Source organism: Pedobacter sp. GW821-FHT01D05 (genome assembly GCF_059422505.1).
Genome location: NZ_JBWKXA010000001.1, coordinates 1,094,884 through 1,556,256, shown reverse-complemented (window position 1 = coordinate 1,556,256; position 461,373 = coordinate 1,094,884). Strand labels below are relative to the sequence as shown.

The following is a 461,373-nucleotide window of genomic DNA, read 5'->3' as shown; positions in this document are numbered from 1 at the left end:
TTTATAGTTTTCTACGCGTTTTGTTTCAAGGGGATAAGTTTGTCCTGAACATAAATTTACCTCGGCAGGGTAGTTAAAGGTAATCTCAGGACTTGTATTATTTTTAATGATGATGGGTAACGACTTTAGTGTAAGATTCTCACATAGTGCGGTCAATTTGAAAGTATATTTTCCAGATTCTTTTAAGTCTACAGTAGCTTTTCCTATCCATTCGCTTATTTCTACATCATCTTTAAACCACTGAAATAATAACTGATTTTGCAAACTTGCGGGTACCCTTGTTTTTACATTGATGCTTTGGTTACCACAGGTTTCAAATATAGCCTCATCCTGATTATAGCCATTCGAAGGTGTTTTGCTGTAGAGAAAATCAGTATATTTAAATTTCTCATAATAATCCTGATCCAGGCTTAAATAGATCTTTGAAATACCCTGATCCTTGGCCACCCACAATACTTTCTCGCACATTGTTTCCCTCCAATAATTATAGTCAGCTTCTTTTGAAATTTTAATGTCGGTATCTACACATATAGAATTTATCTTCTGATTTGCCAAAGTAGGAAATTGAATAAATTTCAAACGATCTAACTTTTCCGGACTTGTTGTAAATTCATTAAATATTGATGCGGGAGTATAATACAGACCATCATCCGCAGCTGCAAAAGCAAAGTTTTGTTTATAAACAGGCGTTAAAGCATAAGCTTCTTCTAAATCATTAATTTTTTTGTCGTCTAATAATTTTTTGATTTCTAAACCTGTACATGAAACATTATTATAGGCAAATAAGCCTTTATCAGTACCCCATATATTATACCATATTTCCCAATTTTGAACATTTGGTATTCCGAATTGCCAATGATGGGCAAAAAGCGTACAGTTTATTTTAGCCGGATAAGGCAATCTATCAGGAATAGAAGAGGAATAAGTTGAATATGCTGATGGGAAGTTTAGTGTAACATGATCATTCACAAAACATCTTGCCATGATAAATATATGTTGGAAATCAACTGATTTGAAACCAGCGTTAGTGATTCTCCAATCTGGTTCATTAACCAAGGGCTGGTTAGGGTAAATAAACTGATTGGTAATGGTGAGGTTTCCCCGAAAGATTTTATACGCATGTTTGTTGGTAGCCACAGCTAAGTAATCATTAGCGGGGTTGTAAGCATTAGCAGGTTCATAATCAATATTTCGTTTTGTATTGATTACCGAAATATTATTTACCCTTGTAACACCGGGTTCCTCAATTTTTATTTCATGTTTTATGCCGCCCTTAAAATGTACGATTGTATTTGGCTTAATCAGAAAATACATTTCTGTTTCATTAAAGCCGCTAATTTCATTAATTACCAGGCCATTTGTAAGCAGATAGGGTTTAAAAGTAGTTTCAAGCGCTGGTTTATAAAATACTGTTCCTGAATTATTGAGTGCCCAGACAGTATGATCTTCTACCGAAACAAAAATCTGTTTAAATGATTCAGTTTCCAGATATTTCTCCCCTGAAGTTAAATTTAGCTGTGCCACACACAAGAGGGGAAATAGCAAAAATAAAGGAAGAAAGAGGCGGTAACTTAAGCTGAAAATCATACCGCAATGATATTAAAAACTAGCAATAAAAGCTAACACAGAAACTACAAATAAACATTAGGCATTACTTCCCATGCCCAAGGTTTTTTAAAAGTTTTGAAAGTTCTGAGCTGCGAAAAATATAAAACTTCACTTGTTTTTCGGTTAGCAATATCCCTTCTGTGCAGATTACCAACAGTGGTAAATAATTCACGGGTTTTGAAATCGTAAACCCTTTCAGTCATATCGCCGCTATTTTGGTTAAAATAAAGATTGATCGCACTCGTTAAAAACCAGTCTTTATTTTCGAATTTAAAAGTGTAACCCAGTTCCCAGCGCCATTCAGAACCACCCTGGAAACGAAGGTAGAGTTGTTGGTCTTTAATGGCAATCTGCTGCAGTGGATCCCCCAATTTACCACCTTCTTCCGAACGTAGTATGAAATCGTTGTTTTGGGTTGATAAGCTATAAACCCCTGTTGATTTATCTTTAAAAAAGATAGCCAAAATTCTCGGTTTTTGCGTTTCCTTTATAATATCGGTGTTATTATCGCCATATACACGTGTTTCGTCTATGGTTTTGTTAAATTCAAAAACTACCGCTAAATCACCTGAGGCATCGTTGTTCAGGTCTCCATAAACCTGATCGATAACAGTCCAGTTTACAGGGGTAAATTGTTCAGCAGAAGCCCCCTGTGCTTTAATTTTAGGGAATATAAATGTTTTTTGCGCAAAGCCGATTTGCACACAGAGCATCAGGATGTAAAAACAAAAAACTTTCATTCAGGCAGAAAACGTGTTGATTTAGGGTTAAAACGTTTGGATTGGTGTTTTAGTTTGTGTTGTTGCGAGGTATGAAGCAATCTAACTAATTTAATGAAAACCAAATTCTCCTTTTCTAATCATAAAGTCGTTTCTTACAGCGTTTAGCGATAATCTTTAAAAATCCCTTACTTTTGCAGAAAAACAATTCCCTTTGAAAACCGAAATATTTGCCATTACACCGCCATTTACCCAACTGAATACCCCATATCCAGCAACGGCATATATAAAAGGTTTTCTGAATACTAAAAATATCAGTGCCGCACAGGCCGATTTAGGTATTGAGGTGATTTTGGAATTGTTCTCTAAAAAAGGGCTGCAAGCTTTATTCAGTCACACCGACCGAAGTTTATGTGTTGATGATCCAAATCCTAAAAGCGATAATGCTAAACGTATTTTCGCTTTACAAGATGAATATTTAAAAACCATCGATGCAGTGATTGCATTTTTACAGGGCAAGAATCCAACTTTGGCATTGCAGATCTGTAGTGACGATTTTCTACCCCAAGCTTCACGGTTTGCTACTTTAGAAGAGTTGGATTGGGCTTTTGGCGCAATGGGTACGCAGGATAAAGCGAAACATTTGGCTACGCTTTATCTTGAAGATATATCTGATTACATCGTAGAATGTGTTGATGAGAATTTTGGTTTTAGCCGTTATGCAGAACGTTTAGGTAGAAGTGCTAATTCCTTTGATGAACTGTACGATGCTTTGAATAAGGAACCAACCTATATTGATCATATCCTGATTTCGGTTTTAAAAGAGAAAATCGAAACGGTTCAACCTAAATTGTTCCTGATTTCCGTCCCTTTTCCGGGCAATTTGTATAGTGCTTTTCGTTGTGCACAATGGATCAAGGCCAATCACCCGGAAATTAAAATATCTATGGGCGGTGGTTTCCCGAATACCGAATTAAGATCATTGTCGGATGCAAGGGTTTTTGAATTCTTTGATTATATCACTTTGGATGATGGCGAATTACCGATTGAACTTTTATATCAAAATATTACACATCCGGTGCCTGCTGAAGCTCATTTTTATAAAAGGACTTTCCTGCTCGAAAACGGCAAGGTGGTTTACCGTAACGATGCTTTCAGAAATGATTATAAGCAAGCTGATGTAGGTACGCCAGATTATAGTGGATTGTTATTGGACAAGTATATTTCGGTAATTGAAATCGTTAACCCCATGCACCGCATGTGGAGTGATGGGCGATGGAATAAACTCACCATGGCACATGGTTGCTATTGGGGCAAATGTACGTTCTGCGACATTTCGCTTGATTATATCAAAGTTTACGAACCCGTTGCGGCCAAAATGATTGTAGACAGGATTGAAGATTTATATGCTAAAACAGGGCAAAATGGTTTTCACTTTGTTGATGAGGCTGCGCCACCTGCACTTATGCGTGAGGTAGCCTTAGAAATTATCAGAAGAAAGTTAGCCGTTACCTGGTGGACGAACATCCGTTTTGAAAAAAGTTTTACTCAAGACCTGTGTTTATTGTTAAAGGCATCTGGCTGTATTGCGGTTTCAGGCGGACTGGAAGTTGCCTCAGATCGTTTGTTAAAGCTGATCGATAAGGGCGTAACGGTAGAACAAGTGGCTAAGGTTACCCGCAATTTCACCCAAGCTGGAATTATGGTACATGCTTATTTAATGTATGGTTACCCCACACAAACAGTGCAGGAAACGATAGATAGTTTGGAGATGGTACGTCAGTTGTTTGAGGTCGGGGTGTTACAGTCAGGCTTTTGGCATCAATTTGCCATGACGGCGCATAGTCCTGTAGGGATGTACCCGGAAAAATTTGGGGTGGTAAAAGACACAGATGCAATTGGCACTTTTGCTAATAATGATATCAATTATACCGATAAAACGGGTATTGACCACAATAAATTCAGCTACGGGTTGAAAAAGTCACTTTTCAATTTTATGCATGGTATCTGTTTTGATTATGAACTGCAAGATTGGTTTGATTTTAAAATCCCAAGAACGAAAATTCCAGCAGATTTTATTGAGAAGGCTTTAAATGATGGAGACCAGTTTAATACGAAACCTACTGCAAAAGTAGTTTGGATAGGGGGAAGGCCTTCTGCTGAGTATTTTACCAAATCGAAAAAAGGGAATACCTGGGAAATGGCATCATTAACTTTTCACGATAAAAAAGAAAGCTTTACCGTGCAAACCAATAAAAACGAAGGAACTTGGCTAAGCACTATTTTAAATAAAATCTCGATCTCCAATGAAAAGGTCTTTACTTTTCAGGAGGTTAAAGCCGATTTTGAGCGTGAAATGGAAAATTTCGAGCTGTTCTGGTATTCTAAACCTATTAATACGCTAAGGGAATACGGCCTGTTGGTGCTATAAGCCCTTATCACAATAATCGTCATTTCGACTGCAGTGTTCCAAGGGAACTCATTCGGAGGTGAAATTCATTATAATAGATCTCTCTATTTCGCTTCGCTTCAATCGAGATGACGAATCCCTATTAAAAACGAACGTAAGCACTACTACATCTTCATCTTAAAATGCGTCAGGAAATAAATGATGCAAATCAATATAATCGAATTTAATATCAGTAATAACCAGGAAACAATAGATTTCCGGTCTTTCATTACTGCTATAAAAGCAGTAATATAAGCCATTGCAACCAGCGCTAAAAACAGGTTTATGGTTTGGACACCCAAAATGTAATACCCATTGTACGAAAAAACCAGTGCACTGAGTAATAAGAATACGACTGATGCGGTAATATATAGTTTGTTGGGTTTCATATGGCGTTAATTTACTGTAAAAGACATGTAAGTTGTATTACATGTCTTTTACGGTGTTGATAGAGTTTAATCACAGTGCGGAACAGTAAATGTCCAGGTTTCTGAATCGGTAGCTGGAACAATATAGCCGTTTCCTCTGGTATTTTCGAACCATAACTTACCCCTAAGTTTTTCTCTGGTTCCCACTTCATTTAAAGTAGCACTGTCGTAAAGTCGGCCATTGATCATTACATATTTGATTTTCTCCGAATTACGGATATCATCTAAAGGATTGGCATCCATAATCACCATATCGGCCAGTTTACCAACTTCTAACGAACCAATTTCTTTGTTCATACCCAAATAACTAGCACCATTTAAAGTGGCTGCCCTGATGGCTTGCATAGGTGTAAAACCACCCTGAACAAACATCCATAACTCCCAATGTGCACCTAAACCCTGGATTTGCCCGTGTGCACCAAGATTAACTTTCGTGCCGCCATCAGCAATTTGTTTAGTCGCTTTTGCAATATCGATGTGGTTGTAATCGCTGTACTCAGAAGTTGTTCTACGTCTTGCTCTCGCATCAATAATTGAGCGGGGCGTATAAGTCATTAATTTTTCGTTCTCCCAAACATTGGTTCTGTCGTACCAGTAATTTTCGCCCCATTGGCCACCGTATGCTACAATTAAAGTAGGTGTATAGGCCACATCAGTATTGTTCCAAAGCGTGGTAACATCTTTATAAACCGGTATAACAGGAATACTATGTTCTATTCCGGTATGCCCATCGGCAACCATATTCATGTTGGTGAAAAAAGTAGAGCCACCTTCAGGTACAACCTCCATATTCAACTGTCGAGCAGCTTCTAAAATCTGTTGACGCTGCTCTCTACGTGGTTGATTATACGATTTTACTGAAAATGCACCAACAGCCTTTAACCGGCGCAGATTAGCCAAAGCATCATCTAAGCTATTAATTACAACTTTGAAATCGCCATCAGCTCCATATAAAATAGATCCTGTCGAATAAACCCTTGGACCAATCATTCTGCCGGCTTTAAGCATTTCGCTCTGGCTAAAAACCATTTCGGTATTACTCGATGGATCATGTGAAGTGGTTACACCAAAAGCCAAATTAGCCATATAACTCCAATCGTTCTGTGGGCTTATTCCATCCGGACTGGTACGCAAGTGGGCGTGAACATCAACAATGCCCGGCATAATGGTTTTGCCATTTACATCAATTACCTTAGCGTTGGCCGGAATGCTTACTGCATCTGCTTTTCCTATTGCAGTAATTTTATTTCCATCGGTAATGATGGTTCCATTTTCAATAACTTCATCTCCTTTCATCGAAATAATCCTCGCACCCTTTAATGCCACTATTCCGGTAGGTATGTCAGACTTTAATACCAGATTGATGTCGATAGAAGAGGCTTCGGTTTTAGGTGTGGTTCCATCAAAGTTGAAGGCATTATTTACATCAACGGTAAAATATTTTGGTCCCAATGTCCAATGCAGGCTTTTACTATCGGCGCTCCATTGAATATATGTTCCGCCATCGGTAGTTACTTTTGTAACCGGAATGGCTTTATTACCTGCCGAGGCATCCTGCGCCGTACCAATATTGATCATTGGTGTGATGTATACGTTAAATAACTCGTTAAATGCCAACCACTTATTGTCCGGGCTGATAACAAACTGATTTGCATACTGAGAAGTAAAGTGTGTTCTTTCGTTCGCTCCGTTTAAATCGATACTTTTTAACGCTTTTTTACCATCAGCATAACTCTGGAAATAAATGCGCGTATCGGTATTATTAAACTGTGGGCGGATTCCATTATCTAAAATCAACGTTTTTGCACCGCCATTAGCTGGCATCATAAAGATGCCTGTGCCACGGCCATAGTTATAACCTAAAACATCATTACCGCTTCCTTTTCTGAAAACGATTTTATCACCTTTTGTTGAGTATTGAGGAGAATAATAAAAACCTTTTTCATCAGTTAGCATAATGGTTTTTCCTGATTTTACATCGGTACGCTTTATTGCTCCACGTAATTCATCACTCCAGGTGGTATAAACAACATATTTTCCATCAGGACTAAAGGCGGGTTCAAATTCGAAATCTAATCCATTGGTTAACCTTTCTGGTTTTCCTGCTGGTAATTCTTGTTTGTATAAGTATCCTGCAGCATTAAAGACAATTATTTTTCCGTCAGGCGAAGTGCTTAACTGTCTTAACATTTTGGCCGAAAATTCATTATTGAAAACCTGTTGCTCAAAATGTAATGCTTTTTGTACGGTTTGAATCGTATTGGCCTGAAAAGGAATGGTGCTGTTGATCAGTGTACCAATTTCTGTTTTTCTGATTTTTCCTTTTGCATAAAAAACGATGCTTTTGCTATCTGGAGTCCAGGCAAAATTTGGATACACACCAAAAATCGCCCAGGTTTCTTGTTGATCATGAGATAAATCTTCATTTACCGGCCATTCTTCTCCAGTCTTCAGGTTCTGAACATATAAAGTAGATTTTAACCTTACACGCTTTACAAAAGCAATCAAATTTCCATCTGGAGAAACCTGCGGGCGACAGGCACCACCTTGCTCATTAATTAATGTGCTTAGTTTTCCTGTTGTCAAATCCAGTTGACGAATGGCATAAATGGTTCCATTAGGGTCTTTACTATATTCGAAATTAGGCCCCGGACTCACATCTTCACTAAAGTAAACATATTTGCCATCTGGCGAAACGTTAGGTTCGCCCGCATCCTGCTGATCGTTTTTACGTTTGGTTAACTGTACGCCATCTCCACCGTTTATACTATACATCCACATTTCGCCCGCTCCTAACGATCGGCTTGCGGTAAAATGTTTTCTGGCCACTAAGTATTCGCTATTAGGCATCCAGGTGGCATTATTCAATAATCTGAAACTCTCTTTGGTAACCTGTTTTTTGCCAGAACCATCACGGTTCATAATCCATATATTATCTCCACCGCTTTTATCGCTAGTGTAAGAAATGTATTTTCCGTTAGGGCTAAAACGAGGCTGAACATCCCAGGCAATACCACCACTAATGAGTTTCGCAACTCCACCGCTAATCGGCATTACGTAGATATCGCCCAGTAGATCAAAGGCAATTTCCTGCCCGTCAGCGCTTACATCAAGGTTCATCCAGGTACCTTCATCAGTATTTAAAGTGAAGTTTTTTGTGGTACCCTGGTATTTTTCGATATCCCATTTCTTCTCTTGAGCGTTTGAACTGAAAAATAATAGGGAAAGAGCGGATAGAAAATAGAGATGTTTCATTATATTTTTGATGGTTATTTAAACAATTCGTGTATTTTTCTCTGGAGTAATTTTTTGTCAGGTAATTGGGTTTTATACTCAGCTACCAAAGTAGGAGAGAGACTTCTGCTTAATGCATATTCTACTACTTCGTTGTCTTTATCCTTGCAAAGTAGAATGCCAATACTTGGATTTTCGTTTGATTTTTTAACGTCTCTATCTAAAGCTTCTAAATAGAAGTTTAATTGGCCTAAATGTTCGGGTTTGAATTTGTCAACTTTTAATTCAAATGCCACTAAACATTGTAACCCCCGATGGTAAAAAAGTAGATCGATATAGAAATCACTATTGCCAACCTCTATTTTATATTCTTCACTAATAAATAAAAAGTCTTTCCCGAGTTCAAGAATGAAATTTCTCATTTCCATAACTAAGCTTTTTTGTAACTCGCTTTCGTTATGGGGTTCTGAAAGATTAAGGAATTCGAATACATAGCTATCTTTGAAAACGGTTTCTATATCATTTTGTAAAACTCTCAACACTGTTGAGAGTTTTGTATTTCCTATAATCGATCTTTCAAAAAAGCCAGCTGAGATTTGGCGATCGAGTTCTCTAAAAGAATAATTTTCATTTTTAGATAATTTAAGGTAAAATTCACGTGCTTCAGGACTACTGCATCGAGAAAAAATAGCTAGATTGTGCGACCAGCTAATTTCTCTCAGCAGTGATGAGAGTTTTGGATAATCTTTATAACTTTCATAAAACTGTTTCATCCGCCAAAGATTCTTATCCGAAAAACCCTTTAAATCTGGTTCATTTTTTGATAAAAATTCGGCCAGCTGCTTTACCACAGATTGTCCCCATTCGGCATTTTTAACTTTGTTGTGGATATACTCGCCAATATTCCAATATAAGTTAATTAATGTAGAATTTACAGTCTTTAGGGCAGCCGTTCGGGCATTTTTGATTAAGCTAATAATATCTGTAAACTGCGTTTCTAACATGTAATTTTCTTAATGAGCAAAGTTAATAATCTTTTCTAAAGATGATTTTTTCAATTTCTAACAATAAATAAGTAGCGATTTTAGATTAAATGTATAGTTTTGATACCGCCGATTTATGACAGCAATAGAGATTTTACAAAAATATTGGGGACATCAAGCTTTTAGGCCTTTACAGGAAGATATTATTTCCTCGGTTTTAACAGGAAAAGATAGTTTAGCATTATTGCCCACAGGAGGTGGTAAATCGATCTGTTTTCAGGTTCCTGCTTTGGTTAAAGAGGGGATTTGTATTGTAGTTTCGCCGCTAATTGCCCTGATGAAAGATCAGGTAGAGAACCTGAAATCGAAAGGGATTGAAGCTATCGCCATTTATGCCGGAATGGGTAAACGAGAAATCGATATCTTGCTGGATAACTGTATTTATGGAAAAATCAAATTCCTCTATTTATCTCCGGAGCGTTTGTTGTCTGATTTAGTGCGCGTTCGAATTTCGTACATGAACGTAAATTTAATAGCTGTAGATGAAGCGCATTGCATTTCGCAATGGGGTTACGATTTCCGTCCGCCATACCAACAAATCGCCAAACTCCGCGAAATCCTTCCAGGTGTTCCGGTTTTGGCACTTACGGCAACCGCCACTGAGTTTGTTCGGAAAGATATTGTAGAGAAGCTTGAAATGAAAGACCCACAGGTTTTTGTTAAAAGTTTTGCCAGGGATAATTTAAGCTATGTGGTTTTCGGCAATGAAGACAAATACAAAAAGCTGATCGATATTTGCCAGAAGGTAAAAGGCACAGGTTTAGTTTATGTACGTAACCGCAGGGAAACCGCCGAAGTGGCCAATTTTATCAATAGAAATCAGATTAAAGCCGACTTTTACCATGCCGGATTAGAACGGGATGTACGTTTTTTAAAACAAGAAGAGTGGAAAAATAACAAAACTAGAATCATGGTAGCTACAAATGCTTTCGGGATGGGGATTGATAAGGCAGATGTTCGTTTTGTGGTGCATTTAGATTTGCCCGAAAGTTTAGAAGCCTATTATCAGGAAGCAGGCAGGGCAGGGCGCGATGAAAAACGAAGTTACGCGGTTCTTCTAGCTAATCAATCTGACGTTCTGGGCTTAGAATCCAGGTATCTCGATAGTTTTCCTACTCCGGATGAGATTAGAAAAACCTATCACTACCTCGGCAATTATTTTCAATTGGCATTTGGTGCAGGTGAAGGTTTAACTTTTACTTTTGATGTAGCTGATTTCTGCAAGCGTTTCAATATTAGTGTTTTAAAAACAATTTCAGCGCTGAAGTTTTTAGAGCATGACGGTTATCTTACCTTATCTGAAAGTGTCTTTCTCCCATCGAGAATGATGTTTATTGCCAGTCATGAAGATATTTACCGTTTTCAGATTGAAAACAAGGCTTACGATGGTATTATAAAGACCATCCTGCGTTCGCATGGTGGCGCTTTCGACGGTTTTGTTAAGATTAATGAGGCCGATTTAGCCAAGAAAACAGGATTGTCGTATAAAGAAATTATTGCACTACTTAATAAATTGCAGGCCATTGAGTTACTTACTTATACTCCGCAAACCGATCAGCCGCAATTGCAATACGTTAGACCGAGGGTAGACATGGATCATTTCGATCTGGACGTGAAATACCTGGAGCTGAGAAAGGAAATCTTACACAAACAGATCAACGCGGTAGTAGCTTATGCTTCATCAAATTTGTGCAGGAGTATTCAGCTGCTTTATTATTTCGACGAACATCATGCTGCAAAATGCGGGGTATGCGATGTTTGTCTGGCTGAGAAAAGAGCCGAAAATCAGAGCCAGATGGAGGAGGAGATTGAATTTGAGATTGTTTCTTTACTGCAACAACAGCCGCTAAGCCTTGATGATCTGGTTACAAATATTAAAAATGGTGCCGAAGCCGAAAGGATTGATACCATTAGGGAATTATTAGATGCCGGTAAGATTAAGACTGATGGGAAGAAATATTATCTTTAGAAGTGAGATGTGAGAAAAATGCCAATAAAGTTAGCAATAAAATATTAGTTTTGTAATGAACTATTTAATCTGTATAATCAAACAATCAATGTAATCTTCCGCGAAGCGAAAAAACAAATGATAACAAAAAACAATAAGAAAACCATCCGTTCGTGGGCATTTTTCGATTGGGCAAACTCTGCCTATAACTTAGTCATCACTTCTACCATTTTTCCGGCTTATTATACCATTATTACCACCACCAAAGCGCATGGTGATAAAGTGGAGTTCTTTGGCAGGACTTATGTAAACACTTCGCTTTCCAACTACGCCTTATCATTTGCTTATCTGATTATGGCTTTTGCTTTGCCAATACTTTCATCCATTGCCGATAGAAGAGGGAATAAAAAGTCGTTTATGAAATTCTTTACCTATGTGGGTGGAGCGGCCTGTATCGGTTTATATTTCTTTAAATTGGATACACTCGAAATGAGCATCATTTTGTTTGCAATAGCTGCAATGGGGTATATTGGAGGGGTATTGTTCAGCAACTCTTATCTGCCTGAAATTGCAACCGAAGAACATCAGGATCGTGTGAGTGCACAAGGTTTTTCGTATGGGTACATCGGCTCGGTTTTACTTCAATTGATTTGTTTCCTATTTGTGCTAAAACCGGAATGGTTTGGTATTACTGATGCCTCATTCCCACCAAGATTATCTTTTTTATTGGTTGGTGTATGGTGGATCGGTTTCTCTCAGATTCCTTTTTCGGCACTTCCGAACGGAACACCTCAGCACGACAAGGTAAAAACGAATATCCTTAAAGATGGCTTTAGTGAGTTATCTAAAGTTTGGGCACAAGTAAAAGAAATGAAAGTTTTAAAAGGATTTTTAGTTTCTTTCTTTTTCTACTCTATGGGGGTGCAAACCATTATGCTCGCTGCTGCCGGTTTCGCTGAAAAAACGTTAAAACTAGGAACCGCAAAATTGATTGCGGTGATATTGATCATTCAGCTTGTTGCTATCCCTGGCGCCATGCTTATGTCGTATTTAGCTAAAAAAATAGGGAATATAAACGTATTGATTATGGTAGTTGTAGTATGGATAGGTTGTTGTGTTTTTGGTTATTACATCACCAACGAATATCAATTTTACTCACTGGCGGCCATTGTAGGCTTAATTATGGGCGGAATTCAATCTCTTTCACGTTCTACCTACTCTAAATATTTACCTGTTAATACAAAAGACAGCACTTCATTTTTCAGTTTTTATGATGTAACGGAGAAACTGGCAATTGTAATCGGCCTTTTCAGTTTTGCTTACATTGAAGATTTAACCGGAAATATTCGCTACTCAATTATCGCTTTGGCATCATTTTTTATTGTCGGGTTAGTTCTTTTAGTACTTCTAAGAAAAAACGAACATAAAGAATCGCTAAAATTGTAAGTTTGCAGTCGTTAAGAATATTATGAAAGTAGAATTATTTGTGCCTTGTTTTGTAGATCAGCTCTATCCGGAAACCGCTTTTAATACTTTAAGGTTATTAGAAAAATCGGGATGTGATGTAACCTACAATTCAAAACAAACCTGTTGTGGGCAACCTGCCTATAATGCGGGTTATTGGGATGAAGCGAAAGAAGTGGGTACAAAGTTTCTGAGCGATTTTACCGAAAATACCTATGTGGTTGCACCATCGGCATCGTGTGTAGGCATGGTAAAAGGTGGGTTTAACGATCTGTTTACCAATACCATTGTGCACAACAAATGCCGGAGTTTGCAATCGAACATCTGGGAACTTTCTGATTTTCTGGTAAACGTAGCCAAAAGAGATTATTTCGGCGCTGAATTGGAAGGAAAAGCCGTTTACCACGATTCCTGTAGCGCATTGCGTGAGTGCAAAATCAAAGATGAACCTCGCCAGTTGCTTTCTAAAGTACACGGCTTGGAAATGATCGAAATGGAAGATACCGATATGTGCTGTGGCTTTGGCGGAACTTTTGCGGTTAAATTCGATGCCATTTCGTCGGCAATGGCCGAACAGAAAGTTAATCATGCACTGGCACAACAGGCAGATTATATTATTTCAACAGATTTGTCTTGCCTTTTACACCTTCAAGGTTATATCGATAAAAATAACCTCGCCATTAAGACCATGCACATTGCTGATGTGCTTTGCAATGGCTGGCTGGAAAGTACAGAATATTAGTTTAAACCTGCAGGGGCTTGTTCTAGCAAATAATGAGGCCGGCCACAAATACTTAAATGTGTTAAGTTGACTTAGATGATCAATATTATTTTGAAAATCAGGGTTTGGCACCTTTAGGTTACCACAGCCCTGCTATCACTCCAAGTCCTTCCCGATGAATCGGGATACCTCGCTCCGGGCTTTCCGTTCTATCAGGTTTATTTAACTCAGGCCTGTAGTGCTATTGAAATTAAACTTTGCAGTTTTTTACGGTGCGCTTGCGTTAGGGATTGTAAGGGTTCTGTGCTGATTCTTATCGGTACCGGAGCAAAGCGCAGCCCTGCAAAGAGTCCGACCTTTGCGCAGCTTAGGCAACGCCCAAATCAATATACACCTTACATTTTTTATTAGGGCCCACCTCCAGGAATTTCAAACACTGCTTTTCCAATAAAAAGAATCGATATTGTAAAAATTAAATTACTTTCATCCTTAAATCTGCATTTTGAGGGTTTAAAGCAATTTTTAACACAATTTAACACGTTTTACATTAAAACCAACAATATCTTTGTTAAACCTTTTAAAGGCTTTTGTATCTAACAAACAAAACAAAATCGTAATGAAAAAAGTAATCTTCGCCTTACTGGGTGTTTTATCAATTGCATCAATTGCAAATGCGCAGCAGAAAAAAACCTCAGGAGCCATACAATTTGAAAATATTATCGATCCTGCAGCTATGGCTTCGGCAAGCGGTATCCAATTAACCGATCAGATGAAAGCCAGAATGCCCTCATCTAGCAAAAGCAACTTCGAGTTGTTATTTACGGCTACAAACGCCAGTTATATGCCAGTTGAAGAAACTGAAGACAGTAACGGAGCAGGTGGTGGCGGTGGCGGCATGGGTCGTATGATGATGCGGTTTGGTGGTGGCGGTGGTAACAGAGAATACTACTATACCTTTGCAGATAAGGGGCTTACAGAGGTTTTCGATTTGAACGATACCACTTATTACATGCCAAGTAAATTAACTTTATCTACTTCCGGACCAATTGGTTCTATGAGAATGGGTGGTAGAAATCCTAATGATACCACTAAAACAAAACCAGCTCCGGCACCAACCATCGAAGTGGTTAAAACAGATTCCACTAAACAGATTATCGGTTTTACCTGTCACCAGGCAATTATTAGATCTACAAGGGCTATTAAAATCTTAGATATGGATAAAAACGTAGTAGAAGAAACCAAAATCTGGTATACAAAAGATTTAGGCTTCGACTTTTCTCCGAATCCAAATATGTGGACAGAAGGTGCAGTTTTAGCGATCGAAGGTAGAGGTAACAGCTCAATTGCCAAAAGCATCGAGTATAGAAATGTAAGCGCAAAAGATGTAACCGCACCTAAAAAAGCAAAACTGATTACTGCTGAAGAGTATAAAACTAAAATGGAGAACATGATGAAACGTTTTAGACAGAACAGACCAGGTGGCGGTGGACAGGTAAGAACATTTGGAATAAATTAATCAAGACCACCATAATTATTTTATCTAGCCCTGAATTGTAAGCAATTCAGGGCTTTTTTTGTATCATTTTTGAAAAGGTTGGCTCTAGTTTTTGCATCTAAACTGAGAATAACTATTATTGGGATTAAATATAACCTAGCCAAAAGTGATTACTGCCGAAAACAAAACAGATTTATTAGCAACTAAACAACATTTCGAAATTTTAGATGGATTACGGGGCATAGCGGCCATTGTGGTGGTGATTTACCATTTTATGGAAATCGCTATTACCGATTACAATAAGAATTTTCTTTCACATGGTTTCCTTGCTGTAGACTTCTTTTTCTGTTTGTCGGGTTTTGTAATTGCCTATGCTTACGATACACGTGCAGAAAATATCGGACTGACACAGTTTTTTAAATTAAGGTTGATCCGTTTGCATCCCTTGGTGATTATTGGCTCAATTTTAGGATTGTTAACCTTTCTGTTCGACCCTTACAGTGATTTTTATGCTGTTTACGGCTTCGGAAAAACATTGTTGATGTTTTTGGCTTCTGCATTTTTAATCCCATATCCGGTTATGCCCGAGCGTTATACCAATCTATTCTGTTTAAATGCACCTGCCTGGTCTTTGTTTTGGGAATACGTGGCCAATATTTTCTATATCCTGGTACTTTACAGGTTGAATAAAAAAGTATTGCCGTTATTGGTTTTGCTTGGCGCAATAGGTATTTGTTATGTTGCTTTGAAAGTTCCCAATGGCAATTTAGGTGGCGGCTGGGGCGGACAAAACTTTTGGGATGGGGGAGTGAGGGTACTTTATTCTTTCTCGGCCGGAATGTTGGTTTATCGTTTCAACTGGATCATGGAAAATAAACTTGGCTTCCTGGGTTTGAGTTTACTCTTGCTTGTGGCTTTCCTTTTCCCTTATAGAGATGCATATAACTGGATTGCCGAACCCATAATTGTATTGTTTTATTTCCCGCTTTTAGTGGCTTTAGGTGCTGGGGCAGTAATTAGCGAACCTTTAAAGAAACTTTGCACCTTATCGGGAGAAATATCGTATCCGCTTTATATGACACATTATCCTTTCGTTTGGATATTTCTGACTTATGTTGCCGTGGTTAAACCCGCAATGTCGACCTTATGGGTGGTTATCCCAGTTTCGGTAACCCTGCTAGTGTTATTGGCTTATCTGATCATGAAATTTGTCGATATCCCATTGCGTAAATATTTGAAGGCTAAATGGCTATCAGTCTAACTTACATTTTTTTTTCCGCTGAAATACGGATTAACACCGCGTTATAGACTATAATGTATAAACACCCAGACTTAATTATTTGTGGCAATTTGTGCCTCTGTGGCTTATTTTATGTTGTTTTCCTGATTAAAAATCGTACCTTTGCACAAAATAAAATCACATTGTAGGTGATCTTTACTAACATTTTATAAAAATTAAATCATAGTTGTAGATGATTAACATTACTTTACCTGACGGTTCTGTCCGTCAGTATGAAAAGGGCACTTCTGCCCACCAAATTGCATTGTCAATTTCTGAGGGTTTAGCCCGTAACGTATTAGCCGCTGAGGTGAATGGCGAAGTTTGGGATTCAACCAGACCGATCGAATCTGATTCATCAGTAAAGTTATTGACCTGGAATGATACTGCCGGAAAATCGACTTTTTGGCATTCATCAGCTCACTTAATGGCCGAGGCTTTAGAAGCACTTTATCCGGGTACCAAATTTGGTATCGGTCCGGCAATCGAAACTGGTTTTTATTATGATGTAGACTTTGGCGACCGTGAATTTTCTTCGGATGATTTCAAAGCCATTGAAACCAAAATGATCGAACTGGCTAAACAAAAGGAAACTTTTGTGCGCGAAAGTGTGAGCAAAGCTGATGCGGTAAAATATTTTACTGAAAAAGGCGATGAGTATAAATTGGATTTAATCGATGGTCTTGAAGATGGTAAAATTACTTTCTATACTCAAGGTTCATTTACCGATTTATGTCGTGGTCCACATATTCCTAATACAGGTTTTGTAAAGGCAGTAAAACTGATGAATGTGGCTGGCGCTTACTGGCGTGGCGACGAAACCAAAAAACAGTTAACCCGTATTTATGGTGTAACTTTCCCTAAGGCGAGCGAGCTTACTGAGTATCTTTTAATGATCGAAGAAGCAAAAAAACGCGATCACCGTAAGTTAGGAAAAGAGTTAGAGTTATTTGCTTTCTCAGAAAAAGTAGGCATGGGCTTACCATTATGGTTGCCTAAAGGAACTGCCTTGCGCGAGCGTTTGGTAAACTTTTTAACTAAAGCACAGGCTAAAGCAGGTTATGAGCAAGTAGTAACACCACATATCGGACACAAAAATTTATACGTAACCTCAGGTCACTGGGAGAAATACGGTAAAGATTCGTTCCAACCGATTAAAACGCCACAAGAAGGAGAGGAGTTTTTCTTAAAACCGATGAACTGCCCTCACCACTGTGAGATTTACAAAACAAAACCACGTTCTTACAAAGATCTTCCGGTTCGTTTTGCCGAGTTTGGTACGGTTTACCGCTACGAACAAAGCGGCGAATTACACGGTTTAACCCGCGTACGTGGCTTTACTCAAGATGATGCTCACTTATTCTGTATGCCAGAACAAGTGAAAGAAGAGTTTAAAAAAGTAATTGATTTAGTGCTTTACGTATTTAAATCATTAGGTTTTGATAACTATACTGCTCAGGTTTCATTAAGAGATCCGGAAAACAAATCGAAATATATTGGTTCTGACGAAAATTGGAGATTATCTGAAAATGCCATTATCGAAGCAGCTGCAGAAAAAGGCTTAAATACTGTTGTAGAATATGGCGAAGCCGCTTTCTATGGCCCTAAGCTCGATTTTATGGTGAAAGATGCTTTAGGTAGGAAATGGCAGTTAGGTACTATTCAGGTTGATTATAATCTGCCGGAGCGTTTCGAACTGGAATACACTGGTAGCGATAACCAAAAGCACAGACCAGTAATGATCCACCGTGCACCATTTGGTTCATTAGAAAGATTTATTGCTGTTTTGATCGAGCATTGTGCCGGAAACTTCCCTTTATGGTTAAGTCCGGAACAATTTATTGTTCTTCCGATTTCAGAAAAATATGAAGAATATGCAAAAAAAGTTTTAGATGAACTAAATAATTCCGATATTCGCGGGCTGATTGACTTTCGTGATGAGAAAATCGGTCGCAAAATACGCGATTCGGAAGTTAAAAAGATCCCATACATGCTCATTATCGGTGATAAAGAAATGGCAGAAGGAAAAGTTTCTGTACGTAAACATGGTGAGGGAGATTTAGGCGAAATGACGTTGGAAGAGTTCAACAATTTATTAAGAAAAGAAATAACAGTTTAAATTAAATAGTACAAATTTGGCATTAGGAAGACCAGGATTTAACAGGGGACCACGTCCACCTTTTAAGAAAAAAGAAGCAGAGCATAACATTAATCAGTATATTAAATCGCCCGAAGTGCGTTTAGCTGGCGATAATGTTGAACCGGGGATTTATCCTTTGGCAAAAGCTTTGGCACTTGCTGATGAACTGGAATTGGATTTGGTAGAAATATCTCCAAATGCAGTACCACCAGTTTGTAGAATTATTGATTACAGTAAATTTGTTTACGAGCAAAAGAAAAAGCAGAAAGAAATTAAAGCTAATGCGAAACAAACTGTAATTAAGGAGATCCGTTTTGGTCCTAACACCAACGATCACGATTTCCAGTTTAAATTGAAGCATGCAGTAAGCTTTTTAGAGAACGGTGAGAAAGTTAGGGCTTACGTGCATTTTAAAGGTAGAGCAATTGTTTACAAAGAGCAGGGAGAAATTTTATTGTTAAAATTTGCCCAGGCTTTAGAAGATGTAGGAAAAGTAGAGTTGTTACCTAAGTTAGAAGGTAAACGTATGTTCCTGACAGTTGCGCCTAAAGTAGCAAAAAAATAAAAATAGGTTTATAAATTAAAAAACAGGTTATGCCAAAAATGAAAACCAATTCCAGTGCTAAAAAGCGTTTTTCGCTTACTGGAACAGGTAAAATCAAAAGAAACAACGCATACAAAAGTCACATCTTAACAAAGATGAGTACTAAACGTAAACGTGCCTTAGGTCAAGCAAGTATCGTATCTGATGCTGATATGGGTAACGTTAAACGTATGCTTTGTATCGGAAAGTAATTTATTAATTCACCAGGTATCAGGCTTTAAGTTTCCGGTTAAACGGAACGCCGCTTGCCAAAAAACAACAACAACATGCCACGTTCGGTAAACGCAGTAGCTTCGAGAAGAAGAAGAAAAAAAATCCTTAATCTAGCCAAAGGCTATTGGGGAGCAAGAAGTAAGGTTTATACTGTTGCTAAAAACACAGTAGAAAAAGGTTTGCAGTATGCATACCGTGACCGTAAAGTTAAGAAAAGAGAATTCCGCGGATTATGGATCCAACGTATTAATGCAGGTGCTCGTCAGCACGGTATTTCTTACTCTCAATTAATTGGTAAACTAGCTTCTAAAGAAATCGGTTTAAACCGTAAAGTATTGGCTGATTTAGCGATGAATCACCCTGAAGCTTTCAAAGCTGTAATTGATGCAGTAAAATAGAAATTTTCGCTTAAGCGATAATCATATTTTAAAAAGGTCCCGATGTAAATCGGGACCTTTTTTTTGTTGTTTGGTTTTTGAAGATCTAGTACAATCCCAATTCTGCAAGACTGGCAAACTGTAGGCCATCCTGTGCTGAATTTAAAATAACTTTAAAATACTGGAATGTTTTGGCGCTACCAAAATCAAAGTACTGTGCACCATTTACATTTTGGGCCACATAGTTACTAACCGAAGTAAAGTTTACGCCGTCTGTACTCGTTAATAGTTCAAAGTTTTTCACAGCCCTACTCAAACCGCTTCTTTGTGTTAAACTTAAACCACTTGCCGTTTTTGAAGCTCCTAAATTGATCACTATAGTATGTGGATAGCTTGTTGCCGAGCTGCTCCATCTCGAATGCCAGTAAGTACTTGCGTTTCCGTCGATTAATCTGATCGCCCTGCCATTTGTAGCACCTTCGCCACTGGTTTCTTCCGAACTAAAAGATGCAATACTCCATCCTGTTTTGTTTAACTCATTTTTAGTAGAAAAGTTAAGTACAGGTAAGCCTCCTGAAAAAGTATAGGCATAGATCTGTTCGGTTACAGTTCCATTGTCGTGTACCAATTTAACCTTCAGTTCGTATGGAATACCATCAGCTTTTTCCTGGAGATCGGCAATTGGCATTTCCACCCTAAAACTGTCAGTTCCTATTTTCTTCGATTCCCAGGTAATGGCGTTATAATCTTTATTTACACCAGTACCCTCGTTATTTACATTGGGATCATTATAATATAAAATGCTGGTTACATTACCGGTTGAAGTAAATTTTCCGGATACCACTATAGAAGCTAAAGTGCTGGAATAGCTGGCGTATATTTTATTAATGCTGCTGGTTACCGAACCGTAGTAGGTACTGGCGTTATTATTGAAAACCTGATTGGCATTTAAAATAGCTGCGTCTGCAGCAGTTAAAAATGTAGGGCTTTTTCCTAAGGTTCCATTACCGGCCCACATTAATGCCATACCTAAAGTTGAGTTTTCAGAAACTTTCTGTCTGTTGTGCGGTAAATTTAATCCATGGCCAAGCTCATGTACCATGCCTCCAAACCAAACACTGAAGCGATTGCCAACGGTAGTGCTTAAGCCAAGATTTGCAATATCCATTTCTTCATAATCTAAAGCATAACACCATCTGCCGGTACCATAAAACGGACCTCCGCTTGGTGTTCCATTCGAACCGATAGAATACCTTGGAATAATGATCAAAGTATGATCACTGGTTTTATCTGCGGGGTGTGCAGCAAAATAAGCGTTTACCTCGCTGGCTACTGCGCCACTACCTCCAGAGTATGGATAACTCGCTTTTGGCAACGTTCCTCTAATGGTTAGGATTTTTACATTTCCTGTGCCGTCATCAGCAAGGCCAAATGTTTTGTTGCCATAACCATTGCGGTTCATTTCTTGTTTGTACCAGTCTTGTGTCCATAATAAAAGATCGCTTAATCTTTTTCTATAACCCGCAAGGGTATCGAGATCGTTAGGTACAAAATACACAATATTTACATTGCGGCTTTGGGTAATGATGTTGGTTGTAGCCAGTTTTTTGTTAATAGAGAAGGTTTTTTCCTCTTGTTGCAATACTTCGGCCTTTTTACAAGATAGGGCGAACAGGCAGGCACAGAATAGCCCTGTTAAAAGTAGACTGTTTTTTTTCATAAGATAATTTTAGGTTTAGGGTTGATAATATTTGGAATTGGTTGTTGTTGCTTTTTTATATGCTGCGCCCAGCCCCTTTACTCCACCAGAATTTGCCAGTCTTGGCCACTGTTCCAAACCTTAAAAAGAGCGTATAGTAAATAGATTTTTACCTTATCTGAATTTAAGTTACAAACAAACTTATAAGTAAGGTTGAATTAAAACCGCGCAAACGTTTGTGTGGGATGAAATGTAATAAGCTTGAATGGTGTAGTAGAAGTGCAGTTTGGTTAGGTTTTACGGCTATTTGATTGATTATTTAAAATAACCTTAAGATTTATGAAGCGCAAACGTTTGTTCGGCTTGTATTAAGCAATAGGTGTCTGAGTAAGTTTAGGTTTACGATAGCTGTAAGGGTAAGATTAGCCTAACAAATTACTGTAGATTAATTGCTTTATGCTGTACAGAAGAGTTTTTACGCTGAGTTGTAGAGTGGGGAAAGGGGCATGAAAAAGCGACCTGATGCGGAAATCTCGGGTCGCTGTATATTTTTTAACTCTGATCGTCAGTACTTGCATCCGGAGCATTCTTTTGAACCGATTCGATGCCATTATCTCTGGCTGCAATACTTTCGTACATTTCACTGGAGCCAATAATCTGACCATTTGTAGCCTTTAAACTGAAATGGTACTTGCCGTTAGACGATGTCTTTTTCTCAAATCTGGAATCATCCTGTACATTTTTTTTAACAGATTCGATTCCATTTTCGCAGCTCGATTTGGCCGAATAGCCTTCGCTGGTTAAAATGGTCTTACCATTGTTGGCTTTAAGATTAAACTGGAATTCTCCATTTGATCTTTTGGTAATTACAAATTTTCCCATAGCTCTGGTTTTTAACTTAAGTAATTGGTTAGTAGACTTATATTGTATAAGTTTATTCTTAAAGTTATTAAAGTTTGTAACCAATTACAATAAGCAGACAAGAGAATTAATGATAATTTAACCCAGGCTATTGGTAAATTTCATGCGGATGCCACTTTGAAAATTCTGGATAATTTTAAAAATTTCGATTAAGGTTACTTTCTCAATTTTGGTTAAACTATCAATTTCGATAAAGTTGTTGGGTGCTGCCTGATCCTTGATAATCAGATTAGCCTGATGTTTCAATCTCAAGCCCATCAAATAATAATAAGATTGTGAAAGTTCGTTAAACTGTTCTTCGCTAAAAACACCAAGTTCTCTCAAGGCTTTTAAACGTTCGCCTGTATTTTCTTTTTGAAAAATTCTGTTCTGTAATGCATAAACCCTTGCCAGATCTACAATAGGGGTCATGGCTGTTTTAATATCGAATACCTCTTTTTTATGGATTTTTTGCGTTCTTATATTTCTAAAATAGGTGAGCGGTGGCTCATAAAGTAAGGCATTTTTGGCTAGGTATACGTAGAATTTTTCGATGGGTTTCTGCAGTTCTTCATCAACAAAAGACCGTAAACTTTCCATAATGGTTAAATCGCCATAAATGGCCCTGCAATCGAAAAAAGCTGCAAATTTTACGGCAGCTTCGGGCAGAGCTTCTTCTATCCAGTTTTTATAATTATATTTCCAGTGCGATAGCGAATGCGTCCAGTTTGGATTAGTAGCCATATAATCACCATCGCAGTATACAAAACCAACAAAATTTAATTTATCCGAAACCTGGGTCGCCAGGTCTAGAAAGTAAGAACGTACAGCAGCTCTTTTATCCTCTCCGGTATCTTCGTAAATAATGGCATTATCCTGATCGGTTTTTAGGCTAAGCTCTTTTCTTCCTTCGCTACCCAAAACCATAAATACAAATTTTGCAGGTGGTGGACCCAATTTGGCAATTACGTCTTCAATAATTTTAAAGGAAATGGTATCGGCAATAGTAGTTACCACCTCGTTTACAATTTTCGAATGAACGCCTCTAGCCAATAATTGCGATACAATGCCCGGTACTTTCTGCCATTTTAATTTTAAATCGCCTGTATTTACAGCCGATTTTACTGATTGGATAAAAACCAACGGAGATTCTGCCTGCTCGCTTAAAAGGCGGTTCCTGCTTAAAAAGCCAACATAATTACCATTGTCGTTTACCAATAAATAGCGCGACTTTTTGCTGAACATCATCAATATCGCTTCATACACATAAGCATCTGGAGTTATGGTAACAATATTAGTATCCATAACCTCGTCAATTGGCAAATTTGAATTCAGTTGTTTGGCAATTACATTATCCCTTAAAGTAATATCGGTTACGAAGCCCAGATAAACATCCTGATCATTTTTAATAAAAAGGCAACTGGTTTTCTGTTCTGACATTTTAATTGCGGCTTCAAAAATAGGTGTGCCTGGGCTGCAACTCACTATCTTCTTGAAAGTAATGTCTCCAATACGGGCAGTATAAATTTGATCGGTTAGTTTATCTTCCATTAAAAAATCCCTGTAAAATTCTTTTAAATGAAAATTCTTTCGTTGTTTTCTTTTCCAGGTTAAAAGTATGCGCCTGGTTGTAGGCTGAAGTTAAGCTAATTTTGCCTGTTTTTAAAAGATGGAAGAAAATCTTTGCGGTGTTTAGTGTATCAGATAAAGCATTGTGCGTATTTTCGGGAGCTTCATTAAATAAAATGGTGTAAAATTTATCCAGCTTTAAATGACTGATGACTGTATTGGTGATGTAAGGTGCGCTTGCCTTCATTGTACAGAAAAACGTCAGGTTTTTAAAAATGTTTTCCTTTCCTATGCGATATAATTCAACATTAACCATATGATAATCGAGCTCAATAAAATGCCCGATCACTAAAGGCTGATATTTTTCTATATCTTCAGAAAACTGCAACATCACTTTTTCTTTGTTTTCGCCATGTGTATGCAGATATTCAGGGCTAATTTTGTGGATTTTTAAGGCGGCTTTATTAATAGTGAAATCGGTATTTTTAATGTAGTGATTCTCCCGCTTAATTTCCTGATAAGATTGATCATAAATAATCCAGGCAATTTGGACAATATGTGGCCAGTTCTTTTCTTTAGAATAAGGCGCCTTCCAATTTTTAGGCAGACCTGAGGTTTCGGTATCAACAACTAGGAAGTATTCTTGCAATTTTAAAGTGGTTAGAAGATTGAACTATTTCAAAGGTAATTATTTAACAATATAAACTGTAACTATTCATATATCCTTTAATAAAGGCGATCGTAAATAATGCGCTTTTTATTTGTTAAAGTGAAAGATTAACACTTATTTGGTGTTAAAAATTTAATTAAAATATGCGCTCTCTATTATTTAGCTGCTTAGCCAGTATATTGTGCCTTAGTTCTGCTTTTGCCCAGGAAAAGCTTGGAGAAAACATGCATTTCAAAAAACTTGATAACGGTTTGGAAGTGCTCGTGGTTGTAGACCGGACAGTGCCGCTGGTGACCATCGAAATGGCCTGTAGAAATGGTTCTTTTACCGAAACCGACGAATTTAACGGCTTAAGTCACCTTTACGAACATTTATTCTTTAAGGCTAATAAAGATTATCCCGATTTCGAACGTTTAAATTCGAGAATGAACGATCTTGATATCAATTCGAATGCCACTACGCGAGAAGAAGTGGTGAATTATTTTTTTACGCTTCCTGCTGCTAATTTAAAACCCGGATTAAGCTTAATGAATTCCTCTATCCGTTATCCAAAGTTCATAAAAGAAGATATGGCTTTGGAAAATGAAGTGGTAAACGCTGAATTTACAAGGCACGAATCGAGTCCGGTATTTGCTTTGATAGAGGCCAATTCTAGACATATGTGGGGCGCAAATTATTCCCGTAAAAACGTAATCGGTAGCCATGAGGTAATTCTATCAGCAACTCCATCAAAAATGGATTCCATTAAAAATAAATATTACTGGCCAAATAATTCTGTTCTGGTAATTGCCGGTGATGTTAAAGTTGATGAAGCTTTTAGTTATGTAAATTCTGTTTTTGGAAGCTGGAAACGATCGCCATTTGATCCTTTTGTGAAATGGCCGGTCCCTGAGTTTAAACCGCTTCAAAAAAACGATTATTATTTTGTAGAATCGAATAAAAGTCCTGTTCCATTTATGCTGTTTAGCTGGCATGGTCCAGATACCAGAAACGATATTCCTGCCACCTATGCTGCTGATGTTTTTTCTTTCATCGTGAATCAAAACGGTTCTAAAATGAAACAGGCGCTTATTAATTCAGGGTTAGCCCAACAGGCAGATGTGAATTATTATACGCAAAAATATACCGGCCCAATTAGTTTAATGGTGAGTCCTAATCCGGCAAAAATAAATGAATGTTACCAGGAGGTGCTGAAGCAAATTTCGCTTTGGGCCAATGAAGATTATTTGTCTGATCTACAGATTGAAAGAGCCAAAAGGTTATTATCTATAGAACAGGTAGAAAGGAGAGAGGTTACTTCTGATTATGCACATCTACTTTCCTTCTGGTGGGCTTCGGCATCGATTGATTATTATACGCACTATGAAGAAAATGTAAATAAAGTAACAAGAAAGGATTTACTCGATTATGTGCGCAAGTATATTAAAGATAAACCTTATTGCGCTGGCCTGATGATGGATAAAGCAGGTATGAACGAAGTGAAGCCAGAAACATTTTTTAAATCACCCAAATAACCTAACGCTCGATGAAAAGATTCACATTTTTTATAAACTTTATCTTAGTTTTTCATATTGCAAACGCGCAAACCAAGGCCATTTCATTTGATGTAAATGGTTTAAAGGTAATTCTAAAACCTACCCAGAAGGAAACAGTTAGTATGAGCATGTTTTTTAGAGGTGGGGTAATGAATTATAATGCGGAAAGGGCTGGAATTGAAAACCTGGCTTTGGCATCTGCCGCTACCTGTGGTACTAAAAATTACAGTGTTGTCGATTATCAGGAGTTGGCCGATGAATATGGTATTAATATTTCTGGTTCATCTAGCACTGATTATGGTACCATTAGCATGGATTGCATTGCTAAGTATCTTGATCAGGGCTGGAAACTTTTCTCAGATGCTGTAATTAATCCGGCTTTTGATAAAACAGAGTTTCAAACCACCAAAGAACGTATGATAACGGGAATTTACCATAGTCAATCTGATCCTGAAACAAGAGTTGAGCAATTGAGCATGGAAAGCATGTTTAAAGACTCTCCTTACAGCATTAATCCTTTAGGCACAAGTAAAACTTTAGGTGGTTTTACAGCTGAAATGGTTAGCAATTATTACCATAACGAATTATTGAACAAGAATAAAATGTTTTTGGTCGTGGCAGGAAACATTACAAAAGAAGAACTTGAAAAGAAAATTCAAACTTCTTTTAGTACCCTTAAAGGAAAAGCTTACACACCACCGGTTTACGATCGTAAGACTTTAACAGGGGAGCATTTGGTAATCGAACAAAGGGATATTGCCACCAATTACATGAGTTGTATTATGAATGCCCCAACCATGACTAACGCCGATTATTATGCTTTTGTGCTAGCAATTAATGCATTAAGTGGTACTATGAATTATGAACTGAGAACTAAACTGGGTTTATCATATGCGCCGGGTGCAACCGTTAAAATACAACAGATTCCATATACTTCTATGTTTGTAAGTACCACTCAACCTAAAAAAGCTTTTAAAGCGATGATTACAGTATACAACAACATTAAAGAAGGAAAGTATGGTGAACGTTATCTTGAGGCATTAAAAAAAGAGCATCGCGATAGATACTATAGGCATCAGGAAAGCGCAAGTTCAATTGTAAAAGATTTAGGTGAAGCTGAAGTGCTGGGCGATTATAGTATTACGGAGAATATGGTCGCTAATTTTAACAAGGTAAGCTTGCAGAACATGAAAGATTCTTTCGCAAAATATTTAAAAGGTGCCATTTGGATATACTTAGGGGATGAACAGGTAGGCAGAGCAGCTTTTCAGTAGCTCTTTTGGTCGTCATTTCGAGCGAAGTGCAACGCAGCCGAGAAATCTGTTAGATAGATCTCTCCATTTCGCTGCGCTTCAGTCGAGATGACGACTTTTTCTATTTTATTACATTATTTACCAATCAACAAAAATGCAACTGCAGCTAATACCGAGCCGATTATCGGTCCAATAATAGGTACCCAGGCATAACCCCAGTCGCTACTTCCTTTTCCTTTCATTGGAATTAAAAAGTGAACAATCCGGGGCCCCAAATCTCTTGCCGGATTAATGGCATATCCGGTTGTTCCGCCTAAAGCCAAACCAATTACCCATACTAAAAAAGCTACCGGGATGGCACCCATTGAGCCTAAGCCAATAGGGGTGGTAACCGTTTCTTTAGTGCCCATACTGGCATCAGTAAAATAAAAGATCACAAAGATTAAAACGAAAGTGCCTATAATTTCTGATACCAAATTTGACGATATATTTCTAATCGCCGGAGCGGTTGCGAAGGGAGCCGCCTTTAAACCTTGATCATCTGTAGCATCGAAATGATCTTTGTAAATAAGCCAAACCAGAAAAGAGCCTGTCATGGCACCGGCCAGCTGTGCAATAATATAAAATGGAACCAGTGCCCAGCTGAAGCCTTTCCCGATGGCAAGTCCGAGGGTCACAATTGGATTTAAGTGCGCTCCGCTGTAAGGACCTGCTACCACAACGCCAACGAATACGGCAAGTGCCCAGGCTGTTGTAATTACAATCCAACCACTATTGTTGCCTTTAGTACCTTTAAGTACTACGTTAGCCACTACACCATTTCCTAAAAGAATCATTAGTGCAGTACCAATAAATTCTGCGAGATATACATTCATATAATTAAATTCTTATCCGATTAAAATTGTTCAATTAGTCTTCTGCATTTACCCTGGCCGCCTTTATTGCTCTATTCCAGCCCTTTATTCTTTCCGTATTATCAATTCCCTTCTCCGCAACAAAAGTTTTGTTGATTTTCCATTGCGAACGGATCTGATCGATGCTTTTCCAGAAACCTGTGGCTAGTCCGGCAAGGTATGCAGCCCCAATAGCAGTAACTTCGGTTACATCTGGTCTGATTACTTTACAGTTTAACAGATCGGCCTGAAACTGCATTAATAAATCGTTGGCCGTAGCACCACCATCTACCCTTAATTCGGCAATATTTACGCCGGCATCTGCTTCCATGGCTTTCAAAACATCCATGGTCTGATAGGCAATGCTTTCTAAAGCCGCCCTTGCAATATGCGATTTGTTTGTACCGCGTGTTAATCCCGTTATGGTGCCACGAGCATGTTGGTCCCAATGCGGGGCACCTAAGCCTGCAAAAGCAGGAACAACATAAACCCCATCGGTATCTTTTACTTTTTTAGCTAAGGTTTCTACATCTGCCGATTTAGAAATGAGTCCCATTTCATCGCGAAGCCATTGTACAACCGCACCGCCAATAAAAATACTCCCTTCTAACGCGTAATTTACCTCACCATTAATCTGCCAGGCAATAGTAGTTAATAGATTATTCGCTGATATTTTTGGCTTCGATCCGATATTCATTAGCATAAAACAGCCTGTACCATAGGTGTTTTTTACCATCCCGGTTTCGGTGCACATTTGTCCGAATAAAGCAGACTGCTGATCGCCAGCTATACCTGCAATAGGGATTTTTGCGGCCAATATGCGTCCTGCGGTTTCTCCATAAACTTCGCTTGATGATTTTACTTCAGGGAGCATGGCTTTTGGTATCGAAAAAAGCTCAAGCAATTCGTCGTCCCAGCTTAGGGTGTGGATGTTGTAAAGCATCGTCCGCGAGGCATTACTTACATCGGTTACATGTTTTTCGCCTGCTGTTAATTTCCAGATTAACCAGGTATCGATGGTTCCGAAAGCAAGTTTTCCGGCTTCAGCTTTTTCCCTTGCCCCGGCAACATTTTCTAAGATCCATCTGGCCTTAGTAGCCGAGAAATAGGAGTCTATAATCAGCCCGGTTTTTTCCTGTATTTTATTGGCCAGTCCTTGTGCTTTAATTTCATCGCAATAAGCAGAAGTGCGCCTGTCTTGCCAAACAATGGCATTGTAAATCGGTTGTCCGGTTTCTTTATCCCAAACCACAGTGGTTTCGCGCTGATTGGTAATGCCAATAGAATCGATATCGCCTACGGTTAAGCCTGCTTTAACAATTACTTCTGTTACAACAGCCAATTGTGTCGACCAGATTTCCATCGGATCGTGCTCTACCCAGCCGGCTTTGGGATAAATCTGTGTGAATTCTCGTTGTGCAATGGCAACAATTTCGCCATTGTGATTAAAAATAATTGCTCTCGAACTTGTGGTTCCCTGATCGATAGACAAGATGTATTTACTCATAATTAGGAATTTGGTTAGTTGGCTAAAGCCGATTCGGTTATTTTAGATGTTGAATGATAAATATAACCGTCGGCTAATTTATTAAAAGTTTCGATTTGGTTAATTTCCCAGTTTTTATCAGCAGATAATTCTTTGGCCAGGAGCGAAGCTACTCTAGGTGCCATATCTTTGGATGCCTGTGCATTAATAAACAGTATCCTTAGTCTTCTGCTCAAAATATCTTCTACTGTTTCGGCCATTTCGTTTCGTGCAGACCAAAGCACTTCGGCTTCTGTATAAGGAAATGCAGGATGTAATTTATTGCCAAGACTTGAATCTTGTGCAATTAAAGCTTCAATTTTACTGCGATCCGATCCATAGATAGCCAAATGACTATCAGTGGCAGTGGTTAAACTACCATGTATGCTTAAATTTTGGGTTACGCATGCTTTCGGTTCTAAACCCGCATGGGTAATGGCTAAATCAACGGTTTCTTCTGCCATTCGGCGATAGGTGGTCCATTTGCCACCGGTAATGGTAATCAATCCCTTCGCAGAGACAATAAGTTTATGGTCTCTGCTAATTTCTTTTGTACTATTTCCATCTCCGTTGGTAGGAGCAGCCAAAGGGCGTAAACCTGAGAATACACTTAAGATATCTTTTTCCATGGGTTTGCGGTTAAAATAACTCGCCGCTGTACTCATAATAAAATCGACCTCTTCTTTTAATGCCCTGGGTTCTAAACTATGTTCGTTTAACGGGGTGTCTGTTGTACCCACCAGTAAATGTTCGTGCCATGGAACGGCGAATAAAACACGTCCATCAGAGGTTTTTGGTATCATCAGGGCCGATTCACTGTTTAAAAAGCTTTTGTCTAACACCACATGTACACCTTGGCTGGGGCGTACCATTTTTTTTGAATTCGGGTTGTTCATTTGAAGGATGTCATCTACAAACACACCTGTTGCATTAATTACTATTTTGCCAATATATTTAACTCTTGCACCGGTTAAAGCATCTTCTGTTTCAATACCTGTAACCTTATCGCCGCTTTTTAACAAGCTGGTTACCTTGGTATAGTTCAATAATGAGGCACCGTTTTCAATAGCGGTTTGTGCAATATTTACCGCTAAACGGGCGTCATCAAACTTTCCATCGTAATACCTGATGCTTCCTTTTAATCCCTTTTCTTTAATGCCAGGCATCATGGTTAAGGTTTCTCTTTTAGAGAAAAACTTAGATTTGCCGAAGCTATATTTGCCTGCCAGCCAATCGTAAAGCGTAAGTCCTGTTAAATATTTTATAACAGAGAACCAATCGTAACAGGGAATCAGAAATTCTTCCTTATTTACCAGATGTTTTGCGTTTTGTTGTAATAGGCCACGTTCTTTTAAGGCATGTTTTACTAAGCCGATATCGCCCTGCGCAAGGTAGCGAACGCCACCGTGTACCAGTTTAGTACTCCGGCTCGACGTTCCTTTGGCAAAATCAGATTGTTCTACCAATAAAGTTTTAAAGCCCCGGCTTGCAGCATCCAATGCAGTACCCAAACCTGTAGCACCTCCGCCAATAATAATGAAGTCCCAATTTATGTTTTCTGTTAGATGATGCGCGTGTAATCTTTCCATTTAAATTTGTAAAAATAATAAAACGAAACAATACGCAATTATAAGAAATCATAATCGAAATAATATAATATGCGTGTTAAAAATTTATTAAATATTTGTGCAAAATATTTTAAAGAATGTTTTTATTGCTAATTTGCAGCACGCTAATTAAATATACTATGATGAATTTGGCTGAGAGGCACCAGTTTATATTAAGTCGCCTGCAACGTGATCAATACATAAATGTAGTCGATTTATGTAAGGAGTTGAAAGTTTCGTCTGTAACAATAAGAAAGGACTTAAAACTACTTGAAGATAAGAGCCTGTTATTTAGGACCCATGGAGGTGCTACTGTAAACAATCCATACACGGTAGACCGTCCGGTTAATGAGAAAGAGAAATTACAATCTACAGAAAAGAACAAAATAGGTATTGCTGCTGCTGCATTGCTAAATGATAATGATTCTATTGTTATTGCATCGGGTACTACAGTGCTTTATTTTGCCAAGAATATTGCGCCAGCAACAAATTTAACCGTTGTAACTTCTGCGTTAAATGTAGCGCTCGAATTAATGCGCGAACCTAGTATTGAAGTAATACAATTAGGTGGATTGCTTAGGAAAAGTTCTTCATCGGTAATGGGTGCTTATGCAGAACAGGTTTTGCAGGATTTTTATTTTAATAAACTATTTCTAGGTGTTGATGGGATTGATCTTGATTTTGGATTAACCACAACTAATGCCATGGAAGCACATTTAAACCGCAAAATGATCGGTGCATCACAAAAAACGATTGTACTTGCCGATTCTACTAAATTTGGGAAAAGGGGCTTTGGAAAGATATGTGGATTAGAAGAAATTGATCATATTATTACCGATAAAGGAATTTCTGAACAAATTGTTAAACATTTAGAGAGTTTAGGTGTTACTGTTACTATCGTATAGCGCATTCCACGCGAACGGTATATCCCAAACATTATAATTTGAACATGGAAAGAAAACGAATACACATTTTAGAGGATGATCAGGAGATCAGAAACGTTATTGAAATTCTATTAAAAGATGAGGGTTTCGAATTGCAGCTTTCATCATCATTTGCTGAGTTAAAGAAAAATATCCAGGATGCAATGCCTGATCTTTTTTTACTTGACGTAATGTTACCCGATGGAAACGGAGCAGAGATTTGTGAAGATTTAAAAACTGATATTTTTACTAAACACATCCCAATTATTGTAATGTCAGCACAGAATAATAGCGAACAGAAAGCTATTGATGCATTTGCTGATGATTATATCAGTAAACCTTTTGATATTGATGATGTTTTAGCCCGCATTAATGCACAGCTGAAAAGAAGTGCAGAAAATAGAACTAAAGTTTAATTACGGCTATCCTAAATAAAAAAGGGAAGTCAATTTTTTGACTTCCCTTTTTTATGAATAAAACATTTGCTAAGTCTGCTTAACATCCTGTGTTTTGTTAAACATCACAAAACGTTTAGAGTCTCCTATGCGTTGTGGCACTGTGCCGTTAGATACAATAGCGTAATCTTCTGTATTTTTGTTAATAAAAACGCCAGCACCAATAATGTTGTGGCCTCCAATGGTAATATCTTCCTTAACCGCAGAATTAATTCCTAAAAAAGAATTATTACCAACAGTTACATTGCCCGCTAATATATTACCAGATAGCAAAACATTATCTCCTAAGGTAGAGTGGTGGCCAATCCGTGCGCCGATAAGCATACAATTATTGCCTATGGTTACAAAAGGCTGTATATCACAGCACTGATCGATAAAAGTATTGTGTCCAAATACCAGGTCAGACCATATATTGGCTTTTGAAGAAATATAATTTGCAAAACTATAGCCAGATTCACTTACCCTATGGTATACATTTTCTCTGGTGCTGTTTCTACCAATGGCAACATGTATTTTATGGGTTTCTGGAGGGAAATCTTTAATCACCTGTGCGAAGCTTAAGATGGGTAAGCCCAGTAGTGTGTTGCCCGCAGGGGGCACATAGGCATCGTCAACACAAAAGGCAACAACGTTGTAATCGCTGTCATTCATAAAAGAATAACAGATAAATTCAGCCATTTTTCCAGTTCCATAAATAATAACTTTCATATTTCATTCTTTGTTTTTAGGTTAGTTACGAATTTATACATAAAACAGGCTTTTAAACCCTTTAAAAGCATACTGTACACATTTTGCTAATCCAGGTTTACAGCATTCACAGTTGCGCATTTTCTTGCTTTTTAACCCGATTTAAAGGTATATGGCTTTTATGTTAATCGTTTTATCTGGGCGGATGGCTACCGGCAAACAACTGCAGATGAAATCTCAATACTGCGAGGTAAAATGTTAGTTGGAGTTCATTAAAAATATATTGTAAAATAAGTTGCACAGAAAGATGCGAAGCGCAACGTATTGGCTGCTGATTAAGGAAAAATAATCCATTGATCCACTAATTTAAGTTTGGTGATCAGCGGTTTTGCTTTGAAATTTTATAAAAATCATTTTATACCCCCTATAAATTGTAGTATTAAATAGCTTTTTGAAATGTTAAAACATTTTCTGATGTTTTTTGAGTTTTACCGATTAAGATCTCGCCAAAAACCAGGCATTTTTGAGTGAAAATACCGCCAAAATATTATACATGTTCTGCGTTGTAAAATTTACAAATGATGTGCAATTTATGAGCACAGTAGCGAAGATGCTGTGCATGCTGGTCATATTTTATACAATTTAAATACAACCCCCATCCGACTATAAAACATTGATGCTTAATTGCATAGCTTAGTTCTCAATAAATCGAAATAAAAAACTAAACATTACTTAAGCTATGAAGAAAGTAATATTATTTATCGCAATATATACAAGTATTATCACCGGATGCGCTCCCAGAAGAGATCTTGTATACTTTAGTAACCTGGCTAAACAAACTAGCGAAGTGAAGCTCCAAGGTCAGGATGTTAAAATTCAGCAAAACGATCTTTTAAGCGTAAGCATAAACAGCTTAAATCAAGAGTCGAATGTTTTATTTGCTGTTAATACCCGAAATGCAGGTTCTGAAAACAATTATAAAGTAGATGGTTACCGTGTAAGTAAAGACGGAATGATTAATCTGCCTGTTGTAGGTAACGTTCGACTGGAAGGTTTAACCATTGAGCAGGCGCAAGCTACCATTTCGAAAGAATTAGATAAGTATGTTAAAAAGCCGGTAGTTGATGTTCAATTGGTCAATTTTAAAGTAACAGTTATTGGTGAAGTAAACCGACCATCAACCTTTACTGTACAGGGAGATAATATTAACCTCTTAGAAGCATTGGGAATGGCGGGCGATATGACCGTTTATGGCAAAAGGGAAAATATTTTAGTAATCAGGCAGCAGGATGGTCAAAGGGTAATGAAAAGACTCAACCTAAACAATCAGGATGTGATGGATTCCCCATTCTTTTACCTGAAACAAAACGATGTAGTGTATGTAGAACCAGATAAATCAAAAGCAATTGAATACAGTCCGAATACACGCATTATGCCAGTGGTAATTGCATCAATATCTGCAGTAGCAGTATTGATCACAGCTGTTCTTCGTCGATAAACGTCTCTTAAAACATGATATCATGCTTAAACAAAGTATAAATGGTGGCGCAAAAGATTTTGCAGAAACTATGACAAGATTTGCCAGAAACTGGCACTATTTCTTAATCAGTATCATTATTTCCATGGCTGCAGTATATGCTTTTATATACGTTACCCCACCAAAATATAAAGTGAGCAGTACACTTTTAATCTCTGATGATAAAAATGGTGCAGCAATGTCTAATAGTACCGCTTTCAGTGATCTTAATATGTTTCAAACGGTTAAAACGGTTGATAATGAAATTGAGATCTTACGGTCGAGAGATTTGATTTTTAAAGTATTAAAAAAACTAAATCTAGAAACTGCTTACTTTAAAAAAGAGGGGATTAGAGAAAAAGAGCTTTATGGAAAAACTTCCCCACTTGTAGTCACCGCTATTAGTTTTAAGAATGGTGCTTACGGAAGAAAAATTAACGTTTCTTATCTGGATGAAATCTCATATATCATTCAGGACAGCTTAAAAACAAATATTGTAAAGTATGGCGATACCATTAATAATAAAAACTACGCAATTAAAATAGATAAAGGACCGGCATATAAAACTGAATTTGGCAAAATCAGACTTCAGTTTAAAAATCTATATAAAATGACAGAGGCTTATAACCTGACTTCATTAAAGATAGTTCCGGTTGTTAAAGATGCCAATACCATTACCATTAGTTTAAACGATGTGGTTCCGCAACGGGGAATAGATATACTTAACGACTTGATTGAAACTTATAACATCAATAACGTTAATAATAAAAATACCATTGCCCGTAACACCATTAAATTTATCGATAACCGCCTAAAATACCTGGTTGCAGATCTTTCCGGTACCGAGGAGGATGTGGAGAGCTACAAACAGCAAAACCGTGTTACTGATGTTAATATGGATGCGCAGATGAATGCTGCACGCTCAGGGCAGTACAATCAGTTATTGGAAGAATCGTCCGTACAACTGAGGTTATTACGGTCTATCGAAAATTATTTCAGAGGTAAACAAAGTCAATATAACCTGGCACCAAGTGCAATGGGCTTAAAAGACCCGATTTTGAATTCATTGATTTCAAAATTTAACGATCTTCAATTGGAAAGAAATAGGATGTTACGTACCGCTAATGCAGAAAATCCTTTGGTACTAAACCTTAACGAGCAGATAGCGACCTTAAAAACCAATATTTTAGAAAACTTATCCAGTATTAAACAAGGCTTTGTTATCGAAAGAAACAACCTGAGCGCAAACTACGCTCAATTCGACAATAAAATAAAATCTGTACCTACTATAGAGCGTGGCTTATTAGAAAGAAGCCGTGAACAAAGTGTAAAATCGGGTTTATATAAATATTTGCTCCAAAAAAGAGAGGAAACTGCTCTATCGCTTTCTGCAACCGTTCCAACTTCGCAAGTGGTAGATAAACCGGCTTACAACACCACACCTAATAGCCCTAAGCAACCACTTTTATACCTGTGCGGATTCATATTTGGGTTTTTGGTACCAGCTGGAGTAATTTATGGCAAAGGATTTTTTAACAATAAGGTACAAGATGCCAGCACTATTGAATTAACCGGTGCCAAAATGCTTGGCGAACTTTCTCATAACCTCGATAAAAGCACTATCGTTTTTCAAAAAGACAACCGTTCTACTATATCAGAGTTGTTTAGGTACATCAGAATGAATTTAGGACTAATGTCTAACAATATCGAAAACAAGGTAATGTTGGTTACCTCAAGTATGAAAGGGGAGGGTAAAACATTCTTTAGCGTAAATCTGGCTACTACATTAGGTATGCTTGATAAAAAAGTTGTTGTGCTGGAGTTCGATCTAAGAAAACCTGACCTCTTGAATAAAGTTGGCTTAAAGCAAACTAATGGGTTAACCGACTATTTAATTGGTGAGTCTGTGTTAGATGATATAATTAAACCCACTAGTGTCTCAGATAATATATGGGTTATTGGATGCGGTCAATCACCTGAAAACCCTGCAGAAGTAATGATGAGTCCTAAAATGGATCTGTTGTTTGATGAGCTGAAAGAGAGGTTCGATTACATTATTATCGATACCTCGCCTGTTGGCCAGGTGGCTGATGCTTTTAGTTTGGCAGAATATGCTGATGTAAGCATTTACCTGGTGCGATATAACTACACTAATAAATACCAATTGGCCATATTGAAAGACATTTGCGAAAACAATAAGCTTAAAAATCCGATGGTTGTTTTTAACGATGCCAAACGGGAGAAAAGCCAAAAATATAGCTACGGTGGTTACGGTTATGCCATGGCAAACTAAATCTACCTTGTTTTAAAAGAGAATACTTTGCCCTTTACCAAATAAACGTCCCCAAACGATTTAATCCTGTTTACAAACAATAAGGCCGAGATGCTTAAACTGCGCATCGATTTAAGGCATTATCAGCTTGCAAACAACTCTTAATTAGATTGCCCATTTGCCCAAAAAGCAAAATAAGATTTAAAAATAAAATTGTCATGTAAGTGATATAGCGAAGCTGTATCCAGCCGACTGAGTAAGGCTTTTAAGCGTACAATTTAAAAAATTAACCGATACCTATCATGTAAGTGATATAGCGAAGCTTTATCAAGCCAGCTAAAAAATTAAATTAATTATCCCTCATAAAACTAAAATGGAATCTACAATTAACATCAGGCCCTCGTTCGCAAAAAAATGGTTTGTGATCTATACTCGTCCACGTTGGGAGAAAAAAGTTGACCGTTTGCTGCAAGAGCAAGGTTTCGAATCTTTTTGCCCTGTTCGTACTGTAGAAAATCAATGGGCCGATAGAAAGAAAATAGTTAGCCTTCCGCTTTTTACAGGATATGTATTTGTGAAAATAGATGAACGGGAAGGTTATAAAATCAGGTATACACTGGGTGTTTTAAACTTTATTAACTACATGGGTAAACCCGCTGTAGTTCGGGATAGTGAGATTGAAAAGTTAAAGCACATAATGGATACCTACAGTGATGTAGATGTAGTGAGTTTAACCGGTATTTCCAAAGGCGACCGTGTTCGGATCAGTAATGGTCTCTTCCATAACCAGGAAGGAGAGGTGATCCAGATTCAGGGCAAACATGTTTTAATGTCATTCGATCATTTAGACTGCGCTTTAGTTACCAGAGTGCCAATTAGCAACTTAACATTAACCGTAAATACGCAACAATATTATGTATAACGCTGAAGATAACCTGAAAATGGCGGTAATTGGCCTTGGCTACGTTGGCTTACCGTTGGCAGTAGAATTTGCAAAAAAATACAAGGTATTTGGCTTTGATATTAACCAGACTAGGATAGCAGAATTAAAAGCCGGATACGACAATACATTAGAAGTTGAGGAATCTGAATTGAATAAGGTTTTAACTTTCGAATGCACAACTTTAAAAGGCCTGTACTGTACCAATGAAATCGAAAAATTACGCAGCTCGTCGGTTTATATTGTTACAGTACCAACGCCTGTTGATAAAAACAACAGGCCAGATTTATCACCTTTAATTAAAGCGAGTGCAGTTGTTGCTAAAGTGTTAAAGAAAGGAGACATAGTGGTTTATGAATCAACTGTATATCCTGGCGTAACTGAAGACGAATGTGTGCCCGTTTTAGAAAAAGGGTCTGGTTTGGTTTTCAATAAAGATTTTTTTGCTGGTTATTCTCCAGAGCGTATTAATCCGGGAGATAAACAACACACCGTTGCCAACATCTTAAAAATCACATCAGGTTCTACTCCCGAAGCTGCAGAAAAAATAGATGCATTGTACCGTTCGGTAATTACGGCCGGAACTTATAAAGCTTCGTCTATTAAAGTGGCGGAAGCGGCAAAAGTGATTGAAAACGCCCAGCGCGACATCAATATTGCTTTTGTAAATGAACTAGCGATGATTTTTAACCAGATCGGTATCGATACTTCTGAGGTTTTAGCGGCAGCCGGAACCAAATGGAATTTCCTGAATTTTAAACCGGGTTTAGTTGGTGGACATTGTATTGGCGTAGATCCTTATTATTTAGCTCAAAAAGCACAGGAAGCTGGCTACCACCCCGAAATTATTTTGGCCGGACGACGTGTAAACGATGGAATGGGTAAATATGTGGCTGATCAGGTTATCAAAAAAATGATCGCTAAAAACATTCATATTGTGGGCGCAGAAGTGTTAGTGTTGGGCTTTACCTTTAAAGAAAACTGTCCTGATGTCCGCAATACCAAAGTAATCGATATTGTAAGGCGTTTGGAAGAATACAAAGTCAAAGTAACCATTCACGATCCCTGGGCAAATGCCGATCAGGCTAACCATAACTATGGTATTATCTGCGAAAATGGCTCGTCAAAAACCAGAAAGTACGATGGAATTATACTGGCAGTAGCGCACGAAGCTTTCAATAGTTTAAATATCACAACATTGCGTAAACCAGCATGCGTGGTATATGATATAAAAGCCGTATTGCCACAATCAATAGAAACGGTTCGATTGTAAGGTCATGAGTTTAACATATAAAGCGCGATCGGGCATTATATGGTCGATCGGACAGCAGTTTAGTGTTAAATTCATAAACCTGTTCGTTACCGTCATATTGGCCCGCTTATTAAGTCCCGCAGAATTTGGCTTAATCGCAATGCTCTCTATTTTTATCGCTGTTGGCAATTCGTTGATGGATAGCGGCTTAACCTCGTCGCTGATCCGTACAAGAATGGCGGGGCAAAAGGATTTTTCTACCATATTTTTTTTTAACCTGTTTGGAAGCCTCGTTGTATATGGTGTTCTGTTTTTTGCAGCACCGCTAATTGCCAGTTTTTACAGGCAGCCAACACTTACCGGTATTGTAAGGGTTTACGGATTAACCTTTTTAATAAATGCCTTTTTCAGTATTCAGAGTACTTTATTAACTAAGGAAATGAAATTTAAACTGCAAACGGTCATTCAGATACCTGCAGTAATACTGGGTGGTTGTTTGGGTATTTATCTAGCGAAAAGCGGTTATGGAACCTGGAGTTTGGTTTGGATGAGCTTGCTGAGTGCAAGTGTTTCTACCATCTTGCATTGGTTTTACTCAGATTGGCGACCAAGACTGATTTTTAATAAAAAAAGCTTTAGAAAGCACTTTCATTTTGGCTACAAGATGACGCTTTCTGGGCTGTTGGACACTATTTATCAAAATTTATACACCGTTATTATAGGGCGCTTTTACGCAGCAGCCCAATTGGGCTTTTACGCCAGGGCAGATAGTTTAAGTCAGTTGCCCATAGGGATTATTTCTACGGCAATTAGTAAAGTAACCTATCCTATGTTTTCGAACATCAGCAATGATGATGTAAAGCTTAAAATGGTTTACCGAAGGTTAATGCAGCAGGTGTTATTCTGGAATGCACCCATCCTGATTTTTTTAGCACTTATTGCCCAACCTTTAATCTCTTTGCTATTAACCGATAAATGGCTGCCTTCTGTACCTTATTTTCAGATTTTATGTATTGCTGGTATCCTATATCCCGTACACGCATACAACCTGAATATTTTAAAAGTTAAAGGTCGTAGCGGGCAGTTTTTGAAATTAGAAATTATAAAAAAGGTGCTAAGTGTAATCGGAATTATCTGTGTTATTCCATTTGGCATTATGGGGCTTCTATATTTTCAGCTCTTCTTTACTGTTTTTGCATACTATATCAATTCAACCTATAGTGGCAAATTAATCAATTATCCACTTAAAGAACAACTTCATGATATAGTACCTATTTTGATGTTATCTAGCCTATTAGGTGTAGCGTGTTATTGTCTGGATACCTGGTGTTTAACACATTATCACATCAACAATATTTTGCGTATTGCTGGTATAAGCGTCATCTATGGCAGTTTTTACCTCGGCATAAGTAGCAGCATCAAACTCGCTGCACTCCTTGATTTTAAACAATTAATCCTCAAACAATGATACCTGTAACTAAACCCTTTTTGCCAAAACAGGCAGATTTTAAAAGCTATGTAAGTAGCATTTGGGCCAGACAGTGGCTCACCAATAATGGTCCGTTAGTAAATGAGCTGGAGTTAAAGTTACAGCAATACTTAGCGCTGCCACATTTGTTATACGTAACCAATGGTACTATCGCATTACAACTGGCCATACAGGCGTTAGAAGTGAAAGGCGAAATTATTACCACACCATTTTCCTTTGTGGCTACCACCAGCAGTATTGTTTGGCAGGGCTGCAAACCTGTTTTTGTTGATATAGATGAAGATACCCTTAACATAGATCCCAATAAAATTGAAGCGGCCATAACGCCTAATACCTCAGCAATTTTAGCTACACACGTTTTTGGAAATCCTTGTGATATTGAAGCGATAGACCGTATTGCAAAAAAACATGGACTAAAGGTAATTTACGATGCTGCCCATTGTTTTGGTACAAAATATAAAGGTAAATCGATCTTCGCCTATGGCGATGCAAGTACAACAAGCTTCCATGCCACTAAACTGTTTCATACTATTGAAGGCGGGGCAGTTTTTACCCAAAATCCGGAAACCTTAAAGAGAATGGCGCTGATGCGTAATTTCGGTTATAGTGGGGTAGATACTTTTTCAGAGATCGGAACCAATGCAAAAAATTCTGAATTTCATGCTGCAATGGGGCTTTGCAACCTAAAACATATCGATCAGATCTTGAGTAAACGCAAAGAACTGTCACAGCATTACGAGATGCGCCTGAATAAAATTGAAGCCCAGTTTCAGGTTATTCAAGCCGATACGGAATTTAATTATGCATACTATCCCGTAATATTTCAATCCGAAGAGGTGATGCTTGATTGTATGAAACAGTTAGAATTGGTTCAGGTGTATTGCAGGCGGTACTTTTACCCATCGTTATCGGCCTTGCCATACATCGCTAAAGTAAATATGCCGATCTGTGATTCCATTTCTAAACGCATTATGTGTTTGCCACTTTACCATACTTTAACCAGTGCCGATCAGGATTTAGTGGTCAGGATTATTTTGAGAACTCAGAATTACCGCAAAAAACAAGTGCTTAAACTTGCTGATTACAGTACCATGGTTAATGGCAATATAGGCATGGTGGTTAACGGCAATTAATATTAGCTTCTATTATGAAACAAGACGATCCAGGTATAATGGTTAGCATTTTTTGCATCACTTATAACCACAGTAAATTTATTGCGAAAGCGCTGGATGGATTTCTGATGCAGAAATGCAATTTTAATACAGAAATTATTATTGGCGACGATTGCTCTACCGATGGCACCACAGAGATTATTGATGAATATGTTGCCAAACATCCTGATAAAATTAAGCGTTTAAAAGCACCAAAGAATATTGGTGCTACCCAAAATGTAATTCGGGTTGCGCTAGAAACTAAAGGTAAATACGTGGCCACATGCGATGGTGATGATTATTGGTTAGACCCATATAAACTCCAGAAACAGGTAGACTTCTTGGAGAATAATCCAGAATATGTAATGTGCTGCCATTATACACGCGAAATAAATTTTGACGATACTGAGCTGTTTTACATGGACTTTAATCCCGTTCCCCTGCAGTATAGCTTTAGCGATCTGATTGTAAACAGGCAAGTAGAAACCTGTACTGCAACTATTGTTTACCGCAACATTGAAGCCATTAAAAATCTTTATAAAAACGATTGGTTTTTAAAGTGTTATGCCTGCGATAAACTGTTGAAACTCTATTGCACTTGGGTAACAGGTAAAAAAATATACGTTTTACCCGAAGTAATGAGTTGTTACAGGCGTCACCCCGGAGGTATTTGGAGTCCGGTTGCTTATGTTCCATTAAAGAAGATGCAATTGAGCGATTTCTATATCATCATTAAAATTTTCACCTATACTGGTTTACAGAAAATTAAACTTTTAAACTTCTACCTCAGAAAATACTTCCTCTTCGAAGTGAAATATAAAACCTTTGGAAACGCTTTCCAGACCATTAAAACGATTGTAAATTAATTCGAAATGGCTACTAAATTATGCTTCGTAATCAACAGTTTAGAAGGAGGTGGTGCTGAGCGGGTAATTAGTAACCTGGCTAACCACTTTAGCGATAAAGATTGCAGTGTTACAATGATTTGCCTTAATACAGCTAAAGTTAAATATCAGATTAATAAACAGATTAAAATTGTAAATCTGGTAGAAAGAAAAGATAGTCAAAACCTCTTAAACAGGGTTAGGTATGCTTACTTGACTTTTTACAGATTGCTTTTTCTGTTAAAGAAAGAAAAACCAGATTGTACCATTTGTTTTATGACATCGGCTAACATTTGGGCAGGTTTATGTTGTATGATTTTAGGTTTGCCTTATCTGGTTTCTGAAAGAACCGCCCTAAATAGTACCATACAACAATACAACAAATTACTACAGTGGTTTATATTTCATATTTATAGAAAATCAAAAGCCATTGTGCTACCAGCTTTTGGGATGTTTAAAGGATTTAAAAGAATTAAGCAATTCGAAAAGCTGGATAACTTTAAAACAATACATAATCCAATCCATCACTTTTCTCGTTCAAACGCAGGCGCTGTTCATGGTAAACGATTTATACTCTCGGTTGGCAGGCTATGTTATGAAAAAGGCTTCGATCATCTTATTGAGGCTTATAGCAAACTGGAATTGGCTGATGTTGATCTTTTAATTTCTGGAGAAGGGCCAGACAGAGCAAATCTCGAAAGGCAAATTGCCGATTTAAACCTAACAGATAAAGTTAAGCTGATTGGTTTTAAATCCAATCTGCAAGACTATTATACGCAGGCCGAGGTGTTTGTGCTTTCCTCCAGAAATGAAGGTTATCCCAATGTACTGGTAGAGGCCATGGGAATGGGCTGTGCTTGTGTAGCAATGAACTGTGAGTTTGGCCCTTCAGAGATTATCGAACATGGAATTAACGGACTTCTGGTTGCTGATAAAGATATAGTAGGACTTTCATTGTCTATTGATAAAATACTTAATAACAGTGATTTAAAAAATAAATTTTCAGAAAAAGCAAGGTCGATCAACGAAACAAATTCTATTGAACGCATTTCTGCCAACTGGGAGCAACTCATCATGTCATGATTAAGAAAATAATGTTTCTCTTTTTGTTGTTTGCCTATGTTTATGCAACAACATTCAACATCTTCATGACCGGGGTTTTCAGAATTCCGGCACCAATAGTTTTCCTGGTGCCGTTAATCTATTTCTATCGGACTGAAGAAACAGGGTTCCTATATGGAAAAGAATTATTTGTTTTCTTTATTGCAGCCCTGTTTTTTTACCTTATAGGTCAGGCAGATGTTACTGGTTTTTTTGCCTTATTAATTGTCGCGGCTTGCTTTGCTTTATTATTCAACTACGTTATCGGTACCAATTTAAAGCGAATGAATATCGCAATTGGATTTTTCTTCGGCATATTGTTGCTCTCGGGAATCATCATGTTTATCGATCATGAGTACAATATGGCGCCTGTCCGTTCGCTTTTAGTACAGGAAGACGTATTGCAGGCACCAGCAGGTATATCGACCACTATTTTTACTTTCGGCTATCAGATGGCTGCTTTAACACCTTTTCTTGTGATTAATGCCATTCTGTTTAAAAGAAGCTGGCTAATTAATCTTCTTTTATTTGGTTTATCGCTCTCTCTTATCTTCTTTGGTATGCAACGGTCGGTTTTGGTCGCTTTTGCAGTTGTAACCGGATTATTTTTTTTAAGCTATTATAAAGCCAAGTCCATTTTAATATTTGGTGTGTTTTGCGCAATATTTTTTATCGCACAAAGCTCAATTGAACAATTTTCTGAAGGTAAAAAGCAACAGAATATTTTAAATAAAAGTGCAGAAAATGCAAGAGGTAAGGAAGAGCGAGGCGATTTAATGGGAGAGAACATCCAAATTATAAGCGAATATCCTCTTGGACTACTGTTTTATGGAAAAACCTGGAACGATGTTGTGCAACACAACTTTGTTTACAAAAAAGGGCCTATCGTTATTACATCCCATAATGCCTATTTAATGTTTATTACTTATTTGGGGCCTTTGCTGGGTTTTATTTTGCTTATTTTATTATATCGAAAAGTAGGGAAGATCATTTTTTATGCTTTTTTGCACATCAAAGATAAGAAAAATGCACTCCTCGTCTGTTTAAGCTGTTCTTTTCTAGCTATTTCCATCAATTCATTTTTTCATAACGAATGGCTTCTGGCAACGAGTGGCCCAACATTATTCCTATACTTTGCCATTCTACAACTCTCCAAAATTAAAATGGAAGACCCCATTTTGGTTGAATATAATTAACACAATTAAATTGACGAATATGAATATCCCATTCTCTCCGCCTTTTATCGATCAAACTGTGGTTGATCAGGTATTGGAAACACTTAACGACAAATGGATTACCACAGGGCCAAAAGTGAAAGCCCTTGAATATGAAATTAAGGCGACAACTGGAACTGATGAGGTGATCTGTGTAAATTCCTGGACATCAGGTACTATTTTAATGTTAAAGTGGTTTGGTGTTAAAGCCGGCGACGAAGTAATTGTACCGGCATATACCTATAGTGCCACGGCATTAGCTGTTCTTCATTGCGGTGCAACTCCGGTTATGGTTGATGTGCTTGAAGATTTTAATATCGATCCTGAAAAGGTTCAGGCGGCAATTACTTCAAAAACCAAAGCGATAATCGCAGTAGATATTGCCGGCTGGCCGTGTGATTATACTGCTCTAAAAGAATTAATTAATCGTGTTGATATTAAGAAAAAATTTAAATGCCAGTCAGATAAACAATCTTTGCTTAAAAGAATATTACTGATTTCGGATGCTGCCCATTCAATAGGCAGTTTATATTACGATAAACCGGCTGCACAGATGTGCGATGTAACGATATTTTCGTTTCATGCTGTTAAAAATATTACAACAGCCGAAGGAGGGGCAATCTGCTTAAATCTCCCGGCTGCATTTAATCCTCAGGAGGAATACAGCTACTTAAAAATGTATACGCTTAATGGTCAGGACAAAGATGCGCTTTCTAAATCAAGAGGTGCTGGCTGGCGGTACGATATCTTGTTTCAGGGACTAAAGATCAATATGCCTGATATCTGCGCTGCAATTGGTTTAGCACAGATCAGGAAATATAATCAGGATCTTTTACCTCAGCGTAAGAAAATTGCGCAGCATTACTGTGATGGCTTTCAGCACGAAGATTGGTTTATTGCACCACCTTTAGTGAGTACGCAACGCGAATCCTGTTATCATCTTTTTCCCTTGAGGGTTAAAGGTTTAACCGAGATACAGCGAGATCAGATCATTGATGACCTGGCATCTTTGGGGATTGCGAGCAATGTTCATTTTATCCCGATGCCAATGCTTACGCTCTTTAAAAACCTCGGTTATAAAATTGAAGATTATCCAATGGCCTATCAGAATTATGCCTGCGAGATTTCTCTCCCCATTTATCCGCAATTAACAGCTACAGAAGTAGAATTTATCATCACTTCGGTAATCAGCTGTGTGCATATTCAATTAAATAGCCATTTAGAAATTGAAGAAGGTGGCTTTTCAGGACATAAACAAATGGCAGTAGCATCATGAAAATAAATAAGAAAAGAATATTCGATGTGGTTTTTGCAACGCTTTGTTTAGTGTTGTTCAGTCCGATTTTAATCTTGATTGCTATCCTAATCAAGCTAGACTCGAAAGGTCCTGTTATTTTTAAACAGATCAGGGTTGGACGGAACATGAAAGATTTTCATTTGGCAAAGTTTCGAACCATGTATGTTACACAGAGCAACAATAGCTTACTTACCATCGGGAACAGAGATAACCGCATTACAAGGTTAGGGTATTGGTTAAGGAAATACAAGTTAGATGAATTGCCTCAGCTATTGAATGTTTTAAAAGGGCAGATGAGTTTTGTTGGACCAAGACCAGAAGTTAGAAAATACGTGAATCTCTACAATGAGGAACAACGTTACGTTTTATCCGTTAAACCGGGTATTACTGATTGGGCATCGGTTGAGTTCTGCAATGAAAATGAGCTGCTAAAACATGCCGAAGATCCCGAAACTTATTACATCGAAAGGATTATCCCCGCAAAAATTAAACAGAACATGAGGTATATCAATCACAACGATATCCTTACCGATTTCAAAATTATTTGGTTAACGATTAATCGGATTGTCATCAACTAATATAACATGTACGCTCCACAAAAAACTATTAAAGAAGAAGTTAAGCTTAAAAAGAAAGTTTTCTTTGTACTCAGCTCATTAACTTCGGGCGGCTCAGAAAGGGTGTTCTGGAATTTGGCCCAGGGATTTAACAAAGATAAGTTCGACGTCACCATTGTGATTTTAGATTCGACCGTGAATTGTTTCTCGATGGACCTGGAAGCTGTTCGTTTTATTGATCTAAAAACCAAAAAAGCCTCTAAATCTTTTTTTTCACTTTATAACTTGCTAAAAAAAGAAGCGCCTTATGCAGTTTTTTCCACTACCGATCACATCAATATATTAGTCTCACTGGTTGGGCGGTTTTTAAAAATCCCGATGCTTATTGCCAGGGCTTCTAATATTCCACACGAACAAAGATTGTTTGAAGGATTTAAGTCGAGGTTTTACGAACTTTTTGCCAGCGCAAGTTATCGGGGTTACAAACAGATCGTTTGCCAGTCGGAAGAAATGAAACAATCATTGATTGATACTTATAATGTTAATCAGGAGCTGATTAAGGTAATTGCCAATCCAGTATTGAAAACCAATAAATTAAAAGAGGTTAAAGTGCCTGATAAGGTATATAGATTATTGGTTGTGGCCCGTTTTGCGCTGGAAAAAGGTTTGGAGCGACTGGTTGATATTATGGCACATTTGCCCGAAAATTATCACCTCGATTTCGTGGGAACAGGAGTACTAAAAGATCAGATTAACTCCAAAATTAAGGACCTGCAGCTCGATCACAGGCTCAAAATTTTAGGAGAAATTAAAAACATTCACGAAGTGATGATTCAGCACGATTTAATGGTGTTGAGCTCTTATACAGAAGGTTTCCCCAACGTGGTTTTAGAAGCGCTTACCGTAGGCTTGCCGGTGGTAACCTTTAGAGTGAGCGGCATTCCGGGATTAATTATCGATGGCTTTAACGGTTTTGTTTTAGAACAGGATGATCTGGCAGGCTTTAGGCGGCGAATTATCCAGGCCTGCACTCAAGGCCAATGGAACCCGGCTGAGATTAGGAGAAATGTATATCAGAAATGTGCGCTTGATAAAATCAGCGCTCAATATGAAGAATTAATCAGTTAACAATCTAAAATATATCGCTATGTGTGGAATATACGGCACAACCATACCTTACTCGAACGGAACTATCCGTGAGAAAATGGCAAGAATCAATTTTCGAGGCCCAGATTATACAGGCGTTCAACGTTACGATCAGGTTATTTTTGCGCACAATAGATTGGCCATTATCGATCTGGACGCACGCTCCAATCAGCCCTTTTCGTATTTGCACCTCCATATTGTTTTTAACGGAGAAATATACAATTACAAAGATATTAGGAAAGATCTCGAACGGAAAAACTACCAGTTTAACACCAGTTCTGATACCGAAGTAATATGTGCAGCTTATCTTGAATATGGTGCCGATTGCTTAACCCGCTTTAACGGGATGTTTGCTTTTGTAATTTATGATACCTATAAAAACGAACTGTTTGGTGCCAGAGATCGCTTCGGTAAAAAACCTTTTTATTATGCACACGATCATTCATCGTTCGAATTTGCAAGCCAACCCTCACAAATTAATATTGCCAGGAACCTAAGTGTTAACGAAGAAGCCATTAATCAATACTTGATTTGGGGTTATGTACCAGAGCCTCAGTCTATTTATACAGCGGTAAAACAATTGCCGGCAGCCAACTATTTTAAATACGACCTTAAATCTCATAAGCTTAAAATTACAGAATACTGGACCTTAGATTATGGTTGGAAGAACAAGTTTGAAGGGAGTTACGAAGAAGCTAAAGAGGCTTTAGCACTTATTTTGGCCGATGCGGTTAAAATCAGGATGAATGCTGATGTACCATTGGGTGTGTTTTTATCCGGTGGTATAGATTCATCGTTAATTGCGGCTATGGCCACAAAAGAAATCGACCAGGTTAAAACATTCTCTATAAAATTTAATGAAAAGGGTTTCGATGAAAGTGCTTATGCCAATCAGGTTGCTAAACACCTAGGTACCGACCATTATACTATTGAGTGTAATTACAATGATGGCATTGACTTAATTGAAAACTTTAACCGTTTTTACGACGAGCCTTTTGCCGATTCGAGTGCAATACCTACCATGTTGCTCAGTAAAAATACCAGGAAACATGTAACCGTTGCCTTAAGTGGCGATGCTGGCGACGAAGCTTTTTTAGGGTACCACCGTTACAAATGGATTAAACAGGTAAACGGTCTGTTCTATGCGCCACATGGCATTCGAAAAGCATTGGCAGGCTTAATTAATCAATCGCCGAGCTATCGCCATAAATTAATTGCCATGGGCTTATCTATGGAAGATGTAGAAAAACTATATGTAAAGATGTTTGGCAACATGGAAAATTCGTGGGTAAAACAACCTGATCTGGCCAAGTATAATCCATTGATGCATATTTTAACCAATCCAGCTAAACCTTTGTTAGAACGGATTTCTGATTTTGATATTAAAACCTATTTAAATGGAGATATCAATACAAAAGTGGATCGCGCTTCAATGGCTTTTTCGCTTGAATCGCGATCACCTTTAATGGATTACAGAGTAATAGAGTTTTCGAGAAGCCTGCCCACAGCATTTAAATACACCAATGGAAACCAAAAACGGATATTAAAAGATTTATTGTTCGATTGTGTGCCTGCACACATGTTCGACAGGCCAAAAGCTGGCTTTACCATGCCATTTCAACACTGGTTCAGAAATGAATTGAAAGATTATGTGATGGATAATTTATCGGTCGAAAACCTAAAAAACATCCCTGGCATCCATTTGAAAAGAACACAAGAAATTATCAATGAACATATGACCGGAAAGTGGAACAGGTATCCTCAGATCTGGAAATTGCTTGTACTCTCTCAATGGTTAATTAAAAATAAATCGATTGCAGATAAAGTTTCATTAGTAGCATGATAAGATGAATGCAACAGTTAACCTCTTTAATAAAATATTCGCAGCTGATAAATGGAACATTGGTTTTGTTTATCAAACGCCAGAAGAGCTGATCAGCACAAAAAAGCTGGGTGCGGCTATAAACTGGTTGCAAGAAGATAACATCGATTATGCTGCTGATCCTTTCGTAGTGCGTATAAATGATGCACCAAGGATCTATTACGAAGAACTGGATTTTTGGAAAGGGAAGGGCGAGATTATGATGATTGATGAGTTCGACTTCAAAAACAAGAAGAAAGTGCAGGGCATAAAGCCCGATGCGATCCATTTATCTTATCCATATCTTATTGAAGAAAATGATTGTTTATACTGCATCCCGGAAACGTCAGAAGCGAAAGAAATAGCACTTTATCAGGTTAATAACGAAAACCCCAGCCAATTAACCAAAATAAAAGTGTTGGTTAGTGGAAAAGCTTTTGTAGATAGCTCGATTATTTATCATGAAAACAGATATTGGCTTTTTACCAGTGTATCGGGAGATCACAATTGCCTGTACATTTATCATTCAAAAACTTTAAACGGTCAATATACCGGGCATTATCAGAACCCAATTCCGGTAGAAAAAGAATTCTGCAGGGCTGCAGGGAGTTTATTTAAAGTTGGCAAATCACTGTATCGACCAACACAAAACCCCATTAACCGCTACGGAGGCTCAATTATCATCAATGAAATTGAAACACTCAATGAAAAAGAATTTAAAACAGCCTATAAATTCGAAATATTACCAGATAAACCTTACAATAAAGGGCTCCATAACATCAGTTTCGCCAATAATATTATTGTAATAGATGGCAAGCGGAAAGTATTAAGCTGGATGATGCCATTCAAAAAAATTATCCGAAACCTTAAAAGGAAATAAATCGCCATTCGAAATGACCACAGTAGAAAAAAGAATGATTTTCATTTCGTTAACCGACGCCCCCAATGGTGCTGAAAATGTGTTGCTGATGATGGCAACCGCTGTTAACGGCGAAATGTACTTTTTAAAGAAACATGCTTTTACCGGGCTGAAAATTTCTGAAGGGATTTTCAAAAAATATTTAGCTAAAAAAACAATTTTTTGGGGTTTTGTAAAACTGATACCCTTACTCCGAAAATATAAAAAGGATGATGTGATCATGAGCACGCACCCGTACCTAAATGCTTTTTTGGGCTTTTTAAAACGGATAGGTTATCTCAGATCGAAATTAATTGTCCGCGAGTGCACTTCTGTTTTTACCCGTTTTACCGGAATTAAAAAACGCATTTATCAGATCATTTACCGCATGGGTTACCCGGCTGTAGATTTAGTGGTTTGCCAAACTGCGATAATGAAAATACAACTGCTTGATCATAATAGATTTTTATCGGAGCGCAAAATATTGGTTCAACCCAATCCCGTCGATTTTAATAAGATTATCGCTAAATCTGATCAGCCTCTAATTAATGGCGATGCCAAACTCGATTTTATCTGCTCTGCAGGGAGGTTGATCCCAGAAAAAGGATTTCCGATTCTGATCAAAGCTTTTAAACTGATCAAACATGAGCACCCCAAACTGAAATTACTGGTACTGGGAGAGGGAAAAGAAAGAGCATCGTTAATTAATATTATTCAGAATAATAACTTAAGCGATTCGGTTTTTTTAAAAGGACAGATAGATAATCCGGCTCCTTATTTTAAACAGGCCAAACTTTGCGTAGTATCGTCTATAAAAGAAGGTTTTCCAAATGTGCTCTTAGAAATGATGTCGGTAAACAGCGCAGTCGTATCTACACTTTGTGCAGGTGGCATCGGCGAAATCCCGGCTATTGCCAAAGTTGAAGTAAACAATGTAGAAGCCCTTGCCAAAGCGATGGCCGAAAAATTGAAACATAACCAAAATCCGGATGCCGAAAGGGCAATGCAGTATCTGTACAGCCGTAGGCCAGAAATATTTGCTCAATCTATTCTAAACGCTTTATACCAGCAAAACTAAAACCCAAAATATAGACAAATCATTACCGCATTTTTTTTGATGGGATGTTTTGCTGTATCCTAAAAACAAACAATCAAGCCTTTTTCGAGGCCATTCTTAACTGTTTCTCAAACTTAAATTTTATGAAAATTTTAATTACCGGTACAGCCGGATTTATTGGCTTCCATTTGGCAAAACGCTTATTGGAAAGAGGAGATGTTGTTGTTGGCATTGATAACATCAACGATTATTATGATGTGAACTTAAAACATGCCCGCTTGGCTCAAACTGGTATTAATCATACCGATTTGGTTTACGGAATTCCTCAGGTAAGTAATAGATATGAAAATTACACTTTCATAAAGTTGGATATCTGCGATAAAGAAAGTTTAGAAAACTGTTTTAAAACCTATAAGTTCGATGCGGTTTGTAATTTGGCCGCTCAGGCAGGTGTACGGTATAGTTTAACCAATCCGGATGCCTATATCGAAGCCAACATTAAAGGTTTCTTAAATATCCTGGAATGTAGCCGTCATTTTAAAGTTGGCCATTTATTGTATGCCAGCTCTTCGAGCGTATATGGATTAAATAAAAAAATGCCATTTTCTGCTCATGATAATGTAGATCACCCGGTTTCATTGTACGCAGCTTCTAAAAAAAGTAACGAATTAATGGCACATGCTTATAGCCATTTATTTAATCTCCCAACCACTGGTTTACGTTTCTTCACAGTTTACGGTCCTTGGGGCCGACCAGATATGGCTTTGTTCTTGTTTACAAAAGCAATTTTAGAAGGCAAGCCCATCGAAGTTTTTAATAACGGGGAAATGAAAAGAGATTTTACCTACGTAGACGATATTATTGAAGGTATTGTAAGAGTTTTTGATCAACCGGCACAGGCAAATCCAAACTGGAATAACCAAAACCCTGATCCGGCTACATCTGCAGCACCTTTTGCCGTATTTAATATCGGTAGAGGAGCACCGGTTAACTTGTTAGATTTTGTCGAAGAAATCGAAAAAGAGACCGGAATAACGGCCCAAAAAATATTCATGCCCATGCAAGATGGCGATGTGGCAGAAACATCGGCAGATATCGATGACTTAAAAAACTTGTTAAATTATGAACCATCTGTTTCTGTGCAAAAAGGTGTAAAGAATTTTGTGAACTGGTTTACAACATTTTATCACCCAAATTTACAGTTGAAACCAAAAACAGCTGTTATTGCAATTTAGTTTGTCATGTTTGTGTAAACTAGATGTATTATAAATTTTATTAAACTGAATTATTAAACTGTCATTTTACTATCTGTAAGCAATTGGTTTACAGTATAAGTAATGTCGAATATTAAGCCTATTATTTAATTATCAGCGTTTTAACTGCATTTTATTAGATGTACTCATTTATCGCATATAGCGTTAAGTTGTAAATTTAAAAAAAATAAAAATGCAGAGAATGACAAAATTGTTTAAAAAAGTGAGTTTAATTGGTTTAATGTTAACGACAATTATCTTCTTTAGTAATTGTAAAAAAAGTGTAAATGCTAATGACACATTAGTCGACAGTACAGAATTGTTTTCAAGCGATTCTACCTCAGTGTTAGCTGCTGTAAGTGGCAGTACAGGTAAACTAAGCCTTATCGGTGTAAAATCTGAAGGAGGGTATGCATATAAAATTTCACAATCCATTTCTGGTGGTGACAATGCTACTTCAAAAGAACAGTCGATTTTAAGATTGTTTGAAAACGGAGTAGAACTAGGTCCTGCACATAGCGTACACGATGACATTAGGAATTTAGGTAAGGGAAGGTTTAGCCATTGGGGAACTACGGTAATATTTTCAGCGTCTGACAATACCGACCCCAGAACTAACGGTCGTTCTTATACTTATGTAATGGGTGGTACAAGTGCCATTCTACCTCCAACAGAAACGGTAACTCCGCCCGCAAATATAACCATTAATGCAGCCTTGGTAGGTTATGCTCTTGTAAATGGTAAAACAACAGGCGGCCAGGGTGGCGTAGAAACTACAGTAACCACACTTGATCAACTAAGAGCAGCTGTTGGTGATAACATTACACGTACTATTTATGTGAGTGGTACCATTAAAGGCGCTGGTAAAGATATTGTTTATGTAAAATCAAACAAATCTATTATTGGTAGATCTGGTGCTGTTATTGAAGGTGTGAATTTATTTATTTATACAGTAAGCAATATTATAATCCAGAATATTACTTTTAAAAACTACGTAGAACAGGCTGCAGTACAAATTAAAGAAGCTGCTCACCATATCTGGGTAGATCATTGCGATTTCTCTACAGATCGTACGCATGGTTGGGAATATTGGGGTAAAGACATTACCATTACCAGAGAATCTGATTATGTAACGGTTTCTTGGAGTAAATTCCACGATACCAACCTATCAGTATTAATTAGTGGTGGTATCGAAGGTCACGAAGCTGATAAAGGTAAACTACATGTAACCATGCACCACAACATGTGGTACAATATTACCGAAAGAGAGCCATCAATGAACTATGGAAGTGTGCACATGTTTAACAACTATCACCTTAACAACTCTGGTTACTCTATTGGTACAAGAGCAGGGGGTATAGTAAGAACAGATAATGAGTATTTCTCAAATTGTGTTAAACCATTAACTACAAAAGTGGCAAGTGATCCGGAAGGATATTTTAGCGGTATTACCACCAATATTTACGATAAATGTGGTGCAAACAATATAACGACGGCAGTTTCTACCTGGATTCCAGAGTATGAGTACAAATCATTCCTTAATGATGCAGCGAGTGTGCCTGCAATCGTAACGGCGAATGCAGGTGCCAGGTAGGTAAAGCAAAACCTTCATATTTTTTCTGCAATAAGCCACCTGGATAGGTGGCTTTGCAGTTTAAATCAAAATTTTGACATGATGAATACAACTAGAAAAAAGATTTTTATCGTCTGCGACTCTTCCAGATCCCTGCTCGATTTTAGAGGCAAGCTGATCGAAAAAATGCAGCAACATAACCAGGTTTATGTGTTTACGCCTAAAATTGAACAAGAATCGGTTCGAAGTAAACTGAAAAAGCTGAATGTAATTACCTACGAAAGTAAATTAGATGGTAGTAATGTTTCTATCTTATCCGATTTAAGGTTTATCTTTTCGTTGTATAAACTCATCAGGCAAATAAAACCTGATATTTTTTTCCCTTACACCTTTAAACCTGTTATTTACGGCTCTTTTTTAGCCAAATTATGCAAGGTTAAATTAATTGCCCCCATGCTTACCGGCTTGGGTTATAACTTTACCGATAATTCTTCCAGTAATAAACTAATTGTTAAAATAACCAGGTTATTACTAAAGTTGAGCCTGAAGCCCAATCCACGTTTAAATATAATTTTTCAGAACAAAGATGATTCTCAGCGTTTAATCGATCTGAAGATCCTGAATAAAAAACACCAGGTTTATGTGGTAAACGGATCGGGTGTAGACTTAAGTCATTATCACTACTCCAAACCAAGTACCTCGCCCATAACCTTTTTAATGGTATCAAGGCTCATTAATGCAAAAGGCATTAAAGAATATTACGATGCCGCCAAATTGATTAAACAACGTTTTCCACAAGCCGTTTTTAAACTCATTGGACCATATGATCCGAACATTGACGCCATTACACCCGAGCTGTACCAGAAAATTGCGAGTGGAGATACGATTCAATACATAGGGCAGGTTGATGATGTACGGCCGGATATTGAGCGCTCTTCGGTAATGGTGCTCCCTTCTTATTATGGAGAAGGCGTTCCACGCTGCGTGCTCGAAGGAATGGCCATAGGCAGGGCTGTGATTACCTGCGACTCTGTAGGATGCCGTGAAACCATTAATAACGACCCTAAGCAGGCCAATGGATTTCTTATCCCAGTTAAAGATGCTGGCGCACTAGCCAATAAAATGGAATACTTTATTAATAACAGTGATGATATTATTGCTTTTGGAAACAAAGGACATGAATTTGCAAAAACAAAATTTGATGTGGATATCGTTAATGCAGCACTCTTTAAGATTATGCATTTACAGGCTTAACCAACCTTTGCACATCAGTAACTAACCAATAAATAAACTAAACCTAAAATTGTGAACAATACATTTATCTACAAACGAGCCACTTTAGCCGACTTTAGGGAAGCTATTGATGAATATGGATGGGTTGTATATGAAAAAGCAATCAATCAGAAATTAATTTCAGAAATAACCACTGGTTTTGAAACTTCTTATCTGTTAAGAAGAGAAATACAGGTTTTAAATGGAATTGAAGAAAATATGGAGGGAACATTACATCATTTGCTTGAGAAAGATAATTTCGCTATTGAGCTTTTGAGTAAATTGTACTGCCACAGGGAAATCCGTGATTTTTTGGGCGGAAACTATATTCTTAACGGAATAAATGGAGTGATTAACAGCAAGAAGACTAAATCTTATATCCAGGATATCCATCGCGATGTACGCACATTTTCCGCTGAATCTAAATTTATGATCCAGATGATTATTGTACTTGATGATTTTACCATATTTAATGGCGCCACACATTTTTTGTCGGGCTCTCATAAATTGGATATCAAACCCGAGGAAAAACACTTTAAAGCTTTCGCTAAACAAGCTATTGCCAAAAAGGGAAGCATTATATTATTCGATTCCAACATCTGGCATGCAGGTGGTATCAACTTCACCCGCAAGCAGCGCAGAGCCTTAACCCTAGGTTTTACAAAGCCTTACATTAAACAACAATTCGATTACCCCAGATTTTTAGGATATGAATTTGGCGAAAAAATAGATAGCGATTTAAGGCAGATTATTGGTTACAATGCCAGGGTACCGGCCAGTTTACAGGAATATTACAGACCTGTAGAAAACAGAATGTATAAAGCAGACCAAGGGTAGAGAATAAAACGATGGAAAGAGAAACGCACTCACCCAAAACTATTGGCGGCTACATCCCCCTCGAATTATCAAAAGGGGAGCTTTATTACCCTGATTTAATTGCACTTAATACAGGCAGAAATGCACTCGAGTATGTGTTAAGGACAAGAAAATATTCCTCCATATATCTTCCATACTATACCTGTGAGGTTTTGTTAGAACCGCTCCAAAAACTAAATATACCCTATCACTTTTACCATATAGACGAAGATTTAGATCCGGTAATAGATTTTGAAATAGGCGAACATTCCTGCTTACTTTACACCAATTACTTCGGAGTTAAATCGGAAACTGTTAAAAAGCTAGCTAAAAAAATCAAGAACCTGATTATCGATAATGCGCAGGCATTTTTTTCTAAACCGGTAAACAATTGCGATACCTTCTACTCATGCCGCAAGTTTTTCGGCGTACCCGATGGTGCCTATCTTAATATCTCTAACACATTGGGTTTAAATTTAAAACAGGATCAATCAACAGATCGCTTCGCTCACCTGATTAAAAGTATCGATATCAATATTGAAGAAGGATATGCAGATTACATAGAAAACAACAAGCAACTATGCAATAACGAAATCAAACAGATGTCGGTATTAACTAAAAACATTCTTTCCAGCATTGATTACGATAAGTGCGCAGATATCAGAAGAAAAAACTTTGCTTATCTGGATCAGCACCTGGGGCAGGAAAATATCTTGAGGCTAAATTTTTCAGGAGAAGATGTACCGATGGTTTACCCGCTCCTGGTGGAAGATCCCTCTATCAAACAACAGCTCATCAATCAAAAAATATTTGTAGCCACCTATTGGCCTAATGTTTACGAATGGGCACACGTTGATAGTTATGAATACTTTCTGACTAAACATCTTGTTTCGTTACCAATTGATCACCGCTACAGCATAGCGGATATGAAAGTAATTGTTAAAGCCTTAAAACCGCTCATATGAACACTCAAATTTACTTAAGGCCGTTAGCGTTAAAAGATGCTGATGTGTCGTACAAGTGGAGAAACGACCCTGAAGTATGGTCGTATACCAAATTTGTGTTAAAAGATCCCATTACGGCAGAGGTTGAAAAACAATGGTTGTTAAATAAACTAAATCTGGCCAATGAAAAACGTTTTGCCATCTGCGTAAAAAATACGAATGAATATATAGGTAATATCCAACTGCTCGACATCGAAAACGAGAGCGCAGAATTTCACCTCTTTATCGGCGAAAAGAAATACTGGGGAAAGGGTATAGGCTATAACGCTTCTTTGATGTTGTTAAAATATGCCTTTTATAACCTTAACCTTAAACATATTTTCTTAGAAGTACATTCAGATAACCTGGCTGCTTACTCTATTTATAAAAAAGTAGGTTTTCAGCCTGTTTCACAACAGGAAGATTTCATAAAAATGGTAATTAATTCTTCTGTTTTACTTACCTAAAAATGAACTGCTTACTTTAAATCTACCCTAATTTAATAGCTTAAAATGAGAAAGATTATTACAATTGACGATAAACAAGAATGGTCTGCATATGTAAAACGTGCTTTGCATTACGATTTTTATCACACCTGGTATTATCACGCTTTAGATAAAAGTGGTTTCCCTATATTGTTTGTGTATGAAGAAGGAGAGAATTACATTGCCTTCCCACTTTTGAAGAGAAACATTCCCGGTTCCGATTTTTTTGACTTTACATCGGTTTATGGATATACAGGGCCCATTTCAAATATGGACTTCAATGCTTTGGACGATGATTTTATGGAACGCTTTAAAAATACATTCATAGCGTTTCTTGAAACTGGCCAGAATGTAACTGTTTTTTCCAGATTGCATCCGTTTTTTAATCAGGAAAGGTTAATGGAGAAGTTTTCAGGCGTATATGCCAATGGGAAAACAGTGGCAATCGATTTAACCACAACCATTGAAAATCAACGGGCGGGCTACCGAAAAAGCGTAAAAGAAAAAATCAGACGGTTGAGAAAGCGTAATTATGAAGTCCGAATTTCGACCGATATTAACGACACAAGCATTTTTTCTGAAATATATACCGAAAATATGATTCGGATAGGCGCAAAAGACCTTTACCTTTTTAATAATGCCTATTTCGTTGCGCTACTTTCTTCTGATGAATTTGATAGCAAGCTTTTTTTGGTGTATAAAGATGGAATAGCCATATCTGGCGCCATAGTAGTTTGTACCAAAGAAATTATGCAGGTGCACCTTTTGGCTACCAGAACCGCTTACCTGTTCGAATCGCCAGCTAAATTATTAACTGATGAAATTACCATAATTGGTAGGCAATTAGGATATAAATATTTTAACCTGGGTGGGGGTGTTAATTTTAAAGAAGACAACCTTTTTGGCTGGAAGATGGGTTTTTCTAATTTATGCTTCGAATTTAATAGCTGGCGGTATATTGCCAATAACGAATTATACAATACACTTTTAAACGAAAGATCGCTTGATCCTTTTTCGACCGTTGATTTTTTTCCACTCTACCGTAGTCCTGTAATTGCTTCGTAATTAATTATTATTTCTTTTAATGAAATGGATATGCTGATTGAAAATAATGCTAAAGGCACTACTTTGCAATTAACTTTAAAACAGAAGGATGATTGGGTAAAGTATATTAGCTTAGCTGCTGATTATGATTTTTATCATACATGGCATTACCATGCTATGGCAACAAACGGAAGGCCCATTTTGTTTGTGTATTGCGAAGTCAATAATTTTATCGCTATCCCTTTATTGGAACGTGCAATCCAGGATACACCATATTACGATCTGCATTGCGTTTACGGTTATTCAGGCCCTGTTTCTAACCTGAAATTTACCGATATGAGCGACAGTTTGAAAGAGAATTTTCTAAGTACTTTTTCCGCATTCTTATATAATGGCAGCTACGTTTCTGTTTTTTCCAGGCTTCACCCTTTTTTTGATCAGAATATACTGTTGCAAAAAACTGATGGCATGTATGAAAATGGAAAAACAGTTGCTATTAACTTACAACAAGGTATAGAAGAGCAACGGAAACAGTATAGGCAAACAACGAGAGATAGCATTAAGAAATGTAGAAAGTTTGGTTATGTTGCCGTAGAAGCTACCGCTCAAGAAGATATCGCTGCTTTCACGAAGCTCTATCAATCTAATATGAACCGTATTAGTGCTACTGATTTTTATCTTTTTACCGAAGAGTACTTTACCAAGCTTGTTCAGGCTACAGAATTCGACTGTAAGTTAATCCTGGTTTATTCGAACGATGATTTAGTTTGTGGCAGTATCATTATGTGTACCAAAGGCATTATAGAGGGCCACTTGATTGCCACTAATGCCAATTATCTTAAAAATTCTCCAGCTAAATTTTTGGTTGATGAAATTAGTGAGTTAGGCCGCAAATGGAAAATGAAATACTATCATTTAGGCGGCGGACTTGGTTTTAAAGAAGATTCGCTCTTTGAATGGAAGCTTGGTTTTTCAAATATGGTTTTAGATTACTACAGTTGGCGTTTTGTTGCCAATAAGGCTGTTTACAACCAGTTAGTTGAAAAATCGGGTAACCAAATACATACAGGTGTTGACTTTTTCCCTCTTTATAGAATGATACCTCAATAAACTTTTAACAAATATTTAATGATTCTCAATTATGAAAAATTTCTTTTTTCCAGACAGAGCACACTCAAGGTGGTTAATTTTATTGATTGATCAGATGATCGTTGTATGGACATTGTTTATATCCATCGTATTAACCAATACATTAAACTACGCCGACGTTTTTAACTCAGGTAATGCTGTATATGTGGCACTTTATTGTTTCATCGCTGCAGGTGTTTTCATTTCATTAAGAATACACACCGGTATTATCCGCTATTCCAATACCGAAGATATTTTGAGGGTTTTCCTTGCGGTTTTTGTAACCAGTTTACTCTTCGTTAGTGTAAATAAAATACTCTCGCAACGTTTTCAACTGCTTTGGCACCAAATGGATAAAGCATTAATATTGAACTTTTTTATCTCCTCATCGCTGCTTATTCTCATGCGAATTTTGGTAAAAGGAGTGTTTTTGTTTTTTAAAGAACTTAAATCAGAAACCAAAGAGAATATTCTGATTTATGGATCCGAAAAAAAAGCAATCCTGATCAAAAAAGCAATAGAACAGAATGGAGATTCTAACCTAAGCATCATTGGCTTTATTGATGACAACAGAGATCGGGTTGATAAATACCTCGAGCAGAAAAAAGTATACCACTCTTGCTCAGTAGCGTTATTAAAAGAAAAACATAATATAAAAAAGATACTTTTTGCAGAAGATGCACTAAACACTTTAAACAAAAAGAAAATTATCGATATCTGTGTTAACGAAGGTATGAAAGTAATTATGGTGCCACCATCAGATAAATGGTTGTACGGCAAGTTGGATTCGCACCAATTACGCGACCTGAAAATTGAAGATTTGCTGGAGCGTGAACCGATTAAGCTCAATAAAAAGAATATCCTGAAAGATTTAAGTGGAAAATGTATTTTGGTTACAGGTGCTGCGGGTTCCATCGGATCGGAGATTGTTAGGCAGGCCTTACAGTACAATCCTAAATCTGTAATTCTCTGCGACCAGGCAGAAACACCGCTTCATGATTTAAAACTCGAACTGGAAGACAACTTCCAGGACGCGAACGTGAAGATATTTATGGCCAATGTGCAGAATTTAAACCGGATCAGAACATTATTCGAACTCTATAAACCTGAAATTGTTTTCCATGCTGCGGCTTACAAACATGTTCCTATGATGGAGAATAATCCAGCTGAAGCCATTTTAACCAATGTGCTGGGCACTAAAAACATGGCCGATATATCAATGGAATTTGGCGTAGAGAAGTTTGTAATGATTTCTACAGATAAAGCTGTTAAGCCAACCAATGTAATGGGGGCATCTAAACGTTTGGCCGAAATTTATATTCAGTCACTAAACAGTCCGGAGATTATATCAACTGGCGAAATTACCACACAAACTTCGCGCACCCGTTTTGTAACTACCCGTTTCGGAAATGTTTTGGGCTCAAATGGCTCTGTTATTCCAAGATTTAAAAGCCAGATAGAAAAAAGAGGTCCTATCACAGTAACAGATCCAGAAATTACCCGGTACTTTATGACGATTCCGGAAGCCGTTCAATTGGTAATGGAAGCCGGAGCAATGGGCAAAGGAGGAGAGATATACCTTTTCGATATGGGTAAGCCAGTTAAGATTGTCGATTTAGCTGTAAATATGATCAAATTAGCGGGTTTAACGCCTTATGTGGATGTCGATATTGTGTTTACCGGCTTAAGGCCAGGAGAGAAGCTGTATGAAGAACTTTTGCTTATCGATGAAGAAATTATACCCACACATCATCCAAAAATTAAAATATCACAAAAAGTAGCTTACAATTATCTGTACGTTAATCAAATTATTAAAGATCTGATTGTACTCAATAACGATGGCAACGATTTGAATATGGTGAAGAAAATGAAAGAAATTATACCCGATTACATCAGTAATAATTCAAGATTTGAAGAGTTAGACCTGTTGGTTGCCAATTGATCACCGTAAAAATACCCTAATGTAATTATTTTACTTTTGTTCTTGAAATAATTATTAAATTGCATTAAATAGTAATAGTCGTCCCAGATTGTTGATCGAATTTAAATGTTTATTTTAAATTAAATTAACTGCTATGAGTTTAAATGTAGGCCAGGTTCTTGAGCGTGTTGTACGCAGAGACAGAATGGGAATAAGTGAATTATCCCGGAAATTAAATGTAAGTAGAAGAACTATTTACAATTGGTTTGATCAGAAAAGTCTAAACCCTGAAATTATTTGGAAAGTGGGTACCGTCATCGGTCACGATTTTTCTGTTGAATTACCCGAAACTTTTGCTAAAAACAGTAACTATATCCATGAGGCCTTTGATGCACATACAGGTGATCAAACCAAAGGTGATGCGAATTCTGTATACTTCTGGATGAATAAATACATCAAGTTACTTGAAAAATACAACGAAATATTAAGCAATAACAACATAGAAAAGAATGTTTCGGAAACGGTTGCACATCATACTATGCCAAGAAATAACAATCGGTCTATTTCTTAAGTCATTGCCGGTATTCTAATTTGTTTTAAACCGATATCTTCTTAGGGTTTACCATCCGGTGAACACTCCCTTTTTTATAGTATCTCTCTAAATAATTCGCCATGAGCACGCTCTATGGTGATGGATTTCTATTCACTAAAATTTCGAAATCATGAAAACAATTAACGCATTAACTCTACTGTTACCATTGTTTGCCTTTCAGGTCGCCAAAGCACAATCGCAGGTTTATGGTGGTACAGGTATTCGGTACTCAGTTGGCATCGAAACAGGTTTGGCTACTGGCTATTTGGCCAAAAAGTACGAAGCACCGCTTGGCGTTTCCGTTCAGGCAGAATTTCCAATCACCGAAAGCATCTTATATGCCTCGGTAAATACCGGATTCAATAATATTTTTGTATCGGGCAATTACTCCCGCTTGGTTGATGATTTACAGCTTGTGCCGGTTAAAGCGGGCTTAAAATATTTCTACAGAAGTAATCTTTATCTGCAGTCGGAAATAGGTTTCTCTTTCCTCTTAAATAAAACAAATTGTGTGGAGGGCAAAAAAGCAGCATTTGTATACGCACCGCAGGCAGGAATGATATTTTATCTGCACAACAATAATTACATCGATGCAGGATTACGCTATGAAAGCAATGGCAAATTCTATCACTGCGACCATACGAACAACTTTGTTGGCTTCAGAATCGCCTGGGGCTTCAGTTTATAAACGGGTATTCCTTAGTAGTCATCTTTAATAAGCTTCATAAATGAAAGCAAGTATACAATACAATACGTTGAACGGATTGTGGATCCTTTTTATTGACTGTAAATATGAGGATTCTCCGAAATACATTAGGATGATTACGAAAATTATAATCAAAATGTTATCTGGGACCATCATTCCAGGCAATCGGCGAAGGGTTAGATCTGGTAGGCATTACCTGATTCATGAGCACGTTGTAGAATTACACACCGACGAATGGTTCCCATTGGTATTGGCAAGTGAAAAAAAAGAGCTGTTAGAAGGAATTAAATCCATTTTTCTGGATATGAGCGGGAAAAAATAACCCGCCCAATCTATTTTATCGATCAAAAATACGGGAAGGTTGCTCCGAAAGGAGTAGCCTTTTCTTGTTTTACGGCTAAGCGAAAGCAATTAAGGCTGTAACATAATCTATAATCAATGCTAATCTATTTCGATCAGGACCAGTAGTCGGAAAGCTTAACTGAGCATTGACCCTTCGGCAAGCTACCATTAACATATTCTAAAGAAAAGTCGTCATTGCGAGGAGGAAGGACGAAGCAATCTTTCGTGCTAGTGATCCTTGCCGTAAAGATTGCTTTCCCGAAGGTCGGGACAGGCTGTTGGCTGAAAAAGCCTTCTCGCAATGACGATTACGCGCAGCCTATAACCCTAATATTCGATTACAACCTTACCAATAGTTTTTCCGCTTTCTAATAAGCGGTGTGCTTCTTTTAGGTTTTCTGCTGTAAATCCTTTCAGTATGCTATTTAACGTTGTTTTAAGCGTGCCATTGTCAAAAAGTTCGGCAAGTTTATTTAAAATATGGTGTTGCGCTTCCATATCATCGGTTTGATACATCGAACGGGTGTACATCAATTCCCATGAAAAAGTAACACTTTTGTTTTTTAACTTATTCAGTGCAATAGGAGTGGCTGAACCGGTAATGGAAACAATATGGCCTTGTGGTTTGATCAATTCTACTATGGCATCCCAATAGCCATTTAAATCAACAAAATCTAGGATAAAGTCTACTTCCTGATAACCTGCTGAACGTATTTCTTCAACCAGGTTTTTATGGTCTACTACCAAATCGGCTCCCATAGCCAGACACCATTCTTTGGTTTCTGTACGCGAAGCTGTGGTAATTACCTTTAGTCCGCTTATTTTTTTTGCGAGCTGTATGGCAATTGAACCTACGCCACCGGCACCCCCAATAATAAGTATACTTTTTCCTTTATCTTTTTGCTCGCTGATGCGGATACGATCGTATAATGATTCCCATGCTGTAAGTGCAGTTAAGGGCATAGCAGCAGCTTCGGTATTGCTAAGTGTACTTGGCTTTAAGCCTACAATACGCTCATCTATTAATTGATATTCGGCATTGCTTCCACTGCGCGTAAGGTCGCCAGCATAATAAACCGCATCACCAGGCTTAAAAAAAGTAACTGCTTCTCCAACTGCTTCTACCGTTCCGGTCGCATCCCAGCCAATCACTTTCGGTGTTTCCAGCACGGTATCTTTAGCACTGTTTTGGCGAACCTTATAATCTACCGGATTTACACTGATTGCATTTATCTTAACCAGTATATCGCGTCCGCTAGGTTGTGGAACAGCTGTTTCAAATTCGATAAAACTTTCTTCTGCCGAAATGGGTAATGAGGTTTTAAATCCTATAGCTTTCATGATGTCTTTATATTAATATACAATTTTATAATTTCTGTAAGGCAAATATAAACTGATATAGTGTTATTATTCAGTATAAATTTGCTTTTAATTGGTAAATTTGCGCTATTGGTTAGCACAAAATGAATAGAGAAACTTTATACGAACCTTTTGAAATTGTTTATAAAAAGCTAGACGAATGTCCGAAAGAAGGCCATAAACATTTATTTTTTGAACTGATATATATTTTATCGGGCACAGGAAAGCAATGCATCAATAACAATAAATTTGATTATTATGCCGGCCATATGTTTCTGATTACGCCGGAAGATTGCCATTCGTTTGAGATAGAAACCACTACCGAATTTTTCTTTCTACGTTTCGGAAATGTATACATCCGCTCGAAGGATTTTCGTACCGATGATGTACAACGGATGGAGTATATCCTGCAGAATGCCAGTCATCAACCAGGCTGTATCCTAAAAAATTTTTCAGATAAACCTTTTATCCGGTCGCTTATTGATGCAATGATGGCCGAATATGTAAACCGCGATCTATATAACAAAGAGTTAATTGCGAAAATGGTAGATACGATGATTGTTGTGGTAGCCCGAAATATTGCCAAATACCTGCCAGCTGCCATTAAAGAAGATGCCGAAGGGAAAACTCTGGCCTTACTAAACTATATCCAGGCGAATATTTATAACCCGGAGAAATTAAGGGCCGAAAAACTGAGCAGCCGGTTTGGTATATCTGAGAATTACTTTGGTAAGTATTTCAAGAAACATACCAACGAAACGCTTCAGCAATATATAGCCAATTTAAGGATTAAACTGGTTGAGGCACGGTTACGTTTCAGTAACATGCGGATCAATGAAATTGCCTATGAGTTGGGCTTTACAGACGAAAGCCATTTGAATAAATTTTTTAAATCGCAGAGAGGATTAAGCCTTAAAGCTTTTAGAAATTCGCTTGTGGTTTAAATACAACTTACAGTTGCTAAAAAGCAACAAAAAGTAGCGTAATTACAACTATAACGATCGGTTGATTTGCTGAATCTGGCTAAGCGGCTAAATGTTTTAGAATTATTTTCACAGTGAGTAAGTTTCATTTCTTTGCTTTTTGAAAGGCACGAAGAATCACATAGAATATTCTGACACCAAAGCAATTCTTTTCCAAATGCCCGAAGGAGATCAAACACATAATTCAAATTTTAAGTGGGTAATTATTTATTAAATATTACCCACTTAGGTATAACTAAAAATTAATTCAAAGCGTTCTTTCACGACTATTTAGTAGAATCTATTTATGAGACGGCCACTAAATAATTTGGTCGGGAATATTAATTTTTAAATGATTTTAAAAATGTCAAATTTGGATCCTTTATTAGAGGTTTAAAGATCAGTTTTCTAACAATTTTCTCTTCACCAGAGGGCGTTTCAAGTTCAAGTTGGTAAATACGGCCACCAAATTTTGATTCTAGGTTTGGTGCAAATGACGGTTCTGAAGCTGTGTATGGCTTTCTTAAATATGCTGTAAATATTTGCCCTTTCATTTGTCCGGTGTTAGGAGTGAAGACAATTTTCTTTAATGTCAAACCATCCAGCTTAATTTCTGATTCATCAAATTTTTCCCCGTTATAATACTTGAAGTTAATTTCGAAACCATTCACTTTACTCTGAAATGGTAAAAATTTAAGATTTGTCTTTTTACTTAAATTTTCTATAGTTGCGTACTTCTTATTGTTAAAATCAATGATATTATAGCCACTTGCAACGATTTTTCTACTTTGTTTGTTAAGAAAGTCGGTATCACTTATAGTTTTAAGAAGTTCCAGTACCATTGAGTTGTTCACAAACAAGGTATCCTGCTTATAAATTGTCATTGAATTGTTCTTATTGCTGCCAAAATAGATGGTGTGTACATAAAGACCTTGTAGCTTGAGATCATTTTTTTGTGCAAGCACGCTCTTTGAAACAAAAAACATGCTTATCGTTAGGTAGATTATTTTAATCATTAAAATTCATTAATTGCCTTTCCACCGCTTTGAACATTTTTGTCGCGCTTACAACCCTAGATGATTGAACTTCTGATCCAATGCCCATGAAAGAAACTCTTCCTCCAGTATAGGTCCAGAAATTATATATCCCGAATAGTCTGTATGATTAAGTTCTTCATAACTAAGCAAAGCCGTAAATCCATATAAACTACTTCCCAAGTGTAACAAACTTTCTATTGAATATCTATATCCTACTGAAGGATCATGTTCCATTATTACATATGTAAGCCGCATCGAATATAAGTATTAAGGATGTCTTATTATTACATCGAAAATGCGCATTACACATAGAGGTGTATTTTCAGTATAGATCGGTTAAAATCCTTGACGTAATGATTGGCAACACTTAAAAACGTATCTTTACGCTCTACCTTCGCCCTTACGAATAAATATTACAAAGCTATTAAAACCTTGGTTAATTGCGTATCAAAATAAAATACAGCTTGTTGAGCAGCCTGAAAACCGAAATTATTGTTGGCCCTAAATTTATGATCCATTTTCCATCCATAGATTCCGGAAATTTTGGATAAAGTAATATAATCTTATAGCCCTTCCATACCAGGAGTTATCCCTCAAGGTTGAACCTACCTACAGGCCTCGAATGGCTTTCATCCAACAATTTCCTTTCGGTGCTGAATTCCCCAGTCCGTCAGATTGTTGATTATGGTCTGTAGCGTTTTACCATGCTTGGTAAGCTCGTATTGAATGGTGACAGGATGCGTGTCTAAAACTGTTCTTTTGACCAATTTGTTTATCTCCAGTTCTTTCAATTCCTTACTGAGCATTTTATTTGAAATTCCGATAACATCATTTAAAATGTCGGAAAATCTCCGTTTATTATAATGGCATATCGATGAAATGATGTAGATTTTCCATTTTCCACTTAAAACATCCATCGAATCATGGATGGCCATCATCTCTTTTTTACGATCATTTTGATCTATTGGTTTGCACTCCATATGTTACTTTGTTACCTCTAGGTTACTGTTACTTTTTGAAACAAAGTAACTAAAATATATTAACATAGCATAACTTTGTTGCTCAATAATTCAATAAGCAATAAAATGAGTAGATTAAAAAATAGGGTGGCTATTGTTACCGGGGCATCAAAAGGAATAGGTGCCGCCATAGCCCGTCATTTTGCCGCAGAGGGTGCGAAAGTGGTTGTAAATTATGCATCAAGCAAAGAAGACGCCGATAAAGTTGTTAAAACGATTACAGATAACGGTGGAACTGCTATTGCTATACAGGGCGATATATCAAATCAGGCTGATGTAAGCAAGTTATTTGAAGAAACAAAAGAAGCTTTCGGTACATTGGATATCCTGGTAAATAATGCAGGTATTTACCAATACTTACCTATTGAACAGGTATCAGAGGAATCTTTTCATCAGCAGTTCAATATTAATGTTTTAGGTTCTGTTTTTACCATTCAGGGAGCTTTAAAGCTGTTCGGCAATAAGGGTGGGAATATCATCAATATCAGTTCAGGTGCAAGTAATACCCCTTTACCAACAGGGAGTGTATATTCTGCAACCAAGGCAGCATTGGATGCCGTAACCATTGCTTTATCGAAGGAGCTTAGTGGCAGAAATATCCGTATCAATTCTATTTTGCCCGGTGTTGTGGAAACAGAGGGTTCGCACAGTGCAGGATTTATTGGGAGTGAATTTGAAGCCAGATTAGTTGCCACCACACCGCTTGGACGTACCGGGCAGCCGGAAGATATAGCAAAAGTGGCCGTATTTCTTGCCTCCGACGAGGCGGCATGGATAACAGGAGAAAAAATTTCGGTTTCAGGAGGTATTTACGGAATATAACAGATAACTAAAGATGAATAAATTAAAAAATAAGGTCGCTGTTATTACCGGCGGCAACAGTGGGATTGGTTTTGGAATTGCGGAAGCTTTCAAAAATGAAGGAGCAGTAGGTGTAATTACCGGCAGAAACCAGGCCACTTTGGACCGTTCGGTCGCGGAACTAGGCGAAGATTTTGTGGGGGTAACAGGAGATGTAACCGTTAACAAAGATATGGAAAACATTTTCAGGAAAACCATTGAGCGGTTTGGCAAGATCGATGTCCTCGTAGTAAATGCCGGAGGTATTGTTGATGGTATGCCGATGGCCGCAATCAATGATGTTACCGAGGAAAACTATGACAGTTATATGGATCTCAATCTGAAAAGCACCTATTTCACCGTCCAAAAATCCCTGCCTTACCTAAATGACGGTGCATCGGTTATCTTGATAGGATCTAGCGCTGCTCATCGGGCTGCACCCGGGATGACCATTTACGGAGCGGCAAAAGCAGCTGTCATATCGCTTGCCAAAGGTTTATCTTTGGATTTACTACCCAGAAAAATAAGGGTGAATACGCTTTCGCCCGGATCTATTGATACCCCGGTTTTCGGAAAGATCGTCCCCGAAGAGCAATTGGATCAAGTGAAGCAGATGTGGATCGATATTACACCAGTTGGTAGGCAAGGATTGCCTTCGGATATCGGAAATGCTGCTGTATTTCTGGCATCTGATGATTCATCCTTTATAGTGGGTACGGAAATTCTTTCCGACGGTGGTCTCACCAATATCAGCCTGATGAAATAGGAGAGAAAACGAAAACGTGCTTTTACCTATGAACCTTCGAACGGACAGTTTGAGGGTTCATTCGTTACTGGTTTGAATAATACCCCGATTTTAAACTGCATTCAGGCCTTTTAAAAGAAACAGCCTTCTGTTTTCAGAACTTTCAGTCATGTAAATAAAACTTAACTGAAATTAAGAAGACTTAAAATAACTTTTTAATTTAAAGACTTCCTGAATTCCAAGGGGGGGGAAATATTCAAGTTAATATAGTATATGACTTAGCAATTTTTTTAGACATAAAAAAAACGGGTCTATTAAGACCCGTTTTTTCATTTGGCGGAAAGCGAGGGATTCGAACCCCCGGACCTGTTACAGTCAACAGTTTTCAAGACTGCCGCATTCGACCACTCTGCCAGCTTTCCGGAGGCAAAAGTACGAACTCCGGTTAAATCTGCAAACTATGAATGCTTTTTTTTTATATAAACTTGATAATTACTTAACACAGAGGGAGAAAAAATTATTTCTTCTGGATATTTTCTTCAATTGGCTCCGATTTTTTGAACAAATTAAAGGTAGGGCGGATAATTTTTACACTTCTTTTGCTCACATCAACACTGGCATTGAGCTCAAAACCGATCAATAAAATCAAAGAATTAAGGTAAAGCCAGATCATGACTACAATTAATGTTCCGATAGAACCATATACTTTGTTGTAGGAAGCAAAATGGTTAATGTAAAAAGAAAAACCCCAAATAGTAAGGAAAGCTAAAATGGTAGCCAGCCAGGAACCTGCACTAAAGAAACGCCATTTTTTAGAATGTGCCGGCCCGTATCGATATAAGATAGATACCGTTAAAAAATATAAAATAGCCAGTAGTGCCCACTGGGTAAACTGTACGGCAAAGGCCAGGAAACTACCTTTAATGTGGAGTTCGTTTGTGATCTTATTCAGTAAAACTTCTCCCAGAGTCATGGCGCTGATGCAGATGATGATCGAAAAGCAGATAATGATTGTTAAAACGAGTGCAATTAAGCGTTGTTTTAACCAGCCCCTGGTTTCGATAATCAATGATGATTTGTTAAAAGCCTTCATTAAATTTTTAACCCCATTGGTGGCAAAAAATATGGCCGATAAAAAACCGAAAGATAGTAAGCCTCTGTTCTGGTTTTTAATAATGTCTTTTAATGTGGTTTCAAAGGCATCAAAAGCATTATGCGGCAGTACAAGCTGTATTAAGTTTAGCAGTTGATCCTGGAAACCTTTGATTGGAATAAAGGGAATTAAGGTAAACAGGAAGATAATACCAGGGAAGATAGCCAGCATAAAACTGTAAGCTAAAGATGATGATTTGTTTACCAAAGCATCTTTGCCAATTTCACGAAAGAAAAATGTAGCTACAGTGTACAATGGAAGTGGGCTAAAACCAGGCAAAACGCATCCCTTCGTCCATTCGATAAATCTAGAATAGAGTTTAAGATGTAACAATTGCCTATGTAACCATTCCATTGTATTTATTAATTAAAAAACACCGATAGTTTTTCCATAAAATTTTCGGGTGGATTTGTAGGTTTATTTTTCTTCATATCAACAAAAACCAGTGTAGTGGTCCCAATGTTTATGAGCTCTTCTTTTTCGTTATACAACTCATACTCGAAAAAGATCCTGATGCCTGGCAAGGTTTTGATGATTGTTTTTACGGTAATTTCCTGGTCGTAAAGGGCAGGTTTAATGTATTTGCACTTTAATTCCAAAACAGGCATCATAATTCCGTCAGCCTCCATCGAGCTATAGCTCATACCCAAACTGCGCAACATTTCTACCCGGCCTACTTCGTAGTATTGTGCATAATTGCCATAATACATATAGCCCATCTGATCGGTTTCGCCATACCGAACCCTGATTTTTGTACTGTGGCTATACATTATTTAAAAATGTTTCTTTTGTTTAAAGCTTCACGATATTTCTTTGCATTGATTTCGTGCTGCGCTTTATTTTCAGCAAAATTATGGTAGCCAGAAAAATCTTCTTTGGCACACATGTAAATATAATTGTTGTTGTCGCGGTTTAATACAGCATCAATTGCATTAATACTTGGCATCATAATCGGTCCCGGAGGCAAACCAGCGTACTTATAAGTGTTGTAAAGCGATTGTACCTGTAATAATTTTCCGGTTACCCTTTTCACTGTAAAATCGTTGTTTGCAAAAATCACCGTCGGATCAGCCTGTAACAATATGCCTTTATTCAAACGGTTTAAATACAAACCCGCTATAATGGGCATTTCTTTGTCGTAAAGTGCCTCTGCATCAACAATAGAAGCCAGGGTATATACCTGTACTGGAGTCAGGTTTAAACTTGCTGCTTTTTGTTTCCGCTCGGCTGTCCAGAATTTATCATATTCCTTGTGCATGCGTTCAAAAAAATCAACCGGCGAAATATTCCAGTACATTTCGTAAGTATTCGGGATAAACATCGCGTAAACATTATCCTGGTTAAAACCATATTTGCTAATCAGTGCAGTAGAATCTAAAACATTGATAAAACTTAATGAATCGGCTTCCAGGTTGCTGGCCAGATATGCAGCAAAATTTTCTTTCTTGCGGATGTTGTGAAATTTCAATTTAACCGGATCCTGATTTCCTGCTTTAATTAAGTTAATCAAACTGCGGTTGGTCATTCCTTTGGTTAAACGGTAACGTCCGGGTTTAACACTTGTAGCTAAATTCATTTTTCCGGCAGCTGCAGTAAAAGAAGAGATGCTTTTTACCAGATCTTTCTTTTTAATTTCTGCGATCAGATCATCGTAGCTGCTTCCGGTTTTGATATATAGATATTTTTGGTTTTCGGTAACGTTAGGGGCAAAGTAAAGCCTGTAAATATTTAACGCAAAGTAACCAGCAATTAAAATAACAACAAGTGCAATAACGATTGCCACTTTTTTGCCTGTACTCATGTTCTTTTTTTCTACTTCAGTCATCTGTAATATGATACGTGATTTATTGTTGTTTGTTAGATAGGGTAATGTTAATCTTTGTGCCTATAGCCACTTTGGTTAACGAATCAACCAGCATAGGATCTTGTTTAATAATAATAGCGGCAGCACTATCGGTAATGGGCCCATCGTAAATAATAGTCCCTAAACTCAGGTTCGAACCTCTTAGGCTAAATTTCGCTTCATCCATTGTTAATCCCATTAGTTGTGGAATATCTACTTCTTCGTTTCCACGTCCATCGCCCAGTACCAGGTTAATTCTCGAGCCAACAGGCACAATCTGTCCGGCAGCTATGGGCTGACCACCAAAGGAGGCTTCTAAAACCACGTCGCGGCTTACATCTGGTTTATACGTTGTATCTCCAAGTTTTAATCTCGAACTCTCTATAATAGCCTGTGCTTCTCTTAAGGTCTTAAACGCTATATCAGGGAATTTTGTATTCGGTGTTTTACCTGCATTAATGGTTAAGTAAATGGTACGGTTATCTTTAACAAAAGTATTGGGATCAGGATCCTGATCTATTACAATTCCTGCAGGCTGATCCATAATAAAAACAGAATCTACTTCATATTTTAATCCGGCATCTTCGAGTTTCTTAACTGCCTGCTCAAAAGATAAGCCTTTTACCATAGGCACATTTAGGCCTTGTCCGTGTTTGGTATAATATCTTAAACTAAAAAAAGCGACCAATAGAAGCACCACAACCGTTACTATTGCAGCTAAAATATTGTTTCTAAACGATTTGGTTTTTAAATAATCTATAAATTTAGACATGAATCTTAATTTGGGTTATGCGTACAAGCTCAAATGTAACTATTTTAATGATTGATTGAATTATAGAATCCATTTCCTCATTCCATCATGCTCTAATTCCTTCATTCAACCATTGAATAAATTCTCTCCTTCAATATTATTAAAGCACAAAGATATTTATATTTTTGAGGATATATTTATATTCAATTTCTATTTATAAAAGGATTTTTAACATGAAGAAAACGATAGCATTGTTAACAGGCGGTACCACAGGCGAATGGGTAGTTTCGGTGAAAAGCGCAGCCACCATTGCTCAAAATATCGATCCCGATTTATACGATGTGTATAAGATTATGCTGAACGAAAAGGGCTGGTTTTATGAGCCTGCCGATTCTGTTAAAATTGAAATTGATAAAAATGATTTTTCCTTAACGCTCGAAGGAAGAAAAATTAAGTTCGACGGTGTTTTTATTGCTATCCATGGTTCGCCCGGTGAGGATGGAAAGTTACAGGGCTATTTCGATATGTTAGGTATCCGGTACACTGCCTGCGATGCATTAACTTCATCAATTACGATGAATAAAGGTTACACCAAAGCTGTTGTAGAAGGTATTGATAACCTGTACACCGCAAAATCTGTTCAGATATTTAAAGGTGGAAACTATAACTTAAATCAAATCAAGCAAGATTTAAGGTTGCCTTATTTTGTTAAACCAAATAGTGGGGGCAGTAGTATTGGCATGAGTAAGGTAAAACATGCCGATGATCTGGAAAGTGCTATAGAAAAAGCTTTTAAAGAAGATGATCAGATTTTAATTGAGGAGTTTGTTAGTGGTAGAGAGTTTTCGATAGGCATTTTTGGCGCTGAAGGAAAAGTTATTGTTTTGCCAACTACAGAAGTGATTCCGGCAAATGAGTTTTTTGATTTCGAAGCCAAATATACGCCCGGTGCAACTGAAGAAATTACACCCGGTAGAATGACTGAAGAAGAGGTGAACCGCGTGCAGCAGGTGGTAAAGGATGTATATAAGAAGCTAAACTGCAGGGGAGTGGTACGTGTTGATTATTTCCTGGAAGAAGGAACCGGTAAGTTTTATTTTATCGAAATCAATACCATTCCCGGGCAAACAGCAACCAGTTTTATTCCACAACAGGTAGCGGCAATGGGCATTACACTGAAAGAGTTTTATACCCGTTTAATGAAAGAAACATTAGGTTAGTCTTCATAAACCTGATCATTGTTAGAACCAGATAGTAAAAACACAATAATTTAGGGAATAGCGCGCGTTGTAAATCTTTATTGTATTAGTTAGCTATTGGAACCATAGCCTTAAGATTTTCATATGCACCTACCGTGTGGACACATCTTTTGAAATTCCATTAGCATTGACCGTCATTGCCAGCTTGACTGGCAATCTTAATACAATAGAAAGGTTAGTGAGTCGTTTGTGAAGCCTTAAGATTCCCGTTTTCACGGGAATGACGCAAGATCTTCTAATATTTTTTATCACCCAAATACCCACTATTCCGAAAAAGCCTAAATGACGATGAACTTCCAAAAACTGATTGATAAAGGCTTAAAAGTTAAAAGCTATCCTAAAGATTCGGTTATTTACGAGCCTGGTAAGCAGCCGCGCTATGTGTACTTTATTAAATCAGGTGAGGTAAGAATGGTTACTGTTAGCGATGAAGGAAAGGAATTTATTCAAGGGGTTTTTAAAACGGGCCAGTATTTTGGCGAACCTGCATTATTAATCAACAGGCCTTATTTAGCTTTTACCATCACCAATAAAGATTCGCAGCTAATTGCTGTAAATAAAGAAGATTTCTTTGATCTGATCAAAAACGAGCCCGATTTTAGCATGGAGCTGATCCGTACTTTAAGTAACCGTCTTTTTTATAAATCGATGATGCTGGAAGAACTGGCGAGTGAAAAGGCTGAGCATAGATTATTAACGATTATCAATTACCTTCTCGACGATATTGCACTAGGTGAAAATTTAAAGGTAACGCGACAGGAATTAGCCGATATGACCGGTTTAAGGGTAGAAACAGTTATCCGTGGCACTAAAATACTGGCCGAAAAAGGCCTGATCAAAACCATTAAAGGGAAAATAGTAAAGGTTTAGTGTTTATTGGGAAAGTATTAATGAACCCATGACAAATTTACAATAAACAAATGACCAATGAACTAGTGAACCAATATACTAATACCTCAAACATGATGCAGATCATAAATTAGTTTTTAATTTTAGCCTTACCTTTGTGGTATTAAATTAGAAGATTATGGCTGAGTTATCTAAATTTCAAGCGTTTTTACAGTGTAAATGTCCACGCTGCCGTAAAGGAGATATCTTTACTGGAAGTGCTTATTCTTTCAGATTACAAAAAACTAATATTGCCTGTCCGCATTGCAATTTAAAATTTGAGCGTGAGCCAGGATTTTTCTATGTAGCGATGTTTGTAAGTTATGCCATGAATGTTGCAGAAATTATTACCATTGGAGTAGCATCATATGTTTTAGGCTTGCCTTTAGTTTATGAAAACCTGTGGTATTATGTAGGTTTAATCTTAACAGGTGTTTTATTGTTATCACCAATTAATTATCGTTATTCGAGGGTTATTTTACTTCATTACCTTACACCAGGCCTGCATTATGTTCCAGGAAGTGGGGATTAATAAATTATAGATAGGAGAGCGGATAATTTTAAATAGTCCGCCCGCCCTTTTTTAGCTATTTCTTCATTGGGTGCTGAACATATTCTGATAATCTGACAACCTTTCCATTTTTCAATTTAATATCGTTAAACAAAGCTACTGTATCGGTTTTACCTTCTTTTGTTGTAGAAACCTGGTTGTACCACAAACTTACCCATTCTTCACTTTTATCTTTATTTATAACCGATTCCATGTCTTGCATCTCGATTTTAAAGCCTTTCATTTTGTCGAATTCACCCTGTAATTCTTTCAGGAGCTGAGGTTTTGTCCCTTTAAATTTGTAACCATCCAGTTCTAAGGCCACACTGTCCGCAAGCACCTTGCTCATACTGGCTGTATCCAAATTTTCGAATGTTTTAATAAGGGTCATTGCGGTTACCGCATTTTTTGTATCGGGGTTCATTTCCCAATTTTGTACCTGTTTAATAGTATAGGGGTACTTTGTACTATCTGCAGCTACTGCCATATCGGTAGTTTTAGCTTCCCTATTTTCGCATGCTGCAAAAAGTAAGGTAGCCATGATGAGGGATGATAATTTCTTCATGATAATTAGTTTATTGGTTTGATTAAATATAACTAATTACTTGAATATTAATTGAAGGTGTACAGTTTTTGTTCGTGGGTTTACATACTGGAATAAAATACAACAGCTATTTAAATAAATAACAAAACGTGAATCCTGTTCAAAGTATTGGTTGTTAAAATGATCTTAACAGTTTATACCATAATGCGGATAAAATATAACACAAGTGTCTTATAATTATTTTTTTATTAGAAAATGAGTGTTCGGTCATGCTTCGGGAACAGCAGTCCCGTTATTCGCTATAGCTCCGATAAAAGATCGGAGGCTGCCGCTTCTACCGGGTTTATAGAACAAGAGCTTGCATAAAAAGTCACCAATCCTTATTGTAAACGAGGACTATTTTAAGTTTCTGTATAGTTCTATGATTTTTCTATTGCGGTCGAATAACGATTGAAATTAATTATTTATGGTACTGTTAATACAATCTACCAAAGCTTTTACTTTTATTTCGGAGGTGAGTTCGTAACGATATTCATCCTCAATACTGCCCATTTTGGTTTCCGTATTTCTGAATTCCATTTTACTTGGCACAAATTCCTTTGCTGAGGCATGGAATTGCGTGGCACCTGTTTGATTAATAAGATTTTTTATATTGCTTTCATTTATGCCAGCGCCGGGCATGATGGTAATCCGGCCATTGGCCTTTTTTACAAGCTGCGCCAGTTTTTCTGCCCCCTGGATTGCAGAAGAAGCACCTCCTGAGGTAAGTACCCTTTTTATGTTGAGTGCAATTAAATCTTCCAGGGCCTGATCCATATCGTTACTCATATCAAATGCCCTGTGGAAAGCTACCTCCATAGGTTTGGCCAGCTCAATTAATTCAGCACACCGTTCTTTATCGATAGTGCCATCTGCTTTAAGTATTCCGGTAACTATACCTTCGCAATTTAATGATCTGCAGATTTTTATATCTTCTTTCATTAATTCAAACTCCACTTCGGAATACAGAAAATCGCCTCCACGCGGACGGATAATTGGCCAAACTTCAATGGATAGGTTTTTCTTAGCCAGAGCAATTTGAGCATAACTTGGCGTGGTACCACCTTCAGCCAGGTTATCACAAAACTCTACTCTTTTCGCTCCGCCATTTTGGGCAGCTAATGCCGATTGATAAGAATTAGCACATACTTCTAAGCAACCCATTGCCACTTCACTCATTATATTAGATTTAAATGTATATTATTCATGCGGACCTGCTGGCCCTAAAACTACCCATCCCTTTGGCGATTTGTAGGTATTAAGCAACTGTACAGATTTCCCGCCATCTGGATACCAGCATACTTCTGTAATTACCCAATGCGTTTCGTCAACTTTTTTACGTTCGGGAAAAGCATTTTGGACAGTAGAAAAATCAGGGAAGCCATGTTCTTCTATATTATTGATGAAAGATAGTTTAAGTACTTCAGCGGTTTCGTTGATGATATCCTGATCAATCTCTATCTTCATTACAGAAAGTAAGGATTTCGCTTCTTCAAAAAAATCTTTACAGGCTATGGCGGCATCAATATCTTTGTTGTTGTAAGCTTTCTCGATCGCCAGAATGGCGCCTTCTGGTGTTTCGAGATCAGCTTTGAAATGATCAACGCCCTCATCAATATATAAACCTATGCTGTTATCAAACGCTGCTTTCTCTTTTTCTGCAATGCCATCCCTAATGGCCCGAATGGTATAACCGCCAATTAATCTTCCGTTTTCAATAATCATCCAATCCGAGATTAAATCGCGCTTTATGCCGATTTTTTGATTAAATTTTATGGAGCGAATGTTTACCGGTTCGTTTCCAACGGTGCCAAATAAGTTCCCTTCATCATCAAAGTGTGGATCTGTTAACCAGATATGTTCGCCTTCATCACCATCTGTAATAAGCACTTTAACAGAAAAATAGTTTTGGTAAGGTTGTTTGTTTTTTAAACTTTCTTCAAAATACCACAGGGTTAAATTGGCTTTTTCAATCGCCCAGTTCATGCGTTGGTCTTCGTTCGGCACATAAACCATATCTGGCTCACCCTCGCGCTCGGCAACGTTTTTCTTTCCGAAAATTTTAGATAATAATCCCATTTACCGTTTCATTTTTGTTAATCGTTTGGGAAAATTCAACATATTAATAATAGCTTTTGCCTTTGATTAAAAGATCTTGTTTTTCTGCGTTGCAAACGGCATAACTAAAACCCTTCTGAATGGCATAAGCACCATATTCGCCTTTTTTGTTGATGGCTAAAAATCCTACCTGTATATTTTTGGCAGTTTCGGGTTTCTTTTTAATAATACGCATTACCGCTTCTTTACAGGCGGCTTCGGGGGCATAACCCTGACGCATTAATTCTACCACCAAAAATGATCCAACGTTTCTTACCACCTCTTCACCTACACCAGTTGAAGTTGCACCACCCACTTCATTGTCTACATAAAGGCCAGCGCCAATAATCGGACTGTCGCCAATTCTCCCATGTAATTTATAGGCCATACCACTGGTGGTACAGGCACCAGAAATGTTTCCTTTAACATCAATAGCCAGCATACCAATGGTATCGTGGTTATATTGGTTTCCAGGGAGTTTTTGTGGCGCAGCTTTCTGGTAGAGCTTATTTTCGATATTCATTACTGGCGCATATTTCGCTGTCTTTAACCACTCTTTCCAGGCTTTTTCGCTTGCGGGTGTAAGTAAGTTTTCCTTTTTAAACCCCTGTTCCAAAGCAAACTGCAAGGCACCATCACCAGCCAACATCACATGTGGTGTTTTTTCCATCACTTTACGTGCAACCGAGATAGGGTGTTTAATATATTCGAGTGCTAAAACGGCTCCACAGTTACCGAGTTCATCCATAATACAGGCATCGAGGGTAACACGGCCATCGCGATCTGGCAAACCGCCGTATCCGACTGATTGATTCTTTTCATCAGCTTCGGGCACCCAAACGCCCTGTTCTACAGCATCTAAGGCACGTCCACCGGCTGATAGAACCTTCCATGCATCAGCATTAGCCGCAATTCCAAAGTCCCAGGTAGAAATTACTATCGGAAAATTTTCTGCTTTTGTTTCTTCATGCGGAATTACATTTGCAATACTACTTTTATCAATGGCCAGCAATCCAGCCGATAGGGCAGATGCTTTTATAAATTTGCGGCGGTTAAACATGTGTGTGCTTATTGTTTGTGATGGTTAATTGTTTAACTGGTTAAATGCTAAATTCACAACATTTTTCAATTGTTACATTGTTGAGATTGCTAAATTGTTGAAACGATCGCTCCAGTTTGATTATTGTAATTTGAATATTGGTTATTATTTAACTAATAGTAAACCTATCCGCATCCTTTAAAAACGGAAATTGCCGTCTGATTTTAACCAGTTCTTCGTAATTGATACTGAATGTATATAAATCTTCGTCTTCTGGTTTATAATAAACGGTATTACCGTAAGGATCCAGGCACATGGATAATCCACTGTGGTAAATTTGGTTTCCATCATGCCCAACGCGGTTTACGGCAATAACATAACTTTGATTTTCTATTGCCCTGGCCGGAATCAATGCTTTCCAATGTGCCGATCGCTTATCGGGCCAGTTGGCAACCAAAAGTAAGATGTCGTATTCCTGATCTACATTGCGTAACCAAACCGGAAAACGCAAATCGTAACAAATGGCTAATCTGATTTTCCATCCTTTAAGTTCGACAATAAGTTTTTCTTTACCAGGACTAAAGTGCTGATCTTCATCGCCCATGCCAAACAAGTGGCGTTTATCGTAATGCTGGTTTTTGCCATCTGGTTCCATCCAGATCAAACGGTTAAAATATTGATTGTTTTCTTTTATAATGATGCTTCCCGTAACTACGCAGTTGTACTGATGTGCCATTTTTTGCATCCACTGCATCGTTTTTCCACCCATTTCTTCGGCCAAGGCTTCAGAATTCATGCTAAAACCCGTGTTAAACATTTCAGGTAAAATAATAATATCGGTTTTTTCCCTTACACCCATCGATAATCTAAGTGCCAGATTCAAAAGGTTTTTCTCAATGTTTTCCCAAAAAAGATAGGCCTGAAAGACAGTTACTTTCAGATTTTCTATTTGAGTGTACACAGGTGCTTCCATTGTATTTAGGTTTTGTCTGGTTAAACGTTTTTTAATTTCTCCGCCGCTAAGGCAAGTGTAGCGTTTTCTTTAGCAAAGCAGAACCTGATAATTTTATGATCGGTTGCTTTCTGGTAAAATGCAGAAACAGGAATAGTAGCTACGCCAAATTCCTTGATCAATCTCATGCTAAAATCGGTGTCTTTTTCATCGCTGATACTGCTGTAGCTTGCGCATTGAAAATACGAACCGTTGCAAGGTAAAAGCTTAAAACGGCTTTCGGCCAAAAGGCTTCTGAAATAATCTCTTTTCTGTTGAAAGAACGTGCCTATTTCAGTATAATTTTTAGGTTCTTTAATATAATCGGCAATAGCTTGCTGCATGGGACTATTAACGCTGAAAACATTAAATTGGTGTACCTTTCTAAATTCTTTGGTTAATTTCTCAGGCGCTAAACAATAACCCAGCTTCCAGCCGGTAGCGTGCAAGAGTTTGCCAAAGGAGGCTACAATAAAACTTCTTTGCTTTAATTCTGGATAAAGCATTACACTTTGGTGCTTTTGCTCATCGTAAATTAAATGCTCATAAACTTCGTCGCTCAGGATTAGAATATCGGTGCCTGTAATCAGTTTAATAAGCGATTTCATATCATCTGATGATAAAATACTACCCGTTGGGTTTTGTGGCGTATTTAAGATAATCATCCTGGTTTTGGCCGTAAACAATTTCTTAACCATGTCCCAGTCAATTGCATAACTCGGCGGGGCAAGCTCGTAGGTTTTAACCAGGCCTCCTAAAAGTTTAATGGTAGGTGCGTAACTATCATAGGCTGGCTCGAAAATGATAACTTCATCACCTGCATTGATAATGGCAGCCAATGCGGTAAAAATAGCTTGGGTTCCACCTGCTGTAACCGTAATTTCTGTTTCAGAATTATAATTTATGTTATATAGTTTTTCTACTTTCTCTGCAATGGTTTCTTTTAAAAAAGTAGAACCAGGCATTGGCGCATATTGATTAAAACCATCTTGCATGGCTTTATTTACCAATTCAACAAGTTTTGGATCGCAGGCATAATCAGGAAATCCCTGAGAAAGATTAATGGCATTGTGTTCTGCAGCAAGTTTACTCATCACCGAAAAAATGGTGGTACTTACGCCTGGGAGTTTAGATTGTATATTAAGCATCTTATAAGCGAAAATAGGAAAAAAAAGCTTAAAGCGTAAAACCTATGCCAAAGCCCGCTGCTTAGTAGCATGGTTATTATTGTGATTGATTAAAACTTTATCAGGTCTATTAAACCCTCGCGCTAAATTAACGTCAATAACGAACGCATTAAACAAGCGGCTATTGATGGGATTTTAGATCAAGAAATTTTGTATTATTTCAAATATATTTCAGCTTATTTAAAATTATTCCAGATAAAGCCCTTTCTTTGCGTTTTAAAATCTCAATTATCCATTAAATATGAAGTTTAAACACTTAACCGCTGCCTTTTTACTGGTAATAAGTGCATCCGCATTTGTTAGTCCGAAAAAAGCTTTAAGAACATTTGTTTCCAACTACGAAAATGTATTGGGCACATCGTTGGAATTTAAATTTAAAACAATCAGTCAGGCAGACGCAGATTTAGCCGAAGCACGCGCATTAAACGAAATAGATAGGCTGGATGATGTTTTAAGTGCATATAAAGCGAATAGCGAGTTTAGTAAATGGATGAACAATGGTAAACAAACCACCAAAGTTTCGGCAGATTTGTTTGAGGTTTTAAAGCAGTTCGAAAATTATAAAGTGTTAACCAATGGCGCGCTTGATGCATCAGCTAAAGTAATAGGTGATGTTTGGAAAAAAGCTGCTGCCGAAAACCGTTTACCGTCTGCAACAGCACTACAAGATGCAGTTAAATTGGTTAAACAAAAACATTATATTTTAAATGAGCAAGATAAAACGGTTACGCGTTTAGATGATGCTCCGTTGGCATTAAATTCTTTTGCAAAAAGTTATATCATTAATAAAGCTGCCGAGAAAGCTGTTCAAAGCCCCGGAATTGAAAACGTGGTTGTAAATATTGGTGGCGATATGGTTATCAAAGGAAATCAGCCAGAAGCGATTGAAATAGCGAACCCTAAAGCTGATGCCGAAAACGATGCAGCCTTAACAACAATCAAAGTGTCGAATATGGCTGTGGCAACCAGTGGCAATTACCGCAGAGGTTTTAAGGTGAACGGCAAATGGTATTCGCATATAGTAGATCCACGTACAGGAAAGCCTGCTTCAGCAATAATTAGTGCAACGGTTATTGGCCCTGATGCTACTGAAGCAGGTGCTTTAGCTACTTCTTTTAATGTACTTTCTATTGCAGAGATTGAGGCATTAACTGCGACTAGAAATGACCTAGCATACTTGTTAATCACCAAAGACGGCAAAGAAATTAGAAGCAAAGAATGGGCTAATTACGAACTTGCTTTTAATAAACCGGCTATTGTGTTAGAAAAAGCAAGCAAAGCTGACAAACTTTGGAATACAAAATATGAGTTGGTGGTAAACTTAGAAATTGCCAATATCGAATCTACAGATGGCAAACGTGTCCGTCGCCCGTTTGTGGCCGTATGGATCGAAGATGCAGCTAAAACACCCGTACGCAATCTGGCTATCTGGTATAACAAACCGCGTTGGTTGCCAGATTTAAAATCATGGAGCCGTTCAAATGGTGATGAGTTTAAAAAAGGGGCAGAAGGAAAACTGAGTTCAACAAGCTCTGCAACACGCGGTCCTGGTAAATATAGTTTATCATGGGATGGAAAAGACGATAGCGGAAAATTGGTAAAAGCAGGTAATTACACCGTTTTTATTGAAGTAGCCCGCGAGCACGGCACTTATCAGGTGATTGCGCAAGAAATGAAATTTACCGACTCAGCAAAAAAAATAACATTAACGCCAAATACAGAACTAACCTCAGCATCTCTTGACTACAGAAAAATCGGAACCGCAAAAAAATAAGGTAACGGCTGCACCTAGCGGCCTTGGAAAAAAGCAGGTTAAAAAAGATAGTGGAAAGGCTAAGGGTAAAAAACGTCTGGCTGGTTTATCGCGCTGGCTGCATATTTATTTATCGATGGTGAGTTTTACCATTCTGCTCTTCTTTGCGGTATCGGGTTTAACCTTAAATCACGCAGATTGGTTTACTTCTGGCAAGGAAGTGGTTACTAAAGACTCCGGGTCAGTAAACTTAAAATGGGTAAACCAACCTGATACCAACAAGATCAATAAGTTACAAATTGTTGAGTTTTTTAGAACTAAACATGAGGTTAAAGGTGCATTGAGCGATTTTAGGATGGATGAAAGAGAGCTGAGCTTAACTTTTAACGGACCAGGTTACCTGGCCGATTCTTTTATAGACCGCGAAACCGGAAAATATGAATTAACCATAACCAGATTTGGCGCTGTGGCCGTGATTAACGACTTGCACAAAGGAAGAGATTCTGGTAAGGCCTGGTCGTGGATTATCGATATTTCGGCAGTGCTGATGACATTGGTATCTATCTCAGGAATTATCCTGATCTGTTTTATTAAAAAGAAACGACTAAGCGGCTTCATCATCGCAGCAGTAGGTACAATTGTTTGCTATTTGATTTACAAGTTATTTGTACCATAAGTTAACCACAAAGACACTGAGGGCATTTAGATTATCTCTTTGTATTCTCGGTGTCTTTGTGGTATAATATTAATGCGCTACAACAGCAGCATCAGCCGATGCCTCCACTTCAGTGGTGATAAACCTTCTGCCGATTAACAAACAACACAAAGCAATAAAGGCAGCTGCTGTCATTACCAGAGGCATGGGTACTACCGAGTGTTCGCTAAATAAACTTACCATTACCGAGGCCAAAGCGCCTAATCCCATTTGCAAGGCACCCATTAATGCCGATGCACTACCTGCATTTTTGGTAAACGGAGCGAGTGATAAGGCTGCCGCATTTGGGTTAATTAAACCTAAGCAGGCCAAAAATAAGGCGATAAAGCCTATGGTAGAATATAAATTTAACCAGTTATTTAGGGCGAAAACCAGAAATATTAAACTGAAAATACATTGTGCAATAAGTGCATAGGTTATAATGTTTTTGCTGGTAAACCATTTTAGTATCAGGCTGTTCACTTGACTTGATCCAATAAATGATACAGAAAGCAGTGCGAAAATCCAGCCATAACCTGTTTTACTTACCTCATAAATCTTCATAAATACCTGAGGCGAAGAAGATACATAGGCGAATAAACCTGAAAAGGTAATTGAACTGATCAAAGCATAAGTGTAAAATTGAGGTTCTTTTAAAACCGCAAAGAAATTGGTTAAAATTGGCTTTGGTTTTAAAGAGTAATTCGGATCGGGTTTATAACTCTCCGGTAGTTTGAAAATGGAAGCCAGGAGCATTAAAACGGCCATCAATCCTAAAAACACAAATACATATTTCCAGCCCAGGGCCGAAATTAAGTAGCCGCCCGCAGTGGGGGCAAGCATAGGCGAAACCGCAATCACCAGCATTAAGGAAGCAAAAACCTTTGGGCTTTCTTCTACAGAAAACAGATCCCGCACCATAGCCACAGAGGCAACAGCAGTGGCACAACTTCCAATGGCTTGTACAAAACGTAAAACAATTAGTTGGTTAACGTCAGTTACAGCCAAACAAAGAAAAGAGGCAAGGATATAAAGTGCTAAACCAAAATATAGCGGTTTCTTTCTTCCAAATTTATCTAACAGTGGCCCGTACAATAACTGGCCGGCAGAAATCCCGATGAAAAAGCTTGATAGTGATAGGGCTACGGTTGATTCATTACTGCTTAAATCCTTTGCAATATCAACAAAACCAGGCAGGTACATGTCGATAGAGAATGGGCCAAGTGCCGCCAGTGAACCTAAAATGAGTATGAGATAGAAGTGTTGTTTTTTAGCCATGAAGATTACCGGATTTTGATTCCGCAAAGATTGGGAGATTTAAGTTGCTAACCTATTTTTACAGTCGAACGATTGTAAAAATCATATTTTTATTGCTGAACATTAATGTGGCAGGCTGCGTAATCTTTGTGTTATCTCTGTTAAAAATATGGTGATCGCTATGCTAAATCTGCTATTTATTTATAGATTTATAGTCTATGACTTTTAAAACAAAAGAAAGCCGTTTACTACTCATTCTGGGTAGCTTTTTTGTAGCAAACGCTATATTATCAGAGTTTATTGGAGTTAAATTGTTCAGTGTTGAAGAAACGCTGGGCTTTAAAAAGTTCGATATAAACTTACTGGGTGTTCCGCATTTATCCTTCGTAATGTCGGCAGGGGTATTAACCTGGCCGATTATTTTTATTATGACGGATATCATCAATGAATATTTTGGTGTTAAACAAGTTAGATTCTTGTCTGTCCTTACTGCCATATTAATCTCCTTTGCCTTTCTTGTCGTTTGGGGTTCGATGCACTTAACTGCTGCTGATTTCTGGGTACATCAAAATATAAACGGAGAAGACCTCAATATGAATAATGCTTTTGCAGGGATATTCGGGCAAGGGATGTGGATCATTGTAGGATCGATTACGGCCTTTATTATCGGGCAAATGGTTGATGTAATGATATTCCATAAAATAAAAAGAATAACAGGAGAGCGGGCACTTTGGTTACGCGCAACAGGCTCTACTTTAGTTTCTCAGTTTATTGACAGTTTTGTGGTCATTTTTATCGCATTTTATATCAACCCTCAATATCATTATAGCTGGCAACAGGTTTTTGCCATTGGCCTTGTGGGTTATACATATAAATTTGTTGTGGCCATTTTAATGACCCCGATTTTATATATCGTACACGCCATAATTGATGGTTACTTAGGAAAAGACCTTGCACATAAGCTAATCAAAATGGCTGGAAGGGGATAAATATTTAAAAAAATAACCAATATACATCCTATTTATGAGAAACATTTTAATGCTATTGACAGTGCTTTCATTATTTTCTTGTGCTAACAAAGATGGAAGCAAAAAAGATTCAGGTCTTGATATTCAGGGCACCTGGCAGTTATTGTCGGCTACAACCATCGAAAACGGAACAAGCCAAACAACAGATTATTCTGGCAAGCTGAAAATGATCAAGATGTTTAACAACACTCATTTTGCATTTTTAAAACATAGCCTTAACCCTAAAGATACAAGCAGTTTTGACGCTGGTGGCGGAAGTTTTGTATTAGATAAAGACGATTATACCGAGCATTTAGAATATTATAAAAACAAAGATTGGGAAGGCAAGACTTTTAAGTTTAAACTCGCCATTAATAAAGATACTTTGATTCAGAAAGGCGTTGAAAAGGTAGAAAAAGCTGGCGTAGATCGTGTAATTATCGAAAAATATATTAAGCTAAAGTAATGTTAGCTTTAGTTGTTAACAGCGCTATCGTATTGGCGAACTTAATAACTGCATTTAAGTAAAGGAGAAAATTTATTAGAGAGAAGTCTGATTGTTCTTAAATCCATCAAGATGTTGTTTTGTTTTAAAACATGTTGTATCTTTGGATTATGGGATATGAACTATCAAAAAAGGAAATAGGCGAACGTATTGCCAACCTACGCTTAAGAAAAGGCCTCTCTCAAGATGATCTGTCAAAAAGCATTGCGATATCAAGATCTTCCCTAGCGCAGATAGAGTTGGGAAATCGGGTGGTGAGTCTAAGCGAAATGCAAAAATTATCGATGGTGCTAAGTTTTTCTTTAGATGATTTTATAACCAAAAATTTTCTGAACGATCAAAATTTAGAAGTATCCATCGAAATACATGATGAGGTTATAGAAGAACGCATTTCTGTTCCAGCCTTAAATATAAATAAGTTAAAAAACGTTTTACTCTACATTTTAGAACGCTGCGCTGGCAAGCCTAATGTTGGCGAAACCGTTCTATATAAATTACTTTATTTTTCTGATTTTAATTACTATGAGCTGTATGAAGAGCATCTAACTGGCGCAAAGTACAAAAAGTTACCTTATGGTCCTGTCCCTCAAAAGTTAGATTCCATTATCAATCAAATGATTGATGCAAATCAGCTTCAACGAATTAGAACAGAGTTCAGAGGCTATCCACAAAAGCGCTACTTACCACTCGAAAAGGCCGATTTAACGATGCTTAAAGCAAGTGAAAAAGATGTTATAGATAAAGTTATTGAACAAATGAGCGATTGGTCGGCCACGGCCATAAGCGACTATTCCCATAAAGATTTACCATGGGAAGTAACTGAAGAAGGCAAGGATATTAATTACGAACTGGCATTTTATAGAGAGTTGCCATATTCTGTAAGGATATATGATGAAGAGGATAATTAGTGTATGTACTTCGATTCACTCACCGAATTTAATAGGGATTTGAAATTTCTATTAAAAAAGTACAGAACATTAAATGACGACTTGGAAATGGTAAAAGCAATTATAAATGTTAGGCCAAGTCAGCCGCCGCCATTTAGCTTTACCATAGATAATTTAGGTATTAATACCTGTGTTATTAAAATAAAAAAGATGGCCTGTAAATCTTTAAAAGGTCGGGGTGTAAACTCTGGTTTGAGGTTAATTTATGCGTTTTATGAAGAAGAACAAAAGATAGTCTTCATTGAACTTTACCATAAAAACGATAAGGAAAACGAAGATAGGCAACGGATACTCGAAAATTTTACATAAACGCAAAAGGTCGGACTCGCTCCGACCTTTGTGCTTAACAACAAAACAAATAAAAAAATTAACCTTAAAAATAAATTATAGGCTTGCCAGTTCCTGGGCAAAAACATTTTCACTCAATTGCTCTTGTTTGTAAATCTGTCTGCCGGTATAGGCCACAAAAACAGATTCTTCCAAAAGCAAGTCGCGGTTCTTAATTAAACTTTCTAGCTTAACTGTTCCAACCACATATTTATAGCTACTTGCAGCATAACGTTCGCTGATATTATCAAAATCCAATAAAGTGATCAGATCTTCATCCGCATAACGTAAGTAAATTTCCAATAAAATTTCTTCGGTATGTTTTACACCATTTTCTGAGTGGTATTTTTTGTACTCGTAACGGTAATCGTAACGCAATGCCGCAATGTCAGAAAGTACAGCAGCACCAGTAGGGTGGCCCCCAGCACCTTTACCATAGAAAAATTGTTTATCAGCAAAAGCCGCCTGAACTGCAACTGCATTGTACTCATTTTCTACGTTGTAAAGGAAATCATCTTTGGCTACCAGTTTTGGTAACACATAAGTCACGATATCTTTTGTATTCACTTTACGTGCTGTAGGAACCAACTTAATTTTAAAGTTTTTCTCACGCGCATATTTAATGTCGTGGTTAGAAAGGTTCTGTATACCGATGTTTAAAATGGCATCAGGATTAACAAATAAACCATATGCGTGTGCGGTAGCAATGGCCAGTTTATATTTCGGATCGTAACCACCAACGTCTAAAATCGGATCGGTTTCTGCGAAACCTAAATCTTGTGCTTCTTTTAAAGCCGAGTCGTAACTTTGGTTCTCATTAAATATTTTCGACAAAATGTAATTAGATGAGCCATTAAAAATCCCACTCAAAGCATGGAATAATTCATTGTCGTAATATTCTTCCAGGTTACGGATAATTGGAATGCTGCCACAAACGGCTCCTTCGTATAATAAAGAAGTACCATGCGCTTGTTGTAAATCTACCAGCTCTTTTAAGTGCGTGGCGATCATTTTTTTATTGGCAGAAACTACATTTTTACCGTTTTTTAATGCGGTGGTTACAATTTCGTAAGCAGCATCGGCATCATTAATTAATTCTACAATGGTATTAATCTCTGTATTGTTCAGTATTTCGTTGCGATCAGTGGTAAATAGATCCTTATTAAGGGTACGCTTCTTTCTTGGGTCTTTTATCGCGATTTTAATGATCTCCAGGTTTAGGTTCTGGCTTTGGATAATATCCAATAAACCTTGTCCTACAACACCAAAACCAAATAAACCGATTTTTAAATTCTTACTCATTTCTTAAAGTGATTACACAGATAAATGGATTGCACCGATATAGCTGTTCTTATTTTTTGTGATTTGTTTTAAATTTTATTTTGTTATCCAGTTTTCACCTTCAACCTTTACACCCTCTACCTTATACCTTTTTAAGCGGTATGCTGCAATTTGATTATTTTTTTATTACGGCTTTCCTTAATAAAGTTTCCGATTACATTAGTCAAAGCATCTGTTTCGATTAAAAATCCATCATGGCCATAATCTGAATGTAAGGCACTAAATTCTGCTCCCGGGATATGATCGGCCAGGTATTTTTGCTCTGATAAAGGAAACAAAACGTCATTTTCTATCCCGATTACCAAAGTATTTGCCGTTATTAATTTTAGTGCGTCGGCAATACTTTTACGGTTCCGGCCCACGTTGTGGCTGTCCATTGCTTTGGTTAAATAATAATAACTGTAGGCGTTAAAACGGTTGATCAGTTTTTCTCCCTGATAATTCTGATAAGAAGACGACCTGAAATTGTCTGTTTTATCGTTTACGCTTTCTACCTGTGTGCTGCCGTAAGCGCTGTAGGTTCTATAACTTAAAAGTGCAATGCTACGAGCGGTTTTTAAACCTTTGCTACCACCGTTAGGCTGGTTGGCATAAAAAGTTCTATCGGTGGTAATGGCCAAACGCTGACTTTCGTTAAAAGCTATTCCCCAAGGAGAATGCGCTGCATTAGTGGCAATCAGAATCAGGTTTTCGATTTTATTTGGCTCCGAAATGCTCCACTCAACAGCTTGTTGTCCGCCTAAAGAACCTCCGATTAATAGTTTAATATAATCGATACCTAAATGCGAAGCCAATAACTGGTGTGCTGATACTAAATCGCGGATGGTAAACTGTGGAAACGAAAGGTAATAAGGTAAACCTGTTACCGGATTGGTACTTAATGGGTTTGTACTGCCGTAATGCGAGCCTAAAACGTTAGCACAAACGATATAATGCTCTTCCGGGTTGAACAAAGCATTTTCACCGAACAAACCTTCCCACCATTCAAAAACATCTGCATTGGCGGTAAGTGCATGGCAAACCCAAATTACATTATCTTTATTTGCATTTAATTTGCCATAAGTTTGATAAGCAACTTGCAGGTTACGGATTTTTTTTCCGTTCTCTAATTTGAACTGTTTATTATAGCTATATGTTGACGCAAAATTCCCCGAAGTGGATTTTACATTGTCGTTTTTACTGTTATGCATTTTGTAATGTTGTTGTCGTTTTTAAAAAGCCTCTTAAAGGGTTTGGGGTTTAGGCTTGTAAATTCTCTGCCGGAACTGTAGCTTTAATTGTTGCAAATGCCTGTTCGAAATCGGCCTTAATATCGTCAATATGCTCAATGCCTACTGAAACCCTCAGTGCATTTGGTTTTACACCTGCAGCTAATTGTTCTGTTTCGCTTAACTGTTGGTGTGTTGTGGCCGAAGGCTGAATGATCAGTGTTTTTGCATCACCCACATTGGCCAAGTGCGACACCAGTTTTAAGTTATCAATTACCTGTGTTGCATTTTCTTTGCTTCCAGCTAACTCGAAAGATAAAACTGCGCCAAAACCATTGCTTAAATATTTTTTAGCCAGGTTGTTATATTTATTACTGGCTAAGCCAGGGTATTGTACTTCTTTAACTAATGGATGGTTTTCTAACCAAGTCGCTAAAGCTAACGCATTATCAACATGGCGTTGAACGCGAAGCGATAAGGTTTCTAAGCCTTGTAACAAAAGAAAAGAATTGAAAGGCGATAGGGAAGGTCCAAGATCTCTTAATCCTTCTACACGGGCACGGATGATAAACTGGATATTGCCAAATGGTCCACCGATACCAAAAACATCGCTAAAAACCAAACCATGGTAACCTTCTGATGGCTCAGAGAATTGAGGAAACTTACCGTTGCCCCAGTTGTAATTTCCGCCGTCGACGATAACGCCGCCAATACTGGTTCCATGACCACCAATCCATTTCGTTGCAGATTCTACAACAATGTTGGCGCCATGTTCTAAGGGTTTAAACAAATAACCTCCTGCACCAAAAGTATTGTCAACCACTAAAGGGATATCGTATTTTTTGGCAATGGCGGCAATTTTTTCAAAATCAGGCACACTAAATGCAGGGTTGCCAATGGTTTCTAAAAAGATTGCTTTTGTTTTATCGGTTATTTTGCTTTCAAATTCTTCGGGTACATCTGGGTTGGCAAAATCGACGTGAATACCCAGGCGCTTAAAAGCTACTTTGAATTGATTATAGGTTCCTCCGTAAATATGGGTTGAAGAAACGATGCTATCGCCTGCCTCCAGTATATTATTTAGTGCAATAAACTGTGCTGCTTGTCCAGATGCTACCGCTAAAGCTGCCACACCACCTTCTAAAGCGGCAATACGTTTTTCGAAAACATCACTGGTAGGATTCATAATCCTGGTGTAGATATTACCAAACTCCTTTAAGGCAAATAAATTGGCGCCATGTTCTGCATTTTTAAAACCATAAGAAGTGGTTTGATAAATAGGAACAGCCCTTGAGCCTGTTGTTGGATCTATTTCTTGTCCAGCGTGTAATTGTAAAGTTTCGAATTTATATGATGTTGACATGATTTCTGTTTTTTATTGTTGAATAAGATGATACATGTAGTGCTTTAGGCTAATCCTAAAACCTAGCAGGGCGTATCCCGATTTCTCAGGACCTTCCAGTTTGAAAGAAACAAAAAAGGAAGATTTTTAAATTACTTTATGCAACAGCACATATAAGTAACCGCACGCATATTGCAACAAATAAAAGAAATAGAAACTTGTTCTACATTTTTTTGGTTTGCGCTGGGCTCGCTTAGCGATTGAAGATTTAATGTTTTCATCAGTTCTAATTTATATCTCCAAATAACACCATGTTATCCGGTCAGGAATTGGCACCTTCTCTTTCTGAGGGTTGCCAGTGGGTCATCGAGCCAGTCTCTCGCCACTTCTTTATAAATCAACCCGTGAAGATTGACTTTTATTTAGCTTTCCGCCAAATAATATTCCAAATGTCTGAATTTAATTTTAATCCACAAAATAAAATTCCGAATTTATGTCAATCATCTGTAAATGAGTAATGTATTTTTATTCCGATTAAGGTGGTTTAAACTTTTAATATAAAATTAACGCTTAAAATTCTAAGTTTGTGTTACCTATCTAAATCTAATCATCATGAAAAATACAAAATCCCTATGTTTAGGAATGCTATTTACTGTAGTCTGTTTAAACAGCGTAAACGCTCAGTTTGGAGGCTTAAAAGATAAATTATTAAAAGTGGGCACCGCCCAGGGCGCTAAAGCTTTAGGCGTAGACAAGTTTTTGAAACAACCTGCTGCCATTACCACTAATTTTGAAGACGTAAATAGAGAAGGCGAAAAGCTGCCTGATTTTATTAATTCATTAAATTTAAAAGCTCAGCCCTTGTATTTACTGCCTAAAAATCCAGAAGGTGGTTTCGTGCTTTGCGAGGGGTTTTACGAAATGACCAATAAAAGTTATTGTTTAAAAGCAGGAACTTTCGCGCCGTCAAAAGGTGATGGTTATATGTATGCTCCGGTTTTAGGCCCCAAGGAAGAAATTGTGGTTTCTATACTCAAAAGTGCAGAAAAGCATCCTGATGTAGATCAGCATGATATTCAGGCTTTACTTTGGACAATCATAGCCAGAACAAAATTTGCCGATTTTAACGGACAGGTTAAAGTAACTGCCATTAAATTGTTAACGCCAAAACAACTTACACAATTAGAAGGTGGTGCTTTGGGTGTTTTACCTTTCGATGTAATGGAGAAGGCTAAAGATCAGTTACCATCAGGAGTGCGGGCTGTTTTTGAGGCAGAAAACAATATCCGTCAATTAGTGTCGTCTGGAAATTACACTTATGCCGACATGGAAAAATACGCTATTATAGCGGGGATGGCACCACCAAGAAGCGATGTACCAAGTGGTATCTGGACCAAACACCCTGATGGTTATTATGTGCGTTATTTTCCTTCTGGTTATTCGATTACCAAGGTGCAGGTTTACGTACCAAAAGAATTATTGGCCGGCGGTACAAAATTAATATACGATGCTGCAGGTGACATTGCCTGCCCTGCTAATACGGGATCGCAACGTTTGGCACAGACGAATGAGCCGCTAGAGGCAAATTATTCGTTGAAGTTGACCACGATTTGTAATCCTAAATAGATTTCAAAACAAATATTCGTCATTGCGAGGAGGAACGACGAAGCAATCTTAAAGCACACGCTAGTAGCGACCGTTGTAAGATTGCTTCGTCGGCTGAAAAAGCCTTCTCGCAATGACGAAAATTTTCTTTTTACCCCAGCGCCTGCGCTAAATCGGCGATAATATCATCTACATGCTCCAGGCCTACAGAAATACGGAGTAAATTTTTTGGCGTTTTGCTATCAGGGCCTTCCACCGAATAACGGTGCTCAATTAAACTCTCTACACCGCCCAAACTGGTCGCCTGCGCGAATAACTGAACCTTATTTGCCACTCTGTGGGCTGCTTCAACATCTCCCTTAACCAGGAACGACATCATCCCACCAAAATCTTTCATTTGTTTCTTTGCAATTTCATGCTGTGGGTGACTTTTTAATCCTGGATAAAAAACAGCTTCAACATTTGGATGTCCGTTTAAATAGTCAGCGATAATTTTTCCGTTTTCGCAGTGGCCTTTCATGCGGTAAGCCAGTGTTTTAATGCTTCTGGTGAGTAGAAAACAATCGAAGGGAGAAGGAACCGCACCACCAGTTTGCTGAATGTTTTTGATTTTCTCCCATAACGCATCTTTTTTGGCTGTTACTAAAATCCCGCCAAGTACATCGCTATGGCCACCCAGGTATTTGGTACTGCTATGCATTACAATATCGGCACCCAGTAAAATCGGATTTTGTAAAATAGGTGAAGCAAAGGTACTGTCGCAGGCCATCGTAATGTTTTTAGCTTTAGCTATTTTGGCAATCTCTTCGATATCGGTAACCTTTAATAATGGGTTAGATGGCGTTTCAATCCAGATCAATTTGGTGTTAGGTTTGATGCTCGATTGTATCAGATTTAAATCGGTCTGATCAATAAAATCAAATTCCAAACTGTCGTTAAAAATAGTGAGTAACTGTTTTTTAATACCCCAGTACATATCATCAGGTGCAATAATATGGCTGCCAGGTTTTAAGGACTGGAACAAAACCATACCACAGGTATTGCCTGAAGAAAAAGCGGCCGCATCTTCACCATATTCTAATTTCGCTACAGTGTTTTCTAAAGCAGACCGGTTTGGATTGCTTACCCTGCTATACATGTGCCCTCCGGGATAGCCTCCATCTTCGTCGCGAAAAAAAGTTGTCGATAGATTAATAGGTAAGGTAACATCGCCAGTAATGCTTTTTACAAGATTAGAAGCGTGAATAGCAAGGGTTTCGGGTTTCATGATAATTGATTTTGATCGAAGTAATATCGGGATGCAATTTAATAATTCAGCGCTAATTTAAGGTTCGTAATGGTTTTGGCAAGATTTATGTAACAAGTTTGACGAAATTAAATTAAACAAAAATGAAAAGATTATTTATAGCTATCGCAATAGCATGTTCTACTTTAGTAATGTTACAAAGTTGTAATACTGCGAAAAGAGTAACTGCAGGTGTAACAGGTAGCAGAGGTACAGTTGTTCGCGAGTGGGTAGTGAGTAATGTAGCTTTAGAAGGATTACCGGATGGTGCTGTTCAAGGTTTATTTGGAGAGAAATCTTACAAATGTTTTCAGGGAAGTACATGGAATTTAACCAATAGCGGTAATGGTTCGTACACTTTACCAGCATCAAGTACTTGTGGTTCGGTAATGCAGACTATCTTCTGGTCGGCAGCACCTAAAGATCAGACCTTCCAGTTTAAAAAAATATTTGAAGGTGATAAAGCTAAAAACGTAACAGAAGGTTACCGTTTAGTATTAACTGATCTTTCTAGTACACAAATGATCTTGAAATCGCCAATCGAATTTGGTGGCAAAACGGCTAACATCGTTTTAACGTTTGTACCAGCAGCAAGATAGTTAGCTAAAAATATCAACCTGTGAAAAACATATAAAGCACTTCCGAAAAGAGGTGCTTTTTTTTGTTTATCGTCTTTTAGGATTTACACGGAGTCTCTTAGACTGTTTTATAGTAGGTTTTTAACCACAGATTAACACAGATATAAATTAGAATCAGGTTTTGTCTTATATACCTGGCCGTCAAGCGGGGAAACATCAATTTATACTGGAGTTTGACAGTTATTTTTCCGTGACTTCCGTGTTTCCGTGGCTAATATTAACGCCTACAGCTAAGCTCACGTTAAAAAGCAATCAAAATCTGTGTTTATCAGTGTTCATCTGTGGTTAATAATCAAGGACAACATTCAAAAATCGCGGTTTGTTACAAGAAAATGATTTTCAAATCGCCTCATTATTGTATTTTTGTTCAAAATAAATCAGGAATGAATACAACTGAGCAAGTTGAAAAAATATTAGCTGATACCAATTTATCAACTGAATTACAAAACATAGCACACAAAGTCCTTCACGGAGAACGGATTACCTTTAATGAAGGCGTTTACTTGTACGAACATGCAGAACTGGGTTATCTGGGTGTTCTGGCAAATTTTATCCGCGAACAGAAACACGGTGATAAAACGTATTTCAACCGAAACTTCCATTTAGAACCGACCAATCTTTGCGTTTACGACTGCAAATTTTGCTCGTATTCGCGTTTAATCAAACAAAAAGAAGAAGGCTGGGCCTTAACGATGGAGCAAATGCTCGATATCGTTAAAAAATATGATGGCGAACCTGTAACCGAAGTGCATATTGTAGGCGGGGTACTTCCTCAATACGATATCGCCTTTTATTCTGCTTTATTTACAGCAATTAAACAGCATCGTCCTGATTTGCATGTGAAAGCATTAACGCCTGTGGAGTATCATTATATTTTTAAGAAAGCCAAAATCGATTATGCAACAGGTATGCGTTTGATGAAAGAAGCCGGATTAGAATCGATACCTGGTGGAGGGGCGGAGATTTTTCACCCTGAAATTAGAGAACAGATTGCTAAAGATAAATGTACCGGTCAGCAATGGTTAGATATACACGAAGAATGGCACAAACTAGGTATGCGCAGTAATGCCACCATGCTTTACGGTCATATTGAAAAATATTGGCACCGGGTAGATCATATGGAGAAATTACGTGAATTGCAGGATCGCACAGGTGGTTTCCAGACTTTTATTCCGCTAAAGTTCAGAAATCAACATAATCAGATGAGTAATGTGCCAGAATCTTCAGTAATTGAAGACTTAAGGAATTACGCCATCGCCCGTATTTACATGGATAACTTCGATCATATTAAAGCCTATTGGGCAATGATTAGTCGCGAAACAGCCCAGTTATCTTTAAATTACGGTGTTGATGATATTGACGGTACGTTGGATGATACCACCAAAATATATTCAATGGCCGGTGCCGAGGAACAAACACCTGCAATGAGCACCAAAGAACTAGTGAATCTGATTAAACAAGTGGGCAGAAAAGCAATAGAACGCGATACTTTATATAATGTAGTTACCGATTTCGAACACGTAATTTTCGAAGAAGAAAAGAAACCTCAATATTATAAGCTACCGGTAGTGAATTAGGATTGTTATGATGATAAGATTTTAAGATCCGTTCACAAAATCAAAAAAATAAATAACGTTAATCCTGCAATCTTATAACCCTAAAAATCCCATTTTAATGGTCAAAGAAATATACATCATACGCCACGGCGAAACGGAACTTAACAGACAAGGCATAGTACAGGGCAGAGGTATAAATTCTGACTTAAATGATTTAGGTAGGGCACAGGCAGAAGCTTTTTACCAAACTTATAAAAACGTCCCTTTTGATAAGATTTACACGTCGGATTTAAAACGTACCTGGCAAACTGTTCAGAAGTTTATTGATTCCGGATTACCATGGGAAAAACTTTCTGGTTTAGACGAACTGGCCTGGGGCGTTTGGGAAGGACAACCCAATACAGAAGATGCACGTGATGCTTTCCGTGATATGCTGCAGAGCTGGCAGGATGGTGATTATACAGCACATTTCGAGGGTGGCGAGAGCGTTCAGGATGTTTATGAACGTTTAAAACAGCCTATGGAAGTTCTAATGAGCAGACCTGAAGAAAAAACAGTTTTACTTTGTATGCACGGTAGAGCAATGCGCGTTTTCTTGTGTTTATTGTTAGGCAAACCGCTGAGCGAAATGACTGAATTTCCACATCAAAATACGGTGCTTTATAAGATCGGTTTCGAAGATGGAAAATTTACTGTTCTTGAATTTAACAGTGCCGTTCATTTAGACGGTTTAGTGGCTGAATAACTTTATCAGTTCGTCATCCTGATCCGATAGCTATCGGATTTGTTTCAGGATCTTTTGGCACGATAAAAGGGATTTATATAACGGTTCGTGAGGACACGAACCATGGCGAGTGATAATAAAAGATTTAACATAACACCTTGAATAAGATTAAAATATCGGCTGTTGCCTATACCAATACCAAAGCTTTTATATACGGATTAGAACATTCTAACATTATAAATAAAATTGATCTAAGTTTAGATATTCCTTCAGATTGCGCAGCTAAAGTAATTAGCGGTCAGGTTGATATCGGTTTAATGCCTGTAGCGGCTATTCCCTTGGTTCCCAATGCGAATATTGTAGCCGATTATTGCATTGGAAGCGATGGAGCTGTAAATTCCGTATTCATTTTTAGTGAAGTTCCTGCCCAGGAAATTAAAACGGTAAGACTGGATACCCACTCGCGTACATCGAACAATCTGGCCAAAGTATTGCTAAAATTCCATTGGAAAAAAGAGGTGGAGTTTACTACAGACCCTGCTGTAAAAACTGATGCTTTTGTTTTAATCGGCGATAGAACCTTTGGTAAAAAAGAAGATTTTGCTTACGCTTACGATATGGGTGAAGAGTGGAAAAACTTTACCGGATTACCATTTATGTACGCTGCCTGGGTGGCCAATAAAGAAATTTCACAAGAATTTAAGGCTGAATTTAATGCCGCTTTAAAATTTGGTTTAGCGCATAGAAAAGAAGTTTTGCAGGAATTACCTGAAGTGTCGAATTTCGACCTGGAAGATTACCTGTACCACAAACTTCAATTTGAGGTTACTGTTGATAGAAAGAAAGCTTTAAAGCTGTTTTTGGGATATATTGAGCAATTACATTAAAGATAAGCTACAAGGTGATTGAACAAATCAAAAGGAAGAAATGCCTTGCAGCATATCCGATATTTCCGCAAAGAAATTATAATGAGGAAATTGAAGACTACGATTATTTCTATCCAGAAACCTTCGCCAATTATATTCTAACTATCACATCAAAAACTAATAAAAAACATGTTAAGGCATTAGGAGAAGAACTTAATCATCTTTTAGAGGGGGTAAAATCGGATTGTTTTACATTCTTGGGAGATGAGAAGTTAGCATGGAGATTTCGAGAAGGAAAATACAAAAACTTTAAAAAGGGGATGAAATTTCTCAAAAATGAAGGTATAGGTAAGGATTTTAAAGGAGGCTTAATAGTAAACAAACAGAATATGGTTCAGTTTGTTAAACACCTTTCGTATTTGGTAAGTACAAATGGTATTCTTCAATATGTTTATTTTACGAATGAATCTCAAAGTATGCTTGGTTCAATTTGCAAAGAAGGTAATATTCATGTAAGCACGGTTGACAGGGAAAATGATGACATGTTTAGGAACGCTGTAGCAGGTACTAAATTTGAATTTCTAAAAGGCAAATGTTAAACTCTTTTTAACAATAGAGACAAAAGGAAAATGTTATAACAATAAAAAAGCAATCTGACTAGATTGCTTTTTTTATTATAAAAGTATTTTGTTTGATAGACCCTGAACTAAATTACCTTTGGTGAGCTCGCTAGGGCTCGGTTCAGGGTGACGAAAGGATTTAATGCGCTTTCATCTTTCCAGCCACTTTTTCGAGTGTACTCTTCAGCTTGGTTAATGCACCTGTAATAGCCAAATCGTAGGTATGGCCCATATTGGTAACGGCTATAGGATCTTTTCCCGTAATTCTGGCCTCCAACAAACATCTTTTATCGTCTAAGCCATCTTTACTGCCATTTTCATCAGATAAATGAACTTCTAAGCGCGTAATCAGATCGCTATATCTGCTCAAACCTTCATTTAACTGTGTTTGAATTTTTTCATCGTATTCCTGGTGTATGGTTAAGTTTTTGTCGGTATTCAATTGGATCGTCATAATTATAATATTAGGTTAATATATATTAGGATTAACATACAAGTAGGTGAATTGTTTAAATTGTTAGTTTAGATTAACTATAGAATTTAGCTGATGATTGTGCAACTGGGTTAAAACAGACCCTTGTACCTAAACCTGGTAGGAGCGAGCATCCCGATTTTTTCATCGGGATAAAGCGGATAACAGGACTACACCAACCGAAAAGCACAGAACCCTTCATTTCCAAATAATGGTTAACTGTTTAAATTGTATAAACCGGTTAACTGTTGAAGAAAGAAAACTATGTGCAACTGGGTTAAAACAGCCCCTCGTACCTAAACCTGATTGAAGCGGTAACTCCCGATTAAAAGACTATTGTGTGGGCACAATTAATTATAATATTTTTCTGCCGCTCTATGCCGCGGTGGCATGGTACTTTGGAGCGCCAAAGTACCCAAAGCGCTTCGTCAATCCGGCAATGAGCCTTTTGCACCATCCCATGCGCATCAAAAAAACAGTGGCACTTCGTTTTGTGTTCAATATTTTTTAAAATTAAATTATCGTTATGAACACAAAACCACTGCGTTTTAGGTTTGTTAGTGCCAATTTACCCGAACTGCAACTGTTTTTTTGATTTCCCTGGCTCCTGGGATTGACAGCGTCCTTGGTTAAAATCCGTGCTTTATTAAAGTTGGTTAGCAAAATGCCTAAACTATTCTTAAAAAAATGCGTACAAACAATAGGATTGAAAAGAGGGATTACAAACGGAAAGCAGAGCAGTAGCATCAGAAATGCACAGAACCCTTCATTTCCAAATAGTGGTTAACTGTTTAAATTGTATAAACCGGTTAACTGTTGAAGAAAGAAAACTATGTGCAACTGGGTTAAAACAGCCCCTCGTACCTAAACCTGGTAGGAGCGGGCACGAGTGTAACGAAGTAAAGCGGATAACAGGACCACACCAACCGAAAAGCACAGAACCCTTCATTTCCAAATGATGGTTAACTGTTTAAATTGTATAAACCGGTTAACTGGGATGCCATTCAAATAGCAGATTTAAACATTCAAGCGCTTAAACAAACTAACAATCTTTTAACTTTTCAACAAAACAGCTGTAAAATGCTTATTCGTGTTATCTTTATGGCTTTTGTAAATTAATTTCAGTTTTGGCTAAAGACACGAATAAAGAAACCCCGTTAATGCAGCAATACAACGCAATTAAAGCGAAGTATCCGGGCGCACTTTTACTATTTAGGGTTGGCGATTTTTATGAAACCTTTGGCGAAGATGCCATTAAAACGGCACAGATATTAGGCATCGTATTAACCAGAAGAGGTACTGGCACTAATGGCGGTGCTTTAGAACTGGCTGGTTTTCCGCATCACTCATTGGATAATTATTTATCCAAATTGGTGCGGGCAGGACAACGCGTAGCCATTTGCGATCAGCTGGAAGATCCTAAAACCACAAAAACCATTGTTAAACGTGGTGTAACAGAGTTGGTTACGCCTGGAGTAGCTTACGGTGATAATATTGTAAACCAAAAATCGAACAATTTCCTTGCCTGTGTTTTCTTTGATAAAACACAACTGGGTGTTTCATTCTTAGATATATCGACAGGTGAATTTCTAATTGCACAGGGTAACAGCGATTATATTGATAAACTTTTACAAGGCTTTAAGCCAACAGAAGTTATTTTTCAGAAATCGAAACGACAGGCATTTACCGAGCACTTCGGCGACCGTTTTTACACTTTTGGTTTAGACGAATGGCCTTTTACCACTGATTTCGGAAACGAAACCCTGATGAAACACTTTGAGGTTTCCTCGTTAAAGGGTTTCGGTGTAGAGCGTTTACAGAGCGGAATTGTTGCTGCTGGTGTTATTCTACACTACCTGGGCGAAACCGAGCACCGCAACCTACAACATATCAGTTCGATTGGCCGTATTGAAGAAGACCGTTATATGTGGTTAGACCGTTTCACCATCCGTAACCTCGAATTGGTGAATTCACCTAACGACAACGCCGTAACCTTGTTCGATATTTTGGACCATACCTGTACCCCAATGGGCGCACGTTTGTTGCAGAAGTGGATCATTATGCCATTAAAAGAATTGAAACCAATCCAGGAGCGACTTGGAATGGTGGAGTATTTTGTAAAACATGAAGAACTACAAGGCGAATTTCTAAATAACATTAAACAGATTGGCGATTTAGAACGACTTATTTCTAAAGTAGGTCTGCAGCGTGTTGGTCCAAGGGAATTGGTTGCTTTAAAACGTGCACTTTATCATATCGAGGCCGTTAAAAAACTGGCCGCCGATTCTAAAAACCCTTTCCTGATTAAAATAGCAGATCAGTTAAATCCATGTTTGGCTATTAGAGAGAGAATTGAAAGGGAATTGCAACCCGAACCACCAGCTTTGCTGATTAAAGGAAATGTAATTGCCGACGGAATTGACGAAGATTTAGACCGCTTGCGTAAAATAGCTTTTGGCGGTAAGGATTATCTGGTTCAGATACAAAAACGCGAAGCAGAGGCAACAGGAATACCATCATTAAAAATTGCCTTTAATAATGTTTTTGGTTATTATCTAGAAGTTACCCATACCCATAAAGATAAGGTACCAGCGGGCTGGATCCGTAAACAAACGCTTGTAAATGCCGAACGTTACATTACACCAGAACTTAAAGAATACGAAGACCAGATTTTGGGTGCGGAAGAGAAGATCCAGGCGATCGAAATCCGTTTGTACAACGAATTGATGTACGAAACTGCCAGTTACATCAAACCGATCCAACTCGATTCGTTTTTAATTGCGCAGCTTGATTGTTTATTGTGTTTCGCACAGTTAGCGGCCAAAAACCATTATAACAAGCCAAAAGTTACCGAAAATAAAGTGCTTGATATTAAAGGTGGCCGCCACCCAGTAATTGAGAAACAACTGCCTGTTGGAGAAGAATACATTACCAATGATGTTTACCTCGATACCGAAAGTCAGCAGATTATTATGATTACCGGACCCAACATGGCGGGTAAGTCGGCCATTTTAAGGCAAACTGCGCTGATTGTACTGATGGCGCAAATGGGTTCCTTCGTTCCTGCTAAGGATGCAGAAGTAGGTATTGTAGATAAGATTTTTACCCGGGTAGGGGCATCTGATAATATTTCATCAGGAGAAAGTACATTCATGGTCGAAATGAATGAAACGGCCAGTATCCTGAACAACATTTCGGACGACAGTTTAATCTTACTCGATGAGATTGGCCGCGGAACGAGTACCTACGATGGTATTTCAATTGCCTGGGCCATTGCCGAGTTTTTGCATCAGCATCCAACTGCCAGACCAAAAACCTTATTTGCCACCCACTATCATGAGTTAAATGAACTGGCCAATACCATGCCGCGCATTAAAAACTTTAATGTATCGGTAAAAGAAATGACCAATAAGGTAATCTTTTTACGGAAACTTGTTCCTGGTGGTAGCGAACATAGTTTTGGTATACATGTGGCGAAAATGGCCGGTATGCCAACAAAATTAATTGGTCGCGCAAATGAGATACTAAAAAAACTGGAAATAGACCGTACAGAAGGACAAAGTATAAAAGACAGCATTAAAAAAGTACAGAACCAGGCTTATCAGTTACAGATGTTCGCCATCGACGATCCTGTTCTGGTGAAAATCCGCGATACATTGAATAATTTGGATGTAAACGCATTAACGCCTGTTGAAGCTTTATTGAAACTGGACGAAATACAACGATTGATTAAGAATTAAGAAGGTTAGAGGTTTAGGGTGTAAGGTTTAAGGACAAAGCATCTTTAATCTCTAATACGTTAATACAATATTTATGCAGCTTACCTTAAACCTTATGCCTTTTACCTTCCACCTCAAAAGGAATATATTCTTTTTAATAGCCATTATATTTTTCCTTTCGTCATGCGGTACGCGTAAGTACACGGTTAAAAGTGATACTAAAGCTTCTAAAGCCGCTGATGCCATGGCAAATTTAAAAAGCAAACCGCTCTATCGTTTCATTACCGACTGGACAGGTGTAAAATACCGTTTTGGCGGTTTAGATAAAGGCGGTATTGATTGTTCTGGTTTTGCTTTTTTATTGGAGAAAGAAATTTATGGAGTTACACTTCCACGTATTTCGCGCGAGCAAGCCAATGTGGTGAAGCGTAAAAATATAGATAATTTAAAGGAAGGAGATCTGGTGTTTTTCTCTTTTGGCGGCAATGATGTAGATCACGTAGGCGTATACCTCAATAATGGTTTTTTCGTGCATGCAAGCACTACCAGGGGCGTAATTGTTGATGATTTAACACTTCCTGCTTATCAGCGTGTATTGGTTAAATCGGGATCGGTGAATTAGTTTTTTGCCCGTTGGTTGAAACCAACGGTAAGCTAAACCAAATTTTATAAAGTAAATTAGCGATAATCAAAGTTTTAAGCTATTTGCATAGTAGCTTTTTATAAAAGCACAGTTTTAGGTTAGCTAAACCTGACAGTAGCGAACACGAAGTGAAACGGAGTAAAGCGGATGGCAGGGCTTTCGGAACCTATGAAAACTGAACCTTGCTTTTCAAGGGGTAATAGACTAAATTTGTATGCATGCTTGCCTCGCAGACTCTCGCTTTGCTCAGAATAACAATAAAACAATCCCTATTAATTTTCGTTATTTTTTTATGCGTATATTTTTCATAATCTGCTTATCTTTAATTACTTATTGCGCTACAGCACAGGTAAGGTTGCTCAAATTGGATGAGTTGGATAAACGCATTGCCAATGGAAAAGATACGACTTATGTCATCAATTTCTGGGCTACCTGGTGTTCGCCATGTGTGGCCGAGTTGCCGAATTTCGAGAAATTACGTTTAGCCAATTTAAAAAAGCCTGTTAAGGTGCTTTTGGTGAGTTTGGATTTTAAGTCAAAACTGCAAAAGGAAGTGATTCCGTTTGTGTTGAACAATAAAATTAACGCCGAGGTATTTCTTTTAAATGAATCCGATCAGCAAGCGTATATCGAAAGGATCGACAAAAAATGGTCGGGTGCTATTCCTGCTACATTGTTTGTAAACAAGAAAGCCAGACTTTTTTATGAGAAGGAATTTACAGAAACTGAACTGAAAAATACTTTGTTAAACTTAAAATAGATCGTTATGAAAAGATTAATTTTAATGGCTTTTATGCTAATCTCAGGATTCGCATTAGCCCAGACTGAAGGTTATAAAGTGGGCGATGTAGTAAAGGATTTCTCGCTGAAAAACATAAATAACAAAATGGTCGCCTTAGCCGATTACAAGGATGCAAAAGGGTATATTGTGGTTTTCACCTGTAATACCTGTCCGGTGGCAAAAGCTTATCAGGAGCGTATCTCGGCCTTAAATGCAACTTATGTTGCTAAAGGTTATCCAGTTGTGGCTATTAATCCAAACGATGCTGGGACCGTTCCTGACGAAAGTTTCCAAAAAATGCAGGCGCTGGCCTCAGAAAAGAAATTCAACTTCCCTTATCTGTTAGATCCCGATCATGTGGTAACCAAACAGTTTGGCGCTACCAGAACACCACATGTTTTTGTACTGAACAAAACCGGCAAAGGAAACGTGGTTGAGTACATTGGAGCCATAGATAACGATCCGGAAGAAGCAAACAGCACAAAAGTAGAGTATGTTAAAAATGCAGTTAACGAATTATCCATCGGTAAAAAGCCTGCAATTGCATCAACGAAAGCTATTGGCTGTGGTATAAAATGGAAAAAAGGCTAAACAAAGAAGTTGTATCATAGATATAGATTTGTTATCGTGACAGGTCAGTTTTTTGACAAAAAAAACAAAGTAGTTGGGTGACTGGTAAGATAAATCGTCATCTCGACCGCAGTGTTCCAAAGGAACTCCTTTAGAGGAGAGATCTTTTAACATAGTCCAAAGATCTCTCCACTCCGCATTTGCTTCGGTCGAGATGACGCCAATTTTTAGAATCTGTCATTGGTAACCTATTGATGGGCTCATTTAAATACGGCTTGGGACATTTCCACTGGCTTAACATGACGACATGTAAGGTGAAATCGCCTTTATGAACACCCTCTTTGTTTTAAATATACCTTAACCACCATTGCCGGTGTGTTTCCTTATATCGTTTAAACCACCTGCAGGGGAGATACAAAGCGGCGACTGCACAAAACCAGATTAAATACACTATTGGTAAGCCAAAGCCAAAGGTTGCTGGTCTAAATAAAAATGGAACCTGTACAATTTCTTTGGTATTATGCCCTGTGGCAAAAAACACCACAATTAACAGGGTGTGCAACAGATAAAAGTGCAGTACATAATAAAAGAAAGGCACAGCACCATATACAGAAGTTATCCTGGTAAACCGGTTGCTCAGGTTTTCAGTAAAAGCCAAAAATAACATGGCCGGACCTAAAGTCATCGCGATATACTGTAAAGATGGTGGATATTTGTTTACATTAAAAAAAGTAAGCACGTTTTTAAAGAAATCGTGATATTCTTTTCGCGGAAGGGGATCGCCATATATATTGATCAACCTCAGGGAGATAAACACAAAGATAGTGAGCAAACCCACAATTAATAAATTGCGCTGTCGACGGTCGGCAGCGTAGCCTTTTCTATACCAGGCGCCAACGCCATAGCCCACAAACATCACACCCGTCCAAGGGAGGATGGCATAAAATACTCCGACAAAATGATTGGCGGAAAGCGGCACAACGGTTCCTGATGCGGTGAAAAATATTTTTAAGATCAAGCCCCCATTTGAATCTGCTGGAGCAGGAAATAAATTGAAAAGATTATGCCCAAAAACCAATATCAGACCGGTTATGAGCACAGTTTTATAAGAAATGCGACTGGCCAATCCGAGGAATATCATACTGGTGCCAATGGCCCAGATCACCTGAAGAATAATAAAATTATAGGTTGGATTAAAGGTTAAGCCGAATGTAATCACCACAATTTCTATCAGTATTAACCATAAACCCCGTTTTAACAAAAATGAACTCGCCTGAGCTGCTGTTTTATTCTGTGCCGATAAATAAGCCGATAATCCTGATAAGAAAACAAAGGTTGGTGCACAGAAATGTGTAATCCAACGGGTAAAAAATAACATTCCTGTTGTGGTGTCCGGATTTAGCGGATCGCCGGTCATGGCACCAATATGAAAGAAATCTCTCGTATGGTCCAGCGCCATAATGATCATCACGAACCCGCGAAGTATATCAATAGATAAAATGCGTTTAGATAAGGTATTGTTATCAGCATTCATAAGCATAGGTTTGGTTATTTAAATATACTCATTCAAAATTATTTTTACTGACATAATTATTACCTTTAGTCCCTCAAGATGTTATCTGAATCTATTTCAATATGATGTATAAGAAAATCGATTTAGGAATAGTTTAATTGACTATAATGATTTTGATGTTCGAAAAATTATAATAATATTTGTTAAGCGCTAACCGAATAAAATCTTACCACTACTATTTATCATAATCGATAATGTATAGATTTCGTTTAGTAGAAATTAAACCAAAATATCATAATACATCATAATGAAAAGAAGAACATTTATACAAAACACAGGCCTGTTAGGGGCAGGAGTTGTCGCATCGAAATTTTCTTTTGCCGCCAATCTTGCACCTGAATTCCCTGTTGTACGTGTTGCCGCCGCAAAAAGACACTTTCAAAGTAAAGCGGTAGATGCTGCAATTAAAACTTTCCAGGCAAACGTTAAAAACCCCGAATTGGCCTGGCTGTTCGAAAACTGTTTCCCCAATACTTTAGATACTACGGTTTATCATTCAGAAAAAGAGGGTAGACCAGATACTTATGTAATTACCGGTGATATTGATGCGATGTGGTTGCGCGATAGCTCAGCACAGGTTTGGCCATATCTTCAGTTCGTAAACGAAGATGAACCACTTAAAAAATTAATAGCGGGCGTAATTATCCATCAAACAAAATGTGTTTTAAAAGATCCTTATGCAAATGCTTTTTATGGCGATGCCACTAAGGTAGGGGAATGGAAAACCGATAAAACTGCCATGCAGCCTGGTGTACACGAGCGTAAATGGGAAATAGATTCTTTATGTTATCCAATCCGCCTGGCTTACCATTACTGGAAAAAAACAGGCGATAAAACACCTTTTGATGCTGATTGGAAAAAAGGAATTGAAGCTACTTTAAAAACATTTAAAGAACAACAGCGAAAAACGGATAAAGGACCATATCATTTTCAGCGCGAAACTACCCAACCTACCGATTCTTTACCGATGGCGGGTTATGGTTTTCCGGTAAATCCGGTTGGATTAATCTGTTCTGCATTCCGCCCGAGTGATGATGCTACCATTTTCCCATTCCTGGTTCCTTCTAACTTTTTTGCGGTGTCGAGTTTAAAGCAGGCAGCAGAAATGATTAAAGCTTTACAGCACGACCAGGCTTTGGAAAGCAGTTTGTTAAACCTGGCTAATGAAGTGAGTGCAGCGCTACAAAAACACGCTATCGTTAATCATCCAAAATATGGCAAAATTTATGCCTTTGAGGTAGATGGTTTTGGAAGCTCGTATCTGATGGACGATTCTAATGTGCCAAGCTTGTTGGGCTTACCTTATTTAGGTGCAATGAAAATTGAAGATCCGATTTATCAGAACACAAGAAAATTCGCGCTTTCTAAGGATAATCCCTATTTCTTTAAAGGTACAGCTGCCGAGGGAATCGGTGGGCCGCACGCTGGTCAGGACATGATCTGGCCAATGAGTATTACCATGCGTGCTTTAACATCAAAAGATGATGCCGAGATTAAAGCCTGTATCGAAATGTTGCGCAAAACACATGCTGGTAAAGGTTTTATGCACGAGTCATTCAATAAAGATAACCCTGCAAACTTTACAAGGGCCTGGTTTGCCTGGTCTAACACCTTATTTGGTGAATTACTTTGGAGAACTTACCACGAAAAACCGGCTTTATTAAAAGCTTAATATAACCGACCGTATTGATTGGGTTTTCCTGATTGATTTTGACCTCAGTTCAATTCCCCAATCAATACGGTTTTGTTTTATCTTTCATCTCCCGATAAGGCGCACCGCGATTTTGCTGCGCGCTACCTGTTTACGTTATGTTGCACAATTTGATGGTAACTACAGGGGATTTATACGCAATTCAGGAATAAATTGATCAATGTGTGTAAAAGCTATGTTAGAACTTTAAATACTATCCTTTGCCTATATAAATATTTGTAAATTGCTTCAAATTATTCCCTTTAGCATTGCAAAATTTTAGTAAGACCATCGTAGAAGATATTGAATCCATAAATGAGATTCCTGCTGTTGCGCATATCTTAGAAATTGTTTGCAGAACCACAGGTATGGGGTTTTCGGCAGTGGCCAGGGTAACATCAGATACATGGACTGCCTGTGCTATTCACGATGAAATAAATTTCGGATTAGCTGTGGGTGGTGAACTTAAACTGGAAACAACCATCTGTAACGAGATTAGGCAGCATAAACAGGCTGTTATCATTGATCATGTGGCTGAAGATCCCGATTTTGTACAGCACCATACACCGTTAATGTATGGTTTTCAGAGTTATATTTCAGTGCCCATTACGTTAAAAAATGGTGAGTTTTTCGGTACGCTTTGCGCCATTGATCCTAAACCTGCCAAGCTGAAAAATCCGACAGTAACAGGTATGTTTACCATGTTTGCCGATTTAATAGCCTTTCATTTAGATGCACTGGAAGAACTCGCTAAAAAGGAGCAGGAGTTAAAAAAAGAACAGGAAATAGCTGTTTTAAGAGATCAGTTTATTGCTATTCTGGGTCACGATTTACGAAATCCACTAAATGCAATTTCTAATAGTGCACAGCTTCTATCGCGTTTGAATTTAGATGAACGCAGTGGCCGTATTACTAAAATCATTAAAGACTCGTCATTTAGAATGAATGGTTTAATTGAAAATATGCTCGATTTTGCCAGCGGTAGTTTAGGCGGGGGAATTAAACTCAACAGAACAGCAGACGAAAATTTGGAGAAGTTGCTGCTCCAGGTGGTAGAAGAATTGCAGGCCATTTGGCCATTAAGAGATATTAAGGTGAGTTTTAATTTTGATTACCCTGTTCATGCAGACGGGAAGCGACTGGCACAGCTTTTTTCTAATTTATTGGCAAATGCTTTAAATTATTCTCCATCAGATTCTACCGTTGAAATCGCTGGTTTCAGTACCGAAAAAGAGTTTAATCTTTGTGTAGCCAATGAAGGTAAGCAAATTCCGGCTGCCGCAATGGATCGGTTGTTTCAGCCTTTTTCCAGAGGTGAGGTAGAACCCAATCAAAAAGGCCTGGGGCTGGGTTTATATATAGCATCAGAAATTGCCAATGCCCATAGCGGCACACTTAAGGTTTCTTCTACACCCGTAAAAACATATTTCACCCTACATTTACCTTTATAAATGAAAATAATCAGTAATGACCTGCCAACGTCTACACTTTTAGAATTAAAAGTAGGAGATGAGATTACAGACGGGAATACCCAATCTGGTACCATAAAAAATATCGAGATCAGTGAAACGGATGAATTTTTAATGTTTATTTTTCAGTTGGAAGGTAGCCACATTATTTTTAAAAAACTCAAACAGGTTTGCTAATGCTTATAACAATCGGTCATTTTGATCGATTGTTATAAGATGAAACATAACAGAAAAACATATTGGTATTTAAAACCGCTAAAAATCCTGAGGCTCAGCTACTATTAACATATGCTAAGAGAATGATCGTCATCTCGACTGAAACGCAGTGAAATGGAGAGATCTACCTAAACAGATTTAGCTTCGCAGCGCCTTTAGGTTCTCCACTGCGGTAGAAATGACGATACGGTCATATTGATTTTATAAAATAAATTATCCCTCTGGATTACAGATATATAGATAAGTTAATCTTATAAAATGGGCCTCGGATCGAATATAACCTGAAACGACTCAATCTTCTCGTCTTCCAGCTTGTACCATCCGCTTGAAAAGATTGTTTTTTCACCCATGTTTATATCATACCACAAACAAACATCCTGATTATCTACAAATACCTTTATAACATCATATTTGAATTTCATTTTCTTCATGTCGTCGATATAAACATCGGCTCCGTTTCTCTCGCCCATAACACCTTTAAAAGTCATATCATCATGCAGTTGTGCTCTGGCCATTTCAAAATTTTCGGTGTTTAAGGCATTAATAAAATCAAGTACAACAACTTTAGCGTTATGTTCGGTTAGTAGTTTATCGGAGGTGCTCATAACAAAATCTATTTACGATTAAACGAACGTTAGCGGTGAAATGTTTGAAAAAGGAATGACTTGATGAGGAATAAATGAAAGATTTAAATAAAAAGGATCGTCATTGCTTAGTCGGCTGAAAAAGCCTTCTCGCAATGACGACCATACTAGCTTTCAAAACTATATACTTTCCCAACCTGCGTTTTAAAACGGTATTTAAAGTCATTTCCTGATTTTTCTTCATCGATACCTTTAAGCTTAGGTTTTAACGCATTAGGAGATCTCACCGTACAATCTTCGCCCGATAACGATTTGATCGACAGTCTTATAACTTTACCATCTTTCCATTGCAGATCGGTAATTTCGAAGTTGCCCCGGGCTCTTAAACCCTGGATACTACCTGTTGACCATTGATCGGGCAGGGCAGGTAAAAACTGCAATTCACCAGCCTGGCTCTGCAAAAGCATTTCTGAAACGCCGGCTGTATAACCAAAATTCCCATCAATCTGGAAGGGTGGGTGTGCACAGAAAAGATTGGTGTAAATCCCGCCACCTTTATTGTAATCGGTACCCGAACCACCTACTGGCGTAATGAAGTTCTGTAATATCTTGTAGGCATGATTGCCATCCTGTAGTCTGGCCCAAAAGTTAATCTTCCAAGCCATAGACCATCCTGTTGATTCATCGCCACGGGCAGTTAAAGTTACCCTTGCGGCTTTGGCAAGTTCTGGTGTTTTAATGGTACTGATTTCTCTCCCTGGATGCAGGCCAAACAGATGAGAAATGTGTCTATGTTGATCTTTAGGGTCATCCCGGTCGGTTTCCCATTCCTGTAATTGGCCCCATTTGCCAATTTTAGGTTTTAATAAGTGTGCTTTAAGATCAGCAATGTGTTTTTTGTAATCACCATCAATGCCTAAAATTTCGGCTGCTTCTATATAATTGGTGAAGAGATCGTACACAATTTGCTGATCGTGCGTTACGCCATCTTCAGTTGGCCCATGCTCCGGCGACCAGCCTAATGGCGATACCAAAGTACCATCGGACCTTCTTTTCAGGTGATCATCCCAAAACTCTGATATTTCTTTGATAATCGGGTAAGCAAAATTCTTTAGATAATCTTTGTCTTTTGTAAAAGCATAGTGCTCCCATAGTGCTTGTGCATACCAGGCACTTCCAGGCGTGTTCCACAAAAAACTCATTCCGCCAAAAATATTATTTTCTGTTTTTACGGTCCAGCCGCGGGTATTCGGATATTGTTTACGGGTGGCTATGGCGCTCACTTCGCGCATGCTGTTAATGTAATCCAGGTATGGGATCTGACATTCAGAAAGATTAGTCGGCTCAGCCAGCCAATAATTCATCTGGATATTGATGTTGGAGTGATAATCGCTTCCCCAGGGCGGAGTATTACTTTCATTCCAGAGGCCTTGCAGGTTGGCCGGTAAACCTCCTGGTCGTGATGAACTGATCAACAGGTATCTTCCGTATTGAAAAATTAAGGTTTCTAATGCATGGTCAGAAGTTTTTTTATAATTGATAAGTCTTTGATAAGTTGGTAAACTGTTGTTTTTAATATCATTCTGACCTAAATTAATTGCCAAACGGTTAAATAATTGCTGGTAATCCTGAACGTGTGCTTTTAAAAGACTTGAATATGATTTTGTACTTGCTTGTTTCAGTATGCGGTCTATCTTGGAAGCAGGTCCTTCTCCCTTCCAGTTTTCACTGCGTTTATTACTGTAATTAGTAGCAGCGGTAAAAAGGATGGTCATGGCATCGGCATTATCTATTTTTAATTTTTCACCATCATCGTCTTTAACCGCGTGGCTGCTCCCATTTTCGATTTTAACGAAAGCAGTAGCCTGATAAGGCATTCCGTTAGGTAATTTACCTGCAAACTGGATGGTATTTCCGTTTACCGTGATATTGCCCTGATGTGCGTTTTTAAGTCTAACCACACCCGAATATGATTTTTTCTGATCAGCAGTTAACCTTAAAACCATTACTTTATCCGGAAAACTGCAAAAATATTCTCGTTTATAGCTGGTCCCATTTTGAGTGTAATTGATGGAATGGACAGCATCCGTTAGATTTAGTTTCCGTGTATAATTGCTGAAATTTTGTTCTTTATTATCGAAATCAATAAATATATCGCCAAAAGCCTGGTACATGCCCCGGTCATTTTCATCTCCGGTCCAGAGTGTATTATCGTTAAACTGAATATGTTCCTGATTAACACCACCGAAAATCATACCACCAATGCGACCATTACCTATAGGGTAGGCTTCTGTCATCCAGTTTTTTGCAGGTTTATCGTCCCAAAGCAATAAAGATGGTTTTTCTTTCTTTTGAGCGAAAACAGGTGTGTAAAAACCAAAGGCTAAAAATGAGATTAGCGTGCAGAGAATAGCTTGCTTGCAGTTAAAAAACATGTTGGTTATTTGATTAGTGTGTATTCAAATATATAGATTATCAAACTATTGTATGGCCTGCTCGTTAATGAATACATATCGATTATTGGCATACTATTCAGTCATTTAAGCATCTGATATTTGCATTGGCGAAATTTTAGTTGGTAACTATTATGATATTTTAGATTTGATTTTAATAGATTTTATATATTTGATATGACACACTAAAACGTTTTATCTAAAATGAAATCGCTAACCAAATTGCTAACTTTAATCTTGTTTTTAAGCCTTACGCGCATATATACTGCGCAAAGTCAATCCAAAACATCTTTTACCAGATATGTAAATACTTTTATTGGCACAGCGCCATTAACCGATCCTAAAATTTTAGGTTACGAGTTGCCACAGGGCTGGCGATCGTGGGCGGGTTTAACTTTTCCAGGCAGCGCATTGCCGAATGCGATGGTGCAGTTAAGTCCGATTACCGAATTTGGATCTGGTGCTGGTTACGAATATGAAGATGATACTATTTATGGCTTTGCACACACCAATAAAGGGCACTGGAACCTGTGCAACATTCCTATTTTACCGTTATCTGATGCTAAGGGTAAATTTGGATCGAAATTTTCGCACAAAAATGAAAGTTCGGCACCAGGTTTTTACCAGGTTTATCTCAATGATTATAAGATAAATGTAAAGCTTACTTCAACCTTGAGGTGTGGATTTCATCAATATGACTATAAAAACCCCGCTAACAGACAGATTCTTTTCGACATGGGAAAGGCCAATAGCAGGGTTTCTACCTGGAATATCTTACAAGTTGGTACTTCGGCTATACAAGGCTTTCAGGGTGGTGAAAATGTATATTTCTACGCAACTGTAAATGGCAAGATCGAAAAACTTGATCAGACTGATGTAGGTAAACGCTCAGGTTATGCAATTGTGCACTTGGCTGATGGTGGTACAGCGCCTGTAGAACTTAAAATAGGCTTATCGTTTGTAAGTACGGCCAATGCCAAAGATAACCTGGAAAAAGAGATTGGCAACAAGACTTTTCAGGAGATCCGCAATGAAGCGACAGCAAAATGGGAAACGCTTTTATCTGCCATCCAGGTGAAGGGCGGTACCGAAAAACAGAAGCAAATGTTATATTCTTGTTTGTACCGTTCTTTTTTATGGCCGGCTTTGCGGAGTGATGTAAACGGGGAATTTAAAGATGCTAAGCACAACGTTGTTAAGGGGAATTTCGACTATTATACCGAACCTTCCCTTTGGGATACCTATCGCAATAAGGACGTACTGCTGGGCTTAATTACACCTAAGGTTACCCTGGATGTAATTAAATCGATGAAAGAGGTTGGCGACAAAACAGGTTTTATCCCGACGTTTTTTCATGGCGACCATGGCGCATCTTCTATTGCAGGCGCTTATTTGAGGGGAATAGATGATTTCGATATCAAGGGTACTTATCAAATTTTATTACGTAATGCCAATGTTGATGGTGGTGCCCGTCCATTTGTGAAAGAATATATCGAGAAGGGCTATATCTCAGATCCAGATGTTAAAAACCCACACGTCGAAACCAAAGCTAAAGCAGGCGTTTCTAAAACACTGGAATACGCATACGATGATTATTCGCTGGCCCAGATCGCTAAAAAACTGGGCGATAGCAGCAATTACCGTATTTTAATGGCCAGATCGAAAAACTATAAAAATATGTTCGATCCAAGTACACGCTTTATGAGGGGCAGATTAGAGAATGGCGATTGGATCAAACCGTTTAATCCACAATATCCTTATTACGAATATATGTACAGAGAAGCCAATGCCTGGCAGGTTTCGTTTTACGCCCCACACGATATGAAAGGTTTAATCGAACTGTACGGCGGCGCAAAAGGCTTCGAATCTAAGTTAGATTCTTTATTTACTTTGCCCTGGAACCCGAAATATATTGCAAGGAATGTAGAAACCATGATTGGTCAATACTGCCAGGGAAACCAGCCCGATCATGAAGCGCCTTTTGCTTATACATTTATCGGGAAACCAGAGAAATCACAGAAAATTATCGATAAAATCTTAAATGAGCTCTATGGTATTGGGACCGATGGCTTGGCGCTTTCGGGAATGGATGATGCTGGTGAAATGTCGGCCTGGTATGTGTTCAGCGCTTTAGGTTTATATCCATTCTCCGCAACGGATGCCGAATATTTGGTTACAGCTCCAGTTTTTGATGAGGTTAAATGGAAAACCAGTACAGGGAAATTGTTAACGATAAGCAAACCTGGAAAGGGAAGGGGCATTACCGATATTAAAGTTAACGGGAAAGCAAATAAGGGATATTTCATCTCCCACGACCTGTTTAAAAATGGTGGTAAGGTAGAAATTGCTACTAAATAACTTCAAGGCTTAATTCCGCGGTTGTAAAAAAAAACAATATCTCGTTTACCCCGTTTATTTTGTTAATTCCATTCCGGATAGCCATAATTTTAGTATATTAGGATAACCAAAAGGGATGGTACCCCAAATCAATCCATCTGATTAAAAATCCCCAAAAAAACATTCTAAAGTCCACCTTTATGCCACCTTTACCCCACGTTTAGGCCACCTTCCGGCCAGGCCTGCTGGGTACTTACATGCATACTGCTTCGCACTTGCTTTGGTTGAGTTGTAGCTCTGGTGTAGATCAGGTAGGTCAAAGATTTGCGCCGCTTTAGATCAGCGTGTCAACAATCGCTAAATGAAAGGTAAAGAGAAAGTTATCCTAAGGTATTGTTGGTCTAGCGCTGTGTCGGAGCAGCCTGAGTGAAGGGGGCAATAAAACGCTTTGGGATTACTCAAATTATCGAGGTATTTGATGATCCTCCTGGCATTATCTCGAACACTTGTATCCGATTTAAGCGTATTATTAATTTGGCTGATGAAACTTTGCTTTTTATCAATTGCCTGCTATATCGATTGCTACTTTATTTTTTCACGGTGGTTTAATCCCCAATCAACCAATGTTTCGGTGACCGGGAAAACACTTAGCCCATATTCTGTCATTGCATAATTCACGGTAATGGGCCTGGTTTCCATAACCGTTCGGGTAACGAGGAGGTTTATTTCAAGTTCCCTCAACTCTTTGGAAAGCATTTTTGCAGATATACTCTCAACCTCACGCTGGATCTTCTTAAATGTGTTTTTTTCATTTATATGATTGTTAAGATATCGCATAATCCGTAGCTTCCACTTGCCGCCAAGTATTTCCAGGCTATCCCGGATAGCCGCCAGCTCCTGTTCGCAGGTCGCTTCCCGTTTGATTGGTGTTTCCATATTTGATAGTTAACAGAAGGTAACTGGTAACCATTAGTTAACCGATAACAAACTTAAAGTTTTGTGTCCTAATTTTGAAATCATAAAAATGAAAACAATGAAAAAGAAAGTTGACTATTACGTATTGGATGTTTTTACAGATCAAAAATTTAAGGGAAATCAGTTGTCTGTAGTTTATATTGAGGAACAATTGGAATTGGAACAATATTATGACATTGCCAGGGAGTTTGGATATTCAGAAACTTCTTTTGTAAATTATTCGGCAGCTGAAAAAGTGTTTAGTGTAAGGTCATTTACGCCAGCGAATTTTGAGATTACCGGAGCCGGACATAATCTTTTGGGTGCAGTATGCTTGGCTATCTTAAAAAAATGGGATATTTTCCGCGAACAAAATGGACAGGCCTGGGTGTTAATGGCGGGTGAAAAGATACCCCTTAAGATCAGTGAGAAGGATGGAATTCCTTACGTTGGCATGAAACAGAGACCTGCTGAAATCATGGTAACGGTACCAGCCAGTGTAATTGCCGAAGCCATTGGACTAGGCGTTGAAGATCTTATCCTTAACGATTGGAGTATCAACATTGTAAAAACAGAAGTGGGACACCTGATGGTTCCCATAAAGAATTCGGAGTTCTTAAACAAAGCGGTATTGAGTAAAAGTCTTTTGAAAGAAGCTTCCTCCAAATTCGGATTTGAAGGTTGCTATCTTTTTACTACTGAACATGGCAAAAGTGAATTTCTTGCAGAAACACGTTTTTTTAACCCCAGTATTGGTATTGATGAGGATCCCGCTACTGGAACTGCAGCAGGACCTTTAACCGGTTACCTTGAAAGTCTTGGCTATGCGGAAAAAAAACAAAGTTATCGCATCTTACAAGGTGCTCATGTTAGGAGGCCCTCTGTTATTGAGGCAGAAGTAGTGGACGATGGAATTTGGATAAGCGGATCTTCTATAATCGTAATGGAAGGTATAATGTATTTAGATTGATTCGGACCCGGTGCAAAAATCAACGTTTAAATAGTATTTTGTGCGATTTTCGATTTTGACTCATCTAATCGCTTAACAATTTTTTCGATACATTTTAGCTGCAATTGCTATAATTGAGTACACAATTAATCTCGGATTAAATCAATGTGATTTTATTAATTGACGCGTTTTTTTTAAAATTTTGAAACCATGGTTAGTTATGTATATTTGAGAAGGAGCCACAATTTTATAAAATAACAAATTAAAATGGAGGGAATAGAAAATCAAATTTCTAAAGATAAAAATATACTCATTGTTTTGTCTGAAAAGAAAGAGCTACACTTAGATATTAGCTATCTAATTGAGAATTTCTGCGGAAAGGTAGTGGATTCACTCCCGGAAGCACAATCCGCAATAGGTAAAAGACTCTATATCTGTGGAGACCTGAGCGACATCAAGTTGGATAAAATACACACATATATTATAAAAGAATTTTCAAGTAATTACAATAATTTGATCAATGATGACAGTATACATATTATTGGACTTGGAGAAGTTCCTGTTATAGTTAATAATGCCGGGGTTTATTTTAGAAGCTTATTTCATGGTGATTATTTTTATAACATCAAAACTGAGCATGAATTTCAGGAATTAACGGAATCTACAAAGGAGGCAAAATCATTTAGAAAAGGAATATATCTGACGGAGATTTTGAAAGAAGAAACAAGTGAGAACGATGAAATACTCCATTTTAGACTATTGAGATGCTCAAGTAATTTAACTGGACCGACAGACAACTTTCGCAATACAGACCGTAAAATAATTGATCTTTTAAATGATTCTGCAAAATATGTTTTTGAGAAAGAAACAAAATTGAATCACGTATTAGCGCAGATCTACGAGAACAAAAGGAAAGAAAATCAGAAAGAAATAAAATCGAAAATTAAAGCGCATTCTGACAAAACGAAAGATATGCCTAAAGATGGACTTATTGCTTTTTGCACTTTCTATGACATGTCTGGTACAGACAAGATAAAACCTTCCATTGCTGATAGATATGATTGGTGTTATAAGGAAACGAGTGCTTTAACAAGACTTCACTTCAAGTTAAAAAAATCAGTTGAAGATCACACTTTGACCAATGAATTTAGTGTAACTCTATATCCAAATTCAGTCTTTATTATTCCTCTTTCAACGAACAGATTATATACTCATGAAATAAAACCATCTATGTTAAGCATTGATCAAATCCCTACAAGAATGGGATACGTGGTGCGTTGTTCTAACCTGGAAGCCATATATATAAATGATCAAACGTACATTAAAGAGGATAATAATATCATCAAACTTGAGGATATGACTTCCGAAATGCTTGAAGATTTACGAAATTCTTATTACCAAGAAAATACAACTAAAAGTATAATTGATTATGGTAAAATTCATTTTAGTATGAATTCTGGCGATTATGAAAAGCCCATATACTAACATGCTTTATTGAATAATTATGAATATTTCCAGGTTTCAAAAATTCGCACTTTCATTCGATGCAAATTTATATGAGGAATTAATTAATTCTGTTGACTTTGAGAACGTTGCCAAAGGGAGAATGGGGAATCATCTGGTAAAGATCGGAGAAAAGGGTGTTCCAATCGTTAGAACTACAACAGCATATCATATAGCTGCACAAAATTTCACTAGTATTCACGATTTTATAATTGAAAACATAAATCTTGTAATTAAAAATAGTGAATTGAATGATTTTTCATCTGTTGATTTCAATAATGCTTTAATTGAAGTCTATGACTTTAATTATTCCAAAATGAATTATCATTCTGACCAAAATCTTGATTTGGATGCTAATTCTTATATTGGACTTTTTTCCTGTTATAAAAATCCGGAGGAGTTGTCCGACAATCAGTTGAGAAAATTAATGGTAAAAGAAAAAGGTAGTGATAAAGAGCTTGAAATTCCATTGACACATAATTCAGTGATTTTATTTTCCGTGGAGACGAACAGCAAGTTTCTTCATAAAATTGTATTAGATCGGATCTCCCATCAAAAACCATTACAATCAGATAATAAATGGTTGGGTATAACATTTAGAAAATCAAAAACATTTATTGAATTTGAGGATAACTTAGCTTATTTTTCCAATGGACAATTATTAGAGTTAGCTAATGAAGAACAAAAAACAGAATTCTTTAAGCTTCGTGGACAGGAAAATCGCCTTCTAGATTTCGTTTATCCTAAACTGTCGTATACATTAAGTATAGCAGACAGGTTAATCCCCATTAATAATAATTTGAAAATTTGATGATTCTATCTTTTGATTCCTATTACTACGAGAATAAAGCGAAAACAGTATGCCTGGCTTTTGAAAACTGGACAACCGTGAATGATTTCTCGGTTTATTATGAAATCCTTGAAGACATTGAGGAATATATTCCTGGTGAATTTTACAGGCGGGAATTACCTTGCATTCTAAGTTTATTAAAAAAAATCCAGTTCGAAAAAATAGATGTAATTGTAGTAGACGGATTCGTTTTTTTAGACGACAATAATAGATTGGGCTTAGGAGGTCATTTATACAAACAATTAGAAGAAAAGGTACCAATAATAGGGGTTGCTAAAACTAATTTTGCCTCAATTGTAAATAACAAAAGAGAATTAAAGAGAGGCGAAAGTAAAAATCCTCTTTTCATTACCTCAATAGGTCTTGATCCTGATAAAGCAGTTGAATACATCGGTAGTATGGCTGGAGATTATAGAATTCCGAAATTATTACAACATCTTGATTCACTTACTAAACAAAAAAACTGTGACTAACATCGGCTACTTATCAGCTTTTAACCGATTAGTATAGATCTCTTTAATGCAAAATGCCTCAATTTGCATTGAGGCATTCTTATGATCCCGCTGGGATTGGCTCAGCCCCGCAAAATCCCGAACTTGGCTCTGAGCCTTTTACAAATCGAACCCAGGCCGACGCTTCTGTTCGAATCCAGGCGGGATTAAAAACAAAAAAAGCCCCACATTTCTGTGAGGCTTTCTGTGATCCCGCTGGGATTCGAACCCAGGACCACTACATTAAAAGTGTAATGCTCTACCAGCTGAGCTACGGAATCATTTCCCTTTGTTTAAGGAGGTGCAAATATAGGGATTTATCCTTTTCTTGCAAACATTTTTTGAAAATGTTTTTATTGTTTTTTTAGTTCATGAAAATTGGCGCTTCTAACTGGTTGATTTTAAATTTTGTAAGCCCAAAAAGAATTTTAAAATTTATTTTTAAATGGGTAACATTTTCTCAAACCTTTGCCTATTCACTCGCTTTTGGGATAAAATTGAGAAAAGACTGAAACTGTGCCTTGTGTTTGTTTTTATCCAGTTTAAAATAAAAGGCCCCACGGCGCGAACTTGATTTGTCCTTGTCGGCTTGTTTAATTAACAATCCACTGGCTGTAATCTTACGGATAAAGTTCCGGTTATCTATAGGCGAATCGTAAACCTGCTCGTATAAAGCCTGCAATTGCGGTATAGTAAACCGTTTTGGTAAAAGCTCAAATAAAATAGGATGGAGGGCTGCCTGATAACGGATTTTATCCATAGCGGCCTTAACCATTATATCGTGGTCGAAAATTAATTCCGGAACTTCTTTTAGCTTAAACCACTCGGCATGGTACTGGTCATTAATCTGTTTACTGTATTTATTGATATCGATCAGTGCAAAGTAGACTACCGAAACGGTACGTTCGATGGGATCCCGATCCGGACTACCATAAGCATGAAGTTGCTCCAGGTAAACATCGTGCAATCCTGTTAATTCCAATAAAATTCTTTTGGCGGCACCATCAAGATCTTCATGTTCACCGATAAAACCACCCATCAAACTCCACTTATCTTTTACAGGCTCTATTGCCCTTTTTATTACCAAAAGTTTTAGCTGATCGCCGTCATAACCAAAAATAATGCAGTCTACTGCAACAAGAACAGGTTTTTGATTTAAATATTTTCCCATGTTAAAATAGCGTATTTAATTTAGCATCGTTATAATCTGTAATATAACCCAAGATATTCGGATAACCTTCAAATTCTTCGATAGTATGTGTTGTGGTTAGTACAATGCAAGGCATACCTGCATTTAAAGCCGATTCTACACCCTTTGGTGCATCTTCGAAAACCAGGCAATCGGCCGGTGCAATATTTAATGCTGCCGCTGCCTTTAAAAAAGTTTCGGGATCCGGCTTGCTTGTTTTTACATCATCTGCACTAATTATTGCATCCAAATAACGACGGATATTCAATCCATCTACTACAAAATCTATATTAAAAGGTATCGCAGCAGATCCGATCGCCATTGGAATGTTAGCCTCTTTTGTGCGTTCCAAAAAATGATCCAATCCTTCAATCAGCGCTAAATGCGGCATGTAACCTTCCTGATAACGCTTTTCTTTATCAATAGAAAGGCGTTCTATTTCTTCAGTGTTAAATTTATCTTTTCCGAAAATGCGTTCTAAAACTTCGTGGTTTTTGCCATACATTTCCTTTTTTACGTTTTCATAATCAAGTTTGGCACCCAAATCTTCTGTGATGATGCGGTACCAGGCTAAGGTATGGTATTCCATATCGTTAATCATCGTGCCGTTCAAATCAAAAAGAAAAGCCTTTGGCTTGAAATTTAAATTATGCATATGGCTGCTAAATTATGTGATTTTTTTTACTGTTGAGAATCCGCACCGATATTATGAAAAAATAATAAGTATAATCGTTACTTTGACGTTAATAATTTTTTCCTACATTAGCCTTAACCAAAAATAAATCATATGAAGCCGTGTCTGATTTTGCATGCAATTACAGGTCTGCTTCCTCAAATTTTTAATCCATGAAAAAAATATTTCTTAAGGCTTTGCCCTTCGCTACATTGTGTTTAGCTGTTGCTTTTACTTCTTGTAACCAAAAATCAGATAAAGGAACGCAAACAACTGAGCAAACTGATTCATTAAAATATACTACTACCATAGATGGGAAAAGTGTGAAGCTCTATACTTTAAAAAACAAACAAGGGGCTTCGGTTTCTATTACCAATTACGGGGGTAGGGTAGTATCGCTTTTGGTACCCGATAAAAATAATAAGTTAACTGATGTGGTTTTAGGCTATGATAGCGTAGGTGCGTACCGCAAAAAAGGCGAGCCGTTTTTTGGTGCCTTAATTGGAAGATATGGAAACCGCATTGGTAAAGGTAAATTTACACTGGATGGGAAAGAATATGCCTTACAGCTTAACGATGGCGTTAATACCTTACATGGTGGTACGGATGGCTTTTTCTCGAAAGTTTGGGATGCTAAACAATTAGATAGCCAAAAATTGGAGCTGAATTATGTTTCAAATGATGGTGAAGCAGGTTATCCAGGAAAATTAGATGTAAAGGTAACTTATACCTTAACTGATGATAATGCTTTACAGATTGATTATTTAGCTACTACTGATAAAACTACTGTTGTAAATTTAACCAATCATGCATATTTTAACCTAAATGGTGAGGGCAACAACACAATTTTGGATCATGAACTGACGATTGATGCAAATGCCTATACACCAGTAGACTCTACGCTTATACCAACAGGTAAATTGCAGCCTGTAGCTGGAACAGCTTTCGATTTCAACAAAGCGAAAACCATCGGAAAATCGATCGAAGAAAATGATCAGCAGTTAAAGTATGGCAAAGGTTACGATCACAATTTTGTATTGACCCATCATGATGGCAAAACAGCTATTGCAACCGTTAAAAGTCCGGTTACAGGAATAACGATGGAAGTTTATACGGTTGAACCAGGCCTGCAGTTTTATAGCGGCAACTTCTTAACAGGTGCTGATAAGGATGGTAAAGGTGGAAAATCATATCCTCACCGTTCAGCTTTTTGCTTAGAAACACAGCATTTTCCTGATGCGCCAAATCATGCAAATTTTGCATCAACAGTGCTTAAACCAGGTGAAACTTATAAAACGAGTACAACGTACAAGTTTTTGAAATAACGTTAACGGGTTGTATCATAAATATAGATTGTCATCCTGAGGGGTAATTTATTTTATAAAAATCAATATTAGTGATGTACAATTGTTTTCCCTTGTCCTGCGGCGCAGTCTTGCCTCGGCTCGCCGCCGCCGAAGGGCTCTTTCTTTTTGGCATCAAAAAGAAACAAAAAATGCCGGCTGAAAATTTTTCTTTCGAAGATAATAGGTCGGCTTAGGCAGTGCAACCCGAAAAATTTGTTAGGCCGGATTTAAGTAGAACGGGGGTACGTGCTATGGACTAGCTGGATGGAAATGCGAAAGCAGTTAAAATGTTGATTAATAATAATTTGTAAAATAACGTAAATGATAGCCCTAGAAAGCTTGTCGTTATGCCGGGTGGGGTATAACGACAGGCTTAAGGTGACAAACTTTTAGAAAAACTAAGATTTATGATACAGCCTTTTTTATACTGTCAATAACCGATCGGGAAATTGTGTAATTTTCTCAATGGTTAATTGTTGCATAATTTGGTATAAATGAGTTTTGAACATATTGATGGTATGATCGCCCCCTTCATTACCTAAAGCGCCAACTCCATACATAAAAGGCCGGCCCATAAAGTTGAATTCAGAGCCAACGGCATGTGCTCTTGCTAAATCGACGCCAGAACGGATACCACCATCTAACATGATCTTCAATTTTGATCTGTATAGTGGATTGTTCGCCAATTTGATCAGTGAATTGATTGAGGATTCGCCTGCGTCAATTTGTCTGCCGCCATGATTGGAAACAATCACACCATCGGCACCGATCTGGATAGCAGCCTGCATATCTTCGTCAGTCGCGATTCCTTTCAGTACTAAAGGTCCTTTCCAAAGATCACGAATGGCAGCAACCTTTTCAATATCAACCTTACCGGTAAATGTTTTGTTCATGAACTGTCCCAGTTGCGACATGTCCATTCCTTTTTCCATATAAGGCTTTAAGGTAGCAAATGATGGAATTCCATGCTGTAGGGTTTTAATTCCCCATAGCGGACGGGCAAAAGCCTGTAGGATGTTATTGATTGACATTTTTGGTGGGATAGATAAGCCACTCTTAATTTCTTTATATCTTAAACCAAATGCAGGTACATCTACCAGAACCACTAATACCGGGCATTCGACAGCTTTTAAGCGCTTTAAGATATCATCTCTAAGGCTATTCTCGGTAGGGTGGTACAATTGAAACCATGCTTTTCCTTCAGATACTTCGGCAATTCGTTCGATACTACTGGTGGATACGGTACTTAATGTATAAGGAATATCGGCTTTGGCGGCAGCCCTGGCTAAAATTTCGGGTGCATTAGGCCACATCAAACCTTGCAAACCAATCGGAGATACCCCAAACGGAGCACTGTAACGACGGCCAAATAATTCAACCGACATGTCAATGTCTCCACCAACACGTAAATAATTCGGTTTAAGGTAAATATTGTCGAAATCGCTCTCGTTTCTCGATAAATTAAGCCCCTCATTACAACCACCCTCCAGGTAGTCAAAAGCAAATTTAGGAATCCTTGATTTTGCCTTTTTTCTTAAGTCGGCTACAGAAGGGAATTGAGAATTGTAAGGGAATGTAATCTTTTTACTCATATTTAAATATTGTAATGGTCAGATCTATTTTAGAAAGCGAAAACTAATATTTTATATTATATTTTCCATCCTGCTCTATCTGCTGTTTTGTAATTATCGTTTTATGTTAGGTATACTTACAATTATATTGTAAAATACGAGATGCTATTACATGATCGTTTTAAACGAGCGTTAGCTATAAACTTAATCCGTCATTTCGAGCGGAGTGCAGCGAAGTCGAGAAATCTGTTTAAACTGACATGACAGATTCAAAGATTTCGCCATTTTGTTATGGTCGAGTCGAGATGATCATTCCAGCACATCATCAGCCTGAATTATTTCAGAATCTTTCATGCATAATAGATCTCTCCATTCCACTGCGTTCCAGTCGATATGACGGCCGTTTCATAAAACTAAACTCCATAAAAAACCTTAGCATTATCGCTAAAGATTAGTTTACATTCTTCTGCAGAGAATCGCTCTGTGTACTTTGCAACTAAATCAAACCAATCCTGATAAAGTCTGCTGAGCAGCATTACCGGCCAATCGCTGCCATACATCACTCTTTCAGCACCAAAATGTTCGAATACGACATCGAAGCAATTAAAAAGTTCTTTTTCTGTCCAGTTTTTCCAGTCTGCTTCAGTAAGTAAACCCGATACCTTGCAATGTACATTTGGGTTTGAAGCCAATACTTTAATATTTTCAGACCAAGATTTTATTTCCTTGCTTTTTACATCTGGTTTGCCACAATGGTCCAATACAAATGGTTGATCAGGGATTTGATCAACCATTTTGATAATGTCTGCTAATTGATTGTGATAGCACAATAAATCGTAAGTGTAACTGTATTTTTTTAGAAGATTAATACCGGCAATAAACTTTTTGTTCAGGATGAAATCACTTTTTTCAGCTTGTAAAACATGTCGCCAGCCCTTAATCTTCTTGAAATTGCTCCAGTAAGTTAAACGTTCGTCTAAATTTGGATCGAGTAAATCTACCCATCCTACAATACCCTTTACAATTTCATTTTGTTCTGCCAGCGATAACAAAAACTGGTTTTCTTCTTCCGATTGGCTGGCCTGTACAGCAATACATCCTGTAATCTGAAGATCGTGATAAACCGCTTTAAGATCTTTCGGAGAAAAATCTTTACGGATGGCAAACATATCTTCATTTATCCAGCTATCTCTAACCGGATCGAAATTCCAAAAATGTACGTGTGTATCAATCATAAAAAAGCATTTAAAGTTTAAAAATCTGATCCATTACCATCCATTTTTCTCCAGGTTTAGAACCGGGTAGTGCCTGCTGGAATTTCCACATCAAATTTTCCCATTCCTGCACTTTTGGATTGGCTAAATCGGCTTTCGATTTTTCCTCAAAAGAAAAGCTGTCATTCACTTCCATAATCATAAACAGCCTGTTTCCTAATAAATAGATTTCCAGATTATCAATTCCAGAAGAAGTAATACTTTCTTTAATTTCAGGCCAAACCGACTGATGATACTGCTTATACGCTTCTATCAGCTTTTCATCATTTACAAGATCGAGTGTCAAGCAGTATCTTTTCATATTAATTTCCACTGTAGGCTTTAACAGTTTGTTTGCTCGAGCCTAAGCCATCAATGCCTAATTCTACCACATCACCAGCTTTTAAATACCAGGGTTCAGGTTTTTGACCTAAGCCTACGCCAGCAGGTGTTCCAGTTGTAATTACATCACCTGGTAAAAGTGTCATAAACTGGCTGATGTATGAAATCATAAACGGAACATTAAAAATCAGATTTGAGGTATTGCCATCCTGCAAGGTTTTTCCGTTCACCGTTAACCAAAGACGAAGATTGTGCACATCGGCAATTTCATCCTGAGTAGCGATAAATGGTCCGATAGGTGCGAAGGTATCGCAGCTTTTTCCTTTTACCCATTGTCCGTTTCTTTCGATCTGAAACTCGCGCTCACTATAATCGTTATGCAAAACATAACCAGCGATATGGTTCAAAGCATTTTCTTCAGCAACATAACTTGCTTTTTTGCCGATCACAATCGCCAATTCCACTTCCCAGTCGGTTTTTTTACTGTTTTTTGGAATGATCAGGTCATCGTTTGGTCCAACAATAGCGGAAGTAGCTTTGAAAAACAAAATTGGTTCTGATGGGATAGGCGCATTGGTTTCTGCAGCATGGTCTTTATAGTTTAGGCCCACACAGATAATTTTAGAAGGACGGGCCAGGGCAGGACCTAGGCGTACACTTTTATCAACCTGTGGCAAATCAGCCGATGCAATTGCAGCCTTTAATTTCTCTAAGCCATCGCCGCCAAAAAATTCTTCATTATAATCTTTAACCAATGCAGAAACATCGAAATAATCATCGTTTATAATTACCCCAGGTTTTTCAGCTCCGGCTTCGCCAAATCGTATTAATTTCATTATAAAATTCTTTATTGTATTTGAAAATATTTATTAATTGTTTAAGGTAGTAAATCCACCGTCAATTGGGTAATCGCAACCTGTAATAAATGAAGCTTCATCGCTACATAGGTATAAAGCCAGGGCACCAACTTCTTCTGGTTTGGCCATTCTGCCAATTGGTTGTGTTTTAGAAAGTTTTTCGAACATTTCTGGGATATTATCCGGGTAGTTCTTCTGTAAAAACCCATCCACGAAAGGTGTATGAACCCGCGCAGGTGAAATAGAGTTACACCTGATGTTTTCGCCAATATAATCTTTCGCTACACTCATGGTGATTGCTTTTACGGCACCTTTTGCGGCACTATAAACGAAACGATCTGGAAGACCAATTAGCGCCGCAATTGAGGCCATATTAATAATCACGCCACCACCAGATAAACGGATCTGTGGGATAGCTGCATGCAAACAGTTATAAACGCCTTTCACGTTTACGCGCATTACACGGTCAAAATCAGCTTCATCTGTTGTATCTGCTTTTCCAATATGCGCAATACCTGCATTATTAATCAGGATATTGATATTTCCGATCTGTTTAAAAACTTCGTGAACCGCTTTATGGTCTGAAACGTCACATCCATAACTGAATGCTTCTCCACCATTTGTTTTAATTTCATCTAAAGTATCCTGGGCCTGTTCTGTTCCCAATTCGATGATGTGTACCTCAGCACCCTGTTTAGCTAAAATGGTAGCAATAGCTTTTCCTATGCCGCTTCCCCCGCCTGTAACTACGGCTTTTTTGTTTTTTAGTGAAAACATGTATATGATTATAAATTATAATTGATTAGAATACGAATACAAATAAAATAAATATTGTTGATTAAAAATTTTATCTTCTTGTCTAAATATTAACAGATATTGTCATACGCCATTCTGGATATTCCAATGGCCTTACCTTGCATAAATTTTACAAAGCCATTCGGTATTATTACTTATATTTGAATATTAAATTTATATTTAAAAATAAATATTAACCAAATATCACATAAAACCTAGCAAATAGGTTTTGTTATTAGAGCCAATTTGAATGAGAAATTTTCTGATTTTTATTTCCTGTTATTTTCTATCGATATCATTTTCTAATGCCAGTGTTTGGGTGCCGAAAACAATTGTAATTTCTACTGAAAATCATGTTCGTGTGCGTTTTGGTGCCGAAAAGTTATCAAAAGCTTTAGCTAAGCTGAATTACTCAACAAAAATTGAACAAAAAGACAAACTCAGCACTACTTATAACGCAATTGCGATTGGTGTGTTTTCGGATAAACTTTTTGTCAATAATCTTCCAGTAGCGATTAAAAATAAGATTTCAACGACCCAAAAAGAGGGCTTTCATATTTATACCGGAAAAAACGGGGCGCTTTACATAATCGGCAACGATGCATCGGGTGCCTTATATGGCTGCATAGAACTCGCAGATCAAATCAAGGGTAGTGGTAAATTACCTGCCCAGCTTGCGCTTTCCGACCAGCCTGAAATGGTATTAAGAGGTACTTGTATTGGTCTGCAAAAACCAGATTATCTGCCTGGCCACGATGTTTATGAGTATCCTTACACCCCAGAAACTTTTCCCTGGCTTTACGATAAGGCATTATGGATCAAATACCTGGATATGATGGTCGAAAACCGCTATAATTCGCTTTATTTATGGAACGGACATCCATTTTCATCGCTGCTGCGCTTAAAAGATTATCCTTATGCAGTAGAGGTGAATGATGCGACTTTAAAAAAGAATGAAGAAATCTTCCAGTTTTTGACTAAGGAAGCTGATAAACGCGGCATCTGGGTGATCCAGATGTTTTACAATATTATTATTCCAAAACCCTTTGCCGATAAACACGGCTTAAAAACACAAGATAGGAACCGTCCGATTATTCCTTTAATTGCCGATTATACCCGTAAGTCGATCGCCTCATTTGTAGAGAAATATCCCAATGTAGGCTTAATGGTGGCTTTGGGCGAAGCAATGGAAGGTGTGGGGCAGGATGACATTGATTGGTTTACCAAAACGATTATCCCAGGTGTTAAAGATGGATTAAAAGCCGCGGGCATTAAGGAAGAACCCCCGATTGTATTGCGTGCACATGATACTGACGCACCAAGTGTGATGAAAGCAGCGCTGCCCTTTTATAAAAACCTGTATACCGAAAATAAGTTTAATGGCGAGGCTTTAACTACTTATACACCACGTGGGGCATGGGCCGATTTAAACAGGAAATTAGCCGCTATTGGTACCATTAACATTTCAAATGTCCATATTTTAGCTAATCTAGAGCCGTTTCGTTACGGTTCGGCAGACTTTATCCAGAAATCAGTTCAGGCGATGAACAAGATTTATGGTGCAAAAGGTTTGCATTTATATCCTCAAGCGAGTTATTGGGATTGGCCTTATTCAGCCGATGAGGTAAAAGGCAGACTACTGGAGGTAGACCGCGATTGGATCTGGTACAAGGAATGGGCAAGATATTCGTGGAATTCGCAAAGAGACCGTAGTGGAGAAATTAACTATTGGGGCAAAGAATTAGCCAATAAATATGGTGCTACTTTAAGCGCAGGTAAAGCCATTCTGAATGCTTACGAAGAATCGGGTGAGATATCACCCAAACTTTTGCGTAGATACGGCATTACGGATGGTAACCGACAAACCTTAACGCTGGGCATGTTGATGACTCAACTCATTAATCCGTTCCGTTATGGCTTGTTTACCTTAATGTACGAATCGGAAGCGCCAGAAGGCGAAATGATTATCGAATACGCCGAAAAAGAGTGGAAGAAACAAGGCCACATTGGAGAAACCCCGGTTCAGGTGGCACGCGAAGTGGTTGAACATGGCAAAAAAGCCATTCAATCTATTAATGAGGCTTCACCCGGCATAACAAAAGATACTGCAGAGTTTAAGCGACTTAGAAATGATATCTTTTGTTATGATGAAATGGCTAATTTTTATGCTGAAAAAGTTAAGGCAGCCCTGTGGATACTGCGATATAAAAATTCGAATCAGGTGTCTGATTTAGAACAGGCATTGCCTTTTCTCCAAAAAAGCGTAGATCATTATGCTAAACTGGTTAAATTGACTGAGCACAGTTACCTGTACGCCAATAGCATGCAAACCAAGCAGCGCAAAATTCCGATGCGTGGTGTAGATAAAACTTTTATCCATTGGAAAGAGATGTTACCCGTTTTTACCAAGGAACTTAATCATTTCAAACGCAGTATAGATTCTCTAAAATCAATAAAACAGGGAACAGTTGCAGCAATTGTGCCTTATAAAGCTGCTGATGTTAAAGTTTTAAACGAAACAGAAAGTTATGTGATTGCTAGAGACGCACAGCTTTTCGCAGATACTGCAATTAAGATTAAAGAAGTTGCAGCGCAATTACTAGGCTTAAAGGGGATTAAGCTGGCAAAGGAAAAGCAGATTAAAATTGGAACTGAAATTAAATTCAGCACCAAAGCACCTGTAAAATTACTGATAGGCTTTTTTAACCAGAAAGATCCTCAATATCTTGCTCCTCCTCAACTGGAAACAGATGCGAGTGCCAATAACTATGGTCAGTCTGAAATCAAGATATCGAATGCGTTAGTGCCTTATGGTTTTCCACCGGTAAATGTTCATGCTTATTCTTTCCCTGCAGGAACACATACTTTAAATTTAGGTAAAGGGGCCTGCCTCGTTTTAGGGTTTATTGATGATAAACAGGAACTGCGGATTTTTAATGCAGGCTTGGATGGTAGAGGAAAAGACATCGATTGGTTATTTGAATAATGATGAATACAAGAAATTTAATTGCAACAGCAGCACTGTCGGTATTGACAATTACTGGCTTTGCGCAGCAGAAATCAATCCTGGGAACTGAAAAATTGAAGAAATATGTCACCTATTTCAATTCGATCGACACAGAAGCCGTGAGAAACTATGTGCCCAATGCCGAAGCCTTTACGTGGTTAGCTGAACAGGCGCCATTATTCGAATGCCCCGATTCGGTATTGGAACAAAACTATTATTACCGCTGGTGGACTTACCGCAAACATTTGGTTAAAACTCCTGAAGGATTCATTTTTACCGAATTTATCGAACCAGTTAAACATGCTGGGAAGTATAATTCTATTAGCTGTGCATTAGGTCATCATATTTACGAAGGCAGGTGGTTAAAAGACAATAGCTACTTAAAAGATTATATCAAATTTTGGCTTTACCATGCCGATGTTGGCCAAACGAAACAACGTTTCCATCAATTTAGCAGTTGGGTAGATGATGCAGTTTATCAGAATTACCTGGTTCAGCCCGATCAGGGATTTTTGAAAGAAATTCTGCCTGCGTTGGATAAAGATTATGGCAAGTGGGAAGCCGAAAGGCAGCTTAAAAACGGTCTTTTCTGGCAACATGATGTTAAAGATGGCATGGAAGAATCGATCAGTGGTTCACGTAAAGACCAGAACCAACGCCCAACCATAAATAGTTATATGTATGGCAACGCCATGGCTTTGGATAAAATTGCTGTTCTTTTAGGTGATAAAACCTTAGCTGACAAATACAAAAGCAAAGCAACTGTACTCAAAAAACTGGTTCAGGATAGTTTGTGGAATGCTTCTTCTTTGTTTTTTGAAACCAGAAAAGCCAAAGGAGGCTCATCTGATGTTAGAGAGGCCATCGGTTTTACGCCGTGGGAATTTAACCTGCCGGATGATCAGTCAAATTATGCAAAAGCCTGGGATCAGTTACTCGATACTGCGGGATTTAAAGCCCCTTGGGGCTTAACAACAGCCGAAAGAAGAAACCCAACATTTAGAACAAGGGGAACCGGACATAGCTGTGAATGGGATGGAGCACTTTGGCCTTTTGCCAGCTCGCAAACTTTAAAAGGATTGGCCAATCTGTTAACCAATTATAAAAAACACGGTAAAATGAATGCCGAAGTCTTTTACCAGGAGTTGCATCAATACGCTGCTTCTCATACTAAAAACGGTAAACCTTACATCGGTGAGTATCAGGATGAGAAAACAGGGGAATGGTTAAAAGGCGACAATCCAAGGAGCAGTTTTTACAATCATTCTACCTTTAATGATCTTATCATCAATGATCTGGTTGGCATAAAGCCACGTCAGGATAATGTGCTTGAGATATTTCCATTAATACCTAAAAATCAGTGGGATTGGTTCATATTAGATCAAGTTTCGTATCACCATAAAACATTGACTATTTTGTGGGATAAAACCGGAAAAAAATATAATAAAGGCAAAGGATTGTTGGTGTTTGCAGATGGTAAAGAAATTTACAAAGCGAAGGATTTAAAGCCTTTAAAGGTACAGATGAATTAATGAAATACTTTGGTCTGTGTCTTCACAGACCGAAATAAAATTGATAAAGAGGCGATGAAATCGCCATTCTCACGCATCCTGGTTACAAACGAGGACGATGTGGGCTTAAAATGGACTAAACTGATCCTCGTTGCGAGGCACGAAGCAATCCTAAAGCGTTAGTTATTATGCCTAGCGATAGTCGTAAGATTGCTTCGTGCCTCGCAATGACGAAAAAACAATAAAATATAACCAAATGAAACATTCCATCAATATTATTAAAGCTTTAATTTTTATTCTTGCCTTTGGTATCGGTTTAACTGCAAAAGCCCAGTCTTATTACAATGTAATTAAATACGGTGCAAAAAACGACAGTAGTAAACTGGCCACAACAGCAATAAAAAATGCGATAGAAGCGGCATCAAAAGCCGGTGGCGGAACAGTCTATTTCCCCGCCGGAAAATACCTAACCGGCGCTATCCATTTAAAAAGCAATATCACCATATTAATTGATGCCGGTGCCGAATTGCATTTTAGCGATAATTTTGACGATTATTTACCGATGGTAAAAAGCCGTTACGAAGGGGTAGATGTAACCAGTTTTTCACCTTTGTTTTATGCTTATAAAGTAGAAAATATTTCGATTATTGGTAGGGGAATTATTGATGGACACGGCAAAAAATGGTGGGATTTTGTAGAAGGTTATAAAGAGGGGCAAGCACGTTCTAAATGGCAAACTACTTTTGACGGTTTAAACCAGGATATTATTTTGCCAGATGATCCTAAGCAGATGAAACGCGGTTTTCTTCGCCCGCCATTTATACAACCGATGTTCTGTAAAAATGTACTGATCGATGGGATAACCATCCGCAATTCGCCTTTTTGGACCGTAAATCCCGAGTTCTGTGAAAATGTTAAGGTTCATGCCGTTACCATCAATAATCCCCATTCGCCAAATACAGACGGGATTAATCCTGAATCTTGTAAAAATGTGCACATTTCAGATTGCCACATTAGTGTGGGAGATGACTGTATTACCATCAAATCGGGGAAAGATGCCCCTGGACGAAAAATGGCCGTTCCGGCAGAAAATTATGTAATTACAAACTGTACCATGCTCTCAGGTCATGGAGGCGTGGTAATCGGCAGTGAAATGTCGGGCGATGTACGTAAAATAGCCATCTCGAACTGTGTCTTCGACGGAACCGAACGCGGCATCCGCATTAAAACGGCCCGTGGCAGGGGCGGTGTGGTTGAAGACATTAGGGTGAGCAACATCATCATGAAAAACATTAAAGATCAGGCAATTGTACTTGATATGCAATATGCGAAGACGAATGTAGAACCCGTTTCTGATCGAACACCGATTTTTAGGAATATTCACTTCAGTAATATCACAGGCCAGGTTAACCAGGCGGCTTATTTAAATGGTTTAGAAGAAATGCCTATCGATAATATTACTTTCAATGATATTAATATGGATGCCAAAACTGGCTTTTCTATTCAAAATTCCAGTAATATTGAGTTTCATAATGTAAAGGTGAATACAGAATTAGGCGCATCGATAAAGGCATTAAAGGTGAATAATTTAATCGTTGATGGTTTAAAAAGTAATAAACCTCATGCCAATGCGGCAGTAATCGATGTCACTAATGTATCTGATCTGTTCCTGTATAATGCTTTTCCGGTTAAAGAAACTGTTACTTATTTGAAATTAAACGGGGCCGAGACTAAAAATATATTCTTAGGAAATAATAATTTTAGACGAGTGAAAGAAGCAGTTAAAAAAGAAAAAGAAGTAAACAGTAACATCGAAATTATTTCGGGCGATAAAGGACAATAATATGAGGTTTAAACTTTTATTAAGTACATCATTTTTAATCTTGACGGCTAATTTTAGCAGCTCGGCACAAGAAAATAACCATACTTTATGGTACAATAAGGCTGCCGAAAAGTGGACTGATGCCTTGCCAATCGGAAACGGCAGATTGGGTGCCATGATTTTCGCTGGAACGGCTGTAGATCATATCCAGTTTAATGAAGAAACCGTTTGGACGGGCAAACCAAGAGATTATAACCGAAAAGGCGCTTACCAATATCTGCCCGAGATCAGGAAATTACTTTTTGAAGGAAAACAGGCAGCCGCTGAAGCTTTAGCACAGGAACATTTTATGGGCTTGCAAAGTAGTTCGGGCGACAGAAGAATTTGGGTAAATGAAATGAAAGCTGGCAAGGGCATTCAAGGTAATCCTGCATTCGCAAATTTTGATGATCAGCATTGGAAAATGATTAAAGTACCTTCCTACGAGGGTTGGGAAGCTGTAGGATTGGCCAATCTGGATGGCGCGGTTTGGTTCAGAACCACTTTTGACGTGCCCGAAAATTGGGCTGGAAAAGATCTTGTACTCGATCTTAACCGCATCCGTGATCAGGATTTTACTTATATAAACGGTCAATTGGTCGGTAATATTGATAATACGGAGCCAAGAAAATATACTATTCCTGCAAAGCTGATTAAAAAAGGTAAAAATGTAATTGCCATTCAGGTACTCAATTACTTCGATAAAGGCGGATTGGCTGGTTATAAAGACACCACAAAAAAGATTGGCATTTATCCTGTTGGCGAAAGCATGGAACAGGGCATTTCGCTGGTTAAGGAGTGGAAATATAAGATCCAGGATGAAGATCCGCCAGCTATTCCGCAATACCAGGGCAGTTATCAGCCTTTTGGTGATTTGAATCTATATTTCAAGCAGACCAAATCTATGGTTTCTAATTATAAACGGTCTTTAGACATCAGTACCGCCGTTGCAAAAACAACTTATACGCTAAACGGTGTAAATTATCAGCGTGAGTATTTTGCAAGTCACCCAAACCAGGCCATTGTAATCCATTTAACGGCCAATAAAAAAGCATCCATCAGTTTCGATGCTGAACTTTCCAGTGCTCACCGAAAATCATCCGTGAAAACTTTAGCGAATAATGTAATTGCTTTATCTATTCAGGTAAAAGATGGTGCGATTAAGGGAGAAAGCCGATTAACAGCTTTAATCAAAAACGGGTCTGTAAAAGTGATTAATGGCAAAATTAGCATCAATCAGGCAGATGAAGTAACACTTTATTTGACAGGCGGAACCAATTTTATCAATGCGCAGGATGTTTCCGGGAATCCGGCAGCGGCCAACATTAAAGCACTCAATAGTTTAAAAGGTAAAACGTATACTGAAATCAAACAGCAGCACATTAAAGAATATCAAAGCTATTACAACAATTTTAGTGTTGATTTTGGGCGATCGGATAATGAGCACCTTCCCACAGATGAAAGATTATCGAAGTTTGCAACTGCAAATGATCCTGCTTTTGCGGCTTTATATATGCAGTATGGAAGATATTTGTTGATTTCCAGCTCCAGGCCTGGTACTCAGCCAGCCAATCTTCAAGGGATTTGGAACGATTTGCTTACGCCACCATGGGGAAGCAAGTACACCACCAATATTAACCTCGAAATGAACTACTGGCCGACTGAAATCCTTAATTTATCAGCACTAAACGAACCTCTTTTTAACAAAATCAAAGGAATAGCAAAAACCGGAGCCGAAACAGCAAAAGCATATTACAATGCCCGTGGCTGGGTTTTACACCACAATACCGATTTATGGAACGGTACAGCACCGATTAATGCCTCCAACCATGGTATTTGGGTAAGTGGAGGTGCTTGGTTAAGTGAGCATTTATGGGCGCATTATCAATTCAGTAAAGACCGCAAATTCCTGGAAACTGAGGCTTATCCTCTAATGAAACAAGCTGCTTTATTTTTTGATGATTTTTTAGTGAAAGATCCTAAAACTGGCTGGTTGATCAGTACACCGTCTAATTCGCCCGAAAATGGCGGTTTAGTTGCTGGCCCAACAATGGATCACCAGATTATCAGATCGCTGTTCAGGAACTGTATCGCCGCTGCCGAGGTATTGAATATAGATGAAAATTTTAGGAAATCCCTAACAGAGAAGATCGCACAGATTGCGCCAAATCAAATTGGGAAGTACGGGCAACTCCAGGAATGGCTGGAAGATAAGGATGATACCACCAATAAACATCGCCATGTTTCTCATTTATGGGGTGTATATCCTGGAAATGATATTACCTGGGATGGTAACGAGAAGATGATGCAAGCAGCAAAACAATCTTTATTGTACCGTGGAGATGACGCTACAGGCTGGAGTTTGGCCTGGAAGATTAATTTCTGGGCAAGGTTTAAAGATGGCGATCATGCCATGAAACTGGTTAAAATGCTAATGAAGCCAGCCAATAATGGTGCAGGTTCTTATGTGAACCTTTTCGATGCACATCCGCCTTTCCAAATAGACGGAAACTTTGGAGGTGCAGCCGGAATCGCCGAAATGATTGTGCAGAGCCACCAAGGCTATCTGGATATCTTACCGGCTTTGCCAGCAGCTATTCCGAACGGAGAAATTAAAGGTTTACAGGCACGGGGTGGATTTGAACTGGATTTAACATGGAATAAGGGTTTATTGACCTCAATTACCATAAAATCTAAAACAGGTGGGCCATGTAAAATCCGCTACAAAAACAACAACGTTACGTTCGAAACTAAAGCTGGTGAAAGCTATAAACTGAATGGAGATTTGAAAGCGAGATGAATCAACTTACGAAATCTAAAAGGGCTGAGCGGGAGAAGATTTCGTCAGTTTTAGCCTGGCTTAACACACGCCGGATTTGCCTGAACACATCCCCGCGAAATTTCACGAAGAGGTACGTGGGGACACGTACCTTGGCTAGAAGCCTTGGTTCGTGTCCCCACGAACCAAAAATAATTCAATTTAAACATTTGCTTTTACTGCTGTTATTCTTCATCAATTTTTATGGAGCGGGTTCACTCTATGCACAAAACCAAACCAGGAAAGACATTTTATTAAATTCCAATTGGCTCAGTATTGCCGACGAAAAAAACAAAAATGCTTTTGATGGTTTTCAGTTAGCCAGCTACAAAACCTTAAACTGGAAAAATGTAAATGTTCCACATAACTGGGATCAGTACGAAGGTTATCAACGCAAACTTCATGGCAATAAACATGGTTATGCCTGGTACCGCAAAACATTTAAAACCAACGCGATTAAGGTTGGAAAACGGTTTTTTCTGTATTTCGAAGGCGTGGGTTCGTATGCAACAGTTTGGTTAAACGGTAAAAAAGTGGGGTACCACGCTGGTGGGCGAACAACGTTTACTTTGGATGTGACCTCAGCCATCAAACTAAATAACGAAGACAATGTGCTTGCGGTAAGAGCCGATCATCCCGCAAATATCCAGGATTTACCCTGGGTTGATGGCGGCTGCTCTACCGAACGTGGTTTTTCAGAAGGTTCACAGCCCATGGGCATTTTCCGTCCGGTACATTTAATTGTGACTAATGATATCCGTGTTGAACCTTTTGGTATACACATTTGGAACGATAATAAAATCTCAGAAAAGGCGGCTATTCTGAATCTGAGTACTACAGTTAAAAACTATGGTTTAAAGCCTAAAAAGATATCCATAATCAGCAGATTACTAGATCAAAATGGAAAGCAGGTTAAAGAATTAACGAAAACAATAATTCTTCCCGGTGGCAAAGAAATTCAGATTGACCAGCAGACCGATAAAATCATTAACCCTAAACTTTGGTCTTTAGAAAATCCATATCGCTATACTTTCCAAACCATCATCATCGAAAACGGAAAAATTGTAGATGAACTGAAAACGCCCTATGGCATCCGTTGGATCAGTTGGCCTATTGGTGAACAAGCGAACCAGAAACAGTTTCTGTTAAATGGTAAACCGGTTTTTATTAATGGAATTGCAGAATATGAGCATTTAATTGGGCAGAGCCATGCTTTTAGCAACGAGCAGATCAGCTCTAGGGTTCGACAAATTAAAGCTGCAGGTTTTAATGCCTTCCGTGATGCACATCAACCACACAATTTATTGTACTCAGATTATTGGGATAAAGAAGGGATTTTATGCTGGACACAAATGGCCGCACATATCTGGTACGATACGCCAGAATTTAGGAAGAATTTTAAAGCCCTCTTAACAGACTGGGTAAAAGAACGCAGGAACAGTCCGGCAGTTGTTTTATGGGGCTTGGAAAACGAAAGTACTTTACCAGAAGATTTCGCGAAGGAATGTACTGAGCTGATTCGGAAATTAGATCCTACAGCTTCATCACAAAGGAAGGTAACCACCTGCAACGGTGGAAAAGGAACGGATTGGGATGTTCCTCAAAACTGGACTGGCACTTATGGTGGTAATCCGTTAACTTATGGAGAAGATCTTCAAAGGCAGGTTTTGGTTGGCGAATACGGTGCCTGGCGAACTATTGATCTTCATGATACAGATGACAATGGTAAAGGTTATACCGAAAATAAAATGACCGATCTGATGGAAACAAAAGTTCGCCTGGCCGAATCGGTAAAAGATAAAACCGCTGGTCATTTTTTCTGGCTCTATAGCTCACACGATAACCCAGGCAGGGTGCAAGGTGGCGAAGGATTAAGAGATTTAGATCGGGTTGGCCCGGTAAACTATAAGGGCATGTTTACGCCTTGGGAAGAACCAACGGATGTTTTTTACATGTTCAGGGCAAATTATGCCCCAAAGCAAACTGAGCCTATGGTGTATATTGTTTCGCATACCTGGCCAAACCACTGGAACAAACCAGGGATAAAAGACAGTATTGTGGTTTATTCTAACTGCGATGAAGTAGAACTGTTTAACGATGTAAACGGCCAATCTTTAGGCAAAAGGAAACGTGCTACAATAGGCACACATTTCCAATGGAACAAGACTGATATCCGGTATAATGTATTATATGCAGTGGGTTATGTGAACGGAAAAGCGGTAGCTAAAGATCAAGTGGTATTGCAAAATCTGCCTCAAAGCCCAAATTTCAACACTTTAATTAAGGACGAAAAATTAACAGTACCATCTCAGGATTATAATTATGTGTACCGTGTAAACTGCGGTGGTGGCGATTATACAGATACTAACGGGAGTAAATGGTCTGCTGATCGGAACTTAACTTCGTTGAATAGTTTTGGTTCAACCTCCTGGACGGCTGGTTTTACGGGTATTCCAGCTTTTTTTGCCAGTCAACGCCGTACCTTTCAACCCATTGAAGGTACTAAAGATTGGAAGCTTTTTCAGACTTTCAGATTTGGCAGAGATCAGTTGAAATATCATTTTCCGCTACCTGACGGCGAATATCTGGTCGAACTTTATTTTATAGAACCATGGCTGGGTATTGGCGGAGGTTTTGATGCCAAGGCCATGCGTTTATTTGACGTGGCATTTAATGGAAAAACGGTTATTAAAGATTTAGATATCTGGAAAGAGGCGGGTAGTAATACTTTATTGAAAAAAACAGTTAAAACTTCAATCAAAGGAGGCTTTTTAGACATTAACTTCCCTGTGGTGAAAGTGGGGCAGGCCGTGATTTCGGGCATTGCCATAGCCAGTTTAAATCAAAAGATTAAACCCGCGCCAGTAAGCAATTCACTTTTAACAAAAATAAAAAATGCTGAATTAAACAGCTGGCTGGACATTGGGGATGAACAGTTTAAAGGAGAGAAATCAGCATTTACCCATTTACCTTCAAATTTATATGGTGCAGAATGGTTAAAAGCTTCACGAGGACAGGAAAGTATCGAATTTACGGCTACTGATAGTGTTGATACCTTTATTGCATTAAATAAAAACAGTAGTATTCCGCAGGGATTTGAAAATACTAGAACCACCCTGAGCAACAGCAATAATGAAACGTTTGATCTTTATCGCAAAAGACTTATTCCCAACGAAAGAATCATTTTTGATAATAGGGTGGCAACTATTTTTGTATTGCCCATTACGCATTTACAACCCGCGTATGATTTAAAAACCACCACCACTTATAAAGCTACTGATGGTATTTTAGAAGGTAAAGATGTTGTGAAAGCAATTTTAATGGATAAACAGCGTGTAATTTTTAATGCGGCGAGTCAAGGGAGCTTAACCTGGCAGTTATCAGTTGGTGTTGCTGATACCTACTCCCTAACCCTAAAATACCATAATCCATCAGAGCAGCTTTTGAAAGCCAAGCTAGAATTTTTATCGGCAGATGGAACATTAATGAAAACAGAAACGGTTGAATTTGCACCAACCAAAGCAGGTAAATGGAATTACCTGAGCACTAACACCGGGAGCATGATTAATGCCGGGACTTATAAACTCAAATTGATTGCCACAGAAAGCAAAGGACTGGCAGTTGATGCTTTAGATGTTCAATAAGATAAGATGGTACAATATGTGGCCAAAATCTTATATTAATACTGATATTTAGTCATGCATATTTGTTTTAACCAAATTAATAAACGAGCCAACAAATAATGAAAGGACTTCCTTTAGTCGATCTTGCAATCATCTTCATTTATCTTGTTGGAATGATATTAGTTGGGGTTTATTTTTCGAGGAAAAATAAAAACTCCGAGCAATTTACAAAAGCTTCGGGCCTGATCCCCGGATGGGCGATAGGTTTATCTATTTATGCAACATTTTTAAGTAGCAATACTTTTTTAGGCGTACCTGGTAAGGCTTTCGGGAGCAATTGGAACGCATTTGTATTCAGTATTTCGATGCCCTTGGCCGCTTGGATCGCTTCAAAATACTTTGTTCCGTTTTATAGGAATACTGGCGAAATATCGGCCTATACCCATTTGGAAAAACGTTTTGGCGCATGGGCAAGGGTATACGCAGTAGTTTGTTTCCTATTGACCCAGTTGGCCAGAATGGGATCGATATTTTTCGGGATTGCACTGAGCCTACAGGCACTTACTGGTTATTCCATGCAGATGATTATGATCGTAATGGGCATTTGTATCATTGTTTATACTGTTTTAGGAGGAATTGAGGCAGTAATATGGACAGAAGTGGTACAAGCAGTGGTGAAGACTTTTGGCGCTTTGCTTATTCTGTATTTAATCATTTCGAATATGCCAGGAGGGGTTTCGAAGATTGTAGAGATCGGACAATCGGCCAATAAATTTAGTTTGGGCAGTTTTAAGCCTGATTTTATTGGTTCGTCGTTCTGGGTGGTACTGCTGTATGGTTTTTTTATCAATCTGAATAACTTCGGAATGGACCAAAATTACATCCAGCGTTATCATACGGCATCATCAAGTAAAGCAGCTTCGAAATCGATATGGTTATGTGTTTGGTTGTATATCCCGGCATCATTACTCTTTTTTATTATAGGATCTTGCTTATATGCTTATTATGAAATCAATCCGGAATTGGTGCAGTCGATAAAACACCAGGTAGCCATGGAGCGTTTGCCCTTAGGTGCTTCGGCAGCAGAGGTGTTGAAGGTACAGCATGCATTACAGCCATCTGATTATGGTGATAAAATTATGCCACATTTTATGGTGACTAAAATCCCCATAGGTTTGGTTGGTTTAATTGTATCGGCCATTTTATCGGCAGCAATGAGTACCATAAGCTCGGGAATGAATGCTTCAGCAACAGTGTTTTCTGTTGATATTTATAAAAGATATTTTAAACCTGATGTAACGGAGAGACAAAATTTATCACTGTTACATTTGGCCACTATTGGCTTTGGCTTATTGGGCATGATTGCCGGCATTGCCATGATTGGCGTAAAAAGTATTTTAGATGTTTGGTGGGAATTATCAGGGATTTTTGCGGCAGGAATGCTCGGGTTATTCCTTTTGGGTATTATCAGTAGGCAAACTAAAAACCATGAAGCCATAACAGCAACAATAATCGGCATTGCCGTAATCATATGGATGACATTTTCTTCACTTCTTCCTCCAGAATATGAAGTTTTTAGAAATCCTTTGCATAAAAACATGATTATCGTAATCGGTACTTTGACCATTTTTTTAGCAGGGCTTTTCCTGACGAAAATTAAAAATAGAAAAACTAAAACAGCCAATTAAAAACCATTCTGGTTTGATCAGGCAATTATATAGAACAATTTACCATATCAGAATATAATGGAAAACTCACAAAAAGGGTTCATCCCGGTAATGCTCACACCTTTTTTAAGCAATGGAAATATAGATTATCCGGCACTTACACAGCTTACTGAGATTTATTTACAGGCCGGATCATCAGGTTTATTTGCCAACTGCTTATCGAGTGAAATGTTCGAATTGAGTGGCAAGGAGCGAATTCAGGCGATAAAACATGTGATTAAAGTTGTTAACGGCGCCGTACCAGTGGTAGCTACAGGAACTTTTGGTGGCCCTATTGCCGAACAGGCCGATTTTGTAAAAGAAGTGAGCGATACTGGGGTAGACGCAGTGATTGCCATTACCAGTTTGTTAGCTGGCGAAAATGAACCAGACGAGGTTTTTAACGATCGGGTATTCGATCTTTTAGACCAAACAGATAAAATTCCCTTAGGTTTTTACGAATGCCCTGTACCTTATAAAAGAGTATTGAAACCGCAACAATTGGCCGATTTTGTATCAACCGGAAGAGTAATTTACCATAAAGATACCTGCCTGGACCTTGGTCAGATTAAAGAGAAACTGAAACTGACAGCAGGCAAGACTTTTGGATTATACGATGCATATATTGTACATGCGGTGGAATCGCTAAAAGCCGGGGTTTCAGGCTTATCGTGTATTCAAGGGAATTATTTTCCAGAATTGATTGTATGGCTCTGCGACCATTACAATGATGGCGCTTTTAAAGATGAAGTACAGGTGGTACAACAGTTTTTAATCGATAACATGGATGTAATGCATAACGTTTATCCAGTGGTGTCGAAATACTTCCTGCAAAAGCGAGGGCTTAATATCTCGACTTTTACCCGCCGAAATGTGGGCTCGTTTACACCAAGTATAGTAAAAGAAGTAGAAACATTGTTTGATGATTATACTTCGCTGCGCAATAATTTAAATATTAAGGTATTTATATAGTGGCGTAATCGTCATTTCGACCGAAGTGGAGAAATCTTTGTAAATAGATCTCTCCATTTCGCGGCGCTACAGTCGAGATGACGATAAATTATGTTCATTTCGTCATCCTGAACTTTTTTCAGGATCTATTTTGTTAGTAATTTTTGAGGATCTGATAATGTATTGCAGTATAGATGCTGAAATAAATTCAGCATGACGATCACTATGAAAATCTAATTCAAATACTTCCTTTTATAGTCCAAAGGCGTCATCCCCGTAACCTTTTTAAAGTGCCGGTAGAAATTAGATACATTATTAAAACCACAATCAAAACAGATCATTTCGGTAGGTAGCTTGTTTTCGATTAAAAAACGGCAGGCATGGCTCACCCTTATTTCGATTAAGAAGTCATAAAAGGTCTTCTTCGTCATCAGTTTAAAATACCTGCAGAAAGAAGTTACGCTTAAATTACTTAATGAAGCTACCTCTTCCAATGTAATATCCTTTTTATAATTACTCAGGGTATAATTACATATTTTATTGATGCGGAGTGTTTCAGACTCGTTGCTTTGATAAAATGTATTTTTGCTCGTTACAATCGTTGAAAATTCATCCGTCTCGGCCAAAGTTTTTAAGATAGATAAGAGGATAATAATTCGGTCCAAATTGGTCGCATCAACGGCAGCCCGCATTAAATCAACCAGTTTATCTTTAGCTTTCCCTTTAATTACCATTCCGCTTTTTGCTTTTTCGAATAATTTGGGAATCAGGTAAGCTTCAGGTAAAGTAAGCATATATTTACCCAAACAATCGGGCAGGAAATGAATTACCATGGCTTCAGTGGTAAGATCTGGATTGTTCTGAAAATATTCATCTTTACAACGCCAGGTATGCGGCAGGTTTTCGCCTAAAAGCACCATCTCATCTGGTGCAAAATTACTGATGTTATCGCCAATAAAACGAACGCCTTCTCCTTTGATTACATAATGTAATTCCAGTTCAGGGTGGTAATGCCAGATATTTCCAAAATCAGGTTTGATATCATGACGGATGCTAAATGAACTTTGTAAGGTAATTGGAACTTTATGAAAATGAGGTTTCATGTAAAAATAAATATTTGGTTAGGACTGCATTACAATATTCAACAAATTATACCACAGCGGTCTAAAGTTAACGAGTTTAATGATAACATCCTATATTAATTTGATAAAAACTATCAGAAAATAGTGTTTTTCATTGTTGAGTTTTGTATATAGCCGTAAAGGCATAACCCAAATATAAGCAGACAAATTATTTTTATATAAATTATTTGTTCATTAATAAATTATGAGACAAGGTAAACAAGGCGAAATTCTACTGGTTTCAAGTGGCGATTTACGGCTTTCGGCAAATCAAAATTGCTGGGCTGCCCAAGTTGAAATGGAGCGAAAATTAACTTTAGCCATCGAACAATTTGGCTGGAAGGTTAAACGTGCCCATCCTTACAACTCTACAAAAAAACACGGCTTTATCGATTCGCAAAGAATGGGTATGGATATCTTTAGAAATATCGATCCCAACCAACCCATAATTGTTGCAGAAAGTGTTTGGCAATACTCACATCATGTACTTGCAGGGCTCACCACACATCGCGGACCAATACTAACCGTAGCCAACTGGAGCGGACAATGGCCTGGTTTGGTAGGCATGTTAAATTTGAACGGTTGCTTAACCAAAGCGGCAATTACATATAGCAGTTTATGGAGCGAAAATTTTACGGATGAGTTTTTTACCGATGGCCTGCAAGAATGGTTATCAACCGGCAAGATCAGTTACGACCAAAGTCATGTTAAAAGTTTTGCCTTGAGTAAGATCCCCTTAAGCGACGACAAGAAAGGAAGAATTTTTGCCAAAAGTTTAAAAGAGCGAAAAGTGATCATGGGTGTGTTTGATGAGGGCTGCATGGGTATGTACAATGCTATCATTCCCGACGAACTGTTACACAAAACCGGTTTCTTTAAAGAGCGCCTAAGTCAATCGGCATTATATGCAGGTATGCTACAGGTTAAGCAAGCCGAAGCTGAAGCTGTTTTAAACTGGCTTTTACAAAAAGGAATGAGCTTTAACTGGGGAACTGATGAGGAAACCCAGCTAACAAAAGAACAGACCCTTGAACAATGTAAAATGTATATTGCGGCCTTAAGGATAGCTGATAATTTTAGTTGCGATACCATTGGGATCCAATATCAGCAGGGATTAAAAGATCTAACTGTTGCCAGCGATTTAGTAGAGGGTTTATTAAATAATGAAGACCGTCCGCCAGTATTTTCTGTAGATGGTAGAGAACTTTACCCAAAACGTGCTTTACCACATTTTAACGAGGTAGATGAATGTGCCGGTTTAGATGCCCTGGTAACCTACAATCTTTGGAAAGAATTAGGAATGACGGGAGAAAACACCCTTCACGACATCCGTTGGGGCGAATATTACAAAAATGATAGTGTAGACGGTTTTGTTTGGCTGTTTTTGATCTCTGGAGCGGCACCACCTGCACATTTTATTGGCGGCTATGCCGGGGCAAGCAGCGATAGGCAGCCTGCTATGTATTTCCGCTTAGGCGGTGGATCGTTAAAAGGCATCAGTAAGCCAGGTTTCATTGTTTGGAGCCGTGTTTATGTAATGGATAATGAATTACATTGCGATTTAGGCGTTGGGGAAGTAGTAGCTTTGCCTGAGGAAGAAACCAAAAGACGGTGGAATGGAACAACACCCGAATGGCCAATTATGCATGCCATTTTAAAAGGTGTAAGCCGCGATCAGCTCATGGCCAGGCATAAAGCCAACCATATTCAGGTGGTTTATACCAATTATGAAGCTGGGGCGCACGAAGCTTGCCGCATTAAAGCAGCTGCAATGGATGAACTCGGCTTAAAAGTGCATTTTTGCGGAGATGTGAACCTAAAAAAAATAAATACAATTTAAATATAAAGAAATGAAATCATCAGTTTTAGCCTTATTGTTAACCTTCTCGAGCATTACAGCAATTTTTGCCCAGAACAATCCTGTGAACGATAAAGAAGCCTATGTGAAAATGATTACCGAGCGTTCGGCTAAAATTGTTGCTAATCTTGGAATTACCGAGGCAAAAAAAACCGAAAAAGTAACGGCGATCATCAGAGATCAATACAGTAATTTAAACGATATCTACGCCGCACGCGACATTCGTGTTAAGGCAATTAAAGAAAAAAACAAAGACAATAAAGCGGAACGCGATTCGGCTCTTGCTAAAGATAGCCGTGTAGTAGAAGCGTCATTGGCTAAACTCCATAAGAAATACATCAGCAAACTTTCTGTGCAACTAACTAATGAGCAGGTTGAGCTGGTTAAAAACGGCATGACCTATAATGTACTGCCAATTACTTATAAGGCTTATCAAGAACAGATTTTAACGTTGACAGATGAGCAGAAAAAACAAATTTTGGCTTGGCTTACAGAAGCACGTGAACATGCGATGGATGCAGAGTCATCAGATAAAAAACATGCATGGTTTGGTAAATACAAAGGTCGTATTAACAATTACTTATCAGCTGCCGGATACGATCTGAAGAAAGAAGGAGTAGAGTGGGAGAAGCGCAGAAAAGCAAAAGCACAAACAAATTAGCACTATTAATGGAGCCATTGTAACGCTCCATTATTTTTTTATTCAAGAATATTTCATTTATATATGAATTTATACTTATATTGTAGTATGAATAAAATTACTAAATAGCTTATACCGAGAAGGTTATTTTTGTCTTGATAAGATTATACAATAACTGTTTGAATTTAGCTTAAAAAATGGATTTTATTTCACTATTGCAAAGTTAAAATGTACTTTCTAACCAATAATTTTTAACCAAAAAAAAGAAATATGAGTCGCCACAAAGACAATTAAGGTGAGATAGATTTTTAAGTTAACGCTATCTAATTCTTTTGCCTAACTAGCAAGCTGTAAAAAGCAAACAAAAAACAAACCCATCCTTAACCGGAAACACTATTGAATAAACTGTATAAAGCAATTGCCATTACAGCTTATATATGCCAAATGAAATTGATCAAGCACAAGGCCTGATTGATGTCAGATTAGCTGTATTAGTAAAAAACTAACCAAATAACGAATATGAACTCAAAATTTTTACGAAAAACCTCATGGGTTTTAGTGCTCATGCTAATCACATGTACCGCTGTTTTTGCCCAACAAAAGCAAATTACCGGTAAAGTGGTCGACAAAAAAGATGGGCAGCCTGTTCCCGGTGTAACTGTTGGGATACGTGGCAAAACCAATAATGTAAGCACCAACGACAAAGGAGAATTTGCGCTGATAGCTGATCCTGCAAGTGATGCTTTGGTTTTTTCTTATGTTGGCTATGTTAGACAAGTCATTCCGCTAGCGGGCAAAACAACTTTAACTGTAAGCTTTGTCGAAGACAGTCAAAGTTTAGATAACGAAGCGGTTGTTGTTATCGGTTACGGCACCAAGAAAAAATCAGAAATTTTGGGTGCGGTAGCAACCATTAGTGGCGCTGAAATTCAGGATGTTCCTGCACCTAACTTAGCAGGCGCGTTGCGGAATAGGATAGCCGGTGTTGGCGTGAGCCAATCATCAGGTCGACCAGGTTCGCCAATTACTTTAAACATTAGAAATTCTACCACCACCACTGCCGCGGCTGGTACCACAGATGAGCCACTTTATGTTGTAGATAATATTACGGTAACAAGAGAAGCTTTCGATAATATAGATGCTTCTATGATCGAGAATTTAACCTTCTTAAAGGATGCCTCTGCTGCAATTTATGGTGCTGCCGGCGCTAAAGGTGTTATTCTGGTTACGACAAAAAAAGGCAGAATCGGCAAGCCAAGCATCACTTACAATGGCTATCTGGGCATTTCAGATGCGATCAAGGTGCCAAAAATGTTATCTGGATATGAGCATGCATTATTATTAAATGATACATTTCGTTCTCAGGGTGCTGCAGCATCCGATTACTTCGCTCCGGAAGATTTAGAGTATATCAAAACGCTGGATTATAAAAGCTGGTACGATGAAGTATGGCAGGCGGCTACCACACAAAGACATAATATCGGCATTTCGGGTGGCAGTGATAAAATTACCTTTTTCGCAGGAGGAAGTTACCAGGGGGAAAATGGAAATTATGCAGGAATGAAATTTAACAAATATTCATTCAGAAGTGGTGTGGTTGCCACCTTGGCGAACGGCTTAAAAGCAGATGTGAATTTTAACGTTGATTATGGCACGAAAGAACTGCATCATAATGCCCAGGATAATGATGCCGCCTTTTTTGAACGACTGATAACCGTTCCAAGATGGGTTCCAATTAGTATCGACGGAAAATTTGTTAACTATAATGTTAACGGCGTAAATTCTGCCAATATAAATCCGTTAGCCATTTCTGAATCTGGTTATTATAATAATGGTTCAAACAAGTCATACCGTATTAACGCCTCATTAACTTACGAACCAATCTTCCTGAAAGGACTTGTTATTCGCGGGCAGGTTTCGCAATCAAGTGGATCTTCGAAAAATACACAATATGTACCACCTTTCACGCTGTACAATTTTGTAAAAAGAGGGAATAACCAGGAATTGTTCACCAATCAGTTACCTACTGCTACTTCACCTACTTTTCAACCAACAAGTGCAGCAAATTCTACTTTCACACCTGGTTTGACTGATAACAATAGCTATCAGTTTTTTCTAACACTGCAATACAACAAAACTATTGCGAAACACACTTTTAGTGTCTTAGCTGGTGCTGAGCAAAGCGAAGGTAATACACAAAATTCAACCGTTCGTTATACCAATCAGTTAATACCGGGTGTAGATCAATTTTTTGCTTACGATATCAATACTTTAGTCGCATCAAACTTAGATCAAACAGCGGTTTCCAAACGTTCTGGTTTTGCCCGCTTTAGTTATGATTTTGATAAGAGATACCTGATTGAGGGTATTGCCCGTATTGATGCATCATCTAACTTCGCCTTAGGAAATCGTTGGGGCGTATCGCCAAATATTGGAATTGGATGGGTAGTGAGTCAGGAAAAGTTCTTTAAAAACAGTAGTGCACTTAGCTTCATCAATTTCCTAAAATTAAAAGCGAATGTTGGTATTACGGGTGATGACAGGGTTGGCATTCGTTTATGGCAGGATAGATTCCAGATTGACGTAACCAATGGATATATCTATGGAACTTCAAATGGTAATAGTTTGAACCGCTCCCGTTTGGCTAATCCTGAAATCACCTGGGAGAAGAAAAGAACCATTAACGTTGGCTTAGAAACTTCAATGTTTAACAATAAATTAGATATTAGTATTGAAGCCTTCCAAAACTATACTTATGACGGTTTCGAACTGGGTGCAAATAATCAATATCCACAATATTTTGGTACACAGGCTCCAGTATTAAACTACAGACAGCTTTATAACTGGGGTTCCGAGTTTAGCATTGGCTATAAAGCAAAACTTGCAACAGACTGGAATCTTAGTGCAAGCATGAACTTCTCTTATGGTAACTCGGTTACAGACAGGATCCTCTATACGCCAGGTAACTTAATCAACAATACTTTTCCTAACTTACAATTGTTCGGTACAGACCCACGCAAGTACAATACCAGCAATTATGGTTTAACCAACCTGGGCATGTTCAGAACTCAGGGAGAAGTTGATGCCTGGATGGCGAAATACCCTAATTATAGGATTTACGATAAAATCCCACAAGCCGGCTGGTTGTATTATGAAGATACCAATGCTGATGGTGTAATCTCCGACAGCGATTTAGCGCCTTTGTATAACAATACTAATGCATTCTTTTCTTCTGGTATCTCGCTAAACCTGACCTACAAAAACTTCAGTTTAAACACGAATATCAATGCCCGATTTGGTGGTAAAATTTTCTATGATAGCAGGGCAAGAACAGCACCGTCAAAAACTAGAAATACTTTGTCTATCTGGACAGATCGCTGGACATTAGAAAATCCAATGGAAGGCAAATATCCTAGATTTGATGATCCTTCGTTAGGAATAAACTCTGATTTTTGGGCAGTTGATGGAACGATGATCCGGATCAATACCATGACTTTGAGTTATAAAGCACCTACTGCTTTTGCAAATAAATTAGGGATCGGTGGAGCCCGTATTCTACTAACCGGAAATAATCTTTGGACCATTGTAAATCCGCTGCCTTATAAAGATCCATACACTTCAAGTGCATGGGATTATCCAATGTTGAGGACGATATCTTTAGGATTAAGTGTTAACCTATAATTTTTTGAGCAATGATTAATCAGATAAAAAACAATATAAAAAAAGCAGTAGCTATTTTAACTTTAGCTGCACTTTTGCCCGCTTGTGTAAATAAAGATGAGTTTTTCTTATTACCAGATACAGGCGGTATCGATCAGGCCATATGGGATAATGAGGGTTCTGTACAACTACATCTTAACAGGGTGTATGATGTAGCCATGTATCAATTTCCCTTGCAACTCACTCCAGATCGTTATGGTGTTCACTATGCCAGTGATGAGAACTATTTTCCTGATGGAGATGCTAATGCAAAAATGGCGCTTGGCCTACAGGGTATCCTGGGCAATAACGACGTAAGGTATTCTGGTAACAACTATGGCGGTAACCCAGGCCAGAATAAATACTGGGATATTGCAAGGTGTAACGATGCCATTGCCAATCTTCCTAACAGTACAATGCTAACCCAAAAGAAAAATGAATTGCTTGGGCAATATTATGCGCTAAGAGCGATAACCTATTTCGAATTGGTTAAAGTTTATGGTGGCGTTCCACTTCCATTAACACCACAGGGAGCTGACAGTATTTATGATGAAGGTAGAAGGCCGGCTAAAGAGTGTTTTGCGGCAATACTAAGCGATCTAAATAATGCCATTATCCTGTTAGATGGTTTTGCGCCAGGCGACGCTGACGGAAGAGGTAAAATCACTAAACTGATTGCCACCTGTTTAAAAGCAAAAGTGTTATTCTATTGGGCTAGTCCTCAATTTAATCCGCTAAATGATGCAAAACATCCTTATCAGGCATCGAGATGGACTGATGCTTTAGCTGCTAATAAAGAAGCTTATGATATGTGCGTTTCAGCAGGAAAAAAATTAATGCCAAATTATTTAGATATTTTCCGTGTAGAAGGTACAGCCAACACTGAAGCCATTCTCGTTAGAACTTATTCAAATACGGTACCTAACAGGGGGAATGGAACTGAACAGCGGGTTAGGCCAACATCTGAGGGTGGAAGTACCGGCTTTCCAAATACTTATTTTATGCCAACTACAAAAATGTTGGATGCCTACCCCATGAAAGATGGAAAACCATTAAATACCTCAACAGCTTTTCCTTATGATGCAACCATGTTCTGGCAAAATAGAGACCCGAGATTTGAAGCCACCTTTGCTACAAACGGATCGGTATATCCTTTAAGTGGAAACGCGAATAGAAAACAGTGGACTTACAACCTTGCCGTTGGGGAGAGCAGTGGAGTTGCTGTGTATGTAAAGCGTTTTTCTACACCTGGTTTAACCGCAAGTGCTTCTGCTTACAATAGTTCTGTTGGTGGCGGAAGTGGTATGGATTGGGTTGAGCTTAGGTTTGCAGAGGTAATGTTGAATTATGCCGATTGTTTAAATGAAACCGGAAATACCGCAGGTGCAAAAGATTTAGTGAGACAAATTCGTATAAGAGCAGGAGTAGTAGCAGGTGATTCTGATTACGGACTTGCATTGGCTGGAAGTACGCCTCAATTGCGTAACTTAATTCTTAACGAAAGACAGATTGAATTCGCTTTCGAGAACAAACGTAATTCAGATTTGAGAAGATCCCGCACCATGCACTTGTTAACCGGGAACATGTCTAAATTGGAAGTCCAGTTAGTGAATCCTCCATCGGGATCGGACCAGAAAGATAAAAAAGTATTAGAAGATCCAACAGTTCCCGGAGGTACAACTGCATTTAGAGAAACTTTAAACATTAATGATAAAGCAACTTATACCAAGTATTTTAAAAATGTTGTTATCACAAATACAACGTATTTGCCATATAATGTACCTGAATTTCATTACTTCTACACCTTCCATAACGATTTTGTGAGTTTCGGTAATAAAATTCTTCCAACCATTGGATGGGCTGGTGGTACTTTTGACCCACTTGATTAGTATTTAAAGCATAAATGTTTCAGTTGATCTGACTAAAAATTAAAATAATGAAAACTAGATATATTAATAAGTTACTCATCGGGTTATGCTTGATTCTTTTCGCTTCTTGTAAAAAGGAATCAGCGAACATCTTTAACATGTTCGATGATGTTACCGTAACTTTCAACAATAGCGACCCTCGTTGCGTGACCGATTACAAAGTAATTAACGACAAAGAAGAGGTATGGATTGATTTTACTATAAACTCGGCTAAAGAGGATATGTATTCCTACGTGTTTGAAGTTTCTTCAGGTACGGTTCAGGCTACACGTTATACGGTTGCCATTACCGATCCTACCAAACGCAGAAGTTTTTCAGCCGTTATCAAGCTTCCAAATAACACGCTCTTTCCGGCTGCTGCACTTCGTGATGGTAAACAAAGCTATCGTATCTGTGCGTTAAATGAAAAAGGAGTCTACATTGGCGACGGATACAAAAAAGTAACAGTTGATGTAAATCCAAGTTTTATGATTTACGCCAACAGAGATATTTATCTGCCAGATACGGTTGCGAAATCTTTACCAAGCTTTTTATCACTTAATGATGCTACAGGTTTTAGTTATACCAATGCATCAGCTAATGCCGGAAAGATAGATTTTGGTATATATAGAAAGCCAGGTTCAAATTCTACAGTTCAGACGCCAACCTGGGTAGTTAATTTGTATTCACTAAGTGTGGCTACTAATCCATTAACTGTTTACGATATTAGTGGCTTTAGTCCAAAAAGAACGACTAAATTTAGTCAGCCTGTTACCGGACAAGCTAATGCATTTCTGACTACCGCAATTTCCGGCTCTGCTATAGAAACTTTGGCTAAAGCAAGGGCAATTACTTTTAACGAAACTACTCAAGTGCTTCCGGCTAATGGTTTAGCACCAGGTAATGCTGTGTTTTTCCTTACTCCAGAGGGTAAATATGGTATGTTATATGTTAATGTCGTTACTTCCGACTTGCAGAAAAGGCCTTTTATTAATGTCAGCATAAAAGTTCAACGATAAATGCCTTTCTCGGTGGTTTAGCACCGCCACAATTTTATATATTTGGTTTGAAAAGGAGAGCAGCGATTGCTCTCTTTTTTTTTAAGATTTTTTTTGGATTTAGATGAGTGTTATAAATGCCCTATTTTCTTTTGTAAATATTTTCTTACCAAAGCTTTAAAATAATCGTCTAATCAACGTTTTTAAGTTTAAAATATACCCGAATCGAAATTTATTATATTTTTATTTAAATACTAAATTTATATATGAAATTTATTCTTACCTTGTATCTCAGTTTACATTAATCAATTTAATTTGTTACATGGATTTTTGCTAAATGACAATATTCTACAATAGCTGGAGAAAATTATACATAAAATAGTAGTTTTTTGCGTGCAATTTTGGAATATAATATACTTTCTAACCAAAATAATTATCGAGATCAAAATAAAGAATGAGCCAAATCACATAAAATTATTTTCATTTTTTTCAAGGATAGGTTACAAGGCCTATTCCAATTTATCGTTCCAAAAGAAATAATCTTCAGCGATAAAAAATCTAACTCATTAACCCGCTCCACTTATATAAAGTTAAAAATTTAGCACCATAAAACCTTTGATTAGGGATGTGCAGATCTTTAAGTATAAAATAAATTATAATGTTAAAAAGAGCAGTTATAATACTGCTTAATAGAATTAAAAACTAACCAAATAATAAGATGAACTTAAAATTGTTACGCAAAATTTCTTTGTCCTTGCTAATGATGCTACTGGCAAGTACAATTCTTTTTGCACAGGAGCGAAAGATTACGGGTAAAGTTGTCGATCAGGCAGATGGGCAGGGAATCCCGGGGGTAAACGTAAGTTTAAAAGGTATTCCAAGTAATGTGAGTACCAATGCTGACGGTGTTTACACCATCCAGGTAAAATCAAACAGTGATGTACTGGTTTTTTCGTACATCGGCTATACCCGACAAACCATACCTGTAGGCACACAAACAACAATCAACGTAAAACTGGTTTCTGATAACCAAAATTTAGATGATGTTGTGGTAGTGGGCTACGGTACACAAAAGAAAGTTACGTTAACAGGAGCAGTTTCTACTGTTAATATGAAAAGTATTGAAGATGTCCCTGCGTTATCTTTAAGTGCTTCATTGCGTGGTTCTGCACCTGGTTTCGCTGTTTCCGGAGGTGCACAAAGACCAGGACAGGGTACTACCATAACTGTGCGTAATCCTGTTGTATACTCTAAAGATAGCCAGCAAGGCACCAATCCGATATTCGTAATTGATGATGTGATTAGAACCCAGGCCGACTTTGATTTATTGGATCAAAATGTGGTAGAGAGTGTATCGATTTTGAAAGACGCAGAAGCCGCGATTTATGGTGTTTCTGGCGCTAATGGTGTTGTTATTGTTCGTACCAAAAAAGGTAGGGCAGGTGCTCCGCGAATCAATTTCAGCAGTTCAGTAGGTTTTAACGATGCAACAAAACTACCCAATATGATGTCGGGTATACAATTAGGTAATTTTGTTAACGATTATTTGAACGCTCAGGTTTACCAGCAAACATCTGCAGGAACGGTAGTAAATAACTTTATCAACGCTGATGGTTTTAAAGTAGTAAACAATGTAGCAGAAACTACCCGCCAGCCACTTTATTATACTCCCGATGAATTGGATTATTTCTCCGCAAACAACCATAACTGGTTAGCAGAAGCCTTTCAAACCTCTAACATTTACCGCCAGGCCTTAAATATTAGTGGCGGTAGCGATAAGGTAACTTATTTTTTAGGTGGAGATTACATCACTCAAAACTCTAATTTTAAAGGGGTTAATTCTAGTAAATATGGTTTAAGGGCAAGTATTGATGCCAAACTTTCGAAAAGGTTAAACGTTTCGGCATCAATCAGTACCGATGTTTCATCATCACGGAGTTACTATTACAAGCTTAATAGCACTTCCGAAAGTTTGGATAATGACGTAGCAACTTTACAGAATGTTAATCCCTGGTCTGAATATTTTATCAACGGAAATCCTGTAATTTTAGGTGCAAGTAATACTGGTGGTTTAGAAAACATCAACTTTTTCTTGGTACAAAATTCAGATAATTTTACCAGTTCAAAATCGTATGTGATGAATATGCTTGGTAAGGTTACTTACGAAATTCCTGGTGTTAAAGGATTAACCGCTACTGCTACAATAAATAAGAACATCAACAGTTCTAATGGTAAACAGTACGGAACTACATTCAACTATTATAAATATTTAGGTACAGGTGCCAACAATCATATTCCCGGTGGAGTACTCCAAGGCGTTTTCCCAATAAAGAACGGTGATAGGATTAGGCTTAATCCCGTATTTGCCGATAGCTACCAATTAAATGCTGGCTTTAATTACAACAGATCTTTTGGTAAACACAATATATCAGCCATTGCACTCGTAGAGCAAAGGGAACTTTCGTCAGAAGGCGTTGCAGCACAGGCCGAAGGAATTGTGGCAGGCGGACTTCCTTATCAAAACTTTACCGTTGGAACACAAACTTCCAATCAATCCGGACAGGTGAGTGAAACAGGATTTCAGTCTTTAATTTCCCGCATTAATTACGATTACGATAATAAATACCTATTACAGTTGGTATATCGTAGAGATGGTAGTTCAAGATTTGCTCCTGGCAAAAACTGGGGCGGTTTTCCAGCGGCATCTGTTGGATGGGTAGTTTCTCAAGAAAAATTCTTTAAAGATAAATTTCCGGCCATAAACCTGTTCAAATTGCGGGCATCGGTGGGTTTAACTGGAACAGATGCAACAAAAGCTTATCAATACCTGGCGTCGTACAATTTAGGCACAGGAAGCAGTGGTGGCGCCGTGTTTAACGAAATTGATCGAAGTATCGCGATCAAAACCAATATTGCCATCCCAAATGGAGATGTAGTGTGGGACAGTTACTTAAAAACGAATTATGGTTTTGATATGGGGCTGCTTAAGAATAAATTATCAATCTCCGGAGAATATTTCTGGACACGTGGATACAATCTTTTATCTACATTAACATCTTCAGTACCTGCAACCATTGGTGCAGCGGTACCTACCGAAAATTTTGCTGAAGCCAATATGTTCGGCTACGAGATTAGCGTAGGCTATAAAGACCAGGTTGGTAAATTTAACTATAGTTTTACTCCATTTTATACCTGGTTCGACAACAAAAATATCAAATACGATGTTTCTAGTGCACAATTGGGTACCATTGACGATAATACGGGCTATTCTAGCGATAGAGGATATATCGGTTATAAATCTCTTGGTATTATCAGAACACAGGCAGAAGCTGATGCAATTATTGCACAAAGAATCAATGGATCGGCAGTGCAAAACGATCCAAAAAAGGTTAAAATCTTAAACGATATTCTGCAGCCTGGTATGATCAACTTCGAAGATGTAAACGGTGATGGTGTTATTGATACCAAAGACAGACAATTTGTTACCAAAAGGCAGAATAACCATAATAACTTAGGGCTAAACTTTAGTGCTGGCTATAGTGGTTTAAGCTTAAATGTAGTAATGGGGATTTCTTGGGGTGGTTACACCAGTATCGGCGGATTAAAACCTAGTGGAACAAGTCCATCAGTATATGCCAACAGGGCATCATACTGGGCAGATCACTGGACACCAACAAATACGAACGCTGCTTATCCTAACCCATATTTTTCAAGCATTTATGAAAGTACCGATTTTTGGTTGGTACCCGCAACCCAATTTGCCATTACAAATGCAAATTTAAGTTATGCTGTCCCAACAAAATGGATAGAAAAAGTAGGCATATCAAGTTTAAGGGTGTTTGCCCAGGCCACAAACCCAGTTCAGTTTATAAATCCATTCCCAGGGAATTATAGAGATTTCGCCAGTCCAGTAGGTACATACCCATCGCTTAAAACTTATTCGTTCGGTTTAAACGTGGGCCTTTAATTTTAATTATCATGAAAAAGATTTATATCATAATTTTAGCAGCTTGTACTACATCATTGATGTTTAGCAGTTGTAAAAAAGTGCTCGAAAAACAGGATTTAGGTAGTTTTACTGCCGATCAGGTTTATAACGATTCTACCACAACAAAATTAAGTATCGATTATATCTATAGCCAGAATCAACCGGCCTGGTTTGGCAACGTTGGCGGCTTAAGTGCTTCAGTTAGTTCGCTTTCAGAAGAGCAATATGGAGATAATGTTTTTGTTAAAGGTACAGCGACTATTGAGTCTGTAACCGATTTAGGCAATACGAATACTGCTGGAAACTACGTGAAGATTAGAACCATCAACATGTTCATCAGAGATGTTAATGCAGGTACATTAGATCCGGCAATGAAAAAGAGATTTAATGCACAGGCTTATTTTTGGAGAGCTTTCAGGTATTTTGAACTCGTAAAACTATACGGTGGCGTGCCAGTGGTATTGGTACCACTGGATGCGGTAGGCGAAGATGCTAAAAAAGCAGCACTTTTACCTCGTAACACCACTTCAGAAACTTTTGCTCAAATTGTTAGGGATTTGGATTCCTGTATTAAATATATTCCGGTGAAATGGCCTAAAAACGATGATTACGGCCGGATTACTAAAGGTGCTGCTCAAGCCTTTAAAGGGCGTGTACTATTAACTTTCGCCTCTCCCGAATTTAATCCAAGTAATCTTTCTTCAAGATGGCAGGATGCTTACACGGCAAATACACAGGCAATAGCAACCCTATCTACCAATGGTTTTGGCCTGTACACTAAATTTGACGCAAGCATGTGGACAACCGAAGGAAGTGCAGGAGGAAGCACACCACGCAATCCGGAAGCCGTGTTTGCAACACTTTATAATACAGGAACAACCGATATCGGACAGAATAATAATACCTATCCCAATGCAACAGTTCCGAAATATATTGGTAGTACCGGCGGCTCTAATTTACCCACCTGGGATATGGCTTTGGCTTTTCCGATGAAAGATGGAAAGGATATAGGCGCATCAAAATATACTTATAGTCTGGGCACGTTTTATAAAGACAGGGATCCAAGATTTGATCAAACAATTGCCTATAACGGATGTAATTGGCCTCTATCGGGGAATTCATCTTATAGATTGTGGACTTATTATTATACAAATGATAAAAATGTTCTGGCCACTACTGAGCCGTCTGGCGCCACTTCTTCGGGCTTATATTTAAGAAAAGGAATAGACCCATCTTTAACATTGGCTACTTTTCAAAATGCCGGTACCGATTGGATAGAGATCAGATATGCTGAAGTAATGTTAAATCTGGCAGAATGTGCGGCCGAAACTGGCCAAAGTCAGGAAGCTTACAACAATTTAATTAATATTAGAAAAAGGGCTGGCATAGAAGCAGGAGCCGATGGATTGTATGGTTTAACAGCTGGTTTGAGCGGAAACCAGTTAGTTGCAGCGATAATGAAAGAAAGACAAATTGAGCTTGCATTTGAAGGTAAGCGCTTTTGGGATTTAAGACGCAGAAAACTATTAGAAAGCACTTTAAACGGAAAGAGAAGATTAGGTGTTACCATAACGCTTAAAAATACGGGCACAAAAACAGATTATATTCTAGGAACAAGAGATGTTTCTGCCAATACCAATCTGGATGCACTATATGCAAATAGTTTTACCGTAACAACCAAGCAGCTTGATACTTATAATATTGCTTATCAGCCTGGAGTTTACTTTTTTGGTATTCCGACAGTATCATTAAATAACAATATTAATCTTGTCCAAAATAACACTTGGGGTGGAGCGTTCGATCCATTAAAATAAATGGGCTAAGATCTTGGGGCGGTTTGCTCACCGCCCTGGTTTTTTTATATTTGGTTTTGAAAAAAGGGAACATTAATTTGTTTCCTTTTTTTTTATTTAAGAATGTTACATTTATATATAAATTTTATTCCTATCTTGTAACATGGCTGCGAGAATGAATTTAATTTGTTACAGGCATTTTTGCCAATTGATAAGATGATACAATAGATAGCCAAAATTATACATTAAACAGCTGCTTTTTGCATGCAAATTTGAAAGATAATATACTTTCTAACCAAAATTACTTACAAGGATAGACCAAGAAATGAGCCACGATTTTCGATATCAGCGATTAGATTTTTTCTGTTAATTTAAAAAAATCGTAATTTCTTTCTCTTCCCAACGAACAACACAAATGAAAAAGAACATTTTAAATCTGTTGCTAACAACAGCATTAATACTCTCCGCAAATTATACGTTTGCCCAATATCCAAACATTCCTGCCAATATTAAAAAATCATCTGATTCGATGATGAAAGAAGCCTATCATCAATCTGATATTGCCTGGGAGAAAGCAAAGCCTATTATTGCAAAAGAGGCAGCTCAGGGCAAACCATATATTCCTTGGGCAGGTAGACCAAATGATTTGCCACAATCAGATTTATTGGCTTTTCCAGGTGCAGAAGGCGGTGGCGCCTATAGTTTTGGTGGTCATGGCGGTAGGGTTATTGTAGTTAAAAACTTAAACGATAGCGGTCCGGGTTCTTTGCGTGATGCGTGTGAGCAGGGTGGTGCGAGGATCGTGGTATTCAATGTTTCAGGAATTATCAGATTAAAAACACCGCTTATTATCCGTGCACCTTATATCACTATTGCCGGTCAAACCGCACCTGGTGATGGTGTATGCGTGGCAGGCGAATCGGTTTGGTTAAATACACATGATGTGATTATACGTTTTATGCGTTTTAGAAGGGGAGAAACCTTTGTGGGCCGCAGAGATGATGCCATTGGTGGCAACCCGGTAGGCAACATTATGATCGATCACGTTTCGGCAAGCTGGGGATTAGATGAAAACATGTCGATGTACCGCCATATGTACAATGACAGTACAGGTAAAACCGAAGAAAAATTGGGAACGGTTAACATCACGATACAAAACTCTATTTTCTCAGAGGCATTAGATTATTGGAACCATGCTTTTGGCAGCACCTTAGGTGGAGAAAACTGTGCCTTTGTTCGTAACCTTTGGGCAGATAATGGCGCTCGTAACCCATCAATTGGCTGGAACGGCATATTTAACTTCGCCAACAACGTGGTTTTTAACTGGAACAACCGCTCTACAGATGGAGGAGATTATACTGCTCAATACAATATCATCAATAACTTTTATAAACCAGGTCCGGTTACCGAACTAAAAGACCCAATCAGTTACCGCATTTTAAAACCAGAATCTGGACGTAGTAAATTACCCTATGTTGTTTTTGGTAGGGCTTATGTAGCTGGAAATATCATCGACGGTAATGAGAAAGTAACCAAAAATAACTGGGATGGTGGGGTTCAATTAGAAGATAAAAAAGGAAATTTAATGTCTTTCGAAGAAGCAAGTAAATATTTCGCTGCAATGAAAGCTAAGAATCCCTTTCCAATGCCTAAGATTAGCATTATCCCTACTTTAAAAGCCAAAGAATATGTACTGGCAAATGCTGGTGCAACTTTACCAAAGAGAGATCCGGTTGATACCCGAGTAATTAAACAGGTTGCCACAGGTAAAATTGAAGTTCACCCTGATGCGAAACCATCTGCATTTCAATTCGAACACCGCAGATTACCTGGCGATTCTTACAAGCAAGGCATCATTACCGAAGTTTCACAGGTTGGCGGTTATCCAGCATATAAAGGTACACCATATAAAGACAGTGATGATGATGGCATGCCTGATGCTTACGAGCTTAAAAATGGCTTAAACCCCAAGGATGCATCTGATGCTTCAAAAATCACTAAAAGTGGTTATGCAAACATCGAAGTATATTTAAATAGTGTGGTTCCACTTTCTATTGTTAAGCCTAACTAATATGCGTACCTGGAATTCAATTTTTAGCATAATAGTGCTTTGTGGCATTGGAAATGTAGCTTTTGCACAATATCCGGTAATCCCAGAGGCTATGGAAAAGAAAGCCGATTCGCTTCTAAAAAGCATTGAAGAAAAATCTGAACTGCAATTTTTAAAAGTAAAACACATTGTAGATGAAGAAGCAAAACATGGTAAACCTTATATTCCATGGGCAGCAAAACCAGGCGATTTACCGCAAGCTAAAACAGTGGCCTTTCCTGGTGCTGAAGGCGGTGGTGCTTATTCTTTTGGCGGCCGTGGAGGAAAAGTTTACGTCGTAACCAGTCTTGAAGATTCGGGCAGCGGAACTTTACGCGAGGCTTGTGAGCAAGGCGGTGCCCGAATCATTGTTTTTAACGTTTCGGGTATCATCAAATTAAAAACACCACTGATTATCCGTGCACCTTATATTACCATTGCCGGTCAAAGTGCGCCTGGTGATGGAATCTGTGTGGCTGGCGAATCGGTTTGGATCAATACCCACGATGTGGTGATCCGTTATATGCGTTTCCGTCGTGGCGCAACCGATGTTACCCGTAGAGATGATGCCATTGGCGGAAATCCTGTCGGAAACATTATTATCGATCACGTTTCAGCAAGTTGGGGACTGGATGAAAATATGTCGATTTACCGCCATGTTTACGATCCAAAAGATGGTTCTAAACCTGTAAAATTACCTACAGTAAACGTTACCATTCAGAATTCGATCTTTTCTGAGGCTTTAGATACCTATAACCATGCTTTCGGAAGTACAATTGGTGGTTTGAACAGTACTTTTATGCGTAACCTTTGGGCATCAAATATCAGCAGGAATCCATCTGTTGGGATGTATGGCGATTTTGGTTTTGCCAATAATGTGATCTTCAACTGGTGGAACAGGAGTGCCGATGGTGGCGATAATGCTTCATTTTATAGTTTCATCAACAATTATTATAAACCAGGCCCCATTACACCTGCGGGCGAACCGATTTCTTATCGTATCTTAAAACCTGAATCGGGTAGGGATAAGAAGTTCTCGAGCGAATTTGGTAGGGCTTATGTAACCGGAAATATTATAGAAGGAAACGAAAAGGTAACCAAAAATAATTGGGATGGTGGTGTTCAGCCTGAAAGCAAAAGAGATAAACAAAAACTATTAGATTCGATGAAAGTAGATAAACCTTTGCCAATGGCTAAAATTTCAATCATCGATACTAAAAAAGCTTATGATTATGTTTTGGCCAATGCTGGTGCATCTTTACCCGTTCGCGATGCGGTAGACCAACGTATCATTAAACAGGTTTCAACTGGTAAAATTGATCATGTTGAAGATGGGAAATTGCCAGCTCAACAAAGTTATGTAAAACGCCGTTTACCTGCCGATTCTTATAAAAAAGGAATTATTTCAGATATCGCACAAGTAGGCGGTTATCCTGAATATAAAGGAAAACCTTATATAGATACTGATAACGATGGTATTCCTGATGCTTGGGAAACCAAAAACGGACTAAACCCGAAAGATGCTAAGGATGCATCAAAAATTGCGAAATCAGGTTATGCCAATATCGAAGTTTATTTGAATAGTTTGGTAGATATCATTAAAGTGAGACCTGCTAAAGGTTAAAGAAAAAAGACTAAAGCTGAAAGACTGAGTATCTTCTATCCAAAATCGTCATGCTGAATTTATTTCAGCATCTTTCATGCTATAAGGACCCTGAAATGAATTCAGGGTGACGACCGTTCATAGATTGTTGACAAAGAAAATAACATTAATGCCAAAAACTAACCACATATTAAAAGTTATACAACTAAAAACCTTATCGATTTTGGTAATGGCGCTTTTGGCGACAAACTTTTCATTTGCCCAAAAAATAAAGCCGGTGGAGCCACCAAAACCTATCTTTAAAGGGAAGGATGGTAAAATGGCTTATACACCGGATATTGATGGAAACCGGATTCCCGATTTTTCTTACGCTGGTTACATGGCAGGCGAAAAAGCCATTCCTAATGCACCAATAAAGGTAATAGTTCCTGTTTCAAAAGGCGATGCTACTTTAAGGATTCAATCGGCCATTAATTATGTTTCGAAATTACCGCTGGGTAAAGATGGATTACGTGGCGCCGTTTTATTAGAAAAAGGAATTTACGAAGTTGCAGGAACATTAAGGTTGTCAGCTTCTGGAGTGGTGCTCCGTGGAAGTGGAATGGGCGAAAACGGCACAAAGATTTTTGCAACTGGCTTAGACCGGATCGGTGTAATCAGGATTTTAGGTCAAAAAAACAGGATAGAAGAACAGGCAATTGCGGTTACTGATACTTATGTACCGGTTAATGCAAATAAAATTACGCTGTCTAATGCCAGCGGATTTAAAGTAGGCGATCAGATCATCATTAACAGACCTTCAACCAAAGAATGGATCGAAACCCTCAAAACGGTTGAATTTGGTGGTGGTGAAAGTGCTTTAGGCTGGAAACCAGGAACTAGGGATATTCATTGGGATAGAAAAATTATCGCCATAAACGGCAATACCATAACTTTCGATGCCCCAATTACAACAGCTTTAAACGCTAAATATGGTGGCGCAACAATTTCAAAATATAAATGGGAGGGAAGAATTGCACAAACAGGTATTGAAAACCTGAAAATTGAATCCGATTATCATAAAGAAAATAGTAAAGACGAATACCACCGTTGGACAGCAATCTGTTTAGAAAATGTACAAGATGCCTGGGTCCGTCAGGTGGTTTTTGAGCATTTTGCAGGTTCTGCAGTAAATGTTTTGGAAACTTCAAAAAGGATTACTGTTGAAGATTGTAAATCGTTAGCCCCAATTTCCGAGATCGGTGGTGAGCGCCGTTTTACCTTTTTAACTACTGGTCAGCAAACGCTTTTCCAAAGGTTATACTCAGAATATGGTTACCATGATTTTGCGGTTGGCTTTTGCGCTCCAGGCCCCAATGTTTTTGTACAGTGTCAGTCTTATTTGCCTTTCAGTTTTAGCGGCGCGATTGATAGCTGGGCATCGGGCGTTTTATTCGATATCGTAAACATCGACGGACAAGCGTTGAGTTATTTAAACCGCGGACAGGATGGGCAAGGTGCTGGCTGGAGTGCCGCAAATAGTGTTTTTTGGCAATGTAGTGCCGCAAGGGTTGATAATTTTCAGCCACCAACAGCTCAAAACTGGGCTTTTGGAACCTGGTCTCAATTTGCCGGAAACGGTTATTGGGATATGTCGAACGAACAGATCCAGCCGCGAAGTTTATATTATGCCCAACTAAAAGATAGATTGGGAAGTGAGGCGGATAGCAGGAATTTTGTGCTACCTGTTGAAACAGAAGCATCAAGCAGTCCACCTGTAGATGTGGCATTAAAATTAACAAAATTGGCCTACAAACCTGCTTTAACCGTTTCAGAATATATTGATGCAGCACCTGACAGGAATAAAATCCCGATGGATGCCGGTTCGGCAAAGAGCATAGATAAAATTGGCTTAGTTCAAGTTATTCAACCTGCTCTTGCGGGTGCGATGGGCATCAAAAATGGCTGGTTAGTGCGTGGCAGCGAAATCGTTCTGGGTAATCGTCAGGATGTGCCTTGGTGGAATGGAAGCGCCCGTCCGTATGGATTAAAAAACACTAAATTTCATATTACGCGTTTCGTACCCGGACGTTCAGGAAATGGTTTAACAGATGATTTAGATTCAATCACAGATGCGATGAAAAACGGCGCTGTTAAAGTGCTCGATCATAATTACGGCCTTTGGTACGATAGAAGAAGAGATGACCACGAGCGCATCCGCCGTATGGATGGCGAGGTTTGGGCACCTTTTTACGAATTGCCTTTTGCCCGTAGCGGACAGGATAAAGCCTGGGATGGTTTGAGCAAATATGATATTACCAAATACAACCTTTGGTATTGGGACAGGTTAAAGCAATTCGCTAATCTGGCTGATCAGAAAGGCCTGGTTTTAATCCACGAGAACTATTTTCAACATAACATTATTGAAGCCGGTGCACATTATGCCGATTTCCCCTGGCGTACCGCAAACAATATCAACAACACGGATTTCCCTGAACCTGTACCATATGCTGGCGATAAGCGCATTTTTATGGCCGAGCAGTTTTACGATATCAGCAACGAGCACCGCAGGGCGATCCATAAAGCTTACATCAGAAAATGTTTAGAGAATTTTGATGGAAACACAGGCGTTATACAATTAATTGGTGCCGAATTTACTGGCCCATTACACTTTGTTCAGTTCTGGATCGATACCATTAACGAATGGGAAAAAGAAACAGGTAAACACCCAATTATTGGCTTAAGTGTAACCAAAGATGTGCAGGATTCAATTTTGGCTGATCCAAAGCGCGCCAGAGTGATTGACCTGATCGACATCCGTTATTGGCATTACCAAGCTGATGGGAGCGCTTATGCACCGCAAGGAGGATTAAGTTTGGCTCCCCGTCAGCATGCACGATTGCTAAAACCTAAAAAAACCTCTTTCGAAGAAGTTTACCACGCGGTATCTGAGTATAAAAACAAATTCCCTGAAAAAGCAGTGATTTATTCAGGCGATAGCTTTGACAGTTTCGGTTGGGCAATTTTAATGGCAGGCGGTTCGCTCTCCAATGTCGATGGAATTGATGCTTCAATTTTAACCGCGGCATCTTCGATGAAACCCTTTTTACCTGCAGATAAATCAGCAAAACAATATGGTTTAGTAAACCAAGGCAAGGCTTATATTTTGTATAACGCTTCTACTAATGCCATCAATCTCGATCTGAGCAAAGTATCTGGAAAATTCAACGTAAAAGTGCTGAACGCGAGAACAGGGAAACGACTTAAAGAAGAGAAAATTAATGCCGGCGCTGTTGCTACATTAGAAAAGGTTGGATCAGGAGACGAAGTTATCATCATCAATAAAATTTAAACATGAATATTAAATCTAAAATATTTCTGCTTGTTATGCTTTCTTGCGCAGCTTTTGGCTGTAAGAAAAAACCATATTTTGGCGATAAAAGTCTCCTGGTTTCAGAGAATGGCAGATATTTAACCACCGGCGATAGTAAACCATTTTTCTGGCTTGGCGATACCGGCTGGTTGTTGTTTGGCAGGTTAACAAGAGAAGAAGCAAATACTTACCTCGAAGACCGCAAACAGAAGGGTTTTAATGTAATCCAGGTGATGTTATTACATGATGTGCCATCGAGAAACGTATACCTCGATTCCTCAGTTGTACATGCAGATGTATCAAAGCCGATGCTTACGCCAGGCAATAACTCAAAAGATTCTTTGGCTTATGATTATTGGGACCATGTAGATTATATCGTTGATCAGGCAGCAGAAAAAGGCCTCTATATGGCCCTGGTTCCGGTTTGGGGTACCAATGTCAAAAATAAAAAAGTGAACAAAACGCAGGCAAAGGCTTATGCTGAGTTCCTGGCAAAACGTTATAAAGATAAGTGGAACATCATTTGGCTCAACGGTGGTGATATTAAAGGTAGTGATGGTGCCGATGTTTGGAAGACCATTGGCGAAACTTTAAGGGCAAACGATCCGAATCATTTAATTACTTTCCACCCCAGGGGAAGAACAGCTTCTTCACAATGGTTTCAAAATGCAAAATGGTGCGATTTTGATATGGTTCAATCTGGCCATCGCCGTTATGATCAGGATACCTCTAAAAATGAAAAATTGCATTATGGCGAGGATAACTGGAAATATATCGAAGCCGATTATAAATTAAAACCTACCAAACCAACCATTGATGGTGAGCCTTCGTACGAAGATATTCCTCAGGGTTTACACGATACCACTCAACCACGCTGGACAGACAGTGATGTGAGGAGATATGGTTACTGGTCGGTTTTTGCTGGTGCTTTTGGCTATACCTATGGTCATAATTCGGTGATGCAGATGTACAAAAAAACAGATTTAAAACCTGCTTATGGTCCGAGAGACCAGTGGATCACTGCAATTAATGCCCCAGGCGCTAAACAGATGCAGTATTTGAAAGATTTAATGCTTTCTCATTCTTATTTCGATCGTGTGCCTGATCAGACTTTGGTAGCAGGTAAAAACGGCGAAAAATACGAGCGGATTCTTGCCACAAGAGGTGAAGAATTTGCACTGCTTTACACTTATACAGGGCGCAATTTCAGTGTGCAGCTAGGTAAAATTGACGGCGACGAAGTAAAAGCATCATGGTTTGATCCAAGAACAGGGAAAATCATCCCAATTGGAGAATTTGAAAATAAAGGAATAAAAGAGTTTAACCCACCAGGTGAGCCTGCAAATGGTAATGATTGGGTGTTAGTGCTGGATGAGCTATAGTAGAAACGATTAGCGAAAGGCGCATGGCGTTGAGCCTGCACAAGATCGTCATTTCGACTGGAGTGCAACGGAATGGAGAAATCTATTGCGAGAGTTAAAAAGATGTCATCCTGAGCGTAGTCGAAGGACAATCTTTTTAAAAAATTACAGAAAAGGTCTTCGACTACGCTCAGACTGACAATTGCAAAAAAGAAATAATTAAAGAAAAAAGTGTTTAAACCCAATTCTATATCATCATTTCGCTTAGCTATAATTGGCCTGCTGCTTTGTGGCTTAACATCCTGTACAAAACAAGCCTATTTATTTACCTCCTTCCATGAGCCTGCAAACGAAGGATTGAGGCTTTTGTACAGTTATGATGCTTACCATTGGACGGATTTGAATAAAACCTTCCTGAAGCCTGAGGTTGGAACGCAGAAGGTTTTACGCGATCCATCAATCGTTCAAGGCCCGGATGGAACCTTCCATTTGGTTTGGACCTGTAGCTGGAAAGGCGATAAAGGTTTTGGTTACGCAAGTTCTAAAGACCTGATCAACTGGAGTGAGCAAAAGTTTCTTCCGGTAATGGAAAGTGAGCCAAAAACCGTAAATGTGTGGGCACCGGAAATCTTTTACGATAACGAGAAAAAAGAATATGTAATCATCTGGGCCTCAACTATACCATATCGCTTTGCTAAAGGAATAGAAGAAGAGGAGAATAACCACCGGATGTATAGTATTACAACCAAAGATTTTGAGAGTTTCTCAAAACCAAAACTATTTCTCGATCCTGGTTTTAGTGTAATCGATGCGGTTATTGTAAAACGGACGACCAAAGATTATGTGCTGGTTTTAAAAGATAATACCCGCCCGAACAGGAATTTAAAAGTTGCTTTTGCAAAAGATGCTTTAGGCCCTTATGAAAATGTTTCGGAGACTTTTAGTCCGAAATTAACGGAAGGACCAACGGTTGTAAAAGTTGGAAAGAATTGGTTGATTTATTTTGATGCTTATGGACAAAAGATTTATTCGGCTTATAATACAGCCGATTTTAAGACTTTTAAAGATGTAACTGCCGAAGTTTCTATTCCTGAAGGGCATAAACACGGAACAATTATAAAAGTGAAAAGAAGAGTGATTAAGAATTTATTGAAATAATAAATGAGCCGTCATTGCGAACTTAAGCAAGGGAACAAGCAAGAGCGTGAAGCAATCTATCCAGCAAAAAAGATTGCTTCGTTCCGATGAAAAATCGGAAACTCGCAATGACGAAATGAACTAAAAACATGAAAATATTTAAAATACTTTGTTTAAGCCTAACATTAGCACTTGCAGTACAAAGCTCGCAGGCGCAGGATACAGTGCGCTATACCGGTAAAACCTTAGTTAACGCAGATTATCATCATGGGCAGCTTTCGCCAGTGATGGGTGTACACAGTATCCAAACTTTTCGTGCGAACAGGGAACACCCTGAACTGGCCGAAAACTTTGGCTGGACCTACAACCATGCGCCGATGTTGGCCTATTGGAACAATAAATTTTATATCGAATATTTAAGCGATAAAGTGGGCGAGAGCATCCCGCCAGGGCAAACATTATTACAGTCTTCAAAAGATGGCTACAACTGGACGAAACCAGAAGTGGTATTTCCAATCTACCGCATTCCTGATGGAACCACAAAAGAGGGTAGAACCGATGTTGCAAAAGATTTAGACGCAGTAATGCATCAACGCATGGGTTTTTATGTTTCCACTAAGAATGTATTCCTGGTTTTGGGTTTTTACGCGATCAGTTTTGACGCGAAAGACGATCCGAACGATGGCCATGGAATTGGCAGGGCAGTAAGAGAAATTCAGCAAGATGGAAAATATGGTCCAATTTATTTCATCCATTACAATCCAGGTTACTCGGAGAAAAACACCAAATATCCTTTGTACACCAAAAGCAAAAGTAAAGCTTTTATTGAAGCCTGTAATGAATTGTTATCAAATAAGTTAATGACACAACAGTGGAATGAAGAAGCGGATAGAAAAGACCCATTAATTACTTTGCAGAAACAATATAAAGCCTTCAGCTACTATCATTTACCTGATGGAAGAGTGGTAGGTTTATGGAAAAATGCCTTAACAGCAATCAGCAATGATAACGGTAAAAGTTGGCCTGAAAACGCATCGCGTGCACCAGGTTTTGTAAACAGTAATGCCAAAATATGGGGTCAAAAAACTGCTGACGGTAACTACGCGACGGTTTATAATCCATCTGAATACCGCTGGCCTTTAGCCATTTCAACAAGCAAAAACGGACTAGATTATACCAATCTTTTATTGGTAAATGGAGAAATTACACCAATGCGTTACGGAGGCAATTACAAATCTTACGGTCCGCAGTATGTTCGTGGTATTGAAGAAGGGAACGGAAAACCTGCCGATGGAAAATTATGGGTAACCTACAGCATGAATAAAGAAGATATCTGGATTTCTTCGGTTCCGGTACCCGTTAATGATAAAGCAACCCAACATGTAAATGACGATTTTAGTAAAATGCCGACTGATAAGGCACTCGAAATGTGGAATATCTATAGTCCGCTTTGGGCGCCAGTAACGGTTAACAATGGAACTTTGGTATTGAAAGATAAAGATCCATTCGACTATGCGAAAGCCGAAAGATTGTTTCCGGCATCCAGAAAAATCATGGCTTCGTTTTCGGTTACGCCAAAGCAAAGTGATTTTGGTTTACTGGAAATCGAATTGCAGGATGCTAAAGGAGCTGCTACCGTTCGGTTAACTTTTGATACTGCAGGAATCTTAAGTGCAAAAGCTGGTGCACGATATAAAAACTTTATGAAATATGAGGCAGGGAAAAATTACGACATCAAACTAAAATTAGATGCATTTACCCGATTTTACACCATTACTGTCAACGGAAAAGATGCATTAACCAGTTTGGCCTTTCAGCCTGTTGCCGATGTTTCCAGAATTGTTTTCCGCACCGGCGATGTGCGTCGTTTTCCTGATGTAGATACACCTGCCGATCAAACCTATGATCTAAAAAATGCTGGAGAATCAGAGAAAAAGGAAGCGGTTTATTCGATTAAATATTTAAAAACGGAGGGATTTTGAGACAGTTGGCAGTTTTCAGTTTGAAGTTTTCAGTTTTTCCCTCGTTTCCTTTTATAGCGTCATTGCGAGGAGGCACGACGAAGCAATCTTTCCTGTGCGTCATTCCGACCGCAGTGGAGGAATCTTTGAGCCAAGTTAAACAGATTTCTCGACTGCGCTGCACTTCGCTCGAAATGACGATAGTAATTATTCTCTTATCGTTATGTTCCTTCTCCGCCAATGCAAAAATCCTTTTGCCTCAAATCTTATCGAGCAATATGGTATTGCAACGGGATAAACCCATCAATATTTGGGGCTTTGCATCTCCGGATGAGAAAGTTGAAGTCGCTTTTGCCGGACAAAAAAAACAAACAATAACCGATAAAGATGGAAATTGGCTTGTTGTTTTAGCTCCACTCAAAACATCTTCAAAGCCCCAAACGATGTCTATTAATGGCTCAAATAAAATCGAACTTACCAATATCCTGGTAGGCGAGGTTTGGGTATGTTCAGGTCAATCGAATATGGAATATGCGATGCGCAAACTGGCCAAAATTCCGAAACCAAAAAATGAAAACTTGGGTTTTCCATCTGACGAGGTTGCAAAAGCACACAATAATCAGATCAGGATTTTCCTGGTTAACCGCAAAACTTTGATCAAACCCGATTCGATCCATAAAAGCTGGAGTGTAGCACAAGATTCCGCTTTACGTGCTTTCTCCGCTGTAGGTTATTTCTTTGCAAAAGAAATTCAGGAAAAATTAGGTATTCCTGTTGGCATGATCTCTTCGGCCATTCCGGGCAGCGCCATTGAACCGTGGATTTCAGAAAATGCATTTGCAGAAGAGGATTACTTCAAAAACCAAAAAGTGGGTAACGATCCTGGTAAATTTTATCCGACCATGATCGAACCTTTAACTCAATTTAAAATCCGTGGATTGCTTTGGTATCAGGGCGAAACAAACTGTTTTTTGAACGAGAAAATCAGCTACGCTTATAAAATGAAAGTATTGATCAATAGCTGGAGAAAAGCCTGGAAAGAAAAGGATCTGCCGTTTTATTATGTTCAGATTGCACCATTCGATTATAGTAAACAAAAAAGCGATAAGGTTGTATTAACTGCCGAAACGGAACCAACTTTTTGGGAGGCGCAACAACAGCTATTGCGTTTGCCCAATACGGGGATGATTTCTACATCAGATTTGAACGATAATGGGGGAGATTTACATCCAACTTATAAGTGGGAAGTAGGTAGAAGATTATCGCTTTTGGCACTAGCAAAAACATACAACAAAGATATACCTTTTTCTGGGCCGATTTACCAGTCTGCATCCTTTAAAAAAGGAAAAGCATTGCTCCATTTTACATACCTGGAATTAAACAATAAACCTATTTTAGGATTTGCAATCGCGGGGAAAGACGGTAAATTCGTAAATGCTGAAGCTATTGTAAAAGACGATAAAGTGGTGGTTTCTTCAAACGAAATTGCCGAACCAACTGTGGTTCGCTATAACTGGACAGAAAATCCAACAGGAAATTTTAACTGTTACGGTTTGCCAGCATTGCCTTTTAGAACCGATAATCCATTAATCAAATCATTTAAAACCAATTAATGAAACGCAGATTTATACTTTTCTTGTGTTTAATAACCACGTTTTGCTCCCTAAGAGCACAGCAAACTGAGAAATTATACCTCTCGGGAACTGGGAACGACAATACCGTTAACTGGGATTTCTTCTGTACAGCTGGCGCAAATTCGGGTAAGTGGACCACTATTCCCGTGCCTTCAAACTGGGAATTGCAAGGTTTTGGGAAATATAACTACGGTTTCAACAAAGAGGAAAATAAAGGCAAAGAACAAGGACTTTATAAATATACTTTTAAGGTTCCTACAGGTTGGAAAAACCAAAAAATCAATATTGTTTTTGAGGGATCGATGACAGATACCGAGGTTAAAATCAACGGAAAATCTGCCGGAGAAACACATCAGGGTTCGTTTTATGTGTTTAGATACGATATTTCTAAATTGGTAAAACTTGATAGCGATAATTTGCTTGAAGTAAAGGTATCTAAACATTCAGTTAATCAATCTGTTAACGAGGCTGAACGTAAAGCCGATTTCTGGATTTTTGGTGGTATTTTCAGACCAGTTTATCTTGAATCTTTGCCTTTAACTCATATCGATCGAATTCAGATAGATGCTAAAGCTGATGGCCATTTAACTACTCAATTGAATTATACAGGTGATGCGGATAAGCTTGAAGTAGAACTTTTAGGAAAAGATGGAAAAAGATTCGGTGAAAGATTTACGACTTCAATAAAAAAAGGAAGTAAAAGCATACAGATGCACCATCAGTTTTCCAATCCAGCATTATGGTCTTCAGAATTTCCAAATCTTTACACTGCAACATTCACTTTAGTTAAAAATGGTAAAGAGATTCATCAGCTTTCTAAAAAGATTGGTTTTAGGACAATTGAAGTAAAAGAACGTGATGGTGTATATGTAAACGGAGTGAAAATGAAATTCAAAGGTGTAAACCGTCACTCTTTTTATCCATCATCAGGCCGTACTACCAGTAAAAAAATCAGTATTGCCGATGTGCTGTTAATGAAAGAAATGAACATGAATGCCGTTCGGATGTCCCATTATCCACCAGACGGCCATTTTCTTGATGTTTGCGATTCGCTAGGTTTATTCGTTATGGATGAACTGGCCGGCTGGCATGGCACTTATGATAAGCCTACGGGAACAAAATTGATAAAAGAAATGATGTTGAATGATGAAAATCATCCATCGATTATATTTTGGGCTAATGGAAATGAAGGCGGACATAACCGCGAACTTGATCATCTTTTTGCTGAAGAAGATATACAAAAACGCCCGTTAATCCATCCTTGGGAGGTTTTTGGAGGTTTCGAAACCACCCATTACCGCGAATTTAATTATGGAATCGGCAATTACGATCACGGACACAATATTCTAATGCCAACTGAATTTCTTCATGGCATGTGGGATGGCGGTCACGGTGCAGGCATTGAAGATTATTGGAATGCGATGTGGAATAATCCACTTTCTGCAGGTGGTTTCCTTTGGGATTTTGCCGATCAGGCTGTAGTGCGTACCGATAAAAACGGCGAATTAGATACCGATGGAAATCATGGCCCTGACGGAATTGTCGGACCTTATCACGAAAAAGAAGGTAGTTTCTTCACCATTAAAGAAGTCTGGAGCCCTGTTTTTGTTGAGAAAAGAGAAATAACAGCGGGTTTTGATGGTTCGTTTACATTAGAAAACCGTTATGCTTTTACCGACCTCAATCAATGTACTTTCAATTGGAAATTGAAGAAATTAAAGGTGGAAACGGATGCAACATTCAAATCGGGTAAAGCAGACGCTCCAAATATTAAACCTTTCGAAAAAGGAAAATTAAAGATCAATCTTCCAGGCGACTGGAGGAGCTTTGATGCACTTTACCTCACTGCAAATGCACCCGATGGCAAGGAATTATTCACCTGGAGTTTCCCGATAATGCTTCCTAAAGATGATGCAGAGAAAATTGTTGTAAAAACAGGTTCTTCAAAGGTAAATATTAAAGAAGATGCGAAAGTTTATCAGGTTTCTGCTAATGGCATAAATTTAACTTTCGATAAAACATCAGGTTTGTTGCAGCAGGCAAAAAATGCCAAAGGTATCATTCCGTTTTCGAACGGTCCGATTTTGCAAGAGGGTGTAAATAATTTCAAAAACTTCACACAAAAAATGGATGGAGAGAATTTAATTATTTCATCAAAATTTGATAAAAAAGAAAGTTGGAATACTTTACAATGGACAATTTATCCTTCAGGCTGGCTAAAAATGGAAGTGGAATATTTTCCATCAGATTACTTTACCACTTTCGTTGGATTGAACTTTTCCTATCCTGAATCAGAAATTAAAACAGTTGAATATAAAGGCAACGGACCATATCGCGTTTGGAAAAATAGAATGAAAGGCACCCAATTTGGCATCTGGAAAAAGGATTATAACAATTCGGCAACAGGAGAGGCGCCCTGGCAATACCCTGAATTTAAAGGTTATTATTCAAACATGTATTGGTGCGAGTTTCTTGGCAAACAGCAATCGTTTAAGGTAGTTACAGATAGAGAAGATGTGTTTTTAAGACTATTTACACCGAAAAAATCGAAAGATACAGAATATGACAACATGAGTCCGACATTTCCTAATGGTGAAATTTCATTTATGAATGCAATTTCGGCAATTGGCACCAAAACCCAAAAACCAGAAACAACCGGACCAATGGGAATGAAGAATATTTATTACGATTTTGATAAAGCCCCAAGCAGGGCATTAAATATGACCTTGTATTTTGATTTTTCAACCAATACATCGTCATTGCGAGGAGGCACGACGAAGCAATCTCAATAAAGGAATTATAGAGAACAATAACCTTAGCAAAAAAGATTGCTTCAGCTCGCGCAAGTCCAGCTTCGCAATGACGAATTGATCTTTAAAGAAAATATAATGAACATTAAAATCTACATCGCGATCATCAGCATTTGGTTCCTATCCTTTTCAAAAGTGATGGCACAGGTCTCGTTGCAAAATACCACCTGCGAAATGCTTGTGAATCCTTTAGGTATTGATGTTTTGAAACCGCGATTGGCATGGCATATCAGCTCAGGTGAAAGAAATGTAATGCAAACGGCTTACCAGGTTTTGGTGTCTTCTTCGCCTGAGCAATTAAATGCCAATGAGGGCGATTTATGGGACTCAGGAAAGATTAACTCACCAGAATCTATTCATATAGCCTACAACGGAAAAGTGCTTAAAAGCCGGATGAAAGCCTATTGGAAAGTAAAAGTGTGGACTAATGTGGGTCAAAGCGAATGGTCGGCTAACAACTATTTTTCTATGGGTTTGCTGTACTACAAAGATTGGCCAAAAGGCTGGATCGGTTTCGACAGGGCATTTGCATGGGACAATATCAAAACCGATTCGCGTTTATCAGCCAGGTATTTCAGAAAAGAGTTTCAAAGTACGAAAGAAATCAAATATGCTACGGCATCAATCGTTGGTTTAGGTTTATACGAGTTGTTTATCAACGGAAAAAAAGTTGGAAATGATGTTTTATCTCCATCACCTACAGATTACACCAAAAACGTAAAATATAACACTTACGATGTAACCAGTTACCTCCAGCATGGTAAAAATGCGGTTGGCACGATACTCGGAAACGGGCGTTTCTTCGCCATGCGCCAAAATGAAAAACCTTATAAAATTAAAACGTTTGGTTTTCCGAAAATGCTGATGAACATCAACATCGTTTACGCCGATGGAACAACAGCAAATATTGATACCGACGATAGCTGGAAAGGCACAGCAGATGGGCCAATCAGAACCAATAACGAATATGATGGCGAAGAATACGATGCAACAAAGGAATCAGCAGGCTGGAATAATGTAGGTTTTGACGATAGCAAGTGGACAAAAGCGGAATTTGTACAAGAACCAACAGGAACCATTGAAGCCCAGATGAATGAAAACATGAAGGTGATGAATACGCTTAAACCCGTTTCAATTACTAAACTTTCGGGTGGCCGGTATATTTTAGATATGGGTCAAAACATGGTGGGTTGGCTGCAGATCAAGATAAAAGGCCTAAAGGGCAAACAAATCAAAATGCGTTTTGCAGAATCACTTCAAAATAATGGCGAACTTTTTACGGCTAACCTTCGCAATGCGAAATGTACCGATTTATACACTTTAAAAGGGGGCGAATTAGAAACCTGGGAGCCTACTTTTGCTTACCGCGGATTTAGGTATGTAGAACTTTCGGGGTATACTTACCAACCATCAGTGAATGATTTTGTTGGCAAAATGATCTACGATAACATTAAAACGGTCGGAACTTTCGAAACTTCAGATGCTTTAACCAATCAGCTCTTCAAAAATGCCTGGTGGGGGATTGCCGGAAGTTACAAGGGGATTCCGGTTGATTGCCCTCAACGCAACGAACGGATGCCGTGGTTAGGAGATAGGGGCGCTGTGGCTTACGGAGAAAGTTTTCTTTTTGATAACGGACGCTTTTATACCAAATGGTTGCAGGACATCAGAAATTCTCAGAAAGAGGATGGCGCTATTCCTGATGTGGCACCTGCCTTTTGGCGGTACTACAGCGATAACATGACCTGGCCAGGAGCAATGCTTTTGGTGACCGAAATGCTGTACAAACAAACTGGCGATGTTTCTGCCGTTCGGGATAATTACCCCGCAATGAAAAAGTGGTTGGCTTATATGCAAGACCGCTATATGAAAGATTATATTTTAGCTAAAGATAGTTACGGCGATTGGTGTATGCCACCCATTACCATCGAGTTTGGCCGTGGTAAAAGTGCGGACAAAAAGTATCCTTCCGAATTAATCTCAACGGCTTATTATTATCACTTTACACAGTTGATGATACAATTTGCTAAGGTAAGCGGCAGCGATGAAGATGTAAAAGCATATGAGCTTTTGGGAAATAAAATCAAAGAAGCTTTTAATCAGAAATATTATAACGATAAAGGTTATTATGCCTCTAATGCGCTAACGGATAACATTATTCCGCTTTATTTCGGAATGGTTCCACAGAACAAAATAGATCAGGTTTTCAAGAATATTACTTATACTGTTGAAGTGACCAATAAAGGCCATTTAAGCAATGGTTTAGTGGGTATTCAGTGGTTAATGCGCTGTTTAAACGATTATGGCCGGCCAGATTTAGCTTATACGGTGGCTACGCAAAAAACTTATCCGAGCTGGGGTTATATGGTTGATAATGGTGCAACAACGATATGGGAACTGTGGAATGGCAATACGGCCGATCCGAAAATGAATTCGCAGAACCATGTGATGATGCTTGGCGATCTGCTTATCTGGTATTACGAAAACCTGGCTGGTATAAAATCTGAAGAGGCTGCTTTTAAAAAAATCATCATGAAACCTGAAATGATTAATGGTTTAAACTCGGTAAATGCCAGTTACAATTCGGTTTATGGGCTAATCAAAAGCAGTTATAATAAAACGGCTAATCAATTTAACTGGAACATTACCATCCCAGCAAATACAAGGGCGTTGGTTTACATTCCTGCAAATAATAAAAATGAAGTTTCAGAAAAAAATAAGTCTATAAAGGATTTAAAATTTGTAAAAATGGATAATAACAGGGCAGTTTATGAGCTTGGCTCTGGCGATTATGCTTTTGTAGTGGAGCGGAAATAAAATCATGATTCGTGGAGACACGAACCATGGCGAGAAAGGATTACTGTATATATGCCTCGGTTTGTGTCTTCACGAACCGAAACAATAATTAAAATACAATTATGAGAAAGTTTTTTAAAACATTTATGCTGATAACCTTACTGATCACTTCAGTAAATGCATTCGGTCAAACCAAAGATATTGTTGTACCAGAAGAAATCCTGACAAAGGCCAAAGAATGGACCTCAGCACTAAATTTAACCGACGTAGCAAAAAAGTCTGCTGTCGAAAATGTAATTGCAGTTCATTTAACGACCATTAAAGATTGGCATAACGATCATCCATCATCAACCGTTCCTGATGGAATAAACCCGGTTACCGGCAATAAACTAAGTGATTTAGACAAACAGATCATTGCTGATTCTGCTATGCCGCCAACGGTTCATCAATCGCTTATGGATGGATTGAAAAAGAATTTAACACCAGAGCAGGTTGAAACCATTTTAGACAAATACACCATCGGAAAGGTTGAATTCACGATGAAAGGTTACAAAGCAATTGTTCCTGATTTAACTGCTGACGAGGAATTGAAGATTTTAGCTTTTTTGAAACAGGCCAGGGAACAGGCTGTCGATTATAAAAACATGAAACAGATTTCGGCCATTTTCGAAATTTACAAAACGAAATCAGAGCAGATGCTGAATAATAACGGTCGCAGCTGGAGAGCGCTTTATAGTGCGTATACCAAAAAAATAAAAGAAGAGAAAGCAGCAAAACAAAAGCAGTAGGCAGTTCACCGTTTGAAGTTTTCAGTTTTGGATGTAAAAATCAAATCGGTGAAATCAAATAATCTGTGTAATCAACCTCGAAGAGAAAGAATTATGATATCAAAAAAAATATACACCACAATAGGACTTATTTTAGCAGTAACACTTAGTGCCAATGCTCAAGTAGAAAAATGGCAAACGGGAATCGTAAAGCAAGAATTTCTTTACGATAAAGCTCCATTCCCATCCTGCCACTCAGCAACAATAGCAGAAACGCCAACGGGTTTAGTTGCTTCATTTTTTGGTGGCACAAAAGAACGGAATCCTGATGTAGAAATCTACATTAGTCGTTTTGTGGATGGCAAATGGCTGGCACCGGTTTCGGCCGCTAACGGTATCCAACCTGATGGTAAAAGATTACCTACATGGAATCCTGTTTTATATCAGGTTCCTGGTGGAGATTTACTGTTGTTTTATAAAATCGGGCCAAAACCATCAGAATGGTGGGGCATGATGAGGTCTTCAAAAGATGGCGGTAAAATCTGGTCGGATGCTACAAAGTTGCCCGATGGTTATATTGGTCCTGTAAAAAATAAACCTGTTTTGTTAAGCAATGGAAACCTTTTTGCACCATCAAGCAAAGAAGGCGATGGTTGGAAAATTCACTTCGAGGTGACCAAAGATAATGGTAAAACCTGGAGAACCGTAGGCCCATTGGCAGAAAACGGAATCAAAGCCATTCAACCGAGCATTTTACAACATGGAAATGGAAAATTGCAGCTATTGGCCAGAACAGCAAATCGGGCCATTGTAGCATCCTGGTCTGAAGATAACGGCGAAACCTGGTCGGCATTAACCAAAACATCATTACCCAATAACAACTCCGGTACAGATGCAGTAACCATGAAAGATGGCCGCCATGTATTGGTTTACAATCATGTTTTGCCTCCGGGCGATTTAGCTAAAGGACCACGTACCCCATTAAATGTTTCGGTTTCAAAAGACGGAAAGAAATGGTCAGCCGCATTGATTCTGGAAGATTCGCCCATCAGCCAGTATTCTTACCCTGCGGTGATTCAAACTTCTGATGGCATGTTACATTTCATTTATACATGGAGAAGAGAGAAAATTAAACACGTTGTGGTTGATCCTTCGAAGCTAAAATTGAAGAAAATCAAAAATGGTATTTGGCCGAAACTGAAAGGTTATACAGCTCCGGTAATTGGCGAAACTAAAAACGAGGAACCATGAGAAACATAAAAAAATCGTCATTTCGAGCGGAGTGCAACGTAGTCGAGAACCACGTAGTGCTCAGCGAAGCTAAATCTGTAATAGATCTCTCCATTTCGCTGCGCTACAGTCGAGATGACGGACGGTCGATTAGTAATAGAATGAGTTTAACGGCACTATTTTTTTTCACAATTATCTCTTTATCAACTTTTGCCCAAATCCAAAACACCGATAACTTCTATAAAAAGCCATTGGTAGTTGTGCTTAAAGAGATTCAAACACGCTTTAAAGTTCAAATCAAATACTCCGAACCACAGGTAAAAGATAAATGGGTGAATTATGCAGAATGGCGTTTCCGTGCAAACGTTGATGAAACAATTGCGAATGTGCTTGCCCCTTTGGATATGAAAGTAAACAAAGAAAAACCAGGTGTTTACAAATTGAAAGAATACGAATATTACCGTTGGGAAGTTGAGGATGGGTGGGCCTATCTGGATAGCTTGGCAACAAAATACCACGATCGGGCCAGTTGGGAAAAACGTAAGGCACAAATAAAGCCCGAGTTATACCAAGCCTTATTGTTATCGCCATTGCCCCCCAAACCAAATTCAAAACCGATTATCACGGCGAAAAGAATTTTTGATGGTTATTCGGTAGAAAACATTGCATTGGAAATTTTACCTGGGGTTTGGATTAATGGCTCACTATATAAACCCTTAAATTTTAAAGGAAAAATCCCATTGGTTTTAAGTCCGGACGGGCACTGGGAAAAGCAGCGTTACAGACCTGATTGCCAGATCCGCTGTGCAATGATTGCCAGAATGGGTGCCATGGCTTTTAGCTACGATTTATTTGCCTGGGGCGAATCGATGCTCCAGTTTAAATATGAAGATCACCGTAAAAGCTTGGCGCAAACTGTTCAGGCTTTGGGAGGAATCAGGATTTTAGACTACTTCAGTGCGTTAAAAGAAACCGACACAGCCAGAATTGGCATCAGTGGAGGTTCGGGTGCAGGAAGTCATTCTATTTTAATGACCGCCATGGATGACAGGATTAAGCTAAGTGCGCCAGTAGTGGCGATGTCATCTTACTTTTATGGTGGATGTCCTTGCGAAAGCGGAATGCCAATCCATCAATGTGGTGGCGGTACTGATAATGTAGAACTGGCTGCAATGGCAGCACCTCGTCCCCAGTTATTGGTGTCAGATGGTAGCGACTGGACGGCACACACACCCGAACACGATTTTCCTTACCTCCAAAAAATGTACAGTTATTATGGTGTGAAAGATAAGGTCGAAAATGTTCACCTTCCTGATGAAAAACATGATTTTGGCATTAATAAACGTATTGCACTTTACGATTTCCTGATCAAAAACTTCAAACTAAATGGTACTGCAGTTAAAGCCAAAACAGGTAAATACGACGAAAGTAAAGTAACCATCGAAAAGGAAAACGCCCTCTATGTTTTTGGCGATAAAGGCGAAAGATTACCTAAAAATGCAATGATGGGATTTGAAAATCTGGAAAAATTATTTCCCTTAAGCATAAGCAAATAATAGATATGGAGCATCAGAACAGAAGGTCTTTTATCGGTCATGTGGCATTGTTAACAGGTGCTTTAATGATTCCCAATCAATTGCTTTATGCTGTAGAGAAAAAGAATAGATATAAGATTGCCGTGATTGATTTAATGATCTTAAAACGTCAGAAAATTAGTGCTTTGCCACTCGCGAAGGAAATTGGTGCAGACGGACTGGAAATAGACATGGGTGGTTTGGGCGATCGGGAAACGTTCGACAATAAACTGGCTGATCCAAAAATCAGGCAGGAATATTTGGATAAAGCCAAAGAACTGAATTTGGAGTTCTGCTCATTGGCCATGACCGGGTTTTATGCGCAATCATTTGCCAAGCGACCCACTTATCAGAAAATGATCCGGGATTGTTTGGATACGGCTAAAGCGATGCATATTAAAGTGATATTTCTGCCATTGGGTATTCAGGGCGATTTAGTTAAAAACCCCGAACTGCGCGTGCCAATCATAGAACGATTAAAAGTTGCCGGAAAAATGGCCGCCAAAGCGGGAATTACCATCGGAATTGAAAGTGCTTTAGATGCAAAAGGCGAATTACAACTCTTAAAAGATATTGATTGCAAGCATGTTAAAAGTTACTTCAATTTCTCGAATGCCATCAAAAATGGAAGAGATTTACATGAAGAGCTGAGAATTTTAGGTAAAAAGAATATTATTCAAATCCATGCCACAAACGAGGATGGCGTTTGGTTACAAAACGATCCTAAAATTGATTTAAATAGAGTTAAAGAAACTTTAGATGATATGGGCTGGAGTGGTTGGCTGGTTGTAGAAAGAAGCCGGGATGCCAAACAGCCAACAAATGTAAAATATAATTTCAGCGCCAATACCAGCTACCTGAAATCTGTTTTTCAACCGAAATAGTATAAATACAATGAAATACTTTTTGAGAAAATTTTATGGTTTTTACAATCTATTGGTACGTGGAGACATGTACTGTTACGGTGTCCCCATGCCTTGGTTCGTGTCTCCACGAACCAAACAAATTAAACCATTCATTAGTCTGCTGATTTTTTTATCATTATTGTGTTATAAAGTTAATGCAGCAGATATTTACGTATCCACAAATGGCTCTGACACTAATGTAGGAACCAAGGAAAAACCATTAGCCACGCTGCACTCAGCCATCAGAAAAGCCCGCGAATTGAGGCGTTTAAATGATATTTCAGTTAAAGGCGGAATCAGGATTATTATCAGCAAAGGTTTTTATCAATTGCACGAAGCCGTAGTTCTTCGACCTGAAGATTCTGGTACAAAAGATAGTCCGACAACAATTATTTCCGCACTTAATGAAAAAGTTATTTTAAGTGGAGGCGTTCAAATCAAAAACTGGAAAAAGTTAAATCAAACAGTTGCTGGTCTGCCAAAAGAATCTATCGGCAAGGTTTGGGTAGCTGATATTCCAAATCTAGACGGAAGAAATCTGCATTTCAGGCAGTTATGGGTAAATGGCAATAAGGCCGTTCGTGCAAAAAACTACAATGGTGATGAAATGGAGAGGATTTTATCATGGGATAGCGAAAAACAAACCTGTAAAATTCCACTTCAAAAAAACATCAATTTAGCCAATATTAAAGGAATAGAAATGCTGATTCATCAATGGTGGGCCATTGCAAATCTTCGTGTAAAATCTGTTAAAATTGTAGGTAATGCTGCAGAACTTTCTTTTATGCAGCCCGAAAGCAGGATCCAATCCGAGCATCCATGGCCGGCACCATGGATTTCAGACAAAACAGGGAATTCTGCTTTTTACCTTACAAATGCCATTCAATTCCTGAACGAACCTGGAGAATGGTTTGAAGATTTACAGAACCACAAGCTTTATTATTGGCCAAAAACATCAGAAAATATGCTAAATGCTGAAGTGATTGCTCCGGCTTTAGAAAACCTGGTTAAAATAGAGGGTACAATTGATCAACCGGTTTCCTATGTGAGTTTCAAGAATATTTCATTTGAGCATTCTACATGGTTAAGGCCATCAAAACAAGGCCATGTACCCCATCAGGCAGGCATGTACATGCTTGATGCCTATAAACTTGAAAAAGCAGGGACACCAGACAAACCTACGCTAGAAAATCAGGCTTGGGTGGGCCGCCCCGCGGCTGCAATTGAAGTAAGTTATGCCAATCACACAGCTTTCGAATCTTGCCGGTTCGAGCACCTGGCATCAACAGGGCTGGATTATAAAAAAGGGACTGCTGAGAACGAAATTAAAGGCAATTTATTTAAGGATATTGGTGGTTCAGCTATTCTAATCGGAACTTTCTCTGATGAAGCGACCGAAGTACACCTACCATATAATCCCACAGATCAAAGGGAGATTTCGACCAACGACACCATCGAAAACAACCTCATTAGCGATGTAACCAATGAAGATTGGGGCGCAGTGGGTATAGGTGCAGGTTATGTTAAAGGGATTAAAATTCTGCATAATGAAATTAGCGAGGTGTCTTATTCGGGCATCAGCATGGGTTGGGGCTGGACAAAAGCGAAAAACGCGATGGAAAACAATACCATCAGTGGCAATAAGATCCATCACTACGGAAAACATATGTATGATGTGGCCGGAATTTATACCTTATCTGCTCAGCCGGGATCATTCATTACCAACAATGTAGTCGATAGCATTTATAAAGCACCATATTCGCACCTGCCTGATCATTGGTTCTATCTTTATACAGATGAAGGTTCTTCGTATTTTACCATCAAAAACAACTGGACCCCAACTGAAAAGTACCTTCAAAATGCCAACGGACCAGACAATTTATGGGAAAGCAACGGACCAAAAGTTTCCGATCATATCAAACAAAGTGCAGGTTTAGAAAAGGCTTTTCAATATTTATTAAAAGAAAAAGCCAATTATTCGAAAAGAGGCATCAATCAGGCCGTTGATCAATCTGTTGTATTCGAATTGGTTTTTAAGACCAGTAATCTGCCGGGCAACAATGCCTTAAAAACTTTTGCAAAAGAAAATAACCTCGTGCCAGGTTCAATTTATAAATGGAAAAATCGATTGGTTATTTATACTTCAAGTTTAAAAGTAGAAAGTTTGCAACAAACTTTAAAACGTTTAGATGCGGCAGAAATTAAATTGTACGACAATCTGTTTTACGACTTCAACAGAGAAAAGAATTGTGGCGATAAAGCCGTAGCAGAATGGGACAATATCATTTTATCAGCCAATTTGGTGAAGGATGAAAAACGCCAGAAAGAATATCTCGCTTACCATAAAACGCAGTTCGAAAAATGGCCGGAAATATCGAAAGGGTTCTGTAAAGCCGAGTTTCAGCGATTGGCCATCTTTAAAAACGATAGACAGTTAATGCTGATCATTAGTATTCCAAAAGGAAAAAGTTTAGATGAATTGAATCCAAAAACCACTGAGGGTAATCCAAAAGTGGACGAATGGAATGCAATAATGAAAAAATACCAGGAGGGAATTGAAGGAACAAAACCCGAAGAAGTTTGGGTGTTTTTTAAACCAATAGAATAGAGGACTTATTGTCCCCCTTTGGAGGGGGCAGGGGGAGGAAAACAATAACGCTTATAAAAATAATATCATGTTAAGATTAGGGATTTTAGGTTTAGGAGAGGGCAGAAGCACCATTTCTGCATCATTGGCAAGTAGAAAATTTAAACTGATTCAGATTTGCGATGCCAACAAAAAACTTTGCGAAGAACGGGCTTTAGAATTTGATTTTCAAAACTGGACAACCAATTACGAAGATATGTTGACCAGTGATAAAATCGATATGATCGCGATTTACACACCGGATCATCTACATTTTGAGCACATTAAATTGGCGCTTGAACATGGTAAACATGTGGTGTGTACCAAACCATTTATTGATGATTTAGCTCAGGCCAATGAGTTGCTGGAACTGTCCAGGAAATCAAGAAAAAAGATTTTTGTAGGGCAAAGTTCTCGTTTTTTTGAGCCGGCAATGCGTCAGAAGGAAGATTTTGATGCAGGTTTAATCGGTGAACTGATCACTATCGAAAGTCACTACCATGCCGATCATCGCTGGTTTTTGGAAAAGGGATGGTCGTTAAAACAATCATTTAAATGGCTGTATGGCGGCTTAAGCCATCCTGTTGATTTTATCAGGTGGTACATGCCCGATATTGAAGAAGTTATGGGTTATGGTATGTTGAGCAGCAATGGTTTAAAAGCCGGACTGAAAAATCAGGATACCATGCATTTTATTTTCAAGGCTAAGGACGGCAGAATTGCGAGGGTTAGCGGCGCTTATACCGGCCCAACACAACCCGCAAGTCGCGATAGTGGTATGACTTGTATTCTCCGTGGAACAGAAGGCGCAAGTCAGGCCGATTACCACGAACTGCGTTATTCGGTTACAACCAAAACCGGCGAAGAAAAGATTATTACCTGGGGCGATTCTACTTTAAAGCACTATTTCCGTTTTGAAGGACAAAGCCATCACGCCGGAGAATACCAGAATTATTTGGAATATTTTGCTGATAGCATCAACAATAATTTTACCGCATACCCTGATTTAAAAGAAGGCATCGGAACCGTTGCATTATTGCAGGCGATGGATCAATCTCTGGAAACTGGATTGCCGGTAAAAGTTGATGAAATTTTGAAAGCTAATCACATGACAAGGGAATCGATAGGATTGTAATTGTTTGCCACGGAGACACAGAAAACACGGAACATAATGCGCCATGGTTCGTGTCTCCACGAACCACTAGTGACAAAATCATGAAAATCTGTATTTATCCGTGTTCATCTGTGGCTAAAAACTATCAAATAATACAGCCAAACTAACCAAATAAACCAATGGGAAACATTGTAGAACGTTTAACCAATTTAGATTACTTCATCGTAATTGCTTACCTTATTATCCTGATCATCATTGGTTATCGGGCCAGTTTTTCGAAAAAGAAAAGCAAAGATGAAACCCTATTCCTGGCCAATAAATCATTAAACTGGAGCAGCATCGGTTTCAACATGTGGGGCACCAATGTAGGTCCGTCGATGTTATTGGCTTTTGCGAGTATTGGCTATAGTACTGGTATCGTAGCCGTTAATTTCGATTGGTATGCCTTTATCTTTTTATTCTTACTGGCCATTGTTTTCGCCCCGAAATACCTTGCTGCCAAAGTGAGTACCATGCCTGAGTTTATGGGCAACCGTTATGGCGATTCTACACAAAACATCCTTGCCTGGTATGCGTTGGTTAAGATTTTAATTTCGTGGTTATCGCTCGGTTTATTTGCAGGAGGTTTTTTGGTCCGCCAGATTTTAGGCATCCCCATGTGGCAATCGGTTACTGTATTGGTCGCTTTTGCTGGACTGTTTACCTTTTTCGGCGGTTTAAAAGCCATTGCCAAAGTAAATGTTTTCCAGATGATTTTATTGATTGCCGTTTCATTATCGCTCATGCTTTTGGGACTGAATAAAGTTGGTGGGCTTTCTGCTTTATATCAAAAAACACCGCATCATTTCTGGAATTTAATCCAACCTGCCAGCGATCCAAAATACCCATGGTATGCCATTTTATTGGGTTATCCGGTTGCAGCTGTAGCCTTTTTCTGTACTGATCAATCGATGGTTCAATCGGTTTTAGGTGCTAAGAACTTAAAACAAGGGCAGTTGGGGGTGAGTTTTATTGGCTGGTTAAAAATCCTTTCCCTACCCTTATTTATTGGGACAGGAATACTTTGTTATGTGCTTTTTCCTGGATTAAAAGATCCGAACGAAGCATATATGACCATGGTTACCAATTTATTTCCGCCTGGTATGAATGGTCTGGTAATCGTTGTGCTGATTGCGGTTTTGGTGGGTACCATCGGATCTTCTTTAAACTCTTTAAGTACCGTTTTTACGATGGATATTTATGTAAAAAAAATAAACCCACAGGCGAGTAATAAACAGATTATCCGCATTGGCCGATGGGCAGTTGTTGCAGGATGTATTTTTGCGGTTATAGTGGTTTTGGCCATCGATAACATCAAAGGATTGAATTTATTCGATGTTTTTCAATCTGTTTTGGGCTTTATTGCACCGCCGTTATCAGTCGTGTTTTTACTTACTGTTTTCTGGAAAAGAACCACAAGGAAAGCAGTGAATTTTACACTTTCAATCGGCTCAATTTTAAGCTTGGGCGTTGGGGTTACTTATCTCTGGATTTTGCCGTCAGATAAATACACTTTCTGGCCACATTATCTGATGCTCTCATTTTTCATTTTCGCAGGATTAATGATCATCGCGATTTTGATTTCTTTATTGGATAGATCGCCAAGTATTTACACGGTTAATGAAGAACACCAGGCCAATATAGAAAAGCCAGCAAGAGCAGTTTGGATTTCGTGGATAGCGCTTGCAATCGTAATGGTTGCACTTTACCTTTTCTTTAACGGGCATTAAAATTAGAAGGATCGTCATTTCGACTGAAGTGTAACGGAATGGAGAAATCTATGAAGTTATATGGCTAAAAGATTTCTCCTCTGAAGGAGTTCCTTGGGAACACTACAGTCGAAATGACGATAAATATAAAACTAAGCAATATGAAAAACTTAAAAAAACTTATCCTCCTCACCATTTTCACCTGCTCGGCAGCACAGCTTTTTGCGCAAAAAGCCTCATGGATCTGGTACCCGGGCGATTTAGATATTTACATGAGCAATGTAATGCAGAACCGCAGAACCGAAAGAGGCTCCTTTTTTCCTGTATTCTGGAAAATGGACAGTCATTATGTTCTGGTTGATTTTCACAAAGAATTTAATCTTGCTCAATCTGAAAAGGTTAAGTTGTTTGTAGAAGGTACTTACAACGTTAAAATCGATGGTCAGGCCATTGCGGGTTTTCCAAAAAGCATTCAGATTCCAGCAGGAACACACAAATTAAGTTTGAAGGTGTACAACCAGGCTAATGTTCCGGCAATTTTTGTTCAGGGTAAAACGGTAGTTTCTGATGAAACCTGGCTGACTACTTTCGAAGATAAAGAATGGATCGATGCGAGTGGAAAAACCTCCGATAAATCCGGAACTACCTTTGTTTCTGCAGGCTCATGGAATTTAACCGATCCAACTAAATTGCCATCACAGTTTAAATTGCCCGTTGTGGCGCAATCGGCCATTAAAACTGAAAAGGTAAATAATGGTGCAGTTTCGGATTTCGGAAAAGAAACTTTTGGTTTTATAAAAGTGCACGGTTTGAAGGGAAAAGGAAGGCTGAGTATTTATTACGGAGAATCGAAAGAAGAGGCCTTATCAACCGATAAATGTGAAACCTTAGATTATCTCGACATTGACCACTCTCAGAAAAAAGATTCGATTATGCCGCTGTCAAAGGCCTTCAGATATGTCAATTATCAATCTGAAGGTCCGGTATCTGCTGATTCTGTTTCCATGTTATACGAATATGCTCCTGTAACGGAACGTGGAAGTTTTAAATCATCAGACTCAGAACTAAACAAAATATACGATGTAGCCAAATATACCTTCCATTTAAATACCCGCGAGTTCTTTATCGATGGCATAAAACGCGATCGCTGGGTGTGGAGTGGCGACGCTTATCAAAGTTATTTGATGAACTACTATTCGTTTTTTGATGCGCCCACCGTAAAACGGACATTGCTTGCTCAACGTGGCAAAGATCCCGTAACGGCGCACATCAATACCATTATGGATTACTCTTTTTATTGGTTTTTAGGGATTTATGATTACTATAAATTTACCGGCGACCAGAAGTTTGTACAGGATATTTACCCGCGAATGCAGTCGTTAATGACTTATATTGATGGAAGAAAGAATAAAAATGGATTATTGGAATGGATGCCCGGTGACTGGATTTTTATCGATTGGGCAGATAAACTGAGTAAGGATGGTGAAGTAAGTTTCGAACAGTTGTTATATGCCAGAAGTTTAGAAACAATGGCTTTATGTGCCAAATTAGCCAATGATTCAGAGGGCATTGCCAAATACGATAAACAGGCTAAAGAACTGAAAAACAAAATTTTTGAACTTTATTGGAATCAGCAAAAAAGTGCTTTGGTTCACAGCCGGATTGACGATAAACAAACAGATAATGTAACCCGCTATGCCAACATGTTCGGTATTTTCTTCGATTATTTTACACCAGAACAAAAATCAGCGGTTAAAGAAAATGTACTCTTAAACGATAAAGTAGCCAAAATTACTACTCCTTATATGCGTTTTTATGAGCTTGAAGCATTATGTGCCATGGGCGAACAACCATATGTATTAAAGGAAATGAAAAATTATTGGGGCGGCATGTTAAAATTAGACGCAACCTCTTTTTGGGAGGAATACAACCCGGATAAAAAAGGAACCGAACATTTGGCTATGTACGGCAGGCCTTTTGGAAAGAGCCTTTGCCATGCCTGGGGAGCCAGCCCGATTTATTTATTGGGAAAATATTATTTGGGTGTGCAACCTACAACACCAGGTTACGAAACTTACACCATTGAACCCAATTTAGGTGGTTTGGAATGGATGGAAGGTATGGTACCAACAGCCAATGGCGATATATCAGTGTATTGCAGCAAAAAAGAAATCAAAGTTTCTTCTCCAACAGGGGTAGGAAAACTAAAGATAAAAAGCAAAACCAAACCAGTTGTAAAAGGTGTTGAAGTAAAAGAGGTTTCGAAAGGAATTTATGAGGTTACAATCGAAAAAGGCAAAAATTATAGCGTGAAGTATTCTGGTTAGTTTCGTCATTGCGAGAAGGCTTTTCAGCCGACGAAGCAATCTTACTACTATGGGTTATAGCGACCGCTTTAAAATTGCTTCGTCATTCTTCCTCGCAATGACGATGAGCTTATAAGCGTTGAAGAGTTTGTCGTTTACAAACGATTAATTCGTTTATCTATTTATGCACTCGTTGGGAAACGAGCGCAAGCAACAGAGCGAAGCGGAGCCGGCCCTTTCCCGATTCATCGGGATTAGGGTAACGCCCAAATCAGTTGGCAATTGCAGTTTGCAGTTATATTAACGATCAGAAAGTCAAAGCCCCCTCTAGGGGGTTGGGGGTTAAACCCCAATCCGCTGTTCTATCTTTTTAACACATTTGTATGCCTCAGCGAGGATTACATCATTTGCGATAGTTTGATCTACATTTAGTGCATTTAACATCGAAATGGTTAAACAGGCGATAATTCCATTATTGCCATTAATACCAATTGGTACCGAAAGATCGGTTACACCAGAAACCGAGTCACTATTTTTGAAATACGAACCCGTTTGCTGAATATCTTCCAATGAAGTCAGAAAATCCTCTTGCTGGGTTTTAGGGTATTTCTTAAAAATGGCATTGTTTTTTAAAGTGGTATTCCTCTCATCGTCCGACATGTAAGCCAATAAAACCTTTCCTGATGCAGTTAGTGGCAATGGAAACAAATTTCCCTCTTCGATAGAAAGCGCAATTGGTCCCGGGCTTTTGGCATGAATAATCACCATTACCTGGTTCATATACAAAATACTCAAGTGGCAAGATTGACGGATACTGTTCGCCAGTTCTTCTAATGGAAACTGAGCAGCTTTACGCAGTTCATCAATAGGTGAGTGCCTGTGCGAGAGGTAAAAAAGCTTTAACGACAGCCTATACTTGCCCGAAACTTCATCACGTAAAATATAGCCACGACTTTCCAGACTCATCAACATCCTGTAAATTTCGTTGGGCGTTTTCTCAATACCAATAGCAATTTCAGTTTGAGACAATGGGATAGATTGTGCTGATAAATACTCCAATATATCAAGTCCTTTATCCAAAGCAGGGGCTTGGTACTTTGATTCTTTTTCGTTCATACGGGTTTAAATTTGGCTGTATCGTATTTTTTACAATTTCAAACATACAAAATGCTTTCTTATTTATCCAAGAGAAGATTTTGTATAATTTAAATACGAATATATGTTTTCATATTTAAAAAAAACATTTATATTTGAATTAGAGATAGTATTTTAAAGTTAAGAAATTTATAAAGCTTAATTCAAAAGAATTTAGAATTTATTTCATAACGGATTTTATCCCTGACGACCATTTATAAACCTAACCAAAACATCTGAAACGGTGTGCAATAGTGAATGAGCAAACTTGTAATATTTTCTTGGCTTTATCTGTTAAGCATTTCGCTTTTTGCGCAAGATATTAAGGTTGCTCAATTGGATTGTGCGTATCGGAACAATCCTATCGGCATCGATGTTCTTTCGCCACATTTAAGCTGGAAACTGCAGTCAGCTAGGCACAATATCATGCAAACAGGTTATCAAATCGTAGTTTCCAGCAGTTTAAGCAATTTAAATAAAAATATTGGAGACGTTTGGGACACTAAAAAAGTAAAGTCTGGCCAATCGTTACAGATTAAATATAAAGGTAAACAGTTATTATCAAGCAAAACCTATTATTGGAAAGTCCGTGTTTGGGACAATTCCGGACATGAATCTGCATGGAGCGCTCCAGCCTTTTGGCAAATGGGTTTGCTCAGCACAGCTGATTGGAAAGGTGCAAAATGGATTGCCTACGAAAAACTGGCTGATTCTAACGTAAATAGTCTGCCAACGGATGGTAAAAAAGACAAATACATCGGCAATAATATCTTGCCGATGTTCCGTAAAGGTTTTACAATAACGAAAACAGTAAAAAAAGCAACGGCTTTTATTTCTGGTTTGGGCCATTTTGAAATGAGTTTAAACGGCGCGAAAGTTGGTGATGACTTTTTAGCACCAGGCTGGACGAAGTATGATAAAGCGGCTTTGTACCTGACATATGATTTAACCAAACAGTTAAGGAAAGGTAAAAATGCAATCGGAGTGATGCTGGGCAATGGTTTTTATTATATTCCTCCTGTTAAAGAACGGTATAGAAAATTAAAAGTAGCCTATGGTTATCCGAAAATGATCTGCAGGTTGTTGATTGAATATACAGATGGAACTTCGACTAATGTCATCAGTAACCAAAGTTGGAAAACCGCGCCATCGCCCATAACTTTTTCAAGCATTTACGGTGGAGAAGATTACAATGCCAACCTCGAGCAAAAAGGTTGGGATTTAGCGGGTTTTAATGATAGCAAATGGAAATCATCGTTATTGGTTAATGGTCCGGAGTTAAATGCACAGCAAGAAGAACCTGTAAAAATTTTCGAAAACTTTTCACCTCAAAATATTAATCCGCTTGCCAATGGCGAATGGGTTTATGATATGGGGCAGAATGCTTCTGCAATTATCGAATTGAAAGTCCGAGGAAAAAAAGGAGATACTATCCGTATTACCCCAGCCGAATTATTAAAAGCTGATGGTTCGGTAACACAAAAAAATATCGGCAGTCCATCTTATTTTACCTACATTTTAAAAGGCGATGGTTTGGAAACCTGGCGTCCTAAATTCTTTTATACAGGTTTCCGTTACCTGCAGGTTAAAGGAGCTGTTCCAAAAGGTAAAGAAAATCCATCTAACAAATCAGTGGTAGAAGCTTTAAAAGCTTTGCATATCCGAAATAGTGCTGAGCAGGTAGGTAAGTTTTCATCCTCGAACGAGTTGTTCAATAAAACTTTCAGCCTGATCGATTGGGCGATTAAAAGTAACATGGTAAGTGTTTTTACCGATTGTCCACACCGCGAAAAATTGGGTTGGTTAGAGGAATTGCATTTAATGGGTAGTTCTGTACGTTATAATTACAATGCTGCACCTTTGTTTAAAAAAGCCCTGCAAGACATGAAAAACTCGCAATTGGCAAGTGGCTTGATCCCTGAAATTGCGCCTGAGTATGTAAAATTTGAATGGGGTGGCGATATGTTCCGCGATTCGCCGGAATGGGGCAGCAGTGGCATTTTAATACCATGGTATTTATATCAGTGGTATGGCGATAAACAAGCTATGGTTGATTATTACCCGATGATGCAGCATTACATCACTTATTTGGGTACCAAAGCAAATAACCACATTTTATCGCAAGGTTTAGGCGATTGGTATGATTTGGGTCCAAAACCGCCCGGCGTTTCTCAGTTAACCCCAATGGGCGTTACGGGCACAGCCATTTATTATTATGATTTAAAAATCTTAGAAAAAATGGCTAAGCAGCTGGGCAAAAAGGCTGATGCAATAGCCTATGCGAAACTTGCCGTTGAAGTAAAAAATGCTTTCAACCATAAATTCTTTGATGCAAAAAGTAAACAGTATGCAACAGGATCGCAAACTGCAAATGCAATGGCAGTTTATATGGAACTGGTTGAAGAAAAGGATAAAAATGCTGTGATCGCGAATTTGGTTAGAGATATCAGAGATCGTAAAAACAGTTTAACAGCAGGCGATATAGGTTATCGTTATGTGTTACGTGTTTTAGAAGATACCGGTAAATCGGATGTGATTTTTGATATGAACAGCCGGTCAGATGTCCCCGGTTATGGGATGCAGCTGGCCAAAGGCGCTACGGCTTTAACCGAATCTTGGGCCGCATTGTCAACCGTATCCAACAACCATTTTATGCTGGGGCACTTAATGGAATGGCTGTACAGTGGCATTGGTGGTATTCGACAGGAGGAAAATTCTGTTGCCTTTAAGCATATTAAAATCGAGCCAGAAGTAGTTGGCGATTTAACATCGGCTGATGTGCATTACAATTCTCCTTATGGTAAAATTTCTTGCAAATGGGCAAAAACAGACCGAACTTTTACACTGGAGGTGAATATTCCGGTAAATACAAAAGCGACAATTTACTTTCCGGTTTTGCCGAAATATACCCTCTCAGAAGAATACAATTCAACAATTGAGGATGCAGGAACAGAAAATGGCAAAACCAAGGTTACCGTAGGGTCAGGTTATTATAAATTTAATTTAATGTACAAATGAAAAAGATAATCCTCGCATTGTTTCTTTTTGTTAGTGCATTTAAATTGAATGCCCAAAGTGCTAATCCTGTTTCAGCAGAAAGCATGGAAAAGATTTATCAGGAAGTGAAAACTCCTTATAAATACGGCCTGGTAATGGTTCCTGGGGATAAAGACCATAAAATGGATTGCCCAACAGTTTTCCGCAAGGGAAAGTTTTGGTATATGACCTATCTGATTTTTAGTGGTCGTGGTTACGAAACCTGGCTGGCAAAAAGTAAAGATTTATTGCACTGGGAAAATCAGGGCAAACTGATGTCGTTTGGAGATGCCGGCCATTGGGACGATAACCAAAAGGCAGGTTATAATGCTTTATTGGATACCAAATGGGGCGGAAGCTATACTTTAAATCAATTTGATGGCAAATATTGGATGTCGTATTTCGGTGGTAAGGAAAAAGGTTACGAAGTGGAGCCTTTATCAATTGGCATAGCATACACCACAAAACATCCATCTATTGTGCAAGAATGGAATAGGTTAGATAAACCTGTTTTGACTTCGGGCGATGCAGATGTGCGTTGGTGGGAAAACCGGAACAAACTTTTTAAAAGTACGGTAATTGAAGATAAACAAAAATTAACGGGACATCGATTTGTAATGTACTACAATGCTGTGGGTGATTCTTTGGCAAACAATAAAAAAACACGCTGGTACGAACGGATCGGCATGGCCGTTTCTGATGATATGGTTCATTGGCAGCGCTTTAATAAAAACCCTGTTGTTCATCACCCTGTTGGTATTACAGGAGATGCTGTAATTCAAAACATTAATGGAACCTGGGTAATGTTTTACTTCGGTGCTTTCTGGCAAGATAGAAAAGGTTCATTTAACCGCTTTGCTGCCTCAAACGACCTGGTAAACTGGACAGATTGGACTGGAGATAACCTGATTGAGTCGTCAGAAAAATACGATGAATTATACGCGCATAAATCTTTCGTACTGAAATACAAAGGCACGGTGTACCATTTTTATTGTGCGGTTAACAAACAGGATCAGCGTGGAATTGCCGTGGCTACATCGAAACATTTGGGTAAGAGTAAATTAAATTTTGTAAGCGAAACAAAGAAATAAAATGAAGAGGCTACATAATTTTAAAGTTGTAATTTTTCCGACATTCGGTTTGTGGGCATCCCGTCATTGCGAGGCACTGCCTTTCCCGACTTTTCGGGAAAGCAATCCTAATGCGAAAGAACGGCCACCCTATAGTAGTAAGATTGCTTCAACTGCCAAGGTTCGTGTCTCCACGAACCTCAAAGTCAATTTCATTTTCAGATTAATATTGGCATTGATCTTATTAAGTGGAACTGCATTCGCACAATCGCGCACCAGAACCAGCTTTAACAAAGATTGGAAATTCTTTTTAGGGGACGAGCCAAATGCGAAATCTCCAACCCACAATGATCTGAAGTGGAGGAAACTCACTTTACCGCACGATTGGAGCATTGAAGGTAAGTTTGATGAGAAAAACCCTGCCAAACCTGAGGGCGGTGGCTTACCTACTGGAATTGGTTGGTACAGAAAAGAGTTTATTGCTCCAGTTAATTTTAAAGATAGATTAATCACGATCGAATTCGATGGCGTATATAAAAACAGCGAGGTTTGGATTAACGGACAGTATCTGGGAAAAAGGCCTTACGGTTACAGCTCTTTTTCTTATGAGATCAGCAAATGCTTAAAAGTGGGGAAAAATAGCATTGCAGTTAAAGTTGATAATTCAGCACAGCCCGATTCGCGCTGGTATTCAGGTTCTGGGATTTATAGAAATGTATGGTTAACATCAGCTGCTGCTGTTTCCATTAAACGCAATGGCACTTTTGTGAAAACCTCTATAATCAGTGGGGATAGCGGCCAAAGCAGCGAAAGCAGAAAATTAAAACCTGGTGAAGGTATCGCATCAGTAAATGCGGAAGTCGAAATTGAAAATAAATTCAAAACAAAAGGTGCTTATAAAATCCTGACGACCATTTTGGATGATAAAAATATCCAACTGCAAAAAAAGGAATGGCCGCTCAATACAAGTGAAACTTCTACAACAATAATGATTAATGGTCTTGGAATAGCTAATCCTAAACTGTGGTCTGTTGATCATCCTATAATGTACAGGTTGGTGGTAGAAATTGCACAAGCTGATGGGAAGATTATTGATCAATATACAACACCTTTTGGGCTTCGTGAGTTCAATTTCGATGCCGTTAAAGGCTTTTCATTAAACGGAAAACCAATGAAAATTTTAGGTGTTTGTTTGCATCACGATTTAGGTGCCCTGGGTGCTGCCGTAAATGTGAGGGCTATGGAACGCCAGCTGGAAATAATGAAAGCAATGGGGGTGAACGCTATCCGCACAGCGCATAATCCACCTGCGCCTGAGTTTTTAGATTTATGCGATAAAATGGGTTTTCTGGTTATGGATGAGGCTTTCGATATGTGGGTGAAAAAGAAAACCAAAAACGATTACCACCTCGATTTTCCAGCGTGGCATAAAAAAGATCTGGAAGATATGATTAAACGCGACCGTAACCACCCATCCATAATTCTATGGAGTATCGGTAACGAAATCCGCGAACAGTTTGATAGTACAGGTGTGGCAATTACAAAAGAATTAGTGGGTATTGTTAAAAATCTTGACAAAACACGTCCCGTAATTTCAGCACTAACTGAAACAAAAGCCGAAAAGAATTTTATCTACCAGGCCAATGCGCTTGATATTTATGGATTAAACTACAACCACAAACTGTATAAAGATTTCCCTACAAACTACCCTGGAGTCAAATTTTTAGCAACAGAAACTACTTCTGCGCTAGAAACCAGAGGTTTTTACGATACAGCCGATACCATCCGCCGTTGGCCTAAAGACGGAAAAACAAAGTTTACCGAAGGTAACAGCGAATGGTCGGCATCCGCTTACGACAATGTTTCAGCCTATTGGGGTTCTACACACGAAGAAACCTGGGCAGCAGCTAAAAAATACGACCATGTGTCTGGCTTATTTGTGTGGACAGGTTTCGATTACCTGGGTGAGCCACTACCATACCCATGGCCAGCAAGAAGTTCATATTTCGGTATCGTCGATTTGGCAGGTTTCCCGAAAGATTCATATTACATGTACCAAAGCGAGTGGACAGACAAACCTGTGTTACACCTTCTGCCTCATTGGAACTGGAAACAAGGAAAATCGGTTGAAGTATGGGCTTATTACAACAATGCCGATGAGGTAGAATTGTACCTGAACGGAAAATCACTAGGAAAAAAATCAAAACAAGGCGATGATTTACATGTGCACTGGAATGTGCCTTTTGAGCCTGGAACTTTAAAAGCAGTATCCCGCAAAAACGGCAAAGATGTTTTAGCACGTGAAGTGAAAACCGCAGGAGATCCGGCAAAAATTGAATTAATCGCGGATAGAAAAAATATTAAAGCGGATGGTAAGGATTTATCGTTTATAACCGTTTGCGTTTTAGACGCTGCTGGTAACGTAGTGCCTGATGCGGATAATCTGGTTGATTTTAAAGTTGAAGGTGCTGGTTTTATTGCTGGTGTTGATAATGGGTTTCAGGCCAGCCTGGAGCCTTTCAAAGCCAATTACCGCAAAGCTTTCCATGGTTTATGTTTAGCCATTCTTCAATCAACAGAAAAATCCGGAACCATAAAATTAACAGCTGCATCAGCTGGTTTAACATCCTCATCAATAATTATAAAAACAAGTAAATAGAATAACAGAAATGAATCTATCGGTTAGTGTCTCACCGGCCGAAATAAATAAAATAAAAACATGATCGGTGGAGACACCAACCATTAGATAAAAATAAAGTGGAGAAGATAATTAATTTAAAAGGAATAACCTGGAACCATAGCCGTGGGCTTTTGCCTATGGTGGCTACGGCACAGCGATTTTCAGAATTGTACCCTAATGTAAACATCACCTGGGAGAAAAGAAGTTTGCAGCAATTTGCCGATTTTTCAATCCAGGAATTGGCAGAACGATTTGATCTGTTGGTTATCGATCATCCCTGGGCAGGTTTTGCCGCAAAAACAAAATCAATTGTGCCTTTAGACCTATACCTTTCTCAAGAATATTTGAAAGATCAGGAGGAAAATTCGGTGGGTCAATCTTATGAAAGTTATTTTTATAATGAACACTTGTGGGCACTACCGATAGATGCGGCAACTCCTGTAGCCGCTTCTAGACCGGATTTGCTAGCCGAAAAAGGCTTAGCATTGCCTAAATCATTCGAAGATCTACTTGCACTTGCCGATAAAGGTTTAGTGGCCTTTGCAGGTATTCCGATTGATGTTTTAATGAATTTTTATACCCTTTGCTGCTCTTTGGGTGAAGATCCTTGTGAAAAGGATGAGCAGGTGGTTTCTAAGGAAATTGGTGTTAGGGCTTTACAAATGTACCGTGAACTGGCGTCGAAAATAGATAAAGCAAACTTCAAGAGAAACCCGATCCAGGTATATGAAGCAATGACTTTAACCAACGAAATTGCATATTGCCCGTTTGCTTATGGCTACTCAAACTATTCGCGTAATGGTTATGCCCGCAAAACCTTGCATTTTCACGATATGATTTCTTTAGATGGTAAAACCAACCTGAGAAGCACTTTGGGTGGAACAGGTTTAGCCATTTCTTCGAGATGCGAAGCATTAGAGATTGCGGCCAAATATGTAGAATTTGTAGGTTCACCTGCTTGTCAGTCTACTTTGTTTTTCGAGAGTGGTGGTCAACCCGGGCATTTAGCCGCGTGGAAAAACGAAGAAGTTAACCGCCAGAGTCAGCATTATTTTCTGAATACTTTACCGGCCTTACAAAGAGCTTTTCTCCGTCCACGTTACCATGGTTCGATGTATTTTCAAGACCATGCGGGCGATGTGGTGCGCGATTATTTAATAAATGGCGGAGATGAAATTCAGGTTTTATCGGTTATGAACAAATTGTATCAGCAATCTAAAAGTTTAGTGTTATCATGAACAGACCGCTGGAAGGACTTTTGATTTTAGAGTTTTGCCAATTTTTGGCAGGACCATCGGCAGGATTAAAACTGGCCGATTTAGGTGCCCGTGTGATTAAAATCGAACGACCAAAAACAGGCGATGCTTGCAGGTCTTTATCCATCAAGAATCTTTTCGTTGATGAAGATAGTTTGCTTTTTCACACCATTAACCGGAATAAAGAAAGTTATACCGCCGATTTAAAAAATCCGGAAGATTTAGAAAAACTTAAAAAATTAATCGGTAAGGCTGATGTGATGACGCATAATTTCCGTCCCGGTGTGATGGAGAAAATTGGTCTGGATTATGAAAACGTTCAAAAAATCAATCCAAAAATTGTTTACGGGATGGTAACCGGCTATGGGAGTGAAGGCCCATGGAAAAACAAGCCAGGTCAGGATTTATTGGTACAATCCGTTTCAGGATTAACTTTTCTATCGGGTGTTGATGTAGACGGACCAGTGCCTTTCGGACTTTCTGTTTCGGACATTATGTGCGGAAACCATTTGGCACAAGGTATTATGGCTGCTTTAATTAAAAGGGCAAAAACCAATAAAAGTGTTTTGGTTGAGGTGAGTTTGCTCGAATCCATTTTAGATGTACAGTTTGAAGTATTAACCACCTACTTAAATGATGGCGGTAAATTGCCCGATAGAAGCGGAGCAAAAGGCAGTGCGCACGCTTACTTAAGCGCTCCTTATGGCATGTACGAAACCAATGATGGTTATATTGCCATGGCCATGGGCAACCTGCCAAATATCTGTACGATTATCAATTGTGATATTACTGACTTATACGTTGAGGCAGGTTCAGCATTTGAAAACCGCGATAAATTAATTGTCCGCCTGGCCGAAACCTTTAAAAAAGAGGGTACAAAATATTGGGTTAATCTTTTGGAAGGCCATGGCATTTGGTGCGCAGAAGTATTAAATTATCAAACTGCAACAGCCACGAATACTTATAAAAGCCTACAGATTGAACAAGAATTGGATTTAGATGATGGCAAAAAAATAAAGACAACAGTAAGCCCGATTAGACTGCATAATGAAAAGTTATTTGCCAGTAAAGCAGCGCCAAAACTTGGTTTTGATACGGCTGGGATTAATAAAGAGTTTGAATTAAATTAATAAAAATGATCGTCATTTCGACTGGAGCGCAGCGGAATGGAGAAATCTATATAGAGCAGTATGGCTAATAGATCTCTCCTCCGAAGGAGTTCCTTTGGAACACTGCGGTCGAGATGACGATCGTTCTAATAGAAATAAACGATGTAAAAAGATTTGTGGAGACCACGAATCACAACGTCAATAAAATTAAACACAAGGTCGTCATTTCGATCCGATAGCTATCGGATGGAGCGCAGTCCTGAAGTTTCGGGAGAGAAATCTATATAGAGCAGTATGGCTAATAGATCTCTCCACTACGGTCGAGATGACGATTGCATTTAGTGAAGTGACGATTTAAAAAATAAATTATGCTACCGCTTGAAGATTATTTAGTTATCGATTTCAGCCAGTTCCTATCGGGGCCATCAGCAAGTTTGCGCCTGGCCGATTTGGGGGCACGTGTAATCAAAATTGAGCGTTTGGGTGTAGGCGACATTTGCCGCACGCTCTATACCTCAAATCTGATTATGAACGGCGAATCATCTGTTTTTCATGCCATCAACAGGAATAAAGAAAGTTTTGAAGTTGATTTAAAACGCGAAGAAGATTGTGACATGGTACGCGAACTGCTTAAAAAAGCAGATGTAATGATCCATAATTTCCGACCAGGGGTAATGGAGCGTTTAGGTTTCGATTATCAATCCGTAATCGCTTTAAATCCAACCCTAATTTATGGCGAAATTTCAGGCTATGGCAACAGCACGGAATGGAAAAACAAACCTGGTCAGGATTTACTTTTGCAATCGGTTACCGGCTTAACCGCTTTAACCGGAAATGCCGATAGTGGCCCTGTAGCAATGGGTTTATCGATTATTGATATGTTGGCAGGCGCGCATTTGGCGCAGGGAATCCTGGCCTGTTTATACCGAAAAGCGTTAAAAAAAGAAGGTGGTTTTGTGCAGATCAGCATGATGGAATCTGCTTACGATTTTCAGTTTGAAACCATCACCACTTTTATGAATGATGGCGGATCTTTGCCTCAACGTTCTAAAAAGAACAATGCAAATGCATATTTAGGCGCTCCTTATGGGATTTATCAAACAGAAAACGGATATTTAGCCCTGGCGATGGCTTCCATTCCACAGCTCGGCAAGCTGCTTGGCTGCGAACCATTAGAAGATTACATCGAAATCGCCGAGGCATTCGATAAACGGGATGAGATTAAGGCCATTTTGGCTGATTATCTTTTATCTGCGACTACCGAAAAATGGCTTTCTATTTTAGAACCTGCCGATATTTGGTGTGCAGATGTGTTAAACTGGAATGCTTTAATGGCCCATGAGGGTTTTAAGGTTTTGAAGATGGTTCAGGAAGTGGAAATGATTGATGGTTACAGATATGAAACCACCAGATGCCCGATCCGCATTGATGGCGAATTATTAACTTCAGCAATTGGTTCGCCAAAATTAGGACAGGATAATGAGAATATTATCAAAGAATTTATAACCAAGCATACCACTGCAAATGCATAACCAAATAGAAACTTTCAGGATAGCCGTTCGTAAATTTGCGCCATTTGAAGCTGCGATGCAGAAATTCTGGGAACAATATTGTCTCAGTTCGGGCTGTACACTAAAGCTGGATATGGTGGTAATGGACCTGCACGAACTTTACGACAATACCATCACTCAAAAAGGATTGGCAAACGGCGATTTTGATATTGCGCACATCAGTACCGATTGGGTGTTGGAAGGCTATTCAGGCAATGATTTCGAAGTTTTAAATCCCTACATCAACAAAAACAAACCCGACGATTTCCCGAGGGGATGGAGCAAATCGCTTTTAGGACTGCAGCGTTTCGGCTGGGAAGTGGTTGGCCTGCCATTTCATGATGGGCCAGAATGTTTTATTTATAGAAAAGACCTGTTCGAAAGTGAAACCGAAAAGGCCCGATATTTTGCTCAATTCGGCAAAACCTTAGCAATCCCCAAAACCTGGGAAGATTTTCATCAGATTGCCCGTTTTTTTAACCGTCCCGAACAAAATTTATATGGCAGTATTTTCGCCTGTTATCCCGATGGCCACAATACCGTTTTCGATTTTGCACTGCAATTATGGACGAGGGGCGACACACTGGTTGACAAACATGGTTTTATCCAGATCAATACACAAGCGGCGATTGACGGGCTTAATTTCTATCGGACAATTGTGAATGACAAAACCGCTGTTCACCCAAAATCAGCAGCATTCGAATCTGTAGCCGCAGGAATAGCCTTTTCACAAGGTGAAGCCGCTATGATGATCAATTGGTTCGGTTTTGCAGCGATGTGCGAAGTAGATGCAAATTCAAAAGTGAAAGGCAATATAGGTGTTGAACTTTTACCTTCGGCCAATAATGAAAAATCAGCTTCTTTAAACGTATACTGGCTTTACACCATTGCTAAGGGTAGTAAACACAAAGATATCGCATACGATTTTCTTCGTTTTGCCTTAGCCAGAGAACAAGATAAACAGCTCACTTTAGCAGGTGGGATTGGTTGCCGGATTTCGACCTGGAAAGATGAAGAAATCAACCAGGTTATTCCTTATTACCATAAACTAGAGCAATTACACGAGGTAGCCAATATGTTGCCACAGAAACAAAATTGGGCTGCTATTGCCGCCATTATCGACCAAACGGTGTTGCAGGCCATCAATACCGATGCCGCAACCGAAGAACTCATCCAGCTCGCACAGAACCAGATTAATGAAATTGACAAATGAGTATTGATATCAAATATAAACCCCAACTCCCGCAGACCAAACAGCCCATCATTATTATTGGTGCAGGGGGGATAGTAGCAGATGCACATCTGCCAGCGTATAAAATTGCCGGTTTTGAGGTGCATGGCATTGTAAACCGGACCAAAGAACGGGCACAGAAATTAGCAGATGCTTTTGGAATTCCAAATGTCTATAATTCTGTGGCCGAAGCCGTAAAATTGGCCCCAGCAAATGCTGTTTACGATTTAACCATCATGCCTGAGCAATATATCGAAACATTAAAGCAATTGCCCGATGGAAGTGCGGTGTTAATTCAAAAACCCATGGGCGATGATTTTTCACAGGCAAAAGAAATTCTCGAACTCTGCAGAACCAAGAATTTAAAAGCAGCTATAAACTTCCAGTTGCGTTTTGCGCCATTTGTAAGTGCCGCAAAATACATCATAGATAAAGGTTTAATCGGAGAATTATACGATATGGAAGTCCGCGTAACAATTAAAACGCCCTGGGAGATTTTTCCACATGTAATTATTCATCCACGCTTAGAAATTCAATACCATAGCATTCATTATGTCGATTTGATCCGTTCGTTTTTGGGCAATCCCGAGAGTATTTTAGCAAAAACCCTAAAACATCCGGCTAAAAGCTTGTCATCATCTCGTTCTACAATCTTATTTGATTATGGTGATACGATGCATGCGGTAATCAACACCAACCATGACCATGATTTTGGTCCGAAGCACCAGGAAAGTTATATTAAGTGGGAGGGAACTAGAGGGGCAATTGTAGCTAAAATCGGGCTATTAATGGATTACCCTCATGGTGTACCAGATGTTTTTGAATATTGTATTGTAGAAGATGGAAAATCTGCGGAATGGCAAACCGTTAAACTGGAGGGCTCTTGGTTTCCAGAGGCATTTATAGGCACGATGGCCAATTTGATGCGCTATAATGAAGGTTCAACCGATGTTTTAAATACCAGTGTAGAAGATGTGATTCAAACCATGGCGGTTGTAGAAAGTGCCTACCAATCGAGTGATATTGGCGGCGTAAAGGTAAAAGAACGATTAAATAAATAGAACGTCATTGGGAGGTATGGACTGAGTGAGCCAACCTGTGCAGATTTTTATCGGTAAAGCAATCTGTTTTGCAAGAAAGATTGCTTCGTTTCGATGAAAAATCGAAAACTCGCAATGACGGAATTATAGATAAAAAACACAAAATCGTCCTCGTTTGTAACGAGGATGCAGTAGAAAAGCGATTGCATCGCTTATAAAAAGTTAAAAACTATGTATTTCAAATCAACATTTTTTGAAGATTATCAATTACAGGATAAACGTGTAACACTAGGTCGTACAATAACCGAAACCGATTTTGTAGTTCATGCAGGTCATACCGGCGATTTCTTTCCACATCATATGGATGCCGAATGGTGTGCAACACAACCTTTCAAACAAAGAATTGCGCATGGAACGATGATTTTTAGTATTGGTATCGGTTTAACCGCATCAGAAATCAATCCAGAAGCCATGAGCAAAGGCTATGATAAATTACGCTTTGTAAAACCTGTTTATATTGGTGATACCATTCATTCTGAAATCACAATCTCTGAAAAAGGAGAGAGCAAAAGGCCAGAATATGGTACTGTAACCGAGCATGTAGAAATCATCAACCAACATGGAGAAGTTGTACTTGTTTGCGACCATCTTTTGGTGGTGAAAAAGATTCATTAGTTCAATCGTCAATAGTTCATTGGTCTGGGCGCCTATATCGACAGTCTTACCAGACATAATTAACACCAATGAACCGATGACTAATGAACTATTGACCAATGGACAAATGACTAATGAACTATTGACTAATGAACCAATGACAAATGAACTAAACCAATGAACCAATGACAAATGAACTAAACCAATGAACCAATGACTAATGAACCAATAAACACACAGCCAGAAATTGTAACTGAGGGCGATCCGTCATCAGGAAAAAAGTATTTATTACCGTTTATACTCGTAATCAGCTTGTTTTTCCTTTGGGGAATGGCACATAACCTCGATTCAATCTTAATTCCGCACCTAAAGAAAGCCTGTAACCTCAATAACCGACAATCTACATTGATTGATACTTCTGTTTTCTTTGCCTATTTTTTAATGGCTATTCCTGCCGGAATGATTTTGAAAAAGTGGGGTTATAAAGCAACCATGATCTCAGGTTTACTAGCTTTTGCTTTCGGTGCGTTTTTATTTGTGCCGGCTGCCAATAACTTATCATACATTACATTTTTAATTGCGCTTTTCATTATTGGCTGTGGTTTAACGATGCTCGAAACTTCTGCTAATCCTTATGCTGCTGTATTGGGTGATCCTGCGAAAGCAACGAGCAGATTAAACCTTGCTGCATCTTTCAACGGACTGGCTGCTATGGTGGCACCAATGATTGGCGGATTGTTTATCCTCTCAGGTAAATCGCACACCAAAGAAGAATTGGCAGCAATGACAGAAGTTAGTAGAAACAGTTACTTTCTTGAAGAGGCTGCATCGGTTAAAACACCTTACATTACACTAGGGATCGTTTTATTGGTCATTGCTATTATATTTTATTTTATCCACCTTCCCGAAATTAAAACCAAAAGTATTGATGGAGAAGCAAAAGGAAGTTTTTTTGGCTCACTACGCCATAAACATCTCAGGTGGGCTGTGATTGCTCAGTTTTTCTACGTAGGTGCACAAGTTTGTGTAACCAGTTTCTTTATTAGGATGGCACAACAGGGCGGTGGTTTTGACGAAAAAACAGCTGCATCATATTTGGTCGTTTATGGATTTTTATTTACCGCTGGCCGTTTCGCTGGAACGGCGCTCTTACAGTTCATATCTTCAAATAAATTACTTGTAATTTATGCCGTTATATCAATAATCTTGTGTCTGGTTGCCATTTTAGGTAAAGGTTCTTATGTAGTTTATGCGCTGGGTGCTATCGGATTCTTTATGTCAATTATGTTCCCAACCATTTTCGCGTTAGGGATTGAGGGTATAGGCGACGATACCAAGCCAGGGTCATCATGGTTAATCATGTCGATTGTAGGTGGCGCAATCCTACCATTCGGTATGGGAAGTTTAATCGATATGTATGGAGATAATATTCAGATCGGCTACAGTATTCCGCTTGTCTGTTTTGTGGTTATTCTTTATTTCGGATTAAGAGGTTATAAAATCGCACACAAATAAATATAAGTCCGTCATCCGATAGCTATCGGATGCGAGGAGGCACAACGTGACAATTTATTCTTGATTGTTTCGCAGGTTGAAAGCCACCTTTGGTATTATAAAAAAGTAGAAAAAATGAAATTTAGGTTTAGCAAGATTTTAATATTCATTCTGTTGTTTTGCTTTTGCTTTGCATCAATTGCTGGTGCACAACCGAACGAAAGTGCAAAACCTTGGGTATTTTGGTATTGGGTAAAAGGGGGAGTATCAAAAGAAGGCATCACTGCCGACCTGGAAGCGATGAAATTAAATGGTATTGGGGGTGCTTATTTAATGAGCATTCAAGGACCCGATAAAATGCCTGTTTATTCGCCACCCGCAGTTCAGCTGACGCCAGAATGGTGGAAAATGGTTGAGTTTGCCATGACTGAGGCTAAACGGTTAGAGCTGAAATTAGGCATGCATGTGAGCGATGGTTTCGCACTAGCAGGTGGCCCATGGATAACACCGGAACTTTCGATGCAGAAAGTAGTCTGGTCTAAAATAAATACCAGTAATACAGCCAATAAGATCAGTTTACCTCAACCAGAATTTAAAGAAAATTATTATAAAGATATTGCCGTTTACGCTTACCCTTCACCAACTGGTGAAAGCATATCAACAAGAACCGTTATCCCAAAAATTACAGCGAGCAATGGAGCCGATGCCACAGGCCTGGTTCAACCAGGGAATAAGAAAAATTTTGGTTCAAATGAGCCCTGTTATATTCAGTACGAATTTGCGAAGCCCTTTACCTGCCGTACCGTAACCATTAAAGTTAGCGGTAACAATTATCAGGCGCAGCGTTTGGTCATTGAGGTAAGTGATGACGGGAAAAATTTCCGATCTATTGGTAGGTTAGAAGCACCCCGTCATGGCTGGCAGGATACCGATGAAGATATTACCCATTCCATTGTACCTACCACCGCTAAGTTTTTTAGGTTTATTTATGATAAAAAGGGATCAGAACCAGGTTCAGAGGATTTAGATGCAGCCAAATGGAAGCCATCATTAAAGCTCGTGAATCTCGAATTATCTTCCGAAGCACAGCTCAATCAGTTCGAGGGCAAAAATGGTTCAGTTTGGCGGATCAGTAAGAGAAGCACAGCGGCAGAAATTGCCAAAAACCTGTGTGTACCATTGAATAAGATCATTAACCTAACGGATAAATTAAATCCGGATGGAACCTTACACTGGAAAGCGCCGAAAGGAAACTGGACAATTTTACGGATCGGGCATACCTCAACCGGGCATTCCAATGCAACAGGTGGCGGTGGTAAAGGATTGGAATGTGATAAATTTAATCCGGAAGCCGTAAAATTACAGTTCGAGAATTGGTATGGTGAAGCTTTAAAACATGGCGGACCAGAAATAGCCAAAAAAGTTCTAAGCGTTTTCCATGTAGACAGTTGGGAATGTGGCAGCCAGAATTGGTCGCCAGTATTTAAAGCAGAATTTTTAAAGCGAAGAGGTTACGATTTAACACCTTATTTACCCATCATGACCGGATTACCTGTAGAGAATGTATCCGTGTCCGAAAATTTCCTTTACGATGTTAGAAAAACGATTTCAGAATTGGTTGTCGACCAGTTTTATAAAACGCTGGCTAAGCTGGCAAAGGATAAGGGGGTAACTTTTACGGCCGAAAGTATTGCACCAACCATGATGAGTGACGGATTGATGCACTACAAAACGGTTGACATTCCAATGGGCGAGTTTTGGTTAAACAGCCCGACACATGATAAACCGAATGATATGTTGGATGCCATTTCTGGAGCGCATATTTATGGTAAAAACATCATCCAGGCCGAGGCTTTTACCACCGTTCGAATGGACTGGAACGAAAGTCCAGCCAATATGAAAACCCTACAGGATCGTAATTACGCTTTAGGGATCAATAAACTGGTGTATCACGTTTTTACACATAATCCCTGGATTGATCGGAAACCTGGAATGACCTTAGATGGTGTTGGCCTATATTTTCAACGCGACCAAACCTGGTGGAAAGCCGGAAAGGCATGGATAGAATATGCAGAAAGAACGCAAAACCTGTTACAACAAGGCAAGCCAGTTGTCGATATCGCGGTTTTCACCGGTGAAGAATTACCGCGCCGTTCGGTCTTACCTGATCGTTTGGTAGAAACCTTGCCCGGTATTTTTGGTGCAGATGTAGTGGACGCTGAAAAGAAACGCCTCGCAAATGTTGGTGAACCTTTAAGGCAGATTCCGGCTGGTGTTACCCATTCTGCAAATATGGCCGATCCTGAAAATTGGGTAAATCCATTACGTGGATATGCTTACGATAGTTTTAATCCCGATGTGTTAAGTACAGCAACTGTTAAAGATGGCAATGTTGTTTTCGAAAGTGGGGCAACCTATAAAATTTTGGTAATACCGGGTAACATGAAAATGAACCCGAATTATCAGCATATGAGTTATACAACTGTAAAAAAAATATTTGAGTTAATTATAGCGGGAGCTAATGTGATTGTAGCAGACAAACCTTTGTATCAAAATGGTTTACAACAAGTTAGCAAATCTGCGTTTAACTCGGCAGTGGATGAAATTTGGAAGAATAATTTTCATGAGATAAATAATAATAATCATCCTGTTTTAACGAAAGTAATGGATAAAGGCAATCTGTTTAAAGCTCCTTTTAATGCCGATAATTTTAAACTTGTAGGAATTGAACCAGATCTTTATGTAACGGAAACTAATCCGAACAGTAAGCCAATTACTTATGCAAAAAAAGTTGCTTATACTCACAGGAAAACTGATAAAAAGGATATTTATTTTATTTCCAATCAAGAGGCTAAAGAAAGAAATTTTAGGTTTTCATTTCGTGTAACCCATAAAATACCACAAGTTTATGATGCTGTTGCCGATAAGTTAACTGACATTAATAATTGGTCTAATGAAGGAGAGCGAACGGTCTTTACTTATAAAATCGCTCCTAACCAAAGTTTATTTTTTCTCTTCGAAAAGGAAACTCATAAAACTCAATTTAATAGTGGCAACAACTGGTCGAGCTTCAAAACCATTCAGGATATTTCCAAAAGCTGGCAGGCGAAATTCGATATGGCTTATGCTGGCCCATCAAAACCTGTAATTTTTAACGACTTAAGCGATTGGACATTAAATGCCGATAGCTTGGTTAAATATTATTCAGGAACTGCAGTTTATACCAAAACCTTCAACTTTAACGGAGAGCTTAAAGATAAAATCTGGCTTGATTTAGGCGAATTCTCCAGTATTGCCGAAGTAAAAATCAATGGAATAAACTGCGGTACTTTGTGGACTGCTCCGTACCGTTTAGAAATCAGTAAAGCCATTAAAAAAGGCGAGAACCAAATTACCATTGAAGTGACAAATACCTGGGCTAACCGTTTAATAGGTGATAACAAATTGCCAGAAAATAAAAGAATGACCAAAACAACCGCACCTTTCCGATTGGAAGGCAAACCTTTAAATCCTGCAGGATTATTAGGGCCAGTGGTGATACAAGTGGAAGAGTAATCGGAATTTAATATTTCAAAATAAATGAAAAAAATAATTGTGTTAATTCTGGCTTTTACCCAAACTATTGTTTACGCTCAACAAAAGAAGGTGAAGGATAATTTTAATGTCCAGATCAGGCTAGAAAAGGGCGATTTAAATAAAGATGGTTTAACCGACAAAACCGTAATTATGATGGATACGATTGATACAACGGTCCCATTAAGGTTACAAATATTTTTATTACAGCCAAATAAGAAATTTAAAATGGTTTTCTCTTCAACTGATGTAATTGAACCCCAATATGTAAACGGTGTACATACTAAAAATCAAATCCCTTATTTTTTTATTGAAAACGGATTTTTATTAATGAACACTGAAAAAAATGATGTTCGCTTTGAGTATAAATTCATCTATAAAAATGGAATTTTTCAATTGATTAAAGTCTCTAGTGTAGTTTATGATGGGCAAAATTCGACAACTGAAACTGCATTTGATCTTTTAACAGGAGTAAGAACTGAAACGACAACGTTATTAGGTTCCGAAAAAATCCTAAAGAAAAATATAAAGAAACGAATGATCAGGCCATTACCTACGCTTCAGAATCTAAAGACATTTGGCCATAAATTAGATTAATACATTAAAACCAGGAATATTTCCAGGTTAAAACTAAAAAAATAATGAAAAAGCTACCTCATATAACCGAAAATTTTGTCCTGCATACTTTACGACTTCAGGTAATTATTTGCACAGCGCTTTTTCTAACGTTAAGCGCTAAAGCACAGGAAAAAGCTTTGGTTAATACGTTAAATTCGCCTTACGCGAAATTGCACAGCATCAATATGACGGATGTAAGCTGGACAAAAGGATTTTGGGCCGACCGCTTTAAAGTAGCCACCGAAACCATGGTACCTAACATGTGGGCCATTTATAACGATCCCAAAATCAGCCATGCTTTTAAAAATTTCGAAATCGCCGCTGGATTAGACACTGGCTCACACTCAGGGCCATCTTTCCATGATGGCGATTATTATAAAACTTTGGAGGCTGTAGCTGTTTTATATGCCTCAACCAAAAATCCAAAACTGAACGAAATGATGGATAAAGCTATTGTGGTAATCGGTAAATCACAACGCAACGATGGTTACATTTATACCAAAGCCATGATTGAGCAGCGTAAAACAGGCTCGAAAAACCAGTTTCAGGATCGGTTAAGCTTCGAATCGTACAATATAGGCCACTTAATGACGGCTGGTTGTATTCACTACCGTGCTACAGGCAAAACAACTTTACTTAATATTGCTAAAAAAGCGACAGATTACCTGTATAATTTCTATAAATCTGCTTCGCCAACATTAGCACGAAATGCCATTTGCCCATCGCATTACATGGGCGTGGTAGAAATGTACCGCACCACGAAAGATCCCCGGTATTTAGAACTGGCGCAACATTTAATCGCCATCAAAGGTAAAATTGATGATGGAACAGATGATAACCAGGATCGGATCCCTTTTTTGCAACAAACCAAAGCCATGGGCCATGCCGTACGTGCCAATTACCTTTATGCCGGGGTAGCTGATTTATATGCCGAAACGGGTAAAGATTCTCTCTTAAAAACATTGAATTTAATGTGGGATGATGTCAATCAGCACAAAATGTACATTACAGGAGGCTGTGGTTCACTTTACGACGGTACTTCTCCCGATGGCACATCCTATAATCCTGCCGATGTGCAGAAAATCCACCAGGCTTTCGGCCGTGATTTTCAATTGCCCAATTTTACCGCACATAACGAAACCTGTGCCAACATTGGAAATGTACTTTGGAACTGGCGCATGTTGCAGATTACTGGCGATGCAAAATATGCCGATGTAATGGAACTGGCTTTACACAATAGCGTTTTATCTGGAATTAGTTTGGATGGAAAAAACTTTTTATACACCAATCCTTTGTCGCAATCAGACGATTTACCGTTTAAACAACGCTGGTCGAAAGATAGGGTGCCTTATATCGCATTATCCAATTGCTGCCCGCCAAACGTAGTCAGAACCATTGCAGAAGTTAGTGATTATGCCTACAGTACCTCAGATAAAGGCCTATGGTTTAATTTATATGGTGGTAATAACCTAAATACGACATTAACTAGTGGTCAGAAAATTTCTTTGTCCCAGGAAACCAATTATCCCTGGGATGGGAAGATCAAAATCAGCATTAAAGAAATAGGGAATAAAGCTTATTCATTATTTTTGAGAATCCCTTCATGGACACACGATGCACAGATCACAATCAATGGAAAAACTGAAAATGTTAAAGCCGTTTCCGGAACTTATGCAGAAATCAGCCGCGTTTGGAAAAAAGGTGATGTAATAGAATTAAATCTCCCTATGGAGGCCAGTTTAATTGAAGCCAATCCTTTGGTTGAAGAAAACAGGAACCAGGTAGCGGTAAAACGCGGGCCAATTGTTTATTGCCTGGAATCGACAGATTTACCTGGTAAAAGTATTTTTAATGCTTTTATTCCTGCTTCAACGAAATTTGAGGCCAAGCCCATTAATATCGATGGTGCTGCAATGATGAGTTTAGTAGGAAATGCAAAAATGGTAGGGCCAAACAACTGGAAAAATGTGTTGTACAGGCCAATGGAGGATAAAAATACAACAACAGAAATTAAACTGGTGCCCTACTTTGCCTGGGGAAACCGTGGCCATTCAGAAATGTCGGTATGGCTGCCGGTGAGTAGGTAATGTAATAGGAGCGTCATTCCCAACTTGATTGGGAATCCTAATGCCTTGGTTGGGGCTGTAGTTGCATTAAGATTCCCGCCTGCGCGGGAATGACGATCATTTTATAAAGAAATAAAGAAAAAACAATGAAACTAAAACTCTTCATATTCCTAAACCTCACTTGTTGCCTCATTGCGTCGGCCACAGTAAAGCCTGCATCAATTTTTACCGATCATATGGTGTTACAACAACAAAGCAATGTTGCCATATGGGGCTGGGCAAAACCCGCTGCCAAGGTAAAAATCAATACCTCCTGGAACAAACAGCACTATACCGTTATTACTGATCAGGCTGGTAAATGGAAAATAAAAGTTGCGACTCCATCAGCCGGCGGGCCATATAATATTGAATTAAACGATGGCGAAAAACTTGTCCTGACCGATATTTTAATTGGCGAAGTTTGGTTCTGTGGTGGCCAATCGAACATGGAAATGCCCATGAAAGGATTTAAAAGTCAGCCGATAATTGGTTCAAATGAGGCCATTCTAAAATCTGCCAATAAAAACATCAGGCTTTATACTGTTCCGCGTTCTTCTGTAACCGAACGACAAGAAAACAGCAAAGCTTCACAATGGAAATTAGCTGCCCCGGAAACTGTTGCCAATTTTAGCGCAACCGCTTATTACTTCGGTTCCTTATTAAGCGAGATGTTAAATGTTCCTGTCGGGATCATTAATGATAGTTATGGCGGTTCTACAATTGAAGCCTGGATGTCGCCCGAGGATTTAAAAGCATTCCCTGAGGTTAAAATTCCTTCAAAAACCGACAGCATAAAAGAAGTAAGCAGAACGCCCACAACTTTATACAATGGCATGCTTTATCCTGTAATCGGTTATGGCATAAAAGGTGCCATCTGGTATCAGGGCGAATCGAATTATGAACGTCCAGACCGCTACGAAGATTTATTCCCTGCGATGGTTTCTTCCTGGAGAAAAAATTGGGATAATGGTGACTTTCCTTTCTACTATGCTCAAATCGCGCCTTACAACTATGCCCAATTGCCGCCTTATCATGTTGGCGGGAAGTTTAATTCTGCCTTTTTACGGGATGCACAACGTAAATCCCTAACTAAAATCCCAAATTCAGGGATGGCTGTTTTAATGGATATTGGCGAGGAAAAATCAATCCATCCTGCAAACAAAAAACAGGGTGGAACACGTTTGGCTTACCTGGCCTTATCTCAAACTTATGGTATAAAAGGTTTTGGAGCATTAAGTCCGAATTATGAATCTTTGAACATCGATAAAAATAAAGCGATAATCAAGTTCCAAAATGTAACAAATGGCTTAACTTCATTTGGCAAAGATTTGGCCTTATTTGAAGTAGCGGGAGCAGACCATAAATTTTATCCCGCAAAAGCCACTATAACCGGAAGTAGCATCACCGTTTCCGCAGAACAGGTTAAAGCACCGGTGGCTGTTCGTTATGCCTTTAAAGATTTTGTAACCGGCGATTTATTTGGGAACGATGGCTTACCCGTTTCCTCATTCCGCACTGATGATTGGGAGAATTAGCAATTTTAAAATGAATTTAACCACGAAGACACTAAGCGCACGAAGTATTTTATTTAGGAACTTAAATGTCCTGATGTGCCTTATATGGCCAAAAAACCTCAACATTTCCTTGGTGTTCTCCGTGTCTTTGTGCTTCCTCACCTCAAACGCCTTTTCACAGGAAAAAGCCTCAAATAACGTGGTTTGGAATACCCAAAGCCTTAATTCATCAGCCTCCATGCCTGTAGGTGGCGGCGATATCGGCCTTAATCTCTGGGTAGAAAATGGTGATGTATACCTCTATCTGTCCAAAAGCGGCACCTTCGACGAGAATAATAGCTTGCTTAAACTTGGTCGTGTAAAACTCAAATTGTCCCCAAACCCTTTTCAGGGGCAATCATTTAAGCAAGAACTGATCCTGAAAGAAGGTTACGCCCAGATTTCAGGCTCAAATGGTAAATCAAGTACAAAAATTAAGGTTTGGGTAGATGTTTTTAATCCGATTATCCATTTAGACATTAAATCCAGCCAAAATACCACAACCGAAGCCAGTTACGAAAGCTGGCGCTTTGAAGACCGCATCACAAAAGGCAAAGAGAACAACCAAAATTCCTATAAATGGGCGCCTCAGGGCATTGTAAAAACCCTTAAAGATGAAATTGCGTTTAAAAACAATACCGTTCAATTTTACCATCAAAATAAACCCGAAACTGTATTCGATATTACAGTGAAACAGCAAGGTCTCGATGATAGAAAGGCCGAATTGCTCAATCCGCTAAAAAACCTGATTTTTGGCGGCTCAATGCATGGAGATAACCTGCTTCCGGCAGGGACTTATGAAGGTATCTATTTAAGTACACCTTTTAAAGCCTGGACCTTGAAAAGCAAAAAACCTTCGCGTTCAAGCCATATTACTATTGCTTTACATACAGGTAAAACTGAATCAATTTCTGATTGGGAAAAACAGTTAACTTCATTAAAAATCAATAACAATCATAAATCCAGTATAAAATGGTGGAATGATTACTTTGAAAAGAGTTTCATTTATATCAATTCGAAAGATGGATCAGCCAATCAATCGGCTAAAAATTATCAGCTATTCAGGTATATGTTGGGCTGCAATGCCTTTGGCAAATACCCCACGAAATTTAATGGCGGCTTATTTACCTTCGATCCACAACTTACTGATACTGCGCTGAAATATACACCCGATTTCAGGAATTGGGGAGGAGGTACGCACACCGCTCAAAACCAACGTTTAGTCTATTGGCCGATGTTAAAAAGCGGCGATTTTGAACTGATGAAACCTCAGTTCGATTTCTACCTGAATTTGTTAAAAAATGCAGAAATCAGAACGCAGTCTGCCTGGGGGCACAATGGCGCCAGTTTTACAGAACAATTGGAGAATTTTGGATTACCAAACCCTGCAGAATATGGCTGGAAACGTCCTGCCGATTTTAACAAAGGCATGGAATACAATGCCTGGTTAGAATACCAGTGGGATACTGTCTTAGAGTTTTGTATGATGATTCTGGAAACGGAAAGGTATAATGGCAATAACATTGAAAAATATCTCCCATTGATTGAAAGTTCACTTAGCTTTTTCAAAGAACACTACACTTATTTAGCCAAAAAACGGGGTGCGAAAGCTTTAGATGCGGATGGACATTTGGTTTTGTATCCTGGGTCTGGTGCTGAAACCTATAAAATGGCCTATAACGCCACCTCAACCATCGTTGCACTAAAAACCGTTTTAGAACGACTTCTGGAGCATCCCAATTTAGCTGAAAAGCAAAAATCAGAATGGAAAGCCATGCTAAAAACCATTCCACCTATCAGTTTTAGAACGTTTGACGGTCGCACCACAATTGCTCCTGCAAAACTCTGGGAGCGCATTAACAATACCGAAAGCCCACAGTTGTACCCTGTTTACCCCTGGGGAATGTATGGGATTGGCAAACCTGGTTTGGATACCGCTGTCAATACCTTCAAATACGACACTGATGTATTGAAATTCCGCAGTTATATCGGCTGGAAACAGGACAACATTTTTGCAGCAAGATTAGGTTTAACAGAAGATGCTGCAAAATTAACCACAGCCAAGTTAAAAGACTCGGGAAGGAGATTCCCCGCATTCTGGGGACCTGGCTTCGACTGGACACCAGACCATAATTGGGGCGGTTCCGGTATGATCGGTTTACAGGAAATGCTGATGCAGGTAGACGGAAAAAAGATTTATCTTTACCCTGCATGGCCTAAAGAATGGGACGTACATTTCAAACTATATGCACCTTACCAAACCACCGTTGAAGGCACTTTAAAAGATGGGAAATTAATAGATTTAAAAGTATTGCCGGAATCAAGAAAAGCGGATATAATTAATATGATTAAATAAATGGTATCGTCTTCCTGAACCCGATAGCTATCGGGTTGTTTCAGGATCTGAACAACAGGAAAGCACTGAATTCAGGGTGGCGATCAATATAAAATTAGTAAAAAATGGATTTACAATTAAAAGAAAAAGTTATTATCATTACCGGCGCTGCAAAAGGCATTGGTAGAAGCATTGCAGAAGTATTTGCTAAGGAAAATGCAATTGCCGTAATCGTAGGTAGAAAAGCAGCAGATAACCAAAAAGTAGTTGATGAAATTGTTGCACAAGGCAAACAGGCAGAACAATTTGTTGCAGAGCTTTCCAATCCAGATGATTGCGAAAAAGTAGTTAAAGAAATCGTTGCTAAATTTGGAAGGATTGATGGTTTAGTGAATAATGCTGGCGTTAATGACGGGGTAGGCTTAGAAAGTGGAAATTATAAAGACTTTATGGCTTCATTACATAAAAATGTAGTGCATTATTACCTGATGGCACACCATGCCTTGCCCGAGTTAATTAAAAGCAAAGGTGCGATTGTGAACATCACTTCAAAAACGGCTGAAACCGGACAGGGGAATACCTCGGCCTATGCTGCCGCAAATGGTGGTAGAAATGCATTAACGCGCGAGTGGGCTGTTGAATTATTAAAATATGGCATCCGTGTAAATGCAGTTGTGGTTGCCGAATGCTGGACACCTGCGTACGAAACCTGGATAGAGACTTTGGATAATGCGGAAGAAAAACTAAAAGAGATCACTTCAAAAATTCCATTGGAAAATAGAATGACAACTGCAGAAGAAATTGCAAACATGACAGCCTTTTTAATGTCTAACAAATCAAGTCATACCACTGGACAGATTATCCATGTTGATGGCGGTTATGTTCATTTAGACAGAGCTTTGGCAAACGCTTAATCCCCACTGACAACGTCATTTCGAGCGGAGTGCAACGCAGTCGAGAAATCTATTATAGATCTCTCCATTCCACTGCGCTTCAGTCGAGATGACGATTTTTCTTATTTAATCATTAAATTAAAATGAAAACCCTTACCTGTACAACGCCTGGAACTTTCGAATATTCAGAAACAGCAAAACCTGAGCTTAAAAAAGACCATGCCATTATAAAAATTAAAAGAATCGGTATCTGTGGGACCGATTTACATGCCTTTGAGGGTACACAACCTTTCTTTAATTACCCGAGAGTTTTAGGTCACGAGTTATCTGGCGAATTGGTTGAAGCCGATGGAGCCAATAGTTTCAAAATAGGAGAGGCTGTTACTTTTATACCCTATTTTAATTGTGGCGAATGCATTGCCTGCCGAATGAGCAAACCAAACTGCTGTGTTAAAATGCAGGTTTGCGGTGTACATGTTGATGGTGGTATGCGCGAATACTTACAGGTTCCATCAAGAACACTTTTACATGGCGAGGGCTTGAGTTATGATGAACTCGCCTTAGTTGAACCTTTAGCTATCGGTGCGCACGGTGTCCGCAGGGCAGATATTCAACCTGGAGAATTTGTTCTGGTTATTGGTGCCGGGCCGATTGGTTTAGGTACGATGGAATTCGCCAGAATTGCCGGGGCCAACGTAATTGCCTTAGATATTAACGAAGACCGCCTGGCATTCTGTAAAGATAAATTAAAGGTAGCACATGTGGTTAATGCGCTTTCGCCTGATGTAGTGCAACAACTTAACGATATTACCAATGGCGATATGCCAACGGTAGTAATCGATGCTACAGGTAATCAGAAGGCCATTAACAATGCTATAAACTATATGGCACATGGAGCCAGGTTCGTTTTAATCGGCTTGCAAAAAGGAGATTTAATTTTTAACCACCCTGAGTTTCATAAACGTGAATCGACATTAATGAGCAGTAGAAATGCCACTATTGAAGATTTTGAACATGTAATTAAATCGATGAAAGCGGGTTTGGTTAATCCTACCAACTATATTACGCACCAGGTGAAATTCGAGGAAGTGAAAAATGAATTTGAAAGTTGGTTAGATCCCAAGAACGGGGTGATTAAGGCTATGGTTAGTTTTGGGAATTAAACTTAGCCATAATTTAACGCTGATCGTCATGCTGAATTTATTTCAGCATCTATTACACATAATATTCCTGCTAGAAGATCCTGAAACAAGTTCAGGATGACGTTATTAATAAAAAAGAGTTTGTATCGTTAGCATAAGTTTGTTATGAGAATTAAGTAAATAAATTTTCTAGAAATTTCGTCATTTCGAGCGAAGTGGAGAAATCTATTATAGATCTCTCCACTTCGCGTTGCTTCGGTCGAGATGACGATTTTTTGGTGGGATCTTTCAATGGTACTTATTTCAGGACCTATCCTGCTTAGTGTTGCTAAAAAGATCCTGAAACAAGTTCAGGAGGACGATCAAAGAGGATGACGATCAAAGGGGGGACGATCATAGAATGATGATTACAGAATGACGATCACATAAAAAAGCCGATAACCCTAAGATTATCGGCTTTTTATTGAGCATTACTTTATTAAAAATTATTTATAAAAAACCTCATTCCAATGCAATTCATTCCTGAATTGATTGATTTTGGTATCGGCACCTATATTTACATATTCTAAGCCGGCAATATTCGCAAAATCCAATAAATGCTCGGTAGTTAAATTCTGGCTATAAGCGGTATGGTGGGCGCCACCAGCATAAATCCATGCTGCACAACCCGTTTTCATATCAGGTAGTGGTTTCCACAATACTCGGGCTACTGGTAAGTTTGGTAAATCATGTTCAGCTTCAACAGCTTTTACTTCGTTCACCAATAAACGGAAACGGTTGCCCATATCTATTAAAGATGCATTTAAAGCATCGCCACCAGCAACGTTAAAAACCAAACGTGCAGGATCTGCTTTGCCGCCAATACCTAATGGGTGAACCTCTAAATTCGCTTTACCACTTGCCAATGAAGCATCAACCTCGAGCATGTGTGAGCCTAAAACCATTGAGTTTGCCGGATCGAAATGATAGGTATAATCTTCCATAAATGCATTTCCACCAGCTAAACCAGCACCCATTACTTTACAGGCACGTACCAAAGCTGCCGTTTTCCAGTCGCCTTCACCCGCAAAGCCATAACCATCGGCCATTAAACGTTGTGCTGCAATTCCAGGTAACTGGATCATACCATGTAAATCTTCAAAAGTATCAGAGAAACCTTTAAAACCTCCGTCTTCCAGGAACTTCCTTAAACCCAGTTCGATTTTAGCCGCTTCGTAAACCGATGAATGTCTGGCACCGCCAACTTTTAAATCGGCAGTCATCTCGTAAGTCTCTTCATACTCTTTTAATAACGCTTGAATAGACTCCTCACTTATTCCATTAATTACCGCTACTAAATCACCTATACCATAGGTGTTTACCGCGAAACCAAATTTCATTTCAGCTTCTACCTTATCGCCATCGGTAACGGCAACATAACGCATATTATCGCCAAAGCGGGCAAATTTAGCACCTTGCCAATCGTGCCATCCTGCAGCAGCCCTGCACCAGGTATCGATCTGTTTAGCTACTTCTTCATCCTGCCAATGCCCAACAACTACCTTACGGTCTTTACGCATGCGCGAAACCATAAAACCAAATTCACGGTCGCCGTGTGCACTTTGGTTCAGGTTCATGAAATCCATATCAATGGTATTCCAAGGAATATCGCGGTTAAACTGCGTATGTAAGTGCAATAATGGTTTCTGCAAAACATTTAAGCCCCTGATCCACATTTTAGCAGGAGAGAAGGTATGCATCCAGGTAATTACGCCGATACAGTTTTCATCAATATTGGCTTGTTGCAGGGTTTCAAAAATCTCTTCGGTTGTTTTTACAATCGGCTTGTACACTACCGAAACAGAAATACTTCCGTTCTGGTTTAACGAATCGGCCACTTGTTGGGCGTGCTCCGCTACTTGTTTTAAGGTTTCTTCACCGTACAAATGTTGCGTACCTGTGATGAACCAAACTTGTAACTTTTTTAAATCAATCATTACTATTTATGTTATTTTTAATTTATTTAATGCCATGGTCTGTGTCCTCACAGACCATTATGTATATCTTTTTAAAGCGTACCACTCTTCTTCCTCGGTCTGTATCCTCACAGACCGAAATATTTTTTTGAAAAGCAAGGTTCCGTATGCCATCGGTTAGGGCAGTCCTGCTTTCCGTTTTATCCCGATTTTACATCGGGACTATAGCGAATGGCGGGACTTTCGTTCCCCAAGCACCACTGTACCTGCTTTCCAAACTTATTATGCAACGCTATCTCTGCACCCAAGACTAAAGACTTTAGACTCGTGACTAAAGACTACCTTAAAGCTGTCCATAATAAGCACCATCACCATGCTTACGCTCGTAATGTTTTTCTATTAACGAATCTTTCAACTTTGGGGCTTTAGCATTAATTTGTTCCGTTAGCAAAGCCATCTGCGCCACAGTTTCTAAAACCGCACTGTTATAAACGGCTTTCTCGGCTGTTTTTCCCCAGGTAAAAGGCGCGTGGTTACCCACCAAAATCATCTCAACTTCTTTATAGCTTAAACCCAAACTTTCAAAATGGTTCATGATCTGAAAACCCGTTTCGTACTCATAATTCCCTTTAATCATTTCATCAGCCATTGGTGGTGCACACGGAATATCTACTGTTAAATGGTCGGCATGGGTAGTTCCGAAAATTGGAATTGCCCTTTGTGCCTGTGCCCAAGCTGTGCCATAGGTAGAATGTGTATGTACAATCCCGCCAATTTCTGCCCAGTGTTTATATAAAACCGCATGGGTTTTAGTATCCGACGAGGGACGTAAACTTCCTTCAACAGTATTTCCTTCAAAATCTACAATCACCATTTTCTCCGGCGACAAATCTTCGTAAGGTACACCGCTTGGTTTAATGGCAAAAACACCTTTCGACCGATCTGCAGCACTCACATTGCCGAAGGTAAAAAGTACCAGCCCCAATTTGGGCAACTGCATGTTGGCCTGGTAAGCCTGCTCTTTTATATCCTGATAGTTGCTCATGATAAATAAGGTTTTACATCTTTTTTATTGTATTTTTCCAGGTACCTGCCTAGCCCCAAATATTGTTGGTAATGCTGGCGGTAAAGTTTTTGTTTTTTAATATTTGGCTTGTATTCTTTCTCAAAACCTGTTCCCATGGCCGCCATGGCTGCTTCGATATTTGGATAAACACCAGCTGCTACAGCAGCGAACATTGCCGCACCTAATGCACAGGTATGCTCAAAACGATGGATTCTAATGGGCATTTCCAATACATCAGCCATCATCTGCATAATATAAGCCGATTTTTTTGCTACACCGCCAATACCGATAATTCCTTTTACCGGAACGCCCTGTTCTTTAAAACGATCTACAATGGCTTTTGCACCAAAACAGGTGGCAGCAGCTAAGGCACGGAAAAACCGTGGCGCATCTGTTCCTAAACCTAAACCCGTTATGGCACCTTTAAGTTCCTGATTGGCATCTGGTGTTCTACGGCCGTTCAACCAATCAATAGCCAGTTCGGCGTAGTCGCCCTCTGGTAAAGCATCAGCCTGCTTGCTTAAATTGGCGATTATTTTTCCTTCGAGCTCTGCTTTTAATGCAGTAGCTGTAGCTTCATCAATTACATCAGATTCAGTAAGCAAATGGTTTAATGGCCAGCTGATTAAATTCTTGAACCAGGCATAAACATCACCAAAAGCAGATTGACCGGCTTCTAAACCTGCCATACCCGGAATTACCGAGCCATTAACCTGTCCACAGATCCCATTAATCAATTTTCCATGTAAATCCTGGTTTGGTGCAACCAAGATATCACAGGTACTTGTACCCATTACTTTACTCAGGTAGTAAGGTTCAATCTGTCCGCCAACTGCACCCATGTGTGCATCAAATGCACCAACACCAACAACTACATCTGTACTTAAGCCCAGTTTAGTTGCCCATTCTTCGCTCAGTGTTCCCGCAGCAACATCAGAAGTATAGGTATCGGAGAATAATTTATCTCTGAAGCCTGCTAAAAGCGGATCAAGACTACTAAAGAAATCTTCAGGAGGTAGGCCGTTAAACTCTTCTGCCCAAAGTGCTTTATGCCCGGCGGCACAACGGCTACGTTTCATTGCTGTAATGTCGTTTCCACCACAAAGCAAAAACGGAACCCAGTCGCAATGTTCTACCCACGATGCCGCACCTTTTTTAATAGTCGGATCGACCCTTAATATGTGTAATAATTTAGACCAGAACCATTCTGATGAATAAATGCCACCTACATATTTAAGGTAATTGGTACTGAATTTAGTAGCGTGTTCATTAATTTCTGCGGCTTCTTTAACTGATGTATGGTCTTTCCAAAGCACAAACATGGCATTTGGATTTTCTTCAAAATCTTTGGTCAGGGCAAGGGGAGTACCCGTTGCATCAACAGCCACCGGACTTGACCCAGTTGTATCAACCGAAATTCCCTTTACCAGATGTGCAATATCGGCACCACCTGCTTTTGTTAAACAATCTTTTATAGTGTGTGTTAAACCTTCAATATAATCTAACGGATGCTGGCGGAACTGATTAACAGCTGGTTTACAATATAAACCTTTCTGCCATCTTGGATAAAGAAAAACAGACGATGCTATTTCTTTTCCGTTTGCGGTATCGACTAGAACTGACCGGACAGAATCTGTCCCGTAATCCACTCCAATTACATAGTTTGCTGTGCTCATAACAATAAATAAATGTCTAATTAACGTTTATTTTTTTGAATTAAAAAATTTTATTACTTTTTTAATCAAAAACCTTCATTTTAACGTTTTAGTAGCCTGATTTTGTATATAGGTGTTGCATGCCACTCTTGTCGGATATTTTTTCTAAACCCTATTCTTTTTTCACTACCGGATATAAAAATTTAAAAGAATTGGACACCGCCTGGTGCATAATCGTTGCATGGTTCTCCTGTGGCAAAAAATCAAAATATACCCGCACATTTTTGTTTTTGAAACCTTTAATTTTTTCAGTTAGTAAATTTGCATCTACTTCCATCACCCTGGGTATTTCAGTTGGTGTAAGGCCTTCTTTACCTACACCAATGTAAACATCGGTTTGTTGCTTAAACGTATTTTCCTTTATTTCGGAATCCTGATTTAGCAACGAAGCGTTATCCCACCATAAACTAGGACTAATAATAATGTATTTATTAAAAAGCGCAGGTCTTTTAATCAGGATTTCAGTAGCCAGCAAACCGCCTAAAGATTGCCCAATAAGTGTTTTGTTCGCATTCGTTTTATATTTTGATTGAATGTACGGCTCAAGCTCTTTTTCAATGAACGAAATAAATTTATCCGAATGGCCTGTTGTAGGATATCTTTTCTTGTCGCCCTCAATTGAGGTAGGGAAAGTAAAATCCCGTTTCCGGTCTACAGTGGCAATGCCCACCACAATTGATTTAGGTACCTGATTTACCCATTCGAAACTATTAAACTGCACCAACCCTACAATATGGATAAAATCTTCGTCTGCAGAACCATCAAGCAAATAAATTACCGGATATTTAGTGGTATCGTTTTGTTGATAGCCTTCGGGAAGGTAAATGTTCAGGATTCTTTTCTCAGCCAGTTCTTTTGATTGGATTTCTTCTATTCGCCCCAAGACAAAGGGTTTACTTTTATCGCTTTCATTTGTCCTGTTTTTTTGTCCAAAAACTACTGCCGTAAAAAAAGTTAAAAGAAAAGTTAAAAATGCTTTATTCATATGTTTTTTATAGGGTGTTTGGCGCATTAAGCTGTGCTTAATTTATCTGCCGTTTTTTTTTGAAAAATACAATTTTCATTCGGCCCGATAAAATTGATCTCAATAAGATAATGCGCTCTTAGTCAATTTGGCTACCACAAAGATAGATTTGCTTAGTCTCGTTCTTTTAAGATCATGGAACTTTGTATCGATAAAAATTGTTAGCCATTGACCTAATCAGCAGTTCCCTTCAAGCGTTGCCTGTGGCTTTTGCCCCACCTGATCATTTCCAGGATGATACCGCCAAAAGACTGGCAGTATTCAGTGGAAGTATATTCAATACTTACAGGAGTATCGTCTATCACTGTTCTTTTGATCAGCTGGTTTGCCGTCATTTCCTTTAATTCCTTACTCAACATCCGCGTGGTAATTCCCGGAATGCTTCTTTCAATATCCCGGAATCTTTTATTTCCATTACAGATGGAATTGATGATCGGTAGTTTCCATTTGCCCCCGAGCACATAAAGCGTATCCTGTAAAGCTTGTACCTCTTCTTTTTGGTTTCGTGGATTAGACAGCACCTCTGTTGCAATCTGGATTGTTTTTTCTGTTTCCATAACTGGTATACTCTGTTATACTGACTACAAAAGTATACCAATACAACCATATTTTTGCAGGTATAAAATTTATTTTTTTATCATGAACAATTTAACAGGAAAAAAAGCGCTGATAACCGGCGGAAATAGCGGCATCGGTTATGCCACCGCCAAAGAATTAAAAGCACAGGGTGCAGAGGTGATTATTACCGGAAGGAGGAAAGATGCCGTTGAAAAGGCTGCTTCAGACCTTGGTGTAATAGGATTGGTGGCAGATCAGAGCCAGATTACCGCAATTGAAGGATTAGCGAGTGAGGTAGGAACAATCTTTGGTAAAATTGACATCCTGTTTATTAATGCGGGTGTAGTGGAGCAGAGCAGCATTGCAGATGCCACTGAAAAAAGTTTTGATAACATTTTTGGTGTTAATTTTAAAGGTGCATATTTTACTTTGAGCAAATTTATCCCATTGCTGAATGATGGTGGTTCTGTGGTATTCCTTTCTTCTAATACCGCACACATGGACGGGGCAAACAGTTCAATTTACTCTTCAAGCAAAGCAGCACTGAACTCGGTGATGCGTATTGCAGCGGTAGAGCTTGCACCACGCCAGATCCGGGTGAACAGTGTGAGTCCAGGCCCTATCGCTACAGAAATCATGAACAAAATAGGACTGAGCGAAGAACAGTTAGCAGGCATTAACCAGTGGCTGATCGGCCGTATTCCGCTCGGCAAAATCGGAAAATCTGAGGATGTGGCCAAAATGGTTACCTTCTTTTGTGGTGATGCTGCCACTTATGTTACAGGAGCAGAAATCGTAATGGACGGGGGCATGAGCCTGAAAGCCTAAGACGAGATGGTTAAAGGTACAGGCGAAGGCTGTCTGTACCAGTAACCAGGAAAGCATCTTGAAACCAAAACAATATTTTTTTGGGAGGCAAGCCCATTTATAGGTATTTTTGCTGATCAAGCAAACCTATTTATGAGCAAAACGCCGCAGAAGTTAAAGCACCAGCAGGTGCAGTACCTTGAATTTCTTTCCCGCGACCTTGAAAAGGTCAAAGCATTTTATACATCGGCTTTTGGATGGGTTTTTACCGATTACGGACCTGAATATACCGCTTTTGAAGGGGATTTTGTGGATGGAGGTTTTACCATTGGAGCGCCGTCGAAAGGAAGCATCCTGGTTGTACTTTACTCACAGGATTTAGAAGGGACAAGAACAAATGTGATTCAAGCAGGCGGCGTAATTTCAAAAGAAATCTTTGCTTTCCCTGGCGGGCGCCGGTTTCAGTTCCTTGATCCGGATGGTTATGAGCTTGCCGTGTGGTCTTTATAAGGATGGGACCGATGCCCTATCCTTTAAAAGAAGCCACGGGTTATCAGTTTCATCATTTTTTGTGAAGTTCCTGCGCAAGCCCGATCAGAAGACCTTCTGATCCCCTGATGTAGCAAAGTTTATAGGTGTCTTCATATTGAACAACTTCACCAACCAATGTGGCGCCGTGTTTTTGCAGTCTAGGCAACAACTCGTCGATATCTGAAACCGTAAACATTACACGCAGGTAGCCAAGGGAATTAACCGGTGCTTCGCGGTGGTCTGAAATGGTAAGCGGAGCAAGAAACTGTGAAATTTCAAGGCGGCTATGGCCATCGGGGGTAACCATCATGGCGACTTCCACGTGCTGGTTGCCCAACCCGGTAACCTTACCTGCCCATTCTCCTTCGATTGTTGCCCGTCCTTCAAGTTTCAGTCCGATTTCGGTGAAAAAAGAGATTGCATTGTCGAGCGATGCCACAACAATGCCCATATTATCCATTCTGATCAATTGGTTCTGTTCCATAACGTATTTGGTTATCATTTAAAATTAAGGAATTTCACAAAACTAACCGATGTTTTATAGAGTAAATTGTATAAATCGGAACAGCAGGTATATTAATTGATCTTGAGGACCACACAGTTGAGCTGAAACCGGGACAGCTATTCACCATTTCTGCAATGGTTAAGCACTGTACCAGACCGCTTGATGGATGTTCGGTGAACCTTACCTTAGAACTTGCTGAGATGGAAACGGTGAGCTGCGAGGCAAGCTGATCATTGTATGTTGGTTGATGCCATTCTGATAAACAAACTGGTAAATAAAAAGACTTTGACTCATGGCTTAAGCTGAACTGGCTGCCAAAGCCATAAATGCCATTTGAAAATAGGTCATCTAAAAAACATGGCTAAACATTCCAATGCTGCGCTCAGAAGATGCCCTCCAGGCCTTGGTTTATAAAACCTTAATTCCGTATTGTAAAAGACAGATCGTCCGTTTGCCCGTTAATTTTGATCATTCCATTCCAGATAATCATAATTTTAGTATATTAGGTTAATCAAAAAGGGATGATCACCCAAATCAATCCATCTGATTAAAAATCCTCAAAAAAAAATTAAAAAGTCCACCTTCATGCCACCTTTAGCCCACGTTTAGGCCACCTTCCGGCCAGGCTTGCGTGGTACTTACTTACACACTGCTTTGTACTTACTTCGGTTGAGTTGTAGTCTTGTTCTAGATCAGGTTGGTCAAAGATTTGCGTCGCTTTAGGTTGGCAGGCTAACAATAGCTAAATAAGAGGTAAAGAGAAAGTTATTTTAAGGTATGGTTGGTGTATGGCTGTGTCGGAGCAGCCAGGATCATTCACTAAGAAATAACTGTAGAATATACCGTTTAGATAGGATGTAAGCAGCTAATGCGGCCGATTTCATGTTTGCTCCGCATCAATATAGCCTTTAGGAATATTTACGGGAAAAAGAAAAAAAAAACATCAGCGCTGACAAACGGTTGTCATAAGCCCCCGATAACTTCGCTGCATCATTAAAACAATTGACAATGAATTTAATATCAACACGCATTATCACCGATCAGGTAGCGGCACTTATCCATTTTTACGAACAGGTAACAGGCTTAACCGCCACCAGGTACACGCCCGATTTCGCCGAACTGAAAACCAAAACCGCAACTTTGGCCATTGGCAGCACCCGTACTTTACAGTTTTTTGGTGGTAACCATGTGGCACAGCCCGCACAGAACCGCAGTGTGATTATCGAATTCAGGGTGGATGATGTACAGCAACTTTTCGATCAGCTGGCTGCTTCTTTAAAAGGTAACATCGTACAAGAACCTACTATCATGCCCTGGGGCAATCAATCTTTATTATTAAGAGATCCCGATGGCAACCTGGTGAACCTTTTTACACCAGTTACACCCGAAGCTATAGAGAAGTTTGACAGTAATTAACCGGTAGAGAATAATCGTTATCAGATAGCTATCGGATGAGAAAAGGCTTTCAGCCGACAGCCTGTCCCTAACGAGGGAAGCAATCTTTCGTCATCTCGACCGCAGTGGAGAGATCTTTTAACACAGTTCAAAGATTTCTCCATTCCACTGCGTTCCAGTCGAAATGACGCCCAATTTTAGAAATCTTTTATTGATCGCTTCTCAAAGGATCTGAAGAGTTAGTACGATGGGGCTGTTTGTACCGGAATTTTAAATCTGTTGATTTGGAAGAATAACCAATAAGCATTCATTTTTCATCACCAGTATAAACCTCCAGACTAACCTACTTAAAAGCTAAAAATATTTAAAGTATTTTTGATGTTGATCCGTCTTCACTACCACAATCCTGTTTGGTGTCACAACAGGCATTAAAAAAGGAATATATCCCAACGATCAACATCAAAATAATGGCAAGAAAACAGTTAAACAGCGGAAATGCACCGGGCGTTGAATTAGCAAAAGCAAAAATAACCAGAGAAAGTTTGGGCAACGTTGCCCGTTTACTTACTTATTTAAAACCTTATCGTGGTAAATTTATTGCTGCGCTGTTTTTTCTATTTTTGTCCAGTTTGGTCGGGCTGGCCTTTCCATCTTTTATCGGTGCCTTAATTGATACGGCACAGGGCAAACACACCAACAGTTACCTGCCAGGCACCATACAGGGCATTTTAATGTTAGCTTTTGCAGTATTGGCCTTGCAGGCGGTAGTGTCTTATTTCAGGATCTTATGGTTTGTTACGGTAGCAGAACGCTCCCTGGCCGACATCAGGCGCGACACTTACTTCAAATTGATCACCCTGCCCATGAATTTCTTCTCGAACCGCAGGGTAGGTGAACTGAACAGCCGGATCTCTGCCGACCTTTCACAGGTTCAAGACACGTTAACCACCACCATTGCAGAGCTGTTGCGGCAGCTGGTGCTGTTTGTTGGCGGTGTCGTTTTTATGGCCATCATATCGAAAAAGCTGGTTTTTGCCCTGCTTCTCGTCTTACCCGTGATGATTGTATTTGCGGTGCTGTTTGGCCGTTTTATCAAAAAGATTTCGCGCCAGGCGCAGGATAAAATGGCCGAATCAAACAGTATAGTGGAAGAAACTTTATCGGGTATTGCCAATGTAAAAGCATTCGTAAACGAGGCATTCGAGGCCACGCGTTACCGGAACACCATCCGCGAGGTAGCCGATATTGCCATTAAGGGCGCAAAATTCAGGGGCATGTTTGTTTCCTTTATCGTGCTGTGCGTTTTTGGTGGGGTACTGGCAGTAATCGGCTATGGCTGCGTGCTGGTTAGTCAGCATGAAATAACCTTTGGCGAACTTTTAAAATTTTCATTATATGCGATGTTCCTCGGTAGTTCGCTGGGCAGTTTTCCCGAACTTTTTGCCAACCTGCAAAAGGCTGTAGGAGCCAGCGAAAGGGTACTGGAAATATTGGGAGAGCAGGGCGAAGCCGTTTCCATCAATGAAAAGGACCAGGTAACGAGCCAAAAAATAACGGGGAATCTCGCTTTTAATCATGTCAATTTTGCCTATCCTTCACGGCCGGAAGCAGCCGTATTAAGCCAGGTATCTTTCGAGGCCAAAGCCGGACAAAAAATAGCCATAGTAGGTCCGAGTGGATCGGGCAAATCGACTACAGCAGGATTGATACTGCAGTTTTACCATCCGCAAAGCGGCGAAATCCTGTTCGATGGCAAACCAGCCGCTGCCTATTCGCTTACGGATATCCGGAACCAGATCGCTATTGTTCCGCAGGATGTAATGTTATTTGGCGGAACGATATTGGAAAACATTGCATACGGCAAGTTAACGGCTACCAAAGCAGAAATTATACAGGCCGCTAAACGGGCAAATGCACATGATTTTATCAGCGCATTTCCGGAAAGTTACGGCACCATAGTAGGAGAGCGGGGGGTAAAACTCTCAGGCGGACAACGTCAGCGCATTGCCATTGCCCGGGCGCTGTTAAAAAATCCGTCTATATTAATTTTAGATGAAGCCACTTCTTCGCTCGACTCTGAATCGGAACGCCTGGTACAAGAAGCCCTGGAAGAATTAATGAGCGGCCGAACCTCTATCATTATCGCACACCGTTTATCCACCATTCGTGAAGCAGACCGGATCCTGGTGATGGAAAAGGGGCAGATTATTGAATCGGGTACCCATCAGGAACTCATTAACAGTGAACAAGGTTTGTACAGGTATTTGAGCGGCTTGCAGTTCGAGGTGCAAGCGTAAAGGTTAGATACAGAAATGGGAGAGAACTTGATTTATTTAGTCTTTCGCATTTGGTGATCTCGCTGGGGCGTGAATTTCGTTCAGTTTTCAGCATTTAAAGGCTATTTGGAAGACTTCAAAATGTGACTCACCTAATCACTCACCTTTTCATCTGTGTTTTTTGGTTACAATTGCTATTCTTTAAACATAGATAAATTTTAGAAAAAATAATCTTATTTTAATTTCAAATACAGTTTTTTTGCCCTTTAATTAATTATTTAATTAAGCCTTGAAAGAATAAATGATATAAAACTGAATTGTTTTTACTAATTATTTTAGCAATATTTGTTATATATAATTGAGCCACCAACTGAGTGTTATTTAAGTGTTTTTTTTAAAAAATTTAAGATATAAAAATTTAATTTTGATCATGGGACAAATTGATATTTTTGGAGCTGCTCAAGAACGAGATGAAGCCCTTAAACCAGTTAGAGGAATAAATATTATACCTAATGGGGAATTTACTTTTATTCCTGATTTTTTTACCCCTGTAGAAAGTGATAGTTATTTTCGAAGACTTAGATCAGAATCAGATTGGAAGCAAGAGTCTATGAATATGTATGGTAAAAAGATTCCCTTTCCAAGACTTACTGCCTGGTACGGAGATAGTGATAAGCCCTATTCGTTTTCAGGATTGACGTTACAACCATCCCCATGGACCAAAGATTTAATAGAAATAAGAGATAAGATTAAGACATTAGCGAATGTGGTTTTTAATAGTGTTTTGCTTAATCTGTACCGTAATGGAAATGACTCAATATCATGGCACACTGATGCAGAGCGTGAGCTCGGATTAAATCCTGTGATCGCATCGGTTAACTTTGGATCAACAAGAACATTCCAGCTCAGACATTTGAAAACTAAACAAAAGATTGAGATAGAACTCGAAAAAGGTAGCCTTCTAATTATGTCCGGTGAGCTCCAGCATTACTGGCAACATCAAGTGCCCAAAACTTCTAAGCTTGTTGGTGAACGAATAAATCTTACCTTTAGAGTTCTAAATTAGAACTCTATGCCATATTATTTTAAGCTCCCTATTTATGCGGAGTTAACCGACCCTCAAAAGGCGGTACTTGATGAACCTGCTGCAGTCGCAATTGCAGGAGGACCCGGGACTGGTAAAAGTGTTGTTTCCCTTTGGCGCCACATCAGAAATCACAGCATTGGAACAAAGAAAAGCTTAATCCTGACTTACACTAAAACATTGGAAAGGTATCTCTCTGAATGCGCGGCAAAAGAAAATGCCGAGGCTGGTAGGGCAGTTAAAAGAACTACTGGCTGGAGTTTCGATCCTTCAGAGCATATCGATGAGATAATTGTCGATGAAGCGCAGGACAATAATAATGATTGTTATACATATCTAAAAAGATTTGTAGAAACAGTTTCCTACGGTGCCGACGAACAGCAAATTCTCTATCCTGAACATTCTAGTAGTGAAAAACAGCTTTTATCTTTATTCCCAGACAATAAGTTCTACGAACTAGATGAAAATTTTCGGAATTCCTATGAAATAATGCAATTTACCTCAGCCGCGCTGCCGAAGAAGTTAATCTCTAATGTGGTGATGGAGACCTTACAAAGAGATCGTAGCACTGGAATAAAACCAAAATGTCTTGTTACTGGTGGGATTTGGGAAAAGCGTACCCAAGGTATGATTGACATTATTAATGAATTTGAATCTGATACGCACAACATCGGAATCTTCCTGCCAAAAAAGAGTAATGTTCGAAATTGTCATGCACTTTTGCTTTCCAAAGGTGTGAAATGCACAATGTATATTCATGATGGTGAAGAAATTTTAGATATTGGTGGGGTCCATGTAACTACATTTAAGTCTGCCAAAGGGATAGAATTTGATACAGTAATCCTTCCAGATTTTCAAGATTGGAAGTTGAACATCCAGAATTTGAATATTGTGGAGGAAAAAGATTACTATGTAGCCTTTACAAGGGCAAGAAGAAACTTATTTTTGATAAGTTCAACGAGTGTTTTAGGAATCGATCCAACAACATATGAAATAGAAAATTTATAATGAAAACTTCAAGCTTATATATTCCGATATTTTCCAAAGATCTGCCAGTTTATTTTAGTGCAGGTTTGATCATGCCATTCAACTTCTTCAAAAAAAGTCAAGAAATGAAGGTCGAGCCATTTGCTAGCTCATTGCTCTTTTCGGAATACAAATGGGTGGAACAGTTTAATTGCTCAATAGAGATCGTCTTAACTAATGATGAAAAAATGAAATTATTGCCCATAGATGATGGTATTTTCATTTTGAACAGTTGCTTGCCTATTACTAGAATAAAAAAAATATTTTTCAAAGAAAAAGAACAAGCTGATATTACTATCTGGAATACCAATATTGCAACAGCATTTATTCCGCAAAGGTTAGTGGATAGTGGCGCGGATGATATTAACAAACCAACCGAGATAAAATTGAAAAATGTTTCAATTCCAAGCTACGATGTAACTGATCTTACGGAAAACATCAATAGATTTAATGTTATTTTAGGTGGATTTTCTTTCTCAAAGGTTGCGGCAGCATTTCAAAAGTTGACCTATCCTAAAAACTATTTTGCCACCCTTGGCCATTTTAATTCCAAAATCGCGGATGAAGTCTCCTTGGCTGAAAAAGATCTTGAATTTGATTTTGATAGAAAAAATATAGGACTTTTTTCTAACAAATTTCAAAGTGAATGGTCGCCATATTTGAAGCTTATTTACAGTGATGTTAACAATGAAACAGTACGAAATCTCGCAAGAGAACTCGGAGTAGATATTCGGACTAGCTTGGGGGTTATTAAGCCGGATGACTCACTGAAAAATTCCATTCTATATGATTTTATTCTTCTAGCTACCTATGGCTCAACTAGATCGAAAAGTCTTGAAGATCTCATCTCATATCTAAAAAAAGCAAATTTATCTTCTACTAAACTTGAAGAAATTACACTTCTTTTTGGTCTTCACATAGGATACACAGGTTTGCGAAATGCTTATCAGGTTGATGGAAAGAAAGTCAATATTAAATTTGAATTGGAGAATCGACTTGATTATCATATAATTGAAAGCATTTTTCAATTCACTTTTAATGGAAAAAAAGATATTTATGAAACAGAATTCTTGGAAGAACTTTTCAGAGGTATCTATCAGCCAAATGTAAATAACATTCAAAATCCTCAATATGTAATATGCGGCGAGAAGGTAGAAGTTGTAAACGAACTAGAAATAGATTTCCAATTTTTACACCAGTTTGAACAAACTTTGAGTGTAGATCTTACAGAAGATTTTATTAAAGCTAATAACCATCCCCTAGTTTCGCTTGACAGGGGTAAGATATTATCTTACTTTCAAGAAATTGTTACAAATCGAACAAAAGCTGTAAGGGCAACAATTTGGGAAATAACAAAAGATATATCTAATAAAAACCTAATAAAAAAAGAGGTAGTGACTAAAGATTTAGAAAGAGCAAACAAAGTTGCTCAATCTGAATTAATCAAAAATGAAGAGTTGTCTCATCTAGCTCCATCTGAACTTAAAAAATTAGCAAAAAAGCTGAATATTCCAGTAAAAAAATCCTTCAAAGGTTCCATGCGTGAAATCCAAGAATTAATTAACAAAATAAATAACGTTCCAACCATTTTATAATTTAATGACGCTCTTAAAAGAACTAATCGATGCAGCTATAGATGCAGCATCGCTAGATACATATATCCAAGAAAATTTTGATACAATTTATGAATTTTTTACGTGGACACCAGATGCAGATCTTAAGAAAAATCTGCCTGTAATAAAAAGCCTTTTGACCCTCAAAAGAAGGGTTATTCTAAATTTGCCTGTCAGTGGAAATAACTTGGCATTTATTGCCTTGTTGCTTGAAGTTTCTGAGAGACTTAACTTAACCTCGCCATTTAGATATTTATTAAATTTCTTAGATGGTCATTTGTATGAATATCCGGGCAGATTAAAAGCTTCCGCGCAATTCCTTGTTGATGTAGATGATGCTGATACTTATCTGTCGAGATACGAAAATATATATAATCAGTTAAGCTTGTCCTTGGAAGAAGAAGAAGATAACGAAAATAAGGTTTTATCTACACTCGTTAACTATTACCTTAAAGCTATTCTCGACTTTGGTCCGTATAATCCGGGTTTGTCTGAAGCAATTAGAAAAAAGATCAACCAGACTTTAGCTGCCGACGAGAATTCATTCCTGAACAGGCCTTTGGTTTGGGATATACTGAAGACAGATACAGCTTCAATAGACTTTTCTACAGCTCACATTCAGGAATTACTTGATACATTTTTGGATAGAGGGATTGCAGTTGCCGAACGCAGTAAAGAACCTCTTATTGAAGAAGGCACAATTTATTCTAAAAAAATAGAACCTCTTAACAACCATTTTTCAGATATTAGACAAGTATCAGTACGAGAATATCAAACCTGTGGAACTGAAGCTATTAGATTGTCTCTACAGCGCGGGGTGCAAATACTGGATACAGAGTGTCAGTTAGCTGCTTACATGTACAGTTTTGGTAACATGCATTTTAAGAAACTCATGGAAGCCTTTTCAGTTTTACCAGAAGATATATTTTCAAAACATTTAAATCTTGTTGACTGGGGTTGTGGTCAAGGGATGGCTACTATGGTCCTTCAGGAATTTCTCGACAAGAATAATATTGAACTTGATTCTGCACATGCCGTACTTATTGAGCCATCATCAATAGCACTATCAAGAGCGGCATTACACTCAAAAAAGTATAACTCCGAATTGAAGGTTATTACAGTTAATAAAGACCTTGATTCAGTGGAACCAGAAGATTTTAAAGATATAAAAGGTACCACACATCTACACCTATTTTCTAATATTCTTGACATTGATTTTTTCTCTCTTCCTAATCTTATTAAACTAATCAAGAGCAGATTTCAAGGTATTAATTATTTTGTAGTGGTAAGTCCACTGCTAAACGATACCAAAACGGCAAGAATTGATAGTTTTGTTAAGTCTTTTTCAAGATTAACCGAATTTGAACTTTTAAAGGAGCCAGTAAATCAAGCCAAAGGAGAATGGCCTTCAGGGGCTACATGGACAAGAATTGAGCGAGTTTTTAAAGTAATTATAGATTAATTCGATTTCAGACCGTTAAACTAAAATCTTATCTGTCAACTAAATTTAACTATAAGTAATAACATCGTTTTCTCTAAGCTACTACTCCCTTGAAGCACTATTTTGATTTTGGCTTTTTCTTTCTGCATTTCTCCCATTTGCATGGCTTTGAAATTTAGGATAAAAAAAGGACTGCATTTCCTTGCAATCCTTATAGTGTCTAAGAATTTAAATAGGGACTATAACTTTAGGGTTTTATTATTTTCATCATAAAATTCACCAATTGTATATGGCTCTATGTTTAGGTCATCGTTAATCATAGAAGTGCTAAAAATCATTTGAAAGTCCTTGTCTGCGAATTTTTCTGAATTAGCTATATTGACAATATTTTTCTGAAAGTTCTTACTTCTGGCTTCTTCCATTCCTTTGTCTTCTATATTGTCACATAGGATAAATTTAGGATACCTCATGAAATCTAGCTCTATAGAAGCAAAAAATATCGCAAACCTAACACAGTTCTTTAGCAATACCATAGAACTAGCGGAAAATCTGTTTCTTCCATCTAAATAAAAACTATTTTTTGAGAAAGACAATGTTACATTTTTTCCGTCTACGAATGTAGACTCATACTCACCATCTCCTTTTAGTAATTCTAAGGTGTATTTTTGAATAGAAGCAAATACAGTTTGGGTTTTTCTTTCTTGATTACCTGCTAAAAGGTTGGTTTCAGACTCTAAAATTCCTATCCTTGATTTAAGTGCAGACTTTTGCACCATATATGCGGAATAGGAGTTATGCAACTGCATTTCTTTATCTAAAAATTCTATATCAGACTTTAATTTGCCTTTTTGCTCTAATAACTTGTCATAAAAGCTTTCCGTGGTGGTTCTTGTTTGATTTATAAAAATATCGTAGTCTGTCTGAATAGTTTTAATTGTCTTTTTAATTGAATCTAATATATCTGTAAGTTCAGTGAGTTGGATTGTTTTATCTTGAAATAATATTTTAGACTCTTTAAGTTGAGCATCAAGTTCTAATTTAGCTCTTAAAACTTTGGAGTTTGTTGCTTCAGGTTCTTTTTCAGCTTTGCACAAGTGACAGATATTATCTGCTTCTTCATTGGTAAGTTTTCCTAAACAAACTGGACAGTAGGAAATATTGATATCCTTGAAACTTTCTCTTGCATTAAGAGACTCATTAATTGCAATAATTTTTTCTTCAACTTCACTAATAAATTCTCTACTATCTATTATATCTAGATTTAAAATATCTATTTGATTTGCTACCTGATTAAATTCATTCTTTGCTTTAGTAAGGCTAATCCGAAAGTTTTCTAGAGATTTTTGTGTTTCAGTACCAGTATTTTTATTTACAACGGGTTCAGCTAACTTCGCATTTATGTTGTTTAGTTCGGTTTCTTTTTTTTGCTTTGTCTGAAGTATCTTTTCAGAATGGAGTTCAAATTCAGAATTTTTTAAAACATCTTCAATTGCAGTTATTTGTTTATCAATATTGACTAGTTCTTTTTTACGTTCTTTTAATTCCATCTGCTTTCTAAGCAATATGTCATCATAAGTCCCTAAAAGTAGGTAGCCAATCGCTTGTCTAACAGTTGGTGAGTCAAAATCCTCATTTCTCATTAAACCATCAAGGGATGATAACTGGTCAATATATATAAGTCGTAGGATTTGATTTATCGTTATAGTCTCTTCATTATCTGAAGATATTTCGGGGAAATTTAAAATTTTAAATAATAGCTGACTGAAACTCTCATTATTATCATTCTTGTTATATGGATGAACTATCCAGCCATTTATAGCAGAATTTAATGATTGCTCTAATGTGCCGATATATATAGCCATAGGTCGTCGACCACTATCGCTTATTGCTCTCTTTAGAGTTAATATCTTATCGTTAATAGTAACTTCAGCTACAACAAAATCACAAGATAATGCTTCAGGTAACCAATTTAAAAATTCCCCACCTAAAGCAAAAAAAATAAAATTGGACACAGTTGATTTTCCAGAGCTATTATGCCCTCTAATTATATTAATTCCGCTATGAAACTTTTCATTATAAACTTCCTTACCATTTTTGGAAACTAGTAACTGATTTAGTTTAAGAGAGCTCATATCTATATTCCATAAGTTTTGTACGTTCTTTTAATTCTTTAAGTGCTAGCTTGCTGGCATAGCTATTCAAAAATTCGAGATACTTCTGCTCAAAATCTCTTAAATTTAATTCAAACGGAATTTGTTTGTCTGTCCTTAAAATAATTTTCTTTTGAAATAATGCATTGTCAATTAAGTCATAGGATGCTAATGCATTTAAAGCTAAATATTGGAAACCTGAAATCCTTCTAAAAACCTCAATAGGATTATGGATTATATTATATTTGTTTTCCGCTTTAATAACTTTGTAATGTCTAAGGGCTGTAGGTATTGTTATCTTTCTCAAATCATTTGGGAAGAGGAAAAAGTAGTCATATATCCTTATTCTATCATATGAATATTTCTGCTTTGGAAGATTTTCCAAAACCTTTAATATTCTTATCATACAATGATAATTATCAAATGCAGGGTGATAAATTAACATTATTTCCAGCTAATGTGGCAGTTGCCCGTTAAAAAATATACCATTCCTAATACGTCATCTCTATATAAGTCCAGGACGTTATCAATACCTAATTCATCTTCTATAGGCTTAATGACCTTTTCCAAAAGAATGTCTTTGATTTCTAATTTTGATTTTCTCTCTCTAATAGCTTCTACTACACATAAATCAAAAGCAACGAATATTTTTGCTAGTAGATATCCATGAATTTTTTGTTTAGCAATTGAAAAGTTGTTCTGATACAAATACTTAGTATATTCTTCCTTCAATCTCATAGCCATTTTGATGTCACTTTCAAATCCACCATCTTCTAATTTTTTCGGCAAGCCAATAAATTCAGTATCAATTACATCACTGTATTTTTGTATTTTATCTATGATAGTATTTAAAGTAGTATCCCCTGATTCACGTTCCTTATTATATCCGTCAACTAACTTTTGATATGCACCTCCTGAAATTGGTTCAGGTGGATTGTATATAGTTGTGGGTTGATAGTTTATGTCACCTTCTGCCTGAATCTGGGTTGAACCTGCGCCAGCCTCCTGACTTTGTTCTCTTTTTAAAGCCATTACTAGTGAATGTTCATATCACCGCCAGACTGATATTGAGTTGAGTTAGCACCTGCCTTTTGCTTCATTTTAATATTACCACCATCCCTGGTCTTAATAAAGGGAAGACCTATTAGGGCAATGATTGAAGTTGTTAAGGCAATAAGGGGTTCATAATCTCTTACATTATAATACCAAATAGCAGATGCTAAGAACACTATAGTGCTAAGGAGAATTAAAGAGTACTTTACGAATTTTGACATGAGCGTAAATTTTTGAATTTAGCCAAAGTAACAATTTCTTAATTAATCTCATAAGCTTAGATGTATACTAAAGTTAATATTTATCAACATAATTAAAGAATGTTGATAAATGGAAGGAATAAAGCTAAACATAAAATAATATTAATGCTAATTTTTTTAGTAAAATATATTAAGTTCTGTATCTTCTCCAGGCAAAACCTTGAAAAGCTCCAACACTTCCAGAAATATTGAAAGGTATCGACCAATAGAATGCCAGACCACCATATATCGTTATCTCCGAAAAATACAATCTCATCCAAAGCTAAAAAGCAGAAATCGAAAAACTTAGTATAAAACTTGCAGGGATTTTCTGAATGGACACTTTAAACTATCACATATTCCCGTTTTGCCAAGAAAAACGACCGAAGTTTTTGCCAAAAGATTTCACCCTCTGTCCGTAGAGTTAAGCGCAGCGTCTCTACGGATATTAGAATAAATTGAACTTATAAACTCAAATAAAAGCGAGTCACAGACGCTGTTCTATTTACTAATCCGTAGAGCAAGATTTCGTGCGAGTTCTGGCAATTTCCTAAAAGCAAAAGCCCTGCTAATCGCGCGATTGCAGGGTTTTATATATTTCGATAATCTTTACTGTGATCCCAGAGGGAAATGTATACCTCCTGATCTGTTTAAACTGTAGGCTTAAACTTTAGGCAAGCTGTAACCGTTGTGATACTGAGCCAACAGGTATTTATCGTTTACCTTCTGGTCTGTAAACTGATGTTTGGCATGGTCCCATGATAATTTTTGTCCGCTTCTGAAGGCAAGATTTCCCATTTGGGCAACGGTAGCTACATGCGCAGCATCCTGTATGGAGCAGTTCAGTTCTTCTTTTTTTCTGGATCTGACCACACTAAAAAAATTGACCATATGATTGTCCAGTCCATTATCTGAAGATTTAACAAAGGGCTTGCTCACTTTATTGCCGCTTACCTTTTCTTCAATAACTTCCCAGCCTTGCCTGTTGAGGATCAGCGTGCCGTTGTTACCGATATAGGCAATGCCATGGTTGCGGTTATAAGAGCCGTTATCTATACCCATGGCAGAATCCCATACCATGTTGAACTTGTCAAACTCATATAAGGTAGTCAGCGTATCAGGCGTTTCTTCATACAGATCGGGATAGGCGAAGCGGCCACCTAATGCTGATATGGTTTTTGGTACAGGTGAGTTCATACCCAGCAAGCCATAATCCAGTAAATGCACGCCCCAGTCGGTCATTAAGCCACCGGCATAATCCCAAAACCAGCGGAAATTGAAGTGATATCTGCTGGCATTGAATGCTCTTTTATTTGCCGGCCCAAGCCACATGGCATAATCAACGCCTGCAGGGGGTAGGGTATCAGGCACTATGGGCGCAGGTTTCATCCAGCCCTGGTAACACCATACTTTTACCGTTCTGATATTTCCCAGCTGGCCGCTCTTTACAAAATCTACCGCATCTTTAAAATGTTGCTGACTGCGCTGCCATTGACCTGCCTGCACAACTTTATTGTATTTTTCCTGCGCTTTGACCATGGTACTGCATTCGACAATAGAGTTGCCGACCGGCTTTTCAACATACACATCTTTACCTGCCTGTACGGCATGGATCATCATCAGGGCATGCCAGTGATCGGGTGTGCCGATAATTACAGCGTCGACATCTTTATTATCGAGCAGCGCACGATAATCTTTATATCTTTTTACTTTTGCGGCGTCAACATTCATCGATTTTAATTCGGCTATCCTTTCATCAAGCACATTGGCATCACTGTCGCACAGGGCGATCAGGTTTACGCCCGGTACTTTAAGGGCCGCTTTGAGGTCGGACCATCCCATGCCTTTGATTCCGATTACACCAATATTGATTTGATCGTTTGCGCCAATCGTTTTACTGAAAAGGGCATAGGCAGGATTGTCTAAGGCAGAAAGCAGGGCAGTGGTTCCCACTGCGGTTGCAGCGTAGTGGAGGAAATTTCTACGGTTTAACATTTAATTTAGGTTAGATTTATACTGAAAGTAAATTACAAAATAATTAGCGGAGCATCCAGGATATCGTAAAATTAATAAGAATGTTACCCATATCTTTGTCCATATTGACTCACCTAACCGCTCTCCATTTTTTTTCGGTACGTTTTAGCTGCAACTACTATTGATGAAACATTTTTATTGAAAAGTCTCACAAACTTTCTGTCCTGTGAATAAAACTTAACTAAAATTAAGAAGACTTGGAATAATTTTAATTTAACGACTTCCTGAATTCCAGAGGTGAAATATCAGTTTTAGCTTTAAACAGTTTACTAAAGGATTGGGAATGCTCAAACCCCAATTCGTAAGCAATTTCACTTACTGAAAGTTCAGTGGTGGAGAGCTTTTCTTTGGCTTTTTCAATCAGCTTTTCGTGGATGTGCTGTTGTGTGGTTTGTCCGGTTAAAGTTTTCAAAAGGCTCCTCATATAGTATTGCGACATATTGAATTTGTCTGAAAGAAGCCGGACACTTGGCAAACCTTGTTCTTTGAGATGATTTCCTTCGAAATAATCTTTGAGCAGAATTTCCAGACGTTCTAAAAACTGATGATGCGCTTTGTGACGCGTAATAAACTGTCGCTGATAAAATCTTTGAGCATAATTCAGAAGCGTTTCCAACTGAGAAATAATAATGCGCTGGCTGAATTTATCAATGTTGGTTTGATATTCCTGCTTGATATTATCAGTAATTTGCTGGATTTTTATTTCTTCATCTTCGGATAAGAATAATGCTTCATTGACAGAATAGTCAAAGAATTCATATTTCCTGATTGCGCTAGCCAAGGGCGTGTTCCAAAGAAAATCCGGATGAATCATCATCATCCACCCGGACGGATTTTTGCCATTCTGTTCTCGTATAACGCTCAAGATCTGATGTGGAGCCATACAGAACATTACCCCCTCATCAAAATCGTAATCTTGCTGCCCATATATATATTTATGATCCATATCCCGCTTAACAGAAATCATATAAAAATCAAACATTAAACGCTGCTTTCCGCTTTCCAAAGCCGGCGCCATATCTTCAAAATTAATCACACTGATGAGCGGATGTTTTGGCTTTGGCAAGCCACGTAAAGTATGAAATTGAGGGATGGTTTTTATTCTTAACGGCGAATCAGACATCAGTTTAAATATTTAATCAAATTTAATGAATATAAAGGTACAGACTATCTTACCTCAGCGAAATAAACATCATTTTGCAAATCTTCCATCAAAGTTGGCTGTTGAGGTTTCCAACCTAATGTTACCTTAGTTGCTTCACTCGAAGTCTGATTATTAAGCTTTACAAAATGTGCAAACCAGCCGAAATGTTCTACTGCTTCATCGTTCGTAAGGGACACAAGTGGAATCTGCAATTTTTCTGCAATAAAAGTTGCAATATCTTTAAATGGAATTCCCTGCTCTGCAACTGCATGATATCTTGTCCCGATTATGAAAGGTTTTTCCAAAGCTAATCGGTACAATTTTGCTGCATCTAGTACGTGCACAGCAGGCCAGAAATTACGGCCATCGTTAATAATGGCAGCCTTTCTTTTTTCTTTTGCAATATTGATCGAAGTCGGAACAAAACCAATTACATCTCCTTTACCGTGAACAGCTGGAGAGAGTCTTATAACGGCAACTTTCACACCTTTTGCCGCTACAGCATCAGCTGCATTTTCTGTTGCAATTCTGGGATGCGGATGGTTTGCGGAAAGGTCTTTTTCGGTTGTGATTCCGTCTTTTGAAAAAAGTGCAGTTCCTGAAGTGATGAGAAAAGGTTTGTCTGTTCCCAATAAAGCTTCGCCTATTGTTTCAATCACTTTTCCATCAAGTTTACACATTTCCTCGAACCTTGCAAAATCGTGTACAAATCCTAAATGAATCACTGCATCTGAAGCGATAACTCCTGATTTCAAACTTTCAAAATCATTTAAATCTCCGCTATGTGCTTCTGCGCCTGCGGCAATCAATTTCTTTACTGATTCTTGCGAACGGGCCAATCCCAAAACCTGGTGCCCATGGGCTAATAATTCCTGTACTACGGCAGTTCCTACGAAACCTGTAGCGCCTGTAACAAATACTTTCATTTTGATATTATTTAATGATGCAAAGTTCAGCTATCGTTTCTGTACGGTTGTAGCCGAAAAGTATTTTCTTGTAGCCGAAATGCGATTATTACCTATTTAGTGTTTTACAAATCGAACCCCGGCCGGCGCTTCTGTTCGAATTTCAGCAGGAATAAAACAAAAAAACCTCACATTTCTGTGAGGTTTTCTGTGATCCCGCTGGGATTTTTCGCTCGCGCTAGCCATGCTCATACCTGCTCAAGAAAAAGTTCGAACCCGGGTTCGAATCCCTTTTAAACAAAAAATCCCCCAACTTTCGTTGGAGGATTTCTGTGATCCCGCTGGGATTCGAACCCAGGACCACTACATTAAAAGTGTAATGCTCTACCAGCTGAGCTACGGAATCTACTTTGCTTAAAACGTTATCCGTTTCCTTTAAAGTGGTGCAAATATAGGGTTATGAAGCATTTCCTGCAAATAAAAAATCGCCAAATGTGTTAGTGTATTGATTTATAGGCGAATTAATTATTTAGCTTCTCTTTTTTAAACTTAATTGATATTTTTATCGCTCCTAATTTAATATCAATCATGCATAGATTTCTTTCTGCTTTGTTTTTTTTGCCGCTTCTTTTTATACTTTCTTGTCAATCTAAGCACGCTAAGGAAGAAGAACAGGCTAAACACAAGCAAGATTCTTTAGCCTCATGCGAAAAAAATATGCCAAGCCGTCTTGGGGCGGTAAAAGATTCTTCAAGTTTCGCTTCCAATAATAACGTAAGTCATGAAGGCATGGTTTTAATTCCAGCAGGCGAGTTTGCCATGGGCGCTTCTGATAAAGAGGGTAGAGATGATGAATACCCACAGCATCGGGTTAAAGTTTCTTCTTTCTGGATTGATGCTACCGAAGTAACCAATGCCAGTTTTAAAAAGTTTGTAGATGCGACCGGATATCTTACTACGGCCGAACGTAAGCCAGATTGGGAAGAAATGAAAAAACAGCTTCCGGCAGGTACGCCCAAACCGCCTGACAGTGTTTTTGTTGCAGCATCTTTGGTTTTCTATCAGCCTAAAAGTGTTACCTCTTTAAACGATGCCTCACAATGGTGGCGTTGGGTTAAAGGTGCCAATTGGAAACATCCTCATGGGCCGGGCAGCGATATTAAAGGAAAAGAAAACTTTCCGGTTGTACACGTATCATGGGATGATGCCATGGCCTATTGTAAATGGTCGGGTAAACGGTTGCCAACTGAGGCAGAGTGGGAGTACGCCGCGAGAGGTGCTTTGAAAAATGAAAAATATCCCTGGGGGAACGAAGATATAGAAAAAGGTAAAGTAAAAGCCAATACCTGGCAGGGGAGCTTTCCTGTTAAAAACACCAATTGGGATGGTTTTAATGGTTTAGCTGCAGTGAAAAAATTTAAGCCGAACGGTTATGGACTCTATGATATGGCGGGCAACGTATGGGAGTGGTGCAGCGATTGGTACCGGCCCGATTATTATAGCACGCTTTCAGGGTTGAGCACCAATCCTAAAGGTCCGTCAGATAGCTACGATCCTATGGAACCAACTATACCTAAAAGAGTGGTAAGGGGTGGTTCTTTTATGTGTAATGCCTCTTATTGTAAAGGTTACCGGGTAACTTCGAGAATGAAAACTTCTGTTGATACAGGCCTAGAGCACACGGGTTTTAGGTGCGTGAGCACCAACTAAAGCCCTTTTCTGTTAAAGTTGAAATTACGCAAACGTTTGATCCTTATTTTATTAAATATTATTGTTTAGTTTGGCCCGAACAAATTAAACCGAACCAAAACTTTATGCAACAAACAACTAAACCTGGTCAAACGCAAGGGCCTAAACCACTTATTATCATTTGTGCCCTATTCTTTATTTTTGGATTTGTAACCTGGGCAAACGGAACATTAATTCCTTTCTTTAAATTATCTTTCGGATTATCAAACCTACAGGCCTTCTTCGTAACCTTTGCATCGTATATGGCTTACTTCTTTTTAGCACTGCCATCATCATGGATACTTAAAAAAGTTGGCTTTAAAAATGGAATTGTTTTAGGCTTGGTTATTTTAGGCCTGGGTTCTTTGATATTTATACCTGCGGCCCAAACCAGAACCTTTGGTTTGTTTTTAACCGGAATTTTTGTTCAGGGGGCTGCGTTAGCTTTGTTGCAAACCGCATCAAACCCTTACTTAACGATTATCGGCCCAATAGAAAGTGCTGCAAAACGGATCAGTATTGCGGGTATCTGTAATAAATTTGCCGGAATGATTGTGCCTTTGATTATGGGCAGTCTGTTTTTGAAAAATGCTTCAGAAGTAGAGAAACAGATCAAGGCCGCTACCGGCGCTGTGCACGAGCAGTTATTAAATGATGTTTTAGGCCGTGTAAATATGCCCTACATTGTTTTAGCGATCGTTTTCTGCCTTTTTGCCGTTTTTATTAAATTCACCAACCTTCCGGAGGTTGAAGTAGAAGAAGATGTGATCGACGAAAGCAAAGGAGAGGTAGTAAAACATACAAGTATCTTTCAGTTCCCACACTTGTTCCTGGGTGCACTTTGTATTTTTGTATATGTAGGCGCAGAGGTTATGGCTGGCGATATTATCGGTATTTATGGTCGCGAGTTAGGCATTAGCGCAGAGATTAGCGGAAAGTTAACCTCTATCACGCTTTTCAGTATGTTAATCGGTTATATTATTGGTATTGTTACGATTCCAAAATATATCTCTCAGCAAAAAGCCCTTAGAATCTGTGCTATTTTAGGTATCATATTTACCATTTTATCTTTTGCAATCTCTAGCTGGTTTGCCGTAATTTTTGTAGCCCTATTGGGTTTAGCCAATTCATTAATGTGGCCGGCAATTTTCCCGCTGGGCATTAGCCACTTGGGTAAATTTACCAAAATAGGCTCGGCGATTATGATTATGGGTATTGCAGGCGGTGCATTAATGCCGTTATTATATGCTTTCTTAAATGAAAAATTACATATCAACTTTCAGTTGGCCTATCTTTTAACTGTATTACCATGTTACTTATACATTCTGTATTTTGCTATAAAAGGCCATAAAGCAGGATTGAATTTGAAATAACCAAAACCAAATAAATTTTATGATTAAGCCCGGTCTTTAATTAGATTGGGCTTTCTTTTGTCCTTAATTTTCAGTTATTTTGGCGAAATTATGAGCGAGGTTGGATCTTGCTACTCAATACCCAAATCTTAATACTTATATTACCATACTCATAACTCAATAATGAATAAAGCTATTTTTCTCGACCGTGACGGTGTACTCAATCACGAAATATACGATTACATCTGCCGTGTTGAAGATTTTAAAATCCTGGATTACCAGATTCCGGTATTAAAAAAACTGTTCGACGAAGGTTATCTTTTAATCGTAATTACCAACCAGGGCGGTATTGCTTTAAAACGTTATACCGAACAGGAGCTGGCCATTATGCACCAAATGCTCCGCAACGCTTTTGTGGCTAAAGGAGCTGATATTGCAGGTTTTTATTATTGCCCGCATCATCCAACCGTTGGCGGCGAGTGCAAGTGTAGAAAACCTGCTTCAGGAATGATTTTAGATGCAATTGATATGTACGATATCGACCCGGCTCAATCTATTATGATCGGCGATAAACCAAGAGATGTTGAAGCTGCAAATGGGGCAGGAGTAAAGGGGATTCTAATCGAACCTGATGAGCAGATCAGTTATGAGAAAATTAAAGAAGTCCTTAGTCGGGAGTCTTTAGTCTAGCGTCTTTTATCATTTGGGCGTTTTAACACGCTGTACACTGTATCTTTTTGGCTGTCCTTCGACTACGCTCAGGATAACAGCCAAAAAGGATGCCGTTTCCATCGTTAACGCAGAATCATTTTACAGAATTTCTAAACTGGCAAAAGAACTTCTATTACTGCCCCCTAGACCTGATTGAAATGGCATTCCGGTATTCGGTTAATTTATCTTTATCTGGCATTCACCGGAATATAATGGAAAGCTGGACTACAGCCACCGACGAGCACTGTTTCTGCACTCCAAAAAAGAAAATCGCAATAACTTACAAAGTTTAGAGAGAAGGAGCGGATGAACAACTTCGTCAGCCAGAAACCTGCTGATTTCTACTACTCTTTGCTATACTTACGAAATCCTTCCACGCGTTTGCCCATTGAAATTTCGTAAGGTGTCCATGAAACAAAAAATCCTAAGTTTTGAACCGGAAATCCGACTCAAGACTTAGGACTAAAGACTCTCGACTTTATAATTCTTATTTCCCAGCAGCTTTAGCGTGGTCAGCTAAAAATGTAGCTAAACCGCTATCTGTTAATGGGTGTTTTAATAAACCAACAATAGCAGCCAATGGTGCAGTAATTACATCAGCACCTAATTTAGCACAGTTTACAATGTGTAATGGTCCGCGGATTGATGCAGCTAAAATCTGAGTTTCGTAACCGTAGTTATCAAAAATAGTTCTGATATCTTCAATTAAAACCAAACCATCACTAGAAATATCATCTAAACGGCCTAAGAACGGAGAAACATAAGTAGCTCCGGCTTTAGCGGCTAATAATGCCTGTCCGGCAGAGAAAATTAAAGTACAGTTTGTTTTGATTCCTTTTGACGAGAAATATTTAATGGCTTTAACACCATCTTTAATCATTGGAACTTTTACTACGATTTTCGGGTTTAAAGCGGCCAGCGCTTCACCTTCTTTAACAATCTCATCGAAAGTAGTCGCAATAACTTCAGCACTTACGTTATCATCAACAATATCGCAAATCGCTTTGTAGTGGTTAATTACATTTTGTTCGCCGGTAATACCTTCTTTCGCCATTAAGCTAGGGTTGGTGGTTACGCCATCTAAAATGCCAAGATCTTGCGCCTCTTTGATTTGATCAAGATTTGCTGTGTCAATAAAAAATTTCATGTTTATAAATTCTTAAATATTTGAGTTTCTATGATTGAACCCTGAAGAATTTAATTCCCCCTTCAGGGGATTAAGGGAAAAGAAAAAAAGGGCAAGCACCTTCTATCGCACCGCTACAACCTTCTACCCTTGCTGTGTTCCCACCCTGGGGGAGTTCAAAGGGAGCTGGTCGTAAAAGACTTGCCCGGCCACAAAGGTAGAAAAAGAAGTTGTTTCGCAAAACGCATTTTTGTATTTTTTTTCTCTTTTAGGCTATGTGGCTGATTAGTAAATTAATAAAATCAAAATGTGTATTTTTAAATTATAGAAGGAAATACAAGATAAACATTTTTTTAAGCAAGATATTTGTATATGAATTAAATATTCACAAATAAATCATTTGAATAAAACGATTTAGGCTGGAATTTGGCAGAAAAAGTGAATTTATTGTACAATATTGTCATTATCAATCTGATAAATATTCATCAATATCATTATCATTTTTTTAATCCTAATGCTTTAAATTGCTTAAGGACTAAAATTTTTCTAAAAATCGTGTCAACTCTGTAATTTAAGATTTGTTTTTCGTATCTTAGTGTTTCCTATACACTAACAACTAACGAGCAAAGAATGGAACCAAACAGTGGATTGTACGATGCGCAATTTGAACACGATGCCTGCGGTATTGGGTTCGTTGCACATGTGAAAGGGCGAAAATCGCATCAAATCATCTCTGATGCACTTACTATTTTAGAGAATCTAGATCATAGAGGGGCATGTGGAGCAGAACCAAATACAGGCGATGGTGCAGGTATTATGATTCAGATTCCTCACGAATTTTTTTATGACGAATGTTTAAAAGCTGGCTTTAGCCTACCTGAAACCAATAATTATGGTGTAGGTATGTTATTTATGCCAAAAGATATCAGATCGAGAGAAGAGTGCAGAGAATTGATTTACCGTGCCGCCGAAAAATTAGGCCTGGAAATTTTAGGTTTTAGAAAAGTTGATGTTGATACAACAGATATCGGCAATATGGCCCTTTCTGTTGAACCAGAAATTGAGCAGGTTTTTATTGCCCGTCCTTATGCAGTAGCGCCAGGGGCCGATTTCGAACGTAAACTTTATATTTTTAAAAATTACCTGATTAAACTGATCGTAAACACCGTTCATGGTGGTAAAGATTTTTATATTGTTTCGCTATCAGCGCAAACCATTATATATAAAGGTCAGCTTACTTCACTACAGGTACGTACATATTTCACCGATCTAACCGATAAGCGCATGGTTTCTGCTCTAGGTTTAGTTCACTCACGTTTTGCAACCAATACTTTCCCTTCTTGGAGGTTGGCCCAGCCATTCCGCTTTATTGCACACAATGGTGAAATTAACACTTTACAAGGAAATTTAAACTGGTTTAGAGCAGGCGTTAAGTCTTTTGCTTCTGCTTACTTTACTCCGGAAGAATTAGACATGTTATTGCCTGTAATTGATGAAACCAATTCAGATTCAGGCTGTTTAGATAATGTTATTGAACTGTTACTTCACTCAGGAAGAACCCTGCCTCATGTATTAATGATGTTGGTGCCAGAGGCCTGGGATGGTAACGAAGATATGGATCCCGTTAAAAGGGCATTTTACGAATTCCATGCTACTTTAATGGAGCCATGGGATGGACCTGCAGCCATTGCTTTTACCGACGGTAAATTAATCGGTGCTACTTTAGACCGTAATGGTCTTCGTCCTTCACGTTATGCCATTACTTCTGATGACCGCGTAATTATGGGTTCTGAGGCTGGTGCATTAGCCATCGACCAAAGTACCGTAATCGAAAAAGGCCGTTTAACGCCAGGCAAAATGTTCGTGGTGGATATGGAGCAGGGCAGAATTATCAGCGATAACGAAATTAAAGAAGAAGTTTGTGGTAAAAGCCCTTATGCGGATTGGATTAATCAATACCAGATCCGTTTAGAGGAATTACCTGAGCCACGTGTAATGTTCACCGGCTTATCTACAGAGTCTATTTTTAAATATCAACAGGTTTTTGGTTACAGCAGAGAAGATATAGATCTTTTGCTTAAACCAATGGCCATTGAAGGTAAAGAACCGATCGGTTCGATGGGTACCGATACACCATTGGCTATTTTGTCAAAACGTCCTCAGCATTTATCTTCTTATTTCAAACAGTTATTTGCACAGGTAACCAATCCGCCGATTGATCCGATCAGGGAGAAAGTGGTAATGAGTTTGGCCAGCTTTATGGGCAGCATGGGTAACTTATTGGAAGAAACCCCAAAACAGGCGCACTGTGTAGCCATTAAACATCCAATTTTAACCAATCAGGAATTAGAAAAGTTAAGAAGTATTGATACAGGTGTTTTCCAGGCGAAAACTTTACAGACTTATTTCAGGGCTGATGGCAAGCCGGGTGCTATGGCAAAAGCTTTAGACCGTTTGTGCCGTTATGCGGTTGATGCCGTTGAAGATGGTTTCCAGGTAATTGTATTAACCGATAGGGCTATTGACTCTGAGCATGCTGCAATGCCTTCTTTATTGGCCGTTTCTGCCGTACACCATCACTTAATCCGCAAAGGATACCGTGGGGCTGTAGGTATTGTGATAGAGGCTGGCGATATCTGGGAAGTACATCATTTTGCCACATTACTGGGCTTTGGTGTTACGGCAATTAACCCTTACCTGGCTTTGGAAACCATTAATGAGTTTAAACAAGAATCGGGCTTATCAACAGAGCAGCTTACCAAAAACTATATCTACGCGGTAAATAGCGGTTTACTTAAAATTTTCTCTAAAATGGGAATCTCAACCTTGCAATCATACCAGGGTGCGCAGATTTTCGAGATTTTAGGTTTAAATAAACAAGTAGTGAATACTTATTTCACCGGTGCAGTTTCACGAATTGGTGGCTTAGGACTGGATGAAATTGCAAAAGAAACGTTAATTAAACATCACCGCAGTTTTGGTCCGTTAACAGAAACCGAAAACTTATTACCAGCAGGTGGAACTTATAAATTCCGCCGTAAAGGTGAAGCGCATTTGTTTAACCCGCAAACCATTCACTTGCTGCAGAACGCAACACGTAAAAACGATTACAATATTTTCAAACAGTACTCTAAACTGGTAAACGAGCAAACGCAACAAGCTTATACCATCCGTGGATTGTTCGAATTTAACTATAGCCGCCCATCGGTACCTTTAAATGAGGTAGAATCAACCGAGGCAATCTTAAAAAGATTTGCAACAGGGGCAATGTCTTTCGGTTCAATTTCTCACGAGGCGCACTCTACCTTGGCCATTGCCATGAACCGTATCGGTGGAAAGAGCAATACCGGAGAGGGTGGTGAAGATGAAATGCGTTATACTAAATTGCCAAACGGCGATAGCATGCGCTCGGCAATTAAACAAGTTGCCTCTGCACGTTTTGGTGTAACCAGCTACTACTTAACCAATGCTGATGAGTTACAGATTAAAATGGCTCAGGGTGCTAAACCAGGAGAAGGTGGTCAATTACCAGGGCACAAGGTAGATGACTGGATTGCAAAAGTTCGTCACTCTACACCAGGTGTTGGTTTAATTTCACCTCCGCCTCACCACGATATTTATTCGATCGAAGATTTAGCACAGTTAATTTTTGATCTGAAAAATGCTAACCGTGCAGCGAGGATCAATGTGAAACTGGTTTCGAAGGCTGGTGTTGGTACTATTGCCGCGGGGGTTGCTAAAGCACATGCCGATGTGATTCTGGTATCTGGTTTTGATGGTGGAACGGGAGCATCTCCTTTAACTTCGATCCAACATGCTGGTTTACCATGGGAGTTAGGCCTGGCGGAAGCACACCAAACTTTGGTAAAAAACAAATTGCGTAACCGTATTGTGTTACAAACAGATGGTCAGCTTAAAACCGGTAGGGATATCGCTATCGCTGCATTATTAGGTGCTGAAGAATGGGGTGTTGCAACAGCAGCCCTGGTAACTTCGGGATGTATTATGATGCGTAAATGCCATTTAAATACTTGTCCGGTTGGCGTAGCAACACAAGATCCGGAATTAAGAAAATTATTTACCGGTGATGCTGACCATGTAGTGAACTTATTTTATTTCCTTGCCGAAGAATTACGTGAGATTATGGCTGAATTAGGTTTCAGAACCATCCACGAAATGATCGGTCAGGCTGATATTTTAAAAGTACGCGAACTGCCTGCCGAAGACTGGAAATTGAAACACCTTGATTTATCAGCTATATTATATAAAGCAGAAGAAAATGGTTTGCCTTTATTTAATACTGAAGGTCAGGATCATGGTTTGGACCATGTTTTAGATCATAAATTAATTGCAGCTGCACAACCTGCTATTGATCATAACGAACCGGTTTTTGCCAGTTTTGATGTGAAAAATACCGACCGTGCACTGGGTACCATGTTATCAAATGAAATTTCGAAAGTTCATTTAGGTGCTGGTTTACCTCCAGATACGATCAATTTTAAATTTGTGGGTTCGGCCGGACAGAGTTTTGGTGCTTTCAATACCCGTGGGGTAACGTTATCACTAGAAGGTGAAGCGAACGATTACGTGGGTAAAGGATTATCGGGCGCAAGATTGGCCATTTATCCTTTCTCAAACTCAACTTTTATCCCTGAGCAAAATATCATTATCGGTAACGTAGCCCTTTACGGCGCAACTTCTGGTGAGTTATTTGCCCGTGGTAAAGCAGGCGAGCGTTTCGCCGTACGTAACTCTGGTGCAACAGCTGTTGTTGAAGGCGTGGGCGATCACGGTTGCGAATACATGACTGGTGGTGAAGTGCTGATTCTTGGTGATACCGGAAGTAATTTTGCTGCTGGTATGAGTGGTGGTGTGGCCTGGATTTATGATGCCAACGGAACTTTTGCACGCAAATGCAATAAAGAAATGGTTGATCTGGATCCATTACAAGCTGAAGATGAGGAGCGTATTTTAGCTTTACTTAAAACACATATCCGCTTAACAGATAGTAGAGTAGCTGAGTTTATCTTAAGCGATTGGAAAACTCAATCTGCTCATTTCGTAAAAGTATTCCCTAAAGAATACAAAGCAGTTTTAAGCAAACGTAATCAACAAGTAAAAACACACTAGGCCATGGGAAAAGTAACAGGATTTCAAGAATACGATAGAGTTGCGCCAACTAGAGAAGAGGCTGCAACACGTGTAAAACACTATGGGGAATTTTTAAATGAATTACCCTCAAAAGAATTAAACAATCAAGCTGCCCGTTGTATGGATTGCGGCGTACCTTTCTGCCAGTCAGGCTGCCCATTGGGTAACGTGATACCAGAATTTAACGACGCCGTTTATCAGGGTAAATGGGAATTAGCTGCAAATATTTTATTAAGCACCAATAATTTTCCTGAATTTACAGGTAGAATTTGCCCTGCACCATGCGAATCGGCATGTGTGTTGGGGATTAACCGCCCGCCGGTTTCTATCGAGGAGATTGAAAAACACATCATCGAAATTGCTTTCGAAAAAGGATTTATCAAAGCAAAAGCACCATTAATCAGAACTGGTAAAAAAGTAGCTGTAATTGGTTCAGGTCCTGCGGGCTTAGCTGCTGCTGCTCAATTAAATAAGGTTGGACATGAGGTTACCGTTTTCGAACGTGATGATGCTCCAGGTGGTTTATTGAGGTATGGTATCCCTGATTTCAAACTACAGAAAAATGTAGTGGATCGCCGTATCGATTTAATGAAAGAAGAAGGTATCATTTTTAAATGTAATGCCAATGTGGGCGAGAATGTTGAGATAGGTACTTTGTTACGCGATTTCAACGCAATTGTATTGGCTGGTGGCTCAACTATTCCACGCGATTTACCAATTGACGGCCGTTCGGCTAAAGGGGTCCACTTTGCAATGGATTTCTTGAAGCAACAAAATAAACGTGTAGCGAGCAGAGCCGTTGAGGCGGAAGATATTATGGCTACCGGCAAAAATGTAATCGTAATTGGCGGTGGCGATACCGGATCTGACTGTATTGGTACTTCAAACCGTCATGGGGCGAAATCGGTTACACAGTTTGAGATTATGCCAATGCCGCCCCAGGCACGTAACGAGCATATGCCTTGGCCAAATTACCCAATGTTGCTAAAAAATACTTCTTCTCACGAAGAAGGTGCACAAAGGGCCTGGTCGGTAAATACGAAAAACTTTATTGCTGATGAAAAAGGAAACCTTAAAGCATTAAAAGTAGTTGATGTAGAATGGGAAATTGATGCAAACGGACGTCCGGTTACTTTTAAAGAAGTGGCTGGTACCGAAAGAGATCTTCCATGCGAACTGGTACTTTTGGCAATGGGTTTCTTACATCCTCAAAAAGAAGGTTTAATTGAGAAATTGGGTGTGGAATTGGATAACCGCGGAAACGTAAAGGCATCTGAACACACTTACCAAACCAATATTGCTAAGATTTTTGCCGCAGGTGATGTTCGCCGCGGACAATCATTAGTGGTTTGGGCCATTTCAGAAGGTAGAGAAGCTGCCCGTAAGGTAGACGAATACTTAATGGGGACAACTAAACTGGCATCGAAAGATGCAGTTGCATACGCTTAGTAGGTTTTAAATTCTATATTTTTAGGGTCGTGGTGCAAACCACGACCTTTTTTGTTTTAATAAATCTTAGTTAATTCTCTGCCACGGAGGCACTGAGCTTATGCCTTTAAGAAATATCGTCCTCGTTTGATAACGAGGATGCAAGAGAATGGCGATTTTATCGCCACTAGAATTCTTATTAAGCATTAGAAATGCGAACCTTGTTAATCTTCGTTATAAAAGAGAACTATTTGTAGACGTTTAATCATTAATTAACTTTCTGACACGGAAATACTGAATTTATTGAGCTTAACCTTGTCATAGCGAGATCTTACAGCTAGTAAGTTTTAGTGCGGTCGTCATGCTGAATTTATTTCAGCATCTATCATACTGTTTAGTTGTTAATAATCTTTCGACACGGAAACACTGAGACCACGGAAATTTCAGAATGAATACTTAACATATGACTAACGAATAGATCCTGAAATAAATTCAGGATGACGAACATGCGAGAAAAATAAATTAAAATAACTTCAATTGCTCATTCTTTGGCGGTTTTTCTTTTCCAAAAACTGTTCTGCCGCCGTATTTCCAGCTTTCAGTACGTTCTTTTTGAATTACCTTTTCAAAATCCATATTTGGAACAAAGTCTTTTTCTGCATTCCGGGCAATTTGATGCAACGATTTGATGGCTTGTTGTTTATCTGTATTTCCAATCTTCGCTTTTTCAATTGCTTTCTGCAAAACACTTATGGTTTCATCATAAACATTTACCGGAACAGGGAAGGGATGACCATCTTTACCGCCATGTGCAAAAGAATAACGGGCAGGATCGCTAAATCGGGAAGGTGTACCATAAATCACCTCGCTCACTAAAGCCATCGATTGTAAGGTTCTTGGCCCCATGCCCTCGAGTAATAATAATTCCTCAAAATCTCCCGGTTGCTTTTCCTGGGCTAGCCACAGTATGCTTCCTAAACGTTTTAAATCTACATCTTTCGAATTTACCTCATGATGATCTGGCAATACCAGTTTTTGTATTTCATTAATCATCCTTACCGGCGATTCAGCTGTAATGCTCACCATACGCTGCCTGGTTTTATCAGCATCATTAGCCGTTAGGTTCAGAATCTTGCCTTGATTAACACCACAGATACCGGTATGTGGTTCTTCGACAAAAGATTTTAGGTTTTCAGAATGCCAGTGGTATCTTCTTGCGGTTGAGCTGCTGTCGCTCATGCCTTGTTGCACCACTGCCCAATCGCCTTCGCTGCTTAAAATAAAACTATGAAGATACAATTGAAAACCGTCTTGAATGGCCGTATTGTCTACTTTTGCACTGAGTTTACTGGCCCGAACCAATGCTGTTCCATTTAAACCCGTTTTATCGGCAATTTTTAAAAGTTCATTTGGCGTTTCTCTGCTATGTTTTCCTTTGCCTCCGCAAATGTAAATGCCCAACTCTTTCGATAAGGGATTGATCGATTTCTTTAAAGCGCCCATTACCGATGTCGTAATACCAGACGAATGCCAGTCCATACCCATTACAGCGCCTAAACTCTGAAACCAAAAAGGACTGCTTAAGCGGCGTATTACTTCTGCTTTACCATATTCTAATAGTATCGCTTCCGTTATGGCCAGGCCAAGTGTTGCCATACGCTGCGCCAGCCATGGTGGTACATGGCCATAATGTAGGGGTAAATCTGCGCTTCCTGATCTTTTCAATACTAACAAATTTAGTAAATTTTATTTAAAATAAGGCCTTATCTTATTGGCGATAGAAAGGACCTGACTTTAATAAAAGCGATTAACCAGAGTAAACTAAACTTGATTGGAGTGAGCATGTCGATTTTACATCGGCATAAAACGGAAAGCAAGGCCGAACCTAACTTAAGAATTACCACTATTGCTTTTCAGAAAAAACGATTGCTGATATTTTTTGTTATTTTGAGAAACAATAATACTAGCGAAGGCTCATTTTATACATGCGGAAACTCTTACAACGTTTACTCAGTGCCTGGATTATTCGCATGTCGAATAAATTTGGTTCAAGGCCCAACCGTAAACGCATTCATGCAGCTTTAAATAAACTGTACAAAAACATCAATGCAACACCCGGTAAACGGGGACTTATTTTTGAAGTTGCCGATACGGATAAATTTATCATTTTATCAGACCAACATAAAGGTGCACGCGATTATGCCGATGATTTTACTTTAGCTGAAAAGAATTATTTAAAAGCACTCGAATATTACAACCAGCAAGATTTCCATTACATAAATTTGGGCGATAGCGAGGAACTCTGGGAGAATTTACTTGAATCTGTAATTAAACATAATAAAGAGACTTTCGAAGCAGAAAAAGCTTTTATTTCAAAAAACCATTTTACTAAAATATTCGGCAACCACGATTTATACTGGGATAATGATCCTTTAGCCGGATTTAACCTCAATAGAATTTACGGAACTAAAATCCACATTTATGAAGGCGCAATCTTAAGAATGCCAGTGGGCGAGATTAAACTCGATATTTTCTTGACCCATGGCCATCAAGGCGATTTACAGAGCGATGGAAACTGGTTTAGCAAATGGTTTGTGAGTACCGTTTGGGCTCCACTGCAGTCGTACCTTCAAATTAACCCGAATACGCCAGCATACAGCAACCAGCTCAAAACAGCACATAATACACTTATGTACAGCTGGGTAGCTACAAAAAAGAACCTGGCTTTAATTACCGGACATACACATCAGCCTGTTTTTGCGTCGTTAACACATCTGGAACGGATTTACATCAAACTGAATAAAGCCAAAAAAGAAAAGAATGCTGATGATCTTGCTGTTTTAAATGCAGAGCTTCGTAAACTGATAAAAGAGGGAGATAAAACACCACGTTTTGGCAAATACAAACCCGGTTACTTTAATAGCGGTTGTTGTTGCTTTAATGATGGCGATATGACTGGTATCGAAATCGAGAATGGCTTTATAAGATTAATAAAATGGTCGTACCATAGAAATGCTATTCCTGAAAGAATTTTACTCGAAGAAATGAAACTTAGTGAATTATTAGATTTAAACTTATTTAATGGGTAGCGTTACGTAAAAAGTTGCACCCAAATCTTTCCCTTCGCTTTCTACCCACAACCTTCCCTTATGTACATCTACTAAGGCATTTACGGTGATTAGTCCCAAACCATAGGTATTTTCATGCGCGGTAGCCATAGCCGTTAATGTTGCAAATTTTAAGAAAATTTTATCGAGATCTTCTTCCGTCAAACCCACACCATTATCTTTTACTACAATGGTTACTTCATTTTCTGCAGTTTGATGTGATATTTTAATTTCCTTTCCTTTTGGAGAAAATTTAATGGCATTGTCCAGTAATTGGCTAAAAATAACCTTAAGTTTATCAGCATCGCCAAAAATTTCAACTGGAGTTTCAATATCGATCAAAACGTTTTGGTTTTTCTGTTTAAGCGTTAAATCCAAATTAAACTTTACCTCTTCGAGCAGCTCTTTCAGGTCAACTTTCGCTTTTTGGGGCTTAAATGAGTAAGCTTCTTTCCGGGCAGTGCTTAAAATGTTATTCAGATTATCGATCATTCTTTTCGATTGTGCGTTAATCTTACCGGCAATTAATGAAGCTTTATCTTCAATGCCTGGAATGCGTCCCAGCAATTCAGATTGAAGTGAAATCGTCGTCATCGGGTTTTTAAGATCATGAATAAGCACATGTAAACGATCATCGTAAGCCCTTAAAGCCCTTCTGGTTGCAATTCTAGATTCCAGTTTTTCTATTACCATACCTGCTAAATGCCTCAGCATTTTTAGCTGCCGCTCTTCGGCTGTTTTAAATTTAGTATCGGCAACGTAAATCGAGCCGATAGGATAACCTTCTGGCGAGCTGATCGGAGCAGAGGCAAAAAAAGGAGATGCATCGTTTTTTAAAGGTGACTCGATTGAAGATCCCACTTGGGCTTTCATAAAAATGTCGCCATCCGTCTGAAAACATATACCCGCATTTGGAACATCAAATATTTCAGCAGCCAATTGTGCTATCTGATCAAAAGCATGTTCAGCAGGTGTACTTAAAATCTCGTAGTATCTTAATTTTCCTAAACGCAAGGTTTCAGCTGTTAAAATCATGTTATCTGCTTTAAAAGGGATAAGGGTTAAAGGTAAAAATTATGTCCAAATACTATAAATAATATAAACAATTAAGTCGTAAATTTCGTTAATATAAAGTTGGAAGATATAAAACGAAAAGCGTTAAAATTACTACCAAAACAGCAAAATAATGAGATTATACATAGAACGCAAACCAGTTAAGGTTAACCCAGATACTAAAAGAGTTATTGCACGTTTTTTTTTTAATGGAGAGGAGAGAGCATTAGAAGTCATCCGAAAGGTTTTAGAGTTTTCAGATGAAAAAGTGTTTTCGCTGATATCGCCTATCTTACAGGAATATTCTAAAAGACACCGGAACATTACCAAAATCCTGACCCGGCACTGTAAAAAATTAAAAAAACAGTTTGCGGCCCTAGGTACAGAATTCGAAGATATTGATGAATACACCAGATTGCTGATCGGTGCTTACTTTACACATGAATACTCGATAGAATCGGCAGCTTTTTTTAATCCAAGCATAGTAGACGACCCCGATCAAACCGATTTGGTAGAAGGCGAAAAGCGGGTAATTATTAGCTTTCGTGCCGTAGGTGAGGGGCATATTTCTTCAATTGTTTTCAGGCGTGCTTTAATTGATAAAAACAATAATATCCAGGTTTTACCAGTTGGGAATTATGTAGATGAGGCGGAGGTAGTGAAGAATGCCATTTATGTAAAAAAACTGTTCTTAAAAAAAGCAGCCTACGCGCAGATTGATCCTTCGGTATTGGAAGAAATTGAATCAAAACTGGATGATAAATTTGAATATACCAGTTTGAGCAATATCATTAAAGATTCTAAAAGCTTACATAAAGAAAATCCGTCACGATTAATTGAGTACGACAAGGTACTTTGGTTATCAGATACTTACCACACCATAACTTTTTCAAAAGATACAGATATTTCTGATCGGGTAATTTTTCCCATTTCAGAATTTGAACGTAAAGGGATTGAAGATGCCCGATTTGTAAAATTTGTTAAAGATGATGGCAAAGTACTGTACTATGCCACATATACTGCTTTCGATGGTTCTTTAATTATTCCAAAACTGGTACAGACCGAAGATTTTTACGAGTTTAAAGTGATTCCACTTTATGGAGATGGTGCACAAAATAAGAACCTGGCATTATTCCCAAGAAAAATTAAAGGGAAATACGTGATGATGAGCCGGATAGATGGCTGGAATAACTACCTGATGTTTTCTGATAAAGTTAATGTTTGGGAAAACCCGGTTCTTTTAAAACAACCACGCTACGATTGGGAGCTGGTACAGATCGGCAATTGTGGTTCTCCGATAGAAACCGAAAAAGGATGGATTGTAATTACACATGGGGTGGGACCAATGCGCAGGTACTGTATTGGTGTAAGTTTATTGGATCTTGAAAACCCAAATATAGAAATAGGCCATTTAAAAGAGCCATTGATTATTCCAAATAATGATGAACGTGAAGGTTATGTGCCCAACGTGGTATATTCCTGCGGATCGATTATCAGTAACGGCGAATTAATTATTCCTTATGGTTTATCTGATTACAGTTCTTCGTTTGCCAGCGTAAATCTGGAGTTGCTGCTGGCCAAATTACTAGAGAATAATTAATTTCAATCTAAATCATGAAGGACTAGATAGACCCTGAAATAAATTCAGGGTGACGATCATCTCGACTTATTCTTCAAACAACATAAAAAGGCTGGTTCATTTCTGAGCCAGCCTTAATATCTCCAAGACAAATTAATCTTTAACTACATTTATCTGCTTCCACCAGGGGAGACGACAGTGTTTCATATTCGGTTTCTGCGGCCTTTAATATCGCCAAATGAGAGATGAAATAGGCCAGTGTACTCTCAGCACCCTGGTTCCTGTTCACACTGTTAAACTGTAATCCATCTGCACATCCATGTGTTTCAAAATCGTATAAAGGAATATGCAGGCTGTTTTTCCCTAAGAACCACTGATAACTGATATGCATTAAATTTAGATATTTATCATCTTTAGTTACCTCGAATGTTTTAGCATAGAGTAATACCATTGCCATCGTTTCTATAGCCTGTTGGTCATAGATAGGGTTTTTGCCATGTTTTTTCATCCATCCTGCATTTCCGACCGGATTTAGGTATCCGTTTTCGAAAGAGAAGCTATTTAAAAACTCAATGCTTTCCATCGCAATTTTATAAGATGTTGCGTTCCCCGTAACTTCGTAATGATGAAGCAACGCCAAAGGAAGGATTGCATTATCGTAGGTAAGAATATCTTCAAACCAATGCCAATCGCCATCTTTATTGTCTTGATATGATGCCTTTAAGGAATTGGCCAGCAGATTGATTTCTTTTGTGATTAACTCATCACCAGGATGGGCGCACAGATAATACGATAGACCAATAATGGTATTGGCTTTTCCCCGCAGATATTTTAATCCTTTAAAATGTGGAATAGAATGCGAAAATAATTCTCTACCAAATTCACGGTAAGAATTGTTGGGTGCACTGCAGACTAAATAACCTAATGACCAGATGGTACGGCCAAAAGAGTCTTCTGAGCCTATCTCATCCAAATAATTGCGGTTAAAGCTTAAGAAATTCCTAAAGTTCCCGTCATCCGTTTGCATATATTGAATAAAACTCAGATAAACAGGCATGAATTTTAAAGCTTTAGGATTTTTATCCTGCTCGATAGCCATTAATGCCATAATCAAAGCTCTGGCATTATCATCAATACAATAACCTTCTTTCAAATTTGGAATACCAAAACGGGCATGCTGAATAATTCCGGTATCATCTGTTAGTAGCGAAATATGATCTAAGTTAAGCGCTGGCATACCTTCTACATCAATAATAGGCGGAGTAACTCTTTCTGGCTTTTTCCCTAGAGCCACAGCTTCATTTAATACGTTGAGATAAACACCGCCAATGGCTGGCCAGCGAAGCTTCAATCCATATTCGTAAGCATTTTGCTTCAGTTTTTGATATTTATCTTTATCACTTAAAAGTTCGTTTACAATGGTTGTCAGTTGGACATCATTTTTAAAATCAAATAATCTGCCCCTGTTATTGGCTAAAAGCTCTTGTGCATGCCAATATGGGGTAGAGACTACTGCCGCACCAGCGCCAATGGCATATGATAAAGTACCACTGGTAATCTGCGCTTCATTCAAATAAGGCGTAATATATAAATAACAGGCTGTTAAATACTGATGCAATTCTTCTTCAGACACAAATTTATTGACAAAAGCAATATTATTTTCTACACCTAAATCTTTTGCCAATGTTTTCAGACTATCGCGATATTCTTCGCCATTATGTTTTACAACGCCGGGATGAGTATTGCCCAAAATCACATATAATACATCCGGATGTTGAGCAACAATTTCCGGTAAAGCTTTAATTACGGTTTCTAAGCCTTTATTTCTGCTAATTAAGCCAAATGTAAAAAGTACTTTTCGATTGGTGAAAAGCGCACTTTGCGCAATTTCATTATTGGGTATAGGTTCCAGATCTGGAACGCCATGTTCAATTAATTTGATCGAATCCTTAGGAATCTGATAGATGCTGGTCAAAAACATGACTGCTTTTTTGCTCATTACGACTATTTTAGAAGATTTAACTGCAATCTCTTTAATAATGGTCTGTTGCATGAAATTCGGTTCTTTTAAAACCGTATGCAAAATGGTAATGAATGGCTTTTTTAATCTATTGATTAAGGACAATAAGAATACACCGCTATTGCCACCATATATACCGAATTCATGTTCAATAATACAACTATCTACATCACTGTTATTGATAAAATCTGCAGCATCGATATAATCTTTTTGGTTTTGCTGGCGGATTACGAATTTCACTTCGTTTGGGTAATCGTGTTCATTAACATCATCCGATTCATTTAATGCAACAACAAAACTTTTCTGTGAATTATAAGCAGGATTTAAACTTAAAGCATTAACCAAATTTTGGTTAAATGTAGCTAAACCACATTCACGAGGAGGATAGGTTGAAATGTAGGCGATTTTCATATGTATTTAAATAGGATTGATATTTAAATAACATTGTATTATCTAAATAGTTTGTGATTTCCTCAATTTACGCTTAATAAAGCCAAAACAATCTGATTTGGACACTTGTTAGTAAGTAAATATTTAACTATGAGATCAATATGGAAAGGTTCTATTGGATTTGGCTTGGTAAACATTCCAATTAAGTTGTTTTCTGCTGTCCAGAACAGCAATCTCGATTTAGATATGCTCGATGAGCGTGATCACGCAAAGATTAAATTTTTAAGGGTGAATGAAAATACCCATAAAGAAGTACCCTATGAGAAGATTGTTAGAGGCTATTTTTTAAAAGACAGGTATGTGGTGCTAGATAAGCACGATTTTGAAGAGGCTGCGCCTGAAAAAACCAAAATTATTGAATTAGAGAATTTTGTTGATATAAAAGATATTAATCCTATTTATTACGAAACTTCTTATTATACCGAGCCTGAAAAGCAGGGCAAAAAAGCTTACGGATTATTACTAAAGGCCTTAGAGAAATCGGGTAAAGCTGGAGTGGCCCGATTTGTACTGCGGAATACAGAAAATCTTTGTGTTATCCATCCCATGGAACATGTAATTGTGATTACTAAAATCAGGTTTGAACAGGAAATCAGAAGTTTATCAGAAATTAACAAAGTTGACGATATTAACATTACCAAAAAAGAAATGGATGTGGGCTTGGCATTGATTAAACAATACAGTTCTAAATTCGACCTGAGCGCCTTTAAAGATGATTATAGCAGCGAATTATTGAAGATTATCAAAGCAAAATCTAAAGGCAAACGGGCAACGGTTAAAAAGATGAAACCACAAAAAGCGACAAGCGACGACCTTTATGATCAATTGATGCAGAGTTTGGGCTCGAAGAAAGGCGCATAGCTAACCTGAAGTTTTAAAAGCGCGCTGCGCTAAACGCTATACAAGAACAGCCTTGGAGTGATATCCACTCCAAGGCTGTTCTTTCTATTTAAAAGCAGCTTTCAATTGATCTGCAGCATAAGCCTGAGCCGCTTTCGCTTCTGGTATAAGCAGCGCCATACCAAAAAATTCATGTGTTACGCCTTCATAATTTTTACTGTCCACTTTTACTCCTGCAGCTTTCAATTTACGGGCGAGTATTACACCATCATCGTGTAGCGGATCTATTTCGGCTGTAATAATAGTTGTTGACGGTAGCCCATTTAAATTGGCATTAACCAACGATATTTTAGGGTCCTGCGCTTCAATCATGGTGGTCAGATATTTCTCTGTAAACCAGCCCATCATTGCCTTGTTCAGCGGTTTTGCCTTTTCATACATGTTATAAGATTCAGTATTCATATCTGCCTGAGCAATGGGATAAATTAAAACCTGGTGCACCGGCAGCATAATGTGTTTGTCTCTGGCCATAACAGATACATTTGCCGCTAAATTTCCACCTGCACTTTCACCAACAACTGCAATCTTAGCTGGATCGGCTTTTAAATCAACTGCATTTTTAACTGCCCATTCATAAGCTGTAAAAGCATCATTATGCGCAGTAGGGAATTTGTTTTCGGGTGCTAAGCGGTAAGCTACAGAAACCACAACTGCACCGACCTGCTCGGCCAAAGCCTGTGCAGACGCGTTATAAACATCTAAATTGGCAATAACGAAACCACCGCCATGATAATAAACAATTAGTGGATAGGGCCCGGTTCCATCCTTTGGTGTATAAACACGCAGGTGGATTTTTCCTCCGCTAACATCAATATCTTTCCCTATGGTATCTACCTTAGCAATTGGTAAGGTTATATTGTTCTGTTTTGCCAGATCCATTACCGCATCGGTTGGTGTATGATTTTTCCGTGCATCGGTAGCACTTAAAGTTTCTAAAGGTTTATCTCCATAGCTATTTAATTTTTCCATTACAGCCTGCATTTCTGGCTTTATTGTTTTTCCCCACTCGGGGGCAGGGCCGGCAGGTTTTAATGCTGCTGTTAATGTAGAGTCGGTTATGGTCGAATCTGTAACCGTAGTCGTTTTTGTTCCGCTTGTACAAGCAGCAATCCAAACAGCTACAGCACAAATAAATGAAGCAGGTTTTAACCAGTTAATTTTCATAGGATTGTTTTATTTTATAAATATTGTTTCTATAACAGAAACAGCAAGATAAGTGTTTTTGTTGCCACTCAACTTTTCCTAATTTATTTAAATGGCAAACATCTTGATGAATTAGTGTGTTCTTAAATAAACGAAATAATTATGCTAACAGAAATAACAGGACTACCAGATCATATTTTTGGCGTAAGGGCTACCGGAGAAGTGACAAGCGATGATATAAAGAGTGTTTTATTAACCGGTTTAAAAAGAACCGCTGAGCGTTTTAAGGAAATCAGATACCTGCTCGTTTTAGAAACTGATGTGAAAAATTTCACTGCGGGTGCATGGGTACAGGATGTTAAAGCCGGTCTGCAAAATTTTACCAAATGGAAAAAAATTGCAGTAGTAAGTGCCGAAAAAGGAGTAGAGTGGTTTACGGATGTTTTTACGTTAGCTACGCCAGGTAAATCAAAAGGTTTTAAACCAGAAGAAATAGAAGAAGCAAAAGCGTGGCTGGATGCTGAAGATTAACGATTAAAAAAGATGAAAAATTCTAAAACATCGGCAGAAAGTAGCAAGGCTACTGCACCGAAAAATGCAAAAGCTAAAGGTGCTGATGATAAAGTAACATCAGCCAAAGATGCAAAAAAAGTAAATGTAACTAAAGATGCGCCCGTTAAACATAAAAAACCTTAATAATTAGAAGCAAAATCCTAGTTTATGAAGATTGATGCCAATAACATCGAGCATTTTTATGATAAAGCCTACGATTGGATAATTGACAAAGGACCATCGGTAATTTTAGGTATAGTGTTGCTTATTTTAGGCTTATGGCTAATTAAGCTTTTGGGAAAATGGATGCAGGGTGGTATGCACCGTAAAGATATAAATCCATCGTTGCGACCATTTTTAACCAGTTTAATACTGATTACCTTAAGGGTTTTACTGGTACTTACAGTAATGCAGATTATTGGCATTCAGCTTACTTTTTTAACGGTACTCATTGGTGGTATTGGAGTTGCGGCAGGCTTGGCTTTATCTGGTACACTGCAAAATTTTGCCAGTGGCGTATTAATTTTACTCTTGAAACCTTTCGTTGTGGGCGATAATATTATTGCACAAAGTCAGGAAGGGACCGTAACATCGATCCAGATATTTTATACCATTGTTAAAACATTTGATAACAGAACGGTAGTTATTCCAAACGGCAAATTATCAAACGAAGTGATTATCAACATCAGCAGAGAAGGCAGCAGGAGGTTGGATATTGAAATGAAGTTTAGCTATGGTATAGATTATGAACAGATTGTAACTGTTTTCAATAAAACGGTCGATGAATTTAAGGATTGTCTCAAAACACCAGAAAGGAGAATTGGTGTGTCTGCTTTAGAAGATAGTGGATTTAAAGTAAGTTTAAATGTTTGGGTTAAAGCACATGGTTTTACAGACACTAAACTTTCTTTTTTGGAAGTGCTGATGAAAAACCTAAAACTTGGAGGAATAAAATTACCTGGTATGCCCGAGTAAAAACTTACTTTCGCAATAATGCATAAATTTTATCCATCAATTCGTCAATATTAAATGGCTTTGCCATAAAGTCATCGGCTTCTATTCCATCTAAGGTATAATTGTTGGCATTATAACGGGCCGAAATCATTAAAACGGGAATATGCTGTGTAGCTGCTGTATCTTTAAGTTCTTTTAAAAGTATCCTTCCATCAGCATCTGGAAGCATAATATCCATGATTATCACATCCGGATTAAATTCCTGAACATGATTAATAAAATCTGCACCTTTGTTTAGTCCATCAACGTTAAAGGCTTCGCTTTCTAAAATAAGGGTTATAACATCAAGGATTGCATGGTTATCTTCAATAACCAAAATATTCTTCTTTGCCAAGATTGAGATGATTTTAAAATTTCAAACAAATATATAATAAAAAATAAATCTCAAAACCGAATTTGCTAAAATAGAGACATTCTAAAAAGAGGCTTAATATTTGTTAATTCGTGAAATTAAATATGCTGCAATATCAAAATACATATGACTAAATTTTCTGTTGACCTAAGCAACTGTGATAAAGAACCCATTCATATTCCTGGTAAAATTCAATCACATGGATTTCTAATAGCAGTTGATAAAAACAGCCTATCCATTACCTACATCAGTGAAAATGTAGAAGTGTTTTTAGCGGAAGAAGCTAAAAGCCTATTAAATAAACAGCTTTCAGTCTTAAACCAGTTTATTAAACAACAAGATCCGGCGTTTCATATCGAAGAGCTGCTTAAGCTAGGTATTATCCGTAAAAGCTTTGATGCAATTAGTCCGCATCCTGTTGAAATTAATGGCCTTTCTTTTTATCTGATTATTTCTTCATCAGTAAGTGAGTGGTTATTGGAATTTGAGCCGGTAACCTTACAATTCGATATTCAGAGTTCCATAGGCCGTTCTGCCTCATCTATGCTTCAGGGGAAAAGTATTTCAGCTTTGTTAAAAGGCGCTGCTCAAGAAGTAAAAAAACTCATCAATTATGATCGGATTATGATCTATAAATTTTTAGAGGATGGTCATGGCGAAGTAGTAGCAGAAGAAAAAGAAGCAGATTTAGAACCATTTTTTGGATTGCATTACCCCGCATCTGATATCCCTAAACAGGCTCGGGTGCTTTATAAACTCAACCTGACCAGGTTAATTGCCGATGTAAACAAAACTGATTCGCCAATTCTAACTTTTAAAGAAAACCAGGCACTCGATTTAACCAATGGTAGCTTACGCGCTGTATCGCCCATACATATTCAATATCTGAAGAATATGGGTGTCCATTCGAGTTTTAGCATATCCTTAATCGCTCATGGCGAATTATGGGGGTTAATTGCCTGCCACAACTACAGTCCTAAGTTTATTGACTACAAAGCCAGGGAAGGCGCTAAGTTAATCGGGCAGATCCTTTCCTCGGCATTAGAATACCGACAGGAAGAAGAAGATGCAGCAGTTATTGAGCAATTTAAAAGTACTGCCAATGTTCTTTTAGAACATTTAAACCGCGACAAGTATTTAGTTGAGGCCATAACTACCCACAAAAGAACTATTTTAGATGTAACCAAAGCTTCGGGGGTAGCCATTTTTTTCGAAAATGAACTTAAAACGATCGGAAATGTACCATCAGAGGAAGAAATAAGAGAACTCCTTGAGTGGTTAAAAACAACCAATGATGAATCGATATATTATACCCATCGATTGTCTGAAATCCATTCTCCGGCTAAAAAATACAAATCAATAGCCTCTGGACTTCTTTCTTGTATGCTCAATAAGGAAATGGGCGAAATGATCATCTGGTTTAAGCCCGAAATCATTACCACTGTGAATTGGGCCGGAAATCCGGAAAAAGCTGCAGTTCCTTCAGAAAATGGTTTGTTAAGCCTGTCTCCCCGAAAATCTTTCGAAATCTGGTCGCATGTAGTTAATAATACTTCGGAAAAATGGATGGCTGAAGAAATTGCCTCCGTTTTAAGGATACGCGAAATTATCATTACCGATATTAATAAAAAGGCCAACGAAATTAGGCTGCTCAACGAAAAGTTACAGGCCGCATACGAAGAATTAGATACTTTTAGCTATACGGTTTCGCACGATTTAAGAACACCGTTAACCTCGATAAAAACTTATGCTGAGCTGATGCTTAAAAATAAGAGCATTGATGAAAATGGCCAAAAAATGCTGAGCAGGATTTTAATAGGCGCTGATAAAATGAATTTCTTAATTAAGGAGATCCTCAATTTGGCAAGAGTTGGCCGTTCTGAAATAAATTTTGAAACAGTTGATATAGGATCTCTGTTAAAAGAAATAAGAAGAGAAGTATGGTCGGCCTTTAAAGCAGACCGTACCGAATTAGTTTTAGGACAACTCCCAAATATAAATGGAGATAAGACCATGATAGCACAGGTTTTCACCAACTTGATCGGAAACGCGGTAAAATATTCTGCCATGGTGGACAAACCCAAAGTAGAAGTTTCTGCGTACATTGATGGAGAAGAGACTATCTACGCAGTTAAAGATAATGGCATTGGAATTGACAACCGTTATTACGATCGGGTTTTTGAGCTCTTTAAGCGAATGGATAATGTTAAGGATATAGAAGGAACAGGGGTGGGGCTGGCTATTGTAAAAAGGGTGGTAGAAAAACACAATGGGAGGGTTTGGTTTGAGAGTAAGTTAAATGCAGGATCGACTTTTTTTGTGGCTTTTAAAAACAGATAAAAATGAAAACACCAGATATATTTTATGTTGAGGATGATGTAGACTATGCATTTTTTATGCAAAGTGCCGTACAAGAGGTTAAGAATACCCTTAATTTAACTATAGTTGAAGATGGTACAGAAGCATTACAAAAACTTCAAAATTTTGCTGAAAGTAAAATCAAACCTAAATTAATTTTGCTTGATTTGAATTTGCCTGGTTTATCGGGACTAGATCTGTTAAAATTTATACGGGATATTCCTTACCTCAAAACGGTACCCGTGATCTTGTTTTCTACATCAGATAATCCCGACGATGTTAAAGCATCGATAGAGTTTGGTGCCAATGCCTATCTTACCAAACCCGATGGTTACGAAAACCTGCTTAAATGTATACATTCTGTACACGATTTTTGGTTTAACCAACATTTGAGGTTAAATTAAAATTTTATAAAACCATATGGGAAGATTCGGGTATTAAATCCGGATCTTTCTTTTTTTAATAATTAAAACCCAAATATGATTGCCAATTTATTGAGAACTGAAACAGCAGAAAACCATAAAACATTAGAATCCTTAATGTTTGTTAATGAGATTATGAACAATTCTTTAAGCATTGATCAGTATAAAAAGCTGTTGACCATTAATTACATCATTCATCAGAAATTAGAGAATATGCTTGCGAATATGCTGGATGCAAATATTGCTGAGCAATTGGAAATGAAAAGCAGATTGAAACTTACTGCTTTAGAAGAAGACTTAAAATATTGGAAAATAGACAATTTAACATTGCCTGGTTTAGATTTTGAACTGTTTGTTCCGAAAAAAAATACTGCCGAAGTTTTAGGTGCGCTGTATGTGTTAGAAGGGGCTACATTGGGCGGAAACGTAATTAAAAGGCATATTTTAGCCAATCCAAATTTTAAAGATCACGAAGAAGGCCTAAATTATTATGGTGTTTATGGTGATGAACTGGGTACAAAATGGAAAATATTTGTCTCAGTAATAAACCAGACCGTTGCTGAGGCCGATTATAAACGCTGTATAAATAGCGCCAATTTAACCTTCAATAACCTGATCAACTTATCCAAACAACTGAATTGAGTTATTAGATTTTGATCTCAAAATCCGAAAAAATACCTCTATAATAGTGCCAGGGCATTTTTTTGATTGTGTAAATGTGCAAAACTTCTTTTAAATAAATATTTGCTTTCTGTTGTTAATTCAAGGTAAATATGTATTATTGAAAAAATAAATTTTTTAAACCTTAAAAACATCAATTAGCGATGGAAAAATTCTCAAAAGTTAAAGCTGCTGTTGCTGCTATTGAAGCAGATGTAGAAAAATTTTATAATGCTGGCAATGCAGCTGCTGGTACTCGTGTGCGTAAAGCAATGCAAGATCTTAAAGTTTTAGCACAAGAAATCCGTGCAGAAGTAACTGACAAGAAAAACTCTGGAAAATAATATTTCGCGAGTAAGAAACAAAAAGGGTTCTGGTATGCCGGGGCCCTTTTTGCGTTTAATGTTAGTTAGACTTACGAAGTCTAACTACGATATGCATGTCAGACTTCATAAGTCTTGCAGCTACTCGTCGTATCGTCACCCTGAACTTGTTTCAGGATCTTCTTTTAGCATGATAAATGCTAACCACGGAGTAGCTAAAAAGCTATTAAAATACTATTTCTGCTTGTAAAGTAAATCCAATAGCCATCGGATCAACATGGCGTTTAAGACTTATACCCTTCATAAAAAGATAAAGCTCCCCATCGCGGAGAGCCTATATCCAACTAACAAAACATATTTTTTTAGGTAAGCCTTAGCTCACATTATCCCTTCTTAACCAATTTATATTCAATTACCGGTTTACCGCGTTCACCACCATCGCCAGAAATGTAGCTGTTGAATTTCAGTTTATAATAATTACCGGTAGCGTCTTTAATAATATAACAAAGATCAGTTTTAACTGCTCCGCCCGTACCAGCTTGGCTAGGTGAAGTTCTCCAGGTTGTACCAATTACATCTTTTGCCGATAGAAAAGTAAGACCAGCCAAATCTGCTTCAGTAAATGTGGCGTAAGCATCTTTTTTAGCTACCATTGCCGCACTTACACCGCCTAAGTTATTGATTGACACAAAATCCTGAACCCAATAAGGCGAGCCTAAACCAGAGTTGAACGTACTATAACTCCATGAAATATCCCATGCACTTTTTACCGGTTCGGCCTGAACAATTTTATTGTTTTCCAATGAAACAAAAACCAGGTTATAGTCTGCACTTTTAGGCACATCCAAAGTTTTTATTACCGTTTCGTTTAGTCGGGCATATTGAATTTTGTAGCCTGAGCCATTACGTGTAACTTTTAATTTAAACCACTTGTCTTTATCCTTATTCCCTTCGTAGCTTAATAAATAAACTTTGTTTTCTGCTTCAGTAGCACTTACTTCGGCAAAAGCTGTTTTAGTGATATTTCCATCCCAATAATCAACTAACGACACCGTAAGCGGATCCATGATATCGTGATTTAAATTAACTGTTGTTCCTGGGTCTGCCAATGTAACAGCTGTAATATCGGTTTTTGATGTTACCGTTGCCGTAGTTTGATAAGAAGGATTAAGTACAACTCTGAATTTACCATCAGAAGTTAACCCGATATTGAAACTCTTTCGCTCTGCAGAAGTCTGTTTATCAGTGCTAAAATCTACATAAACGATATTTGTATAATTTGATTCTGCTGTTTTACCACTAAGGGTTAAAGTACTTCCATCAGAAGGTGGGGCAACAAAAATAGGTTCTTCTGTGTTTTTTTTACAGGCCGTAAATGTTGCAGCTAAACACGCAATAGCGATTAATGAGTTTAGTTTATTCATGTTATTATAATTATGTTGTTTATTGTTAAAGTTTATTCCAGTTATAGGTTAGCCCAAGCACATATGATCTGCCATAACTATATGGAACATCACCACCTGTGCTGTGCGCTCCACCAGTTGCCGTCGAAGTATTGCTTAATTGTGTAACATTAAAGAGGTTTTTAATACCTGCATTAATGGTTAAAGATTTAAATAGATTTTTGTTCAGCATTAAATCTGCGGTATGGAAATCGCCAATTTTCGTCAGTTTTACTGAGGTGGGATCGTTTTCGGCAGTAAGTTTATAGCTTGGTAAGCTCCCCGTATATTTGTAAAAGAGGCTGATACTCCCATTTATTTTCGGAAGCGTATAAGTTATATTCGAGTTTACTTCCGTAGCCCATGCAAATTCAGGAGTCTCCAAGTCTGGATTACTCACACTTAAATCATTATATCGGCCGATATACGATATGCCGAGTGTAGCCTGAATATTTTTATAAATCAATGTATTGTCTAAAGTACCACCCGTGGTTTTATATTTATCTACATTAAATAGTGAGGTGATGGAGTTATCTGTAGGAGACTGGGCAAAATTAATCCTGTTTTTAAACAGATTGTAGAAACCTGATAGCGTAGAACGGAACTGCAAATCTTTTCGATGTAAACCGGCCCAGGCCAAGGAGCCATTAAAACTGTTCGATTCTTCGGCTTTTAAATTGGGGTTACCTAAAATATTATGACTGGCATCTACAAAATCGTAATATAACTCCCTCAATGCCGGGGAACGAAAACCTTTAGCATAAGCCAATCGAAGATCCAGATCTTTAGCTAAAGTAAACTTGGTATTTATTGATGGAATTACGGGGGGAGCATCGTAAATGGAGTTTTTAATAAACCTCAATCCCGGTCTTGCACTTATTCCATTAGCAAATTTAATCTCGGCAGAAATAAAGGCAGCATAATCATTAATTACAGGTGATCCATTAATTCTCTGTCCGCTGGCAGCATCTCTGTTGTACTCGATGCCAGGCTGAAATGAAACTGACTTATTTAAGGTGTAAATTGCAGTGGCCCTAAAAATAGTTGAGTTGAATTTTGCTATATCTTGTTCGCCCTTATCGTCACTTAATCGTTCTGTGTTGTTTGTAAAATTATGGATAACGGTAAGGGTTGATCGTTGTAAATCGGTGTAACCTCCTATAGCTGTAACCTGTAATTTATCATTTAGCCTCCATTCAGACTGCAATTGTTGCGTATAACGTTTGGTGGTGTAGGTAGACAGCTTCCCTTCGAAACTCGATGGATTTATTCCAAAACGCGAATCGATATCCTCGTTTAGCCCATCTAAGCGATACCATAGGCTAAAGTTTTGATTTCTATAGCCGATTTTAATATTACCAAGCCATTGCTCCTTAGGCTTCCATTGATTTTTATAGCTATTAAATTCTTCTAAAAATGCTGTTTTCGGAGCCATATTCCAGCCACCGAATTCGTTGTGTGATGCACCAAGCAAAACACTCCAGCCTTCTTGCTGCCAACTCATACTTAGATGCTGATTATGCTGGCCTGCACCGTTGATTAGGTTATATTCTTTTCCAGCGCTTTCTTCCTGTACACGTGCATTAACGCTTAACAATTGCTTTCCGGCATTTTTGGTTATAATATTAATTACTCCGGCCAGCGCATCGGTGCCATACACAACAGACATCGGACCCTCTACAATTTCTATCCTTTCAATGGTGTTGATGTCGATTTGGTTTAAACTTTCTCGGGCATCCGATCGGTCTACCATCGGCACTCCATCCAATAAAATTTTAATATTTCGGCCAGTCATCCCCATTAAAGAAACATCGGTTGTACCTAAGGTTAAATCGTTACTAAAGCGAAAGCCGAGTTCGGTATTTAAAATCTGCTGCACATTGGCTGCTGCTCTTAGCTTAATCCGCTCTGCACTTATTGTTTTTACATTGTATACCGAATTCCGCAAAGTTTGCGGTCCGTATTGCCCTGTAACTACCACATCTTTCAAATCATTTGCCTTTGTAGTATCAACTTTAATTTCCTGAGCCACAGTAACAAATCCACAAAGCGATAGGGCAATTGATAAATATATCCTCATTTATTTAGACTAATTATAAATAATTGTGCAAATTTGTAGATAATCACAAAAAGCAGATAACGTTAAACGGATAATTAATGCCGCCAAACGGATTAAATGAATAGGGGCCATTATGATTTTTCCTATCAAACCATGGGATGTATAAAATCATGATAGCCTTATTGCATTTTAAAACGATATATACAGATGGAAATTAAACGCTCAGCCTATTCAAAAGGAGATATTATTTATAAGAACACCTATCCTGATGACTTTGATACCCTTAAGGATATAGACGAAATGGCTGTCGCGCTGGAAAAGAATGATGTAAAATACCATATTAACGAAAAGTGGTTTAGGGGGATCCACATTAGCCTTATTGAGGTCCACCCTCAACAGGAAGAAAATTTTCATTTTGAATCTTCTCAGCCACACATTGGTTTTCTATTTTGTCTGAGCGGTACGGTTAATTATGGTTATGATCATCAACAAGATCATTTTTTATCACTGAATAAAGAGGAGCAGGATTTTAATATAGGAAGCGTTAATGCAATTAGATTTAATGTAACGACGAAAACCAAATACCTTTATATACAACTCACAGAACAGTATTTCCTTCAGATAACGGGTGGAAGATCTACTACCGATACCAAAACTGCCATCCCAAAACCCATTAGCGCTGAAATCGGGTTAATACTGCAGCAAATTATTTATCCTAAGCACGAGGGGAGGATGAGGCGCCTATTTCTGGAAGCCAGAATATTTGAATTAATTATCGCCTATTTTAATCAAAAACCAGAAAAACAAACGCTCATTTTAAAAAAGGAAGATGTAGAAAAAATTCTCCTGGCCAAACAGTTGGTAGCGTATGATTTACAGCATCCGAATTCGTTAATGGAGCTGTCGCGTAAGGTTGGTATTAACGATTATAAGCTTAAAAGAGGATTTAAAGAACTAACCGGCTATACAGTGTTTGGCTATTTATATAAAATCAGGATGGAAAAGGCCCATTACTTTCTTTCAAAGGAAAAGAAAACCGTAAATGAGGTTGCTTTCCTTGTAGGTTATAAAAATGCACAACATTTTATCACTGCTTTTAAAAAACAGTTTAATATCTTACCTGGAACTTTAAACAAAAGCTAGAAGCTTAGCGCAAACGTTTGTTTATTCTTTTACCTCATTCACAATCAAATCAGACTCTACAATGGTGTTGTAGTAAGCCTGGTTCTCAGAATTAGGGCTATGAATAAGATCTAAAAGAATATTTGCGGCTTTTTGTCCCTGTAAATATGGGTATTGCTCTACTGAAGCTACTGGCGAATTATCCAAATAGCTGATAATGGGCAGATTTGCATAGCTCACTACATCAAAATCATTTATTACATTCAGTTTCTTGAAATATTTAATCAAGAAGAGTGCTACATAATCATTAAAGGCCACGATTGCTGTAGGTTTACGCTTATGATTTAAAAATTGATTGGCAGCGTCGATAGTACCTTCCTCAGTTAAATCACAGTTCACCACTAACGACGGATCAAATTTTAAGCGGTTAAAAGTAATCGCCTGCATATAGCCATCTTTACGTTCCTCACTCGCGTACAGGGTACTTGGCCCATTAATCATTCCAATACTTCTGTGTCCTTTTTTCAAAAGATAGTTCACAGCTTTAATTGTTGCACTCTCTAAGCTACACGCTACATAATGCACGTTTTTAAAAGGAGGTATCCGATCAAAAAATACGACAGGTATATTAAATGAATTGAGCTTCTCGAAATGATCAAACTTTGAAGTGTCTTTACTGATGGATACCAACAAACCATCTACACGTTGATTTTTCATTTTTTCAACGAGCTTTACTTCCTGGTCGTAATTATCGTGCGACTGCGCAAAAATAACCGTATAGTTTTTCTTAATGGCCTCGTCTTCAATTGCAGAAATAGCAATAGAGAAAAAGTGTTCTGATAGCTCAGGTAAAATAACGCCAATAGTGTAGGTTTTCCCTTTTTGAAAAAGAATTGCCGCATTATTAGGCTCATAGTTTAGAGACTTCGCCAGTTGCTTAATTTTCTCCCTCGTTACCGCTCCAATGCTTGGATGATCGTGCAATCCCCTGGAAACACTGGATGGAGAAATGTTTAAGATTCTGGCTATTTCTTTGATGGTTGTTGGTTTCGACTGCATTCTGAGTGCTAAACTACATTAAATTTCTTCAATATGTAATAATACAAAATTAATCAAACGTTTGCGCTGTTTTTTTTTCTCATTTCTTTCCTCTGCTATATAAATATCAATACTTTCGGAAAAGATAAAGGCCATACGTTCTAAAAATTAATAATAGAAAAATTATAAATAGAAAGCAATTTTAGCCCCTTAAAAAAAACAAAATTGATATACAATCATAAATTATACCCCAATGATTAACAGTAGTACCCCTCAATTTTTGGAGGGGTATTTAAACAAAAAAGACGAGAAGTGTTCGTACCACTCCCCGTCAAATTGGGTTATTTTCCTGCAAGCAGGCACAAAAGTTATCTAAGCTATCTGTTTAACCCTTATCCAAAGGTATAAAATTTATGCATGTTATAAATAAAGCAGTGCCTTATTCTAATTATTTTAAAGTTTTCACAGCAATGCCTCAGCCAGCTGAGGCATTGCTGTTTAAACCCGTGAGAAGTAATCCATACGTCATATATCTAAAGCATGCTATTCTTTTAAAATCATATTCCTACTTTGGTTTTATTAATTTTTAAAAATGATAGCTGTATATCTTTTACTTTTTATCTTAATTGCATTCTTCATTATAACGAACCTGCCTGTTTTTGGCCGTTTACCAAGGGGACAACGATTAAAAAAAATTCACCATCTGGCTAATTATCGTGATGGTGCACTGCAAAATCAATCGGTAACGCCAATGCAGCCTGAGGGTGTAAGCTTTTTTAAGATTTTGAAGGCATTTTTTTTCGAAAAACACCCTGATAAAGTTCCGGATAAAGCACTACCTTTTATTGTGCCTAACATAAACGGCGACCCTAAAAGCGATACCCCTGAAATTATTTGGTTTGGACATTCATCTTATCTAATCAAAATAGAGGGTTTAAGGATTCTGGTCGATCCGGTTTTTAGCAAAACCCCGTCTCCATTTTCATTTATTGGAAGTAAGGCTTTTTTAGGTACAGACGTTGTAAAAGCAGAAGAATTTAGAAATATTGATGTCCTGATCATCACACACGATCATTACGATCACCTGGATTATAATAGTATTTTAAAAATTGTACCACAAGTTAAAACCATAGTTACTTCGTTGGGCGTAGGAGAACACTTAGAAAAATGGGGAATTAAAGTTGATAAGATCAATGAATTGTGCTGGAACGAATCGTTAACATTATTTAATAGCCTGAAGTTAACAGCGGTTCCGGCAAGGCATTTTACCGGAAGAAAATTTAAAAGAAATCAAACCCTTTGGTCGGCCTTTGTATTGAAAACTGAAAACTACCAATTATTTTTGGGTGGTGATTCTGGCTATGATACACACTTCGCCAAAATAGGCGAGGAGTTTGGCCCTTTCGATTTAGCCTTGCTCGAATGTGGGCAGTACAATGCCTATTGGCCGTACATCCATATGTTTCCCGAAGAAACTGTGCAGGCTGCAATCGATTTAAAGGCAAAAGTTTTAATGCCGGTGCATTGGGGAAAATTTAGCTTAGCCATGCACCCCTGGAACGAGCCCATAAAAAGAGTGGTTTTAGCTGCAGCAGCAAAGCAACTTCCTTTGGTTACCCCAAAATTGGGTGAAACAATAATTTTAAATGAATATTTACCGACAGAAAATTGGTGGATTGAGGAATAAAAATTAAACAATAATTGTACTATGGTGTTTAATTCTAAAATCAAATGCAATTATGAAAACTGATCTTGTTGAAATTTTCCAGACCATTAGAGCCGGAATACAGCCCTATGCCACCCGCGGATATACGGTACACGAAAATTCGGAAAACGGGTATGATCTTTATAGTGAAAAAAACGTTGAATTAAACGGTGAAAAAGTAACTGAACGCTTTTTTACAGGCGTTTATATCAATGGGAATGCCGTAGAAGTTAAAATCAATACTGATGAATTTTCTACTACAAATCATAATTTAACCGATTTTGGTAAAAACAAAGCAGGTTTAAAAATTTCAGCACTTGATGATTCCAAATTAAAAGAAGTAGAAACACTGGTAGAAATTATCCATACTAACTTTAAAGAAAAAGAATGGATTTAACAATCTGATGGTTAAATTTGCAGTAGATAATTTTTCTAAAAAACCTTCTACTGATTGAATAATTTAACTTCTGATGCTAACTGGCATCATCAATTAAGCTTAGCACTTGCTAATAACAAAATTGAATGTTTTTTTTTTACAGCGAATGAATTTCGATTATTACAGATTGATCCTCAATTGATCATTCATCTGGTAAGTTTAAACAATGAATTTACCCCGCAACATCTCATTGGATTACAGGAAAAATACCGTCAGGCAGGCATTAAACTCGTTCATCTCTGGGAAGATCTGTGGCAATCAAAACCAGATCAGGTTTTAGCGAGAATAAAATCTTTGCTTGGAAAAAATACCCGTATTCACGGTAGAAAAACTAAAGTATCCAAAATCACCAAACCCGTTGCCGATTCTTTTTTAATTGAAAATCACTTGCAGGGGGCGGTAAGCAGCCGTTATAAAATTGGCCTATTTGAAGAAGAAACGCTTGTAGCGGTTGCTACTTTTTCGGCATTACGCAAAATGAACCATACCGAAAATTATAAATCGGCAGAATTGATCAGGTTTGCGGTTAAAGCAGGTTATTCTATTACGGGGGGACTAAGCAAACTGATAACTTATTTCGCTGAAACATATAAATCTAATGACCTGATGACTTATGCAGATCGAGACTGGTCGGCAGGAGAAGCTTATATTAAATTAGGTTTTAAGCAAACGGCAATTTTGGAGACACAGACTTACGTTCTGGATGAAAATCTAAATCGTCAGATTAAAAAAACCAATCAGGTTATGGGAACGGAAGTGTTTAATACAGGAAGTTTAAAGTTTATTCTCAAATTTTAATGGATCAGCATAATCTCATCATCATTTTAGGTGCAACGGCATCGGGCAAAACGAAACTTGCTGTAAGCGTTGCTGAGGCCTTAAATGGCGAAATTATTAGTGCCGATAGCCGTCAGATATTTAAACGGATGGATATCGGTACTGGTAAAGATTTGCAAGAATATCATATTAATGGTAAAACAATTCCTTATCATTTAATCGACATTTTAGCGCCTGGCGAACGTTATCATGTAGATGCTTTCAAAAACGATTTCTACAAGGCCTTTGAAACCATAACAAAAAAAAACAAAATGCCTATTCTTTGCGGTGGAACAGGCATGTACATCCATAGCCTTTTGCAAAATCAGACCTATACAGCTATTCCTGTAAATGAAGAGCTAAGGGATGAGCTGAGCTTTTTATCTAAAGAAGAACTAATTGTTAAACTCAATAACACTAATCATCAAGACCAAAGTCATGTCGATCTATCTTCTAAAAAGAGATTGATCCGAGCATTGGAAATAGCAGATTTCCTAAAACATAACCAGTTGGAGGCTGTAGAACGGCCAGAAATTAAACCTATTATTTTTGGTTTAAAAAATGAAGTCGAAACAACACGTGCCAAAATCCTGGCAAGGCTCGATCAAAGATTTAAAGCAGGCTTAATTGAGGAGGTAGCGCAATTGATTAAAGAAGGTATTAGTAAAGAAATTCTGGTTTTTTATGGCTTGGAATACAAATTCATTGTTAATTATCTGGATGGCTTATTCACATTTGATGAACTGAAACTAAAACTTGGCATCGCCATTTGCCAATATGCAAAAAGGCAAAACACCTTTTTCAGGAAAATGGAAAAGGACAATGTTGAGATCATTTGGCTCGATGCATCAGCATCTACAAACCTATTACAACAGTTGGTAATTGAAAAAGTTTCACTTAGCGAAAATTAACTTTTATTGGTCATCTTAATGTTGGTTTATGCCCTAAATGATATTAAAAAAGCCCTTTTGGCACAACCTTTGTATTTGTTGCAGCATATTAGTTTAACTCAAAAACAATACTTTAAAATGAAAACAATTACTAAAATCATTGCTACTTCAGCAGCTGTCGTGGCTTTATTCTTTACCACAAATGCTAATGCGCAATCTTCTCAAAAATTAGGAATAGGAATTTTTGGCGGTATACCAACAAGTGATGCATATAGCGTAGCGCTTGGTGCAGATTTACGTTATCAATTTGATATTGATAAACAATTATCGATTCCCGTTACTGCTGGTTATACCCGTTTCTTAGGTAAAGAAATTGGTAATACTGGTGTAGATGTTCCAGATTTTGGATACATTCCTGTAAAAGCTGGTGTTAAATATTTCTTTAACGAATCGGGTTCTGGTATTTATGGTTTAGCAGAACTTGGTGCAGGTTTTGGTACTAACGAAGGTAGTGGAACATCATTTGTGTATTCACCAGCTCTTGGTTATGCCTGGAGTAACGGTTTAGATTTAGGCGTAAAATACGAAGGCTTAGCTAAAGATGGTAACAGTACTGGTTATGTTGGCCTACGTTTAGCATACGGATTTAGTCTATAAGCTTAATCACAAATAACATTGGAAGCCCCCTTTTTTAGGGGGCTTTTTTTATTTCATAACATTCTGAAAAAAATGAAAATTTAAAAATCCACCTCAGGTATTTTAACGTATATAAACCAAACCCTTAATTAATAACTTAAAATATCTAAGATGAAAACAGTTACTAAACTTTTTGCAACGACATTAACGGCCCTTGCAATATTAAGCACTTCAAATTTAAAGGCTCAAACAATGGGCACCACCGAGCCGATGACAACAGGAAGCGGAATGGCTTTTAAAATTGGTGTAGGTGTTAACTATGGGATATTTCCAGATAAATCTGAAATGGATTATGGCTATGGTGCAGATGTAAAACTTCAGTATGATTTAAGCCCTTATGTGGCGGTTACTGCTTCTGGCGGTTATACCCGTTTAAAATGGAAGGGGAGCCCGCTAAAATTCGAGTTCATCCCTGTGATGGGTGGTGTTAGGGTATTCCCGATCGAAAGAATGTACCTTGCTACTGAACTTGGTTCAGGTTTAGCCATAAAAGATGGTGCTAATATGAACTTTATCTATACCGGAGGTTTAGGTTATGAATGGAAAAACGGTCTAGATCTTGGTGTAAAATATGAAGGTTATGTAAACAATAGCGCTTCTGATCTCTACTTCATGAAAACCGGACAATTTAACCTGAGGTTAGCTTATAATTTTAAATTATAATTATAACATCATTTAATTTAAAGTCCCGATGAAAATCGGGACTTTTTTATTTATTTACCATTTTAATTGCTATTTTGAGCCGAAAACCAAATACAATGAAAAGAATATTCGGACTAGTAATACTTACCGCCTTAATGGCCTGTAACCAGGCAGAAAAAAAATCTACTGAAACCAAAGATTCAACAAAAACAGATTCAACATCGGTTAAAAATGAGCTTTCTATAAAAGACAAGCAGAAATCTGAAATCTTTAACCAATATGTAGATTTAAAAAACGCACTGGTAAAATCAGATGCAGCAAATGCACAAAAATCTGCAGCGCATTTACAAACAAGTTTGGCTGCTTATAAAGGTTGTGAGCCTACTGCGGCTGTAGCGGGCAAAATTGCGGGAAGCAATAATCTCGTTTCGCAAAGAAAAGATTTCACAGTTTTAAGCGCTGATTTAATTGCATTGTTAAAAAATGCGGAAATAGAAAAAGGCACAATTTATGTTCAGCACTGCCCAATGGCGAATAAAGGAGATGGAGGTGATTGGCTATCAACCGAAAAGGAAATTAAAAACCCTTATTACGGTAACGAAATGTTAGAATGCGGTAGAGTTGCCGAAGAGATTAAAGCAAAATAAGGTGCTAAACCTGGTTTAATTAAGCATGATTGTTACGTCATTTTGACCAATTATTCATATTAATTTAACAGATTTGTTATGCATGTATATTAATTTTATATAATTTAGAAAGCTATAAACACAATACAATAATATGTCAGATATTGCAGAGATCAAAGTTGATGGTAAGACAGTAGAATTGCCAGTAATTACAGGAACAGAAGATGAAAAGGCCATTGATATTTCAAAATTAAGAGATCTAACAGGTTTTGTTACTTTAGATACTGGTTTTAAAAATACTGGTTCTACAAAGAGTAAAATCACATTTTTAGATGGTGAAAAAGGCATTTTAAAATATAGAGGTTATTCAATCGAAGAACTTGCCGCAAAATCGAGTTTTTTAGAGGTTATTTATCTGATCATTTACGGAGATCTGCCAACACAAAAACAACTTGAAGATCTACAGGCTGACATAAGCAAGCATACTTTGATCCATGAAGACATGAAGAAATTTTTTGATGGTTACCCATCAAGATCTCATCCAATGGGTCAATTAGGTTCTCTGATCTTCTCACTATCTACATTCTATCCTGAGTGTTTAAAACCAAATCAAACTGCAGAAGAACAGGATTTAACCATTATCAAACTTTTGGCTAAATTTCCAACCATTGTTTCTTTCGTTTATAAAAAATCATTAGGTCATCCGCTTATTTATCCAAAAAATAAATACGATTATGTAACCAATTTCCTTTGGATGACATTTGGACAACGTACAGAAGATTACGATGTAAATCCGATTGTGGTTAATGCCATGAATAAATTGCTTATTCTGCATGCAGATCATGAGCAAAACTGTTCAGCATCTACAGTACGTATTGTAGGTTCGTCTGATTGTAATTTATATGCTTCAATTGCTGCTGGTATTGCTGCACTTTGGGGCCCACTACATGGTGGTGCCAACCAGGCCGTAATCGATATGCTTGAGTTGATTAAAGCCGATGGTGGTGATACAGAGAAGTGGATTGCAAAAGCAAAAGACAAGAACGATCCATTCCGTATGATGGGCTTTGGACACAGGGTTTACAAAAACTTCGATCCAAGAGCTAAAATCATTAAAAAAGCTTGTGATGATATCCTAGAAAACCTAGGTATTGATGACCCGATTTTAGAAATTGCCAAGAAATTAGAAGAAGCGGCTTTAACTGATCAATACTTCATCGACCGTAAGTTATATCCCAATGTAGATTTCTATTCAGGTATTATTTACCGCGCATTAGGCTTCCCATCTGAAATGTTTACCGTTCTATTTGCTTTAGGCCGTTTACCAGGATGGATTGCACAATGGAAAGAAATGCACGAAAACAAAGAGCCGATAGGTCGCCCTCGCCAGATTTATGTGGGTGAAACAGATAGAGAATTTGTTGAGCTTAAAGACAGAAAATAATTTCATTAAGCATAAAAAAACCACTCGACACTATCGAGTGGTTTTTTTATGCGTTTATTTTAGCGGTCAATCTTCATCTCGACAGAAGCGTAGCGGAATGGAGAGATCTTTAAGCCTATGTTTAGTGAATAATCTAAAGATTTCTCCACTGCGGTCGAAATGACGATTTATCTTAATCTGCCATGCCAACACCCTTACTCTATTTAGTCCAGTCTTATATAAATGAAGATATCTCAAATAAAACGCCTAAGTAGCTACGTAATAAATCAGGTTTACCATGACCACTTCTGATACATTAAAGGCTATCCAATACATTACAATGATCCAAAACATTTTAAAAATTATACTCCAGGGTTTTCTTTGATAAAATACTTTTAAAGCATTGTACATGTACCAGCAGATCCATACCACTACACCAAATTGAATAATATTGGTAATAATAGTACCATTGCCAAAAACATGTTTAATTAAGGGGTTTGTAAAAATTTGCACAATAAAATAGGCGGTCATTCCATGGATAGCAAAAATCAGGTGATTTAAATAATAAATATGATTTTTCCTGAAATTCCACATAATAAAAAGAGCAAGTAAAGGCATTAACAAAAAGTATTGTTTTGGTCGGTTATGCTCTAGCGTTTCTTGAATTACTTCAGATTTTTCTCCAATATTGATTGCCCTTTTTTTGATCATCCGCTCATACCAATTGTCTTGCTCGGTGGGAGGTAATTTCTTTTGCCTTCCTAAATAAGCTGCATAAGTGCTATCGTTTCTTTCAATATGGATATCATTATAATCTTCAATCATATCGGCAATAGAATCAGACGCTAGTTTAGCGTTTTCGGTTCTAAGCCTGTTCAGTTCCTTTTCCTGCTCAGCAAAACCAAGTTTTATAAATTCTTTTTTCTTGATTGCTTTATTAATCGATGTTGTTGCCTTATTTGCAATGTTTCTAGGTATTCCTGAAAGCTTCAGGGCCTTATTTACACTATCTGTAACATTTTGATCCTTTTTCTTTTCAATACTGATATGGCCATAATCAGAATTCTTTTCTACATGTTTTGGTGAATACACCACCAAAAAATATACGATGGATACGAAGATGTACATACTCACCGGATTAATATACCTGGCTCTTTTGCCAGCTAAATAATCGAGCGTAACCTGCCCGGGCTTTGTTAAAAGAGGAGAGAGGGTTTGGAAGAATTTATTGTCGAAATGAAAGTAATGCGCTATGCTGTGACTAATAAAGGCCCAGAAACTTTCTTTTAACTCTAAATTTGGTTGACCGCAATCGCTACAATAATGTTTCTCAACATGAGCACCGCAGTTTAAGCAATTGTGTTCTTTTCTATACTTACCAGCTGACATAGGATAAATGGAAATTATAAATGATTAATGGCCTCTACTTCTGCCCGTGTATGTTTGTGTTTAAATATGACTACAAAAACTAGCGCAATAACCAGAACATAAATGGTGAAAGATAACCAGATGTTGTGCCAGTCTTTCACATCTAATGCCCTGCTTAAATTTCCATTTTCTAATACACTGATCCCTTTGTTTTTCAAAAATTGAAGGAGATGTTTATTGTCTGCTTCGCTCTTTACATATTTAGATAAGGAATCGATACTGCTATAATAGGTAGTAAAATATTTATTGATCATCCAACCTGACACTAAACTTCCAAACACAGCTCCGAAACCGTTAGTCATCATCATAAATAAACCCTGAGCAGATGAACGTGTTTTTGGTGTAGTTGAAGTTTCGACGAACAGTGAGCCCGAAATATTAAAGAAGTCGAATGCCATGCCATATACAATACAGGAGGTAATGATCATCCATAAATTAGTAGAGGGATCGCCAAAGGCAAATAAGCCAAAACGTAATACCCAGGCAAACATGGCAATTGCAATTACCCATTTAATCCCAAACCTTTTCAAGAAAAACGGAATAGCCAGAATGAATAAGGTTTCTGATATTTGAGAGATAGATAAAATGATCGTAGAATAACGGATTACAAAAGATTCGGCAAAAACCGGGAATAGTTTAAATTCATCCAGAAAAACATCACCATAAGCATTTGTTAGTTGCAATGCTGCTCCTAAAAACATAGAAAAGATGAAAAACAAGGCCATTTTGTAATCAGCAAATAGCTTGAAAGATTCTAAGCCCAGTTTCTGTGCGAATGTTTTTTTCTCACTAATTAAATTTAAAGGTTTACAGGCAGGTAAAGTGAAAGAGTATACACCTAAAAATAAAGCACTTATACCAGCAATATAAAATTGATTTGCACTTGCTTTATTACCGGTTAAATTGGTAAGCCACATGGCAGCAATAAAACCGACTGTTCCCCAAACACGGATGGGTGGAAAGTTTTTTACCACATCGAAGTTGCCATTTTTTAACGTTGTGTAACTAATTGAATTACTTAATGCAATGGTTGGCATGTAAAAACACATAGACACCAATATTACCCAAAAGAAAGTATGCGGATCTTCTACTTGAGGCAGATAGAACATGGTGGCTGCGTAGAGGATATGTAAAATAGCATACAACTTTTCTGCATTGATCCATTTATCAGCAAGAATACCGGTTATGGTTGGCATGAATAGCGATGCAATGCCCATGGTAGAGAAAATTATCCCAAAATCTGCACCGTCCCATTGTTTGGTTCCGAACCAATAATTTGCAATCGTAATTAACCATGCAGCCCATACAAAGAATTGCATGAAACTCATTATAGTTAAGCGAAACTTAACGTTCATAATAATAGTTTAGTTTGATTATTGAAAGTAAAAGCTGAATATAGAACTATTTTGAATGATAATCCAAAATGAACCTAAATTATTTTAAATAATTTGGCTCATCTTAGAATTTAGCTTTTTATAGAAAGGATTTGAGAAAAAATTTAGACAAATTTTGATTAGGTGAACATTTTTATGAGCAACAACGTTAAGATGTTCCGCGTTTATTCAATTCATCTCTTAACCTTGCGGCTTTTTCATAGGCTTCTTCTGCAATGGCTTCCTGTAATTTCTGCTGAAGTTCTTCTAAGGTAAGATCACCAAAACCTTGTTGTTGGGTTGAGGTGGGTAAGCTATCCGCTTCAGGCTCTTTTGCAATAGAATCCATATTTTCGAGAAAAAGAAAATCATTCCCTTCTATTACGATTCCGGCAGAAGCCAAAATAAACTCGTAAGTATAAATCATGGCGTTAAAGCGAACGGCCAAAGCAATAGCATCGGATGTTCTGGCATCAACTTCATGTGTATTTTTTCCATCGCTACAGATCAACTTAGCATAAAAAACACCATCAACCAGATTGTAGATGATAATTTCCTGGATATTGATATGAAAAGTATCAGCCATAGATTTGAATAAATCATGTGTTAATGGCCTACTAGGAGTCATTTTCTCAATTTCTATAGCAATGGCCTGTGCTTCAAATGCACCAATAATAATTGGTAAGCGGCGGCGTCCATTTACTTCTCCTAAAACAAGGGCATAAGCACCAGATTGAGTCTGGCTGTAAGATAAACCTACAATATCTAATTTTACTTTTTTCATATTTGTCGATGTCATGTTGAGCTTGTCGAAACATTTAGTTTAATCCTTCGACAGGCTCAGGATGACAAAAATTATCCTTTATGTGCTTTTAATGCTTCAATTAATTTTGGTACAACCTCAAAAGCATCGCCAACAATACCATAATCGGCCACTTTGAAGAAAGGCGCCTCTGGATCTTTGTTGATTACCACAATCACTTTTGATGAACTCACACCAGCTAAATGCTGTATTGCGCCAGAAATACCGATAGCAATATAAAGGTTAGGGCTAATGGCAATACCAGTTTGACCAACGTGCTCTGAATGTGGTCTCCAGTCTGCATCCGATACCGGTTTAGAACAAGCTGTAGCAGCCCCCAACAAACCAGCTAATTCTTCGATCATGCCCCAGTTTTCTGGTCCTTTTAAACCTCTGCCAGCCGAAACTACCAATTCTGCATCAGGTAATGAAACTTTATCAGTTGCCCTAACAATTTCTTTAATAACAGTTCCTAGGTCTGATTGTTTAACATCAGCAGTAAAGGCCTCTATTGCCGCATCTGTAGCATTTTCTTTAACACCATAAGCATTTGGATTTAAAGCAATTACTTTATTGGCCGATGTTAATTCGGTAATGGCGAATGCTTTGCCGGAGAAAGCTGTTTTCTTAACCGAAAATTTACCATCAGTACTCGGTAATTCTACCGCACCATCAGCTAAACCCGCTTTAAGTTTTACTGCAATACGGGGCGCTAAACCTTTACCAGAGAAAGAGTTAGATAAAACTACAATATCGGCACCTTCTTTTTCTGCTGCAGCAGCAATAACACTTGCATAGGCCTGATTAACGAAAGTTTTTAATTGATCGGCACTTACGTTTAGTACTTTTGAGGCGCCGTATTTACCTAATTCCTTTAATTCACTGTCGGCTACATCGCCAATAGAAATTGCGGTTAAACTAGTTGATTGTTGATCGGCAATGGCTTTGGCATAAGATACGGCTTCAAATACAGATTTCTTAAATTTCCCCTCAGCTTGTTCTACATATACTAATACTGACATATAATTTATTTCCTTAAAAGGATTTTAGTAAAATTTAATTTTTTAGTTATTTTAAAAGTCCCCTTCAGGGGATTTAGTGGCTAGATTACTTTAGCTTCGCTGTGAAGTAAACCAATTAACGATTCTGTTTGGTCGGCAGGAATTAACTTAACCGTTCCGCGCGGAGCAGGGGTTTCGTATTTCGTAACCTTAGTTACTTCTTCAATAGCAACTGCATCTACTACAGCCAATGGTTTTGTTCTGGCACTCATGATACCACGCATATTCGGTATTTTCGGTTCTGCCACACCTTCAGCACAACTTGCAACAAACTTGCCAGAAACGGTTAATACTTCTTTACCACCTTCAATTTCTCTCTCAATCGTCGCTGTATCACCATCAATAGCTAATTTTTTGATAATAGATACTGAAGGGATATCTAAAAACTCACCAACCATAGCAGCAACCTGATTACCATTGTAATCGATAGATTCACGACCGGTTAAAATTAGATTGAAATCTTTATCTTTTGCATATTCTGCAATCTGTTTTGCCACGAAATAAGCATCCCTAGGTGCCGCATTAACCCTAACCGCATCATCTGCACCAATTGCAAGCGCTTTTCTAATGGTTGGATCGTTACCTGCTTCGCCTACATTAATAACCGTTACCGTTCCTTTACCGCCTTCAGTTAGCTCAATTGCCCTTGATAAAGCGATTTCATCGTATGGATTAACAATATATTGCACTCCTGACGTATTGAATTCGGTATTATCATTAGTAAAAGTTATTTTTGTCGTTGTGTCTGGCACATTACTGATACAAACTAATATTTTCATATGTTAATAGTGGTTTTTATTGCTATGAAGCTATCGCAAGCCGAAATTTTTAGCTCATGATAATTTCATATGTTATATGTTTATTATATAAGGTCTTTCTGCAAATTTAATTAAAAAAGCAAGGAAATAAAATGTCATCAACCCGTTTAAGTAAGTTATTAGAATTTTTAGAAAGCGATCCGAACGATCCTTTTATACTATATGCCTTAGCCACAGAGTATAACGCACAAAATGATAAGGAAAAGGCTTATTCTTTTTACCTTCAGTTAACGGATAAACACCCCGATTATGTTGGCACTTATTACCATTTGGGGAAATTGCTTGAAAAAGATGATCAAAAAGAGAAAGCTATAGCCATTTATCAGAAGGGAATGCAGGTAGCACGCAACAAAAGAGACATGCACGCTTTTTCTGAACTACAGGGCGCATATAATACAGCTGCCGGATTAGATTATGAAGACGATTAACCCCAAACCCCTAAAGGGGCTTTTAGTTTAACTATAAATGCAAACAAAACCCATAGCTGCAAAAAAACAGTGGTTATTTATTAGAAACGTAATCTTTTTTACATTTACTTCTTTTGGAGGTGCACAAGCGCATCTGGCTTTGTTGCTTAAATACTTTGTTCAGAGCACTAAATTTATCTCAGAGGAAGAACTTTTAGAGTTAAATGCACTGGCACAGGTACTGCCCGGACCAGCATCCACCCAAACCCTGGTTGGGATCGCCTGGAAAGTTGGAAAACTTAAACTGGCCATCATTACTTTCCTGATCTGGATTTTACCTACAGCAACCATAATGACCTTTGCTGCAATTAGTTATGCTTTACTGGATCAAAAACAAAAGTTTAACGATATTTTAGAATACATCCAGCCAATTGCACTGGGTATTGTAGCTTATGGTGCATGGAAACTTGGTAAAAAAGTTTTATCCTCTCAGGTTTCTATATTCCTGGCCATTGCTTCGGTTATTGCCACATTAGTTTTGAGAAATGCCTACGTGTTTCCATTGTCGATATTAATAGGCGGAATGATCTCTTCAGCCATCGAAACACCAAAAGAGGAAGCGGAGTTAAGGGTTAAACTTTTTTCGAATATCAATCCTAAAAAACTGGTTTACTTTCTGGGTGCTTTGCTTTTATTTGCCTTGGTAGGTGCAATTATAAACAGAACATCGCCCTTTAGTTTACCGATTCGTTTGCTCGAAAACTTTTACCGTAACGGGATATTGGTCTTTGGCGGTGGACAAGTACTTGTCCCTTTGATGTTTACCGAGTTTGTAGAGATGAAACATTATTTACCTTCATCTGGATTTTTATCGGGTTTTGCATTACAGCAGGCCTTACCTGGACCAACATTTTCTTTTACGAGCTACTTAGGCGCATTAAGCATGAGGAATTTTGGTTATGGATTATGGGGCCAAATTTTAGGAGGACTGATCGGGGTGATCGGCATCAACTTGCCCGGATTAATCCTCGTTTTATTTATTGTACCTTTTTGGGACGATCTGAAAAAGATCTCACGGATCCGTCATAGCCTTTCAGGAATCAATGCGGTTAGCGTTGGATTTATTATCGCTGCTTTTGTGCTACTGTTAATACCGATGGGCTTTAACTGGATATTTTTAGGGATAATGGGTGCTACATTTTTATTGTTAAATTTTACTAAAGTTAGTCCACCTGTTATTGTATTAGCAGGTATATTAATTGGATATTTATTTTAGTAATAACAAATGAAGGTTTTGAATCTTCACTATAATTTGAAAAGCAATTACAGTACTAATACGTTAATGTAGCCCCGCTATCACTGCTGCTCCGATGAAGTATCGGGAGCATTCGTTTTATCGGGTTTAGATTGGTTGGTTCCCTGCTACTAGGCCAGTTTTCCGTGCCTGAGTTCTAGCTTTTAACTTGAGAGATCTGGTACTTGTGGGTATATTAATAGGAATGACATGAAGATTTTCGTGCATTTTAGCTCATGTGGATTGTCATTGCTAGAAGGCTTTTTCAGCCGACAGCCTGTCCCGACCTTTCGGGGAAGCAATCTTACCGCTAGTAGCGAGCGCTTTAAGATTCCCGCCTGCGCGGGAAAGACGACCACCTTAGGGGGGCCGTCAATGGTAGCCAAGTCGAAGGGTAAAAAAAGATCATAACATAAAAGCATAGGCAAACTTCAAAAAAGCTAAACTTTTATGCTAAAAAATAAAAATGAGTTTTGTTCCAAAAGGTAGATTATTTATTCCTAAAACGGTGGATCATCATCGTTATAATCGTCCATTTTTGAAGGGCGGATAATCACATTGCTTTGTTTTTCAAAATCCTGAGATGGGTACATACCGGCTGAAGGATCAGCTGCAAACGAACTTGGCGGCGCATTAAAGTCCTCTTCCAAATCGGTAAACTTCACAAATTTACCTACGAATTTAAGTGGTACAATTCCGGTTTCACCGTTACGGTGTTTTGCAATGATAACCTCACCAATACCTGCTTGCGATCTTCCTTGTTCATCCTCGGTAATACCGTAATATTCAGGACGGTATAAGAACAATACCATATCCGCATCCTGCTCAATTGAACCCGACTCACGTAAATCGGATAACATAGGCCGTTTTCCTTGCAAACCTGGTCTACTCTCTACCGCACGACTTAACTGCGATAGTGCCAGCACCGGAACATCAAGTTCTTTTGCAACCGATTTTAATGCTCTCGAAATACTACCAATTTCCTGCTCACGGTTACCGCCACCTTTTCCTTCGCCTTTACCATGCATTAACTGCAAGTAATCGACAATTACCAATTGAATATCGTATTGTGATTTTAATCTTCTGCATTTTGCCCTGAACTCAAAAATATTTAGTGCAGGCGTATCATCAATTAATAGGGGAGCTTCGGTTAAACGGCCAATTTTACTGTGTAACTGCTGCCACTCCCATTCCTGTAAATTTCCTTTCCTGATTTTTTCCTGCTCAATTTCGGCTTCTCCAGAAATCAAACGATTAACCAACTGAACTGACGACATCTCTAGCGAGAATACTACCGTTGGTTTTGCAAAATCGACGGTGGCGTTTCTTGCACAGGTTAGTACGAAAGCCGTTTTTCCCATCGCCGGACGTGCAGCAATAATTACTAAATCCTGCTTTTGCCAGCCACCAGTTATTCTATCTAGCCCTGTAAAACCAGTTGGCACACCAGTTAAACCATCGGTTTTGGTACGAAGCTCTTCAAGTGTGGCTAACGATTGTTTAATGATATCGTCCATTTTCTGTGTATCTCTACGCAGGTTATTCTGGGCAATTTCGAAAAGTCCTTTTTCTGCCTGGTCTAAGAGATCGAAAATATCAGTTGTATCTTCATAAGCATTTGTAATAATTTCGGTTGAGATTCTGATCAGTTCACGCTGAATATATTTCTGAGAAATAATACGGGCGTGAAACTCGATATTCGCTGCCGAAGCAACTCTATTGGTTAAGTTGGTAATGTAATAGGCGCCACCAACCATTTCTAAAGAGCCTAATGTTCGCAGTTCTGCCGTTACTGTTAAGATATCAACTGGTCGCGATTTTTGAAATAGAATATGAATCGCTTCAAAAATTTTCTGGTGGGCAATGTTATAAAAAACCTCTGGTTTCAAAACATCAATTACAGCAGAAAGCGCATCTTTTTCGAGCATTAACGCTCCAAGAACTGCTTCCTCAAGATCCAATGCCTGAGGGGGAATTTTCCCCTGTGAACTTATAGTATTACTTAACCTGCTTTTTCTAGCAGTTATACTGTTCTTTCCGCCTTGTTCATTATCGATACTCATTCCACAAAAGTAATCAAATTTTGATGCGCTTGTTCGAATTAGTTACTAGCTGTTTGTTAACAAATTGAAGCATAATCAGATTAAATTTTATTGGATTTACGATGTCATATAAATTTTTAAACAATTAAATGTTAATAAGGCGCACATTGTTTAGGGCTAAAACATTTTATTTGAATACTTTTGCCTAACAATTTCAAAACATGGATAATTTTAGAAGACCGCAACGCACAAAAGAGAATAATGAGTTTGTATTCGGCATCAGGGCTGTAATAGAGGCCGTTAAAGCAGGAAGAGACATTGAAACCATTTACCAGCAACGCGGTCTGGGCGGCGATCTTTTTTTAGAATTAAAAGCCCTTCTAAAAGACACTTTGATCCCTTTAAATTCGGTTCCGGTTGAGAAGTTGAACCGCATGTCGCAGAAAAACCATCAAGGTGTAATTGCTGTTATTTCGCCAATTACCTATCAGAATATTGAAGATATTATTCCAACCATTTTCGAAAAGGGCGAGGTTCCATTAATTTTGGTTTTAGATAGTGTTACCGATGTGCGTAATATGGGTGCAATTGCGCGTACGGCCGCCTGCGTAGGGGTTCATGCTATTGTTGTTCCATTAAAAAATGCAGCACAGATCAATGCTGATGCAATTAAAACCTCTGCGGGCGCATTATTCAGCATTCCGATTTGTCGCCATGCTAACCTACACAAAACCTGTTTATTTCTACAAGAAAGTGGACTGCAGCTGGTAGCCTGCACCGAAAAAACCAGCGATTTTATTTATGCACCAGATTATACTATGCCTACGGCAATTATAATGGGATCAGAAGATGAAGGAATTTCTAACGATCTTTTAAGGGTAGCCGATCACCTGGCCAAAATACCAATGGCAGGAAAAATCGAATCGTTAAATGTTTCTGTTGCTGCCGGAGTAATTTTATACGAAGCTGTTAGACAAAGAACAGTTTAATGCAAAAGGGAAGAAGGTTGATGGAATTAATATCGATTAATACATCTCATCAGCGTTCGTCTTCCTGAACTTGTTTCAGGATCTTACAATGGATAAAAATATAAAATGGATGATGAACACTATGCTACATCATCCATTTTACATTTATTTAAATAAATTTATTGCCAAAACGCGATTTAACCTCTGCAACAAACTCTTTAACTTTTTGCTCTTCATTTCTTGGGCAGATCATCAGCATATTATTGTTTTCCACAACAATGTAATCGTGCAGCCCCTGTAGGATAACCAATTTATCTTTAGGAACATTTACCATACAGTTCGATGAATCGAACATCAGTACCTGCTCTGAAGGGATAACCGCATTACCCACATAATCTTTCTCAGCCATCTCATAAATAGAGGCCCAGGTTCCCAAATCAGACCAGCCGAAATCGGAAGGAAGCACATAAACATTTTCTGCTTTTTCCATAATCCCAAAATCTATTGAAATATTGGTGCATTGGAAATAAGCATTATTGATAAATTCTTTTTCGCCAGCTTTATTCAACTCAGACCTACCGATGTTAAATATCTCATACATATCTGGAAGGTGTTTCTCGAAAGCACTCAATATCGACTTCGCCGACCAGATAAAGATCCCTGCATTCCACAAGAAATCGCCACTCTGCAAAAATGATTTTGCCAATTCTAAATTTGGCTTTTCGGTAAAGGTTTTAACTTTATGCAGATCAGTATCGGTATTGAGCACATAATCTGTATGCTGGATATAACCGTAACCCGTATCCGGGCGGTTTGGTTTAATACCCAAAGTGATTAAACAATCATTTTTTGAGGCAGCCGCTAAAGATTGCTCAATAGATGCTATAAAGCCATCAATATTTGCGATGGTATGATCAGAAGGGGCAACAACAATCGTTGCGTTAGGGTTTAACTCGGCTATTTTTAAACTTCCATAAGCCACACAAGGGGCTGTATTTCGCATTAAAGGCTCAGCCAAAATCTGGTTATCTGTTAGTTGCGGTAATTGCTCTTTAATTAAATCTGAATAAATTTCGTTGGTAACGATAAATATATTTTCAGGAGGACAGATGTTTAGAAATCTTTCGTAAGTACTTTGAATCAAGGTTTTTCCAACACCGAAAAAATCGATAAACTGTTTTGGATATTCTGTTCTACTTACTGGCCAAAAGCGACTTCCGACGCCACCGGCCATAATTAATGCATAATAATCTTTATTCATTTTTTATTTTAAAAATTACACAATGCCTTCGTTAAGGAGATCGTGTAAATGGATAATGCCAAAGTAAGTATTTTGTTCTAGAACTAGCAACTGTGTAATGTTATTTTGCTTAATAATATCTAAGGCATCAACCGCTAAAGCATCAAATTGTATGCTCTTTGGCGTTCTACCCATTATATCTTCGGCTTTTAAGTTTGCAATAGAATTGTTATTTTCTAACATCCGTCTTATATCACCATCGGTAATAATGCCAAGCACCTTATCATCGCTATCAACAACAACAACAGCACCCAAACGGTTTTTACTAATTTCTATTAACACATCTTTAACAGAAGCTGATGGATGTATGGCTGGTTTTTCGTTAGACAGGGCCAGATCCCGGGCTTTTAAATATAATTTTTTACCTAATGACCCGCCTGGATGATATTTCGCAAAGTCGGATTCATTAAAATCTCTGCACTCCAATAAACAAATAGCTAAGGCATCGCCCAATGCCAATTGCGCCGTTGTACTGGTAGTGGGGGCCAAATTATGCGGACAGGCTTCTTTTTCGAAAGAAGTATTTAAAATCAGATCGGCCTGTTCGGCTAAAAAAGAATTCAATTCACCAACCATCCCGATGAGCAGATTGCCAGAGGTTTTTAACAAGGGGGTAAGTACTTTTATTTCTGGCGTATTTCCACTTTTAGAGAGGCAGATTACAATATCATCTACCTGGATCATCCCCAGATCGCCATGAATAGCATCTGCGGCATGCATAAAAATAGCAGGGGTACCTGTTGAATTAAAAGTAGCTACCATTTTTTGTGCTATGATTGCACTCTTTCCTATACCCGTAACAATTACCCGTCCTTTGCCATGTAAAATGCTCGATACGACTTTTTCAAAATCGCTGTTAATATTCTTTGCAACATTTAATATTGCTGCTGCTTCAAGCTCTAATGTGCTTACAGCCGATTGGATTATTGATTTTTTACTTTTCAAAGAGAAAATAATTGTCTGTTAATACTTGAAATTCTTGTAAAATTATGTTATTTTGGATACAAAAATAGCATCGCATATTTTATTACACAAAATGGACGTGAAAAAGTCGTTATTTGATAACCTACAAAATTTCTTCGGGTTTGACAATTTCAAAGGTGATCAGGAGTCGATCATTACAAATATTTTAGAAGGCAATAACACATTTGTTATTATGCCAACAGGCGGAGGGAAGTCTATTTGCTATCAGTTACCCGCTTTAATGAGCGAGGGAACAGCAATTGTAATCTCTCCACTAATTGCATTGATGAAAAACCAGGTAGACCAATTAAGGGCTTTTGGTGGAAATGACAGTATTGCTCACTTTCTTAATTCATCCCTAAATAAATCTGAAATTACTCAAGTTAAATCTGATCTTTTAAGCGGTCAGACTAAGTTATTATATGTTGCGCCAGAGTCTTTGGCGAAGCAGGATAATATTGAATTTTTAAATCTGATTAAAATCTCGTTCGTTGCCGTTGATGAAGCGCATTGTATCTCTGAATGGGGGCACGATTTCAGACCAGAATACCGTAAGATTAAACAGGTTATTGCAGGATTAGGAAATAATATTCCAATTATAGCATTAACAGCAACCGCTACGCCAAAAGTACAGCAGGATATTATGAAGAATCTTGGAATGACGGAAGCAACCTTGTTTAAATCGTCATTTAACAGGCCCAACTTATTTTACGAAATCCGCCCTAAAAGAGACATTACCAAAGAAATTATTAAGTATATCAAATCTAATCCGGGCAAATCCGGGATTATTTACTGCCTTAGCCGTAAAAAGGTTGAGGAAGTGGCAGAAGCATTAAATCTAAATGGAATTAGTGCCTTGCCTTATCATGCGGGGTTAGACCCAAAGGTTAGGGCCGAAACACAGGATAAATTTTTGATGGAAGATGCCGAGGTGATTGTTGCAACCATCGCCTTTGGTATGGGGATCGATAAACCGGATGTTCGCTTTGTGATTCACCATGATGTGCCAAAAAGTATGGAAGGTTATTACCAGGAAACTGGTAGGGCCGGACGTGATGGTGGCGAAGGCGTATGTATAGCTTTCTACGCTCAAAAAGACGTAGATAAACTGGCTAAATTTATGAAAGATAAACCAGTTTCGGAACGCGAAATTGGCACTCAGATATTAAAAGAAGTGATCGATTACGCTGAATCTGGCGTATGCCGACGCAAACAGATCCTTCATTATTTCGGTGAAAATTTTAACGAAACGGGCTGTAACTGCATGTGTGATAATTGCAAAAAGCCTAAAAAACAATTTGATGCGGAAAGTCAATTGTTGACTGTTTTGAAATTTATCGAAAAATCTGGCGAAAAATTTGATGATGCACACTTGCTAAACGTATTTTTAGGTTTAGAAACCGCTCAGACAATTGCTTACGAACACAGTAAGATTCCTGAATTTGGAATCGGTAAAGAAGAAGGCGAGCTGATGTGGAAATCGATTATCCGCCAGGCTGTTTTAAATAATTATCTTTTTAAAGACATTGATAATTACGGTTTATTAAAATTAACCAAACAGGGAAGAGATTTTATTATCAACCCTTATAGCCTTAAATTCATACTAAACGAACCAATAGAGAACGGTGCTGATGACGATGATGATGATGTAAAACAAGGCACAGGTGCTTTAGATACCCATCTTTTATCATTACTTAAAGAGCTGCGTAAAAAAATTGCGAAGCAGAAAAGTGTTCCTCCATTCGTAGTTTTCCAGGACCCATCTTTAGAGGAAATGTGCACACATTACCCGATTACGATGGAAGAACTTCGCCAGATTTCTGGTGTAGGTTCGGGTAAAGCGATGAAATTCGGGACGCCTTTTATCGAACTGATCAAAAAATATGTCGAGGATAACGATATCGAACGTCCTATCGATCTGATTATTAAAACGCAGGCCAATAAATCGCAAATGAAGGTTTCGATCATTCAAAATATCGACAGGCAGATTGGTTTGGAAGATATTGCCGATTCGAAAGGCATCACTTACGAAGAAATCCTAAAAGAAGTAGAATCGATTGTAAACTCTGGCACTAAACTGAACCTAAATTATTTCATTGATGAGGTAATTGATGATGATAGACAGGATGAAGTATTTGACTATTTCAGAGCAGCTGAAAGCGATTCTATCGATGAAGCACTTAACGAATTAGGCGAAACCGATTATACCCGCGAAGAAATTCAATTGATGCGGATTAAATTCATGTCAGAACTAGGAAATTAAAAATTAGGTGGGAGATAGGAGAAACTAGATTTGAGACAAACTCAGATCTCAATCTCATGCCTCACATCTCAGATCTCAACTATGCTCAACTATTTAGATAAATTAAAAAATACAGATTCGGGAAATTTCTTTTTAATGGCTGGTCCATGCGCTATTGAAGGCGAGGATATTGCCATGAGAATTGCCGAAAAGATCATTACAATTACGGATAAACTTCAGATTCCATACATTTTTAAAGGTTCGTACCGAAAAGCAAATAGAAGCAAAGGAAGTTCTTTTACAGGCATTGGCGATGAAAAAGCTTTACGCATTTTAGAAAGGATTGGTAGAGAATTTGGTGTACCAACGGTTACCGATATCCATGAAAGTGGCGAGGCCGCAATGGCAGCTGCTTATGTAGATGTATTGCAGATCCCTGCATTTTTATGTCGCCAAACTGATCTATTAATTGCTGCCGCCGAAACCGGAAAAGTAGTAAACGTTAAAAAAGGTCAGTTCCTTTCTGCAGGTTCAATGAAATTTGCAGTTGAGAAGGTAAAAGAAGCCGGAAACAACAAAGTGATTTTAACAGATAGAGGTAATACTTTTGGTTATCAGGATCTGATTGTTGATTACCGTGGTTTACCCGAAATGCAAAGTTTCGGCGTTCCGGTAGTGATGGATTGCACACATTCCTTACAACAACCTAATCAAAGTAGTGGTGTTACTGGTGGTAAACCAGAATTAATTTCGACTATCGCTAAAGCAGCAATTGCAGTAGGAGCAGATGGCTTATTTATTGAAACACACCCTGATCCTGCAAATGCAAAATCGGATGGTGCCAATATGTTACATTTAGACCTGTTGGAAGAAACATTAACCAAACTGATCCGAATCAGACAAGCTATATTATAATCTTGAACAATCCGAAAGTATTTCTCACTGCCGAATGGCGTAAACTGGCTTTGGCTCAGTATACTGTAGATAAAGAAATACTTTCGAAATACTTGCCCGCACATACTGTACTGGATGATTGGCAGGGCAAGTATTATGTGAGTTTAGTCGGCTTTATGTTTGTTGATGTTAAACTCCGAGGCTTTAATATTCCCTTCCATACCAATTTTGAAGAAGTTAACTTAAGGTTCTATGTTAAATTTAAAGATGGAGATACATGGAAAAGAGGCGTGGTATTTATTAAAGAATTTGTACCCAAGCCTGCCATCACCTTTGTAGCTAACACCATTTATAAGGAAAATTACCAAACATTTCCGATGAAACATGTTTGGATTGAACAAGAACATCAGCTTGAGGTAGATTATCGCTGGAAGAACCGAACCTGGCATAATTTTTCAGTTATAGCCTCTTCAAAGGCAGAAGAAATACGAGTTGGTAGCGAAGAAGAATTTATTACAGAACATTATTGGGGTTATACTAAGATCAGCGCAAGTAAAACATCTGAATACGGTGTTGAACATCCACGCTGGCAAGCTTATCCGGTAAAAGATTATAAAATCAATGTCGATTTTGGAATTAACTACGGAAATGATTTTTCTTTTTTAAACGATACTAAGCCTGATTCTGTATTCTTGGCTGAAGGCTCTGAAATAAGGGTACTAAAAGGAAAGAAGTTTTAATCTAGATCCTTACTCCATGCGTCACCCTGATTTATTTCAGGGTCTAATATAGCATAAAAGGTTCTGAAACAAGTTCAGAACGACGAACGCCTGATTAAATCTTTGTAATCACAAATGAAGTTCTACGATTGTTTTTCCTACCTGATTCAGTTTTATTATCAGCGATCGGTTTACTTGCTCCAAAGCCCTTAAAGGTAAGCCTTTTAGCATTAATACTATTTTTAATCAGGTATTCATAAACAGCATTTGCACGGTTAAAAGATAACTTTTCGTTCAGTTTATCATCGCCAACATTATCGGTATGTCCTTGAATCTCAATTTGTACGTTTTCATTTTGATGCAAAAAATCGATAAGTAGATCCAGTTCACGGATAGAGGCGGGCAAAAGATTAAACTTATTGGTATCAAAGAAAATGTTTCTTAACGTTACATTTCCACCTTGCTTTATTTTCTCGATGTAAACTTCAATCTGGTAAGGTTTATTGATATCTCCTGCCTTGAGCTCAAAGTTTTCAGAGTAAAACATGTAACCTTCGGCATTTACATTAAACAGATAATTACTCCCAACAGGCATTACCGCTAAAAACTGACCGGTTTCTGGATCAGTATAATCATCGAAAACAGTTTTATTGCTTTTCAAATCTACCACCTGAACATTACTTTCGATCGTTTTTTTAGTATCCCGGTCTCTTACTATTCCTTTTACATAAGAAATCTTGAGCGGTTTAGCAACTTCAGGAATTCCAAAGCTATAAATATCCTGTAAACCAAATCCTCCTTTTAAATTCGAAGAAAACAAACCGAAACTTCCATCAGCACTTACTACCAAACCACTTTCATCTTCATAAGAATTGATCGGATACCCCATATTGGTGGGCTTTTGCCATCTACCATCATTTTCCTGCCGGCTGTAATAAATATCTTTGTTTCCGAAACCTGGCCAACCATCAGAAGAAAAATACAAGGTTTTACCGTCTACATGTAAAAAAGGGGTGTTCTCATCAAAAGCGGTATTGATCTCTGGACCAAGATTAATGGCAGGTCCCCATTTGGCATCATCGGTAATGGTGCTTTTCCAGATATCGTAACCTCCAGATCCGCCCGGTCTGTTACTTATAAAATACAAAGTTCTTCCATCGGGACTGATTGCCGGTTGTGATTCCCAATATTCTGAATTAACGGGTTTGCCAATATTATAAGGTTCACCCCAATCTTTTCCTTCACGGTGTGAAACATAAATATCACATCTACCTAGACCATCCGGTCGGTTGCATCCAGTAAAAAAAAGGTACTTCCCATCAGGTGAAATGGTTTGCGCCCCTTCATTGTATCGGGCAGTATTTATTTTGCTGGATAAGGGAGTAGCGACATCCCATTTACTGTTTTTAAGCTGTGATGTCCAGAAATCTTCATTACCATTTACCTGGCGGGTAAAAACCAAGGTTTCGCCATCAGCAGTTATGGAAGGAAAGTACTCAGCATCTGTTGTATTTACACCTTCACCTAAATTTGTTGGACTATATTTTACGGGTTTATTAATTGCTGTGGCAGCGAAATCACAATCTAAAAGATATTTCTTTGCTCTTCTTGCTCTATCAGATGAAGGATCTAATATCAAAAATTCATTAAAATGCTGTTTCGATTTTAAATAATCCTGACTTGCAAATTCGGTTTCAGCCAAGCCATAAATTACAGCCGGAGCTACCGTTTTATTGATCAATATGGCTTTTTCGTAAGCGGCTTTGGCATCAGCATACTTTTTTTGTGTTTTATAAACGCCAGCAAGCACAATGTAGGCATTTTGAAATAACGGATCAGCTTCAACTGCACTTTTTAATACCTGTTCGGCAGCAGCATAATCCAATTTATCAATAAATGGACCTGCTTTTTCAAAAAAAACCTGTGCTTTTTTATTCAGGGAGCTTTGCCCAAAACAATAAATACTCAGTATGCTAAAGAAGAGGGCTAAGCGAAATTTCATTACATTAACATTTGGTTATAAAGCTAATGTATTGTTTTTAAGGAATATTTAAAAATTTGTGCGTTTGTAATGAAATTTCCCATTTTGGGTTTGCCATTACATAATCAATAATTAATGGTATAATTTCTTTTGATTTAGACCATTCGGGCTGGAGATATAGTTTACAGGTAGGAGATACCATCGCCGCGTATTCTTCAGCCCATTTAAAATCGCTTTTATTAAAAACGATCACTTTTAATTCGTGCGCAAAAGGTGTGATATCCGGCCTTGGTGCTTTAAATTTCTTTGGTGATAAACAGATCCAGTCCCAATTTCCAGAAAGAGGGTAAGCACCAGATGTTTCGATAAAGGTAAGAATACCTCTTTCTTTTAATTTGTTGGTTAAATAATCCAGGTTATAAATCAAGGGTTCACCACCGGTAATTACAACAGCCTTACCAGGGAATTTATCGGCGTTTTCAACAATTACATCTGAAGCCGTAAGTGGGTGCATTTCGGCATCCCAGCTTTCTTTCACATCGCACCAATGGCAGCCTACATCGCAGCCCCCTAAACGGATAAAATAAGCTGCTTTACCAGTATTAAATCCTTCGCCCTGTATGGTATAAAATTCTTCCATTAAAGGAAGTAATGTGCCGTCTTCTGGTATATCTTGTTTCATTTTTGAGGATGCAAATATCCTAAAAAAATATGGTGATGCTGTTCCTCTTTTAAAATTTAATGCAAAGATGAAATAAGACTGATATTTATTTGCCGTATTTTAGCTGTATGAAGTGGTTTAAGGCGCTAAATAATAATCAAATACCCCGTCCTGATACAATTAAAACAATTGAAGTTGCAGGAAAACAAATTTGTTTGATTAATAATGAAGACAAAATTACCGCAACCCAATCGCATTGTCCGCATGCTGGAGGGCATTTTAGTGGTGGCTGGTGCAAAAACGGGCACCTGGTTTGTCCAATCCATCGGTACGAATACAGTTTAACCACGGGAAGGGGAGCAGAGGGACAAGGTGATTATATCAACATCTATCCAACGGAATTACGCGAAGATGGCCTCTATATCGGTTTTGAAGAAAGCTGGTGGAGTAAACTTTGGGGGTGATTGGTTCACTAATTCATTTGTCATTAGTTTATTGGTGAATTCCCGCCTAACAAAAAAAGCGGCTCAATTTCTTGAACCGCCTTTGATATTTCTTCTGCAATGGGTTTACCTTAAACCCTCCACCTTTCAACTCTATACCTTTCAACCTTCTACCGCTAAGCGTATATCTCTTTTCTAGCCGATGCTAAAGTATTTTTCAATAAACCAACAATAGTCATTAAACCCACACCACCAGGAACAGGCGTAATGTATGAAGCCTTAGGTGCTACGTTTTCGAAATCTACATCACCATATAACTTAAAGCCAGATTTGGTTTCGGTAGAGGTTTCGCGGTTAATACCTACATCGATAATAATGGCGCCAGGTTTTACCATATCAGCCGTAACAAAATTCTTTTTACCAATAGCCGCAATCACAATATCAGCTTGGAGAACCTGTTCTTTTAAATCTTTAGTACGTGAGTGGGTAAGTGTTACGGTACAATTGCCTGGATTGGCATTACGGGCCATTAAAATACTCATTGGGCTACCAACAATATTACTGCGCCCCACAACAACACAATGCATTCCGGTCGTATCGATATTGTATTCCTGTAGCATCAATAAAATACCATAAGGGGTAGCCGGGATAAAGCAAGGCAGGTTGCGCATCATCCTACCCAAATTTACCGGGTGGAAACCATCCACATCTTTACGATGATCGATTTTTTCGGTAACTTTTTCCGGATCGATGTGTTTTGGCAAAGGCAATTGAACAATTAAACCGTCTACATCATCATCCTGATTAATTTCTTCAATTTTCGCTAATAACTCAGCTTCAGTTACTGAATTATCATATCTATGCAGTGACGATTTAAAACCAACTTTTTCGCAGTTTTTCATCTTACTGGCCACATAAGTTTCGCTACCACCATCATTGCCCACTAAAATGGCAACCAAATGCGGCTTGCGACCACTTTTACTTAAAAATTCTGCAGCTTCTTCTGCAATTTGAACTTTAATCTTTTCTGATACGTATTTACCGTCTAATAATTTCATTCTAAAAGTATCGAGTAGTGAGAATCAAGTATCAAGACCAATGGTCAACTCAATCATCACTGTGCTTTAACTATATTTTTATCTTGATACCTAATACTGGTATCTTGATACTATGTATTAATCTAATTTCAAAACCGCCATAAAAGCACTTTGTGGAATCTCTACGTTTCCAACCTGGCGCATACGTTTTTTACCTTTTTTCTGCTTTTCCAATAATTTACGTTTACGGGAAATATCACCACCATAACATTTAGCTGTTACATCCTTACGTAAAGCGCTTAGCGTTTCGCGGGCAATAACTTTAGCGCCGATAGACGCCTGTATTTTAATCTCGAATTGTTGACGAGGGATTAATTCTCTTAATTTCTCGCAGATTTTCTTTCCGAAATCGTAAGCATTACTTCTATGGATTAACGATGATAAAGCATCAACAGGCTCATCATTTAACAATAAATCTAATCGCACCAAATCAGATTTACGATAACCAATCTGGTGATAATCAAACGAAGCGTATCCTTTAGAAAGTGTTTTTAGCCTATCATAAAAATCGAATACGATTTCGGCCATGGGCATCTCGAAAACCAGTTCAACCCTGTCTGAAGTTAGATATGATTGATTAATGATCGCTCCCCGTTTTTGGATACAAAGCGACATTATTGGACCAACAAAGTCAGCCTTGGTAATAATATTTGCTTTAATATATGGTTCTTCAACCGAATCCAACTTACTTGGATCTGGCAAATCAGACGGATTATTTACAATAAACTCATCGCCTTTTGTAGTGTGCGCAATGTATGATACGTTGGGAACTGTTGTAATTACCGTCATATCGAACTCACGTTCTAAACGCTCCTGGATAATCTCCATGTGCAGCATTCCTAAGAAACCACAACGGAAACCAAATCCTAATGCGGCAGAACTTTCAGGTTCGAAAACGATAGAAGCGTCATTCAACTGCAACTTGTGCATGGCTTCGCGCAATTCTTCAAATTCATCCGTATCAACAGGGTAAATACCCGCAAAAACCATTGGTTTAACCTCTTCGAAACCTTGAATGGCATCTAACGAAGGCCTGGCAACAGTCGTAATCGTATCACCAACTTTTACCTCTCTGGCTTCTTTAATTCCAGAAATAATGTAACCCACATCTCCGGTTTTCACCACACTACGCGGCGACATATCTAGCTTCAAAATACCAACCTCATCGGCCAGATATTCTTTACCAGTATTAATGAATTTTACTTTGTCGCCTTTTTTAATTTCGCCGTTTACTACTTTATAATAAGCAATAATTCCCCTGAATGAATTAAAAACAGAGTCGAAGATCAAAGCTTGCAAAGGTGCTTCCGGATCACCAACCGGAGCTGGAACGCGGTCTACAATTGCCTGGATTATATCAGGAATACCCATACCGGTTTTACCCGATGCAGGAATAATATCTTCTCGTTTGCATCCAATTAAATCAATAATCTGGTCTTTTACTTCCTCGGGCATTGCCCCAGGTAAATCCATTTTATTTAAAATCGGAATAATTTCAAGGTCGTGTTCAAGCGCTAAATATAAGTTAGAAATGGTCTGTGCCTGAATACCTTGCGAAGCATCAACAATAAGCAATGCACCCTCACAGGCGGCGATGGAACGCGAAACTTCGTACGAAAAATCTACGTGTCCAGGTGTATCAATCAGGTTGAAATTATATTCAATATCACCAACTTTATAGTTCATTTGTATGGCATGACTTTTAATTGTTATGCCTCTCTCACGCTCTAAATCCATGTTATCGAGCAATTGTGCCTGCGCCTCACGCTTTGAAATTGTCTCGGTGTATTCTAATAACCTATCAGCCAAAGTACTTTTACCGTGGTCAATATGTGCAATAATGCAAAAATTACGTATATGCTTCATCTTTGCGCAAAGATATGCTTTTTAATGGAAAATGTAAGAGGGAAAATGGAAAGCATGTTTGCCATTTTTTTACTGTTTTGGAAAGCAAAAACAAGGTTTCTTCGGTTACTGCAGTCCTGCTTTCCACGATATATTTTTTAGTGAGTGCCGCCCAGAGGGGAGGTTAATTTCTTAAAAACCAATATTTATGAGGGGTTGATTTTAGTAAATTAATAGGCTGCAATGACGAGCTGTCTATTAAGCTTTTATATTACATAAAATTAAACCATTGTTTTCTTCCATTTACCCTTTTTGAACAGGATAAATGCTGCTATGGCAATACCTGCTTCGGCCGTTGGGATGGCAATAAAAACACCTGTTGGGCCCATTTCCAAAAATTTGGCCAAAAAGTAAGCCAAAGGAATCTGGAACAACCAAAAGGCAAAAACATTAATTTTGGTAGGCGTCCAGGTATCGCCAGCGCCATTAAAGGCACTACTGAATACCATCGCAGCTCCATAAATCACAAAACCAATACTTAAAATTTTTAAAGCTTTGCTTGCAACGGCAATTACAATTTCATCTGATGTAAAAAATGCCGCGAACAAATGTCCACAGGTTAAGAACAGTACACTTACTACTGCCATGAAAATAATAATGTATTTCAAGGTTTGGAATACCGATTTTTCAGCGCGGTCTATATGGCCAGCGCCCAAATTCTGACCAACCAAGGTAGCGGCTGCATTGCTTAAGCCCCAGGCTGGCAACATAAAAAACATCATGAGCCGTAGTGCTGTTTGGTAACCCGCCGACCCAGTATCGCCACCGGTAGTGGCAACAAGTTCTGCCAAAAACACCCAGCTACAACTCGCAATTACGAACTGAAAAATAGCCGGAGCGGCAATCTTAACGATGGCTTTAATCTGGGTAAAATCAGGCAAGAAGTGACTAATGCGTATTTTTAATATGTTTTTACCACTGAACAGATTATAAAACTGATAAGTAACACCCAAACCGCGGCCAATTGTTGTGGCAATGGCAGCACCTGTTAAACCAAATGCAGGTATTGGCCCTAAACCATTGATAAAAATAGGGCAGAGGATGATATTCGCAATATTGGCGATCCATAAACTCCTCATGGCGATGGCCGCATTACCTGCCCCTCTAAAAATCCCATTGATTAAGAATAAGAGTACAATAATGATACTTCCACCCATCATAATCCGGACAAATGGAACGCCTTGAGCAACTGTTTCAGCTGAAGCCCCCATGAGCAATAGAATATCTCTGGCGTAAATTAAGCCCAGAATACTGATGATAATGTTAACGAAAACCGCAATTACAATCGTCTGCATACCGGCTTTTGATGCCGCTTCCGGATTTTTCTCGCCAATTCTCCTGGCAACCACCGCTGTCGCGGCCATACTCAACCCGATGGCCAATGAGTAAATAATGGTTAACACCGATTCTGTTAAACCAACGGTTTGTATGGCGTGACTACTGTTTTCTAAGTGCCCTACAAAATACAGATCGACTAAGGCAAAAACCGACTCCATAGCCATTTCCAGCATCATTGGAATGGCCAATAAAATAATTGCGCGTTTGATACTAATTGAAGTTAAATCAACCTCATGACCTTTTAAAGATTGGACGAGGATATCGAAAAAAGACGAAAGTTTGCCCTGCGTCTTTGTTGACTGTGACATATAATAAATAATAAGGTAAAGTGTAAGGATATAAAACAATGATACGCCTTTAAGCGTACATATCTAAAAATTGAAAGGGGAGGGAATCCTCGGTTATTTAGAACCTCAAACGGATTGCAGATACTATCATGGCTCTGTTCTTTTTGATGAACCAAAGATAGATAAAATTTTGAATTGTCAAATTTAGATGACTATTTTTTGTAAAGTGATTAATTTTTTATTGTTATCCATGGTCTGTGTCTCACAGACCATCCAGCTGGATTTACGAGTGTTTTTTTTTATCACGGAGACTATTTAACAGCTATCAGTCTGAGCGTAGTCGAACACTTATATACTATAGGCTTTAATCATTTCTTCTGAAACCTTTGTTCCACGGCCAGTAGTTAAATCAATCAATACGTAATCAAAAATGCCATCTGAAGCCACTTTTCCAGTTTTTCGATTAACGATTTCGAATTGAACCGAACAACCTTTATCGTTCATCGTTAAAATACCAGTCCTAATCAGCATTAAGTCATTCATTAACAATGGGCGTTTAAAATTAATGTCAACATGGCTTACAACCCAGCCCAGCCCCTGTTTGGTAAAATGCTCCCAAGGCATACCGTAGAATTTTTCCATTTGCTCATAACGTGCTGCCAGTACATAATCAAGGTATTTACTATTATGTACATGGTTAAACATATCGATATCATCAGGACGAACCCGTAATTCACTTTCGAAAATGCTGTATTGATTTTTTTCCAAGGGTAAATGTTTTGTGCAAAAGTATTAATAATGACTGAATGTAAAGTACACTTGACAAATGTGAACATGATGTAATGTATTACTTGACAATTTTTCGTATTTTTGATATGAAATGGGAAAACTCAAATTATATGATATTAATACTCCGCGCGAAACAATCGTTGAGGAACGTGATGCTATTTATTTGAGTCGCACCCCTGAGCAGCGTTTTTTTAGCGTTCTGCAGCTTAATAATATTTCGGTTACCATGAATGGCGGCAAGCCACTAAAATCTCCGCAAGGCAAAGGGCTTGTAATCCGTAAGCCATCAATTTAATTGGTTTATGTCTTTTGATAAAGAAAATCCTGAAATGCTTTTGTTACTAGAAACATTTGAGCATTTTAACGTCAATTATCTAATTGTTGGCGGCTTTGCCGTTAATCGATATGGTTACAACCGTACTACAGGCGATTTAGACATTTACTTAAAAGACACAAAAGAGAACAGGCAAAACCTTATTTACGCCTTAGATAAAATGGGTTACGGCCGGTACGATATGTTGTTAGACGTTCCAATTATAGCAGGCTATTGTGAAGTCTTAATGGATGATGGCATGTATGCAGATCTAATGACCGATATCCCTGGGTTGGATAAACAGAAATTTAATGAATATTTTGAAATGGCTACAGTTGATGAAATAAATGGAATTAAAGCCAGATTTCTTCATTACAACCACCTTTTAGACAATAAGCGGGCAACAAACAGACCTAAAGACCAATTGGATGTTTTGGAATTAGAGCGCATTAATAAAAGAAATTAAGTTAATTGCAACGTCTTTGTACCTAAACCGGACTTAGGGCGAGAGGATAGCAAACGATGTAGAACTGAATTTGCTTTTTAAAAAATGATAAATTAAAATTTAATCAATTTCCTGTGGCCCAGCTTTATCGTTACTGATAAAACGCCATTCTTCTCCATAAAGCGATTTATATTGAACCATAATTTTAATATTAGCTTTTTCTACAAGTGGACCAAGGTGTTCATCATTTATATTGATCAGACTTAATTTTTCGCCGACAGGCAAAATTTCGTTTTTCCAAAGATTAGCCAGGACTACTGATTTAGTAGCCTCTAAACCGTGATCCTTTTTTATTTGTTTAAGAATTTCGGCTATATTTTTATAACGTTTTGATTTATAATAAAAATCGTAATCAGATACAATCGCTGGACCAAGGCCTTGGTTTACGATCAGAAACTCATAATGATAATTATCTTCCCCAGTTTTTTTCATGTCCGAAAAACTGTTTGAATAACTCATAAGCAGGGGTTTCACAGAAGCATATTGCTGAACTTTTTGCAACCTGGTTTGATATAAGGTTATAATAATGGCACAAACACTGGTTACAATTGCACATAAACCAACCACGGTATTTAATGATAACTTGGACTTATTTTGCGCTTTCTGCATATTTCATGAGGTTTTAAATTCAATCTAAAATAGAAAATATCAGTTGTTGAACCAATAACGTGCTGAATATTTCCAAAACGTCGAATACACAAGAAAGATAATAATAACAGGCACTTGCTTATAAATAAAAATAGCCTTATCTTTGCGCCACAATTAATTAATTTTTTATTGCTTTAATATTATTCAAGAATGTATTTAAGTCCAGAGAAAAAAGCTGTAATCTTTAAAGAACACGGCAAAGTAGAAACCAACACTGGTTCTGCAGAAGGTCAAGTAGCGTTATTTACATACCGTATTGCGCACTTAACGGAACACTTAAAGAAAAATCGTAAAGATTTCTCTACCCAGTTGTCACTTCAAAAATTGGTAGGTAAACGCCGCGGTATTTTGGCTTACCTATACAAAAAAGATATTGAGCGCTATCGTGCTATCATCAAAGCTTTATCGCTTCGTGATATCATCAAACAAAAATAAGCGCAAGTTTATCGATAAAAGCCATTCTTTAGGGAATGGCTTTTTAATTCCCTGTTAATTTTTTTAACGGGTTTTATTATAGATAGGCTTTTTTAATCCTATCTTCGTTTGCAAAAACAAAAACATATATAAACAACGGTGTGTAGAAAGAGGAAAACACACCATAATTCTAATTAAATGAATGTAATAAAAAAATCGTTCGATTTGGGCGATGGCAGAATTGTAGAAATTGAAACGGGTAAACTGGCTAAACAAGCTGATGGTTCGGTTGTAGTAAAAATGGGCGATACAATGTTGTTGGCAACAGTTGTATCTACTGTTGGTGCTAAGCCAGGTACTGATTTTTTACCATTATCGGTTGATTATCAGGAAAAATATGCGGCTACAGGCCGTATTCCAGGAGGCTTTTTACGTCGTGAAGCAAGGTTATCTGATTACGAGGTTTTAATCTCTCGTTTGGTGGATAGAGCTTTACGCCCAATGTTTCCAAGTGATTATCACTCTGATACACAGGTGATGATTTCTTTAATCTCTGCTGATAAAGATATTATGCCTGATTGTTTGGCAGGTTTAGCAGCATCAGCTGCATTATCGGTATCTGATATTCCTTTCAACGGTCCGATTTCTGAAGTACGTGTAGCGAAAATTGATGGTAAACTGGTAATCAATCCATTAGCTAGCCAATTAGAGCGTGCAACTTTAGAGTTTATGGTTGCTGGTTCGGCTAACGATATAGGCATGGTTGAGGGTGAGTGTGATGAAATTCAGGAAGATGAAATGGTTGAGGCTTTAAAATTTGCACACGATGCAATTAAAGTTCAATGTGCAGTTCAGGTTGAATTAACTGAGGCTACTGGCAAAACCGTTAAACGCGAATACAGCCACGAAGATCATGATGCCGATTTAAAAGCTAAGGTTTATGCTGATACTTACGATAAAGTTTATGCCGTAGCAAAAGCTGGCGGCAATAAAGATGTCCGTAAAGAAGGTTTCACTGCAATTATTAACGAATTCTTCGAGGCTATGCCAGAAGATACTGCAGATTTAACTAAAGCAATGGCTAAACATTATTATCATGATGTTCAGTACGATGCCATCAGAAACCTATTGTTAGATGAAGGTATCCGTTTAGATGGCCGTAAGACTACCGAAATCCGCCCGATCTGGAGTGAAGTTGGTTATTTACCTGCTGCTCACGGTTCGGCTGTATTTACACGTGGCGAAACACAATCATTAACTTCAGTTACTTTAGGTAGTAAAGATGATGAGCAAATGATTGATGGTGCTTTCTTTAATGGTTACAACAAATTCTTATTGCACTATAATTTCCCTGGTTTCTCAACTGGCGAGGTTAGACCAAACAGAGGCGCTGGCCGTCGCGAAATTGGTCACGGTGCTTTAGCACAACGTTCATTGAAAAAAGTATTGCCTCAAGGTGAAGCAAATCCTTATACCATCCGTATTGTTTCTGATATCTTAGAATCTAACGGTTCATCATCAATGGCAACTGTTTGTGCTGGTACATTAGCATTAATGGATGCAGGTATTAAAATTAAATCTCCAGTTTCAGGTATCGCAATGGGTTTAATTACCGACGAGAAAACCGGTAAATATGCAATCCTTTCTGATATTTTAGGTGATGAAGACCACTTAGGTGATATGGACTTTAAAGTAACTGGTACTGAACACGGTATCGTTGCTTGCCAGATGGACTTAAAAATCAATGGCTTATCTTACGAAGTTTTAACCAAAGCTTTGTTACAGGCTAAAGAAGGTCGTTTACACATCTTAAACGAGATGAAGAAAACCATCAGCTCGCCTAACGAAGATTACAAACCACATGCACCACGTATTGTTTCTTTAACTATTGATAAAGAATTTATCGGTGCAATTATCGGCCCTGGAGGTAAAATTATCCAGGAAATGCAACGTGAAACCGGTGCTTCAATCTCTATCGAAGAAGTTGATGGCAAAGGTATTGTAGAAGTATTTGCAGATAACAAAGCAGCTATCGATGCAGCGGTTACCCGTATCCGTAATATCGTAGCTAAGCCAGAAATCGGCGAAGTTTACCAAGGTAAAGTAAAATCAATTATGCCATTCGGTGCATTTGTTGAGGTGATGCCAGGTAAAGATGGTTTATTGCACATCTCTGAAATTTCATGGGAACGTTTAGAAACCATGGATGGTGTATTAAAAGAAGGTGATAAAATCGAGGTTAAATTATTAGACATCGATAAGCAAGGTAAAATGAAACTTTCTCGTAAAGTTTTATTGCCAAGACCGGAAAAACCAGCAGCGCCACAAGCGTAATAATCAATACGTCACGCTGAACTTGATTCAGCATCTGTTTAATAGACCCTGAAATAAATTACCTTCGGTGAGCTCGCTAAGGCTCGGTTCAGGGTGACGACACAAATAATAAAACCCTTTCAGTTTTACTGGAAGGGTTTTTATTTTATGTAAAAATTTAACTTCGGGCTTTCTGACTAAAAACTTTCGGACTTCTTTCGTAACTTGCATTCTTAGTAAATCGTACAAACAAATCGTCATTGCGAGGCACGAAGCAATCTTCAAGTAGACTATTTTAAAAGATTGCTTCGTGCCTCGCAATGACGGAATTATAAAAGAAATGAAATACATCATTGCCCCATCCATACTTTCTGCCGATTTCGGCAATTTACAACGAGATATTGAAATGATTAACCACAGCGAGGCCGATTGGTTCCACGTTGATGTGATGGATGGTGTTTTCGTTCCAAACATTTCTTTTGGTTTTCCCATCATGGCTGCTGTAAAAAAGCATGCGACCAAAGCTTTAGATGTACATTTAATGATTGTTGAGCCAGATAAATATGTTCAGGATTTTGCCAAAGCAGGAGCGGATAGGATCACGGTACATTATGAAGCCTGCACACACCTGCATAGAACCATTCAGTTAATTAAAGCTTCTGGTTGCAAAGCTGGTGTAGCACTAAATCCTCATACACCAGTAACCTTATTGCAGGATGTAATTGAAGATCTTGATCTTGTACTCATTATGTCGGTTAATCCTGGTTTTGGTGGACAAGCTTTTATCCATAATACCTACAAGAAAATAAAGGATTTAAAGACTTTGATTCAAGGGGTAAATGAAGACTTATTAATCGAAATCGATGGTGGTGTTGGTTTGCAAAATATTGCTACATTAGTATCAGCAGGTGCCAATGCTTTTGTGGCCGGAAATGCGATTTTCGCAACAGATAATCCAACGGAAACCATTTCTAAAATGAAAAGCTTAACAACTAGCGCTATAAATATTTAAATTGTTAAATGTTTTATTGCTAAATTGTTTTTAGGGTGAGGCGCATACAGTCTTAATACCTGATACTTTTGTCTTGATACTAAAAATGCTCAAATTTCGGCTAATCCTCTTCCTTTTAATTGCTGGTTGCAGTTTTGCGGTTGCCCAGCCATTAGTTAGGGTTTCGGGGATAGTTTACAGTGATGAAAAATTACCCTTGGCACAGGTTACCGTAATCGTTTTAGGGCAGGCACAATCAACAGTTACTGATGAGTTTGGTGTATATACCATTTATTCAAAATCGAAAACGTTTAGCATTAAATATTCGCTTTTGGGCTATCAACCGCAAACAATAAAATTTAGTGAGCGGTCGGGTGCTCGCATTATCAAACAGGTAAATTTAATTGCCAATATCAATGAATTAGAACAGGTTAACATTACCAATAAACAGAATCAGTTAAGTAACACTACTACTATTAATATTGCCGATGTTTCTTCAATGCCATTGGTTTCTGGGAATTTTGAAACCATGCTCAAAACCCTGCCAGGTGTATCTACAAATAACGAACTCAGTGCCCAGTATAGCGTTCGGGGAGGTAATTTCGATGAAAATCTGATTTACATTAACGATGTAGAAATTAACCGACCGGTATTGATCCGCAATGGACAGCAGGAGGGACTAAGTTTTATCAATTCAGACCTGGTGAGCAAAGCAAAATTCTCTGCAGGTGGCTTTGAAGCGAAATATGGCGATAAACTTTCTTCAATCTTAGATATTAAATACGATAAACCGGATAGTAATCAAACCATCTTTAGCAGCAGTCTTTTAAATACTTCGTTAACAACCAAAAAGCTGTTCAAAAACAGCTTCCTTTTGGCTGGTTTACGCTATAAAAATAATTCGAGTGTATTAATTAAACAGGACGAAAAGGGAAGTTATAGTCCAAATTTTGCCGATGCGCAGCTCCTGTATCAATATGATTTTTCATCAAAATTCAACATCAGTTTTTTGGGCAGTTTTAATCTTGGTCAGTTTAAATTGGTACCCACCAATAGAGAAACCCAGTTTGGAACATTGAGCACTACATTAAGACTAAATGTGGACTATATGGGACAGGAAATAGACGATTACCAAACTTTGGGAAGCGCCGTTACCGCTACTTATTCGCCCAAACCAAACCTGGTGATCAAGTTTATTAACAGTTATTTTAGTACGGTAGAAAGAGAGCGTTTCGATATTAATGGCAGCTATATTTTTGATGAGGTGGATAATAATTATTTAGGTGAAAATTTTGGGGTGATCAATAAAAACAGGGGCATTGGCAGTTATTATAATTATGGAAGAAATAGTTTAAATACACAAATTTTCGCTTCTGAAATAAAAGTAGATCAAAATTTCAATAATCATGTTTTTTCCTGGGGGATAAAATTTGATAAATCTGAATACGACGATCAGTTAAACGAATATAACTATACGGATTCTGCCGGCTTCATTTTGCCCAACAATTCGAAAAATATTACGTTACAAAATGTAATCAACATACAGAACAATATCGATATTAAAAACTACAGTGCCTATATTCAGGATAGCTATTCGCTTTCCAATTATGCAGAGTTACAATTAGGCGCACGCGCCACATATAGTTCATTAAGCAAACAGCTATTGATCAGTCCGAGGATGTTAATTGCTTATCGACCTAACTCGAATAATAAAATATTGAGGCTTACCGCAGGTGTTTACAAACAGCCACCCTCATACCGGACTATTCGTGATTTTTCGGGCGTGCTGAATATCGATCAGAAAGCGCAAAGTTCTTACAATACTTCTCTGGGTTATGAATACGCTTTCGATGCTTTTGGAACGCGCTTGAAGTTTACTTCTGAGGCATATTTTAAATATTCGGACCGATTGATTCCGTATAAAATAGACAACCTGAGAATTAAATACCTGGCGAATGAGGTCTCTCGTGGTTATGCTTATGGTGCCGATTTCAGTATTGGCGGCGAATTTGTTAAGGATCTGGTTTCTTATTTCAGAATGTCGGTTATGCATGCCAACGAAGATATAATTGGAGATAGTTATATCCAGAATGGAACTACGATTTATCCTGGCTATCTAAAAAGGCCAACTGATCAGCGTTTAAATTTCTCCATATTTTTCCAGGATAAATTATTAAATAGTCCAACTTATAAAGTACACTTAAACGCGCTTTATGGCTCAAGATTACCGATCGGTCCATCGCAAACACCACGGTATTTAGATAAGTTTTTTATCCCATCATACAAGCGGGTAGATATCGGTTTTTCCAAAGATTTCCTTGATGACGCCGCTTTGCACAAACCCAAATTTTTAGACAAGAATTTCAGTTCAGTTATTCTGTTTTTCGAGGTTTTTAATATGTTGAATATCAACAACACCGTTTCATACTTATGGCTAAAAGATGTAGATAATGTACAGTATGCTATTCCAAATTATTTAACAGGCAGACAGTTTAACCTGAAGTTGATTGTGAAGTTGAAGAATAAGTCCTAAACCTACCAGGTTTTAAAAACTTGGTAGGTTTGACAAAAATCAGTGTTTATCTTTTTGCCTTTCTGATTAATGAATTCTTTTGCAAAAACTGCAACAAAACGCTCAATTTTGTCGAGATTTTTAACAAAATTTAATTTTTTATGATACGATTTTATGGGCATAACTGCTTTAAAAATTTTACATTTACGCCCATAAAACATTATATAATAAGATGAAGCATAATTTTGGCGCAGGCCCTTGTATTTTACCTCAAGAAGTGTTTAAACAAGCAGCTCAGGCTGTTTTAGATTTTAACGATGGATTATCAATTTTAGAAATTTCGCACAGAACAACCGAATTTGAGGCAGTTGTTGCTGAAGCTGATAAGTTGGTAAAGGAATTATTAAATGTGCCGTCGGGTTATTCCGTTTTATTTTTACAAGGTGGTGCAAGTTTACAGTTTGCAATGGTTCCGATGAACTTATTGGGCGATGGACAAACAGCAAGTTATTTAGATACTGGTGTTTGGGCAACCAAAGCATTAAAAGAAGCTAAATTTATCGGAAATGTAAATGTCGTTGCTTCTTCTAAAGATGCAAACTACACTTTTATCCCAAAGGATTTTGAAATCCCAGCTGATAGTGCTTATTTCCACTATACTTCAAACAATACCATTTACGGAACTGAGCTTTTCGAAGTACCTAAAACAAACGTTCCGGTTGTTTGCGATATGTCTTCTGATATTATGAGCCGTGTAATAGATGTTTCTAAATTCGATTTAATTTATGCCGGAGCTCAAAAAAATGTAGGCCCTGCCGGTTTAACCATCGCTATTGTTAAGAATGAAGTTTTAGGTAAAATCGATCGTAAAATTCCATCTATGTTGAACTATCAATCGCATATCGATAACGATTCGATGTACAATACACCTCCTGTTTTCTCAATCTATGTAGCTTTATTAAACCTACGTTGGTTAAAATCGAAAGGTGGCGTTGCTGAGATTGAAAAAGAAAATAAACAAAAAGCAGAAGCACTTTACAGAGAAATCGACCGCAATCCATTATTTAAAGGAACTTGTGCAGTTGAAGACCGCTCTAGAATGAATGTTTGTTTCGTAATGGAAAACCCAGAATTGGAAAAACCATTCTTGAAATATGCTGAAGAGCAAGGTATTGTGGGTATTAAAGGGCACAGAAGTGTAGGTGGTTTCCGTGCGTCGATGTATAATGCGTTGCCAATTACAAGTGTACATGCCCTGGTAGATGCCATGCAGGTATTTGAAGAACAACAGGCAAAAACAAATTAAGAATTAATTATAACCGCAGATTATCAATATAATCGTTTTAATCTGTGTAATCATAAATAACAATGATTAAAATATTAGCAAACGATGGGATTGACCCGATCGGTAAAGAACTATTAGAAAAAGCAGGTTTCCAGGTTGATACTGAAACCGTTCCTCAGGATAAATTAGCTGAAGCATTAAAAAACTATGATGCCATTACTGTACGTAGTGCAACAAAAGTTAGAAAAGAATTAATTGATGCTGTACCCAATATCAAATTAATTGGTAGAGGTGGAGTAGGCATGGATAATATCGATGTAGAATATGCACGTAGCCAAGGCATTAATGTGGTAAATACGCCAGCTGCGTCTTCATTATCTGTTGCTGAATTGGTATTCTCTCACTTATTTACAGGTATCAGGTTCTTGCAGGATGCTAACCGTAAAATGCCTGTAGAAGGTTCTACTCAATTCAATAACTTGAAAAAAGCTTATGCTAAAGGAACTGAATTAAGTGGTAAAACCATTGGTATTATCGGTTTTGGACGTATCGGTCGTGCTACTGCAAAGGTGGCTTTAGGCTTAGGTATGAATGTTTTGGCTTACGATTTATATCCTTCAGAATCTGAAATCACTTTAGAATTCCAAGGTGGAAAATCAGTAAGTATTCCGATCAAAACGGTTTCTTTAGATGAAGTTATTACAGGAAGTGATTTCTTTAGTTTACATACTCCATTTGCTGATAAACCGATTTTAGGTGCAGAAGAGTTTGCTAAAATGAAAAACGGAGTAGGTATTGTAAACTGTTCACGCGGTGGAACAATTGATGAGCCAGCTTTAATTGAGGCACTAAATTCTGGTAAAGTTTCCTTTGCTGGTTTAGATGTTTTCGATAACGAGCCTACACCATTGGCAGAAATTTTAACCCATCCAAAAATCTCTTTAACACCACATATTGGTGCATCAACCAACGAAGCCCAAGAACGTATCGGTACGGAATTAGCGACGTTGATTATCGAGCATTTTAAGAAATAATAAATAAATCTAGACCTTGTAGGTTTTGAAAACCTATAAGGTCTTTATATTCTAATCTAACGCATTCGTCAGCACCCAATAGCGGTAACCCAAAATCGCCTTCTGAAAAGCAGTAAGTTTATTCGGATCTTTTTTATACAAACTTGGTAAAAGTGCCTTATTTATCTTCACCAAGATTTTAAACAGTCCTTTTTTCATAATTTGTCTATGCTTTTAATGGTTACGAAGCTGTTAAAATCCTATTTTAATTTTAAGAGCTGATTTTAGCTGCTTTATACACCTGGATTTTTTTACTAAAAAAATAAAATCCACCTGCCATTACTAAAATTAAAAAGGCGATGATGTAGGTTGATAAACCTCCTTTATTCTTTTTCTCTAAATCTTCTTTCAGCTGTACATTCTGATCCTGTAGTTTTTTAATGGTTTGCATATAACGTTCCATACGCTCCTGAGAATTATCCGCCACAGCTACTTTCTGCCGGTTCTGCAAATCTTTATAATCCATTAATACTTTCAGCTCTTTGAAAATATTGTTGTCGGTTAAAACTACCTGACGAAGAATTTCATTGGAATTTTTAATATCACGTTTGGTTTGCCACCCGAATATTCCAGTTCGTTGGTTTAAACTTTCATCATACTGACCAAACTTGTTACTTCTTTCTACAAGTAATGAATTTACTTTAGCACGCTGAGCTGCATAGGCAGCGGTATCTTGTTGTGCAATAACCTGCAGATTCAGCATCAAAAAAGAGAACAGATAAAAATATTTCTTCATGCGATATAAACGTGAAAAGGGTGAAAGTTGTTTTGGCTGGTTTATTGGTTTATTAGCCATTAGTTCATTGGTTAGCAAAGTGACGATTCTGCTTTTGCCATTGAGAACACACGAAGATAGCTTTAGTATGTTTACGCACTTATTCCAAATGAACCATTGAGCCAATGAACCACTGAACTTTCTTAAGGATGAAACTCCACCCGTACAATATCACCTAAATGCAAACCTAATAAACCACTTGCTTTACCTTTATTAATTGCAATCTCCAAGTGGTTACTAATCCCGAACAGGCAAAGTTTTTCACCTTCCTGTACTTCGTTGTAATGCCAGCTCAACTGCGTAATGGTTTCGCTTTTTCTAAAGTATAAAGTAAAGTCCCTGTTCTTTTGTATTTTGGTAAAAAGATCTTTCGTAATGTTGGTAATTACGTTGCAAAAAGTATCGATATACACCACACTACCGCGGATCACATCCCGTTCAATCACAGGATGTAAAAGCATCTTCTGCTCAATCTCTGCTACAGGTAAACCGATGTCTTTCAGTTTGCCACCCTTGGCCAAATGCGTTGCTGCCTTAACAAAAATATCAACCAAGGGAAAGTGTAGATATTTCAAATCCTGCATAATGTTCAGTTCTACCACATCTTCCGGAATATCGTCAAAAAGAAGGGAGAAAATACCATTATCAGCCCCTACAAAAAAGTGATCACGATGCTTTACAGCAATATATTTGGTGTTTTCACTGTATACAGAATCGATACCGATTAAGTGCACCGTATTCTTCGGAAAGTAAGGATAAGCGTTTTTTAGCACAAAGGCTGCGTACGAAATATTGAATGACGGAACCTCGTGGGTAATATCAACTAAATTAACATTAGGCATAAGACTCAACAGACTACCTTTAAGGGCACTCTGGTAAAAATCTTTTGAACCTAAATCTGTTGTTAAAGTAATTATCCCCATTAAAAATTCATTATTATTGCTTATTCTTGTGTACGGGCCTAAGCGTCTGCAAATATTCAAATTTTAATTAATATACCCCGATAACTTTTTAAAATACTACAGTTTGAACGAATTAAAATTAACTCTGGATACCGTAAATCCTGCTCACTTTTGGGGGCCGAATAACGAGAATTACGAAATGATTAAAGGTGCTTTCGCGAAATTGAAACTGGTAGCGAGAGGTAGTGATGTTAAGGTTCTCGGTGATGAACAGGAACTTAAGACTTTCGAGGATAAGTTTAACCAGCTTATAGCACACCTCGAGAAATATAGCTCACTTACCAATAACGATGTAGAATCTATACTGGGTGCAAAAGCAGCCGGTGTAGTAAAAAAAGATGTAGAACAACCTACCGGAGGCGGTGGAGAGGTAATTGTTTTTGGCACAAACGGCCTTTTGGTTAAGGCACGAACTGCAAATCAGCGCAAAATGGTAAGCAGTATTGCTAAAAATGATATCCTATTTGCCATTGGCCCCGCCGGAACAGGAAAAACATATACTGCCGTAGCTTTGGCTGTTAGGGCATTAAAGAATAAAGAAATTAAACGGATTATTTTAACCCGTCCGGCGGTTGAAGCAGGGGAGAATCTTGGTTTCTTACCTGGCGATTTAAAAGAAAAAATCGATCCATATTTACGTCCGTTATACGATGCATTGGATGATATGATTCCTGCAGAGAAATTGAAATTCTACATCGAAAACCGTACGATAGAAATTGCGCCACTGGCATTTATGCGCGGACGTACCTTAGATAACTGTTTCGTGATTTTAGATGAGGCGCAAAACGCGACCGATATGCAGTTAAAAATGTTTTTAACCCGTATGGGGCCTACCGCTAAATTTATTGTTACTGGCGACGTAACACAGATCGATCTGCCTAAAAAACAGATGTCGGGTTTATTTAACGGCTTAAGGATTTTAGAAGATATTAAAGGTATTGATATTATTTACCTAAGTGGCGAAGACGTGGTAAGACATAAACTAGTGAAAGATATCCTGAAAGCTTACGGCGATATTCAGTAAGTCGTAGGTCAGAAGTCAGGAAAGTCCGAAGTTTAGGTCTTACAATAGAACTACTTCGGACTTTTGTTTTTTACCCTTCATGATCCGACTCCTGTCTTCGGACTTTCGGACTTTTTTCCTATTTTTATCCCCTCATGAAAGCACTAAAAGAAACTCATTTCAATTTCCCAAATCAAAGTAATTTTTACAAAGGTAAAGTTCGCGATGTATACACCATAGCTGACCAACTTATGGTAATGGTGGTATCAGACCGTATTTCTGCTTTTGATGTAGTATTACCTGAAGCTATTCCATTTAAAGGGCAGGTATTAAACCAAATTGCAGCTAAGTTTTTAGCAGCTACGCAGGATATCGTTCCTAACTGGGTTTTAGCCGTGCCAGATCCAATGGTTACAATAGGTCGTATTTGTGAGCCATTTAAAGTAGAAATGGTAATTAGAGGTTATTTGGCCGGTCATGCATGGCGCGAATACAGCGCAGGAAAACGTTCTGTGTGCGGTGTTTCTTTACCTGATGGATTAAAAGAAAACGATAAACTACCTCAGCCCATTATTACCCCAACCACAAAAGCTTCGGTGGGGCATGATGAAGACATTTCAAAAGAAGATATTTTAGCAAAAGGTATTGTTTCTATAACCGATTACGAAAAGTTAGAAGAATACACTTATGCACTATATCAACGTGGAACTGAGATTGCTGCTAAAAGCGGATTGATTTTAGTGGATACAAAATACGAGTTCGGCGCTGCTGATGGCGTAATTTATTTGATCGACGAAATACACACACCAGATTCTTCACGCTATTTTTATGCAGAGGGATATCAGGACCGCCAGAATAGTAATGAGCCACAAAAGCAACTTTCGAAAGAATTTGTAAGAAAATGGTTAATCGAAAATGGTTTTCAGGGAAAAGATGGACAAGTTGTGCCAGAAATGACACCTGAAATTGTAAATTCAATTTCAGAACGTTACATCGAACTTTACGAACAAATTGTAGGAGAGACCTTTATAAAAGCTGATGCTGATGCCATTTCTAGCCGCATTGAAACCAATGTTTTAAAGGCTTTAGAAACACTTTAAATTCGAAAGAAATTTATACATTAGTAAAATAAAGATTAGAGAGATGAAATTTTCAGTAGATAAACACGATAAATATGTAACCTTAAAGTTAGAAGAACCTAAGTTTACAAACGATAATGCTCCAGGATTAAAATCAGAGTTCTATTTGCTCAACGCAGAGGGATTTCAAAATATAATTGTTGATTTAAGTCATGTTACAGAGTGTAACGATGCGCAGGATTTAAGCTGCTTATTGGTTGGGGATAGGCTTTGCAAATCGGCAGGTGGATTATTTATTGTAACCGGAATTAATGATGAGTTGGCATCGATTATCGAATTATCAAACATATTTCAATCTGTAACGTTTGTTAATACAATAGACGAAGCAACTGATTTTATCTTTATGGATGAGTTGGAAAAAGAGTTTAGAGGCGCTAAATAACAAATATTTAAATAACATTCCGGCCTCGTAGTTTCTAAAAATCTACGAGGCTTTTTATATCTTATCATGATGAAATTTGAAGTTACAATTTTAGGAAGCAGTTCTGCAACTCCTGTATTTAACAGGAACCCATCGGCACAGCTTTTAAATTGTAATGAAAAATATTACCTCATTGATTGCGGTGAAGGCACACAACAACAATTGGCCAAGTACAACCTTAAAGCCGCCCGCATCGATTATATTTTTATCAGCCACTTACATGGCGATCATTATTTCGGTTTAATAGGCTTGCTTTCCAGTTTGCATTTAAACGGCAGGATAAAACCCATGCAGATATTTGGCCCCAAACCTTTATTAGAAATTTTAGAGATTCAGTTTAAATATTCTGATACCGTATTAAGGTATCCAATTGAGTTTTTTCCGATTGAAGCCGATGAATCCAGACAGATATTCGAGAATAGTGATTTAACAGTTAAAACTATTGTTTTAAATCACCGTATCCCTACAACGGGCTTTATTTTTCAGCAGAAGAAACGACAACGTAAACTAATAAAAGAAAAGACTGATGAAGTGCCAATGGCGTATTATACGGCTTTAAAAAAAGGACTTGATGTAGAACTGCCAAATGGCGATATTTTACGCAGTGAAGATTATACCATCGAGGCAGATGCACCAAGATGTTACGCTTATTGCTCCGACACCTTATTTGATGAAAGTTACTTTGCGACAATAAAAGATTGTGATACCTTATACCACGAAGCTACCTTCATGCATGATTTATTGGATAGGGCTAAAGAAACGCATCACACAACCGCTTTACAGGCAGCAGAGGTAGCCAAAATTAATGGCGTAAAGAAATTACTTATCGGCCATTTTTCTTCGCGTTACAAAACCTTACAAATGCTTTTAGAAGAAGCACAATCTGTTTTCGAGAATACCGAGTTGGCTGTAGAGGGGAGAACTTTCCACCTTTAGGGATTTTATCTTTTTACCACAGAGCACACAGAGGAATGCGCAAAGAACCATAGCGTTGGGTGGATGCAATTCGTCATCCTGAACTTGTTTCAGGATCTAGAAAGATGCTGAAATAAATTCAGCATGACGAACGCTAAAACAAAAAAAGCCCTACAATTTAAAACTGTAAGGCTTTCGAATTTATAAAAATTAATTACTTGTCTTTTTTGTTGCCACCTCCAAATACCGAGAAGTGTACATAACGTTTAGGATTAGCTTTCAAATCGATCATTAATTCATCAAGATTTTTTGAAGCATTATTTAAATTCTGATACATTTTATCATCATTTAACAGCAATCCTAAACTGCCTTTTCCATCTTTAATTCCAGAAATTACACTTTGTAAGTCAGCGATAGCATTGTTTGCATTATCTAAGGTTTGTTTAAAGTTGGCAGCGGCAAACTTATCGGTAACCGTATTAATGTTGGTTAAGATATCGCTGATTTTTTGATTATTGTTATTCAGGTTGGCCGTAATACCTTCAACGTTTTTGAAAATTGCTGCAATACGTGCGCTTTCTGAACCTACTAAACCATCAACTTCTTTCGATGTAGTTTCTAACGAAGCTAATGTGCCCGCTATACTGTTAAAGCTTTTATCGACATTTTTCTGAAAGTTAGGGTTCAGAATAGAGTTTACACTACTTAGAATAGAATCCATTTTGCCGATAATTAATTCTGCTTTCTTTTGAACCGGCTGTACCTGTTCCATTAAGCCTTTTTCTACATTTGCGTTTAAGGTGTAACCATCTTCGGCCATCTTTTTCGAATTACCTAACGACATTACAATAGCCTTGCTACCTAAAAGATCTGTACCTTCTAAACGGGCAATACTATTTTCTGGAATTTCATATTTGCTGTTTACACTTAAGGTGGCAATAATACTACCGTCTGGCTGTAAATCCAATTTGGCCACCCGGCCAATCTGATAACCATTAATTAGGATAGGTTTTGAAACACTTAAACCATCAACCCTCGTATATTTTGCATATAATGTAGTTTCATTTGAGAAAATTGAATTTCCTTTTAAAAAATTATATCCAATTATTAATAAAGCAATGGCAAATGCAGCTAAAATACCTACTTTGGTTTCGTTCTTAATCTTCATGAGTGTTTTATTTAATGGCTACAAGCGCTGAAGGTATTCTTTCTTCACTTGTTAGAGCGTAATTAATTCTTGTGCTAAACCCTATAAATACACAAAGGCTGCACTATTTGTTTGGTACCTTGTTTTATATTTTTTCCAAAGGTAAAATAAACATCATTTATAATGCCACTTATTTAACCTCAATATTTTTTTTATATGTTTTTATTGCTTCCAAAATAGAATTGGCGATTTCGTTTTGTCCATTTTGGGAATTAATATATTTTTCTTCCTCTGTATTCGAGATAAAACCGACTTCTGTTAAAACGGCGGGCATACCACAACGCTGCAGTACTAAAACGCCCTGCTCTTTAACACCTCGGCTTAATCGCTCATCCCGCTTGATATAACTGTTCTGTATTAATTTGGCAAAATTAATACTTTTGTCCCGAAAGGCATTTTTTAAAAGCGATAAAAGGATAAAACTACTCGGGTTACTTGGATCATACCCATCATACTTACTTTTATAGTTCTTTTCCAATTTAATATCGGCATTCTCACGTATGGCCGCATCCTGTTCTTTTAACCGGTGCGACCCCGCAACCAATGTTTCTACTCCTTTGATATGCTTGTTGCCTGGAGGCATTGAATTGCAGTGTACAGATATAAAAAGATCGGCATTAGCTTCATTCGCTATTTCCGCCCGCCTGTATAAATCAACATCTATATCCGTTTTACGCGTAAAAATTATTTTAATATCCGGCATTTGCTCCCTTAATAAGGCGCCTAGTTTTAATGCAACCTTTAAAGAAACATCTTTTTCTTTCGAAAAACTACCAGAGGCTCCAGGTTTTCTGCCGCCATGGCCGGGATCAATAACAATTGTTTTGATCTTATAACCTTGAGCAGGTGCTTTTTCAGCAATTAGTAACGAAAAGAAAAGTATTGTAATCAGAAGTTTAATCTTCATGCAGGAGGGATGTTAAAATGAGGTTTCAGCGATACGTTTATAATTTTTAATTGCTTTAATAATTCCACTTACAATTTCATTTTGTCCTTCAGGAGAATTCATGTAATCTTCTTCATCTGGATTACTCACAAAACCAATTTCAGTTAACACAGCAGGCATAGCTGCACGGGCCAATACCGCAAGGCTTTTTTCTTGTACGCCTCTGTTGATCCGGCCTGCATTAACATATTCTTGTTGAAGCATTGAAGCAAACTTTAAACTCCTATCTCTATTGGTTTGTTTCATTAACGATAACATAATGTCACTCTCAGGGGTATTCGCAATAAATCCCTCATAGTTTTTCTGATAATTCTCTTCCAGAAACATCGATGCATTTTCTCGTTTGATCACCTCATCCTGCTCACCTAAGCGGCGAGTTCCCGACACGAATGTTTCTGTTCCCCTCGTTGAGGTACTTTTAGATGTAACCGTTCTATAAACAGGTACTTTTCTGCCTCTTACTTTTTTGTAATAATCTACCACTCTCGATACCCGAACCGGCATATCATTTAAGTGGATAGAAATAAATAAATCGGCCTTTGCATTATTTGCAATATTGATACGCTCGTATAAAGGAATAAATACATCCGACTCCCGGGTATAAATCACTTTGATATCTTTCAAACTATCTTGAAGCGCCCGGCCAAGGTTCAATGCTGTTTTAAGTGCCACATCTTTTTCCTTCGAGTATACCCCATGGGTTGCACCATCTTTACCGCCGTGACCGGCATCGATCACAATTGTTTTAATTTTATATTCTTGCGCAAACACCTGATTATCAATCGAATTTGATAACACTAAGTAAATAATAATTGTTAAAATGGATTTAAGATACATCAATGGTATATTTTTCACTAATTTTGAACGTTTTTGATTAAACATTTGTGCAAAAATAACATTCAAATACGAATTTGAAACTTCTTAAGAGCTCTATTTTACTAATATCTGTCATTTTATTAACACTTGTTGTTGGTAAAGCTAACGCATTTTCTCATTTTTCATTGCAACAAATCATCCGGCAAGACACAACCAAAAAGGATACGACTAAAAAGACAGGTAAAAATAATAGTAGTATCGACCAGAAAGTAGAATATAAAGCGGAGGATTCCGTAAAAATGAGTGCCGATAAAAGCATTGTGTATTTATACGGAAACGCAAGGGTTGTATACGGTGATTTTGAGCTAGATGCGGCTTATATCAAATATGATAAAAAGCAAAATTCCATATTTGCACGTGGTATTAAAGATCCGAAAACTGGTAGATATACCGGAAAACCAATCTTTAAATCGGGTGCCGATGGAACAGCCATAGCCGATTCTATTTTTTACAATTCAGAAACAACACGGGCCAAAGTATATGGTGTTTTTTCTGAACAAGAGGGAGGTTTCTTCTCTGGTGGGCAGAGTAAAAAGCAAATAGACGATGAGCTGCACATTAAAAATGTAATGTACAGTACCTGTAATCTACCGCACCCACACTTTGGATTAATGATTTCTAAAGGGGTGGTAACAGAGAAACAGATTATCACCGGACCGGTTTACATGATTATCGAAGATATCCCCACGTTTCTGGGGCTACCGTTTGCTTTTTTTCCAAAACCTAATAAACGAACATCAGGTGTAATCCTTCCCACACCAGGTGAAGATGCAACCAGAGGTTTTTTCTTGCAAAACGGTGGTTATTACCTGGGATTAAACGATTACTGGGATGCTAAACTTTTAGGCTCTATATATACCAATGGCTCTTATGAAACAAGTTTGCTGAGTAATTACACTAAAAGATATAAATACAACGGTAACATTAACTTGGCTTATTCTAGTTTTAAAGATGGTTTAGAAGGTACCGAGGCATTTAGAAACCCCACTAAAAACTTTAGTATCAATTGGAGCCATAGCCAAAATGCCAATGCCAATCCGGGTACCACATTTAGTGCAAGTGTGCGATTGGTATCTACAGGAAGAAGAGGTTATTATAAAAATACTGCAGCAGGTACCACTTACGACATTAACACCATTGCAACCAACTCAACAAGTAGTAGTATCAGTTATGCTAAGGCTTATTCGAATGGGATGAATTTCTCTTTGGCTGCATCAAGTGATCAGACTTTAAGTACAAGAGCGATATCGTTAAGGTTGCCCGAAATGACATTCAACGTACCTACATTTAACCCGTTTCGACCTAAAGATGCAGTTGGCGAGCAAAAATGGTATGAAAAAATAACGGTTGGCTATAGCTTACAGGGAACCAACAGAATTGATACTTTTGATAGTTTGTTGTTCCAAAATGATGGTTTAAAGCGATTAAGAAGTGGATTTTCGCATAGTATTCCGATAAATATGTCTTTTACTGCCTTAAAATATTTAAACTTTAGTTTGGGCGGTACCTATAATGAGGTTTGGAATTTTCAGAGTGTAAATAGAAGATATACACAGTTTGCCGATAATACCTATACTTTTAGAGAAGATACCCTCAGTGGCTTTAAAAGAGCGGGCAGCTACAGCCTATCAACCAGTATGTCGACTAAAATTTATGGCAGAAGAGATTTTAATCCGGCTGGCAAAATTCAGGCACTAAGACATGTAATGACTCCAAATGTTTCCTTCTCTTATTCTCCGGATTTTACGAAAGCAGGAGCGGGGCCTTTTAGACCTGCAATAGACCAAAATGGCAATCAAATTTATACTAGTGGACAACCTTTAAAATATTCCATTTTTGATGGTATGGCACAGCCAGGCTCTTTTGGCGGCCCTAATGCATCCATTGGTTTCGGCCTGGATAATACCGTAGAACTGAAGGTGAGGAATAAAAACGATACGACCGGAACAGGCTCAAAAAAGATCCCAATTATTCAAGGTTTGAGTTTTAGTGGTTCATATAACTTTCTAGCGCCTTCTTATAAATTATCAACCATTGGTTTTAGTGGCCGCTCGCAGTTTACCGATAAATTAGGGATAAATTATAATGGAACATTAGATCCGTATGCTTTAAAAGACACAACGGTTAACGGTCAAACCATTAAAATAAGAGAGGATCGTTTATTTTTCCAAAAGAACAAATTCCTGCCACGTTTAACCAACTTTGGGTTCTCATTCGATTATAGTTTAAACCCAGAGGCATTAAAACGTAAAAACGAGGCTAATGATAAATTAGGTGAAGCCGCCAATAAAAAAGGATTGACCGATATACAATCTGAACAATTGGCGGCAATAAGTCGTGATCCAAATGCTTTCGTTGATTTTAACATTCCCTGGAATTTCTCTTTCTCTTACAGTTTTCAATATTCGAATGACGGAAACAACAATACAATTTCGAATACACTAAACTTTAATGGCGATGTTAACTTAACACCAAAGTGGAAAGTTACTTTTAACTCCGGTTACGATTTTAAGAACAATGGCTTAACCCCAATGAATTTAGCTATTTACCGCGATTTACATTGCTGGGATATGAGTGTAAACTGGGTTCCATACGGTGCATACAAAAGTTATTCTGTTACTATAAAAGTTAAGGCATCGATATTACAGGATTTGAAATTGAGCAAAAGACAAGGTTTTTACAGCACATACCAATAAATTATGCTAGCCGAAATTATTACCATTGGTGATGAGATTCTCATTGGCCAAATCGTTGATACCAATTCTGCCTGGATGGCTAAACAGTTAAATTTAATTGGTGTTTCCGTTAAGCAGATTACTTCAGTTTCTGATGATGAGCAACATATTATTGAAGCCCTCGAACTTGCCGAAAAACGTGCAGATATTGTTTTAATTACAGGTGGACTAGGACCGACCAAAGATGATATTACCAAGAAAACCTTGGCAAAGTATTTCAATATGGGCTTTCGCAATGATCCCGGAGCATTGGAAATGGTTCGTCAGATTTTTGAAAAATACAAGCGTCCTTTATTGGATATCAATATTCAACAGGCTGATGTTCCTGATGGTTGTGAGGTTATTGTAAACAAAAATGGCACTGCGCCTTGTATGTGGTTTGAACAGAACAACACCATTTTTGTATCGATGCCAGGTGTACCTTACGAAATGATGTACCTGATGGATGACGAAATTCTACCCAGAATTACGAGCAGATTTAAGCTACCGTTTATTTTACATAAAACTATTCTTACAGCAAATATAGGCGAATCATTTCTGGCCAAAGAGATTGAGGAAATTGAAGATAGCTTGCCAGCGCACATCAAATTGGCCTATCTGCCAAAATTAGGACAAGTACGTTTGCGCTTATCGGCCAAAGGCGACAATGAAACAGTGTTACTCAAAGAGGTTGAGGTGTACGCCAAACAGATCATTTCAAAAGTAAATAAGTTTGTGGTAACCGACGAAGATATTCCTTTAGAAAAAGCGATCCTGAACCTCATGAAAAGCAAGGGTTTAACCCTATCTACGGCAGAAAGCTGTACCGGTGGGTACATAGCGCATCTGATTACGCAGCACCCGGGTTCTTCTTCGGTTTATTGGGGCGGGGCAGTAGCCTATGCGTACGAGCTTAAAGAATCTATTCTTGGTGTAAAAGAAAGTACCTTAAATACCTTTGGCGCCGTGAGCGAACAAACTGTTACAGAAATGGCCGAAGGTGCAATTAAACATTTCAAAACAGATTATGCTATTGCGGTTAGTGGCATTGCAGGTCCTGATGGCGGAACAGAAGACAAACCAGTTGGTACGGTATGGATTGCAATTTCTTCAAATCACAAAACTGTAGCTAAGTTGTTTAATTTCAGCAACAAACGTATTCAAAACATCGAACGATCTGCTGCATCGGCACTCGCCATGTTATTAAATCTCCTTAAAGAAACAGTTTAGAAAGAATAAAAACTGTATTTTTGTAGCATTACCAATATAAAATACTGTAATTTAATATGGCTCAATACGAACTATTGTTACCAAAAATGGGTGAAAGTGTTGCGGAAGCAACGGTGATTAAATGGGTAAAACAACCTGGTGATTCTATTGAATTAGATGATACCATTCTGGAGATCGCTACTGATAAGGTAGACTCTGAAGTTCCTTCTCCGGTTGCCGGTAAATTGGTAAAACAGTTATTTGCTGCAGATGAAGTTGCCCAGGTGGGCGATGTAATTGCCATTATTGAAACTGAAGGTGGAGAAACCTCAACGGTAGAAGCCCCAGTTGCAGAAAAGCCAATAGCTGAAGAAAAAATTGAAACTATTCCTGGAATTGCACAACTGCCGTCAGAAAAAACAACTGTAGCAACTGATTTCAGCACGTCTGACCGCTTTTATTCTCCTCTGGTTAAAAGTATTGCCGCACAAGAAAATATCTCGTTAGCTGAGCTTGATACCATTAAAGGCTCTGGTACTGACGGACGGTTAAATAAAGATGATCTATTAGATTATATTGCTAAGAAAAATGGTGGAGAACCGATATTAACTCAAACCGTTACTATCACAGCACCTGTTCCACCAACAAACCAACCTGCTGAAAATAAAACAAGTTCAGCACCAGTAGTAAATAAAACATCAACAACCAGTGTTAGTGGTGGCGACGAAATTATTGAGATGGATAGAATGCGTAAACTGATTGCCGATCATATGGTAATGAGTAAAACAACTTCACCGCATGTAACTTCGTTTGTTGAAGCCGACGTAACCAATATGGTTTTATGGCGCAATAAAGTAAAAAATAGCTTCGAAAAGCGTGAAAGCGAAAAAATAACCTTTACACCAATATTTGTAGAGGCAGTTGCCAAAGCGATAAAAGATTTTCCGATGATCAATGTTTCGGTTAACGGTACTCAGATTATCAAAAAGCGTGATATCAATATTGGTATGGCCGCTGCTTTACCAAGTGGAAACCTAATCGTTCCTGTAATTAGAAATGCCGATCAGTTAAATTTGGTTGGCTTAACCAAAGCAGTTAATGATTTAGCTGCAAGAGCGAGAAACTCTAAATTAAAGCCTGATGAAACGCAAGGTGGCACTTTTACGTTAACCAATGTAGGTAGTTTCGGCAATGTAATGGGCACACCGATTATCAACCAGCCCCAGGTAGCTATTTTAGCAGTAGGCGCCATTAAAAAGAAACCAGCTGTTTTAGAAACCGAACATGGTGATGTAATTGCGATCAGGCATATGATGTTCTTGTCTTTATCTTACGACCACAGGGTTGTAGATGGTTCTTTAGGGGGAATGTTTGTACGTAGAGTAGCAGATTATTTAGAAGGCTGGGATCTGAACAGGGAGATTTAACCAGTTTACAGTTAAAAGTTTACCGTTGGCTAATACCAACAATTTACCAGTTTAACAATCAAAAATGTTAGCTTCAAATTTAAAATCGATAGTTTCAGATAATGTATTGCATGCCAAATGGTTAAATACATTGTCTTATATGGAAAATGCAGGTGCAAAGAAGATTTCAGCTTCGGAGCATAAAGAAAATGTTAACCTCATTATTCTTAAACACGCTGCAGAAGAACACCGCCATGCTTATTATTTAAAAAAGCAGATTTCGAAGATTGACGGGGCACTTTGTAAAACTTACACCAATGCCGAGTTATTATCTCCAAATCATACAAAATACTATTTACATGCTTTAGATATTGCTGTTTGTCGGTATTTAAAAGCGGTATTTAACCTTTCCGGTTACGATTTAAAATTCGCGGCCTATTTATTTGTTACTTATGCGATTGAAGTGCGTGCCGATGAATTGTATCCAATTTATCAAACGGTTTTAGACGAAGCAAAAAGCAAGGTAAATGTAAAATCGATTATATTAGAAGAAGAGGGCCACTTAGAAGAAATGATGAACCAACTGGTTAGTTTTTCTGATGACTGGGAAAATCATGCAGCTGAAGTAATCAAAATCGAAAAAGCTTTGTTTGAAGGTTGGGTTGCTGCCTTAGCCGCAGAACTGCCGGTAAGTGCTTAATTGAATAATTAATTAATCAAATTTGTCATCTCGACTGAAGCACAGCTGAATGTTCCAAAGGAACTCCTTCTGAGGAGAGATCTATTATAGATTTAGCTTCGCTGAGCACTACGTGGTTCTCAACTACGTTGCATTTCTTTCGAAATGACGATTTTTCGTTAAAAACTAATCCAGCTCATCGTTGTTTCTAAATAAATACAAATATCATGGCTAAGTTTTCAGATTTAATTAATGGTGACAAACCTGTTCTTGTTGATTTTTTTGCCGAGTGGTGTGGTCCTTGTAAAATGATGAAGCCCATTTTGGAACAATTAAAATCTCAGGTTGGCGATGCTGTTTCTATCATTAAAGTAGATATTGATAAGAATCAGCCAGCTGCTTCTTCCTTTAATATTCAAGGCGTACCAACTTTAATTCTTTTTAAAAACGGAAAACAGGTATGGAGACAAAGTGGTGTTTTACAGGCATCACAGTTAAAACAGGTAATTGATGCCCACGCCTAAACTTCTACCACACTTTTAGGCGTTACTGCAAAAATGCGTTCGTTTGCTTTAGGATAAACCGTATAAAGTCCGGTAAATAAACTAAAAGCGGGCAAAACGGCGTATTCTTTACCAAAATAAAAACATGGAAATTTTAATCTTTGTTTGGCTTTGCCTACAATGGTTACACCTGGATGGATATGGCCGCTAATGGGATATAATTCTTTTTTCATACCATTTGGAGCATCATGAATAAAGCAAAATGGCCCCAGGCAAAAACTAGGTTCATGTATTTCAATATTCATCGCAGTATAATTGGCGTCTGAAAGCCTATCGTGATTTCCCTTTACCAATAAAAAATTAAGTTCCTGGTATTGTTTTCTCCATACAGAAAATTCATCAATATCGGTATTTAAACCATGATGAAACATATCTCCATTAATTAGCAATGTTTTCGGATTGTATTGGTTAATCAATAAACTCAAGCGTTGAAGATCGGTTTGGGCAATAGTAGAAGGTACCTGCAAACCGGCCTGACGGAAGTGCGCAGATTTACCCAAGTGCAGATCGCTTATGGCTAAAAGCTGATGTTTAGGTAAAAATAAAGCCCTTTCTTTATTTAAAATCAATTCTTCACCCTGGCTTATTATGTTCATTTATTTCGCTCTATTGTCTTCCTGAGCCTGTCGAAGGATTTTTTAAATTCCGACTTAGCCAAGAAGATGCATTTATTTAATTTTCTCTGATTCCGCTTTCATCCGTATAATCCGTTGCTCTAACTCTTCTGAACTCATATTTTCACGCAAGCTATCTACCTTAATTGGGAAAGACAGTGGTGTAAAACTTTTAGGATTGGTGATTACAATTGCCCCATGCTGGATTCGATCCAACGCTGCCGCCAATCTTGGCTCTTCCAGTTGTTGGTAAAAAACTTCATCGTATGCCTGTCGCAAAAGTAAATTATGTTTATCATAATCGCTAAAAACATTAAAAAACAAACCAGCAGATGACTGGAGATGCTTATTGGCCACATATTTACCAGGATAACCCTGAAAAACGAGTCCGGAAATGCAGGCAATATCTCTAAATTTTCGTCTGGCCATTTCAGTTGAATTGATGCTCAGTGTAATATCTTCGGTCAAATTTACTGGCGAAAAAACCTCGTAGGCAATCGATTCGTCCATGGGAATTTCCGTTTCACTCAAAAGTTCAAAGCCATAATCGTTCATGGCAATAGAAAAACTGATCGGCAACAATTTACTTAAACGATAGGCAACCAGGGCCGCCAAAACCTCATGTACCAAACGCCCTTCAAATGGATAGGCAAAGAGATGAAAACCTTCTTTGTTATTAATGAGTTCGATCAGTAATTCATCATTTTTGGGTACATGAGAACGTTTTTCCTGTAATAGAAACAGCGGATACACGGCATCTAATTCTTCATCCTGATGTGTTTTATCCAATGCTTCATTGTATTTCTTCCGTAAAACTGACCCTAAATTGGAAGAAAGAGGTAAGCGGCCACCATTCCAGCTTGGAGAGATCGCATTTTTCTGTTTACTAACCCTCACCACCACAGTCATATCTTTTACCTGAATAAATTCTAAAACCCTGCCGGCCAGACGGAAATTATCGCCAGCTTTTAAACGGGTAACAAAATATTCTTCAACCATACCAATATAACCTCCGGAAATAAATTTGACTTTCAGCATCGCATCACTGACGATTGTTCCAATATGCAAGCGGTGTCGCATAGCTAATTGTCTGCTCTTTACTTTCCAAAGCCCATCTTCGTCCTTAACCACTTTCTTAAATTCAGTGTAGGCACTTAAACTATCTCCTCCAGAAGTGATAAATTGCATTACCCAGTTCCATTCTTCGGGAAGGATAAGCTTAAAAGCATGGGTGTTCTTAATTTCTTCGTAAATGATTTTATCATCAAATCCGTCACCTATGGCCAATGTAACCAAATATTGAACCAAGGTATCAAATACCATAATAAAAGGCTCACGGCTCTCTATATTATTGGTTTTAGCAGCTTCTTTAATCGCTGCTGCTTCTACCAGTTCTAATGCGTGGGTAGGTAAAAAATATATTTTAGAGGTTTCGTGAGGGGAGTGGCCCGAGCGGCCTGCCCTTTGCAAAAACCGGGCAACACCCTTTGGCGAGCCTACCTGAACAACAGTATCAACAGGTTTAAAATCTACACCCAAATCTAACGATGAAGTAGCAATAACAGCTTTAAGCTGTCCGGTATGTAAAGCATCTTCAATCCAGTTACGAAGTTCAAAATCTATCGATCCATGGTGTATGGCAACCCTTCCGGCAAGTTCTGGTTCGATATTCAACAAATGCTGATACCACATTTCCGATTGTCCGCGGGTATTGATAAAAATTAATGTGGTTTTACTTTTCTCAATAATCGGTAAAAGTTTATAGGCCAGTTTTAAACCCAAGTGCCCAGCCCAGGGCAATGTTTCGATATCATCGGGTAAAATTGATTTGATTAAGATTTTCTTTTCCAAATCGGCCTTAACAATAATCCGTTTGGCCTCCATATTGGGTTCGAGTACATCCAGCGCCTCTTCAATATTACCAATAGTGGCAGAAATCCCCCAAATTCTTAAAAACTGGTTTTTCTCTAACTTTTGTAAGCCCTTAATCCGCGATACCGCCAACTCCACCAACACGCCTCGTTTGCTACCCAAAAGCTCATGCCATTCATCAGCAACAATACATTTAAGATTTTTGAACAAAGTTGAAGCGCCTTTTTGCGCCAGTAACAAGTGCAGGCTTTCCGGCGTAATCAACAAAATTTCAGGCATCGATTTTTTCTGCTGTAATTTCTCTGCCTGAGAGGTATCGCCATTACGCACACCAACGTGCCAATCCAACTCCAGCTCCAATAAGGTTTCGCGCATGGCCCTTGCAATATCTTTGGCCAAAGAGCGGAGTGGGGTAATCCAAATTAACTGTAAACGGTCTTTCGCTTTTTTATTATTGGCTTCAGTTGCATTTAGGGCCTCAATCACTACCGCTAAAAATAGAGAAAATGTTTTTCCGAAACCTGTTGGTGCATTTACCAAACCGCTGTAACCATCCAAATAATACTGCCAGGCATCTTCCTGAAACTGAAAAGGCTTGCGTTTATTGGTCTTTAGCCAGGCTTTTATCTTTTTATAACCTTTGGTTTTGGTTTGGTCCATGCTTAAATATCGCTGCTTTTGATGGTTTTCTAATTATTTTTTGAAAAGCAATAACAGTAATGCTTCGGTTACGGCAGTCCCGCCATTCGCTTTACCTTTTTTGTAATTACCGTTAAATGTTAATTTATCAGTAACAAAAAAGGGTACCGCTGCTGTCGGGTTTAAAATCGTGGGGCTGTCCAACCAAATCTATTTCCTCGGTCTGTGTCCTCACAGACTGAAGTTTTTAATTATGATAAAGATGGTCTGTGATGACACAGACCATGGAATCACATTATAAAGTAGACTGCAGCAGTTGCCTCAAATCTTCCAGCGTATTAATTTCATCAGCCTTTTTATCTTTTCTCCACCGCAATATACGCGGAAAACGCAACGCTAAACCTGCTTTATGCCGTTTACTTTCAGCAATTCCCTCAAATGCAATTTCGAAAACCAGTTCGGGTTTTACGGTACGTACCGGTCCAAATTTCTCAATTGCATTACGGGTTACAAAGGTATTTACTTCTTTAATTTCTTTATCCGTTAAGCCTGAATAGGCTTTTGCAATCGTGACTAAGTTTTCGCCATCACGAACAGCAAAGGTATAATCGGTGAAGAAATTAGCCCTTCTGCCACTTCCTTTTTGCGCATAGATCATTACCGCATCAACCGTATAGGGATTGATTTTCCATTTCCACCAATCACCCCGTTTTCGTCCACTGTGATAAAGAGAGGTTAATTTTTTAAGCATAATTCCTTCGCTGTTAATCGATCGTGATGTTTGCCTTAACTCTGCCAATTCTTCCCAAGAGCTGCAACTGATCACAGGAGATATCATTACTGCACTTTCAGCTAAACCACCAAGCAACCCCTCGAGTATTTTTCGTCTTATACTTAAAGGTTCTTCTCTAAAATCCTTGGCTTCATATTCTAAAATATCATAAACAAAAAAGCCAATGGGTGCATCATCCAATTGTTTTTTACTAATCGTTTTGCGGTTTAAACGTTGTTGCAGTGTACTAAATGATAATACCTGTTTATCCTGCACCGCCAGTATTTCGCCATCTAAAACCACACCATCAGGCAAAACATCGATCATAAAATGCAGTTCGGGGAACTGTTCTGTAACGAGTTCTTCGCCACGGCTCCAGATAAAAAGTTCTCCATTCCGTTTTACAATCTGCCCGCGAATACCATCCCATTTCCATTCGGCCTGCCATTCAGAAATATCACCCAGTTTTTCGGGTTCTTGTTCTAAAGCATAAGCGAGGCAAAAGGGATAAGGCCAGGAATTATCGGTATTCACATGGATACCATTTATCAGTTCATGAAAAGTAATTTCATAAGGATTCCATTTCCCCATAATGCTATGCATAATCTGGGCGCTATCTAAACTGCTTTGTTTAGCCAGCGCATTCACCAGCATTTTATTCGAAACACCGATTCTGAAATTCCCAGAGATCAATTTGTTAAAAATAAAACGTTCCTGTGTTTCCAGTTTATTCCATGCGCTCAGAATAAATTCTTTTTTAGTTTCATCATCTTTACCTTCCAGATCATGCAAATCTTCAATCCATTTGTGCAATTGAAAATCTGAGGTGTTTTCGGCAGGCGGCAATAACAGGGCGATGGTTTCGCTTAAATCGCCAACATTGGCATAACTTTCGCCAAATAACCATTCTGGCGTTTCGGTAATGTTTATGGCCCAATATTTAAGCAGGGCTGATTTAATTGGTCTTTTAGGTTTTTTACCGGTAAACAGTGCGATAACCCACACCTTGTCTTTATCATCAGCATGGTTAAAATAATTAACCAATGCCGCAATTTTATCGTTGGTTTTATTGCTCAGTTCGAGCTGTTGGATCAATTGGGCAAAACGTTTCATCCTTATTTATTATCGTTTTGATCAACTAGATCTACTTTATTTTCTTCATCATCTTCTTGCCCAAACTTGGTTAATACTTCAGCAGATTCTATGCCTGCATCATTTAAAAACCGACTAAAGGCAGCCGTAAAACCGTGCGTAACATATACTTTTTCTGCTCCGGTTGCAGTAATGGCTTCCATTAAGCCGGGCCAATCGGCATGATCACTCAGCGCAAAGCCGGCATCGGCACTTTGCCAACGGCGGTGTGCCCGCACCTGCATCCAACCAGAACAAATACCTGTTACGGGATGGGCTAAATTTTTGATCCACCGGCTGTCCCTCATAGCAGGCGGCACAATTACAATACCTTTCTGTAATTCATCCTTAGTAGTTTCTGGCGTAATTCTGATGGTTTCTGGAAGCTTTACACCAGCACCAATAATCACTTCATTCAGATTAGCAATACTGTTATGTACGTAAATAGGAATATCACCAGCCAAATTTTTAATCAAACGTTGTGCTTTGCCTAAACTATAGGCAATTAATACACTTGTTTTTTGCTGTATAATATTATCGCTCACCCAACTCTTAATGCCGTTAAAAACAATTTCTTGCTTTTGCCATTTGTAAACAGGTAACCCAAAAGTACTCTCAGAAACAAAAGAATGGCACTTAACAGGCTCGAAGGGTGTGGTAATGCCATCATCTTCAATTTTATAATCACCAGAGATTACACAAATTTCACCTTTATAAGCTAAACGCACCTGCGCAGATCCGATAATATGTCCGGCAGGAAAAAATGAAATATTCACTCCATTACGTGTAATGCTTTCTCCATATTCTAATGTTTCTACGTTCAAATCTTCGCTGATCCTGCGTTTGGTGATGGGCTTGGTTAAGGTATGGCAGAGATAGTATTTATTTCCAAAACGCACATGATCGCTATGTCCGTGCGTTGTAACCGCATAATCTACAGGCCACCAGGGATCTATATAAAAATCGCCCTGCTTACAGTAAATTCCTCTTTTGGTAAATTCTATTAATGCCATAGCTACTAAACAATAAATTTATTGATTAGTTTTAGATCAATATCGGCTAAATACCCGATAATTTAAATTATCGGCTAAATAGCCGATAAATAGAAATATCGGCTAATTAGCCGATATTATTTTTGAAATATGAATAATAAATTCGATATTGTAGTATGATTTGCATTATAACAGGTGACATTGTAGGCTCAAGGAAGATTAAAGATAGCTGGTTATTAAGCTTAAAAACCGCTTTAAAAATAATTTCCGATCAGAATAACAAATGGGAGATTTACCGGGGGGATAGTTTCCAGGTAGAAGTTGAGCCAGAAAATGCCATCAGGGCTGCTGCTTATCTAAAAGCATCTATCAGGGTAAATAAACCTGCAGATGTAAGGATGGGCATTGGAATTGGAGATATCAAAAACAAACGGAAAAAACTTTCTGAATCCAACGGAGATGCTTTTGTAAATTCAGGAGCGGCATTTGACAGTTTAAAACAGGCTAAGGTTAATTTAGCCATTAAAACTGATTCTGCTGATTTTGATGAGGAAATTAACGTCTTAATAAAGCTTTCGCTAATATCAATGGATAGCTGGGGAGTTGTAGCTGCCGAAATGGTAAAACTTGCCTTAGAGAACAATAACCTGTTACAAAGCGAACTGGCGGCTATTTCGGGCCGAACACAATCATCTGTAAGCGAAGCTTTAAAGCGTGCACATTATACCGAAATTATGGAAATGGATAGGCTTTACCGTAAAAAATTGAACCAAATGATTTTAAAATAATGGATATCTATTTAATCAAGCTTATCCTTGTGCATTTAATTGGAGATTTCTTTTTACAGCCAAATGCCTGGGTAAAAGATAAAGAAAGGAAAAAATTAAGATCTATAAAGCTCTATTTGCATGTGGCCATCCACATAGCTTTAATATTTATTATTTTCTTAAACTTTGGCGTTTGGAGGATAGCCCTATCAATAGGAGTGCTTCACTTTGTGATTGACGCTTTAAAATCAATCTTTCAGAACAAAAAAAATGCACGGATACTGTTTTTTGTTGACCAGGTTTTACATTTCACTTCGATAGTAGTGGTGTGGCACTTTTTTTATAAGGGAAGTTTAAACATCAGTTTTTTTAATGAAACCAAAACCTGGGTTTTAATTGCAGGAGCTTTATTTCTAACGATGCCTACATCTATTGTGATGCGGGTAATTATTGCCAAATGGCTTCCTGACAACCAACCAGACAGCCCACAGTCGCTACAAAACGCAGGTAAGTATATCGGGATACTGGAAAGAGTGCTGATTTTCTTATTTATCTTAACCAATCATTTCGAAGCTGTTGGCTTTTTACTCGCAGCCAAATCCATATTTCGGTTTGGCGATTTAAAAGAAGCACACGACCTTAAATTAACTGAATACGTACTGATCGGAACTCTATTAAGCTTTGGAATAGCCATTGTTACGGCAATGCTTATTCAAATGTTTATTGCATAAAAAAAGCAGCCCGAAAGCTGCTTTTAAATTTTTCTATCTTGCTCCCGGAGGGCAGTTTTCTTTTAAAAACTTAGTGTAAGTTAGGGATAAATGTTTGCCAGTTCCTTCGCCCTCAGAGATACTGTGGGTTCGGTTTGGATAACTCATCAATTGAAAAACCTTTCCATTTTTGATTAACTCATTAATCAGCATTTCGGCATTCTGGTAATGCACATTATCATCGCCAGTACCATGAATGTACAATAAATTGCCTTTTAAGTTTTTAGCATAAGTAATCGGAGAGCCCTTAATATAAGCCTCTTTACTTGGGAAAGGGGTGCCCATATAACGTTCCTGATAAACATTATCGTAGGTTAACTGATTACCAACCGCTGCAATTGCGATACCTGTTTTATAAATTTCAGGATATTGGAACATCAGGTTTAAAGTAGATGAACCGCCACCACTCCAGCCCCAAACAGCAACACGGTCTTTATCCATAAAGGCATTAGTAGCCAAAAGTTTTTTAGCGGCCATTGCCTGATCGCGGATATTGATCACCCCAATATTTTTATAAATACTTTTGCGCCACGTACTCCCTTTTGGAAGAGGGGCACCTCTATTATCCATTGAAATATAGATATAACCATCTTTGGCCATATCACCGGCATATAAACCGTTTCTTCCTGCACCATAAGTATCTAATGCTGTAGCTGAAGCAGGCTCACCATAAACATAAAATACTACAGGGTATTTCTTATCCGGATTAAAATTATCAGGTTTTTTCATCCAACCGTCCATTTCAATACCATCTTCAGTAGTTACTTTAAAAAACTCAACTTTGTTTTTAGTTGCCGCTTGCTTAGCTAATTGTGTAGTAATGCTCCCGTCCATTGTAAATGGATTCCCGGTAGTAAAGTTCATCCACTCTTTAATTGGCTCAACAAGCGAACTGTTATATGAATGGCGGGCAAAAGCAGCATTTGGAGAAATATCGTAATTGTGTGTTCCTGGTAAAACCGAAGGTGTAACCTGTTCTAATTTACCTTTTCCATCTAATTTGGTTTTAAAAAGATATTTCTGAGTGGCATTTATTGGTGATGCCAGAAAATAGACCATGTTGTTTTTTACATCGATCAATTTTACATCAATCACATCATAATTGCCTTTCGTAACCAGCGTTTCTTTTTTTCCATCCAAACTGATTCTATACAAGTGGTTCCAACCATCCTTTTCAGATACAATGGTAAACTCTTTATTATCATTTAACCATTTCCACTCATCCTGTGCATCAATCCAGGCTTTAGCTTTTTCGGTATAAACTGCTTTTGCCGATCCTGTAGCTGCATTACAGATAAATACTATACTTTCGTTCTGCTCGCGGTTAAGCTGTTGTAAAATAATGTTGTTACTGTTAGGTACCCACTGCATACGTGGAATATAGTGCTGAATATTATCTCCAGGAACATTTAACCAGTTCGTTTTGGCTGTTGCAATATCAACCACACCAACTTTACAAGCCGACGGATTTTCGCCCACCTTTGGATATTCTACAGGAATGGTATACGGATAAATAGAATCTGTATTATTGATCATCAAGAAATTTTTGATCTTGGTTGCATCAAGCTGCCAATAAGCAATAGATTTGCCATCCGGACTCCATCTAAAACCATCACGACAATCAAATTCTTCCTCATAAACCCAATCGAAAGTACCGTTAATCATTCGGTCTGTGCCATCAGTGGTTAAGGCTTTTGCACCAGTTCCATCGATGTTTTCTACATATAGGTTATGTTTGCTTACATAAGCAACCTTGCTGCCATCAGGCGATAACTTAGCAAACATCAGTGATGAAGCTGGCCTATCTTTTCCAATTTGAGTGATTTTATTGGAAGTTAAATCGGCCAACCAATAATCACCACGGGTATCGTAACGCCAAACTTTTTTACTATTGGTGTAAATTAGTGCTTTAGAACCATCTTCTGATAACTGGAAACTTCTTACTCTAATAGCATCGCTTTTTCCAGCTGGCGTTAATAATGCGCTTGATATAATGGTTTTTCGGTCGTTTTTAGGTAGTGTAATAGAACTGATTTCACCATTTTTGGTAACCTCATAATAGGAATTTCCATCTTTTGCCCAATTGATATTTTGAGCTTTTGCATCAATTAGCGTGCATAATGCTATACAAGCAATTGATAATCTTAATAATAATCTTTTAATCATATATAGTTTTTGGACATAAAAAAAGCTTTTCAACTTTCGGGCTAATTTAAATAAAAAGCCTGCAGTTAAAAAGCTGTAAATTATCTGGAATTGGTTAATTATTCACCACCACCTTGCATGGCTTTCAATTCATCCATAGTTACTACGTCGTAACCTGTAGGGATTTCAGTGCTAATGGCACCTACTTTAGCTTCAGAAAGAGATTTTAGAAGCAGATCTGAATTTACGCCATTAATTACTGCCGAATATTTTACAGGAAGTGCTCCCAGGCCTTTAAAGAAACCACCATTTGTAATTGCAGCAATATCAATATCTTTAGTTGCCCATAATTCATGCGCTCCACCTTTGTCATCTTTGTAGGTGTATTTTTCAGCACTAAATCCAGCTATTGTCTGTTTTTCACCAGTTGCTTTATAATCAGAATATTTTGGCAATAAAGCTTCTTGCGCTTCTGTTTCTGCTTTGCTCACCTTTACCGCAAACTGTTTTTGAGCTACCGGAACGTCAATTAATAATAATCCGGTTTTATCTGCCGTGTTTGAAATGATGTTAACCATAGCAGGGCCATTTTCAATTTCTATTTTGGTTAAGTTACCATTAAATTTAGTTTTAACATCGGTTGTTGTACCATTAGCAGTTACTGCAAATACCAAAGTACCTTCAGCAATTTTCTTTTGTGCATGGGCAATTATAGCAGTACTTACTAAGATTAAAGCTACAACGCTGGTTTTGATTGATTTGAACATGTTTTTATTTCAGTTTAGTTTTTTACCAATTAATTTTTTCTTTGTTTAAAAATGAAGAGATTCCTTTTTTAAAATCTTCACTCTCTCTTACACGAGCATTTATCTGTACCGCAGTTTCCAAGCATTTTTCCAATAGGGGATTGGTTGTTTGCGTAATCAGTTGTTTAGTAATCATTAACGAATTACCAGAGGTCCCGTTACACAAATTTAGTGCAAATTCTCTTACCATTTGATGAATATCGGATGAATTTGTTACAAAATTTATCAAATTATATTTCAATGCCTGCTCAGCAGAAAAGATTTTTCCAGTTAGTAAAATTTCCTTGATGATAGATTCGCTCACTTTTTGTTTTAAAAAACAAGAAACAATAGCAGGTACAAAACCAATTTTCACTTCAGTATACCCAAAATTACTTTCTGGGGTAGCAAAAACAATATCACATATCGTGGCCAAACCACAGCCACCGGCAATGGCATGACCTTCTACCTGTGCAATAACGACTTTTGGTAAATAATAAATGGTTGTAAAGAGTTTTTTTAGATGATTGGAATCGGCTACATTTTCTTCAAATGTATTGTGCTGTAATTGCTGAAGATAGGCTAAATCAGCACCAGCACTAAAAGTATCCCCATTTGCTTTCAATATGACCACTTTTACCAGGTCATCTTCAGATGCATTTATAAATGCGGAAGTTAATTCAGCGATAAGCTGGGGGTTTAGCGCATTTCTTTTTTCAGGTCTATTGATAGTTATCGTTGCTATTCTTTCAGCAACCTGATATAAAACCAGATTTTCCATGTTATTGGGTTAGTTGCACCAAATATGCTTTATTTTTCTTTAAAACATGTACATCTATATCATTATTCTCCATATACTTCTTTAAGATCTCAATTTTATAATCTTTATTAGTAGCATCGATTATTGCGGTTTTATATTTTATATCAAGCCCCATTTTGGCTAAATTAAATTTAGTATTCCCACTTAACCAGATACTTGAAAAGGTAGCATTTCCATTTATATTTTTATCGTTCAGGTTTTCATCAATCAGCAGTACCTTATAATTAAAAAAGGCAATTTGGCTGTTCTTTAATACCAACTGCCCTAAAACAGTATCTTTGTTAAAACGAATAAAATGTATTTTGTCTACCTGTAATTGCGTTAATGCCGGCACAACAGAAAAATTATAATTTTTATCTCCAGCGCTTAAATCTGAAACCAAAACAGCTTCTTTTCCATTAATAAAAGCAGCCGCATAGTTTTTTCTCAATGAAAAGAAAATAATTTTCTTTTGATGGAAAGCGTTTAGGTCATGGTGTACAACCAAAAGTTGATAGCAAACAAATAACATTAAAGAAGAAAACAAAAGTCGTTTGTTAAATTTCGTCAGGGCATAAATAAACAATCCGAGCGATAGGCTCAACAATACAAATTCAGGCAAATCAATCCATATTGATGATAAACTGGCATATGGTAAGTTGGCTATCCATTTTAGTACGGCATTTGTAAAATTTATTATCCATTCGAAAACTGCCGCTAAAAACCTGAATGCCGGAATCAATACTGCAATTCCTAAATACATCATTAACCCCAATGGGATGGTGATAAAAAGATTCGCAAAAAGGAAGTAGAGTGGAAATTGGTGGAAATAATAAATACTTAACGGAAACGTGACCACTTGCGCGGCTAAAGACATAGCTGTGAAACTCCATAATTTATCGAGCCAAATGCATTCAGTATAAAGAAGATTGTAAATTTTGGGCTGAAGATAAATTAGTCCGAATACAGCCAGATAAGAAAGCTGAAACCCAACATCTAAAATTAAAAATGGATTGTAAACCAGCTGACAAAATGCTGAAAATGCCAAAACATTATAACTATTGGTTTGCTTCGATAAAACATTAGCTGTAATTAGAATGCTGATCATTACAGCCGCCCGAACAACAGAAGGTGATAATCCTGTTAACAAAGCATATCCCCAAATCAAAGTACAGACTAACAAAAGCTTCACAATCCTTAGTGCCCGATTTTTGTTCAAAAAGAAGAACAAAAAATCCAAAACGACATAAATGATGGCTACATGTGCTCCTGATACAGATAAAGCATGAATGGTTCCGGTTTTGGAATAGGCCGATAAAGTTTCTTTGCTTAAATCAGCACGGTAGCCTAAAATGAGGGTAGAGGCTACCGCAAAAGCTTCGTTACTTTTAATCAGGCTTCGGTATTTGGCTACCTGCTTTTCTCTTATGTTTAAAGCCATCTTTATAATGGGATTACCAATGTTGTTTTTGTTGCTAACGATATGGTCCTGATCTACAAAAGCCTGATGATAAATATTCTGACTGCCCAGCCAGGCTTTAAAATCAAATTCTGCAGGATTATATGGAGGCTCTATTTCGGTATATGTAGCTGGGATCATAATTTCGTCGCCATACTTTAATTTAATAGGCCTTATACTATCTAATTTTATGGAAAGAAGCATCTGCCCCGATAATCTGATCTGTTTGCCTTCTTGATATCCCGATACTACCTTTGCTTTAAAACGTATGATATTGCTACTTTTCTGAGGTTCATTGTTCACCCAAACTTTTAAATAGCTACACTGCGTTTTTGCAAAGTAATTTTGGTTTAAACTTTCGTTATGGAGCAAGCAAAGTAAACCGCCAAGGCTGAGGAAAAGTATAAAAATTAAAATACCAACAGCTCCCTTGTAACGGTACACATTTAATTTTTTATAAATAATATTCAACAATAAAATGCTCAATAAAAGAACAAGAACGACCGAGGTCAACATTTGAATATATACGCTTTTTGGAGAAAAATAAAAAACGCAGATACCTAAAAGAAAAGGGAACAGGATCCTGACAAAAACATATTCTGACTTAAACATTGTTTAAAATTGATAGCGTACCTGAATTTTAACTTCCGATTTTTTATTGCCCTTAATTTCATCCAGGTAAGTACCTACTGTTTCTACGTCCTTATAAACAAACAACCCATATCGAGCCCAAACATTTAGCTTCTTAGCTATACGGTATTTCAGGTTAAAATAAGTCCTGAAACCTCTTCCATTATACATTCCAAAAGCAAAACTGTACAAAACATCATCTTCATAGGCATAAATTCTGCTGTTATAACTTGGGGTGTTGAAATAGGCAAATCTTACATTTCCGGTTAGCTTAGCGAACATTGGTGAATAATCTACATCCTGATAAACGAGGTATCCAAATTCTCTATTGGCACTACCTTTTTTATATTGAGAAATCTCTAGCCTGTTTTGGAAGTGCCAATTATTATTCAATTGCCAGCTTGCCTCTGCCCGATATCCCGCTCTTTTTACAAGGTCTAAAAAGTTAACAGGAACATCCAAATCCGTATTTTGTTGTTTATGTTCTGTTTTAAATCTGACTAAAACTTTAAAGGTTTTGCTTGGTGTGTAAACGGCCTGGGTTAAAATCTCGTAACCTTTTGACGGCTCATCAACACGGTATTTTAACCACGGGAACCGAAAATAATCACCATAGAAAGAAAAGGCCCAGTGTTTATTTGGGTTAATATTTAAGCCCGCATACAATCCTTTTTCATTTACCGCTTCGCTCGATTCGGATACCGCCTGATTAAAGAAACTATGATAATCTTTAGCATAATCGCGATAAGTTAGCGCAGCCGAAACTGTTGGCGATAAACTGATGAGGACACCGTTAATGTAGGCAAGGCCACCACCTAAGCCTTTGGCGGCCTCGCCATAGAGGTACATATTTTTATAGGTATAATTATAAAACAAACCCAAACTGGTTAAGGCTGTACCTGTGAAACTATATCGATCGTAAGCTGCTGTTTGTGTAATAAAACGGTTCTTATAATGAGTATGATAAGCAATTGCGCCAACAGCAAATTCGTTTTTGGCATATTGAACCGTAGTACCAAATACGCTTTGCGCTAAAACACCTTTATTCTTAATCTCAGTAGGAGTTCTATGTAAACCGGTTTGATTAATGGTGGCCTGAACTAAGTTTCCTTCCGAATTTAACTTTTGGCTGGCATCAAGATTGCGGAACGAAACAAAAGGGGTAATGTCGACATTTTTAAATAAGTTAATCGTTGCAGCGCTTCCTCTAAAAAAAGAGTATTCGTTAGTGGAGTTATAAGGCCTTAAACCTAAATCTTTTTTAGCTACGCTGGTTACATCAGGACCTTTGCCAAAAGAAAAACCCGACCATAATGTTAAGCCCTGTCCAAATTGTAAGGTATAATCGCCAACTACCAGTTTTTTTAGCTTACCCAATTTAAATAGTGCGATATTACCCGAATAAAAATCGAAAGGCTTGCCTATAAATTTTTCACCAGCATCTTTATCTAAAGTTATAGCTGCAGACAAAATTGAGCTATATTGATATCGATAACGCAGCTGAACTCTCTCCGGCGAACCTAAATACCGGTTCCCAGGTAAATCGGTATAACCTCTTTGTTTTTGTAAGGTCTGTGCAAAGCGCATCATCAAATCATTTTCACCAGTACCTATAATGTTTTTAAAATTGAGCTGCTGGTATTCAGCGATATTGGTCAATCTTATAAATGGGAGGAGATTATGCACGGTTTTAATATCAAAACCATCAATACTTTGTAATTCCAGCACATCTGTAAGCTGACCATTTTCCTTTAGGTGTGTAAAGAAATTAGCGATCTGCAAGGGAGACAGGAAAACCAAAGTTTTTAATTCTTCAACTGAAGTACGGTTCAGATTAATTGGATGTTTACGATATTTCTCCAATACATCAATCAGTTCGGTCATATCGTAATCATCCGGGAGGTTTTCCGCCATACTCTCCAAAATATCACGTGTATCTGTTTCCCCAGTATTGACTTGAGCATTTGCCGTGAATCCAATCATTACAAATGCAACAATTAAGCGCTTAAACTGCATAGCTACCTCCCGTTAGAAATTTACGATAAAGGTTAACAGCCCATGCAGTTACCGTTTCTCGGTTAGGGGTCAATGCAATTCTAAAAGGATCTGCTCGCAGAAAGAAATGATTAACTTTTGCAGATAAATAACTGCCCAAATGGCTTGGGGGAAATAAAAAACAGAGGAAAAAGACAAGCAACAATACATACCATATTTTCATAAGCAGGGGTTAAACCAGTTAAAAAAAAATAGGGGTGATTGATGTTTTGGTTTTGCTAATATAGAAAAATAATTAAAAACCTACAAAAAATGTATTTTTGTAATTACATGAAAGTAATGCAAAGAAAATCGATAATTATAAAGGAAATAAAGTGTTTACAGTTCTTCTGCCAGATTTACCAAAAAGCCTTTCAGTTTTTCTAACGAATCGATAATCTTTTGATTCTCTCTAACACCTGTTTTATTATTCTTTAAATAGTCTTTGGCACCTTTTAATGTAAATCCTTTTTCATCAACAAGATTGAAGATGATCTTTAGGTTTTCAATGTCTTCCGGTGTGAAAAGACGGTTACCTTTCTTATTTTTCTTGGGCTGCAGGATATCGAATTCTTTCTCGTAAAAACGGATCTGTGATGCGTTAACGTTAAACATTTCAGTCACTTCGCCCATGGTATAATACATTTTATTAATGTCTCTTTCTTTATACGGCATATTTTGTGCTTGATTATGAGTGTCTTATATCGATTAATTAAAGTATTCAAATGTAGCTCGATTTTTCCTTAATAACGCAATAAAATTTTAATTTTGTTCCCTCCAATAATATTGAAATGACAGCAAAAGAGATTAGACAGGCATTCCTTAGTTTTTTTGAATCGAAACAACATCATGTTGTTCCTTCCGCACCAATTGTGGTTAAAAATGACCCCACTTTAATGTTTACCAATGCGGGTATGAACCAGTTTAAAGATCTGTTTTTAGGAGAGGCCGCCATAAAATATGCTCGTGTTGCTGATACCCAACGTTGTTTACGCGTTTCGGGCAAACATAACGATCTGGAAGAAGTAGGTATTGATACTTACCACCACACCATGTTCGAAATGTTGGGTAATTGGAGTTTTGGCAATTATTTCAAAAAAGAAGCCATTGCCTGGAGTTGGGAATTATTGACCGAAGTTTACAAAATCCCGAAAGAAAAATTATATGTTACCTACTTCGAAGGTGATGAAAAAGAAGGGCTGGAAAAAGATCAGGAAGCATACGATCTTTGGAAACAATACGTTGATGAAAGCCATATTTTACCGGGAAATAAAAAAGACAACTTCTGGGAAATGGGCGATACAGGACCATGCGGACCATGTTCTGAAATCCATGTAGATTGCCGTACAGATGAAGAAAAAGCTTTAGTTGATGGTGCTACCCTGGTAAATGCCGATCATCCCCAGGTAATCGAAATCTGGAATAATGTATTTATGCAGTTTAACCGTTTAAAAAATGGTTCATTGCAAAGTTTACCAGCTAAACACGTTGATACCGGAATGGGCTTTGAGCGTTTGGTACGTGTTTTACAGGAAAAAACCTCTAACTACGATACCGATGTTTTCCAGCCGATGATTCAGTTTATTGCAGAAAAATCTGGTATAAAATATGGTGCTGACGAAAAAACCGATATCGCCATGCGCGTTATGGCTGATCACATCCGCGCCATTTCCTTTGTTATTGCCGATGGGCAGTTACCTTCCAATAATAAAGCGGGGTATGTCATCCGCAGGATTTTACGCCGGGCTGTACGTTATGCTTATACTTTTTTGAACTTTAAAGAGCCTTTCTTAAATCAGTTGGTTCCTTTATTGGCAGAGCAATTTAAAGGTGTTTTTGACGAATTGATTTCGCAACAGGATTTTGTTCAGAAAGTGGTGCTGGAAGAAGAAGTTTCTTTCTTGAGGACTTTATCAACAGGAATTCAACGTTTCGAAAAATACCAGGCTACTAATGATGTGGTAGAGGGTGCTTTTGCCTTCGAATTATCAGATACATTTGGTTTCCCAATCGATTTAACAGAATTAATGGCCAGAGAAAAGGGTTGGAGCGTTGACCTGGCTGGCTACGAACAGGCTTTGAAAAAGCAAAAAGACGATAGTCGTGCCGCAACAGCCATTGATACAGGTGATTGGATTGTGGTAAACACCGAAGAACAGAGCGAATTTGTAGGTTATGATGATTTAGAAATTGAAACCGAGATTTTAAAATACCGTAAAGTAAAAGCTAAGGGCAAAGAGCAATATCAAATTGTGCTTCGCCAAACACCTTTCTATGCCGAAAGTGGTGGTCAGGTAGGAGATACCGGCCGATTAGAAGACCATAGCCGCCAGTTTTGGGTAGACATTACCGATACTAAAAAAGAAAATGGCTTAACCGTACACTTTACCGATATCTTACCAGATAATTTAGAAGGTAAATTTTGGGCCGTTGTAGATGAAGATAAACGTGTTTTAACGGAAGATAATCACTCAGCCACGCACTTACTGCATGCGGCATTAAAACAGGTTTTAGGCAAACATGTTAACCAGAAAGGCTCGTTGGTTAATGCAGATTACCTGCGTTTCGATTTTTCTCACTTTGCTAAAGTTACTGACGAGGAATTAGCACAGATTGAGGTAATTGTGAATCAGAAAATCCGCCAGAACATTAAATTAAAGGAACAGCGTAACGTTCCTTATCAAGATGCCATTGAAAGTGGTGTAACGGCTTTATTTGGTGAAAAATACGGCGATTTTGTCCGTATGATTACTTTCGACGACCATTTCTCTAAAGAACTTTGCGGTGGTACACATGTAAAGGCTACAGGGCAGATCGGCTCATTTAAAATTGTTTCTGAAAGTGCTGTAGCAGCTGGTGTTCGCCGTATCGAGGCCATCACTGCTGATAAAGCTGAACAATACTTCTTAGACCAACGAAAGGAACTTGGTCATTTAAAAGCATTACTTAACGGAAGTAAAGATTTATCGGCATCTGTTCAGGCTTTATTGGATGAAAATGCAAAACTGAAAAAGGAAATTGAAAAGTCGACAATAGAACGTGTAAATACCTTAAAACATGAAATCGTTCATCATGTAAGAGGAATTAACGGCATTAACCTGATAGCTAAACACATTGACTTGCAAAGTGCCGATGCAGTTAAAAATCTGGCTTTTTCTTTAAAAGATATGGTTGATAACCTGTTTCTGGTTTTCACTACAGAAATTGATGGTAAACCCGGAATAACCGTAATGCTTTCTGATCACCTGGTAAAAAAAGGATTAAATGCTTCTAATATTGTTCGCGAGCTCGGTAAAGAGATTCAAGGCGGTGGTGGTGGACAACCGTTTTATGCTACCGCAGGTGGTAAAAACCCATCAGGTTTAAAAGTTGTTTTGGAAAAAGCAGAGAGTTTTATTCCGCATCATTGATTGAAATAATAAAATAGAACCTGAAATTAATTTACTTCGTAGCTTTCCGCTTCACTACAGGTCAGGGTGACGTTATGTAAAATAAAAAAGAGGCCCTAGAGCCTCTTTTTTATTTTAATGTCTTCCGTGTTTTTCTCTATGTCCTCTAGAAAATAAGCTGGAATTTACGTTTCTATCATGGTATCTGTTATCTACTCGGTAAGATCTGTAATTGTTTCTTGGTGAGCTATAACGGACCCGGTTTCCTCCACCGTATGATGAGCGGTAGTAATTATTGTGATGTGAATAACTTACTCTGTGGCTATTATAATTACGATATGGGCTATTTCCATAAACCACTACTTTTCTTCCGTGGTGCAGATCATAACCTCTATATCTCGCTGGTAAATACCTTGATCTTGTCCACCTGTTCCCACTTAAATAAACAAACTGCCTTTGAGGAACATAATAGTAAGACTGCACTTCTGGGAGATAGTAATAATTAACGTTTTCATAACCTGCAGGCACCCAAGCTGGTTGCGCACCGATATTTACATTAATACTTACCTGAGCGTTAGATTGATTAGATGTTAAAGCCACGATACCTAAAATCGCGGAGATGATAAATAACTTTTTCATAATAATCTATTTTATTTGTGTGTACTTCAATAATTCAAACGCTGTGCCAAAACTTCTATTGTAACAGATATATAAAAAAAGGAGCCTCTTTCGAAACTCCTTTAAATAAACCGATAAAGTTAATGGATTAGTGTTTTCCTTTACCATTTCCATGCCCTTTTCCATTATTTCCATTATTCTGTTTTCCATAAATCTTTTTAGCCTGTCCTGGAGGCATACCATGAGGATGTCCTTTTACTACATAATATTTACGATCTCGGCTATCTCTAATTACCAGCTGGCCTTTATTGCCTTTATACTTGGCATATTTCACCTTATCGTTTTTGAAATTCAAATAGGGCTTAGGCGAATTAATGACTACTTTGTATCCATTATATAAATCGTAATTTCCGTATCTTGAAGGTAAAGAATTGGCAAAAACCCAATCGTTTCCATTTAAATACACAAACTGTTTCTGCGGAACATAATAATAACTTTCCACGTCAGGGAGATAGTAATAATCAACATGATCATAACCCGTTGGTCCCCAGAGCGGTTGAGAGCCGATGTTAACATTTACATTTAACTGTGCTTTTGCGGGGAAACTGAGAAATGAAACCATCATAACTGCAGCCATTAAAAATAATCTTTTCATAATCAATTCATTTAGTGTTTATTATTTATAGCCAAACCACGTGCCAGAAGTAAACAAATAACAAAGGAGCCCCCTTAGAAGCTCCTTTATACAACTAAATATTAATGACGTCCGTTACCGCGGCCTTGATTATTATTTCTTTCAGGACGGTTATCTCTACCATTATTATCCTGAGAACGACCATTATTTTGAGCAGGTCTGGTAACATTTTTTTGTATTACACGGGCAGGGCGGTTATTGTTACGAACTACAGTTACATTTTTGGTCGGTCTTTGATTATATTTTGGATGACCTTTTACCACGTAGTATTTAGTCTCACGGCTATCTCTAATAATAGTTTGATGACCTCCATAGTTTTTATATTTACTATACCTGGTTACATAAATATTATTTCGCAGATATGGTTTTGGTTCATTGATGACCACTTTATAAGCGCGGTACGGATCAAAGTTTCTGTATTGAGCAGGCAAACTGTTTACCCAAACCCAACTTCCACCGTTTGAATAAATGTATTGACCAGAGGGAACGTAATAATAAGCATCAATGTCAGGGAAATAATAATAATCTACATGATCATATCCTGTTGGTCCCCAAACTGGTTGCGAACCAATATTGATATTTAAGCTAACCTGTGCTTTTGCATTGTTTATGCTGAATAATGAAACCATCAGAACTGCAGCAAATAAAACTAACTTTTTCATAATGTTTTTTAATTAAAGGTTTCTTGTGTGTGTTTGCTGAGATAGACAATAGTAATTTACGCTGGTTTAATTAAAGCAATTCCATTTAACATTCTTTAACTATTGTATAGGCCATTGAGTAATTTTACTCAGCCTATTGAGTAAATTGTAAAAACACACATAACTACCTTACTAACAGCTATATACTTACTAATTTTTAATATAATAATTAATGAGTACTGCTATTTTTGTTATAATTATTAACTAGAATTCAGTAATTATTTTGAATTACTAGAGGCTTTTAGTAATTTTACTCAACATATTGAGTAAATTGTTAAAAATGTTTCAAAGGTCTTATTTACAGAAACTTGTAAAGATTATGAATGAACCAAAAAGGTTTATTCAAGTGCTTGTGGGCCCTAGGCAAATAGGCAAAACAACAATGATCAGTCAATTGATCAAGGAAATTAGTACACCTTGTATATTCGAATCTGCAGATGCTGTTGCTGCTTCAGATAGAACTTGGATAGAGCTGATATGGTTTAATACAAGAGCGCTATTAAAAGAACCAGGGGTTGATGAATATATTCTTGTGATTGATGAAATTCAGAAAATTGATAACTGGAGTGAAATTGTGAAGCGCTTATGGGATGAAGACATGCGAAATGGGTTAAACTTAAAAGTAATTTTATTGGGATCTTCTAGACTGCTAATTCAACAGGGATTAACAGAATCATTGGCTGGTCGGTTCGAATTAACTTATTTAGGGCATTGGAGCTTTGCTGAAATGGAGAGTGCTTTTGGTTTTACTGCCGAACAATACGTTTGGTTTGGCGGCTACCCGGGCTCTTCAGGTCTAATCAATGACGAGGAGCGATGGAAAAATTATGTTTCAAATGCTTTGATAGAAACCAGTATTTCGAAAGATATTTTAATGTTAACCCGTGTTGATAAACCGGCTTTAATGAAACGTTTGTTTGAATTAGGTTGTGTATACTCAGGGCAGATCCTATCTTTCACTAAAATATTAGGCCAGCTTTCTGATGCAGGTAATACAACAACATTGTCTCATTACCTGGAATTATTGGATACAGCAGGTTTACTGGGAGGCATTGAGAAATTTGCAGCTGATGTGATTCGCAAGCGTTCATCGAGTCCAAAATTTCAGGTACACAATAATGCTTTGGTAAGTGCCCAAAGAAATGAATTCTTTGAAGAGATAAAAAAACAATCAGCAGAATGGGGGAGAATGGTAGAGTCATCAATAGGTGCGCATTTATTAAATTCTTCGTTTGTAGAAGGTTATAAAGTGTTTTATTGGCGACATAGAAACGACGAAGTAGATTTTATTTTAGAGAAACGAGGTAAAATAATTGGAGTAGAAGTTAAAAGTACAGGCCAGATTACGGGTACTTCCGGTATGAGTGCTTTTAACAAAATGTATAAGCCTGATAAAATACTTTTAGTGGGAGCCGGAGGATTGCCCTGGCAAGAATTTCTAAAAATTTCTCCGTCAAGCCTTTTTTAACGAAAGACTAAATAATAACTATATTTGACACATTAATATTTAACCCCAGATTAAATCTGTGGTTAATAAAACTTATAACAATACGAAGCTTTAAATGCCTTTACAAGAAACAAGCCCCCAAACTGCTTTCGAACTCGTTTCAGGACTAGAAATCCACGTTCAGTTAAATACCAACACTAAAATATTTTCTGCTGATAGTGCATCTTTCGGGGCTTTACCCAATCAAAATATATCTACGGTTTCGCTGGCATTACCTGGAGCCTTACCGAAGTTAAACAAAGAAGTAGTTGCAAAAGCCATCCGTATTGGCCTGGCTTTAAACTGTACCATTAACCAGACCAACCATTTTGATCGGAAAAATTATTTCTATGCCGACTTACCAAAAGGATACCAGATTACGCAGGATAATCAACCCATCTGTGTAAATGGTTTTCTGGAGCTTCAACTGGCTGATGGTTCTACGAAGAAAATCGGAATCAATCGCATTCACCTGGAAGAAGATGCTGGAAAAAGCATTCATGATCAGGACGACAACTATTCGTTGGTTGATTTGAACCGTGCGGGTGTACCTTTAATTGAGATTGTAACCGAACCAGATATTCGCAGTTCGGAAGAAGCTTCTGTTTTACTCAGTGAAATCAGAAAGCTGGTGAGGCACTTAAATGTAAGCGACGGCAATATGGAAGAGGGCAGTCTGCGTTGCGATGCCAATATTTCTATCCGTCCGCAAGGCACTGCTGAATTTGGAACACGTTGTGAAGTAAAAAACCTAAACTCCATGCGCAACGTGCGTAGAGCAATGGATTTCGAATTTGGCCGTCAGGTAGAAGTGATTAGTAAGGGGGGTAAGATTATTCAGAGCACATTGAATTTTGATGCTGATAAAGGCACTACCTCACCAATGCGTACTAAAGAAGAAGCGAATGATTATCGTTATTTTTCAGATCCCGATCTGCAACCCATTTACATTTCTGATAATTGGTTAGCAGAGATTAAATCTTTAATGCCAGCTTTACCAAATGAAATTTCTAAGCAGATGGTTTCAGAATTTGGGATCAGCAAGGCAGATGCGACGCTTTTTGCTGAAGATTTGGACCTGTTGAATTACTTTAATCAGGCACAATCGGCTGTTCACAACAAAAAAAGCTTAATAAATTGGTTAATTGGCCCAATTAGAGCGGTTTTAAATGAAAAAGGGATTACGATATCTGATTTCAAGGTTAATCCCGCACAGTTAGCAGAAGCAATTAATCTGGTTGATGATAAAAAAATCACACAGCAAATTGCCATTCAACAATTATTACCTGCTGTTGAATTACAGGAAAATGCAAAAGTTACCGATCTGGCACAATCATTAAACTTATTGATCTCTGAAAACGGAGACGAATTAATTGGTTTTATTGATGAAGTGTTAAATAAATACCCACAGCAGGTAGAAGCATACAAGAAAGGCAAAAAGGGCGTTTTAGGTCTGTTTGTTGGCGATGTAATGAAACTAGCCAAAGGAAAAGCTGATGCTAAAAAATTAAATGAATTAATACTTGAAAAACTGAAATAATGAGACTAAAACAATTGAGCCTGATCATGCTGATCGCGATTGCCTTCACTGCATGTAAACCCAAAGATAGCTTTACCATTGACGGAACTTTCCAAAACCCAGGTACGGAGAAGAAAGTATTTTTATATGGGATGCAGAATAGCAATATGGTTGCAGTCGATTCGACCAATCTATCAGAAAAAGGTGAATTTAAATTCATCCGTAAAACCCCATCAGTTGATTTCTTTAGGGTATCGATAGGTAACCATGAGTTTATGTTAATTGCAAAAAATGGCGACGACATTAAATTAGAAGCTGATTTGGCCGACAAAACAATGGCTTATAAAATTTCTGGGGCGAATGAGGTAGAAAAATTATCAGAACTAAATACCATTAGAAACAATTTTGCCAAACAGGTGGAAAAACTACAGGCCGATTTCGAAGCGAAAGTAGCAACACAGCCTCAAAACAGGGCGGCCGTGCTGGAATCGATGAAACCTCAGTACGAATCGTACATCAATCAATTAAACACGCAGATCATAAAATTTGCTAAAGACAACAAAGGTACGCTTGCCAGTTTCTATGCCATGAATACTTTGAGTCCGCAGGAATTTGAAGCAGAACTGGTACAATTTGCGGATGAAGTGAAAGAAGAAATTAAAGGCAATGCTACAGTTGATACTTTTGTAAAACAAATGGCACTTTTAAAAGCGGTCCAGGTAGGGCAGGCTGCTCCGGCATTTACCATTAATACAGCTGACGACAAACCTGTAAGTTTATCAGACTATAAAGGAAAATACGTACTGATCGATTTTTGGGCATCATGGTGCCAGCCTTGTCGTCAGGAAAATCCGAATGTGGTTAAGGTTTACAATAAATATAAAAATAAGAACTTCGATATTATCGGCATTTCGCTCGATACCGACAAGGCAGCATGGTTAGGTGCAGTGAAAGCAGATGGATTAGCCTGGGCACACGTTTCGGAATTAAAAGATTTTAATGGTGCAACGGTAAAAAAATACCAGGTGCAAGCTATCCCAACTTCTTACTTAGTTGATCCCTCTGGAAAAATAATCGCTAAAAACCTGCGTGGCGATCAATTAGAGGCATTTTTAGCCAAAACGTTACTTTAAAACAAATTCCATGTTAAACTAATTTAAGTAATTAACAATTTCTTAACTTAGGCTTAACTAAATATTGCATCATAGACACTACTTTCGTAACAAATATTTAACTATGAACAACGCAGGTCAGAAAATATTAATTGTTGATGATGAACCAGATATTCTGGAGCTTATTGAATATAACCTTAAAAAAGAGGGTTATCAGGTTTTCACAGCTACCAATGGCCAAGAAGGAATTACTGTTGCGAAAAAGGTACATCCAGATTTGATTATCCTGGATATTATGATGCCTAAAATGGATGGGATTGAGGCTTGCCGTTTAATGCGTGCAATACCTGAATTCAAGAATACATTTATGGTTTTCTTAACCGCCAGAAGTGAAGAGTATTCTGAAATTGCAGGTTTTAATGTAGGTGCTGATGATTATATCGCAAAACCAATTAAACCACGTGCTTTAGTTAGCCGCATTAATGCAATTTTAAGACGAAATACAGGAACAGAAGAAGTCTCTGAAAACAAATTGGAAATTGGCGATTTAGTAATCGACCGTGAAGCTTATTTGGTTTTTCAAGGCGGTAACAAAGTGGTATTGGCGAAAAAAGAATTTGAGCTTTTATACCTATTGGCATCAAAACCAGGAAAAGTTTATACCCGCGAATCGATCCTTAAAAATATCTGGGAAGATTCAGTAGTAGTAACAAACAGAACCATTGATGTTCACATCCGTAAACTAAGGGAAAAATTAGGCGAAACATATGTATCAACCGTAAAAGGGGTAGGTTATAAGTTTGAGCTTTCTTAAGTAATAATTATAAAAGCTAAAGTTATTAAGCCGCTCTGATCAACATCGGAGCGGCTTTTTTGGACTTAAAATTTTCAATTAGATCCTGAAACAAGTTCAGGAGGACGATACGCGTAAAGAATTCGTCATGCTGAATTCATTTCAGCATCTTTCCAGAATGTGGTCCTGAAATAAATTCAGGGTGACGCCCGCCTTAAAAAAATAAAATCGTATTTTTGCGGTTCATTAATTGCAGCACAGTTTGAAGTTTCCAAATTTTAAAGACCTTATTCTTTTCGAAGACAACGATTTTATTGTTATCAATAAACCTCCATTTTTAGCCTCCCTCGATGAACGCGGTGGATCTGGAGAAACCAATGTATTACGCTTGGCCAAACAGTATAGCGATGATGCACAGGTTTGTCACCGCTTGGATAAAGAAACTTCTGGTGCGCTAATCATTGCAAAAAATCCTGAAGGTTACCGCCATGCTTCTATGCAGTTCGAAAGAAGGAAAGTAAATAAAACCTATCATGCCGTAGTAGATGGGCACGTTATTTTCGATCAGTTAACAGTTGATCTTCCAATCTTGAACGATGGCAATAAAAACGTAACCATTGATAGGGCAGAAGGCAAAAGAGCTGAAACTATTTTCGATTCGTTAAAGTACTACAAACATTATACATTAGTTGAATGCAAGCCAATAACAGGTAGAATGCACCAGATCCGTATTCACTTAGCAACACAAAGGGCAGCCATTGTTGGTGATGATATGTATAAAGGGAAACCAGTTTTTCTTTCATCAATTAAGAGAGGTTATAAATTAACCAAAGGCGAAGAGGAGCAGCCCATTATGAAACGTTTTGCATTACATGCCAGGCATTTGGTTTTTAAAGGTTTAGATGACAAAGATATTGTGATCGATGCACCTTATCCAAAAGATTTTGCAACCTTAATTAAGTTATTGGATAAATTTGATGCATAAAACAGCCCTTTAAATTGGCTCGTTTCGTTGTTTTTGTTACTTTTGGCCTTCGCCCTCTATTAAAAAACAATAGAATGTACATCAGATTTGTAAATTACCTTGATAATATTAACCAATACCGAAAATCTAAAATATCAAACCGTAATTTCTTAATTATCCTTGCCGTAATTGTTGGGGTTTTAGCAGGACTTGCAGCTGCCGCTTTAAAAAGTTTGACCCACCATATCGAAGAATTTCTTCAATCAGACTGGCACTGGAAATATAAATACTACCTGTACTTTATATTTCCGATGATCGGTATTTTCTTAACGGTTTTGTACATCAAATACTTTATCCGTAAAACGAAATTCGAAACGGGCTTACCCCCTTTACTTTATGCCATTTCGAAAAAATCGAGCAAGGTAGAAGCACATAATATTTATTCGCAGATTATTACCGCAGCCGTTACGGTAGGTTTTGGTGGCTCAACAGGTTTGGAAGCACCAATTGTTACCAGTGGATCGGCAATAGGCTCAAACCTTGGTCGTTTACTGGGTTTATCTTATCGCGAAATTACCATGTTGGTGGCCTGTGGCGCAGCAGCAGGTATTGCAGGAGCATTTAATAGCCCTGTGGCTGGGATTGTTTTCGCTATTGAAATTTTATTGCCAGAGTTTACCATTCCTGCGTTTATCCCGCTTTTGTTATCGGCTGCAACAGCTGCAGTAGTAGCAAGATTATTCTACACACAGCAACTTTTCTTTTTGGTTACAGAAGGATGGAAAGTGAACGCATTGTTTTATTATGTAATACTGGCTTGTTTTATCGGCTTATTCTCCATTTATTTTACCAAAGCAAATTATGCCGTAAAAGGACTATTCTATAAAATAAAACATCCTTATACCAAAGTTATTGTTGGTGGTTTAATGCTTGGCGTTTTGGTTTTTCTATTCCCAACACTTTACGGTGAAGGTTACATCACAATAAAGGGCTTACTAAAAGGAGATTACCAGGCGGTAATCAATAATAGTATCTTCGCCGATTACAATACCATTCCGGCTTTAGTAGTATTGTTTACAGTGGTAACCATTTTTATGAAATCGATCGCCACCTTGGTTACCTTAGGCGCCGGTGGTAACGGTGGAACGTTTGCACCCAGTTTAATTATGGGCGGACTAATCGGGTTTATATTTGCCTATGTGGTAAATCTGTCTGGTTTGGCGCAATTAAACGTATCTAATTTTATTGTGGCCGGTATGGCAGCTGCTTTAGGATCGATTATGCATGCTCCCTTAACCGGTATTTTCCTGATTGCCGAAATTACGGGCGGATATATTTTAATGGTTCCGTTGATGATTACCACTGCAATTTCTTACGCCATTAACCGCAGCTCGCAAAAACATTCTATTTATACTAAAGCACTTGCCGATAAGGGTGAGTTATTATCTCATGAGGATAAGGATACAACTGTTTTAAACCAGATGAAACTGAAATATCTGATCGAGAAAACTTATCCTCAATTATATATGAACGATCTGATTTCGGTTAAGATGACCGAGATTATGCATTCGCATAAAAACATTTGCGCTGTAACAGACGAAATGGGCGATTTTAAGGGGATAATTTATATAGAAGAACTATTTAATGAGATGATCAATCACCCTGATAAGGAAAATTTGCAAGCCTCTTATTTAGTACAACCTGCGCCGAACGCCATTACAGAAAATGATGATCTGAAAATAGTATTGGAGAAAATGGAGCAAGATAATGTGTGGATTTTACCTGTATTAACGGCTCAGAACCAATATTTGGGTTTCGTTTCCAAAACTGCAATTTTTAATAAATACCGGGCATTGCTGATGAGGCAGAATGATTACATGGGATAACTCTAAATTCTCCAAGATCGTCATTTCGACCGTAGTGTTCCAAAGGAACTCCTTTGGAAGAGAATTTTTTGTCTGGATATTACTCATAGATATCTCCATTCCGTTGCACTTCAGTCGAGATGACGATTTGTCTATATGTATAAATAAAAAAGTTGGAATGTTCTCGGACAACCTTAAAACATTCCAACCTCAAAACTTTTAAATTTAATCAGTTACTCAGCTCTTTTTAAACCAAATTTCTCAATTTTGCTGTACAAATGGCTTCTCTGGATATCAATCTCATCAGCTGTTTTTGATACGTTCCAATTGTTTTTCTCCAGCTTGAATTTGATAAATTCGCGCTCTGCATGATCTTTATAATCCTGAAAATTATTGAACGAATCGAAAGAAGAAGCTAAGGCTGATCCTCCCGCACCTGCAATCTGTGCACTGGTTGCAGCACCAATGTTTGTACCGCCGCCTGGATTAGCGAATGCACGTACATCATTTTCGGTAATTACCTTATCGCTCAAAATAATCAAACGCTCAATCATATTATGCAGCTCACGCACATTACCTGTCCAGGGCAAAGCTTGTAAAGCAGCCATACCGCCATCATTTATTTTCTTAACAGGCATCCCATAATCGCTGCAGATATTCTCTAAAAAGTTCTGGGCAATAACCGGAATATCATCGGTACGTTCCGTTAAATGTGGAACATGGATATTGATTACATTTAACCGGTGGTACAAATCCATACGGAAGTTACCATCTTCGATTTCTTTCAATAAATCTTTATTGGTTGCCGCTAAAACACGAACATTTACTTCAATTTCCTTTTCACCACCTACACGCGAAATTTTATGCTCTTGTAGGGCACGTAAAACCTTTGCCTGGGCAGAAAGGCTCATATCGCCAATCTCATCTAAAAATAAAGTACCGCCATTAGCCAGTTCAAATTTACCGATGCGTTGTTTAACAGCAGAGGTAAATGAACCTTTCTCGTGACCAAACAACTCGCTCTCAATCAGTTCTGATGGAATAGCCGCACAATTCACTTCGATTAAAGGGCTATCGGCGCGGTTCGATTTTTCATGTAACCACCTAGCTACCAACTCCTTACCACTACCATTTGCACCAGTAATTAATACACGTGCTTCGGTAGGAGCCACACGTTCTATGGTTTCTTTAATTTTAGAAATGCTTTCCGATTCGCCTAAAATTTCACGGGTTTTACTCGCTTTACGTTTTAAAACCTTGGTTTCAGTAACTAAATTTCCACGGTCTAAACCATTACGGACCGTAATTAATAACCGGTTTAAATCTGGTGGTTTCGAAATAAAATCGAAAGCTCCTTTTTTACTGGCTTCAATGGCAGTTTCAACTGTTCCATGACCAGATATCATAATGAATGGCAAATCGGGTTTAATGATCTGTGCCTGCTCGAGCACTTCCATACCATCCATCTTATTCATCTTGATATCACAAAGTACCAGGTCGAAATTTCCTTTTTTGATCATTTCGAGGCCATCGATACCGTTATCGATATCTTCAACATCGTAATTTTCGTACTCCAGAATTTCGCGTAGGGTACTCCTTATCGCGCGCTCATCGTCAATTATTAATAATTTAGCCATTAGAGATGTATTCTTTTATTTGAAATGCGAATATATTATTTTTTAATTAATGTATAGTTTTTTATACAATTAATACGCTATAAACCTAAAAAGATGGGAAAGGTTTTTAATAAGCATAATCCATTTTGAACTTACTTAAATCGGGCTTCTGTTTTTTAGTTCTTTTTAGTTCCAATTCGTAAATCGTTCTTCCCAGATTTTTCATGAAAGGGAAACAAACCGTTTCGTACTCGTATTTATTGTCGTTGAAGATACCATCCTCATTGCTCTGCACAACTGCGGTTAAGAAATATTCAATTCCGTTTTTAAAATCAACAAAATAGGAGTTATCGATAATGTAGCCGTAACTATCACCATATTTATTGAAAATGCGGATATTTGGATCTGGCGTTACCTGTTCTCTACCATAATACAACATCTTGGCATAGGTTGGCCAAAACGCTTTCGGATCGTATTTAGGAAAATCACTTTCCGTTGGGTACTTGCTCATATAAGTATAAATGAGTTTATAATCCGCTTTGCTAAGGTTAAATCTTTCTTTAGCCGGAAAAGCCTCAGGAAAGATCAATTTCTGCATGAGTTTTTGTTGATCGTTAATGGCGAAAGCATTTTTCCCCGCTAAACTGAAAGGTTTGTTTACCAGCTTGTCGGTGCTGTCCATGTATCCGGTACCCATTACCAGGTTGCTTAATTTCAATTCATACGCTTTTGGGTCGTACTGCGCCGGTTGATCATACACCAATTGTTCACCATTGTAAAATTTGATGGGATTGGTATGTTTCGCAGATTCTCCTGCGTCGCCAATGGCCAGACGGTTTAAAATACGGCTATCGTATAATCCGTTCGCTTTCAGTTTTTCATTAATTTCGGCACGACCAACAAACTCGAATAAACGGTTAAAGGCATCATTATCACTGGTAAGCAAAATCTTTTTAACGTAATGTTCTATTGATGGAAGCCCATTTTTAGCACTTGTATCTGTCAAAACCTTCGTTTGTCCTTTATAGGCACTATCTATAATCATCGCACTTTTAATTGTTAAACCTGTATTTTTCAACCGGTTTACTTTCTCTAAAGCAAAAATGACTGCAGCAAGTTTAACCGTACTTGCAGGATAAAAATAATGATGCGGATCGAGATTGTAACTAAAGGTTTTAAATGTAGGTTTATTCTTCGCATCTCGGTTAACCTGTGTATAAAGAATCTGGATCTGGTTTTGATCAGGATGATTGAGTACCGCAGAAAAAAGTTCTGGCCTGGTTTCCATCAGTTTCTTCAGAAAAACAGTATCGGTTTTTTGCGCCATAACAGATAGGCTTATTAATGAAAAAGCAACAATTAATATTCTTTTCATAAGTGAAAATTTGATTCCTAATTTAGTCTTTTCTGTTAAAATCACCATTTTCCATCATCCATTTTACATGTTGTTTAATTTTGCTAGTTTTGCAGCGCTTTTGGTTTCCGGCTTTACACCCGGAATTAAAAGGGAATACAGTGTAAATCTGTAACTGTCCCGCAGCTGTAAGCTCCTTAACGGATTTCCAATCAATCTGCCACTGTTCCGACTCGTCGGGATGGGAAGGCCGGAAACCCGGGAGTAAGTCAGAAGACCTGCCTTAGCATTATATTTCATAGCTTTCGGGGATTGAAGCTAAGGGGTGATGTACTTACGTATTCGTATTTCATTTCTTTTCCATCTGTTGGCTGTGGGTTAAACTCACAATCAAAATGACAAGTAAACATTCTGCCTATGCGGGCAAAATGCAGTTTTTTCTATATTCTTCCATTTTATGGACAGGATTTCTATTGCCTTTAAATGCCAGGGCACAAACTGACAGCACCAAAAAAGCAACGCAACTGAAAGAAGTTCAGATTAGAGAATACCGCTTAACTGAACAAAGCAAATCGCCTACACCGGTACAAATCCTATCTGCCGAAGACCTTAAAAGAATCAATAGCTTATCTGTTGCCGATGTCATACGCTATCTTTCAGGTGTGCAGTTGAAAGATTACGGCGGAATAGGTGGGATGAAAACGGTGAATGTACGCAGTTTAGGTACCAATCACACCGCAGTTTTTCTGGATGGAATCCAGATTGGCAATGCACAGAACGGTCAAGTAGATTTAGGAAAATTCTCGCTGAACAATCTCGAAGAAATTTCTTTGTACAGTGGCCAAAAGCCCGAATTATTGGTTCCGGCAAAAAGTTATTCGGCTGCAAGCAGTATTTATCTCAAAACCAAAGATCCCGATTTCGAAAAAAAACAAAATCAAAAAATAGAACTGGCTTTAAAAAGCGGATCATTCGGTCTGATCAATCCTGCTCTCGTTTATCAATATAAGATTAATGAAAAGCTAAAGGCGAGTATCAATACCGAATATATACATGCCGATGGTAGATATAAATTCAGGTATACCAATGGTGTTTTCGATACCACTGCAGTAAGAAATAATGGGGATGTAGAGCGCTTTCGTCTACAGGCTGCATTGTTTGGTAAGTTTAGAAATGGGAAATGGCACGCACAGGCCTATTCATTTTTATCAGACAGGGGATTACCAGGTGCAATTGTAGCCAACAGGTTCGATTTTAAGCAAAGAATATGGGATCGCGATTTCTTTGTTCAGGGGAGCGCAGAGAAAAGTTTTTCTAACAAATTCACCATTATGGTAAACGGTAAATATGCTTATATATATCAACGTTACCTCGATCCCGATTATGTAACCACGACAGGTTTTTTAGATAACCGGTTTAAAGAGCAGGAGGCTTACTTATCGATTGCTGCCAAATACAAAATCAATTCGGTTTGGGAGGCCGCTTATGCATCTGATTATACCTTCCAGACTTTGGATGCCAATATTTACAGGTTTCCTTATCCAAATCGAAATACTTTTTTAAATGTTTTAAGCTCATCTATAGCCTTTGAGCAGCTTAATATCCACGCAAACCTGCTCAGCACAACCGTAGTCGATCGGGTAAAACTTTATTCCTCATCGGGTAAAAAGCAGGTTTTTAGTCCAACCGTTATGCTCTCATGGAAAGTGTTAAAGGATCGGGATATCAGAATCCGTGCATTTTATAAGGATATATTCAGGATGCCCACCTTTAACGATCTATACTATACTTTCATCGGCAATACCCTGTTAAATCCCGAGTACACTAAACAGTATGATTTTGGTGTAACCTATTTCAAAAGCTTCAAAAACCAGAAGATAAAGTTTATCGATATCCAATCGGATGTTTATTACAACCGCGTAAAAGATAAAATTGTAGCACAACCTGGTGCCAACCTATACCGTTGGATAATGTACAACATTGGTCTGGTTGATATACGTGGTTTAGAGCTTAATGCAAAAACAGCATTCGAACCACTTAATGATTTCATGCTCAACATAGGCATCAATTATACTTACCAGCAAGCTGTGGATGTGACTTCAAAACTTGAAGAAACTTATAAAGATCAAATTCCTTACATCCCTGAAAATAGTGGTTCTTTTTTAGCCCGCTTAGATTACCATAATTGGCATGCCAACTACGGCTTTATTTACACCGGATTCCGTTACAACCAAAAAGCAAACAACATTTACAATTACATGGAGCCATGGTATACCCACGACGCAGCAATTGGTTATGAGTTTAAATTAAAAAAAGGAAGTGTAAACATCAATGGCGAGGTAAATAACCTGCTTAACCAATACTATGATATTATTCCAAACTTCCCGATGCCGGGCAGAAACTACAGATTAACATTAACCTATAAATTATGAGGCATTTAAAGTTTCCGATATATATTTTGGCCTTTCTTATGGTGATTATCAGCGCTTGCAGAAAAGATCCGCAGCCTTTACCCTCCGAAATTACGAAGGTAGAGCCAGAGCCAACATCAGTCATTAAAGGTTTTTATCTGGTGAATGAAGGCAATATGAACATGAATAAAGCTTCGCTTGATTATATGGACCTCGTAAACGGTATTTACACCCGTAACCTGTACAATCAGGTTAATCCGGAAGTAACCAAAGGTTTGGGCGATGTGGGGAATGATATTGGCCGATATGGGAGCAAACTTTATGTGGTGGTTAACATATCGAACAAGGTTGAGGTACTGAATATTAAAACCGGTAAAAAAATCGGCCAGATCAATATCACCAACTGCCGTTACATCACATTCAGTAATGGAAAAGCGTATGTAAGTGCTTATTTAGGTAAAGTTGGCGATCCGAAGGCCCCCAATGGGATAGTGGCTGAAATTGATACTACAGCACTAAGGGTAAATCGTACTATTGAAGTAGGCAGGCAACCAGAAGAAATGGCCATTATGGGCACCAAACTTTATGTAGCCAATTCTGGAGGATATAGTCCACCAGATTACGAACACACCGTTTCGGTAATCGATCTTCCCAGTTTTACTGAAATTAAAAGGATTGAAGTTGCTATTAATCTCAGCCGTATAAAGGCCGACCGTTATGGCGATCTGTATGTCACTTCAAGAGGAGATTATTACACGATTCCCGCTAAGCTTTTTGTAATTGATACCCAAACCGATCAGATTAAAAAGGTATTCAATATTGCGGCCAGCAACCTCGTGATAGATGATGATTACGCCTACATCTACAGCACCGAATGGAATTACATCGAAGGCAAGAACAGGATTACTTACAACATGATCAATACGAAAGATGAAACCGTGATGGATCGCAAATTCATCAGTGATGGCACTGAAAAAGACATTAAAATTCCTTACGGAATTGCGGTTAACCCCATTAGTAAGGACGTTTACGTAACCGATGCCAAAGATTATGTTAGCCCAGGCAAATTACACTGTTATAGCCCCGAAGGGCGATTAAAATGGTCGGTTACTACCGGCGATATCCCCGCACACATTGCATTTACAAATTAAATATAAACCATGAGCAAATTTTACAAAAAACACATTTTAATTATCCTCGCCGCAACGGCCGTTTCTATTTCAGCCTGTAAAAAGGATAGAACAGAAATAGTGGAAAAAAAACAGATCATTACAGATACCAAAGGCATTTATATGCTCTGCGAAGGATTAATGGGTAACGGCAACAGTGCTATTTCTTACTATGATATTGCGACAAAAGCAACAGTAGCCGATTATTACAAACAGGTAAATGGTACATCGCTCGGCGAAACCGCAAACGATTTACAGCAATATGGCAGTAAGATGTACTGTGTTGTAGCAGGCATACAAGGCACCAAACAATCTTTTCTGGATATTATTGATATCAAAACCTGCAAATCGCTAAAAAGGATTTCATTCAATTCAGCAACTGATGGTTATATACCAAGGTTTGTTGCCTTTTATAAAAACAAAGCTTATGTATCGCGTTATGATGGTAAAGTGAGCCGTATCGATACCGCAACAATGGCAATTGATGGTGAAATAATGCTTTCAGAAGGACTTGAACAATTGGCAATAGCTAATGGGAAACTATATGTGTGCAATTCATCACACCCTTTTTACCAAAATGGAGCTAAAAACAAAGTATCGGTAATTGATCTCGCAACCTTTACTAAAACTAAAGACATTACCGTAAACAATAACCCGGTAAGAATACAAACTGCAGATAACGGTGATTTATTTGTGGTGTGCTGGAACGATTATATCATCAATAACGACCCCTCAGTCGATAGAATTAATAGTGTCAGCGATACCAAAACAGGTTCGTACAGTTATGATCTGGGCATAATTGCCATTAATGGTTCAACTGCTTATGTAGCTAAAGATATTTACTCCAACCCTGAAATTAAATCGTTTAATACCGTAACTGGTGCCATTGGTGCAAATTTAATTACAAGTGGTCAGAACATAAATATACCGTACGGATTAACTATAAATCCATTCAATAAAGAAGTGATCGTTGCAGATGCTAACAGTTATGGCAGCACCACAGGATCAGCATACTGTATTGGAACAGATGGAAAAGTAAAATTCAGTTTTGAGACTGGCGCATTGCCACAACATGCTGTATTCAATTACAATTATAAATACGAATAAAAAGCACATTAACAATTACACATAGAATAAACACGATTACAAAACACATAAATGAAAACAAGTTACCTCATATTAATGCTTGGTGTTGCTACACTGGCATATAGCTGTAAAAAAAATAATGAAGCCGTTCCTGATGTTAACCTCTTTATTAAAGGAGAAACGATGACCGGGCAAGTGAATACCAAAACTGCCTTTGCAGCTGGAACAAATAATGGAAAAGGCTTTACTCACCAATGGAAACTTGATGGCACAGTAGTAAGCAGTACCTATAACTACGACTTTACTCCATTAAAAGCTGGCACTTATGTAATTGAATATACTGCAAGTAACAGCGCAGGATCATTTTCGCATAAATACACGGTAAGTGTTCCGGTTCCTGTAGTAGAAATCACCCCAAACAGTACAAAATTTATCACTACTGTTTTTGAATATTTACCTGCACCTGGCCAGTTTATCAACGAAGGTTTAGGAAGCCTAGCAGGTGCACAAAAAATTATTGGCGATGTAAGTAAAACCAGTATGGTTACCCTTGGCGGTTTTGGGGGTTATGTGATTTTTGGATTCGATCACTCGGTAGTAAACAATACAGGTGCCGATCTCGCCATTTATGGTAATCCGATCGGTGGTACAACTCCTTTTGCTGAGCCAGGGATCGTAATGGTGAGTCAGGATGCGAATGGAAACGGTAAACCAGATGATGAATGGTATGAGCTCGCCGGCAGCGAATACAACAACCCACTTACGGTTAAAAACTACGAAATTACCTACATCAACCCGAAAGGTTTTGCCAATGTAAGCTGGACAGACAATCAAGGCGGCAGCGGAACCTACGATGTAAACAATTTTCACAAACACAATTTCTACCCTGAATTTGCCCCTAACCAGGAAAAATTAACATTAAAAGGCACCTTGCTTCCATCCACCTGGGGCAAAAACGGCAGCATTTTCATTAACAGTGCATTTGCATGGGGTTATACCGATAGTTGGTCGATAGCAGATGATTATGCCACTAAAAGATACAACAGTTTAGATCTTGATTGGGCCGTTGATCAAACCGGGAAGAAAATCGTATTGCAAACCATCGATTTCGTAAAAGTTTATACCGGGCAAAGAGAAAAAGGAAATACACTCCTTGGAGAAGTTTCAACCGAAGTTAAAGGCGCAGTAGATCTGGGCATTAATAAATAAGCTGATGAAAATAAAATCAATAGTAAGCTTAGCACTTTTATCTGCTGTACTTCTTTCCTGTAAGAAGGAAAATGCAGTTGATAAAGATGGGGAAGGAGATAAACCTACGGTTAACCAATCGCCATACCTCAATAAAATATATGAATTTAAGCAAGCTCCAGGGCAATTTACCAACGACCTTGTTAAAGCTGATATCCTAATTGGCAACGCAGGTAATGGCCTGGTTTCACTGGGAGGTTTTGGCGGTTATATTATATTCGGCTTCGATCACAGTATAACCAATGCAACTGGAGCAGACCTTGGTATTTACGGCAATCCGCTTATCGGTGTTGGCATGGAATTTTCAGAGCCAGGCATTGTATGTGTAATGCAAGATCTGAATAAAAACGGTTTGCCAGATGATGTTTGGTACGAACTAGCCGGAAGTGAATATAACGATCAGGCTACCATCAAGAATTACAAAATCACCTATTACAAACCATCGAAATTAACTGATGATATCCGCTGGACGGACAATCAGGGAAAAGAGGGCCTTGTACTAAAAAATCAATTTCACACGCAAGATTATTTCCCTTCATGGGCTACTACAAATGAAATTTCCTTTACCGGAACCTTGGTCAAAAATACACTCGCCCCAGGAGAAATCATTACCAATAAACCATTGGGCTTTGGTTACGCCGACAATGGATCGAGCGAATATGCAAGCCTACAGGAACAATTTGGCAGAGGATACAACACCTTCGATATCGATTGGGCTGTTGATGCCACAGGTAAAAAAGTAACCTTAAGCAGCATCGACTTTGTAAAGGTTTACACAGGCCAAAACAGTAACGGTAATCCCTTTAGTCCAGATAATGATAACGACCGTTCGCGCTACATCGGTGAGATTTCTACAGAATTCGGCGGAGCGGTAGATCTTAAACTTTTAAAAAATAAATAACACCCTATGAAACAATTCAACTTTAAGCCATTATTTGTAACTGCAGTTCTTTTAATAACAGGTCTTTATTCTTGTAAAAAAGACAATGTAGAAGATATACAGACCAATCCGGTAGCAGGGAAATATGAAAATGGTTTCTTCGTAATCGGCGAGGGATCTTACGGACAGAGCGCAGGTGCAGTAAGCTTTTACCGTTATGGCGATGATACCCTTTCGATCAGGGCATACGAAAAGGAAAACCCAGGAAAAATATTATCGAATACAGCCAAAACCAGCACCTTACAATTTGCGTCGATAATTAACGGTAGCATTTATTTGATGAGCAAAATAAACGGGCCCATTGTAAAAATAAACGAGCAAACTTTAAAAGAAGAGGCCAGATATATACAAGAAGCCAGCAACTGGAGAAGTATTATCCAGGTTGATGGGAGCAGAGGCTTGGTGAGTGCAAATGACGGCGTATATCAGATAGACTTAAATACACTTACCGTTCAAAATAAACTAACAACTGTTGGTGCTGTAAATACAGGCGATATGTTGAAAAAAGGAGATAACGTTTATTTGTTGCAGAGTAATGGAGCAAAAATCATCTCGTCGAGCAATTACTCATTGGTTAAAAGTTTCTCGAACATTAACCGTGGATTCGCACAAACACCAAATGGCAAAGTTTGGGCTTCAACAGGTAGCCGTTTAATCGCAATCGACAATAATTTAGATACTACAGGTATTGCCTTAACAATAGCTTTAGGATCTTTCGGTCTTGATGCGCCAACGCGTATTACCGCGTCAACCAAAGAAAATGCAGTTTTTTATCACGCTGGAAAATCAATTTATAAATATATTGATGGTGATAAAACATCGTTATCGCAACCATTTATCAATATTACCGAAGATCCTTTTATGGTATACGGTGCTGTCCGTTACGATCGGAATAAAGATTATATCGTAGTTAACGGAATCCAGGGTTATGGTGCAGCTTCTACTGTAAATTATCTTCTCATCTATAATGCATCAACTGGTGCTTTGGTTAAAAAAATCAAATACGGTGGTGATGGGGTAACAACAGATTTTAGTAAAATCTATTTCCCTGATTTAGCCATATTTCATTAAAATATCATTCAGTAATTACCTCTCAAAGTTAAAGGTCTGCCAGTGGTGCAGGCCTTTTTTTGTGGTTTCGCTAGCCTTAAAGCTAAACCTGTTGTAAAATTGATTAGGTATCAGGAAGTATTAGCTACACATTTACCTCGCATTTTGTTCGGGTATTATTGTCACAACCCTGTCTTAAGTCCGAACCAACCCCGAACCAACTCCGTTTTAACTATATGCCATTAAGATGCTAAACTGTTTCTAATTGGTCTCCTTTCTCTCCGCTCTTTTTACTACATTTGCGCTGCTTTTGGTTCCTGATGTAAAATTGGGATTAAAAGGGAATACAGTGTAAATCTGTAACTGTCCCGCAGCTGTAAGCTCTATAACGTTTTTCAATCCATAAGTCACTGTTCCGCTTATCCGGTACGGGAAGACAGAAAAACGGGAGTAAGTCAGAAGACCTGCCTTTAGCATTTAATTTCATAGCTTTCGGGGATTGAAGCTAGGATTGAGATACTTAACGTTTTTCGTATTTTCATTTCCTTTTCTATCTGTTGGCTGTGGGCAAAACCACAATCAAATGAACAAAAAAAGAATGCTAACTGTAGCCGGTCTAGGGCTAGCGCAGTTAATGATTAGCCAGGTGGCTAATGCTCAGACACAAGACAGTCTGCAGCTTAAAGATGTTGTAATTTCTGCAACTAAAAATGATCAGAAACAATCACAAACAGGTAAAGTGGTAACCATTATCAGCCGCGAAGTATTAGAACGCAGCAACGGCAAGTCATTACCTGATTTATTGAACGAGCAAGCTGGTATCGTTATCAGTGGGGGATATAGTAATCAGGGCAAGGACAAAAGTATATTTACAAGGGGCGCACTTGGTGGCTACACCCTGGTTCTTATTGATGGTATCGTACAGAACGATCCCGCAAGTATTAGCGGAACTTTCGATTTACGTCTATTCTCAATCGATCAGATTGATCATATCGAAATCCTAAAAGGTGGGCAGTCTACCATTTATGGATCTGATGCCGTTGCGGGAGTAATCAATATCATTACTAAAAAGGGTGGACCTAAAGGAAATACCATTTACGGAGTAGCCAGTGCCGGAAGCTTCGAAACTTACAAAGGAACGATCGGCTTAAATGGTGGCGTAGAAGGTTTTTCATACAACATCAATTATACCCATTTGAAAACCGACGGAATTTCTGAAGCCGCTGTACCACCAGGAAGTACAGCTATATTTGATAAAGATGGTTTTAAAACTGATGGTTTAAACGCAAATTTCGGGATCAAACTCGACAAAAATTTCTCAGTTAATCCGTTTTTACGTTATTTCTATGGCGATTATAAAATAGATCAAGATGGATTTACCGATGGTTTACCTGCCAATAATTCTATTTTAAAACAGTTTAGTGCAGGCTTTAACGCTGAATATAAATTCAATACCGGTAAAATAACGCTAAATTATAGCCACCAAAGCAACTCGAACGACGTAAAGTCTAGTTATGCAGGTTTTCCAAGTAATTTTTTAAACTTCGGAAAGCTTAATGTGGTTGATCTATTCTACAACCAGAAACTTGGAAATAAATTAGATTTATTGGTAGGTATCGACGATAGAAAAATGAAGTTGATTACCGACACCAAAAACCCAACAACCAATATCTTCGCCGCTTACGGATCATTGTTTTTACATGATTTAAGCATTTTTAACCTCGAAGTAGGCGGACGTTACAACAAACACGATCAATATGGCGAGAACTATACTTATTCGATTACCCCAAGCATTAACATCATTAAAGAAGTAAAATTATTTGGAACAGTATCTACAGCTTTCAAAGTCCCTACACTGAATATGTTGTTCGGTCAGTACGGCGCCAATCTGGATTTGAAACCTGAAAAATCTCAAAATTATGAAGCCGGTGTAAACTTAAACATTGCTGATGAAGCCTTTACTTTACGTGTTACAGGTTTCAAACGCGATTTAACTGACGCCATTGTTTATACCACAGGTTACATTAATCAGGGTAACCAAAAATATAAGGGTTTTGAGGTTGAGCCAGCTGCAAAATTTAGTGTTTTCAATATCAATGGTTACTATGCTTTTGTAGAAGGAAATACAGGAACAACCAATTTTTTAATCCGCAGACCAAAACACACCTTCGGCATTAATGCAGGTGCGCAGGCAACTGGCAATTTATATGCAAGTGTCAACTTCCGTTATTTTGGCAAACGTTTCGATACCAATTTTATATCTTATTTAAATGAAGAGATGCCATCATACTACTTGTTAAATGCATACGTAGAATATGCTTTGGCTAAAAAACGTGTGAAATTATTTTTTGATGCCAAAAATATCCTGAACAAAAAATACACTGAAATTATTGGCTACAATACACCTGGCTTCAACTTTAATACAGGCGTAAGTTTTAATATCCGCTAATAAAAATTTAACTTTGCTTAAATATTAACCAGAAATAGCATGTCTCATTTAAAATTTAATCCACGTACTTTAATTTTGTTGTTAATGATATTGGCAATAACGGCTTTACGTTTGCTGGTAACATTTAACTCAGATGAATTAAAGTTTGCCAATTTTTCATCAATAGGAGCGGTAGCTTTATTTGGAGGCGCATATTTTAAAGATCATCTTAAAGCATTTGCTTTTCCGCTGTTAAGTTTATTTTTAAGCGATTTAGTACTTTACACAACCATCTATAAACAGTATGTAGATATGTTTTTAGTTCAGGAACTTTGGACATACCTTGCAATTGCATTAATGGTTTTAGCCGGTCGTTTCTTATTAAAAAAGGTAAATATTGCCAGCTTATTCCTATCTACAATCGTAATTGTATTTATTCATTGGATAGTAAGTGATATCGGTTCATGGTATAAGAACCCACTGTATACACAAAACTTAAATGGTTTTATAGATTGTTTAATTAAAGCTATTCCATTCGAGATTAGATTTTTAGAAGGAACAATGATTTATGGTGCTTTGCTTTTTGGAGCTTTCGAAATTTTAAAAGCAAAATACCCGGTATTAAAACTGCAAACACAAGAGTTGTAGCAATATCCATTGTTTGGTATAATACCAATCAAGTGAAAACAACATAGAAATCCTCTTTTGATTCGATTCAAAAGAGGATTTTTTTTTAACTTAGGGCTTACGTCAGGCTGTCCCGAATGTTCGGGATCAGTATCTACTAAGATGATATGACTTTAAGGATATCTGACGTTAAAAATAGATCCTGATCCCGATGTAAAATCGGGACAGGATGACGCATAAAATATAGATATGAAAGTTGTTTCCTTTTTACCTGCTGCTACAAAAATGATTTACGATATGGGCCTGCAGGAATACTTGCATGGTGTAACATTCGAATGCCCTAAAGAGGCCACAGACCAGCCCAAAGTTGTACGTTGCATACTAGAAGGCAAAAACTATTCGAGTATCGAAATAGACCGGATCTTTTCGGCATCCAAAGCACAGGGCAAAAGTTTGTATTGGGTAGATGATGCACTGCTGGAAAGCATCGCACCTGATGTGGTTTTCACGCAGGATATATGCGAAGTTTGCAATATCGACACCGTTTGTACCGAAACAGCTGTAATGAAGCTTAGCAAACAGCCTACGCTGGTGCCTTTATCGCCCAATAACTTACAGGATGTTTTCGAATGTGCCATTACCATTGCCAGGGCTTTAGGAAAGGAAGAAGTGGCTTTAAATTATCTTGCAGGCCTGCAAAAGAAAACAGATCATATTTTAGACCAGCTTAGGGCAAACCGTGCACCACTAAAAAGGATTATGTTAATGGAGTGGATCGAACCGATCTACAACTGCGGACACTGGATTCCTTTTCAGATTGCAGCAGCCGGTGGCGTTGATATGTTGTCTAATCCTGCCGGCGACTCTATTGTAACCCAATGGGATAAAATCCTGAAATACAATCCAGAGGTTCTGGTTATTGCACCATGTGGTTTTGATATGAATAGAAGCATGGAAGAAATGGAGCTGTTAACGTCAAAACCAGGCTGGACCGATCTTGAGGCCGTAAAAAATAATCAGGTTTATATTGCAGATTTTGATATGTTCACTCAACCGAGCGTAGGTACCCTGGTTGAAGGTATAGAAGCTTTAGCCTGTATGTTCCACCCGGAGATTTTTAAAGCTGATGATAGGATAGCCAAAAAGTTTGTAAAACTCAATATCTCAATATTAGCATGAAGCATATCTTACTAACGCTCGCTTGTCTTTTCTTTTATTCATTCTGTATTGCACAAGAAAAAAAATATACTGATTCTGCAGTAGCAGAGTATATTAAAGCTTGTCAGTGTAAGTTTGGATATAAATATGACTGGAAGTTAAAATCTGTAAAAAAACACGAAGCATATTCGTGGGTAAAAAAAATAGTCTTTATTTCATTCAAAAATAGCGATTCGACAAAAGAGGTTTGTTATTTAAAAAATGAAAAGATTGACAATGATATCGTTACCGAACAACATTTGTTGACAGATGGGGAAACCGACTCACTTTTTAATATAATATATGGATATAACTATACTACTTATCCATCAAAGATTTTAGTATTTGAATGTAAGCGCCCAGAAAATGCAATTCTATATTTGGATAAAGATGATAAGGTTATATTTTCGATAAACATTTGTTTTTCTGGAACAGGGCATCAAATATGGACAAGTAAAAACTACAAGGGTACACATACAACAACATTTGGAGAAACTTGCTTTGGCAAATATGAACTCCTTGCTAAACTTTTCAGATCAGCAGGAATTAGAAATATAAAATAAATGAAATTAGTTGTTTTAACAGGAGCAGGGATCAGTGCCGAAAGTGGGTTAAAAACATTTAGGGATTCTGATGGCCTATGGGAAGGCTATAATGTTTATGATGTGGCCACCCCCGAGGCTTGGGAGAGAAATCCGGAATTGGTACAAGAATTTTATAATGAAAGAAGAAGACAGGTTTTAGCTGCAAAACCCAATCTGGCTCACCAGGTGCTTGCCGAGCTGGAAAAAGACTTCGACGTTGAAATTATTACCCAAAACATTGATGATTTGCACGAAAGGGCAGGCTCTACCAAAGTTACCCATCTTCATGGCGTAATTACCAAATCACAATCAGACAGAAAAGCAGATTTAACTTATCCCATCATCGGTTCAGAAATCAAAATGGGCGAGCTTTGCGAATTAGGTTCTCAACTTCGTCCACATGTAGTTTGGTTTGGCGAAGCTGTACCCATGATCGAGGTAGCTGCTAAACTTTGCAAACAGGCCGATTTGTTTGTACTAATCGGAACTTCATTGGCCGTTTATCCGGCAGCAGGCTTAATTGATTTTGTGCCTTCCTTTGTCGACAAATACATTATCGATCCAAAAACACCCGATGTAAAACGTTATAAAAATGTAATCAGCATTGAGAAAAATGCGGTAGAAGGCATTACAGAATTAAAAGAAATATTAGCCAATGCCAGATAAAAAGCTTTGCATTTTTAATTGGAGTGGTGGTAAAGACAGTACACTGGCCTTACACTATGCCCTACAAGATCCTACTATCGAAATCCGTTACCTGATTACTACAGTGACCGAAAAATACAACCGTGTTTCGATGCATGGCGTTAGAGAAGCTTTATTAATTAAACAAGCTGAAAGTATTGGTATTCCACTGTATCAGATCCGTTTGAGCGAAATGCCTGATATGGAAACCTACGACAGTACCATGAAGCATCATCTTTCAAAATTTAAAGAAGAGGGTATTACGCATTCTATTTTTGGTGATATCTTTTTAGAAGACTTACGTACTTATCGCGAAAAAAAATTAGCAGAAATTGGGCTTAAGGCTATTTTCCCACTTTGGAAAAAAGATACAAAACATTTAATTGAAGAATTCCTAAACCTGAACTATAAAACCATCATTGTTTGCACACAGCAAAATCTCGAAAATTTTTGTGGAAAAGTAATCAGCCTTGATTTAATCAGGCAACTTCCCGCAGATATCGATCCCTGTGGCGAAAATGGAGAGTTCCATACTTTTGCATTTGAAGGACCAATTTTCAAGAATACAATCACTTTCACCATCGGAGAGAAGGTATTCAGAACTTATAATGCTCCAAGTAAAACCACAACAGATGACGATTCACCTTGTTCATCCACAGCACTTTCCGGCTTCTGGTATATAGATTTATTGGAATAATTTTTCTTTTTAAAACATTTTGGCATCATTTTTTCTTTAGTATTGGTAATTAACTAAATCACACAACATATTGAAACCTGTTTAGCGAGGTTAGGTAGCTAAACAAGCGTCATATTAAAAAATTAAGAGTTATGAAAAAGATATTTGTAGTAATCGCATTAAGTACTTCAGTTTTATTTGCTTGTAATAATAAGGCAAAAGAAGAAGCAGCATTAAAACAACAACAGGCCGAAAAACAATTGGCTATTAAAGCCGTAAAAGATAGTTTAAGGTTAGATAGCTTTAAAAAAGCCGAAGTGGCCAAAGCAGAACAGGAAAAAGAAGCTAAACACCAGGCAGAATTAGCTGCAGCTAGAAGAGCAAGCTCATCTAGATCTTATGCAAGCTCAGGTGGTGGTTCTAGCAGTGCTTACGGTGGCACACAACCAACAGCTAAGAAAAAAGGTTGGAGCGATGCAGCTAAAGGCGCAGTCATCGGTGGTGCAGCAGGAGCAGTTGGTGGTGCTTTAATTGATAAGAAAAAAGGTAGAGGTGCTATCATCGGTGGATTGGTTGGAGCTGGTGGCGGTTATTTAATCGGTAGAGGTGAAGACAGAAAATCTGGCCGTGTGCAGCCTAAAAACTAAGAAAGGTTTTTAAAGATATATAAAGTCCCGATTTACATCGGGACTTTTTTTTGTTTTACCTGTCCCTGGTCGTCATGCTGACCTGTAGCGCAGTGGAAAGCTACGGAGTAAATTTATTTCAGCATCCTTCTAATCATTAAATACATTCAAGAAAAATTGTATATACCGTATAAAATTCGATTGTATTTTTTGTGCTTAATATAAAATGATCGATATATTTAACAAAAAAAAGAACCATGATAGAAACCCAAACCGCAGATAAAGGACAGATCCAACACTTCGTAATGTTCTGGTTAAAACCTCAGCTAACCAAAACCGAAATTGCAGATTTCGCTAACTTCTTTGAAAGTTTAAAACCTATAAAATATATTAAAACGTTAAGTTACGGTTTAGCAGCAGGTACACCTGTACGCCCTGTTACCGATAACTCTTTTACTTATTCGCTAACCATTACCTTTGCCAGCATTGCAGACCATAATGCTTACCAGGAAGATAAAGTACATTTAGATGCTGTAGAAAAATTCTCTAAAAACTGGTATAGAGTAGTGGTGCACGATACCATAATCTCTTAATAAGTTTTAGCCACAGAAACGCTGAGCATACGGAAGATTCTGCAACGCCTCATGCTGAACTTGTTTCAGGATCTTTTCACCTTGGCCATAGGTACGCACAGATGAATACTTATTTTCATTGATGCGCATTTTTTATTAAAGATTCATTTACGAAAGGATCAATCCCCACGATCCGTTATTTCGAGCGCAGCTGAGAAATCTATTTTAAGTTAAGTAACCTGGAAGAGGTTTGTTTCCATGAATTTATTTCAAGGTTACAAAACAATAGATATTTGTTCATTATAGGATGAAGAAAGTCCAAACCTCCCATTTATTTGGCAAAATAAGCTTATAAAATTATATTTTGTGATTATACATAAAAATCAATATACCAATTAGTTATATATATTAATTTAAACAAACACTATTCACTGGAGGTGCTTTTCTTTCTAAAAACAATCAAATATTCAAAATATTATTTCAAACAAACAAATAACTCACTAAAAATCAATTAGTTAAACCAAAAAACAACTAGTATTGATGCCTGTTATAGGCCGTTGTAAAATCAGAACGCATTAGCTTAAATCGCGCAACTACAGTTTGGATAAATTCTTCATCAATAATTTCAAACACATCGTTAACACCGCCTCCACTCAGATCAAGTTCTGCGAGTTTATAACTTTGCTCAAAGGTACCCTGCTCAAACTTTACGATAAACTTTTGGTTCATCGAAAAAATGGTGATCTTACATTCCGGATGCGGAAGTTCTGCTACTACTCTCATTTATTTTATATTTTTATTTACAATTCAACAGATACACCATTAAGCGTACCCCAGCTATCTATAATGGAGAAACGGGCAAACAACTCTTCCTTGTACCATTCGCGCTCCCTGGTAAGCTTAATCACATCCGAATGATCAAAAGATTTATAAGCATAGTTTTTCATACTGTCCGCATCAGCCCAGATCGAAAAGGTGGCCTGATCAAAAAATGGATTTTCGCCAATACCTGCCGACAAGACAAAGCCTGGGGCTGTACGCATGGCATCAGCTGCTCTTTTAATATTCCGTCTAAACTCTTTCAACTTGTTAAATTTAATTGCTGCCCTTGTAATTACAGCAATCTTACCGGTGTGGACATTACTCATTTTATTGGGCTTAAATGGCTCTACTGCTGACCATAAGCCATGGCTAGATAAAGGGTTTAATAAGATGGTAAAACTTTCTATCCCAAAGAAACCAAACCATTTCAGCACAAAAGAATGGCGATAAAAATTATCACAATCGTTCCGGTTATCCCAGGTAGTGAGCACAGCCCAATGCTTATAGTCAGGGGCTAAATCTACCCGGGCATCTTTTCCGCTCCCCATTAACTTCCAGAACCGGCAGCGCTTATTTAACCATAATGGTAATCGTAAAACAGCCATCCCTACAAATGCAAAAGGAATGGTAAGGCCACGGAATTTGGTAATGGTTAAGGCTACAATCATAAACTCACGATTAATGATGCCAAAACTAATGATTTTAAGAATAGGTTATCATTCAAATTTTCGTCATTAAATCCACAATTAGCCTACTTCTCACAAATCATAATTAACTTTGATTATAGAAAATAAAAAATGGCAGAAGACTTAACCATCACCAGAAATACATCAAAGGAAGAGCAATATCAATCGATTATTCCCCAGATAGACGCTTTACTTTATGGAGAAACAGATTTTATTGCAAACCTTGCAAATGTTGCAGCAGCACTTAAAGAACAGTTTAATTGGTTCTGGGTAGGTTTCTACCTGGTAAAACAAGACGAATTGGTATTAGGCCCATTTCAAGGTCCGGTAGCCTGTACGCGGATAAAAAAAGGAAAAGGCGTGTGTGGCGCATCCTGGCAACAGGCAGAAACCATTATCGTTCCCGATGTGGAAGAATTCCCCGGTCACATTGCCTGTGCATCTGCTTCTAAATCGGAAATTGTTTTACCGCTGATTGTTAATGGTGAAGTGATAGGCGTTTTGGATGTAGACAGCGAAGTGTTAAACAAATTTGATGAAACAGATAAAACTTATTTAGAGCAAGTTATATCAATTCTATTAAACAGATAGTTGAGGTAAGGTATTGAAACTAAAAAAAGAATATTACCGAAATGAAGACGTGATAAGCCTAGCTAAAGATCTGTTAGGCAAAATACTCTATACCAAAATTGATAACGAAATTACCGCAGGCATCATCGTCGAAACCGAAGCTTATTTTGGCATAAAAGACAAAGCTTCGCATGCTTACGGCGGCCGCAGAACCAACCGAACAGAAACCATGTATGGCAATGGAGGCATTGCCTACGTATATCTTTGTTATGGCATGCACAACCTCTTCAATATTGTAAGTTCTAAAGAAAACGATCCACATGCTGTTTTAATCAGGGGTATAGAACCTTTGGTTGGGATCGACATTATGGAGCAAAGAAGAAATATGCCACATACAAAAGGCGCTATTTCAGCTGGCCCCGGCTCTGCGGCAAAAGCACTGGGAATAGACAAAACTTTTAACGCCAAAAATCTAACCGGAGATGAAATCTGGATCGAAGACCATGCTATCCGCTATCAAGATGAAGATATTGCTGCTACACCACGTGTAGGCATTGCATATGCAAAAGAGCATGCTTTATTACCGTGGCGGTTCTTTGTAAAAGGCAACAAATACGTAAGTAAACCAAATAAGGTTTAATTAACGTAAACCTTTTAGCGTACTTCCTGTTTTTCATTATAAACAATTGAAAAGATGAAAAACGAGAAAAACATAGCCATCCTTAAGGAAATGGCAGAAAGCGTACGTACCTGTATGTTCACCACATTTTCCTCTGGAGACGAATTCGGAAGCAGACCGATGGGTACCGCAAAAATTGAAGATGACGGGAGTTTATGGTTTTACACCAATGAATACTCACCTAAATCAAAAGAAATTTCTAAAGAAAACAATGTCCTGTTAGCCTATAGCGATCCATCTAACAATACCTATCTTACCGTAAAAGGTAAGGCCGAACTGGTAGATGATAAAGTACGCAAAGAAGCTTATTTTTCTCCGTTTATCAAGGCATGGTTCCCGGATGGAATAGAAGACCCAAGATTAATCCTGATTAAAGTTACCCCAGAAGAGGCTGAATACTGGGATGCTTCAGCATCTAAAATAGTCATACTATTCAGTATGTTAAAAGCTGTAGTAACCGGTGATACACCCAATTTAGGTAAACATGATACCATAAAATTTTAATTTCATTGCACAAATTGAAAGCAGGCTTGGGAACAACACCTGCTTTTTTGTAATATTGAGGCAATGAATTTTGAAAACAACTTATTATACGCACAAACACAAGACGAAACTGATCAGCTTCGTGATTTCAGGTCTCAGTTCTTATTTCCAAACCACAACGGAAAAGATTTTATTTACCTGTGCGGCAATTCATTAGGGCTTCAACCTAAAGTTGCCAGCGAGGTTTTAAAAGGTCAGCTTAACAATTGGGCCAACTATGCAGTAGAGGGCTGGTTCGATGGAAACGAACCCTGGATGTTCTACCACAAGGCACTCAAAAAGTTAATGGCCCCGATTGTTGGCGCATTACCTTCGGAGGTATGTCCGATGAATACCTTGACCGTAAACCTCCATTTGTTAATGGTCAGCTTTTATCAGCCCAAAGGCAAACGCTTTAAAATCATTATGGAAGGCGGTGCATTCCCATCTGATCAATACGCAATAGAAAGCCAGGTAAGATTTCATGGTTTCGACCCAAAAGAAGCGATTATAGAGGTTTTCCCCAACGAGGGCGAAGAAATACTCCATACTGAAGACATCTTAGCAAAAATTAACGAAAATGCAGATGAAATCGCTTTGGTTTTATTTGGCGGAATAAATTATTACACCGGACAATGGTACGATATGGAAACCATTACAAAGGCTGGGCATGAAATCGGCGCAATTGTAGGCTGGGACCTGGCCCATGCCGCAGGTAATGTCCCTGTAAAGCTTCACGATTGGGATGTTGATTTTGCCTGCTGGTGCTCGTACAAATATCAAAATTCAGGCCCTGGGGGGATAAGCGGAATATTTGTTCACGAAAAACATTTCAGCAATATAGAATTGAACCGCTTTGCAGGATGGTGGGGTTACCAGGAAAGTAAACGTTTTAAAATGGAAAAAGGCTTTATTCCAGAAGCCGGGGCAGATGGCTGGCAGGTAAGCTGCACACAGGTAATGCCTATGGCTTTATACCATGCTTCGCTTCAGATTTTCGAACAAGCTGGGTTCATTGAACCATTAAGAAATAAAAGTATTACTTTAACTGCATATCTAGAATTTATTATAAATGAAGTAAATAAGGACTTAGGTGTGGAGCAATATAAAATCATTACACCTAAAATAGCTAAAGACAGAGGCGCGCAGTTATCTATCATTGCTCAGCGCAATGGCAAACAGATTTTTGATGGCTTAATGGCTAACCACGTACTTGGCGATTGGCGCGAACCTGATGTAATCCGTTTGAGTGCAGTCCCACTTTACAACACTTTCGAAGATGTTTATTTGGCCGGACAAGCACTTTTAAAAGTAAGTAAAGCCGTATTACAATAAAAAAAGACAAAGGCTTATCAAATAAAAAGCAAGCAGATGATCAATTATAACCCTAAAGATTGGAGTACCTTCATTTTTCACATCCACAAAAGTGATACCTTTAGAAAACTGTGGCCGTTAATGCTTGCAGTAGCTATTTTTTCGGGTTTTGTGGCGTTTGCAGAACTCAATTTTTTTCAACTTTCTAAAAGCAGCTATGTGACCAACATAGGCATGATGCACAGCTTATTGGGCTTTGTACTATCGATGCTACTGGTTTTCAGAACAAATACGGCATACGACAGGTGGTGGGAAGGAAGAAAGTTATTGGGATCCTTAACCAATGTGAGCCGGAACCTGGCCTTGAAAATAAAAGCGCTTAAATTAACAGAGGAAGATGTCCGTTTTTTCGAATACGGCATTCCTAAATATGCTTTTGCCTTAAAAGAACATTTACGCGAAAGAATGTATTTTGGTAAAAATAGTCTTTTAATAGAGGTTGAAGAAGGTAAACACGTGCCAAACCAGATTGCAGGAAGCTTAATTAACAGGTTATATGAATTACTCGAAAAAGGTGCTATTTCGCAGGAACAATTTATTGTGCTTTCAGGCGATTTTAATCAATTTACCGATATCTGTGGTGCTTGCGAGCGCATCAAAAACACACCAATTCCGTATTCTTACAGTGCTTTCATCAAGAAGTTTATCTTTATTTACGTAATTACTTTACCGATTGGATGGGTATTCAGCTTAGGTTATTTCGTAGTGCCGATTGTTCCCTTTATCCTCTATGTATTAGCGAGTTTGGAGCTGATAGCTGAAGAAATAGAGAACCCATTTGGAGAAGATGCGAACGATCTTCCTGTAGATCAGATCTGCACCAATATCGAAAAACACGTGGAGGAAATTTTAGGCTAATGATTAAGATTGCCTGGCATCCACTCTACGCACACCCTTTGCCCGAAGGACACCGTTTTCCGATGCTGAAATACGAGTTGATACCCGAGCAACTTTTACATGAAGGAACCATAACACAGCAGAATTTATTTAACCCGGAACCCGTTTTGGAAGATATTATACTCCTGACTCACGAAAAAACATATTGGGAACAGCTTAGAGATTTAACACTTTCTGCGAAAGACCAAAGGAGGATAGGTTTCCCTTTAAACGCACAGCTTTTAGAACGTGAGCTGAGAATTACCCAGGGCACAATCGATGCCGCCCATTTTGCAATGGGTAACGGAATTGCCTTTAATGTGGCAGGTGGTACCCATCACGCAGGCAGCAATTGGGGTGAAGGTTTTTGTCTATTAAACGATCAGGCTATTACAGCTAATTACCTGTTAAATAAAAAATTAGCTAAACGTATCTTAATTATCGATTTAGATGTACACCAGGGAAATGGCACGGCAGAAATTTTTCAAAATGAGCCAAGGGTGTTCACTTTTTCGATGCATGGTGATAAAAATTTTCCTTTCAGAAAAGAAATTTCTAGCCTGGATGTTCCATTAAATGATGGAGTGCAAGATGAAGAATATCTTTCAAGCTTAAATGTAAATTTGAAAAATGCATTCGAAAGGGCCAAACCTGATTTTGTATTTTATCTATCTGGAGTTGATGTACTTGCTACCGATAAACTGGGTAAACTGGCATTGAGCAAAGCCGCATGTAAAGAACGCGACAGAATAGTGCTGCAGGCCTGTAAAGATAAAAATATACCAGTGCAAGTGAGCATGGGTGGTGGCTACTCCGTGGATATCAGAGATATTGTAGATGCGCACTGCAACACCTACCGCATGGCTTTTGATTTATTTGGATAAGCCCACACACAAAACCATAATATCCTTATCTTCGCGGCCATATGTTGGAGATTATTTATCAGGACGAAAATCTAATTGCAATTAACAAACCCCATGGGTTATTGGTTCATCAATCTTCCATTGCAAGAGATGCCACGGAGTTCGCACTTCAGTTACTCAGAGATCAGGTAGGCAAGCATGTTAGTCCGGTGCATAGGCTAGACAGGAAGACAAGCGGAATCTTATTATTTGCTTTCGACAAATCATCTGAAATTGCTATGCATCAGCAATTTATGAACGCAGAAACCGACAAAAAATACCTGGCTATTCTGCGTGGTTTTACACCCGATGCGATGGATATCGACTATCCGTTAGCGAAAGAAAACGGAACCATGCAAGATGCTTTCACCTCGTTTAGCACACTTCAAAGAGCAGAGGTGGCCGTAGCTTTCGGTAAACACCCAACCTCACGGTATTCATTGGTAGAGGCCACACCTAAAACCGGGAGGATGCATCAATTGAGAAGACACTTTAGCCATATCCTACATCCAATTATTGGTGATAGGACACATGGTTGCAACAAACAGAACAAATTCTTTAAAACACAATGGGATATGACAACCATGTTGCTTCATGCCTCGGAGTTAGCATTCACTCATCCCATCACAAAAGAAAAAATCCATTTAAAAGCCGGTTTACACGATGAATTTAAAAGAGTGATGGATTTCATGAAAATGGAACCCTAGCACAATTTTTGCCATCAAAATCTGTTTATATAACATCTATGATTAAATACTTACGATTTACACTTCCAGTTTTAGCGCTTTTTGCAGCCAGTTGTTCTTCTGTTTATATGCCAAACGTACCAAATACCCCTATGTTAAGTAAACAGGGTGAATTTAGCGGCGGTGCACACATCTCTTTAAAAGGCAATGCAAGTGTTAATGGCGCTTATGCCGTTTCTGATCATATTGGTGTGCTTTTTAGCGGTTCCAGAATGAATAGTGAGAGAAAAAGCAAAGATTTCGGGCATAAACTTATTGAAATTGGTGGAGGGTACTTTGATACTTTTGGTCCGGATAACAACCGGATTATTGAAGTTTATGCGGGCGTAGGGAAGGGCTGGAGTGATATTACCTTCCGCGATTATAAAAACGATATCCTCATCAGCAGCGAACTGCAGGAAGTAGATTACCGGAAAACATTCTTACAGGTTAATTACAGTTCGAAAAAGAAAAACAACCTGCGGTTATTTGGAACCGATTTCCCAATTAATTATGGCACAGCATTGAGGATTAGCCATATTAAGATGGATAGGTTCTTTTTAAACGGTGTTGTGCAGCCGAAAGAAGATAATATTTTCTTTGAACCGGTTTTCTTTACGCGTATGGCACTCAGCAAAACTTTTCAGCTACAATATACCACCAGCAGTAATATTGGCTTAAAGAACCGTAAATATATGTCTGCAGGCAATTCTATCTTCACCATTGGTGTTGTGGTTAATGTTGGGGGTAAATAAAGAATATTTCGTCAATGCGAATGCAATGAAGAGAATATAAGTAAAGGTCCTTCGACAGGCTCAGGATGACACCACAAATAATTAATTTTAGCTAGGTAATTCAATCCACCAATTCAAAAAAGATTTGTCAGTCTGAGCCTGTCGAAGACCACTAACTAAGATTCTTCGCTTTGCTCAGAATGACAATAACCTACCAAAGCCTTCGTTTTATTCTGAAAACGCCTAGGTAATAGAATAGGATCCGTTAACTTTTCTCCTATTTGTAGTTTTTTCTATCAATAACAGGTATCATTTGCACAAACCTTTCATTATAAACCCGATAGCAGTGGATGCCGATTCTTCATCGGCTGGAACGAATAGCGGGACTACTGCATCCCATGAAACACTGGCGTTCATCTCCAAAACCTGATGGCGCTGAAAAAGTAATTCATTTTGATTTTCGCAAAATAAATTAACCACTAGCAAAGCAGCCATTAAAATTATAACGCACCTACCTTCAGCGCCTTCGTTTTATTCTGAAAACGCATAAACAATAGGATAGAAGCCGTTAATAAACCCAGGGTTAGCCCGTACCAGATGCCATTAACGCCTAAGTTAAAATGAAATCCTAGTACATAACCAATTGGAATACCAACTACCCAATAGGCCAAAAAGGTAATAAAGGTGGGTATATTAACATCGCCAACACCACGTAAAACGCCTAAGCCAACCACTTGTGTACCATCAAAAAGCTGAAAAAAGCCAGCAATAATCAATAATTGTGCAGCAATGGGAATAACAGCGGCATCTTCCGTATAAATGAAAGGCATGATGTTATTGGCCAAAACAAAAATCACTGCGGTCACAGACATAAATAACAAAATAACATGGTAGCTGGCTATGGCAGATTTACGCAAATCGTCGAAATTTTTCTTACCAAAGTTATTTCCCGTTTTAATGGTAGCCGCCGAAGCTACACCACTGGCAATCATATAAGTCATGGCAGCTAAACTGATCGCGATTTGATGCGCAGCTTGCTCTACAGCTCCGATTGTACCAATAAGCACTGCAGCACCACTAAAAGCACTTATTTCGAACGAATATTGCATGGCAACAGGCATCCCAATTTTAGCAATTTTAATCGCCCTTATTTTATCAAAAAACGTTGCTTTAAAACTGATCAGGTATTTTTTGAAATGCTGAGAACGCAAAACATAAAAACACATTACGGTGGCCATTAAAATCCTGTCTATTAATGTGCTTAACCCCACACCGCTAACACCCATCGATTTAATACCGAATATACCTTTCACGAAAATGATTCCTAAAATGATGTTGATGGCATTTCCCCAAACAGAAACAAACATGGCCTGTTTAGTAAATCCTAGACCTTCAGCAAACTGTTTAAAAGTCTGGAAAATCAATAAAGGTATAATTGAAACAGATAAAAGATTCAGATAAGGTTTTGCGTAACGCACTACTTCGGGTGTTTGTTCGAGGTTATCGATCACAAAAAATATCCCCAATTGAACCAGTACATATAAAAATATACCCACACAGATATTAATCATTAAACTGTTTGATAAAAGCTTTCCGCATTCATCATAATTCTGACGACCATTTTCCTGTGCAATAAGTGGCGTTAAACCATAGGAGATACCTAAGCCTATTACGAGGATAAGCATAAATATGCTGTTCACTAACGAAACGGCAGCTAATTGAATGGTATCAGTAAAATGACCTACAATAATACTGTCGGCCATGTGTACCAAAGTATGACCAACCTGAGAACCTACAATAGGCAGTGCCAGATGAAGATTTTCTTTGTAATAGGGCTTATATTTGGTGTAAATTTTAGAAAACATAGGGCTACAAAGGTCGCATTTTTAAAGCTCAAAAAGTAGAGATGTAGAAAAGTTAATGTTTGGTTTTACAAAGGCGATCGTTATATCTGACCTGTAACGAAGTGAAAAACTACGAAGTAAACCGAGCCTCAAGCGAGCTCACCGCAGGTAATTTATTTTACAAGTAGATGTAGTATTTTCAATTACCTTGTAGCTACTACGTGGTCAGCATTTTTCCTGTTATTTTTTTATATACAAGTTCAGGAGGACGACCATTGATAAAAAGCACCTTATCTCACCGCTGTAAAATATTCTTCTTTTTCTGAAGTATGCGATTTGATCACATTGGTTAATATTAAATTAACGAGGACCTTTTGTGCCTTACGGTAAGAACTGCGCAATAGTTTGCTAAACTCTTTCAGCGTAATTTTTTCGTTCTCTTCCAGGTATTCGAGCAGTTTTTTTTCATTTTCAGAATAGGAGATGAGCACACCATTGTTTTTATATTCTTGTTTCAATACTTCCAAAATAATGCGGCTGGCCAATACGCTTTTATCATCTATACGGATATAAGCCCACCATTTTTTTTGATCATCGAGTGCATAATGCGGCTTTGTATCACTTTCAGGAATATTAACTACCAATACCAATTTATCATCAACATAAATTTCTTCGAAGTAAGGCTCAATAGCCGGTTTGCAGAACTGATGTGCTGCAGTTAAAATCATGTATTTCTCTTCTTCTTCAGATTTTACCCCTTTAATAGATCCATCATCAGCTACGCCGATCAATAGTTTACCACCTTTGTTATTGGCAAAAGCAACCAGACTCTTGGCAATTTTCTCGGTATTGGTAATGGTTTTCTTAAAATCGAGCATAACGCCTTCGCCCTGCAAAATTAAACTCTTAATACTCGGCATAATCTAAAAAATTAGTAAGCAACTCTAGGGGTTTCGCCCTGATGCAGGTTTCGGATATACACTTCATTCATCACAGTAGCACACAGCTCACCATCCTTATTGGTAATTTCCATCGGGTAGGCTTTTACAAACTTTCCAACGGTTTTTAGTGCATGCTCTGCTTCGTTCAACATCTCATCAGTTACAGTTATGGTAAAGTATAATGTAGAACGGCCAGGCTTTAAATATTGTATAGAGGCGCTTTTTAGCCAAACACGAACTTTATAGCCCCGGCGCTGCATTAACTGATCGAACAATAAGGCATAAAACGGATCTGTAGCCGCATAAATAGTACCACCAAAAATAGAACCGTTATAATTTTTATTTAAAAAGCTTTTGCTCAGTTTAACCGTACAGCTTCTAAACTCATTTTCAAATTTCTGAACCCAAATGCGTTGAAAAAATAGGGGTGGGTAAAAACGCATTACCCATTTCAGGGTGTTTTGAGAAATAATCATATTCACTAATATCAGAAAGTTTTATCACCTTTTAAAGTTTTGAAGATCTTGTTTTAGTAATATTTCCGTAATTTAGAATTATGCATGTTTATGATACCATTACCGATGCTTTAACAGATTTAGATAATCGGGGTTATAATTTAGATTTCAATTTAACAGCAGAAAGTTTAGCATGTAAATCAGTCAATTTATTCCTGAAGCCTGAAGAATTTGAAATTGAAGAAGTATACCGTTTCGAAGGAATGACCGACCCAGCTGATAGCTCGGTTGTTTACGCCATTTCATCAAATGTGGGAAATTTAAAAGGCGTATTGGTAGATGGTTATGGCGTATATGCTGAAAACATATCGCCAGAATTGCTGAATAAGTTGAAGATCCATCATGAATAATGCATTTATTTTGTTTCGCAACACACTAATAATCAATATTATGTATAAAAAATAAGCAATATGAAATAAAAAAAATTAAAACCAAATGAATATAAGGTTGTTAGGTTTATAGATAACAATAAAAACTATGAAAAAAATAATCTTAAGTCTTGCTTTTGCGGGTTCTCTTATGATAGCCACATCAGCATGCAATTCGTCTAAAAATATGGCTGGTTCTTCAGACAGTACTGCGACGGATTCTACAAAAGTAACGGATACGACCAAAACGATGCCAGATACAACATCAAAAAAGTTGCCTGACACCACCAAAATGCCACCTGATACCACGAAAAAAAATCCTCCAATGTAGGAAAATAAAAGCCACTCTAAAACAAGAGTGGCTTTTATTTTAAAAATCTATTTTAAATATTTGTGTTATTGCGTACTTTCAGCGTCTAAACCAAATAATTAAATGGATCTTCAAGCAAAAGCAAACAACCGCAACGTAATTTTCTTAGTTATTGTAGCTGCCCTGGGTTACTTTGTAGACATTTACGATCTTGTTTTATTCTCTGTTGTTCGTGTTCAAAGTTTAACTGAAATTGGCGTTTCCCAGGCAAATATGCAATCTGATGGCTTTCTGATCATCAATTCTCAGATGTTCGGTCTACTTTTAGGCGGAATTTTATGGGGAATACTGGGCGATAAACTGGGAAGGATCAAAGTTCTTTTTGGTTCGATCCTTTTGTATTCACTGGCCAATATTGCCAATGGCTTTGTTACATCGGTTAACAGTTATGCCATCATCAGGTTTATTGCAGGTATAGGTTTAGCTGGAGAGCTTGGCGCTGGGATTACTTTGGTTGCTGAAACCATGGATAAAGAAAAACGTGGTTATGGAACCATGATTGTAGGTGCTGTAGGTTTATTGGGTGCAGCTGTTGCAGCAACTGTAGCAGCCGAATTTACCTGGCAAACCTCATACTTTGTAGGCGGCGGAATGGGCCTGGTACTGCTGTTACTACGTGTTGGCACTTTCGAATCGGGCATGTTTAAACACGCCGCTAACCAAACAGAAGTATCAAAAGGAAATATCTTAATGCTGTTTAACAACTGGAAACGGTTTTCGAAATATCTCTATTGCATCTTAATCGGTATTCCGCTATGGTTTGTAGTTGGGATCCTGGTTACCTTAGCGCCTGAATTTGGTAAAGCTTTAGGTGCTACAGAACCACTAAAAGCCGGTACCGGGATTATGTTTACCTATTTTGGAATTGCAATAGGCGATGTGGTTACAGGTTTACTCTCTCAGGTATTAAAGTCTAGAAAAAAAACAGTCTTTATCTTCCACTTGCTTTCTGTGGCAAGTGTAGTGGTTTATTTAACCAGTTTCGGCTTAACGGGTAGCAATTTCATCTGGATCTGTCTATTTATGGGCTTCTCTGTAGGTTATTGGGCCACATTTGTTACCATTGCATCAGAACAATTCGGCACAAATATAAGGGCTACCGTAACTACAACTGCACCTAATTTTGTTAGGGGCGCATTAATCCCTATTACATTCTTATTCGAATTTTTAACCCATAAATACGGATTAATTACTGCCGGATATTTAGTGATGGGAATCTTAACCCTGATTGCGATGTTTGGTTTGAGCCAATTAAAAGAAAGTTTCAACAAAGATTTAGATTATCTGGAAGAATAACAGCCTCTTGACCTCAGACTCAGGACTAAAACCCAATGTCAATAAAATGTACTATCTAAACATAAATCAATATAGCTGCCCGAATAGCTTTAAATTTGTATGGAAATAGAAAGAGCCATCATGTTTAAAGAAGAAGTAGCAGAACGGTATAAGCAAATTCAGGATGAAATTTGCAGGGGATTGGAAATTGCCGATGGCAAAGGTAAATTTGAAGAGGAAGTTTGGGAGCGAAACGGTGGGGGAGGCGGACGCACCCGGATTATGCAGAATGGTGCAATTATCGAAAAAGGAGGCGTAAATTTCTCTGCGGTACATGGTAAATTGCCCGAAGCTGTAAAAAAAGCCTTTAATGTAAGTGAAGATGATTTTTTTGCTACCGGAGTTTCAATTGTGATTCACCCAAATCATCCACTGGTTCCGATTATCCACATGAATATCCGTTATTTCGAACTGAACGGAGAAACGCGCTGGTTTGGCGGTGGCATCGATTTAACGCCACATTACGTGTTCGAAAACGACGCTCGTTTTTTTCATCATAAACTAAAACAGGCTTGCGACGACTTCGGTACTGAATTTTACCCAAAATTTAAAACACATGCCGATGATTATTTCTTCATTAAACACCGTGAAGAAACCCGAGGTATCGGCGGTATTTTTTACGATAGACTGAAACCAGAAAATACCAATTTATCGTGGGAGCAGATTTTAGATTTCTCCATTAATATTGGCGAAACATTTTTACCAATTTATACTGAACTGATTGATCGTAACCGCGATAAAGAGTTTACAGAAGCCCAGAAACAATGGCAATATCAGCGCCGTAGTCGTTATGTAGAATTTAATTTAGTTTACGACTCTGGAACAAAATTCGGCTTAGAAACCAACGGAAGGATCGAATCTATTTTAATGAGTTTACCACCACAGGCTAACTGGGGTTATAATGTTCAGCCAGAAATTAATTCAGAGGAATACAAAACGGTACAGCTGCTTAAAAAAGGAATTAACTGGGTTTAGTAATTTTCGTCATCTCGACTGGAACGCCGTGCAATGGAGAGATCTATCTTGAGGCAGATTTAGCTTCGCTGAGCACTTCGTGGTTCTCGACTTCGTTGCACTTCGCTCGAAATGACGGTGATTTTTGAGGAGTTAAAACAAAGTTAACGGTACAGGTACTTCGTAAAAGCCAGCTTTTAGTTTGCCAAGCCTGAAATCGTTTACCAGGTTGTGAGCCAGGCGCGTTGGTTCAGGGATACGATAATTTCCAACAGATTTTTTGATTATATGCAGGCTTTCTTCTTGCGTAATTAAATGTCCGGCTGAAATATAAACAGGTGCACAATTGATCTTTGTTCTCAATGCAAAACCAAGCATTTCACCGGCATTATTTTTAATTTCTGCAGTACTGAATTTTACATTTTCCGGCTGATGATTTTTTCCATGTAAAAGACTTTTTGCGCAGCCAATTGTGCTATGATTTGCTAATATGCCAAAATGAGAAGCAACGCCCATACGGCGTGGATGTAAAATTCCATTACCATCGAGTACTAGAACATCTGGCTTGTTGACAATTAGTTCCCAAACTTTTAATAATGCCGGAACTTCTTTAAACCCTAAAAAACCTGCTTTATAAGGAAAACTGGTTTCGTAAGTTTCTAATGCAAATGATTTTAAAACCATTTCGGGATAAGTTAAGATCACAATTACCGCGTACATGGTTGTACTGTTTTTATTAAATGAAATATCTGCGCCAGCAATGGTTTCAATTTTGTTAAGTGGTTGAAACTTTAATTGTTTGGCAAGCTCAATTTGATATGCGGCGGCATCTTCGAAGCTATAGTGGTCGTACATAGGTTTATGTACAAATGACAAGAGTAATTGTTTTTATTATCAACAGTAATCTTATTACATTAAGTTTTGTAGAAGCTTTATAAATTGCAAATGGATTTTTTTTAATCAATTATGCATAATCTTGTCCGATTATAGAGTTATATAATTATAGAGTTATATTATATACTAATAAAATATGAAACAAAATTCTATACGATTAGCAGAAGAACAAACTACAGAAGCAAACATCAATATGCTTAAAAGAGCATTACCTGATAAGGCCATAATAGTTGAATTTGAGAAAAATCCTTATTTCAAAGAATTTTTGGCATACTTTTTTACCGCTCAAAATCTATCACATGTTCAGAATTTAGTCGATAAACTTGCTGAATTACATATAGAGAATGAGCAGGGTGAAGCGAAAGCTGCTTTCTATGAAGATCCAAACTTTTATATTAAACGGAGCTTTTTCACTAGTGCTATTATTACCTATGCGAGAGCTTTTAATAGTCCTAAAGGAAAAATTAAAAAGCCTGATGTGAAACATTTACTTAAACAACTTCCTGATGATCTGGTGTTTGATGACGAAAGAAAAATAAAAGAACGTCTTTTAACCATTCATGAGAAAATTATAACCTTACGAAATAAATTCATTGCTCATGTAGAGGATAGTCATTTCGAAACGGTAAGAGCTTACATTACTTTTAATTTCGAAAATAATGTACTGCAGCATTCTTTAAATGGGATGTATTTAGGTATATACAGTTTATCAGGAGAAGAAATACAAGAGTGGATAATGCTTAATGCTTATCTGCAAAAAAAACTTTTAGATAAACAAAATGAACTTACTAATCTGTTTTTTCAAAAGCTCAGCAAAGAAGAGTTGTTAAGGATGGCAGCAGCAGCCGGAGCTTTTTGAAAAGGACTTTCACCTTTATTATTATGTCTTATAATTAATATTATGTTAAGTTGATTTTTCTAATACCATTCTATCTTCACAAATTCTTCAATAAAGTTATAGTTCCTGAAGTTTGCGGTTAAGCTCTTGTACTTTGTTGGTTACGCCCTTTTTGGTGTAAATATCGATCAGCAACTGTACTGTTTTTTTATCGTTCGGGTTAATTTCATTTGCGCGCTGCAAAGCGAACTGTGCACGATTGATCAGGCCTTTATATTTTTCAGTTTTATCAGCATCATTTTTGCTCAGGGTTTCATTAGCTGTATTGATGTAAGCCAAACTCAATTGGTACAATGCATCAAAATAATTTTGATCTGTAGACAAAGCTTTATCATAGGCCAAAATTGCAGTAGCATTATTTCCACCAACCTGTTGCAGATAACCATAAAGAAAATAAAGCAGCTTATTTCCTTTTTCTACTTTTAAATTGTTTTCGATTAATCCCTGGGCTCTACTATAATTCTCAGTATCAAGTAATAGATTGATATAATCGTTGGTTAAAAAGCGATTGAACGGATTAAGTGCCAGTCCATCCTCCAAAGTTTTAATAGCAGTTTCGTTTTCCGATTTCACTACATACATCTGCGCCATTTTCTGAAAAACCGATGGATTTCTAATCCCGTTTTCTTTTGCACGTTTAAAATAAGTTAAAGATTCGTCGTAAGATTGAATATTTAGTGCGCAAATTGCTGTATTTAACGCCAATGTGGTATCTGCAGGGAAATTATCACACACTTCTTTCAAATCAGCAAATGCTTCTTTAAAATCGTTATTAAAAAAAGCTTCATTACCTTTTTCCTGTTTTTTGATAAGGATATTGTGATTAGAGGCTTTAATAAGGCCACCATTATCATCATAACGATCTAAAGATTTGGCTTTTGCCACCGCTTCAACGGCTGAATCATAAAATTTATTCGCATTATTGGGATCAGTATCAATTAGTGAAGCGAAAGAAGTAAGATAAGATTTTATAGACCAGGTTTCACTCCAGTTTTTAGTTTTGTTATCTTTCTCAGCTGATTCTATTGATTTTAAGCCCTCTGTAATAATCGATAACTGTTTTTTTTCATCTTCTTTATTGGCAATTGAAGCTTGTAGCTTACCGACAGCATTTCTGGCAATAAGAATTTGACTTTTTTGCGCTACAGCATTAAAAGAAACGAAAATTAAAGCGGTTAATGATATTTTAAGGCAATTCTGCATAATATAAACAATGTGGTAAAACCGTAATAAACGATAAAAATAAACATAAAAAAAAGAGCTCCGAAATTTCGGAGCTCTTTTTTTGGATCGATCAATAAATTATTGTTTAGGTAATGCGTCTAAACGTTTCTTGATATCTTCGTAATTTTTAGTATCATTTCTAAAAGCATAGATCGTTTTCAAGGTTTCTAATGCGCCTTGATTTTTAGCATCAACCTCAAGTGCTTTTTTGTAAAAAGGAAGAGATTTATCTAACAGTGCATTCATTTTACCTGTTACTTCGTTAAATTCTTTCACTTTTTTAGGATCGATTTTATTTCTATCGGCCTGTAATTTTAAAGCCTGACTGAAATAAATGTTGCCCAATAAAACCTGATAATTAGCATTGTTAGGCTCTTTTGTTGCCAAGGCAACTAACATTTGCTCAGATTTGGCAGCATCACCCCTATCAATATAAATCTGGGTTTCAGTTTTAATCCAGTCTGTATTTTCAGGGAATTTAGCAGTTGCTTCTTTAATCACGGCCAAAGCAGCTGTTGTATCTTTTTGTTTAGCTAATGTGGTTGAGATAATCTCAGAATATAAATCTTTAGACTGTGGAGAATTCAAAGAAATTACTTTTTTGAATTGGCTAATCATGTTTGGATAATCCTCATTAAGTCTGGCCGCAATACCTGCATTTAGATACATAGCAGTATCGTTTGGATTGATTACTGTTGCTGCCACGAATTTTGTGTAAGCAGTTTTGTAATCTTTTTTATTGTAAGCAATTACACCACCATTTCTAATGGCATTGCTAATATTGGTTTCAGCCAAATTAATATTATCTTTTTCACTCCCTTTTGTATCTAACTTTTTAGCTTCAACAACTGCATCTTGAGCAATTTTCAAATTTGCATCAGCATTTGCAGTACTTGTTGAATCTAAAATTGCTGCAGAAGAAGCAAATAAAGCACGATAAGACCATGCTTCTGGCATCACTTTAGATTTTTCATCGGCAATAGCTTTATCGGTATGAGCCAATCCTTTCGCTAGCGACTCCAGTTTTTTAGCTAAAGGAGTTGATGCACTTGAAGAAGTTAGCTGGAATAAGCCCCAGTCGTTTTTTGCCGCGGTTATTTCACTTTTCTGAGCAAATGCAGAGCTTACCGCACCTGCTAGAACTATACTTAGAAATACTCTTTTCATAATTTTTATTCTAATCTTATTTTTAGTTAATTTTCTTCTTCCGTTTCGTTGTCCGATTCGCCTTCTTCTTCAGGATCATCTGCCTCGGGAGTAGTATCTGCTTCTACTTCTTCACCATCTGTAACTACAACATCCGTTAAATCTACTGTTTCTTCTTCGTCTTCTTCGTGATCAATTTTAGTAACCGACGCAATTTCGTCATCCCCTTTTAATGAGATCAAACGAACCCCTTGTGTGGCACGGCCCATTACCCTTAATGCTGATACCGGAATTCTGATTACAATACCTGAACGGTTAATGATCATCAAATCTTCGCTATCTGTAACGTCTTTTATGGAAACTAATTGTCCGGTCTTTTCAGTAACATTAATTGTTTTTACCCCTTTACCTCCACGGTTAGTTACACGGTAATCTTCAATATCGGTACGTTTACCGTATCCTTTTTCTGATACTACTAACACCGTAACTTCAGGATTGTTTACAGCAATCATGCCAACAACTTCATCCTGATCGTGCGCAAGCCTAACACCACGTACGCCGGTAGCAGTTCTACCCATCGGACGAACCGTACTTTCGTTGAAACGGATTGCCCTACCAGAGCGCAATGCCATCACAATTTCGCTTTGTCCGTTAGTTAAACAAGCTTCCAGTAATACATCACCATCATTAATGTTGATGGCATTAATACCATTTACACGTGGACGTGAATAGGCTTCAAGAGAAGTTTTCTTAATGGTACCTTTTTTAGTACACATAATGATGAAATTGTTCTCTAAGTATTCCTGATCTTTCAGGTTTTTAACCTTAATGTAGGCTTTAATTTTTTCCTCTTTCGGGATATTGATAATATTCTGGATCGCTCTTCCTTTACTTGTCCGCGAACCTTCTGGAATTTCGTAAACCCTCAACCAGAAACATCTTCCTGCTTCAGTAAAGAACAACATGTAATTGTGAGCAGTAGCCACCAACATGTGCTCAATAAAATCTTCATTTCTTGAAGTACTGCCTTTTGATCCTTTACCGCCTCTGCCCTGTGCCTTAAATTCAGTTGCTGGGGTACGTTTCACGTAACCCTCGTGAGAGATGGTGATTACCACTTCTTCATCATCGATGAAATCTTCCATACTCATATCTTCGGCCGAGTGAACGATAGTTGTTCTACGCTCATCTCCAAATTTCTGACGGATTTCTGCTAACTCATCTTTGATAATCTGCATACGCAAACCTTCATCTGCTAAGATAGATTTTAAATGCTCGATCGTTTTCATTAACTCTGCATACTCTTCTTTGATCTTATCACGCTCTAGTCCTGTTAAACGACGAAGCGTCATATCTAAAATCGCACGTGCCTGAATATCGCTCAGCCCGAATTTTTCCATCAAGCCTAAACGGGCATCTTCCGGAGTTTCAGAAGCACGGATTAATTTAATTACTTCATCTAAATGATCTAAAGCAATTAAATAACCTTCTAAAATGTGTGCGCGTTTTTCGGCTTCTGCCAATTCGTAACGGGTACGGCGAACAATCACATCATGGCGGTGATCCACAAAATGTACGATCAAATCTTTAAGATTTAACATTTGTGGACGGCCTTTTACCAATGCAATGTTATTTACACTGAAAGAAGTTTGTAATGCAGTATACTTATATAAGTTGTTTAAAACGATAGAGGCATTTGCATCACGTTTAATCTCATAAACGATGCGGATACCATCTTTGTTCGATTCGTCTTTAATATTCGAAATGCCTTCCAGTTTTTTCTCGCCAACCAATTCAGCAGTACGCTCAATCATCTGTGCTTTGTTAACCTGGTAAGGAATTTCGGTAACAATAATTACCTCGCGGTCTTTAATGCTCTCGATTTCGGCTTTTGCACGCATTACAATACGGCCACGACCTGTTTCGAAAGCTTCTTTTACACCCGTATAACCATAAATAATACCACCGGTAGGGAAATCTGGCGCTTTTACAAACTTCATCAACTCCTCGATCGTAATATCTCTATTGTCGATATAGCTCACCACACCATCAATTACCTCGGTTAAGTTGTGAGGTGCCATATTGGTGGCCATACCTACCGCAATACCAGAAGATCCGTTAACCAATAAGTTAGGGATTTTTGCAGGTAAAACAGTTGGTTCTTGTAAGGTATCATCAAAGTTTAACTGAAAATCTACCGTATCTTTATTGATATCGGCAAGCATTTCTTCAGCTATTTTCGAAAAACGTGCCTCAGTGTAACGCATTGCAGCCGGAGAGTCACCATCAATGTGACCAAAGTTTCCTTGTCCATCAACCATTGGATAACGTAAGCTCCAATCCTGAGCCATACGAACCATGGTGAAGTATACTGATGCATCACCATGTGGGTGATACTTACCTAAAACCTCCCCTACAATACGGGCAGACTTTTTATGTGGTTTATTACTGGTTACACCAAGATCGAGCATACCATATAAAACACGGCGGTGTACCGGTTTCAATCCATCACGTACATCAGGCAAAGCCCTCGATACGATTACCGACATTGAGTAATCAATGTAGGCCGATTTCATCTGCTCCTCTATATTAATTTGAATGATTTTGTCGTTCTGCTGATTTTCTAAATCTTCTGCCATAAATTATTATTCTCGCTACTTAAAACGATATTAAAAAAGGTATTACTATAACCTTGCGAATTTAACAAAATTTAGCCGAATTAAGGCATTGTGGAAAAGTTTTGACCTTGGTTAGAGGTTTTTTATTCCTGATGAAATTTTAATTTACTGAAGGCCAGTTTAAGAGTTTTGGGCTTAAGCTTCGCTGAATTAATAAACTTGCGTTTTTCTGTTATCCGCCAATTTATGGATTTTCTTTTTATGGAAAGTCAGGTTCGGTTTCCATAGGCGACTTCGGTCCCTCTTTCCGTTTTATCCTGATGAAGGATCAGGATGTTCTCTGCAATCGGGTTTATTCACCATAATAGTAGCACCGTGGCGGCCACCTAAACCCGACCATAGCGGGATGCCGATTTAAGCATTTTTTTACTGCTTCGTAGTGCTTCCATCGGCAGAAGCGGGGGCGGGATTGCATTTACCTATAAGTTGCAGCAACTGCTTTCCAAAACCAAATCGATAACAATTGTAATGGAATGTTTTTAAACCCGGTAGGTTTGTAGAGAACTAAAATTTACAATCTTAACTAATTCTGATACTTTTGCGTTTCAAATTACGTATAATGGCAAACGGAAAGAAATCTGCAATGAGTTTTATTATGGTTACCCTCCTGATCGATTTTACAGGTTTTGGGCTGATCATTCCGGTTTTACCAAAACTTATTCAGGATTTCACTGGTGGCGGCTTCGGTTTAGCGGCAGAATATGGCGGCTGGCTCACACTTGCATACGCATCGGTACAATTTATATTCTCACCCATTATCGGCGCAATGAGCGATCGGTACGGACGAAGGCCTGTATTATTAAGCTCTTTGTTCGGTTTAGGCATCGATTACATCTTTTTAGCCTTCGCCCCTTCTATTGTCTGGTTATTTGTAGGAAGGATTATTGCGGGAATAACAGGTGCAAGTTTTACAACCGCACAAGCATACATTGCTGATGTTTCTCCCCCAGAAAAAAGAGCGCAAAACTTCGGCCTGGTTGGTGCAGCATTTGGTGTTGGATTTATCTTAGGTCCGGTTTTAGGTGGCGTTTTTAGCCATTTTGGTACCCGGGTTCCTTTTATGATTGCTGCAGGTTTATCTTTAATTAACTGGCTTTACGGTTATTTTATACTGCCAGAATCTTTACCAGTTGAAAAACGCCGGGCTTTTGACTGGAAAAGGGCAAATCCAATCGGTTCATTGTTAAGCATTGGCAAATATCCCGCATTATTGGGCTTAATGGCTACCTTATTCCTATTATACTTTGCCAGTCATGCTGTCCAATCCAACTGGACATTCTATACCATGGAGAAATTTAAATGGGATGCTGCCTGGGTAGGCTATTCGTTAGGTTTTGTGGGTTTGGTTGTGGGCCTTGTTCAAGGTGGTTTAATAAGGGTGATCCTTCCCAAAATCGGAGAAAAGAAAGCAGTTTACTTTGGTCTCATTTTATACATCATCGGCTTCGTAGCTTTCGCTTTTGCAAGCAAGGGCTGGATGATGTTTGCCTTTATGCTTCCTTATGGTTTAGCCGGAATCTGCGGACCGGCTATGCAGGGCTTGATTTCAAATCAGGTACCCTCCAATGCACAAGGCGAAATGCAGGGCGTTTTAACCGGTTTACAAAGTTTAGCAGCCATATTTGCCCCTTGGGTAATGACACATATTTTTGCTTATTTTATCGAAGGTAAGGCTCCGGTTTATTTTCCAGGTGCACCGTTTATATTGAGCGCGGTGTTAACTTTAATCGGATTGTTTATCTGTTTAAGGAGTTTGAAGAAATACCATTAGGATACTTTAGACTCGGTCGTCATCTCGACTGAAGCAACGCGGAACGGAGAGATCTGCCCTGTTTGAATGAAGCCCCTGAAACAAATCCGATAGCTATCGGATCAGGGTGACGTAACTATTGTAGCCCTTTTCTGCTAGATGAACGGAGAATAAAAGCCTAAAGCAACTCATTAGCCAAATTAGCCAACTCGCTCCTCTCGCCTTTATGTAAGGTAATATGGGCATACAGCGGGTGGTTTTTAGCGTTTTCGATTAAATAAGACAGGCCATTACTTTCAGAATCTAGGTATGGCGTATCAATCTGGTAAATATCGCCTGTAAACACTATTTTGGTATGTTCGCCGGCTCTCGAAATTATGGTTTTCACCTCATGTGGCGTTAAATTTTGTGCCTCATCAATAATAAAGAAAATCTTGGTGAGGGTTCGTCCACGGATAAAAGCCAACGGCGCAATGGCAATTTTTTCGGTTACAATCAGTTCATCGATCTTTTCCGACATCTTATCATCGCCGATAAACTGCTCTTTAATAAACCGCAGATTATCCCAAATGGGTGCCATAAAAGGATCAGTTTTCGATTTTGCATCACCTGGCAAGAAACCGATGTCTTTATTGCTCAGTGAAACGATTGGCCGGGTAACATAAATCTGTCTAAAGTTTTTACGCTGTTCTAATGCGCTTGCCAAAGCCAATAGTGTTTTACCTGTCCCCGCGTTTCCTTGTATGCTCACCAGCTTAATTTCTGGATCTAAAAGCGCGTGGATTGCAAATGCCTGCTCAATATTTTTAGGTTTAATTTTAAATATCGGATCGGTAGATACTGCAGAAATTGTTTTTAAACTATTGTTATAAAATACGTTTGCAGTTTTTCTCTTGTTTTTTAAAATATAAAAGTGATTAGCATTTTTAGGTGGCAGCTCTATTTCAGTCGCATCAATAAAAGGTTGTTTTTTTACTTCTTCTATAATTTCCAGAGGAAAATTGCCTATTTCGGTCTTTCCGGCGTAAAGTTCATCTACGTTTTTAATTTTACCAGTTTCGTAATCTTCTGCATTTAAATTCAAGGCTTTTGCTTTTAACCTCAGGCAGATGTCTTTTGATACGAGTACTACTTTTTTATTTGGATATTCTTCTTTTAAACTTAATGCTGCGTTTAAAATCTTATGGTCTGTTTTGCCTTTTCCATACACTTCTTCTGCATTTAGGGTTAAAGGCTTCTCATTTAAAACTACCTTAAATTTCCCTGAATCGGGGCTTTTTAGCGAAATCCAATCGCTGATGAGTTTTTGTTTTGAAGTTTCATCAATAAGGCGGATAAAACTTCTGGCCTCAAAATTCCGGGTATCGTTACCGCTTTTAAAATTATCGAGCTCTTCTAAAACCTGAATGGGAATGGCTACATCATGCTCATGAAAGTTATTTATCGCGTCATGGTCATACAAAATAACCGAGGTATCTAAAACGAATATCTTTTTTGACGGATTGGAGATTGATTTACCTTTTTTGGCCATTTGGTAAATTTAATATTTTAGGGATAATATGTGGAAGGATTCACTATTCTTTTTTTGATCGAAAGATCAAAATTTTAGGGCAAAATAAAAACGGGGTCCTTCTTCTTTCGATTCAGTTCCCCGTTTTAACTTTAAAAACAACCGTAGTCGCATTTTAAAGCATCTAATTCTTGTTACTTTGATTTTTCCGTTATCGTTAGGTTTTGCAACTTTTGCGATTCGTGAAAATTTATTTCCAACTCGTCCGTCCGTAAACTTCCTAGTTTTCAATAATCTCTGTTTGGGCCTGTGCGATTTTCTTATGATCCAATCTTTCGATGGTTATATATATCCTTACTCGGTTTAACCCTTTCAGAAATTAATCGTTTTCCCTGTAAACACGCCGAAACAATTCCCCTTTCGGTTCTTTATCTCTTTTGGATTGTTTTATCAGAATTCAAAGTACTTCGTATTTGATATGATCTAATTTAGTAGGAAAACACACATTTGTCAAGAGAAAAACGAACGTTTTTATACACAAAGTTATCCACCTAAAATAGCTGGTTATCAACAATTTAATGTTATAAAAACAACGTTTTTGAGTGCCTTTTGCGTGTTTGCGATAGGTTATTAACATTTCTAAAATGATACTTACAAACAATTCATAACATTTTATTAATCAAACCATTATCTATTTTCTGCTTAAAAGTTTAAAAAAAGCAAAAAACTTAATTTTAATCGCAACAAAAAACTTCGCTATTATGTTATTTTTGTACCATGCAGATTAGGCAACCCATAAGAAATATACAAGACTTTTTATTGAGTACGTATTTTGCCGATGGTCTCCGCATCACCATTGGTGTACTGCTTCCCTCTTTAATTTTTGCTCAGTTTGGCATGTTAAAGTACGGCATGACTTTATCTTTAGGTGCTTTATGTGTAAGTGTGGTAGATAGTCCGGGTCCAATGGTACACCGAAGAAATGCAATGCTCATTACCACTGCGCTCATCTTTACCTTCTCTATCATAACGGGGCTAACCAACAAAAACCATTATTTTATCGGCTTCTTATTGGCTGTATCGAGTTTTGTATTTTCGATGTTTTACATCTATGGTATTAGAGCAGCGTCGGTTGGTACCGCGGTTTTACTGATTATGGTACTGAGTATTGATGATGTTCGCCCTTGGCAAGAGGTATTGCTGCATGCGGTTATGGTTCTGGCAGGTAGCCTTTGGTACACAGGTTTAAGTTATTTTGTGTACCGCTTACGCCCTTTCCGCCTGGTGCAGCAATCGCTAAGCGATTCTATTCTGGAAGTTGCAGAGTTTCTGCGCGAAAAAGCCAAGTTTTACCATCACAATAATAACTACGAAAAAACCTATTCAGATCTGCTGCAGCTTCAGGTTTCTGTTCACGAAAAACAGGATGCAGTAAGAGAACTGCTATTTAGAACCCGCGAAATTGTAAGAGATTCTACTCCTGAGGGCAGATTTTTGCTATTGGTATTTGTAGACATGGTCGATCTGTTCGAGCAGGTAATGTCTACCTATTATAATTACCAGCAGCTGCATGATCAGTTTGATAAAGCAGGTATTTTATCAGATTATGAAATGGCCATTAAACGGATTTCATATGCCCTCGATGATATTGCTTTTGCTTTAAAAAGTGGTGGAACACCTGTTGTTTCGAAACGTTTATTGATTGAGATTGAAAGGTTAAAGATCAAAATCAACGACCTGGAAAAGAACAATCAAAATCAGGAGTATAATACACTTGGTATTATTGCCTTAAAAAATATTGAAGTAAACATCGAAAATATACTGGCAAGGGTTAAAACCATATTTAGCTATTTTAAAATCAGAAATAGTAAAGATATTAGACAGGCCGAGGTAGATACAGAGAAATTTATCACCAGGCAAAAATTCGATTTTAAACTATTTACAGAGAATTTAACTTATACTTCTTCTACTTTCAGGCATTCGTTACGGGTTACAGTGGTGATGCTTTTGGGTTTTATAGTGGCTCAGATTCTCAATTTCTCTCATAGCTACTGGATTCTCCTCACCATCCTGGTAATTTCGAAACCTGGATTTAGTTTAACCAAAGAGCGTAATTATCAGCGTTTAATCGGTACCACGGCTGGGGCGTTTATTGGTATGGGTGTGATTACTTATATCCACGATCGGAATACATTATTTGTGATCCTATTAATCTGCATGATTGGCTGTTATAGTTTCCAAAGGAAAAATTACGTAGTGAGTGTACTCTTTATGACGCCCTATATCTTAATCTTATTCGATTTTCTGGGTATGGGATCGATAGCACTCGCACGCGAAAGGATTTATGATACTTTTATAGGCTCTGGTATTGCGCTATTGGCCAGTTATTCTTTATTCCCAACCTGGGAACACGAAAAACTCAAAGAGGCCATGCTCGATATTTTAAAGGCTAATAAGGCTTATTATGGACAGGTGATTAAATTGTATTTTGAGAAAAATTACAACAGAACAGAATATAAATTGGCACGGAAAGAAGTATATGTAAGTACAGCAAATTTGGCTTCCCTGTTTCAAAGAATGTTTTCTGAACCAAAAAGCAAACAGTTGTTTATTAAAGAAGTGCATCAGTTTACAGCACTCAGCCATTTATTGTCTTCTTATGTTGCAACACTTTCGCTCTACAATAAGGAACATCAATTCATCTTCGAGAGTTTCGATACCTTGAAGCCTATTGCCAACAACACCAATTATTTACTGGATACTTCTATTGAAAATCTGGAGCAAGGAACCAGCACCATTGAGAATGTGCCGTTAATCAGGTTAAATGATAATGGTTTAGCCATAAAAAAAGGGGAAGATTTGGTTCCCGAGCAATTCGACCTCATCCAGAAGGTAGCCTATGATATTTATAAGCTATCAGTAAAAATCAAGATTTAGCGCGAATTTTATTACGCAAGTAATCGTGCTGCATTAGTTCAAGATTTAACCCGTCAATACTTTGCATCAAAAACAAAGGCCACTAAAAATTGTTAAGTATCCATATTAAGAAAACATTATGGAAAAGCTATATACGGCTGAAGTAACAGCTACAGGAGGAAGAGACGGACACATCAAATCAAGTGATGGGATTTTAGATTTAGATTTAAGAAAGCCAAAAGAACTTGGCGGGCAAGGAGGTGCCACAAATCCTGAAGAATTGTTTGCTGCTGCCTGGGGGCCTTGTTACTTGGGTGCATTAGGTAGTGTAGCGGAGCGTGAAGGTGTTGATATTAGTGAAGCAAATGTGAAAGTATTGGTTTCGTTTAATAAAGATGGCAATGCATTTGTGCTCTCTGCAGACCTTGATGTACATATCCCAGGGATTTCGCACGAGGAAGCACAAGCTTTAGCGGATAAGGCACATAGGGCTTGTCCATACTCTAAAGCGACAAAAGGAAATATTGAAGTAAGAGTAACTGCTGTTTAAGGCGTTGTTTCTTGTAGGGTCAGAGGTAACATCTGACTCTAAAATATGATTTAACTTAGTGTCAGATAGTAATATCTGACACCACAACTTCGACTAAATGCAAAAAGTCCCGATTTTCTTCGGGACTTTGTTTTATAACACTATTATGGTTTGAAATCTATCCATGGTGTCAGTTGGAAACAACCGACACTACGGATAACTGACACCAGAGCTATCAGTTTATATTTTTGATTAAACAGCTTCCTGTTCAATCCTTGTGTTTGCTGGTCGGCCATTTTTAAAGGCGTCGCGGGTTTTCAGTCCCAACAATTCAAACATGGCCATATCGTCAACAAATGCAGGGTTTGGTGTAGTTAATAATTTATCGCCTGCAAAAATAGAACTTGCACCTGCCATAAAGCAAAAAGCCTGTTCTAACGTGCTCATTTCGTTTCTACCAGCTGATAAACGTACCACTGAGTTTGGCATTACGATTCGTGCTGTAGCAATCATTCTTACCATATCCCAGATCGGAACACGGGGCTGGTTTTCTAAAGGAGTACCTTTTACGGGTACTAAAGCATTAACAGGAACTGATTCGGGATGTTTTTCCATGTTTGATAAAGTCTGTAACATCGAAACACGGTCTTCTACCGTTTCACCTAAACCGATAATGCCACCACTACATACCGTTAATTTAGCTTTACGCACATTTTTAATGGTATTTAAGCGATCATCGTAAGTTCTGGTCGAAATAATACGTTTGTAATCATCTTCAGAGGTATCGATATTATGGTTATATGCATATAAACCAGCATCGGCTAAACGTTGAGCCTGGTTTTCGGTAAGCATGCCTAAAGTACAGCAAACTTCCATATCCATGTCATTCACGGCCTTTACCATTTCAATTACACGGTCAAAATCGCGGTTATCGCGTACTTCGCGCCATGCAGCACCCATACATAAACGTGATGCCCCGCCCTCTTTTGCCTTAACTGCGGCGCTAACCACCTGGCTAACCTGCATCAATGGCTGAACTTCTAATTCGGTATGGTAGCGGGCTGCCTGTGGGCAATATGAACAGTCTTCAGCACAACCTCCAGTTTTGATCGAGATTAATGAACTTACCTGAACTTCATTGTAATCTTTATTTTCTCTGTGGATGCTTGCGGCTTCGTAAACCAGATCTAAAAATGGTCTGTTATAAATTTCGTATATTTCTTCTTTTGTCCAATCGTGTCTTGTCGTTTGCATGGAGATCAGGATTTTTTAATCTATCTATAGTAAAAGTTTGCTGGCCAATCCTAAAATTAATAGGAAACCAAAAACGTCGGTAAAAGTAGTAATAATTATAGATGATGCAATGGCAGGATCGATACCTACGCGTTTTAAAATTAGTGGAATACCTGCGCCTGTGATACCTGCAATTACAAGATTGCCAGTCATAGCCAGGAAGATAACCAATCCAAGCATTGGGTTTCCATCAAAAAAGTAAGCAAAAATAAATACGATTAATCCATTAGATGCACCATTTATTAAACCTACGGTAAATTCCTTTAAAACAGTACGATAAGCCTGTTTATCAGTCAAGTCATAAAGTGAAATACGCCTAACCGTTACGGCAAGTGCCTGGGTAGCTGCATTTCCACCCATCCCCGCAATAATAGTCATGTAGGCTGCTAAGGAAGGAATTAGCTTAATGGTTGGATCAAAATAACGCACAACAGAAGAAGCTAAAAAAGCAGTTCCGAGGTTGATAATTAACCATGGCAAACGCGATTTTACCGCTTCCACCCAGTTACCGCTCAATTCCTCATCTTCTGATACCCCTGAAATTTTTAAGATATCTTCGGTACTTTCGGCCTCCATTACATCGATTACATCATCGAATGTTACCCTGCCGAGTAATTTCTGGTGATCGTCAATAACAGGAATACTGGTTAAGTTATATTGCGAAATTAGATTGGCTACTTCTTCCTGATCGGTATCAGGGTGTACATAAACGGCATCAATTTTAACCAGTTCGGTTATTTTGGCATTGTGTTTTGCCTTTATAATGTCTTTTAACGAAACAATACCTTTAAAAATCTCCTCATCATCCACTACATAAATGGTATAGAACTCCTCCATCTCTTCGCTCTGCCGGATGATCTCGTCGATCGCATCTTTTTTGGTAAGGTTGATGTTTACACAGATCAATTCTGTGTTCATCAAACCACCCGCAGTTTTTTCGTCGTAAGTTAAAAGGTTTCGGATTTCTGAAGCATGATCTTCGGTAAGGTCTTCTAAAATCTCCTTTTGTTCGTGATCTTCCAGCTGAGAGATAATGTCGGTCGCATCATCATAATCCAGTTCTTCAACAATCTCTGTACGTTTATCGGGATGGAGCTCAAAAAGTAAATCTTCGGGATGGGATTCTTCGTCCATCTCAGAGATAATCTCTGAAGCTATTTCTGCCGGAAGCAGGTTGATAATGTGCCGCTGTTCGGATTTATCCAAGCGCTCAAACAAAATCGCGATTTCTGAGGCATGATACTCCTCTAAAACTACTTTTAAAGTTTCATCACCAGCTAAAATTGCATTTTTAACCTTGAGTACGTCGCTTTTATCTATTTCGAATGACTGCATCTATAACCTAACCAAAAAATCCCCTAAAGCTACATATATTAAAAATTGATTTTAGAACCTATTCAAATTTATTCTAATCTTTTTATTTATCCTACTGAATAGCAATTATTCATTTAGAGTCAAATAATTTGCCTACTAACATAGTTGTTTTGTGGATTAATTTAGTTTTAAAAAACAACAAATAGCAGCGAAATTTAGGCCTAAAACTTACTTCTAGTTACCGTCCACCTCTAGTTATCGTCATTTCGAGCGCAGGGCAATGCAGCCTAGAACCACGAAGTGCTCAGCGAAGCTAAATCTGTCTAGATAGATCTCTCCATTTCGCTTCGCTTCAGTCGAGATGACGATTTGTATATCGAATTTTTTTATGTCAAACACTATTTAAACCAACCTTTACGCCAAAAGTAAATCACCTGCAAAACCGCAATCACAGCCATTACAATCCAGGTGTACAAATAACCATGTTCGGCGTACAATTCGGGCATATTGTCTTTTAATATCTTTCCGGTGGTAGGGTCTTCCCGACTAAAGTTCATTCCGTAAATCCCTGCGATAAAGGTTAATGGAATAAATATGGACGAAATGATGGTCAAAACCTTCATAATTTCGTTCATCCGGTTACTGATGATCGATAAATTCATATCAATATTGGCCGAAGCAATCTCTTTTAATGATTCTATAAAATCAATAATCTGGATACAATGATCGTATGCATCCTTCATGTAGGTTTTGGTAAGATCTGATATTAAGGGGCTATCGGTACGGATAATATCATTCAATTTATCTCTTTCTGGCCAGGCTACTTTTCGGATCATGATTAGCGACCTTTTAATCGCTTGTGTATCATACATGATTCTCCGGTCAGGATGATCATATAAACGGTCTTCAATAGTATCCAGCTCTTCCCCCCAAAAGTTTAACAAGGAAAAATAATTATCCACTATCACATCCATAATGGCATACATCAGGTAACTAATACCACCAATACGAATGTTCCCCTTCCCTATTTCTAAACGTTTTCTTACGGGCTCAAAACAATCTGCATAAGTTTCCTGAAAGGTAATCAATGTACGTTCAGACAGGATAAAAGAGACTTGATCATTATTTAAAATATTCTCCTCATTTAAAAACAGATGCCTGCTCACTGCAAAAATGTACTTGTCATTATCATATTCATCCAGCTTGGGCCGCTGGTAAGAACTGGTAATATCTTCTAATACGAGCCTGCTGATACCTAATTTTGAATAAAGTGTTTCGAATATATTAGGATCTGCTAATCCTTTGATATCAAACCAGTAGCAGAAATCTTTATTTTCAATCAGTTTATCAATATTATTAATGTTCTCCAATTCCACTTTTTTATAACTCTTATCGTTATAAATATGAAGTACAATAATTGGTTTTAATGCATCTTCATCAATAGTGTATAAACCCGGACTGGTACCCGGGGCTGGAACTTTATAGTGCTTATGGCGGTTACGCGGCTTGTTTTTTCCCATACTTTATAAATATAGCCGGGCTTGCGGGCCCTGGTTAAATAACAGATCAACAATACTTAAGTTGGGTAAAAATTGATGTCTATCTTCAAAAACCTGATAATATGGCTTATTTTTTACAATATCTTCCTCTTTTTTAGGATTCATAATGGTACGAAAATCAAGTTCAGGAGCGATATTATCAAAATATTCGGTGGTAACTTCGAAGCTTTTATTGAGCTTTAACTTTTTGGAAAGCCATTCTACCAATTCGAGGTTATAATCAAAAAGGAATTCAAATCTTTGATTATAAAACCGCGAAAGTTCATCTTCATAAAACTCAAAATAGGCCGAACTTCTATAACAGCTTTCTAAGCTCAACCAATGTAAACGTTGCCATTTAAAATCGTAGCTAATTCGCACATCCTTCATTTGCGTGTGTGTTTTTGAACCTTTAACCACAGGAACGGTAATATCCAGTTTTCCGTTGGGCGAATAAATACTGGCCCTGTTGCGGTAAGTCTGCTTAGCTAAATGTTCATGTTTTTCGATTAAAAAATCTACCTCCAGCTTTTGTAATAAACTAAAATAGCCAACCGGTGGAAGATAAAATAATGGAAGTATAGCTGTATTCTGCATTTGAAAATTTATGTTTGTAGTTGAAACGTTTTAAAAATAATGATTAAAAGAGGGATTGCGCACGTTGGCGTATTTTTTTTATACCTGTTATCGCTGCTGCCTTTACCTTTGCTCTTTTTTTTTGCAAGATTACTATATTATCTGCTTTATTATGTAATAGGCTATAGAAAAAAAGTTGTCAGGCAGAATTTAACCCATTCCTTTCCTGAAAAATCACTCACCGAAATTAAGGCTATAGAGAAAAAATTCTTCCTGTATTTGGCCGAACTTATTTTCGAAATTATTAAAATGACCAGTATTTCAAAAGCTGAAACACTAAAAAGAGTAAAGTTTACAGGACTGGAACAACTAGAAACCCATTTTAAAGCTGGAGAAAGTGTACTGGCTTGCACAGGCCACTACGGGAACTGGGAATTAGGCACTTTAGCTTTAGGACTTAGTATTTCTGCCAAAACCATGGTGATTTTTAAACCCATCAATAACAAAATTTTTGAAACCTGGTTTGATTGTATGCGTACAAAATATGGTAATGTTTTCATTGCCATGCGACAAACGCTTCGTGGTATGGCCACCTATAAAAATGAACCCACACTGCTGTGTTTTGCAAGCGATCAATCTCCAACAAGAGAAGAAACCAAATACTTTGTAGATTTTTTACACCAAAAAACTGCTGCGCTTTTAGGCGTAGAAAAAATTGCAAAATCTACTAAAAGACCCATATACTATTTTAAAGTTAGCGTAGTTAGAAAAGGCTACTACCATGTAGAAGTTTTGCCTATGTGCCTCGATCCAGCTAAAATGGATGAGTTTGCGATTACAAATCTGCACTTTAAATTTTTAGAAAATATAATTAAAGAACAGCCTCAATATTGGCTTTGGAGCCATAAACGCTGGAAATTTAAACCCGAATAAAAAGAATGAACCCATCAGTAGCCGTTGTAATTTTAAACTGGAATGGAAAAGCATATTTGAAGCAATTTTTACCAGGAATTTTGCTTTCTGAATATGATAATCTGCAAATTGTTGTGGGCGATAATGCCTCCACTGATGATTCAGTTTTGTTTTTACAAGAAAACTTTCCTACCGTTAAAATTATCCAGAACGACCAGAATTACGGTTTTGCGGGAGGCTATAACAAGGTTTTAGAACGTGTTGAGGCTGATTATTTTATCCTCCTGAATTCGGATGTAGAGGTAACCCATAATTGGATAAAGCCGGTGATTGATTTAATGGAAAGCGATGCGCAGATTGCTGCAGCGCAACCTAAAATTAAATGGCAGTTAAACAAGCAACAATTTGAGTATGCGGGTGCTGCTGGGGGGTATCTGGACATTTATTCCTTTCCTTTCTGCCGTGGCAGACTATTTAATGTATATGAGTTTGATAATGAACAGTATAATGATACAACAGAAGTTTTTTGGGCAAGTGGCGCTGCATTTTTTATTAAAAGCAAATGCTGGCAAGAAGCAGGTGGTTTAGATGCCGATCTTTTTGCGCATATGGAAGAGATAGATCTCTGCTGGCGTTTAAAGAACCTAAACTATAAAGTTATGTACTGTCCGGATGCCGAAGTTTACCATGTTGGTGGTGGAACTTTGCAAACTGAAAATCCTTTTAAAACTTATCTCAATTTCAGAAACAACCTCATCATCATGCAGAAAAACCTACCTGCCAGTGATGCCATTTTCCGAATTACAATTAGGATGTTTATAGATTTTATTGCGTGGTGGCACTTTTTATTAACAGGAAAGCCCAAATTTACCATGGCGGTAAGCAAAGGTCATTGGCATTTCCTTAAATCGCTTTCCAAAACAAACAGAAAGCGGAAAGCTGTTCAAAAAGCATATAGCCAACATACCGGAGTGTACAACAACAGCGTTGTTTGGGCATTTTTTATTAAGAAAATTAAATATTTTTCGGATTTGCAGTAAGAACCTTGCGTCATTTCGACTGAAGCTCACCGATTTTTCATCGGTAGCGGAATGGAGAAATCTTTCAATTACTCTTTGTAGATTTTGCTTTGCAGCGCCTTCGGGTTCTCGACTGCGTTGCACCCGATAGCTATCGGGTCCGCTCGAAATAACAATCGTGGGATTTTCCGTTTAAGTTGCTGTCAGATGGTGCCATCTGACAGTTGTAATATCTGGTAGATTAAATCAACAAACTTTCAATGGCTAAACGATAACCTTTTATGCCAAAGCCAGTTAAAACACCTTGACAGTTTTTACCGGTTAAAGAAACATGACGATATTCTTCGCGGGCATAAATGTTAGAGATATGCACCTCAACCACAGGGGTTTTAATAGCGGCAATCGCATCAGCAATGGCTACAGAGGTGTGTGTGTAACCACCAGCATTTAGCACTACCCCATCATAACTAAAACCAACTTCGTGTAGTTTATTAATAATCTCGCCCTCAACATTACTCTGATAATATTCAATTTCGATATTCGGATAAACCGTTTTTAACTCTTTAATATAATCTTCAATACTGGTACTTCCATAAATAGATGGTTCGCGTACACCTAATAAGTTTAAGTTTGGCCCGTTAATAATTTGTATTTTCATAATATAATGTTGTAACGTTGCAATGTTATAAAAAATCTCAAATAAAAGCATGCTTTGGCCATCATATATTAAAGGATTTAAATCGTATTTAAAACTAGAGCGGTCGTTATCTGGTAATTCTGTTGATGCCTATCTGAGCGATATTGATAAATTGATCCAGTATTTTCAATCTTTGAATGAAGCGCCTCAATTAACTGAGATTACCCTCACTGAGCTAAAATCCTTTATTTCATGGCTGCATGAACTGGGTATGCAAGCCAGTACACAGGCCAGGGTAATATCAGGACTAAAAGCTTTCTTCGCCTATTTAATGCTGGAAGATGTGATTTCAAATGATCCTACAGCACTGCTTGAAGCACCAAAACTGAGCAGAAAATTACCAGATACATTAAACATTTACGAGATTAATGCGCTTATTGCGGCCATTGATGCTTCTAAACCTGAGGGTATGCGTAACAAAACCATTATGGAAGTGTTATATGGCTGTGGCTTGCGTGTAACCGAGTTAACTGAGCTGAGAATATCAAATCTATTCCCAAAGATCGAATTTATTAAAGTGATTGGGAAAGGAAATAAGGAACGTTTAGTTCCCATTGGAGGTGTAGCCTTAAAACTGCTCGATATTTACATCAACGAAATACGTGTGCATGCTAATATTAAAAAAGGGCATGAAGATTTCATCTTTTTAAACCGTTTTGGCGCTAAGCTATCGCGTATTTCGATTTTTAACCTGATTAAGAGCCTGGCTATTGCTGCAGGGCTGAAGAAAACAATCAGTCCCCATACCTTCAGGCATTCATTCGCTACCCATTTAATTGAAGGAGGAGCCGATCTACGAGCCGTACAAGAAATGTTGGGCCATTCGAGTATTACCACTACCGAAATTTATACGCATATTGATAGAGATTACTTAAGAGAGGTAATTACGCAGTTTCATCCGAGGGCTTAAGGATTTAAGACAACTAGAAATTAAAGGTATCACATAGATCCTGAAACCAGTTCAGGAAGACGAACCCCGAGGGATTTTAATACGCTACAACATATCGCAAGACATCTAACTTCTGACTTATTCTATCATTCATCTTACAGCATCCATCTTATATATTAGCTTTAACCATCCGATCTTTCCCTTGCATATCCTGTCTTAACTCGATATTAATAAATCCTTTAGCAACTAACATTTCAACCGTTTCATTACCTAAATATTCGTTGATCTCGAAATAAAGTTGTCCATTAGGCTTTAAATTTGTTCTTGCAAAATCAGCAATAGCTTTATAAAATATTAATGGGTTTTCGTTACGAACAAATAATGCTAAATGTGGTTCGTGCGCCAACACATTATCATGCATATCTGCTTTCTCTAAATCTCTGATATACGGAGGGTTACTTACTATAACATCAAATTTTTCTTCAGATTTGAAAGTCAGAATATCTGCTTCAACAAATTTGATCTTCACATTGTTCAATTCTGCATTTTCTTTGGCTACAGCAATGGCATTAGCTGAAACATCCAATGTAGATACTTCAGCCTTTGACAAATGTTTTTTAAGTGTGATGGGAATGCATCCAGAGCCGGTTCCAATATCAAGAATACTGATTTTATGGTTGGTGTTAACTGAAAACTGCAAACTGTTATCTGAAATGATCCAATCTACCAGTTCTTCTGTTTCTGGCCTTGGGATAAGCACCTGTTCGTTAACTTTAAATACAGCGCCGTAAAAATGGGCTTCTTCCAAAATATGTTGAATGGGTTTTCCAATCTGCAGGTCGTTAAGGATGCTCAAAAGTTTCTGCATGTTGATAAAGCTGATATCGATATCTTTTTGCAGGGTTAGTTTAGTTGAAGATAAAGCCAAAACCTGCTCAGCAGCAATACTAAATAATGCTTTTGCTTCATTATTATCGTATAAAGGCTCAAGTTCGAGTTCGTAATGCGCCGCTAATTCTCCTATCTTCATATTTACAAAATTACTTAATTGGGATCATAACAACACTCTTTTGATAAAGCCATGACTCTTTTTTTACTACTTTTGCCCTAATGAGCGATGAATTTTATATAAAACGCTGTCTTGATCTAGCAGCCTTGGCTTTAGGAAATGTTAGCCCGAACCCGATGGTTGGCTGTGTTATCGTTGTAGACGGCAAAATTATTGGAGAAGGATATCATCAGGAATATGGAAAATCGCACGCCGAACCCAATGCCGTTAAAGCTGTTTTTGATCAATACGGCGATGAGGCTGAAACGCTCTTGAAACAGGCTACTGCTTACGTTAGTCTAGAGCCATGTGCGCATTTTGGCAAAACACCTCCATGTGCTGATTTATTGGTAAAACATCAGCTAAAGAAGGTAGTAATCGGCAATGGAGATCCTTTTTCAGGTGTTGATGGCAAAGGAATCGAAAAACTCAGAAATGCAGGAATTGAAGTGGTGAGTGGAGTTTTAGATCATGAATGCCGCTATTTCAATAGAAGATTTTTTACCAGGATACAAAAACAAAGGCCCTACATCATTTTAAAATGGGCCGAAACCGCAAATGGCTATTTTGCAACAAAGGATGGTCACCAGAAATGGATTAGTGGAGCTCTAGCCAAACGTTTGGCCCATCAATGGCGTAGCGAAGAAGACGCTATCCTGATCGGCAAACAAACTGCCATTATGGATAATCCGCAATTAACCGCCCGGGAATGGACGGGCAAAAACCCTATCCGTTTAGTAATCGATAAAAACCTTCAGGTGCCAATAACCAACCACATCTTCAATAAAGCAGCCAAAACCATTATCTTTAATGAGGTTAAAACTGATGTTATCGAGAATATCCATTACATCCAGATGGAAGATATGCACTTTTATTTAGCGCAAAAAATCGCTTTTCAGCTTTACCTGATGGATATACAATCAGTAATTATTGAGGGTGGCGCCAATATATTAAATCAATTTTTAAGTACTAACCTATGGGATGAAGCACGTATTTTTACCTCATCTGCCAGCTGGAACGATGGGGTTTCTTCTCCAAACATTAATGGAAATCTGCAGGAAACAGTACAAGTCGGAAATGACAAACTCTCTATCTATCTAAACGACATCAAATAAATGATCTACATTATTTTAAGCATTTGCTGTAGTGTTACCGTAGCTGTTTTATTGAAGCTGGCAAAACGGTACCAAATCAGTATTATTCAAGCCATTACCATTAATTATCTTACTGCATTAAGCTTATGTTTTCTTTTTTTTAAGCCTGATGTTAAACTGGTCACCTCTACTGCACCGTGGCCTATTTATATTGCCCTGGCTATTTTATTGCCGTCGATATTTTTATTCCTTGCAGCATCTGTAAAAAACCTCGGCATTGTTAAAACTGATATTGCGCAACGTTTATCACTATTTATCCCCATACTTGCGGCTTATTTTATCTTTAAAGAAGATTTTAATAGCCTGAAAATTATTGGTCTGGCGATCGGTTTTGTGGCTATTTTTTTAACTTTTCTTCGAAAATCCGATCAGGAAGGAAGCAATAAAGGAAGCCTGCTCTACCCCATTATGGTTTTCGTCGGTTTTGGCGTAATCGACGTCCTTTTTAAACAAATTGCGTTGTATAAAGAATTGCCTTATACCACCTCACTTTTCACTGTTTTTTGCCTGGCATTTATGGTTTCATTGCTTATTGTGATTTCGATGGTAATGGCCGGCAAAATAAAAATACAACTGGTAAATGTGGCTTGCGGCTTTATTTTAGGCCTCTTCAATTTTGGAAATATCCTTTTTTACATGAAAGCCCATAAAGCGCTGGCAGAAAATCCATCTACCGTTTTTGCAGCAATGAATTTAGGCGTAATCATAGTAGGCACCTTAATTGGTATTGTAGCTTTTAAAGAAAAGCTGAGCAAGTTAAATTACGCAGGCATCATCTTCGCTATTGCTGCTATCATTTTCATTACACTATCGCAAAATGTTGTTCGATGATTCTTATAAAACTATCGAAAGTGCCTCAGAGGGTATCTTTCGAGATAAAGGAAGCAAATTTATTGCATACGCCTATCCAATCCGCAGTGAATCAGAATTAAAGCCGGTTATCACCAAACTTCGCGCAGAACATGTAAAGGCCAATCATTTTTGTTATGCATATCGCTTAACACCAGATCGATCTGTCTACCGAATGAATGATGATGGCGAACCTTCGGGTACTGCAGGCAGGCCTATTCTGAACTGTTTATTATCAGAAGATATTACCAATATATTAATTGTTGTGGTACGGTATTTCGGCGGAACCTTATTAGGTGTTCCAGGTTTAATTAATGCATACAAAACAGCTAGTATTGAGGCAATTAAAGCAGCTTCGGTTATCAGCAAAACTGTAAATGATATTTACGAGGCGCATTTCGATTACCTTCAGATGAACGACGTAATGAAGTTGAGCAAAGAGGAGAACTTACAGATTTTGGCACAACAATTTGATACGAATTGCATATTAAAATTTGAAGTAAGAAAAGCACAACTCAATCAGGTTTTAAGTAAATTTGATAAAATTGAAGGTGTTAAATTAAAATACCTGCAAACTGTTTAATAACCACTGGCTAAAAGGATGAACACTGATAAAATCTGTGTGAATCATCGAAATCGGCGGGCAAGATAAACCAAATATGAAAATATCCGAAAGCGATTTAATCATCAATCCTGATGGGAGCATATACCACCTAAACCTTTTACCTGGTGATATTGCTCAAACTGTAATTACTGTTGGCGATCCTGACCGCGTTGGCGAGGTAAGCAAATATTTCGATAAAATAGAATTTAAAAAAGGTAAACGCGAATTTATTACCCATACCGGTTACGTGGGCAAAAAACGCGTCACTGTACTCTCTACAGGGATTGGAACAGACAACATTGATATTGTTTTTAATGAGTTAGACGCCTTGGTTAATGTTAATTTTGAAACCCGTGAAATTAAAAAAGAGCTTACTTCATTAAACATTATCAGAGTGGGCACTTCTGGTGCTGTTCAGCCGGATATTCCGATGGGGACGATTTTAGCTTCTTCTTACGGCTTAGGGATGGATGCCTTAATGAATTATTACCTTCAACAATTATCTGGTGATGAACAGATTTTAATGGATGATATCAAAGCACACTTTGGGCATCTTAAAAATATAAATCCTTATTTAACTGCAGCGAGTGAAACATTGTTGAATACGATTGGAAAAGACATGGCGAAAGGCATAACCATTACTGCACCTGGCTTTTATGCTCCACAGGGTAGAATTGTACGTGCTAAAAACGCCGTTCCCGATTTTATCGGTCAGATCAACAGCTTTAAAAGTAATCAGCACCGCATTACTAATCTGGAAATGGAAACCGCAGGGATTTATGCACTGGCCAAAGTGTTAGGTCACAACGCAATTTCAGTAAATGCCATTTTAGCCAGTCGCGTAAATTTCGAATTTAGTAAAGAGCCAAACAAAATTGTAGCGCAAGCAATAAAAATGGTACTTGAGAGAATTTAAATAACCTATTGAATATCAATCAATAGCATCTAACATCAGAGAAATGACTAAAATATAAATGGCAATTGTTTATGGCCAATGATTAAATCAAAAACCACAAACAATCGCCATTACGTATAGATGATTAAACCTTACGGATATTTTCTTTTACCAATTCATTGCCTTCAGCATCTAAATAAGTACAGGTCATTTCTTCCAGGTCGGTTACCCACTTCTCTACACCCGCATCTGCAGCTTGCTTGCAAAATGTAAAATAATCGGTTTCTCCCTGCTGATGTACTTTTAAAGCATGGCTTAACTTACCAGCAGAGGGTTCGTCATTTATAATCAAAGCCGGATATCCATCAGGACTGATCTGCTGTACATTATCTTCATCGTCAAAATAAATCGACAAACCATTGGATACATATACATCGTTCCGCTTAACACCCATTTCCTTAATTTCTTTAATAAACTGAGGGAAATCTGCACCAGTTTTAATTTTTGATTCTGCAGCCCGGATGTCTTCGATCGTGAACATAATTTATCTGTTTAATGAAACTTTGTAAATAGTAGTTTGCGTATACAGATCCTCCGGTCTTAAAATGGTGCTTGGAAATGTAGGAATATTAACCGCATTTGGATGATGTTGTGTTTCTACGCAAAAGGCTCCATAACTGTCATAATCTTTTCCATCCTTACCATTTTTTACGCCTAAATATTTCGCTGTGTACAAATGGGCTACGGGTTCTGTAGTATATACGCTTAAAACTAAACCGCTCTCTTCTTCAATTGTTTTACTGGCCAGCGATAAATCGCCATAAATCTTATCCAAAACGAAAGTTTGATCGTATCCTTCATCTTCATTCCAATCCTGCCCTATTGCTTTAGATTTAGTAAAATCCCATGGTGTACCTTCAACAGGAATTAATGTACCTGTTACCGAATAATTATCGTCCTGCTCCAAATAATTTGAAGCAAAAATCTGTTGCTTATGGTTTTTGATATTTCCACCCTCAGGAGCCAGGTTAAAATAACTATGGTGTGTTAAGTTTATGGCAGTAGCTTTATCTGTTTCTGCTTCATAACTTAAAATCAATTCATCATTTTCGGTCAGTTCGAAAGTTAAATCAATTACCAGGTTTCCTGGGAAATTTTCCTCTCCGTCTACACTTTCATATTGCAGGGTAACCGAAGGTTGCGCACCATCGTTAATTTCAACAATGTCCCAAACTTTTTTATCAAAACCTACTATACCACCGTGTAAGGTATCTGTACCGGCATTTTGTACCAGCTGATAGGTTTCATCATCAATAATAAATCTTCCATTTTTTATGCGGTTGGCATATCTGCCAATAATAGCGCCAAAATAAGGGTAGTTTGCCAGATAAGCTGGATCAAGGTATTCTTCAAAAGTATCGAAACCAAGAACGATATCCTGTTTTTCGCCTTTAGCATTCTTAACTACAAATTTGTTGATAATGGTGCCGTAATTGAATATTTTGACATAAGTACCTTTGCTATTGCTTAGTTCGATTGCGATAACTTCTTCGCCATCAATAATTTTTCCGGTGGGTATTTGCTGAACGCTCATAAATTGTAACTTAGGGCTTTTGTTTCCTAAACAAACATACTATTATTAATGCTTTTTATAAATATATTTTAGCCAAATGAACATTAACCTTGAGGAAAGATTTGCCGAGCAATACCATAAAAAAGCTGTTGCCATTTATTTTACACCCGGACGGGTTAACCTCATTGGCGAACACATCGATTATAATGGCGGCTTGGTTATGCCCTGTGCCATCACCTTAGGAACCTGGGTAGCCATTGCCCCAAATAATGATCATAAATTCAGGTTTAAAAGCTTAAACTTTGAAGCTCAAACCGTAGTTGAAAGTAACACTGTAAACGATAAAGATGGTAGCTTATGGGCAAATTACCCGATTGGCGTAATTAACGAATTCATAAAGGATGGTCATGAAATTAATGGCTTAGATTTTCTGTTCTACGGTGATATTCCAATTGGCTCGGGACTTTCTTCTTCGGCTTCTATAGAAATCGCTACAGCATATGCGCTGAATACTTATCTAAATCTAGGCTACGATAAATTAGCACTTGTAAAAATCGCTAAACGGGTGGAAAATGATTTTATTGGCTTAAATTCTGGCATTATGGATCAGTTTGCAGTTGCTTTTGGCGAAAAAAACAAAGCGATTGTTTTAGACTGTGAAACCTTAAAATACAAAATGGTTGATGTTGACCTGGGCAAATATGTTTTGGCCATCATCAATACCAATAAACCAAGAGAATTAGCAGATTCTAAATACAACGAGCGTGTAGCAGAATGCCAAACCGCCCTTAAATTGCTGAACCAAGAAATAACACTTCATTATCTTTGCGAATTAACTGCTGAGAAATTTGCATTACATAGCCATTTAATAACAGATGAAACTATTTTAAACCGCGCAACACATGTGGTTAAAGAAAATGATCGGGTTCATTTAGCTGCTAAAGCACTAAACGGCGGAAACCTTGAAGAATTTGGCCGCCTGATGTACGCCTCGCACGAATCGTTAAGAACACTCTATGAAGTAAGCGGTAAAGAATTGGATGCAGTAGTAGATTTCTGCACAGATTACGAGCATGTTATAGGTGCCCGTATGACTGGTGCCAGATTTGGTGGATGTGCGATAGCTTTATTAGAGAAAGGCTTTGAAGAAGACTTTGCAAAGCATTTAACGGATTATTACATAGATAAGATTGGCTACCCTGCCGCAATTTACATTAGCGAAATTGGCAATGGCCCACATTTAACAACAGATACTGATAGATAAGTACAGTTCCGAAATTATATCCAGTCGATGTAATTCCCCCAGTCTGTATAATCAATTAAAATAATGAGAAAATTAAAATTAGACGAATTAAACCGTCCGGATATTGAAGCGTTTAAAGCACAGGAAAAACTACCTGTTGTGGTGGTGTTGGATAATGTGCGCAGCATGCACAACGTAGGTTCTATATTCCGCACAGCCGATGGATTTGCATTGGAAAAAGTTATCCTTTGTGGTATAACGGCTCAACCGCCACACCGCGAAATCGAGAAAACAGCTCTGGGTGCAACGCAATCTGTTGATTGGATTCATTATACCGATACTGTACAGGCCGTTGATGCCTTAAGGGCCTTAGGTTATGAGATCATTGCAATAGAACAGGCCGAAAACAGTACCATGCTGAACACTTTCCAGCCCGATCAGGATAAAAAATATGCACTGATTTTTGGGAACGAGGTTGATGGTGTAAGCGATGAAGTGATGGCAAAAATTGATGAATGCATCGAAATCCCTCAATTTGGAACCAAACATTCCTTTAACATCGTAATCTCTGCCGGTATTGTTTTTTGGGATTTCTTCGCTAAACTGAGGCTATAATGCAATTATGGAAAATTTATTATTAAAAAAACTTCAGGTTAAACCTGGTTATGTGATTAAAGTAATTGATGCTCCTGAGCCTCTGGGTGCCATATTTGGCGATATTCCATCGAATATCGCAATAAACTACAGTGAAGAGGCTGATTTTAATGCATTAATCGCTTTTACCATAACCAAAGATCAGCTCCATCAACAGCTTAAAAACAACCTTAAATATATTGATGCTAAAAGCATTATCTGGATATTCTACCCTAAAAAAACTTCAAAGATCAAATCCGATCTTGATTTGATGAAAAGCTGGGAAGAACTGGATACTTTCGGTTTAACACCATGTGCATCGGCAGCAGTGAACGAAACCTGGACAGCCTTACGTTTGAAACTCATCACCGAAGTTAAACCATCCGGAATGCGGAACGATCACATTAAAACCAACGAGTTTGGTGAATACATAGATCCGGTAAATAAAACTGTTAAACTCCCTGAAGATTTAAAAGCCCTTTTAGAAAGCCACCCTAAAGCATTAGCATACTTTAACCAACTCGCTTACACCAACAGAAAAGAATACGTACTTTGGCTTTTATCTGCGAAACAGGAAAAAACGCGTGCAAACAGGCTCGAAAAAACACTAGAGATGTTACTGAACAGCAAGAGAAATCCGTCAGACAAGTAAAATTTAAACTACTTCAAAAAGGCTCTTTTCATTTTTTTGTACAGAATACTATACAAAATATACCATGATTTTAGTTGCATAGTAATATTTTTTTGAAATTAGTTTACCCTCCTAATCTTCTGATAACATGCTATTTGTAAGAAAAATAATGCTTTTGGCAGGGTTTTTTCTTAGTCGATGCAAAACAGTATGATATAAAAACTGTTAAGAGACTAATATTACAAAATAGAAAAACATGAATACAAGAATTACTAAATCAACAATGTTGATTGCTTTATTAGGTTTATCATCACAATTATTTGCACAGGAAACGCCAACCAGCACAAGCGCTGCAGGCCGTTTTTCTCCTACTCAATTCCGTACTTGGTCAATAGGTGTTCATGGAGGTTTACTAACCCCGAGAACTATTTTTGGCAATTCAAATCATCAATTTGAAACTCCGGTTGAACATATCGGTTACGGCGGTTACATTAAAAAACAAATTTTACCTTCTTTAGGTATTCAAGCTGATTTTTTGGGTGGTAAAGTTGAAGAATTGAGATTGGCCAATGGAGTTGACGCAAATGGTAATACTACTTATGCTGCCAACACGGGTTATAAAACAAATATGCAATGGTCAGGCGCTTTATCAGCAGTTTGGAACGTAGCAAACATTAGCATCAATCAAGAAAATGCGGTACTAATCCCATATTTAAAAGCAGGTGCTGGTTATATGTCGTCAGGCGCTACAACAACTCCTAATACCAATGATGCCGGTTCTTACAGAGAAGGCTGGTTTGTACCTGTAGGTGCAGGTTTAAAACTAGGTGTTGCTAAAGGTATCAATGTAGATTTAGGTTACGATGTTAACTTTGTTAAATCGGCTAAATTTGATGGATTTAATGGCCCTACCAACGACAGATTTGCCTATGCACACGCCGGTTTAGAGTTTGCCATTGGAGATAAATCAAAACCTCAGTTACAAAACTATAGCTCGTTGGCCAATTTAAATAAGCAAACGGCTGAAGAAAGTGCTGAATTAAGAAGAGCATTATCAACTGCTGAGCAAAATGCACAACGCGATAGAGAACAATATGCTAAAGATTTAGGTGATGATGATAATGATGGTGTAGCAAACAAATTCGACAAATGTCCAGGTACAGCATCAGGTACTGTTGTTGATGGTTCTGGTTGCCCAATCAAAGTTCAACGTGAAGTAATTAAAGAAACCAGGGTAATTACTGAAGAAGACCGTAAAGTGGTTAAAGATGCGATTTCTAACTTAGAATTCGATTTAGGTAAATCAACCATCCGTTCTAAATCGTATGCTACTTTAAACCGTGTTGCTGGTTTATTGGTAGAGAAAAACTTCAGCTTAAAATTAGCTGGTCATACTGACAATACTGGTGGTAGAGAACTAAACTTACGCTTATCTAAAGACAGAGCCGAATCGGTAAAAGCTTATTTAGTATCTCAAGGTGCCAATGCATCAAGAATCGAAGCTACAGGTTACGGACCTGACCAACCAATTGCAACAAACAAAACTGCAGCTGGCCGTCAACAAAACCGTCGTGTAGAGTTTACTTTATATTAATCGTAATTAACGGTTAACAAAAAGCTCCCCAGATTAATTTCTGGGGAGCTTTTTTTGTATAGTTTGCGTCATGCTGAACTCGTTTCAGCATCTATCATGCTATAGGTATGACAATTGCTAGAAGATCCTGAAACAAGTTCAGGAGGACGATTTGCAAGATTTTTTTTAAGACAAACCTTTCTTATTTTTATAAGTCATTTTGGCTTTTGTGCCTGCGCTATAATTATAGTTTTTTAGGTTACTGGCTTTCTTTTCGTGAAAAGCAGCACCACGTTCTGAAGTTTCATCCTCTTCGGCACCTTTCTTTTTCTTTGGTTTAGCAGCAGCATCAACTACTTTCAAATCTTCAGGTAATTCCATTACCTCCAATTTCTGACCAATGGCCTGTTCAATTTTTTTCACTTCAATTAATTCAATATCAGTAGAAAAAGTAATGGCTACCACATCTTCATCGCCATGTTTAACAATGCGCTGAATTAGCGTTTCTTTCTGCTCTGGCAATTCAAAATGCAGAATAAAAGGAATTCCTTCAATATTAAGTTCGCCTAAATTCTCATTGGCAACAATTAAAACCCTTGCCTCTGGATTATCTTTAAAGTCTTCAATATCATCATAGCCTTTATCATCAAAAAACAGCGAGCGATAGATACTGATCTCACCTTCTTTGTGCTGATTAAAGTTTTTATAAACCGTTTGTGCGGTTAAACGTGTATTGACAAAAACTACAACTTTATCAAAAACCTCAGTATCGTTTAACAATAAGGTTAACAGGTTAAGCTTTGTTCTGAAATTAGGCACCTGATAAAGCATCTGCTGATAAACTTCTGCCTGCTTTTCGCCTATTTCATCTACCTCAATGGTTGTAGTAGAATCTTTCATGAAAGGCGAAATCATATGATTCAATTTCTCGTGCATTACTTCGGTAAACACCACATGCTGAGATTTATAAGCACTGTTAGCCAATTCTACAACGGGTAACTGCAGCCCTTTTTTAACAATCAGCTCTGCATTATCTACAATAAACAACTGTATTTTATTGGTATTTAGTGCTAGTTTTAAATATAAAGCACGAGCGCGATCGGGAACGGCAACGATAATATCAACACCATCTGTTATTTCGTTCATCTGTGTATCAACTGCGCCACGGCTGTCAATTCCCAAAATCCTGAAGGTACTGTTCCGGTTCAATAATTTAAATTGCTCCAGAACATGATCTACATGTTCTGCATCTGGTACTAAAATTAAAGCCCTCGGTGCTTCTTCAAAAGCGTACTTCAACTTCATTAAAGTAGCTAAAACATAAGTTGTTGTTTTTCCCGAACCCTCCGGCCCCACCGCTATAACATCTTGTCCACCTAAAATGCGCGACATCGTTCTGGCCTGGATTTCTTTTGGAGTTAAAAATCCTGCATCAGTCATGGCCGCTACAAGTGGTTTGCTAAGTTTTAATTTATCTAAAGACACAATTACTATTTTAATGTTTGAACTGCAAATATCCTTAAAATAATTAGCTTTTCTGAAATTGAATTTAAAGGCTTGGAAATGAATGTGGCAAGTTCATGCCTACTATAGCCCTACTGCCAACCATTAATTGAGTGAAATCTAACCTGTTTCTATTCAGTTTATTTAGTTCAGACCGGTATCTGCAATAAAATAGCGGCTCTTATAAAAATTATTTTACTGAAAATGAAACAGTTGTAATATTTTACAAAATATAAACTACTAAATCTATAGATATTATATACTTATTTATATATTTGCTCAACATTAATCATTAACAAAAAATATGTTGAACAATTAAAACGCTAAAATCATGTCTATTTATTTTCAGTACCCAGCTATAGATGAATATCCGAAACTCATTTATCCGTTGCAAACAGAAACAGATGAGGCTGCGCTTGCAAAGGATGAAGATAGCTTAAATAAAGAACAAATTTTAGAACTAAGAGATTATTTGGCATTAAAGCAATTATAAAAACATGGCCAGTTGACCGATTGGAAGGTTGGAGTTTCATAAACTCTCTACAATGGTTCGAATCCATTACTAGGCCGCAAAGTGTATCTCATAGCACTTTACCCTGATTCTGCTCAATCAGGCAAGATTTGGTTATCTTATATTTGTTTTGTTGTTAGCAAAGGCTATCCGCGATGGGTAGCCTTTACCATTTTACATTGATCCTGTTATCCTAAGCACCGCTAAGGGTCTCGATCAAATATCCTACCTTTTTGATTATTTAGAAGCGCAAATTCAGTGCTTATAGTACTGGTCTGCTCCTGCTGTTCACTCCAATCTTTTTGGAAAGCTTTCGAAAATATAATATAACGAATCCAAAAAGTATTTCCGTTTCCATCAGGGCTATTTGGCAGATGTAGTGAAACGATACAAGAAAAGTTATATTGCTATTACCAAGCCAATTGTTATTAGATAATTTGTAAGCCCCAATGGTTAAGTGCAATGCATTCCTTAATGTCCTTAACTTCTTAATGATAAAAAAACATATTTTTCGTGCGTTCTATAAAAGATGGTTAAAAATATTTTATTCAAAATTCTCAAAACTTTTTATTTCATTCTGGGTTATTTATATAATTCACATTATACTAATCTTTTACAGATTAATTTGTTTGGTTTAAAAAAGGGATTTATGGATATAAATCCCTTTTCTTTTATGCGAATATTTTAAACCCTATATTAGCTCAATCAACATCACATCCATATTTTAGATGAACAGAAAACATTTCCTTTCTTCATTTATTGCAACTGCAACTGTACTTCCTGCTTTTAAAACACTCGCCAATACCGTTGAAAACGAAAGTTCATCATTTAAGATCCCCCCTTATTTAAAACCTGGCGATACCATCGGGATTACAAGTCCAGCGGGATATATTACACAAGAACAGATCCAGCCTTCAGTTTTACAGATGCAAAGCTGGGGGTTTACTATAAAAGTTGGCAATACTATTGGCAAACGCGATTTTACTTATGGCGGAACAGATGAGGAGCGACTAGCTGATTTTCAGCAAATGCTAGATGATCCAACCATTAAGGCTATTATGTGCGCACGTGGCGGTTATGGCTTTGTTCGGATAATCGATAAACTTGATTTCTCTTTGTTCAAAAGAAAGCCGAAATGGATTATTGGATTTAGTGATATTACCGTTTTACATTGCCATTTAGCCAAAAACTATGGCATTGCTTCTATCCACTCCAAAATGTGCAATAGTTTTCCTGATGATTGGAGCAAAGCCGACCCTATACAGATTGAAACGATTTTATCTATCAAAAACGCTTTAATTGGTGAGCAAATGGGTTATACTGCCCCGATCAACATTAATAACAAACCAGGAAAAGTTGATGGCATTTTAGTGGGTGGAAACCTGAGCATTATCGAAACTTTGGCCGGGAGTGATTCTGATTTGGATACGAGAGATAAAGTCCTTTTTATCGAAGATACCGGCGAATACCTTTATAGTATTGATAGGATGTTATGGAACCTAAAACGCAGTGGCAAACTGAAAAACCTTAGGGGATTAATTATTGGTGGCTTTAAAGTTAAACCAGATGATGTTGGTGAAGAGTTCGGCAAAACCATTTATGATATTGTTTTGGAAAAAGTAAAGGAATACAATTATCCTGTAGCTTTCGATTTCCCTGTGGGGCACCAACGAAATAATTTTGCCTTAAAATGCGGTGTAAACCATACTTTCATTGTAAACGAAGCAGGCTCAACGCTAATAAGTATTTAATTTCTAATGTTTTAGAGACGTAATTTCAAGAAAAATACAAGCTTGTACTGCTTTAAAACTTAGAGGTGCTTATGTCTCAGGTGGTTCTATCAATAAAAATATCGCGCTTTGCTTGCCTTAAGTTATCAACCCCATATAAGCTGCGCGAGGTAATCTTAGACGGTACGAAGCATTATGCCGTCTTCACCTCATCTTCACTATAATCCTTAATATCCGTAATATATCCATTTATCAAGAGGAAATCGAATAAAGGTTTTGCCTCTGGCGTAACTGGCATATTTGCCGTGGTAATTACCTCATTGGTCTTTTTGTCAAGGAAAGGATAAGCAAATAACCGCACATTGGTGTTAAACATATCGTTAACATAGCTTAATAACTGACCTGAATAATTTTCTCCGGTAAAATTTTTAGAATTGAATACAAATTTTAAGTTGTTGATGTTTGTTGCCAATCCAACACTTTTAGGTTTGCACCTTGCCAAATATTTCGCCAGACGGTTGTGGCGGGTAAAGTTAGATACGATCACGATGTTACCCGTATCGCACATTTCCTGTGCTCTTTTAGCCACTGTTTCCAGGTCGATATCATCAGGAGTTTCTTGTCCATCTGTTAAAACATTGGTTAACAAAACCTCTATCATAACCGCTAGGTTCCCCTCTTCGACTTTATTGGTACGTTTAAACTGATCGGTAGCTTTATTAAACAAGTTAAAGTTAGGCAATGATTTCTGGCCATATTTGGTTCTTAAAATCATAATATCCTTTTTGTATAAAAGATCTTTGGCCTGACGGGGATGTGCATCAGCATCGAAAATTGCTGCTGCCGAGAAATCCTTCATAATCATATACAGATTAAGCAGGATATTGTCTACACCTGGAAAAGCCGGCCCTTTTACTGAAATCAGATCGATTTCTACAGATCCGATGGTTAAGTTATCAGCTAAAGATTCTACCATCAATTTTGGATCCTGATAGTGGTAAAATGCTGCATAAAGTAGGTTAACACCAATTATCCCTAAAACACGCTGTTGCATATTTACGTCTGTATCCAACAAACGTACATGGAAAAATATTTCATTTGGTAAACCACCTGGCTCGCTCTGGAAACGAAGTCCAACCCAGCCATGAGGCTCGTTGGTACGTTTATAATTCAGGGTAGTAACCGTATCAGCAAAGGCGAAAAATGTACGGCTTTCATATTTCTCCCCCGATAAACGCTCATTAAGTAAACCGAATTCGTGATCGAGCATCTGCAAAAGGCGGTTCTGACTTACATAACGACCATTGGTTTCTGCTCCATAAATAGCGTCGCTAAAAGTCATGTCGTAAGCCGACATCGTTTTGGCAACCGTTCCAGATGCTGCGCCAGCATTAAAAAAGTTTCTCGAAACTTCCTGTCCTGCTCCTATCTCGGCAAAGGTACCGTAAATTCGCGGGTCAAGGTTTATTTTAAGTGCTTTACGCTTTGTATCCAGAATTTCTCTCTCCATGCCGCAAAAGTACGAAAATGGTTCATTAGTTCAATTGTAAATTGGTTTCATTGTCTAATTTCCATGAATAAAACTGATCACAAATGAACTAATGACCAATGAACCAAGGCACTAAACAAAATAAGGTTAATGCCATCCAGCATTAACCTTATAAACCTAAACTTAAACTATTATGAAACCTGCATCAGTCACCTGTCACATCTACATCAAATCCACTTGATGCAAGCTTCATAACCTTTGAAAAAACTAAACTATTATGAAAAATCCTCTCTCGAGAAAATCTTTATTACGATACTACAATTTCTTTGTGTTGCAATTTAGCATCGTCTTTTTTGCTGATGTTGATCGATAATATACCGTCTTTGTATTCAGCAGTAATGTTATCACCATCGGCACTATCTGGTAAATTAAATGATCTTGCAAATGAGCTGTAATCAAATTCTTTACGTGTAAAATCTTTAGCTACCTGGGTTTCGTCTTTTTTAACTTCTGCCCAAACAGAAAGTGTATCTTTTTTTAAATTGATCTGAAAATCTTCTTTCTTTAAACCTGGAGCAGCCAACTCGATTACATACGCAGCTTCATGTTCGTAAATATTCACATTTGGCGATTTATCAACCATTTTGTTTTTAGTTACTGCATCGCTAAACAATGAATCAAAAACATTGTTAAAGTAAGGAGCTGTGTTACGGGTTCTGTTGTTAAAATTTACTAGTGTCATATCGCTTATTCTTTATTTTTTAATTTTTAAATTGATAATACACCATATTCAACTTACATACCAAATCAAAAATTTATGATCTTTAAGACATTTTGGCGAAATAAATCCAAATCAAAAGACAAATTGGCAGAAATAAAGGGTTTTTCAGACAAATTCAACTATAAAACCAATATCCATTTGCGCTTTATTGATTTCGATATGATGGGGCATGTAAACAATTCCATATATTTTACTTATTTAGAAATCGCCAGAACCAAGTATTGGGAAGAAATTATAAAATGGGACTGGAAGAAAACCGGAATCGTAATTGCCCACGCAGAACTGGATTATATTTTACCTATCGTAATGAATGATAAAATAGCTATTCATGTAAAAACATCCAGGATTGGTACCACCAGTTTCGATCTCGACTACCAGATCGTTAAGATAAAAGGAACAGAAGAGATCATCTGCAGTAAGGGAAAAACGGTTTGCATTGCTGTTGATTACGCCACAAGCAGACCAACTGCGATCCCAGAAGAGGAAAAACAGAAAATGCTGGGGTTTGAACAGCTAGAACAATAAAATAGTCGGCATGCTGAACTTGTTTCAGCATCTATATACTTTTTACAATTAAGACCCTGAAACAAGTTCAGGGTGACAAATAAAATTAATCAGGCATAATTTTGCCAGGATTTAATATCCCCTTTGGATCGAAAACCGTTTTAATACCCCGCATTAAATTAAGATGAATTTCGGAATATTTGATTGGCATAAACTCTTTTTGTACCAAACCAATTCCGTGTTCGCCAGATAATGTGCCACCTAAAGCCGTTGTTAATTCGAATATTTCGGCAATGCCAAATTTAAGTTTGTTTTTCCAGTCTTCATCGCTCATTCCAGCTTTAATGATGTTTACGTGCAGGTTTCCATCACCGGCATGACCATAACAAACACTTTCGAAACCGTATTTTGCACCAATTTCTTTTATACCATTAACCAATTTAGGTAAAGCCGCACGCGGTACCACAGTATCTTCTTCTTTATACACCGAATTAGATTTAACCGATTCGGCCATTGTTCTGCGCATCCGCCAGAGTTCTTCTTTTTGAGCAGCGGTATCTGCAAATAAAACTTCTGTACAGTGATGTTCTTCTAAAACAACATTGGTTTTTTCGCAATTTTTAAAAATGTCATCCAAATCATCTCCATCAAACTCAATCATCAATAACGCAGCAACATCATCTTTTAAATCAAATTTAATATCATCAAATTTAATTACCCATTCCACTCCTTTCCGCTCCATAAACTCTAAAGCCGATGGTGTTACCCCCGCTCTAAAAATTGCAGAAACCGCTGCGCATGCATCTTCGTTCGTACTAAAAGCGCCCATCATTAAAACCGATTGACTAGGTTTAGGCAATAATTTGGTAACGATTTTGGTTACCACCGCTAAGGTACCTTCAGAACCGATCATCAACTGGGTTAAATTATAACCAGATGCATATTTTAAGGTATTTGCGCCTGTCCAAATGATATCGCCGTTAGGCAGAACCACTTCTAGATTGAGAATGTATTCACGTATCGTTCCATACTTCACTACTCTTGGCCCACCAGAACCATGGGCTACATTGCCACCAATAAAACAAGATCCTTTGCTACTTGGATCAACTGGGTAAAGAAGTCCTTTTTCGGCTACAGCATTGATGAATTCTTCGGTAATTACACCCGGCTCAACAGTTGCCTGCAGGTTTTCAGTATCAATATCTAAGATAGCCTTAAACTTCTCCATCGATAAAGAAACACCACCATAAATGGGCAAAGCAGCCCCACTCAATCCCGTCCCACCTCCACGCGGCGTGACCGGAACATGGTGTGCATTACAGATTTTTAATAAAGCAGAAACTTCTTCGGGCGAAGTTGGCTTTACCACAAGTTCTGGTTGATAACGTAAATCTTCAGTTTCATCGTGACTGTAATTTTCTAAACTATCAGCATCAGTAAAAACTTTATCTGCTCCAATGGCAGCCTTAATTTCTGCTAAAATTTCAGCATTTATCTTTGTAAAATTCATTTTTAGTTGACTGATGTGTAAGTAAGTTTAACAAAGGAATGTCCAATCTGGCCAGGCATTGGTGGGTTTAATTTTTTCATACTCACCTCTACCATCTCAACAAAAGGATACAATTTGATAACTTTCGAAATGATATTCTTCAAAACTGTTTCTAAAAGCTTTTGTGTGTGCTGCATTTCTTCCATGATGATGTGATTCAGATCCTCATAATTAACCGTCTGTGCCAGTTCATCATCAAAACCTTGCGGTGTAAATTCTGTCTCAAGATCTACAACAAAATGATTTCCAATAAGTTGCTCTTCCGGATAATACCCATGCAAGGCAAAGCACTTTACATCTTTTAACGCTACGGTTTGTTTGAAATGGTTCATGTATGTTTTGTATTCTGCAAAATTAATTTTTTATTCATGAATATAATGCCCCTTGCCGTAAATTGTTACCTTTGAAATTAACGCGAGTTCTTAACCAGATAACACGAAATTACATGAGCAAATCAGTAAAAAAAGACCTGTACGAGGCCCCAGACTATTATTTATTGGATGAATTGTTAACCGATGAGCACAAATTAATCCGTGCTACGGCTAGAGATTGGGTAAAAAAAGAAGTGAGCCCGATTATTGAAGATTATGCGCAAAAAGCAGAATTCCCAAAACATTTAATAAAAGGCCTGGCAGATATTGGTGCTTTCGGTCCAACTATTCCGGTTGAGTATGGTGGTGCAGGTTTAGATTATACCGCTTATGGAATTTTGATGCAGGAGATTGAACGTGGTGATTCTGGTATCCGTTCCACAGCCTCTGTACAGGGTTCGTTAGTAATGTATCCTATTTATGCTTATGGTACTGAAGAACAACGTAAAAAATACCTGCCAAAACTGGCGAGTGGCGAAATGATGGGCTGTTTTGGATTAACAGAACCTGATCACGGCTCTAACCCGGGCGGAATGGTAACCAATATCAAAGACGCAGGAAGTCACTACATATTAAACGGTGCCAAAATGTGGATCAGTAATGCACCATTTGCCGATATTGCAGTAGTTTGGGCAAAAGACGAATCAGGAAAAATAAGGGGATTAGTTGTGGAACGCGGAATGGAAGGGTTTTCGACTCCTGAAACACACAACAAATGGAGTTTACGTGCATCAGCTACTGGCGAACTGGTTTTCGATAATGTTAAAGTGCCAAAAGAGAATATTTTTCCCGAAATAACTGGATTAAAAGGTCCGCTAGGTTGCTTAAACCAGGCACGTTACGGCATTGCCTGGGGCGCTTTGGGCGCAGCAATGGACTGTTATGATACTGCTTTGCGCTACTCGAAAGAACGTGTACAGTTTGGAAAACCCATTGGAGGTTTCCAGTTACAGCAAAAGAAACTGGCCGAAATGGTGACCGAAATTACCAAGGCCCAGCTGTTGGTTTGGCGTTTAGGCGTACTGAAAAGTGAAAACAGGGCTTCTGCAGAACAAATATCGATGGCCAAAAGAAACAGTGTAGAAATTGCCCTCGATATTGCACGTAATGCACGCCAAATGCTTGGCGGAATGGGAATTACCGGAGAATACTCGATTATGCGCCACATGATGAACTTAGAATCGGTAGTAACCTACGAGGGTACACACGATATACATTTACTGATCACTGGGATGGATGTAACCGGATTAAACGCATTTAAATAAACTATTAATTAAAATATGCTAAATAAAAACGCTCTCAAAAAACTTATTCTACTTGTTTTAGCTTTTTGGATCAATATATCTTTTGCCCAAAAAAATAATTTTTTCATTTCCAAAACTGAACCACGGTGGCTACAAAAAGTAAAAACTGTTGATAAACGGCCGGCAGCAAGAGATGTTCAGGATGGTTGGTATTTATTTCTTTATGAGCAACAAACCAATATAGAAACTTCAGAAGAATACGAGCATGATATCCGTGAGATTATTTCAGATACAGGTGTACAAAATGGCTCTGAAATATCGGTTACCTTTGATCCATCTTACCAGAAACTTGTTTTTCATAAAATAATTATCTGGAGAGATAACAAACCTATTGATAAACTTAACGCCAGTAATTTCAAAATTATCCAGAATGAGAAAGAGCTCAATAAATTTATTTATAGCGGAACATTTAATGCTTATTTAATTTTAGATGATGTCCGAAAAGGAGATAGAATTGACTTTTCGTACACTATTATAGGAAAAAATCCAGTTTTCGATTCGCGCTACAGCAACATCATTTATTTTGAAGGCGGAAGTCAAATCTCAAATGTTTATGCTAGCCTGCTTTTTAATAAGAAACGCGATATACAACTCAAAAACTTCAACTTTGTTCCTCCTCAAAAAACTACGGAGACAGGTGATTTAAAAATATACCAATGGCAAAGCCAGGTATCTAAAACTTTCACCAGTTACGACTATGAACCCGATTGGTACAACCCTTACGGACGGGTTCAAATCAGTGAATACCACAGCTGGAAAGACATAGTAGATTGGTCTGTACGTTTAAACACTTACGACTTAAAAAGTTCAGTCATCCTTAATGCTAAGGTTAAGGAGCTAAAAGCTAAATCAAACAACAATCCAGAACAATATTTACAACTTGCTACCCGGTTTGTACAAGACGAGATCAGGTATATGGGGGTAGAAATGGGACAGTATTCCCATCGCCCAAATTCTCCTGAAAAAGTTTTAAGACAACGCTACGGCGACTGTAAAGACAAGTCGCTTTTACTCGTTTACCTATTAAAAAATATGGGTATACAGGCCTATCCCGTATACATAAACACCTATCTAAAGAATAAAACAAAAGAAAGGTTACCCTCAACAGGCGCATTTGACCATGTTGTGGTATTAGTTGAATTTAAGAATAAAAAAATCTGGATTGATGCAACCATGTCTGATCAGCGTGGACCTATAACAGAAAATTATTTCCCTTACTCTGCAAGTGTTCTGGTAATAAAACCTGGCAACGACAAACTTGAAGAGGTTAAAAGCAATCCCAAGGGAAAAATTGATGCCACTTCAATTTTTAATGTACCAGATACAATCCTGGGCAAAAAAGCGACCCTCCAAATTAAAACAGTCTACACACACAATTGTGCCGATCAGATCAGGGCAGATTTAAATAGTGATGGGACAGATAAACTAGAAAAGGATTATTTAAGTTATTATTCAAAACTATACCCTGGTATACAAACTGTAAAAAACATAACTGTCAAAGATGATGAGACCAACAACATTGTTTATTTAACTGAAAATTATGAGATTGACAACATTTGGGTAAGAGACGATTCACTTTCTAATAGATTTGACATCTATTTTTATGGCGATCTGATCAGCAATGATTTAAGAAAACTCAAAAAATCGCGTGATGTACCGATGGATCTTGTTTACCCATGCAATATCAATCAAAAACTAAAAATCATTTTCCCAGATAATTGGGACCTTAAAGACAATAAATTTAGTGTTGATCGACCTAGCTATAAATTTAATTACACGCAGAAAAGCGAATCAGATACTTTAACAATAAATTATAACTATCAAAACTTAACCGATGAAATTTCGGGTGCCGATACCAAACAATACATTAAAGATAGAAGCAATATAATGGATAAACTGAGCTACAGTTTATATTGGGGTAATGACTATGAGACGGAAAATGAATCGGATTTAAATTACTGGATGGTAACTTTATGCGTATTTGTTTTCATCATAATGATGGGTGTGTGCGTATTTATCTATACCCGAAAAAGACCGTTTGACCTTGAAGAAATAAAAGATGCTCCAAAAATCGGTGGCTGGCTCATTGTTGCAGGCATTGGAATTGTGGTTTTACCGTTTACCTCGCTATTTACTATAATTAAAGCAGAAACATTTAGTCAAAGTGTTTGGGATAACCTTGATCGTTACGATAGATTTACAACGTTCATTTACCAACTCTGTTTGCTTATGGAAGCGGCATTAAACATGTGTATGATTGCATTTAGCATACTCGTGATATTTTTATTTTTTAACCGCCGAAAAATATTTACAAAATATTATATAGGACTGAAAATAGCCGCTATTATTGTCGCCATTCTAGATTTCGCATTTCTGTTTGCAATGGGTAATCATATAGGTAATCAACTCTTTACCGCCTCAGATGCTACGGCGTTAATTAGAAAAATAATCATTTGTTCGCTTTGGATAGCTTATTTTATTAAATCTACCCGCGTAAAAAGTACCTTTGTATTTACGTATCCGGCATCAGCATGGAGAACGGCTGTGATTAAAGACATAAATGAGAACTTCAGGATTAACAACCTCAAGATTGAAGAAGCTATACCTGATAAGCTAGAAAGAATAGATATAAAAGAAAATGAAAGATTTTAAAAGATACACCTACATACCTGCCCCACCAGAAGAAGTTTATTTAGCCCTTACAAAAGAAACCAGCATAAAACTATGGACTGGTGCTGAAGTAGAATTTGAAGAATTGCCAGAAACTGAATTTTCTTTCTGGGATGGAGATATAACGGGCAAAAACATTGAGTTTGTTTACGGTAAACAGATTGTTCAACAATGGTATTTTGGAGAAGAAAACGAACCTTCTATCGTAACGATCAAACTTCACGAAGATAAAAAAGGAACTTCACTGGAGTTTAAACAAACCAATATTCCCGATGAAGATTATAAAGATTTTACAGATGGGATCCAGGAATATTTCTTGGGAGGTCTGGTAGATTTCTTTGATGAATAGATAAAAAATGAAAACTAAAATTACCGCTCTTTCTTCTTTACTTTTCCTTACCGCATTTACTTCCTGTACATCTTTGCTTACTCCAGCTATATTAGGGAACAACATGGGTTATATGCCAAAAGCAATGGGTGCAGACAGTGTTAAAACGTTAACGAATGTATCAGCAAGTTATGCTGGTTCTACTTCACCAAGCGCTGGTACGGATTTCGAATTGGGAATGGCAAATATAAGCCAGTCGCATACTTTCAAAAAATCAAACATTTCTTATGGTATTTTCGCTTATACTGGAAAAGCTTCAGGTGGAGAAAACGACAATGATGCAGAAAATTTAAAGAATTATCTTCCATCCTTTAAAAAATCGATCAGTGGCGTTGGTTTAAGATTTTCTGCCGGCCTACACAACACTTCAGCTAACGGAAATACAGATTTCAGGTACATTAACTTTGAAAATGCACTTAGCTTCGAAGGTGGAGCTTATACTAAATTCAGACAAGAGGTTTACAGCAATCCTATTCCCGATTACGTAGCGGTAACAAACAAGAAGGTACTTTGGACAACAGGGTTATCTACCGAGGTAATCTGGAGCGCTAGAAATGACCACGATATAAGGCACGCATTTAGATTTTTTCTTGGTGGTACACCTAATTTTGCAAATAGTTTCAGATCTGGCGTAAAAGCCTACGATGAAATTAATGGAAAAAATTCATTCGGTTGGGTTTTTAACTATTTCTTATACATCAAGCAATTTTCGCTTTCTTATGAAATGGCTGACAATGTTAATTATGCGCAAAAAATAAGCTTTGGCTATTCATTTCAATAAAACATAATCGACCTGATGCTGTTCTGATATAAATAAATATTATGAACAGAACATTAGGGATTATATTAATTGTTGTGGGCATCGCCATGCTCATCTGGACTGGCTTCTCTTATACTAAGAGAGAGAAAATTGTTGACGCAGGCCCCATTCAAATATCTGCCGATAAAGAAAAATCTATCAATTGGCCTCCTTATGCAGGTGGTATTATTCTGATAGCTGGTGTAATTGTATTTGTAGCGTCGAAGAAGAAATAATTGATTTGTCATTCTGAGCCTGTAGAAGAACTTTGAAGCATTTCGACAGGCTCAATGTGACAATTTATATCTCTGAACTATAAACCGATCTTATCGCATCCCTTAAGTTATACTTCGAAGCCATCACCTCTCCATAGGCACCAGCGCTACGGATGGCAAAAATATCCCCCCTGAACGATTCAGGCTGCTCTACTTCTTTACCAAAGCAATCGGTACTTTCACAGATTGGCCCTACGATATCGTATTTAACGACTTCGGACTTCGAATCTGTTACTCCAGACTGGCTAAGGTTTTCGATTTTGTGATAGGCTTGATATAGGGCTGGGCGCATCAATTCAGTCATACCGGCATCTAAAACCACGAAGTTTTTCTTCTTTCCGTTTTTAATGTAAAGCACACGGGTAATCAATGAGGCCGATTGACCAACCAATGCCCTACCCAATTCAAAATGTACTTCCTGACCTGGTTTAACAGTCAAAAATTCATTAAAAATCTTAAAATAAGATTCAAAGTCAGGAATTTGATGGTCAGGATTGTAATAATCAATGCCTAAGCCGCCACCAACATTTAATACTTTTAGGTTAAAACCTTTATCTTCAAACCAGGTTGCAAATTCGTTTACACGCACACATAGGTTTTTGTATACATCCAGATTGGTAATCTGAGAACCGATATGAAAATGAATACCGATAAATTTCAGGTTTGGGGATGCCTTTAAAGTTTCTGCGCACTCAGGCAAATCCCATGAGTTGATCCCAAATTTATTTTCGTCTAAACCAGTGGTAATGTTGTGATGTGTATGAGCATCAACATTAGGATTGATGCGAATGGCCACCTGAGCTGTTTTACCTTTTTTACCGGCAAGTTCATTTAGTACTTCTAATTCCTGGATAGATTCTACATTAAAGCAGAAAATATCAAGATCAAGGGCTTCGTTGATTTCTTTATCCGATTTACCTACTCCGGCAAAAACGATTTTTTGGTGATCGAAACCTACTTCAACTGCTCTTCTCACCTCTCCTGCACTCACGCAATCTGCACCGAAACCAATCTCTTTGATCTGGTTTAACAGCACAGCATTAAAATTTGCCTTTAGTGCATAATGAATATGAAATTGATATGGAGCAGCTGCATCTGCGCAGGTACGCAAGGTTTTTTGCAACAGATCGGTATCATAGTAGTAAAAAGGCGTTTCTATATTGTTAAACTTTGATATATCTTTATCGGCGAACATGTTCAAATTCCTTATTATAATTTTAATTTTATTCTTTGGGCTAATTTATTTGGGTAACTACCTGGATTTAAAGCATGGAAGAATTACCCAGAAACAATACAATGGAAAAGTCCGGTTTTTTATCGTGTTACTCTTCATTGTACTGTTTCTCTTATTTATCAAAAAATGAAAATAGCGGCCGCCATATTTATTATGCTTATTCTTTCTGCAGGATTGTATAATTCTTACAAAAAACATAAAAACGGTTTGCTACCGGCAAGCTTTCTGGCTTTTCACTTCCTTATCGGATTGCTGGTAATAATCGGCGCTTTTTTCCTCCTATTCGAATAACCTATTGTGCAGGCTTCTTAAAGCTTCGGTTTTATACTCACTTAATATTAAAAGTGAAACGTTGTAATTACTTCCTCCATAAGAAATCATACGGATCGGAATGTGTTTTAAACCTTCTAAAACCCTGCTGGCAAAACCATGCTTCTCCGAACCAAAATCGCCCACTACACACACAATGCTGTGATCGGTATCTACTTCTACTGTTCCAAAACTTTCCAACTCTTCGATAATCTGCGGCAAATGAGCTGTTTCATCAATGGTTAACGATACAGCAACCTCAGAAGTGGTAATCATATCAATCGGTGTTTTATAACGTTCAAAAACTTCAAAAACCCTTCGTAAGAAACCATAAGCCAACAACATACGGCTAGATTGGATACGGATTGCCGTGATGCCATCTTTCGCTGCTATGGATTTGATCTTTCCTTTTTCGCTATCATGGGTAATCAACGTCCCCGCTGCTGAAGGTTCCATCGTGTTTAACAAACGAACCGGAATTTTATATTTCTGTGCTGGGAACACCGATTGAGGATGCAAAATCTTTGCGCCAAAATAAGCCAACTCAGCCGCTTCATCAAAAGATAACTGTGCTATTGGTTTAGTGCCCTTAACAATACGTGGATCGTTGTTGTGCATGCCATCAATATCCGTCCAGATTTGAACTTCTTCCGCCATAATTGCAGCACCCAATAATGATGCGGTATAATCACTACCACCACGACGTAGATTATCTACCTCGCCAAAACTGTTACGGCAGATATAACCCTGTGTGATAAATAATTTATTGTCTTTATGCTGCTCCAAAAGCGGCATTAAATGTTTCGTTGTAAAAGGAATATCAGGTTCGTTATCTTCATCCGTTTTCATAAAATCTAATGCTGGTAACAATACCGACGGTACACCGATAGATTTTAAATAAATATGGTATAAAGTTGTAGATAACAATTCGCCTTGAGCCAACACTACTTTCTCTTCGATAGAAGTAAAAATATCGTTCGCCAAGCCAGCTAAGAAACCAAAGTGATAATCGATCACTTCATTTCCCTGCTCTTGAAATTCGGCAGCCGGCAACAATTCAACAACAAAAGCTTTATATTTCTGGTATAGATTTTCGACACACTCGCTTCCCTTCTTCTTATCTCCAGCTAAAAAATAATTTGCAATTTCTACTAAACTATTTGTAGTACCAGACACGGCCGATAATACTACAATCTGCTCTTCATTTGGATTAACGATATCCAACAACTTCGTCATGCGCTCAGGACTACCTACAGAAGTACCCCCAAATTTTAATATTTTCATTTACTTGCCTATTGTTTTTTAACGGTAATGAAGCTATCAGATTTTTTATCCCAAGTGTGGTTTGAAATCATGATGGTTCCATCTATTTATTAATTGTTTTTTACCCAAGATCAAACGACGCTAACTTTACCTGTTTTACAACTATTTTAAAAAAGTTACATTCGCCTCACATTAATACTGGATTTTCTTTATTATTGTATCGGGGCGTGAAATTAAACAAAAGCAGCTTAAAAGCAACACCCTCAACAAAATAAAATTTGGATGGGCTGAAATAAATACGTTTCAACCAAACATCATTCAATAAAATTTGTTCAACACCAGATATTAAATTTAAAAAACAGCTCAATGCAGGCAATTGACCAATCAACACAAGCCACAATTAATCAGTGGTTAAGTGGAAATTATGATGAAAATACCAAGGCAGAAATACAGGCCCTTGTGGATACAGATGCAACTACCGAATTAACAGATGCATTTTATAGAAGTTTAGAGTTCGGAACGGGCGGTTTACGTGGAATTATGGGTGCAGGCTCCAATCGCATCAACAAGTACACTATCGGAACGGCTACACAGGGATTAGCGAATTATTTAAACAACAAATACCCTAACGAAAAAATCAAGGTTGCCATTGCCCACGATAGTCGCAACAACTCTGATTATTTTGCTAAAATTACAGCTGATGTTTTCTCTGCAAACGGCATCCATGTTTATTTCTTCTCTGCATTAAGACCAACTCCAGAACTTTCTTTCGCTGTGCGCCATTTTGGTTGCAAAAGTGGCGTAATGCTAACCGCATCGCATAATCCCAAAGAATACAACGGTTATAAGGCCTATGGTGCTGATGGCGGTCAGTTTACTTCTCCTGATGATAAATTGGTGATCGATGAAGTAAATAAGATTAAAAGTATTGATGAAGTTAAATTCGACCGCGTTGAAGCCAATATCGAACTGATTGGCGAAGATGTAGATAAACTATATTTAGATGGAATCACTGCACTTTCGATTTCTCCTGAAGCCATAAAAAGACAGCACGATTTAAAAATTGTATACTCTCCTATTCACGGAACTGGAATTACGCTGGTACCAAAAGCTTTGGCTCAGTTTGGTTTTACAAACGTAACTTTAGTTGAAGAGCAAAGTACACCTGATGGAAATTTCCCTACCGTAGTGTATCCAAATCCAGAGGAAAAAGATGCATTGACTTTGGCGATGAATAAAGCAAAAGAAATAGATGCTGATTTAGTTTTGGCTACCGATCCTGATGCTGACCGTGTAGGTATTGCAGTAAAAGATAATAATGGCGAGTGGGTACTGCTTAACGGCAACCAAACAGGCAGTTTATTAATCAATTACCTATTATCCGCTTGGCAAGACAGTGGCAAATTAGATGGCAATCAGTTTATTGTAAAAACCATTGTAACCTCTAACCTCATCGAAGAAATTGCCAAAAAGAAAAATGTAACCTACTACAACACCTTAACTGGGTTTAAATACATTGGTCAGTTAATGACAGAACTAGAAGGTAAGAAATACTTTATTGGTGGTGGAGAGGAGAGTTATGGTTATTTAATCGGCGATTTGGTACGTGATAAAGATGCGGTGGTTTCTGCAGCTTTTATCTCTGAAATGACTGCTTATTACAAAGATAAGGGTGCAAGTTTATACAATGCATTATTAGATATGTACGTAGAATATGGCCTTTACAAAGAAGACTTAGTTTCACTAACCAAAAAAGGCAAATCAGGTGCTGAAGAAATTAAAGCGATGATGGTGAAATTCAGAGAAAACCCTCCTGCAACATTAGGTGGCTCGAAAGTTTCGGTACTGAAAGATTACGAATTAAGTCAGGAAACTGATTTAGCAACCGGAAAAGTAAGCAAACTGGATTACCCAACTTCTGATGTTTTACAGTTCATTACAGAGGATGGCAGTATCGTTTCTGCGCGTCCGAGCGGAACGGAACCTAAAATTAAATTCTATTGCAGTGTAAATGCGCCATTAGCCGATAGAAAAGACTTTGATCAGGTTAACGCACAACTTGGCGAAAAAATCAAAGCGGTAATGGCTGATTTGCAGGCATAGTTTTCTTAGTGTCGTCATCTCGACTGAAGCGCAGCAGAATGGAGAGATCTATCTATAAATAGATTTCTCGACTGCGTTTCACTCCGCTCGAAATGACGACATTATTTTCTTCAATTTATTTGTGTTCTCAAGTTTCCGTGGCAAATAATAAAGCCTAAGCGAGACGCTAAGACCAGACAAGAGTTTTTAACATCAAAAAAGTGCTGCGTCTTTCTTAATTTTTCTTTGCTGCAACCAATTTCTTTAATACTTTTGCAGCGCAATACCATGTTCAAAAAATTCTTAATATATCTTATCATTACATGTACCGTTTCTAACGGCGCCATGCAATTGGTGATCTATTCTGGTTATAAAATGAACAAAGAATACATTACAAGTGTATTTTGTATTAATAAAGAACATCCGGAATTGCATTGTGATGGGCAGTGTTTCTTAGCCAAAAAATTAAAAGACCTTGATGGTAAAAATAAACAGGCTCAGGAAAATCTGAAAAGAGTTGTAGAGGCTGAACCAAGATTTCAGACTGTTGCATTAAACCACCATCTTCCTTATTTTATCATCACTTCAGAAAATCTTTACATCGAAAAACCGGTAAAAGATCTTTCCATCTCTATTTTTCATCCGCCGAAAACGGTTTAAGTAAGTTTTTAATTTTTATGTGTTTGTATCGCCATTGCAAAGTTTTGACCATTTGTCATTCTGAGCGAAGCGAAGAATCTGTTTCATAAAAACTACAACAATCTGTCATTGCTATGCTGTTAATTTCTGCTTGATTCTAGAGATTCTTCGTTGCATTCAGAATGACAACAAATTATTTTTTACTTATCCAATTTTCTTAAAATGAAATTATCACAATACTTTTTGGCATTGTTATGCCCTATTATACTATTATCTTCTTGTAAAAAAAGCACTGACGAAGTTGCTGCAGATACCAAATCTACTTTCTCTATTGAATTCGAAAATCAGGTAAACGGAAATCCGTTAGTTTTAAATACTACAACTTACAAAAATGCAAAAGGCGAAGATTTTAAGATCAATGTATTTAAATACTATGTAAGCAATATCAAATTAAGCAAAGCTGACGGCACCACTTATCTCATTCCAGAAAGTTATTTCTTAATTGATGCTTCGAAAGCAGAATCTACTAACATTACGCTAAAAGATGTACCAACAGGCGATTATACCAAAATAGAATACACCATTGGCGTAGATTATGCCCGTAATTTTGCTGGTGCGCAAACAGGAGCCCTAGATCCAATCAACGGCATGTTCTGGACTTGGAACAGCGGCTACATATTTGTTAAATTAGAAGGGACTTCACCACAATCTCTCGCATCTGGAAATACAATTACCTTCCACATTGGTGGCGTTACCGATCCAAACAATACCATTAGAACTTTTGCTACGGAGATTAACGCGGCAAACCCACTTCGTGTGAGAACAGATGGCAGACCTAATATGCACTTTAAGGTAAATGCAGCTGCATTATTTACAGGTAAAACCGATGTGAGTTTTGCCACTTTGAATATGACCATGGGTGGAGCAAATTCCATAATTGTAGCCAACAACTATGCAAATGGCTTATTTCGTTTAGATCATATCCACAACTAAATGTTAAGGAAAATAAATGTATTCGCAATGCTTTTTTTAAGCATTGCGTTGATGTATGCCTGTAGCAAAAACGAAGATGAGGTAACGCCTGAGGAAAAGAAAATTACCTTTTCGGTTCCTGCCAACTTCCTTGCTCCGGTATACAATTTCGAAGATAATAAACTAAGTAATGCAGGTTTTGCACTGGGCAAGAAGTTATTTTACGAAGCCCGCTTATCGGCCGATAAAAGCGTTTCATGTGGAAGTTGTCACCAGCAATTTGCAGCTTTTACACAACTTGATCATAAAGTAAGCCATGGCGTAAATAATTGCCAGGGAAAACGAAATACCCCTCCGTTATTTAACCTGGCCTGGCAAAAAGCTTTCTTTTGGGACGGCGGTGTAAAAAACATCGAAACTTCGCCACTAAACGCCATTACCGATGCCTGCGAGATGGGTACTGATATACAAACAATCGTTGCGTTCCTGAAAAACACGGCTCCCTATCCCGATTTATTTAAACAGGCCTTTGGTTCAACAGAAATCAATTCGCAGCTGATTTTAAAGTCGATTATTCAATTTACGGCAGCACTGGTTTCGGGCAATTCGAAATACGATAAAGTAATGCGCAAAGAGAGCGGCGTTTCTTTTACCTCAGCAGAATTGGCGGGTTACAATCTGTTCAAAGAAAAATGCACCTCCTGCCATGCAGAACCATTTTTCACGGATTTTTCTTATCGCAGTAACGGATTAGACCTGGTAAGTACCGATGAAGGCCGATCGCACATTACCGGCATAGCTTCAGACTTTGGAAAATTCCGGGTACCTACTTTACGCAATATCGAATATACCAGCCCATACATGCACGATGGACGCTTTTACAGTTTGGACGAGGTTTTAGCGCATTACAATTCTGGCGTAAAAGCCTCAACAAATCTTGATGCACAATTGAAAAATGGTATCACTTTAAATACAACAGAAAAAGAGCAGATCAAAGCTTTTCTAAAAACACTAACAGACAATGAATTTATTAAAAATACATTATACAGCGAGTCGTAAACTATTGATTTTAGTTTTCGTACTCATGAGCGGCCAAGTTTTTGCCTGCGACATCTGCGGCTGTTTTATGGGCATTACACCCTATTATAACCGCAATAGCATCAGCGTTTTATACCGTTACCGTTCGTTTAGCGGTTACGAAGGGCAATCGCATTCCTTATTCCCTAATGCAGGAAATTTCTTTATCCCAGCACGAAGTCAGGACTCACCAATAACCAATCATGCTGGCAATCCTGATGATTATGAACTTTACCGTTCTTTAGAGGTTAGAGGTAAATATTTCATCAACAGCAAACTGGAAATTAATGCCATTTTACCCTATGTTTCCAATAGCGAGCGCTACAATGGTTATACTTCTTCTATTTCTAGCATGGGTGATATCAACCTGTATGCTGGCTATCATATCGTGCAAAAACTTGAAGATAATTTTAAACAACAATTGATTGCCGGAGCTGGTATAAAATTGCCAACAGGCAAAAACGATTTCAAAAATACGGCAGGTATCCGTTATTCGTCGTTGATGCAGGCCGGAACCGGAAGTACTGATGGTTTTGTATACCTAAACTATATGGTAGGTTTGGGCAAATTTGGTGCAAGTTTAAACACTTCTTATAAAGTTAACGGTACCAATAGCCGCGATGAAGGTATTGCGAATAGTACCACCAGTTTCCTGAATATTTTTTACACCCAAAGAATTGGGAAAGATGTTCAGGTGATGCCCTCTGCACAGTTTTTTTATGAATATTCTGGTGGAGAAAAGTACAAAGGTCAAAAAACCGGAGAACACGTCATGAATAACCTCATGGGCGGCGCAGGTGTAGATATTTTTTATAAAAATGTAGCACTAAACGCTGGAGTACAAAAAAACATTTGGGAAGCTGAAACCGATCATCCAATGAGTGCCGGAAAGGTTTATGTTGGAATTACTTATAATTTTTAAATCACAGCATATGAACAGATTGAACATTTTGTTGTTAAGCATAGCAACAGCGCTTCTTTTTTCCTGTAAAACGCAACCTGACTCGAAAGCGATACGCCAGGAAGTACTTAACATTCACGATAAATTAATGATTGATGGGGAAAAAGTAGTGAAGAATAAAATGAAACTGGATAAGCTCTTGGTTTCAGATCAGATTAAACTTGCTCAGGATTCGGTGATACAAAAACAAAAAATCAACGACTTAATTATACGATTAAATGCTGCTGATGAAAAAATGATGGATTGGATGCACTTCTTTAAAGATGATTTTAAAGGAAAAACCGAGCAGGAAGATCTAGATTATTACAAATCTGAAATGATTAAAATCAGAGCTGTTGAAGATAGCTATATTAAGGTTACCAGAGAATCTGATTCGTTGATAAACGTATATCAGGTTAAATAAAATAGTTTGGAAGTCAGAGGCCGGAAGTTTATGAGCATACCAAAACGTCGGTCTTCGGATACCAGACTCCGGACTTTCAAAGAAATTTGTTAATTAAAGAGAATTCAAAATGAAAAAAATAAATTTTATAATAATCCTAATTGGGTTAACAACCCTGTCATTAAAATCAAATGCGACACCAATAATCAATGTGTCACAAATAAGCCCTATCGATTCTGCAAAGAAAGCAACGGTAGATCCAGTCTGTAAAATGAAAGTAAAAGCTGAAACAGCTAAAACTACGGTATACAATAAAGTTACCTATAATTTTTGTTCAGAAAGCTGTAAACAGAAATTTGCAGCAGAGCCAACGAAATACATTCATAAGTAAAGTCAGGAGTCAGAAGACCGGAGTCGAAAAAACATTTTGACCATCCAGACCTCGGTCTCCTGACTCCCGACCGCAGACTTTTCAAACAAATAACCTTCTAGACCAAATTACCTTGTATATTTACATTTTTTAACATAAAATCATGAATAAAATCACTGCTTATTTAGCTACATCACTGTTGGCTATTTCCATATTTACCGCATGTAAACAAGAGAGAAAACTTCCTTTTTATGGCGAGCGTCATGCCGAAACCGTTAGAGATGCAGCTGGAATAGAGAAAATTGACACTGTTTACCAAACTATTCCAAATTGGTCTTTCTTAAATCAAGATAGTACAGTAACAACGAACAAGGCAACAGATGGAAAAATCTATGTTGCTGATTTTTTCTTTACTTCTTGTACCACCATCTGCCCTACCATGCACCGCAACCTGATGACGGTTTACAACGAATTTAAAACTAATCCGGATGTGATGTTTGTATCACACACCATCGATTTTAAATACGACAGACCTCACGTGCTGAAAAAATACGCCAAAAAATTAGGTGTAGACGGCCCAAAATGGCTATTCCTTTATGGCAGTAAAGACAGCGTTTATACCCTGGCAGAAAAAAACTACTTAGTAGCTGTTGGTGAAGATAGTACGGCAAAAGATGGTTATATCCATCAAGGATATCTGGTTTTAATAGACAAGGACAGACGAATCCGCGGTGCTTATGATGGCACTAAAGAAGAGCAGGTAGAACAGTTGAAAAAGGATATCCCTGTTTTATTGGCGGAATATAAAAAGTAACAAGGTAGCCACGGAGACACGGAACGATACTATTTTTCGATGAATCCCGTACTTCCGAGGCAAATACAAATAATATTTTCAACCACAGATATACGGGATAAACAGAGATAATATATGTCTAAATCTGTGTTCATCCGTCCTTATCTGTGGTTAATAACTAACATTCATGCGCAAGTACATCATCAGCTCCATCTTTTTCCTTTTCATTATAGGCATCATTGTATCTTGCCAAAACCAAGAAACAATCGATCTGCAGAATTACATGTCGAACGGAAAGGATATTTATAAAACTAAGTGTCAGAATTGTCACGGCGAAAATGGCGAAGGATTGGGCGAGCTTGCCCCCCCATTAACCGATTCGGTATTTTTAAAAACAAACAAAAAACGCCTAGCTTGTTTTATCAAAAACGGTGCAAATGAATCTTTGATCATCAACGGAAAAGAATACAAAGAAAAAATGCCCGCCTTCCCTGAACTAGCTGATATTGATGTAGCACAGGTAATGGTTTATATTACCAATTCGTTTGGTAACAAGCAGGGTTTTGTGCCTTACTCGGAGGTTTCAAAAGATTTGCAGAATTGTAATAAATAATATTTTGTATATTTAAGGCATGACAACGATAACCCTACAAGTTCCAGATAGCTTAGGCGAACATGAACACGATACGGTGCGCTTTATCGCTGCAAAGTTATACGAATCTGGAAAACTATCATTAGGCCAAGCAGCAGCTATGGTTGGCTTATCAAAACATACTTTTGCAGAATTGCTTTCTGATTATGGCGTTTCAATACTTAACTATCCCATTTCAGAAATGTTAAGTGATGCAGAAAAAATATGAAATAGTAATCGCTGATACTAGTTGCTTCATTCTATTAGAAAAAATTGGGGAGCTAGGTCTTTTGAAATTACTTTTCTCAAAAATTATTACAACAGATACTATTGCTTCAGAGTTTGGTTCTCCTTTACCTCCTTGGATCCAAATTAGAACACCTAAAAATATCACTTTTCAAAACTCATTGGATATTGATGCAGGTGAAGCAAGTGCTATTACTTTAGCGTTAGAATCAGAAAGTTCACTTCTTATTTTAGATGATCATAAAGGTAGGAAACTGGCACAAAGACTAAATCTCCTTTTCACAGGGACATTAGGCATAATTTTAAAAGCAAAAAATATCGGAATCATTCCTTCAATAAAACCTATTATTCAGAAAATACAAGAAACGAATTTTAGATTTTCTCAAAAGGTGCTAGAAGAAATATATGCACTAGCGAATGAATAGTACTATCACAATTGTGATAATATAGATAAAAACCTCATCTTTGCGCAAAATGCAGGTTGTTCTATCGCTGTTTCGGGTAAAACCGGAAGAGAGGAAAGTCCGGGCAACGCAGGGCATCCCGCTTTCTAACGGAAAGGGATTCAGGATTGAAAACCTGAATTACGGATCAGTGCAACAGAAAATATACCGCCCCGGCTTATGTCGGAGTAAGGGTGAAAACGTGCGGTAAGAGCGCACGAGCACTACAGGCGACTGTAGTGGTTTGTAAACCCCGGGAGTTGAAAGACCAAATAGGCTAACGTACGTAGGGCTGCCCGTCCGATGTTAGTGGGTAGGTCGTTAGAGATAAACGGCAACGTTTATAGTGGATAAATGATAGAAATCCTGAGCAATCAGGAAACAGAACCCGGCTTATAGACCTGCATTTTTTTATTCACTCAATAAAATACTTTTTGTTTCATCGAGTTTGGCCACTTCTGCTTCACCCAAAACAGGAAACTTTAGGTCCAGGCTTTTTAATTTATCTTCAATAATTTCACTTATTGCCAATCGGGCAAACCATTTTTTATCGGCAGGTATGATATGCCAAGGCGATTCTGCTGTGCTTGTTTCGTTAATCGCGTCCTGATAGGCTTCCATATACTTATCCCATAAAGCCCTTTCTTTAATATCACCCGAAGAGAATTTCCAGTTTTTAGTAGGATCATCAATCCGTTCTAAAAAGCGTTGTTTCTGTTCATCTCTGCTCACGTTTAAAAAGAATTTCAGAATTACTGTTCCATTAGCCGTTAAATGCTCCTCAAAATTTTTAATACTCTTATAACGCTGTTGCCAAAAGCTTTTATTTATCTTTTTTACATCATTAAAACCCGGGATGTTTTCGCTTAACACATATTCTGGATGCACCTTACAAACCAACACGTTCTCATAATGAGAACGGTTATGAATACCTATCCTGCCACGCTCTGGCAAGGCTTTATAATGTCTCCACAAAAAATCATGTTCATATTCTTCCGATGTTGGCACTTTAAAAGTATATACCTGGCATCCCTGTGGATTTAATCCACTCATTACATGTTCGATTGCGCTGTCTTTCCCTGCGGCATCCATCGCCTGAAAAATAATCAGAACCGAATGTTTTCCAGATGCATATAATTTCTCCTGTAAATGATTGAGTTCTATTTTCGAATTCACCAATGCATCTTTAGCTTTTTCTTTATTATAACCGCCAGTATAATCTGTTTTATGGTTTCTTAAAGAAAATTTCTTATCTCCTTGTACAATTAATCCTTTAAATTCGTTTTTCATAATCATGTATTGTTTTTAGATAAATCGATGCATCAATAATTTAAATATAGAACTAAAAAATAAGTAAATTAAATGCGTTAATTTGCATATAGAGTTTTTTATATTTAACGCCACAGCTTTTACCTAAAGATCATCTTATCCAATATGTTTAAAGAGATAAAAAACAAATACTTACGTTATTCTATAATATTTTTATTTTTTATAATAATTTTCTTTTCTGCCCTTCAATTAAACTTTTTGTGGCTATTTGGCTACTCACCAAGTGTTCGGGATATTAAAGCGCCTACTCTTCGTGTAGGTTCGGAACTTTACACTGCCGATGGAAAACTCATTGGCCGATACTTTAAAGAAAATAGAACGCCTGTAAATTATAATGAAATTGCGCCTAGCGTAGTACAGGCTTTGGTTGCTACCGAAGATGTGCGTTTCTACAAACATTGGGGTATTGATATACAAGCGGTTGGCCGTGCAGTTATTGGTTTAGGAAAAGATGGCGGGGCCAGTACCATTACCCAGCAATTGGCAAAAAATCTTTACCGTACTCGGTATAATAAATCGCAGGGATTATTGATCAAAATACCTTTGGTAAGAACCTTAATTGTAAAATTAAAGGAATGGATGACTGCTGTAAAGTTAGAATCTAACTATTCTAAAAATGATATTATCACCATGTACCTGAATACTGTTTCTTTCGGTAACAATACTTATGGGATAAAAACAGCCAGCAGGATTTACTTTGATAAGGAAGCAAAAGATTTAGCCACTACAGACGCGGCGATGCTTGTAGGTATGCTAAAGGGCACAACCTTATATAATCCGACTAAAAACCCCGCAAAAGCTTTAGAACGAAGAAATGTGGTGCTTGCACAAATGAACAAGTACAAGTACCTGAGCAAAGATAGTCTGGCAGAATTATCTAAGGAGCCGATTAAACTAAAAGAAGGCAAAATGCAGGATGGTAGCGACGGTGACTCTTATTTAAGGGCAGCTGTGGCAAAATACTTAGAGAAATGGTGTACGGATAATGGTTACGACCTTTACGAAGATGGATTAAAAATTTATACGACCATCGATTCTAAACTTCAAAAATATGCTGAGGATGCAGTTGCTGATCAGATGAGGATTTTACAGCGCAGATTTTATAATGTATGGGGCAACGAAGATCCCTGGTACGATTCTGAAAAACAAAAGGTAAATTATCCCGAGAGAGCGATGAAAAACTTGCCGATTTACGCGCTTTTACAAAAGAAATTCCCTAACGATCCAGATTCTGTTACCGCTTATTTTAATAAAAAGAAAAGGATGCAGATCTTCACTTACAAAGGCGATCGCGATACTTCATTCTCTACTTTAGATTCTATCCGTTATTACGGTAAAATCATGAATACCGGAATGATGACCATGGAACCCGCAAGTGGTAAGATTAAAGTTTGGGTTGGTGGTATAGACCATAAATTTTTCAAATACGATCACGTTAATCAATCTAAACGCCAGGCAGGTTCTACTTTTAAACCTTTTGCTTATTTAACCGCATTAGAACAAGGCATGAGTCCTTGTGATAAATTTACAGATAAACCTGTTAAAATTGCTTATCAGGATAAAGGTGAAACAAAATATTGGGAGCCAAAAAATGCCGATTACAGTGTTTCGTACCGCGAAATGAGTTTAAGGTGGGCAATGGCGAAATCAGTAAACACCATTACAGCTCAGGTAACCGAAAAGGTGGGCTGGGATAATGTTGTAAAATATGCGCACGAGTGCGGAATCGATAGCCATCTGGAATCCGTTCCATCTGTAAGTTTGGGTTCAAACGATGTTACAGTTTATGAAATGGTAAAAGCTTATGCTACCTTTATGAATAAAGGCATCAAAACTGACCCCATTTTAGTTGAGAAAATTACCGATCAGGATAATAATGTAATTGATGAATTTAAACCTAAAACAAAAAGGGTTTTAACAGAAGAAATTGCCTGGTTAATGACTTATATGTTCCGTGGTGGTATGGAAGAACCAGAAGGTACATCGCAGGCATTGTGGGAATGGCCAGATCTATTTAGAAAAAACAATCAAATTGGTGGTAAAACAGGTACTTCTTCTGATTATGTAGACGCATGGTATATGGGTTTAACCAAAGATCTGGTAACTGGTGTTTGGGTGGGTTGTGATGAAAGAACTGCACACTTTAAAAACGGCGAACAAGGAGAAGGCTCAAGAACGGCATTACCTATTTTCGCTAAGTTTATGGAGAAAGTATACCTCGATCCAAGCTCTGGTTATACCTATGGCCCGTTTCCAAAAGCAACGGTTGATATTACCAGAACCTACAACTGCCCTAGCCCACGGATTATTAGAGATACTACATCAACTGACAGCTTAACAGTAGATTCAACAGATTTTACCGTTCCTGAAACACCAGAAACGGTTATCCCTGTAACGGTTGAACCTGAAGTAAAAAAAGAAGAAAAGAAAGTTGAACCTGTTCAAACTCCTCCAGCAACTACTGTTCCTTTAACCAGAAAGGAAGAAAGAGAACTGAGAAGGAAGCAACGTCAGGAAGAAAAAGAAAAGAAAAAGAACGAGAACATTCAGCCTTAATTTTTATTGCAATAAATAGCGCAGATACATCAACTATCCGCGCTTTTGATTAGAAAAATTTTTAAAAAGTGTTAAAATTTTAATACTGTTTTAAACAATTGCTATTTTTATTTCCCAAATCTCATACAATTTCATTTTCATAAATTATTGAACTTCATTACTAAAACTACATATATGAAAATAGGCTCTACTTTATTAAGGCGATATTCTTCTTTATTGCTTCTGCTTATTCTTTCTTTTTCTGTTAAGGCCCAATACTTCGGACAAAACAAGGTAAGGTATAAAAAACTCGACTTTAAAGTTTTGCAAACACCCCATTTCGAGATTTACTACTACATCAAAAACGAGAAACTTTTAAAACGGTTTTCGCAAGATGCCGAAACCTGGTACAAAATGCATCAGGAAGTTTTTAGAGATACTTTTTTAAAGAAAAACCCTATTATACTGTATAATAACCATCCTGATTTCCAACAAACAACAGCACTTAACGGAGAAATTGGAATTGGTACCGGTGGAGTTACAGAGGCACTAAAAAACAGGGTGATTATGCCTGTTATGGAGCTAAATAGCCAAACAAGGCATGTTTTAGGTCACGAGCTTGTTCACGCTTTTCAATACCATCTTTTGCTCGAAAAAGATTCGATTAGCTTAGAAAATGTTGGGCAAACACCATTATGGATGGTTGAAGGTATGGCTGAATATTTGTCGATCGGAAAAAAGGATGCATTTACTTCCATGTGGATGCGCGATGCCATGTTGAACCGTGATATCCCTTCGCTGAAAGATTTGACCAACTCTAACAAATATTTCCCTTACCGCTATGGTCAGGCATTTTGGACTTACATAGGTTCTCAGTACGGCGATACCACTATCGTTCCCTTGTTTAAGAATACTGCAAAATATGGTTATGAAAACGCCATCAGGTATACTTTTGGCTATGATGACAAAACATTGTCGGGTTTATGGAAAAATTCGATCGATGCGCATTATAAACCAATGTTAAAAGCAGATAGTTCGCAGATCAAAATTACGGGTACAAAAATCATCGACAATAAAAACGCAGGCAATATGAACGTTGCCCCTGCCCTTAGTCCAGATGGAAAATATTTGGCTTTCATGTCTGAAAAAGACCTTTTTGGTATTGATTTATTTCTTGCAGATGCCAAAACCGGAAGAATTATCAGGAAGCTGAGCAGCCAGATCTCTAATGGCCATATCGATGATTTTAACTTTATAGAGTCAGCTGGAGCATGGTCGCCGGACAGTAAACAGTTTGCTTTCAGTATCTTCAGCCATGGCAAAAACCAGATGATGATTATCAATGTTTCAAACGGAACCACAGTTTCTCAAACAGCGATGGATCAGGTGCAGCAATTCGGTAATTTAACCTGGTCGCCAAATGGAAAAGATGTGGCTTTTTCGGGCATGGTCGAAGGACAGAGCGATATCTTCTCTTACAACTTAGACACCAAAACAATTACTCAAATTACTAACGATGTATATTCTGATTATGCACCCAGTTACTCTCCCGATGGTAAAAAATTGGTATTTTCATCAGATAGAGCAGCAATTCAGGCGAATGTAGTTAATGCGGTACTGCCTATAAACCTGGCTGTTTACGATATCGCTTCAAAAACGGTGAGCAATTTAAATGTTTTTCCAGGAGCAAATAATCTAAATGCACAGTTCTCTTCAAATAGTCAAAATATCTATTTCCTATCTAACAGAGATGGATTTAGGAATTTATATAAATACAATTTCGCAGATAATACAGTAGATCAGTTAACTGATTATTTCACAGGAATTAGCGGGATTACCGAATTTTCGCCTGCAATTTCGGTTTCTACAACTGATGATATAGTGTACAGCTATTATCGCTACCAACGCTATACTTTGTACAATGCCAAGTTAAGCAGCTTTAAAGCGAAACGAATTGGTAATCAGGAGGAAAATTTTGATGCAGCTATTCTTCCTCCAATGGAAAACATAGGTGTAAACATCATCAATTCTAATTTAAATAATTTTGACCGTTTCGAAAAAACCATAGCCGATTCGATGACGACTGTGCCCTACAAACCGAAATTCAGGTTAGATTATTTAGCCAATAGTGGTGTTGGTGTTTCTACCAGCCGTTTCGGAACTGGTGTTTCGGGAGGTATTGTGGGTATGTTTAGCGATATATTAGGCACCAATCAAATCATCGCAAACCTATCCGTAAATGGAGAAATTTATGATTTTGGCGGCTTGGTTGGTTATATCAATCAGAAAAGCAGGATCAATTGGGGTGCAGCTGTTTCCCATATCCCTTATGTATCAGGGTTTAGGTCTTATGGATACGAAAATATCCCTGTAGGTGATAATCAAACTGTTAATGCCTTAGCAGACAGAACGGATATTATTAGAACTTTCGAGGATCAGATACAGGTTTTTGGGGCTTATCCGTTTAGTAAAATACACAGATTTGAATTGGGCGGCGCATTTTCACATTATAGTTATAGAGTTGATCGATATAGCAACTATTACAATTCGGCGGGTTACTATATTGGTTCAGACAAAAGCAGGATTTCTAACGATGTTGCTTCTCAGGACTACGGCATTCCGTTTAATTCTTTTACACTTTATCAGTTAAACGCTGGTTTTGTTGGTGATAATTCTATTTTTGGCCTTACTGGTCCGCTTGATGGTTTTAGATACCGCGTAAGTGGGGAAAAGTATTTTGGCTCCTATAATTTTGCTGGTGTAACTGCCGATCTTCGTAAATATTGGAGAGCTAAGCCTGTAACTTTTGCCGTAAGAAGTTACAATACTTTAAGAATCGGTAAAGATGCAGATAGACTTTATCCAATGTATCTGGGTTATCCTTATTTAATTAGAGGTTATGAATCAAACTCAATTTACAAAAGTACCTCTGCTCAATCGTCAGAATCTTTCGATATTAACCAGTTAACAGGAAGTAAAATAGCCGTTTTTAACTTCGAAGTACGTTTACCTTTTACAGGGCCGAAAAAGTTAGCTGCAATACCTTCTAAATTTTTATTCTCTGATCTGAATTTATTCTTTGATGCAGGTTTAGCCTGGACAAACGATACCAAAGTAAAGTTTAAAAGTGAGCCGACTTACACTACAGAACCTGTATTAGATAACAATGGTGTTCCAGTTAAAGATGATAAGGGAAATCCAGTTACCTATCAATCTACAACGGAACGTGTACCGGCAATGAGTGTTGGTATATCGGTACGGGTTAACGTTTTTGGCTATTTTGTATTGGAACCTTATTATGCAATTCCTTTCCAAAGGAAAGATGTTAAAACTGGAGTATTTGGTTTAACATTTGCACCGGGATGGTAAAAAAATTGAATGAGAAATAAATAAATTAACAAATAAGAAAACTAGCTAGTGCTTGAATGATTGGATACAGGTGATCCTTATCATTCAAGCATTTTTTTTATAGGTAGATTTATTAAGCATGATCTTTAATTCAATTATGAAAATTTTAAATCTTAGCATTGACTAAGATAAACTCGTAAATGATAGTTTAACCTGATTGCTTATATTCCGATGTAAAAGAATATTTTCGAAATCGAGCCCTATAGTTAAATCAATCCAATCTGGATTACATGATCTTACCAAACGTTCTTTTTGCATGCGTGTAAACCGACTAATTGATTTAAAACGAAGCAAAGCTTGAGCTTCTGTTTTAAACTCTTCAAAATAAACAAGGCGGGTTAATTGTTGCCCATTATCAAAAAATAAGTTTGGCATCTGTTTGTAGAAATCCAGTGTCTTCATTAAATCAGAGCTCATGCCCACGTGCATACTTGTACGATTTCTGTCGGTAACGATATAAACAAACTTTTTCATGATCTTATGTTTAAAAATTAAAACTAAACTATTTAGTATACCCTCTTGCAATTCAAAATAATATTACTAACTTTATGAGCATAAAATTACTAACTATTTTAGTAATTCCAAATTTATTTTAAAATTTATTTTTATGTCAAATATTTCAAATAATTTAAAGTACCTCAGGAAGAAAAAAGGCCATACACAGCAAAATTTCGCTGATATTATGGAAATCAAGAGATCGCTCATCGGGGCTTACGAGGAAGACCGGGCAGAGCCTAAATATGATTTACTAAAAAAAATAGCCGAATACTTTGATCTGACCATCGATGAATTCATCAATGAGAAAATATCTGACAGCTGGAAACCG

General features: G+C 38.0%; 378 protein-coding genes, 3 tRNA genes, 2 other RNA genes and 3 riboswitches (2 of these 386 cut by a window edge). Of the genes, 249 read left to right on the top strand and 134 right to left on the bottom strand.

What is annotated here, in order from left to right:
• On the bottom strand, positions 1-1,587 hold the 5' portion of the coding sequence (locus AC07VK_RS06315; RefSeq protein WP_492959119.1) for a gliding motility-associated C-terminal domain-containing protein. Its footprint begins 1,098 nt before the window's first position; only the first 1,587 of its 2,685 coding nucleotides appear in the window; it begins with the start codon at positions 1,585-1,587; its stop codon lies off the left edge, out of view.
• Positions 1,588-1,631: 44 nt separating this feature from the next.
• Positions 1,632-2,348: a hypothetical protein gene (locus AC07VK_RS06310; protein WP_492959117.1), complete on the bottom strand. Its 717-nt coding sequence runs from the start codon at positions 2,346-2,348 to the stop codon at positions 1,632-1,634.
• A 193-nt stretch (positions 2,349-2,541) separates the two neighbouring features.
• Here AC07VK_RS06310 and AC07VK_RS06305 point away from each other — a divergent pair, with 193 nt between their 5' ends.
• Positions 2,542-4,758 (top strand): B12-binding domain-containing radical SAM protein, encoded by a 2,217-nt coding sequence (locus tag AC07VK_RS06305; protein WP_492959115.1) that lies wholly within the window; start codon positions 2,542-2,544, stop codon positions 4,756-4,758.
• Between the two features lie 143 nt (positions 4,759-4,901).
• Here AC07VK_RS06305 and AC07VK_RS06300 read toward each other — a convergent pair whose 3' ends face one another.
• The 3 genes from AC07VK_RS06300 to AC07VK_RS06290 form a co-directional block, all read right to left on the bottom strand.
• The gene (locus AC07VK_RS06300; RefSeq protein WP_492959113.1) at positions 4,902-5,165 is read right to left on the bottom strand and encodes a hypothetical protein; all 264 of its coding nucleotides are present in this window, start codon (positions 5,163-5,165) and stop codon (positions 4,902-4,904) included.
• Between the two features lie 66 nt (positions 5,166-5,231).
• Positions 5,232-8,459, bottom strand: coding sequence for an amidohydrolase family protein (locus tag AC07VK_RS06295; protein WP_492959111.1), 3,228 nt, complete (start codon positions 8,457-8,459; stop codon positions 5,232-5,234).
• Between the two features lie 14 nt (positions 8,460-8,473).
• Positions 8,474-9,442: a PDDEXK nuclease domain-containing protein gene (locus tag AC07VK_RS06290; protein WP_492959109.1), complete on the bottom strand. Its 969-nt coding sequence runs from the start codon at positions 9,440-9,442 to the stop codon at positions 8,474-8,476.
• A 115-nt stretch (positions 9,443-9,557) separates the two neighbouring features.
• Here AC07VK_RS06290 and AC07VK_RS06285 point away from each other — a divergent pair, with 115 nt between their 5' ends.
• The 9 genes from AC07VK_RS06285 (at position 9,558) to rplT (ending at position 19,743) form a co-directional block, all read left to right on the top strand.
• The gene (locus tag AC07VK_RS06285) at positions 9,558-11,450 is read left to right on the top strand and encodes a RecQ family ATP-dependent DNA helicase (RefSeq protein ID WP_492959107.1); all 1,893 of its coding nucleotides are present in this window, start codon (positions 9,558-9,560) and stop codon (positions 11,448-11,450) included.
• A 117-nt stretch (positions 11,451-11,567) separates the two neighbouring features.
• Positions 11,568-12,875, top strand: coding sequence for an MFS transporter (locus AC07VK_RS06280; RefSeq protein WP_492952225.1), 1,308 nt, complete (start codon positions 11,568-11,570; stop codon positions 12,873-12,875).
• A gap of 22 nt (positions 12,876-12,897) precedes the next feature.
• On the top strand, positions 12,898-13,635 hold the full coding sequence (locus AC07VK_RS06275; RefSeq protein WP_492952226.1) for a (Fe-S)-binding protein: 738 nt from the start codon (positions 12,898-12,900) through the stop codon (positions 13,633-13,635).
• Between the two features lie 595 nt (positions 13,636-14,230).
• Entirely contained in the window at positions 14,231-15,130 is a 900-nt protein-coding gene (locus AC07VK_RS06270; RefSeq protein WP_492959105.1) for a hypothetical protein, read from the top strand.
• A 145-nt stretch (positions 15,131-15,275) separates the two neighbouring features.
• Positions 15,276-16,370 (top strand): acyltransferase family protein, encoded by a 1,095-nt coding sequence (locus tag AC07VK_RS06265; RefSeq protein ID WP_492952228.1) that lies wholly within the window; start codon positions 15,276-15,278, stop codon positions 16,368-16,370.
• 211 nt (positions 16,371-16,581) lie between these two features.
• Entirely contained in the window at positions 16,582-18,507 is a 1,926-nt protein-coding gene (gene thrS, locus AC07VK_RS06260; protein WP_057934170.1) for a threonine--tRNA ligase, read from the top strand.
• A 16-nt stretch (positions 18,508-18,523) separates the two neighbouring features.
• A complete protein-coding gene (gene infC, locus AC07VK_RS06255) occupies positions 18,524-19,093 on the top strand; it encodes a translation initiation factor IF-3 (RefSeq protein ID WP_051691975.1) in 570 nt (189 codons plus the stop codon).
• A 29-nt stretch (positions 19,094-19,122) separates the two neighbouring features.
• Entirely contained in the window at positions 19,123-19,323 is a 201-nt protein-coding gene (gene rpmI / locus AC07VK_RS06250) for a 50S ribosomal protein L35 (RefSeq protein WP_029279105.1), read from the top strand.
• A 75-nt stretch (positions 19,324-19,398) separates the two neighbouring features.
• The gene (gene rplT, locus AC07VK_RS06245) at positions 19,399-19,743 is read left to right on the top strand and encodes a 50S ribosomal protein L20 (RefSeq protein ID WP_025144714.1); all 345 of its coding nucleotides are present in this window, start codon (positions 19,399-19,401) and stop codon (positions 19,741-19,743) included.
• A gap of 85 nt (positions 19,744-19,828) precedes the next feature.
• Here the strand turns inward: rplT and AC07VK_RS06240 are convergent, their stop codons facing one another.
• From AC07VK_RS06240 to AC07VK_RS06225, 4 genes are all read right to left on the bottom strand, one after another.
• Complete coding sequence (locus tag AC07VK_RS06240; RefSeq protein ID WP_492959103.1) at positions 19,829-21,442, bottom strand: discoidin domain-containing protein; 1,614 nt, start codon at positions 21,440-21,442, stop codon at positions 19,829-19,831.
• Positions 21,443-21,973: 531 nt separating this feature from the next.
• Entirely contained in the window at positions 21,974-22,303 is a 330-nt protein-coding gene (locus AC07VK_RS06235) for a YegP family protein (protein ID WP_492959101.1), read from the bottom strand.
• 117 nt (positions 22,304-22,420) lie between these two features.
• Positions 22,421-23,872, bottom strand: coding sequence for a DUF294 nucleotidyltransferase-like domain-containing protein (locus AC07VK_RS06230; RefSeq protein ID WP_492959099.1), 1,452 nt, complete (start codon positions 23,870-23,872; stop codon positions 22,421-22,423).
• Complete coding sequence (locus AC07VK_RS06225; protein WP_492959097.1) at positions 23,862-24,539, bottom strand: 3'-5' exonuclease; 678 nt, start codon at positions 24,537-24,539, stop codon at positions 23,862-23,864. Before AC07VK_RS06225 ends, AC07VK_RS06230 begins: the two co-directional genes overlap by 11 nt.
• 245 nt (positions 24,540-24,784) lie before the next feature.
• On the opposite strand from AC07VK_RS06225, the gene AC07VK_RS06220 reads away from it, so the two are divergent.
• Together AC07VK_RS06220 and AC07VK_RS06215 are read left to right on the top strand one after the other, a co-directional pair.
• Positions 24,785-26,074, top strand: coding sequence for a M16 family metallopeptidase (locus AC07VK_RS06220; RefSeq protein WP_494939788.1), 1,290 nt, complete (start codon positions 24,785-24,787; stop codon positions 26,072-26,074).
• An 11-nt stretch (positions 26,075-26,085) separates the two neighbouring features.
• Positions 26,086-27,369, top strand: coding sequence for a M16 family metallopeptidase (locus AC07VK_RS06215; protein ID WP_492959093.1), 1,284 nt, complete (start codon positions 26,086-26,088; stop codon positions 27,367-27,369).
• A gap of 113 nt (positions 27,370-27,482) precedes the next feature.
• Here the strand turns inward: AC07VK_RS06215 and AC07VK_RS06210 are convergent, their stop codons facing one another.
• Genes AC07VK_RS06210 through AC07VK_RS06200 form a run of 3 tightly spaced genes read right to left on the bottom strand, consistent with a single transcriptional unit; the run spans position 27,483 to position 31,355 of the window.
• A complete protein-coding gene (locus tag AC07VK_RS06210; protein ID WP_492959091.1) occupies positions 27,483-28,223 on the bottom strand; it encodes an MIP/aquaporin family protein in 741 nt (246 codons plus the stop codon).
• A gap of 34 nt (positions 28,224-28,257) precedes the next feature.
• Positions 28,258-29,748, bottom strand: a complete 1,491-nt coding sequence (glpK, locus tag AC07VK_RS06205) for a glycerol kinase GlpK (protein WP_492959089.1) — start codon at positions 29,746-29,748, stop codon at positions 28,258-28,260.
• Between the two features lie 14 nt (positions 29,749-29,762).
• Entirely contained in the window at positions 29,763-31,355 is a 1,593-nt protein-coding gene (locus tag AC07VK_RS06200; protein WP_492959087.1) for a glycerol-3-phosphate dehydrogenase/oxidase, read from the bottom strand.
• Positions 31,356-31,513: 158 nt separating this feature from the next.
• Here AC07VK_RS06200 and AC07VK_RS06195 point away from each other — a divergent pair, with 158 nt between their 5' ends.
• On the top strand, positions 31,514-32,278 hold the full coding sequence (locus AC07VK_RS06195) for a DeoR/GlpR family DNA-binding transcription regulator (RefSeq protein WP_492952239.1): 765 nt from the start codon (positions 31,514-31,516) through the stop codon (positions 32,276-32,278).
• Positions 32,279-32,322: 44 nt separating this feature from the next.
• Positions 32,323-32,712, top strand: a complete 390-nt coding sequence (locus AC07VK_RS06190) for a response regulator transcription factor (protein WP_492952240.1) — start codon at positions 32,323-32,325, stop codon at positions 32,710-32,712.
• Positions 32,713-32,781: 69 nt separating this feature from the next.
• Here the strand turns inward: AC07VK_RS06190 and AC07VK_RS06185 are convergent, their stop codons facing one another.
• On the bottom strand, positions 32,782-33,459 hold the full coding sequence (locus AC07VK_RS06185; protein ID WP_492959085.1) for an acetyltransferase: 678 nt from the start codon (positions 33,457-33,459) through the stop codon (positions 32,782-32,784).
• 718 nt (positions 33,460-34,177) lie between these two features.
• Between AC07VK_RS06185 and AC07VK_RS06180 the strand changes: the two genes are divergently transcribed.
• From AC07VK_RS06180 to AC07VK_RS06050, 27 genes are all read left to right on the top strand, one after another.
• A complete protein-coding gene (locus AC07VK_RS06180) occupies positions 34,178-34,936 on the top strand; it encodes a polysaccharide biosynthesis/export family protein (RefSeq protein WP_492959083.1) in 759 nt (252 codons plus the stop codon).
• 22 nt (positions 34,937-34,958) lie between these two features.
• A complete protein-coding gene (locus tag AC07VK_RS06175; RefSeq protein ID WP_492959081.1) occupies positions 34,959-37,247 on the top strand; it encodes a GumC family protein in 2,289 nt (762 codons plus the stop codon).
• A 352-nt stretch (positions 37,248-37,599) separates the two neighbouring features.
• Positions 37,600-38,148, top strand: coding sequence for a UpxY family transcription antiterminator (locus AC07VK_RS06170; protein ID WP_492959079.1), 549 nt, complete (start codon positions 37,600-37,602; stop codon positions 38,146-38,148).
• Positions 38,141-39,439, top strand: coding sequence for a nucleotide sugar dehydrogenase (locus AC07VK_RS06165; protein WP_492959077.1), 1,299 nt, complete (start codon positions 38,141-38,143; stop codon positions 39,437-39,439). Before AC07VK_RS06170 ends, AC07VK_RS06165 begins: the two co-directional genes overlap by 8 nt.
• A gap of 4 nt (positions 39,440-39,443) precedes the next feature.
• The gene (locus AC07VK_RS06160; protein WP_492959075.1) at positions 39,444-40,886 is read left to right on the top strand and encodes a lipopolysaccharide biosynthesis protein; all 1,443 of its coding nucleotides are present in this window, start codon (positions 39,444-39,446) and stop codon (positions 40,884-40,886) included.
• A complete protein-coding gene (locus AC07VK_RS06155) occupies positions 40,883-42,040 on the top strand; it encodes a DegT/DnrJ/EryC1/StrS family aminotransferase (RefSeq protein ID WP_492959073.1) in 1,158 nt (385 codons plus the stop codon). Before AC07VK_RS06160 ends, AC07VK_RS06155 begins: the two co-directional genes overlap by 4 nt.
• 14 nt (positions 42,041-42,054) lie before the next feature.
• Positions 42,055-42,924: a glycosyltransferase gene (locus AC07VK_RS06150; protein ID WP_492959071.1), complete on the top strand. Its 870-nt coding sequence runs from the start codon at positions 42,055-42,057 to the stop codon at positions 42,922-42,924.
• A 6-nt stretch (positions 42,925-42,930) separates the two neighbouring features.
• Positions 42,931-44,025, top strand: coding sequence for a glycosyltransferase family 4 protein (locus AC07VK_RS06145; RefSeq protein WP_492959069.1), 1,095 nt, complete (start codon positions 42,931-42,933; stop codon positions 44,023-44,025).
• A complete protein-coding gene (locus AC07VK_RS06140) occupies positions 44,022-45,239 on the top strand; it encodes a hypothetical protein (protein ID WP_492952250.1) in 1,218 nt (405 codons plus the stop codon). The genes AC07VK_RS06145 and AC07VK_RS06140 overlap by 4 nt, the downstream gene beginning before the upstream one ends.
• A 19-nt stretch (positions 45,240-45,258) precedes the next feature.
• Entirely contained in the window at positions 45,259-46,533 is a 1,275-nt protein-coding gene (locus AC07VK_RS06135; protein WP_492959067.1) for a DegT/DnrJ/EryC1/StrS family aminotransferase, read from the top strand.
• Positions 46,530-47,132 carry a sugar transferase gene (locus tag AC07VK_RS06130; RefSeq protein ID WP_492952252.1) on the top strand — a complete coding sequence of 201 codons (603 nt, stop codon included), beginning with the start codon at positions 46,530-46,532 and terminating at the stop codon, positions 47,130-47,132. The genes AC07VK_RS06135 and AC07VK_RS06130 overlap by 4 nt, the downstream gene beginning before the upstream one ends.
• Before the next feature lie 6 nt (positions 47,133-47,138).
• Complete coding sequence (locus AC07VK_RS06125) at positions 47,139-48,239, top strand: glycosyltransferase (protein WP_492959065.1); 1,101 nt, start codon at positions 47,139-47,141, stop codon at positions 48,237-48,239.
• Positions 48,240-48,258: 19 nt separating this feature from the next.
• Positions 48,259-50,100, top strand: a complete 1,842-nt coding sequence (gene asnB / locus AC07VK_RS06120; RefSeq protein WP_492959063.1) for an asparagine synthase (glutamine-hydrolyzing) — start codon at positions 48,259-48,261, stop codon at positions 50,098-50,100.
• A gap of 4 nt (positions 50,101-50,104) precedes the next feature.
• Positions 50,105-50,998 (top strand): glucosamine inositolphosphorylceramide transferase family protein, encoded by an 894-nt coding sequence (locus AC07VK_RS06115; RefSeq protein WP_492959061.1) that lies wholly within the window; start codon positions 50,105-50,107, stop codon positions 50,996-50,998.
• Between the two features lie 13 nt (positions 50,999-51,011).
• A complete protein-coding gene (locus AC07VK_RS06110; protein ID WP_492959059.1) occupies positions 51,012-52,094 on the top strand; it encodes a glycosyltransferase in 1,083 nt (360 codons plus the stop codon).
• A gap of 122 nt (positions 52,095-52,216) precedes the next feature.
• Positions 52,217-53,308: an NAD-dependent epimerase gene (locus tag AC07VK_RS06105; protein ID WP_492959057.1), complete on the top strand. Its 1,092-nt coding sequence runs from the start codon at positions 52,217-52,219 to the stop codon at positions 53,306-53,308.
• Positions 53,309-53,528: 220 nt separating this feature from the next.
• On the top strand, positions 53,529-54,920 hold the full coding sequence (locus AC07VK_RS06100) for a pectate lyase family protein (protein WP_494939787.1): 1,392 nt from the start codon (positions 53,529-53,531) through the stop codon (positions 54,918-54,920).
• A gap of 78 nt (positions 54,921-54,998) precedes the next feature.
• A complete protein-coding gene (locus tag AC07VK_RS06095; protein ID WP_492959053.1) occupies positions 54,999-56,153 on the top strand; it encodes a glycosyltransferase family 4 protein in 1,155 nt (384 codons plus the stop codon).
• 51 nt (positions 56,154-56,204) lie between these two features.
• Positions 56,205-57,008 carry a phytanoyl-CoA dioxygenase family protein gene (locus tag AC07VK_RS06090; RefSeq protein ID WP_492952260.1) on the top strand — a complete coding sequence of 268 codons (804 nt, stop codon included), beginning with the start codon at positions 56,205-56,207 and terminating at the stop codon, positions 57,006-57,008.
• 11 nt (positions 57,009-57,019) lie between these two features.
• Positions 57,020-57,991: a hypothetical protein gene (locus AC07VK_RS06085; protein ID WP_492952261.1), complete on the top strand. Its 972-nt coding sequence runs from the start codon at positions 57,020-57,022 to the stop codon at positions 57,989-57,991.
• On the top strand, positions 57,988-58,476 hold the full coding sequence (locus tag AC07VK_RS06080) for a GNAT family N-acetyltransferase (RefSeq protein WP_492952262.1): 489 nt from the start codon (positions 57,988-57,990) through the stop codon (positions 58,474-58,476). The genes AC07VK_RS06085 and AC07VK_RS06080 overlap by 4 nt, the downstream gene beginning before the upstream one ends.
• 45 nt (positions 58,477-58,521) lie before the next feature.
• Positions 58,522-59,559 (top strand): GNAT family N-acetyltransferase, encoded by a 1,038-nt coding sequence (locus AC07VK_RS06075; protein ID WP_492952263.1) that lies wholly within the window; start codon positions 58,522-58,524, stop codon positions 59,557-59,559.
• Positions 59,560-59,589: 30 nt separating this feature from the next.
• Positions 59,590-60,648 carry a GNAT family N-acetyltransferase gene (locus AC07VK_RS06070; protein ID WP_492959051.1) on the top strand — a complete coding sequence of 353 codons (1,059 nt, stop codon included), beginning with the start codon at positions 59,590-59,592 and terminating at the stop codon, positions 60,646-60,648.
• 31 nt (positions 60,649-60,679) lie between these two features.
• On the top strand, positions 60,680-62,608 hold the full coding sequence (locus AC07VK_RS06065; RefSeq protein ID WP_492959049.1) for a polysaccharide biosynthesis protein: 1,929 nt from the start codon (positions 60,680-60,682) through the stop codon (positions 62,606-62,608).
• 133 nt (positions 62,609-62,741) lie between these two features.
• Positions 62,742-63,158, top strand: coding sequence for a helix-turn-helix domain-containing protein (locus AC07VK_RS06060; protein ID WP_492952266.1), 417 nt, complete (start codon positions 62,742-62,744; stop codon positions 63,156-63,158).
• 151 nt (positions 63,159-63,309) lie between these two features.
• On the top strand, positions 63,310-63,867 hold the full coding sequence (locus tag AC07VK_RS06055; RefSeq protein ID WP_492952267.1) for a hypothetical protein: 558 nt from the start codon (positions 63,310-63,312) through the stop codon (positions 63,865-63,867).
• Positions 63,868-63,907: 40 nt separating this feature from the next.
• Positions 63,908-64,207 (top strand): hypothetical protein, encoded by a 300-nt coding sequence (locus AC07VK_RS06050; protein WP_492959047.1) that lies wholly within the window; start codon positions 63,908-63,910, stop codon positions 64,205-64,207.
• Between the two features lie 347 nt (positions 64,208-64,554).
• Here the strand turns inward: AC07VK_RS06050 and AC07VK_RS06045 are convergent, their stop codons facing one another.
• Complete coding sequence (locus tag AC07VK_RS06045; RefSeq protein WP_492959046.1) at positions 64,555-65,568, bottom strand: zinc-binding alcohol dehydrogenase family protein; 1,014 nt, start codon at positions 65,566-65,568, stop codon at positions 64,555-64,557.
• Positions 65,569-65,690: 122 nt separating this feature from the next.
• Between AC07VK_RS06045 and AC07VK_RS06040 the strand changes: the two genes are divergently transcribed.
• Positions 65,691-66,530, top strand: a complete 840-nt coding sequence (locus tag AC07VK_RS06040; protein WP_492952270.1) for an AraC family transcriptional regulator — start codon at positions 65,691-65,693, stop codon at positions 66,528-66,530.
• Positions 66,531-66,889: 359 nt separating this feature from the next.
• On the opposite strand, the gene AC07VK_RS06035 is transcribed toward AC07VK_RS06040, so the two are convergent.
• Positions 66,890-67,564 (bottom strand): hypothetical protein, encoded by a 675-nt coding sequence (locus AC07VK_RS06035; RefSeq protein ID WP_492952271.1) that lies wholly within the window; start codon positions 67,562-67,564, stop codon positions 66,890-66,892.
• A 650-nt stretch (positions 67,565-68,214) separates the two neighbouring features.
• Entirely contained in the window at positions 68,215-68,565 is a 351-nt protein-coding gene (locus tag AC07VK_RS06030; protein ID WP_057934749.1) for a winged helix-turn-helix transcriptional regulator, read from the bottom strand.
• A gap of 105 nt (positions 68,566-68,670) precedes the next feature.
• Here AC07VK_RS06030 and AC07VK_RS06025 point away from each other — a divergent pair, with 105 nt between their 5' ends.
• Positions 68,671-69,426, top strand: a complete 756-nt coding sequence (locus AC07VK_RS06025) for an SDR family NAD(P)-dependent oxidoreductase (protein ID WP_492959044.1) — start codon at positions 68,671-68,673, stop codon at positions 69,424-69,426.
• Between the two features lie 13 nt (positions 69,427-69,439).
• Positions 69,440-70,210: a glucose 1-dehydrogenase gene (locus tag AC07VK_RS06020; RefSeq protein WP_492959042.1), complete on the top strand. Its 771-nt coding sequence runs from the start codon at positions 69,440-69,442 to the stop codon at positions 70,208-70,210.
• 313 nt (positions 70,211-70,523) lie between these two features.
• On the opposite strand, the gene AC07VK_RS06015 is transcribed toward AC07VK_RS06020, so the two are convergent.
• From AC07VK_RS06015 to AC07VK_RS05995, 5 genes are all read right to left on the bottom strand, one after another.
• A tRNA-Ser gene (locus tag AC07VK_RS06015) sits at positions 70,524-70,611 on the bottom strand.
• 95 nt (positions 70,612-70,706) lie between these two features.
• On the bottom strand, positions 70,707-71,696 hold the full coding sequence (locus tag AC07VK_RS06010; RefSeq protein ID WP_492952274.1) for a YihY/virulence factor BrkB family protein: 990 nt from the start codon (positions 71,694-71,696) through the stop codon (positions 70,707-70,709).
• Between the two features lie 8 nt (positions 71,697-71,704).
• Positions 71,705-72,112, bottom strand: a complete 408-nt coding sequence (locus AC07VK_RS06005) for an acyl-CoA thioesterase (RefSeq protein ID WP_492952275.1) — start codon at positions 72,110-72,112, stop codon at positions 71,705-71,707.
• The gene (mltG, locus tag AC07VK_RS06000) at positions 72,112-73,167 is read right to left on the bottom strand and encodes an endolytic transglycosylase MltG (protein WP_492959040.1); all 1,056 of its coding nucleotides are present in this window, start codon (positions 73,165-73,167) and stop codon (positions 72,112-72,114) included. The genes AC07VK_RS06005 and mltG overlap by 1 nt, the downstream gene beginning before the upstream one ends.
• Before the next feature lie 19 nt (positions 73,168-73,186).
• Positions 73,187-73,957 (bottom strand): PASTA domain-containing protein, encoded by a 771-nt coding sequence (locus AC07VK_RS05995; RefSeq protein ID WP_492959038.1) that lies wholly within the window; start codon positions 73,955-73,957, stop codon positions 73,187-73,189.
• A 212-nt stretch (positions 73,958-74,169) separates the two neighbouring features.
• Between AC07VK_RS05995 and AC07VK_RS05990 the strand changes: the two genes are divergently transcribed.
• From AC07VK_RS05990 to AC07VK_RS05980, 3 genes are all read left to right on the top strand, one after another.
• Positions 74,170-75,156 carry a D-alanine--D-alanine ligase gene (locus AC07VK_RS05990; RefSeq protein WP_492959036.1) on the top strand — a complete coding sequence of 329 codons (987 nt, stop codon included), beginning with the start codon at positions 74,170-74,172 and terminating at the stop codon, positions 75,154-75,156.
• 327 nt (positions 75,157-75,483) lie between these two features.
• Positions 75,484-76,065: a Crp/Fnr family transcriptional regulator gene (locus AC07VK_RS05985; protein WP_492952279.1), complete on the top strand. Its 582-nt coding sequence runs from the start codon at positions 75,484-75,486 to the stop codon at positions 76,063-76,065.
• 157 nt (positions 76,066-76,222) lie between these two features.
• Positions 76,223-76,615 (top strand): DUF983 domain-containing protein, encoded by a 393-nt coding sequence (locus tag AC07VK_RS05980; protein ID WP_492959034.1) that lies wholly within the window; start codon positions 76,223-76,225, stop codon positions 76,613-76,615.
• A 55-nt stretch (positions 76,616-76,670) separates the two neighbouring features.
• On the opposite strand, the gene AC07VK_RS05975 is transcribed toward AC07VK_RS05980, so the two are convergent.
• From AC07VK_RS05975 to AC07VK_RS05950, 6 genes are all read right to left on the bottom strand, one after another.
• Positions 76,671-77,198 (bottom strand): hypothetical protein, encoded by a 528-nt coding sequence (locus AC07VK_RS05975; protein ID WP_492959032.1) that lies wholly within the window; start codon positions 77,196-77,198, stop codon positions 76,671-76,673.
• Between the two features lie 435 nt (positions 77,199-77,633).
• A complete protein-coding gene (locus AC07VK_RS05970; RefSeq protein ID WP_492959030.1) occupies positions 77,634-78,395 on the bottom strand; it encodes a copper homeostasis protein CutC in 762 nt (253 codons plus the stop codon).
• 21 nt (positions 78,396-78,416) lie between these two features.
• The gene (locus tag AC07VK_RS05965) at positions 78,417-79,295 is read right to left on the bottom strand and encodes a YegJ family protein (RefSeq protein ID WP_492959028.1); all 879 of its coding nucleotides are present in this window, start codon (positions 79,293-79,295) and stop codon (positions 78,417-78,419) included.
• Positions 79,296-79,338: 43 nt separating this feature from the next.
• Positions 79,339-80,373, bottom strand: coding sequence for a glycosylasparaginase (locus AC07VK_RS05960; protein WP_492959027.1), 1,035 nt, complete (start codon positions 80,371-80,373; stop codon positions 79,339-79,341).
• A gap of 148 nt (positions 80,374-80,521) precedes the next feature.
• On the bottom strand, positions 80,522-81,325 hold the full coding sequence (locus tag AC07VK_RS05955; RefSeq protein WP_492952285.1) for an amidohydrolase: 804 nt from the start codon (positions 81,323-81,325) through the stop codon (positions 80,522-80,524).
• Positions 81,326-81,345: 20 nt separating this feature from the next.
• Complete coding sequence (locus AC07VK_RS05950) at positions 81,346-82,491, bottom strand: methionine aminotransferase (protein ID WP_492959025.1); 1,146 nt, start codon at positions 82,489-82,491, stop codon at positions 81,346-81,348.
• Between the two features lie 280 nt (positions 82,492-82,771).
• On the opposite strand from AC07VK_RS05950, the gene AC07VK_RS05945 reads away from it, so the two are divergent.
• Together AC07VK_RS05945 and AC07VK_RS05940 are read left to right on the top strand one after the other, a co-directional pair.
• The gene (locus tag AC07VK_RS05945; RefSeq protein WP_492959023.1) at positions 82,772-84,304 is read left to right on the top strand and encodes a DUF2271 domain-containing protein; all 1,533 of its coding nucleotides are present in this window, start codon (positions 82,772-82,774) and stop codon (positions 84,302-84,304) included.
• Positions 84,270-84,959 carry a PepSY-associated TM helix domain-containing protein gene (locus tag AC07VK_RS05940; RefSeq protein WP_492952288.1) on the top strand — a complete coding sequence of 230 codons (690 nt, stop codon included), beginning with the start codon at positions 84,270-84,272 and terminating at the stop codon, positions 84,957-84,959. Before AC07VK_RS05945 ends, AC07VK_RS05940 begins: the two co-directional genes overlap by 35 nt.
• 69 nt (positions 84,960-85,028) lie before the next feature.
• On the opposite strand, the gene AC07VK_RS05935 is transcribed toward AC07VK_RS05940, so the two are convergent.
• A complete protein-coding gene (locus AC07VK_RS05935; protein ID WP_492959021.1) occupies positions 85,029-86,255 on the bottom strand; it encodes a multidrug effflux MFS transporter in 1,227 nt (408 codons plus the stop codon).
• Between the two features lie 197 nt (positions 86,256-86,452).
• Here AC07VK_RS05935 and AC07VK_RS05930 point away from each other — a divergent pair, with 197 nt between their 5' ends.
• The 4 genes from AC07VK_RS05930 (at position 86,453) to AC07VK_RS05915 (ending at position 89,002) form a co-directional block, all read left to right on the top strand.
• Positions 86,453-87,223: a queuosine precursor transporter gene (locus AC07VK_RS05930; protein ID WP_492952290.1), complete on the top strand. Its 771-nt coding sequence runs from the start codon at positions 86,453-86,455 to the stop codon at positions 87,221-87,223.
• 34 nt (positions 87,224-87,257) lie between these two features.
• Positions 87,258-87,707: a hypothetical protein gene (locus AC07VK_RS05925; protein WP_492959019.1), complete on the top strand. Its 450-nt coding sequence runs from the start codon at positions 87,258-87,260 to the stop codon at positions 87,705-87,707.
• A 131-nt stretch (positions 87,708-87,838) separates the two neighbouring features.
• A complete protein-coding gene (locus tag AC07VK_RS05920) occupies positions 87,839-88,654 on the top strand; it encodes a type II toxin-antitoxin system antitoxin SocA domain-containing protein (protein ID WP_494939786.1) in 816 nt (271 codons plus the stop codon).
• Between the two features lie 39 nt (positions 88,655-88,693).
• Positions 88,694-89,002: a hypothetical protein gene (locus AC07VK_RS05915; protein ID WP_492959015.1), complete on the top strand. Its 309-nt coding sequence runs from the start codon at positions 88,694-88,696 to the stop codon at positions 89,000-89,002.
• 75 nt (positions 89,003-89,077) lie between these two features.
• Here AC07VK_RS05915 and AC07VK_RS05910 read toward each other — a convergent pair whose 3' ends face one another.
• The 3 genes from AC07VK_RS05910 to AC07VK_RS05900 all read right to left on the bottom strand — a co-directional run bounded on the left by AC07VK_RS05910 (position 89,078) and on the right by AC07VK_RS05900 (position 92,932).
• A complete protein-coding gene (locus AC07VK_RS05910; RefSeq protein ID WP_492952294.1) occupies positions 89,078-90,322 on the bottom strand; it encodes a homoserine dehydrogenase in 1,245 nt (414 codons plus the stop codon).
• A 131-nt stretch (positions 90,323-90,453) separates the two neighbouring features.
• Complete coding sequence (locus tag AC07VK_RS05905; RefSeq protein WP_492952295.1) at positions 90,454-91,551, bottom strand: homoserine O-acetyltransferase family protein; 1,098 nt, start codon at positions 91,549-91,551, stop codon at positions 90,454-90,456.
• A gap of 49 nt (positions 91,552-91,600) precedes the next feature.
• Positions 91,601-92,932 carry an O-acetylhomoserine aminocarboxypropyltransferase/cysteine synthase family protein gene (locus AC07VK_RS05900; protein WP_492959013.1) on the bottom strand — a complete coding sequence of 444 codons (1,332 nt, stop codon included), beginning with the start codon at positions 92,930-92,932 and terminating at the stop codon, positions 91,601-91,603.
• A 267-nt stretch (positions 92,933-93,199) separates the two neighbouring features.
• Positions 93,200-93,310: riboswitch (SAM riboswitch) on the bottom strand.
• A 213-nt stretch (positions 93,311-93,523) separates the two neighbouring features.
• Here AC07VK_RS05900 and AC07VK_RS05895 point away from each other — a divergent pair.
• The gene (locus AC07VK_RS05895; protein ID WP_492959011.1) at positions 93,524-94,537 is read left to right on the top strand and encodes a hypothetical protein; all 1,014 of its coding nucleotides are present in this window, start codon (positions 93,524-93,526) and stop codon (positions 94,535-94,537) included.
• A gap of 130 nt (positions 94,538-94,667) precedes the next feature.
• Here AC07VK_RS05895 and AC07VK_RS05890 read toward each other — a convergent pair whose 3' ends face one another.
• Positions 94,668-95,783 carry a trans-sulfuration enzyme family protein gene (locus AC07VK_RS05890; protein WP_492952298.1) on the bottom strand — a complete coding sequence of 372 codons (1,116 nt, stop codon included), beginning with the start codon at positions 95,781-95,783 and terminating at the stop codon, positions 94,668-94,670.
• A gap of 122 nt (positions 95,784-95,905) precedes the next feature.
• On the opposite strand from AC07VK_RS05890, the gene AC07VK_RS05885 reads away from it, so the two are divergent.
• The 5 genes from AC07VK_RS05885 to AC07VK_RS05865 all read left to right on the top strand — a co-directional run bounded on the left by AC07VK_RS05885 (position 95,906) and on the right by AC07VK_RS05865 (position 100,184).
• Positions 95,906-96,400 carry a hypothetical protein gene (locus AC07VK_RS05885; RefSeq protein WP_276904671.1) on the top strand — a complete coding sequence of 165 codons (495 nt, stop codon included), beginning with the start codon at positions 95,906-95,908 and terminating at the stop codon, positions 96,398-96,400.
• A 422-nt stretch (positions 96,401-96,822) separates the two neighbouring features.
• Positions 96,823-98,016: an aminofutalosine synthase MqnE gene (gene mqnE / locus AC07VK_RS05880; protein WP_492959009.1), complete on the top strand. Its 1,194-nt coding sequence runs from the start codon at positions 96,823-96,825 to the stop codon at positions 98,014-98,016.
• A 97-nt stretch (positions 98,017-98,113) separates the two neighbouring features.
• Complete coding sequence (locus AC07VK_RS05875; protein WP_492959007.1) at positions 98,114-98,740, top strand: histidine phosphatase family protein; 627 nt, start codon at positions 98,114-98,116, stop codon at positions 98,738-98,740.
• Between the two features lie 137 nt (positions 98,741-98,877).
• Positions 98,878-99,606, top strand: coding sequence for a menaquinone biosynthetic enzyme MqnA/MqnD family protein (locus tag AC07VK_RS05870; RefSeq protein WP_492959005.1), 729 nt, complete (start codon positions 98,878-98,880; stop codon positions 99,604-99,606).
• Positions 99,607-99,620: 14 nt separating this feature from the next.
• Positions 99,621-100,184 (top strand): hypothetical protein, encoded by a 564-nt coding sequence (locus AC07VK_RS05865; protein ID WP_492952302.1) that lies wholly within the window; start codon positions 99,621-99,623, stop codon positions 100,182-100,184.
• Between the two features lie 160 nt (positions 100,185-100,344).
• Here AC07VK_RS05865 and AC07VK_RS05860 read toward each other — a convergent pair whose 3' ends face one another.
• A complete protein-coding gene (locus AC07VK_RS05860) occupies positions 100,345-100,659 on the bottom strand; it encodes an HPF/RaiA family ribosome-associated protein (protein ID WP_492952303.1) in 315 nt (104 codons plus the stop codon).
• 1,145 nt (positions 100,660-101,804) lie between these two features.
• On the opposite strand from AC07VK_RS05860, the gene mutS reads away from it, so the two are divergent.
• The 4 genes from mutS to AC07VK_RS05840 all read left to right on the top strand — a co-directional run bounded on the left by mutS (position 101,805) and on the right by AC07VK_RS05840 (position 106,411).
• Complete coding sequence (gene mutS, locus AC07VK_RS05855; RefSeq protein ID WP_492959003.1) at positions 101,805-104,417, top strand: DNA mismatch repair protein MutS; 2,613 nt, start codon at positions 101,805-101,807, stop codon at positions 104,415-104,417.
• 73 nt (positions 104,418-104,490) lie between these two features.
• On the top strand, positions 104,491-105,018 hold the full coding sequence (locus AC07VK_RS05850; protein WP_492952304.1) for a C40 family peptidase: 528 nt from the start codon (positions 104,491-104,493) through the stop codon (positions 105,016-105,018).
• Between the two features lie 313 nt (positions 105,019-105,331).
• Positions 105,332-105,799 (top strand): TlpA family protein disulfide reductase, encoded by a 468-nt coding sequence (locus AC07VK_RS05845; protein WP_492959001.1) that lies wholly within the window; start codon positions 105,332-105,334, stop codon positions 105,797-105,799.
• 6 nt (positions 105,800-105,805) lie between these two features.
• Positions 105,806-106,411: a thioredoxin family protein gene (locus AC07VK_RS05840; RefSeq protein ID WP_492958999.1), complete on the top strand. Its 606-nt coding sequence runs from the start codon at positions 105,806-105,808 to the stop codon at positions 106,409-106,411.
• 325 nt (positions 106,412-106,736) lie between these two features.
• Here the strand turns inward: AC07VK_RS05840 and AC07VK_RS05835 are convergent, their stop codons facing one another.
• A complete protein-coding gene (locus AC07VK_RS05835; protein ID WP_494939785.1) occupies positions 106,737-107,924 on the bottom strand; it encodes an acetyltransferase domain-containing protein in 1,188 nt (395 codons plus the stop codon).
• Between the two features lie 286 nt (positions 107,925-108,210).
• On the opposite strand from AC07VK_RS05835, the gene AC07VK_RS05830 reads away from it, so the two are divergent.
• The 3 genes from AC07VK_RS05830 (at position 108,211) to AC07VK_RS05820 (ending at position 111,299) form a co-directional block, all read left to right on the top strand.
• Positions 108,211-109,635, top strand: coding sequence for a glycoside hydrolase family 125 protein (locus AC07VK_RS05830; protein WP_492958995.1), 1,425 nt, complete (start codon positions 108,211-108,213; stop codon positions 109,633-109,635).
• Between the two features lie 287 nt (positions 109,636-109,922).
• Positions 109,923-111,104: a GAF domain-containing sensor histidine kinase gene (locus tag AC07VK_RS05825; protein WP_492958993.1), complete on the top strand. Its 1,182-nt coding sequence runs from the start codon at positions 109,923-109,925 to the stop codon at positions 111,102-111,104.
• Positions 111,105-111,299, top strand: a complete 195-nt coding sequence (locus AC07VK_RS05820; protein ID WP_492958991.1) for a hypothetical protein — start codon at positions 111,105-111,107, stop codon at positions 111,297-111,299.
• 290 nt (positions 111,300-111,589) lie between these two features.
• Here AC07VK_RS05820 and AC07VK_RS05815 read toward each other — a convergent pair whose 3' ends face one another.
• On the bottom strand, positions 111,590-111,943 hold the full coding sequence (locus tag AC07VK_RS05815; RefSeq protein WP_492952311.1) for a nuclear transport factor 2 family protein: 354 nt from the start codon (positions 111,941-111,943) through the stop codon (positions 111,590-111,592).
• Positions 111,944-112,089: 146 nt separating this feature from the next.
• Complete coding sequence (locus AC07VK_RS05810; RefSeq protein WP_492958989.1) at positions 112,090-114,357, bottom strand: glycoside hydrolase family 95 protein; 2,268 nt, start codon at positions 114,355-114,357, stop codon at positions 112,090-112,092.
• A gap of 222 nt (positions 114,358-114,579) precedes the next feature.
• On the opposite strand from AC07VK_RS05810, the gene AC07VK_RS05805 reads away from it, so the two are divergent.
• Positions 114,580-116,733: a GH92 family glycosyl hydrolase gene (locus AC07VK_RS05805; protein ID WP_492958987.1), complete on the top strand. Its 2,154-nt coding sequence runs from the start codon at positions 114,580-114,582 to the stop codon at positions 116,731-116,733.
• 561 nt (positions 116,734-117,294) lie between these two features.
• Here AC07VK_RS05805 and AC07VK_RS05800 read toward each other — a convergent pair.
• Entirely contained in the window at positions 117,295-117,648 is a 354-nt protein-coding gene (locus AC07VK_RS05800) for a winged helix-turn-helix transcriptional regulator (protein ID WP_492958985.1), read from the bottom strand.
• A gap of 97 nt (positions 117,649-117,745) precedes the next feature.
• On the opposite strand from AC07VK_RS05800, the gene AC07VK_RS05795 reads away from it, so the two are divergent.
• The 4 genes from AC07VK_RS05795 (at position 117,746) to AC07VK_RS05780 (ending at position 121,441) form a co-directional block, all read left to right on the top strand.
• The gene (locus AC07VK_RS05795) at positions 117,746-118,636 is read left to right on the top strand and encodes a PhzF family phenazine biosynthesis protein (RefSeq protein ID WP_492958983.1); all 891 of its coding nucleotides are present in this window, start codon (positions 117,746-117,748) and stop codon (positions 118,634-118,636) included.
• Between the two features lie 246 nt (positions 118,637-118,882).
• Complete coding sequence (locus AC07VK_RS05790) at positions 118,883-120,100, top strand: hypothetical protein (RefSeq protein WP_492958981.1); 1,218 nt, start codon at positions 118,883-118,885, stop codon at positions 120,098-120,100.
• 19 nt (positions 120,101-120,119) lie between these two features.
• On the top strand, positions 120,120-120,929 hold the full coding sequence (locus AC07VK_RS05785) for an alpha-ketoglutarate-dependent dioxygenase AlkB (protein ID WP_492958980.1): 810 nt from the start codon (positions 120,120-120,122) through the stop codon (positions 120,927-120,929).
• Positions 120,929-121,441, top strand: a complete 513-nt coding sequence (locus tag AC07VK_RS05780; protein ID WP_492959843.1) for an endonuclease V — start codon at positions 120,929-120,931, stop codon at positions 121,439-121,441. The genes AC07VK_RS05785 and AC07VK_RS05780 overlap by 1 nt, the downstream gene beginning before the upstream one ends.
• A gap of 226 nt (positions 121,442-121,667) precedes the next feature.
• Here the strand turns inward: AC07VK_RS05780 and AC07VK_RS05775 are convergent.
• The 3 genes from AC07VK_RS05775 to AC07VK_RS05765 all read right to left on the bottom strand — a co-directional run bounded on the left by AC07VK_RS05775 (position 121,668) and on the right by AC07VK_RS05765 (position 123,303).
• Positions 121,668-121,740: transfer RNA gene (locus AC07VK_RS05775), tRNA-Lys, on the bottom strand.
• Between the two features lie 191 nt (positions 121,741-121,931).
• On the bottom strand, positions 121,932-122,630 hold the full coding sequence (locus tag AC07VK_RS05770; RefSeq protein WP_477584590.1) for an NUDIX hydrolase: 699 nt from the start codon (positions 122,628-122,630) through the stop codon (positions 121,932-121,934).
• A 1-nt stretch (position 122,631) separates the two neighbouring features.
• Positions 122,632-123,303 (bottom strand): HAD family hydrolase, encoded by a 672-nt coding sequence (locus tag AC07VK_RS05765; RefSeq protein ID WP_492958978.1) that lies wholly within the window; start codon positions 123,301-123,303, stop codon positions 122,632-122,634.
• Between the two features lie 191 nt (positions 123,304-123,494).
• Here AC07VK_RS05765 and AC07VK_RS05760 point away from each other — a divergent pair, with 191 nt between their 5' ends.
• On the top strand, positions 123,495-124,646 hold the full coding sequence (locus tag AC07VK_RS05760) for an aldose epimerase family protein (protein WP_492958976.1): 1,152 nt from the start codon (positions 123,495-123,497) through the stop codon (positions 124,644-124,646).
• 443 nt (positions 124,647-125,089) lie between these two features.
• On the opposite strand, the gene AC07VK_RS05755 is transcribed toward AC07VK_RS05760, so the two are convergent.
• From AC07VK_RS05755 to AC07VK_RS05735, 5 genes are all read right to left on the bottom strand, one after another.
• Positions 125,090-126,259 carry an alpha-hydroxy acid oxidase gene (locus AC07VK_RS05755; RefSeq protein ID WP_492958974.1) on the bottom strand — a complete coding sequence of 390 codons (1,170 nt, stop codon included), beginning with the start codon at positions 126,257-126,259 and terminating at the stop codon, positions 125,090-125,092.
• Positions 126,260-126,651: 392 nt separating this feature from the next.
• A complete protein-coding gene (locus AC07VK_RS05750) occupies positions 126,652-127,473 on the bottom strand; it encodes an amidohydrolase family protein (protein ID WP_492958972.1) in 822 nt (273 codons plus the stop codon).
• Positions 127,474-127,483: 10 nt separating this feature from the next.
• Positions 127,484-127,813 (bottom strand): L-rhamnose mutarotase, encoded by a 330-nt coding sequence (locus tag AC07VK_RS05745; protein WP_492958970.1) that lies wholly within the window; start codon positions 127,811-127,813, stop codon positions 127,484-127,486.
• 1 nt (position 127,814) lies between these two features.
• Positions 127,815-128,669 carry a fumarylacetoacetate hydrolase family protein gene (locus tag AC07VK_RS05740; RefSeq protein WP_492958968.1) on the bottom strand — a complete coding sequence of 285 codons (855 nt, stop codon included), beginning with the start codon at positions 128,667-128,669 and terminating at the stop codon, positions 127,815-127,817.
• A 33-nt stretch (positions 128,670-128,702) separates the two neighbouring features.
• Positions 128,703-129,467, bottom strand: a complete 765-nt coding sequence (locus tag AC07VK_RS05735; protein WP_492958966.1) for an SDR family NAD(P)-dependent oxidoreductase — start codon at positions 129,465-129,467, stop codon at positions 128,703-128,705.
• A 268-nt stretch (positions 129,468-129,735) separates the two neighbouring features.
• On the opposite strand from AC07VK_RS05735, the gene AC07VK_RS05730 reads away from it, so the two are divergent.
• From AC07VK_RS05730 to AC07VK_RS05700, 7 genes are all read left to right on the top strand, one after another.
• Positions 129,736-132,471 carry an alpha-d-galacturonidase gene (locus AC07VK_RS05730; RefSeq protein WP_492958964.1) on the top strand — a complete coding sequence of 912 codons (2,736 nt, stop codon included), beginning with the start codon at positions 129,736-129,738 and terminating at the stop codon, positions 132,469-132,471.
• Complete coding sequence (locus tag AC07VK_RS05725; RefSeq protein ID WP_492958962.1) at positions 132,471-134,024, top strand: MGH1-like glycoside hydrolase domain-containing protein; 1,554 nt, start codon at positions 132,471-132,473, stop codon at positions 134,022-134,024. Before AC07VK_RS05730 ends, AC07VK_RS05725 begins: the two co-directional genes overlap by 1 nt.
• A gap of 235 nt (positions 134,025-134,259) precedes the next feature.
• On the top strand, positions 134,260-135,846 hold the full coding sequence (locus AC07VK_RS05720; protein WP_492958960.1) for a glycoside hydrolase family 28 protein: 1,587 nt from the start codon (positions 134,260-134,262) through the stop codon (positions 135,844-135,846).
• Between the two features lies 1 nt (position 135,847).
• Positions 135,848-138,664 carry a glycoside hydrolase family 95 protein gene (locus AC07VK_RS05715; RefSeq protein ID WP_492958958.1) on the top strand — a complete coding sequence of 939 codons (2,817 nt, stop codon included), beginning with the start codon at positions 135,848-135,850 and terminating at the stop codon, positions 138,662-138,664.
• A gap of 188 nt (positions 138,665-138,852) precedes the next feature.
• Positions 138,853-142,326 (top strand): malectin domain-containing carbohydrate-binding protein, encoded by a 3,474-nt coding sequence (locus AC07VK_RS05710; protein WP_492958956.1) that lies wholly within the window; start codon positions 138,853-138,855, stop codon positions 142,324-142,326.
• A 98-nt stretch (positions 142,327-142,424) separates the two neighbouring features.
• Positions 142,425-143,993 carry a sodium:solute symporter family protein gene (locus AC07VK_RS05705; protein ID WP_492958954.1) on the top strand — a complete coding sequence of 523 codons (1,569 nt, stop codon included), beginning with the start codon at positions 142,425-142,427 and terminating at the stop codon, positions 143,991-143,993.
• A 57-nt stretch (positions 143,994-144,050) separates the two neighbouring features.
• A complete protein-coding gene (locus AC07VK_RS05700) occupies positions 144,051-144,983 on the top strand; it encodes a dihydrodipicolinate synthase family protein (protein ID WP_492958952.1) in 933 nt (310 codons plus the stop codon).
• 212 nt (positions 144,984-145,195) lie between these two features.
• Here the strand turns inward: AC07VK_RS05700 and AC07VK_RS05695 are convergent, their stop codons facing one another.
• Entirely contained in the window at positions 145,196-146,065 is an 870-nt protein-coding gene (locus AC07VK_RS05695; protein WP_492952335.1) for an AraC family transcriptional regulator, read from the bottom strand.
• A gap of 223 nt (positions 146,066-146,288) precedes the next feature.
• Here AC07VK_RS05695 and AC07VK_RS05690 point away from each other — a divergent pair, with 223 nt between their 5' ends.
• The 24 genes from AC07VK_RS05690 to AC07VK_RS05575 all read left to right on the top strand — a co-directional run bounded on the left by AC07VK_RS05690 (position 146,289) and on the right by AC07VK_RS05575 (position 192,000).
• Entirely contained in the window at positions 146,289-147,923 is a 1,635-nt protein-coding gene (locus tag AC07VK_RS05690; protein WP_492958950.1) for a fucose isomerase, read from the top strand.
• A 10-nt stretch (positions 147,924-147,933) separates the two neighbouring features.
• The gene (locus AC07VK_RS05685; protein ID WP_492958948.1) at positions 147,934-148,602 is read left to right on the top strand and encodes a DUF3826 domain-containing protein; all 669 of its coding nucleotides are present in this window, start codon (positions 147,934-147,936) and stop codon (positions 148,600-148,602) included.
• Positions 148,603-149,100: 498 nt separating this feature from the next.
• Complete coding sequence (locus tag AC07VK_RS05680; protein WP_492958946.1) at positions 149,101-152,262, top strand: SusC/RagA family TonB-linked outer membrane protein; 3,162 nt, start codon at positions 149,101-149,103, stop codon at positions 152,260-152,262.
• An 11-nt stretch (positions 152,263-152,273) separates the two neighbouring features.
• Positions 152,274-154,169, top strand: a complete 1,896-nt coding sequence (locus AC07VK_RS05675; RefSeq protein WP_492958944.1) for a RagB/SusD family nutrient uptake outer membrane protein — start codon at positions 152,274-152,276, stop codon at positions 154,167-154,169.
• A 47-nt stretch (positions 154,170-154,216) separates the two neighbouring features.
• Positions 154,217-155,206: a hypothetical protein gene (locus tag AC07VK_RS05670; protein WP_492958942.1), complete on the top strand. Its 990-nt coding sequence runs from the start codon at positions 154,217-154,219 to the stop codon at positions 155,204-155,206.
• Positions 155,207-155,903: 697 nt separating this feature from the next.
• Positions 155,904-159,152, top strand: a complete 3,249-nt coding sequence (locus AC07VK_RS05665; RefSeq protein ID WP_492958940.1) for a SusC/RagA family TonB-linked outer membrane protein — start codon at positions 155,904-155,906, stop codon at positions 159,150-159,152.
• Between the two features lie 11 nt (positions 159,153-159,163).
• Positions 159,164-160,987, top strand: a complete 1,824-nt coding sequence (locus AC07VK_RS05660) for a RagB/SusD family nutrient uptake outer membrane protein (RefSeq protein ID WP_492952342.1) — start codon at positions 159,164-159,166, stop codon at positions 160,985-160,987.
• A 394-nt stretch (positions 160,988-161,381) separates the two neighbouring features.
• Positions 161,382-163,037, top strand: a complete 1,656-nt coding sequence (locus tag AC07VK_RS05655; RefSeq protein WP_492952343.1) for a pectate lyase family protein — start codon at positions 161,382-161,384, stop codon at positions 163,035-163,037.
• A gap of 1 nt (position 163,038) precedes the next feature.
• Complete coding sequence (locus AC07VK_RS05650; protein WP_492958938.1) at positions 163,039-164,679, top strand: polysaccharide lyase; 1,641 nt, start codon at positions 163,039-163,041, stop codon at positions 164,677-164,679.
• Between the two features lie 148 nt (positions 164,680-164,827).
• Entirely contained in the window at positions 164,828-167,989 is a 3,162-nt protein-coding gene (locus AC07VK_RS05645; RefSeq protein WP_492958936.1) for a DUF6298 domain-containing protein, read from the top strand.
• A 2-nt stretch (positions 167,990-167,991) separates the two neighbouring features.
• Positions 167,992-169,392, top strand: coding sequence for a glycoside hydrolase family 140 protein (locus tag AC07VK_RS05640; RefSeq protein ID WP_492958934.1), 1,401 nt, complete (start codon positions 167,992-167,994; stop codon positions 169,390-169,392).
• Between the two features lie 210 nt (positions 169,393-169,602).
• Positions 169,603-170,529 (top strand): glycoside hydrolase family 43 protein, encoded by a 927-nt coding sequence (locus tag AC07VK_RS05635; RefSeq protein ID WP_492958932.1) that lies wholly within the window; start codon positions 169,603-169,605, stop codon positions 170,527-170,529.
• A 128-nt stretch (positions 170,530-170,657) separates the two neighbouring features.
• Positions 170,658-172,490 (top strand): six-hairpin glycosidase, encoded by a 1,833-nt coding sequence (locus AC07VK_RS05630; RefSeq protein ID WP_492958930.1) that lies wholly within the window; start codon positions 170,658-170,660, stop codon positions 172,488-172,490.
• 233 nt (positions 172,491-172,723) lie between these two features.
• Positions 172,724-174,082: a sialate O-acetylesterase gene (locus AC07VK_RS05625; protein ID WP_492958928.1), complete on the top strand. Its 1,359-nt coding sequence runs from the start codon at positions 172,724-172,726 to the stop codon at positions 174,080-174,082.
• Positions 174,082-176,895 (top strand): glycoside hydrolase family 2 protein, encoded by a 2,814-nt coding sequence (locus AC07VK_RS05620; RefSeq protein WP_492958926.1) that lies wholly within the window; start codon positions 174,082-174,084, stop codon positions 176,893-176,895. Before AC07VK_RS05625 ends, AC07VK_RS05620 begins: the two co-directional genes overlap by 1 nt.
• Positions 176,896-176,991: 96 nt before the next feature.
• Complete coding sequence (locus AC07VK_RS05615) at positions 176,992-179,730, top strand: alpha-L-rhamnosidase (RefSeq protein WP_492958924.1); 2,739 nt, start codon at positions 176,992-176,994, stop codon at positions 179,728-179,730.
• 101 nt (positions 179,731-179,831) lie between these two features.
• Entirely contained in the window at positions 179,832-180,497 is a 666-nt protein-coding gene (locus tag AC07VK_RS05610; protein WP_492958922.1) for a DUF3826 domain-containing protein, read from the top strand.
• Between the two features lie 93 nt (positions 180,498-180,590).
• A complete protein-coding gene (locus tag AC07VK_RS05605) occupies positions 180,591-181,727 on the top strand; it encodes a sialidase family protein (RefSeq protein WP_492958920.1) in 1,137 nt (378 codons plus the stop codon).
• Positions 181,724-183,262 (top strand): acetylxylan esterase, encoded by a 1,539-nt coding sequence (locus AC07VK_RS05600; protein ID WP_492958918.1) that lies wholly within the window; start codon positions 181,724-181,726, stop codon positions 183,260-183,262. Before AC07VK_RS05605 ends, AC07VK_RS05600 begins: the two co-directional genes overlap by 4 nt.
• 5 nt (positions 183,263-183,267) lie before the next feature.
• Positions 183,268-184,164 (top strand): sugar phosphate isomerase/epimerase family protein, encoded by an 897-nt coding sequence (locus tag AC07VK_RS05595; protein WP_492958916.1) that lies wholly within the window; start codon positions 183,268-183,270, stop codon positions 184,162-184,164.
• Between the two features lie 10 nt (positions 184,165-184,174).
• Entirely contained in the window at positions 184,175-186,793 is a 2,619-nt protein-coding gene (locus AC07VK_RS05590; protein ID WP_492958914.1) for an L-rhamnose mutarotase, read from the top strand.
• 67 nt (positions 186,794-186,860) lie between these two features.
• A complete protein-coding gene (locus AC07VK_RS05585; RefSeq protein WP_492958912.1) occupies positions 186,861-187,946 on the top strand; it encodes a Gfo/Idh/MocA family protein in 1,086 nt (361 codons plus the stop codon).
• Between the two features lie 158 nt (positions 187,947-188,104).
• Positions 188,105-189,694, top strand: a complete 1,590-nt coding sequence (locus tag AC07VK_RS05580; protein ID WP_492958910.1) for a sodium:solute symporter family transporter — start codon at positions 188,105-188,107, stop codon at positions 189,692-189,694.
• Positions 189,695-189,834: 140 nt separating this feature from the next.
• A complete protein-coding gene (locus AC07VK_RS05575; protein WP_492958909.1) occupies positions 189,835-192,000 on the top strand; it encodes an alpha-L-rhamnosidase-related protein in 2,166 nt (721 codons plus the stop codon).
• Positions 192,001-192,321: 321 nt separating this feature from the next.
• Here the strand turns inward: AC07VK_RS05575 and AC07VK_RS05570 are convergent, their stop codons facing one another.
• On the bottom strand, positions 192,322-193,095 hold the full coding sequence (locus AC07VK_RS05570) for an IclR family transcriptional regulator (RefSeq protein WP_426329501.1): 774 nt from the start codon (positions 193,093-193,095) through the stop codon (positions 192,322-192,324).
• A gap of 276 nt (positions 193,096-193,371) precedes the next feature.
• Here AC07VK_RS05570 and AC07VK_RS05565 point away from each other — a divergent pair, with 276 nt between their 5' ends.
• The 17 genes from AC07VK_RS05565 (at position 193,372) to AC07VK_RS05485 (ending at position 220,473) form a co-directional block, all read left to right on the top strand.
• Positions 193,372-196,131 (top strand): family 78 glycoside hydrolase catalytic domain, encoded by a 2,760-nt coding sequence (locus tag AC07VK_RS05565; RefSeq protein ID WP_492958908.1) that lies wholly within the window; start codon positions 193,372-193,374, stop codon positions 196,129-196,131.
• Positions 196,128-197,240 carry a glycoside hydrolase family protein gene (locus AC07VK_RS05560; RefSeq protein WP_492958907.1) on the top strand — a complete coding sequence of 371 codons (1,113 nt, stop codon included), beginning with the start codon at positions 196,128-196,130 and terminating at the stop codon, positions 197,238-197,240. Before AC07VK_RS05565 ends, AC07VK_RS05560 begins: the two co-directional genes overlap by 4 nt.
• A gap of 208 nt (positions 197,241-197,448) precedes the next feature.
• Positions 197,449-199,878 carry a glycoside hydrolase family 2 TIM barrel-domain containing protein gene (locus AC07VK_RS05555; RefSeq protein WP_494939784.1) on the top strand — a complete coding sequence of 810 codons (2,430 nt, stop codon included), beginning with the start codon at positions 197,449-197,451 and terminating at the stop codon, positions 199,876-199,878.
• A 98-nt stretch (positions 199,879-199,976) separates the two neighbouring features.
• Positions 199,977-201,137, top strand: a complete 1,161-nt coding sequence (locus AC07VK_RS05550; RefSeq protein WP_492958903.1) for an ABC transporter substrate-binding protein — start codon at positions 199,977-199,979, stop codon at positions 201,135-201,137.
• Positions 201,134-202,285, top strand: coding sequence for a CaiB/BaiF CoA transferase family protein (locus AC07VK_RS05545; RefSeq protein ID WP_492958901.1), 1,152 nt, complete (start codon positions 201,134-201,136; stop codon positions 202,283-202,285). Before AC07VK_RS05550 ends, AC07VK_RS05545 begins: the two co-directional genes overlap by 4 nt.
• Positions 202,286-202,632: 347 nt before the next feature.
• On the top strand, positions 202,633-203,796 hold the full coding sequence (locus AC07VK_RS05540) for a CaiB/BaiF CoA transferase family protein (protein WP_492958899.1): 1,164 nt from the start codon (positions 202,633-202,635) through the stop codon (positions 203,794-203,796).
• Complete coding sequence (locus AC07VK_RS05535) at positions 203,789-205,027, top strand: extracellular solute-binding protein (protein WP_492958897.1); 1,239 nt, start codon at positions 203,789-203,791, stop codon at positions 205,025-205,027. The genes AC07VK_RS05540 and AC07VK_RS05535 overlap by 8 nt, the downstream gene beginning before the upstream one ends.
• Entirely contained in the window at positions 205,024-206,106 is a 1,083-nt protein-coding gene (locus tag AC07VK_RS05530; protein WP_492952368.1) for a Gfo/Idh/MocA family protein, read from the top strand. The genes AC07VK_RS05535 and AC07VK_RS05530 overlap by 4 nt, the downstream gene beginning before the upstream one ends.
• Before the next feature lie 210 nt (positions 206,107-206,316).
• Positions 206,317-206,760 (top strand): MaoC/PaaZ C-terminal domain-containing protein, encoded by a 444-nt coding sequence (locus AC07VK_RS05525; RefSeq protein WP_492958895.1) that lies wholly within the window; start codon positions 206,317-206,319, stop codon positions 206,758-206,760.
• Between the two features lie 192 nt (positions 206,761-206,952).
• Positions 206,953-208,254: an L-fucose:H+ symporter permease gene (gene fucP / locus AC07VK_RS05520; protein WP_492952370.1), complete on the top strand. Its 1,302-nt coding sequence runs from the start codon at positions 206,953-206,955 to the stop codon at positions 208,252-208,254.
• A gap of 114 nt (positions 208,255-208,368) precedes the next feature.
• The gene (locus tag AC07VK_RS05515) at positions 208,369-211,788 is read left to right on the top strand and encodes a glycosyl hydrolase (protein WP_492958893.1); all 3,420 of its coding nucleotides are present in this window, start codon (positions 208,369-208,371) and stop codon (positions 211,786-211,788) included.
• Between the two features lie 24 nt (positions 211,789-211,812).
• Positions 211,813-212,403, top strand: coding sequence for a hypothetical protein (locus tag AC07VK_RS05510; RefSeq protein ID WP_492958891.1), 591 nt, complete (start codon positions 211,813-211,815; stop codon positions 212,401-212,403).
• Between the two features lie 44 nt (positions 212,404-212,447).
• A complete protein-coding gene (locus AC07VK_RS05505) occupies positions 212,448-214,511 on the top strand; it encodes an aceric acid hydrolase (protein WP_492958889.1) in 2,064 nt (687 codons plus the stop codon).
• A gap of 125 nt (positions 214,512-214,636) precedes the next feature.
• Positions 214,637-216,064: a sialate O-acetylesterase gene (locus tag AC07VK_RS05500; protein ID WP_492958887.1), complete on the top strand. Its 1,428-nt coding sequence runs from the start codon at positions 214,637-214,639 to the stop codon at positions 216,062-216,064.
• Between the two features lie 10 nt (positions 216,065-216,074).
• Positions 216,075-218,438: a DUF5703 domain-containing protein gene (locus tag AC07VK_RS05495; protein ID WP_494939783.1), complete on the top strand. Its 2,364-nt coding sequence runs from the start codon at positions 216,075-216,077 to the stop codon at positions 218,436-218,438.
• Between the two features lie 104 nt (positions 218,439-218,542).
• On the top strand, positions 218,543-219,331 hold the full coding sequence (locus tag AC07VK_RS05490) for an SDR family oxidoreductase (RefSeq protein ID WP_057934435.1): 789 nt from the start codon (positions 218,543-218,545) through the stop codon (positions 219,329-219,331).
• A 122-nt stretch (positions 219,332-219,453) separates the two neighbouring features.
• On the top strand, positions 219,454-220,473 hold the full coding sequence (locus AC07VK_RS05485) for a zinc-binding alcohol dehydrogenase family protein (RefSeq protein WP_492958883.1): 1,020 nt from the start codon (positions 219,454-219,456) through the stop codon (positions 220,471-220,473).
• Between the two features lie 464 nt (positions 220,474-220,937).
• Here AC07VK_RS05485 and araA read toward each other — a convergent pair whose 3' ends face one another.
• The 5 genes from araA to AC07VK_RS05460 all read right to left on the bottom strand — a co-directional run bounded on the left by araA (position 220,938) and on the right by AC07VK_RS05460 (position 226,769).
• Positions 220,938-222,428 carry an L-arabinose isomerase gene (araA, locus tag AC07VK_RS05480; RefSeq protein ID WP_492958881.1) on the bottom strand — a complete coding sequence of 497 codons (1,491 nt, stop codon included), beginning with the start codon at positions 222,426-222,428 and terminating at the stop codon, positions 220,938-220,940.
• A gap of 322 nt (positions 222,429-222,750) precedes the next feature.
• Positions 222,751-223,452 carry an L-ribulose-5-phosphate 4-epimerase gene (locus AC07VK_RS05475; protein WP_492958879.1) on the bottom strand — a complete coding sequence of 234 codons (702 nt, stop codon included), beginning with the start codon at positions 223,450-223,452 and terminating at the stop codon, positions 222,751-222,753.
• Positions 223,449-225,149, bottom strand: coding sequence for a ribulokinase (locus AC07VK_RS05470; RefSeq protein ID WP_492953633.1), 1,701 nt, complete (start codon positions 225,147-225,149; stop codon positions 223,449-223,451). The genes AC07VK_RS05475 and AC07VK_RS05470 overlap by 4 nt, the downstream gene beginning before the upstream one ends.
• Positions 225,150-225,300: 151 nt before the next feature.
• Entirely contained in the window at positions 225,301-226,173 is an 873-nt protein-coding gene (locus AC07VK_RS05465) for an alpha/beta hydrolase (RefSeq protein ID WP_492958877.1), read from the bottom strand.
• Between the two features lie 212 nt (positions 226,174-226,385).
• Positions 226,386-226,769 carry a winged helix-turn-helix transcriptional regulator gene (locus tag AC07VK_RS05460; RefSeq protein WP_426329523.1) on the bottom strand — a complete coding sequence of 128 codons (384 nt, stop codon included), beginning with the start codon at positions 226,767-226,769 and terminating at the stop codon, positions 226,386-226,388.
• 82 nt (positions 226,770-226,851) lie between these two features.
• Between AC07VK_RS05460 and AC07VK_RS05455 the strand changes: the two genes are divergently transcribed.
• Entirely contained in the window at positions 226,852-227,598 is a 747-nt protein-coding gene (locus AC07VK_RS05455) for an SDR family oxidoreductase (protein WP_492958875.1), read from the top strand.
• 132 nt (positions 227,599-227,730) lie between these two features.
• Positions 227,731-228,087, top strand: a complete 357-nt coding sequence (locus AC07VK_RS05450) for a VOC family protein (RefSeq protein WP_492958874.1) — start codon at positions 227,731-227,733, stop codon at positions 228,085-228,087.
• Between the two features lie 52 nt (positions 228,088-228,139).
• On the opposite strand, the gene AC07VK_RS05445 is transcribed toward AC07VK_RS05450, so the two are convergent.
• Positions 228,140-228,592 carry a VOC family protein gene (locus AC07VK_RS05445; RefSeq protein ID WP_492958872.1) on the bottom strand — a complete coding sequence of 151 codons (453 nt, stop codon included), beginning with the start codon at positions 228,590-228,592 and terminating at the stop codon, positions 228,140-228,142.
• A 1,029-nt stretch (positions 228,593-229,621) separates the two neighbouring features.
• Between AC07VK_RS05445 and AC07VK_RS05440 the strand changes: the two genes are divergently transcribed.
• The 6 genes from AC07VK_RS05440 (at position 229,622) to AC07VK_RS05415 (ending at position 237,469) form a co-directional block, all read left to right on the top strand.
• Positions 229,622-230,029, top strand: a complete 408-nt coding sequence (locus AC07VK_RS05440) for a VOC family protein (protein ID WP_492958870.1) — start codon at positions 229,622-229,624, stop codon at positions 230,027-230,029.
• Positions 230,030-230,475: 446 nt separating this feature from the next.
• Entirely contained in the window at positions 230,476-232,305 is a 1,830-nt protein-coding gene (locus AC07VK_RS05435; RefSeq protein WP_492958868.1) for an ABC transporter ATP-binding protein, read from the top strand.
• A 409-nt stretch (positions 232,306-232,714) separates the two neighbouring features.
• The gene (locus tag AC07VK_RS05430; RefSeq protein WP_492958866.1) at positions 232,715-233,350 is read left to right on the top strand and encodes an alpha-ketoglutarate-dependent dioxygenase AlkB family protein; all 636 of its coding nucleotides are present in this window, start codon (positions 232,715-232,717) and stop codon (positions 233,348-233,350) included.
• Between the two features lie 6 nt (positions 233,351-233,356).
• Positions 233,357-234,376, top strand: coding sequence for a 3'-5' exonuclease (locus AC07VK_RS05425; RefSeq protein WP_492958863.1), 1,020 nt, complete (start codon positions 233,357-233,359; stop codon positions 234,374-234,376).
• A complete protein-coding gene (locus AC07VK_RS05420) occupies positions 234,376-235,989 on the top strand; it encodes a hypothetical protein (protein ID WP_492958861.1) in 1,614 nt (537 codons plus the stop codon). The genes AC07VK_RS05425 and AC07VK_RS05420 overlap by 1 nt, the downstream gene beginning before the upstream one ends.
• Before the next feature lie 4 nt (positions 235,990-235,993).
• Positions 235,994-237,469: a hypothetical protein gene (locus AC07VK_RS05415; protein WP_492958859.1), complete on the top strand. Its 1,476-nt coding sequence runs from the start codon at positions 235,994-235,996 to the stop codon at positions 237,467-237,469.
• A gap of 218 nt (positions 237,470-237,687) precedes the next feature.
• Here the strand turns inward: AC07VK_RS05415 and AC07VK_RS05410 are convergent, their stop codons facing one another.
• The 8 genes from AC07VK_RS05410 to AC07VK_RS05375 form a co-directional block, all read right to left on the bottom strand.
• Positions 237,688-239,580: an AAA family ATPase gene (locus AC07VK_RS05410; protein ID WP_492958857.1), complete on the bottom strand. Its 1,893-nt coding sequence runs from the start codon at positions 239,578-239,580 to the stop codon at positions 237,688-237,690.
• Complete coding sequence (locus AC07VK_RS05405) at positions 239,567-240,004, bottom strand: ABC-three component system middle component 5 (protein ID WP_492958855.1); 438 nt, start codon at positions 240,002-240,004, stop codon at positions 239,567-239,569. Before AC07VK_RS05405 ends, AC07VK_RS05410 begins: the two co-directional genes overlap by 14 nt.
• Positions 240,005-240,042: 38 nt before the next feature.
• On the bottom strand, positions 240,043-240,630 hold the full coding sequence (locus tag AC07VK_RS05400) for an ABC-three component system protein (RefSeq protein ID WP_492958854.1): 588 nt from the start codon (positions 240,628-240,630) through the stop codon (positions 240,043-240,045).
• A gap of 2 nt (positions 240,631-240,632) precedes the next feature.
• Positions 240,633-240,872: a hypothetical protein gene (locus AC07VK_RS05395; protein WP_492958852.1), complete on the bottom strand. Its 240-nt coding sequence runs from the start codon at positions 240,870-240,872 to the stop codon at positions 240,633-240,635.
• Positions 240,873-241,553: 681 nt separating this feature from the next.
• The gene (locus AC07VK_RS05390; RefSeq protein ID WP_492958850.1) at positions 241,554-242,885 is read right to left on the bottom strand and encodes a Gfo/Idh/MocA family protein; all 1,332 of its coding nucleotides are present in this window, start codon (positions 242,883-242,885) and stop codon (positions 241,554-241,556) included.
• A gap of 247 nt (positions 242,886-243,132) precedes the next feature.
• Positions 243,133-244,047: a helix-turn-helix domain-containing protein gene (locus AC07VK_RS05385; protein ID WP_492958848.1), complete on the bottom strand. Its 915-nt coding sequence runs from the start codon at positions 244,045-244,047 to the stop codon at positions 243,133-243,135.
• 44 nt (positions 244,048-244,091) lie between these two features.
• Complete coding sequence (locus AC07VK_RS05380; protein ID WP_492958846.1) at positions 244,092-244,994, bottom strand: SDR family oxidoreductase; 903 nt, start codon at positions 244,992-244,994, stop codon at positions 244,092-244,094.
• 312 nt (positions 244,995-245,306) lie between these two features.
• Positions 245,307-245,379: transfer RNA gene (locus AC07VK_RS05375), tRNA-Lys, on the bottom strand.
• A 182-nt stretch (positions 245,380-245,561) separates the two neighbouring features.
• On the opposite strand from AC07VK_RS05375, the gene AC07VK_RS05370 reads away from it, so the two are divergent.
• The 3 genes from AC07VK_RS05370 to AC07VK_RS05360 all read left to right on the top strand — a co-directional run bounded on the left by AC07VK_RS05370 (position 245,562) and on the right by AC07VK_RS05360 (position 248,743).
• Positions 245,562-246,683 (top strand): formylglycine-generating enzyme family protein, encoded by a 1,122-nt coding sequence (locus AC07VK_RS05370; RefSeq protein ID WP_492958844.1) that lies wholly within the window; start codon positions 245,562-245,564, stop codon positions 246,681-246,683.
• A 104-nt stretch (positions 246,684-246,787) separates the two neighbouring features.
• Complete coding sequence (locus tag AC07VK_RS05365) at positions 246,788-248,074, top strand: sugar MFS transporter (RefSeq protein ID WP_492953605.1); 1,287 nt, start codon at positions 246,788-246,790, stop codon at positions 248,072-248,074.
• Between the two features lie 162 nt (positions 248,075-248,236).
• The gene (locus AC07VK_RS05360; protein WP_121287851.1) at positions 248,237-248,743 is read left to right on the top strand and encodes a D-glycero-alpha-D-manno-heptose-1,7-bisphosphate 7-phosphatase; all 507 of its coding nucleotides are present in this window, start codon (positions 248,237-248,239) and stop codon (positions 248,741-248,743) included.
• Positions 248,744-249,251: 508 nt separating this feature from the next.
• Here AC07VK_RS05360 and fsa read toward each other — a convergent pair.
• Together fsa and ffs are read right to left on the bottom strand one after the other, a co-directional pair.
• Positions 249,252-249,911 (bottom strand): fructose-6-phosphate aldolase, encoded by a 660-nt coding sequence (gene fsa / locus AC07VK_RS05355; protein ID WP_025141909.1) that lies wholly within the window; start codon positions 249,909-249,911, stop codon positions 249,252-249,254.
• A gap of 86 nt (positions 249,912-249,997) precedes the next feature.
• Positions 249,998-250,097, bottom strand: an RNA gene (gene ffs, locus AC07VK_RS05350) — signal recognition particle sRNA small type.
• Positions 250,098-250,520: 423 nt separating this feature from the next.
• On the opposite strand from ffs, the gene gltB reads away from it, so the two are divergent.
• Positions 250,521-255,020 (top strand): glutamate synthase large subunit, encoded by a 4,500-nt coding sequence (gltB, locus tag AC07VK_RS05345; RefSeq protein WP_492958842.1) that lies wholly within the window; start codon positions 250,521-250,523, stop codon positions 255,018-255,020.
• A gap of 3 nt (positions 255,021-255,023) precedes the next feature.
• A complete protein-coding gene (locus AC07VK_RS05340) occupies positions 255,024-256,490 on the top strand; it encodes a glutamate synthase subunit beta (protein WP_057934405.1) in 1,467 nt (488 codons plus the stop codon).
• A 501-nt stretch (positions 256,491-256,991) separates the two neighbouring features.
• Here AC07VK_RS05340 and AC07VK_RS05335 read toward each other — a convergent pair.
• Complete coding sequence (locus tag AC07VK_RS05335) at positions 256,992-258,194, bottom strand: DUF763 domain-containing protein (RefSeq protein ID WP_492958840.1); 1,203 nt, start codon at positions 258,192-258,194, stop codon at positions 256,992-256,994.
• Positions 258,195-258,454: 260 nt separating this feature from the next.
• On the opposite strand from AC07VK_RS05335, the gene AC07VK_RS05330 reads away from it, so the two are divergent.
• Positions 258,455-259,558 carry a metallophosphoesterase gene (locus AC07VK_RS05330; RefSeq protein WP_492953601.1) on the top strand — a complete coding sequence of 368 codons (1,104 nt, stop codon included), beginning with the start codon at positions 258,455-258,457 and terminating at the stop codon, positions 259,556-259,558.
• On the opposite strand, the gene AC07VK_RS05325 is transcribed toward AC07VK_RS05330, so the two are convergent.
• Positions 259,544-260,611 (bottom strand): sensor histidine kinase, encoded by a 1,068-nt coding sequence (locus AC07VK_RS05325; RefSeq protein WP_492958838.1) that lies wholly within the window; start codon positions 260,609-260,611, stop codon positions 259,544-259,546. The genes AC07VK_RS05330 and AC07VK_RS05325 overlap by 15 nt on opposite strands.
• Positions 260,612-260,762: 151 nt before the next feature.
• On the opposite strand from AC07VK_RS05325, the gene AC07VK_RS05320 reads away from it, so the two are divergent.
• Complete coding sequence (locus AC07VK_RS05320) at positions 260,763-262,229, top strand: glycoside hydrolase family 130 protein (protein WP_492958836.1); 1,467 nt, start codon at positions 260,763-260,765, stop codon at positions 262,227-262,229.
• A 139-nt stretch (positions 262,230-262,368) separates the two neighbouring features.
• On the opposite strand, the gene AC07VK_RS05315 is transcribed toward AC07VK_RS05320, so the two are convergent.
• A complete protein-coding gene (locus tag AC07VK_RS05315) occupies positions 262,369-264,639 on the bottom strand; it encodes a glycosyltransferase family 4 protein (protein WP_492958834.1) in 2,271 nt (756 codons plus the stop codon).
• A 129-nt stretch (positions 264,640-264,768) separates the two neighbouring features.
• Here AC07VK_RS05315 and ku point away from each other — a divergent pair, with 129 nt between their 5' ends.
• Positions 264,769-265,539, top strand: a complete 771-nt coding sequence (gene ku / locus AC07VK_RS05310; protein ID WP_492958832.1) for a non-homologous end joining protein Ku — start codon at positions 264,769-264,771, stop codon at positions 265,537-265,539.
• A gap of 84 nt (positions 265,540-265,623) precedes the next feature.
• On the opposite strand, the gene AC07VK_RS05305 is transcribed toward ku, so the two are convergent.
• Positions 265,624-266,742, bottom strand: coding sequence for an alpha/beta hydrolase (locus tag AC07VK_RS05305; protein ID WP_492958830.1), 1,119 nt, complete (start codon positions 266,740-266,742; stop codon positions 265,624-265,626).
• A 141-nt stretch (positions 266,743-266,883) separates the two neighbouring features.
• On the opposite strand from AC07VK_RS05305, the gene AC07VK_RS05300 reads away from it, so the two are divergent.
• From AC07VK_RS05300 to AC07VK_RS05290, 3 genes are read left to right on the top strand one after another with little or no spacing between them, the layout of a single operon-like run.
• Entirely contained in the window at positions 266,884-267,252 is a 369-nt protein-coding gene (locus AC07VK_RS05300; protein ID WP_492953596.1) for a SpoIIAA family protein, read from the top strand.
• A 12-nt stretch (positions 267,253-267,264) separates the two neighbouring features.
• Positions 267,265-267,417, top strand: a complete 153-nt coding sequence (locus AC07VK_RS05295; RefSeq protein WP_165456547.1) for a hypothetical protein — start codon at positions 267,265-267,267, stop codon at positions 267,415-267,417.
• A 24-nt stretch (positions 267,418-267,441) separates the two neighbouring features.
• Positions 267,442-268,248 (top strand): mechanosensitive ion channel family protein, encoded by an 807-nt coding sequence (locus tag AC07VK_RS05290; protein ID WP_492953595.1) that lies wholly within the window; start codon positions 267,442-267,444, stop codon positions 268,246-268,248.
• Positions 268,249-268,252: 4 nt separating this feature from the next.
• On the opposite strand, the gene AC07VK_RS05285 is transcribed toward AC07VK_RS05290, so the two are convergent.
• Complete coding sequence (locus AC07VK_RS05285; protein ID WP_492953594.1) at positions 268,253-268,621, bottom strand: response regulator transcription factor; 369 nt, start codon at positions 268,619-268,621, stop codon at positions 268,253-268,255.
• A gap of 144 nt (positions 268,622-268,765) precedes the next feature.
• On the opposite strand from AC07VK_RS05285, the gene AC07VK_RS05280 reads away from it, so the two are divergent.
• The 4 genes from AC07VK_RS05280 to AC07VK_RS05265 all read left to right on the top strand — a co-directional run bounded on the left by AC07VK_RS05280 (position 268,766) and on the right by AC07VK_RS05265 (position 272,423).
• The gene (locus tag AC07VK_RS05280; RefSeq protein ID WP_492953593.1) at positions 268,766-270,979 is read left to right on the top strand and encodes an ATP-binding protein; all 2,214 of its coding nucleotides are present in this window, start codon (positions 268,766-268,768) and stop codon (positions 270,977-270,979) included.
• 2 nt (positions 270,980-270,981) lie between these two features.
• A complete protein-coding gene (locus tag AC07VK_RS05275) occupies positions 270,982-271,401 on the top strand; it encodes a response regulator (RefSeq protein WP_492953592.1) in 420 nt (139 codons plus the stop codon).
• Between the two features lie 75 nt (positions 271,402-271,476).
• Complete coding sequence (locus AC07VK_RS05270; protein WP_492958828.1) at positions 271,477-272,061, top strand: biliverdin-producing heme oxygenase; 585 nt, start codon at positions 271,477-271,479, stop codon at positions 272,059-272,061.
• A gap of 182 nt (positions 272,062-272,243) precedes the next feature.
• Positions 272,244-272,423: a BF3379 family histone-like protein gene (locus AC07VK_RS05265; protein ID WP_010602585.1), complete on the top strand. Its 180-nt coding sequence runs from the start codon at positions 272,244-272,246 to the stop codon at positions 272,421-272,423.
• Between the two features lie 362 nt (positions 272,424-272,785).
• Here AC07VK_RS05265 and AC07VK_RS05260 read toward each other — a convergent pair whose 3' ends face one another.
• Together AC07VK_RS05260 and AC07VK_RS05255 are read right to left on the bottom strand one after the other, a co-directional pair.
• A complete protein-coding gene (locus tag AC07VK_RS05260; RefSeq protein ID WP_492958826.1) occupies positions 272,786-273,826 on the bottom strand; it encodes an HmuY family protein in 1,041 nt (346 codons plus the stop codon).
• A gap of 25 nt (positions 273,827-273,851) precedes the next feature.
• Positions 273,852-275,924, bottom strand: a complete 2,073-nt coding sequence (locus AC07VK_RS05255) for a TonB-dependent receptor plug domain-containing protein (protein ID WP_492958824.1) — start codon at positions 275,922-275,924, stop codon at positions 273,852-273,854.
• Positions 275,925-276,110: 186 nt separating this feature from the next.
• Here AC07VK_RS05255 and AC07VK_RS05250 point away from each other — a divergent pair, with 186 nt between their 5' ends.
• Positions 276,111-277,046 carry a helix-turn-helix transcriptional regulator gene (locus AC07VK_RS05250; RefSeq protein ID WP_492958822.1) on the top strand — a complete coding sequence of 312 codons (936 nt, stop codon included), beginning with the start codon at positions 276,111-276,113 and terminating at the stop codon, positions 277,044-277,046.
• A 21-nt stretch (positions 277,047-277,067) separates the two neighbouring features.
• Here the strand turns inward: AC07VK_RS05250 and AC07VK_RS05245 are convergent, their stop codons facing one another.
• On the bottom strand, positions 277,068-278,084 hold the full coding sequence (locus tag AC07VK_RS05245; protein ID WP_215128868.1) for a LacI family DNA-binding transcriptional regulator: 1,017 nt from the start codon (positions 278,082-278,084) through the stop codon (positions 277,068-277,070).
• A gap of 571 nt (positions 278,085-278,655) precedes the next feature.
• On the opposite strand from AC07VK_RS05245, the gene AC07VK_RS05240 reads away from it, so the two are divergent.
• The 8 genes from AC07VK_RS05240 to AC07VK_RS05205 all read left to right on the top strand — a co-directional run bounded on the left by AC07VK_RS05240 (position 278,656) and on the right by AC07VK_RS05205 (position 285,318).
• Positions 278,656-279,750 (top strand): MBL fold metallo-hydrolase, encoded by a 1,095-nt coding sequence (locus tag AC07VK_RS05240; RefSeq protein WP_492958820.1) that lies wholly within the window; start codon positions 278,656-278,658, stop codon positions 279,748-279,750.
• 52 nt (positions 279,751-279,802) lie between these two features.
• A complete protein-coding gene (locus AC07VK_RS05235) occupies positions 279,803-280,165 on the top strand; it encodes a hypothetical protein (RefSeq protein ID WP_492953586.1) in 363 nt (120 codons plus the stop codon).
• A 54-nt stretch (positions 280,166-280,219) separates the two neighbouring features.
• Positions 280,220-281,002 (top strand): hypothetical protein, encoded by a 783-nt coding sequence (locus tag AC07VK_RS05230; RefSeq protein ID WP_492958818.1) that lies wholly within the window; start codon positions 280,220-280,222, stop codon positions 281,000-281,002.
• The gene (gene miaA / locus AC07VK_RS05225; protein ID WP_492958816.1) at positions 281,002-281,931 is read left to right on the top strand and encodes a tRNA (adenosine(37)-N6)-dimethylallyltransferase MiaA; all 930 of its coding nucleotides are present in this window, start codon (positions 281,002-281,004) and stop codon (positions 281,929-281,931) included. Before AC07VK_RS05230 ends, miaA begins: the two co-directional genes overlap by 1 nt.
• Before the next feature lie 117 nt (positions 281,932-282,048).
• Positions 282,049-282,567 (top strand): hypothetical protein, encoded by a 519-nt coding sequence (locus AC07VK_RS05220; RefSeq protein WP_426329591.1) that lies wholly within the window; start codon positions 282,049-282,051, stop codon positions 282,565-282,567.
• A 150-nt stretch (positions 282,568-282,717) separates the two neighbouring features.
• Positions 282,718-283,269, top strand: a complete 552-nt coding sequence (locus tag AC07VK_RS05215; protein ID WP_492953583.1) for a hypothetical protein — start codon at positions 282,718-282,720, stop codon at positions 283,267-283,269.
• 95 nt (positions 283,270-283,364) lie between these two features.
• Positions 283,365-283,895: a DUF3347 domain-containing protein gene (locus AC07VK_RS05210; RefSeq protein WP_492953582.1), complete on the top strand. Its 531-nt coding sequence runs from the start codon at positions 283,365-283,367 to the stop codon at positions 283,893-283,895.
• 133 nt (positions 283,896-284,028) lie between these two features.
• Positions 284,029-285,318: a citrate synthase gene (locus AC07VK_RS05205; protein WP_057934373.1), complete on the top strand. Its 1,290-nt coding sequence runs from the start codon at positions 284,029-284,031 to the stop codon at positions 285,316-285,318.
• Positions 285,319-285,564: 246 nt separating this feature from the next.
• On the opposite strand, the gene AC07VK_RS05200 is transcribed toward AC07VK_RS05205, so the two are convergent.
• The 5 genes from AC07VK_RS05200 to AC07VK_RS05180 all read right to left on the bottom strand — a co-directional run bounded on the left by AC07VK_RS05200 (position 285,565) and on the right by AC07VK_RS05180 (position 290,740).
• Positions 285,565-286,686: a DUF3667 domain-containing protein gene (locus AC07VK_RS05200; RefSeq protein WP_492958814.1), complete on the bottom strand. Its 1,122-nt coding sequence runs from the start codon at positions 286,684-286,686 to the stop codon at positions 285,565-285,567.
• A gap of 14 nt (positions 286,687-286,700) precedes the next feature.
• Positions 286,701-288,080 carry a nucleoside permease gene (locus AC07VK_RS05195; protein WP_492958812.1) on the bottom strand — a complete coding sequence of 460 codons (1,380 nt, stop codon included), beginning with the start codon at positions 288,078-288,080 and terminating at the stop codon, positions 286,701-286,703.
• Between the two features lie 187 nt (positions 288,081-288,267).
• Positions 288,268-288,882 carry a bifunctional nuclease family protein gene (locus tag AC07VK_RS05190; protein ID WP_029275168.1) on the bottom strand — a complete coding sequence of 205 codons (615 nt, stop codon included), beginning with the start codon at positions 288,880-288,882 and terminating at the stop codon, positions 288,268-288,270.
• A gap of 71 nt (positions 288,883-288,953) precedes the next feature.
• Entirely contained in the window at positions 288,954-289,922 is a 969-nt protein-coding gene (locus AC07VK_RS05185; RefSeq protein WP_492958810.1) for an electron transfer flavoprotein subunit alpha/FixB family protein, read from the bottom strand.
• Between the two features lie 80 nt (positions 289,923-290,002).
• Positions 290,003-290,740 (bottom strand): electron transfer flavoprotein subunit beta/FixA family protein, encoded by a 738-nt coding sequence (locus AC07VK_RS05180; RefSeq protein WP_492953578.1) that lies wholly within the window; start codon positions 290,738-290,740, stop codon positions 290,003-290,005.
• Positions 290,741-290,871: 131 nt separating this feature from the next.
• Between AC07VK_RS05180 and AC07VK_RS05175 the strand changes: the two genes are divergently transcribed.
• Both AC07VK_RS05175 and chrA read left to right on the top strand, forming a co-directional pair.
• Positions 290,872-291,207, top strand: a complete 336-nt coding sequence (locus AC07VK_RS05175) for a tetratricopeptide repeat protein (protein WP_108198752.1) — start codon at positions 290,872-290,874, stop codon at positions 291,205-291,207.
• Between the two features lie 37 nt (positions 291,208-291,244).
• Complete coding sequence (gene chrA / locus AC07VK_RS05170; RefSeq protein ID WP_492958808.1) at positions 291,245-292,462, top strand: chromate efflux transporter; 1,218 nt, start codon at positions 291,245-291,247, stop codon at positions 292,460-292,462.
• Positions 292,463-292,980: 518 nt separating this feature from the next.
• Here the strand turns inward: chrA and dnaB are convergent.
• The gene (dnaB, locus tag AC07VK_RS05165; protein WP_029275163.1) at positions 292,981-294,543 is read right to left on the bottom strand and encodes a replicative DNA helicase; all 1,563 of its coding nucleotides are present in this window, start codon (positions 294,541-294,543) and stop codon (positions 292,981-292,983) included.
• Between the two features lie 200 nt (positions 294,544-294,743).
• Between dnaB and rlmB the strand changes: the two genes are divergently transcribed.
• Positions 294,744-295,511 carry a 23S rRNA (guanosine(2251)-2'-O)-methyltransferase RlmB gene (gene rlmB, locus AC07VK_RS05160; protein WP_492953576.1) on the top strand — a complete coding sequence of 256 codons (768 nt, stop codon included), beginning with the start codon at positions 294,744-294,746 and terminating at the stop codon, positions 295,509-295,511.
• A gap of 148 nt (positions 295,512-295,659) precedes the next feature.
• Here the strand turns inward: rlmB and AC07VK_RS05155 are convergent, their stop codons facing one another.
• A complete protein-coding gene (locus AC07VK_RS05155; protein WP_492953575.1) occupies positions 295,660-296,751 on the bottom strand; it encodes a mannose-1-phosphate guanylyltransferase in 1,092 nt (363 codons plus the stop codon).
• A gap of 15 nt (positions 296,752-296,766) precedes the next feature.
• Positions 296,767-297,735 carry a KpsF/GutQ family sugar-phosphate isomerase gene (locus AC07VK_RS05150; RefSeq protein WP_492953574.1) on the bottom strand — a complete coding sequence of 323 codons (969 nt, stop codon included), beginning with the start codon at positions 297,733-297,735 and terminating at the stop codon, positions 296,767-296,769.
• Positions 297,736-297,826: 91 nt separating this feature from the next.
• Between AC07VK_RS05150 and recQ the strand changes: the two genes are divergently transcribed.
• The 3 genes from recQ (at position 297,827) to AC07VK_RS05135 (ending at position 301,629) form a co-directional block, all read left to right on the top strand.
• Positions 297,827-300,016: a DNA helicase RecQ gene (recQ, locus tag AC07VK_RS05145; RefSeq protein WP_131031993.1), complete on the top strand. Its 2,190-nt coding sequence runs from the start codon at positions 297,827-297,829 to the stop codon at positions 300,014-300,016.
• An 81-nt stretch (positions 300,017-300,097) separates the two neighbouring features.
• Complete coding sequence (gene kdsA, locus AC07VK_RS05140) at positions 300,098-300,910, top strand: 3-deoxy-8-phosphooctulonate synthase (protein WP_025146274.1); 813 nt, start codon at positions 300,098-300,100, stop codon at positions 300,908-300,910.
• Positions 300,911-300,912: 2 nt separating this feature from the next.
• On the top strand, positions 300,913-301,629 hold the full coding sequence (locus AC07VK_RS05135; RefSeq protein WP_492958806.1) for a YqjF family protein: 717 nt from the start codon (positions 300,913-300,915) through the stop codon (positions 301,627-301,629).
• 94 nt (positions 301,630-301,723) lie between these two features.
• On the opposite strand, the gene AC07VK_RS05130 is transcribed toward AC07VK_RS05135, so the two are convergent.
• Together AC07VK_RS05130 and AC07VK_RS05125 are read right to left on the bottom strand one after the other, a co-directional pair.
• A complete protein-coding gene (locus AC07VK_RS05130) occupies positions 301,724-303,610 on the bottom strand; it encodes an OmpA family protein (protein ID WP_492958804.1) in 1,887 nt (628 codons plus the stop codon).
• A 37-nt stretch (positions 303,611-303,647) separates the two neighbouring features.
• On the bottom strand, positions 303,648-304,271 hold the full coding sequence (locus tag AC07VK_RS05125; protein WP_492958802.1) for a 7-carboxy-7-deazaguanine synthase QueE: 624 nt from the start codon (positions 304,269-304,271) through the stop codon (positions 303,648-303,650).
• 107 nt (positions 304,272-304,378) lie between these two features.
• On the opposite strand from AC07VK_RS05125, the gene AC07VK_RS05120 reads away from it, so the two are divergent.
• Positions 304,379-304,714 (top strand): Rieske (2Fe-2S) protein, encoded by a 336-nt coding sequence (locus AC07VK_RS05120; protein ID WP_029275153.1) that lies wholly within the window; start codon positions 304,379-304,381, stop codon positions 304,712-304,714.
• 155 nt (positions 304,715-304,869) lie between these two features.
• On the opposite strand, the gene AC07VK_RS05115 is transcribed toward AC07VK_RS05120, so the two are convergent.
• The 4 genes from AC07VK_RS05115 to AC07VK_RS05100 form a co-directional block, all read right to left on the bottom strand.
• Positions 304,870-305,751, bottom strand: a complete 882-nt coding sequence (locus tag AC07VK_RS05115) for a bifunctional 5,10-methylenetetrahydrofolate dehydrogenase/5,10-methenyltetrahydrofolate cyclohydrolase (protein WP_492958800.1) — start codon at positions 305,749-305,751, stop codon at positions 304,870-304,872.
• A gap of 117 nt (positions 305,752-305,868) precedes the next feature.
• Positions 305,869-307,656, bottom strand: a complete 1,788-nt coding sequence (gene lepA, locus AC07VK_RS05110) for a translation elongation factor 4 (protein WP_029275149.1) — start codon at positions 307,654-307,656, stop codon at positions 305,869-305,871.
• 260 nt (positions 307,657-307,916) lie between these two features.
• A complete protein-coding gene (locus AC07VK_RS05105; protein WP_492958798.1) occupies positions 307,917-309,341 on the bottom strand; it encodes an MATE family efflux transporter in 1,425 nt (474 codons plus the stop codon).
• A 327-nt stretch (positions 309,342-309,668) separates the two neighbouring features.
• Positions 309,669-310,088, bottom strand: coding sequence for an acyl-CoA thioesterase (locus AC07VK_RS05100; RefSeq protein ID WP_492953568.1), 420 nt, complete (start codon positions 310,086-310,088; stop codon positions 309,669-309,671).
• Between the two features lie 112 nt (positions 310,089-310,200).
• On the opposite strand from AC07VK_RS05100, the gene AC07VK_RS05095 reads away from it, so the two are divergent.
• Complete coding sequence (locus AC07VK_RS05095; RefSeq protein WP_057934204.1) at positions 310,201-310,404, top strand: hypothetical protein; 204 nt, start codon at positions 310,201-310,203, stop codon at positions 310,402-310,404.
• A 7-nt stretch (positions 310,405-310,411) separates the two neighbouring features.
• Complete coding sequence (locus AC07VK_RS05090) at positions 310,412-310,888, top strand: hypothetical protein (protein ID WP_057934205.1); 477 nt, start codon at positions 310,412-310,414, stop codon at positions 310,886-310,888.
• Between the two features lie 99 nt (positions 310,889-310,987).
• Here the strand turns inward: AC07VK_RS05090 and AC07VK_RS05085 are convergent, their stop codons facing one another.
• Positions 310,988-311,536, bottom strand: coding sequence for a hypothetical protein (locus AC07VK_RS05085; RefSeq protein WP_492958796.1), 549 nt, complete (start codon positions 311,534-311,536; stop codon positions 310,988-310,990).
• A 189-nt stretch (positions 311,537-311,725) separates the two neighbouring features.
• On the opposite strand from AC07VK_RS05085, the gene rpsO reads away from it, so the two are divergent.
• The 6 genes from rpsO to AC07VK_RS05055 all read left to right on the top strand — a co-directional run bounded on the left by rpsO (position 311,726) and on the right by AC07VK_RS05055 (position 320,124).
• Positions 311,726-312,010, top strand: coding sequence for a 30S ribosomal protein S15 (rpsO, locus tag AC07VK_RS05080; protein ID WP_029275143.1), 285 nt, complete (start codon positions 311,726-311,728; stop codon positions 312,008-312,010).
• A 177-nt stretch (positions 312,011-312,187) separates the two neighbouring features.
• Entirely contained in the window at positions 312,188-314,323 is a 2,136-nt protein-coding gene (gene pnp / locus AC07VK_RS05075; RefSeq protein WP_492953565.1) for a polyribonucleotide nucleotidyltransferase, read from the top strand.
• 319 nt (positions 314,324-314,642) lie between these two features.
• Positions 314,643-315,314, top strand: a complete 672-nt coding sequence (gene rpe, locus AC07VK_RS05070; RefSeq protein WP_492958794.1) for a ribulose-phosphate 3-epimerase — start codon at positions 314,643-314,645, stop codon at positions 315,312-315,314.
• An 85-nt stretch (positions 315,315-315,399) separates the two neighbouring features.
• Entirely contained in the window at positions 315,400-317,826 is a 2,427-nt protein-coding gene (locus tag AC07VK_RS05065) for a TonB-dependent receptor (protein ID WP_492958792.1), read from the top strand.
• A 211-nt stretch (positions 317,827-318,037) separates the two neighbouring features.
• The gene (serC, locus tag AC07VK_RS05060; protein ID WP_492958790.1) at positions 318,038-319,111 is read left to right on the top strand and encodes a 3-phosphoserine/phosphohydroxythreonine transaminase; all 1,074 of its coding nucleotides are present in this window, start codon (positions 318,038-318,040) and stop codon (positions 319,109-319,111) included.
• Between the two features lie 62 nt (positions 319,112-319,173).
• Complete coding sequence (locus AC07VK_RS05055; RefSeq protein ID WP_208745924.1) at positions 319,174-320,124, top strand: D-2-hydroxyacid dehydrogenase; 951 nt, start codon at positions 319,174-319,176, stop codon at positions 320,122-320,124.
• Positions 320,125-320,175: 51 nt separating this feature from the next.
• Here the strand turns inward: AC07VK_RS05055 and AC07VK_RS05050 are convergent, their stop codons facing one another.
• From AC07VK_RS05050 to AC07VK_RS05040, 3 genes are all read right to left on the bottom strand, one after another.
• Positions 320,176-320,322 (bottom strand): hypothetical protein, encoded by a 147-nt coding sequence (locus AC07VK_RS05050; protein ID WP_492958788.1) that lies wholly within the window; start codon positions 320,320-320,322, stop codon positions 320,176-320,178.
• Positions 320,323-320,374: 52 nt separating this feature from the next.
• Positions 320,375-320,959: a hypothetical protein gene (locus AC07VK_RS05045; RefSeq protein WP_492958786.1), complete on the bottom strand. Its 585-nt coding sequence runs from the start codon at positions 320,957-320,959 to the stop codon at positions 320,375-320,377.
• A gap of 122 nt (positions 320,960-321,081) precedes the next feature.
• A complete protein-coding gene (locus AC07VK_RS05040) occupies positions 321,082-321,861 on the bottom strand; it encodes an SAM hydrolase/SAM-dependent halogenase family protein (RefSeq protein WP_057934213.1) in 780 nt (259 codons plus the stop codon).
• A 103-nt stretch (positions 321,862-321,964) separates the two neighbouring features.
• Here AC07VK_RS05040 and AC07VK_RS05035 point away from each other — a divergent pair, with 103 nt between their 5' ends.
• From AC07VK_RS05035 to AC07VK_RS05020, 4 genes are all read left to right on the top strand, one after another.
• Complete coding sequence (locus AC07VK_RS05035; RefSeq protein WP_057934214.1) at positions 321,965-322,924, top strand: PhoH family protein; 960 nt, start codon at positions 321,965-321,967, stop codon at positions 322,922-322,924.
• Positions 322,925-323,058: 134 nt separating this feature from the next.
• On the top strand, positions 323,059-324,003 hold the full coding sequence (locus tag AC07VK_RS05030; protein ID WP_492958784.1) for a phosphoribosylaminoimidazolesuccinocarboxamide synthase: 945 nt from the start codon (positions 323,059-323,061) through the stop codon (positions 324,001-324,003).
• Positions 324,004-324,046: 43 nt separating this feature from the next.
• Entirely contained in the window at positions 324,047-324,424 is a 378-nt protein-coding gene (locus AC07VK_RS05025) for an STAS domain-containing protein (protein ID WP_426329623.1), read from the top strand.
• A 69-nt stretch (positions 324,425-324,493) separates the two neighbouring features.
• Positions 324,494-325,399: a ribonuclease Z gene (locus AC07VK_RS05020; protein WP_492953637.1), complete on the top strand. Its 906-nt coding sequence runs from the start codon at positions 324,494-324,496 to the stop codon at positions 325,397-325,399.
• 193 nt (positions 325,400-325,592) lie between these two features.
• On the opposite strand, the gene AC07VK_RS05015 is transcribed toward AC07VK_RS05020, so the two are convergent.
• The 3 genes from AC07VK_RS05015 to AC07VK_RS05005 all read right to left on the bottom strand — a co-directional run bounded on the left by AC07VK_RS05015 (position 325,593) and on the right by AC07VK_RS05005 (position 328,368).
• Positions 325,593-326,546, bottom strand: coding sequence for an MlaD family protein (locus AC07VK_RS05015; protein WP_492958782.1), 954 nt, complete (start codon positions 326,544-326,546; stop codon positions 325,593-325,595).
• 169 nt (positions 326,547-326,715) lie between these two features.
• The gene (locus AC07VK_RS05010) at positions 326,716-327,492 is read right to left on the bottom strand and encodes an N-acetylmuramoyl-L-alanine amidase family protein (protein ID WP_492958780.1); all 777 of its coding nucleotides are present in this window, start codon (positions 327,490-327,492) and stop codon (positions 326,716-326,718) included.
• Positions 327,493-327,504: 12 nt separating this feature from the next.
• On the bottom strand, positions 327,505-328,368 hold the full coding sequence (locus AC07VK_RS05005) for an N-acetylmuramoyl-L-alanine amidase family protein (protein WP_492953553.1): 864 nt from the start codon (positions 328,366-328,368) through the stop codon (positions 327,505-327,507).
• 164 nt (positions 328,369-328,532) lie between these two features.
• Here AC07VK_RS05005 and AC07VK_RS05000 point away from each other — a divergent pair, with 164 nt between their 5' ends.
• From AC07VK_RS05000 to trxA, 5 genes are all read left to right on the top strand, one after another.
• Positions 328,533-331,103 (top strand): putative LPS assembly protein LptD, encoded by a 2,571-nt coding sequence (locus tag AC07VK_RS05000; protein WP_492953552.1) that lies wholly within the window; start codon positions 328,533-328,535, stop codon positions 331,101-331,103.
• Between the two features lie 3 nt (positions 331,104-331,106).
• Positions 331,107-332,351 carry a competence/damage-inducible protein A gene (locus tag AC07VK_RS04995; RefSeq protein WP_492958776.1) on the top strand — a complete coding sequence of 415 codons (1,245 nt, stop codon included), beginning with the start codon at positions 331,107-331,109 and terminating at the stop codon, positions 332,349-332,351.
• A gap of 56 nt (positions 332,352-332,407) precedes the next feature.
• On the top strand, positions 332,408-333,757 hold the full coding sequence (locus AC07VK_RS04990; protein WP_492958774.1) for a dihydrolipoamide acetyltransferase family protein: 1,350 nt from the start codon (positions 332,408-332,410) through the stop codon (positions 333,755-333,757).
• 64 nt (positions 333,758-333,821) lie between these two features.
• A complete protein-coding gene (locus tag AC07VK_RS04985) occupies positions 333,822-334,436 on the top strand; it encodes a hypothetical protein (protein WP_492958772.1) in 615 nt (204 codons plus the stop codon).
• Between the two features lie 206 nt (positions 334,437-334,642).
• Positions 334,643-334,939: a thioredoxin gene (trxA, locus tag AC07VK_RS04980; RefSeq protein WP_057934223.1), complete on the top strand. Its 297-nt coding sequence runs from the start codon at positions 334,643-334,645 to the stop codon at positions 334,937-334,939.
• Here the strand turns inward: trxA and pdeM are convergent.
• The 4 genes from pdeM to AC07VK_RS04960 form a co-directional block, all read right to left on the bottom strand.
• Entirely contained in the window at positions 334,936-335,574 is a 639-nt protein-coding gene (gene pdeM, locus AC07VK_RS04975; RefSeq protein ID WP_492958770.1) for a ligase-associated DNA damage response endonuclease PdeM, read from the bottom strand. The two genes, trxA and pdeM, sit on opposite strands and share 4 nt — an antisense overlap.
• 72 nt (positions 335,575-335,646) lie before the next feature.
• The gene (locus AC07VK_RS04970) at positions 335,647-338,124 is read right to left on the bottom strand and encodes a ligase-associated DNA damage response DEXH box helicase (protein WP_492958768.1); all 2,478 of its coding nucleotides are present in this window, start codon (positions 338,122-338,124) and stop codon (positions 335,647-335,649) included.
• 274 nt (positions 338,125-338,398) lie between these two features.
• Positions 338,399-339,988, bottom strand: coding sequence for an ATP-dependent DNA ligase (locus tag AC07VK_RS04965; protein ID WP_492958766.1), 1,590 nt, complete (start codon positions 339,986-339,988; stop codon positions 338,399-338,401).
• A gap of 2 nt (positions 339,989-339,990) precedes the next feature.
• Positions 339,991-341,019 carry a ligase-associated DNA damage response exonuclease gene (locus tag AC07VK_RS04960; protein ID WP_492958764.1) on the bottom strand — a complete coding sequence of 343 codons (1,029 nt, stop codon included), beginning with the start codon at positions 341,017-341,019 and terminating at the stop codon, positions 339,991-339,993.
• A 155-nt stretch (positions 341,020-341,174) separates the two neighbouring features.
• Here AC07VK_RS04960 and AC07VK_RS04955 point away from each other — a divergent pair, with 155 nt between their 5' ends.
• Together AC07VK_RS04955 and AC07VK_RS04950 are read left to right on the top strand one after the other, a co-directional pair.
• Complete coding sequence (locus AC07VK_RS04955; RefSeq protein WP_492958762.1) at positions 341,175-341,786, top strand: SatD family protein; 612 nt, start codon at positions 341,175-341,177, stop codon at positions 341,784-341,786.
• On the top strand, positions 341,786-342,496 hold the full coding sequence (locus AC07VK_RS04950; RefSeq protein ID WP_492953543.1) for a DUF3307 domain-containing protein: 711 nt from the start codon (positions 341,786-341,788) through the stop codon (positions 342,494-342,496). The genes AC07VK_RS04955 and AC07VK_RS04950 overlap by 1 nt, the downstream gene beginning before the upstream one ends.
• A 33-nt stretch (positions 342,497-342,529) precedes the next feature.
• On the opposite strand, the gene AC07VK_RS04945 is transcribed toward AC07VK_RS04950, so the two are convergent.
• The 6 genes from AC07VK_RS04945 to AC07VK_RS04920 form a co-directional block, all read right to left on the bottom strand.
• Positions 342,530-344,701, bottom strand: a complete 2,172-nt coding sequence (locus tag AC07VK_RS04945; protein ID WP_492953542.1) for a S9 family peptidase — start codon at positions 344,699-344,701, stop codon at positions 342,530-342,532.
• Between the two features lie 98 nt (positions 344,702-344,799).
• Positions 344,800-345,447 carry a DUF4412 domain-containing protein gene (locus tag AC07VK_RS04940; RefSeq protein WP_492958760.1) on the bottom strand — a complete coding sequence of 216 codons (648 nt, stop codon included), beginning with the start codon at positions 345,445-345,447 and terminating at the stop codon, positions 344,800-344,802.
• Positions 345,448-345,469: 22 nt separating this feature from the next.
• Complete coding sequence (locus AC07VK_RS04935; protein WP_492958758.1) at positions 345,470-346,246, bottom strand: enoyl-CoA hydratase/isomerase family protein; 777 nt, start codon at positions 346,244-346,246, stop codon at positions 345,470-345,472.
• Between the two features lies 1 nt (position 346,247).
• Entirely contained in the window at positions 346,248-348,335 is a 2,088-nt protein-coding gene (locus tag AC07VK_RS04930; protein WP_492958756.1) for a ComEC/Rec2 family competence protein, read from the bottom strand.
• 3 nt (positions 348,336-348,338) lie between these two features.
• Complete coding sequence (locus AC07VK_RS04925) at positions 348,339-350,336, bottom strand: helix-hairpin-helix domain-containing protein (protein ID WP_494939782.1); 1,998 nt, start codon at positions 350,334-350,336, stop codon at positions 348,339-348,341.
• A 390-nt stretch (positions 350,337-350,726) separates the two neighbouring features.
• On the bottom strand, positions 350,727-351,062 hold the full coding sequence (locus AC07VK_RS04920) for a MerR family transcriptional regulator (protein ID WP_029274329.1): 336 nt from the start codon (positions 351,060-351,062) through the stop codon (positions 350,727-350,729).
• Between the two features lie 116 nt (positions 351,063-351,178).
• On the opposite strand from AC07VK_RS04920, the gene alaS reads away from it, so the two are divergent.
• The gene (alaS, locus tag AC07VK_RS04915; RefSeq protein WP_492958752.1) at positions 351,179-353,797 is read left to right on the top strand and encodes an alanine--tRNA ligase; all 2,619 of its coding nucleotides are present in this window, start codon (positions 351,179-351,181) and stop codon (positions 353,795-353,797) included.
• Between the two features lie 114 nt (positions 353,798-353,911).
• Here alaS and AC07VK_RS04910 read toward each other — a convergent pair whose 3' ends face one another.
• The 3 genes from AC07VK_RS04910 to AC07VK_RS04900 form a co-directional block, all read right to left on the bottom strand.
• On the bottom strand, positions 353,912-354,415 hold the full coding sequence (locus tag AC07VK_RS04910) for a hypothetical protein (RefSeq protein WP_492958751.1): 504 nt from the start codon (positions 354,413-354,415) through the stop codon (positions 353,912-353,914).
• Between the two features lie 127 nt (positions 354,416-354,542).
• Complete coding sequence (locus AC07VK_RS04905; RefSeq protein WP_492958749.1) at positions 354,543-355,049, bottom strand: hypothetical protein; 507 nt, start codon at positions 355,047-355,049, stop codon at positions 354,543-354,545.
• Between the two features lie 101 nt (positions 355,050-355,150).
• Positions 355,151-355,750: a hypothetical protein gene (locus tag AC07VK_RS04900; protein WP_492953534.1), complete on the bottom strand. Its 600-nt coding sequence runs from the start codon at positions 355,748-355,750 to the stop codon at positions 355,151-355,153.
• 358 nt (positions 355,751-356,108) lie between these two features.
• On the opposite strand from AC07VK_RS04900, the gene AC07VK_RS04895 reads away from it, so the two are divergent.
• The 6 genes from AC07VK_RS04895 (at position 356,109) to AC07VK_RS04870 (ending at position 363,549) form a co-directional block, all read left to right on the top strand.
• Positions 356,109-357,257 carry an ATP-binding protein gene (locus tag AC07VK_RS04895; protein WP_492953533.1) on the top strand — a complete coding sequence of 383 codons (1,149 nt, stop codon included), beginning with the start codon at positions 356,109-356,111 and terminating at the stop codon, positions 357,255-357,257.
• A 94-nt stretch (positions 357,258-357,351) separates the two neighbouring features.
• Entirely contained in the window at positions 357,352-358,815 is a 1,464-nt protein-coding gene (gene gatB, locus AC07VK_RS04890; protein WP_492958747.1) for an Asp-tRNA(Asn)/Glu-tRNA(Gln) amidotransferase subunit GatB, read from the top strand.
• Positions 358,815-359,927, top strand: coding sequence for a redoxin domain-containing protein (locus AC07VK_RS04885; RefSeq protein ID WP_492958745.1), 1,113 nt, complete (start codon positions 358,815-358,817; stop codon positions 359,925-359,927). Before gatB ends, AC07VK_RS04885 begins: the two co-directional genes overlap by 1 nt.
• Positions 359,928-360,030: 103 nt before the next feature.
• Positions 360,031-360,720, top strand: coding sequence for a response regulator transcription factor (locus tag AC07VK_RS04880; protein WP_029274338.1), 690 nt, complete (start codon positions 360,031-360,033; stop codon positions 360,718-360,720).
• Between the two features lie 241 nt (positions 360,721-360,961).
• Positions 360,962-361,684: an RluA family pseudouridine synthase gene (locus AC07VK_RS04875; RefSeq protein ID WP_029274339.1), complete on the top strand. Its 723-nt coding sequence runs from the start codon at positions 360,962-360,964 to the stop codon at positions 361,682-361,684.
• A 74-nt stretch (positions 361,685-361,758) separates the two neighbouring features.
• Complete coding sequence (locus tag AC07VK_RS04870) at positions 361,759-363,549, top strand: chloride channel protein (RefSeq protein ID WP_492958743.1); 1,791 nt, start codon at positions 361,759-361,761, stop codon at positions 363,547-363,549.
• 212 nt (positions 363,550-363,761) lie between these two features.
• Here the strand turns inward: AC07VK_RS04870 and AC07VK_RS04865 are convergent, their stop codons facing one another.
• Positions 363,762-365,165 (bottom strand): sigma-54-dependent transcriptional regulator, encoded by a 1,404-nt coding sequence (locus AC07VK_RS04865; protein WP_492953528.1) that lies wholly within the window; start codon positions 365,163-365,165, stop codon positions 363,762-363,764.
• 106 nt (positions 365,166-365,271) lie between these two features.
• The gene (locus AC07VK_RS04860) at positions 365,272-366,519 is read right to left on the bottom strand and encodes a serine hydrolase (protein WP_492958741.1); all 1,248 of its coding nucleotides are present in this window, start codon (positions 366,517-366,519) and stop codon (positions 365,272-365,274) included.
• Between the two features lie 83 nt (positions 366,520-366,602).
• A riboswitch (cobalamin riboswitch) is annotated at positions 366,603-366,798 on the top strand.
• A 95-nt stretch (positions 366,799-366,893) separates the two neighbouring features.
• Between AC07VK_RS04860 and AC07VK_RS04855 the strand changes: the two genes are divergently transcribed.
• The 14 genes from AC07VK_RS04855 (at position 366,894) to AC07VK_RS04790 (ending at position 381,817) form a co-directional block, all read left to right on the top strand.
• Positions 366,894-368,930: a TonB-dependent receptor plug domain-containing protein gene (locus AC07VK_RS04855; RefSeq protein WP_492958739.1), complete on the top strand. Its 2,037-nt coding sequence runs from the start codon at positions 366,894-366,896 to the stop codon at positions 368,928-368,930.
• Entirely contained in the window at positions 368,927-370,060 is a 1,134-nt protein-coding gene (locus AC07VK_RS04850; RefSeq protein ID WP_492958737.1) for a YncE family protein, read from the top strand. The genes AC07VK_RS04855 and AC07VK_RS04850 overlap by 4 nt, the downstream gene beginning before the upstream one ends.
• A 9-nt stretch (positions 370,061-370,069) precedes the next feature.
• A complete protein-coding gene (locus AC07VK_RS04845) occupies positions 370,070-371,185 on the top strand; it encodes a DUF5074 domain-containing protein (RefSeq protein WP_492958735.1) in 1,116 nt (371 codons plus the stop codon).
• A 51-nt stretch (positions 371,186-371,236) separates the two neighbouring features.
• Positions 371,237-372,373, top strand: coding sequence for a PKD domain-containing protein (locus AC07VK_RS04840; RefSeq protein WP_492958733.1), 1,137 nt, complete (start codon positions 371,237-371,239; stop codon positions 372,371-372,373).
• Between the two features lie 4 nt (positions 372,374-372,377).
• Positions 372,378-373,313 (top strand): PKD domain-containing protein, encoded by a 936-nt coding sequence (locus AC07VK_RS04835; RefSeq protein ID WP_492958731.1) that lies wholly within the window; start codon positions 372,378-372,380, stop codon positions 373,311-373,313.
• A 6-nt stretch (positions 373,314-373,319) separates the two neighbouring features.
• On the top strand, positions 373,320-374,423 hold the full coding sequence (locus tag AC07VK_RS04830; protein WP_492958729.1) for a DUF5074 domain-containing protein: 1,104 nt from the start codon (positions 373,320-373,322) through the stop codon (positions 374,421-374,423).
• Between the two features lie 273 nt (positions 374,424-374,696).
• Positions 374,697-374,888, top strand: a riboswitch (cobalamin riboswitch).
• Between the two features lie 97 nt (positions 374,889-374,985).
• Positions 374,986-376,851 carry a TonB-dependent receptor plug domain-containing protein gene (locus AC07VK_RS04825; protein ID WP_492958727.1) on the top strand — a complete coding sequence of 622 codons (1,866 nt, stop codon included), beginning with the start codon at positions 374,986-374,988 and terminating at the stop codon, positions 376,849-376,851.
• Between the two features lie 39 nt (positions 376,852-376,890).
• A complete protein-coding gene (locus tag AC07VK_RS04820) occupies positions 376,891-377,478 on the top strand; it encodes a DUF6580 family putative transport protein (protein ID WP_492953519.1) in 588 nt (195 codons plus the stop codon).
• Between the two features lie 228 nt (positions 377,479-377,706).
• Positions 377,707-378,636 (top strand): ABC transporter substrate-binding protein, encoded by a 930-nt coding sequence (locus AC07VK_RS04815; protein WP_492958725.1) that lies wholly within the window; start codon positions 377,707-377,709, stop codon positions 378,634-378,636.
• Positions 378,633-379,217, top strand: coding sequence for a hypothetical protein (locus AC07VK_RS04810; protein WP_492958723.1), 585 nt, complete (start codon positions 378,633-378,635; stop codon positions 379,215-379,217). The genes AC07VK_RS04815 and AC07VK_RS04810 overlap by 4 nt, the downstream gene beginning before the upstream one ends.
• Complete coding sequence (locus AC07VK_RS04805; RefSeq protein ID WP_492958721.1) at positions 379,218-379,904, top strand: SIR2 family NAD-dependent protein deacylase; 687 nt, start codon at positions 379,218-379,220, stop codon at positions 379,902-379,904. It begins immediately after the preceding gene.
• On the top strand, positions 379,894-380,619 hold the full coding sequence (locus AC07VK_RS04800; RefSeq protein WP_492958719.1) for a Dph6-related ATP pyrophosphatase: 726 nt from the start codon (positions 379,894-379,896) through the stop codon (positions 380,617-380,619). Before AC07VK_RS04805 ends, AC07VK_RS04800 begins: the two co-directional genes overlap by 11 nt.
• A gap of 131 nt (positions 380,620-380,750) precedes the next feature.
• On the top strand, positions 380,751-381,245 hold the full coding sequence (locus AC07VK_RS04795; RefSeq protein WP_492953515.1) for a YMGG-like glycine zipper-containing protein: 495 nt from the start codon (positions 380,751-380,753) through the stop codon (positions 381,243-381,245).
• Between the two features lie 236 nt (positions 381,246-381,481).
• Entirely contained in the window at positions 381,482-381,817 is a 336-nt protein-coding gene (locus tag AC07VK_RS04790) for a Dabb family protein (protein WP_492953514.1), read from the top strand.
• Positions 381,818-382,327: 510 nt separating this feature from the next.
• Here the strand turns inward: AC07VK_RS04790 and AC07VK_RS04785 are convergent.
• Positions 382,328-382,579, bottom strand: coding sequence for a hypothetical protein (locus tag AC07VK_RS04785; RefSeq protein WP_492953513.1), 252 nt, complete (start codon positions 382,577-382,579; stop codon positions 382,328-382,330).
• A 17-nt stretch (positions 382,580-382,596) separates the two neighbouring features.
• Positions 382,597-383,286 (bottom strand): DUF3291 domain-containing protein, encoded by a 690-nt coding sequence (locus tag AC07VK_RS04780; RefSeq protein ID WP_492958717.1) that lies wholly within the window; start codon positions 383,284-383,286, stop codon positions 382,597-382,599.
• A gap of 129 nt (positions 383,287-383,415) precedes the next feature.
• Between AC07VK_RS04780 and AC07VK_RS04775 the strand changes: the two genes are divergently transcribed.
• The 8 genes from AC07VK_RS04775 to AC07VK_RS04740 all read left to right on the top strand — a co-directional run bounded on the left by AC07VK_RS04775 (position 383,416) and on the right by AC07VK_RS04740 (position 389,707).
• The gene (locus AC07VK_RS04775; protein WP_492953511.1) at positions 383,416-383,895 is read left to right on the top strand and encodes a GAF domain-containing protein; all 480 of its coding nucleotides are present in this window, start codon (positions 383,416-383,418) and stop codon (positions 383,893-383,895) included.
• Between the two features lie 13 nt (positions 383,896-383,908).
• A complete protein-coding gene (locus AC07VK_RS04770) occupies positions 383,909-384,514 on the top strand; it encodes a DNA-3-methyladenine glycosylase (protein ID WP_492958715.1) in 606 nt (201 codons plus the stop codon).
• Between the two features lie 54 nt (positions 384,515-384,568).
• Positions 384,569-385,057, top strand: coding sequence for a pyridoxamine 5'-phosphate oxidase family protein (locus tag AC07VK_RS04765; protein WP_492958713.1), 489 nt, complete (start codon positions 384,569-384,571; stop codon positions 385,055-385,057).
• A gap of 63 nt (positions 385,058-385,120) precedes the next feature.
• Positions 385,121-386,410 (top strand): kynureninase, encoded by a 1,290-nt coding sequence (gene kynU, locus AC07VK_RS04760; RefSeq protein ID WP_492958711.1) that lies wholly within the window; start codon positions 385,121-385,123, stop codon positions 386,408-386,410.
• Positions 386,411-386,446: 36 nt separating this feature from the next.
• Positions 386,447-387,307 (top strand): bestrophin family protein, encoded by an 861-nt coding sequence (locus AC07VK_RS04755; protein WP_492958709.1) that lies wholly within the window; start codon positions 386,447-386,449, stop codon positions 387,305-387,307.
• A complete protein-coding gene (locus tag AC07VK_RS04750) occupies positions 387,307-388,209 on the top strand; it encodes a histone deacetylase family protein (RefSeq protein ID WP_492958707.1) in 903 nt (300 codons plus the stop codon). Before AC07VK_RS04755 ends, AC07VK_RS04750 begins: the two co-directional genes overlap by 1 nt.
• 41 nt (positions 388,210-388,250) lie before the next feature.
• Positions 388,251-388,934 (top strand): pseudouridine synthase, encoded by a 684-nt coding sequence (locus AC07VK_RS04745; protein WP_492958705.1) that lies wholly within the window; start codon positions 388,251-388,253, stop codon positions 388,932-388,934.
• Positions 388,935-388,972: 38 nt separating this feature from the next.
• Positions 388,973-389,707, top strand: a complete 735-nt coding sequence (locus AC07VK_RS04740; RefSeq protein WP_492953504.1) for a hypothetical protein — start codon at positions 388,973-388,975, stop codon at positions 389,705-389,707.
• A 479-nt stretch (positions 389,708-390,186) separates the two neighbouring features.
• Here AC07VK_RS04740 and AC07VK_RS04735 read toward each other — a convergent pair whose 3' ends face one another.
• The 3 genes from AC07VK_RS04735 to AC07VK_RS04725 form a co-directional block, all read right to left on the bottom strand.
• Positions 390,187-391,551, bottom strand: coding sequence for an MATE family efflux transporter (locus AC07VK_RS04735; RefSeq protein WP_492958703.1), 1,365 nt, complete (start codon positions 391,549-391,551; stop codon positions 390,187-390,189).
• A 269-nt stretch (positions 391,552-391,820) separates the two neighbouring features.
• Positions 391,821-392,450 (bottom strand): AlbA family DNA-binding domain-containing protein, encoded by a 630-nt coding sequence (locus AC07VK_RS04730; RefSeq protein WP_230141197.1) that lies wholly within the window; start codon positions 392,448-392,450, stop codon positions 391,821-391,823.
• A gap of 11 nt (positions 392,451-392,461) precedes the next feature.
• Positions 392,462-392,947: a DUF4442 domain-containing protein gene (locus AC07VK_RS04725; RefSeq protein ID WP_492958701.1), complete on the bottom strand. Its 486-nt coding sequence runs from the start codon at positions 392,945-392,947 to the stop codon at positions 392,462-392,464.
• Positions 392,948-393,027: 80 nt separating this feature from the next.
• On the opposite strand from AC07VK_RS04725, the gene AC07VK_RS04720 reads away from it, so the two are divergent.
• From AC07VK_RS04720 to hemF, 4 genes are all read left to right on the top strand, one after another.
• Complete coding sequence (locus tag AC07VK_RS04720) at positions 393,028-393,336, top strand: phosphoribosylpyrophosphate synthetase (protein ID WP_492958699.1); 309 nt, start codon at positions 393,028-393,030, stop codon at positions 393,334-393,336.
• A gap of 127 nt (positions 393,337-393,463) precedes the next feature.
• On the top strand, positions 393,464-393,685 hold the full coding sequence (locus tag AC07VK_RS04715) for a coproporphyrinogen III oxidase (RefSeq protein ID WP_492958698.1): 222 nt from the start codon (positions 393,464-393,466) through the stop codon (positions 393,683-393,685).
• Between the two features lie 102 nt (positions 393,686-393,787).
• A complete protein-coding gene (locus tag AC07VK_RS04710) occupies positions 393,788-395,020 on the top strand; it encodes an MFS transporter (protein ID WP_215128695.1) in 1,233 nt (410 codons plus the stop codon).
• Between the two features lie 99 nt (positions 395,021-395,119).
• Complete coding sequence (gene hemF / locus AC07VK_RS04705; protein WP_492958695.1) at positions 395,120-396,034, top strand: oxygen-dependent coproporphyrinogen oxidase; 915 nt, start codon at positions 395,120-395,122, stop codon at positions 396,032-396,034.
• Between the two features lie 132 nt (positions 396,035-396,166).
• Here hemF and AC07VK_RS04700 read toward each other — a convergent pair whose 3' ends face one another.
• Positions 396,167-396,868, bottom strand: a complete 702-nt coding sequence (locus AC07VK_RS04700; RefSeq protein WP_494939781.1) for an endonuclease V — start codon at positions 396,866-396,868, stop codon at positions 396,167-396,169.
• A 175-nt stretch (positions 396,869-397,043) separates the two neighbouring features.
• Between AC07VK_RS04700 and AC07VK_RS04695 the strand changes: the two genes are divergently transcribed.
• Positions 397,044-397,766, top strand: a complete 723-nt coding sequence (locus tag AC07VK_RS04695) for a hypothetical protein (protein ID WP_492958692.1) — start codon at positions 397,044-397,046, stop codon at positions 397,764-397,766.
• A gap of 96 nt (positions 397,767-397,862) precedes the next feature.
• Here the strand turns inward: AC07VK_RS04695 and AC07VK_RS04690 are convergent, their stop codons facing one another.
• From AC07VK_RS04690 to gyrA, 3 genes are all read right to left on the bottom strand, one after another.
• Positions 397,863-399,008, bottom strand: coding sequence for a tetratricopeptide repeat protein (locus AC07VK_RS04690; RefSeq protein ID WP_492953498.1), 1,146 nt, complete (start codon positions 399,006-399,008; stop codon positions 397,863-397,865).
• A 99-nt stretch (positions 399,009-399,107) separates the two neighbouring features.
• Positions 399,108-400,196, bottom strand: a complete 1,089-nt coding sequence (locus tag AC07VK_RS04685; RefSeq protein WP_492958690.1) for a tetratricopeptide repeat protein — start codon at positions 400,194-400,196, stop codon at positions 399,108-399,110.
• Positions 400,197-400,222: 26 nt separating this feature from the next.
• Complete coding sequence (gene gyrA, locus AC07VK_RS04680) at positions 400,223-402,814, bottom strand: DNA gyrase subunit A (protein WP_492958688.1); 2,592 nt, start codon at positions 402,812-402,814, stop codon at positions 400,223-400,225.
• A 598-nt stretch (positions 402,815-403,412) separates the two neighbouring features.
• Here gyrA and AC07VK_RS04675 point away from each other — a divergent pair.
• The gene (locus tag AC07VK_RS04675; protein WP_492953496.1) at positions 403,413-404,624 is read left to right on the top strand and encodes a TCR/Tet family MFS transporter; all 1,212 of its coding nucleotides are present in this window, start codon (positions 403,413-403,415) and stop codon (positions 404,622-404,624) included.
• A gap of 157 nt (positions 404,625-404,781) precedes the next feature.
• Here AC07VK_RS04675 and AC07VK_RS04670 read toward each other — a convergent pair whose 3' ends face one another.
• Positions 404,782-406,134 (bottom strand): PhoH family protein, encoded by a 1,353-nt coding sequence (locus tag AC07VK_RS04670; protein WP_492958686.1) that lies wholly within the window; start codon positions 406,132-406,134, stop codon positions 404,782-404,784.
• Between the two features lie 798 nt (positions 406,135-406,932).
• Between AC07VK_RS04670 and AC07VK_RS04665 the strand changes: the two genes are divergently transcribed.
• Both AC07VK_RS04665 and AC07VK_RS04660 read left to right on the top strand, forming a co-directional pair.
• Positions 406,933-409,050: an FUSC family protein gene (locus AC07VK_RS04665; protein ID WP_494939780.1), complete on the top strand. Its 2,118-nt coding sequence runs from the start codon at positions 406,933-406,935 to the stop codon at positions 409,048-409,050.
• 118 nt (positions 409,051-409,168) lie between these two features.
• Positions 409,169-409,579 (top strand): organic hydroperoxide resistance protein, encoded by a 411-nt coding sequence (locus AC07VK_RS04660; protein ID WP_492958682.1) that lies wholly within the window; start codon positions 409,169-409,171, stop codon positions 409,577-409,579.
• Positions 409,580-409,810: 231 nt separating this feature from the next.
• On the opposite strand, the gene bioB is transcribed toward AC07VK_RS04660, so the two are convergent.
• From bioB to AC07VK_RS04640, 4 genes are all read right to left on the bottom strand, one after another.
• Complete coding sequence (gene bioB, locus AC07VK_RS04655; RefSeq protein WP_131032502.1) at positions 409,811-410,812, bottom strand: biotin synthase BioB; 1,002 nt, start codon at positions 410,810-410,812, stop codon at positions 409,811-409,813.
• A 24-nt stretch (positions 410,813-410,836) separates the two neighbouring features.
• Positions 410,837-412,186, bottom strand: coding sequence for a magnesium transporter (gene mgtE / locus AC07VK_RS04650; protein ID WP_215132336.1), 1,350 nt, complete (start codon positions 412,184-412,186; stop codon positions 410,837-410,839).
• A gap of 377 nt (positions 412,187-412,563) precedes the next feature.
• Complete coding sequence (gene corA / locus AC07VK_RS04645; protein ID WP_057935267.1) at positions 412,564-413,685, bottom strand: magnesium/cobalt transporter CorA; 1,122 nt, start codon at positions 413,683-413,685, stop codon at positions 412,564-412,566.
• A gap of 3 nt (positions 413,686-413,688) precedes the next feature.
• Complete coding sequence (locus AC07VK_RS04640; protein ID WP_492958679.1) at positions 413,689-414,300, bottom strand: WbqC family protein; 612 nt, start codon at positions 414,298-414,300, stop codon at positions 413,689-413,691.
• 39 nt (positions 414,301-414,339) lie between these two features.
• Here AC07VK_RS04640 and AC07VK_RS04635 point away from each other — a divergent pair, with 39 nt between their 5' ends.
• Both AC07VK_RS04635 and AC07VK_RS04630 read left to right on the top strand, forming a co-directional pair.
• Positions 414,340-415,212: a lysophospholipid acyltransferase family protein gene (locus AC07VK_RS04635; RefSeq protein ID WP_492958677.1), complete on the top strand. Its 873-nt coding sequence runs from the start codon at positions 414,340-414,342 to the stop codon at positions 415,210-415,212.
• Positions 415,213-415,217: 5 nt separating this feature from the next.
• Positions 415,218-416,231 carry a glycosyltransferase family 2 protein gene (locus AC07VK_RS04630; RefSeq protein ID WP_492958675.1) on the top strand — a complete coding sequence of 338 codons (1,014 nt, stop codon included), beginning with the start codon at positions 415,218-415,220 and terminating at the stop codon, positions 416,229-416,231.
• A 220-nt stretch (positions 416,232-416,451) separates the two neighbouring features.
• On the opposite strand, the gene aroQ is transcribed toward AC07VK_RS04630, so the two are convergent.
• Complete coding sequence (gene aroQ, locus AC07VK_RS04625) at positions 416,452-416,868, bottom strand: type II 3-dehydroquinate dehydratase (protein ID WP_492953486.1); 417 nt, start codon at positions 416,866-416,868, stop codon at positions 416,452-416,454.
• Positions 416,869-416,917: 49 nt separating this feature from the next.
• On the opposite strand from aroQ, the gene xerD reads away from it, so the two are divergent.
• Complete coding sequence (gene xerD / locus AC07VK_RS04620; protein ID WP_492953485.1) at positions 416,918-417,817, top strand: site-specific tyrosine recombinase XerD; 900 nt, start codon at positions 416,918-416,920, stop codon at positions 417,815-417,817.
• A gap of 148 nt (positions 417,818-417,965) precedes the next feature.
• On the opposite strand, the gene prmC is transcribed toward xerD, so the two are convergent.
• Positions 417,966-418,826, bottom strand: coding sequence for a peptide chain release factor N(5)-glutamine methyltransferase (gene prmC / locus AC07VK_RS04615; RefSeq protein ID WP_492958673.1), 861 nt, complete (start codon positions 418,824-418,826; stop codon positions 417,966-417,968).
• 80 nt (positions 418,827-418,906) lie between these two features.
• On the opposite strand from prmC, the gene ribD reads away from it, so the two are divergent.
• The 4 genes from ribD (at position 418,907) to AC07VK_RS04595 (ending at position 422,367) form a co-directional block, all read left to right on the top strand.
• Positions 418,907-419,959: a bifunctional diaminohydroxyphosphoribosylaminopyrimidine deaminase/5-amino-6-(5-phosphoribosylamino)uracil reductase RibD gene (gene ribD, locus AC07VK_RS04610; protein WP_492958671.1), complete on the top strand. Its 1,053-nt coding sequence runs from the start codon at positions 418,907-418,909 to the stop codon at positions 419,957-419,959.
• Positions 419,960-420,829, top strand: a complete 870-nt coding sequence (locus AC07VK_RS04605; protein WP_492958669.1) for an EamA family transporter — start codon at positions 419,960-419,962, stop codon at positions 420,827-420,829. It abuts the gene before it with no gap.
• Positions 420,816-421,430: an IMPACT family protein gene (locus AC07VK_RS04600; RefSeq protein ID WP_492953481.1), complete on the top strand. Its 615-nt coding sequence runs from the start codon at positions 420,816-420,818 to the stop codon at positions 421,428-421,430. The genes AC07VK_RS04605 and AC07VK_RS04600 overlap by 14 nt, the downstream gene beginning before the upstream one ends.
• A 76-nt stretch (positions 421,431-421,506) precedes the next feature.
• Positions 421,507-422,367: a nucleoside phosphorylase gene (locus tag AC07VK_RS04595; protein ID WP_492958667.1), complete on the top strand. Its 861-nt coding sequence runs from the start codon at positions 421,507-421,509 to the stop codon at positions 422,365-422,367.
• Positions 422,368-422,491: 124 nt separating this feature from the next.
• On the opposite strand, the gene AC07VK_RS04590 is transcribed toward AC07VK_RS04595, so the two are convergent.
• Positions 422,492-422,887: a DUF1398 domain-containing protein gene (locus AC07VK_RS04590; protein WP_492958665.1), complete on the bottom strand. Its 396-nt coding sequence runs from the start codon at positions 422,885-422,887 to the stop codon at positions 422,492-422,494.
• Between the two features lie 3 nt (positions 422,888-422,890).
• On the bottom strand, positions 422,891-423,940 hold the full coding sequence (locus AC07VK_RS04585; protein ID WP_492958663.1) for an aldose epimerase family protein: 1,050 nt from the start codon (positions 423,938-423,940) through the stop codon (positions 422,891-422,893).
• A gap of 76 nt (positions 423,941-424,016) precedes the next feature.
• Here AC07VK_RS04585 and AC07VK_RS04580 point away from each other — a divergent pair, with 76 nt between their 5' ends.
• From AC07VK_RS04580 to AC07VK_RS04565, 4 genes are all read left to right on the top strand, one after another.
• Complete coding sequence (locus tag AC07VK_RS04580) at positions 424,017-425,183, top strand: galactokinase (protein WP_492958661.1); 1,167 nt, start codon at positions 424,017-424,019, stop codon at positions 425,181-425,183.
• A gap of 63 nt (positions 425,184-425,246) precedes the next feature.
• On the top strand, positions 425,247-425,777 hold the full coding sequence (locus AC07VK_RS04575; RefSeq protein ID WP_492958659.1) for an RNA methyltransferase: 531 nt from the start codon (positions 425,247-425,249) through the stop codon (positions 425,775-425,777).
• A 7-nt stretch (positions 425,778-425,784) separates the two neighbouring features.
• A complete protein-coding gene (locus AC07VK_RS04570; RefSeq protein WP_492958657.1) occupies positions 425,785-426,447 on the top strand; it encodes a YdeI/OmpD-associated family protein in 663 nt (220 codons plus the stop codon).
• Positions 426,448-426,682: 235 nt separating this feature from the next.
• Positions 426,683-428,020, top strand: coding sequence for an OmpA family protein (locus AC07VK_RS04565; RefSeq protein ID WP_492953474.1), 1,338 nt, complete (start codon positions 426,683-426,685; stop codon positions 428,018-428,020).
• Between the two features lie 165 nt (positions 428,021-428,185).
• Here the strand turns inward: AC07VK_RS04565 and AC07VK_RS04560 are convergent, their stop codons facing one another.
• Positions 428,186-429,484 carry a DEAD/DEAH box helicase gene (locus AC07VK_RS04560; protein ID WP_492953473.1) on the bottom strand — a complete coding sequence of 433 codons (1,299 nt, stop codon included), beginning with the start codon at positions 429,482-429,484 and terminating at the stop codon, positions 428,186-428,188.
• A 349-nt stretch (positions 429,485-429,833) separates the two neighbouring features.
• On the opposite strand from AC07VK_RS04560, the gene AC07VK_RS04555 reads away from it, so the two are divergent.
• The gene (locus tag AC07VK_RS04555; RefSeq protein WP_492958655.1) at positions 429,834-429,995 is read left to right on the top strand and encodes a hypothetical protein; all 162 of its coding nucleotides are present in this window, start codon (positions 429,834-429,836) and stop codon (positions 429,993-429,995) included.
• Between the two features lie 746 nt (positions 429,996-430,741).
• Positions 430,742-431,764 (top strand): S66 peptidase family protein, encoded by a 1,023-nt coding sequence (locus tag AC07VK_RS04550; protein WP_492958653.1) that lies wholly within the window; start codon positions 430,742-430,744, stop codon positions 431,762-431,764.
• Positions 431,765-431,936: 172 nt separating this feature from the next.
• On the opposite strand, the gene AC07VK_RS04545 is transcribed toward AC07VK_RS04550, so the two are convergent.
• Positions 431,937-433,253: a nicotinamide mononucleotide adenylyltransferase gene (locus AC07VK_RS04545; RefSeq protein ID WP_492953470.1), complete on the bottom strand. Its 1,317-nt coding sequence runs from the start codon at positions 433,251-433,253 to the stop codon at positions 431,937-431,939.
• A 286-nt stretch (positions 433,254-433,539) separates the two neighbouring features.
• On the bottom strand, positions 433,540-433,974 hold the full coding sequence (locus AC07VK_RS04540; RefSeq protein WP_492953469.1) for an Hsp20/alpha crystallin family protein: 435 nt from the start codon (positions 433,972-433,974) through the stop codon (positions 433,540-433,542).
• A gap of 123 nt (positions 433,975-434,097) precedes the next feature.
• On the opposite strand from AC07VK_RS04540, the gene AC07VK_RS04535 reads away from it, so the two are divergent.
• Complete coding sequence (locus AC07VK_RS04535; RefSeq protein ID WP_492953468.1) at positions 434,098-434,538, top strand: acyl-CoA thioesterase; 441 nt, start codon at positions 434,098-434,100, stop codon at positions 434,536-434,538.
• 85 nt (positions 434,539-434,623) lie between these two features.
• Here the strand turns inward: AC07VK_RS04535 and AC07VK_RS04530 are convergent, their stop codons facing one another.
• Entirely contained in the window at positions 434,624-436,027 is a 1,404-nt protein-coding gene (locus AC07VK_RS04530) for an FAD-binding oxidoreductase (RefSeq protein WP_492958651.1), read from the bottom strand.
• A gap of 2 nt (positions 436,028-436,029) precedes the next feature.
• Complete coding sequence (gene folB / locus AC07VK_RS04525) at positions 436,030-436,398, bottom strand: dihydroneopterin aldolase (protein ID WP_492958649.1); 369 nt, start codon at positions 436,396-436,398, stop codon at positions 436,030-436,032.
• Between the two features lie 113 nt (positions 436,399-436,511).
• On the opposite strand from folB, the gene AC07VK_RS04520 reads away from it, so the two are divergent.
• From AC07VK_RS04520 to AC07VK_RS04500, 5 genes are read left to right on the top strand one after another with little or no spacing between them, the layout of a single operon-like run.
• Positions 436,512-437,702, top strand: coding sequence for an acyl-CoA dehydrogenase family protein (locus tag AC07VK_RS04520; protein ID WP_492958647.1), 1,191 nt, complete (start codon positions 436,512-436,514; stop codon positions 437,700-437,702).
• A 15-nt stretch (positions 437,703-437,717) separates the two neighbouring features.
• Positions 437,718-440,393: a DUF3857 domain-containing protein gene (locus tag AC07VK_RS04515; protein ID WP_492958645.1), complete on the top strand. Its 2,676-nt coding sequence runs from the start codon at positions 437,718-437,720 to the stop codon at positions 440,391-440,393.
• Positions 440,380-440,760: an SRPBCC domain-containing protein gene (locus tag AC07VK_RS04510; RefSeq protein WP_492953463.1), complete on the top strand. Its 381-nt coding sequence runs from the start codon at positions 440,380-440,382 to the stop codon at positions 440,758-440,760. The genes AC07VK_RS04515 and AC07VK_RS04510 overlap by 14 nt, the downstream gene beginning before the upstream one ends.
• Positions 440,761-440,767: 7 nt before the next feature.
• Complete coding sequence (locus AC07VK_RS04505) at positions 440,768-441,580, top strand: hypothetical protein (RefSeq protein WP_492958643.1); 813 nt, start codon at positions 440,768-440,770, stop codon at positions 441,578-441,580.
• Positions 441,581-441,621: 41 nt separating this feature from the next.
• Complete coding sequence (locus AC07VK_RS04500; protein WP_492958641.1) at positions 441,622-441,834, top strand: hypothetical protein; 213 nt, start codon at positions 441,622-441,624, stop codon at positions 441,832-441,834.
• A 64-nt stretch (positions 441,835-441,898) separates the two neighbouring features.
• Here the strand turns inward: AC07VK_RS04500 and lysA are convergent, their stop codons facing one another.
• Both lysA and AC07VK_RS04490 read right to left on the bottom strand, forming a co-directional pair.
• A complete protein-coding gene (gene lysA, locus AC07VK_RS04495; protein ID WP_492958639.1) occupies positions 441,899-443,068 on the bottom strand; it encodes a diaminopimelate decarboxylase in 1,170 nt (389 codons plus the stop codon).
• A gap of 318 nt (positions 443,069-443,386) precedes the next feature.
• A complete protein-coding gene (locus tag AC07VK_RS04490) occupies positions 443,387-444,700 on the bottom strand; it encodes an aspartate kinase (protein WP_492953459.1) in 1,314 nt (437 codons plus the stop codon).
• A gap of 345 nt (positions 444,701-445,045) precedes the next feature.
• Here AC07VK_RS04490 and AC07VK_RS04485 point away from each other — a divergent pair, with 345 nt between their 5' ends.
• The 12 genes from AC07VK_RS04485 (at position 445,046) to rnpB (ending at position 453,687) form a co-directional block, all read left to right on the top strand.
• On the top strand, positions 445,046-446,782 hold the full coding sequence (locus AC07VK_RS04485) for a phospho-sugar mutase (RefSeq protein ID WP_492958637.1): 1,737 nt from the start codon (positions 445,046-445,048) through the stop codon (positions 446,780-446,782).
• A gap of 267 nt (positions 446,783-447,049) precedes the next feature.
• Positions 447,050-447,421, top strand: coding sequence for a hypothetical protein (locus AC07VK_RS04480; RefSeq protein ID WP_492953457.1), 372 nt, complete (start codon positions 447,050-447,052; stop codon positions 447,419-447,421).
• Positions 447,422-447,622: 201 nt separating this feature from the next.
• The gene (locus AC07VK_RS04475; RefSeq protein ID WP_492958635.1) at positions 447,623-448,393 is read left to right on the top strand and encodes an MbnP family protein; all 771 of its coding nucleotides are present in this window, start codon (positions 447,623-447,625) and stop codon (positions 448,391-448,393) included.
• Between the two features lie 27 nt (positions 448,394-448,420).
• On the top strand, positions 448,421-449,431 hold the full coding sequence (locus tag AC07VK_RS04470) for a cytochrome-c peroxidase (protein ID WP_492958633.1): 1,011 nt from the start codon (positions 448,421-448,423) through the stop codon (positions 449,429-449,431).
• A complete protein-coding gene (locus AC07VK_RS04465) occupies positions 449,394-450,371 on the top strand; it encodes a transporter (RefSeq protein WP_492953639.1) in 978 nt (325 codons plus the stop codon). The genes AC07VK_RS04470 and AC07VK_RS04465 overlap by 38 nt, the downstream gene beginning before the upstream one ends.
• Before the next feature lie 10 nt (positions 450,372-450,381).
• Complete coding sequence (locus tag AC07VK_RS04460) at positions 450,382-450,813, top strand: hypothetical protein (protein ID WP_492958631.1); 432 nt, start codon at positions 450,382-450,384, stop codon at positions 450,811-450,813.
• A gap of 109 nt (positions 450,814-450,922) precedes the next feature.
• A complete protein-coding gene (locus AC07VK_RS04455; RefSeq protein WP_492953453.1) occupies positions 450,923-451,183 on the top strand; it encodes a YHS domain-containing protein in 261 nt (86 codons plus the stop codon).
• 142 nt (positions 451,184-451,325) lie between these two features.
• Complete coding sequence (locus AC07VK_RS04450) at positions 451,326-451,976, top strand: SCO family protein (RefSeq protein WP_492953452.1); 651 nt, start codon at positions 451,326-451,328, stop codon at positions 451,974-451,976.
• A 166-nt stretch (positions 451,977-452,142) separates the two neighbouring features.
• The gene (locus AC07VK_RS04445) at positions 452,143-452,568 is read left to right on the top strand and encodes a c-type cytochrome (RefSeq protein WP_492958629.1); all 426 of its coding nucleotides are present in this window, start codon (positions 452,143-452,145) and stop codon (positions 452,566-452,568) included.
• A gap of 19 nt (positions 452,569-452,587) precedes the next feature.
• Positions 452,588-452,815 carry a UPF0175 family protein gene (locus AC07VK_RS04440; protein ID WP_492958627.1) on the top strand — a complete coding sequence of 76 codons (228 nt, stop codon included), beginning with the start codon at positions 452,588-452,590 and terminating at the stop codon, positions 452,813-452,815.
• On the top strand, positions 452,799-453,257 hold the full coding sequence (locus AC07VK_RS04435) for a PIN domain-containing protein (protein WP_492953449.1): 459 nt from the start codon (positions 452,799-452,801) through the stop codon (positions 453,255-453,257). The genes AC07VK_RS04440 and AC07VK_RS04435 overlap by 17 nt, the downstream gene beginning before the upstream one ends.
• 48 nt (positions 453,258-453,305) lie before the next feature.
• Positions 453,306-453,687, top strand: an RNA gene (rnpB, locus tag AC07VK_RS04430) — RNase P RNA component class A.
• On the opposite strand, the gene AC07VK_RS04425 is transcribed toward rnpB, so the two are convergent.
• A complete protein-coding gene (locus AC07VK_RS04425; RefSeq protein ID WP_492958625.1) occupies positions 453,687-454,565 on the bottom strand; it encodes a polyphosphate kinase 2 family protein in 879 nt (292 codons plus the stop codon). The genes rnpB and AC07VK_RS04425 overlap by 1 nt on opposite strands.
• A gap of 144 nt (positions 454,566-454,709) precedes the next feature.
• Between AC07VK_RS04425 and AC07VK_RS04420 the strand changes: the two genes are divergently transcribed.
• Both AC07VK_RS04420 and AC07VK_RS04415 read left to right on the top strand, forming a co-directional pair.
• Positions 454,710-457,160: a transglycosylase domain-containing protein gene (locus AC07VK_RS04420; protein WP_492953447.1), complete on the top strand. Its 2,451-nt coding sequence runs from the start codon at positions 454,710-454,712 to the stop codon at positions 457,158-457,160.
• A gap of 174 nt (positions 457,161-457,334) precedes the next feature.
• Positions 457,335-460,508, top strand: a complete 3,174-nt coding sequence (locus tag AC07VK_RS04415) for a peptidase MA family metallohydrolase (RefSeq protein WP_492958623.1) — start codon at positions 457,335-457,337, stop codon at positions 460,506-460,508.
• Positions 460,509-460,670: 162 nt separating this feature from the next.
• Here AC07VK_RS04415 and AC07VK_RS04410 read toward each other — a convergent pair whose 3' ends face one another.
• Positions 460,671-461,021 (bottom strand): GIY-YIG nuclease family protein, encoded by a 351-nt coding sequence (locus AC07VK_RS04410; protein ID WP_029275228.1) that lies wholly within the window; start codon positions 461,019-461,021, stop codon positions 460,671-460,673.
• 133 nt (positions 461,022-461,154) lie between these two features.
• Here AC07VK_RS04410 and AC07VK_RS04405 point away from each other — a divergent pair, with 133 nt between their 5' ends.
• Positions 461,155-461,373, top strand: partial view of an XRE family transcriptional regulator gene (locus AC07VK_RS04405; protein ID WP_086546492.1) — the start only. It continues 558 nt past the right edge of the window; only the first 219 of its 777 coding nucleotides appear in the window; its start codon is at positions 461,155-461,157; its stop codon lies beyond the right edge, outside the window.

Coding starts and splice junctions, on each gene's coding strand:
- AC07VK_RS05950 (WP_492959025.1), bottom strand. CDS start 82,491: ATGCTTAATATACAATCTAAACTCCCAGGCGTAAGTACCACCATTTTT.
- AC07VK_RS06050 (WP_492959047.1), top strand. CDS start 63,908: ATGAAAGCAAGTATACAATACAATACGTTGAACGGATTGTGGATCCTT.
- AC07VK_RS05805 (WP_492958987.1), top strand. CDS start 114,580: ATGAAATCGCTAACCAAATTGCTAACTTTAATCTTGTTTTTAAGCCTT.
- AC07VK_RS04970 (WP_492958768.1), bottom strand. CDS start 338,124: ATGGACCAAACCAAAACCAAAGGTTATAAAAAGATAAAAGCCTGGCTA.
- AC07VK_RS04515 (WP_492958645.1), top strand. CDS start 437,718: ATGCTAAATAAAAACGCTCTCAAAAAACTTATTCTACTTGTTTTAGCT.
- AC07VK_RS05835 (WP_494939785.1), bottom strand. CDS start 107,924: ATGAATGCTGATAACAATACCTTATCTAAACGCATTTTATCTATTGAT.
- AC07VK_RS04820 (WP_492953519.1), top strand. CDS start 376,891: ATGTCTCATTTAAAATTTAATCCACGTACTTTAATTTTGTTGTTAATG.
- AC07VK_RS05005 (WP_492953553.1), bottom strand. CDS start 328,368: ATGTATCTTAAATCCATTTTAACAATTATTATTTACTTAGTGTTATCA.
- AC07VK_RS05900 (WP_492959013.1), bottom strand. CDS start 92,932: ATGTCAACATCATATAAATTCGAAACTTTACAATTACACGCTGGACAA.
- AC07VK_RS05180 (WP_492953578.1), bottom strand. CDS start 290,740: ATGAAAATATTAGTTTGTATCAGTAATGTGCCAGACACAACGACAAAA.
- AC07VK_RS06085 (WP_492952261.1), top strand. CDS start 57,020: ATGGAAAGAGAAACGCACTCACCCAAAACTATTGGCGGCTACATCCCC.
- AC07VK_RS05770 (WP_477584590.1), bottom strand. CDS start 122,630: ATGGGAAAATATTTAAATCAAAAACCTGTTCTTGTTGCAGTAGACTGC.
- AC07VK_RS05730 (WP_492958964.1), top strand. CDS start 129,736: ATGAGAAATTTTCTGATTTTTATTTCCTGTTATTTTCTATCGATATCA.
- AC07VK_RS04810 (WP_492958723.1), top strand. CDS start 378,633: ATGAAGCATATCTTACTAACGCTCGCTTGTCTTTTCTTTTATTCATTC.
- AC07VK_RS05340 (WP_057934405.1), top strand. CDS start 255,024: ATGGGAAAAGTAACAGGATTTCAAGAATACGATAGAGTTGCGCCAACT.
- AC07VK_RS06020 (WP_492959042.1), top strand. CDS start 69,440: ATGAATAAATTAAAAAATAAGGTCGCTGTTATTACCGGCGGCAACAGT.
- AC07VK_RS05115 (WP_492958800.1), bottom strand. CDS start 305,751: ATGAAATTATTAGACGGTAAATACGTATCAGAAAAGATTAAAGTTCAA.
- AC07VK_RS05465 (WP_492958877.1), bottom strand. CDS start 226,173: ATGAATAAAGCATTTTTAACTTTTCTTTTAACTTTTTTTACGGCAGTA.
- AC07VK_RS06160 (WP_492959075.1), top strand. CDS start 39,444: ATGAGTTTAACATATAAAGCGCGATCGGGCATTATATGGTCGATCGGA.
- AC07VK_RS05200 (WP_492958814.1), bottom strand. CDS start 286,686: ATGTCAGCTGGTAAGTATAGAAAAGAACACAATTGCTTAAACTGCGGT.
- rplT (WP_025144714.1), top strand. CDS start 19,399: ATGCCACGTTCGGTAAACGCAGTAGCTTCGAGAAGAAGAAGAAAAAAA.
- mqnE (WP_492959009.1), top strand. CDS start 96,823: ATGAATACAACTGAGCAAGTTGAAAAAATATTAGCTGATACCAATTTA.
- AC07VK_RS04930 (WP_492958756.1), bottom strand. CDS start 348,335: ATGTTTAAGTCAGAATATGTTTTTGTCAGGATCCTGTTCCCTTTTCTT.
- AC07VK_RS05085 (WP_492958796.1), bottom strand. CDS start 311,536: ATGCAGAAAGCGCAAAATAAGTCCAAGTTATCATTAAATACCGTGGTT.
- gyrA (WP_492958688.1), bottom strand. CDS start 402,814: ATGGCAGAAGATTTAGAAAATCAGCAGAACGACAAAATCATTCAAATT.
- AC07VK_RS04845 (WP_492958735.1), top strand. CDS start 370,070: ATGAGCAAATTTTACAAAAAACACATTTTAATTATCCTCGCCGCAACG.
- rpsO (WP_029275143.1), top strand. CDS start 311,726: ATGTATTTAAGTCCAGAGAAAAAAGCTGTAATCTTTAAAGAACACGGC.
- AC07VK_RS05320 (WP_492958836.1), top strand. CDS start 260,763: ATGAGATTATACATAGAACGCAAACCAGTTAAGGTTAACCCAGATACT.
- AC07VK_RS05610 (WP_492958922.1), top strand. CDS start 179,832: ATGAGAAAGTTTTTTAAAACATTTATGCTGATAACCTTACTGATCACT.
- AC07VK_RS06195 (WP_492952239.1), top strand. CDS start 31,514: ATGATGAATTTGGCTGAGAGGCACCAGTTTATATTAAGTCGCCTGCAA.
- AC07VK_RS06300 (WP_492959113.1), bottom strand. CDS start 5,165: ATGAAACCCAACAAACTATATATTACCGCATCAGTCGTATTCTTATTA.
- AC07VK_RS04425 (WP_492958625.1), bottom strand. CDS start 454,565: ATGAAAAACGAATTTAAAGGATTAATTGTACAAGGAGATAAGAAATTT.
- AC07VK_RS05010 (WP_492958780.1), bottom strand. CDS start 327,492: ATGAAGATTAAACTTCTGATTACAATACTTTTCTTTTCGTTACTAATT.
- AC07VK_RS05815 (WP_492952311.1), bottom strand. CDS start 111,943: ATGAGCACCTCCGATAAACTACTAACCGAACATAACGCTAAAGTTGTT.
- AC07VK_RS04465 (WP_492953639.1), top strand. CDS start 449,394: ATGAATTTATTAAAAATACATTATACAGCGAGTCGTAAACTATTGATT.
- chrA (WP_492958808.1), top strand. CDS start 291,245: ATGCAAACAAAACCCATAGCTGCAAAAAAACAGTGGTTATTTATTAGA.
- AC07VK_RS04460 (WP_492958631.1), top strand. CDS start 450,382: ATGAACAGATTGAACATTTTGTTGTTAAGCATAGCAACAGCGCTTCTT.
- AC07VK_RS04505 (WP_492958643.1), top strand. CDS start 440,768: ATGAAAACTAAAATTACCGCTCTTTCTTCTTTACTTTTCCTTACCGCA.
- AC07VK_RS05250 (WP_492958822.1), top strand. CDS start 276,111: ATGGAAATTAAACGCTCAGCCTATTCAAAAGGAGATATTATTTATAAG.
- AC07VK_RS05400 (WP_492958854.1), bottom strand. CDS start 240,630: ATGGCTTTAAAAAGAGAACAAAGTCAGGAGGCTGGCGCAGGTTCAACC.
- AC07VK_RS05460 (WP_426329523.1), bottom strand. CDS start 226,769: ATGGAAACAGAAAAAACAATCCAGATTGCAACAGAGGTGCTGTCTAAT.
- AC07VK_RS04925 (WP_494939782.1), bottom strand. CDS start 350,336: ATGATTGGATTCACGGCAAATGCTCAAGTCAATACTGGGGAAACAGAT.
- AC07VK_RS06040 (WP_492952270.1), top strand. CDS start 65,691: ATGAATAGAGAAACTTTATACGAACCTTTTGAAATTGTTTATAAAAAG.
- AC07VK_RS04880 (WP_029274338.1), top strand. CDS start 360,031: ATGAACAACGCAGGTCAGAAAATATTAATTGTTGATGATGAACCAGAT.
- AC07VK_RS05515 (WP_492958893.1), top strand. CDS start 208,369: ATGAAATTTAGGTTTAGCAAGATTTTAATATTCATTCTGTTGTTTTGC.
- bioB (WP_131032502.1), bottom strand. CDS start 410,812: ATGCAAACGACAAGACACGATTGGACAAAAGAAGAAATATACGAAATT.
- AC07VK_RS06180 (WP_492959083.1), top strand. CDS start 34,178: ATGAAGAAAGTAATATTATTTATCGCAATATATACAAGTATTATCACC.
- AC07VK_RS04570 (WP_492958657.1), top strand. CDS start 425,785: ATGGAAAATTTATTATTAAAAAAACTTCAGGTTAAACCTGGTTATGTG.
- pnp (WP_492953565.1), top strand. CDS start 312,188: ATGAATGTAATAAAAAAATCGTTCGATTTGGGCGATGGCAGAATTGTA.
- AC07VK_RS05490 (WP_057934435.1), top strand. CDS start 218,543: ATGGATTTACAATTAAAAGAAAAAGTTATTATCATTACCGGCGCTGCA.
- AC07VK_RS05260 (WP_492958826.1), bottom strand. CDS start 273,826: ATGAATAAACTAAACTCATTAATCGCTATTGCGTGTTTAGCTGCAACA.
- AC07VK_RS04545 (WP_492953470.1), bottom strand. CDS start 433,253: ATGGAGAGAGAAATTCTGGATACAAAGCGTAAAGCACTTAAAATAAAC.
- AC07VK_RS04695 (WP_492958692.1), top strand. CDS start 397,044: ATGAAACAAAATTCTATACGATTAGCAGAAGAACAAACTACAGAAGCA.
- AC07VK_RS04780 (WP_492958717.1), bottom strand. CDS start 383,286: ATGATTGTAGCCTTAACCATTACCAAATTCCGTGGCCTTACCATTCCT.
- fsa (WP_025141909.1), bottom strand. CDS start 249,911: ATGAAATTTTTTATTGACACAGCAAATCTTGATCAAATCAAAGAGGCG.
- AC07VK_RS05810 (WP_492958989.1), bottom strand. CDS start 114,357: ATGTTTTTTAACTGCAAGCAAGCTATTCTCTGCACGCTAATCTCATTT.
- AC07VK_RS04410 (WP_029275228.1), bottom strand. CDS start 461,021: ATGAAAAAGTTTGTTTATATCGTTACCGACAGAAATCGTACAAGTATG.
- AC07VK_RS05640 (WP_492958934.1), top strand. CDS start 167,992: ATGAATATTAAATCTAAAATATTTCTGCTTGTTATGCTTTCTTGCGCA.
- AC07VK_RS04905 (WP_492958749.1), bottom strand. CDS start 355,049: ATGAAAAGATTATTTTTAATGGCTGCAGTTATGATGGTTTCATTTCTC.
- pdeM (WP_492958770.1), bottom strand. CDS start 335,574: ATGAACATAATAAGCCAGGGTGAAGAATTGATTTTAAATAAAGAAAGG.
- AC07VK_RS04800 (WP_492958719.1), top strand. CDS start 379,894: ATGCCAGATAAAAAGCTTTGCATTTTTAATTGGAGTGGTGGTAAAGAC.
- AC07VK_RS04670 (WP_492958686.1), bottom strand. CDS start 406,134: ATGGCCAAAAAAGGTAAATCAATCTCCAATCCGTCAAAAAAGATATTC.
- aroQ (WP_492953486.1), bottom strand. CDS start 416,868: ATGAAAATACAAATTATTAACGGGCCAAACTTAAACTTATTAGGTGTA.
- AC07VK_RS04710 (WP_215128695.1), top strand. CDS start 393,788: ATGGATCTTCAAGCAAAAGCAAACAACCGCAACGTAATTTTCTTAGTT.
- AC07VK_RS06030 (WP_057934749.1), bottom strand. CDS start 68,565: ATGGAGTGCAAACCAATAGATCAAAATGATCGTAAAAAAGAGATGATG.
- AC07VK_RS05990 (WP_492959036.1), top strand. CDS start 74,170: ATGAAGAAAACGATAGCATTGTTAACAGGCGGTACCACAGGCGAATGG.
- AC07VK_RS06035 (WP_492952271.1), bottom strand. CDS start 67,564: ATGATTAAAATAATCTACCTAACGATAAGCATGTTTTTTGTTTCAAAG.
- AC07VK_RS05030 (WP_492958784.1), top strand. CDS start 323,059: ATGAAAGCACTAAAAGAAACTCATTTCAATTTCCCAAATCAAAGTAAT.
- AC07VK_RS04440 (WP_492958627.1), top strand. CDS start 452,588: ATGACAACGATAACCCTACAAGTTCCAGATAGCTTAGGCGAACATGAA.
- AC07VK_RS04860 (WP_492958741.1), bottom strand. CDS start 366,519: ATGAAAAGAATATTAATTGTTGCTTTTTCATTAATAAGCCTATCTGTT.
- AC07VK_RS05210 (WP_492953582.1), top strand. CDS start 283,365: ATGAAAAGAATATTCGGACTAGTAATACTTACCGCCTTAATGGCCTGT.
- AC07VK_RS05195 (WP_492958812.1), bottom strand. CDS start 288,080: ATGAACGTTAAGTTTCGCTTAACTATAATGAGTTTCATGCAATTCTTT.
- AC07VK_RS05785 (WP_492958980.1), top strand. CDS start 120,120: ATGAATATTTCCAGGTTTCAAAAATTCGCACTTTCATTCGATGCAAAT.
- ribD (WP_492958671.1), top strand. CDS start 418,907: ATGAGCGATGAATTTTATATAAAACGCTGTCTTGATCTAGCAGCCTTG.
- miaA (WP_492958816.1), top strand. CDS start 281,002: ATGGATCAGCATAATCTCATCATCATTTTAGGTGCAACGGCATCGGGC.
- AC07VK_RS05220 (WP_426329591.1), top strand. CDS start 282,049: ATGAAAACAATTACTAAAATCATTGCTACTTCAGCAGCTGTCGTGGCT.
- AC07VK_RS04805 (WP_492958721.1), top strand. CDS start 379,218: ATGAAATTAGTTGTTTTAACAGGAGCAGGGATCAGTGCCGAAAGTGGG.
- thrS (WP_057934170.1), top strand. CDS start 16,582: ATGATTAACATTACTTTACCTGACGGTTCTGTCCGTCAGTATGAAAAG.
- AC07VK_RS06155 (WP_492959073.1), top strand. CDS start 40,883: ATGATACCTGTAACTAAACCCTTTTTGCCAAAACAGGCAGATTTTAAA.
- AC07VK_RS06210 (WP_492959091.1), bottom strand. CDS start 28,223: ATGAATGTATATCTCGCAGAATTTATTGGTACTGCACTAATGATTCTT.
- AC07VK_RS06200 (WP_492959087.1), bottom strand. CDS start 31,355: ATGGAAAGATTACACGCGCATCATCTAACAGAAAACATAAATTGGGAC.
- AC07VK_RS06275 (WP_492952226.1), top strand. CDS start 12,898: ATGAAAGTAGAATTATTTGTGCCTTGTTTTGTAGATCAGCTCTATCCG.
- AC07VK_RS05955 (WP_492952285.1), bottom strand. CDS start 81,325: ATGGAAGCACCTGTGTACACTCAAATAGAAAATCTGAAAGTAACTGTC.
- AC07VK_RS05455 (WP_492958875.1), top strand. CDS start 226,852: ATGAACAATTTAACAGGAAAAAAAGCGCTGATAACCGGCGGAAATAGC.
- AC07VK_RS05760 (WP_492958976.1), top strand. CDS start 123,495: ATGAAAAAAATATTTCTTAAGGCTTTGCCCTTCGCTACATTGTGTTTA.
- AC07VK_RS04635 (WP_492958677.1), top strand. CDS start 414,340: ATGATTAAAAGAGGGATTGCGCACGTTGGCGTATTTTTTTTATACCTG.
- AC07VK_RS04550 (WP_492958653.1), top strand. CDS start 430,742: ATGAACAGAAAACATTTCCTTTCTTCATTTATTGCAACTGCAACTGTA.
- AC07VK_RS06005 (WP_492952275.1), bottom strand. CDS start 72,112: ATGTATAGCCACAGTACAAAAATCAGGGTTCGGTATGGCGAAACCGAT.
- AC07VK_RS06235 (WP_492959101.1), bottom strand. CDS start 22,303: ATGGGAAAATTTGTAATTACCAAAAGATCAAATGGAGAATTCCAGTTT.
- AC07VK_RS05410 (WP_492958857.1), bottom strand. CDS start 239,580: ATGAGCTCTCTTAAACTAAATCAGTTACTAGTTTCCAAAAATGGTAAG.
- AC07VK_RS05095 (WP_057934204.1), top strand. CDS start 310,201: ATGGGAAAACTCAAATTATATGATATTAATACTCCGCGCGAAACAATC.
- dnaB (WP_029275163.1), bottom strand. CDS start 294,543: ATGAGTATCGATAATGAACAAGGCGGAAAGAACAGTATAACTGCTAGA.
- AC07VK_RS04555 (WP_492958655.1), top strand. CDS start 429,834: ATGTCTATTTATTTTCAGTACCCAGCTATAGATGAATATCCGAAACTC.
- AC07VK_RS05420 (WP_492958861.1), top strand. CDS start 234,376: ATGAAAACTTCAAGCTTATATATTCCGATATTTTCCAAAGATCTGCCA.
- AC07VK_RS05470 (WP_492953633.1), bottom strand. CDS start 225,149: ATGAGCACAGCAAACTATGTAATTGGAGTGGATTACGGGACAGATTCT.
- AC07VK_RS05695 (WP_492952335.1), bottom strand. CDS start 146,065: ATGAAACCTCATTTTCATAAAGTTCCAATTACCTTACAAAGTTCATTT.
- AC07VK_RS05790 (WP_492958981.1), top strand. CDS start 118,883: ATGGAGGGAATAGAAAATCAAATTTCTAAAGATAAAAATATACTCATT.
- AC07VK_RS06060 (WP_492952266.1), top strand. CDS start 62,742: ATGAGTTTAAATGTAGGCCAGGTTCTTGAGCGTGTTGTACGCAGAGAC.
- AC07VK_RS05385 (WP_492958848.1), bottom strand. CDS start 244,047: ATGTCTGATTCGCCGTTAAGAATAAAAACCATCCCTCAATTTCATACT.
- AC07VK_RS04870 (WP_492958743.1), top strand. CDS start 361,759: ATGTACATCAGATTTGTAAATTACCTTGATAATATTAACCAATACCGA.
- AC07VK_RS04950 (WP_492953543.1), top strand. CDS start 341,786: ATGGATATCTATTTAATCAAGCTTATCCTTGTGCATTTAATTGGAGAT.
- AC07VK_RS05445 (WP_492958872.1), bottom strand. CDS start 228,592: ATGGAACAGAACCAATTGATCAGAATGGATAATATGGGCATTGTTGTG.
- AC07VK_RS05700 (WP_492958952.1), top strand. CDS start 144,051: ATGGAAAACTCACAAAAAGGGTTCATCCCGGTAATGCTCACACCTTTT.
- AC07VK_RS05690 (WP_492958950.1), top strand. CDS start 146,289: ATGAGACAAGGTAAACAAGGCGAAATTCTACTGGTTTCAAGTGGCGAT.
- AC07VK_RS05885 (WP_276904671.1), top strand. CDS start 95,906: ATGAAAAGATTATTTATAGCTATCGCAATAGCATGTTCTACTTTAGTA.
- hemF (WP_492958695.1), top strand. CDS start 395,120: ATGGAAATAGAAAGAGCCATCATGTTTAAAGAAGAAGTAGCAGAACGG.
- AC07VK_RS05875 (WP_492959007.1), top strand. CDS start 98,114: ATGGTCAAAGAAATATACATCATACGCCACGGCGAAACGGAACTTAAC.
- AC07VK_RS05895 (WP_492959011.1), top strand. CDS start 93,524: ATGAAAAATACAAAATCCCTATGTTTAGGAATGCTATTTACTGTAGTC.
- AC07VK_RS05040 (WP_057934213.1), bottom strand. CDS start 321,861: ATGGGGATAATTACTTTAACAACAGATTTAGGTTCAAAAGATTTTTAC.
- AC07VK_RS05680 (WP_492958946.1), top strand. CDS start 149,101: ATGAACTCAAAATTTTTACGAAAAACCTCATGGGTTTTAGTGCTCATG.
- AC07VK_RS05850 (WP_492952304.1), top strand. CDS start 104,491: ATGCAGCTTACCTTAAACCTTATGCCTTTTACCTTCCACCTCAAAAGG.
- AC07VK_RS05240 (WP_492958820.1), top strand. CDS start 278,656: ATGATAGCTGTATATCTTTTACTTTTTATCTTAATTGCATTCTTCATT.
- AC07VK_RS05495 (WP_494939783.1), top strand. CDS start 216,075: ATGAATTTAACCACGAAGACACTAAGCGCACGAAGTATTTTATTTAGG.
- ku (WP_492958832.1), top strand. CDS start 264,769: ATGAGATCAATATGGAAAGGTTCTATTGGATTTGGCTTGGTAAACATT.
- AC07VK_RS05440 (WP_492958870.1), top strand. CDS start 229,622: ATGAATTTAATATCAACACGCATTATCACCGATCAGGTAGCGGCACTT.
- AC07VK_RS05735 (WP_492958966.1), bottom strand. CDS start 129,467: ATGTTTTCACTAAAAAACAAAAAAGCCGTAGTTACAGGCGGGGGAAGC.
- AC07VK_RS05505 (WP_492958889.1), top strand. CDS start 212,448: ATGAAAAAGCTACCTCATATAACCGAAAATTTTGTCCTGCATACTTTA.
- AC07VK_RS06045 (WP_492959046.1), bottom strand. CDS start 65,568: ATGAAAGCTATAGGATTTAAAACCTCATTACCCATTTCGGCAGAAGAA.
- AC07VK_RS05155 (WP_492953575.1), bottom strand. CDS start 296,751: ATGAATAAAGATTATTATGCATTAATTATGGCCGGTGGCGTCGGAAGT.
- AC07VK_RS06295 (WP_492959111.1), bottom strand. CDS start 8,459: ATGAAACATCTCTATTTTCTATCCGCTCTTTCCCTATTATTTTTCAGT.
- AC07VK_RS05985 (WP_492952279.1), top strand. CDS start 75,484: ATGAACTTCCAAAAACTGATTGATAAAGGCTTAAAAGTTAAAAGCTAT.
- AC07VK_RS05920 (WP_494939786.1), top strand. CDS start 87,839: ATGTTGTATCTTTGGATTATGGGATATGAACTATCAAAAAAGGAAATA.
- AC07VK_RS05450 (WP_492958874.1), top strand. CDS start 227,731: ATGAGCAAAACGCCGCAGAAGTTAAAGCACCAGCAGGTGCAGTACCTT.
- kynU (WP_492958711.1), top strand. CDS start 385,121: ATGAATTTTGAAAACAACTTATTATACGCACAAACACAAGACGAAACT.
- AC07VK_RS04745 (WP_492958705.1), top strand. CDS start 388,251: ATGTTGGAGATTATTTATCAGGACGAAAATCTAATTGCAATTAACAAA.
- AC07VK_RS06125 (WP_492959065.1), top strand. CDS start 47,139: ATGTACGCTCCACAAAAAACTATTAAAGAAGAAGTTAAGCTTAAAAAG.
- AC07VK_RS04630 (WP_492958675.1), top strand. CDS start 415,218: ATGAACCCATCAGTAGCCGTTGTAATTTTAAACTGGAATGGAAAAGCA.
- prmC (WP_492958673.1), bottom strand. CDS start 418,826: ATGAAGATAGGAGAATTAGCGGCGCATTACGAACTCGAACTTGAGCCT.
- AC07VK_RS04750 (WP_492958707.1), top strand. CDS start 387,307: ATGATTAAGATTGCCTGGCATCCACTCTACGCACACCCTTTGCCCGAA.
- AC07VK_RS05585 (WP_492958912.1), top strand. CDS start 186,861: ATGTTAAGATTAGGGATTTTAGGTTTAGGAGAGGGCAGAAGCACCATT.
- AC07VK_RS04510 (WP_492953463.1), top strand. CDS start 440,380: ATGAAAGATTTTAAAAGATACACCTACATACCTGCCCCACCAGAAGAA.
- AC07VK_RS04685 (WP_492958690.1), bottom strand. CDS start 400,196: ATGAAAAGAGTATTTCTAAGTATAGTTCTAGCAGGTGCGGTAAGCTCT.
- AC07VK_RS04605 (WP_492958669.1), top strand. CDS start 419,960: ATGATCTACATTATTTTAAGCATTTGCTGTAGTGTTACCGTAGCTGTT.
- AC07VK_RS05510 (WP_492958891.1), top strand. CDS start 211,813: ATGAAAAAAATAATTGTGTTAATTCTGGCTTTTACCCAAACTATTGTT.
- recQ (WP_131031993.1), top strand. CDS start 297,827: ATGGACGTGAAAAAGTCGTTATTTGATAACCTACAAAATTTCTTCGGG.
- AC07VK_RS05675 (WP_492958944.1), top strand. CDS start 152,274: ATGATTAATCAGATAAAAAACAATATAAAAAAAGCAGTAGCTATTTTA.
- AC07VK_RS05255 (WP_492958824.1), bottom strand. CDS start 275,924: ATGAGGATATATTTATCAATTGCCCTATCGCTTTGTGGATTTGTTACT.
- AC07VK_RS05280 (WP_492953593.1), top strand. CDS start 268,766: ATGACTAAATTTTCTGTTGACCTAAGCAACTGTGATAAAGAACCCATT.
- AC07VK_RS04730 (WP_230141197.1), bottom strand. CDS start 392,450: ATGCCGAGTATTAAGAGTTTAATTTTGCAGGGCGAAGGCGTTATGCTC.
- AC07VK_RS04955 (WP_492958762.1), top strand. CDS start 341,175: ATGATTTGCATTATAACAGGTGACATTGTAGGCTCAAGGAAGATTAAA.
- AC07VK_RS05780 (WP_492959843.1), top strand. CDS start 120,929: ATGATTCTATCTTTTGATTCCTATTACTACGAGAATAAAGCGAAAACA.
- AC07VK_RS06100 (WP_494939787.1), top strand. CDS start 53,529: ATGACAAAATTGTTTAAAAAAGTGAGTTTAATTGGTTTAATGTTAACG.
- AC07VK_RS05525 (WP_492958895.1), top strand. CDS start 206,317: ATGTATTTCAAATCAACATTTTTTGAAGATTATCAATTACAGGATAAA.
- rpmI (WP_029279105.1), top strand. CDS start 19,123: ATGCCAAAAATGAAAACCAATTCCAGTGCTAAAAAGCGTTTTTCGCTT.
- AC07VK_RS05615 (WP_492958924.1), top strand. CDS start 176,992: ATGAACATTAAAATCTACATCGCGATCATCAGCATTTGGTTCCTATCC.
- mgtE (WP_215132336.1), bottom strand. CDS start 412,186: ATGCAGTCATTCGAAATAGATAAAAGCGACGTACTCAAGGTTAAAAAT.
- AC07VK_RS04790 (WP_492953514.1), top strand. CDS start 381,482: ATGATAGAAACCCAAACCGCAGATAAAGGACAGATCCAACACTTCGTA.
- AC07VK_RS05580 (WP_492958910.1), top strand. CDS start 188,105: ATGGGAAACATTGTAGAACGTTTAACCAATTTAGATTACTTCATCGTA.
- AC07VK_RS05685 (WP_492958948.1), top strand. CDS start 147,934: ATGAAATCATCAGTTTTAGCCTTATTGTTAACCTTCTCGAGCATTACA.
- AC07VK_RS05020 (WP_492953637.1), top strand. CDS start 324,494: ATGAAATTTGAAGTTACAATTTTAGGAAGCAGTTCTGCAACTCCTGTA.
- AC07VK_RS05845 (WP_492959001.1), top strand. CDS start 105,332: ATGCGTATATTTTTCATAATCTGCTTATCTTTAATTACTTATTGCGCT.
- AC07VK_RS05190 (WP_029275168.1), bottom strand. CDS start 288,882: ATGAAAAAAGTAAAATTAGATATTGTAGGTTTATCTTACAGCCAGACT.
- AC07VK_RS05545 (WP_492958901.1), top strand. CDS start 201,134: ATGAACAGACCGCTGGAAGGACTTTTGATTTTAGAGTTTTGCCAATTT.
- AC07VK_RS05910 (WP_492952294.1), bottom strand. CDS start 90,322: ATGAGTAAGAATTTAAAAATCGGTTTATTTGGTTTTGGTGTTGTAGGA.
- AC07VK_RS04540 (WP_492953469.1), bottom strand. CDS start 433,974: ATGACACTAGTAAATTTTAACAACAGAACCCGTAACACAGCTCCTTAC.
- AC07VK_RS04715 (WP_492958698.1), top strand. CDS start 393,464: ATGAAAAAAATAATCTTAAGTCTTGCTTTTGCGGGTTCTCTTATGATA.
- AC07VK_RS05270 (WP_492958828.1), top strand. CDS start 271,477: ATGATTGCCAATTTATTGAGAACTGAAACAGCAGAAAACCATAAAACA.
- AC07VK_RS06095 (WP_492959053.1), top strand. CDS start 54,999: ATGATGAATACAACTAGAAAAAAGATTTTTATCGTCTGCGACTCTTCC.
- AC07VK_RS05905 (WP_492952295.1), bottom strand. CDS start 91,551: ATGCATAACAGTAAAAACGACAATGTAAAATCCACTTCGGGGAATTTT.
- AC07VK_RS05565 (WP_492958908.1), top strand. CDS start 193,372: ATGAGCAAACTTGTAATATTTTCTTGGCTTTATCTGTTAAGCATTTCG.
- AC07VK_RS06105 (WP_492959057.1), top strand. CDS start 52,217: ATGAAAATTTTAATTACCGGTACAGCCGGATTTATTGGCTTCCATTTG.
- AC07VK_RS06135 (WP_492959067.1), top strand. CDS start 45,259: ATGAATATCCCATTCTCTCCGCCTTTTATCGATCAAACTGTGGTTGAT.
- AC07VK_RS04995 (WP_492958776.1), top strand. CDS start 331,107: ATGCTAGCCGAAATTATTACCATTGGTGATGAGATTCTCATTGGCCAA.
- AC07VK_RS04840 (WP_492958733.1), top strand. CDS start 371,237: ATGAAAACAAGTTACCTCATATTAATGCTTGGTGTTGCTACACTGGCA.
- AC07VK_RS05500 (WP_492958887.1), top strand. CDS start 214,637: ATGAAACTAAAACTCTTCATATTCCTAAACCTCACTTGTTGCCTCATT.
- AC07VK_RS05930 (WP_492952290.1), top strand. CDS start 86,453: ATGACTTTTAAAACAAAAGAAAGCCGTTTACTACTCATTCTGGGTAGC.
- AC07VK_RS04990 (WP_492958774.1), top strand. CDS start 332,408: ATGGCTCAATACGAACTATTGTTACCAAAAATGGGTGAAAGTGTTGCG.
- AC07VK_RS04865 (WP_492953528.1), bottom strand. CDS start 365,165: ATGGCTAAATTATTAATAATTGACGATGAGCGCGCGATAAGGAGTACC.
- AC07VK_RS04455 (WP_492953453.1), top strand. CDS start 450,923: ATGAAAAAAATAAATTTTATAATAATCCTAATTGGGTTAACAACCCTG.
- AC07VK_RS05830 (WP_492958995.1), top strand. CDS start 108,211: ATGAAAAGAAGAACATTTATACAAAACACAGGCCTGTTAGGGGCAGGA.
- AC07VK_RS04475 (WP_492958635.1), top strand. CDS start 447,623: ATGAAATTATCACAATACTTTTTGGCATTGTTATGCCCTATTATACTA.
- AC07VK_RS04690 (WP_492953498.1), bottom strand. CDS start 399,008: ATGCAGAATTGCCTTAAAATATCATTAACCGCTTTAATTTTCGTTTCT.
- AC07VK_RS04720 (WP_492958699.1), top strand. CDS start 393,028: ATGCATGTTTATGATACCATTACCGATGCTTTAACAGATTTAGATAAT.
- AC07VK_RS06280 (WP_492952225.1), top strand. CDS start 11,568: ATGATAACAAAAAACAATAAGAAAACCATCCGTTCGTGGGCATTTTTC.
- AC07VK_RS04920 (WP_029274329.1), bottom strand. CDS start 351,062: ATGCCGTATAAAGAAAGAGACATTAATAAAATGTATTATACCATGGGC.
- AC07VK_RS06185 (WP_492959085.1), bottom strand. CDS start 33,459: ATGAAAGTTATTATTTATGGAACTGGAAAAATGGCTGAATTTATCTGT.
- AC07VK_RS04825 (WP_492958727.1), top strand. CDS start 374,986: ATGAACAAAAAAAGAATGCTAACTGTAGCCGGTCTAGGGCTAGCGCAG.
- AC07VK_RS06230 (WP_492959099.1), bottom strand. CDS start 23,872: ATGGAAGATAAACTAACCGATCAAATTTATACTGCCCGTATTGGAGAC.
- AC07VK_RS06070 (WP_492959051.1), top strand. CDS start 59,590: ATGCTGATTGAAAATAATGCTAAAGGCACTACTTTGCAATTAACTTTA.
- serC (WP_492958790.1), top strand. CDS start 318,038: ATGAAGCATAATTTTGGCGCAGGCCCTTGTATTTTACCTCAAGAAGTG.
- AC07VK_RS04775 (WP_492953511.1), top strand. CDS start 383,416: ATGGCAGAAGACTTAACCATCACCAGAAATACATCAAAGGAAGAGCAA.
- AC07VK_RS06215 (WP_492959093.1), top strand. CDS start 26,086: ATGAAAAGATTCACATTTTTTATAAACTTTATCTTAGTTTTTCATATT.
- gatB (WP_492958747.1), top strand. CDS start 357,352: ATGCCTTTACAAGAAACAAGCCCCCAAACTGCTTTCGAACTCGTTTCA.
- AC07VK_RS05325 (WP_492958838.1), bottom strand. CDS start 260,611: ATGATTTTAACAGCTGAAACCTTGCGTTTAGGAAAATTAAGATACTAC.
- gltB (WP_492958842.1), top strand. CDS start 250,521: ATGGAACCAAACAGTGGATTGTACGATGCGCAATTTGAACACGATGCC.
- AC07VK_RS04830 (WP_492958729.1), top strand. CDS start 373,320: ATGAAACAATTCAACTTTAAGCCATTATTTGTAACTGCAGTTCTTTTA.
- AC07VK_RS05670 (WP_492958942.1), top strand. CDS start 154,217: ATGAAAACTAGATATATTAATAAGTTACTCATCGGGTTATGCTTGATT.
- AC07VK_RS05485 (WP_492958883.1), top strand. CDS start 219,454: ATGAAAACCCTTACCTGTACAACGCCTGGAACTTTCGAATATTCAGAA.
- AC07VK_RS05245 (WP_215128868.1), bottom strand. CDS start 278,084: ATGCAGTCGAAACCAACAACCATCAAAGAAATAGCCAGAATCTTAAAC.
- AC07VK_RS04900 (WP_492953534.1), bottom strand. CDS start 355,750: ATGAAAAAGTTAGTTTTATTTGCTGCAGTTCTGATGGTTTCATTATTC.
- AC07VK_RS04700 (WP_494939781.1), bottom strand. CDS start 396,868: ATGTACGACCACTATAGCTTCGAAGATGCCGCCGCATATCAAATTGAG.
- AC07VK_RS06165 (WP_492959077.1), top strand. CDS start 38,141: ATGTATAACGCTGAAGATAACCTGAAAATGGCGGTAATTGGCCTTGGC.
- AC07VK_RS05405 (WP_492958855.1), bottom strand. CDS start 240,004: ATGATAAGAATATTAAAGGTTTTGGAAAATCTTCCAAAGCAGAAATAT.
- AC07VK_RS04445 (WP_492958629.1), top strand. CDS start 452,143: ATGCGCAAGTACATCATCAGCTCCATCTTTTTCCTTTTCATTATAGGC.
- AC07VK_RS04640 (WP_492958679.1), bottom strand. CDS start 414,300: ATGCAGAATACAGCTATACTTCCATTATTTTATCTTCCACCGGTTGGC.
- AC07VK_RS05740 (WP_492958968.1), bottom strand. CDS start 128,669: ATGAAATTAATACGATTTGGCGAAGCCGGAGCTGAAAAACCTGGGGTA.
- AC07VK_RS04480 (WP_492953457.1), top strand. CDS start 447,050: ATGTTCAAAAAATTCTTAATATATCTTATCATTACATGTACCGTTTCT.
- AC07VK_RS05820 (WP_492958991.1), top strand. CDS start 111,105: ATGAAAATAATCAGTAATGACCTGCCAACGTCTACACTTTTAGAATTA.
- AC07VK_RS05300 (WP_492953596.1), top strand. CDS start 266,884: ATGCTAACAGAAATAACAGGACTACCAGATCATATTTTTGGCGTAAGG.
- AC07VK_RS05975 (WP_492959032.1), bottom strand. CDS start 77,198: ATGAAGAAATTATCATCCCTCATCATGGCTACCTTACTTTTTGCAGCA.
- AC07VK_RS06010 (WP_492952274.1), bottom strand. CDS start 71,696: ATGGAATGGTTACATAGGCAATTGTTACATCTTAAACTCTATTCTAGA.
- AC07VK_RS05065 (WP_492958792.1), top strand. CDS start 315,400: ATGCTCAAATTTCGGCTAATCCTCTTCCTTTTAATTGCTGGTTGCAGT.
- AC07VK_RS04910 (WP_492958751.1), bottom strand. CDS start 354,415: ATGAAAAAGTTATTTATCATCTCCGCGATTTTAGGTATCGTGGCTTTA.
- AC07VK_RS06290 (WP_492959109.1), bottom strand. CDS start 9,442: ATGTTAGAAACGCAGTTTACAGATATTATTAGCTTAATCAAAAATGCC.
- AC07VK_RS04850 (WP_492958737.1), top strand. CDS start 368,927: ATGAGGCATTTAAAGTTTCCGATATATATTTTGGCCTTTCTTATGGTG.
- AC07VK_RS05535 (WP_492958897.1), top strand. CDS start 203,789: ATGCATAACCAAATAGAAACTTTCAGGATAGCCGTTCGTAAATTTGCG.
- AC07VK_RS06270 (WP_492959105.1), top strand. CDS start 14,231: ATGAAAAAAGTAATCTTCGCCTTACTGGGTGTTTTATCAATTGCATCA.
- AC07VK_RS04935 (WP_492958758.1), bottom strand. CDS start 346,246: ATGGAAAATCTGGTTTTATATCAGGTTGCTGAAAGAATAGCAACGATA.
- AC07VK_RS05015 (WP_492958782.1), bottom strand. CDS start 326,546: ATGAAGATTAAGAACGAAACCAAAGTAGGTATTTTAGCTGCATTTGCC.
- AC07VK_RS04960 (WP_492958764.1), bottom strand. CDS start 341,019: ATGGCATTAATAGAATTTACCAAAAGAGGAATTTACTGTAAGCAGGGC.
- AC07VK_RS04740 (WP_492953504.1), top strand. CDS start 388,973: ATGATTAAATACTTACGATTTACACTTCCAGTTTTAGCGCTTTTTGCA.
- AC07VK_RS05720 (WP_492958960.1), top strand. CDS start 134,260: ATGAAACATTCCATCAATATTATTAAAGCTTTAATTTTTATTCTTGCC.
- AC07VK_RS05800 (WP_492958985.1), bottom strand. CDS start 117,648: ATGGAAACACCAATCAAACGGGAAGCGACCTGCGAACAGGAGCTGGCG.
- AC07VK_RS04675 (WP_492953496.1), top strand. CDS start 403,413: ATGGCAAACGGAAAGAAATCTGCAATGAGTTTTATTATGGTTACCCTC.
- AC07VK_RS04490 (WP_492953459.1), bottom strand. CDS start 444,700: ATGAAAATATTAAAATTTGGGGGTACTTCTGTAGGTAGTCCTGAGCGC.
- AC07VK_RS06115 (WP_492959061.1), top strand. CDS start 50,105: ATGAATGCAACAGTTAACCTCTTTAATAAAATATTCGCAGCTGATAAA.
- AC07VK_RS05365 (WP_492953605.1), top strand. CDS start 246,788: ATGCAACAAACAACTAAACCTGGTCAAACGCAAGGGCCTAAACCACTT.
- AC07VK_RS05630 (WP_492958930.1), top strand. CDS start 170,658: ATGAAAATATTTAAAATACTTTGTTTAAGCCTAACATTAGCACTTGCA.
- rlmB (WP_492953576.1), top strand. CDS start 294,744: ATGGATAATTTTAGAAGACCGCAACGCACAAAAGAGAATAATGAGTTT.
- AC07VK_RS04580 (WP_492958661.1), top strand. CDS start 424,017: ATGAACATTAACCTTGAGGAAAGATTTGCCGAGCAATACCATAAAAAA.
- AC07VK_RS04660 (WP_492958682.1), top strand. CDS start 409,169: ATGGAAAAGCTATATACGGCTGAAGTAACAGCTACAGGAGGAAGAGAC.
- AC07VK_RS05430 (WP_492958866.1), top strand. CDS start 232,715: ATGGGACAAATTGATATTTTTGGAGCTGCTCAAGAACGAGATGAAGCC.
- folB (WP_492958649.1), bottom strand. CDS start 436,398: ATGAACCATTTCAAACAAACCGTAGCGTTAAAAGATGTAAAGTGCTTT.
- glpK (WP_492959089.1), bottom strand. CDS start 29,748: ATGAGTAAATACATCTTGTCTATCGATCAGGGAACCACAAGTTCGAGA.
- AC07VK_RS05290 (WP_492953595.1), top strand. CDS start 267,442: ATGAAGATTGATGCCAATAACATCGAGCATTTTTATGATAAAGCCTAC.
- AC07VK_RS05705 (WP_492958954.1), top strand. CDS start 142,425: ATGAAAGGACTTCCTTTAGTCGATCTTGCAATCATCTTCATTTATCTT.
- AC07VK_RS05360 (WP_121287851.1), top strand. CDS start 248,237: ATGAATAAAGCTATTTTTCTCGACCGTGACGGTGTACTCAATCACGAA.
- AC07VK_RS05620 (WP_492958926.1), top strand. CDS start 174,082: ATGAAACGCAGATTTATACTTTTCTTGTGTTTAATAACCACGTTTTGC.
- AC07VK_RS05765 (WP_492958978.1), bottom strand. CDS start 123,303: ATGCATAATTTAAATTTCAAGCCAAAGGCTTTTCTTTTTGATTTGAAC.
- AC07VK_RS04940 (WP_492958760.1), bottom strand. CDS start 345,447: ATGTTCAAATCAATCAAAACCAGCGTTGTAGCTTTAATCTTAGTAAGT.
- AC07VK_RS04785 (WP_492953513.1), bottom strand. CDS start 382,579: ATGAGAGTAGTAGCAGAACTTCCGCATCCGGAATGTAAGATCACCATT.
- AC07VK_RS06145 (WP_492959069.1), top strand. CDS start 42,931: ATGGCTACTAAATTATGCTTCGTAATCAACAGTTTAGAAGGAGGTGGT.
- AC07VK_RS05125 (WP_492958802.1), bottom strand. CDS start 304,271: ATGAAACAAGATATACCAGAAGACGGCACATTACTTCCTTTAATGGAA.
- AC07VK_RS05750 (WP_492958972.1), bottom strand. CDS start 127,473: ATGATTGATACACACGTACATTTTTGGAATTTCGATCCGGTTAGAGAT.
- AC07VK_RS05570 (WP_426329501.1), bottom strand. CDS start 193,095: ATGAACGAAAAAGAATCAAAGTACCAAGCCCCTGCTTTGGATAAAGGA.
- AC07VK_RS05965 (WP_492959028.1), bottom strand. CDS start 79,295: ATGGGATTATTATCTAAAATTTTCGGAAAGAAAAACGTTGCCGAGCGC.
- AC07VK_RS04835 (WP_492958731.1), top strand. CDS start 372,378: ATGAAAATAAAATCAATAGTAAGCTTAGCACTTTTATCTGCTGTACTT.
- lepA (WP_029275149.1), bottom strand. CDS start 307,656: ATGAAGCATATACGTAATTTTTGCATTATTGCACATATTGACCACGGT.
- AC07VK_RS05755 (WP_492958974.1), bottom strand. CDS start 126,259: ATGAGTAAAAAGATTACATTCCCTTACAATTCTCAATTCCCTTCTGTA.
- AC07VK_RS06190 (WP_492952240.1), top strand. CDS start 32,323: ATGGAAAGAAAACGAATACACATTTTAGAGGATGATCAGGAGATCAGA.
- AC07VK_RS04585 (WP_492958663.1), bottom strand. CDS start 423,940: ATGAGCGTTCAGCAAATACCCACCGGAAAAATTATTGATGGCGAAGAA.
- AC07VK_RS05595 (WP_492958916.1), top strand. CDS start 183,268: ATGGAGCATCAGAACAGAAGGTCTTTTATCGGTCATGTGGCATTGTTA.
- AC07VK_RS04435 (WP_492953449.1), top strand. CDS start 452,799: ATGCAGAAAAAATATGAAATAGTAATCGCTGATACTAGTTGCTTCATT.
- AC07VK_RS04590 (WP_492958665.1), bottom strand. CDS start 422,887: ATGTTCACGATCGAAGACATCCGGGCTGCAGAATCAAAAATTAAAACT.
- AC07VK_RS05840 (WP_492958999.1), top strand. CDS start 105,806: ATGAAAAGATTAATTTTAATGGCTTTTATGCTAATCTCAGGATTCGCA.
- AC07VK_RS05090 (WP_057934205.1), top strand. CDS start 310,412: ATGTCTTTTGATAAAGAAAATCCTGAAATGCTTTTGTTACTAGAAACA.
- AC07VK_RS05415 (WP_492958859.1), top strand. CDS start 235,994: ATGACGCTCTTAAAAGAACTAATCGATGCAGCTATAGATGCAGCATCG.
- AC07VK_RS05265 (WP_010602585.1), top strand. CDS start 272,244: ATGGAAAAATTCTCAAAAGTTAAAGCTGCTGTTGCTGCTATTGAAGCA.
- AC07VK_RS04815 (WP_492958725.1), top strand. CDS start 377,707: ATGAAAGTTGTTTCCTTTTTACCTGCTGCTACAAAAATGATTTACGAT.
- AC07VK_RS04450 (WP_492953452.1), top strand. CDS start 451,326: ATGAATAAAATCACTGCTTATTTAGCTACATCACTGTTGGCTATTTCC.
- AC07VK_RS05380 (WP_492958846.1), bottom strand. CDS start 244,994: ATGAAAGTATTTGTTACAGGCGCTACAGGTTTCGTAGGAACTGCCGTA.
- AC07VK_RS04470 (WP_492958633.1), top strand. CDS start 448,421: ATGCTTTTTTTAAGCATTGCGTTGATGTATGCCTGTAGCAAAAACGAA.
- rpe (WP_492958794.1), top strand. CDS start 314,643: ATGAAATACATCATTGCCCCATCCATACTTTCTGCCGATTTCGGCAAT.
- AC07VK_RS05995 (WP_492959038.1), bottom strand. CDS start 73,957: ATGTCTAAATTTATAGATTATTTAAAAACCAAATCGTTTAGAAACAAT.
- AC07VK_RS05050 (WP_492958788.1), bottom strand. CDS start 320,322: ATGAAAAAAGGACTGTTTAAAATCTTGGTGAAGATAAATAAGGCACTT.
- AC07VK_RS06080 (WP_492952262.1), top strand. CDS start 57,988: ATGAACACTCAAATTTACTTAAGGCCGTTAGCGTTAAAAGATGCTGAT.
- AC07VK_RS04885 (WP_492958745.1), top strand. CDS start 358,815: ATGAGACTAAAACAATTGAGCCTGATCATGCTGATCGCGATTGCCTTC.
- AC07VK_RS04725 (WP_492958701.1), bottom strand. CDS start 392,947: ATGATTATTTCTCAAAACACCCTGAAATGGGTAATGCGTTTTTACCCA.
- AC07VK_RS04420 (WP_492953447.1), top strand. CDS start 454,710: ATGTTTAAAGAGATAAAAAACAAATACTTACGTTATTCTATAATATTT.
- AC07VK_RS05330 (WP_492953601.1), top strand. CDS start 258,455: ATGCGGAAACTCTTACAACGTTTACTCAGTGCCTGGATTATTCGCATG.
- AC07VK_RS04575 (WP_492958659.1), top strand. CDS start 425,247: ATGAGAAAATTAAAATTAGACGAATTAAACCGTCCGGATATTGAAGCG.
- alaS (WP_492958752.1), top strand. CDS start 351,179: ATGACAGCAAAAGAGATTAGACAGGCATTCCTTAGTTTTTTTGAATCG.
- AC07VK_RS06310 (WP_492959117.1), bottom strand. CDS start 2,348: ATGAAAGTTTTTTGTTTTTACATCCTGATGCTCTGTGTGCAAATCGGC.
- AC07VK_RS05390 (WP_492958850.1), bottom strand. CDS start 242,885: ATGTTAAACCGTAGAAATTTCCTCCACTACGCTGCAACCGCAGTGGGA.
- AC07VK_RS05275 (WP_492953592.1), top strand. CDS start 270,982: ATGAAAACACCAGATATATTTTATGTTGAGGATGATGTAGACTATGCA.
- AC07VK_RS05530 (WP_492952368.1), top strand. CDS start 205,024: ATGAGTATTGATATCAAATATAAACCCCAACTCCCGCAGACCAAACAG.
- AC07VK_RS04765 (WP_492958713.1), top strand. CDS start 384,569: ATGAAAAACGAGAAAAACATAGCCATCCTTAAGGAAATGGCAGAAAGC.
- AC07VK_RS04795 (WP_492953515.1), top strand. CDS start 380,751: ATGAAAAAGATATTTGTAGTAATCGCATTAAGTACTTCAGTTTTATTT.
- AC07VK_RS05715 (WP_492958958.1), top strand. CDS start 135,848: ATGAGGTTTAAACTTTTATTAAGTACATCATTTTTAATCTTGACGGCT.
- AC07VK_RS06285 (WP_492959107.1), top strand. CDS start 9,558: ATGACAGCAATAGAGATTTTACAAAAATATTGGGGACATCAAGCTTTT.
- AC07VK_RS05650 (WP_492958938.1), top strand. CDS start 163,039: ATGCGTACCTGGAATTCAATTTTTAGCATAATAGTGCTTTGTGGCATT.
- AC07VK_RS06025 (WP_492959044.1), top strand. CDS start 68,671: ATGAGTAGATTAAAAAATAGGGTGGCTATTGTTACCGGGGCATCAAAA.
- AC07VK_RS05205 (WP_057934373.1), top strand. CDS start 284,029: ATGTCAGATATTGCAGAGATCAAAGTTGATGGTAAGACAGTAGAATTG.
- AC07VK_RS04520 (WP_492958647.1), top strand. CDS start 436,512: ATGAGCAAATCAGTAAAAAAAGACCTGTACGAGGCCCCAGACTATTAT.
- AC07VK_RS04565 (WP_492953474.1), top strand. CDS start 426,683: ATGAATACAAGAATTACTAAATCAACAATGTTGATTGCTTTATTAGGT.
- AC07VK_RS06075 (WP_492952263.1), top strand. CDS start 58,522: ATGAGAAAGATTATTACAATTGACGATAAACAAGAATGGTCTGCATAT.
- AC07VK_RS05560 (WP_492958907.1), top strand. CDS start 196,128: ATGAAAAAGATAATCCTCGCATTGTTTCTTTTTGTTAGTGCATTTAAA.
- AC07VK_RS04855 (WP_492958739.1), top strand. CDS start 366,894: ATGACAAGTAAACATTCTGCCTATGCGGGCAAAATGCAGTTTTTTCTA.
- AC07VK_RS05890 (WP_492952298.1), bottom strand. CDS start 95,783: ATGAAACCCGAAACCCTTGCTATTCACGCTTCTAATCTTGTAAAAAGC.
- AC07VK_RS04500 (WP_492958641.1), top strand. CDS start 441,622: ATGAACAGAACATTAGGGATTATATTAATTGTTGTGGGCATCGCCATG.
- AC07VK_RS06175 (WP_492959081.1), top strand. CDS start 34,959: ATGCTTAAACAAAGTATAAATGGTGGCGCAAAAGATTTTGCAGAAACT.
- AC07VK_RS05725 (WP_492958962.1), top strand. CDS start 132,471: ATGATGAATACAAGAAATTTAATTGCAACAGCAGCACTGTCGGTATTG.
- AC07VK_RS04595 (WP_492958667.1), top strand. CDS start 421,507: ATGAAAATATCCGAAAGCGATTTAATCATCAATCCTGATGGGAGCATA.
- AC07VK_RS05315 (WP_492958834.1), bottom strand. CDS start 264,639: ATGAAAATCGCCTACATTTCAACCTATCCTCCTCGTGAATGTGGTTTA.
- AC07VK_RS04530 (WP_492958651.1), bottom strand. CDS start 436,027: ATGAATTTTACAAAGATAAATGCTGAAATTTTAGCAGAAATTAAGGCT.
- AC07VK_RS05435 (WP_492958868.1), top strand. CDS start 230,476: ATGGCAAGAAAACAGTTAAACAGCGGAAATGCACCGGGCGTTGAATTA.
- AC07VK_RS05945 (WP_492959023.1), top strand. CDS start 82,772: ATGAAGTTTAAACACTTAACCGCTGCCTTTTTACTGGTAATAAGTGCA.
- AC07VK_RS05860 (WP_492952303.1), bottom strand. CDS start 100,659: ATGACGATCCAATTGAATACCGACAAAAACTTAACCATACACCAGGAA.
- AC07VK_RS05175 (WP_108198752.1), top strand. CDS start 290,872: ATGTCATCAACCCGTTTAAGTAAGTTATTAGAATTTTTAGAAAGCGAT.
- AC07VK_RS04895 (WP_492953533.1), top strand. CDS start 356,109: ATGAATGAACCAAAAAGGTTTATTCAAGTGCTTGTGGGCCCTAGGCAA.
- AC07VK_RS05055 (WP_208745924.1), top strand. CDS start 319,174: ATGATTAAAATATTAGCAAACGATGGGATTGACCCGATCGGTAAAGAA.
- AC07VK_RS04415 (WP_492958623.1), top strand. CDS start 457,335: ATGAAAATAGGCTCTACTTTATTAAGGCGATATTCTTCTTTATTGCTT.
- AC07VK_RS05655 (WP_492952343.1), top strand. CDS start 161,382: ATGAAAAAGAACATTTTAAATCTGTTGCTAACAACAGCATTAATACTC.
- corA (WP_057935267.1), bottom strand. CDS start 413,685: ATGGGAAAAAACAAGCCGCGTAACCGCCATAAGCACTATAAAGTTCCA.
- AC07VK_RS05130 (WP_492958804.1), bottom strand. CDS start 303,610: ATGAAATTTCGCTTAGCCCTCTTCTTTAGCATACTGAGTATTTATTGT.
- AC07VK_RS04965 (WP_492958766.1), bottom strand. CDS start 339,988: ATGAAACGTTTTGCCCAATTGATCCAACAGCTCGAACTGAGCAATAAA.
- AC07VK_RS05970 (WP_492959030.1), bottom strand. CDS start 78,395: ATGAGTGAAGTGGCAATGGGTTGCTTAGAAGTATGTGCTAATTCTTAT.
- AC07VK_RS05660 (WP_492952342.1), top strand. CDS start 159,164: ATGAAAAAGATTTATATCATAATTTTAGCAGCTTGTACTACATCATTG.
- AC07VK_RS04735 (WP_492958703.1), bottom strand. CDS start 391,551: ATGTTTTCTAAAATTTACACCAAATATAAGCCCTATTACAAAGAAAAT.
- xerD (WP_492953485.1), top strand. CDS start 416,918: ATGCTTTGGCCATCATATATTAAAGGATTTAAATCGTATTTAAAACTA.
- araA (WP_492958881.1), bottom strand. CDS start 222,428: ATGATTGATTTAAAAAAGTTACAAGTTTGGTTCATCACAGGTACGCAA.
- AC07VK_RS05935 (WP_492959021.1), bottom strand. CDS start 86,255: ATGGCTAAAAAACAACACTTCTATCTCATACTCATTTTAGGTTCACTG.
- mltG (WP_492959040.1), bottom strand. CDS start 73,167: ATGACTGAAGTAGAAAAAAAGAACATGAGTACAGGCAAAAAAGTGGCA.
- AC07VK_RS06170 (WP_492959079.1), top strand. CDS start 37,600: ATGGAATCTACAATTAACATCAGGCCCTCGTTCGCAAAAAAATGGTTT.
- AC07VK_RS05185 (WP_492958810.1), bottom strand. CDS start 289,922: ATGTCAGTATTAGTATATGTAGAACAAGCTGAGGGGAAATTTAAGAAA.
- AC07VK_RS05795 (WP_492958983.1), top strand. CDS start 117,746: ATGAAAAAGAAAGTTGACTATTACGTATTGGATGTTTTTACAGATCAA.
- asnB (WP_492959063.1), top strand. CDS start 48,259: ATGTGTGGAATATACGGCACAACCATACCTTACTCGAACGGAACTATC.
- AC07VK_RS05590 (WP_492958914.1), top strand. CDS start 184,175: ATGAAATACTTTTTGAGAAAATTTTATGGTTTTTACAATCTATTGGTA.
- trxA (WP_057934223.1), top strand. CDS start 334,643: ATGGCTAAGTTTTCAGATTTAATTAATGGTGACAAACCTGTTCTTGTT.
- AC07VK_RS04600 (WP_492953481.1), top strand. CDS start 420,816: ATGTTGTTCGATGATTCTTATAAAACTATCGAAAGTGCCTCAGAGGGT.
- AC07VK_RS04985 (WP_492958772.1), top strand. CDS start 333,822: ATGTTAGCTTCAAATTTAAAATCGATAGTTTCAGATAATGTATTGCAT.
- AC07VK_RS05745 (WP_492958970.1), bottom strand. CDS start 127,813: ATGAAAAGATACTGCTTGACACTCGATCTTGTAAATGATGAAAAGCTG.
- AC07VK_RS05575 (WP_492958909.1), top strand. CDS start 189,835: ATGAAAAACTTAAAAAAACTTATCCTCCTCACCATTTTCACCTGCTCG.
- AC07VK_RS05645 (WP_492958936.1), top strand. CDS start 164,828: ATGCCAAAAACTAACCACATATTAAAAGTTATACAACTAAAAACCTTA.
- AC07VK_RS05305 (WP_492958830.1), bottom strand. CDS start 266,742: ATGAAAATTAACTGGTTAAAACCTGCTTCATTTATTTGTGCTGTAGCT.
- AC07VK_RS06110 (WP_492959059.1), top strand. CDS start 51,012: ATGACCACAGTAGAAAAAAGAATGATTTTCATTTCGTTAACCGACGCC.
- AC07VK_RS05025 (WP_426329623.1), top strand. CDS start 324,047: ATGAAATTTTCAGTAGATAAACACGATAAATATGTAACCTTAAAGTTA.
- AC07VK_RS05120 (WP_029275153.1), top strand. CDS start 304,379: ATGAAGTGGTTTAAGGCGCTAAATAATAATCAAATACCCCGTCCTGAT.
- AC07VK_RS04485 (WP_492958637.1), top strand. CDS start 445,046: ATGCAGGCAATTGACCAATCAACACAAGCCACAATTAATCAGTGGTTA.
- AC07VK_RS05045 (WP_492958786.1), bottom strand. CDS start 320,959: ATGGCTAATAAACCAATAAACCAGCCAAAACAACTTTCACCCTTTTCA.
- AC07VK_RS05295 (WP_165456547.1), top strand. CDS start 267,265: ATGAAAAATTCTAAAACATCGGCAGAAAGTAGCAAGGCTACTGCACCG.
- AC07VK_RS05215 (WP_492953583.1), top strand. CDS start 282,718: ATGAAAACAGTTACTAAACTTTTTGCAACGACATTAACGGCCCTTGCA.
- AC07VK_RS05980 (WP_492959034.1), top strand. CDS start 76,223: ATGGCTGAGTTATCTAAATTTCAAGCGTTTTTACAGTGTAAATGTCCA.
- AC07VK_RS05665 (WP_492958940.1), top strand. CDS start 155,904: ATGAACTTAAAATTGTTACGCAAAATTTCTTTGTCCTTGCTAATGATG.
- AC07VK_RS06130 (WP_492952252.1), top strand. CDS start 46,530: ATGAAAATAAATAAGAAAAGAATATTCGATGTGGTTTTTGCAACGCTT.
- AC07VK_RS05600 (WP_492958918.1), top strand. CDS start 181,724: ATGAGAAACATAAAAAAATCGTCATTTCGAGCGGAGTGCAACGTAGTC.
- AC07VK_RS06140 (WP_492952250.1), top strand. CDS start 44,022: ATGATTAAGAAAATAATGTTTCTCTTTTTGTTGTTTGCCTATGTTTAT.
- AC07VK_RS05370 (WP_492958844.1), top strand. CDS start 245,562: ATGCATAGATTTCTTTCTGCTTTGTTTTTTTTGCCGCTTCTTTTTATA.
- AC07VK_RS05925 (WP_492959019.1), top strand. CDS start 87,258: ATGAGAAACATTTTAATGCTATTGACAGTGCTTTCATTATTTTCTTGT.
- AC07VK_RS06220 (WP_494939788.1), top strand. CDS start 24,785: ATGCATTTCAAAAAACTTGATAACGGTTTGGAAGTGCTCGTGGTTGTA.
- AC07VK_RS05960 (WP_492959027.1), bottom strand. CDS start 80,373: ATGTTTAACCGCCGCAAATTTATAAAAGCATCTGCCCTATCGGCTGGA.
- AC07VK_RS05605 (WP_492958920.1), top strand. CDS start 180,591: ATGATATCAAAAAAAATATACACCACAATAGGACTTATTTTAGCAGTA.
- AC07VK_RS05105 (WP_492958798.1), bottom strand. CDS start 309,341: ATGTCACAGTCAACAAAGACGCAGGGCAAACTTTCGTCTTTTTTCGAT.
- AC07VK_RS04755 (WP_492958709.1), top strand. CDS start 386,447: ATGATCAATTATAACCCTAAAGATTGGAGTACCTTCATTTTTCACATC.
- fucP (WP_492952370.1), top strand. CDS start 206,953: ATGACTAATGAACCAATAAACACACAGCCAGAAATTGTAACTGAGGGC.
- AC07VK_RS04945 (WP_492953542.1), bottom strand. CDS start 344,701: ATGATTAAAAGATTATTATTAAGATTATCAATTGCTTGTATAGCATTA.
- AC07VK_RS05235 (WP_492953586.1), top strand. CDS start 279,803: ATGAAAACTGATCTTGTTGAAATTTTCCAGACCATTAGAGCCGGAATA.
- AC07VK_RS06150 (WP_492959071.1), top strand. CDS start 42,055: ATGAAACAAGACGATCCAGGTATAATGGTTAGCATTTTTTGCATCACT.
- AC07VK_RS05475 (WP_492958879.1), bottom strand. CDS start 223,452: ATGAGCAACTATCAGGATATAAAAGAGCAGGCTTACCAGGCCAACATG.
- kdsA (WP_025146274.1), top strand. CDS start 300,098: ATGCTCAACTATTTAGATAAATTAAAAAATACAGATTCGGGAAATTTC.
- AC07VK_RS05395 (WP_492958852.1), bottom strand. CDS start 240,872: ATGTCAAAATTCGTAAAGTACTCTTTAATTCTCCTTAGCACTATAGTG.
- AC07VK_RS05425 (WP_492958863.1), top strand. CDS start 233,357: ATGCCATATTATTTTAAGCTCCCTATTTATGCGGAGTTAACCGACCCT.
- AC07VK_RS06055 (WP_492952267.1), top strand. CDS start 63,310: ATGAAAACAATTAACGCATTAACTCTACTGTTACCATTGTTTGCCTTT.
- AC07VK_RS05540 (WP_492958899.1), top strand. CDS start 202,633: ATGCTACCGCTTGAAGATTATTTAGTTATCGATTTCAGCCAGTTCCTA.
- AC07VK_RS06065 (WP_492959049.1), top strand. CDS start 60,680: ATGAAAAATTTCTTTTTTCCAGACAGAGCACACTCAAGGTGGTTAATT.
- lysA (WP_492958639.1), bottom strand. CDS start 443,068: ATGTTCGCCGATAAAGATATATCAAAGTTTAACAATATAGAAACGCCT.
- AC07VK_RS06240 (WP_492959103.1), bottom strand. CDS start 21,442: ATGAAAAAAAACAGTCTACTTTTAACAGGGCTATTCTGTGCCTGCCTG.